The organism is Pricia mediterranea (genome assembly GCF_032248455.1).
Taxonomy (GTDB): domain Bacteria; phylum Bacteroidota; class Bacteroidia; order Flavobacteriales; family Flavobacteriaceae; genus Pricia; species Pricia mediterranea.
In genome coordinates this window covers 115,343-576,715 of sequence record NZ_JAVTTP010000001.1, presented here as the reverse complement: position 1 = coordinate 576,715, position 461,373 = coordinate 115,343, and the positions used below count along the sequence as shown (strand labels likewise).

382 protein-coding genes, 2 tRNA genes, 1 other RNA gene and 6 pseudogenes (2 of these 391 only partly in view) are annotated in these 461,373 nt (G+C 45.7%); 202 read left to right on the top strand and 189 right to left on the bottom strand.

Annotation, left to right across the window (positions count from 1 at the left end):
• Together RQM65_RS02390 and RQM65_RS02385 are read right to left on the bottom strand one after the other, a co-directional pair.
• Positions 1-315: the 5' portion of a PepSY-like domain-containing protein gene (locus tag RQM65_RS02390; RefSeq protein ID WP_314012459.1), read on the bottom strand. It extends 126 nt beyond the left edge of the window; the window shows 315 of its 441 coding nt (coding positions 1-315); it begins with the start codon at positions 313-315; its stop codon lies off the left edge, out of view.
• A 165-nt stretch (positions 316-480) separates the two neighbouring features.
• On the bottom strand, positions 481-1,215 hold the full coding sequence (locus RQM65_RS02385) for a hypothetical protein (RefSeq protein ID WP_314012458.1): 735 nt from the start codon (positions 1,213-1,215) through the stop codon (positions 481-483).
• A gap of 251 nt (positions 1,216-1,466) precedes the next feature.
• On the opposite strand from RQM65_RS02385, the gene RQM65_RS02380 reads away from it, so the two are divergent.
• Both RQM65_RS02380 and RQM65_RS02375 read left to right on the top strand, forming a co-directional pair.
• Complete coding sequence (locus RQM65_RS02380) at positions 1,467-2,498, top strand: AI-2E family transporter (RefSeq protein WP_314012457.1); 1,032 nt, start codon at positions 1,467-1,469, stop codon at positions 2,496-2,498.
• A gap of 228 nt (positions 2,499-2,726) precedes the next feature.
• Positions 2,727-3,701 carry a bifunctional helix-turn-helix domain-containing protein/methylated-DNA--[protein]-cysteine S-methyltransferase gene (locus tag RQM65_RS02375; protein ID WP_314016769.1) on the top strand — a complete coding sequence of 325 codons (975 nt, stop codon included), beginning with the start codon at positions 2,727-2,729 and terminating at the stop codon, positions 3,699-3,701.
• Positions 3,702-3,995: 294 nt separating this feature from the next.
• Here the strand turns inward: RQM65_RS02375 and RQM65_RS02370 are convergent, their stop codons facing one another.
• From RQM65_RS02370 to RQM65_RS02345, 6 genes are all read right to left on the bottom strand, one after another.
• Positions 3,996-4,316, bottom strand: coding sequence for a hypothetical protein (locus tag RQM65_RS02370; RefSeq protein WP_314012455.1), 321 nt, complete (start codon positions 4,314-4,316; stop codon positions 3,996-3,998).
• A 46-nt stretch (positions 4,317-4,362) separates the two neighbouring features.
• Positions 4,363-5,055: a cyclase family protein gene (locus tag RQM65_RS02365; RefSeq protein ID WP_314012454.1), complete on the bottom strand. Its 693-nt coding sequence runs from the start codon at positions 5,053-5,055 to the stop codon at positions 4,363-4,365.
• Positions 5,056-5,185: 130 nt separating this feature from the next.
• Positions 5,186-6,115: a YeiH family protein gene (locus tag RQM65_RS02360; RefSeq protein WP_314012453.1), complete on the bottom strand. Its 930-nt coding sequence runs from the start codon at positions 6,113-6,115 to the stop codon at positions 5,186-5,188.
• Positions 6,116-6,189: 74 nt separating this feature from the next.
• Positions 6,190-7,077 (bottom strand): LysR substrate-binding domain-containing protein, encoded by an 888-nt coding sequence (locus RQM65_RS02355; RefSeq protein ID WP_314012452.1) that lies wholly within the window; start codon positions 7,075-7,077, stop codon positions 6,190-6,192.
• A gap of 31 nt (positions 7,078-7,108) precedes the next feature.
• Positions 7,109-7,870, bottom strand: a complete 762-nt coding sequence (locus RQM65_RS02350) for a LytR/AlgR family response regulator transcription factor (RefSeq protein WP_314012451.1) — start codon at positions 7,868-7,870, stop codon at positions 7,109-7,111.
• A gap of 82 nt (positions 7,871-7,952) precedes the next feature.
• On the bottom strand, positions 7,953-8,990 hold the full coding sequence (locus tag RQM65_RS02345) for a sensor histidine kinase (RefSeq protein ID WP_314012450.1): 1,038 nt from the start codon (positions 8,988-8,990) through the stop codon (positions 7,953-7,955).
• A 98-nt stretch (positions 8,991-9,088) separates the two neighbouring features.
• Here RQM65_RS02345 and RQM65_RS02340 point away from each other — a divergent pair, with 98 nt between their 5' ends.
• On the top strand, positions 9,089-9,241 hold the full coding sequence (locus tag RQM65_RS02340) for a hypothetical protein (RefSeq protein WP_314012449.1): 153 nt from the start codon (positions 9,089-9,091) through the stop codon (positions 9,239-9,241).
• 245 nt (positions 9,242-9,486) lie between these two features.
• Here the strand turns inward: RQM65_RS02340 and RQM65_RS02335 are convergent, their stop codons facing one another.
• Positions 9,487-9,903 carry a hypothetical protein gene (locus RQM65_RS02335; protein ID WP_314012448.1) on the bottom strand — a complete coding sequence of 139 codons (417 nt, stop codon included), beginning with the start codon at positions 9,901-9,903 and terminating at the stop codon, positions 9,487-9,489.
• 293 nt (positions 9,904-10,196) lie between these two features.
• On the opposite strand from RQM65_RS02335, the gene RQM65_RS02330 reads away from it, so the two are divergent.
• The 7 genes from RQM65_RS02330 (at position 10,197) to RQM65_RS02300 (ending at position 19,897) form a co-directional block, all read left to right on the top strand.
• Positions 10,197-10,874, top strand: a complete 678-nt coding sequence (locus tag RQM65_RS02330; protein WP_314012447.1) for a response regulator transcription factor — start codon at positions 10,197-10,199, stop codon at positions 10,872-10,874.
• 10 nt (positions 10,875-10,884) lie between these two features.
• Positions 10,885-12,159 (top strand): sensor histidine kinase, encoded by a 1,275-nt coding sequence (locus RQM65_RS02325; protein ID WP_314012445.1) that lies wholly within the window; start codon positions 10,885-10,887, stop codon positions 12,157-12,159.
• Positions 12,160-12,525: 366 nt separating this feature from the next.
• A complete protein-coding gene (locus tag RQM65_RS02320) occupies positions 12,526-13,386 on the top strand; it encodes a hypothetical protein (protein WP_314012444.1) in 861 nt (286 codons plus the stop codon).
• 5 nt (positions 13,387-13,391) lie between these two features.
• Positions 13,392-14,096 carry a TVP38/TMEM64 family protein gene (locus RQM65_RS02315; protein WP_314012443.1) on the top strand — a complete coding sequence of 235 codons (705 nt, stop codon included), beginning with the start codon at positions 13,392-13,394 and terminating at the stop codon, positions 14,094-14,096.
• A 183-nt stretch (positions 14,097-14,279) separates the two neighbouring features.
• Positions 14,280-15,869 (top strand): FMN-binding glutamate synthase family protein, encoded by a 1,590-nt coding sequence (locus RQM65_RS02310; protein ID WP_314012442.1) that lies wholly within the window; start codon positions 14,280-14,282, stop codon positions 15,867-15,869.
• Between the two features lie 259 nt (positions 15,870-16,128).
• Entirely contained in the window at positions 16,129-18,324 is a 2,196-nt protein-coding gene (locus RQM65_RS02305; protein ID WP_314012441.1) for an FUSC family protein, read from the top strand.
• 115 nt (positions 18,325-18,439) lie between these two features.
• Positions 18,440-19,897, top strand: a complete 1,458-nt coding sequence (locus RQM65_RS02300; RefSeq protein WP_314012439.1) for a glycoside hydrolase family 130 protein — start codon at positions 18,440-18,442, stop codon at positions 19,895-19,897.
• Positions 19,898-20,379: 482 nt separating this feature from the next.
• Here the strand turns inward: RQM65_RS02300 and RQM65_RS02295 are convergent, their stop codons facing one another.
• Complete coding sequence (locus RQM65_RS02295) at positions 20,380-21,390, bottom strand: glycosyltransferase family 4 protein (RefSeq protein WP_314016767.1); 1,011 nt, start codon at positions 21,388-21,390, stop codon at positions 20,380-20,382.
• On the bottom strand, positions 21,390-23,753 hold the full coding sequence (locus RQM65_RS02290) for a glycosyltransferase (protein ID WP_314012438.1): 2,364 nt from the start codon (positions 23,751-23,753) through the stop codon (positions 21,390-21,392). Before RQM65_RS02290 ends, RQM65_RS02295 begins: the two co-directional genes overlap by 1 nt.
• Positions 23,754-24,113: 360 nt before the next feature.
• Between RQM65_RS02290 and RQM65_RS02285 the strand changes: the two genes are divergently transcribed.
• Positions 24,114-24,557: a BLUF domain-containing protein gene (locus tag RQM65_RS02285; protein ID WP_314012436.1), complete on the top strand. Its 444-nt coding sequence runs from the start codon at positions 24,114-24,116 to the stop codon at positions 24,555-24,557.
• 52 nt (positions 24,558-24,609) lie between these two features.
• Here RQM65_RS02285 and RQM65_RS02280 read toward each other — a convergent pair whose 3' ends face one another.
• The 7 genes from RQM65_RS02280 to RQM65_RS02250 all read right to left on the bottom strand — a co-directional run bounded on the left by RQM65_RS02280 (position 24,610) and on the right by RQM65_RS02250 (position 31,571).
• Positions 24,610-24,795 carry a hypothetical protein gene (locus RQM65_RS02280; RefSeq protein ID WP_314012435.1) on the bottom strand — a complete coding sequence of 62 codons (186 nt, stop codon included), beginning with the start codon at positions 24,793-24,795 and terminating at the stop codon, positions 24,610-24,612.
• 42 nt (positions 24,796-24,837) lie between these two features.
• Positions 24,838-25,065, bottom strand: coding sequence for a hypothetical protein (locus tag RQM65_RS02275; RefSeq protein ID WP_314012434.1), 228 nt, complete (start codon positions 25,063-25,065; stop codon positions 24,838-24,840).
• Between the two features lie 287 nt (positions 25,066-25,352).
• Positions 25,353-26,375 (bottom strand): AI-2E family transporter, encoded by a 1,023-nt coding sequence (locus RQM65_RS02270; protein WP_314012433.1) that lies wholly within the window; start codon positions 26,373-26,375, stop codon positions 25,353-25,355.
• A 172-nt stretch (positions 26,376-26,547) separates the two neighbouring features.
• Positions 26,548-27,390, bottom strand: coding sequence for a universal stress protein (locus RQM65_RS02265; RefSeq protein WP_314012432.1), 843 nt, complete (start codon positions 27,388-27,390; stop codon positions 26,548-26,550).
• Positions 27,391-27,566: 176 nt separating this feature from the next.
• Entirely contained in the window at positions 27,567-28,610 is a 1,044-nt protein-coding gene (locus RQM65_RS02260; protein ID WP_314012430.1) for a response regulator, read from the bottom strand.
• Between the two features lie 43 nt (positions 28,611-28,653).
• Positions 28,654-30,534: a sensor histidine kinase gene (locus RQM65_RS02255; protein ID WP_314012429.1), complete on the bottom strand. Its 1,881-nt coding sequence runs from the start codon at positions 30,532-30,534 to the stop codon at positions 28,654-28,656.
• Positions 30,535-30,602: 68 nt separating this feature from the next.
• Positions 30,603-31,571, bottom strand: coding sequence for an ROK family protein (locus tag RQM65_RS02250; RefSeq protein ID WP_314012428.1), 969 nt, complete (start codon positions 31,569-31,571; stop codon positions 30,603-30,605).
• Between the two features lie 168 nt (positions 31,572-31,739).
• Between RQM65_RS02250 and RQM65_RS02245 the strand changes: the two genes are divergently transcribed.
• The 8 genes from RQM65_RS02245 (at position 31,740) to RQM65_RS02210 (ending at position 37,626) form a co-directional block, all read left to right on the top strand.
• Positions 31,740-31,889 (top strand): hypothetical protein, encoded by a 150-nt coding sequence (locus RQM65_RS02245; RefSeq protein WP_314012426.1) that lies wholly within the window; start codon positions 31,740-31,742, stop codon positions 31,887-31,889.
• Between the two features lie 36 nt (positions 31,890-31,925).
• Positions 31,926-32,558: a Crp/Fnr family transcriptional regulator gene (locus tag RQM65_RS02240; RefSeq protein ID WP_314012424.1), complete on the top strand. Its 633-nt coding sequence runs from the start codon at positions 31,926-31,928 to the stop codon at positions 32,556-32,558.
• Between the two features lie 71 nt (positions 32,559-32,629).
• The gene (locus RQM65_RS02235) at positions 32,630-33,436 is read left to right on the top strand and encodes a sulfite exporter TauE/SafE family protein (protein ID WP_314012422.1); all 807 of its coding nucleotides are present in this window, start codon (positions 32,630-32,632) and stop codon (positions 33,434-33,436) included.
• 189 nt (positions 33,437-33,625) lie between these two features.
• Positions 33,626-35,035 (top strand): MBL fold metallo-hydrolase, encoded by a 1,410-nt coding sequence (locus RQM65_RS02230; protein ID WP_314012421.1) that lies wholly within the window; start codon positions 33,626-33,628, stop codon positions 35,033-35,035.
• A 187-nt stretch (positions 35,036-35,222) separates the two neighbouring features.
• Positions 35,223-35,591 carry a rhodanese-like domain-containing protein gene (locus RQM65_RS02225; RefSeq protein WP_314012420.1) on the top strand — a complete coding sequence of 123 codons (369 nt, stop codon included), beginning with the start codon at positions 35,223-35,225 and terminating at the stop codon, positions 35,589-35,591.
• Between the two features lie 173 nt (positions 35,592-35,764).
• Positions 35,765-36,376, top strand: a complete 612-nt coding sequence (locus RQM65_RS02220; protein WP_314012418.1) for a class I SAM-dependent methyltransferase — start codon at positions 35,765-35,767, stop codon at positions 36,374-36,376.
• A gap of 251 nt (positions 36,377-36,627) precedes the next feature.
• Positions 36,628-36,906: a rhodanese-like domain-containing protein gene (locus tag RQM65_RS02215; RefSeq protein WP_314016765.1), complete on the top strand. Its 279-nt coding sequence runs from the start codon at positions 36,628-36,630 to the stop codon at positions 36,904-36,906.
• Between the two features lie 111 nt (positions 36,907-37,017).
• Positions 37,018-37,626: a Tll0287-like domain-containing protein gene (locus tag RQM65_RS02210; protein ID WP_314012416.1), complete on the top strand. Its 609-nt coding sequence runs from the start codon at positions 37,018-37,020 to the stop codon at positions 37,624-37,626.
• A 66-nt stretch (positions 37,627-37,692) separates the two neighbouring features.
• Here RQM65_RS02210 and RQM65_RS02205 read toward each other — a convergent pair whose 3' ends face one another.
• Positions 37,693-38,607 (bottom strand): sterol desaturase family protein, encoded by a 915-nt coding sequence (locus RQM65_RS02205; RefSeq protein ID WP_314012415.1) that lies wholly within the window; start codon positions 38,605-38,607, stop codon positions 37,693-37,695.
• Between the two features lie 135 nt (positions 38,608-38,742).
• On the opposite strand from RQM65_RS02205, the gene RQM65_RS02200 reads away from it, so the two are divergent.
• Positions 38,743-40,071, top strand: coding sequence for an MBL fold metallo-hydrolase (locus RQM65_RS02200; protein ID WP_314012414.1), 1,329 nt, complete (start codon positions 38,743-38,745; stop codon positions 40,069-40,071).
• Positions 40,072-40,118: 47 nt separating this feature from the next.
• Here RQM65_RS02200 and RQM65_RS02195 read toward each other — a convergent pair whose 3' ends face one another.
• Both RQM65_RS02195 and RQM65_RS02190 read right to left on the bottom strand, forming a co-directional pair.
• The gene (locus RQM65_RS02195; RefSeq protein ID WP_314012413.1) at positions 40,119-41,369 is read right to left on the bottom strand and encodes a mechanosensitive ion channel family protein; all 1,251 of its coding nucleotides are present in this window, start codon (positions 41,367-41,369) and stop codon (positions 40,119-40,121) included.
• A gap of 154 nt (positions 41,370-41,523) precedes the next feature.
• On the bottom strand, positions 41,524-42,141 hold the full coding sequence (locus RQM65_RS02190; RefSeq protein ID WP_314012411.1) for a TlpA family protein disulfide reductase: 618 nt from the start codon (positions 42,139-42,141) through the stop codon (positions 41,524-41,526).
• Positions 42,142-42,472: 331 nt separating this feature from the next.
• Here RQM65_RS02190 and hemN point away from each other — a divergent pair, with 331 nt between their 5' ends.
• The 13 genes from hemN (at position 42,473) to RQM65_RS02125 (ending at position 56,253) form a co-directional block, all read left to right on the top strand.
• Positions 42,473-43,834 (top strand): oxygen-independent coproporphyrinogen III oxidase, encoded by a 1,362-nt coding sequence (gene hemN, locus RQM65_RS02185; protein WP_314012410.1) that lies wholly within the window; start codon positions 42,473-42,475, stop codon positions 43,832-43,834.
• A 53-nt stretch (positions 43,835-43,887) separates the two neighbouring features.
• Complete coding sequence (locus RQM65_RS02180; protein ID WP_314012409.1) at positions 43,888-44,712, top strand: universal stress protein; 825 nt, start codon at positions 43,888-43,890, stop codon at positions 44,710-44,712.
• Positions 44,713-44,934: 222 nt separating this feature from the next.
• Positions 44,935-45,312 (top strand): hypothetical protein, encoded by a 378-nt coding sequence (locus RQM65_RS02175; RefSeq protein ID WP_314012408.1) that lies wholly within the window; start codon positions 44,935-44,937, stop codon positions 45,310-45,312.
• A 109-nt stretch (positions 45,313-45,421) separates the two neighbouring features.
• Positions 45,422-47,491 carry a TonB-dependent receptor gene (locus RQM65_RS02170; RefSeq protein ID WP_314012407.1) on the top strand — a complete coding sequence of 690 codons (2,070 nt, stop codon included), beginning with the start codon at positions 45,422-45,424 and terminating at the stop codon, positions 47,489-47,491.
• Between the two features lie 19 nt (positions 47,492-47,510).
• Entirely contained in the window at positions 47,511-48,368 is an 858-nt protein-coding gene (locus tag RQM65_RS02165; RefSeq protein WP_314012406.1) for a hypothetical protein, read from the top strand.
• 223 nt (positions 48,369-48,591) lie between these two features.
• On the top strand, positions 48,592-49,098 hold the full coding sequence (locus RQM65_RS02160) for a c-type cytochrome (protein ID WP_314012405.1): 507 nt from the start codon (positions 48,592-48,594) through the stop codon (positions 49,096-49,098).
• Positions 49,099-49,129: 31 nt separating this feature from the next.
• Complete coding sequence (nosZ, locus tag RQM65_RS02155) at positions 49,130-51,088, top strand: Sec-dependent nitrous-oxide reductase (protein WP_314012404.1); 1,959 nt, start codon at positions 49,130-49,132, stop codon at positions 51,086-51,088.
• Positions 51,089-51,266: 178 nt separating this feature from the next.
• A complete protein-coding gene (locus RQM65_RS02150) occupies positions 51,267-51,881 on the top strand; it encodes an LPXTG cell wall anchor domain-containing protein (protein WP_314012403.1) in 615 nt (204 codons plus the stop codon).
• A gap of 170 nt (positions 51,882-52,051) precedes the next feature.
• Positions 52,052-52,489: a nitrous oxide reductase accessory protein NosL gene (locus tag RQM65_RS02145; RefSeq protein ID WP_314012401.1), complete on the top strand. Its 438-nt coding sequence runs from the start codon at positions 52,052-52,054 to the stop codon at positions 52,487-52,489.
• Positions 52,490-52,706: 217 nt separating this feature from the next.
• Entirely contained in the window at positions 52,707-53,195 is a 489-nt protein-coding gene (locus tag RQM65_RS02140; protein WP_314012399.1) for a pyridoxamine 5'-phosphate oxidase family protein, read from the top strand.
• A gap of 75 nt (positions 53,196-53,270) precedes the next feature.
• On the top strand, positions 53,271-54,545 hold the full coding sequence (locus RQM65_RS02135) for a nitrous oxide reductase family maturation protein NosD (RefSeq protein ID WP_314012398.1): 1,275 nt from the start codon (positions 53,271-53,273) through the stop codon (positions 54,543-54,545).
• Positions 54,546-54,767: 222 nt separating this feature from the next.
• Complete coding sequence (locus RQM65_RS02130; protein WP_314012397.1) at positions 54,768-55,478, top strand: ABC transporter ATP-binding protein; 711 nt, start codon at positions 54,768-54,770, stop codon at positions 55,476-55,478.
• A complete protein-coding gene (locus tag RQM65_RS02125) occupies positions 55,471-56,253 on the top strand; it encodes an ABC transporter permease (RefSeq protein WP_314012396.1) in 783 nt (260 codons plus the stop codon). Before RQM65_RS02130 ends, RQM65_RS02125 begins: the two co-directional genes overlap by 8 nt.
• 87 nt (positions 56,254-56,340) lie before the next feature.
• Here RQM65_RS02125 and RQM65_RS02120 read toward each other — a convergent pair whose 3' ends face one another.
• From RQM65_RS02120 to RQM65_RS02100, 5 genes are all read right to left on the bottom strand, one after another.
• Entirely contained in the window at positions 56,341-58,893 is a 2,553-nt protein-coding gene (locus tag RQM65_RS02120; RefSeq protein WP_314012394.1) for an adenosylcobalamin-dependent ribonucleoside-diphosphate reductase, read from the bottom strand.
• A gap of 204 nt (positions 58,894-59,097) precedes the next feature.
• Positions 59,098-59,802 carry an SCO family protein gene (locus RQM65_RS02115; RefSeq protein WP_314012392.1) on the bottom strand — a complete coding sequence of 235 codons (705 nt, stop codon included), beginning with the start codon at positions 59,800-59,802 and terminating at the stop codon, positions 59,098-59,100.
• 146 nt (positions 59,803-59,948) lie between these two features.
• Positions 59,949-60,725: a formylglycine-generating enzyme family protein gene (locus tag RQM65_RS02110; RefSeq protein ID WP_432279832.1), complete on the bottom strand. Its 777-nt coding sequence runs from the start codon at positions 60,723-60,725 to the stop codon at positions 59,949-59,951.
• 12 nt (positions 60,726-60,737) lie between these two features.
• The gene (gene nirK, locus RQM65_RS02105; protein ID WP_314012390.1) at positions 60,738-62,189 is read right to left on the bottom strand and encodes a copper-containing nitrite reductase; all 1,452 of its coding nucleotides are present in this window, start codon (positions 62,187-62,189) and stop codon (positions 60,738-60,740) included.
• Between the two features lie 110 nt (positions 62,190-62,299).
• Positions 62,300-64,111: a hypothetical protein gene (locus RQM65_RS02100; protein ID WP_314012388.1), complete on the bottom strand. Its 1,812-nt coding sequence runs from the start codon at positions 64,109-64,111 to the stop codon at positions 62,300-62,302.
• 328 nt (positions 64,112-64,439) lie between these two features.
• Here RQM65_RS02100 and RQM65_RS02095 point away from each other — a divergent pair, with 328 nt between their 5' ends.
• On the top strand, positions 64,440-65,645 hold the full coding sequence (locus tag RQM65_RS02095) for a hypothetical protein (protein ID WP_314012387.1): 1,206 nt from the start codon (positions 64,440-64,442) through the stop codon (positions 65,643-65,645).
• A gap of 20 nt (positions 65,646-65,665) precedes the next feature.
• Here RQM65_RS02095 and RQM65_RS02090 read toward each other — a convergent pair whose 3' ends face one another.
• The 11 genes and pseudogenes from RQM65_RS02090 to RQM65_RS02040 form a co-directional block, all read right to left on the bottom strand.
• Positions 65,666-66,010 carry a DUF488 domain-containing protein gene (locus RQM65_RS02090; RefSeq protein ID WP_314012386.1) on the bottom strand — a complete coding sequence of 115 codons (345 nt, stop codon included), beginning with the start codon at positions 66,008-66,010 and terminating at the stop codon, positions 65,666-65,668.
• A gap of 167 nt (positions 66,011-66,177) precedes the next feature.
• A complete protein-coding gene (locus RQM65_RS02085) occupies positions 66,178-66,567 on the bottom strand; it encodes a group III truncated hemoglobin (RefSeq protein ID WP_314012384.1) in 390 nt (129 codons plus the stop codon).
• Positions 66,568-66,829: 262 nt separating this feature from the next.
• Positions 66,830-67,330, bottom strand: a complete 501-nt coding sequence (locus RQM65_RS02080) for a GTP-binding protein (protein WP_314012382.1) — start codon at positions 67,328-67,330, stop codon at positions 66,830-66,832.
• A gap of 26 nt (positions 67,331-67,356) precedes the next feature.
• On the bottom strand, positions 67,357-68,061 hold the full coding sequence (locus RQM65_RS02075) for a sulfite exporter TauE/SafE family protein (protein ID WP_314012380.1): 705 nt from the start codon (positions 68,059-68,061) through the stop codon (positions 67,357-67,359).
• Positions 68,062-68,068: 7 nt separating this feature from the next.
• Positions 68,069-68,512 carry a FixH family protein gene (locus RQM65_RS02070; RefSeq protein WP_314012378.1) on the bottom strand — a complete coding sequence of 148 codons (444 nt, stop codon included), beginning with the start codon at positions 68,510-68,512 and terminating at the stop codon, positions 68,069-68,071.
• Between the two features lie 47 nt (positions 68,513-68,559).
• The gene (gene ccoG, locus RQM65_RS02065) at positions 68,560-69,978 is read right to left on the bottom strand and encodes a cytochrome c oxidase accessory protein CcoG (protein WP_314012376.1); all 1,419 of its coding nucleotides are present in this window, start codon (positions 69,976-69,978) and stop codon (positions 68,560-68,562) included.
• A 98-nt stretch (positions 69,979-70,076) separates the two neighbouring features.
• Entirely contained in the window at positions 70,077-71,066 is a 990-nt protein-coding gene (locus tag RQM65_RS02060; RefSeq protein ID WP_314012374.1) for a cbb3-type cytochrome c oxidase N-terminal domain-containing protein, read from the bottom strand.
• Positions 71,067-71,113: 47 nt separating this feature from the next.
• A complete protein-coding gene (locus RQM65_RS02055) occupies positions 71,114-71,302 on the bottom strand; it encodes a CcoQ/FixQ family Cbb3-type cytochrome c oxidase assembly chaperone (RefSeq protein ID WP_314012372.1) in 189 nt (62 codons plus the stop codon).
• Between the two features lie 182 nt (positions 71,303-71,484).
• Positions 71,485-73,683: a cytochrome-c oxidase, cbb3-type subunit I gene (gene ccoN / locus RQM65_RS02050; protein WP_314012371.1), complete on the bottom strand. Its 2,199-nt coding sequence runs from the start codon at positions 73,681-73,683 to the stop codon at positions 71,485-71,487.
• Between the two features lie 325 nt (positions 73,684-74,008).
• A pseudogene (ccoS, locus tag RQM65_RS02045) lies at positions 74,009-74,158 on the bottom strand (cbb3-type cytochrome oxidase assembly protein CcoS); the annotation flags it as partial.
• Between the two features lie 73 nt (positions 74,159-74,231).
• Positions 74,232-76,628, bottom strand: a complete 2,397-nt coding sequence (locus RQM65_RS02040; protein ID WP_314012370.1) for a heavy metal translocating P-type ATPase — start codon at positions 76,626-76,628, stop codon at positions 74,232-74,234.
• A 293-nt stretch (positions 76,629-76,921) separates the two neighbouring features.
• Between RQM65_RS02040 and RQM65_RS02035 the strand changes: the two genes are divergently transcribed.
• Together RQM65_RS02035 and RQM65_RS02030 are read left to right on the top strand one after the other, a co-directional pair.
• On the top strand, positions 76,922-77,623 hold the full coding sequence (locus RQM65_RS02035; RefSeq protein ID WP_314012369.1) for a Crp/Fnr family transcriptional regulator: 702 nt from the start codon (positions 76,922-76,924) through the stop codon (positions 77,621-77,623).
• 77 nt (positions 77,624-77,700) lie between these two features.
• Positions 77,701-78,603, top strand: coding sequence for a universal stress protein (locus RQM65_RS02030; protein ID WP_314012367.1), 903 nt, complete (start codon positions 77,701-77,703; stop codon positions 78,601-78,603).
• Between the two features lie 22 nt (positions 78,604-78,625).
• Here the strand turns inward: RQM65_RS02030 and RQM65_RS02025 are convergent, their stop codons facing one another.
• On the bottom strand, positions 78,626-78,850 hold the full coding sequence (locus RQM65_RS02025; protein WP_314012366.1) for a hypothetical protein: 225 nt from the start codon (positions 78,848-78,850) through the stop codon (positions 78,626-78,628).
• Positions 78,851-78,981: 131 nt separating this feature from the next.
• Here RQM65_RS02025 and RQM65_RS02020 point away from each other — a divergent pair, with 131 nt between their 5' ends.
• On the top strand, positions 78,982-80,244 hold the full coding sequence (locus RQM65_RS02020; RefSeq protein WP_314012364.1) for a DmpA family aminopeptidase: 1,263 nt from the start codon (positions 78,982-78,984) through the stop codon (positions 80,242-80,244).
• Positions 80,245-80,370: 126 nt separating this feature from the next.
• Here RQM65_RS02020 and RQM65_RS02015 read toward each other — a convergent pair whose 3' ends face one another.
• Complete coding sequence (locus tag RQM65_RS02015) at positions 80,371-82,140, bottom strand: SLC13 family permease (RefSeq protein WP_314012362.1); 1,770 nt, start codon at positions 82,138-82,140, stop codon at positions 80,371-80,373.
• A gap of 204 nt (positions 82,141-82,344) precedes the next feature.
• On the opposite strand from RQM65_RS02015, the gene RQM65_RS02010 reads away from it, so the two are divergent.
• Positions 82,345-83,496, top strand: a complete 1,152-nt coding sequence (locus RQM65_RS02010; RefSeq protein ID WP_314012360.1) for a baeRF7 domain-containing protein — start codon at positions 82,345-82,347, stop codon at positions 83,494-83,496.
• A gap of 160 nt (positions 83,497-83,656) precedes the next feature.
• On the opposite strand, the gene RQM65_RS02005 is transcribed toward RQM65_RS02010, so the two are convergent.
• The 5 genes from RQM65_RS02005 to RQM65_RS01985 all read right to left on the bottom strand — a co-directional run bounded on the left by RQM65_RS02005 (position 83,657) and on the right by RQM65_RS01985 (position 91,250).
• Positions 83,657-83,998 carry a YtxH domain-containing protein gene (locus RQM65_RS02005; RefSeq protein ID WP_314012358.1) on the bottom strand — a complete coding sequence of 114 codons (342 nt, stop codon included), beginning with the start codon at positions 83,996-83,998 and terminating at the stop codon, positions 83,657-83,659.
• A gap of 157 nt (positions 83,999-84,155) precedes the next feature.
• Positions 84,156-85,001: a universal stress protein gene (locus tag RQM65_RS02000; RefSeq protein ID WP_314012356.1), complete on the bottom strand. Its 846-nt coding sequence runs from the start codon at positions 84,999-85,001 to the stop codon at positions 84,156-84,158.
• Positions 85,002-85,313: 312 nt separating this feature from the next.
• Positions 85,314-86,498: an acetate/propionate family kinase gene (locus RQM65_RS01995; RefSeq protein WP_314012354.1), complete on the bottom strand. Its 1,185-nt coding sequence runs from the start codon at positions 86,496-86,498 to the stop codon at positions 85,314-85,316.
• Between the two features lie 404 nt (positions 86,499-86,902).
• The gene (gene pta, locus RQM65_RS01990; protein WP_314012353.1) at positions 86,903-88,996 is read right to left on the bottom strand and encodes a phosphate acetyltransferase; all 2,094 of its coding nucleotides are present in this window, start codon (positions 88,994-88,996) and stop codon (positions 86,903-86,905) included.
• A gap of 112 nt (positions 88,997-89,108) precedes the next feature.
• Entirely contained in the window at positions 89,109-91,250 is a 2,142-nt protein-coding gene (locus RQM65_RS01985) for a catalase (RefSeq protein WP_314012351.1), read from the bottom strand.
• Between the two features lie 422 nt (positions 91,251-91,672).
• Here RQM65_RS01985 and RQM65_RS01980 point away from each other — a divergent pair, with 422 nt between their 5' ends.
• On the top strand, positions 91,673-92,731 hold the full coding sequence (locus RQM65_RS01980) for an endonuclease/exonuclease/phosphatase family protein (protein ID WP_314012350.1): 1,059 nt from the start codon (positions 91,673-91,675) through the stop codon (positions 92,729-92,731).
• 257 nt (positions 92,732-92,988) lie between these two features.
• Entirely contained in the window at positions 92,989-94,056 is a 1,068-nt protein-coding gene (locus RQM65_RS01975; RefSeq protein WP_314012348.1) for a helix-turn-helix domain-containing protein, read from the top strand.
• 66 nt (positions 94,057-94,122) lie between these two features.
• Here the strand turns inward: RQM65_RS01975 and RQM65_RS01970 are convergent, their stop codons facing one another.
• Positions 94,123-95,040: a YihY/virulence factor BrkB family protein gene (locus tag RQM65_RS01970; protein ID WP_314012346.1), complete on the bottom strand. Its 918-nt coding sequence runs from the start codon at positions 95,038-95,040 to the stop codon at positions 94,123-94,125.
• Positions 95,041-95,047: 7 nt separating this feature from the next.
• Positions 95,048-95,188 carry a hypothetical protein gene (locus RQM65_RS01965; protein ID WP_314012345.1) on the bottom strand — a complete coding sequence of 47 codons (141 nt, stop codon included), beginning with the start codon at positions 95,186-95,188 and terminating at the stop codon, positions 95,048-95,050.
• A gap of 741 nt (positions 95,189-95,929) precedes the next feature.
• Between RQM65_RS01965 and RQM65_RS01960 the strand changes: the two genes are divergently transcribed.
• Positions 95,930-96,466 carry a hypothetical protein gene (locus RQM65_RS01960; protein ID WP_314012343.1) on the top strand — a complete coding sequence of 179 codons (537 nt, stop codon included), beginning with the start codon at positions 95,930-95,932 and terminating at the stop codon, positions 96,464-96,466.
• 85 nt (positions 96,467-96,551) lie between these two features.
• On the opposite strand, the gene RQM65_RS01955 is transcribed toward RQM65_RS01960, so the two are convergent.
• On the bottom strand, positions 96,552-96,737 hold the full coding sequence (locus RQM65_RS01955; RefSeq protein ID WP_314012341.1) for a hypothetical protein: 186 nt from the start codon (positions 96,735-96,737) through the stop codon (positions 96,552-96,554).
• Positions 96,738-97,014: 277 nt separating this feature from the next.
• On the bottom strand, positions 97,015-97,557 hold the full coding sequence (locus RQM65_RS01950; RefSeq protein WP_314012339.1) for a lipid-binding SYLF domain-containing protein: 543 nt from the start codon (positions 97,555-97,557) through the stop codon (positions 97,015-97,017).
• A 343-nt stretch (positions 97,558-97,900) separates the two neighbouring features.
• Between RQM65_RS01950 and RQM65_RS01945 the strand changes: the two genes are divergently transcribed.
• Together RQM65_RS01945 and RQM65_RS01940 are read left to right on the top strand one after the other, a co-directional pair.
• A complete protein-coding gene (locus tag RQM65_RS01945) occupies positions 97,901-98,635 on the top strand; it encodes a phosphatase PAP2 family protein (protein WP_314012338.1) in 735 nt (244 codons plus the stop codon).
• Positions 98,636-98,782: 147 nt separating this feature from the next.
• On the top strand, positions 98,783-99,271 hold the full coding sequence (locus RQM65_RS01940; protein ID WP_314012336.1) for an MgtC/SapB family protein: 489 nt from the start codon (positions 98,783-98,785) through the stop codon (positions 99,269-99,271).
• 87 nt (positions 99,272-99,358) lie between these two features.
• On the opposite strand, the gene RQM65_RS01935 is transcribed toward RQM65_RS01940, so the two are convergent.
• The 4 genes from RQM65_RS01935 to RQM65_RS01920 all read right to left on the bottom strand — a co-directional run bounded on the left by RQM65_RS01935 (position 99,359) and on the right by RQM65_RS01920 (position 102,913).
• Positions 99,359-100,069, bottom strand: coding sequence for an acetyltransferase (locus RQM65_RS01935; RefSeq protein ID WP_314012335.1), 711 nt, complete (start codon positions 100,067-100,069; stop codon positions 99,359-99,361).
• A gap of 540 nt (positions 100,070-100,609) precedes the next feature.
• Positions 100,610-101,497, bottom strand: a complete 888-nt coding sequence (locus RQM65_RS01930) for an arsenite methyltransferase (protein WP_314012334.1) — start codon at positions 101,495-101,497, stop codon at positions 100,610-100,612.
• Between the two features lie 199 nt (positions 101,498-101,696).
• Positions 101,697-102,026: an ArsR/SmtB family transcription factor gene (locus RQM65_RS01925; RefSeq protein ID WP_314012332.1), complete on the bottom strand. Its 330-nt coding sequence runs from the start codon at positions 102,024-102,026 to the stop codon at positions 101,697-101,699.
• 53 nt (positions 102,027-102,079) lie between these two features.
• Entirely contained in the window at positions 102,080-102,913 is an 834-nt protein-coding gene (locus RQM65_RS01920) for a universal stress protein (RefSeq protein ID WP_314012331.1), read from the bottom strand.
• 271 nt (positions 102,914-103,184) lie between these two features.
• On the opposite strand from RQM65_RS01920, the gene pckA reads away from it, so the two are divergent.
• From pckA to RQM65_RS01905, 3 genes are all read left to right on the top strand, one after another.
• Positions 103,185-104,825 carry a phosphoenolpyruvate carboxykinase (ATP) gene (gene pckA, locus RQM65_RS01915; RefSeq protein WP_314012329.1) on the top strand — a complete coding sequence of 547 codons (1,641 nt, stop codon included), beginning with the start codon at positions 103,185-103,187 and terminating at the stop codon, positions 104,823-104,825.
• Between the two features lie 10 nt (positions 104,826-104,835).
• Entirely contained in the window at positions 104,836-106,839 is a 2,004-nt protein-coding gene (locus RQM65_RS01910) for a fumarate reductase/succinate dehydrogenase flavoprotein subunit (protein ID WP_314012328.1), read from the top strand.
• A gap of 93 nt (positions 106,840-106,932) precedes the next feature.
• Entirely contained in the window at positions 106,933-107,679 is a 747-nt protein-coding gene (locus tag RQM65_RS01905; protein ID WP_314012326.1) for a succinate dehydrogenase/fumarate reductase iron-sulfur subunit, read from the top strand.
• Between the two features lie 102 nt (positions 107,680-107,781).
• Here RQM65_RS01905 and RQM65_RS01900 read toward each other — a convergent pair whose 3' ends face one another.
• The 4 genes from RQM65_RS01900 to RQM65_RS01885 form a co-directional block, all read right to left on the bottom strand.
• Positions 107,782-108,414 (bottom strand): hypothetical protein, encoded by a 633-nt coding sequence (locus RQM65_RS01900; RefSeq protein ID WP_314012324.1) that lies wholly within the window; start codon positions 108,412-108,414, stop codon positions 107,782-107,784.
• A gap of 45 nt (positions 108,415-108,459) precedes the next feature.
• Positions 108,460-109,002: a pyridoxamine 5'-phosphate oxidase family protein gene (locus RQM65_RS01895; protein WP_314012322.1), complete on the bottom strand. Its 543-nt coding sequence runs from the start codon at positions 109,000-109,002 to the stop codon at positions 108,460-108,462.
• Between the two features lie 96 nt (positions 109,003-109,098).
• On the bottom strand, positions 109,099-109,950 hold the full coding sequence (locus RQM65_RS01890) for a universal stress protein (RefSeq protein ID WP_314012320.1): 852 nt from the start codon (positions 109,948-109,950) through the stop codon (positions 109,099-109,101).
• Positions 109,951-110,041: 91 nt separating this feature from the next.
• Positions 110,042-110,887, bottom strand: coding sequence for a universal stress protein (locus RQM65_RS01885; RefSeq protein ID WP_314012318.1), 846 nt, complete (start codon positions 110,885-110,887; stop codon positions 110,042-110,044).
• Between the two features lie 270 nt (positions 110,888-111,157).
• On the opposite strand from RQM65_RS01885, the gene RQM65_RS01880 reads away from it, so the two are divergent.
• Positions 111,158-111,937, top strand: a complete 780-nt coding sequence (locus RQM65_RS01880; protein ID WP_314012316.1) for a universal stress protein — start codon at positions 111,158-111,160, stop codon at positions 111,935-111,937.
• Positions 111,938-111,981: 44 nt separating this feature from the next.
• On the opposite strand, the gene RQM65_RS01875 is transcribed toward RQM65_RS01880, so the two are convergent.
• Positions 111,982-113,301: an ATP-dependent 6-phosphofructokinase gene (locus RQM65_RS01875; protein ID WP_314012314.1), complete on the bottom strand. Its 1,320-nt coding sequence runs from the start codon at positions 113,299-113,301 to the stop codon at positions 111,982-111,984.
• 407 nt (positions 113,302-113,708) lie between these two features.
• Positions 113,709-115,730 (bottom strand): ATP-binding protein, encoded by a 2,022-nt coding sequence (locus tag RQM65_RS01870; protein ID WP_314012313.1) that lies wholly within the window; start codon positions 115,728-115,730, stop codon positions 113,709-113,711.
• 405 nt (positions 115,731-116,135) lie between these two features.
• Here RQM65_RS01870 and RQM65_RS01865 point away from each other — a divergent pair, with 405 nt between their 5' ends.
• The 3 genes from RQM65_RS01865 (at position 116,136) to cmk (ending at position 120,175) form a co-directional block, all read left to right on the top strand.
• Positions 116,136-116,549, top strand: a complete 414-nt coding sequence (locus RQM65_RS01865) for a CBS domain-containing protein (protein ID WP_314012312.1) — start codon at positions 116,136-116,138, stop codon at positions 116,547-116,549.
• A gap of 471 nt (positions 116,550-117,020) precedes the next feature.
• Positions 117,021-119,471 carry an endopeptidase La gene (gene lon / locus RQM65_RS01860; RefSeq protein ID WP_314012309.1) on the top strand — a complete coding sequence of 817 codons (2,451 nt, stop codon included), beginning with the start codon at positions 117,021-117,023 and terminating at the stop codon, positions 119,469-119,471.
• Entirely contained in the window at positions 119,471-120,175 is a 705-nt protein-coding gene (gene cmk, locus RQM65_RS01855) for a (d)CMP kinase (protein WP_314012307.1), read from the top strand. The genes lon and cmk overlap by 1 nt, the downstream gene beginning before the upstream one ends.
• A gap of 264 nt (positions 120,176-120,439) precedes the next feature.
• Here cmk and RQM65_RS01850 read toward each other — a convergent pair whose 3' ends face one another.
• Positions 120,440-120,820 carry a LysM peptidoglycan-binding domain-containing protein gene (locus RQM65_RS01850; RefSeq protein ID WP_314012306.1) on the bottom strand — a complete coding sequence of 127 codons (381 nt, stop codon included), beginning with the start codon at positions 120,818-120,820 and terminating at the stop codon, positions 120,440-120,442.
• A 261-nt stretch (positions 120,821-121,081) separates the two neighbouring features.
• Here RQM65_RS01850 and rpsA point away from each other — a divergent pair, with 261 nt between their 5' ends.
• From rpsA to RQM65_RS01795, 11 genes are all read left to right on the top strand, one after another.
• Positions 121,082-122,935 carry a 30S ribosomal protein S1 gene (rpsA, locus tag RQM65_RS01845; protein WP_314012304.1) on the top strand — a complete coding sequence of 618 codons (1,854 nt, stop codon included), beginning with the start codon at positions 121,082-121,084 and terminating at the stop codon, positions 122,933-122,935.
• A gap of 379 nt (positions 122,936-123,314) precedes the next feature.
• Entirely contained in the window at positions 123,315-124,955 is a 1,641-nt protein-coding gene (locus RQM65_RS01840) for a TldD/PmbA family protein (protein WP_314012302.1), read from the top strand.
• 27 nt (positions 124,956-124,982) lie between these two features.
• Positions 124,983-126,296 (top strand): TldD/PmbA family protein, encoded by a 1,314-nt coding sequence (locus tag RQM65_RS01835; RefSeq protein ID WP_314012300.1) that lies wholly within the window; start codon positions 124,983-124,985, stop codon positions 126,294-126,296.
• A 150-nt stretch (positions 126,297-126,446) separates the two neighbouring features.
• The gene (locus RQM65_RS01830; protein ID WP_314012298.1) at positions 126,447-127,067 is read left to right on the top strand and encodes a DUF4159 domain-containing protein; all 621 of its coding nucleotides are present in this window, start codon (positions 126,447-126,449) and stop codon (positions 127,065-127,067) included.
• Positions 127,068-127,077: 10 nt separating this feature from the next.
• Positions 127,078-128,082: an AAA family ATPase gene (locus RQM65_RS01825; protein ID WP_314012296.1), complete on the top strand. Its 1,005-nt coding sequence runs from the start codon at positions 127,078-127,080 to the stop codon at positions 128,080-128,082.
• A gap of 4 nt (positions 128,083-128,086) precedes the next feature.
• Entirely contained in the window at positions 128,087-128,983 is an 897-nt protein-coding gene (locus tag RQM65_RS01820; RefSeq protein WP_314012295.1) for a DUF58 domain-containing protein, read from the top strand.
• A 109-nt stretch (positions 128,984-129,092) separates the two neighbouring features.
• The gene (locus tag RQM65_RS01815; RefSeq protein WP_314012294.1) at positions 129,093-130,559 is read left to right on the top strand and encodes a BatA domain-containing protein; all 1,467 of its coding nucleotides are present in this window, start codon (positions 129,093-129,095) and stop codon (positions 130,557-130,559) included.
• Complete coding sequence (locus tag RQM65_RS01810; RefSeq protein ID WP_314012292.1) at positions 130,556-132,913, top strand: tryptophan-rich sensory protein; 2,358 nt, start codon at positions 130,556-130,558, stop codon at positions 132,911-132,913. Before RQM65_RS01815 ends, RQM65_RS01810 begins: the two co-directional genes overlap by 4 nt.
• Positions 132,906-134,699, top strand: a complete 1,794-nt coding sequence (locus tag RQM65_RS01805; protein WP_314012291.1) for a hypothetical protein — start codon at positions 132,906-132,908, stop codon at positions 134,697-134,699. Before RQM65_RS01810 ends, RQM65_RS01805 begins: the two co-directional genes overlap by 8 nt.
• Positions 134,700-134,926: 227 nt before the next feature.
• Positions 134,927-136,108: a carboxylate--amine ligase gene (locus RQM65_RS01800; protein WP_314012290.1), complete on the top strand. Its 1,182-nt coding sequence runs from the start codon at positions 134,927-134,929 to the stop codon at positions 136,106-136,108.
• Positions 136,109-136,627: 519 nt separating this feature from the next.
• Positions 136,628-138,889 carry a TIR domain-containing protein gene (locus tag RQM65_RS01795; protein ID WP_314012288.1) on the top strand — a complete coding sequence of 754 codons (2,262 nt, stop codon included), beginning with the start codon at positions 136,628-136,630 and terminating at the stop codon, positions 138,887-138,889.
• A gap of 233 nt (positions 138,890-139,122) precedes the next feature.
• Here the strand turns inward: RQM65_RS01795 and RQM65_RS01790 are convergent, their stop codons facing one another.
• The 5 genes and pseudogenes from RQM65_RS01790 to mnmE form a co-directional block, all read right to left on the bottom strand.
• Entirely contained in the window at positions 139,123-139,416 is a 294-nt protein-coding gene (locus RQM65_RS01790; protein WP_314012286.1) for a type II toxin-antitoxin system RelE/ParE family toxin, read from the bottom strand.
• The gene (locus RQM65_RS01785) at positions 139,413-139,682 is read right to left on the bottom strand and encodes a type II toxin-antitoxin system ParD family antitoxin (protein ID WP_314012285.1); all 270 of its coding nucleotides are present in this window, start codon (positions 139,680-139,682) and stop codon (positions 139,413-139,415) included. The genes RQM65_RS01790 and RQM65_RS01785 overlap by 4 nt, the downstream gene beginning before the upstream one ends.
• 34 nt (positions 139,683-139,716) lie before the next feature.
• Positions 139,717-140,010, bottom strand: coding sequence for a hypothetical protein (locus tag RQM65_RS01780; RefSeq protein ID WP_314012284.1), 294 nt, complete (start codon positions 140,008-140,010; stop codon positions 139,717-139,719).
• 26 nt (positions 140,011-140,036) lie between these two features.
• Positions 140,037-140,336, bottom strand: a pseudogene (locus RQM65_RS01775) (tRNA uridine-5-carboxymethylaminomethyl(34) synthesis GTPase MnmE); the annotation flags it as partial.
• A gap of 259 nt (positions 140,337-140,595) precedes the next feature.
• Positions 140,596-141,609: pseudogene (gene mnmE / locus RQM65_RS01770) on the bottom strand (tRNA uridine-5-carboxymethylaminomethyl(34) synthesis GTPase MnmE); the annotation flags it as partial.
• A 193-nt stretch (positions 141,610-141,802) separates the two neighbouring features.
• On the opposite strand from mnmE, the gene RQM65_RS01765 reads away from it, so the two are divergent.
• Positions 141,803-142,168: a DUF4870 domain-containing protein gene (locus RQM65_RS01765; RefSeq protein ID WP_314012282.1), complete on the top strand. Its 366-nt coding sequence runs from the start codon at positions 141,803-141,805 to the stop codon at positions 142,166-142,168.
• A 63-nt stretch (positions 142,169-142,231) separates the two neighbouring features.
• Positions 142,232-142,411, top strand: coding sequence for a hypothetical protein (locus RQM65_RS01760; protein ID WP_314012280.1), 180 nt, complete (start codon positions 142,232-142,234; stop codon positions 142,409-142,411).
• A gap of 111 nt (positions 142,412-142,522) precedes the next feature.
• Here RQM65_RS01760 and dnaN read toward each other — a convergent pair whose 3' ends face one another.
• The 4 genes from dnaN to RQM65_RS01740 all read right to left on the bottom strand — a co-directional run bounded on the left by dnaN (position 142,523) and on the right by RQM65_RS01740 (position 147,347).
• Complete coding sequence (dnaN, locus tag RQM65_RS01755) at positions 142,523-143,641, bottom strand: DNA polymerase III subunit beta (RefSeq protein WP_314012278.1); 1,119 nt, start codon at positions 143,639-143,641, stop codon at positions 142,523-142,525.
• A gap of 142 nt (positions 143,642-143,783) precedes the next feature.
• Positions 143,784-145,448 (bottom strand): gliding motility-associated ABC transporter substrate-binding protein GldG, encoded by a 1,665-nt coding sequence (gene gldG, locus RQM65_RS01750; protein ID WP_314012277.1) that lies wholly within the window; start codon positions 145,446-145,448, stop codon positions 143,784-143,786.
• 40 nt (positions 145,449-145,488) lie between these two features.
• Positions 145,489-146,220 (bottom strand): gliding motility-associated ABC transporter permease subunit GldF, encoded by a 732-nt coding sequence (gene gldF / locus RQM65_RS01745; RefSeq protein ID WP_314012275.1) that lies wholly within the window; start codon positions 146,218-146,220, stop codon positions 145,489-145,491.
• A gap of 296 nt (positions 146,221-146,516) precedes the next feature.
• Positions 146,517-147,347, bottom strand: coding sequence for an SAM hydrolase/SAM-dependent halogenase family protein (locus tag RQM65_RS01740; RefSeq protein ID WP_314012274.1), 831 nt, complete (start codon positions 147,345-147,347; stop codon positions 146,517-146,519).
• Positions 147,348-147,488: 141 nt separating this feature from the next.
• Between RQM65_RS01740 and RQM65_RS01735 the strand changes: the two genes are divergently transcribed.
• Positions 147,489-148,442: a PhoH family protein gene (locus tag RQM65_RS01735; RefSeq protein WP_314012272.1), complete on the top strand. Its 954-nt coding sequence runs from the start codon at positions 147,489-147,491 to the stop codon at positions 148,440-148,442.
• On the top strand, positions 148,439-149,401 hold the full coding sequence (locus RQM65_RS01730) for a phosphoribosylaminoimidazolesuccinocarboxamide synthase (protein ID WP_314012270.1): 963 nt from the start codon (positions 148,439-148,441) through the stop codon (positions 149,399-149,401). Before RQM65_RS01735 ends, RQM65_RS01730 begins: the two co-directional genes overlap by 4 nt.
• A gap of 192 nt (positions 149,402-149,593) precedes the next feature.
• Here the strand turns inward: RQM65_RS01730 and RQM65_RS01725 are convergent, their stop codons facing one another.
• Positions 149,594-150,265, bottom strand: coding sequence for a 3'-5' exonuclease (locus RQM65_RS01725; protein ID WP_314012268.1), 672 nt, complete (start codon positions 150,263-150,265; stop codon positions 149,594-149,596).
• Entirely contained in the window at positions 150,262-152,181 is a 1,920-nt protein-coding gene (locus RQM65_RS01720; RefSeq protein WP_314012267.1) for a DUF294 nucleotidyltransferase-like domain-containing protein, read from the bottom strand. Before RQM65_RS01720 ends, RQM65_RS01725 begins: the two co-directional genes overlap by 4 nt.
• A 64-nt stretch (positions 152,182-152,245) precedes the next feature.
• On the opposite strand from RQM65_RS01720, the gene tkt reads away from it, so the two are divergent.
• Positions 152,246-154,252, top strand: coding sequence for a transketolase (gene tkt / locus RQM65_RS01715; protein ID WP_314012266.1), 2,007 nt, complete (start codon positions 152,246-152,248; stop codon positions 154,250-154,252).
• 401 nt (positions 154,253-154,653) lie between these two features.
• Here tkt and RQM65_RS01710 read toward each other — a convergent pair whose 3' ends face one another.
• From RQM65_RS01710 to RQM65_RS01695, 4 genes are all read right to left on the bottom strand, one after another.
• On the bottom strand, positions 154,654-155,133 hold the full coding sequence (locus tag RQM65_RS01710) for a Dps family protein (protein ID WP_314012264.1): 480 nt from the start codon (positions 155,131-155,133) through the stop codon (positions 154,654-154,656).
• A 99-nt stretch (positions 155,134-155,232) separates the two neighbouring features.
• A complete protein-coding gene (locus RQM65_RS01705; RefSeq protein WP_314012262.1) occupies positions 155,233-156,084 on the bottom strand; it encodes a formate/nitrite transporter family protein in 852 nt (283 codons plus the stop codon).
• Positions 156,085-156,266: 182 nt separating this feature from the next.
• On the bottom strand, positions 156,267-156,563 hold the full coding sequence (trxA, locus tag RQM65_RS01700; RefSeq protein ID WP_314012261.1) for a thioredoxin: 297 nt from the start codon (positions 156,561-156,563) through the stop codon (positions 156,267-156,269).
• Between the two features lie 33 nt (positions 156,564-156,596).
• Positions 156,597-157,202: a hypothetical protein gene (locus tag RQM65_RS01695; protein WP_314012260.1), complete on the bottom strand. Its 606-nt coding sequence runs from the start codon at positions 157,200-157,202 to the stop codon at positions 156,597-156,599.
• 114 nt (positions 157,203-157,316) lie between these two features.
• On the opposite strand from RQM65_RS01695, the gene RQM65_RS01690 reads away from it, so the two are divergent.
• Together RQM65_RS01690 and RQM65_RS01685 are read left to right on the top strand one after the other, a co-directional pair.
• The gene (locus tag RQM65_RS01690) at positions 157,317-157,775 is read left to right on the top strand and encodes a hypothetical protein (protein WP_314012259.1); all 459 of its coding nucleotides are present in this window, start codon (positions 157,317-157,319) and stop codon (positions 157,773-157,775) included.
• Positions 157,772-158,080 (top strand): hypothetical protein, encoded by a 309-nt coding sequence (locus tag RQM65_RS01685; RefSeq protein ID WP_314012258.1) that lies wholly within the window; start codon positions 157,772-157,774, stop codon positions 158,078-158,080. The genes RQM65_RS01690 and RQM65_RS01685 overlap by 4 nt, the downstream gene beginning before the upstream one ends.
• A gap of 114 nt (positions 158,081-158,194) precedes the next feature.
• Here the strand turns inward: RQM65_RS01685 and RQM65_RS01680 are convergent, their stop codons facing one another.
• The 3 genes from RQM65_RS01680 to RQM65_RS01670 form a co-directional block, all read right to left on the bottom strand.
• A complete protein-coding gene (locus RQM65_RS01680; protein ID WP_314012257.1) occupies positions 158,195-158,386 on the bottom strand; it encodes a hypothetical protein in 192 nt (63 codons plus the stop codon).
• 96 nt (positions 158,387-158,482) lie between these two features.
• Positions 158,483-159,817 (bottom strand): NAD(P)/FAD-dependent oxidoreductase, encoded by a 1,335-nt coding sequence (locus RQM65_RS01675; protein WP_314012255.1) that lies wholly within the window; start codon positions 159,815-159,817, stop codon positions 158,483-158,485.
• A gap of 142 nt (positions 159,818-159,959) precedes the next feature.
• Positions 159,960-161,372 carry an efflux transporter outer membrane subunit gene (locus RQM65_RS01670; RefSeq protein WP_314012253.1) on the bottom strand — a complete coding sequence of 471 codons (1,413 nt, stop codon included), beginning with the start codon at positions 161,370-161,372 and terminating at the stop codon, positions 159,960-159,962.
• Between the two features lie 42 nt (positions 161,373-161,414).
• Between RQM65_RS01670 and RQM65_RS01665 the strand changes: the two genes are divergently transcribed.
• Positions 161,415-161,663: a hypothetical protein gene (locus tag RQM65_RS01665; protein WP_314012251.1), complete on the top strand. Its 249-nt coding sequence runs from the start codon at positions 161,415-161,417 to the stop codon at positions 161,661-161,663.
• 25 nt (positions 161,664-161,688) lie between these two features.
• Here the strand turns inward: RQM65_RS01665 and RQM65_RS01660 are convergent, their stop codons facing one another.
• From RQM65_RS01660 to RQM65_RS01650, 3 genes are all read right to left on the bottom strand, one after another.
• Positions 161,689-164,838, bottom strand: coding sequence for an efflux RND transporter permease subunit (locus tag RQM65_RS01660; protein ID WP_314012250.1), 3,150 nt, complete (start codon positions 164,836-164,838; stop codon positions 161,689-161,691).
• Positions 164,839-164,951: 113 nt separating this feature from the next.
• Complete coding sequence (locus RQM65_RS01655; RefSeq protein WP_314012249.1) at positions 164,952-166,079, bottom strand: efflux RND transporter periplasmic adaptor subunit; 1,128 nt, start codon at positions 166,077-166,079, stop codon at positions 164,952-164,954.
• A 134-nt stretch (positions 166,080-166,213) separates the two neighbouring features.
• Positions 166,214-166,690 (bottom strand): GbsR/MarR family transcriptional regulator, encoded by a 477-nt coding sequence (locus tag RQM65_RS01650; protein ID WP_314012248.1) that lies wholly within the window; start codon positions 166,688-166,690, stop codon positions 166,214-166,216.
• 125 nt (positions 166,691-166,815) lie between these two features.
• On the opposite strand from RQM65_RS01650, the gene RQM65_RS01645 reads away from it, so the two are divergent.
• Entirely contained in the window at positions 166,816-167,616 is an 801-nt protein-coding gene (locus RQM65_RS01645) for an aspartate dehydrogenase domain-containing protein (protein ID WP_314012247.1), read from the top strand.
• Here the strand turns inward: RQM65_RS01645 and RQM65_RS01640 are convergent.
• On the bottom strand, positions 167,603-168,514 hold the full coding sequence (locus RQM65_RS01640; RefSeq protein ID WP_314012246.1) for an NAD(P)-dependent oxidoreductase: 912 nt from the start codon (positions 168,512-168,514) through the stop codon (positions 167,603-167,605). The two genes, RQM65_RS01645 and RQM65_RS01640, sit on opposite strands and share 14 nt — an antisense overlap.
• A gap of 236 nt (positions 168,515-168,750) precedes the next feature.
• Here RQM65_RS01640 and RQM65_RS01635 point away from each other — a divergent pair, with 236 nt between their 5' ends.
• Entirely contained in the window at positions 168,751-169,071 is a 321-nt protein-coding gene (locus RQM65_RS01635) for an MlaD family protein (RefSeq protein WP_314012245.1), read from the top strand.
• Positions 169,072-169,208: 137 nt separating this feature from the next.
• On the opposite strand, the gene RQM65_RS01630 is transcribed toward RQM65_RS01635, so the two are convergent.
• From RQM65_RS01630 to RQM65_RS01585, 10 genes are all read right to left on the bottom strand, one after another.
• A complete protein-coding gene (locus RQM65_RS01630; protein ID WP_314012244.1) occupies positions 169,209-169,736 on the bottom strand; it encodes a DsrE family protein in 528 nt (175 codons plus the stop codon).
• A gap of 69 nt (positions 169,737-169,805) precedes the next feature.
• The gene (locus RQM65_RS01625; protein ID WP_314012242.1) at positions 169,806-172,835 is read right to left on the bottom strand and encodes an aminotransferase class III-fold pyridoxal phosphate-dependent enzyme; all 3,030 of its coding nucleotides are present in this window, start codon (positions 172,833-172,835) and stop codon (positions 169,806-169,808) included.
• A 233-nt stretch (positions 172,836-173,068) separates the two neighbouring features.
• Positions 173,069-174,787 (bottom strand): signal peptidase I, encoded by a 1,719-nt coding sequence (gene lepB, locus RQM65_RS01620; RefSeq protein ID WP_314012241.1) that lies wholly within the window; start codon positions 174,785-174,787, stop codon positions 173,069-173,071.
• 160 nt (positions 174,788-174,947) lie between these two features.
• Positions 174,948-175,652 carry a 4-hydroxy-tetrahydrodipicolinate reductase gene (gene dapB, locus RQM65_RS01615; protein ID WP_314012239.1) on the bottom strand — a complete coding sequence of 235 codons (705 nt, stop codon included), beginning with the start codon at positions 175,650-175,652 and terminating at the stop codon, positions 174,948-174,950.
• Between the two features lie 104 nt (positions 175,653-175,756).
• Positions 175,757-176,458: a DUF5683 domain-containing protein gene (locus tag RQM65_RS01610; protein WP_314012237.1), complete on the bottom strand. Its 702-nt coding sequence runs from the start codon at positions 176,456-176,458 to the stop codon at positions 175,757-175,759.
• Positions 176,459-176,465: 7 nt separating this feature from the next.
• Positions 176,466-177,371 carry a ParB/RepB/Spo0J family partition protein gene (locus RQM65_RS01605; RefSeq protein WP_314012236.1) on the bottom strand — a complete coding sequence of 302 codons (906 nt, stop codon included), beginning with the start codon at positions 177,369-177,371 and terminating at the stop codon, positions 176,466-176,468.
• Positions 177,372-177,478: 107 nt separating this feature from the next.
• Positions 177,479-178,252, bottom strand: coding sequence for a ParA family protein (locus RQM65_RS01600; RefSeq protein ID WP_314012235.1), 774 nt, complete (start codon positions 178,250-178,252; stop codon positions 177,479-177,481).
• A gap of 242 nt (positions 178,253-178,494) precedes the next feature.
• Positions 178,495-178,827 carry an FtsB family cell division protein gene (locus RQM65_RS01595; RefSeq protein WP_314012234.1) on the bottom strand — a complete coding sequence of 111 codons (333 nt, stop codon included), beginning with the start codon at positions 178,825-178,827 and terminating at the stop codon, positions 178,495-178,497.
• Between the two features lie 72 nt (positions 178,828-178,899).
• Entirely contained in the window at positions 178,900-179,508 is a 609-nt protein-coding gene (gene udk / locus RQM65_RS01590; RefSeq protein WP_314012233.1) for a uridine kinase, read from the bottom strand.
• 281 nt (positions 179,509-179,789) lie between these two features.
• Positions 179,790-181,418 (bottom strand): acyl-CoA carboxylase subunit beta, encoded by a 1,629-nt coding sequence (locus tag RQM65_RS01585; protein WP_314012231.1) that lies wholly within the window; start codon positions 181,416-181,418, stop codon positions 179,790-179,792.
• A gap of 206 nt (positions 181,419-181,624) precedes the next feature.
• On the opposite strand from RQM65_RS01585, the gene RQM65_RS01580 reads away from it, so the two are divergent.
• From RQM65_RS01580 to ettA, 3 genes are all read left to right on the top strand, one after another.
• Entirely contained in the window at positions 181,625-182,608 is a 984-nt protein-coding gene (locus tag RQM65_RS01580; RefSeq protein ID WP_314012229.1) for a Gfo/Idh/MocA family protein, read from the top strand.
• A 266-nt stretch (positions 182,609-182,874) separates the two neighbouring features.
• Positions 182,875-183,057, top strand: coding sequence for a CAL67264 family membrane protein (locus RQM65_RS01575; protein ID WP_314012228.1), 183 nt, complete (start codon positions 182,875-182,877; stop codon positions 183,055-183,057).
• A 194-nt stretch (positions 183,058-183,251) separates the two neighbouring features.
• Positions 183,252-184,943 carry an energy-dependent translational throttle protein EttA gene (ettA, locus tag RQM65_RS01570; RefSeq protein ID WP_314012227.1) on the top strand — a complete coding sequence of 564 codons (1,692 nt, stop codon included), beginning with the start codon at positions 183,252-183,254 and terminating at the stop codon, positions 184,941-184,943.
• Between the two features lie 4 nt (positions 184,944-184,947).
• Here the strand turns inward: ettA and RQM65_RS01565 are convergent, their stop codons facing one another.
• The gene (locus tag RQM65_RS01565; RefSeq protein ID WP_314012225.1) at positions 184,948-185,790 is read right to left on the bottom strand and encodes an MBL fold metallo-hydrolase; all 843 of its coding nucleotides are present in this window, start codon (positions 185,788-185,790) and stop codon (positions 184,948-184,950) included.
• A 290-nt stretch (positions 185,791-186,080) separates the two neighbouring features.
• Here RQM65_RS01565 and RQM65_RS01560 point away from each other — a divergent pair, with 290 nt between their 5' ends.
• Positions 186,081-186,968, top strand: a complete 888-nt coding sequence (locus RQM65_RS01560) for a DUF8428 domain-containing protein (protein ID WP_314012224.1) — start codon at positions 186,081-186,083, stop codon at positions 186,966-186,968.
• 71 nt (positions 186,969-187,039) lie between these two features.
• Here the strand turns inward: RQM65_RS01560 and fumC are convergent, their stop codons facing one another.
• Entirely contained in the window at positions 187,040-188,437 is a 1,398-nt protein-coding gene (fumC, locus tag RQM65_RS01555; protein ID WP_314012223.1) for a class II fumarate hydratase, read from the bottom strand.
• 326 nt (positions 188,438-188,763) lie between these two features.
• Here fumC and RQM65_RS01550 point away from each other — a divergent pair, with 326 nt between their 5' ends.
• Positions 188,764-188,940 (top strand): hypothetical protein, encoded by a 177-nt coding sequence (locus RQM65_RS01550; protein ID WP_314012222.1) that lies wholly within the window; start codon positions 188,764-188,766, stop codon positions 188,938-188,940.
• Between the two features lie 144 nt (positions 188,941-189,084).
• Here the strand turns inward: RQM65_RS01550 and RQM65_RS01545 are convergent, their stop codons facing one another.
• The 3 genes from RQM65_RS01545 to prfB form a co-directional block, all read right to left on the bottom strand.
• Positions 189,085-191,577, bottom strand: coding sequence for a TonB-dependent receptor (locus RQM65_RS01545; protein ID WP_314012221.1), 2,493 nt, complete (start codon positions 191,575-191,577; stop codon positions 189,085-189,087).
• A gap of 8 nt (positions 191,578-191,585) precedes the next feature.
• Positions 191,586-192,110 carry a hypothetical protein gene (locus RQM65_RS01540; protein WP_314012220.1) on the bottom strand — a complete coding sequence of 175 codons (525 nt, stop codon included), beginning with the start codon at positions 192,108-192,110 and terminating at the stop codon, positions 191,586-191,588.
• Between the two features lie 75 nt (positions 192,111-192,185).
• Positions 192,186-193,284, bottom strand: a protein-coding gene (gene prfB / locus RQM65_RS01535; RefSeq protein ID WP_314012219.1) for a peptide chain release factor 2 whose coding sequence is annotated in 2 segments (ribosomal slippage) — positions 192,186-193,217 and positions 193,219-193,284 — 1,098 coding nt in all. Because the reading frame shifts where the segments join, the coding sequence is not laid out codon by codon here.
• A gap of 363 nt (positions 193,285-193,647) precedes the next feature.
• Here prfB and RQM65_RS01530 point away from each other — a divergent pair.
• Together RQM65_RS01530 and RQM65_RS01525 are read left to right on the top strand one after the other, a co-directional pair.
• Positions 193,648-196,065, top strand: coding sequence for a zinc-dependent metalloprotease (locus RQM65_RS01530; RefSeq protein ID WP_432279831.1), 2,418 nt, complete (start codon positions 193,648-193,650; stop codon positions 196,063-196,065).
• A gap of 301 nt (positions 196,066-196,366) precedes the next feature.
• Positions 196,367-197,401: a threonine aldolase family protein gene (locus RQM65_RS01525; protein ID WP_314012218.1), complete on the top strand. Its 1,035-nt coding sequence runs from the start codon at positions 196,367-196,369 to the stop codon at positions 197,399-197,401.
• 99 nt (positions 197,402-197,500) lie between these two features.
• Here RQM65_RS01525 and RQM65_RS01520 read toward each other — a convergent pair whose 3' ends face one another.
• Together RQM65_RS01520 and RQM65_RS01515 are read right to left on the bottom strand one after the other, a co-directional pair.
• Positions 197,501-197,923 (bottom strand): DoxX family protein, encoded by a 423-nt coding sequence (locus RQM65_RS01520; RefSeq protein WP_314012217.1) that lies wholly within the window; start codon positions 197,921-197,923, stop codon positions 197,501-197,503.
• A 108-nt stretch (positions 197,924-198,031) separates the two neighbouring features.
• Entirely contained in the window at positions 198,032-198,970 is a 939-nt protein-coding gene (locus tag RQM65_RS01515) for a metallophosphoesterase (protein ID WP_314012215.1), read from the bottom strand.
• Positions 198,971-199,233: 263 nt separating this feature from the next.
• Between RQM65_RS01515 and RQM65_RS01510 the strand changes: the two genes are divergently transcribed.
• On the top strand, positions 199,234-200,064 hold the full coding sequence (locus tag RQM65_RS01510) for an alpha/beta fold hydrolase (RefSeq protein WP_314012214.1): 831 nt from the start codon (positions 199,234-199,236) through the stop codon (positions 200,062-200,064).
• A gap of 216 nt (positions 200,065-200,280) precedes the next feature.
• Here the strand turns inward: RQM65_RS01510 and RQM65_RS01505 are convergent, their stop codons facing one another.
• The 15 genes from RQM65_RS01505 to RQM65_RS01435 all read right to left on the bottom strand — a co-directional run bounded on the left by RQM65_RS01505 (position 200,281) and on the right by RQM65_RS01435 (position 214,199).
• Entirely contained in the window at positions 200,281-201,090 is an 810-nt protein-coding gene (locus RQM65_RS01505; protein ID WP_314012213.1) for an endonuclease/exonuclease/phosphatase family protein, read from the bottom strand.
• A gap of 380 nt (positions 201,091-201,470) precedes the next feature.
• A complete protein-coding gene (locus RQM65_RS01500; RefSeq protein WP_314012212.1) occupies positions 201,471-201,806 on the bottom strand; it encodes a hypothetical protein in 336 nt (111 codons plus the stop codon).
• Positions 201,807-201,823: 17 nt separating this feature from the next.
• Positions 201,824-202,411 carry a Pycsar system effector family protein gene (locus RQM65_RS01495; RefSeq protein WP_314012210.1) on the bottom strand — a complete coding sequence of 196 codons (588 nt, stop codon included), beginning with the start codon at positions 202,409-202,411 and terminating at the stop codon, positions 201,824-201,826.
• An 81-nt stretch (positions 202,412-202,492) separates the two neighbouring features.
• Complete coding sequence (locus RQM65_RS01490) at positions 202,493-203,632, bottom strand: adenylate/guanylate cyclase domain-containing protein (RefSeq protein WP_314012209.1); 1,140 nt, start codon at positions 203,630-203,632, stop codon at positions 202,493-202,495.
• Positions 203,616-204,719: a sensor histidine kinase gene (locus RQM65_RS01485; protein WP_314012208.1), complete on the bottom strand. Its 1,104-nt coding sequence runs from the start codon at positions 204,717-204,719 to the stop codon at positions 203,616-203,618. Before RQM65_RS01485 ends, RQM65_RS01490 begins: the two co-directional genes overlap by 17 nt.
• A 35-nt stretch (positions 204,720-204,754) precedes the next feature.
• A complete protein-coding gene (locus tag RQM65_RS01480) occupies positions 204,755-205,894 on the bottom strand; it encodes an FIST signal transduction protein (protein WP_314012206.1) in 1,140 nt (379 codons plus the stop codon).
• Between the two features lie 251 nt (positions 205,895-206,145).
• The gene (locus tag RQM65_RS01475) at positions 206,146-207,849 is read right to left on the bottom strand and encodes a flavin monoamine oxidase family protein (protein ID WP_314012205.1); all 1,704 of its coding nucleotides are present in this window, start codon (positions 207,847-207,849) and stop codon (positions 206,146-206,148) included.
• A gap of 32 nt (positions 207,850-207,881) precedes the next feature.
• Positions 207,882-209,642 (bottom strand): alpha-keto acid decarboxylase family protein, encoded by a 1,761-nt coding sequence (locus RQM65_RS01470; RefSeq protein ID WP_314012203.1) that lies wholly within the window; start codon positions 209,640-209,642, stop codon positions 207,882-207,884.
• A gap of 34 nt (positions 209,643-209,676) precedes the next feature.
• Positions 209,677-209,991, bottom strand: a complete 315-nt coding sequence (locus RQM65_RS01465) for a RidA family protein (RefSeq protein ID WP_314016761.1) — start codon at positions 209,989-209,991, stop codon at positions 209,677-209,679.
• The gene (locus RQM65_RS01460) at positions 209,973-210,239 is read right to left on the bottom strand and encodes a hypothetical protein (protein ID WP_314012202.1); all 267 of its coding nucleotides are present in this window, start codon (positions 210,237-210,239) and stop codon (positions 209,973-209,975) included. Before RQM65_RS01460 ends, RQM65_RS01465 begins: the two co-directional genes overlap by 19 nt.
• A gap of 80 nt (positions 210,240-210,319) precedes the next feature.
• On the bottom strand, positions 210,320-210,712 hold the full coding sequence (locus RQM65_RS01455; protein WP_314012201.1) for a nuclear transport factor 2 family protein: 393 nt from the start codon (positions 210,710-210,712) through the stop codon (positions 210,320-210,322).
• A gap of 156 nt (positions 210,713-210,868) precedes the next feature.
• Positions 210,869-211,414, bottom strand: a complete 546-nt coding sequence (locus RQM65_RS01450) for an acyl-CoA thioesterase (RefSeq protein WP_314012200.1) — start codon at positions 211,412-211,414, stop codon at positions 210,869-210,871.
• 209 nt (positions 211,415-211,623) lie between these two features.
• Positions 211,624-212,394 carry a hypothetical protein gene (locus RQM65_RS01445; protein ID WP_314012199.1) on the bottom strand — a complete coding sequence of 257 codons (771 nt, stop codon included), beginning with the start codon at positions 212,392-212,394 and terminating at the stop codon, positions 211,624-211,626.
• 56 nt (positions 212,395-212,450) lie between these two features.
• The gene (locus RQM65_RS01440; protein ID WP_314012198.1) at positions 212,451-213,416 is read right to left on the bottom strand and encodes a nuclear transport factor 2 family protein; all 966 of its coding nucleotides are present in this window, start codon (positions 213,414-213,416) and stop codon (positions 212,451-212,453) included.
• 252 nt (positions 213,417-213,668) lie between these two features.
• On the bottom strand, positions 213,669-214,199 hold the full coding sequence (locus RQM65_RS01435; protein ID WP_314012196.1) for an ester cyclase: 531 nt from the start codon (positions 214,197-214,199) through the stop codon (positions 213,669-213,671).
• A 365-nt stretch (positions 214,200-214,564) separates the two neighbouring features.
• On the opposite strand from RQM65_RS01435, the gene RQM65_RS01430 reads away from it, so the two are divergent.
• Both RQM65_RS01430 and RQM65_RS01425 read left to right on the top strand, forming a co-directional pair.
• Entirely contained in the window at positions 214,565-216,370 is a 1,806-nt protein-coding gene (locus RQM65_RS01430; RefSeq protein WP_314012194.1) for a histidine kinase dimerization/phosphoacceptor domain -containing protein, read from the top strand.
• Between the two features lie 2 nt (positions 216,371-216,372).
• On the top strand, positions 216,373-217,104 hold the full coding sequence (locus RQM65_RS01425) for a LytR/AlgR family response regulator transcription factor (protein WP_314012193.1): 732 nt from the start codon (positions 216,373-216,375) through the stop codon (positions 217,102-217,104).
• 16 nt (positions 217,105-217,120) lie between these two features.
• Here the strand turns inward: RQM65_RS01425 and RQM65_RS01420 are convergent, their stop codons facing one another.
• The 6 genes from RQM65_RS01420 to RQM65_RS01395 form a co-directional block, all read right to left on the bottom strand.
• Positions 217,121-218,419: a DEAD/DEAH box helicase gene (locus RQM65_RS01420; protein WP_314012192.1), complete on the bottom strand. Its 1,299-nt coding sequence runs from the start codon at positions 218,417-218,419 to the stop codon at positions 217,121-217,123.
• A 293-nt stretch (positions 218,420-218,712) separates the two neighbouring features.
• Positions 218,713-220,944, bottom strand: coding sequence for a TonB-dependent receptor (locus RQM65_RS01415; protein WP_314012191.1), 2,232 nt, complete (start codon positions 220,942-220,944; stop codon positions 218,713-218,715).
• 104 nt (positions 220,945-221,048) lie between these two features.
• Positions 221,049-221,516, bottom strand: coding sequence for a hypothetical protein (locus tag RQM65_RS01410; RefSeq protein WP_314012190.1), 468 nt, complete (start codon positions 221,514-221,516; stop codon positions 221,049-221,051).
• A gap of 121 nt (positions 221,517-221,637) precedes the next feature.
• Complete coding sequence (locus RQM65_RS01405) at positions 221,638-225,768, bottom strand: amino acid adenylation domain-containing protein (RefSeq protein ID WP_314012189.1); 4,131 nt, start codon at positions 225,766-225,768, stop codon at positions 221,638-221,640.
• Positions 225,765-226,016 (bottom strand): acyl carrier protein, encoded by a 252-nt coding sequence (locus RQM65_RS01400; RefSeq protein ID WP_314012188.1) that lies wholly within the window; start codon positions 226,014-226,016, stop codon positions 225,765-225,767. The genes RQM65_RS01405 and RQM65_RS01400 overlap by 4 nt, the downstream gene beginning before the upstream one ends.
• Positions 226,016-227,587 carry an amino acid adenylation domain-containing protein gene (locus tag RQM65_RS01395; protein ID WP_314012186.1) on the bottom strand — a complete coding sequence of 524 codons (1,572 nt, stop codon included), beginning with the start codon at positions 227,585-227,587 and terminating at the stop codon, positions 226,016-226,018. The genes RQM65_RS01400 and RQM65_RS01395 overlap by 1 nt, the downstream gene beginning before the upstream one ends.
• 392 nt (positions 227,588-227,979) lie before the next feature.
• Here RQM65_RS01395 and RQM65_RS01390 point away from each other — a divergent pair, with 392 nt between their 5' ends.
• The 10 genes from RQM65_RS01390 (at position 227,980) to ppk1 (ending at position 240,687) form a co-directional block, all read left to right on the top strand.
• Positions 227,980-229,242, top strand: coding sequence for a HupE/UreJ family protein (locus RQM65_RS01390; RefSeq protein WP_314012185.1), 1,263 nt, complete (start codon positions 227,980-227,982; stop codon positions 229,240-229,242).
• Between the two features lie 16 nt (positions 229,243-229,258).
• Positions 229,259-233,305, top strand: a complete 4,047-nt coding sequence (locus RQM65_RS01385; protein WP_314012183.1) for a non-ribosomal peptide synthetase — start codon at positions 229,259-229,261, stop codon at positions 233,303-233,305.
• A gap of 105 nt (positions 233,306-233,410) precedes the next feature.
• Complete coding sequence (locus RQM65_RS01380) at positions 233,411-234,109, top strand: 4'-phosphopantetheinyl transferase family protein (RefSeq protein ID WP_314012181.1); 699 nt, start codon at positions 233,411-233,413, stop codon at positions 234,107-234,109.
• A gap of 129 nt (positions 234,110-234,238) precedes the next feature.
• The gene (gene pyrR, locus RQM65_RS01375) at positions 234,239-234,778 is read left to right on the top strand and encodes a bifunctional pyr operon transcriptional regulator/uracil phosphoribosyltransferase PyrR (RefSeq protein ID WP_314012180.1); all 540 of its coding nucleotides are present in this window, start codon (positions 234,239-234,241) and stop codon (positions 234,776-234,778) included.
• Between the two features lie 3 nt (positions 234,779-234,781).
• On the top strand, positions 234,782-235,708 hold the full coding sequence (locus tag RQM65_RS01370) for an aspartate carbamoyltransferase catalytic subunit (RefSeq protein ID WP_314012178.1): 927 nt from the start codon (positions 234,782-234,784) through the stop codon (positions 235,706-235,708).
• Positions 235,709-235,816: 108 nt separating this feature from the next.
• Positions 235,817-236,149, top strand: a complete 333-nt coding sequence (locus RQM65_RS01365; protein WP_314012176.1) for a ribonuclease Z — start codon at positions 235,817-235,819, stop codon at positions 236,147-236,149.
• The gene (locus tag RQM65_RS01360) at positions 236,146-237,051 is read left to right on the top strand and encodes a ribonuclease Z (protein WP_314012174.1); all 906 of its coding nucleotides are present in this window, start codon (positions 236,146-236,148) and stop codon (positions 237,049-237,051) included. The genes RQM65_RS01365 and RQM65_RS01360 overlap by 4 nt, the downstream gene beginning before the upstream one ends.
• A gap of 195 nt (positions 237,052-237,246) precedes the next feature.
• Entirely contained in the window at positions 237,247-237,894 is a 648-nt protein-coding gene (pdxH, locus tag RQM65_RS01355; protein ID WP_314012172.1) for a pyridoxamine 5'-phosphate oxidase, read from the top strand.
• Positions 237,895-238,074: 180 nt separating this feature from the next.
• On the top strand, positions 238,075-238,560 hold the full coding sequence (locus RQM65_RS01350) for a SixA phosphatase family protein (RefSeq protein WP_314012171.1): 486 nt from the start codon (positions 238,075-238,077) through the stop codon (positions 238,558-238,560).
• Positions 238,561-240,687 (top strand): polyphosphate kinase 1, encoded by a 2,127-nt coding sequence (ppk1, locus tag RQM65_RS01345; protein WP_314012170.1) that lies wholly within the window; start codon positions 238,561-238,563, stop codon positions 240,685-240,687.
• 9 nt (positions 240,688-240,696) lie between these two features.
• Here ppk1 and RQM65_RS01340 read toward each other — a convergent pair whose 3' ends face one another.
• On the bottom strand, positions 240,697-241,278 hold the full coding sequence (locus tag RQM65_RS01340) for a MiaE family protein (protein WP_314012168.1): 582 nt from the start codon (positions 241,276-241,278) through the stop codon (positions 240,697-240,699).
• 245 nt (positions 241,279-241,523) lie between these two features.
• On the opposite strand from RQM65_RS01340, the gene RQM65_RS01335 reads away from it, so the two are divergent.
• The 7 genes from RQM65_RS01335 (at position 241,524) to RQM65_RS01305 (ending at position 248,672) form a co-directional block, all read left to right on the top strand.
• Positions 241,524-242,393 carry an EboA domain-containing protein gene (locus RQM65_RS01335; RefSeq protein ID WP_314012166.1) on the top strand — a complete coding sequence of 290 codons (870 nt, stop codon included), beginning with the start codon at positions 241,524-241,526 and terminating at the stop codon, positions 242,391-242,393.
• Between the two features lie 9 nt (positions 242,394-242,402).
• Complete coding sequence (locus tag RQM65_RS01330) at positions 242,403-243,311, top strand: TatD family hydrolase (RefSeq protein ID WP_314012164.1); 909 nt, start codon at positions 242,403-242,405, stop codon at positions 243,309-243,311.
• 96 nt (positions 243,312-243,407) lie between these two features.
• Positions 243,408-244,295 carry a UbiA-like protein EboC gene (gene eboC, locus RQM65_RS01325; RefSeq protein WP_314012162.1) on the top strand — a complete coding sequence of 296 codons (888 nt, stop codon included), beginning with the start codon at positions 243,408-243,410 and terminating at the stop codon, positions 244,293-244,295.
• Positions 244,296-244,419: 124 nt separating this feature from the next.
• Positions 244,420-245,598: a 3-dehydroquinate synthase gene (locus tag RQM65_RS01320; protein ID WP_314012160.1), complete on the top strand. Its 1,179-nt coding sequence runs from the start codon at positions 244,420-244,422 to the stop codon at positions 245,596-245,598.
• A gap of 1 nt (position 245,599) precedes the next feature.
• Positions 245,600-246,793, top strand: coding sequence for a metabolite traffic protein EboE (gene eboE / locus RQM65_RS01315; RefSeq protein ID WP_314012158.1), 1,194 nt, complete (start codon positions 245,600-245,602; stop codon positions 246,791-246,793).
• A 32-nt stretch (positions 246,794-246,825) separates the two neighbouring features.
• Positions 246,826-248,205 (top strand): alkaline phosphatase family protein, encoded by a 1,380-nt coding sequence (locus RQM65_RS01310; RefSeq protein ID WP_314012156.1) that lies wholly within the window; start codon positions 246,826-246,828, stop codon positions 248,203-248,205.
• Between the two features lie 101 nt (positions 248,206-248,306).
• Positions 248,307-248,672 (top strand): transmembrane 220 family protein, encoded by a 366-nt coding sequence (locus RQM65_RS01305; protein ID WP_314012154.1) that lies wholly within the window; start codon positions 248,307-248,309, stop codon positions 248,670-248,672.
• Positions 248,673-248,822: 150 nt separating this feature from the next.
• On the opposite strand, the gene RQM65_RS18985 is transcribed toward RQM65_RS01305, so the two are convergent.
• Positions 248,823-249,164, bottom strand: coding sequence for a DUF8493 domain-containing protein (locus RQM65_RS18985; RefSeq protein WP_489753097.1), 342 nt, complete (start codon positions 249,162-249,164; stop codon positions 248,823-248,825).
• Between the two features lie 882 nt (positions 249,165-250,046).
• A pseudogene (gene dnaX / locus RQM65_RS01300) lies at positions 250,047-251,213 on the bottom strand (DNA polymerase III subunit gamma/tau); the annotation flags it as partial.
• 330 nt (positions 251,214-251,543) lie between these two features.
• Between dnaX and rnpB the strand changes: the two are divergent.
• An RNA gene (rnpB, locus tag RQM65_RS01295) (RNase P RNA component class A) lies at positions 251,544-251,863 on the top strand.
• A 33-nt stretch (positions 251,864-251,896) separates the two neighbouring features.
• Here rnpB and RQM65_RS01290 read toward each other — a convergent pair.
• From RQM65_RS01290 to RQM65_RS01280, 3 genes are read right to left on the bottom strand one after another with little or no spacing between them, the layout of a single operon-like run.
• The gene (locus RQM65_RS01290; RefSeq protein ID WP_314012152.1) at positions 251,897-252,436 is read right to left on the bottom strand and encodes an RsmD family RNA methyltransferase; all 540 of its coding nucleotides are present in this window, start codon (positions 252,434-252,436) and stop codon (positions 251,897-251,899) included.
• Complete coding sequence (locus tag RQM65_RS01285; RefSeq protein ID WP_314012151.1) at positions 252,436-253,314, bottom strand: DUF3822 family protein; 879 nt, start codon at positions 253,312-253,314, stop codon at positions 252,436-252,438. The genes RQM65_RS01290 and RQM65_RS01285 overlap by 1 nt, the downstream gene beginning before the upstream one ends.
• Before the next feature lie 10 nt (positions 253,315-253,324).
• Positions 253,325-253,978, bottom strand: a complete 654-nt coding sequence (locus tag RQM65_RS01280) for a hypothetical protein (RefSeq protein ID WP_314012149.1) — start codon at positions 253,976-253,978, stop codon at positions 253,325-253,327.
• A 306-nt stretch (positions 253,979-254,284) separates the two neighbouring features.
• Between RQM65_RS01280 and RQM65_RS01275 the strand changes: the two genes are divergently transcribed.
• From RQM65_RS01275 to RQM65_RS01250, 6 genes are all read left to right on the top strand, one after another.
• Positions 254,285-255,724, top strand: a complete 1,440-nt coding sequence (locus tag RQM65_RS01275; protein ID WP_314012148.1) for an ATP-dependent DNA helicase — start codon at positions 254,285-254,287, stop codon at positions 255,722-255,724.
• Positions 255,725-255,957: 233 nt separating this feature from the next.
• Positions 255,958-256,530 carry a DUF4126 domain-containing protein gene (locus tag RQM65_RS01270; RefSeq protein WP_314012146.1) on the top strand — a complete coding sequence of 191 codons (573 nt, stop codon included), beginning with the start codon at positions 255,958-255,960 and terminating at the stop codon, positions 256,528-256,530.
• A 295-nt stretch (positions 256,531-256,825) separates the two neighbouring features.
• On the top strand, positions 256,826-257,539 hold the full coding sequence (gene kdsB / locus RQM65_RS01265; protein WP_314016760.1) for a 3-deoxy-manno-octulosonate cytidylyltransferase: 714 nt from the start codon (positions 256,826-256,828) through the stop codon (positions 257,537-257,539).
• A complete protein-coding gene (locus tag RQM65_RS01260) occupies positions 257,530-258,231 on the top strand; it encodes an HAD family hydrolase (RefSeq protein ID WP_314012144.1) in 702 nt (233 codons plus the stop codon). Before kdsB ends, RQM65_RS01260 begins: the two co-directional genes overlap by 10 nt.
• 6 nt (positions 258,232-258,237) lie before the next feature.
• Positions 258,238-259,368: an iron-containing alcohol dehydrogenase family protein gene (locus RQM65_RS01255; RefSeq protein WP_314012142.1), complete on the top strand. Its 1,131-nt coding sequence runs from the start codon at positions 258,238-258,240 to the stop codon at positions 259,366-259,368.
• A gap of 650 nt (positions 259,369-260,018) precedes the next feature.
• Positions 260,019-281,318 (top strand): malectin domain-containing carbohydrate-binding protein, encoded by a 21,300-nt coding sequence (locus RQM65_RS01250; protein WP_314012140.1) that lies wholly within the window; start codon positions 260,019-260,021, stop codon positions 281,316-281,318.
• A 447-nt stretch (positions 281,319-281,765) separates the two neighbouring features.
• On the opposite strand, the gene RQM65_RS01245 is transcribed toward RQM65_RS01250, so the two are convergent.
• The 23 genes from RQM65_RS01245 to RQM65_RS01140 all read right to left on the bottom strand — a co-directional run bounded on the left by RQM65_RS01245 (position 281,766) and on the right by RQM65_RS01140 (position 301,362).
• Positions 281,766-282,980 carry an MFS transporter gene (locus RQM65_RS01245; protein ID WP_314012139.1) on the bottom strand — a complete coding sequence of 405 codons (1,215 nt, stop codon included), beginning with the start codon at positions 282,978-282,980 and terminating at the stop codon, positions 281,766-281,768.
• Positions 282,981-285,002: a copper-translocating P-type ATPase gene (locus RQM65_RS01240; protein ID WP_225621226.1), complete on the bottom strand. Its 2,022-nt coding sequence runs from the start codon at positions 285,000-285,002 to the stop codon at positions 282,981-282,983.
• Between the two features lie 151 nt (positions 285,003-285,153).
• Positions 285,154-285,447: a phosphoribosylpyrophosphate synthetase gene (locus RQM65_RS01235; protein WP_192462339.1), complete on the bottom strand. Its 294-nt coding sequence runs from the start codon at positions 285,445-285,447 to the stop codon at positions 285,154-285,156.
• A gap of 11 nt (positions 285,448-285,458) precedes the next feature.
• Complete coding sequence (locus RQM65_RS01230; RefSeq protein ID WP_314012137.1) at positions 285,459-286,109, bottom strand: hypothetical protein; 651 nt, start codon at positions 286,107-286,109, stop codon at positions 285,459-285,461.
• Complete coding sequence (locus RQM65_RS01225; RefSeq protein ID WP_192462338.1) at positions 286,106-286,999, bottom strand: ribose-phosphate pyrophosphokinase; 894 nt, start codon at positions 286,997-286,999, stop codon at positions 286,106-286,108. Before RQM65_RS01225 ends, RQM65_RS01230 begins: the two co-directional genes overlap by 4 nt.
• Before the next feature lie 9 nt (positions 287,000-287,008).
• On the bottom strand, positions 287,009-288,511 hold the full coding sequence (locus RQM65_RS01220; RefSeq protein ID WP_314012135.1) for a thymidine phosphorylase family protein: 1,503 nt from the start codon (positions 288,509-288,511) through the stop codon (positions 287,009-287,011).
• 29 nt (positions 288,512-288,540) lie between these two features.
• Entirely contained in the window at positions 288,541-289,917 is a 1,377-nt protein-coding gene (locus RQM65_RS01215) for an MBL fold metallo-hydrolase RNA specificity domain-containing protein (protein WP_192462336.1), read from the bottom strand.
• A gap of 3 nt (positions 289,918-289,920) precedes the next feature.
• Positions 289,921-290,772, bottom strand: coding sequence for an ATP cone domain-containing protein (locus RQM65_RS01210; RefSeq protein ID WP_192462335.1), 852 nt, complete (start codon positions 290,770-290,772; stop codon positions 289,921-289,923).
• Complete coding sequence (locus RQM65_RS18890; protein ID WP_432279856.1) at positions 290,765-291,124, bottom strand: potassium channel family protein; 360 nt, start codon at positions 291,122-291,124, stop codon at positions 290,765-290,767. Before RQM65_RS18890 ends, RQM65_RS01210 begins: the two co-directional genes overlap by 8 nt.
• A 210-nt stretch (positions 291,125-291,334) precedes the next feature.
• The gene (locus RQM65_RS01205) at positions 291,335-292,165 is read right to left on the bottom strand and encodes a universal stress protein (RefSeq protein WP_192462333.1); all 831 of its coding nucleotides are present in this window, start codon (positions 292,163-292,165) and stop codon (positions 291,335-291,337) included.
• 26 nt (positions 292,166-292,191) lie between these two features.
• On the bottom strand, positions 292,192-292,965 hold the full coding sequence (locus tag RQM65_RS01200; protein WP_192462332.1) for an SDR family oxidoreductase: 774 nt from the start codon (positions 292,963-292,965) through the stop codon (positions 292,192-292,194).
• Between the two features lie 43 nt (positions 292,966-293,008).
• Positions 293,009-293,998 carry a 2-hydroxyacid dehydrogenase gene (locus RQM65_RS01195; protein WP_314012132.1) on the bottom strand — a complete coding sequence of 330 codons (990 nt, stop codon included), beginning with the start codon at positions 293,996-293,998 and terminating at the stop codon, positions 293,009-293,011.
• Between the two features lie 3 nt (positions 293,999-294,001).
• Entirely contained in the window at positions 294,002-294,973 is a 972-nt protein-coding gene (locus tag RQM65_RS01190; protein WP_314012130.1) for an ATP-dependent 6-phosphofructokinase, read from the bottom strand.
• Positions 294,974-295,033: 60 nt separating this feature from the next.
• On the bottom strand, positions 295,034-296,398 hold the full coding sequence (locus tag RQM65_RS01185) for a dicarboxylate/amino acid:cation symporter (RefSeq protein WP_192462329.1): 1,365 nt from the start codon (positions 296,396-296,398) through the stop codon (positions 295,034-295,036).
• 13 nt (positions 296,399-296,411) lie between these two features.
• Complete coding sequence (locus RQM65_RS01180) at positions 296,412-297,473, bottom strand: class I fructose-bisphosphate aldolase (RefSeq protein WP_314012127.1); 1,062 nt, start codon at positions 297,471-297,473, stop codon at positions 296,412-296,414.
• A gap of 11 nt (positions 297,474-297,484) precedes the next feature.
• Complete coding sequence (locus RQM65_RS01175; RefSeq protein ID WP_192462327.1) at positions 297,485-298,498, bottom strand: type II glyceraldehyde-3-phosphate dehydrogenase; 1,014 nt, start codon at positions 298,496-298,498, stop codon at positions 297,485-297,487.
• On the bottom strand, positions 298,495-298,776 hold the full coding sequence (locus tag RQM65_RS01170; protein WP_192462326.1) for a DUF5676 family membrane protein: 282 nt from the start codon (positions 298,774-298,776) through the stop codon (positions 298,495-298,497). The genes RQM65_RS01175 and RQM65_RS01170 overlap by 4 nt, the downstream gene beginning before the upstream one ends.
• Positions 298,777-298,791: 15 nt before the next feature.
• On the bottom strand, positions 298,792-299,010 hold the full coding sequence (locus RQM65_RS01165) for an SHOCT domain-containing protein (RefSeq protein ID WP_192462325.1): 219 nt from the start codon (positions 299,008-299,010) through the stop codon (positions 298,792-298,794).
• Positions 299,011-299,044: 34 nt separating this feature from the next.
• Positions 299,045-299,260: a heavy-metal-associated domain-containing protein gene (locus tag RQM65_RS01160; RefSeq protein WP_192462324.1), complete on the bottom strand. Its 216-nt coding sequence runs from the start codon at positions 299,258-299,260 to the stop codon at positions 299,045-299,047.
• 13 nt (positions 299,261-299,273) lie between these two features.
• Positions 299,274-299,516, bottom strand: a complete 243-nt coding sequence (locus tag RQM65_RS01155; RefSeq protein ID WP_192462323.1) for a hypothetical protein — start codon at positions 299,514-299,516, stop codon at positions 299,274-299,276.
• 26 nt (positions 299,517-299,542) lie between these two features.
• Positions 299,543-299,926, bottom strand: a complete 384-nt coding sequence (locus RQM65_RS01150) for a hypothetical protein (RefSeq protein ID WP_314012123.1) — start codon at positions 299,924-299,926, stop codon at positions 299,543-299,545.
• Positions 299,927-300,192: 266 nt separating this feature from the next.
• Positions 300,193-300,774 carry a helix-turn-helix domain-containing protein gene (locus RQM65_RS01145; RefSeq protein ID WP_314012121.1) on the bottom strand — a complete coding sequence of 194 codons (582 nt, stop codon included), beginning with the start codon at positions 300,772-300,774 and terminating at the stop codon, positions 300,193-300,195.
• 180 nt (positions 300,775-300,954) lie between these two features.
• The gene (locus RQM65_RS01140) at positions 300,955-301,362 is read right to left on the bottom strand and encodes an HYC_CC_PP family protein (protein ID WP_225621217.1); all 408 of its coding nucleotides are present in this window, start codon (positions 301,360-301,362) and stop codon (positions 300,955-300,957) included.
• Positions 301,363-301,638: 276 nt separating this feature from the next.
• On the opposite strand from RQM65_RS01140, the gene RQM65_RS01135 reads away from it, so the two are divergent.
• The 41 genes and pseudogenes from RQM65_RS01135 (at position 301,639) to RQM65_RS00940 (ending at position 343,096) form a co-directional block, all read left to right on the top strand.
• On the top strand, positions 301,639-302,055 hold the full coding sequence (locus RQM65_RS01135) for an HYC_CC_PP family protein (protein WP_192462319.1): 417 nt from the start codon (positions 301,639-301,641) through the stop codon (positions 302,053-302,055).
• 103 nt (positions 302,056-302,158) lie between these two features.
• Positions 302,159-305,926 (top strand): efflux RND transporter permease subunit, encoded by a 3,768-nt coding sequence (locus RQM65_RS01130; RefSeq protein WP_314012118.1) that lies wholly within the window; start codon positions 302,159-302,161, stop codon positions 305,924-305,926.
• Entirely contained in the window at positions 305,923-307,140 is a 1,218-nt protein-coding gene (locus RQM65_RS01125) for a TolC family protein (protein ID WP_314012116.1), read from the top strand. Before RQM65_RS01130 ends, RQM65_RS01125 begins: the two co-directional genes overlap by 4 nt.
• Before the next feature lie 92 nt (positions 307,141-307,232).
• Complete coding sequence (locus RQM65_RS01120) at positions 307,233-309,653, top strand: multicopper oxidase domain-containing protein (protein ID WP_314012114.1); 2,421 nt, start codon at positions 307,233-307,235, stop codon at positions 309,651-309,653.
• A 3-nt stretch (positions 309,654-309,656) separates the two neighbouring features.
• On the top strand, positions 309,657-310,964 hold the full coding sequence (locus RQM65_RS01115; protein WP_314012112.1) for an APC family permease: 1,308 nt from the start codon (positions 309,657-309,659) through the stop codon (positions 310,962-310,964).
• 33 nt (positions 310,965-310,997) lie between these two features.
• The gene (locus RQM65_RS01110) at positions 310,998-311,537 is read left to right on the top strand and encodes a hypothetical protein (protein WP_314012110.1); all 540 of its coding nucleotides are present in this window, start codon (positions 310,998-311,000) and stop codon (positions 311,535-311,537) included.
• Between the two features lie 80 nt (positions 311,538-311,617).
• Positions 311,618-311,809, top strand: coding sequence for an SHOCT domain-containing protein (locus RQM65_RS01105; protein WP_192462313.1), 192 nt, complete (start codon positions 311,618-311,620; stop codon positions 311,807-311,809).
• 4 nt (positions 311,810-311,813) lie between these two features.
• Complete coding sequence (locus tag RQM65_RS01100; protein WP_192462479.1) at positions 311,814-312,200, top strand: DUF302 domain-containing protein; 387 nt, start codon at positions 311,814-311,816, stop codon at positions 312,198-312,200.
• A 10-nt stretch (positions 312,201-312,210) separates the two neighbouring features.
• The gene (locus tag RQM65_RS01095; protein WP_192462312.1) at positions 312,211-312,681 is read left to right on the top strand and encodes a DUF302 domain-containing protein; all 471 of its coding nucleotides are present in this window, start codon (positions 312,211-312,213) and stop codon (positions 312,679-312,681) included.
• Between the two features lie 22 nt (positions 312,682-312,703).
• Positions 312,704-313,333, top strand: coding sequence for a DUF3347 domain-containing protein (locus RQM65_RS01090; protein ID WP_192462311.1), 630 nt, complete (start codon positions 312,704-312,706; stop codon positions 313,331-313,333).
• Positions 313,334-313,786, top strand: a complete 453-nt coding sequence (locus tag RQM65_RS01085; RefSeq protein ID WP_192462310.1) for a heme-binding domain-containing protein — start codon at positions 313,334-313,336, stop codon at positions 313,784-313,786.
• 24 nt (positions 313,787-313,810) lie between these two features.
• On the top strand, positions 313,811-314,329 hold the full coding sequence (locus tag RQM65_RS01080; RefSeq protein ID WP_192462309.1) for a DUF3347 domain-containing protein: 519 nt from the start codon (positions 313,811-313,813) through the stop codon (positions 314,327-314,329).
• A 141-nt stretch (positions 314,330-314,470) separates the two neighbouring features.
• The gene (locus RQM65_RS01075) at positions 314,471-315,001 is read left to right on the top strand and encodes a hypothetical protein (protein WP_314012106.1); all 531 of its coding nucleotides are present in this window, start codon (positions 314,471-314,473) and stop codon (positions 314,999-315,001) included.
• 155 nt (positions 315,002-315,156) lie between these two features.
• Positions 315,157-315,303, top strand: a complete 147-nt coding sequence (locus RQM65_RS01070) for a hypothetical protein (RefSeq protein WP_314012105.1) — start codon at positions 315,157-315,159, stop codon at positions 315,301-315,303.
• A gap of 99 nt (positions 315,304-315,402) precedes the next feature.
• Positions 315,403-315,951, top strand: a complete 549-nt coding sequence (locus RQM65_RS01065) for an ion channel (protein ID WP_314012103.1) — start codon at positions 315,403-315,405, stop codon at positions 315,949-315,951.
• 52 nt (positions 315,952-316,003) lie between these two features.
• Positions 316,004-317,224, top strand: coding sequence for a permease (locus RQM65_RS01060; protein ID WP_314012102.1), 1,221 nt, complete (start codon positions 316,004-316,006; stop codon positions 317,222-317,224).
• A 31-nt stretch (positions 317,225-317,255) separates the two neighbouring features.
• Entirely contained in the window at positions 317,256-317,981 is a 726-nt protein-coding gene (locus RQM65_RS01055) for a PepSY domain-containing protein (RefSeq protein WP_314012101.1), read from the top strand.
• A gap of 56 nt (positions 317,982-318,037) precedes the next feature.
• Complete coding sequence (locus RQM65_RS01050; protein ID WP_314012099.1) at positions 318,038-319,849, top strand: efflux RND transporter periplasmic adaptor subunit; 1,812 nt, start codon at positions 318,038-318,040, stop codon at positions 319,847-319,849.
• A gap of 457 nt (positions 319,850-320,306) precedes the next feature.
• A complete protein-coding gene (locus tag RQM65_RS01045) occupies positions 320,307-320,873 on the top strand; it encodes a helix-turn-helix domain-containing protein (RefSeq protein ID WP_314012098.1) in 567 nt (188 codons plus the stop codon).
• A gap of 119 nt (positions 320,874-320,992) precedes the next feature.
• The gene (locus RQM65_RS01040) at positions 320,993-321,364 is read left to right on the top strand and encodes an ArsR/SmtB family transcription factor (protein WP_314012096.1); all 372 of its coding nucleotides are present in this window, start codon (positions 320,993-320,995) and stop codon (positions 321,362-321,364) included.
• A 12-nt stretch (positions 321,365-321,376) separates the two neighbouring features.
• A complete protein-coding gene (gene merTP / locus RQM65_RS01035; RefSeq protein ID WP_314012095.1) occupies positions 321,377-322,000 on the top strand; it encodes a mercuric transport protein MerTP in 624 nt (207 codons plus the stop codon).
• Positions 322,001-323,347, top strand: coding sequence for a dihydrolipoyl dehydrogenase family protein (locus RQM65_RS01030; RefSeq protein ID WP_314012093.1), 1,347 nt, complete (start codon positions 322,001-322,003; stop codon positions 323,345-323,347).
• A gap of 9 nt (positions 323,348-323,356) precedes the next feature.
• Positions 323,357-323,581 carry a GDCCVxC domain-containing (seleno)protein gene (locus RQM65_RS01025; RefSeq protein ID WP_314012090.1) on the top strand — a complete coding sequence of 75 codons (225 nt, stop codon included), beginning with the start codon at positions 323,357-323,359 and terminating at the stop codon, positions 323,579-323,581.
• A gap of 19 nt (positions 323,582-323,600) precedes the next feature.
• Positions 323,601-323,987, top strand: coding sequence for a metal-sensing transcriptional repressor (locus tag RQM65_RS01020; protein WP_314012088.1), 387 nt, complete (start codon positions 323,601-323,603; stop codon positions 323,985-323,987).
• Positions 323,988-324,056: 69 nt separating this feature from the next.
• Positions 324,057-324,326, top strand: coding sequence for a thioredoxin family protein (locus tag RQM65_RS01015; RefSeq protein WP_314012086.1), 270 nt, complete (start codon positions 324,057-324,059; stop codon positions 324,324-324,326).
• A 2-nt stretch (positions 324,327-324,328) separates the two neighbouring features.
• The gene (gene merTP, locus RQM65_RS01010; RefSeq protein ID WP_314012084.1) at positions 324,329-324,940 is read left to right on the top strand and encodes a mercuric transport protein MerTP; all 612 of its coding nucleotides are present in this window, start codon (positions 324,329-324,331) and stop codon (positions 324,938-324,940) included.
• Positions 324,941-325,105: 165 nt separating this feature from the next.
• Positions 325,106-327,364, top strand: coding sequence for a heavy metal translocating P-type ATPase (locus RQM65_RS01005; protein WP_314012083.1), 2,259 nt, complete (start codon positions 325,106-325,108; stop codon positions 327,362-327,364).
• Positions 327,365-327,384: 20 nt separating this feature from the next.
• Entirely contained in the window at positions 327,385-327,603 is a 219-nt protein-coding gene (locus RQM65_RS01000) for a heavy-metal-associated domain-containing protein (protein WP_314012081.1), read from the top strand.
• Between the two features lie 142 nt (positions 327,604-327,745).
• Positions 327,746-328,420 carry a ferredoxin reductase domain-containing protein gene (locus RQM65_RS00995; RefSeq protein ID WP_314012079.1) on the top strand — a complete coding sequence of 225 codons (675 nt, stop codon included), beginning with the start codon at positions 327,746-327,748 and terminating at the stop codon, positions 328,418-328,420.
• Between the two features lie 301 nt (positions 328,421-328,721).
• Positions 328,722-330,053, top strand: a complete 1,332-nt coding sequence (locus tag RQM65_RS00990) for an MBL fold metallo-hydrolase (protein ID WP_314012077.1) — start codon at positions 328,722-328,724, stop codon at positions 330,051-330,053.
• Positions 330,054-330,434: 381 nt separating this feature from the next.
• A pseudogene (locus RQM65_RS18980) lies at positions 330,435-330,758 on the top strand (four-helix bundle copper-binding protein); the annotation flags it as partial.
• A gap of 142 nt (positions 330,759-330,900) precedes the next feature.
• Positions 330,901-331,116, top strand: coding sequence for a heavy-metal-associated domain-containing protein (locus RQM65_RS00985; RefSeq protein WP_314012075.1), 216 nt, complete (start codon positions 330,901-330,903; stop codon positions 331,114-331,116).
• An 83-nt stretch (positions 331,117-331,199) separates the two neighbouring features.
• Positions 331,200-331,763 carry a DUF305 domain-containing protein gene (locus RQM65_RS00980; protein WP_192462288.1) on the top strand — a complete coding sequence of 188 codons (564 nt, stop codon included), beginning with the start codon at positions 331,200-331,202 and terminating at the stop codon, positions 331,761-331,763.
• A gap of 72 nt (positions 331,764-331,835) precedes the next feature.
• Positions 331,836-333,107: a PQQ-dependent sugar dehydrogenase gene (locus tag RQM65_RS00975; protein ID WP_314012073.1), complete on the top strand. Its 1,272-nt coding sequence runs from the start codon at positions 331,836-331,838 to the stop codon at positions 333,105-333,107.
• A 114-nt stretch (positions 333,108-333,221) separates the two neighbouring features.
• Positions 333,222-333,530 (top strand): DUF6660 family protein, encoded by a 309-nt coding sequence (locus RQM65_RS00970; RefSeq protein ID WP_192462286.1) that lies wholly within the window; start codon positions 333,222-333,224, stop codon positions 333,528-333,530.
• 124 nt (positions 333,531-333,654) lie between these two features.
• The gene (locus tag RQM65_RS00965) at positions 333,655-338,022 is read left to right on the top strand and encodes a CusA/CzcA family heavy metal efflux RND transporter (RefSeq protein ID WP_192462285.1); all 4,368 of its coding nucleotides are present in this window, start codon (positions 333,655-333,657) and stop codon (positions 338,020-338,022) included.
• Between the two features lie 4 nt (positions 338,023-338,026).
• On the top strand, positions 338,027-339,226 hold the full coding sequence (locus tag RQM65_RS00960) for an efflux RND transporter periplasmic adaptor subunit (RefSeq protein ID WP_192462284.1): 1,200 nt from the start codon (positions 338,027-338,029) through the stop codon (positions 339,224-339,226).
• Between the two features lie 3 nt (positions 339,227-339,229).
• On the top strand, positions 339,230-339,868 hold the full coding sequence (locus RQM65_RS00955; RefSeq protein ID WP_192462283.1) for a cation diffusion facilitator family transporter: 639 nt from the start codon (positions 339,230-339,232) through the stop codon (positions 339,866-339,868).
• The gene (locus RQM65_RS00950) at positions 339,865-340,287 is read left to right on the top strand and encodes a Fur family transcriptional regulator (RefSeq protein ID WP_116772171.1); all 423 of its coding nucleotides are present in this window, start codon (positions 339,865-339,867) and stop codon (positions 340,285-340,287) included. Before RQM65_RS00955 ends, RQM65_RS00950 begins: the two co-directional genes overlap by 4 nt.
• A gap of 19 nt (positions 340,288-340,306) precedes the next feature.
• Positions 340,307-341,098, top strand: coding sequence for a cation efflux transmembrane domain-containing protein (locus RQM65_RS00945; RefSeq protein ID WP_192462282.1), 792 nt, complete (start codon positions 340,307-340,309; stop codon positions 341,096-341,098).
• Positions 341,099-341,131: 33 nt separating this feature from the next.
• Positions 341,132-343,096 (top strand): heavy metal translocating P-type ATPase, encoded by a 1,965-nt coding sequence (locus RQM65_RS00940; protein ID WP_192462281.1) that lies wholly within the window; start codon positions 341,132-341,134, stop codon positions 343,094-343,096.
• Positions 343,097-343,131: 35 nt separating this feature from the next.
• On the opposite strand, the gene RQM65_RS00935 is transcribed toward RQM65_RS00940, so the two are convergent.
• Positions 343,132-344,451 carry an outer membrane protein assembly factor BamB family protein gene (locus RQM65_RS00935; RefSeq protein ID WP_314012067.1) on the bottom strand — a complete coding sequence of 440 codons (1,320 nt, stop codon included), beginning with the start codon at positions 344,449-344,451 and terminating at the stop codon, positions 343,132-343,134.
• Between the two features lie 272 nt (positions 344,452-344,723).
• Between RQM65_RS00935 and RQM65_RS00930 the strand changes: the two genes are divergently transcribed.
• Together RQM65_RS00930 and RQM65_RS00925 are read left to right on the top strand one after the other, a co-directional pair.
• Positions 344,724-344,912: a hypothetical protein gene (locus RQM65_RS00930; protein ID WP_314012065.1), complete on the top strand. Its 189-nt coding sequence runs from the start codon at positions 344,724-344,726 to the stop codon at positions 344,910-344,912.
• Positions 344,913-345,037: 125 nt separating this feature from the next.
• On the top strand, positions 345,038-345,523 hold the full coding sequence (locus RQM65_RS00925; protein WP_314012063.1) for a hypothetical protein: 486 nt from the start codon (positions 345,038-345,040) through the stop codon (positions 345,521-345,523).
• 44 nt (positions 345,524-345,567) lie between these two features.
• Here RQM65_RS00925 and RQM65_RS00920 read toward each other — a convergent pair whose 3' ends face one another.
• The 17 genes from RQM65_RS00920 to RQM65_RS00840 form a co-directional block, all read right to left on the bottom strand.
• Positions 345,568-348,924 (bottom strand): TraQ conjugal transfer family protein, encoded by a 3,357-nt coding sequence (locus tag RQM65_RS00920; RefSeq protein WP_314012061.1) that lies wholly within the window; start codon positions 348,922-348,924, stop codon positions 345,568-345,570.
• Positions 348,925-348,936: 12 nt separating this feature from the next.
• Positions 348,937-349,488, bottom strand: coding sequence for a conjugal transfer protein TraO (locus RQM65_RS00915; RefSeq protein WP_314012059.1), 552 nt, complete (start codon positions 349,486-349,488; stop codon positions 348,937-348,939).
• Positions 349,485-350,459, bottom strand: a complete 975-nt coding sequence (locus RQM65_RS00910) for a DUF4138 domain-containing protein (protein WP_314012058.1) — start codon at positions 350,457-350,459, stop codon at positions 349,485-349,487. The genes RQM65_RS00915 and RQM65_RS00910 overlap by 4 nt, the downstream gene beginning before the upstream one ends.
• A gap of 2 nt (positions 350,460-350,461) precedes the next feature.
• Positions 350,462-351,499 carry a conjugative transposon protein TraM gene (gene traM / locus RQM65_RS00905; protein ID WP_314012057.1) on the bottom strand — a complete coding sequence of 346 codons (1,038 nt, stop codon included), beginning with the start codon at positions 351,497-351,499 and terminating at the stop codon, positions 350,462-350,464.
• Positions 351,500-351,503: 4 nt separating this feature from the next.
• Positions 351,504-352,127: a hypothetical protein gene (locus tag RQM65_RS00900; RefSeq protein ID WP_314012056.1), complete on the bottom strand. Its 624-nt coding sequence runs from the start codon at positions 352,125-352,127 to the stop codon at positions 351,504-351,506.
• A 13-nt stretch (positions 352,128-352,140) separates the two neighbouring features.
• Complete coding sequence (locus tag RQM65_RS00895) at positions 352,141-353,046, bottom strand: TraJ family protein (RefSeq protein WP_314012055.1); 906 nt, start codon at positions 353,044-353,046, stop codon at positions 352,141-352,143.
• A gap of 8 nt (positions 353,047-353,054) precedes the next feature.
• Positions 353,055-353,687, bottom strand: coding sequence for a TrbJ/VirB5 family protein (locus RQM65_RS00890; RefSeq protein ID WP_314012054.1), 633 nt, complete (start codon positions 353,685-353,687; stop codon positions 353,055-353,057).
• The gene (locus RQM65_RS00885; protein ID WP_314012053.1) at positions 353,684-356,287 is read right to left on the bottom strand and encodes a TraG family conjugative transposon ATPase; all 2,604 of its coding nucleotides are present in this window, start codon (positions 356,285-356,287) and stop codon (positions 353,684-353,686) included. Before RQM65_RS00885 ends, RQM65_RS00890 begins: the two co-directional genes overlap by 4 nt.
• On the bottom strand, positions 356,272-356,595 hold the full coding sequence (locus RQM65_RS00880; protein ID WP_314012051.1) for a DUF4133 domain-containing protein: 324 nt from the start codon (positions 356,593-356,595) through the stop codon (positions 356,272-356,274). Before RQM65_RS00880 ends, RQM65_RS00885 begins: the two co-directional genes overlap by 16 nt.
• A gap of 2 nt (positions 356,596-356,597) precedes the next feature.
• Positions 356,598-356,954 carry a hypothetical protein gene (locus tag RQM65_RS00875; protein WP_314012050.1) on the bottom strand — a complete coding sequence of 119 codons (357 nt, stop codon included), beginning with the start codon at positions 356,952-356,954 and terminating at the stop codon, positions 356,598-356,600.
• A 285-nt stretch (positions 356,955-357,239) separates the two neighbouring features.
• Complete coding sequence (locus RQM65_RS00870) at positions 357,240-357,704, bottom strand: hypothetical protein (RefSeq protein ID WP_314012049.1); 465 nt, start codon at positions 357,702-357,704, stop codon at positions 357,240-357,242.
• Positions 357,705-357,706: 2 nt separating this feature from the next.
• Positions 357,707-358,381, bottom strand: a complete 675-nt coding sequence (locus RQM65_RS00865) for a ParA family protein (RefSeq protein WP_314012047.1) — start codon at positions 358,379-358,381, stop codon at positions 357,707-357,709.
• Positions 358,382-358,576: 195 nt separating this feature from the next.
• Positions 358,577-358,975 (bottom strand): hypothetical protein, encoded by a 399-nt coding sequence (locus RQM65_RS00860; RefSeq protein WP_314012046.1) that lies wholly within the window; start codon positions 358,973-358,975, stop codon positions 358,577-358,579.
• Positions 358,975-361,440, bottom strand: coding sequence for a type IV secretory system conjugative DNA transfer family protein (locus RQM65_RS00855; protein WP_314012045.1), 2,466 nt, complete (start codon positions 361,438-361,440; stop codon positions 358,975-358,977). Before RQM65_RS00855 ends, RQM65_RS00860 begins: the two co-directional genes overlap by 1 nt.
• A 45-nt stretch (positions 361,441-361,485) precedes the next feature.
• Positions 361,486-362,778, bottom strand: coding sequence for a hypothetical protein (locus tag RQM65_RS00850; protein WP_314012044.1), 1,293 nt, complete (start codon positions 362,776-362,778; stop codon positions 361,486-361,488).
• A 122-nt stretch (positions 362,779-362,900) separates the two neighbouring features.
• Entirely contained in the window at positions 362,901-363,713 is an 813-nt protein-coding gene (locus tag RQM65_RS00845; RefSeq protein WP_314012043.1) for a hypothetical protein, read from the bottom strand.
• Positions 363,714-363,832: 119 nt separating this feature from the next.
• A complete protein-coding gene (locus tag RQM65_RS00840) occupies positions 363,833-365,044 on the bottom strand; it encodes a hypothetical protein (protein WP_314012042.1) in 1,212 nt (403 codons plus the stop codon).
• Positions 365,045-365,142: 98 nt separating this feature from the next.
• On the opposite strand from RQM65_RS00840, the gene RQM65_RS00835 reads away from it, so the two are divergent.
• The 19 genes from RQM65_RS00835 (at position 365,143) to RQM65_RS00745 (ending at position 387,023) form a co-directional block, all read left to right on the top strand.
• Positions 365,143-365,937 (top strand): M23 family metallopeptidase, encoded by a 795-nt coding sequence (locus RQM65_RS00835; RefSeq protein ID WP_314012041.1) that lies wholly within the window; start codon positions 365,143-365,145, stop codon positions 365,935-365,937.
• A 4-nt stretch (positions 365,938-365,941) separates the two neighbouring features.
• Positions 365,942-367,207 carry a hypothetical protein gene (locus RQM65_RS00830; protein WP_314012040.1) on the top strand — a complete coding sequence of 422 codons (1,266 nt, stop codon included), beginning with the start codon at positions 365,942-365,944 and terminating at the stop codon, positions 367,205-367,207.
• Between the two features lie 67 nt (positions 367,208-367,274).
• Positions 367,275-367,505 carry a hypothetical protein gene (locus RQM65_RS00825; protein ID WP_314012039.1) on the top strand — a complete coding sequence of 77 codons (231 nt, stop codon included), beginning with the start codon at positions 367,275-367,277 and terminating at the stop codon, positions 367,503-367,505.
• Positions 367,506-367,541: 36 nt separating this feature from the next.
• Complete coding sequence (locus RQM65_RS00820; RefSeq protein WP_314012038.1) at positions 367,542-367,907, top strand: hypothetical protein; 366 nt, start codon at positions 367,542-367,544, stop codon at positions 367,905-367,907.
• Between the two features lie 6 nt (positions 367,908-367,913).
• On the top strand, positions 367,914-372,929 hold the full coding sequence (locus RQM65_RS00815) for a helicase-related protein (protein WP_314012037.1): 5,016 nt from the start codon (positions 367,914-367,916) through the stop codon (positions 372,927-372,929).
• A gap of 283 nt (positions 372,930-373,212) precedes the next feature.
• A complete protein-coding gene (locus RQM65_RS00810; protein WP_314012036.1) occupies positions 373,213-373,701 on the top strand; it encodes a PRTRC system protein E in 489 nt (162 codons plus the stop codon).
• On the top strand, positions 373,701-373,919 hold the full coding sequence (locus RQM65_RS00805) for a PRTRC system protein C (protein ID WP_314012034.1): 219 nt from the start codon (positions 373,701-373,703) through the stop codon (positions 373,917-373,919). Before RQM65_RS00810 ends, RQM65_RS00805 begins: the two co-directional genes overlap by 1 nt.
• A 36-nt stretch (positions 373,920-373,955) precedes the next feature.
• Positions 373,956-374,996, top strand: coding sequence for a hypothetical protein (locus tag RQM65_RS00800; RefSeq protein WP_314012033.1), 1,041 nt, complete (start codon positions 373,956-373,958; stop codon positions 374,994-374,996).
• 3 nt (positions 374,997-374,999) lie between these two features.
• The gene (locus RQM65_RS00795) at positions 375,000-375,707 is read left to right on the top strand and encodes a hypothetical protein (protein ID WP_314012031.1); all 708 of its coding nucleotides are present in this window, start codon (positions 375,000-375,002) and stop codon (positions 375,705-375,707) included.
• Complete coding sequence (locus RQM65_RS00790; protein ID WP_314012029.1) at positions 375,697-376,476, top strand: PRTRC system ThiF family protein; 780 nt, start codon at positions 375,697-375,699, stop codon at positions 376,474-376,476. The genes RQM65_RS00795 and RQM65_RS00790 overlap by 11 nt, the downstream gene beginning before the upstream one ends.
• Positions 376,477-376,511: 35 nt before the next feature.
• The gene (locus RQM65_RS00785) at positions 376,512-376,739 is read left to right on the top strand and encodes a hypothetical protein (RefSeq protein ID WP_314012027.1); all 228 of its coding nucleotides are present in this window, start codon (positions 376,512-376,514) and stop codon (positions 376,737-376,739) included.
• A 332-nt stretch (positions 376,740-377,071) separates the two neighbouring features.
• Positions 377,072-377,674: an AbiEi antitoxin N-terminal domain-containing protein gene (locus RQM65_RS00780; protein ID WP_314012025.1), complete on the top strand. Its 603-nt coding sequence runs from the start codon at positions 377,072-377,074 to the stop codon at positions 377,672-377,674.
• On the top strand, positions 377,667-378,704 hold the full coding sequence (locus tag RQM65_RS00775) for a nucleotidyl transferase AbiEii/AbiGii toxin family protein (protein ID WP_314012023.1): 1,038 nt from the start codon (positions 377,667-377,669) through the stop codon (positions 378,702-378,704). Before RQM65_RS00780 ends, RQM65_RS00775 begins: the two co-directional genes overlap by 8 nt.
• Positions 378,705-379,231: 527 nt before the next feature.
• The gene (locus RQM65_RS00770) at positions 379,232-380,020 is read left to right on the top strand and encodes a hypothetical protein (protein ID WP_314012022.1); all 789 of its coding nucleotides are present in this window, start codon (positions 379,232-379,234) and stop codon (positions 380,018-380,020) included.
• The gene (locus RQM65_RS00765; RefSeq protein WP_314012021.1) at positions 380,017-380,502 is read left to right on the top strand and encodes a hypothetical protein; all 486 of its coding nucleotides are present in this window, start codon (positions 380,017-380,019) and stop codon (positions 380,500-380,502) included. The genes RQM65_RS00770 and RQM65_RS00765 overlap by 4 nt, the downstream gene beginning before the upstream one ends.
• Positions 380,503-380,674: 172 nt before the next feature.
• The gene (locus tag RQM65_RS00760) at positions 380,675-381,016 is read left to right on the top strand and encodes a plasmid mobilization protein (protein WP_314012019.1); all 342 of its coding nucleotides are present in this window, start codon (positions 380,675-380,677) and stop codon (positions 381,014-381,016) included.
• Entirely contained in the window at positions 381,013-382,041 is a 1,029-nt protein-coding gene (locus RQM65_RS00755; protein WP_314012017.1) for a relaxase/mobilization nuclease domain-containing protein, read from the top strand. Before RQM65_RS00760 ends, RQM65_RS00755 begins: the two co-directional genes overlap by 4 nt.
• Before the next feature lie 26 nt (positions 382,042-382,067).
• Positions 382,068-382,313: a hypothetical protein gene (locus RQM65_RS00750; RefSeq protein WP_314012015.1), complete on the top strand. Its 246-nt coding sequence runs from the start codon at positions 382,068-382,070 to the stop codon at positions 382,311-382,313.
• Positions 382,314-382,658: 345 nt separating this feature from the next.
• A complete protein-coding gene (locus RQM65_RS00745) occupies positions 382,659-387,023 on the top strand; it encodes an NACHT domain-containing protein (RefSeq protein ID WP_314012013.1) in 4,365 nt (1,454 codons plus the stop codon).
• Between the two features lie 12 nt (positions 387,024-387,035).
• On the opposite strand, the gene RQM65_RS00740 is transcribed toward RQM65_RS00745, so the two are convergent.
• Positions 387,036-388,799 (bottom strand): DUF4209 domain-containing protein, encoded by a 1,764-nt coding sequence (locus RQM65_RS00740; RefSeq protein ID WP_314012012.1) that lies wholly within the window; start codon positions 388,797-388,799, stop codon positions 387,036-387,038.
• Between the two features lie 174 nt (positions 388,800-388,973).
• Here RQM65_RS00740 and RQM65_RS00735 point away from each other — a divergent pair, with 174 nt between their 5' ends.
• The gene (locus RQM65_RS00735) at positions 388,974-390,017 is read left to right on the top strand and encodes a hypothetical protein (protein ID WP_314012011.1); all 1,044 of its coding nucleotides are present in this window, start codon (positions 388,974-388,976) and stop codon (positions 390,015-390,017) included.
• Between the two features lie 7 nt (positions 390,018-390,024).
• Here RQM65_RS00735 and RQM65_RS00730 read toward each other — a convergent pair whose 3' ends face one another.
• The 4 genes from RQM65_RS00730 to RQM65_RS00720 all read right to left on the bottom strand — a co-directional run bounded on the left by RQM65_RS00730 (position 390,025) and on the right by RQM65_RS00720 (position 393,764).
• Positions 390,025-390,387 carry a hypothetical protein gene (locus RQM65_RS00730; RefSeq protein ID WP_314012010.1) on the bottom strand — a complete coding sequence of 121 codons (363 nt, stop codon included), beginning with the start codon at positions 390,385-390,387 and terminating at the stop codon, positions 390,025-390,027.
• A 51-nt stretch (positions 390,388-390,438) separates the two neighbouring features.
• Complete coding sequence (locus tag RQM65_RS00725; protein ID WP_314012009.1) at positions 390,439-393,240, bottom strand: TrlF family AAA-like ATPase; 2,802 nt, start codon at positions 393,238-393,240, stop codon at positions 390,439-390,441.
• Positions 393,241-393,432: 192 nt separating this feature from the next.
• The gene (locus RQM65_RS18885) at positions 393,433-393,627 is read right to left on the bottom strand and encodes a hypothetical protein (RefSeq protein ID WP_432279855.1); all 195 of its coding nucleotides are present in this window, start codon (positions 393,625-393,627) and stop codon (positions 393,433-393,435) included.
• Positions 393,624-393,764 (bottom strand): hypothetical protein, encoded by a 141-nt coding sequence (locus tag RQM65_RS00720; RefSeq protein ID WP_314012008.1) that lies wholly within the window; start codon positions 393,762-393,764, stop codon positions 393,624-393,626. Before RQM65_RS00720 ends, RQM65_RS18885 begins: the two co-directional genes overlap by 4 nt.
• A gap of 444 nt (positions 393,765-394,208) precedes the next feature.
• Here RQM65_RS00720 and RQM65_RS00715 point away from each other — a divergent pair, with 444 nt between their 5' ends.
• Positions 394,209-394,787, top strand: coding sequence for a hypothetical protein (locus RQM65_RS00715; protein ID WP_314012007.1), 579 nt, complete (start codon positions 394,209-394,211; stop codon positions 394,785-394,787).
• Positions 394,788-394,833: 46 nt separating this feature from the next.
• Here RQM65_RS00715 and RQM65_RS00710 read toward each other — a convergent pair whose 3' ends face one another.
• The 8 genes from RQM65_RS00710 to thrA form a co-directional block, all read right to left on the bottom strand.
• Entirely contained in the window at positions 394,834-396,024 is a 1,191-nt protein-coding gene (locus tag RQM65_RS00710; RefSeq protein WP_314012005.1) for a site-specific integrase, read from the bottom strand.
• Positions 396,025-396,146: 122 nt separating this feature from the next.
• Complete coding sequence (locus tag RQM65_RS00705; RefSeq protein ID WP_314012003.1) at positions 396,147-396,857, bottom strand: YebC/PmpR family DNA-binding transcriptional regulator; 711 nt, start codon at positions 396,855-396,857, stop codon at positions 396,147-396,149.
• A 78-nt stretch (positions 396,858-396,935) separates the two neighbouring features.
• Positions 396,936-397,229: a 4a-hydroxytetrahydrobiopterin dehydratase gene (locus RQM65_RS00700; RefSeq protein ID WP_314012001.1), complete on the bottom strand. Its 294-nt coding sequence runs from the start codon at positions 397,227-397,229 to the stop codon at positions 396,936-396,938.
• A 232-nt stretch (positions 397,230-397,461) separates the two neighbouring features.
• Positions 397,462-398,310 carry a sugar nucleotide-binding protein gene (locus RQM65_RS00695; protein ID WP_314011999.1) on the bottom strand — a complete coding sequence of 283 codons (849 nt, stop codon included), beginning with the start codon at positions 398,308-398,310 and terminating at the stop codon, positions 397,462-397,464.
• A 9-nt stretch (positions 398,311-398,319) separates the two neighbouring features.
• On the bottom strand, positions 398,320-399,405 hold the full coding sequence (gene gcvT, locus RQM65_RS00690; protein ID WP_314011998.1) for a glycine cleavage system aminomethyltransferase GcvT: 1,086 nt from the start codon (positions 399,403-399,405) through the stop codon (positions 398,320-398,322).
• Positions 399,406-399,643: 238 nt separating this feature from the next.
• Positions 399,644-400,942, bottom strand: coding sequence for a threonine synthase (thrC, locus tag RQM65_RS00685; protein WP_314011997.1), 1,299 nt, complete (start codon positions 400,940-400,942; stop codon positions 399,644-399,646).
• Between the two features lie 57 nt (positions 400,943-400,999).
• Positions 401,000-401,926 (bottom strand): homoserine kinase, encoded by a 927-nt coding sequence (locus RQM65_RS00680; protein ID WP_314011996.1) that lies wholly within the window; start codon positions 401,924-401,926, stop codon positions 401,000-401,002.
• Positions 401,927-402,019: 93 nt separating this feature from the next.
• Positions 402,020-404,464: a bifunctional aspartate kinase/homoserine dehydrogenase I gene (thrA, locus tag RQM65_RS00675; RefSeq protein WP_314011995.1), complete on the bottom strand. Its 2,445-nt coding sequence runs from the start codon at positions 404,462-404,464 to the stop codon at positions 402,020-402,022.
• A 293-nt stretch (positions 404,465-404,757) separates the two neighbouring features.
• On the opposite strand from thrA, the gene RQM65_RS00670 reads away from it, so the two are divergent.
• The 5 genes from RQM65_RS00670 (at position 404,758) to RQM65_RS00650 (ending at position 408,965) form a co-directional block, all read left to right on the top strand.
• Positions 404,758-406,293 (top strand): NAD(P)H-hydrate dehydratase, encoded by a 1,536-nt coding sequence (locus tag RQM65_RS00670; RefSeq protein ID WP_314011993.1) that lies wholly within the window; start codon positions 404,758-404,760, stop codon positions 406,291-406,293.
• 275 nt (positions 406,294-406,568) lie between these two features.
• The gene (locus RQM65_RS00665) at positions 406,569-406,907 is read left to right on the top strand and encodes a type II toxin-antitoxin system HigB family toxin (protein WP_314011992.1); all 339 of its coding nucleotides are present in this window, start codon (positions 406,569-406,571) and stop codon (positions 406,905-406,907) included.
• A gap of 10 nt (positions 406,908-406,917) precedes the next feature.
• Positions 406,918-407,478, top strand: coding sequence for a helix-turn-helix domain-containing protein (locus tag RQM65_RS00660; protein ID WP_314011990.1), 561 nt, complete (start codon positions 406,918-406,920; stop codon positions 407,476-407,478).
• Positions 407,479-407,692: 214 nt separating this feature from the next.
• Positions 407,693-408,037, top strand: a complete 345-nt coding sequence (locus RQM65_RS00655; protein ID WP_314011988.1) for a hypothetical protein — start codon at positions 407,693-407,695, stop codon at positions 408,035-408,037.
• A gap of 535 nt (positions 408,038-408,572) precedes the next feature.
• Positions 408,573-408,965 carry a helix-turn-helix domain-containing protein gene (locus tag RQM65_RS00650; RefSeq protein WP_314011986.1) on the top strand — a complete coding sequence of 131 codons (393 nt, stop codon included), beginning with the start codon at positions 408,573-408,575 and terminating at the stop codon, positions 408,963-408,965.
• A gap of 8 nt (positions 408,966-408,973) precedes the next feature.
• Here the strand turns inward: RQM65_RS00650 and RQM65_RS00645 are convergent, their stop codons facing one another.
• Positions 408,974-409,414 carry a hypothetical protein gene (locus RQM65_RS00645; protein ID WP_314011984.1) on the bottom strand — a complete coding sequence of 147 codons (441 nt, stop codon included), beginning with the start codon at positions 409,412-409,414 and terminating at the stop codon, positions 408,974-408,976.
• Between the two features lie 987 nt (positions 409,415-410,401).
• Here RQM65_RS00645 and RQM65_RS00640 point away from each other — a divergent pair.
• A complete protein-coding gene (locus RQM65_RS00640) occupies positions 410,402-411,337 on the top strand; it encodes a nitrilase family protein (protein WP_314011983.1) in 936 nt (311 codons plus the stop codon).
• 4 nt (positions 411,338-411,341) lie between these two features.
• On the opposite strand, the gene RQM65_RS00635 is transcribed toward RQM65_RS00640, so the two are convergent.
• Both RQM65_RS00635 and RQM65_RS00630 read right to left on the bottom strand, forming a co-directional pair.
• Positions 411,342-411,743 (bottom strand): STAS/SEC14 domain-containing protein, encoded by a 402-nt coding sequence (locus RQM65_RS00635; RefSeq protein ID WP_314011981.1) that lies wholly within the window; start codon positions 411,741-411,743, stop codon positions 411,342-411,344.
• A gap of 279 nt (positions 411,744-412,022) precedes the next feature.
• The gene (locus RQM65_RS00630; protein WP_314011979.1) at positions 412,023-414,572 is read right to left on the bottom strand and encodes an ATP-dependent Clp protease ATP-binding subunit; all 2,550 of its coding nucleotides are present in this window, start codon (positions 414,570-414,572) and stop codon (positions 412,023-412,025) included.
• A 324-nt stretch (positions 414,573-414,896) separates the two neighbouring features.
• Between RQM65_RS00630 and gyrA the strand changes: the two genes are divergently transcribed.
• Positions 414,897-417,470, top strand: coding sequence for a DNA gyrase subunit A (gyrA, locus tag RQM65_RS00625; RefSeq protein ID WP_314011977.1), 2,574 nt, complete (start codon positions 414,897-414,899; stop codon positions 417,468-417,470).
• A 100-nt stretch (positions 417,471-417,570) separates the two neighbouring features.
• Positions 417,571-418,845 (top strand): tetratricopeptide repeat protein, encoded by a 1,275-nt coding sequence (locus tag RQM65_RS00620; protein WP_314011975.1) that lies wholly within the window; start codon positions 417,571-417,573, stop codon positions 418,843-418,845.
• A 104-nt stretch (positions 418,846-418,949) separates the two neighbouring features.
• Here RQM65_RS00620 and RQM65_RS00615 read toward each other — a convergent pair whose 3' ends face one another.
• On the bottom strand, positions 418,950-420,125 hold the full coding sequence (locus tag RQM65_RS00615) for an acetyl-CoA C-acyltransferase (protein ID WP_314011973.1): 1,176 nt from the start codon (positions 420,123-420,125) through the stop codon (positions 418,950-418,952).
• 173 nt (positions 420,126-420,298) lie between these two features.
• On the opposite strand from RQM65_RS00615, the gene RQM65_RS00610 reads away from it, so the two are divergent.
• The 5 genes from RQM65_RS00610 to RQM65_RS00590 all read left to right on the top strand — a co-directional run bounded on the left by RQM65_RS00610 (position 420,299) and on the right by RQM65_RS00590 (position 424,274).
• Positions 420,299-422,347 (top strand): HD family phosphohydrolase, encoded by a 2,049-nt coding sequence (locus tag RQM65_RS00610; RefSeq protein ID WP_314011971.1) that lies wholly within the window; start codon positions 420,299-420,301, stop codon positions 422,345-422,347.
• Between the two features lie 243 nt (positions 422,348-422,590).
• A tRNA-Ser gene (locus tag RQM65_RS00605) sits at positions 422,591-422,677 on the top strand.
• 7 nt (positions 422,678-422,684) lie between these two features.
• Positions 422,685-422,759: transfer RNA gene (locus RQM65_RS00600), tRNA-Pro, on the top strand.
• A 251-nt stretch (positions 422,760-423,010) separates the two neighbouring features.
• A complete protein-coding gene (locus RQM65_RS00595; protein WP_314011969.1) occupies positions 423,011-423,982 on the top strand; it encodes a site-specific integrase in 972 nt (323 codons plus the stop codon).
• Complete coding sequence (locus RQM65_RS00590) at positions 423,927-424,274, top strand: site-specific integrase (RefSeq protein WP_314011968.1); 348 nt, start codon at positions 423,927-423,929, stop codon at positions 424,272-424,274. The genes RQM65_RS00595 and RQM65_RS00590 overlap by 56 nt, the downstream gene beginning before the upstream one ends.
• 221 nt (positions 424,275-424,495) lie before the next feature.
• Here RQM65_RS00590 and RQM65_RS00585 read toward each other — a convergent pair.
• Together RQM65_RS00585 and RQM65_RS00580 are read right to left on the bottom strand one after the other, a co-directional pair.
• Positions 424,496-425,692 (bottom strand): annotated as a pseudogene (locus RQM65_RS00585) (IS256 family transposase); the annotation flags it as partial.
• 148 nt (positions 425,693-425,840) lie between these two features.
• Positions 425,841-426,707 (bottom strand): helix-turn-helix domain-containing protein, encoded by an 867-nt coding sequence (locus RQM65_RS00580; RefSeq protein ID WP_432279830.1) that lies wholly within the window; start codon positions 426,705-426,707, stop codon positions 425,841-425,843.
• A 276-nt stretch (positions 426,708-426,983) separates the two neighbouring features.
• Here RQM65_RS00580 and RQM65_RS00575 point away from each other — a divergent pair, with 276 nt between their 5' ends.
• From RQM65_RS00575 to RQM65_RS00550, 6 genes are read left to right on the top strand one after another with little or no spacing between them, the layout of a single operon-like run.
• Entirely contained in the window at positions 426,984-427,967 is a 984-nt protein-coding gene (locus RQM65_RS00575; protein ID WP_314011964.1) for an aldo/keto reductase, read from the top strand.
• 34 nt (positions 427,968-428,001) lie between these two features.
• Positions 428,002-428,742 carry a carboxymuconolactone decarboxylase family protein gene (locus RQM65_RS00570; RefSeq protein WP_314011963.1) on the top strand — a complete coding sequence of 247 codons (741 nt, stop codon included), beginning with the start codon at positions 428,002-428,004 and terminating at the stop codon, positions 428,740-428,742.
• 4 nt (positions 428,743-428,746) lie between these two features.
• Positions 428,747-429,805 (top strand): alpha/beta hydrolase, encoded by a 1,059-nt coding sequence (locus tag RQM65_RS00565; protein ID WP_116769550.1) that lies wholly within the window; start codon positions 428,747-428,749, stop codon positions 429,803-429,805.
• Positions 429,802-430,293 (top strand): cupin domain-containing protein, encoded by a 492-nt coding sequence (locus RQM65_RS00560; RefSeq protein WP_272649925.1) that lies wholly within the window; start codon positions 429,802-429,804, stop codon positions 430,291-430,293. The genes RQM65_RS00565 and RQM65_RS00560 overlap by 4 nt, the downstream gene beginning before the upstream one ends.
• A gap of 39 nt (positions 430,294-430,332) precedes the next feature.
• The gene (locus RQM65_RS00555) at positions 430,333-431,427 is read left to right on the top strand and encodes an alpha/beta hydrolase (RefSeq protein WP_314011959.1); all 1,095 of its coding nucleotides are present in this window, start codon (positions 430,333-430,335) and stop codon (positions 431,425-431,427) included.
• A gap of 4 nt (positions 431,428-431,431) precedes the next feature.
• Entirely contained in the window at positions 431,432-431,863 is a 432-nt protein-coding gene (locus RQM65_RS00550) for a putative quinol monooxygenase (RefSeq protein ID WP_314011957.1), read from the top strand.
• 37 nt (positions 431,864-431,900) lie between these two features.
• On the opposite strand, the gene RQM65_RS00545 is transcribed toward RQM65_RS00550, so the two are convergent.
• Complete coding sequence (locus tag RQM65_RS00545; protein ID WP_158657220.1) at positions 431,901-431,999, bottom strand: hypothetical protein; 99 nt, start codon at positions 431,997-431,999, stop codon at positions 431,901-431,903.
• Between the two features lie 362 nt (positions 432,000-432,361).
• On the opposite strand from RQM65_RS00545, the gene RQM65_RS00540 reads away from it, so the two are divergent.
• The 8 genes from RQM65_RS00540 to RQM65_RS00505 all read left to right on the top strand — a co-directional run bounded on the left by RQM65_RS00540 (position 432,362) and on the right by RQM65_RS00505 (position 440,360).
• A complete protein-coding gene (locus RQM65_RS00540) occupies positions 432,362-433,207 on the top strand; it encodes a DUF4440 domain-containing protein (protein WP_314011956.1) in 846 nt (281 codons plus the stop codon).
• 26 nt (positions 433,208-433,233) lie between these two features.
• Positions 433,234-433,680 (top strand): nuclear transport factor 2 family protein, encoded by a 447-nt coding sequence (locus tag RQM65_RS00535; protein ID WP_026810978.1) that lies wholly within the window; start codon positions 433,234-433,236, stop codon positions 433,678-433,680.
• A 30-nt stretch (positions 433,681-433,710) separates the two neighbouring features.
• Complete coding sequence (locus tag RQM65_RS00530) at positions 433,711-435,330, top strand: carboxylesterase/lipase family protein (protein ID WP_314011955.1); 1,620 nt, start codon at positions 433,711-433,713, stop codon at positions 435,328-435,330.
• Positions 435,331-435,374: 44 nt separating this feature from the next.
• The gene (locus tag RQM65_RS00525; protein WP_084148822.1) at positions 435,375-436,499 is read left to right on the top strand and encodes an aldo/keto reductase; all 1,125 of its coding nucleotides are present in this window, start codon (positions 435,375-435,377) and stop codon (positions 436,497-436,499) included.
• Between the two features lie 42 nt (positions 436,500-436,541).
• Complete coding sequence (locus tag RQM65_RS00520) at positions 436,542-436,925, top strand: helix-turn-helix domain-containing protein (RefSeq protein WP_094996548.1); 384 nt, start codon at positions 436,542-436,544, stop codon at positions 436,923-436,925.
• Positions 436,922-437,524, top strand: a complete 603-nt coding sequence (locus RQM65_RS00515; protein ID WP_133673247.1) for a flavodoxin — start codon at positions 436,922-436,924, stop codon at positions 437,522-437,524. Before RQM65_RS00520 ends, RQM65_RS00515 begins: the two co-directional genes overlap by 4 nt.
• A 96-nt stretch (positions 437,525-437,620) precedes the next feature.
• On the top strand, positions 437,621-438,085 hold the full coding sequence (locus RQM65_RS00510; protein WP_133673246.1) for a (2Fe-2S)-binding protein: 465 nt from the start codon (positions 437,621-437,623) through the stop codon (positions 438,083-438,085).
• A gap of 16 nt (positions 438,086-438,101) precedes the next feature.
• A complete protein-coding gene (locus RQM65_RS00505) occupies positions 438,102-440,360 on the top strand; it encodes a xanthine dehydrogenase family protein molybdopterin-binding subunit (protein ID WP_314011951.1) in 2,259 nt (752 codons plus the stop codon).
• 290 nt (positions 440,361-440,650) lie between these two features.
• Here the strand turns inward: RQM65_RS00505 and RQM65_RS00500 are convergent, their stop codons facing one another.
• The gene (locus RQM65_RS00500; RefSeq protein WP_314011949.1) at positions 440,651-440,851 is read right to left on the bottom strand and encodes a hypothetical protein; all 201 of its coding nucleotides are present in this window, start codon (positions 440,849-440,851) and stop codon (positions 440,651-440,653) included.
• Between the two features lie 408 nt (positions 440,852-441,259).
• Here RQM65_RS00500 and RQM65_RS00495 point away from each other — a divergent pair, with 408 nt between their 5' ends.
• Entirely contained in the window at positions 441,260-442,834 is a 1,575-nt protein-coding gene (locus tag RQM65_RS00495) for a sulfatase family protein (RefSeq protein WP_314011947.1), read from the top strand.
• 28 nt (positions 442,835-442,862) lie between these two features.
• On the top strand, positions 442,863-443,108 hold the full coding sequence (locus RQM65_RS00490; RefSeq protein ID WP_314011945.1) for a hypothetical protein: 246 nt from the start codon (positions 442,863-442,865) through the stop codon (positions 443,106-443,108).
• A gap of 330 nt (positions 443,109-443,438) precedes the next feature.
• Here RQM65_RS00490 and RQM65_RS00485 read toward each other — a convergent pair whose 3' ends face one another.
• Complete coding sequence (locus RQM65_RS00485; RefSeq protein ID WP_314011943.1) at positions 443,439-444,308, bottom strand: helix-turn-helix domain-containing protein; 870 nt, start codon at positions 444,306-444,308, stop codon at positions 443,439-443,441.
• Positions 444,309-444,544: 236 nt separating this feature from the next.
• Here RQM65_RS00485 and RQM65_RS00480 point away from each other — a divergent pair, with 236 nt between their 5' ends.
• The gene (locus RQM65_RS00480; protein WP_314011942.1) at positions 444,545-451,762 is read left to right on the top strand and encodes a SpvB/TcaC N-terminal domain-containing protein; all 7,218 of its coding nucleotides are present in this window, start codon (positions 444,545-444,547) and stop codon (positions 451,760-451,762) included.
• Between the two features lie 17 nt (positions 451,763-451,779).
• Positions 451,780-459,744, top strand: coding sequence for a ribosomal protein L7/L12 (locus tag RQM65_RS00475; protein WP_314011940.1), 7,965 nt, complete (start codon positions 451,780-451,782; stop codon positions 459,742-459,744).
• 276 nt (positions 459,745-460,020) lie between these two features.
• On the opposite strand, the gene RQM65_RS00470 is transcribed toward RQM65_RS00475, so the two are convergent.
• Positions 460,021-460,341 (bottom strand): hypothetical protein, encoded by a 321-nt coding sequence (locus RQM65_RS00470; RefSeq protein ID WP_314011939.1) that lies wholly within the window; start codon positions 460,339-460,341, stop codon positions 460,021-460,023.
• Positions 460,342-460,635: 294 nt separating this feature from the next.
• On the opposite strand from RQM65_RS00470, the gene RQM65_RS00465 reads away from it, so the two are divergent.
• Positions 460,636-461,007 carry a VOC family protein gene (locus RQM65_RS00465; RefSeq protein ID WP_314011938.1) on the top strand — a complete coding sequence of 124 codons (372 nt, stop codon included), beginning with the start codon at positions 460,636-460,638 and terminating at the stop codon, positions 461,005-461,007.
• Between the two features lie 212 nt (positions 461,008-461,219).
• Positions 461,220-461,373: the start of an SRPBCC domain-containing protein gene (locus RQM65_RS00460; protein ID WP_314011937.1), read on the top strand. It continues 287 nt past the right edge of the window; 154 of the gene's 441 nt are visible here — the first part of the coding sequence; its start codon is at positions 461,220-461,222; its stop codon lies off the right edge, out of view.

Below are 461,373 nucleotides of genomic sequence, written 5' to 3'. Positions count from 1 at the left end.
ATCTACTTTGTAATCTGCGTATTTGTCCGAGATAGCCGAGGAGATGGCCTGGGGAAGTTCGTCTTCCTTGATGTCCTTCTCCATTTTATTTGTCTGGCCATCGGCAGAGTACCAGACCTCTTGATCTTGATAATCGACTTCGAACTCAACCTTATAGCTGTCACCTTCCCGTTCCCACTCCACATCGGAAGCGTTAGGATGGGCTTGTTCAAAGGTATCCCTTAAATCTTGCGGTACGTCTGCAGGATTCAGATCCTGTGCCGAAACGGCCGCGGTGCCCAACAGGGCGATTAGTGCTACACTTAAATTTTTCATATTCATACTTTTTTCGAATTATTAATTTGGGTCAAATATAACAGCCAAAACTGTAATCATTTGGGAATGATAGTCATTATGCTTTTGGAAATTTAGGAAGGGATCTTACTACTAAAGATATCTCCTTTTTAAATTTTCCAGTGTAATGTCCGGACGATAATTCCATTAGTTATCGATTTCACGATCGATTCTGTTTTCGACCTGTGAGGAGGGTAAGAAAATCTGTATCCCCAAATTCAGACCGAGACTATGTTGATAGCTCGTATCGCCGCCCCCAGCGAGTCCGTTGTACTTGAACGAGGTCTCCAAAGCTACGTTATCGGTGATGAAGTACGAATATCCAGGGCCGAATCCAAGTGCAAAGCCGTTGGTCGATGGTCCATCAACCACATTGACCCCCGAGATACCTCCGTTGGCCTCAATAAAAAATCGACCTTTTCTCAATAGATTTTCAACGCCTACTTGGCCAGGAAAAAGGTAATATCTAGACAACGCCTGTACTCCATAAACCGTTGTCTTGGTCGATTCGCCCAAGGACTCGGGCGATTTGGTGAAACCCAAATTAGTTGTAACCCCGATTAGAAAGTTATCCTTGATAAAATAACCTACCTTGGGGCTAAGTCCGATATTATAGCCCGCACCATCGTTCAGACCGAAGTTAAATCCCAACAGGCCGCTGCCCGGGGAAGTGACCAGGCCGCTTCCTAAATCACTACCTAGCATAAAATCGCCTTCGCTTAATTGCGCGTTGGAGATTCCCATCGCTCCGAAAACCATGGCCAAAGTCATTAAAATCACATGCTTCACGGAATTTCGTGAACGCTTATCTACTGGATGGGTTTGCCCGGGAGTTTCGCTCTGCCTGTAAGCAATACTATCTGTGTGTTTAAAATTTTTCATAGGTTTTATGTTTTAAGTTTAATGGCAAACATAGAGAGGATTCCTACATGAAATTGACGCTATTGCGAAGATTATTATAGCAATAAAAACCAATCGAAACCAAACAATACCGGGAGGAATGCCATCGCAGGAAAAGCGTGTCGCAATCGCAATTCATTTTAGCCCATCCAGTCTTAAATGGGGCTTTTAAGGGTACCTTCATTTTGATGGCGCTAGGAAATACATCATTTTTGTATGAACCATGTAAGATTATGAAAGATAAAAAGATACATATCGATGGCAACAAACTGCTAAGTACTTTAGCATTGGTCGTAGGCATCATGGCCCTAATGCATTTCGGGTCCCCCCTCTTGCTTCCTTTGACGGTAGCAGTGATGCTAGCGTCGCTGTTGAATGGCCCCACCGAAAGGTTCAAGAAATGGGGCATCCCCGGTTGGGCGGCCATAACCTTATCCATCCTGCTGTCGATCGTCATTTTTCTGCTGCTCTCGTGGTTGATCAGCACACAATTCGGCAATATGATCGACCAATGGGAAACCATAAAAGAGAAGGCCTCCCAACGTTTGGAGGGTATTACCCAATGGTTAAACGATAATTTAAACGTCGATTATAAACAGTACGTCAGGAGTAACATTGATTTCATGGGTAAATTAGAAACCCTGCTTTCTATGTTCGCTTCCTCATTGTCCACTGTATTGTCCCAGTCCTTTATCATCCTAATTTATGTGATACTGCTGTTGATGCAGAAGTCCCTGTTCGTACGCTTCTTCAAACGGCTGGCATCCAACGAATCCGCAATGGGCAATATTCTTGAGGAATCCTCTGACGTCATTACCAACTATTTGGCCGGCAAGGGAAAGATGATGGTTTTCCTATTTATTATCTATTTTATCGGATTTAAGGTCGGGGGAGTGCCCTTTGCGCTTTTTCTAGCCTTGTTCGCCACGCTGTTCTCCATCATTCCGTATGTGGGAAACATCATTGGAGGCGGTATCGCCATTATTTTGTCCTATCTCTATTCGGGTGCGACCCCTGCCCTTATCGTGATCGGGGTCATCGCGGCAGCGCAGGTCATCGAAAATTATGTGTTGACGCCGTGGATCATCGGGGACGAGATCGACCTCAATCCCTTTGTCACTATTTTCGGGGTCATCCTTCTCTCTTGGATATGGGGCTTGGTGGGTGCCATCATCGCGCTGCCGGTGGTCGGGGTTTTGAAGGTGATTTTCGAACACACGCAAGGGATGGAGGCCTATGCGCTTTTGTTGCGGAAGAAGGAATAGGATTAATTGATTGCCCGCTTAATTGTATATCCGCCAATTGAGAAAAACGACGATATGTCCGGATGATGCAGTACAAGAACAGAGGTAAGAAAACGATGAAGGTGTCGTCATCGATTTCCACGGTAAGCAATGAATGTACGATTATTCAAGTTCAGGGATGCCCTTTAGCAAGAATCGGGTTTTAAAACCATTGAAACCGTCCTATTTTTGGAAAACAGAACAGTAGAAATGACGGCACAAGAACAAATAGACTTCAAACGGATTGCCCGGGCGATAGCCTATATCAAGACCCATTACAAGTCCCGACCCTCCCTCGGCGAAATTGCCGAATACCTACACATGAGTTCCTATCATTTCCAAAGGATGTTTACCGACTGGGCCGGGGTCAGTCCCAAAAAATTCATACAGTATCTCAGCATCGGATATGCAAAGCGGTTGTTGCAGGACAAACAGGCCACTCTCTTCGACACGGCCTTAGAAACTGGGCTATCGGGAACGGGCCGCTTACACGACCTGTTCGTCAATATCGAGGGCATGACCCCGGGGGAGTTCAAGAGCGGGGGCGAAAACCTGTCCATTAACTATAGTTTTGCCGAGAGTCCGTTCGGGAACATTATAGTCGCATCGACCTCGAAGGGCATATGCCATATGGCTTTTTATGGGGATGGGGAGAACGATTTGAGTGGTAATAATTCTAAGGGAAGAGGAAAAAATTTGGCTGGTACTTGTAATGACACGTGGGCCAGTGAGGATGATCATGAGCGGAGAGGTGACAGGCAAGATGATCAAAAGAGTAAGGACGCTGCGCTCTTACAACTCCAAAAACGCTTTCCGAACGCAAATTATCGACAAGTTGTGGACAGCATCCAACAAAACGCGCTTTTTATCTTTCAGCACGATTGGAGCCAATTGGATCAAATAAAATTGCACCTGAATGCTACTCCGTTCCAATTGAAAGTATGGGAGGCCCTTTTGAAGATTCCCATGGGAGATGTCTCCACGTATGGCACGATTGCCAAGGAAATCGGAAAACCCAAGGCCTCCCGGGCGGTCGGGACCGCCATCGGAACCAACCCCGTAGCCTTCTTGATCCCTTGCCATCGGGTAATCAGGGCGTCGGGAAATCTGGGCGGCTATATGTGGGGAGACACCCGAAAATCGGCCTTGATCGGATGGGAGGCGGCCAGACGGAATGGGGAGTAGAAATTCAATAAAAACCGTTACAGGGGTCAGGTCGGTCGGAAGGAGTTGTGGAGTCCGATGTATTCGGGAATCGCTGTTCCTCCGGCTTCGTTGAGTGGTGTGCCTTGCTCGGTATAGTAAATGGGGTACAGGATGTTCGCTTAAATCATGAGCGAGATTCATATCCCATTTTTCGCCAAACGACCCGACAACTTCATTCCCGCCCTGATGTTCATGCCGATCAGGCCGAGGTTGATGGCGCCGATAACGAGTTCGACGATTTGAACATACAAGAAGGTGGCGTCGATGGTTCCATTAGATGGCGTGGTAATACAGGTAGGTGTCCAACGATATCAAGATAGCGCCGTTGAGGGCCACTAGCTTCATCCGCCGCAATTTATGCAGGACTAAGGGATTTTTGGAGTTTCCCGCTAGTTTTTTGCCTGTCAGTCCAAATACGGGCATGGCGATAAACAAAATGGGCAAACAGCAGAGTATACCTGTTTTTACCTGTTTGATGAACAAGGTTTCCCCCATAATCTCGACAATCAACGAAAAAATAAAAAAGCAGCTTATTGTCAGGGTGCCGACGGCCGTAGCCACAATGTGGGCCATGATGATCTTGGTACGCTCCATATCTCTTCTTCCCTATGTTCGATGTAACGCCAGGCCCGTTCTCGTCCTACTCCCCTTTCAATTTGGCCATGGCCCTTACCGGAAAAGTACCTACCCCCTTAAATTTTGGGGGTATCGCACTAAATTTAAAGTTGATGTCCGGTATGGATCCTAAGTTGCAAAGATGTTCGACGATCAGAATTTCAGCGCCGAGAAGAACGGTGTGGACGGGTCTCGCGTTGCTTTCCATACTATCGATGTTAACGGAATCGATACCGACCAATTTTGCTTGGGAATCTTTTAGGTATTCGGCCGCTTTTTCGGTCAGATGGGGATTGTTTTCAAAATACTTGTCTGTGTTCCAATGCTTGTCCCATCCCGTGTGGATCAGCACGGCCCGCTTTTTTACGTCGTAAGGTTTAATGAATTCCTCCGTGATGGCCAAGGTTTCGGAAAAAGGCACATGGATTACGATGGCATCGAGGTCGGTAAAGCTATCAAGTTTGATCTGGGAGAGGTCTTTTCCATCGGCAAATCGGTGAAACGGACAATCGAGATAGGTTCCCGTATTGGCGACCATTTCTATTTTTCCGATTTGAAATTCCGTACCCTCAGCGTAGTGTTTTTTTGATTCCTCCCGGCTCAGATAGTCACAGATAATCGGGGCGGGCAGTCCTTTGTAGGTAGTCAGTCCGTCTTCTATGGTATGGCTCAGGTCGATTAGCATATCCGTACAGGTCATTTGGATCAAGTTACACATTTTTAAATGAGGAGTTCCATTTTTTCTGTAAAACCAAGGGCGGAAAGAAATCCATCCGCCCTTATAAACCGAAATTACCGAAAAGAAGTCGTAAGAATAAAGACATCCTTAAATGCCGTGTTTTGCATTCCTAGTAAAGAATGAACATCAACGAGGCCACCGAAATAAATACCCATAAAGAAACGCCCAGCACGAAGGGTTTGAAACCGGTCTGTTTGATGTCCTTTATCGAGAGGGTGCTGCCGACCAGGAACAGGGTGACGATCAACAGCCGTTTGGAGAGATCGGTAATGCCACGGGTCAGGGTGTCGGGCAGTGGCAGGTAGCTGTTCAAGAGGATGGCCCCGATAAAGAAGAGGATGAACCAGGGAATCTTGATCTTTCCGTCCTTGCTTTTGAATAGGAACATAGAGAGTACGGAAACCGGAATTATCCATAAGGTTCGCGCCAGTTTGACCGTAGTGGCCACCCGCAGGGCCTCTTCCCCATAATCCACCGCGGTGCCTACGACGGAGCTGGTATCGTGGATGGCGACGGCCGCCCACATTCCGAACTGGTGCTGGGTCATATGGAAATAGTGTCCGATTGCGGGAAAAATGAACAGGGCCAAGGAGTTGAGCAGAAAAACGACCCCCAACGATACGGAAATCGTCTTGGGTTTGGCGTGGATGACCGGTGATACCGCTGCAATGGCACTTCCCCCACAAATAGAGGTTCCCGAGGATATCAAATGCCCTAAATGTTTTTCTATTTTTAAGAATTTTGCCAAAAACCATCCCAGGATCAAGGTCGAGGCGATGGTCAAAATGGTCAGGTTAAGACCTTCCCTGCCCGTTTTTAGGGTTTCTATCAAGAACATGCCGAATCCCAGTCCCACTACGGAAATCTTTAACAGGTACTGGATTCCTCCGTGGATAAAACGTTCGAACGGCTGTCCCAAAAACAGGGTTGAGACAAATCCCAAGATCAGGGCAAGGGGACTGCTGATCCATCCGCTCATACAGAGCAGGATTCCGGTCGCAAAAATAACTTTTGTGATTATGGGTCCGTGTGCCTTCATAACATCTTTAATTTTTATGTTACAAAGAACGGCAGATTCCATAACAGAAATGCAAAGCAATAAGCGATAGGGTATTACCTTTTGTTATACCATTCCACCAAAAGCTGCTGAAGTTTTTTATCGATTTTGGACTGATATCCTTGTCGGTTCACGAAGTAGAACCAGCGCTCGATACTCAGGCCTTCGACATCGATAACCCTTAGCTTGCCATCCAGCAGTTCTTGGTCGATGGCATGGATGGGCAAAAAGGCGTAGCGGTCGGAATACTGAACATAAGATTTGATGCTTTCCGTACTGCCTAAAACGGATTGGATGTTCAGGGGGCCGGCATTTTGCCTTGCGAGGGTATTGGCAATGACCTCCCGGGTACCTGATCCGAGCTCCCGTCCCACAAAGGGAAGTTCCTGAAGGTGGGCGGTGTCGGTGGTCTCTGTCTTGACCTTGTCGTTTCCGGTGCCCGTGACCAGGACCAGTTCGTCCTTAACGAACACCTCATAGTGAAGACGGGTGTTATGGTTGTCGCCTTCGACGATTCCGAAGTCCAGCTGCCCGTCAAGGATGAGGGACTGAATTTTGTCCGTATTCCCGCAGATAAGATTAAATTGGATCGCCGGGTGGTTTTTTTGGATTTTCGCCATTATTTTGGGAAGCACGTATTGCCCGATGGTCGTACTGGCGCCTATTTTGACCTGAGACGGCAACTTGTGCCCATCAGAGGAAAATTCGTCCGCCATAGCCGCATAGGTATCCAACAATTTCTCCGTGTATTCCAAAAACACCCGCCCTTCCGCGGTCAGTTCGATGGTGTTGCCCTGACGTAGAAAAAAGGCCTTCCCGTAATCCGTTTCCAGATTTTTGATGGTCTTTGACACGGCGGGTTGGGAGAGAAACAGGTGCTCCGCAGCCTTGGTAAAGCTCTTGGCCAAAGCGACCTCCCTAAATATTTTCAGCTTATGGTCCATTTGCGGTAGATACGGGTAAAATCCCAAAAATCTAATTCTCCATCCACTCCTTGAATTCGGAGGCCTTGGCCTTGCTGACCACGATACGTTCATCGCAGACCGGGGTTACTTCTACGATAAGCTTGCCGTTAAAATAGGCCTTGAGGTTGACCACCGCCTCCCTGTGGATAATAAATTGCCTGTTGGCCCGGTAAAAATTTTCGGGATTCAGTTCTTTTTCGATATCCTCAAGTTTTTCATCGACCGTGTAGGATTTGTTATCCGAAGTGATAGCTTTAACGATACCGGTATCGATTCTGAAATAGGCGATGTTATCCGTTTTCAGAGGAATCAGCTGATCGCGCAGCCCGACCAAAAAAGTGGTCTTGTAATTTTTGCGTTCGGTCTGGATCAAATCGAGCAGACCTTTCACCTGTCGGTCGTCGATGCTTTTTTCGCTGTTCTGTATTTTGAACTGCTGCAGGGCATCCGCCAGCTCGTCTTTGTCGATGGGTTTCAATAGGTAGTCGATACTGTTGAACTTAAAGGCCTTTAAGGCATATTGGTTGTAAGCAGTAGTGAAGATTACGGGAACGTCAATGGACGTACGTTCAAAAATTTCGAAAGAAATACCGTCGGCGAGGTGGATGTCCATAAACACCAGTTCGGCTTCATGGGGTTTTGAGAAAAAATCTACGGAAGCCTTTACCGAATCCAAAACGGCTATTACCTCGATATTCCTATCGATGGACTGCAGCAAATACGCAAGGTTATCACTGGCCGCTAGCTCGTCTTCTATAATCAGTACTTTCATTTAGTTCGGAATTCATCGTCGTTCGGGTGCTATCGCAATCGGACGTATTGTCGCGATCAAGATCTTAGCCTAGTTTTTATCACTATTTCGAACCCTTGACCAAAGGCAGTTCAACGACAAAGGTATCATTTTCGGTGCTCACCTTGAGTTCTTTTTTGAGCAGTAGTACATAACGCTTGTTCAGGTTAAGAAGTCCGTTTTTCGTTCCTTCTTTCAAGACGGTACGCAGCTGTATCGGGTTTTCGACGTAGAGAGATCCATTTTTGGAGTAAATATAGACCTTTAACGGGTTTTTTGTGGATATTTCATTGTGTTTTACAGCGTTTTCCACTAGCAGCTGCAAAGCCAATGGCGGAATCTCACGATCGAGATATCGTTCCGCAATCTGGATATCGATGGTGAACCGGTCACGATAGCGCGTGCGAATCAGGTGGGTGTAGCTTTCCGTAAACTTGAGCTCTTCTTTGACGCTTACCAGGTCGCTTTCGCCGCTTTGTAAAATGTAGCGGTACATGTGGGAGAGTTTTTTGACAAATTGTGTGGCCTTTTCATTTTCACGGATCAGGGAAGTCAGGGAATTAAGGGAGTTGAAAAGAAAATGGGGATCGACCTGATTCTTAAGCGCAATGAGCTCGTTCTGCAGGCTTTGCTGCTTCAGCCGCTCGTTCTCTATCCGGCTTTCCTGCTTATCGGTCCGCAAGCGTAAGATTCTCCCGATAAAGAATAGGGCAATCAACAGATTGATATAGGTGAAGTTTAAAAAGCCGTTATCGCGCTCTGAGATTTCGATACCTAGCACGACGGGGTACAGCATTCTAAAGAGGGCCAATGCCGCCATCAATATGGCAATATTGACCAAGATCAAAACGGCCAAGCGTATTTTGGTCGGCCACTTATATTTGGCATAACCGATATTGGCGTTCAGCTCCAATATGGCCCAAGAGAACAGAAAGAAAAAGATCAGACGGTAGAGCATATCCATGATCCAAATCGTGGAAAGTCCCAAGTCGCCGTCCATGAGCATTTCATATAATAAAATAGTCTTCGGTAAGGAGGCCAAGATGGCGATCAGCACGGCTATCTTGATGATGGCGGATTGTTTGACCTGGGTTAAGGGCATGGAAAAGGGTTTTTAGAGGGATGTTCCAAAAAATATATCATGGGATGTACAAATTCTTTGATAGGATGTTTCACGCGATGTTCAAAAGTACACTTTAAGTGAGTCATTTAGAAATCGGGTTTCCTGAAGGGAAGACCAAAAAGATTCTGCCACAGATGAAATGGGCAATCATGACCTTGCCAGCCATTGAAAGGCTTGCCAACGGAAAAAAGGGACGGAAAGAGCAAGGAAGAAAGACCAACTTACTTTGAACCCGTTAAGACTTTCTATTTTACCTGCAAATTTCACATTTTGCGCTCTAATTTTATCTTTTTATCACACCAGTGCTATGGCTATGCTGCTCAAAAAAGCCTTCATTGGGGCACAAAAGCCGAAATTATCGGTTCCAAATAAAAAGTTTAAATGAGTTCATAGATACTGGTAAAACAAACATAAAAAAGCCGTCTCCATAATTCCTGGGACGGCTTGTTGTTTACATCGGAATCGGTGATCCGCATTAGCTGGAGTACGCATCAAAATCTTCTGGAAGGAAATGCTGCACGTTGAATTCCAGTTCAACATCTTCATCTTCCTCGATATATTCGACAGTTTCCAAATCGATTTCCATACCCTTATAGGCGTCAAAACCGATCGGTAGATAGGCCTTGGGATCAAATCCGAGATCTATTTCTTCCTCTTCCTCAATAAAAACGATGTCCGTTAGGTCAGTGCCCATGCCTTCGTAGGCATTAAAGTCTTCGGGTAGATACTCTTCGGTATCGAAGTCCAGTTCAAGATCTTCCTGTGGTTCAATATAGATAATCTCATCGATCGGCAGGGGTTCGCAATTGGTCTTACAGTCCGGCGTTCCGGAAAAGGACATCATAATCGACCCTAGAAGAGCAATTCCTATATATGTTGTTGCTTTTTTCATGGTATTTATACTTCACTTAATTCTATTTCCTTTCGTTTACTGGGGCAAATATACGGGCGTAACGCCCCTCGAAAGGGGACTTTCTGGGTGAAACGACCAAAACGGCAAGTGAACCGCCAATTTTGATGGGTGAAGTGAATCGACTTGTTGAAGATTAGAGCTTTTTATCGGACCAAACCGTCTTAATAATCAAGCCGGGCGTCAACGGCATGCCAAGTTTAGAGGTTGGAATACGCAACAATTACCGTTTCTTTCTAGAATTACTTTATATTGTTGTTCCAAATCCAGGCCTTATGAAAATCCTGATTATTGAAGACGAGCCGCAGATGAGGGATACGATGCGGCAGACCTTGGAGCGGGAACAATATGTGGTAGAGACGGCACCAGATTTTAGAACGGCCAACGATAAGATCGGGGCCTACGATTACGATTGCATCCTTTTGGATATTGGCCTGCCGGACGGCAACGGACTCGAACTCTTGCAGCAATTGAAACAAATGGAAAAGGCCGATGGGGTCATTATCGTATCGGCAAAGGATTCTTTGGATGACCGCATTAAAGGTCTTGACCTTGGGGCGGACGACTACCTGTCAAAACCCTTCCACATGGCCGAGCTCCGCGCCCGGGTAAGGGCGGTTGTACGCCGACGGAGTTTTGAAGGAAGCAGTTTGATCGAGATCGGAAACCTACGCATCGATGCTGAGGGACGCAGCCTCGAAATCGGGAACGATGGGGTGGCCTTGAACCGCAAGGAATTCGACGTGCTGACCTATTTGATCGCTAACAAATTACGTTTGGTCACCAAGGCCGCCCTGGCGGAACACGTATGGGGCGACCATATCGACCAGGCCGATAGCTTTGACTTTATTTATTCCCAAATAAAGAACCTGCGCAAAAAGCTGACCGAGGCGGGAGCGACCGTCCAAATCGAAGCGGTCTACGGAGTCGGATACAAGCTGTCGGTAGCCTAAATCCCTTACCATGAAACTTCTAAACTACACCACGACCTATTTCGCCCTGTTGTCGGTGCTCTTGATTTCCGTATGGGCCATCATTTTTTATTTCGCGATGCTCGATGAGGTTTACGACAGTTTGGATGACGGTCTGGAAAATCAAAAGATGCTGATCATCCAGGAGGCAAGAAAGGATTCCTCCCTTTTAGAGACGAAAAATTTTGGGATAGGGAGTTTTACCATTCAAAAAACAAGCTCTAAAAGTCATGGCCAATTTAAGGACAGGTACCTTGATACGTTGGTTTATATGCAGAACGAAAACGATTACGAACCCGTAAGGATTCTGGAGAGCGTTTTCGAGCAAGACGGGGCCTACTATAAAATCAAATTGATGACCTCAATGGTCGAGGAAGACGACCAGATCGAAAATCTTATCTACTATCTTATCGGTTTATACCTGCTGCTGGTCATCAGTATAGTTGTGCTTAACAATCTGGTGCTGAAAAGAGTGTGGAGCCCTTTTTACGCCCTTATCGAAAAATTGAGGGATTTCCGAATTGAAAGGGACGGCCCCATAACCCCCGAACCGACCTCAATCGTCGAATTCGCCCTGCTGAACAAGAGTGTGGAACGTTTGACGGAAACATCGCGGCAGACTTATAAGGCCCAAAAGCAGTTTATAGAAAATGCCGCGCACGAGTTGCAGACTCCTTTGGCCGTAGGCATCAACAAACTTGAACTATTGCTCGAAAAAGGGGAATTGAACCAGGAACAATCCCAGGAAATGGCGGAAGTACTTGAAACCCTCGGACGCTTGACCCGTTTGAACCGTTCCCTGCTGCTACTCTCAAAGATAGATAACCGCCAGCATATCGATCGAGAATCCATCGATTTGAACGGCCTCGCGGAACGGATCGTTGCGGATTTCTCGGATTTTGCCGCGCACCGCAACATTGAACTGAACCTGCGACCGATGTCCGGCTTGCAGTTTCGAATGAACCCCGATTTGGCCTCTGTGCTGCTGACCAATCTGATCAAGAACGCCATCGTGCACGGAACGGGGGACAGCCCGGTGGAGGTAGTCATCGCATTCGACCGGATCATAGTCAGTAATTATGCTGTGGGAAGCGAACTGGACAGCGGACTGCTTTTTACCCGGTTCCATAAAACTTCGACCGACCACCGGTCTACCGGTCTTGGTCTTTCCATCTCCAAGGCCATTGCAGACCGTTACGGAGTGCAATTGCAATACAAATATTCCGATCGGCGGCACGTCTTCGAGCTGGTGTTTCCTAAAGCGTAAACCGCGATTACTGTTTCCGTTCCAGATTCCTTACAGATTCATGGTATAGGTTTGCGCTGTGATGCAGGTCGAGCTTCAAGCCGATGCCAATATTCTACTACTTGTTTTCGTTGTTTCGGGCGATGTGGAGCCCTCGGTATTGGGTTTCGACTGAACGGCCAGTATCCTTTTATGGTCTTCAGGGCCGAAATTTTCAGTTTTTATAGGTTCAAGGCTAGTTTAACGGTTCGCCGCTTTATGTATCGATACGTCGTTGCGTCGTTGATGGTTGCTCTTGGGGCGTTTTGAGCGCTGTCTGAGCTTTGACGATTAGAGCAAAAATGACTATTTTTCACTTTCGGTTTTCCTTAAAACCTAATTCTGATTATGAACAGAACAAAGCTATGGACACTGCTGGGCCTAGCCCTCGGCATTTTGATAATCGCAATCGCTTTCACGGAGAAGGCGCCGCAGAGAAAACGTGGTGACATTCACTATACCGTCTCCCAGCGGTGGGAACTTCCTACCCAGCTACGTGAAATATCCGGGATTGACTGGTTGGATGAGGATAGGGTGGCCGCCGTTCAAGATGAAAATGGCCTGATTTTTATCTATAACCTAAAGGACAAAGGTGTTGAGGAAATAATAGAATTTGCCGGATCGGGGGATTACGAGGGTATTGCCGTTGCCAATACGGATGCGTATGTTCTGCGTAGCGACGGACTACTCTACGAGGTGGCCGAGTTTAGGAGTTCAGGCAGGACGGTCAAAACCTACGAGACCTTTTTCACGGCCGAACAAGACGTGGAAACCTTGGAATTTGACCCCGACGGCAATCGCTTGCTGTTAGCACCCAAGGCTTACGATCAAAACTCGGAAAATTACAAGGGAATCTATGCCTTTTCGTTGAATACAAAAAAAATGCAGTCTGGATTTGTATTTAAGATCGAGATGACGGATAAGGTTCTAAAACGATTTCGGCAAAATAAGCTTCACAAGACTTTTCGTCCTTCTGATATGGCAATCAATCCCGTTAACGGACTTATGTATTTAATCGAAGGCACCAAGCCAAAACTGCTCATAATGAATTCGGATGGAAGCTTGAAGAGTGCCCACGTCTTGGACAACCGTCTCTTTCCCCAGCCCGAAGGCATCACCTTTAGTCCCGACGGCAGGCTCTTTATCTCGAGCGAAGGCAAAAATGGCAACAACGCGAGCATCAGTGAAATGAAGTTGACCGAAAACTAATGGGAGTGGGAGACAATTCAAAAAAGCAGGATTCGCCAGATAAGAGCCGGTTGCCACTGTACCTTTCCCTTGGCCTGGTAGGTGGCCTTGTTGCCGCCTATTTTTTTATTCCGCAAGTGGGCGATTTTTTCGATGAGGCCTGGTCGGTCTTGACCAGTGATGATAAGCAACGCATAACATCATGGGTTAGTGGTTTCGGAGGGTTCGGTCCCCTTCTTTTGATTCTGACGATGATCGTACAAATGTTTCTGTTGGTGATTCCTACGATTTTGTTAATGGTTGTATCCGTACTGGCTTACGGGCCGGTCTGGGGAAGCCTTATCATTTTCGCAGCAGTCTTCGCGGCTTCGTCGGTAGGTTATGTTATCGGACGCTATTTGGGGGAAACCTTCGTCACCCGCATCCTGGGTGAAAAAACGGAACAAAAAGTGGAAGATTTTATTGATGATTACGGTTTTTGGGCCGTAATAGTTACCCGACTCAATCCCTTTCTTTCCAATGATGCCATTAGTTTTGTGGGCGGCCTGTTGCGTATGGGCTATTGGAAGTTCATGGGAGCTACCTTGGTGGGGATTGCGCCACTTACCGTGTTTATCGCGATATTGGGAAAAAATATCGATAGGCTAAAAACAGGTCTGCTTTGGGGGTCTTTGATCAGTCTTTTAATTTTTGTCATCTACATTTGGTGGGATAAAAGGGGCAAGAAATAAGGCTTGCCATCTCAAGTTTCGCAACAAATTCAAAGAAAAGTAAGGTTTTAGAGGGTGTTCTTATCCAAACCTTAGTAAAAAATCCGACTTCGATAAAAGATTCTCGGAATTCCATTAAATTTTTGGGATGTTGGTAAAATATAGAACCTATTATTACCTTTGTCGCATCCAAAAACAAACCTCATGAAAGTCCGTGAACTTTTCATTCTCACCTCAATCGGTTCGGTCATTATCATTGTGGCCATAGCCTTGGTTTGGGCGCCTATTTTATGGCTATTTTTTATAGTGGGTCCCTTGATTATGCTTGGCTTTATCGATATCTTTCAAAAGAAGCATACCATTCGGCGTAATTTTCCTCTGGTCGGTCGGTTCAGATATATGCTGGAATCCATCCGGCCCGAGATACAACAATATTTCGTCGAAACCGATACAGAGGGCAGACCGTTGAACCGTATTCTTAGATCCTTGGTCTATCGTAGGGCGAAGGGCGCCACCGATACCGAGCCCTTCGGTACGCAGATGGATCTGTACCATTCCGGCTATGAGTGGATGGAACACTCCATGTATGCCAAAAATAACCCTAAGGAGATCGGGGAGTTCCCTCGATTGTTGATCGGGGGAAAAGATTGCAAACAGCCTTACTCCTCGAGCTTGCTGAACATTTCCGCAATGAGTTTTGGCTCGTTGAGCGACCACGCCATTTTAGCGATGAACAAGGGTGCCAAAATGGGTAACTTTGCGCACAATACCGGCGAGGGGGGCATCAGTGGATACCACCTTCGAAATGGGGGGGACCTGATTTGGCAAATCGGTACGGGCTACTTTGGGTGTCGCAACGATGATGGCACTTTCAACGAAAAGACCTTTCGCGAGAATGCTATCCGGCCCGAGGTAAAGATGATCGAAATCAAATTGTCGCAGGGTGCCAAGCCGGGCCATGGCGGTATTCTGCCCGCAATCAAAAACACCGAGGAAATTGCCAAGGTACGACATATCAAACCGGGTATAGCGGTGCACTCGCCCCCATCCCATTCCGCTTTTGCCGATCCGATCCAGTTTATGCATTTCATTAAAAAACTGCGCGACCTTTCGGATGGAAAACCAATCGGCTTCAAGCTTTGTATCGGCAGAAAACAGGAATTCATGGATTTTTGTGAAGCGATGATCCACACCGGCATTACCCCCGATTTTATTACCGTGGATGGTGGGGAAGGGGGTACGGGGGCCTCTCCCGTGGAATTCTCGAATACCATGGGCATGCCCTTGCGCGAAGGACTCATTTTCGTGCACGATAGCTTGGTGGGCTTCGGCCTACGCGACCAGGTCAAGGTCATCGTGGCGGGCAAAATCATTTCTGGCTTCCATATTGCCCGTGCCATCGCCCTGGGGGCCGATGGCTGTAACAGCGCGAGGGCCATGATGTTGGCGGTAGGATGCATCCAGGCCCTTCAATGTAATCTGAACACTTGCCCGACCGGGGTCGCTACCCAGAACAGGTCGCTGGTCAGGGGGCTGGTGGTCGATGAGAAGGCCCCGCGAATCAAGAAATATCACGAAGCCACCATCCACAGTCTTCTGGAATTGGTTGCTGCAGCGGGCCTCGATAACCCAAGCGAACTGACAAGGGGGCATATTAGCAAACGGGTGGGCATGTACAATGTGCAGACCTATGACGAGATCTATCCGTATATGGAGGAAGGGTCCTTGTTGGAGATCGATACTATCCCCGAACATTACAAACGCTATTACCAGCTGACCCGGATCATGAAATAGGGAAGAGCCGGCCGCGTGCAGTCGCATTTCCCATATTTAAAATATCTTAAATAGGGGCCAGAGTGAGTATCAACTGCGGGTGGTAGATGGGATGTTGAAAGGTAGGCCCTAAGCCATGGTTGCTGGGCGGATTGTCATCCCAGTGTAGTTTCCGATGATCTTTAGGTATAGCCGGCTCGAAACCTAGGTTCTACTGCTTAATGTCTTATTCGGGGATGGGTAATTTGTCGGATGGGCACTAACTGTATAAAGCATCATTTTGAATCGAAAGGCCGACATGCTTCCTGAAAAAAGGAAAGAGCTGTTACTGTTCTTAAAAAGCACAAGCTTTTCAAAAGCAGTGCTGATCGGTGTTTCTGCAACCATACCGGTAGTTCTCGGTATTTGGTCAGGGTATTTTGAAATTGGGTTGGCCCTTTGTTTCGGAGCATTTTGGAGTTCTCCCAGTGATACCAGTGGCAGTTATCGACACAAGAAATATGGCATCTTGTTATCCGCCCTGTTGGCCACGGTAGTCACTTTTATCGGGGGATACCTGCATTTTCAGACGTTATTTCTGATTCCCGTACTGGGGGTACTGGTTTTTGCCATTTCCTTTATCGCCGTCTATGGTTTTCGGGCTTCGTTAATCAGTTTTTCCGGTCTATTGGCCTTGGTACTGAGCTTTGCCCATACGGTAGAAACGCTTGAAATATATCAGTATGCCCTTTTGATCGGGGTAGGGGGGCTTTGGTATTTGTTGCTGTCAACGCTTTGGTACCGGCTCGACCCGAAGGCACCGACCGAGGAGATATTGTCGGAAACTTTTCGGCTCACTTCAGAGTTTTTACAGACCCGGGGCGAACTGGTCGGTCCCGAAGGCGATCGTGAGGCACTACAGTCCCGACTCTTGCGACTACAGAGCGACCTGACCGAAAATCATGCTACCCTTCGGGAGATTTTCCTCCAATCAAGGCAGCGTTCCGGCCGGTCGTATTATACCGGGAAGCGGTTATTGGTTTTCGTACAATTGGTAGAAATCCTTGAAACGGCCATGGCGAACCCGGTTCACTACGATAAAATGGACGCTCTGCTAGAAAAGCATCCCGGATACGTCAAAGGTTTTCAAGACCTGATTTTCGAAATTGCACGGCAGCTGCGCATCATCGGGGAAGCAGGTCAAAATACCCGTAAATATCCATCCCATAAAAAGCTTGCGAAACGTTTTGAAAGCGTAGGCCGCCAGATCGTGACCTTCACTGAAGATGTCAAGCCGAATGATGTTGAAGACCATCTCATTTTACAAAACCTGTATGAATACCAAGAAAAACAATTTGAAAAATTAAAACGGATAAAGTGGTTGTTAGGAAATTCAGTTCTGCGGAAGGAAGACATCATCAAGGAAGATGATCTAAGACGCTTTGTCACTTCCCAAGAGTATCATCCCAAATTGCTGCTGCGAAACCTGAGTTTCGAGTCCAATATTTTCAAGCATGCGCTGCGGTTGGCGGTCACCGTAATGATCGGATACGGCATAGGGGTGTTTTTTGATTTTCAGAACCCATATTGGATTCTCTTGACCATCATCGTCATCATGCGACCTAGCTACGGCCTTACCAAATCCCGGACCAAAGACCGGATTATCGGTACGCTGATCGGCGGGGCCATCGCTTCGGGATTGGTATTTTTGATTCATGACCCTTATTTATACGGAGGTTTGGGCATTCTTTCGATGGTCATCGCTTTTTCAATGGTACAGCGCAACTATAAGGCGGCGGCGACGTTCATTACCTTGGGCATTATCTTTATCTACGCCATCATGCGTCCCGATGTGTTGACCGTGATCCAGTTCAGGGTGCTGGACACGCTGATAGGGGCCGCACTGTCTTACGTAGCGCTACTTTTTTTATGGCCCGCCTGGAGCTTTTTGGAAATTGGGGAAGATATTAAGAGCAGTGTCAAGGCCAATAAGGCTTTCTTCAACTGCATCTCAAAGTTTTACCAACGGAAGGGGGAGGCCTCTACGGAATTTAAGATCTCCCGCAAGGAAGCGTTCCTTGAGACCTCGAACCTGAGTTCGGCTTTTCAGCGTATGGCCCAGGAGCCCCGCTCAAAACAGAAGAACCTCGATAAAATCTACGAGCTGGTCGTGCTGAACCACACCTTTTTAGCGTCACTGTCTTCCCTGAGCACCTACATCCAAAATCACAATACCACGGAAGCCTCGCAAACCTTTCGGGAAAGCGCAGGAAAAATCGACGCCAATCTGGCCCAGGTGCTTCAGATATTGGGAAATCGAACTTCGACCGGATTGAATGAAATTCCCGAGAAGGGATTGGTTTCGGGATATTCCGCAGCCGTTTATGCCACCGAACGCAACCACCAAGAGGCCCATTTGATTGCAGAGCAGATGCATTGGTTGTTTTCGATGAGCGAGAAGATGATGCGCTTGGCGGAGGAGTTGACAAGACAATAACTTGTAGCTCTCTTTCGTTACAAAAATGAAATAGTAGTACATTTGCCCAGTAGCACTGCTGCCCCGTAGTACTGCACCGAACCAAAGACTAAAAATCAACGACACCAGATAGATAATGTACGTACCCATTCAAAGAAGAAATACTCAGTTTTTTCCAGATTCCAGTCGGGTTGTTGCCCGCTTCTTCAGCAACGGCGACAAGCGTACCTCGCAGTTGATCCGTCGGGTACTGGACCTTGACGAGGCTACGGTAAATAACGAGCTTGAGCGTACTTTGCGGGAGTTCGCGGGACGGCACCGGAATATTTCCCAAATTTTTCTCCGTCACTTTGAGAACTACAAAAGCTTGATTGAGCATTTGGAAATGGATCCGGACCAGTTTTCGAAGGAGGAAAAACTGCTGATCGGGTCGTACGCGACTATGGAATATTCCATCGAATCTGCGGCGATGTTCAATCCCTCGATTATTGAGGATTTTGATCAGTCCTTTCTGGCCAAGGGCGAAAAAAGGGTAATCCTATCCTTTCGTGCGACCGGGGAGGGCCACCTTTCTTCCATTGTGTTTCGCCGTGGTATTCTTGATGCCAACAACGATTTCCATTCGAACAAGGTGAGGAACTACATCGATTTACCGAGAATCGGACAAAAAAAATCATACGATAAGGGCCGGTTCGTTCAAAAGATGAAGGAGATGAAAATATCGCCGCGGTATTCGTCGACGATCATGGACGATCTGCCCGATCATTTTGAATACCATCAGTTAAAGTCCGCCGTCGGTAATGTCTTGGCCAACGGAATCAGCGACGAGAACAGGCTTGCCCTTGAAGAAATGACATGGCTGGTCGATTCGTATTACGATGTGGAGTTCAGTCTTGATTCCGATATTTCGGAACGGGTAATATTCCCGATATCCCCATCGGAGAGCAAAGGTATCGAAGACGCCAGGTTCGTCCGTTTTACCGATGACGACGGTTCCGAGAAGATATATGCTACCTACACGGCCTATGATGGGCGTACCATTCTGCCGAAGTTGCTATCGACGGAGGATTTTACAACTTTTCGGATCATGCCCATGCACGGTAATGCGGCCCAGAACAAGAATTTCGCGTTGTTTCCCAAAAAAATAAAAGGGAAATACGCGGTTTTGGCCCGGGTCGATGGGGTTAATAATTATATTATGTTCTCCGATAGAAATACGTTGTGGAACGACCCTATCAAAATCCAGGAACCAAAATACCCTTGGGAGTTCACCCAAATCGGCAACTGCGGCGCCCCATTGTGGACGGAAGAGGGCTGGCTGATCATTACCCACGGGGTGGGCCCTATGCGGCGTTACTGCATCGGTGCGTCGCTATTCGACCTCGATGATCCCACCCGGGAAATCGGAAGGTTGACGGAGCCTTTGCTGTCCCCCCTGGAAGTAGAACGAGAAGGTTATGTGCCTAACGTGGTTTACTCGTGCGGCTCAATGATCAATAATGGGTGTTTGGTGCTGCCCTATGCGGTTTCCGACTATTCATCGTCGTATGCTACGGTCGAGATGGAGGACTTGATGCAGGCGTTGCGGGGTTAGTAGTATTGAGTATTTAGTATTAAGTATAACGTGTTGATTGTTAAGTACTGCGTACTTAATATTGAGGGTGTGGCAACAATTTGAACGGACTTTTTGGCAATACAAGATAAATCGCCCACAAGATTTTTAAATATCGATGCACGAATAGATAAGAGTTTACGAAGACGAAGAAAATGTATTGAGAGCTGACCATTATCTAAATTTTTATGGACTCCGCTTCTGACCTTACATTATCGAATGGACAAAGGTTCTACCATTATTTCTGTGAATACAGCTGCTATTTGATTTGACCAAAAGACGAAAGGGAGAAGGAAAAAAGAAAATAAAAGAGACATGGGTATCTTGCGATTGCCGGCGGAATCCTGGAATTATCCACAAAATTCAGGGTAGAACCTGAATAAAAAAAACGGGGATCGCCAGACAAACATCGCGATACGCCCTAACCGCCACGAGTTACACCACATAATACTCAGTACTCAATACTAAAAATGGAGAACCTCTTCGTAAACTTTGATATACTCTGACACCATCCTGCCGATATCGAATTTTTCCCGAGCGTAGTGCCTGATGTAGCGCGGGTCTAAGGTACTTGCCATGATTACGGCCTCGCTGGCGGCCCGCACGTCCCTCACCAAAAAACCGCTTTTGCCATGCTCGATCAGTTCGGGCATACTTCCTCGATCGAAGGCGATGACTGGCGTTCCGCACATCATGGCTTCGGCCACGCTCAACCCGAAAGGCTCATCGAATAGAATGGGATGTAGCAGGGCTTTGGCGTCCCCCAAAAGTTGATTGCCCTTCCTTTGGTCCACATTGCCCAAATAAACGACTTTGTCCCCATCGATACGGGGGCGGACATGTTCGTCGTAGTAGCCCCGGTCTTGGATTAGGCCCGCAATAATAAGCTTAGCGTCAGAATTTGCCGCAATGTCGAGCGCTTCCCGGGTGCCCTTGTCCGGGTGTATCCTGCCATAGAACAGCAAGTAATCGTCTTTTTGCTCCCGCAGCGTAAATTTTTTGCCGTCTATGCCGTGATAGATGGTCCGAAGGTATTTTAGATCGGAATGTCTATCGGCATCCGAAATGGATATGTAGGCGTTCGTTTCATTATACTTTTTATAGACGGGAAGGATTTTCTCCGACGAAAAACCGTGTATCGTCGTTATCATGGGAATTGATATCAGCTTTGAATAGGTTAGCGGTAAAAAATCGAAATGATTATGGATGATATCGAATTGATTTGCCTTTTCCATAAGGTTGGCGATGTGCAGGCTTTCCCAGACTTTGGCATCGACATTTGGATTCTCGGCGTAGGGGGAGGGACAGACCGCGTCCAAGCGACCCGAGGTGAGCGAATCGCCCGTCGCAAAAAGAGTCACCTCGTGGCCGTGGGCAACCAGGCCCTCGGTCAGGTTCGATGCGACCAGCTCCCACGGGCCGTACTGCCGTGGAGGTGTCCGCCAGGCAATGGGCGATAACATGGCGATCCGCATCACAGCTTATCATTCTCGAACGCCATTCGGGCCAAAAGATAGCTGACCGTCGATTCGGCACCTTGGTTCAGGTTTATGTTTTCAAGTTCGAGGCCGTCGTGGCACCCTCCCGTACAGGGGTTGTAAACCGATTGGTGCAAGGGGTTTTTCCCTAAGAACCAAGCAAAGGCATGTTCCATCTTGGTATCGTATTCGGCGTTGGGGAAGAAGGTATCGAAGCACTGTAGGGCTAAAATGGTGTAGGCCACGTCGATCGGTTGTTCACCTCCTAAAAATTCCGATTGTATAGGCTCTCCTTTTTTGTGCCAATTTTTGTTGGATATGACCCTGATGCTGTCATCCAGCATTATTCTGGACAAAAGAAAGTCAAATGATGCTCGGGCCACTTTGCGGTATTCCGGGTTCAAAGTCATGGCGTAGGCCATTAAAACAGCTTCGGGCAGCACGGCATTTCCGTAGGTCAAATAACTTTCGAACCATAGCCAGGTATCATCGGCCTCCTTATTGTAGAGCGATACCAGACGGTCGGCATACAGCCTGACCTTCTCGTTGACGCAATCCCTTTCCTCGTAGTGATTGTAATAATAAAGACCCTTGATCATAAAAGCCAGTGCCCGTGGGGATCGGGACTTGTCCATGGCCGTAATCGATTCTTCCAAAACGAACTTGGCCTTCTCTTCCATTGCCCTGTACTTATCGGGCAGGGATCGGACCATGGAAAGTAAGTATCCTAAGCTCCATATCGCCCTTCCACAGGCGTCGTCGAGGTTGACCGAGTAGTTTTGGTCGGTAAACCGGTACTCCTTATCCACATAGTTCAAAAAGGTACTGTCGTGGCGGAAACAGCAGAAAACGAAGTCGAAATAAATCTTGATATATTTCAAGTCCGAGAAATCTCGGGTCAACTTGTAATGCTGGCAGATAGCGATAAGGGCCCGTGCGTTATCGTCGAGGGTGTAACCACTCTCAATATCGGGGGCATTGATTTTGGAGAATTGTATGATGCCCATGTGATCTGTCATTTTTTTGATGTGCTTTACGCTCAGTTCGGGCTTTTTATACTTAAGGGGCAGCTCGCCGCCCAGGGTCTTGCTAAAGAGTTCGGCATGGCCGATGGCCGCATTTTCCCAAGACGACGAAACGGCGTGATGTAACCCGTTGAGACGCATTTCATCAAGGGTTTCAGGGTGGTTCAATAAATCGTTAACGTGCAAAGCCAATTGCCAGGAATCCTCAAAATCGAAGATGGCCCCGGCCCCGTTATCCTGTAGTACCTCTAGGGTGTGGGGAATGGGGGTTGAAATCACGGGACATCCACAGCTGAGGGCATAGGCGAAGGTGCCGCTGACGGCCTGATTGGGATCTTTTGAGGTGAACAGATAAATATCGGTCAGCTGAAGGTATTCCAAAAGCCTGTCTAAGGGAACGAACTCATCTATAAAGCGTACGTGGTCTTGAATTTGGAGGGTTTCTACCTTTTGTTCAAGGAAATCACGATAGCCTTCCCCGTGCTGTTTGACCAAGGAGGGGTGTGTCTTTCCTATAATGCAGAAGACGACGTCGGGATGCTCGTCTAAGATTCTCGGTAGGGCATCGAGCGTGGTCTCGATACTTTTTCCCGGACCCAACAATCCGAAGGTAGAGAGCACGGTTTTTCCCTCTAGATTATACTTGCGTTTGAGCTTTCGTCTGCTCCCGTATTCCACCAAATGGGTACCATGCGATATGACCGTAATCTTATCGCTGTCAATGCCGTAATCCCGTTCCAAAATATCCGCTGAGTTCCGGGTCATTACTACAATACCCTCGACCGACGCAGCCATCTGGTTCACCTTGTTCCTTAATTCTTCGGAGGGTTCTGGCAATACAGTGTGGAACGTGGCCAGTACCGGCTTGTCCAAATATTCCAAAAACTCTAAAAAAGAGGCTTCGTTGGCATGGAACAGCCCGAACTCATGTTGCACCATAACCAATTTTATTTCTGTTCTGGCATTGATATAGTAGGCCGCCTGTAAAAAATCGAGGGCGTAATCGGTATTCAAGATACCTTGAACGGGATGCTCATAATGGAACGTGGAATGGCCCGACTCTAAAGGATAGATGTTTAACTTGAAGGTATCGCCGAAAGCCTTTGAAAGCGCTTTCTGTAGGTCTAATGAATAGGTGGCGATACCGCATTCCCGCGGCGGGAAGGAAGAAAGCATTAGAATTTCGTCCCGGTCACCTTTTTCGTTCAGTAATCGGTCAATCTGCTTTTGAACATTTAATTTTGGGAGGTAGTCCGCCTTTCTGACATGGCGGATATTTTCTTGTTTTCTTTTGCCGGTTGATGAATTGCTTTCTGTGATCATACCATCGTTCATAGTTGTGTCTTTTTAATTCATTAGGAATAGGCGTTCATCTCGTTATGATCGATACAACTATTTTAGATCGACCTATTTTTAGATAGGACATAATTTGGTCCTCAATCTGATGTATCGGTAAGCGAAATCACGCTTTTGGTAAGAAAAGTCGGTATGATTATATGGGTGTAAATTTAACTGGATCGGTAGGGTGCAACGCCTTTTATCGGCTAAAAAAGTAACCCGAAAACTAAACTGGGGACCGGCACCGGCGATAAGTGGCAATAGTGTTATACGTTGTGTCAAATATGTTAATAAATTCCGACCCGGTCTTAGGGCTTTCCCTTAATTTGCCGTCCATTACCAATACTTGCAAACCCTATGTATGAGTTGACATATCAATCGGAAGCCAGAAAAAAGGTCACCCAAAAAGATATTATAGAAATATTGGAGAGTGCCCGACGGCATAATAAAATCAATGGTGTCACGGGTTGTTTAATTTACTACAATCGACGGTTCATCCAGATTATTGAAGGAAGTAAAGCGGCGGTACAGGAGACCTATCAAAGAATTTGTGAGGACAGGCGGCATAAAGAAATACAGTTAATAGCGGAAAACAGTACCTCGGAGAGGACGTTTCCCGAATGGGGAATGGCCTATTTTCCAATCGACGAGGGCAAGATAAATACCAATGAGCTAAAACAATTCAGGAATAACATCAATCTGTTGGCCGGTTTTTCGAGACCCTCGAAGGTAAGCGGTATTATGTTTTGGGTCAAGGTCAAAGCCCTTTTAGCGGAGCCGCCCGGCTTTTATGATAAGTGATGAATCAAACTAAGCATTTACAGAATTGCCTCAGATAAATAGTCTCCTTGTTTTATTGTAGCAAAAAGAAGCTGACGATAATCAGTAATATGACAACAACGGCAATGGTGATCCAAGGGAATCGATTCTGGTTGGTGGTTGTCGTCTGATTGATGAAGTCCGCCCCTTTTCTTCCTTTTGAAGATATAGGCGCGCTATCATCGGCTTTCCATTCGGATTCGGATTCTTGTTTTTCCATTTCTAAATAATTTTAAAGTTCAACGAAGTATAGGGAAGATGTTTAATTGGCACTATCCTTGGGGATGCTATCTGTATTGTCCATAGGGTAGGGAGAGGTGGTTCGCTCCTTTTCTTTTTCCATAAGCTCGTTCCCTTGCTCCTTAACACCTTCCTTATCTTCCATTTCCGCCGGTTTTTTAGCGTCTTCGTTGGTCTCGCGACAACGCGCTACGGATATGGCCATTATTGCCGATAGCCCTATGAAAAAAAATCTTTTTGAGAAATTCATGTACCAATGTTTTAAGTGCATATCTAAAGTAGGTACAAGAACCAATATTGATTAACTGGATTCCACCGAAAATTGACGTTATAAGATTGAGAGCCGTCCGCATATCGACTTCGATGTCGAAAAAGCATAAGACGTTAGGCCTTGGTACGTAAGACTGTTTATTTTCTCACCGAAGAGGCCGTTTTTTAGACTTTTCAGTCCTTTATATTAAGTCTTATAGACCCTACGTCGGTACAGGTTTCGAAACTGATAAGCATTTAAAATTAAAGTAAGAGCAGACACCGGTGTTAATTGTCGTCATCATCGGTCAAGCCAAACTCCTTTTTATAGATGCGCACCACGATAGGAAAGAGGCTGATAAGAAGTGGCCCGAAAATAAGTCCAATGAACCCGAAAAGTGGAATACCTACGATGACCCCGATCAAGGTAATCAGCGGATGTACATCGTCGAGTTTTCTAAGGATGTAAAGTCGGATGAGGTTATCGGTCGCCCCAACGACGATTACTCCGTACAGTAAGACCCCCCATGCTTGAAAAGTTTCGCCTTGCGAAAGCATGATGATAAAAACGGGAACGATGCCCAACAAACCGCCCACAAAGGGAATCATGGACCCGATTACCACCACTCCTGCCCATAAAAATGGATTGTCGGTGCCAAATATCAAAAAGCCGATCAAGGCTACCAATCCCTGCCCGAAGGCCACCATCGGAATACCGAGGGCATTTGATCTGACCATTGCTGTTATCTCATCGCCAATAACCTGTTGATTATCAACACTGGTCGGAATAAATTCCCGCAACGAATCCCGTAATTTCCGACGGTTGGTGAGCATGTAGAAAAGCAAGAAATACATAATCGCAATGGCAATCACAGTATTAAAGGTACCCCCTGCGAAGCCCTCTAAACTTTTGGCAAGGCCCCCTGCGATTCCAGTGGCATCGATTTGGGAAGAAAATTCGTAACCGATCAATGCCTCCAAATTATCGATCTGATCGTTGATTGCCGTGATAAATTCCTTGAAATTTCGAACCACCCTGCCGACCTGATTGCCGAGCATTAGCACGGTGCCTGCCACGGGCAATAGAATACAGATAAACGACAATATCATTAAAAATACGGCAGCTAGCGAGGGCCACCACCCTTTGTCGATCAAAAAAAGCATAGGCCTTCGCAGGATGACGTATAGCGTCACCGCGCCCAACACCCCGGCAAGATAAGGCAGCATTTGGTAAAAAATGAGACCTCCAAGAAGCAGAATAAGAAAAGCCAACAAGACCTGTCTTACTACTTTGGGAGGAATGGAATTCATAGAGGGTTGCGCTTAAAAGTTACTAGAAATCCTGTATAAAATTATATGCTAGCACCTTACCGGGAAACCACAAATCTAAATACCGTACTGATAGACAATTGACCTGGAAGCATTTTTTTTTAACTCCAGATCGCCTAGACCTCATTTTCTTGAAATGTTCTATTGATTTAAGTTATTCGTGCAACACCAAAAATGGTACTTGGGTATAGTAACTGATTTTCTCCACATCGGGCCGGAATAAAATCCGTTGAAAGAAATTAAGGTTTTTGGCCACCATGGCAATCATATCGATATCACGGCTTTCAGTAAAGGCCTGAACCGCGGTTTCAAGTTTTAGGCCCGTCAAGGAGTGGAAGCTATGGTCGATATCGACAAAATAATCATCTAAAAAGTCCTTGTTCTTCTGTTGCTCCTCTGTCAGTTCTCGCCCTTCTTTCGTTATGTTCAATATACGGATATCGGCATCGTTCATCGTGGCGATCTCAATCAGTGTGTCCAACACCTTCAGGTCGTAGCTTATCTGAAAATCCGTGGGGAATGCAATTTCCGCAACATCGGTATATTGCGCATTTTCGGGAACGGCCAATAGCGGATATGCCACTTTGGTGATGACATCGCCGGTATTGCTTCCTACGGTTACCTTTTTAAGACCCGATGCGCCTTTGGTGCCCATTATGATCATATCGACATTTTTAGCTTTGGCCTCTCGTTTTACGGCATCGGCGAAGTAATCGTAGAAGGCCAATGGCACAAATCGATGAGCCTGATTTTTAGGAAGTTCTGTCTTGATACGATCCTGTAGCTCTTGAAGGTCTTCATTACTGTTTTTCAGAATCTGGGTCCTAAAATTATCGTCAGATGCGCTTAACGAAGTTCCGGCTCCTGAATAGGTCGGAATGGGATTGACGTGCATGAGATAAAAAGTACATTCGGTCTTCTTGAACATCTCGAGCCCGTACTTAAGGGCATTCCATGCATTTTCAGAAAAATCGGTAGGAAGTAAAATATGTTTCATCTGTTTGTTTTTTTAGTTTTTTTTAATGTCAGATGTAATTCGCCAATAATCATCTCGATGAGCATGATGATGATTTATGGCGCATTTCATGGCGTTTTCGCTTTTGTTTTGGTTTACGAACGTAAAAGTAAGGCAGTGCCCGCAGGTGTGAAATGATATTGGTCATGTCTGCGCCACTACTCCACGCGGCTCAGTTCCTTGAAGTTCAAAATGCGGATATTGCGGTCCTCGATATCGATAAGGTTATCTTTCTTAAAGCTGGAAAGGGTACGTATCAGTGTTTCGGTGGCCATACCTGCAACGCTAGCCAAGTCACTGCGAAGAATATGAAAATTTCCTTTAGCATCTTTTGGCAGCTTTTCAGCGAATTTCAGCAGGGTGCTCGCCGTTTTTTTCCGTACTGATCCGTATGCCATTTCCAATAACTGATCTTTGGTCTCGGTGAGGTTCTCCGAGAGAAATTGCATCAGTTCCATGGTCAGGTCATGATTTTGTCTCAGCAGGTCTTTCAAGGTCAGCGACGGAATCCCCACCACTTCGGTATCTTCCATTGCGGTAGCTGTTTCCCCGTGTTTTGTGTTGGGTACGAACGAACCTAGTCCGAAAAAATCGTCTTGTCTGTAGATACCTGTAATCAATTCCTTGCCATTCCGATTTAATTTATGGCACTTGACGATGCCGCGGGTCACCAGATAGACGGTGCTGGAGTAAGCATCCTCGCGGTAAACGATTTCGTCCGGCTTAAACTGCTGTACCTGTCCGTTATCGTCAATAAAATTTTTGAGGTCGTGTATCGTTTTCACTGACATTTGGCCGGTAGGCGTCTCGCCTGAACCTTCGTTCAAAATGGCTACCTTGGCCAATCGACTTTCGATGGCTCCTATCAGTTCGTCCTCTTCAAAAGGTTTGGTCAGATAGTCGTCGGCACCCATTTCCATTCCCCGACGCATGTCTTGGCGTTCGGTCTTGGCGGTCAGGAAAATAAAGGGTATTGTTTTGGTACGGTTATCCTTAGATAAGGCTTCCAATACCCCGAAACCGTCCAACTCCGGCATCATAATGTCGCACACAATGGCGTCTGGCAGACTTTCTTTCGCCAGCTGTACCCCGGTCATTCCGTTGGAAGCGGTAAGTACGGCATAATCTGAAAGTTCCAGTAACTCAGCCGTATTCTCACGGAGAACGGTATCGTCTTCTATCAAAAGTATTGTTTTCTCCATAATTCACAATTTAGTTAAGACCCGTGAGCGCCGTGCCCAAGAACTAAACTCCTAAGGGGAATTCTACCGAAAAGGTACTTCCCACATGCTCTTGGCTTTCGAACCATATTTTTCCATCTAGATTCTCCACATGACCTTTCACAATGTTGAGTCCGATTCCCGTGCCTTGGGTGGTCAATACGTTCTCGGCCCTAAAATACCTGTCAAAAGTGTATTGCTGCTCTTTTTCGGGAATGCCGATGCCCCTATCTTTAACGTGAAAGATAATTTTCTCTTCAAAAAGTTCCACTTTGAGGTCGATTTCAGTATGCTCTTTGGAATATTTTATGGCGTTGCTTAACAGATTGGTCAGGGTCAAGCCTACAATTCGTTCATCTTGATGGATTTCGACGTCATCGATATTGTCCGGGTAGTTGATATGTTGTCCATTTTTTAGCAGCATGTTGGCGTTGTAAATAACGTGATTGACAAGTCCGCTTAGGGAAAACGAGGAGTAGGAATACATTTCCTTTCCTTTCTCCAGCCGTTCCATTGAGAGAAAATCGTTGAGTATATTGGTCAGATAATGTACCCCGCTGGCAATGGTTTTCAAATGTTTTTCCCTTTTTGGTTGTTGGTCTTCCAGAGTATATTTCTCCACCAGGACCGCCGATGTCAATATACCGCTAAGGGGCGTTTTGAACTCATGAGAGACCAAAGAGAGAAATTTAGTCTTCAACTCGTTTAGCTCCTTTTCTTTTTTCAGGGCCTTTTGCAATTGCCTGGTACGCTGCCTAACGGTTTTCTCCAATTTTTTCGTATAGTTTTTTCGGTCGGAGATATCGAGGATAATAGCGACGACAAATTGTTGGTCGCCGATGGTCGAGCTTTGGAGGTGTACTTCAACCGGGTAGGTCTTCCCATTTTTCATACGGTGTACGGTCTCGAAGTCGACTTTTTTCTTGGTACCTTGGCGTAAGGGAGCAATTAGGGCTCTAAATTTAGCTTCGGTGAATTCCGGCTTCATCTGCACGGGGGTCATTTCCCTGAACTCGGCCAAGGTGTACCCGGTACGCGTTCGTGCACCCTGATTGGCGTTGACAAAAAGCAACGAATTGGCATCAAAGACGTAAATCTCGTTGAACGATTCGTCGAAGATCGTGGCTAGGTGGACTATTTCCTGTTCCGCGGCCTTCCGCTGCGTAATGTCGTTCTGAATCCCAATGAAATGGGAGGTCTGTCCATCTCGACCTGTTATGGGATTTATGGATACCTCGTTCCAGAACAAGGTACCGTCCTTTTTATAATTACGCAGCTGAACGTGGCACCCTCGGCCCGCATTTACCGCATTGCGTAATTTTAGCACTCCCTCTTGGTCATTATCGTCGGCCTGTAAAAACCGGCAGTTTTTGTTTATGATTTCCCCTTTGGAATATCCGGTCATTTCCTCGAAGGCGGGATTACAATAGATGATAGGATTGTCAGGCTGTAGCGCATCGGTAATAACAATACCGTTCAGGGCGGCTTCCAAGGCCGCAGTTTTCAATAGTTGTTCCTCCTCGTTTTTTTTACGCTCGGTGATATCTATGACCAAGGCCAGTACATAGGTGTTTCCGTATAAAGAAAAGGGATTCAGGCCGACTTCCAAGGGGAATTTTTCGCCATTTTTGCGCAGGCCGGAAAGCGTTCGGCCTGCGGCCATACGGCGCTTTTCGTGCTGCTCGAAGAAAGAGGACATATGGTTGTTATGGACCTTTCGGAGGGAGCGGGGAATCAGAATAGTCAAGGAATGGCCAACAAGCTCTTCGTCTTCGTAGCCGAACAATTCATTGGCTCTTTTATTGGAAGCCACTATGTCCTGTTTATCGTTGACCACGATTATCCCCTCGGAAACTGCTTCGGACAGTAGCCGGAAAATATTGCTGTTTTTCTCGAAGACCCGCATGGAATAAAAATACCTTTTTAGCTTTGCATTCGGCGTGTCTGCCTATGAATTGGGTTTCATTTAACAATTCATTCCGTTGTCGGCTGCCTTCCTTCCCATATCAATGCGGCCGCACCACAAATGGCAGCGGTCTTCCCCTCCATGCCCGAGGTTCGTATTTCGACCTTGTCCTTATAGACTTCCAACAGTTTTTCTTCGAAATATTCTTGTAAGGGGTCCAAGATCCATTTGCCGCTATTGAGCAGGCCTCCCATCAAAAAGAATGCCCTGGGCTGCGAGAACGCTGTAAAGTTGGCCATGGCCAAAGCCAATATATTCGCCGTATAATCAAAAGCTTTTTGGGCGATGGGATCGCCTTCTTCTGCGGCCTTGGTAATATCCTCCCCGTGCAAATCGTTGAAGGCCACGTCACGGAACCTGCTGTCGATCATGTATTTGGACAACATATGGAGTATGGTGCGTTTCAGGCCTGTGGCGGAAACGTAGGCCTCCAGTCCCCCACGAACGCCGAGCCCGGTCAACCGACCATCACCCAGGGTCATATCGACATGGCCCAGTTCACCGGCAAACCCATCGTACCCCTCTATCAATTTGCCGTTGGCGACAATGCCGGCCCCTAGTCCGGTTCCCAGGGTAATGACGATAAAGTCTGACATACCCTTGGCGTTACCAAAGAGCATCTCGCCCAAGGCTGCGGCACTGGCATCGTTCATGATCCGCATGGGGAGGTCGATACGCTTTTTTAATTTTTCCAGGACGGGTACCGAACCTTTCCATTTTAGATTGGCGGCGTTCTCTATGGTACCGTTTCGACTAGAGGCGTTCGGCGCGCCGATTCCACATCCGATTAGATTGACCGGGAAATCGAAGTCGGACATTAATTGGTCGATGCTCTCCTTGATCTTATCCAGAAAGGCATCGAAATCATCGTATTTTCGGGTTCTAAAAAAAAGTTGTTTATGGCACACACCATGGTGATCGACCAATCCTATTTTAGTTTTGGTTCCTCCGATATCTATTCCTGCAACTACATCCATAGTAAGCTAATTTACGATCATTTACGCAATTCGCAAGGGTTCTGTTAAATTTTTCGTTACGAAATGACGTTTGTCATATTCAGCGTGGGCCTTCATGCCTATTTTTGTGGACCACAAACAGGCTATATTCCACTAAATTTACGAAGTTGAATCTTAAAACCTAAAGCAATGATTACAAAATTGATGTTACCTTTGGTCTCGTGGGGAAACGGAACCGTAATGATGGCCATTTTTGCGGTCGTGTGCGTGGTTCTCGTAGGAACCGTAATCGCTATGATGTCCACTGATAAGAAAAAAAAGGATGGACCTGAAGCATAAGGGAAGTAAGAAAATCATGTTCTTAAATGGAATTCGATGATACAAGAACTAAAAAGAGGATACGGACAGGTCTTCGAGGATGCCCTTATCAATGAAATTGTACAGGTAGGAACCTTTAAAGAGGTGCCGGAAGGTTTCAAGTTGATGGATATCGGTGATTATGTCAGGGGGATGCCCCTTTTGATTTCGGGCGCCATCAAAGTGCTTCGCGAAGACGATGACGGAAACGAACTCTTGCTCTACTATCTCGAAGAGGGTGATACCTGCTCCATGACCTTGAGCTGCTGTATGGGGGACGCCCAAAGTGAGATCCGCGCCGTTGCCGAAACCGATGCCAAACTGATCATGGTGCCCATCCATAAAATGGAGGAGTGGACGGGCCGATACAAATCTTGGCGGAATTTCGTTTTCCAAAGTTACCATGATCGTTTGAACGAGTTGTTGAATACCTTGGACAGTATCGCCTTCGATAAGATGGATATGCGCTTGGTCGGATACCTCAAGGAAAAGGCCCGTATCGCACAAGAGGATAGCATCCGCAGTACCCATCAAGAAATTGCCTATGACCTGAACAGTTCAAGGGTAGTAATTTCTAGACTGCTCAAAAAACTGGAGGATATGGGCAAGATAGAACTGCACAGAAACCATATCAAGATCTTGGAATTGTGAGGGCTCTGTAACCCAGGTTACCGTACGCTTTACTTAATCCGGTTACTTTAGCCTCCTAAACGGAGCGGAACATGGAGGTAACTGTTGCCCTAGGTTATTTGGGTGCCCTTGTCATCGGCATAGTCTTAGGATTGATCGGCGGGGGAGGATCTATTCTTACGGTACCGATTTTGGTTTATTTTTTATTTATAAACCCTGTGATGGCGACCGCATACTCTCTGTTTATCGTCGGTACGACCTCCTTGGTAGGTGCAATTCAGAATATTCGAAAAAAATTGGTGGACTTCAAAACTGCCATCGTTTTTTCGATCCCGGCTTTCATTGCGGTGTATGCCACCCGTAAGTATGTAATGCCTGCAATACCTGAAGAACTCTTTACAGTAGGCGGTTTTTTGGTTACAAAAGATATCGGTATCATGTTATTTTTTGCCATCACCATGTTGTTGGCGTCTTACTCCATGATACGGGAGGAGTGTGAAAACTGCGATAATGACACCATCGAAATCGTTTACAATTATCCGATGATCGTGCTCGAAGGTATCGTAGTCGGGGTGCTTACAGGTATTGTGGGTGCCGGTGGGGGCTTCCTGATCATTCCCGCCCTTGTACTATTGGCCAAGCTACCGATGAAAAAAGCGGTTGCCACGAGCTTACTGATTATTGCAGTTAAATCGTTGATCGGTTTTATAGGGGATGTGCAGAACCTCAAGATCGATTGGAAGTTTCTATCGGTATTCAGCGTACTCTCCATCATCGGTATATTTTTCGGAATTTGGTTAAACAAGTTTATCGATGGTTCAAAACTGAAAAAGGCATTCGGATGGTTCGTGCTCGTTATGGGCGTTTTCATCTTCGTAAAAGAGCTTTTCTTGAGCTGAAAAAGGGTAAAGTGAACTACCTCGGGGCAAGCCTGCGAGGCATTGGAAAGGAAAAAGCATTAGTGTTTCGAGGCAAGCCTCGACGCATTTAAATCTCGATTATCGAGTAAAAAGGTTTAAGTAACAAAGGTTACCCTGCACGTTCTGCAAAAGCAATACCTTTGAAATCTCATTGTAAATCGCTTGATCATGAAAATAGAACAAATTTATACGGGATGTCTTGCCCAGGGTGCTTACTATATCGAAAATGGGGGCGAAGTAGCCATTATAGACCCCTTGCGGGAGGTCAAGCCCTATATCGACCGCGCCAAGGCGGACAACGCCGGGATAACCTATATTTTCGAGACCCACTTTCACGCCGATTTTGTCAGCGGCCATGTCACCTTGGCCAAGGAAACCGGTGCGTCGATTATTTATGGTCCCAATGCAGCACCGTCTTTTGATGCGGTCATCGCAGAGGATGGCCAGGAGTTCAAACTCGGCAATATCACTATCGTCGCCTTACATACTCCCGGACATACAATGGAAAGCACAACCTATCTACTTCGCGATGAAGACGGGAAAGATCACGCAATTTTTAGTGGTGATACGTTGTTTCTCGGTGACGTTGGCCGCCCGGATCTGGCCCAGAAAATGGGCGTGCTTACCCAAGAAGACCTGGCAGGGCTTCTATACGACAGCCTACGTGAAAAAATCATGCCCCTGGCGGACGATGTCATCGTCTATCCGGCGCACGGAGCGGGTTCGGCCTGCGGAAAAAATATGATGAAGGAAACCGTAGATACGCTCGGTAACCAGAAAAAGATGAACTACGCTTTACGCGCCGATATGACTAAGGATGAGTTTGTAAAAGAAGTTACGGACGGACTATTGCCGCCTCCTCAGTATTTTCCCCTGAACGTTAAAATGAACAAAGAAGGGTACGATGATTTCAATGAAGTATTGGAACGGGGTACCCGTTCCCTTTCGCCAGATGCCTTCGAAGCCGCTGCGAACGAGACCGGGGCCGTCGTACTCGATGTGCGCCATCAAAACGATTTTGCCAAAGGTCATGTTCCCCGTTCGATTTTTATCGGCCTGAACGGTGATTTCGCTCCGTGGGTCGGTGCCCTAATCGCCAATGTGGAGCAGCCTATTCTTTTGGTCGCCCCAAAAGGAAGCGAGGAAGAGGCCGTTACAAGACTTTCTCGGGTCGGTTTTGATAATACTTTGGGATATCTTGAAGGAGGGTTTAAGGCGTGGAAAGAGGCAGCGATGGAATACGATACGGTCAGTCAAACAAGTGCCGAAGCCCTGGGCGAGGTTCTTGAGGGAGACGATGCCCCAATTTTCGACGTCAGAAAGAAAAGTGAATTCCAATCCGAGCATGTGCATGCTGCAAAGAACACCCCATTAGATCTTCTGAACGACCATTTGGCCGATTTTCCAGAAAACCGACCCTTTTTCGTTCACTGTGCCGGAGGCTATCGAAGTATGATCGCCGCTTCTATTTTAAAGAGCAGGGGCATTCACAATCTCATCGAGGTAATCGGAGGCTTTGGCGCTATAAGGAAATCGAAAGTGCCCGTTTCCGAATACGTTAGTTCGACTACGCTCTAAACCCAATACGAATTGTTTTTCGATCGAAAAATTAAGAATACGAGGCGAGCATCGACAAATTTTAAAAATTTCTTCACCAAAGGTGATGTTTAAACTTTTTGATGGAGCGCTGAGCGGTTATCCCTATAGCTATCGGGATTCTCAATTTTTTTAGTTAATTTCCAAGGAATTATAACGATTTAAACGCATGAAAGACCTTATCATTTTACTTTTGTTCGTCTCCGCGGTTTCCTGCACTTCTAAGGACAGCGGAAAGGTGCAGCGTATCGATATCGAAACTGTCAAGGCCGATGTAATCGGAAAAGATGTACAATGGGTCGATGTCCGCACCCCGCAGGAGTATGAAGCGGGCCATATTGACGATGCAATCAATATAGACATTTCGGACAGCCAGAACTTCAAAGAAAAAGTTGAAAAGCTGAACAAGAATGAACCCGTGTATATTTATTGTCAGAAGGGCGGCAGAAGCGAACGCGCCGCGACACTGTTGAAGGATATGGGATTTGAGTCCATATTCGACTACTCTGGCGGCTACGGCGAATGGAGCCAACAATAATAGTAGACCACGGATAGTGTAAGCTGCTCGCCGTTGATGTAGTCCCGAAATTGGGCGCTTATTGAATCCTTTAATTAAACATGCTTATCCGTCTTACGTCTTAGATCCTACCGTCTAATGTCTTATTTGACGATTAGGTAAAAAGGCAGACAAGCATTTAATTAAAAAAACAAATGAAGTTGAATAGGAAGAACCATTGGGAAGACGTATATAAAACTAAAAGTCCGAATGAGGTAAGCTGGACACAAGAGGTGCCGAAAATATCCCTTGATTTTATACGTTCGTTCGAAGTCGACAAAACCGCCAAGATTATAGATATTGGTGGCGGCGACAGTAAATTTGTAGATTTTTTACTGGACGAGGGCTATGAGAATATTACCGTTTTGGATATCTCTGCGAAGTCTCTGGAAAAATCGCAAAAAAGACTCGGGGATAAAGCGAAAAACGTAACTTGGCTGACAAGTGATGTTACTGAATTCGAGCCCGATACCACCTATGACGTTTGGCACGACAGGGCTACATTCCATTTTTTGACCCAACCCGAGGAAGTAGCAAAATATATAGCAATAGCAACAAGAGCGGTAAGCAGCTTCTTGACCGTCGGCACATTTTCAGAGAATGGACCGGAAAAATGTAGTGGACTTGAGATTCGGCAATACAGCGAAGAAAAGCTGACTACGGCATTCAAGGGCGGATTCGATAAAATCCGTTGTGTGGCGGAAGACCATGCAACCCCCTTCGGTACCGAGCAAAATTTTCTGTTTTGCGGTTTCAGAAAACGGTAGCGATCAATGTCGGGGAGCTTGTTTCTACCTCCCGGCTCAAAGCTTATCTTCAATCAAGCTTGCGCGAACATTTTATTTTGCTGTGTAACCTGGGTTACTGCACCAATTGAACGATTCAGCTAACTTAGCCACATAGATTGAAAAATATTTCAAAACCCATCCATCCATCAAAAAAAGCATAAAATATCTCTTTTCTAAGTACACTTTTCGGAACAAAAAAAGAAACCTCGCATAAAATTGTAATATTGGATGTGGAAGCGTATGCCAATGCCATCTCCGGCAAAAAGGTACAATTGGTCGACGTACGTACCTCGGGCGAGTTCCATGGCGGCCATATCAAAAAAGCCGTCAATATCGATGTCATGGATGCGATGAATTTTCAAAAAGCCTTTGAAAAACTGGACAAGGACAAACCCGTGTATCTCTATTGCCGTTCCGGGGCAAGAAGCCGAAAAGCGGCCAAGAGATTGGTCGGTATGGGCTTTTCGGAAATTTATGATCTGAAAGGCGGATATATGCGGTGGTCTTGAAAAATTTATCCCGGTTGGATATCCATACTTAGACGCGAAAACTCGGTCTTATCGAAAGCGAAATCCTTTGTGAGCTGCGCCAGGAATGAAATAAACTAAAAGCATGTTATTATGAGACGTACCAAAATCTTGCCGGTGATAGCACTTGCCGGCTTGTTCTCTTTTACCGGATGCAAGGAAGCCTCGAAATCGGATAAAAAGGTAGAAACCGTAGGATCCCCTTCAAAAGACTACGCCGAAATCGGTATGGAATATGCCGTCTCGACGAAAGCCGCACTGGGCAAAAATCTGGTCGGGGCCATTCAGGAGAAAGGTACGCTCGGCGCGTTGGAATTTTGTAATATACAGGCGATGCCGTTGACCGATAGCATGGCCGTTGCGCATAAGGCGATAATCAAACGGGTTTCAGACAAACCGCGTAATCCGAACAATCAAGCCAACGCTAAAGAGCTGGAATATATCGAGGCTTTCAAAAGTACGGTAGCTTCTGGCAAGAAGGTGGAACCCATTGTCAACCAAGAAAACGATCAAGTCGATTTTTACTACCCGATTACCACAAATACCATGTGCCTGCAATGTCATGGCAAACCTGAAGAACAAATTGAGCCTGCTACGATGGCCAAGCTGCAAGACCTGTACCCTGAAGATCAAGCGATCGGATATACCGAAAATGAGGTACGCGGTATCTGGGCGATAGTTGTTGAAGGGAACAAGGAATAATCATCGGGCGGCCGAATTTATTCTGGCAACCTGAGAATCCGTTAAATAACTGCGCATCAACGCATATTAGACTTGTTTTTCCTTCGATCTAGTCTCTTTTTGTTTGCGTTCCGGTCGAAAGCCATGAATCACTTGTCCGTAAAAATCCTTTGGCAGCTGTTCGTCGCCGGGGTAGCCCAGTTTGATTTTCCCATTGTTCGAATCCGGAATATAATTTGTTTTGAAGAGGTAGTCCCATAAGCTTAGGCTGATTCCAAAATTGACGCCTTTTCGCCTATCCTTGGGCAAGTTGTAGGCGTGATGGTACAAATGCATGACCGGATTGTTCAAGATGTACTTCAAAGGTCCATAAGTGAGCTTGATGTTCGAATGGTTTAGATGACCGATAGCGATGGCGAAGAAATGTACGATATAGGCCTGCTCGGGCTCGAATCCACCCAAAATCATGACCCCGAAGGTTTTAAGGGGCTTGTACAGGATATTTTCCATCCAATGGAACCTCAGATGTGCGGCGAACCCCATTTCCTTAACACTGTGGTGCACGGCATGAAATCGCCACAGCACCTCGTATTTGTGCAATAGAATATGGGTGAACCACTGTACGAAGTCGAGTATGACAAAGAAAAGCAAGAGTTGCGTCCACATGGGCCAAGCGCTCATATCGATCAGGGCCAAGCTTTCGATGGTTATCCCAAAATCTGCAAAGACCATCTCGAAAACCTTGTAAAACCCACTGATGACAATGGCGAAGATGAAGAAATTAAAGAACATATAAAATGCATCCAGCCAAAAGTCCTTACGGAAAATCTTTTGATCCTTTCGCCATGGAAAAAGAATCTCCAACAACCAAATTACCAAGGAAATGGCGATGAGGCCCCAAAAATAATTCGTGTACCAAGGCACTTCGAAGACAATGGACTTCCAAGTCCACCGCAACATGCCCATAAAACCGTTACCGAATGCTTCTAGATATTCGATCATAACCGACATTTCAGATTGCGAAGATACGGCATAGCGAAAGACTGTTCGGTAACAAGGGTTACATTTACTATGTAACTCAGGTTACCGTACAGATCATGGATGCTTCGTATTTTTAAGCCTTTAAAAGAAGAAATTATGAAAATAAAACAATTTGAATACAAACCTCTGGCCCATTTCTCTTACGCCTTGATAAGTGGAGGTGAAATGGCCATAGTTGATCCCGAACGCGATCCGATGCAGTATTACACATTTGCAAAGGCCCATAATGCCAACATCGTTGCGGTTTTCGAGACCCATCCGCATGCTGATTTCGTGAGTTCGCATTTGCAGATCTATAAGGAAACCGGAGCGACAATTTACAACAGTGCCAAATTGGGTGGGGATTATCCACATAAGTCCTTTGACGAAGGGGATAGTATCTCCATCGGAAACGCCACTCTGCGGGCTCTGAATACCCCTGGTCATTCGCCGGACAGTATTACCATAGTCGCCGAAGAAGGGGAGGTCACTGTATTGTTTACGGGAGATACCTTGTTCATAGGCGACGTAGGCCGGCCTGATCTAAGGGAAACAGCCGGTAATATGAAGGCAAAGCGGGAAGAACTTGCCGAAATGATGTACGGCACCATTAAAAATAAATTTACGGAGCTGCCCGATGATGCTATCGTATACCCGGCGCACGGGGCCGGAACGCTCTGCGGGAAGAATTTGAGCGACGCGGCCAGCAGCACTTTGGGCAACGAGCGGATGGGCAACTGGGCTTTCAAAAAGCAATCGAAACAAGAATTTATGGAGGTGCTGCTCGATGGACAGCCTTTCATCCCGTCGTATTTTAGCTATAATGTAGGCTTAAACAAGACCGGTGCGGAAACCCTTCGTAACGCCATGGCGGAAATACCCTTTAAATTGGGCGCCTCCGCAGAAGGATTGATCGTGGATACCCGTGATGAAGCTAAATATAAAAAGGGTCATCTCAAGCAAAGTATCAATATTCAGGCAAGCTCCCAAGACGCGACCTTTGAAACGTGGTTAGGTGCCATTGTCGAACCTCAAGAGGAGTTCAGTTTGGTCATTGAGAGTCCCGAAGATTTAGAGCCACTATTGCACCGCGTGGCAAAAATTGGTTATGAAAAGCAGTTGCGAACAGTACTGACGCTCAACGAAAAGGAATTGCTAGCAATGCAAGAACTTGATGTGCAGGATTTTGAAAAAAATCCGAACAAATACACTATTGTAGATGTCCGTAACAAGTCAGAAGTGGCCGAAGGCAAGTTCTTCGAAAATGCCTTGTCGCATCCGTTGAACGAACTCCGGAAAACGAGTTCCGAAATCCCGGTCGATAAACCGATCGTAGTCCATTGCGCCGGCGGATACCGCAGCGCGGCGGGTAGTAGTATTTTGGAGGGGAAGCTCGAAGATGTCAAGGTTTACGACCTCAGTGAGAAGATAAAGGACTTTACCTAAGGAACATTGGGGTTTGTTCCGGTATGTTATGACGACTCAGCATACGGCTACTTCGTTATTGTTGTCAGGGATGTTGGCAACTCGAACACCTCCAGGTCAAAATAAGGTAGGGCGGCCAAAAGATGATCAAAAATATCTGACATGACATATTCGTAGTTCTGCCAACGTTTGTCCGCGCTAAAGACATAGATTTCCATGGGAATACCCTGCGGGGTCGGGGCCAGTTGCCGAACCATTAAGGTCATACCCTTGTTGACAGCGGAATGGTTTTGCAGGTAATCGGTCACATATTTTCGAAATACGCCGATATTGGTAAGGTTTCTACCGTTTATGGCCAACTCCTTGTTTCTTCCGTTCTCCGAGTTGTAGGTATTTATATTCTCACTTCTATCGATGATATACGGTTCAATGAGCTGAATTTTCTGAAGCGCAGCAACATCGTCATCCGACAGAAAACGAATGCTTTTTTGACTTATGATAAGCGCCCGTTTGATACGCCTTCCGCCCGATTCTTGCATGCCCCGCCAGTTCTTGAACGAATCGGAGATCAGCGCATAGGTGGGAATGGTGGTGATTGTTTTGTCGAAATTCTGTACTTTGACCGTAGCCAAGGTAATCTCGACCACATCGCCATCGGCCCCGTATTTTTCGAAAGTGATCCAATCGCCGATACGGACCATGTCATTGATGCTGACCTGTATACTTGCCACTAGACCGAGAATGGAATCCTTGAATATCAATAGGATGATGGCGGACCCGGCACCTAGGGCGGTAAAGAATTTCCAAATTTCAACCCCGGTGATAATAGCGAATATGGTCAAGATGGAGATAATCCACAGGAAGATCGTAAAAACCTGAACATAGCTGTCCATCGGCTTGTCCCTAAACCTGGACTTGGTCTTCAAATAATCTATGGTACTCCTAAAAATACTTTTGATGGTATAGAGGCTAAGAACCACAAACAGGATTTGGAGTAGTTTCATGGCTAGGTTGCCTGCATAGTCAAAACCGATAAATGCAATCGGAACAAGCTCGAACAACAGCAAAAGAGGGATGATATGGGCCACATACCTTGGTACTTTGTGGGCCACCAAAAAGTTATCAAAATTTGTCGCGGATCTCCGGGCCAACCTAACCGATAGGGAACGCAGTATTTTCCAAATAATGAAATCCAGCAGTGCTGCCAAAACTATAGCGCCAATCAAGACTAGGAGTAGATTAAGATAGGAGGCGAAGTTTTCACCCATTCCTGTCTTTAAAAGATAGTTGTAGAGTATGCGATAAACCCCGTCATCCATTACCTCAATATTTGTGAGTTTTGCCCGTATCAAAGTGTACAAAGATACATTTTAACTTTTTTACGCGATAGTCCAGATGTAAGCGATCCGAGGCTTGCTACGACGTATTTAGTCATCTGCTTACGAATGCCTCTTGGGCTTTTCCCGACGTGGTTTACTTAAGACCGCGTAAAAACGCTTTGAATTCCTTGGTGTTATAATCTGCCATTCCTTCGTGTTCAAGTGCCACATTTCCATCGGCATCGATTACATAGGTAGTAGGTATGGCCGATGAACGGAACATAGATGGCAGACTACTGGCTAGGGTGTAGATCGGCAGGCCGTAGCCTTTCCGCTTGTCGAACGCCTTGGCCTTTTCGAAGTCCTCGTCAAGCGATAACATGACAAAAGCGACTTCATCGCCGATGGTCTCATGTAGTTTGTCGATACTCGGCATTTCGGCGATGCACGGGGGGCACCAGGTTGCCCATTTATTGATAAAGATGACCTTACCTCTTAGCTCTTCCAAGGATTTAGTGGCGCCGTTGGCATCGATCAGATTTAGGTTGAAATCCACGGGCAGTCGATCGGATGAAGTGGACTTCCCATTTATGTTTTCGCCGGTCGCGGCCTGCGAGATATGCTCCACATCTGGGTTCATCAGGCCGGTAGCCAATAGTCCCCGTTGGGCAAAACCGATGACCTCGGTGTGTAGTCCCGTGACGTAAAGTGTAATGGCCACTACGGTAATGACCCCGTATTGAATCCAGCTTTTTCTTTGGTCTTTATCCATGTTCATATCGTTTACTTAGCAAAAATTAGATCTGAGAGATTAAATTTCCTGAGATAGCACCGAGGGGCGGTAATTAGTAGGGCTGTAGTGTCAGATTCGATTTCCATGAATCGGCGAAGGTAATTAAAACGATACAAGTGATAGGTAACCTTTGTTACGTAAACATCTTGAAGCCCCTGGTGAGCCGATTTGAAATTACTACCTAGGCATTGGATGAAAAAGCGACGCACCGACCGAGCAGCCCGTTTAAACGCCTTGGATACCCTAAACTGATAAATATCATGTTTATAGCGCGCATGCTTCGGTATTTTTGTATTAAAATGATAGCGGTATGCAAAGTTTAGTCCAAAAGTATAATGTTCCCGGTCCACGATATACGAGTTACCCTACGGTACCTTATTGGAATTTGGATGGATTTTCCGCTAGAGAATGGAAAGCCACGGTACGCCGAAGCTTTTTGGAAAGTAACGCCAACGAAGGCATCAGCCTCTACATCCACTTGCCCTTTTGCGAGAGCCTCTGCACGTTCTGCGGCTGCCATAAGCGCATCACCAAAAGACATGAGGTCGAGGCTCCGTATATTACCACAGTTTTAAAGGAATGGGAACTGTATTGCGATCTATTTCCCGGAAGGCCCGTAATAAAGGAGATGCATCTGGGTGGGGGAACCCCTACCTTCTTCTCTCCCGAAAATCTTAAACGGCTTATCAACGGCATTTTTGCAAAGGCGGATAGGGCAGAAAATCATGAGTTCAGTTTTGAGGGCCATCCGAACAACACCACCCGTGAACATCTTCAGGCCTTGTACGATGTCGGGTTTAGAAGGGTCAGCTACGGGGTGCAGGATTACAATGCGACCGTACAAAAGGCCATCCATAGAATACAGCCCTTCGAGAACGTAAAAAAAGCCACTGAAACGGCCCGGGAAATAGGATACACCTCCGTAGGCCACGACCTTATTTTCGGATTGCCGCACCAGACCCTGGAACACGTCGAGGAAACCATCGCAAAGACCAAACAGTTGATGCCCGATCGTATTGCATTTTATAGTTATGCCCATGTGCCATGGATCAAGGGGAACGGCCAACGGGGGTATAAGGACACCGACCTGCCCAAGGGCGAGGAGAAACGAAGGCAGTACGAAGAAGGAAAAAAACTATTGGCCCAGGCCGGATACCAAGAAATCGGGATGGACCATTTCGCCTTGACCACGGATAGCTTATATGTCTCGATGAAAAACCATCGTTTGCACCGGAACTTTATGGGCTACACGGCCTCGAAGACCCAGCTGATGGTTGGTCTGGGGGCATCGAGTATCAGTGATAGCTGGTATGGTTTTGCCCAAAATGTAAAAAGCATCGAAGAATATACCCAATGGGTAGAACAAGACACTATCCCGGTCTATCGAGGCCATATCCTGAACGGGGAAGACCAAATCGTTCGAAAGCATATCCTCAATCTGATGTGCAGGTTGCGCACTTCTTGGCAAAACGAAAATATGTACTTTGAAGACTTGCCACGGGTCATCGACGGATTATGGGAAATGGAGTCCGACGGACTTTTAGAGATAAATACGCACAACATTCAAATAACCGAAAAGGGACGCCCGTTCGTTCGGAATATCTGTATGGCCTTTGACGTGCTATTGTACCGCAAGGCGCCGGAAACCCGGTTGTTTTCGATGACTATATGAATTTATAAGTTTATGAGTTTATTTTCTAACGACTAACGATTAATATCAAAATCATGAAAAAAATAATAGTTCCCGTAGATTTTTCGAAACAGTCCGAATACGCCCTGAAGACGGCAGCCTCATTGAGCTTAAAACACGATGCCGAGATTTTGGTCGTGCACATGTTAGAGCTGAATCGTAGCCTGACCGCTTCGCCCGAGATGATAAATCAAGAATACACCGTGTTTCTGATCAAGACGGCCGAGAAGCAACTTAACGAATTTTTAAACCGGCCCTATCTAAAGGACGTCAAGGTAACTCCTATAATAAAACATTACAAAGTCTTCAGCGAGTTGAACGAAATTGCCGAAAAGCATGGAGCCGATATGGTAGTCATGGGGTCCCACGGCAGTGAGGGCCTGAAAGAAATATTTGTAGGCTCGAATGCCGAAAAGGTGGTGCGCCACTCCCATGTTCCGGTGCTTGTGGTTAAAAACGAACACACGGATTTCAAGATCGATCGTTTGGTGTTTGCGTCGGATTTTAAGTTAAAGGGACTAAAAGCTTTTGAAAAGGCCAAGGCGTTCGCCGAGCTGGTTTCCGCCGAACTCGACCTCGTCTATATCAATACTCCCTACAGCGATTTTTTAAGTACCGAGGATGCCTATGCCCGGATCAATACTTTTTTAGCGAAGGCCAACATTGCCGATCAGGTCGAGATCTACAATGATTACAGTGTAGAAATGGGCATTTTAAACTACAGTAAGACGAATGCTGCCGATGCTATTGCTATCTCGACCCACGGACGAAAAGGACTTGCCCACTTCTTCAGTGGAAGTATTGGCGAAGACATTACCAACCGCGCTAAAATTCCGGTCGTTACGTTCAAAATTGGGTAGTTGATATAAGTAATTACCGGATACTGAGGGAATCTTTTTGAGAAAAGGGGTTCCCTTTTTTCTTGTAAACTGATTTGATGTGCCAAAGTTATTGCAAATTGTGCATATGGTATTCCTATCCTAGGCCGACCAAGGTTCAACTGCGCCCAATTATCGGATATTTTTGTCCGAAAGATGACGAAAGTCATGTCGGGTTTCTTCCATCTGCGTTAATTTTGAGATATGAAACACCTCATCGTGTTATCCGTTGCTGTGGTAATGCTGGTCAAGCCCCTTTGGCCGATAGCGGAATACGTGGTGAACTACGATTACATCGTCAACGTACTTTGCGAGAATAAAGATCGGCCGGAGCTGCAATGCAATGGCAAGTGTTACCTTGTCGAGCAACTGGCCAAGGAATCGGAAAGCAACGATAAAAATCCCTTTGGTGAAAATCGGTCCGTCAGCGAGATACAGCCGATGACATTTTATGAACTTGCTGACCTGTACGATTTCGGAATGGACTTTCTGGAAACCGACCTGGATAATTTTAAAACCTCGCAAGTCTTCATCAAATTGCTTTTCACCTCCGATATTCTACAACCCCCGGAAAAGGCCTGATTTCTGAATTAGTTCCCGTTAAGGTTTGGGAAAATGCTATTATCCTTTTACTACCTCGTATGGATGCCGTACGTGGAATTTGGATGTTTAATCAGGTTAAATATAGAAAATGAAAACCAAAATAAAGGGTCCGTCATATCTTGGGATAGTGGCGCGACCGAAACGATTGTCCTATCTTTTCGGCATGCTCTGCTGCCTATTATGGACATCAGGCAGCTTTGCCCAGGATGGGAAAGTGGACATGCCACAAGACTCCGTGCTCCCCATCGATCTTTCGGAAGTCATTGTAATCTCTTCCTATAAAGAGAATTTAGAGCACAACGCACATGCGAAACCGCTCTCGACCTTGGAAGAGTATTTAGAGACCTCGCAAAAAGTCAATATGATCAAGCGCGGGGCCTATGCTTGGGAGCCTGTTCTGAACGATATGACGTCTGAAAGACTCGCTGTTTCCATCGATGGGATGCGTATTTTCGGGGCCTGTACCGATAAAATGGATCCCGTCACTTCGTATGTAGATGTTTCCAATCTGTCGGAGGCACACGTTTCTAGCGGACAACAGGGCGCTGAACACGGTGCTGTCATAGGTGGCGCTATCGACCTGCAGGTCGAAAAAAGTAATTTCAAGCCGACCGGATGGATCGGTTCGGTCGAAATGGGTGGGGAATCGGGCAACAATGCCCGAATTGTCGGGGGCGAACTCAATTTTTCCGATGAGCGATGGTATATCGATACCGATGTCATCTACCGCAAGGCCGACAATTATTCCGCCGGTGGGGGAGCGGAGATCCCTTTTTCCCAGTTCGAAAAATACAATCTCTCCGCGAACACGGGCTATCGTATTGCGGACGGCCAAAAGCTATCCGCCAGTTTTATCTTCGATGAGGCCCGGGACGTGGGCTATCCGGCATTGCCGATGGACGTGTCGTTGGTGCAGGCCTTTATCGGTTCCGTGAGCTGGTTACAAGATGATTTTTTAGGAGGATTTACCGATTGGGAATCCAAGCTCTATGCCAATACGGTCACCCACGTTATGGACGACACCCAGCGCCCAGAGGTGCCGATTCATATGGATATGCCCGGATGGAGCGATACCTATGGCTTTTATTCCCAGACGAAGTGGAAAAATGAACGGCATAAGCTGCTGTTAAAGATCGATGGGTATTATAACCGATCCCTCGCCGAGATGACCATGTACCCGAACGATCCGAACGAAAATGCGATGTTCATGTTGACCTGGCCCGATGTGCGCACTTTGAATTCTGGATTTTATGCCGAGGATGTCATTAAACTTGAGAAAAGTTCCTTGAAATTTGCCACGCGATTGGCGATACAGCATTTTAATGTTGCCGATGAATTCGGACTAAACAGCCTGCTGATCTTTTATCCCGATATGGCACAACGACAAACCCGATTTTTGAAGAGTGCTTCCGCACGCTACCATACGAACTGGAAGGCGTGGCAGTTTGATGGGGGACTATCCTATGGCGATCGGGCTCCTTCCGTTTCCGAAGGCTTTGGCTTTTACCTTTTTAATAGTTTCGATAACCATGATTATATCGGAGATCCCGATTTGAAGAACGAAAAAGCCTTGGAGGGCAATGCCAAATTATCCTATCGGAAAAATGATTTCAGCATTGGAGTGGTAGGAAACTATTTTCGTATGGCCGATTATATCATCGGGGAAATCGATCCGTCCCTAAGCGTGATGACCATCGGGGCGGAGGGCGTCAAGGTGTATAAAAACCTTAAGAATGCGCATCTATATAATGTATCCTTAGAAGTCGATTACACGATTATTACTTCCTTAAAGTGGTCGGGTGCAGCTTCGTACCACCGGGGCACGGACCATAACGGACGCAACCTTCCGTTTATAAGTCCTTTTGCGTACAATTCAAAGCTGCAATACACCCATAAGGACTTTTCTGGATCCCTGGCGATGCGGGGTGCGGGAGCGCAGGTCGATTTCAACCCCGCCTTCGGCGAAGACCGCACCGATGCCTATACTGTACTTTCTGTGAACATGGGCAAAAATATTGCCATCGGTGTTGACGAACTCTACGTTAAATTCGGGGTTGAAAATATCTTCGACACCTACTATTCGACCTATTCCGACTGGAAGAACATCCCCAGAATGGGAAGAAATTTTCACGCAAGTATTTCGTACGCCATTAATTAACACTATACATCTATAGACCATGAAAAATATTAAATTTCTATTTGCAACCCTAGCCGTGACGGCATTTTTAACGTCATGCTCAAACAACGATGACAATTCACCGCTATTGGTCGGGGAAAACCCTATGGCGGATTACAATATGCTGACGAGTATAGAGGCCAATAGCCATGCTATCGAAGTATATTCCGAAAAAGATGGATTTACCATCGGCTATAACGAGCTTTTTGTCCGAATCAAGGACGCGTCAACGGATAGCTACATTGAAAACGCCGAGATTACGTGGATCCCGATGATGCACATGCTCGAAAAGATGCATTCCTGTCCCAATTCCGAAATTTCGACCACCGAAAATGCTTCCGTGTACAATGGCTTTGTCGTTTTTCAGATGCCCGGTAACCCGGAGGAGTATTGGGAACTTGCCCTGGAATATTCCATAAACGGCCAGACCTATAACGCCACTGAACGCATCGAGGTCAAGGCTCCCGCAGACGGGAGGAAGACCGTTAACAGTTTTATGGGAAGTGACGGATCTCGCTACGTTCTGGCCATGATGCCGTTCGCGCCCGAGGTAAAGGTCAATGATTTTTCGGCCATGCTTTTTAAGATGGAATCTATGATGTATTTTCCCCCTGTGGAGGATTACAGCATTGGCATTGACCCCAGAATGCCAGGGATGGGCAACCATAGTTCCCCGAACAATGTCGATCTGAGCTTCGATGCCGTCTCTAAAAGGTATATGGGTAAAGTATCCCTGACCATGACAGGATATTGGAAAATAAATCTAAAATTAATGAACGAGGCCGATGAGGTCCTGATGGGGGAAGATGTTACCGAAGAAAACGAGGAAAGCAGCCTCTTTTTTGGGATAGAGTTCTGATCTGATGTCCCCTAGTGTGATGACAGCCATCCCCTAGAAACAGATGGCATTTTTTACAAGGTCATACGAACGAAACCGGTAGTAGTTGGTTACCTTCCAAATTATTTGGTATATTACCCCTAGTTTGAAATAAATGACAATTCTATCCGAAACATGACGAATATCATGTTTTCGCTGGTTCTTGTCTCATAATTTTGTGCAATAATTTAAAATCACTGAAAAAATGAATATTAAAGTTAAGAGTGCCGCCGTACTTTTTTCCTTGTTGCTAATGGCATGCGGGGGGAAAGAGGAAAAGAAAAAGGAAGGTTTTAGCGTCGATCGCCAAAAGACGACCACCGAAAAACCCGTTGAGGCTTCTGCCGACAGTGGAACCCCAGCTTCCGAGCGGGTGGACCTTACCAACAAGGGGGTCGGCCCAATTGAGTCGGTAACCTTGGATGACAATATCGATCAGGCCTTGGCAGATCAAGGTAAAGAGGTCTATGATCAAATGTGTCTCGCTTGCCATAGAACGGAAAAGAAATTTATCGGCCCTGCCCCCAAAGGAATTTTGGAGCGTCGGACTCCCGAATGGGTCATGAACATGATCTTGAATCCCGAGGTCATGGTCAAGGAAGATCCATTGGCCAAAGATCTATTGCAAGAATTTAACGGCTCTCCTATGGCAAATCAAGGTCTTACGGAAGACCAAGCTAGGGCGGTGCTTGAATATTTCAGGACTTTGTAAGGCTCCAACACAACAATCAAATAGAAAAACGATGAAAAAATTAAGTTTACCAACAGTTTTATTTATGACCCTTGCCACGGTCTTTACCGGTTGCAAGGACCAAGGCGACAAATCGAACGGGGCCCTGACCTCCAATGCGGCGGAAAGGGTCTATGTCGAACCCGGACAGTACGATGAATTCTACGCCTTCTTATCAGGTGGATTCAGTGGTCAGATGTCCGTTTACGGTATCCCGTCGGGCCGACTGCTCAAAGTGGTGCCCGTATTTTCACAGGATCCCGAGAAAGGCTACGGCTACAACGAGGAAACTAAACCGATGTTGAATACCACTCACGGTTTTATCCCTTGGGACGATACCCACCACCCCGATATGTCGCAGACCAATGGCAAATTGGACGGCCGGTGGATTTTTATGAACGGAAACAACACGCCCAGGGTAGCCCGGATCAGTCTGAGCACCTTTGAAACCGAGGAGATCATGGAAATTCCGAACAGTGCCGGTAACCATAACTCCGCTTTCGTGACCGAAAATACCGAATATGTGGTTGCAGGAACCCGTTTTTCCGTTCCGATTCCCCAAAAGGATATGCCAATTAAGGACTATAAAGGAAATTTCAAGGCAAGTCTTTCCTTCTTGAGCGTAGATCAAGATTCGGGGGAAATGGATTTATCCTTTCAGATACGTTTGCCCGGTTTTAACTATGATCTAGCGCATCCTGGAAGGGACAAATCCCACGGTTGGATATTTATAACCACCTATAACACCGAGGAAGCACATACCCTTCAGGAAGTGAACGCCTCCCAGAACGATAAGGATTTCATAGCCGCCGTCAACTGGAAAAAGGCCGAGGAATATATTAAGGAAGGTAAATTCAAAACTGAAAAAGCCGAGTATGCGCACAACATCTTCGATGAAGATACGCATATGGCCACTTCGACCATTAAAGATGAGGTACGGGTTTTGGACGCTTCCGAACTGCCTGGATTGGTTTACTTTTTGCCCACGCCCAAATCTCCACACGGTTGTGACGTAGATCCCACGGGTGAATATATCATTGGTAACGGAAAATTATCCGCAGACCTTACGGTACATTCCTTTAGCAAAATGCTCGACGCCATCGAGAACGAAAAGTTCGATGGAGAGGCTTATAACATCCCTATCCTTAATTTCGAGGATGTTTTGGGCGGTACGGTCAAACAGCCGGGGCTCGGACCATTGCACACGGAATTTGACGGTAAGGGCAATGCCTATACCACGTTCTTTATCTCTTCAGAGGTCGTAAAATGGAACGTTGGTACCTGGGAGGTCCTAGACCGAAAGCCTACTTATTATTCTCCTGGTCACCTGAGTATTCCCGGTGGAAACTCGCAAGAACCATGGGGCAAATATGTATTGGCCATGAACAAGATCACTAAAGATCGGTATTTGCCAACGGGACCTGAGATGAACCATTCTGCCCAGTTATATGATATTTCTGGCGAGAAGATGGAATTGTTATCGGACTTCCCCACTATCGGGGAGCCCCACTACGCTTCCATGGCCCCTGCTGACCTGATTGCGCCTAATTCCAAGAAAATCTACAAGCTCAGTGAGAACAAGCACCCCCATGCGGCCACTTCCCCTGCCGATGTCAGGGTAGAACGTGACGGAAATGAAGTACACGTGTACATGACCATGGTACGTAGCCATTTGAATCCTGATAATATCGAAGGAATCAAAGTAGGCGACAAGGTGTATTTCCACTTGACGAACCTGGAACAGGATTTCGACGTGCCTCACGGTTTTGCCGTAATCGGGGCAGAGAATGCAGAGCTTTTGGTTATGCCGGGATCGACGGAAACCTTGGTCTGGGAGCCTAAAAAAGTAGGTGTCTGGCCTTTCTACTGTACCGACTTCTGCTCGGCGCTGCACCAAGAAATGTCCGGATACATACGGGTGTCCCCCGAAGGTTCGAATACCGAGCTCAAATGGTCCCTGGGCGAAGAGTAGTCCACACCTAAACGTTTCATTTTTTCAGACGAAAAGCGGGTCGGCTTTAGGGCCCTCCCGCTTTTTTAATTACTGCCTATTCCATCGATCGAGCAATCGGACTACGATTGTCTTCAGCTAACGGATTCCAGCTTTTTTGATTAAAGTAAATGCTGACACTAACAGAAAAAAAATCCACATGAAAAAAGCAAGCCTAATAATGATTATCGGTTCATTGCTTTTATTGGGACTCTTCAAATTTCCGCTCTGGCACATTCAGTTAGAGGCGCCTCAATATCCCGACCCTTTGGGTATGCACATTTTTATTGAGGGAATTCAGGGAGAAGAAGAGTTCGATATACAGAACATCGATGGCCTGAACCACTATATTGGTATGCGGACGATACCGAAACCGGAAGAAATGTGGGAGTTCGAGGTCTTTCCTCTAGTGATTATCGCTATGGTCGTCTTAGGGGTGTTAATCGGCATTTTAGGTTTTATCGGAAAAGTAGGCTACAATTGGTTTTTGGGCTGGTTCGTATTGATGTCCGTTTTAGGGGTTTTGGGCATGTATGATTTTAATGCTTGGTTGACGGACTATGGAAGCAACTTGGATCCGAATGCCATTATGAAATTGACCCATCCCGACGGTACGCCCATGACCTATAGTCCCCCACTGCTCGGACATGAAAAAATGCTGAACTTTGATGTGACTTCCTTGCCACACACCGGGGCTTGGATGATGTTTGTGGGTATGTCGTTGACAGTGGTGGCCTTCTTTGTAGGACGGCGAAAGCGAGAGAAGAGGGCTTAGCATCGTAGGGATATAACCAAAAAATAAGAACAAAGAGGAATAAAGAAAGAACAAAGCTCAAAGATATATAAGAAAGACAAACGAAGTACAAAGGCAAGAGCCTTGGGCAAGTTGACTGAAAGGGTTGGACAAACGGAGAACCGATACCATTCCTTTAAACGAAATAAAGAATGAAGAAATGTATAAGCTTCCTATCTATTCTCCTGTTGGTACTGGCCTCCTGTAAGGTGGAGCCCGAACCCATAGCATACGGTTCCGATGTCTGCCACTATTGCAGCATGACCATCGTTGACCGACAGCATGCGGCACAGTACGTGACCGAAAAGGGGAGAGCCTATAAGTTCGACGCCATCGAGTGTATGTTGAACGATCTGAAAAATACGGGCTATGATGAGATTGGCCTACTTTTGGTCAACGATTTCAGCCATCCCGGTGAATTGATCGATGCTACTCAGGCGACCTATCTTATAAGCGCGAATATTTCTAGCCCGATGGGTGAAAACCTGTCCGCTTTCTCTAGTGAAAAAGCTGCTGCCATGGTACAATCCGAACAATCGGGAGAACTCTTTACCTGGCTGGAGCTAAAAGAACGGTTTAAAGACCAATAGGGACAAGGGAACAAGGGAAGGTGGGAAGACCAATTGGAATCACTGAGGAAAAAAAGAAAAGCAATCCCCCCTCTTGACCGGGATTAAAAACTTCCCTCAAGGCGTCGCCTTTAAAGTTTTCAATGCATGTGCGTAGTGTCTGCCTATCGCCGATAGGATTACATTCGTTTTCGATTTTTTTTGATTATTTTATTCAAGTACTAAAAGATTTAGACCTATGGAACCAAGGGAACCAGAAAGCACGACCATAAAGAACATGACTACTTCGGAATGTCTGCAATTGCTGAGTGAGAACTACATCGGTCGTTTGGCATATATTTCGGGCAGAACGCCTCATATCAACCCGATAACCTTTTATCACGATGCCGAGGAAAAGTGCATTTTAAGTTATTCCTCCCCGGGATTCAAAATTCAGGCGATGAAAAAACACAGGCCGGTGGCTTTACAAGTTGACGATATCCGGTCCATACAAGAGTGGCGCTCCGTATTGGTACAGGGCAATTTTGAGGAACTTGAAGGAAGTACCGCAAAGAAGCAGCTGCATCGTTTCGCAGAAGGAGTGCAGCGAACCATTGCAAAGAAAGACGGGGAGACCCCAAAATTTATTCAGGATTTTTCGAGCCGACTTCAAGAGCGGCATATTCCCATTGTGTATCGCATCCATATTACGGATATTGTCGGAAAGTCTAGGAGAGATCAAGAATGAAATTCACGCTGGGTGGGTTCACAGTTACAACTGACGTGTGTCACCGGTTATCTTCACCTTAAGTTTTACAATCAAATGAGATTTTGGCAAGGAATATTCTTGTTGTTATATTTGGCCATTGGCGGTTCGCTGCAGGCGCAAACAATCACCATCTGTTCTTCGTGCGAAGTGAAATCCATTAAAAAAGGAATTGAAATCGCTACCGAGGGCGATACGCTTTTGATTCAAAAGGGCATCTATAAGGAATCCGAGATATATATCGACAAAACCTTGACCCTTTTGGGCAAGGGCCTTCCCGTAATCGATGGCGGGAACAAAGGCGAGATTTTAACCATTTCCGCCGATGGGGTCGTGCTAGATGGCCTCAAGATAATGAACGTCGGCACCAGTTACACCAAAGACAATGCGGCCATTCGAATGGTTAAGAATAAAGATTTCGAGCTACGCAACCTGGTGCTTGAAAAAATGTTTTTCGGTATTTATCTTGAAAAAGCCACCGGCGGAAAAATCATAAATAATAGAATAAAGGGTGACGCAGTCGATGAATTCGGCTCGGGCAACGGCATCCATCTTTGGTATTCGAAGAACATTGATATCGAAAACAACGACATCCAACAGGTAAGGGACGGGATCTATTTTGAGTTCGCCGACAACTGTACTATCAAAAATAATTATAGCCACGACAACGTGCGGTACGGACTCCATTTTATGTTTTCGAACCACGATGTGTACGAAAACAACGTTTTCGAGAACAATGGGGCTGGGGTGGCCGTTATGTTCTCCAAATTTATCGACATGCATAATAACGTATTTCGAAAAAATTGGGGTACGGCTTCCTACGGTCTCTTGTTGAAAGAAATCAACGATGCCCAGATCGTCGGTAATACGTTCGAAGAAAATACCATCGGCATCAGCGTAGAGGGAACCAACCGAATCGAGTATAGTAAAAACAACTTTATAGGCAACGGTTGGGCTTTACGGATCAGGGGCGCGATTTACGGTAATACGTTCACCAAGAATAATTTTTTGTATAATTCGTTCGACCTCTCGTATAACAGTAATCTGAACGATAACGTCTTCGATAAAAATTACTGGAGCGAATATACGGGCTACGATCTCGATAGAGATGGCATTGGCGACGTGCCCTACCGTCCGGTCAAATTGTTTTCGTATATCGTTAATCGGACCCCGGAGACCATTATTCTGCTGCGTAGCCTTTTTATGGACATTATCGACTTTTCGGAAAAAGTATCCCCGGTTTTTACGCCCGACAATCTGTCGGATGATAATCCCCTGATGAAAAGGGTGAGCGGCAATGGGGAGGCGGGGCTAGTGGGCATTGAGCAGTAGCGGCGGCAGTGAACAGTGAACGGTGACAGCGACGGTAGCAGTAAGCAGGTGCAGTGGCAGTGGGAATGAACAGTGGTAGGATGATGAATTGTGAACTGTGAATAGTGGTAGTAGCATGATGTATTTTGGGTTTTGAACTGCAGTAATATGGCAGGGAGTAGGGGAGTGGGCAAGATGAAAGTTAAAACCTTGTAATTCGGTAAGAATAGAAACAGCACATAAATGATTAATATAGAATCCCTGTATAAAAAATTCGGCAAGAACGAAGTCCTTATTGGCCTTGACCTCCAAATTGAAAGCGGAGGGATTTTCGCCGTACTGGGTCCCAATGGCTCGGGCAAGACTACTTTGATCAAAAGTATTTTGGGGATGGTGGTGCCCAATGAGGGCGACATTTCAATCGATGGCAGATCCATCAAAAATAAATGGAAATATCGCGAAGATATCAGCTATTTACCCCAGATTGCCAATTTTCCCGGTAATCTAAAGGTAGAGGAGCTGATTCGAATGATTAAAGACCTCCGGCAAAATCCGAGTGACGAACAACAATTGGTACGTCATTTCGGGCTCGAACCCTTCTTGGATAAAAAATTGGCGACACTTTCGGGTGGCACCAAACAAAAGGTGAATATCGTGCTTACCTTTATGTTCGATAACCCCTTGATCATTCTCGATGAGCCTACCACCGGTCTGGACCCCATGGCCTTGATTCGCCTAAAGAAGCTGATCGAAGCGGAAAAGAACAAAGGAAAAACGATTTTGGTAACTTCGCACATCATGCAGTTTGTAGAGGAGATCGCCGACGAGATCGTATATCTTTTGGAAGGCAAAATTTACTTTAAGGGGAGTGTGCCCGCCCTCAAGGAGCAAACGGGCCAAAAAACCGTAGAACAGGCCATTGCGGCCATAGCAACGCCCCCGGCCCATGCTTAAGATACTTAAATACAGCTTTTACGACCTTATCCGTAGCCGATGGAGCTACGTCTATTTTCTGTTCTACTTGGCGCTGGGCTTTGTACTGTTGTTCTTGAACAACGATGTCTCGAAGGCCGTCATCACGCTGATGAATGTCATTATCGTATTGGTGCCGCTGATCGGGACCATTTTTGGGGTGATGTACTTTTATAACTCAAAGGAATTTACCGAACTTTTACTGGCCCAGCCCGTTAAGAGGTCTTCCATCTTTTTCGGACAGTACCTAGGGGTGGCGGGTTCGTTGAGTCTGAGCCTTGTACTGGGTCTAGGGATTCCTTTCGTGGTATATGGACTCTTCCGCAGCGACGCCATCTTCGATTTTTCGTTATTGCTGGTCACGGGCGCTTTCTTGACCCTTATCTTTACCGCCTTAAGTTTCAATATTGCCCTCTCGAACGAAAACAAGATCAAGGGATTTGGGTACGCCGTATTGGTGTGGCTATTTTTGGCGGTGATTTACGACGGACTCTTTCTGATGTCGCTGATTATATTCGAGAAATATCCGTTGGATACGTTTTCATTGGTGGCCACCATGTTCAATCCCATCGACCTTTCCCGTACGCTCATCCTGTTAAAATTGGATATTTCCGCGCTTTTAGGATATACCGGAGCGGTCTTCAAACAATTTTTCGGTACGAACCAAGGCTTTCTGGTCTCAATGCTCATGTTGGTATTGTGGACGGTCGTGCCCATATGGCGGTTGGTCGCTGTCTCCAAGAAAAAGGATTTTTAGACAAACCTTAAGGTGAACCACCTCCGTCTAGGTCTTTTATTCGAAATCCACCACTCGTTCGTTCTTCCTTACGGTCAGGTGTCGGCATTATCCACATTTCGAAGACCCACAATCGGTGCAGGTCAAACATCCTTCCTGATAGATCAGGTTGGTCGAGTTGCAGTTGCTACATTGCTGTCCTTTTGCTATGGCACCATCGGCTACATATCTTTTCAATGCCCGGGCCACCCCGTTTTTCCAAGTGTTTATCTGCTCGCTGTCAAGTTGTAGGCTACCAATAAGATCGACGATTTTCTCGATGGGCATGCCGTGGCGAAGGGTACTGGATATCAGCTTGGCATAATTCCAATATTCGGGATCGAATTTATGGGATAGGCCTTCGATAGTGGTCTTATAGCCTCTCTTGTTCTTGTACTGAAAATCGTATCGGGAAGACCCGTCCTCATTTCGGTTTTTAATGATCAATCCCTTGTCCACCCAACGGGGTATTAAAATACCGTCTTCATCATCGGCCAATCCGGTAAAGATTTCGTAAGCTTTATCGTCAATAAGTCCGATGAACGCAATCCATTTTTCCTTGTTGTTCTGAAAACGTACCACATCGGCCTCTAAGATCTGCGGGCGCTTGGTGGGGAACGACGTCAGGGTATCTCTGCCCTCTTCTTTTTTGTCATCGTTGGATAATAGGACGCCTGACCGAGACCCGTCACGGTAGACGGTCACGCCTTTGCATCCCGCTTTCCAAGCCTCCACGTACAGCTGGCCTACCAAGGCTTCAGGTACATCGTTGGGCAGGTTGATGGTAACGCTGATAGAGTGGTCCACCCACTTCTGTACCGCCCCTTGCAACCGGACCTTGCTCAGCCAATCCACATCATTCGAAGTAGCTTTGTAATAGGGCGATTCTTTAATAATAGCGTTGATCTCGTCTTGGGTATACTTTTTATCGGTGTCGTAACCTTTAGTGAGCATCCAAGCTTTGAATTGGTGGTGGAATACCAAGTACTCTTCCCAAGAGTCGCCCACTTCGTCAACAAAATCGACCCGTACTTCTTTGTCATTGGGATTCACTTTTCTTCTTCGCTTGTAAACTGGGAGAAACACCGGTTCAATGCCCGAGGTGGTCTGGGTCATCAGGCTCGTGGTGCCGGTCGGGGCTATGGTCAAAAGGGCGATATTCCGCCGTCCATATTCGAGCATGTCGTAGTACAATTTTTCATCGGCATCCTTTAAGCGGAGGATAAAAGGGTTGTTTTTTTCACGTTCTGCGTCGAACAGTTCGAAGGCCCCTCGGTCGCGTGCCGTATATACCGATGCGCGATAGGCTTCCAGCGCAATGGTCTTATGTACTTCAACGGAAAATTCATTGGCTTTTTCACTGCCGTAGCGTAACCCAAGGGCTGCTAACATATCACCTTCCGCAGTGATCCCGATTCCCGTACGTCGCCCTTCTTTGGCCTTTTTCCTGATGTTCTGCCAGAGCATGTATTCCACCATTTTGGTTTCTTCCAGTTCGGGGTCATCGTCGATTTTCTTTAGGATGGCATCTACTTTTTCAAGCTCTAGATCGATGATATCGTCCATAATGCGCTGCGCAGCTGCCACGTGTTTTTTAAAAAGTGGAAAATTAAAGGATGCCTTTTCGGTAAATGGATCCTCTACGTAACTTAAAAGATTGATGGCCAACAAACGGCACGAATCGTAGGGGCAAAGGGGGATTTCCCCGCAAGGGTTGGTGGATACCGTCTTATAGCCTTGGTCGGCATAACAATCCGGTACCGATTCGTTGATGATCGTATCCCAAAACAAGATTCCGGGTTCGGCGGATTTCCAGGCGTTATGGACTATTTTTTCCCATAGTTTGCCGGCTTTAATTTCTTTTTTGTACTTGGGTTTGGTACTGTGGATGGGAAATTTTTGAATGTAGTTGCCGTCCGTTTCAACAGCTTTCATAAAGTCGTCGTCCATCCGTACGGAAACATTGGCGCCCGTTACCTTGCCCTGTTCCATTTTGGCATCGATGAAATCCTCGGCATCGGGATGGTTGATCGAAACGGATAGCATCAACGCGCCCCGACGGCCATCTTGGGCCACTTCGCGGGTAGAATTCGAATACCGTTCCATAAAAGGTACAAGGCCCGTCGAGGTCAGTGCAGAGTTCTTGACCGGTGATCCCTTGGGTCGGATGTGCGATAGGTCGTGCCCCACCCCGCCCCGGCGCTTCATCAATTGTACCTGTTCTTGATCGATTTTCATTATTCCCCCGTAGGAATCCGATTTGCCGTCGGTACCTACTACAAAGCAGTTTGATAGTGAGGCGATTTGGAATGGATTGCCGATGCCCGCCATGGGACTGCCCTGTGGTACGATATATTTAAAGTTTTTGATCAGGGCGAAGACCTCTTCCTCGTCCATCGGATTTGGATATTTGGCCTCAATTCGCGCAATTTCACGAGCGATTCTCCGATGCATATCATCGGGGTTCCGTTCATAGATGTTTCCATCGGAATCTTTAAGTGCGTATTTATTGACCCAAACACGGGCGGCCAGGTCGTCACCTTTAAAGTAGGTCAGGGCGGCTTCAAAAGCTTCTTCTTGAGTGTAGGTCGTAGTGGGCGCGGGGAATTGGATCGTTTGCATTTTAGACATGTTTTTGAGGGTAGGCACGTTGCTAATCTTAGGCTAAAATTAGACAAAAATATACGAACTGTTTTATGACAAAAATCATAAAGTGCACATCAAAACATCTTAAATACCCTGATAATCAACACTATAATAATTTATCAACAATAAAAAGTTAACAAAAAGTTTGAATTATTATTTTCGGATACGAAATAGGATGACCTAATCCGCCATTTCTAAAATTTTTGAAACGGTCGCTTCATGATTTACACCCAGCCCTTCTTTTTGGTGTACCAGTTCGCCTTGTTGGTCAAAGACGCTGATGATATTGGAATGGGAAAAGTCCATCGGCGAGATTTGTTTGTAGTTTACGGCGAGAACCGCGGCAAACTCACGGGTATCCGATTCCGAACCCGTTAGAAATACCCATTGGTCCGTTTCCATTTCATTTTCTACGGAAAACTCTTTAAGCCGTGCTGGCGTATCGGTCTTAGGGTCTATGCTCACCATCACCAGTTTCACCTTATTTTTTTGGTCTGCGGGTATCTTTGCTTCGATGCCTCGCATATCGGCCACCAATCTGGGGCATGCCGATTGACAAGTGGTATAGATCATCACCATGACGACCACATTGCCCTTTAGATCCTTTAGCTCGAGTTCGGTATTGTGCTGGGTTTTCCATTGCGAGGGCAGGTTGTAGATGGAGAGGTCCGAAATCTCATCGGTTTCCTTAATTTTGGATCCCAGGGCTTGCAGGTCCATTTTGCAGACTTCACAACTTCCAGGTTCGTCGAAAGTCTCGTCCCCCAAACATTTCATGGGACATTGGTATTCCATCATTGCCAGATCCCCTTTCTTTTTTGGATGGCAAGACGTAAGGCTTGTAATAGAGATAAACAGGGACAAGATGTAGGCTAATTTTTTCATGCTTGGTAGTTTTTAATCCGTTGGGCCCAATTCCCGGATGCTCGCATCGTATTTTCCATTTTTTGGAATTTGATACCACGGATGCCGGGATCGAGGTAGTACTTTGCTATTTTCTTAACTGTGCCTGGAAGCAGGCAGGGAATCCTCTAAATTTTAGGAACGTCCATTGCGCAACGAAAGCCTAGGTTCTTTACGGAATACTTGGCCTTCATACTTCCCCGAAAGGCATAACGCATAAAGGCGGCATAGTTCATGAGATCTGATGCGCCGACGGCGGCGCTTCCGCAGAACAGATTACTGTCTTTATCCACATCTTTTCTTGATTCTCCAGAGATTAAAACGGAATTAAAGTCCATTGTCCACTCCCAGACCAAGCCGTGCAGGTCATAAATACCCCAATAGTTTTTGAAGGTTGACCCTATCTCATTATTAAAGGTTTTGGGAGCTTCGTACCAATCCAATATTTTTTGGTTGTAGGTTTCTTTCTTTCTGGCGTCGGCGGTCTTTTCATCGGCCATTGCCGCAAACTCCCATTCATCGATGGTGGGCAGCCTTTTTCCTTGACATTCACAGTATTTTTTTGCGGCGAACCACGAAACGTTGGTAACGGGTGCATCGGCCGAAAGCTGGTTTCCATAGGAGAGGTCGTTCTCCCAATCGGCCAAATAACTGCCGTCGGCGAACAGGGGTATTATCTTACTTTTTTGCCAAGCCGGAAATTTCCTAAGAAATTCCAAATAGTCTGCGTTGGTAACGGGATAGACATCCATGGAAAAATCGTCTATTGTAACGGCCGTGGAATCTACCCCGTATAAGGGAGTGTAGGTTCCCCCTTTGATATGCACCATATCGTCTTGCGCAGTGATGGTATGGATGGCAGCGAAACTTACCAATACGAAAACATTTTTTAAAATGGAATGCATAGCTTTCGTGGATTACTTAGCGCGAACGGATTTTACCATTGCCGGGGTTACTTCTTTTTTAGAATTTCCCCAGCTGTTGTACACATAGGTAAGCACATTGGCGACCTCTTCGTCGGATAGCGTCTGAGCGGTCATTATACTGTTGTATTTTTCTCCGTTGACCGTTATTTCACCTGTTAAGCCATGCAAGACGATATCGATCGAGCGGTTTACGTCTGCGTTCAGATAATCCGATTCTGCCAATGGGGGAAAGGCGTTCGGTATGCCCTGTCCTTCTGCCTGATGGCAAGCGAAACAGGTCTGCATATAGGTCTGCTTTCCGAATTCCATTTTTTCGGCCATAGATTTTGCAGGAATTTCGCCTCCTTCCATGCCATCGCGGAGCGGCATTTGTTGTATGCCACCGCCTTCGGGCAAATAGATACCTTCTTCTATTTCGCCGGAATAGATCGTCTTATTTTCTTCACCACTTACATTTAGCATGGCCAGGGCACCTTTGTTGAAGGCCCTAAAGATGGAGTGGTCCACTAATATTAAGCTTCCGGGTACATCGACCTTGAACTCCACGATGGCCGCACCCCCGGCGGGAATTAGGGTAGTCTGTATATTTTCATTGACCATATCACCGCCTTCGACCCGTACCTTATCAAAAATTTCGCCTATCACATGAAAAGATGATACCAGGTTCGGGCCGCCGTTGCCTACATACAAACGAACGGTTTCGCCTACGTTTGCCGTAATGGCATTGTCGCCGGTCATGGCCCCTACCTTCCCATTGAAAACTACGTAATCGGCATCTTCATCTACTGCCTTTTGCATATCGAAAGGCTGTAGGCCACGATCTCCGTAATTGCCCTTGGTATAAAAATCGCCTTGCATCACGTAATATTCCTTATCGACATCGGGCAACCCCTCTTCGGGTTCTACCAAAATCAATCCGTACATGCCGTTAGCAATATGCATACCCACCGGTGCGGTAGCACAGTGGTAGACATAAAGTCCTGGATTCAATGTTTTAAAGGAAAACACCTTTTCACGCCCGGGTGCCACGAAAGAAGATTCCGCTCCCCCACCGGGGCCTGTAACTGCATGAAGGTCAATGTTGTGGGGCAATTTATTATCCGGATGATTTTTAAGGTGGAATTCCACCTCATCTCCGATTTTGGTTCGGATAAAACTACCGGGCACCGTACCACCGAACGTCCAGTACATGTATTTTACCCCATTGGTCATTTCGCCTTCCTGCTCGAGGATTTCCATATCGACAATCAGTTTTTTAGCCTTTCTTTTTCCGGTTGGAGGGGGCACATGGGGCGGGGAGGTCAAAATAGCCTTCATTTCTACTGTGGCCGGTATGTCGGCACTAGCGATTTCCTTGTTTTCGTCGTTATTACAGGATGAAAACAACAGCACGAATGCTGTGACGAGCAATAATACTGCTGATTGTGGTTGATTGACTTTCATATTAATTTGATTTTAGTTATTTATAGATAAAAAGACCCTTTTATCTTTTACTTATGCGAAGATAGTGTGGACTAGTATCCTAAAATATGATAAAACTCATATTGTAGGGTTTATACCTTGGCGGGTTCAAGTTTTTCTATCGCTTTCACCAATTCTTTCAAAGCATCTTTTCCGCAAAGAAAGTCGTATAGAATTTTCGCTTTGGAGAACGCGAACTCCTTAGCGGAACTGGTAAACAGCTCCTCGTAATATCCGATTCCTTCACGCAGATTAGTGGCGAATTTAAGTAAATATTGTTTTTGCTTTTTGGTGATGGTTCTCCGGGTCTCCTCAATTTGATCTTCCAGGTAGTTTAAATAAATCGAAAGTTCCTTGACGAACATGTGGGGTCGGTCTTTGCGGGAGATAAGGTTCTCATTGCCGTAGATATGGTCCTGCATTTCCGATAGGGAAGCAATTTTGGAAAAATAGGCCATATTCGGACCGGGACAGATCGAAACGCCTTCCCCTTCGGTCTTGGTGTCCAATCCGTATGCCAAGAGTGCCGAAGTGCCAAGTCCGACGCAGGTACAGGATTTTTCCGTAATCTTGGCATATCGTCTTTGGTATTCCTCGGATGAAACGGACTCTTTTTCCAATTCCAATATTTTTAAGTGTTGGTACTGGCGAGAGGCGGTACAGAGGCCTTCCGCTTTGTACTCTTTGTTCAAGGCGACAAATTTTTTCGGACAGGCACTTCCGGGCCTCCCTTTGGCCAAGTTCTTTTCTTTTTCCATATCCTTGGTATTACCTTTCAAACTGTGGAATGGGATGCCTAGTGGCGAAATATTGCTCAAGTATAGGTCTTCTTCCTTAGCGGCCGTCAATTGGTCCAAGGTTCGCTTATCTACCGTGGAAGCTTCCGGAACCAGTAGAAATGGAGTGCCCCAGCCCACGGACTCCACTTCGTAATAATTCCGGATAAAGTTGTGTTCATCGGAAGTTCCCACTCCACCTTGCGCCGAAATGGTCAGGGGCAAAGGGCTTTTAGGAACCGGGCGTCCTTTTTTCTCCAGGGCTCCGATCATCAATTGGTGCACTTCGGTGGTCAATGCCTTTTTATTGGATTTGAACTGCTCCAGAATCGGACCCATCAGATAGCCATCGGTCGCAAAGGCATGTCCGCCGCAATTGAGTCCGGATTCGATGCGGTACTCGGATACCCAAATACCTTTTTTGGCCAAGAACTTACCCTGAATCAGGGCGGAACGGTAATCGCTGACTTTCAGAACAATTTTCTTTTTAAGATATGCGTCCGTATCGGGATAGAAGTCATCGAACTGCTCTATATAACTGTATAATCTCGGATTCATGCCAGCGGAGAGAACAACTGACGAAGCTAGACTACTGTTCGCAAAACCCCTTAACGCGGCATGGGCATCGTTGAATTCGGTGGAAAGTTTTTCTTTCCCGATGTAATTGTCCTTATCCACCTTGGTCATGATATTTACGTCGATACTGCCCATGGGCATGTTCTCCATGACCCAAATCCTGATTTCTTCCAGATCAAAACGATTCTGGGTCAACCGGTGAAACTCTTGTTTAAAGCTTGAGGTATTGGGCAGCCGATTGAAATAACCTTTGATGGTGTTCGCGGTTTCGCTCGTAGAATTTTTGAATTCCTCGAATTTCTTTTGAGAGAGCTCTTGGATCAGGTTGAGGTACGAGGTGATTCGTTTCGCCCTGAAATCCTCCATCTTATCGGTGATTTCGGTATAGCGAATATCAAATTTATCGCAATACATTTTACGCAGTTTTTCCAATAGGATGTCGTCTACCAAGGAAATAACGGAGTCGATTCCGAACCGGGAAACTTTTAAGGGAGTGTCAATGGTAAATCCTATCCCCATTACCGGGATATGGAAGGAATGTGCTTTTAACATGATTTTTGATTTACTGTTCATTATAAGGAAGGGGAGTCACATAATCATTTGGACAAAAGGCCGTGAATACGGTTTTTAATGCTGTAAACCATAATCTGACCCACTGTGTGCTGTGTAGATATGCATTTGTGCGTATTGACAACCTGGCATCACATCATCTAAGGGGTGCCGCACATGATTTTGATGCTAATTTTGCGTAAAATACCGAACAAATATTGGCTTAGAATATGATATTTGTTAGGTTTTTAAAAGATTCGTAATCCGAGCTCCCGCTTGGTACTTTGAAAGCGGTAAGTCCCTCTTGTTTCCTTAAATTGCAATCCTGAAAATGAAAAGTCCGAAACCTCATATTAAGGTCGCATTGGCCTATTTTCTGATAGCGGCCTTGCTGGGTGTTTTGTTACGGTCCTTTCCGTCTATCGACATTCCTTTTAATTACAGGTATATTGTCCACACCCATTCCCACATCGCACTTTTGGGGTGGGTGTACCTCGCCCTGACTACACTGATTTACAAATTGTTCGTGCAAAGCTCCATGACGGACTGGAAGTACCGTCGTATTTTTTGGGCGACACAGCTCAGTTTGATAGGGATGTTGCTTACCTTCCCATTTACCGGGTACGCGCTTTTTTCCATCGTTTTTTCTACGCTTTTCCTGTTCGTCTCGTACTGGTTCTTTTGGTTTTTCAAGACGCATGCGAAAAGGGAATTTAGAAAAACGAATGCCTATGCCTGCATTGTCGCAGCCTTGTGGTACCTGGTAATCTCCAGTTTAGGTCCTTGGGCCCTGGGCGGAATCATGGGCACGCTGGGGGCGGAATCCGTTTGGTACCGTCTGGCCATTTATTTTTACCTGCATTTTCTCTACAACGGATGGATGATCATGGCCTTGGTCGGTCTGTTTTTCTATGTGCTGGAACTACGGCATATTCGAATGTCCCTCACTAATTTCCGGAAATTCTTTTGGGGAATCAATTTCGGGATTGTACTGTCTTTCTTTTTATCCACGCTGTTCGCCGAACCATCGGTATTGTTATATCTGATGGGCGGGGCAGGGGCTATTTTTCAGCTATTTGCCTTTATCTTGTTGGCCCGTTTTTTGTTTCCCTACAGGGATAGATTACGGACCATGTGCTCAAAATGGCAGTGGATCTTCCTGGGGATTGTGGCGGTATTGTTGGTTATAAAAATGGGGTTACAACTGCTGACCGCCTTTCCCTACTTCTCGGATTTGGCGGCTACCTTCCTGAATTTTACTGTCGGCTACCTGCATTTGACCTTCTTGGGGGTAGTGACGATCGCGCTTTTCTTTTTGTTGGATTATTTTGGGATGATGCATATTTCAAAGATAGCCTTTGCGCTTTATTTTATGGGCTTCGTGGTCACGGAAGCATTGATTTTTTACAAAGGGATAGCCGGCTGGCGAGGCTTTCCCGTTTTCGAGGCCTATTATAATGCTTTGGCTGTAGGAAGCCTTTTGATTCCCCTGAGTTTGATTGTTGTGTTGTTTGGTCCGAATAACAGGGACGGATAGCAACGGCGGTCATTCCATTTTTAGTTGTTCAACAGCTCTTGCAGTACAACCGCCTGATTGTTTTCCGTATCCTTGGCCCCGTAGAGTAAGGTGACCGTTTTGTCCTTGGCTTTCTTACGGATTTTATCGAGCTCTTCTTTGTGGTCCTTGAGTTCTTTTCGATATTTTTTGGCGAATTCCTCGAACTTGTCCGGATCGTGATCGAACCATTTTCTCAATTCATCGGACGGGGCAATCTCTTTTGGCCAATCGTCCAGCTCGGCATCCTCTTTTGATACGCCCCTAGGCCATACCCGATCTACCAATATTCGGTGTCCGTCGTTCTTGGCCGGATCGTCATAGATGCGTTTCGTTTTGATTTTCATGGTGTCCTAAATTTGATTTCTACTCTATAAAGCATCAATTGTAGGCATTCCCTTGCAGTGTCGCTAGCTGGTTTGAGCAAAATCTTAACGGCATCCTACGCCTCTATCAACTAATAGTTCTGAGCACACGTGGGAAGGGGGAGGGGGTTTGCTCGCTTAGAGGTAGCTCATGGAGAACGATGCTGATAGATTTGCATATACAACATGGTGGACATTTTACGGGCGCGGTTCTTGGCGATCCACGCCCTTTCGCCGTCGAAAAGTTCGTCAATGGTCGCGAACCAAATATTGAGCCATAATCCGAAGTGCTCGGAGGTAATTTTACCCTCCATTTTTTCATCGACTTCCTGGTGGGCGGTGACGGGATTGCCGTAATACTTGCGGGTCAAAAACAGTTGGGTCTCCCAAAAATCGGTCAACAGGCTTAAGTGCTCCTTCCAATCCGAAATTATTCCGTTGAAAATGGGACCAAGGACTTTATCTTTCCTGATTCTTCCGTAGAATGTCTCTACCAAAAGTTGTACGTCGTCCCTAGTTTCGATTTCTTTTTTTTCCATGGCGAAAGTTGTTTTGATGAGGTCTCGACGGTCTGCCTGTGCTGAGCGACCGCATGAATGACAAGGTCGGGCAGGCAGGGGAAGTATTCGACCTGACATTTGTTTTCGAGAGGTCTCGACTGTACTCGACCTGACAATGATCCCGTCTCTAGGTTTGCCCGCCAGCCCGTTCCGTTCTAATGGGAGTGAATTTTCGGACTGGCCCGATCGGCACAATGATCTAAATGGCCTCTTGACCGGAGATATGCCGCAGATTATAATTTTATCGGCCAAGAACCTCCCTCATAAATCGATAGAGTTCCTGCATCTGTGGTTTGCCTTTATGTCGACCCGCCCTTCCAAAGGCATAGAGAACGAACCAGAGCATGACCATAAAACTCATCAGCCCCAATTGAAGTCCGTATGGCCGATCTAACGAAGCGCTTGAATACGCCCATATACCTAAGATAACAAAAATGGTGGCCACCCCAAAATGTAGGAACATAAAGAACGTCCATAGCGTAGGATTGGGACCAAACACTCCGTAAAGCATGCTTCCGCTGGTGTCCGAATCGTCCGGTTCTACGATTTCAAGTTGCAATTGCGGTGACCAAAAACTTGTGTTTTCGTCATTGAACTTGATAAAAATATGATCGTCGCTACGTTTGACCAAAAATGGTTCTTTTTCGGAAGATTCAAATGCAGATAGCAGGGTTTCTTTGGTAGTGGCAAGCTCCAGCTGAAACCTGGGCCGGAGGGCGATTTCATTGGATAGCGCTTTCATGGAATCGGGATTTTATACGTGAGAGATCATTCGTGACATTCCGTGGCATTCGAGGTGACTTCCAGCACGGGTTTCGGAGAGACGTAGGGAATACCCAGTCCTAATCCCCTTAATATAAAAAGCAAACCAATGCATACGACGAATACCGGGATCAATTTTTGAACGTTGCGCCGGAGTCCGCCTTTTAATACGCTGCTAAAGTATATGGCAGCGGTCATCAAAGGGATGGTACCTAGTCCGAATAGCATCATATAGAGTGATCCCTGTAAAGCGCCGCCCATAGCGATGGCCCCGAAAAGAGCCATATAAACAAGGCCACATGGTAAAAATCCGTTTAAAAAACCAATGGTCAAAAAGGTATCGGAAGTTTTCTTTTTGAGTTCTTTGCCGAGCCGGTTTTTGACTTTTGAAATGATTTTATAAACGGGTTTGGAAAGGTTGTACCGGTTGAGGGTTTTATAGGGGATCAGTACGATCAGGATCATGAGGAATCCGATGGCGATGGACAGGTTTTGCTGCATCCCAAAGACATAGAGTCCCTTTCCGAGCAACCCGAACACCAGACCGATAATGCCGTAGGCCATCAGCCTTCCAAAATGGTAGAGGAATACCTGTCCGAATTTTTTAAGATTGTTCGAACGGTCCACCGGAAGCATAAAGGCAATCGGCCCGCACATGCCAACGCAGTGCAGGCTTCCCATTAGACCCAGTATGATTGCGGATGGTAACATTTCGAACTTAGTAAACTATACTTTCTTTGTGCAAATACATTTCGCTCTCGTACTCATAGGCTACCTTGATATCCCATCGGCCATCTAGCAGGCGTTTGTCGGGTACGAGGAACTGTGTGGTGGACAGGTCGATGGGCAGGTCAAAATCAAAATTCTTGTTGGAAGGCCGATAAAAGGAGACGGTACCGTTTACGCCCTCCGGGGCGAAGTTTTCGGGAAAGGTCAACAGCACACCATCCGGCGATTTTTCAAGCTGTAACGGGGCGCTCGCGTTCGCATTTTGTTCGGCATCGATTTCATCTTGATATTCGAGCGTGGCCTTATAATAGTCTTCGGTAACCAGGTCATGGTTGGCCCGGTAATCGGTACTCATTCGCACTACGAAAAAAAGAATAAAGCTAATGAAGGCGACAAACGCGATAACAATAGATGTTCCCCAATTCAGTTTCATAACATATTATTTCAAATTTCTAATCTTCAGATCTCAAACTTCTGAACTTACCTAAAACTTCGCGGTCCCATGAACATGGTATTGGTCGTTTCAATGAGTTCATCCCCACTGTAAACGCCAATCTTCACTTTTTCCTTATCACTGTCAAGCGCTCCATTGTCGATTTCTACGAACAGGGTTCCTTCGGCCAGTTCTTGCGCCGGTATCTTGAATTCACCTTGGCGCACTACATTTATTGTTCCCTTGTGAGATATAAGTTCAAAGTGTATATCTGGGATATCCCTTGTCGTCTTATTGACCAGCTTATAGGTAAATACATTGCTGATGATGGTTTCGCCTTTGTGCTCGTAGAGCTGTCCGGGCAGTCTCAGGATGTTGGCCTCGACATCGTTGCGCAAAAAGAGCATGCCTATCAGAAGGCCGATCAAAATCGTCAGTACTGCGCTGTACCCTTTAAGTCTGGGAGTGAATTTGAATTTTTCCTTTTTTACGATTTCATCTTCACTGGCGTAGCGGATCAGCCCTTTTGGAAGATTGACGTTTTCCATCATATGGTCACAGGCGTCGATACAGGCGGTACAGTTGACACATTCAAGCTGGGTGCCGTTTCGAATATCGATGCCCGTCGGGCATACGTTCACGCATTGAAAGCAGTCGATACAATCGCCGTGGCCTAACGCCTCGCGATCTTCATTTTTACGGAATTTTTTTCTTCCGTTTTCATCTTCCCCGCGTTTATGGTCGTAGGCTACTACGATAGACTTGTTATCGAGCAGTACACTTTGCATTCTACCATAGGGGCAGGCGATGATGCAGACCTGTTCCCGAAACCAAGCGAATACAAAGAAGAAAACCGCGGTAAAGATCAAGAGGGAGACCATGATGCTGAGATGCTGCAGTGGTCCTTCCATAATATACTGAATCAACCTATCGCTACCGATGAGATAAGCGAGAAAGATATTGGCGATCAAGAACGAGATCAAAAAGAAAACAGTCCATTTTAGCCCCCGCTTCCTTATTTTTTCAGCGTTCCATGGTTGGCGGTCCAGCTTGATCTGGGCACCCCGATCTCCGTCGATCCAGTATTCGATGCGGCGGAAGACCATTTCCATAAAGATGGTCTGGGGACACATCCATCCACAGAAAATACGGCCGAAAGCCACGGTAAAGAAAGCGATAAAAACTACCCCAATGATCATCAGTACCACGAACAGATAAAAATCTTGTGGCCAAAATGGGAGTCCGAATACATTGAACCGGCGTTCCAGTACATTGAACATCAAGAACTGGTTGCCGTTGATCTTAACGAACGGGGCAGCGAATAAAAAGGCCAAAAGTACGTAGCTGACATACTTACGGTATTCATAGTACCTACCACTAGGTTTTTTTGGAAATACCCAAGTCCGCTTGCCCTCTTTATCGACGGTACCGATGCTGTCCCTAAAATGTTCCGAATCTTGTGACATGAAATGAACCTATTGACTGGTGCCGCATTGCTGCGAAGTTGATACAAAGTTTTTCGTTTGCTGAATATGCGCGTCACGAAAAATTACGTGGCACGCACCTATTCCGTACTTTCTCCGGCTTCCAAGGGGTTCGGCTTATCCGTTTCGATGATGACCTCGATCTCGGTAGAGTCGATCTGTTCTACATCCACATTGTCGACCGGAGCATTGGGATCCATCCAGATTTCGCCTTCGGGCTCTTTGGCATCGGCAGGGTTGGTGCCATGCATGTTCATTACGTAACTTGCGACCTGCGCCATCTCGGAGGGTTTGAGATTTGATTTCCAAGCGACCATGCCTTTACCGGCCCGGCCCCCTTCGGCAATTGTGTTGAACACGTTTTTTATCCCTCCGCCTAAAATCCAGTAATCATCGGTGAGATTGGGACCGATTGATCCTCCGCCGTCTATCTTATGACAAACGGCACAGTTACCGGCAAAAATAGTTTCGCCCGCCTTTAGGTCAGAGGCGTCGGTCAACAGTTCTACCGTATTGGCATCGATCAGGTCTTTGGCCGTTTTTTTGTATTCCTCGATTTCCGCTTGCGCCGCCGCTATTTCACGTTCGTATTCCAGTTCTTGGTCATAACCGCCGAACACGTGAAAGCGGAACATGTAGACAAACGCGAAAATAATGGTGGCATAGAACAGATACACCCACCATGGCGGCAATTTGTTGTCAAGTTCTCGAATACCGTCATAGTTATGGTCAAGGATAATCTCGCCTTCCGCCTCAACGGGTTTGGAGCCCAATAATTTCTTGTACGTATTTTTGGCCCATTTCCATTCCCAAGTGGTCTGTTTTTGTTTCGATGCGAGATAGCGTTCCTTGGCCGCATCATCGAGCGTGTGGAACATCACGTTCTCAATGGCCGCCAGAATGCCCTCTATCGCTATTAGAAGCAAAAGAACGAACAGCATAAAAACCTGGGCCATCGGATACGCGATAATCGCCGGTAGGTTGCCTGAATCTATAAAAAGTTCCATGAGCCCGAGTACTGCGAAAAATAGGACGGGAATGCGAAGCCACCAAAGTCTGTTGTGTTTCATGTCGGTAATTTGTGGGTTGGGTCGTGTTTGTTTCGAAATAATAAATGCTAATCGCTGTTGGTATGGTTATCCTCTTCCAACGGCATTTCGCTCATTTCCTTGATATGGGATTTCGATGTCGTAAACACCCACCAAAATAGCAGAACAAAGAATATAAAAAAAATAAGCAGCGATATCATCGGGTAGGTGGCTACATCCTCGATGCTTTCCATATACCCTTTTACGAATTTTAGCATGGCATTTTAAAGATTTTAGAGGGGAGAATCAAGATACAAGACACAAATTTCGATTTTGGGGTCTTGGTTCTTGGTCCTATACTCTTGGTTCTTTTGTCAAGGGCAAGTAGGTGGTCAAATTTATCCTAATTGCCGGTGTATTATCTTTATTTATTTTGCGTCCAACGTCTCTGTTCTCATCTTCATTTTCCGGAGACCATCTCATCCGCCCCCTTAGCATTGATATCCGTGCCCAAGCGTTGTAGATAGGCAATCAACGATACAATTTCACGGTCGCGCATCTCTACGAACTCCTCATCGTTTTCAGCGGCATATTTCTTGTCCGCCTCATAACTCTTGGCGAAGTCGGGGTCGGTATAGAGGTTCTTCTCGATTTGGGTCGCCTGCTCGTCCATAGCGACCTCCGCATTGGCGATTTCCTCTTCGGTATAGGGCACGCCGAGCGTTACCATAGCTTCCATTTTCTTTTTAACGTCGCTTCGATCGTGTTCGTCGAATATCAACCAGGAATAGGAGGGCATAATAGAGCCTGAAGAGGTGCTCTGCGGGTCATACATATGGTTGAAATGCCAATTATCCGAATATTTTCCACCTATGCGGTGCAGATCCGGACCGGTACGCTTGCTGCCCCATAAAAAGGGATGGTCGTACACATACTCCCCTGCCTTGGAATATTCCCCATAGCGTTCGACCTCACTGCGGAATGGGCGTACCATCTGCGAATGGCAGCTGACACAACCTTCGCGGATATATAGGTCGCGACCTTCAAGTTCCAACGGCGTATAGGGTTTGACGCTGGATATCGTCGGTATGTTCGATTTCACCAAAATTGTCGGTACGATCTGTACGATACCCCCGATAAGGATGGCGACAGTTGCCCAAATGGTCATTTGAATCGGTTTGCGCTCCAACCAACTGTGCAAGGTTTCACCGGCGGTTCTTTTCTTTGAAACCCGGGTAAGTGCCGGTGCTTCGGCCAGTTCATCCTCGATCGCTCTGCCTGCGCGTACGGTCTGTACCACGTTATAGATCATCACACAGGCACCGACAATGTACATGCTGCCACCAATGGCACGCATCCAGTACATGGGCATGATCTCGTTCACGGTTTCTAGGAAGTTACCGTAGACCAAGGTGCCATCTGGGTTAAATTCCTTCCACATTAAGGCTTGGGTGAATCCGGCGACGTACATAGGGAGGGCGTACAGGATGATCCCCAAGGTCCCTATCCAAAAATGAAAGTTCGCCAGCCCTACAGAGTGCAATCGGGTCTTGGTCATTTTTGGAATCAGCCAGTAAATCATCCCAAAGGTCAAAAATCCGTTCCATGCCAAGGCGCCGACGTGTACGTGGGCAATGATCCAGTCGCTAAAATGCGCGATGGCGTTGACGTTTTTAAGGGATAGCATGGGCCCTTCAAAGGTGGCCATACCGTAGCCCGTAATCGCCACGACCATGAATTTAAGCACGGGGTCGGTTCGAACTTTGTCCCACGCGCCCCGAAGGGTAAGCAAGCCGTTGATCATTCCGCCCCAAGAGGGTGCCAACAGCATAATGGAGAAAGCTACCCCTAGGTTTTGCGCCCAGTCTGGCAAGGACGAATACAGCAAATGGTGCGGGCCGGCCCAGATATATATGAAGATGAGGGACCAGAAGTGTATGATGGACAGTTTGTAGGAATAGACAGGTCTGTTGGCCGCCTTGGGTACGAAATAGTACATCAGGCCCAAAAAGGGAGTTGTCAAAAAAAATGCCACCGCATTGTGGCCGTACCACCATTGCACCAGGGCATCCTGAACCCCGGCGTAAACCGAGTAGCTTTTCAAGGCACTGACCGGTAACTCCAGACTGTTGAATATATGAAGTACGGCTACCGTTACGAACGTGGCAAGGTAAAACCAGATCGCCACGTACAGGTGGCGCTGTCTCCTTCGGAGCATGGTACCTATAAGGTTGGCGCCGAAAGCAACCCAGACCAAGGTAATGGCAATATCGATGGGCCATTCCAGCTCCGCATATTCCTTGGTGGTGGTATAGCCCAGCGGAAGGGTAATGGCCGCCGCCACAATAATCGCCTGCCACCCCCAAAAGTTAAAATTGCTAAGCGCATCGCTCCACATCCTCGCTTTGAGCAAGCGTTGGGTGGAGTAGTAGACCCCGGCGTAGATGGCGTTCCCGACGAAGGCAAATATGACCGCATTGGTGTGCAACGGACGCAACCGCCCGAAACTCAACCACGAAATACCATCGGTCAGGTTGGGGAACATAAACATAAAAGCCAACAAGAGGCCGACGGACATTCCCACGATGCCCCAGAACATCGTTGCGTAGAGGAACTTTTTTACGATTTTGTTATCGTAATAGAACTGCTGTACTTCCATAGTTGATCGTTTTTCAGTAAGGGAGAAAAAGCGAGAATAGCATTAAAGGAAATTGACGTTTTTTGTTACACCCATGCTATCTTGTTGACCTCTATGCTTTTCACCCTGTTTTTTTAGTTGGATTGGTTTCGCTCGAATTTAAAATTTGTGGCCGTCACTAGCGACTAGCCTCTGCTCTTGACTCCTGTCACTGTTCTCTTCCCGGTTGTTCACTTTTCTCTTTTCCCTGTTCTCTTAGCTCTGTTCTCTCGACTTGGCTCCTGAATTGGCTGTCTCTGCTCTCTGCCCCTGTCTGCTCTTCAATAATTTCTGAATTCTCTTTGCCTTCCCGAATTAGTTCGTCGTCGAACAGCATACGTACCGCGGGGGTATATGAATCATCGTACTGTCCGTTTTTTACCGAAACGATGAAGGCTACAAAGAAAATGATCGCAACGACAAGGCTGATAGCTAATAAAATGTAAATGACACTCATGCCCTCATTGAATTTGGCCCAAAACTACGTTCCTGATATTATACTGAACATGACATTTGTCAGGTTTTATGGTTTATTTCAGTTTTCTTCCCAGCAAATTGGTCATTAGGGTAGCAAAAGCTACCACGCTGACGGAGCTTAAGGGCATTAGAATGGCAGCTATTACGGGCCGTAGTTGCCCCGTCACCGCAAAATAGAGTCCGATTACATTGTACGTCAAAGACAGAATAAAGCAAAGCTTGACGATATGCATTGCTTTACGTGACGCCACAATGTAGGTATAGAACTGCTGAAATTTGGTTGCATCGAGTATGCCGTCACAGGCCGGTGAGAAAACGTTTACGTTTTCCGAAATGGCGATGCCCACGTCTGCCTGGGCCAATGCCCCTGCATCGTTCAATCCATCTCCCAGCATCATTACCTTTTTTCCTTGTTCTTGGCGTGATTCTATAAATTCGAGCTTGCTTTCGGGTTTTTGGTTGAAATGCAGAGGCGTATTTCGCGGAAGCATTTGTTGTAAACGTCCTTTTTCACCTTCGTTGTCCCCCGAAAGAATGGCAAGATCCAACGATTCCGACATTGCATGGAACATGACATCGGCTCCCTCGCGATAGTGGTTATGAAACACGTATTTACCCTTGTATGAATCGTTGTTGCTGATGTGTACCGAGGTATCGAGCGCATCCGTTGGTTGCCGATTCCCCACAAATTCGGGGGAACCGATTTTCATATGGTCGTTATCTTTTGAGCCCTGTAGGCCTTTGCCCAGATGTTCTTCGTATTCATCGAGGGTGATAATGTCCTGTTCGGCGAGTAAATCGTATAACGAACGGCTCAGGGGATGGTTCGAGCTTCTGAGGGTATTTTTCAAGAGAGATTCCTCTTCGGCGGTCAAGGGCATGCCTTCGTAGGTCGCCGTACTTTTCTGCGAGGTGGTTATGGTGCCGGTTTTATCGAAAACCACGGTATTGATCAGGGCGAGCTGCTCGATGGTTCGCGTATCTTTTAGGTATAATTTTTTACGTCCGAAGATGCGCAAAAGGTTACCCAAGGTAAATGGTGCCGCAAGGGCAATAGCACAGGGGCAGGCAATGATAAGTACCGCAGTAAAGACATTCAAGGCCTTGCTGGGATCAAGATAAAGCCAAAAAGCGGTCGCCGTAAAGGCAATGGTCAGCACGGCGATGGTAAAACGTTTGCCTATGCCGTCGGTGAGCGTCCTGAACTTGCTCTGGGACGTGCCTTGGAAAACGGAGTTGCCCCATAATTGGGTCAGGTACGATTGTGATACCGATTTCAAGGCTTCCATTTCAATGGCACCGCGCAGCTGTTTCCCGCCTGCGTACAACTTGTCCCCCGACTGTTTGCGTACCGGCTCCGATTCTCCGGTCACAAAACTATAGTCGATTCGGGCGTCCCCGTTGATAAGAATTCCATCAACAGGAATCAGTTCCTCGTTGCGGATCAGCAACCGATCGCCCTTTTCGATTTCGTTGACTTGCGTGGACACCTCTTTTCCCTCGGATGTTATCCTAGTAATCGCGATGGGGAAATACGATTTGTAATCCCGCTCAAATGACAGAAAGGCATAGGTTTTCTGTTGAAAGAATTTTCCCAACAATAAAAAGAAGACCAATCCCGTGAGCGAATCGAAAAATCCATTTCCCCAATTGAACATGATTTCAATTGTACTTCGAAGAAAGAGCACCAGAATACCTAAGGCAATAGGTACGTCAATATTCAGAAAACGATGGCGGAGACCCTGATATGCCGAAATAAAATATCCGCTTCCGGCGTAGAAGACCACGGGCAAGGAGAAGGCGAACATCATCCAGCGAAATACCGTTTCGTACTGGTTGAGCCAGAATTCCCCCCCGGATGTTTGGCTTGCGGACAGATCGAGATAATCCGGAAAGGACAGGAACATAACGTTACCGAACGCAAAGCCCGCTACTCCCAATTTGTAGATAAGGCTGCGGTCGGTATCCTTTTTTTCGTTATCAAAATCATCTAGGGAGATGTAGGGCTCGTACCCGATTTTTGCGAGTAGCACCACCACTTGTCTCAAGGTGGTTTTCTTGGGATTATAGGAGATCCGCAGTGTTTTTTTTGGAAAATTGACCTGCGAACCGCTTATAGCGGGATTCAGCCTGTTCAGGTTTTCGAGTACCCATATGCAGGAACTGCAGTGGATATGGGGAACGTAGAGATCGACGATCTGTAGGTCGGTGTCGTTGAATTCCGTCAGGCGTTCGATAATCGTGTCGGTATCGAGAAAGTCGTATTTGCTTTCGACCGTTGCCGGGGTGGCACCGGCGGCAGATTGTAGATCATAGTAGTAGGAGAGGTCGTTCGAGGTGAAGATCTCATAGACCGTCTTGCAGCCATTGCAACAAAATTGGCGTTTGTCGAATACCATGGGATGTTTGCCGCAATCGTCACCGCAATGATAACATTCGATCCTCTGCATGTTTGGTCTTTCAGGCACTAGTTTCTAAATTTACTTCGGAAGGTAAATTTTGTTCCACGAATCTAAGAAAATTCCACGTCAAGACGAACAAAATTTTCTGCCCGACGCTCCATTTTGTCTTTCCATTGGGCCTAATAAAGAGCCGCAACGGAATGCACAACGCTTAAAGCGAACAGCGATTAGCGCAGGATTGGCAAAGATGCGGACGCCTAACCGTTTAAAACATGACAATTGTCATGTGGTATGTTCCCCATAAAAGATATATTCGCAAGATTACAATAAAATAGGGTACAATGGAAGACGGAATACCAACCCGATGTGAGCAGTGTATCGTACGGCAGTTCAATTCTTTACGGGCGATGAGCAAGGAAGAGCTGCGGCGCGTTTCGGAAAGTAAGACCACCAAACTCGTCAAGAAGGGAGATTCCATATTTAAGGAAGGGGAAAAGCTTAAAGGTGTATACTGTGTGCGGGGCGGGGTTTCTAAACTTTCGAAGCTAAGTGCGAACGGTAAAGATCAGATTGTCAAACTGGCCACCAAGGGCGAGGTACTGGGGCAACGCTCGGTAATCGTAGACGAGAATACCAATTTAAGCGCTACGGCGGTCGATGATATGGAGGTATGTTTTATTCCAAAGGAGACGATTGTGAACAGCTTGAATTCCAATCCTGACTTTGCCGTGGAAATGCTACGTCATATGGCCCATGATCTGAAGGAGGCCGACGATGTCATCGTCAATATGGGCCAAAAGACGGTCAAACAACGTATTGCCGAAGCCTTTTTCTATCTCAAAGCCAACTTTGGAGAGGATAAAGACGGATTTCTGCTCCTGAAACTATCTCGGGAAGACATTGCCAATGTGGTCGGTACCGCTACGGAATCGTGCATCCGTATCATTTCCGAATTCAAGAAAAAGGGGTATTTAAAGACTTCCGGTAAGAAGGTAGCCATTATTGATGAAGAGGGACTTCGGAACGTGGTCGATGGATTTTAAGGAAAAGCTGACAATTATCATTTTTTACGCCAGTCTCAACTTCTAAGTTTGTGTTCCTATCCCATAGCCAAGCTGCCATGAAAAATATTCTATTGCCAACAGATTTTTCGAATAACTCGTGGAATGCCATTAAGTATGCCCTGGCGCTTTTCAAGGGGGAGCAGTGTACCTTTCATTTACTGAACGTATATACACCTGCCATTGCCAGTAGTCGATTTATGGCCGCCAGTTTTGAACAGGGTACTTTTGAGGACGGCGCGCGGATACATTCCGAAAGGGGACTTGAGAGGATGGTACGGCGGATTAAGAACGTTGACAGCGCTAGTGGCCACCACTATAGAACCCTTTCCTCTTTTAGTTTATTGGTCGATGCGATCCGTGATACGGTGGAAAAACATGATATCGATTTAATAATTACCGGGACAAAGGGAGCGTCAGGCCTTAAGGAAGTGTTCATGGGTGGGAATACGGTCCGCATCATAAAGTCCATCAAGAATTGTCCCGTGTTGGCCATACCTCAATCCTTTGAGTTCGCCGCTCCTTCAGAAATTGCCTTTGCCACCGATTTCAACCGATTTTACACCATTTCTGAACTGCGGCCCCTTCTCGATATGGCAAAAATGTTCAATGCGGTCATTCGAATTGTACACGTGCAATATGAAATAAAGGCCCTAACGGAACTTCAGCAGTTTAACCTCGGGATGTTGCGTAAATATCTAAGGCCCGTTGAACATTACGTGCATACGGTCTCCGAGTTGAACTCAGTTTCCAAGACCTTGGAGATGTTTACGGACGAATTGGACATACACTTACTGGCCATGCTCAATTATCAGCACAGCTATGTAGAGCGTATGACCAGGGAACCCGTGGTCAAACGTGTTGCGTTTCACACTCAAATTCCCCTTCTGGTAATTCCTGAGCTGGGTATGGGGGTGTCTCCGCGGTGGAAATCCTCCGAAACGGATGCGGTTTCACATTGACGCTACGATCTCGTAGCGCATCTTATTCCTGTCTTCCGATAGGATGGTCTTCATAAAAGTCGGCAAAGGTCTTATACGTTGTATAATTATCCCGCAAGACCCGATACACCATAAATACGACCATCGCCTGCCCGACCACGGTAACATAGAATACCCAGTTGAACGCGAAGTTCATGGTGGACATAATCGTTACGGTAATTAGGACTAGCGTGGTGGACACCACCCAAAACATAGCTGAATTTTTCATGCGTTTAAATCTTTTTAATTAAGAGAAGCTTAGTTAATTGAAAAATTAAGAACGCGTGCAAACCCTGCGCTCTCGCATCAAAAATTTTAAACATTACCTTTTTTGAAGAAATTTTTAAAATTTTTTAGTGCTTGTTTCATGCTATAAAATACGAAATTTTCGAGCAGGCAACAAGGCACGCCTCCGTTGTTATCGCTATAAAAAGTAGCTCGAAAATTGTATATTGCTCCACAGAAATCACATTCTACCTTGAGATGATACGATACATCTGCATTTTAATAGTGCTCCTCTATCTTCCTACGATAATTTCTGCCCAAGAACGTGCCAGGGCACGGGACATAGGGGTCGTTTCTGGAATTTTGACCCCGGGCAGCAATAATGCAATCACCGATGTGGAGGGGGTGTCGGTAGGTCACAGGTCCTTGATCCAGGGCGACTCGGTCCGCACCGGGGTAACAGTGATTCTGCCACATCAAGGAAACATTTTTAAGGAAAAAGTTCCTGCCGGCATTTTTGTCGGCAACGGGTTCGGCAAGTCGGTGGGTACCACCCAAATTGAGGAATTAGGAAATATCGAATCCCCTATCGCCCTTACCAATACCTTGAATACGTTTACTGTCGCCAATGCCTTGATCGATTATATGCTTGATATTCCTGAAAATTCCGACGTGCGGTCGCTCAATCCCATAGTGGGGGAGACCAATGACGGGTGGTTGAACGATATTCGGGGGCGCCATGTGAAATCGTCCGATGTTTTGGAAGCCATACAAAATGCTTCGAACACTAAGGTGGACGAGGGCAACGTCGGAGCCGGTACCGGGACCCGGTGTCTTGGGTTCAAAGGGGGAATTGGGACATCTTCGCGAGTGCTCCCCAAGAATAAAGGGGGCTATACGGTAGGTGTTTTGGTACAAACGAATTTCGGTGGTATATTGAGGATCAACGGAGCTCCCGTCGGCCGGGAATTGAACAACTTTTATATGGCGGAAGGCGTGCCTTATGTGGTCGACGGTTCCTGTATGATCATCATCGCAACCGATGCCCCGCTTTCGAGTAGAAATTTACAGCGATTGGCTCGGCGTTCTTTTCTCGCTTTCGGTAGGGTAGGGTCGTTTTCATCGAACGGTAGCGGGGATTACAGTATTGCGTTCAGTACCCATAAAGAAACCAGGGTACCTTATAGTCCCAATTCGATTGAAAACAATGCTCCGAGGGTGTTGAACGATTTTATGTCCCCCTTATTTTTGGCGGTTGTAGAAGCCACCGAGGAATCGATATACAATTCGTTGTTTATGGCAGAAGATATGGTGGGACAACAGGGTAGGGCGGTCAAAGCGCTTCCTATCAAGGAAACCTTGGACGTCTTGGATAACCACAAGGCACGGAACAACTAATCGTGCGATGACCGTTACTTTGTCCGAAGGTTGCTACAGCGGTAGGCGCCAATCGTTGTGACCCGTGTAAACTTACTGCTTCCTTCTCATTCATTGTATGTTCTGTTTGTCCGCTATCGGGGTCCATCAAAATGGAAAAAAATACGGAATAACAAAAGATGCCGCTACCCAGGTAATCAGGTTCAGGGGCGTGCCGAATTTCAAAAAGTCGTTGAACTTATAGTTGCCGGGCGCATATACCATGGTGTTCGTGGGATAGCTCATAGGGGTCATAAAGGTTAAGGAGCAGGCGAACATGACCGCCACCAAAAAAGGTCTGTAACTGACTTCCATGGCCGCGGCAAGACTGATGACGATCGGTGCCATCAGGGCGGCGGTCGCCTTGCTTGAAATTAAATTGGTAGAAACGAACGAGACCAGATAAATAATGCTCAGGGTGATGCGCGGGTCGTATTGCCCCAAGTTGTCCTGCGTAAATGAGGCGATCATCTCCGCACCTCCCGTTTTTTCGAGGGCTGCCCCCATCGAAAGTACCCCGGCCATCATAAAGATAACCTGCCATTCTACCGCTTTGTACGCTTCGTTGGGTTTCAAGACCCCGGTCAAGATCATAAGCAGCGCCCCGATCATAGCACTGATCAAAATTGTGGTCAAGTTGACGGCGGCGGCCAGGATGACTCCAATGCCAATTAAGATCGCGGGAATCGCCTTTTTGTAATTCGTCTTTTTTTCGTCGTATTGGGAAAGGGTGACGATAAGTTTCTGGGATTCGAGACGGTCGATATTTTCTTGTTTTCCCAGCACCAATAACATATCTCCTGACCGCAATGCCACCCGTGCCAGCTTGTCCATAATGATTTCATTCCGCTGACGAATAGCCAGCACCGACAGGTTGTATTTCTGACTGAACCTAAGGTTGAACAGTGAGCTCCCGGTCAGCTGAGAGCCGAAAGGCAGGATAACCTCGTACAAATGGTAAGTGTCATCCTCATGATCGGTTTCCTTGCGTTTGTCGCCGACAATATGATATCCTTTTGCATCCAAAAGCCGATTAAATCTGGATGGGGGAACAATTACCTTTAGAATATCCCCTTCAACCAACAGCGTCTCGGGTCCCACTTGATGGTTGAGGATGCCATCCCTCAAAATAGATAGAATGCGCACATCGAAATCTGCCACCAACCTAGAGTCTACTACCATGCCGTTGCGGTCGGAATTATCGGCTGCAACTTCAAGTTCCGTAATGTATTCCTCTGCCTTTTCGATCAGAAGCTCGTCCTCTTTGCTTTTCGGTAGTAAAAGGGGAGCCACCAAGAATATGTAGACAAAACCTACAACTAACAAGCAGAGGGCCGGCGCGCTGAACTCGAACATCCCGAACTCTTCCAGTCCGAATTTCTTGGCGTAACTACTGACCAGAATATTCGTCGATGTCCCGACCAAGGTACAGGTGCCTCCGAACAGCGCGGCGAACGAGATAGGCATCAATAGCTTTCCCGGGCTAATGCCCGTCTCCCTGCAAACGGTCAAGGCAATGGGTAAGAGTAGGGCGACAACGGCAGTATCATTGATAAAAGCTGAAAATATCCCAGCGAGCAGGCAAAAGGTAACCAAGGCGACCGAGTAGTGGATTTTGGCCAGCTTTATAATGCGATGGCTCAATCCGTTTAAAATTCCAGAATTGAAGATGCCCCCACTGACCACAAAAATACAGCCCAAGGTCAAGGTGGCCGGATGGTTGAAGCCCGAAAAGCCTTCTTCGGGACTTAAAACCCCCGCCACAATGAAGAGCGCCATGATCAAGACGGAGGTCGTATCTATCGAAAAATAATCCCTTACAAAAAGAAACACCCCGATACCGATGATACAGAATGTAAGAATTAGATTTATTTCCATAAGGCCCCACAGTTTGCCCCACTAAAATAAAGCTTTTGGTTTGGATGGAATGAAAAAAGATAAGCATCGTATTAATTTCCCGATTGCGACAATGCATCCTGGTATGGTAAAGTTTTTATAATGTTGACCGAATCCTGATCAATATCATGTCATCTTGTACCTGTGTAGCTTATCTTCAAACTATTAATATTTAAAACTGTACGTATGAAGTTGATAACGAAAAAGGATGTTGAGGCATTGGATACGATTCGAGCTGAAAATTGTGTGTCTATTTTTATACCCACCCATAGGGCTGGGGAAGGGGTCAACGATGGAAAGGATGCCTTAAAGCTTAAGAACGAACTAAAAGCGATACGGCACAAATTGTCGGCTTCAATGGGCCCTGTCGAAGTCGACAAATGGGTGGCCCCGGTGCAAGACTTGTTAAACGATACCGGCTTCTGGCGCCAGCGGTCGGATGGTTTGGCCCTGTTTCTTTGCGACGGGTTCTTCAAGAAATTTACCTTGCCCGTCTATTTCGAACAGTTTCACTATATGGGGAACAGTTTTTATCTAAAACCGTTGATGCCCATGTTTACTGGGGATGGTACGTATTATGTCTTGGCCCTGGAACAAAACTATGTCAAGCTCTACGAGCAGACGCGGCACAGTATTACCGATGTGGAGATCGACGACCTGGTGCCTGCTTCGCTTCAGGATAAAGTGGGGCACGATTATGAACCGAAAAACCTTCAATATAGGGGTCTTGGCGATTCGCAGGGCCGTGCTATGTACCACGGGCACGCAGAGGCAGATCGCGGTCGACAATCGGAGATTGCCCGTTATTTTAGGGCTATCGATAAGGGATTGAAGACATTGCTCCGCGATGAGACCGCTCCTATGATTCTCGCAACGCACGATTATCTATATCCTATTTATCAAAGGGAGAATACGTATGCCCATCTTTCGGAGGATTTTATCTCCACCAGTCCCTCTAATGTAAACAAGTTCGACCTGCATGAAATGGCCTGGGACAAAGTGGCTCCCATTTTCAATCGCGAACGGGTCGAAAAAATAAAGGAATTCAAGGAGCACGAGGGTTCGGGGAAAACATCATCTTCAATCAGTCATGTACTACCAAAGGCTCTGGGAGGCCAGGTCGAAGTGCTATTCGTCGAAAACAGGATGGATCTATGGGGAGTTTACAATTCTGAAACTAACGAGGTTCGGGTCGATGAAAAAAGTACGCCAAACAACGAATGTCTATTGAACAGGGCGGCGATTACCACGTTTTTGAACGGCGGTTCGGTTTACCTGTTGGAAAAAGATGAAATGCCCAATTCGCATTCTCGGGTCAACGCACTGTATCGGTATTGAGGTTATGTTCGAAAGCGGTCAGTGACCGATTCGGCATGAAGTCCCTGAGGTAATTCACTTTAGTGCAAGAATGAGTTGGCGTATCCGACAATGAAAAAACCCCGAATTCTCGGGGTTTTTTTAATCGTTGGAATTTGAAAGAACCTGTCCGCCTTGCGCTTTACGCTTTTGCTGCTTTCTTATTGATTTTACGTCCCTTCTTTTTAAGGGAATCCAGCTTTTGCTCGAGTAGGGCAATAAGTTCGTCCTGCTCGTGAGCGGTTCTGGAAAAGACGGAGTTCAACTGGGCTTCCAGATTTCCCTTCTTCTCCACAACCACATTGGTGGCGGAGTTCTTAAGTTGATCGGCAGCCCTCAGCAAAGCATCCGCTGCGCTTTCCGTACTATCGATAATTCTTTGTCTTGTCTCGACACCTCGGGCGGGGGCATATAAAATCGAGAATGCCGCGCCTAAGGCAGCACCAGTGATGAGTGCCAGACCAATATTTGAGTTCTTGTCCATTAGTTGCGTTTTTAAATTAGTTAGTAAATGTATGGGTTTAGTTTGAGGATTTTGAGCTAAAACGATGATGTTTTTGACGCTATTGTTGAAGTTGCCACCACATCGTAAAGACAAAAACAGTCACTTCGATTTTTTTTCAGACCTGAGGAACGCATATTTACGACGCTTCCGGAACTACAAAAAATGGTACGTTGATTTTCGTAACCATGGTTTCGATAACGGGTTCGCGAAGCATTTTTTCCAATTCGCCGTGTTCGTTTTGTACCATGGCAAGCACTTCTATATCCGAATTTTTCATGAAAACTTCGATAATCTTAGCCTTACTGATGAAGTTGGGAATTTTATTGACGGAATAAGCCATGGGGTGCAAATGGTCTAGAAGAACATCGAGGTTCGCTTTCTGTGCATGGTTCAAGCCGGTGCCTTCGTCGATATGCACAATACGAACGGCCGAACCGCAGAGCAAGGCCATCGACTTCAGGGCGTTCAAGACCTCTGGACTCAATTCTTTTTTAAAATCCGTCGCGAACGCCATTTCGTGAGGAACTTCGAGATCGGCGTCGTTGGGAACGGTCAATATCGGACATTTCTTCACGGACTGTATTGCCGATGCGGTGGTACTTCCCAGAAATAGGGGAATGCTGCTAGTTTCCCCTTTATTGCCCAGTACGATCAAATCGATATTCAGCTCCTTGATTAGACCCTGTACGGTACTGTTCAGGTCTGAAGCTTCCGAAATCAGCTCGTAAGAATGGTTGCCATTCATGTTCTCTTTTTCGATCCGATCAATGGTGACCTGCAACTTGGCTTCGGATGCCTTCTTCCTTTTGTCGGAAACCTGCCCGTCTGCGCTTCCCCTGGTTTTGTTCTTAAAACCCTTTTGGTTTTCATATACGTTCAGTAAAAAAAAGGTACAGTCCCTCTCCTTTAAAAGGGCTGTAGCGTACCGCAGGGCATGATATGCATTTCTGGAAAAATCCGTCGGAACCAAGATGTTTTGCATACAATCAGCTTTTAGGTGTCATCAAGAATGAATTCCAGCTATTCCTCTATAGCTCGGATAAGGTCGGATACCCCCAACCGTGACCGGCTGCAATCGGGGAACATCGACGGTCGGGAAGAAGTTCCCGAATCGAATGTTCATATGATATACAATCCACAACATCAATACCGAAATTTCGATTCTTTCGGTAGCAATACGCACAGTTTTCATTGTTTCTCGATTTAACGAACAAAGCTATGGGTAAACTTAGATATAGAACATGATATCGGTCATGTTCGGCGGCAAATGGCGTTCTGAACAGCGCGAAAGTAGTTAATCGGTCAGTCCGTAAACCTGCTTTGCGATTTCCAACTCTTCATTCGTGGGGATTACCAACACCTTGACCTTGGAATCCACTGTGCTTATTTCCCGTAGGATGTCGGACCTCTTGTCGTTTTTGACATCGTCAAGCTGAAGCCCGAAGTACTCCATATCGGTACAGATCAATTTTCTTAGCATCGTCGAATTCTCGCCTATTCCCGCGGTAAAGACCACCGCGTCGAGTCCGTTCATGGCGGCGGCGTAGGCCCCGATGTACTTTTTGATCCGGTAGGCGTTCATGTCAAGTGCCAGCAGGCAGGTGGCGTCCCCTTTTTCAGCTCCCGCTTGGATGTCCCGGAGATCCGTAAATCCGGTCAGCCCGAGCATGCCGCTTTTTTTGTTCAAAAGGATATTTACTTCCTCTGAAGTATATCCCAACCTATTTATGAGATGGAAAATGATGGAAGGATCGATATCGCCGCTTCTGGTGCCCATAATCAAGCCCGTAGTAGGTGCGAATCCCATGCTGTGATCCACACTTTTTCCGTCGATGACGGCGGTCATACTGCAGCCGTTTCCTAGATGGATGGATATGATTTTCGGGGATTCCCGCTTTAGATATGCTATCGCTTTCTCGGACACATATTTATGGCTCGTGCCGTGAAAGCCATACACCTTGATCTTATTTTCCGTGAAGTAGGAATTCGGGAGGGCGTATTTACGTGCTTTCACGGGCATGGACTGGTGGAAGGCCGTATCGAATACGGCGACTTGTTTCGCGTTTGGGAATAGCATCTCCGCAATCTGGATACCTTTTAGATTATGGGGATTGTGCAAAGGCGCCAAGGCCGAGAATTCCTGTATTTCTTCCTTGACCTTTTCCGTAACAACGACCGTTTCTGCGTAGGAATCGCCCCCGTGCACGACCCGGTGGCCTATGGTATCTATTTCATCCGTATTTGTTATAGCGCCCTTTACCGGATCGAGCAGCAACCCTGCGATTCGTTGCAACGCCTCGCTATGGGTGGCAATGGCCTCCTGCTCTTTAATCTGTGCGGAGTCTGACCGGTAGATAATCAGGGCGTTAGGGGCTCCGATACGCTCTACTAACCCCGAGCAAATGACCTTTTCGGAAGGCATTTGCATCAGTTGGAATTTTATGGAGGAGCTCCCAGCGTTGATAATCAGGATTTTCATGGCAGTTGGTTAAGGGTTAAAGTGGGTCGCAATAATTTGATTTTTTGGTTTTACCATTATTCCTTTGAAATAAAACGGATGGGATGCAGTGTAGATCAAAGGACGAAAGGAAGGAACAAGAACTATGAAAGGGCACAGGGGTGCTTTCGGCATGGGCCTGCCTTTTTCGGATTTTCAGGACAGGGTTCACGCTATTTTCCTTACTTTTTCCATCAACGAGGCTTTCCAATGCGCCTCTCTCAAATTTCCACAAAATTAAGAAGTACAACCGATTTTGTCACCCGTCACCCGTCATCAGTCCCCGGTCTCTTCTCTCCGTTCACTTATCTTTTGATTCTTGGCTCTTTCGCAGGTCCTCCGTCATCCGTCACCCTTCTCTGTTTCTCTTCTCTCTTTTCTATTACTCAAATCCCCTGCGCCTGTATTGCCGTAATCACCACTGTATTGAAAATGTCATCTACGGTACAGCCTCGGCTGAGATCGTTCACCGGCTTGTTCAGGCCCTGAAGCATAGGGCCAATGGCCAGGGCCCCGGTTTCACGCTGTACCGCTTTATAAGTGTTATTGCCGGTATTAAGGTCGGGAAAAATAAACACGGTGGCCTTACCCGCTACTTGTGAATTCGGCAACTTGCTCTGTCCCACTTTAAGATCTACGGCGGCGTCGTACTGTATCGGTCCCTCGACCTTTAGGTCGGGGCGTTTTCTTTTGACGATCTCGGTCGCCTGCCGCACTCGGTCGACATCTTCGCCACTGCCCGATGCCCCGGACGAATAGGAGAGCATGGCAATCCGAGGTTCGATACCGAAGGCGGTGCTGGTGTCCGCCGAGCTTATCGCAATTTCCGCCAGCTGTTCCGCATTCGGGTTGGGGTTGATGGCGCAGTCACCGAAAACGACGACCCGATCGGGTAGGCACATAAAAAACACGGACGATACCAACGAGACCTCCGGTTTGGTCTTTACGAACTGTAAGGCGGGCAGAATCGTGTGCTGGGTGGTGTGTATAGCTCCTGAGACCATCCCATCGGCATGGCCCTGATAGACCATCATGGTGCTGAAATAGGAGACATCTTCCATCAGGTCGCGGGCCATGGTCAAATCCACGTTCTTGTGTTTCCGCAGCTCGTAGAGGGTTCTAGCGTAATCCTCAAAATTGGGGGAGGCAACGGGATCAACAATATCGACTTTTTCCAAGTCCAAGACCAGCTCCAGTTTCCCCATCTTGTCCACAATCAGTTCGCGATTTCCCAACAATGTGATCTTTACGGCATCGATATCCGTCAGCAACTTGGCGGCGGTCAAGATTCTCGGGTCCGTAGCCTCGGGCAGTACAATATGTTTTTTATGGGTCTTCGCGCGCTTCAGCAGATTGTACTGAAACATTCTCGGGGTAATGCCATCTGCCTGAAAGGTGACCAGGCTCTCTGCCAAGGCATCGGTGGAGATATATTTATCGAAATCGCTAATGGATGTCCTGATTTTATCGGTATTCTCGGCGTACATCTGTGATTTGATGGCACCGATGCGGTTTGCCATCGCAAAGGTGCCGCCCTTGACCGAGATGATCGGGACCACTTCGGAAAGGCCCTCGATCAATTTTTGTATGGGTTCCTCGGGAACAATGCCCCCCGTTAGCACGATGCCGGAGATGGCAGGGTAATTGGCCGAAAGGTTCGCCTGTAAAGCCCCTAGAATAATATCGGCCCTATCGCCCGGAGTGATTACAAGCCCGTTTTCATTGAGGTGTTTGAGGTAGTTGCGCAACTGCATGGCCCCGACGCTGAATCCGTTGACCTGGTTGTTGACGTAGTTTTCCCCAAAAAGGATCTTTCCGTTCAGGCTGTCGCAGATTTCCTTGACCGAAGGGTTCGCCAATAAGGGATTCAAGGGGATGGCATTGACCAAAACCGAGCTAGGAAGTTGGTTTCGCAGTCCGGTAACCACAAGGTCAACATTTTCCGGAAGTACTTTGTTCCCGATAACCGCTAACACCTTTACGCCCTTATCCTTAAAGGTATCGTAGGCGATTTGAAGATTGCCGACCAGCCCTTCCAAGGTTTTTCCCACCCCGCTGGCCAAGAGGATGGCGGGAATGCCCAGGTTTTTCGCGATGACTACGTTGATGTCGAACTCGATGATGGTGCCTTCCCCAGAAAAACTGGTGCCTTCCACCAGCACAAAATCGCAACGCTCCTCGACCGCTTTATACTTCTCGATAATCTTGCCGATGATTTCGTCATCCCGGTCCTCGTTCTTTCTTTGTATGACTTCGCTGCGGGTAAAGGCATATGCATCGGAGAAGGGAATGTCGAGATTAAAATAGGTGGAGACGGTATTGATATGGTTATCGATGCCGCCAGGCTCGAAATCATCGATAATCGGCCTAAAATAACCTACTTTGGCGGCTTTGCCCAACAACAATTGCATCAGCCCCAATGAGATGATGGATTTACCGCTATCGGGTTCGGTAGTGGCAATATACACTGCTTTGCTCATGAAGAGAATTTTTCGATGGCAAAGATAGCGGTATGGCCTTTTATTCGAATGGGATTTCGGATAAAATATATTCTAGTGCTAGGTCAACCTATCATGGCCTACGGGCAAGACCTTATACCGCAATATTGTCGGTCTTGTCCATCCTTTCCCAATTGCGATGCTGGGCTATGGCGTTGATGAAATCGTCAACACTGCCGTTGATGAGAATGGCTTTATCCTCCTTGTTATCCGCGAAGGCACATTTCTCCAGAACTTGCTCCCCTTCGTTATCCACCGCTATCGCCTTACAATGTTTAAAGGTTTCGTTGACAAACTTGACGAATTTGGATTTCTTGAGCAGGGCATCGACGGATTTTTGTCCCCCGGGAACATACACGGCATCGTATAGCACACTTTCCGTGGTCATGATGGAGGCATCTACCTCATGTTCCATGTCGGTATCACAAGTCACCGTACCACCGTGGGGAGCGATAATCTTGACCATGGCATTTTCTTTTTCCAAAGCGGATTTCATCGTGTCAAAGTCCTCCATGGAGAATCCGTCGCCCACCAAACAGGCGATCTGCCGCGTGGCGATCGTATCGAATTCGTTGTTCGCCTGGCTCAGGGCGGGAGCCTTGTCCAGATAATTCTTTTTCTTCCCCGGTTGATGGTCTTCCACCTTGGCATCGGCCCCTATGGCCTGATTGATGGGGCGTTCGATATCCTCGGGAATATCCAGTCCCAAATTCGCCGCCACCTCTTCCGCCAAATCCTCGTCTATTTGTGCCACAAGCCACAGCATCCGTTGTTGGATATGTTTATGGGTGCACTTACCGAGTTCGAAGGAATAGGCTTCGACAACGTGTTTCTTTTCCCAATCGGCCAAACTTCTGTAGAAAAGTGCCGGCTGGGAGAAGTGGTCGCTGAAGCTTTCGCTGCGGGTTCGGATTTTTTTGGCATCGATCCGCTCTTGATAGCTTTCAAAGCCCCCTTTGTCAACCGAAGAAAGATGGGGGCAACCGCCGCCCAGCGTATTGGGGAAGTAAGCCGTTTGGCCTTTCGGAACATCCATCTGCATATGACCGTCCCTTTGGTTATTGTGAACGGGTGCCACCGGCCTATTGATGGGAATTTGATGGAAATTGGGAGAGCCCAATCTCGAAAGTTGGGTATCCCTATACGAAAACAAGCGCCCCTGTAGCAAGGGATCGTTGGTGAAATCGATTCCCGGGACGATGCTTCCGGGAAGAAATGCTACTTGCTCCGTTTCGGCAAAGAAATTTTCCGGATTCCGGTCGAGTACCATCCTTCCTATACGCTGAACGGGCACCATTTCTTCGGGAATCAGTTTGGTAGGATCTAAGAGATCGAATTCAAATTTGTGCTCATCGGCTTCGGGAACGACCTGTATGCCGAGTTCCCACTCCGGAAACTGACCTGCCTCTATGGCATCCCAAAGGTCCCGACGGTGAAAGTCGGAATCCGCGCCGCTAATTTTTACGGCCTCGTCCCAAGTTACGGAATGTACCCCTAACTTTGGCTTCCAATGAAATTTAACAAAATGGGCCTTTCCCTCTTCGTTGATCAAACGGAACGTGTGGATACCAAAACCTTCCATCATCCGAAAACTGCGGGGAATGGCCCGATCGCTCATCAGCCATATCTGGTTGTGCAAGGTTTCCGGGGTCAGCGATACAAAGTCATAAAAGGTGTCATGGGCCGATGCCGCCTGGGGTATTTCGTTATTGGGTTCGGGCTTGACCGCATGGACCAAATCGGGAAATTTCATGGCATCCTGAATAAAGAAAATAGGCATGTTGTTTCCGACCAGGTCCCACGTGCCTTCCTCGGTATAGAATTTGACCGCAAACCCGCGTACGTCGCGGGCCAAATCGGTGGAGCCTTTAAATCCGGCCACGGTGGAGAAGCGAACGAATACCGGTGTTTTTCTCGAGGTATCGGTGAAAATACCGGCCTTCGAATACTTTTCAATGCTTTCGTAGAGCTCGAAATACCCGTGGGCACCACTTCCGCGGGCATGTACGATTCGTTCGGGGATACGTTCATGGTCGAAACTGTGGATTTTTTCCCGCAACAAAAAATCCTCCAATAACGTAGCGCCCCTAGCACCTGCTTTTAGCGAATTGTTGGTGTCGGTTACCTTGAGTCCCTGTCTCGTGGTCAAAGGCTTGTCCTTACCGTCAACGGTAAACTTGTCCAGTTGCTCTTTTTTTGCATTGTCTTGGTTCGATTGGGATTTGTCCTTGGCCATTTTTCCTGTCTTTAGGTTTGACTATACGATTGTAGCTCCCATTACTGGGTTTAAGTAATAGACCTTGAAAGTAGGTAAGGGTGCAGAATCGGTGTAACCCAATCCGAAGTTTTATTGACCCGATTATAATCGGCATCCTGAAATTTGTGGGTAGCCTTGGATACCTAAACCGAGGTAGTTCGATTTGCCTGCAACCTTATCCATTTGACATGATGGCAAAAACTAAGGTAAGAAGTAGCATAAAGATGATAAACAAATTGTAATGTCGGCGTTTGCGTCTTGTTTTGGGAGATTTCATACAGTTCTTTTATTACTAGCTTCAATGATAACGCGAACTTTGGTGATTCGGTATAGATAGATGGGATTGCAGGTGTTTTTAAAATTTTGTATATCTTGGGGCATCCTAAACAACGTCCCCAATAATGAGCTGGCTTGAAATAACAACGTTGATTCTCAATTTGTTGTTCTGTGTTCCTACGCTGGCTTCGATGACCACCTTAGATATGTGGTGGGTCAGGGGGTTCGACTTTCCAAGGGTTCAAATATCCGTCTTGATCTTATTGAATATTATCCTTGCCCTATTTGTCTATGATTTCACCGAGACCTGGCATTTTATCGTAATTGGAGCTCTAATCTTTAGCTTGATGTATCAGTTCAGGCTAATTTTTCCCTATACCGTTCTGGCCAATAAACAGGTGATAGAGTATGACGGACCGGAAAATGACCAAAATATTTCCATTTTAGTGTGCAACGTGCTGACCCCGAACCGGGGCTATAAAGCACTGAAAGAACTTGTCAAGGATGAAGATCCTGACCTATTTCTCACCTTAGAGACGGATAGTGAATGGGAGAAGGCTTTGGAACCCTTGGAAGATACATACATCCATAACGTAAAGGTTCCGTTGGATAACCTGTACGGGATGCACCTGTATTCAAAACTTCCCTTGAAGAATATGGAGGTCAAATATCTGGTCAAGGATGATATTCCCTCCATCCATGGTACGTTGGAACTTCACGGTGGTAAGAAGGTCGCCATTCATTGCCTGCATCCTAGACCTCCTAGTCCCACCGAAAGCGATACCTCGACAAATCGCGATGCGGAACTATTGTTGGTCGCCCGTGAAATCGATCCGGAGGCGGGACCTAGACTGGTGTTCGGAGACTTTAACGATGTCGCCTGGTCCAGAACGACCCGGCTGTTCCAAAAAATAAGCGGACTGCTCGACCCGCGGCAGGGGAGGGGTTTCTACAATACCTACCATGCGGATTATCGGTTGCTGCGATGGCCTTTGGACCATGTTTTTCATACGGACGACTTTTCCCTCGTGGATCTCCGTCGGGCCAGAAATATCGGTTCCGACCACTTTCCTATGTATATCAAACTGAATTACACGCCTGAGGCGCAATGGAAGCAGGATGCTCCTGAGGCCGATGACGAGGAAAAGCGATGGGCCGACGAAAAAATTGAAGACGCAGAATGAGGTTTTCATTCGCCATAAAATGCGTAAAATGCTTATTATTTAAGCAAAACTGTTATATTCCTGTTTAGGATGGGGATATATTTGGCGCTTTACGATCAGTGAACCTGTAGGCTTCTGCGTTCTCTAGGTTTTTTGAATTCTGAAGAAAGCTGCGTTACTTGATTCCCTCCCTGGTAAAGAAGCGCGATTGCCTTGAAACATCTCTCCGAAGTCGGACACAATCATGGAAAAAGGGAATTAACGGAAAGAGGTACAAAATGAAAACATTCTATGTGAGTTCGTTACCATTGCGGGACGTGATATCGGATGTTGCCAGGGAATTTGGCACGGATGTTACCGAAAGTTGTGGAATCTTTGAGGTGAAAATTCCCGAGTTGTTCGGGTGTGGAACTATAACCGGTACTGATTTCGACGATGGGCTCGGACTCATCAGATACGACTGCACCTTCAAAGAAGATGTCATTTTTGAATACTCCCTGGACAAGGTCCATCCGGTGAAGTTCCTTTTCTGTTTGGAGGGTGATATTAGCCATAAATTTATGAACGAGTCGGACTGGCATGAAATCCCGAAGTACAAGAATGCCATTGTGGCCAGTTCGGCCTACCACGGTCATTCTGTGCGGTTCCGGGCCGGGCAGCGTACCCTGTACAACAGCTTGGAGCTGGAGCGCAGAAAATTTCAAGGCAAGATCAGTTGCGAGCCCCATGCCATCGCCAAATCATGGCGGGACATGCTCAATGACGTCACCGCCAAAAAAACATTCTACCACGACGGATTTTACAGTTTGAAACTATCGGGACTGTTCGAGGAATGGAATTTGTACGATCGTACCGATTTTCTAATGAAGCTGTACCTAGAGGGTTTGGCCTATAAGATTCTAACCCTGCAAATAACCCAATTTCAAGACGATATCAAGTCGGAGGGCAAAAAGACCTTGCTCCGGAAATCCGAGCTGAAACAACTGATGAAGGCGGTGGAAATTATAGAGGATAGCTTGGAAGATTTGCCGACTATCAATGACCTCGCTTCCGAAGTCGGCCTTAATGCCAATAAGCTGCAACAGGGTTTTAGAGAGATGTATGATAAGACCGTAAACAAATACATTCGCGAGAAACGATTGGAAACGGCCAGAACCTTGCTGCTCAATACCGATGATACCCTTAGCGCAATTGCGGCAAGGGTGGGCTATAAAAGCCAAAGTTACTTATCCAAAATGTTCCGGGAAAATTACGGTTTGCTTCCCTCGGAATTTCGTCGCGATAAAGAGCAGAGAAAATTTCGTCCGGATGAGGGACTAAATTTGAAGGAGCCGTACAACACCTAGTAAAAAATCTCTCCCTACGGAGAACCTTTCAACTGCCGCATGTTGTGGTTTAATCGCGCTTACGAGTCAATCCCCCTTATTTTCATTATCCTTAGTCCCAATACTGCTAGGCTTTATGCCATTGCTGTATCTCTTTGCGTAAACGTAGGTGAACTCCGCGCCGAAAAAAAGGATCAAACAGGAGTAAGAGGCCCATAGTAGAATGAGTACTATAGATCCTGCGGCCCCATAGGTCGATCCGGGCTCCATTTGGGAAAAATAAAGACTTAATAGCGATTTACCGATGATAAAAAGCAATGCGGTCAAGAATGCGCCTTTCCATAGAATTTCCCACTTGATCTTGACATCGGGCAAGTACTTGAACATGAGTGCGAACAGCAAGGTTATAATCCCTATCGAGACGATGGTATCGATAGCATAGGCCAAATAGACCAAAAAATCCGGAAAGTTCGAGGTGATAAAACTGCTTAGTGCGGAAACCGCGGTAGTCATTACAAAACTAATAAGCAATAGAAAACCGATAACCAAGATAAAGGCAAAGCTTCTGGCCCGGTCAATGACTATCTTTTTGACGGCCGCATTCGGATCGGGTTTAATTGCCCATATCTGGTTCAGCGATATTTTTAATTGATAAAAAACACCGGTTGCGCCATAGAGCAGGGTTGCGATTCCGATTATGGTCGATATGGTATTCTTTTTTTCATTGCCGGCTTCCGCAATCATGTTGGCGATGGCTTCGGCCGTATCCGCTCCCAAGGCCGCGGTGAATTCTTCGTTCATCTCGCCCTGTACTACCTCGGTGCCCCAAATACTTCCCACGATATTTATGATAATTACCAATAGTGCGGGTAATGATAATACGGCGTAATAAGCCACGATGGCACTCAACCGAAACGGTTCGTCTGCAATCCATTCCCTGTAAGTCTCGACCATCAGCGAAGGTACATCCCGCCATTTGAAGTTTTGATCAGTGGGGTCGCCCATAATTTGACTATCCCTCAATTTTTTTCTTCTTCTTTTTGTCCTTCAGATATTTATAGCCCAAATAAAGAAATTGGGCACCCACAAGGGCCAAGGTTATCCTGCGACTTTTTGTGATGGCGGCAGCTAAGCCGAATAGTTTTGATTTCATTTCGAATTGCAGTTTATGTTGATATGATTTAATTTACAAAGGGCATGATGTACACTACCCCTTTTATGTAGAAAGCAATATAAAAGTTTTGACCGCAAATTGTATAGAAATAATGCAATGAGTTAATCTTTGGTCCTAATGAGTTGGTATTGGTGAAGTTTCCGCTCTTATCGGTAGAGAGCGTTCTTCACCAAGTGACGATCGCCCTGTGAGCCAACGTAACTTCTTTTAATTGCCTACTGCCGAAACCCCAGCAGCAGCGGAAACAGCGGTCAGTATAAACTGTAAGGCCAACGCCATTACTACTTGTGCAAAAATCGCCATAGAGAAATTTGGAGCCATGATAATATCGTTAACTGGCAAAACTGACTCCAACTTTATAAGGCTGCCGATAATAATCCATGCCTATAATTGTTATTTATATTAAAAATGGTTCTTAGAAAGATTGGATGGATTTCTCACAAATTTTTGCATGGCGGACTCAATTCCACCAAAAGTTGACAATATCGAGATAAGTTCGGTAAGTCGATATCGAAATTTCATTCATTGATTGTAGTGAAGCGATTACTAGCCCTTCTCTTGATGTTCCATTTCCGCTAATTGTTGCACCTAAACCGTAAAACTATTTTTTCAATGATTAAGTTTAGAGGCAAGAGTTTTATTTTAGCGGAATAGAACATTCAGCATGATGGCGGGCTCCAGATCCTAGTTTTATCGCAGCTGCAATTTAGAACAAGAACTATGAATTTATCACGATATACTAAACGGGCTATTTTAGGTGGATGTCTCGCCTTGGGCGTGGTGGCCTTAGGTACGTTTTTAATGGGACATCTCAGTGGTTACGAAGCGAAGGTTTTAATCAAATCGAGCCTGGGCGGATTGAACACTTTGAGTAATACAATTGTATTGGCCTCAGCTACGATTCTGGCATTGATGCTCACCCTATTGGGAGTAAGTGCTAGTACTTCTTCTACCTTGAAGAAAGACCACTATGAACATATTATGCAATTGGCCAAGCTCGACACGATCATCTTCATAGTAGCACTGGTCTTCTTTTTACTTTTCAACCTTCCGGTTACGGAAAGCGAAAATATCCCTCAAGACTGGTTCAAGGTTCTTTACTATATTACCTTAGGTGTGACCTCGCTCTTGAGCGCGGCCCTAGTGGTCGTGGTTCTTATGCTCTACAATACCATCGTCAATATCATTAAAATCGTAGGGCTGGGCATGACCGACCACCCTTTGGCCGAATCTGAGGAAGAAGCGAATGGGGAGTGATGGGTGCTGTAAAGCGTGATCTAAAGAACGGATGTCGTAATTTTTTTTGCGATATCAGATTAAAATGGGAGAACGATAATACGATTTAGACCGAAGAATCAAAAAAGGTAGTCCCCGATACCACTAGGCCAATGATAATTATAATCAAAAAAACTATAACTATGACTGCCGCCACTTTGGTCACCCTAGATTTTTGGAATATATAGTTTCTCTTCTCGTCGTGTTCTTCCTTGATGAATTCCGTATCCTTATCGTCTTCTTTTCTATCCATGGTTAAATGATCTTTGCGGCAGCCCGGATTCCCGAACACCGGATTGAACAATTGCGTATACGCCCTTTTTGAACTTTACGGCAAGATAATTTTTTCCAAATAAGCTTAAGATTCCAATACAGTTGATATTTGACTGTATCGAAAAAAGTTTCTTCTTAAAAAATCCTGCATGATACGGTAGATTGATCGTTCTAGCGGAGTATTAGCGCCAATATTACAAAAGAAACCCTCTCAAGATGCTGAGAAGGTCTGTGTGTATTTTGAACAATTAAATAATTTAGTTTACATTTTCCATAGCGGTGAAGTTAAATTTCTGTCCGCCGACGGAAACATCGGCCATCAGGCCCGCCTTGGGCTTGACGATAACAATTACCCCATCGTTGTAATTGAGGTTCTCGGACACGCCCGACTTGACAGCGGTGGCCGAAACTTCACCGGAGAACTCAAAGTCCCCTGTCTTGAACCTGTTCAGGGCATCTTCGGTCTCAAAGAAAATAATTTCGATGACCGCTTGGCCTCCGACTTGGAAACCAACATCCACTTTTTTTAGGTCAGCCATCCCAACAATCGCTCCGTTTTCATAGACGACACCATTGCCCGATGCGGCCCCTAGTATAAAACCGCCTTCACCAACGTTGGGGAAAATTACGTATCCCTGTGCGTTGTCAAAGTAGTCTTCAAGACCCTCGGCCTCGGCGATTACCGTTTGTTTTGCCTTATCGGCATCGGATATGATTTTTTTTTCATCTGAATTTTGCGCAAAAATTCCGACCGTCATGGTCAGCAGTATTGCTGTCGTTAATACTTTTAATGATTTCATAGTTTTGTCCTTTTATATGTTCATATTCTTGGTAAAATTATAATTTAGCGGTCCGCCTTGTTATCGCAAAACGTAGTTTTATTAGTCGGATAGCCAAAATAAACCCTAAACCTTTTTTTTTTCGTAAGTGTTTCATTTGAAGGTATATACCAGCTTGGTCCCCACCTGCCCTGAACTAGATGTACTCCGATAAAATAGCCTCCAATCCAAGATGCATGCCGGAAGATAACGAGGGCCAGAGTAACGAACTGTCTTGAGGCAACTTACCGATATGGCGTTTTCTTAAAGTGAACTGCCTTCAAATTGCTTACATTTAGGTTTTAGCAAAACAAGTGAGTCTTCCATGCCAATAAAACAAATCGTAAAGGGGTCAATAGAGCGGTTAAAAGCTGTTTTGGCCCCTGCTTTTGACCAGTATAGCCGACATCTACCCTATATTATCACAACTGCGATTGCCTTGGTCGTGGTAGTAGGCAGTATCAACTTGTTTGTTGAACTTACGGATGGACTGAAAGAGGGAGAATTGTCCGCCATCGATTCTCAAATTACAGATTATATCATCTCTTTCCGCACTCCCGCCCGCACCGAGTTTTTTATATGGTTGACCCACGTGGGTGACATTTATGGATATTTGATCATCGGCGGCATCTTTATTTTTCTGTCTGCCGTGGTGTTCAAAAGCTGGAAGTACATCGCGCAAATTGGTATCGTTCTGATATTGGCCACACTGTCAAATATGATGTTGAAACGATTTATAGATCGTGCCCGACCTGATATCGAACATTTGGTTTCAGTAGCGACCTTGAGCTACCCTAGTGGCCATGCGATGAGCGCCATGGCCTTTTACGGGTTTCTTATTTATTTGCTGTACCGATTTAAAATGAACCGATTTTTAAAAGTGGCCGCGATTATATTCTTTATTCTTCTGATTCTTAATATCGGAATTAGCCGCGTTTATCTCGGGGTTCATTTTCCAACGGACATCATCGCAGGATTTATAGCTGGTTTCATATGGGTCGTTTTTTGTGTTCTGGCGTTCAATCTGATTGAACTTTTCAGGCGGGACCCCCAGACTTGATAAGAAGTTTCGGTAGGCGGGCACTGTATAGGGCGGATGGATTGGATTCTGAACTACTTTTTTTATCTATTGAGTTAGATATACCACTGAATATTTTTGATTTTTAGGGATGTTTTTTAATCAACTTCTAACTATGCGCTATCGATTATGGTCTATGAACTATTTATTTTTACTGTCCAGGTTGGTGAAACGGTGCTTACTGGTATCGGCGAAGAACCTGATTTTGGATTCTCTCCCGATTTTTTTTACAAAATAGTATTAGCAACGATAGCTGGATTGTTCATCGGTATTGAACGGGAATACAAGGGCAAGGATGCGGGACTAAAAACCAACATGCTGGTCTCGGTCGGCGCCTGTGTTTTTGTAATACTCTCCTTACAATTTCAGGGCGGAAAGTTCATAGATCTGACCCGGGTATTGAGCCAGGTCGTAACCGGAATCGGTTTCTTGGGAGCAGGGGTGATTTTAAAAAAGAACAATACGGTACAGGGCCTGACCACGGCCGCCACGGTCTGGTGCAGTGCGGCGGCGGGATGTATAGCGGCACTTTATCTGGTGACAGATCTGGCATTGTTTACCGGACTTGTGCTGGTGGTCAATCTTATTTTTGGACTTGTAGGTAAGAAAATAGGATAGTATTGGCGAAAGGCGGAGTTTGGGTCCATGCCTGATGGACCTGCCCCGAGGGAGTTGACCTCGGGATGTTCGATGGCACTCAGAACTTTAGATACCGTGGATCACAGGAGAACACTGATTCGAAACGGGGTCTCCGCTTAAATAGGCATCGTGTGGCTCACGGCTTCTTACAAAACGGGCCGGAGAACCATAGACGACCGCATGGCAGCCGACGTCTTTGACGACCAATGATCCCGCACCAACGACACTGTGCTCGCCAATGCTGATGTTTTCGATGACTCTTGCTCCCAACGACAAGGCGGAATATGGTCCTAAAATTAAATTGCCACCAGTACACACACCGGAAGAGATGCTTGAAAAAAGCGCCATATTTCCATCATGCCCAAGCGAAGAGTTAGTATTGACAATGCAGAAGTTTCCAATTCTTGAATTGCAGTTCACAATGGCACCTGGCATTATGACGCTCCCTTTTCCTATCGATACATTTTTACCGATTATTGCCGATGGATGAATGGTGGTTACAAAGTGCAACGAAGGCGCAATTTCCGCGATTTTGTCCACCATCAGTTTGCGGGTAAAATTATTGCCGATAGCAACTATCGCATTATCTATCCCGAACTTGTCCATCAAAAGTGGCAGTTCATTTTCCGAGCCCAATATTTCATAGCCATTGATATAGGTCCCTTTTGGTTTGAAGGAATCGACGAATCCGACGAGCGTGAATTTACCTTCCTTTTCCAGACAGTCCATAATCATGCCGCCGTGTCCGGAGGCTCCAATAATAACCACGTTTTTCATTTTTATGGGCTTTAGTATACTCGGTAATCAACTTGGTACTGGCTTAAATTTCGTGTTTGGTTAATATCTCGGTCTGGTCAATATAAGCTCTGAAAGTGGATTAAATTCCCAAATTATCATAAACTTGAACCTTGCCAAGCCTAACTTTCTTCACAATTTTTAAATCTCCGTAAAGTTCAACCATTTTGATAGTCCAAAACGATGAAATAGTATCTCTTTTGAATTTGACCGATTTAAAAGCTTCGTGGAAAGAACGGGCATATTCGCCTTTGGACTCATTGACCTTCGGCAATTGGGGAAAGGCCCCGGAACATGTAGGGCATCTAAATCATATTGTAGATAACAGGCATATCGGATTATTCGAGCTCCATAATCTTGATATTTTGAAATAGACTTTGCCGGGATGGTCTTGAAAGCAAATCGATCTTTTTTCATGCTTGCCGGAATAGTGCCATCGTGCTTCCCCCAAATAGGGAAAGTCTGCGGACCGGCTAAACTTGCTGTCCGCGACCATGGATTCCCATTGGGGACCCTTGTCTACTAGCAACATCCGCTTGATGGATCGCAGGACCCGGAAGCTTTGATTTCTGATTCATCTGTATTGTGCCTCACCGCGTCAGTGCCATCTTTTTCTGCATAAACCGTTATACTGAAAATGCCTGTTCCACCCTTATTGAAAAGTCGTAGTTCTTGTTCGGAGAGGTATTTGCCAAGAATATCATCGGGTATGGCGATGGGTTTCTCTTTTTGTACTTTGATGTTCTGAAATCCTTTATCCTCTAACATCCCAAGGTACTCATCTTTTTGCATGGCTCCTGCCACGCAGCCTGCATACATTTCGGCATCCGATTTTAAGGCATCGGGTAGCTCTCCCACCAGAACAATGTCCGAGATACTGAAATGCCCTCCTGGTTTCAGTACCCGGTAAATCTCGGAGACCACTTTTTCTTTTACGGGAACCAAATTGAGCACACAATTGCTCACGATTACATCCGCAACGTTTTCGTTAACGGGCATGGCATCGATATCACCTTCCCTGAATTCTACATTATTATAACCCAACTTTTCTGCGTTGCCCCGGGCTTTTTCGATCATTACGGGGGTGAAATCAATTCCGATTACCTTGCCCTCACTGCCTGTTTCGTGCCGTGCGACGAAGCAGTCGTTTCCGGCGCCGGAGCCCAAATCGATTACCGTATCCCCTTTCTTAATCTGGGCAAACTGGGTCGGGAGTCCACAGCCTAATCCTAAATCGGCGTCGGATACGTATCCGTCTGTTTCGGAATAATCGTCCATCATAATATTGTACACTTTGTTCGAGGGGGTAGTCGCACCGCAACAAGACGCTGCATTTTCCACCTTTCCCTGCTCGGCAATCTTAGCGTACCGCTCCTTTACGATATTTTTTAGTTGTTGTTCTTCTTTCATGTTGAATGCTTTTGATTAAAAGTTTTAAATTCCACGCGCCATCTTACCCGTGCGCTCGAAATGTGTACGAAACATTTTTGACGCTCCGTGCTATAAAATAATCTTCGAAATTCGTTAAAGCTCGTTTCATGGTTCGTGAACGTTGAATCATAATTTAAGAGGAAAGCCCCGAAGGTCGTGGCCTTTCGATGATGTGTATTTAACAGCACGTTTCCTTTGGAAGGTCCTGGTCCAAAAAATGATGCATCCTTTTTTTCATCTCGGTCCAGTTTTTTCGGTCGATGCAATAGCAAACACTCGTGCCCTCCACAGTACCTTTTATGAGACCTAAGTGTTTCAATTCCTTTAAATGCTGGGAAATAGTAGGTTGTGCAAGTCCGATTTTATAGACCAAATCGCCACATACGCAGGTGTCGATTTCGAAAAGATGTTGTAGAATGGCTACCCGCGCCGGATGTCCAAAAGCTTTGGCGAAAACAGCTATTTCATTTTGAAGGTCCGAAAACTTTTCGGTTTTTGTTGCGCCCATTTATCCTTATTAGATTCATCGCAAAATTACGATTAAAAGATGGAAGAGGCAAATTACGGGATGACCATAAAAGGGATGTTCACATGAAACCCTAATTTTTTGATGACCGGTTCTATGAACATGCGTTCGAAGAACGTGTGCTTATTTCGGATCATGGCCAAAATTTTAATTTCTTTTTTCTTCTGAAAATTGTTGATGGCCGCAATGACTCCCTGATCGGGCAAATCATGAAATGAGTGGGATATTTCCGCGAAAATGACTTTCAGCTTTTTTTTGTTGCTTTCTTGAATATCGGCCAATTCGAAACCCGAAGAAACGTGGATGATTTCAAGGTGACTCTTATGATTCTCGGCAATGTCCACGAGTTGCTGCAATTGCTCCTGCGAATAATCCGGTATATAGTCGGTAGGAAAAAGAATTTCTTTCGGATTTTCATATTCAAATTCCGAAGGAACTGCGATGACCGGGCAGGTCGTTTTTTTAATGAGGTGCACCGTGTTGGTGCCGAAAAGAATTTCTGTGGCCCCGGTAGCACCTTGTGTACCCATTATTACAAGATCGGCTTTTTCGTTTTCAATAGTTTCCAGAATTTCGTAAATCAGTGTATTAAAGGCGACATGGGTTATAAAACTATGCTTTTGGTTGCCGAATTCCGATTTGATCTTATCGCGCAATCCATTTAGTCGGTTCGCGGCCTCCTGACGATGGCGATCGCCCAAGCCGAACTGCGCAGGACTCTGCATGACGTATTCCATCTGATATACCGGAGGGGTGTATGTGTGCAACAGATAGAAGGTCGTTTCTATATCCTTGTATAGCTGCACCGCGTATCTAATAGCATTGAACGCATTATCGGAAAAATCAGTAGGCAAAATTATTTTTTTCATGATACAGGGTTTGGAACAAATTTAAATGATAAAAATGTCAAGCCCCATGATATTTGTCAGGTTGTTGCAAGCCGGTTTCAAACCGGGAACATTTGCTAAGCATTTTCTACTATGCCATGGTATCGTTCGTTATCCAGAAAAGTTGGGTTATGTAAAGTAGGGATTTACATCGGTCAATGATTCAATCAAGATATGACGATCGTCATAATCTGGGCTGGGATCGATGCTTACCTTTGAATGTATTCGTAAAAACAACCTTAAAAATTGAACGATGGATAGATCAAAGGCCAGAGTCTCCAAAAAAAATAGCGACCTAACAAAATATGGACTCAAAAACGTGACCGCGAAGTGGAATTTGGAGGGCGAAGCACTTCAAAAAATCACCTTGGAAAAGGGAATGGGCACCGAAACCGAAAACGGAACCTTGTGTGTCAATACCGGAAAATTTACGGGACGGTCGCCGAAAGACCGATTTTTGGTCAAAGATGACTACACGGAGGATAAAGTCTGGTGGGGGAGGACCAATAAGCCTATAGCCCCGGAGAATTTTGACCGGCTTTATCAAGAGGTGGCCAGTTACTTGTCGGACAAAGAAATCTACATTCGGGATGCGTATGTCTGTGCCGATCCGAAATATCGAATGAACGTACGGACAATCACCGAATATCCCTGGTCCAATTTTTTTGTCAAGAACATGTTCCTCCGTCTGGAGGAAAACGAATACGAAGATTTTGAGGAAGAGTGGCTGGTGCTCTGCGCTCCCGGTTATGAGGCGAAAAATCCGGAAACCTTCGGTATCAGGGCGGGCAACTTTTCAATTTTGAACTTCACCAAGAAAATCGCCCTGATTGGCGGATCGGCCTATACTGGAGAGATGAAAAAAGGAATTTTTTCGGCCCTGAACCTAATCCTTCCTACCGAAAAAGACGTATTGCCGATGCACTGTTCGGCCAATGTGGGCAAGGACGGGGATACGGCCATCTTTTTTGGCCTATCCGGTACCGGGAAAACCACGCTCTCCGCAGATCCCGACCGCAAGTTGATCGGGGACGACGAGCACGGTTGGACGTCGGACGATACGATATTTAATTTTGAGGGGGGATGTTATGCCAAGGCCATCGACCTTAGTGAGGAGAAGGAACCGGATATCTATCGGGCCGTACGTCCCGGCGCTCTTCTAGAAAATGTAGTGTTCAAACCGGGGACCAATGAAGTGGATTATGCCGATAGTTCAATTACCCAGAATACCCGGGTCAGTTACCCGATCGAACATATCGATAACATTAAGGTACCTTCCCACGCCGATAATCCCGAGAACATTTTCTTTTTGACCTGTGATGCCTTTGGCGTCTTGCCGCCCGTTTCCAAACTGACCCCCGGTCAGGCCGCTTACCACTTTATTTCCGGGTATACCGCCAAAGTTGCTGGCACTGAAGCAGGAATCGACGAGCCGGTCCCTTCCTTTTCAGCCTGTTTCGGGGAACCTTTCATGCCTCTGCACCCCACATTCTACGCTGAAATGCTGAGCAAAAAAATGAAAGAGACCGGGGTCAATGTCTGGTTGATCAACACGGGATGGACCGGGGGGCCCTACGGGGTCGGTTCGCGCATCAAACTGAGATACACCAGGGCCATGATTACCTCGATATTGGAGGGCGAACTTGAAAAGGTAGATTATGACCAACATCCTATTTTCGGACTGCACATGCCTAAGTACTGTAAAGACGTGCCTTCGGAAATGTTAGATCCCATGAACACTTGGTTACAGAAAGGGGCCTATGTCAGCAAGGCCATTCAATTGGCGCATTCCTTCCACCTGAATTTCGATAAGTTTATCAATCAGGCCTCCGATGAGATTATGCACGGGGCCCCCTTGATCGACGCACACCAAATTTTGGATCCCCATCTTTAAACCGTTTACAATGAGTGTTTTGGATGCCAAAATTCCCTTGGGCCCCCTATCGGAGAAATGGTCGAACCATAAAAACGGTATCGACCTCGTAAATCCGGCAAACAAAAGGGGGTTGGAGATCATCGTTGTCGGTACCGGCCTGGCCGGGGGATCTGCGGCGGCCACCTTAGCCGAACTCGGGTACAATGTAAGCGCTTTCTGCTTTCAAGATTCCCCGCGTCGTGCGCATTCAGTGGCGGCCCAAGGCGGAATCAATGCCGCGAAGAACTATAAGGGCGACGGCGATTCGGTCTATCGACTTTTCTACGATACGATAAAGGGGGGCGATTACCGTTCGCGGGAAGCCAATGTGTACCGATTGGCGGAGGTTTCTTCCAATATCATCGACCAATGCGTAGCACAGGGGGTTCCCTTTGCCAGGGAGTATGGGGGGCTGCTCGACAACCGCTCCTTCGGAGGGGTACAGGTGTCCCGCACCTTTTATGCCAAGGGCCAGACCGGCCAACAGTTGCTGCTGGGAGTGTATTCGGCCATGAACCGGCAGATTGCACGCGGAAAAATCAGAATGTTCAACCGGCACGAGATGTTGGATGTGGTGCTGGTCAACGGCAAGGCCCGGGGAATAATCTCCCGAAACCTGGTCACGGGAGCCATCGATCGACATGCCGCACATGCCGTGGTCATCGCCTCCGGGGGGTACGGTAACCTATTCTATTTATCCACCTACGCCATGGGCAGCAATGCATCTGCTGCATGGAAGGCCCATAAGCGCGGGGCTTTTTTGGCCAATCCCTGTTTTAACCAAATCCACCCCACGGCGATTCCGGTAGGGGGACCCAACCAGTCCAAACTCACCCTAATGTCAGAGTCCCTACGCAACGACGGAAGAATATGGGTACCCAAAGATCTGGAAGATGCCAAGGCCCTTCGTGAGGGGCGGAAAAATCCCAACGATATCGCCGAGGAAGACAGGGACTATTATCTGGAACGGCAGTATCCCGCCTTTGGAAACCTGGTACCGCGCGATGTGGCCTCCCGGGCGGCCAAGGAACGCTGTGATGCTGGGTATGGCGTGAATGTTACCGGGCAGGCCGTGTATCTGGATTTCGCCTCGTCCATCGAAAGAATGGGCAAAGAACGGGCCAGAACAAAAGGATTGGACGGTAGTGATGCAGCGTTAATCGAGCGCTTGGGCCAGGAGGCCATCCAAGGGAAATACGGCAATCTTTTTCAAATGTATGAGAAAATCATGGACCTGAACCCTTACGAAACTCCCATGATGATCTATCCGACTACTCATTATACCATGGGGGGACTCTGGGTAGACTACAACCTGATGACCACAGTTCCGGGGCTTTACGCCATCGGGGAGGCCAATTTTTCGGACCATGGCGCCAATCGCCTCGGGGCTTCAGCCTTGATGCAGGGGCTAGCCGACGGTTATTTCATCCTTCCTTATACCATTGGGGACTATCTCTCAAAGGATATCGGTACCGGGAAGGTTTCTACCGATACCTCCGAGTTTGAAAAAGCGGAATCGCAGGTAAGGGAACGCATTTCGCAATTGATCGGGAACCAAGGCTCGCGTCCGGTGGACTACTTCCATAAAAAGTTGGGCGCGATCATGTGGCAGCACTGTGGCATCGACCGAAATGAAGAAGGGTTAAAGACGGCGATGGAAGATATCAGGTCCGTTCGCGCTGAATTTTGGGAGGATGTAATCGTTCCCGGAACGGCGGAGGAATTTAATGAAGAACTTGCCAAGGCGGGGCGTTTGGCCGATTTTTTGGAACTGGCCGAGCTCTACGCCAAGGATGCCCTATGCAGGGAAGAATCGTGCGGCGCGCATATGAGGGAGGAACATCGAGGTCCCGAAGGCGAGGCCTTGCGCGACGATTCCGAGTTCGCACATGTTGCGGCCTGGGAGTACAAGGGCCGACCTGGGGAAGCTGAGCTGCATAAAGAAAAACTGGTTTATGAAAATATTGAAATGAAACAGCGCAGCTATAAATAGGGCAGAGGCCTTTTTTGACCTATTTGGCTTTGGAAAATACCCCTCACCGGAACAGATTCGTGCCGGTCTGAGCTTTTAAAAATAGTTAAGAAGATGAAACTGACTTTAAAGATTTGGCGGCAGAAAAATTCCCAACAAATAGGAAAGCTGGTGGAATATGCCCTAAACGACGTCAATCCCGATGATTCTTTTCTGGAAATGCTAGATACGCTTAACTACGACCTGATCGTCAAAGGAGAAAATCCGATAGCCTTCGATCACGATTGCAGGGAAGGTATCTGTGGCATGTGTTCGCTCTTTATCAACGGGCGGCCCCACGGTCCCGATACGGGCATTGCTACCTGCCAATTGCACATGCGTCGGTTCAACGACGGGGATACCATCTATATCGAACCTTTCAGGGCCACTGCATTTCCCGTAATCAAAGATCTCGTGGTCGATCGGTCCGCCTTTGACCGAGTGCAAGAGGCAGGAGGTTACATTTCGGTAAATACCTCCGGGAACCCACAGGAGGCCAACACGCTGCCCATTGAAAAATCGCTTGCCGATGCCGCCTTCGATGCGGCGACATGTATCGGTTGCGGGGCCTGTGTCGCGGCTTGCAAGAACGCCTCGGCCGTATTGTTCGTTTCCGCCAAGGTATCCCAGTTCGCCCTTTTACCACAAGGTAAAGTAGAGGCATCGGAGCGCGTTGCCAACATGGTGAAACAAATGGATCTCGAAGGATTTGGTAGTTGTACCAACACCGGGGCCTGCGAGATAGAATGTCCGAAGGGAATATCCTTGGAAAACATAGCCCGTATGAACCGGGAATACCTAAAAACAAATTTGGGAGGGTAGCGTTAATCCAGCATTTCCGCTTTGTATCACGTACCGGGGGGTACCGGCCATCCGCCCAGTACCATGGAGCGGGGTATTCTAAGGTGCGTAATATTGGGTGGATTAGTTTTCGTGGAATATCAACTGCTGTTCCTCCATAGCCTTAATGATCAGTTTCACATAGTCATCGATCGCTTTTTCTATATCAGTGGGATCTGTAATTTCTATGCTGCCCCGCCAAATCAGGGCCCTCTCCTTGTCCTGACAAATGCAATAGAGCGAAGTCTCGGCGTGGTAAATCGTAAATGGATCATAATAATCCGTGTCGTAATAGAGGTCTTGGTGACTGCGGTAATCATCTCTGAACCGTCCGCTGTAATTACTCCATTGGGCAATACTCTTTCGGAACGAATGCCTGTCTTCCGAACCGATTACCTTTGTAATCAGTACAGCGTCAAAATCCCTATCGATCAACAATTGTTCTACATCATCGAGTTCTTTTTCGGACTTTTCCGAATCCGTAAAGTTGATATCAAAAACGTCGAGGCTTCGCATGGCCTCCACGTCCCTTTTTTCAAACTCTTTCTGCAGTAGGGTTTCGAACTTGCTCTGGCCTTTGTCGTTTTGGGCCATGCCGACAAGCAAAACCTTATAGGCGTGAAAGAGTACGATATCGGGGTTTTTGTAATTCTCGACCAGCGATATATCAGAACATCCATATACAATAAGAACCGTAAGTGCAATAAACTTTTTCATAGGTGGCAGGTTGTTGATTAGGGGATGCCAAGGCCGTTGCGGCCATCAGGGTACCAGATAATTTCCTTTCCATTTCTCGTTCTTTTTAGAAAAACGTATCCGAAGGTGATTGGGGCGCTTCAATTGAAGGTATTCGATTTTGAAGGGAGTGACATCGACCATACAAAAGTAATCGCCTTCCCTTAGATACTCTAATGCGTCGGGGTTGTCAATGTCACTTCCAGGTGCCGTCGCCGTGGTATAATCTTTTTTGGAAGCGGGCCTTATGTTTGTCCAGCGATCGGCTAAGGTAGAGGGGTCTTTTATTATAGTGGCCAATCCTTCGATTTTAAGCTGGAGTAATTTCTTTGGATGATAGAAAAGCAAGCTGACTTTGGGATTTTCTTTAATGTGCAGTATTTTTTTTGAACGCTTGTCGGTATAAAATGTAAGCTTCAATTCGTCGGATATCTCCCGTAAAACGACCGTTCGCAGTCGAGGAAGATGTTCGAGGCCTACCGTGCCCAAGGTAAAAAAATGAAACGGATGCTCTTTTTGCTCCGCCGCAGTTTGCAATTCTTCCTTTAGTTTTTGAAAATATACTTCCATTGCGTTAAAATTTTCTAAGTTACTAAACGAAGCTACTTTCTCCTATTTATTTCTCCAATCCTTGTGGAAAGCACGGCAAACAATGAATCCACGTACCTATAAGACATCGTTCAGGGCCAACACCGGTATTTTTGAATGGTAACCGAGTTCCTGGACCAAGGGTTTCGATAGGATGTTATGGAAAAAGCCGCTTTTTTTGTTTAGGAATGCAATCATCTCGCTATCCCTACTTTCGATGAAGGCATTGATCCCGGCATGTACCTTAACGTCGGACAAGGTGTGGAAACTATGGTCAAGTTCCTTGAAGATGCTTTCCAATAGATCTTTGCTTTCTTGCTGCTCTTTGCTGAGTTCTTTTTCCTCCTCGATATGTAGTATCCTGATACCGATGTTGTGCATCCTGCTGATTTCCATCAAATGTTTTAGTTCCCTTCTCTTAAAAACCGACTTATAGTCCGTTGGAAACACAATTTCATTAGGAGGCTCGGGGTTTGTGAATTCGGGGATGGACAGGACGGGACATACAGTAATAGCCTCCATCATATTAATGGTATTGGTACCGAAAATAACGGTCCTCGACCCAGTAGTGCCCTGGGTTCCCATAATAATGATATCGATATCCTTTTTTCTAATAAGGTCTTTGGTCGATTCGATCAATGAATCGTTCGTTGAAATTGTATGATACCTATGTTTTGGATTTTCAGGCTCCCGTTGTAGCGTCTTCATAAGTTTTTTGAACTCATCTTCTGAATTTTTCTTTGCCTTTTCAAAGGCTTTTTCATCGGGCTCTGTCAGCATTATGGGGTTGTCAACATGATATCCGTCGACCGGGAATACGTGTAGAAAATAAAAATTGCAGTCGTGGTCGGCATAGAGCTTCAAGGCGTAGCGAACGGCGTTCAGTGCATTTTTCGAAAAATCGGTAGGCAATAGAATTCGTTTGTCCATAAGGTGTATTTTTTCATTGTACCTTAAAAATAAGCACAACAAAATTGATATCCGGTGACCATGATCAGTTTTTTCTAAAACCTTTCACATTTTATCGTGCAATGTTCTGCATGACCATAAACGGCACCTTTACGTGAAGACCCAACTGGTCGATGGTAGAGGTGGCAAGCATGTCCTCTAGGTGCGAATGCCGAGAATTGATCATCGCCAACATATCGATGTCACTTTGTTCGATGTATTTGGTTATGGCCAAGGTTTTGTCTCCTTCCGCGGTAGTCGTAAAAATCGATTCCGTTTTTTGCAAACAGCCTTGCAGGAACTTTTTATTGTCCATTTGTCGAAAGGAAAGGTTTTCAACGGGATTATTATAGAGCACATGAACTTTAGACCTGAAAGAACCCGTCATATCGGCGAGTAGTTTCAGTTCCCTACGCTTGAAGGGAAGCATAAGATCGCTGGCAAAAAGTACATTTTTGGGCGGATGGTATTCATAGCCTTCCGGGACAGCGAGTACCGGACACTGTACATATTTCATCAGTTGTAGGGTATTGGTGCCAAAAGTGGTCCTTCGATCGTTGGTGGCCCCGCGGGTGCCCATGACTACGATATCGATATTTTCTTGGTTCACCCATTCGTTGGCGGCATCGATAAGTCCTCCAAAGACCGGAACAAAGGCGTAGGAATGTTTTGGGTTGGGAGAATATTTCCTGAGGTCGGCCTGGATTTGCCCAAGCTTTTCTTCAACACTTTCCAGCGTGGCCCGCTTCAATTTTTCGAGGGAGGCGCGTTTACCGGTTTTTTCCTCACGGTAAACCTCGTCTGCGTAGGTGTGCAGAATAATGAATTCACTACGTTCGTACTTGAATACCTGAGAGGCATATTTCAACGCATTATAAGCGTTATCCGAAAAATCCGTGGGTACCAATACTTTTCTCATGGCTACAACTTTGTACCAAAAATAAGGGATATTCAGACTACGTCCCATGATATTTGTCAGGTAACCAAGGTCGTGGCATAAAAACTTAACTCGCTTCAAGCGCCGGCAAAGAACGAATCCCATCTTCGTGAAGTCGATTCGTGCCATTGGAAATTTAGGTTGTATGGAAGAATGTCGCTGCACATGTTGCTCGGTAAGCATGACGATCGTCATAGTATCTCGCCGGGCCTATGCCTACTTTTGAATAACTCAATTTCAAATAAGATCACTATGGAAAAAATTTCTACCCTTCTTGTACCCTACGATTTTTCAGAAAGTGCCGAGCGGGCCTTGGATTATGCCGTGGCCTTCGTAGGGCGTAACGACGATATGACCATTATATTGGCACGAATATCGGGTCACCGGGAACTCGATCTGCCTCCAGAGGATTACCAAGATGTTGTGGAAAAATACCGTTCGGAGCTTAAGAACGAATTGGAGTGGATTACTCGGGAAGGAGGGCTTACCGAAGCCTTACTAGACATCCAAGGGAACAAACAAATAGACCTCATCGTCATGGGAACCGGAGGGAGCAAAGATAAGGCGACAGGTACCAATACCTCAAAACTTGCGCTGGAGGCCGACTGTCCGGTAATGGTAGTGCCGCAAGGCTATAGCGGCTTTCGGGTAAAGCGTATTGCGCTGGTTCTGGGAAAAAAGGAAATCGATGATGCCCAAGTGCTCGGCACTTTGCTCGACGTCGCCCGTAGGTTCAATGCCGTGGTGCACGTCCTTACGATTAAAAACACCCCCGGTATTTACGGATATTCCGAGGCCGACCGTAAGAACGAGAGTACGATACGGTATTATCTGGAGCACTTTTTCACCCAGCATTCCTTTATCGAGAATACCGATATCGTAGCGGGAATTATGGACTACGCCCAGAATAACCTGATAGACATGATCGGCATACTGCCGAGAAACCATGCACAACGTAGCGCACCGTCGGAAGGGGAGCTAACGAAGGAATTGAGTTTGCGATCTAAGATACCGATACTGGCTATGGATTAACGATCGATGGAGCGTCGAAATGAATGTCTTGCCTTCAGTGGTCCCTATAGCAGTGAGAACGGTTGACCGGTACTTTGCAGGGCAGAAAACCATAGATCGCCTTCGACGTCTATTTTCTTTCTTTTCTCGATTACCTTGGATATGGGTAAATGTACCAGTTGATTGTTCATTTTACCTACCACACATTTGGTCTTGCCCGCCATGGCCGCGTGTACTGCGTTATAGGCCAGTTGGTTGCATAGCACACTGTCGCTGGCATTGGCCGGGGCACTTCGTATGATATAACTGGGATCGATATATTTGACGGTGATTTCTTGGGAAAGCGACTCAAAATAGTGTTTTATACTATCCTTTAAGAATATTCCGATATCCCGATGCTGAATATTTCCCGAGGCATCGGTCTTCGGTACAGAATCGGTTTCGAAAAGATGTTGGCCTGCTCCCTCGGCGACAACGATAACGGCATGGTGTTTTAGATCAAGACGTTTTTTTAGGGCTGCTAGAAATCCATTCTTACCGCCTAACTCAAAAGACATTTCAGGGATAAGAACAAAATTGACCACGGGCATCGCTATGGCCGCCGATGCCGCAATGAAGCCACTGTCCCTTCCCATTAGCTTAACGATGGCGACACCGTTGTAGGCACCCGCCGCCTCATTGTGGGCATCCCTGATAATCGGGGTTGCGGTATCGAAAGCCGTTTCGAACCCGAAGGACTTGTCGATCAGGTCGATGTCGTTGTCTATGGTCTTCGGTATTCCGATGATAGCAATGTCGCTTCCCCTTTTCTCCGTTTCCCTGGCAATTGCTTCGGCACCTCTAAGGGTTCCGTCCCCGCCAATGGCGAACAGCATATCGATCTTGTGTTCGATTAGGGTGTCCACCATCCTTTCCACGTTCTGCGCTCCCCTGGAAGACCCTAGGTAGGTGCCGCCGAATTGGTGGATGTCCTTTACCTTGTCGGGATGAAGTTCGATAAATTCATGTCCCTTTTCGGGAACAAGGCCTTCGAAGCCATAAGGAATTCCGAGAATCCGCTCTGACCCGTAAAAATAATGCAGGGCCATAACGAGACTGCGTATCACATTATTCACACCGGGACAAAGACCACCACAGGTTACGATGGCCGCTTTGGTGTTCTTGGGATTAAAATACAAGTGCTCACGGGGCCCTGCCTTATCCAGACAGGCCGGTCGTATGTTGTGTTGTATGCATGTATCGAAACCCTGCAGCGTGATATCGGCCAAAAATTGGTCATCTTCCTCGACAAACCGATAGAATTTGTTCCCGTCCTCTTTGGCAAGATTTAAAGGAGAGGGAATCGTTGCCGCACCTAGCGTTTGTATTTCAAAGTTGTTTTCCATAATGGGCAGTGGGGATGTTCAAAAATAACGGTTTGTTGTTTAAAAATACAAATAACGACGTTCAAAAGCATGATCGCTGTCATTGAAATTGGCTCAGGTTGTTGTTCATGACGCGAAAGCCTGTATTTTTAAGGACATGGGAGGGATGATTGCCGCGACAAGGCTGATGATACCCTTGACCCCGATCGATCCGACTTTTGTGCTAGAACCGAAACCCTCCCGAGCAGGATTTTCACACTCTAGGGGTGTGTTCCAGAACGGGAAAGCGCCCCGTCGTTTATAGAGACGGGTCGTCCCCCTTCCCTATGGATACAGGTGCCGCTTTAGGCTGGAAAAGTCCCTGATGCTCAGGGCCGGGTCTAATCCAATCTAAGAGGGTCGAGCGAAAGTACAGCAACCAATACAGCCTACCGGAGTTCGTTTAAGGCCTTGTTCAAGTAGACGATTAGATTGCCCGCTAAGTGCTTCGCGGCTTCCATATCGCCTTTTTTAACACTGGCCTCTATGGATGATGAGAGCCCGTGACCTTTCGAAAAACCCAGAACACCCAGCGACCCGGCCAACATATGGCATTTTTCAAACAAGAGGGTAGCATCGTTGTTCTCTATTGCTTTTTCAATATCTTCGATGTCACTAGGGGTGCTTTCTTGAAAATGCTGTTGGATGAGCTCCCCGAACTCATCGCCTTCCTGCATCTTTAGTTCCTCGATCAGGCTTTCAAAATCGTCGTAAACGATGTCGCTCAATTCCACTGTGTGGATTTTATCTGCTTTCTCGGTATCACTGGAACCTTCCTTTCCCTGAGAATATCGCAGCGTGGTCTGGATCAATTCTTCTTCGGAATAGGGCTTGGCGATGTAATCGTTCATTCCCAGTTCTAAACACCTTTCTTTCTCCCCGACCAGGGAATGGGCCGAACAGCCGATAATCGGAACATTCGATCCGAGCTCTTTCCGAATCGCGGTTGTGGCCTGAAAGCCGTCCATTACCGGCATTTGTAAATCCATCAACACAACATCATAATTTTCGTTCTGCAGCATTTCTACACCGACTCTGCCATTCTCCGCGATTGAGATTTTGGAGCCCCATCTTTTGAAATAATGCGTCGCCAGCAGCTGGTTGTGGACGTTATCCTCGACCAACAAAATTTTCGTATCCGTGAAAAGATTCCCATTCGGGCCGGTTTTCTCGGTAGTCATGTGTTGTCCCTTATCCATCTCGGTAATTTCGAAGGTTTTTTCGAATTTGAACTCGGACCCTTGGCCTAGTTGGCTCGTTACGCTTATTGCCCCACCATAGAGACCGATCAGCATATTTACAATGTTAAGACCAAGCCCAGTACCTCCATAGTGGCGGGTAGTACTCGCTTCTGCCTGTGAAAAACGTTCGAATACCGTTTCCAATTTTTCCTCGGGAATGCCAATGCCGGTATCTTTGACGATAAACTCCACCATCACTTTATTGCAGTCTAAGAGGGTGGCCTCGGCACGCAACTCTACCGAGCCTTCGTTTGTAAACTTTACGGCATTGCCAACCAGATTAATGAAGATCTGTGTAAGGCGCGTTTCGTCCGCTACTACATAATCAGGAATTTCGTAGTCTATACTTGAAAGTAATTTTATTCCCTTTTCCTTGGCCGTGGGCGCTTGCAACCGGACTACGTATTGAATTAGATCTCTCAGGGACACGGGGTTCTTTTCTAAGTGGACATTGCCGCTCTCTAATTTTGAAATATCCAAGATGTCGTCGATGATCACCTTTAGATTCTGAGAGGAAATTTGCACGGTATCCAGATATTCTTTCTGTTGCTTGGTAAGGGGCGTTTTCTTCAGCAAATCGTTAAAGCCTATTACCGCGTTTAAGGGCGTACGTATTTCGTGGCTCATATTGGAGAGAAATTCATCTTTTGCCATCGAAAGTTTTTCTACCTCTATTTTTTCCCTTCTCAATTTTATCAGGTGCAAAACTGTATTGGAAATATAGCGCAACGCTTTGCGTTGATGGTCGTTCAGCTTTCTCGGGACCGTATCTATGGCACACAGGGTGCCGATTGCAATATTATTCTTATCGGTCAGGGGCGAGCCGACATAGAACCGAATTTCGGGTCCTCCGAGTACCATGGGGTTGTTCTTAAAACGTTCATCCTCTAGGGTGTTCGGTACTTCCAAGATTTCATCGGACATGATAGAATACTGGCAGAAAGAGATTTCTCTCGGAGTTTCATCGACCTCAAGGCCGTATTTTGATTTGAACCATTGCCTCTTTTCATCCACGAGAGTGACCAAGGCCGTCGGTACGTCTAGAATTTGTCCCGCGAGCCGCGTCAGATTATCGAACATCTCCTCGGCATCGGAGTTCAATATCTGATATTCGTACAATTGCTGTAAGCGTTCTCTTTCATTGGAAGGAATGGGTAAGTTTGGATTCATCTGGGGGGATTTTCTAAAATAACGAGTAATCTCTTACGATATTGCGATAATCAAGTCCGAAATCGGAGTTTTAAGTAGACATTAAATATTAGGGAGGGATGTATTAGAAATTCATTTGAACAGAAGCTTTAAAAATATCCAATGATCAAACGCAATCCGGTTTCCGAGGGGAGGATTGGGTAAGGGGTTCTGACGATTACGCCTCGAAAACACGAAAGCTGAACCCTGAAATAAGAATGCATATATCCGTTTTTCGCAATAAGGAACGCGCTGGGCACATCAACCTGACAAATATCATATGGACAAGATAAAAACAATGTTAATTTTATATTTTGAACGATGGTTTCTGTACTTAGAAGACGTAGAATACCAGTAAAACAGAATTTGAAATTTATTTTTTTAGATATGAAAAAAGGAGTTCCTATTACGCGGATTATGACGAAAAATTTAATCACCCTTAGCTTGGAAGATGACTTGGCGACTGCGGAAAGACTGTTCAAGAAACATCGTATTCGACACATACCGGTCACTTCAGGAGCGCAGATTCGGGGCATGTTGAGCTACACCGACCTGATGCGAATCAGTTTTGCCGATGCATTGCACGAAAACGAAATAGATGATTCGGTCTATGATATGTTCACCATCGAACAGATAATGGCCAATAATGTGATCAGTGTGACCTCCCAAAATACGGTCCGGGAAGTTGCTGAGCAGCTGGCCAAAAAAGAGTTTCATGCACTGCCAGTGGTGGACGATGGTATTTTATCGGGCATCGTGACCACCACGGACCTGATCAATTATTTCTTGGAAAACTGTTAGATTCCATTGGCGACAGCTCTTCACCTTTCTATGCGTTTCGGCACGTGAACACCCACGATTTACCCGCACTGGATGTAGTGTGGGTTTAGAACTGTTGAACGTCTTTGGCCGTATTGACTTCTATCCGCTCTTAAAGTAAACCGTATTCATAGGTTCTTGTGCTTCGGACATCAACGTTCAAATAAATTGAACCTGTCTGCGCCGAAGCCCATAAGAAGTTTTGTTACCTTGTGCTTCTATTGATGCGTTCGCCCTGTTCAGGAACGGACCGAATTCTGCCGGGGAACCTCAGCGCGCTGCCAGGAATTTGGAGCTATTCCAAACATATGGCACAACAATTGTCATAGTAGCAGCGAAAGAAAATGGTTTGTAGTACTTTGACGCGTACTACAAGGCCTTTCAGAGATTTTGTAACTAAAGATTAAAGGGGATGTCTGTTGTATCAGTGACAGAATGACCGAAAATATACCTATGGGAGATTCTAATTTTTCAGATTTTGACAATATGTCGTTGCAGTCCATCGACGAGGATGCAGAATTGATTCCGTTGCTAACGCCGGAGGACGAAGAGGAAATGGCCAATGAAAAATTGCCGGAAACCTTGCCAATATTGCCGCTTCGAAATACCGTTCTCTTTCCGGGGGTCGTGATTCCGATTACGGCGGGAAGGGATACTTCTATCAATTTGATACAGGACGCCAACAACGGTTCGAAGGTAATCGGCGTCGTTTCCCAAAAGGACGAGGAAACCGAAAATCCCAATGCCAAGGATATCAACACGTTGGGGACGGTAGCGCGGATTTTGCGGGTGCTTAAAATGCCGGATGGCAACACGACCGTCATCCTACAGGGTAAAAAACGCTTTGAGGTAGCCGAAATACTGACCGAAAAACCGTATTTGACCGCCACCGTCCGCGAAACTGCGGAGGCTCGGCCGGAGAAAGACGGACAGGAGTTTTTGGCCATTATCGAATCGATAAAGGATTTGGCACTTCGCATCATCAAGGATAATCCCAACATCCCCAGTGAGGCTTCCTTTGCCATCAAAAATATCCAGAGCAACTCCTTTTTGATCAACTTTGTATCCTCGAACCTCAATCTGAGGGTAAAGGAAAAGCAAGAGCTTCTCGAAATCAACAGTCTGCAAGAGCGGGCTCTGGCCACCCTAAAATATATGAATGTCGAGCTACAGAAACTGGAGCTCAAGAACAACATTCAGAGTAAGGTGCGCAGCGATATGGACCAACAGCAGCGGGAGTATTTTCTGCACCAGCAGATGAAGACCATTCAGGAAGAACTGGGCGGGGTATCCCATGACGACGAGATTCTGGAGATGAAGGCCAGGGCCAAGAAGAAAAAGTGGTCCAAAAAAGTGGACAAACACTTCAACAAGGAGCTCACCAAGATACAGCGCATGAACCCGCAGGTCGCGGAGTATTCCATCCAAAGAAATTACCTGGACCTGTTTCTTGATTTGCCTTGGAACGAATACTCGAAAGACAAGTTCGACCTAAAAAGGGCGGAAAGAATTCTAGATCGGGACCATTACGGACTTGAAGATGTCAAACGACGTATTATCGAATATTTGGCCGTGTTAAAGCTACGGAACGATATGAAATCGCCGATCCTCTGCCTATACGGGCCTCCAGGGGTGGGGAAAACTTCCCTTGGAAAATCCATCGCGGAAGCTTTGGGCAGGGAATATGTGCGGATGTCCCTTGGCGGTCTGCGGGATGAAGCGGAAATTCGAGGGCACCGAAAGACCTATATCGGCGCCATGCCCGGTAGAATAGTCCAGAACCTGAAAAAGGCGGGCACCTCGAATCCCGTGTTTATCCTAGATGAAATCGATAAACTGGCCAGTAGCCATCAGGGCGACCCGTCATCCGCCATGTTGGAGGTGCTGGATCCCGAACAGAACAATGAGTTTTACGACAATTTCCTGGAGATGGGCTACGACCTCTCCAAGGTTATGTTTATCGCTACGGCCAATAGTCTGTCATCCATCCAGCCGGCGCTTCGTGACCGGATGGAAATCATCAAGGTAACAGGCTATACCATCGAGGAAAAGGTCATGATTGCCAAAAAGCACTTGCTGCCGAAACAGTTGAAGGAACACGGTCTTACCTCGAAGGATATTAAAATCGGAAAGCCCCAGCTGGAGAAGATCGTAGAGGGCTACACCCGGGAATCCGGAGTGCGCGCCCTTGAAAAACAGATTGCTAAAATGGTGCGTTATGCCGCCAAAAACATCGCTACCGAGGAGGAATATAACATAAAGATTTCCAAAGACGACGTCGAAAAGATCTTAGGTCCCGCCCGTATGCACCGCGACAAGTATGAAAACAACGATGTGGCCGGGGTGGTAACAGGGTTGGCGTGGACGAGTGTCGGGGGCGATATACTGTTTATCGAGTCCATCCTCTCCAAAGGGAAAGGCACCTTAAATATTACTGGAAATTTGGGCAAGGTGATGAAGGAATCCGCCACCATCGCGATGGAGTACATCAAATCCAATGCAGACCGTTTCGGAATCGACCCCGGGGTATTCGAGAAATATAACGTGCATATTCACGTACCTGAAGGGGCTACCCCCAAAGACGGGCCCAGTGCGGGAATTACAATGCTAACCTCCCTCGTATCCCTTTTTACCCAGAAAAAGGTCAAGAAGAGCGTGGCCATGACAGGAGAGATCACGTTGCGGGGCAAAGTGCTTCCCGTCGGCGGTATCAAAGAAAAAATACTGGCCGCAAAACGGGCGCGGATAAAAGAAATCATTCTTTGTAAGGATAACGAAAAAGACATCCTGGAAATTAAGGAGGATTATTTGAAGGGACTGAAATTCCACTACGTAACGGACATGCACGAAGTGGTCGATATTGCGATTACGGGGCAAAAAGTAAAACATCCGAAAAAGTTATAATGCGAAATATCACTATCGCCATCGATGGCTACTCGTCGACCGGAAAAAGTACTTTGGCCAAGCAATTGGCCAAGGCCCTGGAATACGTATATGTCGATACGGGGGCCATGTACAGGGCGGTAACACTTTTCGCAATGCGTAACGGATTTATCGCGAACGGGATCGAAAACATCCCGGCACTGGTACGCTTGCTTCCGAAGATACAGTTGAAATTTGTTCGTAATGATAAGTTGAAATTTTCGGAGATGTACCTGAACGGGGAAAATGTCGAAAAGGAAATCCGCCAAATGGAGGTTTCCCAATACGTTAGTCGCATTGCGGAGATAGAGCAGGTGCGCTACAAGCTGGTGGATATGCAAAGGGAGATGGGAAGGGACAAGGCCATCGTTATGGACGGTCGCGACATCGGTACCACCGTTTTTCCCGATGCGGACCTGAAGATTTTTATGACCGCATCGCTTCAGGCGCGGACCACCCGAAGGTATAAGGAGCTTTTGGAGAAGGGAGAGGAGGTCACCTATGAAGAGGTACTGGAGAACGTTCAAAAACGCGACTATATCGACACTCACCGTGAGTTTTCCCCGCTGATGAAAGCCGAAGACGCCATCGTTTTCGATAATAGCGATATGGGGCTGAAAGAGCAGTTCGAACGCCTGGAGAGTATCGCGCGCCGATACATCGCTAAAGAGGAGGGTTCGAGCTAATCTTTTTCAATGTGCCCCATTTGGCTGGTGGTTTGCTCGACTAAGTTGCTTGTCCGTCGTTTGCGCAGGGTAGCCGGATGGGGTTTAATTAATAAAGGGGCGACCAAACTTGTCGCCCCTTCTAATAGATTCCATTAATCGTTTAGGTCGGATTCCCCGATGCCTGCATCGAATTTTCTTTTTTCGGAAGTTGGGATTTGCCATTCGGAAGTTGATGACCGAATCCTGCATCGTGCTGGTCAAACTGCGTCCGGCACTCCTGTTTTAGCGGTTCGGAATCAATAAGACCTGATCAGGGTGAATGACATCGGGATTATCCAAAATACCTTTGTTCGCCTCGAATATCTTATTGTACTCCATCGGGTCCCCGTAATAATGTTGGGCGATTTTGCTAAGCGACTCGCCGCTTTTGACCACGTGCCTGGCGTAAATAGATTCGTCCGCCACCGTAATGTTCGCCTTGATGTCCGAAGGATTTTCTCCACCGATTTCCTTGATCTTGTCCCATAAGATGTTTTTTTCATACTGGGTTTTGGCCTCTCCCTTTACCTTTAGGATGCCATCCTCCACGGATACGTCCCCATTCTTAATATTCAGTTTCTCGCCCAGGTCCAGCACGGGCTGATATTTCTCTTTGACACTCATGATCGTCGTTTTAAATGAATAAATAATAGCTCCCAAGGTAACGATATTTGGCCTATTTTATCAAAACTTGTTAAGATTCTTTTCCCCGGGCAGCTCTCTTTTTCGATTCGGGTTGCTAAAACCATAGGAATATCGTATTTTTGCACTCCTTTTTTACAAGGCAGCAAGAGGAAAAGGAATACTGAAAATAATTATTTTAACAACTTCTGCGGCGATTGTTCAACTCTTGTAGCATCGCGGAATACAAATTGAACTCGGCACATGGCTGACGAAAAAGCAACGGCAGAGGTGGAAGAGACCACCGAAGCACAACAGGAACAAAACGTTCAACAAGAACAGGAAAAGAAAGAAGAAAAACCCCAGCAGGATCCACAGGAATTTCTGGATACTTTTGATTGGGAAAAATACGAAGAGGGGATCGAACCCGTTGACGACGCAAAATTGCAGGAATTCGAAAAGCTCGTTACAGAGAATTTCGTCGATACCGCCGATGAGGAAGTTGTCGAAGGTACCGTAACCCATATGACGGAGCGCGATGCGATCATCGACATCAACGCAAAGTCCGAAGGGGTGATCTCCTTAAATGAATTCCGGTACAATCCCGACTTGAAAGAAGGGGATAAGGTCGATGTCCTAATCGACATCCGAGAGGATAAAAATGGACAGCTGGTACTATCGCACAGAAAGGCTAGGACCATTATGGCCTGGGAGCGCATCAACAAATCCTACGACGAAGAACTGGTCGTAAGCGGATTTGTAAAATGTAGGACCAAAGGCGGTATGATTGTCGATATTTTCGGGATCGAGGCCTTCTTGCCCGGTTCGCAGATCGATGTCAAACCGATTCGTGATTACGACCAGTACGTAGGTAAGACGATGGAATTCAAGGTGGTAAAGATCAACCACGAATTCAAGAACGTGGTCGTTTCGCACAAAGCCCTTATCGAGGCCGATATTGAAGAGCAGAAGAAGGAGATCATTAGCCAGTTGGAAAAGGGACAGGTTTTGGAAGGTGTCGTGAAAAACATTACTTCCTACGGTGTGTTCGTAGACCTAGGCGGTGTAGACGGATTGGTGCATATCACAGACCTCTCCTGGAGCAGGATCAACCATCCCAACGAGGTGGTGGACCTGGATCAGAAAATCAACGTGGTCATCCTCGATTTCGACGAGAACAAATCCCGTATCCAATTGGGTATGAAGCAGCTTGAGAAACATCCTTGGGATGCCTTGAGCGATGAGATCAAAATTGGCGACAAAGTCAAAGGTAAGGTCGTGGTCATTGCCGATTACGGTGCCTTTGTCGAGGTGGTCGAAGGTGTTGAAGGTTTGATACACGTATCCGAAATGTCGTGGTCGACGCACCTGCGTTCCGCCCAAGATTTCGTAAACGTCGGCGATGAAGTCGATGCCGTGGTATTGACTTTGGATCGCGAGGACCGAAAAATGTCCCTCGGGATTAAGCAATTGACCCCGGACCCATGGACGGATATCACGTCTAAGTATCCCGTGGGATCGCGGCACGAAGGTATCATCCGCAACTTCACCAATTTCGGTGTCTTTGTAGAGATGGAAGAAGGAATCGACGGATTGATCTATATCTCGGACCTTTCTTGGACCAAGAAGATAAAGCATCCTTCAGAATTCGTCAACGTAGGCGATACCATCGAGGTCGAAGTCCTAGAATTGGATGTTGAGGGCCGCAAGCTAAGTATCGGCCACAAACAGGTCACCGAAAACCCGTGGGACAAATACGAAAAGGAATTTGCCCTGGGTACGATACACAAAGCGGCCATTACCGATATGGTGGACAAAGGTGCGACCATCGATTTCAACGAAGACATTACGGCTTTCGTGCCGCAGCGTCATTTGGAGAAGGAAGATGGCAAGAAGCTAGGCAAGGGCGAAGAGGCCGAATTCAAGATCATTGAGTTCAATAAGGACTTCAAACGCGTCGTAGCTAGCCACACCGCTGTTTTCCGTGAAGAGGAAATCCGCAATGTCAAGCAGGCCCAGAAGAAAGCTGCCGCTGCGGCCGACGAGGCCAAGCCGACTTTAGGTGACGCCAACGAGGCCTTGCAGGCCCTGAAGAAGAAAATGGAAGGCAACGATTAGAAATCGACCTTTCCATTTAAGAAAAGGAAACCCCGTTCGCAGTGTATGCGGATGGGGTTTTTTGATGATATTGGGGCCGGATTGTGAATCATAATGTTAAATGCTTGCATAAAACGAAACCCGCTATGCCTTAATGCGGCTTTTGCTTATATTGTGCACTACTTTTCTCATGGGCATTACATCCGTTCGTCTATTTTTGACGGACTATTCAAAAAGAAACGAATCGATAGCGGAATTATATGAAACGAGCATTAACGAATTTTAAAAATTTCTTCAGAAAAGGCAATGTTTAAAATTTTTAATGCGGGAGCGCAGGGGTTGCCTGCGCTCTCAATTTTTTAATTAATTAATTTTCAGGTAATTAAAAGGATTTAAACGCATGAAACGAAGAAATTTTGTACAACTATCCAGTATGGGGGCAGGTGCACTGTTGGTGCCGGGGGCCTTGATGGGCAAGCAAATCCCCACCGAAGCGCTACTGGCGCCCGGAATGGATAAGATCGTTAAAAAACGAATGGCCGATGTAGCCCTCAATACCGCAAAGTCGATGGGCGCTTCGTATGCCGACGCACGGATCGGGCGCTACCTGAACCAATATGTGTTCACCCGTGAGGATAAGGTACAGAACGTGGTGAACACCGAGTCCTTCGGTATCGGGATACGGGTAATCGCCAACGGCACCTGGGGCTTTGCCTCTACCAATTCGGTGACCGAAGACGGTATAAAGAAGGCGACCGAGCAGGCGGTGGCCATCGCCAAAGCCAATTCCAAGTTCCAAACAGAGCCGGTTCAACTGGCGCCGGTAGCGGGAAAGGGAGAGGTTTCCTGGAAGACTCCGATTGAAAAGGATTTTAAGGAAGTGCCGATTTCCGAGAAGGTCGATTTACTGCTGAACGCCAATGCGGCCGCCCTCGACAATGGGGCCAACTTTGTGAACTCCGCCCTGTTTATGGTCAATGAACAAAAATATTTCGCCTCTACCGACGGCTCGTACATCGATCAAGACGTACACCGGATATGGCCGACCTTCGGGGTTACGGCAGTCGATCAGGCCGCCGGCCAGTTTAAGACCAGGGATGCCATGAGTGCGCCTATGGGGATGGGGTATGAGTATATGGATGGACTAAATTCGGAGAAGCTCAAGGGCGCAGCGGGCCTTACCCTGTACCGCAAGAGTTACGATATGGTGGAGGATGCCACAATGGCCGCAAAACAGGCCAAGGAAATGCTCACCGCCAAATCCGTGGAACCCGGAAAATACGATCTGGTGCTCGAACCCAATCATCTGGGACTGACTATCCACGAATCCGTCGGTCACCCGACCGAACTCGACCGGGTGCTAGGGTATGAGGCGAATTATGCCGGTACCAGCTTTGCCACCCTCGACAAATGGAAGTCGGGCGATTTCAAATACGGAAGCGATATCGTAAATATTGTGGCCGATAAGACCCAAACGGGCTCCTTGGGGGCCGTAGGTTATGATGACGAGGGAGTGGAGTGCAAAAAATGGGATATCATCAGGGATGGCATATTGGTGAACTACCAGGCCATTCGCGATCAGGTGCACATTATCGATCAGAACAAATCCCACGGGTGCTGCTACGCCCAAAGCTGGAACGACGTGCAGTTCCAGCGCATGCCGAACATCTCGCTCGAACCGGGCAAAGAACCGTACACTGTGGACGAAATGATCAAAAACACGGAGAAAGGTATTTATATCGCCGGTCGCGGATCCTACTCCATCGATCAGCAGCGCTATAATTTTCAATTCGGGGGTACGGTGTTCTATGAGATCAAGGACGGAGAAATAGTGGGCATGCTCAACGATCTGGCCTACCAGTCGAACACCCAGGAATTTTGGAATTCCTGTGCCAAGATCTGCGATGAAAATGATTATCGTCTGTTCGGTTCGTTCTTTGACGGCAAGGGGCAACCGCCCCAGGTCAGTGCCGTATCCCACGGTAGTTCGACCACGCGGTTCAATGGCATCAATGTCATCAATACCGGAAGAACCGTTTAACCCCAGTTTTATCCTAATAAAAATATCATGGCATTATATACAGAAGAGGAAGCAAAAAAGATTATGGAAAGGGCCTTGGGCTTTTCCACCGCGGACGGCTGCGTCATCAATCTTTCGGGCAGTGAAAGCGGCAACATCAGGTACGCCCGTAATTCGGTGAGCACTTCGGGGCATCGCTCCAACCAATCACTTGAAGTACAGTCCAATTTCGGCAAGAAATCCGGTACCGCTACTATTGATGAGTTTGACGATGCGTCCTTAAAAAGGGTCGTGGAGCGCTCCGAGGAACTGGCCAAGCTGTCTCCAGAGAACCCCGAGTTTATGCCGCCCTTGGGCCCGCAAACCTACGATGATGCGATAAATTATGTAGAGGAAACCGCCAATGTGACCCCGGAATACCGCGCTGGGGTAGCCAACAACAGCATTGCCCCCGCCGAAAAAGAGAACGTCACGGCAGCAGGGTTCCTAAACGATTCCGCCGGCTTCAGGGCCATTTTGAATTCCAACGGACTTTTCGCCTACAACAAGGCCACCAACATGGAGTTTACCGTGACCATGCGTACCGACGACGGTACGGGTTCCGGATGGGTAACCCGTGATTTCAACGATGTCTCCAAGTTCGATGCCGTCGAGGCCTCCAAAGTGGCCATTGACAAAGCAGTGCTCTCGCAACAAGCCAAAGCGATCGAGCCCGGAAAATATACGGTGATTCTCGAACCGGCCGCGGCATTGGGATTGTTGCAAGGCTTGGGCCGCGCCCTCGATGCCCGACAGGCCGATGAGGGACGTAGTTTTATGTCAAAGGATGGCGGTAACAAGCTGGGGGACAAGATTGTGGACGAACGGGTTACGCTGTGGTCCGATCCACTACACCCCGAAGTTCCCACTACTACTTGGAATGGAACAGGCCAACCGCTCGACAAAACGGTATGGATTGAAGATGGGGTAGTTAAAAATCTGGCCTACGACCGCTTTTGGGCGGAGGAGAAAGGCGTTAAACCGGTGCCTTACCCCAACAATTTTATCATGGCGGGAGGCGACGATTCCCTGGAGACCATGATCAAGGATACAAAAAAAGGCATCTTGGTGACCCGGCTGTGGTATATCCGTTCCGTGGATCCCCAGACCTTGCTCTATACCGGGTTGACTCGCGACGGAACGTTCTATATCGAGAACGGACAGATCAAATATCCAGTAAAGAACTTCAGGTTCAACGAGAGTCCCATCATCATGTTGAACAATCTCGAAACCCTTGGGGAGCAGGCCAGGGTAGAGGGCAATTACATTCCCTATCTGAAAATTAGGGATTTTACCTTTACCAGTCTTTCGGACGCGGTTTAATGGAACAGAATGACCAAAAGATAGAAGAGTAAGTGATAGGTAGCGTCGGGTTCAATTTCCGGTAGTCACCCTTTCCGCAAGGATCATAGTCCTTATTCCTTGCTCTTTTCGTCTTTTTTCCCTGGCATATTCGCTAAATTTGTGGGTTACGTGAATAATGCTTTTTTCTTTACTAGGTTACAATACGAGTCCGGCGATTGGGATGTGGACCAGCGTATGCCGTCCAATCTCCTGAATTCCCTGGTAGAGTACACCACCTTAAAGGTCGATACCCGCGAAAACATTGTCGAATTGGCCAATGATGCTATCTTTGACTGTCCCTTTTGCTATCTTTCCGGACATAAACTCGTGCAGTTCACCAAAAAAGAAAAAGAGAACTTTGAGAAATACGTCACCAACGGGGGTTTTGTTTTCGTGGATGACTGCAACCACGATATCGACGGTCTTTTCGCCAAATCTTTCGAACGCCAAATGCGCGAGCTGTTCGGGGATGGTGCCCTGAAAAAGATTCCCAATGATCACGAGATCTACAGCAGCTTTTTCGAATTCGATGACGGACCCCCCACCACCTCGCAGGAGCTGAACGGCTGGGGCGACGATTTGGTGCACGAATACCTAAAGGCCATTGAAATAGACGACAGGATCGCGGTGCTGTATAGCAATAAGGATTACGGGTGTGAGTGGGACTATGATTTTAGGAACAAACGCTACTATAAAATTGACAATACCCAGTTCGGGGTGAATATCGTGATGTACGCCCTTACGTCTTAATGATTAGGATATGGATAAGGATTTAGTGGAAATCAAGCAGGAAGTCGCAATCTTGACCGACAAGCTGTCCGACTTAAAAAAGGAAATCGGCAAGGTAATCGTCGGACAGGAGGATACCATCGAACAATTGTTAATCGCTTTTCTGGCCGGGGGGCACGCCCTGCTCGAAGGGGTTCCCGGACTTGCGAAGACCTTGATGATAAGAACCCTGGCAGAGACCATTGAACTGGATTTTAAACGGATCCAATTCACCCCCGATTTGATGCCATCGGACATTATCGGTACTGAAATTTTGGAAGAGGACCGCACCACCGGACAGCACTTCTTTAAATTCCACAAAGGCCCCATTTTCGCCAACATCATTCTGGCCGATGAGATCAACCGGACCCCGCCAAAGACCCAGGCGGCCCTGTTGGAGGCCATGCAGGAATTTGAGGTCACTTACTCCGGAGAGACCTATGCCATGCAACGTCCCTTTTTTATTCTGGCCACCCAAAATCCCATTGAACAGTCCGGTACCTTCCCCTTGCCGGAAGCACAATTGGACCGGTTTCTGCTTTACATAAAAATCGGGTATCCCAGTGCATCCGATGAAAATGACATCCTAAAAAATACAACGGCAACCGCGCAGGCAGCCGTTAGTAAGATACTGTCCGGAAAAGATATCGTTCGGCTCCAGCAAATGGTACGGGAGGTACCCATCAGTGATGAACTGATAGCTGCGGTGGGCGACTTGGTCCGTGCGACCCGACCGGAAACCACCACCAACGCCTACGCAAAGGAATGGGTAGCCTGGGGCGCGGGGCCCAGGGCGGGACAGGCCATGATTCTAACTGCCAAGGCCCGCGCCCTGCTACGAGGTCGGCTTTCGGTCACCCCGGAAGATATTCAGCAAGTAACCCTGCCCGTATTGCGGCACCGCATCCTGGTGAACTTTAAGGCCGAAGCGGAGGGGGTAACCTCGGAGGCAGTAGCCCGTGAACTGTTGGCATCCTCAAGTATTCTAAAAAGGTAAACCTTTGAAAAAAGACTATCAAGACTTGTTGCGCCCTGAAGTCATTAACAGCGTTTCAGGCCTGTCGTTGATAGCCCGGGTCGTGGTCGACGGATATCTGTCCGGCCACAATCGGAGCCGTAGGGTGGGAGCGGGACTCGAGTTTAGCCAATATCGAGGCTATGGGCCGGGAGACGACCTACGTTTGTTGGACTGGAAAATGTTGGCCCGCTCGGGGAGGTATTACATCAAGCAATCGGAAATCGATACCCATACCACGGTCAAATTCGTAATGGATGCCAGCAAATCGATGCAACATACCGAAAATGGACGTTCCAAAATGGATTACGCCAAGGTGCTGACCGCCTCCTTGGCCTACCTGGCCCAGCAACAGGGCGATGCTATCGGACTCTATGCGCTGAACGCTAAGCAACTACACCAGCTGCGGCCCCGCGTTTCGAAGAGGCATTTTCAACGTTTTTTGCATAGACTGGTCCATGTCAATGCCGAAGACAAATGGCCGATAGACCCGGTTACGTTCGAAAAGTTGCAAAATCCACGGCAAAAGGAATTGTTGTTCTTTGTCACCGATTTTTACGAGTACGGACATGAGCTCACCCAAGCCATTACGAGCCTCAAGACCCCCCGGAACGAGGTGGTCGTGTTACAGCTTATGGGACGGAAAGAATTGGAGTTCGATTATTCGGACTATGTTGTTTTTGAAGATCTGGAAACCGGGAATAAAGTGAAAGTGGACGCGAAATCGGCAAAACCCGATTATCTAAAATCCTTGTCCGCCTTGCTCTCCCAAACCAAAGACGATCTCTTGAGCCAAGGTATCGGATACCAGATTTTTCTATTGGACGAACCTATAGCCGAAGCACTGCAATTGTTTTTAAAACGGCGTAGCAATTTGGAATAATGGGAAAATAAGGTGCTAGGAAATTGGATGGGATGCCTGTTGAAAATCGATGCAGGCCAAATTAAAATCGCGCATGTCAATTTAAGTAAAGTCTAAACTCAGTTTGTTGATGGTATTTTTGAATCCTTCTTTCTTGTGGGCCCTTCTCGGGATTGCCGTTCCGCTCGCTATTCATTTGTGGAGCCGGAAGAAAGAGGTTACCATCAAAATTGGTAGCATCCAATTGTTGAAGGAATCCAAACCCGGCTATAGTAGTACCCTACGCCCCAATGAATGGTGGCTGTTGATGCTCCGCATCTTGACAATCGTACTATTGGCCCTAATCCTGGCAGGCCCGAATTGGAACCGATCATTCCGGAACGAGCCGATTGCCTATCTCGTGGAGCCTTCGTTGTTCGATTCCGATAAACTGGGGAAGCTGTGGGATACTATCCCCCCTGATGCAGTGAGGCTTTTGGTAAAGGGTTTTCCCCGGATGACGGATTATAATATTACGGATTTCTTCGTTAGGGATTCCGAAGCGACGAACCTCGAGCCTTTTCCGGAAGTTAGGAATTTCGATGCCACCGACCCCGACCTAACTACTTCCGAGGCCGACTTTGATATTAAGGATTCCTATACGATTTCCGCTTCTACTATGCCACCGAACTACTGGCAATTGGCGCAAGAAATGACGGCTTTGCCTGCGGACAGTATCATAGTCTTTACAAGAGCTTTGGTTGCCGGGATAAAGGGAATGCGTTCCCAAACGGACCGAAGGATCAATTTTGTGACCTTGACTGACGAAGACAGCTCCAAGGCAGTGCTTGAGGCCCGCCGCACGGGGGACAGCCTTGAACTGCTCGGTGTGATCAACGATGGGATGCGCCTAGGTTTCGAGACTCGTAGGCTTTCATTCTCGGACGAGAATATAGACATCCATAAAAGTGGCGATAGCGTGACGGTGGCAGAGCGCCGGTTGGTCCTCCGACCCGGCGATTCCCTCCGGGTGTTATTGGTATATGCGGATAGTCTTTCCCGGGATATGCACTACATCAAAGCGGCTTACAGGGCCATTTCGAAATATGTACAAAGGGATATTTCCGTCGTCACGAGCGAGGAATCCGAACTTGGAAAAAACACCGACCCAGGAGATGGTACCAGTTCAAGAGACAACACCGATTTCCCGGTCTCTGGAGCATACGACTTTTCGGTCTGGTTGGGAAGATATCCGACACCCAACGATAGCCTACCTGCGTTAATATTTAGGCCAGACGGGCTGGCAGACAAACTGATTGAGCCGGGAGAAGTGAAAGACAGATATCATCTAACGGAGCGTCTCAATAGCGAAAATATAGTTTCGGGACATCTGGCGGAAGAATTGTTGAAGCTATTGCCCTTGCATCCGAATTTGGAAGCAGAGGTAGCCCCATATGACCGGCGTAGTATGGGAGCGGATGCCTTTCGACCGGAATTCAAGAGAACTCCCGACACGCCCGGACAGGTGAGGCGGATGGATATCTCCCCTTGGTTGTGGGGCGTATTGTTTTTCATTGTGCTAGCGGAACGGATTTTGGCAAATTACAGGAAGCAATGAGCGACAGCGGAAAAAAAATACTGCTTAGGTTCAAAAGGCGCTGGCTGCTGTGGCAAGGGCTGGAGTCGCTTTTGTACGGTCTTGGCCCGGCCGTCCTCCTTTACGTGCTGACGTTCGATCGCTTGCTGGCCCTTGTAATCGGTGCCGGGATCGCGGTACTGGTTCTCGTTCTCAGAAAACCCTGGCGGTTAACGCTGGAGCGGATCGTCAGTTATGTGGACGCGCATTCCGATGCCATGCAGCACAGTACGGGCCTTTTGTTGCTTCCCGAAAACCAACTTTCAAATCTGGCACGGCTCCAGCGGCATGACATAAACCGGACCCTATCCCAAAGTAGGAACCAGCTTCGGCCGCAGGTATCCTTTCGGGCTGCCTTGGCCGTATTCGCACTTTTTGCGGTTCTGGCCTTTGTAGGATATACTTTCGACTGGACGGATACTTTCCAAAGTACGAGGGAGCATCCCGATACCCAAAAGCTGAGCTTCCAGCCCTTGGATTCCTCCAACCTTAAAAAAATTCCTCCAGTCTTGACATCCCAAAAACTGACGATACGGCCACCCTCTTATACGAAACTGAAGCCCACCCACCAATCCAAGATGCCGATCAGGGCCTTGAAAGGCTCCCGGGTATTTTGGAACCTACAATTCGATGCCCCGGTGGATTCCGTGGTATGGGAAAGTCCCGAAGAGCGCCGGGCCATGACCGCATCTGAAAACGGATATTCCCATAGCACGGTACTACAGACTTCCGGATTCTATAATTTTGGGTTTACCGATACGAACGGGGCGTCTTACCGATCCGAACTCTACGCTATTGAGGTTTATGAAGACGAACCTCCCGTAGTAGATGTCCGCAGTCCCAAGGTATTGGTCTCCTTTGCCCCCACCGGAAAAAAGATAGTGGACGTCAAGGTGAGCCTAAGTGATGACTACGGCCTACAGGATGTCTATATCGTCGCCACTGTCAGCAAGGGAAAGGGGGAATCCGTCAAGTTTCGGGAAGAACGCTTAAGCTTCGACGGGAAATTGAACAACGAACCCAAACGACAGGATTTGGGAAAGCAGATCGATCTCGATCAATTGGGGATGGACGCCGGGGACGAGCTTTACTTCTATATCGGTGCGACCGATAACAAACGGCCGCGCCCGAACACGACCCGTAGCGAGACCTTTTTCGCGGTCATCGAAGATTCCGTATCCGACCAATTTGCGGTAGAAAGCACCATGGGCGCCGATCTGATGCCCGCCTATTTTAGGAGCCAACGCCAATTGATCATCGATACCGAAAAATTGATTGCCGATCGCGACAACATGCCAACCGAAAAATTCAACGCCACCAGTAATGCGCTCGGGGCGGACCAAAAGATGCTGCGTTTAAAATACGGGCAGTTTATGGGCGATGAATCGGATTCCGGCATACAGGGAGGTCCGATTACCTTGGATGGTGACCCGGAAGTCGGCACTTCCCAAGAAAATCATTCGGATGATGACGATCCGACCGCCGCCTACACGCATAACCACGACGCGGACGAGGAGCACAGCGCAGTCGGACACAGCCACGAAGGGGAGGAGGGCGAGGAAGAAAGTCCCTTGGAGAACTACCTGCACAACCACGACAATCCCGAGGAATCGACCCTGTTCACCCAATCCCTGAAAAGTCAGTTGAGACAGGCCATGAACCAAATGTGGGATGCCGAGCTTCAGCTGCGGCTGCACCATCCCCAAAAATCCCTGCCCTTTCAATACCGGGCCCTGAAACTATTACAGGATATCAAGAACAGTTCCCGAATCTACGTCCACCGGATCGGCTTTGATGCCCCACCTATCAAGGAATCCAGCCGCCTAACGGGGGACATCGCCTCGGTCGGCACCGTTCACACACAAGAGAACCGGGAAGAATCCATGACATACCCCGCCATTCGGAAGGCGGTCGAACGACTTGAAATTCTAATTCAAAATGGGAAGACTCCCAAAGCCGAACAAAGGAAGACATCGGAAAGCCCAACAGGTAAGACTGTCGAAACTTCAAAGGAAAGATCCAACGAAACGAGAAAAAGCGTGACCACCAATTCCCAATCCGGTATAATTCTCGGCACGGCGGACCGGACGCTTTTGGAGGAAGCGGGAAAAGAGCTGGCTGCCCTGGCGGTACACGAACCCGGCAAGCACCTTGAAACCCTGCAGGAACTGAGGTGGCTGGCGGACATGGCCGAAAGTGACCCAACGCAGATGAGGACAGTGCGGGACGGCCTGTTAAAATCCCTTCCTTCCTTGCGGCCCAATGCTGCCCGACGGCAGGGATGGAGCGGAGGAATTAACAAGCTGATGCTCCAAGAATTGGATACGGATGATTGAAAACCTACAATTTTTACATCAGGTATGGCTGTGGCCTATACTGCTGGGGGGAAGCATCCTTTGGTTGGTATTCCTTTGGAAAGAGTATTTAAAGAAGCCCAGCATCCGGTTTTTTGCAAATGGACTCGTCGCCCTGATAGGGATAATCGCCTTGATGCTAATGGCATTAAGACCGGCGATTTTACATCCTATAAAAACCAAAGCTGGGGCATTGCTTACCGACGCCTACTCAGAGCAGCAGCTCGACAGTCTGCGAAATTCGTATGACAATTTAAGGGTGATTCCCTATCGGATGAACCGCGATATCAGGAGTGCCTTAGATTCCACGGCCCCGCTATTCGTTTTGGGGGATGGGGTGCGCCCCTTCGATTTTTGGCAGTTCGACGGTGTTTCCGCCACCTATTTACAATCCGAAACTCCTGAAGGCATTATTGGATTGAATTACAAACGGAAGGTAGCGGTAGGGGAGGACCTCTCCGTTCGCGGAAGGTTCAACGCTCCGAAAAAAGGCCATCGACTCGTATTGGCCACTTCTGGTGGAACGGGCTTGGATTCGGTGCTTCTAGATTCGTCGCTTCCGGATTCCACCGTACAGTCGGACATTATCGTTGCGCGGAGAGACTTCCTTCTTTCCACCGAGATGAAGGCTGAGGGTAACTCTACCTATTCCCTGATCGAAAAAGATTCGACAGGAAAAATAATCCAGAGCGAACCCCTGCCGGTGACGGTAACCCAAAAAAAGCCTTTAAAGGTACTGCTGGTCAACAGCTTCCCCACTTTTGAGTCCAAATACCTCAAAAACTACCTCGCCCGAATGGGCCATGAGCTCACGGTACGCAGTCGGCTGACTAAGGGCAAATATAAATTCGAATATTTCAATACCGGTAAAAATCCCATTTATGCTTTGTCCCGCACGCGCTTAGAAGCTTTTGATGTGTTGATTATTGATTCGCAAAGCTACCTAAACCTGTCCGGAACATCGGAAAATGCTTTGAAAGAAGCAATACTGAAGGATGGCCTAGGTATTTTCATACAACCTAACGACGGATTCCTTTCCGCTTCAAAATCCAAATCCGGCTTCGATTTTGTACGGGGAAGAAACAGGACAGCCCGTTTGGAACGATGGCCGGAACTGAAGATGGACACCTATCCGTTCCGGTTTTCGGGTGGAGCAGAATTGGAAGGGATATATCGTAACGAGAGAGAAATTCTCGTCGCTTATCGTCGGCTGGAAATGGGCCGTATAGGGACTACGCTCATCCAAAACACCTACTCCTGGATTTTGGACGGACACCCCAGAAGGTATCAGGAGTTCTGGTCCGAAATTATCGAAAAGATAAGCAAAAGAGAGGACATATCCACCCGCTGGTCCTCTTCTAAAGGATTCGCCATTCTTGATATGCCTTACGATTTCGAGTTGCGTAGCGTCTTTGAACGTCCTGAAATTGTCGGAGACAATGGCGGGGAGATTCCTATAAGGCAGCATCCCGACATGCCTGAACTGTGGACCGGTACTGTGTACCCACGAACGACAGGGTGGAACGGGCTACGGATACGAAACGACTCCACCGCAATACATCGTTTCTTTGTCATGGACAGTCTCGATTACGGTGCCTTGACCCGTCACGGGATGCAGCGTTTTAATACCCGTTTTTTTGACGGGGCAACGTCCAACCCTATAAAAAGCATGAAACCACGACCGGTTCCGGCTATTTGGTTTTATATGGTTTTCTTAACCGCAATCGGGTGGTTGTGGCTATGGCCGAAGCTACTTCGGCAGGGCTGATACGTACTCGTTTGCAAGGCAAAGATTGGAAGGTTTAAGGAAAGAATGACCTTAATTTTTCATATCATTGCAGGGACTTTCAAGGTGCCACACTACCTGCGAAATGGAAGCGCCATCCCTCCAAAACAATCTCTATTTAAAAGATGAAGTATCGATACTATATTTTCTTAAGGGTCGTTTTGATGGAGGGGAATTGTTGTAGTAATGGTTAAATAAGAATTTTGGATATGAAGTTAGCTTACGTACTATCCGGACAGCAGCCGGCTCTTGGAGTCGTCCGTGCCCTCGGTGTGATGGGAATACCCATCGTGGTCATGTATTACAAAGATGAAGATGTGGCCTATCTATCCAAATACGTCACCCATGGGGTGAAATCGCCGCATCCCGAAACCCATGAAAAGGAATTTGTTGAGTTGCTTTTGAAAAGTGCCCAAGAGTTTGGGGACGGGATTTTATTTCCGGCATCCGACGAAGCCTTGGTGGCCGTTGCCAACAATAAAGAGCTATTGGAAACGCATTTCGATGTGCCTGTCCCAGATATGGATATCGTACAGCGATTCATTGAAAAGAAATACACTTACGAAATTGCGGACAAAAACGGTATTCCGGCGCCCAAGACCATCACCCCGACCTGTTTGGAAGACGTGGTGGAGTACGCCAAGGGTATTGACTTCCCCTGCTTGGTCAAGCCCAGTCAGAGCCATTTGTTCTTCGATCATTTTAAACGAAAGATGTTCCCGGTCGAGAATGAGGAAGAGCTGATTTCAGTCTATCAGCAGTCCGCCGAAGCGGGACTCGAGGTGATGCTCCAGGAAATTATCCCTGGGGACGATATCAACGTCGTCAACTACAACGCCTACTTTTGGGAAGGTGAACCCCTCGTGGAGTTTACCGCCCAACATATCAGGAACGCACCGCCTTGGTGGGGCTCGCCACGGGTCGTGCTGAGCAAGGACATACCCGAGGTCATCGAACCTGGCCGGAATATTCTGAAATCGATGGGCTTCAGCGGTTATGCCTGTACCGAATTCAAGAAGGATGACCGGACCGGCATCTACAAACTTATCGAAGTAAACGGGCGCCACAACCTTTCGACCAGCCTTGCCGTAGCCTGCGGCATCAACTTTCCCTATTTACAATACCGACACATCGTCGAAGGCGAGCTCCCAAAACAGTCCGATTACAAAAAAGGCGTGTATTGGATCGAGATCATCTCGGATATTACCCACAACTTTCAGTTCTTACGGCAGGAGAAATATTCGTTTTCGGAATATTTGCGACCCTATATCAACCCCAATGTATTCGCAACCTTCGCCCTGTCGGATTTAGGTCCCTATCCCAAAAGACTTTTTATTCCAGTAAAAAAGGTTTTCGGTGCAGTGTCTCGGAAATTTTTTGGAGGAAAATAGAGACGGCAGATACTAGGTAAAAACAATTCTATTCGTCGATCAAGACCTGACCCGGGTTTACACAGCCAAAACATTAGAGGCTCAGATCAAGTATCAAATTAATATCCCGAGCTACCTTGGTGGAGGGTTCCCTCTTGCCATTTAAAAATTCACTATTCTCGAATCACGGTACTTGAAGGTTCGGACAACTGCTTTTGGTTCAAACCAAGTTCGTCCATTCGAGATTTTCTGATTTCTGCAGTTCGGCGTCCCTTTCCAGTTTGTGAATACGGACCTCCAACGTTTTTAGGCACATCATTGGTTCCGAAAGTAGCTTGTCCGTGTCGATGACAACAAAATCTGGCAGTATTGTATTAGATCAAAATTATCCGGTATTTTTATTAGGACTGATTAATACCTCTTTTTATAATATTATTATCTATTTTTAAAACGATTAGGGGAATTGTTCAAATGAAGGACTTTAAGTAGTTTTTAGCTTTAATTCATCCTAAGATTTTACTTACAGTTACTTTTTTTTAAATGGACTCAACGAAAAATATCTTTGCGATTTATGCAAGCCAAGATAAGGATATACTTCAGTATCTTTTACTTCACTTACAACCCTTGGAAAAGGATTTCAATATATCTATCTGGAGTGATGATGCCATTAACCGTGGGCAGCCATGGAAGCCAAGGAATGTATCACGATTAGACCATACGGACGTATTCCTGTTTTTAGTGAGCAATACATTTATGTGTTCTGAATTTATCAGGCAAGATGAATTCAAAATGGTCATAGATTGCTATAAAGACGGTAAAGCTGTCATTATACCTATAATTCTCGATGATTGCCCTTGGGACGCTGAATTTACCTTCGACGACTATACCTTTAATTTTAAGGAACTACAAGTCTTCCACAAAGATGAAAATCAAATAGGCGACTGGCATCCAACCCACAAAACTTTTACGCAGGTCTCCTATTATCTTAGAGGGCTACTCGCTTCTTCTACCAGAAAGAGCGCCGTAGAAGAACCGGCAAATAAAGCTGGGAAGAAAATTCGGAATACAAAGAAAGAAGAGCAAATTACGATTGATTTCTTTGGCGAAAGAGAAGCCAAAAACAAAGCCGAGTGGGAGGGAAAACGTGAACAAGAAGCTGAAGCAAAAAAAAGGGTCGAAGAAAAGAATAAACTTAGCGAAGAGGCTGAAGCCAAAGAAGTAATTAGAAAGGAGAAAAGGCTAAGGCAGAAAGCCGAAATCCAAAAAAGAATTGAAAAAGAGAAACGTCTTAGGGAAAAATCGAAGAAAGATAGAAAAATTGACGAAGAGTTTGAGGACAAGAATGTAGTTCAAAAAGAAAGTCCGGGCCATGAAGAAGCGAAAGCCAAGGTGGCAGAAGAGGGGAAGGGACGTGGTGAAACAACAAGATTCCAAAGCGAGACGGAACAGGAAAAAGAACTGGAGAAAATAGTCACGGCACGGCCAAGGACCACGAAAAAAAATGGTCTTGCGAGATATAACTATCAATTTAAAACCGCGAAAACGGTCGAGCCAAAAAGAGAAGTTCAAAAAGAAGGACAGGGCGATAAAGAAGTGAAAGCCAGAGTGACGGTAGAACAAAAAAAAGGCGACAAACAAACAAAACCCCAAAGAGGTACGGAACGGGAAAAAGAATTGTCGGAAATAGTTGCTGCGCAGAGAATAATTGCAAAAAAAAGTGGACTAGCAAGATATAACTATCGATTTAAAACCACAAAGATGGTCGAGGCCAAAAGAGCGGTTCAAAAGGAAAGGCAGACCGATGAAGAAACGAAAGCAAAATCGGCAGGGGAGCAGAAAAGACGCTTCGAAACAACAATGGCTCAAAAGCAGACGGAACTGAAAAGAAAATTGGCGGAATTACTTGCAGCGCTGAAAAGAGTCCTTAAGAAAAATCGTTCGGTAGTACAAGATTATCAAGTAAAGTACGCTAAGGCGATCGAAGCCAAAAGAGCAGTTCAAGAGGAAGCGCGAGACGTCAAGGAAGTGAAGGACAAAGTGGAAGTAGAGCGGAAAAAACGCTTCGAAACGATAGTAGCTCAAAGGCAGAATGAATTGAAAAAAAGACTGACGGAAATACTTGCAGCGCTGAAACGAGTCCTGAAGAAAAATCGTTCAGCAGCACAAGATTATCAAGTGAAATACGCTAAAGCGATCGATCAATATTACAAAGAAGCGAAAAAGAACATAAACACAACCAGCAAAAGAAGAGTCCATGCTGGATTTTTGGTCGCGGCCGTCGTATTAGGTGGAATATTCATTTATCTATTTACAGGAGATTCGCAAAAACAATCGAATACCATAGTGGACATTGAACAAGCCGAGGTAGGCTCCGATCCTGTTGTCAATGCTGAAAGTGATACAGAGAATCAGGCAGGGGCTATCTTGGAACTAGGTGTTGGAGATATATATAAGAACGGAATTATTTTTGCCATTGACGCAGCAAATGAAAAGGGGAAAATCGCATATACGGATGATCTAGGGCCCATGACCTGGAACGAAGCCATGAATATTCACGAGCATTTAGGGGAAGGATGGCGGGTACCTACTATGGATGAATTACGGCTTATGTACAACACAATTGGACAAGGAGCGGACAATAAGGGCGGATTTGCCGATGAATTATATTGGAGTGCGACGCCATTTGATGATTACCAAGCTCGGCTTCTAAGATTCAGTGATGGTAATGACTCGTATCATTATAATAGCTCAGGTACTTTTCGAGAATTTCGGGTCCGGGCCATTAAGGATTTTACGCGGTAGCTGGGGGAACAAATACATTTGAACACCCTGACCTAAAGGGAATCCTATAATAAAATGGGAATCTACTTGCCGATGCAGGAAATGACGATTCCTTATTTCACGGGGATTTTGAGGCTTCGAGACACAAATGGGAGACAAACGCCGAAAACGAGGTGCAAATTTATCAACAATATGTATCAATTCTTCCAATCGAAGATTTGCTTTAATATATTGTTTATGTGAAATAGCTTTTTTCATTTGAGATGTTTTGGAATATCACTTCGACCATGCAAAATCCTGACAATACGAATGCGGTTGGTTAAAATTCGGTAAAAAATGATATGGGATACATGGGGAAGGCTATACAATCCAACTTTTATTTCATCTCTTTGTTTGCCGATGTCCGGATTTTTGGTCAATGCCTCAAAATGCCCTCGCAAGCCCTCTAAATATCTTGTGGCTTGTGAATGACCAAATTTATATATTCCAAAATCATAGATTTCTTGAAGGTCATTTTTGGCTGCTTCGGCAAGAACGTAGCGATTCATTGCACCTGTTTCCTAGAAGCAATGATATCGTCAACTGAAATATCACTGTCAGGACCATTCCATCCTTTTTCAATCTCAGCCCTTAGGTCTGCAATCACTTTTTCTCGATAAATTTGATGCAGTCGAAGCGCATCTCTTATGACCTCGCTATTGTTCTGGTACTCTCCAGATTTAACCTGTTTCGAGATATACTCTTCCTGTGTTTTTGTGAAACTTATATTCATTTTCTTTTTCTTTAGATAAATAAAATTACAATATTTATCCATATTCAACAAATATGGACATTCCATAGGGCGCACCCTACTTTTTGGTCGTGGCCGTGTCCACCTTTTTGCCTTTCGACCTCCATACCCCATACGATTCGTACAGTCCGGGATTTTGGTCAAAATATCCTCTGAGGTTTGTGATTACCTTCAGTTTACCGGCTTCAAAGGATTCTTTCTGGATGGTGTCCAGCCGTGAGACCTTGAATCCCAAATAGCATAGGCTTGGAATGGAGAATGCCAAGATGGCCATTGACGGCCATAATATTACCTTTGGGATTAGCTTCGCTTCTGAGACGGCACCGTTGATGTTACCGATATTCTTTCTCATAGATTCCCTTTCCCATCGCTCCTTATCTACTTGCCGATGCAAAAATTAGCAAAAATGTTCCCCAGCAGCTCGTCGTTAGTGACTTGGCCGGTGATTTCGCCGAGGTGGTAGAGGGCTTCGCGGATGTCTATGGCCATGAGGTCGCTGGGCAGGTCTTCGTCCAAGCCGAGCTGTACCTTGTCGATCTCTTCCAAGGCTTTTAAGAGGGAGTTGTAGTGTCTGGTGTTGGTGACGATGGTCTCGTTGTTCCGCAGGGCGCCCCTGTTGACAAATTCCAACAGTTGGGATTGAAGCGCTTCGATGCCGTCCCCAGTTTTGGCGGACAGGGGGGCAAAGCCGACCGCCCCCCCCTGCCACACCCGAAATATGGGATGTCAGGGTCGAGATTTTATCCTCCGAAAGCCTATCGACCTTGTTGGCTACAATGATCAGGGGCTTTTGCGGATGTCGTTGCTTTATTTTTTCGATCTCAAAGATTAATTTTTGCAATCCTCTCCTTGTATTTGCTTCTGCATCCGAACCGGTGCCGGGCCTTGAAGTGGAACCTGCTCCCGATGCTACCCTCGTATCCGGTCTCAAGTCGAATTCGGTGTCGGAATCTGAGTTAGCAGCGGTCTCAACCTGTCCCGATTGAGACGTTTGTCCCCCTGGGAGTCGCATCACCTCCTCCGCATCGAACAGGTACAAGGTGACCTGCGATTTTTCTATCTTTTCAAAGGTCCGTTTGATGCCCATACCCTCGACCACATCCTCGGTGTCGCGTATCCCGGCGGTATCGATAAAGCGAAAGCCGATGCCGCCGATACTGATCTCATCTTCGATAGTGTCGCGCGTGGTACCTGCAATTTCGGAAACCAAGGCGCGTTCTTCGTTCAAAAGGGCGTTGAGCAGGGTCGATTTGCCCACGTTGGGCTCTCCCACTATGGCCACAGGAATGCCATTCTTGATAACGTTTCCGACGGCAAATGAGTCGATAAGCTTTTTGAGTACGTTTCGGATTTTTTTAACAAGGGAGGTAAATTGCCCCCGGTCGGCAAACTCGACATCCTCCTCCGCAAAATCCAGCTCAAGTTCGATAAGGGAGGCGAAATTGAGGAGTTCTTCCCGTAGGTTTTTGATCTCATTGCTAAAACCGCCACGCATCTGCTGAATGGCCACCTGATGCGAAGCCGCGTTGTCACTGGCGATAAGATCGGCTACGGCCTCGGCCTGGCTGAGATCCATCTTTCCATTGAGGAAGGCGCGTAAGGTAAACTCTCCGGCATCCGCCATGCGGCATCCGTTCCGAAGAAATAGCTGGATGGTCTGCTGTTGGATATATGGGGATCCGTGACAGGATATTTCAACTACATTCTCCCCGGTATAGGAATGGGGACCTTTAAATAGCGACACCAATACTTCATCCAAGGTTTGTCCGTCTTCGACGATGTGCCCCAAGAGAATGCTGTGACTCCTTTGTTCCAGCAGTTTTTTGCCGTGGACGGAGCGAAATAGAGAGGCAACGGTCGCGAAGGCATCCTTCCCTGAAATGCGGATGATGGCAATCGCGCCCGCTCCCGATGGCGTGGCCAGTGCGATGATGGTATCATTTGGAATCATACTGCAAAAATAGGGAAAATGTTCGTCCGCGAATCCTCTGTAGGATGGTCCGATTGACAAGATCAATTAAGTCCGACTGTAACAATCGCGGCTTTGGCTCGTCTTATGGATAGAACACTTCCGGGATTGTAACGTCATTCATCGGCAAAGACTAATCCGGAAAGAATTATTAACCTTGTAAAACAGTCCAAAAATGGAAATCATCAATCAAAACAGAACGCTCGAATCGAATAATTCCCTTTTGGTATTGACCCACCTCTCCCAATTGTTGACGTATGTCACCGGCGTAGGCGGACTCATTGTGCCCTTGGTCATCTGGTTGACCACGAAAGACCGTATCGAGGGGATGGACGAGCATGGAAAATCCATCGTCAATTTTCAATTGAGCGTTCTGCTCCTAGCGGTGCTCAGTATTCCGGCAATTCTATTGTTCGGTCTGGGGATATTAAGTCTGATTTTTATAGGAATCATCGCCTTTGTACTCCCGGTAATTAATGCGGTAAGGGCGAGCAACGGGGAAGCCCCCAGTTATTTTATGACGATCCGCTTTATATCTTAAACGGCTCCGCCACGAATTTTGTGGGCAATCTAAGACGTTGCCAGCCATCGAAAAAGCTCGGAAATGGAAGAAAGATGGAAAGAGCAAGGGGAACAGGCTGAAAGGACAAAAAGAAAGGCAGGTGCTCAACACAAACGCTCCCCTAATCCGAGCCGGGCGGGCGGGGTTAAAGTAGATAAAAACACCCCTCTTGCCTTTAGCAATTTTTGTTCCTATCTCCTTTCGTCTTTTTGTCAAATTTAATCAGTAAATTTTCCGAACCTTATTTAAAACAGCAAAAACCCATCCCAAATTGTCCGGATGGTTTTTGATTAAACGCTTGCGTGGGGGAGTCCTTAATCGATAAATTACATTCTAACCGTTCAGCATCACCGGCATGACCAGCATCGTGACGTGCTCGCCCTCATCGAGTCCGTCCGAAGGCGTGAGAATGCCCGCTCGGTTGGGAAGGCTCATCTCAAGGGTAACCTCGTCGGAATCGAGATTGGTCAACATTTCGGTCAAAAACCGGGAGTTGAACCCGATTTGCAAATCGTCGCCCTGGTAAGAGCAGGTCAGGCGTTCTTCGGCCTTGTTGCTATAGTCGATATCCTCAGCGGAGATGTTCAGTTCGGCCCCGGCGATTTTTAGACGGATCTGGTGGGTTGTTTTATTGGAGAAAATGGCGACCCGGCGAACGGAGCTCGAAAACTGGTTTCTAGAAAGCGAAAGCTTGTTCGGGTTCTCTTTTGGGATTACCGCCTCGTAGTTCGGATACTTGCCGTCGATCAATCGGCAGATCAACTCGGTATCTTCATAACTAAATCTGGCATTGCTGTCGTTGTACTCGATAACCACGTCGGATTCGCTTCCCGCCAAAACCCCTTTCAACAGGTTCAGGGGTTTTTTCGGCATGATGAACTCGGCGGTTTCCGAAGCGGACACATCATCGCGACGGTACTTGACCAGCTTATGTGCATCCGTGGCCACAAAAGTGAGATTTTCTGTAGAGAACTGAAAGAAAACCCCGCTCATCACAGGTCGTAGGTCGTCATTTCCGGAGGCGAATATGGTCTTGTCGATCGCCGTCGCCAGAATATCGCCCATTAGCGTCGTAGAACTCGGGTCCGCCAGTTCGACCGCCTTCGGAAATTCGGCCCCATCGGCGTAGGCCAAGGCGTATTTACCGTGGTTCGAACTGATTTCAACGGTATGGTTGTCCTCCACTACAAAGGTCAAGGGCTGTTCGGGAAAGGTCTTTAGTATATCCAACAGCAGGCGTGCCGGTACGGCAATAGTGCCCTCATTGTCGGAATCCACTTTTAGCACGGAGCTCATGGTGGTTTCAAGGTCCGACGCGGAGACGGTAAGTTTATCCTGGTTCAGGTCGAAGAGAAAATTATCGAGAATAGGCAGCGTATTGCTGGTGTTGATAACGCCTCCTAAAATCTGCAATTTCTTTAACAAATATGTGCTCGATACTATGAACTTCATGGGGTAGTTTTATTTCAAATTTGTTTCATATCGTGTTCGGGATCGTCTCAAAATTTCGAATGGCAAACGTCTGAAAGTACCAAAAACAAGACAAACAAAGATATTTGAATCGATCTTTTTAGCGAAACAAACTTATTAACAGCTAGCCCGCATATTTCCGTCGTCTAAAATAGGCAAATCCCAATCCGAAAAGAAGGATCAAGATCAGCGGAAGCCCGATATTCATTAGCTGCCATTTGGATTTTTGTACCGCGATCTTTTGCGGGTCCAAAAAGGGCACGGCCACCTTCTTGTTTCGAATGTTTATAAGTCCTTTTTCATCCAAAAGGTAATTGACGGCGTTTATCAAAAATTCTTTGTTCCCGTAGTAATTGTTCGTCCATTTGTCGTATCCCAGTTCCAAGGGTCGGCCCTTTCGCACCTGATTTTTGATGATGTCCCCGTCGGAAACCACCAGCATTTTATTGAATTTTCCTTTTTCTATGGGATTTTGGAGCTGCACCGGTTTGACCCGATTTTCAAAAGCTGAGTTGAATTCCCCTTCAACCAATACCGCCAAGGCCTTGTCGCCATCGGTATAGTTTTCCTTTTTCGGGGGATTGTTGATGATACCGAGACTGATCTGTTGTGGGGTGCCTTCTAAACGGGACAGGGGAGAACTTTGCAGGAGTACCGTTTTTTTGTTTTCGTTGGATAAGGTATCAATGGAACTGGCGAACTGTAAGCGGATGGCTTCCAGATTATTGTTGATAGGATGGTCGTTGCGCGAGAAGACCATAGGATGATAATACCAGGGCACGGGATCGTATTGGGATGCATTTCCTTCCCCCGTCGCCAGTACGATCTGAGTGAAATACATGTCGTTGACCAAATCAGAATTGATGCGGATGCCGTACTTAAAAAAGAAGTCGTTCAGGTTCAGGTCGCGGGGCAAGGCCAGGGCCGAACCTTGTTCGTTGAACAGGCTATCGAGTTCCATGTTTACCTTATCCATTAACCAGAGGGACTTCCCACCGCTGACAATAAACTGGTCGAGCACGTATTTTTCGGCATCGGAAAAGGCCTCGGTGGGTTTGGCGATCAGGGCCAGGTCGTATTCCTTTAGTTGATTCAGGGTTTTTTGCGGATTTGTAGCGACGGAATCCATCGTAATTGCCCCGATGTTGTAATAATCACGGATGGCAGTCAGGAAATCCGCCAGAAAGATATCCTCTAGCTCCCCGTTTCCCTTCAGAACCGCCACCTGTTTCTTTGTTTTGATATTGATCTTTGAAAACGCATCGGCAAAGGCGTATTCCAAATGCTGCACGGAGTTGTTGACCCGCTCTTCGGGGGTCGCTCCCAATGTATTTTTCAGCAGCGGTACTTTTACGGTGTTGTTGCCATAGTTCACCATGGCCCAAGGGAAAACGATGTCCTGCGACACCTTGCTATTGTCCTCGACGGTCACTTGGGCTGGGGTAAGTCCCAATCCCTGTAATTCGGTGATGGTCTGGTTGACATCCGCGGTATTTTCCAGGGGATTTACGAATGTGAACTTTATGTTTGGGTTTTGGGATGCAAACTCCTCCAGGATCTGAAGGGTCTCCGTGCGCAGCTTTACAAATTCGGGGGATAAATTGCCCGCCAATAAAACATCTACGATGACCGGTCTTTCAAATTCCGAAACACTGGCAATGGCGGCATCCGAAAGCGTGTACCGATGGTCTTCGGTCAGGTCAAACCGGGTGTACACAAAGCCGGACAGCACATTGACGAGAATCACGAGCAGGAATGCCATGCCGATGGTGACAAAGGTTTTTTTCATAGGTGGAATGTTCGGGATTGTCCAAAGGATTTAAAAGAGGTCATCGCGGAGTGTTTTTGAGCGTCATCACAGTAAGAAAAAGAAAAAATGCCGAAAGACTAACAAAATAGATAAGGTCCCTCGTGTCCAAAACGCCCCGGGCAATACGCTCAAAATGATGATTCATGCCCAAATTTCGTACGAAGACGACCACTTGGCCGTCCGCGAAGAGGGTCGAGACGCCCTCGAATCCATAGTAGGCAAAAAAGCAGAGTAACATTCCGACGATAAACGCGACGATCTGATTTTCGGAGAGGGTAGAGGCGAAGAGGCCGATTGCGGTATAGCATCCCATTAGGAATATAGTGCCGAAATACGAGCCGATCACCAGGCCCATGTCGAGATTTCCGACGGTGGTGCCCAAACGGGATATTGCCAAAACATAGACCCATGTAGGTGCCAGAGCGATCAACCCTAATGAGAACGTCCCCAAAAACTTACCCAATACGGTCTCCCAAAGGCTGATCGGTTTGATATAAAGCAACTCCAGGGTCCCCAATTTTTTTTCCTCCGAAAAGCTTTTCATGGTAATCGCCGGAATCAGGAACAGAAACACCCAAGGAGCCAGTAGGAAGAATTTGCCCAGGTTGGCGAATCCATGTTCAAAAATATTAAACGGACCTTTGAACACCCATAGAAAGAGGCCGTTGAGCACCAAAAAAAGTCCGACGACCAAGTATCCGGTCACCGAAGTAAAAAAGGAACGTATTTCGCGTTTAAAGATGGCGAGCATAGTGTGTTTCGCAGTTTGATTTCCATGGACGTACCGATGGTTTGGTTCCTGTAACGGGAATCTCAACCGACCATCGCACAAAACTAAAAAGATTTTGAGACTTTCGAATCTTCGGCAACAGGCTCGTTTGTTTCGTCCGACGTAACTTGTCGCGCTAGTTTAATAGCCACCCAACTGATTGCAACGCGCGCTTTAACCGGTCCCGACGTGGCATGGCGCATAGGGTCAACCTCTTCGCCTCTGAATGCAATGCGCGATTTGGTCGGTCCCGATCAGTAACGACAGTTTCGCTGTCCCTACTCAAACGTCACCGTAACCGTATCCCGAAACTCCAGTCCCAATAGGGTAGAAGCCCCTCCCACGGTATTCAGGTCACTCTTGTAAATGGCCAGTTCGATGTAGTGGGCGGAATTGAATAGTGCCAGCAGGTCTCCCGCGCCCCTGCGATGCTCCTTATCGAGGTCATAATTGATGATATCGCTGTATTTATTGTGGATACGGCTTATTTTGGTGGACCGGGCGGTAAGTTCGAAATCCCTCCCCTTGCGGTAGGCATCGAAGAACTTTTTGTGGATGTTGGTCACCACGTTTCCATAATTGTCGATGTAGATAACGCTACCGATGATCTTATTGCCGTTATCGGAAACGATGGGCGTAAATTCACGGAGGTCTTTCAATGCGTCAAAAGGTTTACCGACCACCTCAAGGGTGCCGCCGCGAGCTATATGACAGGCGACTTTTACGAAGACATCCAACACGGGAAAAGAGCCGTAATCGGGATTCGGAATGTTGATCTCCACCACTTTTTCCGGTTTTCTTTCGGAAGTGATCAACCCGATGATACCGTTGTTGGCCACGATAAAATAATGCCCGTCGATCAACAGGGCGATATGCTTGTTCTCGGGCGTCGGTTCCGCATCGACCCCGACAATATGAATACTGCCCTCGGGAAAATTTTTATAGGAATTTTCCAGAACGTAGGCGCACTCGTGGATATTAAAGGGACTGATATAATGTGAGATATCAACAATTTTGGCATCGGGGAGCTCTTTGTAAATGGTGCCTTTAAGGGAACCTACAAAATGGTCTTTAAGTCCGAAATCCGTGGTCAAGGTTATGATCGCCATGTAGGGTTGTTGATATGTTTTGCTTAGAACAGCTGATTTTTGGTTAAATTTGTTATCCTAACGTAAACGCACAAAATTAGTGCAAAATAATAGCCAAGCGAAATAATTGCCCGTTGGCTTTCACCTTAATATATAAAGTTTTTGAACGAACTCATACTAGAACTCACCGAGATCAGCCCGAGGGAATTTTTTGGCCAGGGCAATCAGAATATCGATCTGCTCAAAAAGTATTTCCCTAAATTAAAGATTGTAGCGCGGGGCAACAAGATAAAGGCCTATGGCGATGAGGAGCTTTTAGAGGAATTTGACCGCCGGTTCGATATGCTCACTTCCCATTTTGCAAAATATAACAAATTGGACGAGAACGTGATCGAACGGGTATTGACCAGTACCACGCCGTCGGATTATGACGCTCCGGAGAAAAGTGGGGAAACCTTGGTGCACGGCGTTAGCGGACGATTGATCAAGGCCCAGACCGCAAATCAGCGCAAATTGGTCGATGCGGCCCGTAAAAACGATATGGTATTCGCCATCGGTCCCGCCGGTACCGGAAAAACCTATACCGGGGTGGCCTTGGCCGTCAAGGCCCTGAAGGAGAAGCAGGTGAAACGGATTATTTTGACCCGTCCCGCAGTAGAAGCTGGCGAGAACCTGGGATTTTTGCCCGGCGATCTCAAGGAAAAGCTAGACCCGTACATGCAACCGCTCTACGACGGGCTGCGGGATATGATTCCGGCCGAAAAATTGGCCCATTTGATCGAAACCGGTATCATTCAGATCGCACCGCTGGCCTTTATGCGGGGACGAACCCTAGACAATGCCTTCGTAATTCTCGATGAGGCCCAGAATACCACCCACGCCCAGATGAAAATGTTCCTGACCAGAATGGGCAAGAACGCCAAATTTATGATTACGGGCGATCCCGGACAGATCGACCTGCCACGAAGGGTTATCTCGGGCCTGAAAGAGGCCTTATTGATTTTAAAGGACGTGCCCGGCATCGAGATCATATACCTCGATGATAAAGATGTCATTCGCCATAAATTGGTAAAAAAGGTCATTAATGCGTACAGGAATATCGAGCATCAGAAATGAAAAACACCATCACAGCTACCAATTTCAGTTTTCCAGGTCAAAAAAGTCTTTATAAGGGCAAAGTCCGAGAGGTGTATGCCCTTGAAGACAACATCTTGGTCATGGTCGCCACGGACCGGCTTTCCGCTTTCGATGTAGTGATGCCGAAAGGGATTCCCTACAAGGGACAGATATTGAACCAGATCGCTACAAAAATGATGGCCGCTACGGCAGATATCGTCCCCAACTGGTTGATGGCCACGCCGGACCCCAATGTTGCCGTCGGCCACGCCTGCGAACCCTATAAGGTGGAAATGGTAATCCGAGGCTATTTATCGGGACATGCAGCTCGGGAATACAAGGCCGGGAAAACCGAGATCTGCGGAATCGAAATGCCCGAGGGCATGCAGGAAAACGATAAATTCCCCGAGCCGATTATTACCCCCGCTACCAAAGCGGAAAAGGGCGATCACGATGAGGATATTTCCAAGGAAAATATCCTAAAAAGAAAAATCGTGTCGGCAGCGGACTATGCAGTGCTGGAGAAATACACCCGCGCCCTTTTTGCCAGGGGTACCGAGATTGCCGCCGAGCGGGGACTGATCTTGGTGGATACCAAATACGAATTTGGAAAGACCAAGGAAGGGAAAATTGTCTTGATCGATGAGATTCATACGCCCGATTCGTCCCGGTATTTCTATGCCGATGGATATCAAGAGCGACAGGATAGGGGCGAGCCCCAAAAGCAGCTTTCAAAGGAATTCGTGCGCCAATGGCTGATTCAAAACGGATTCCAAGGACTGGAAGGGCAGTCCGTTCCCGAAATGTCCGATGTTTATATCGAGTCCGTTTCCGAGCGGTATATCGAACTGTACGAGAATATTACAGGGGAAACTTTCGTCAAGGCCGATATCTCGGATATTCAGGAACGTATCGAAAAAAATGTGCTTGACTACTTGAAAACCGCTGATCACAAATAAAGTTCTCGTAAGTTTCTTTCGCTTTACAGCCCCATACCGTAGCGTCGCGAATGCCTTATTCGGGAGAAATCGATGTTCTCGATTCTTAGAACCCCGAATGTCAGCACGTTCCGATTTCGCTCAAGGGCTTTGACGCGAAGTATTGCATAAGAAATTTTGCTGCTTTTGTAATCTTCTCAATGCTGTTGGTTGTCACTTGAATAGCCTTTTCACCAAAAAACCGTCCTTAACCTTCAACCGCCCCATGATCTTTAAAAAGGCGATGGCCGTGATATAGGCATCGCCCAGGGCGGTATGTCGGTCCTTGACGGGGATGTCAAATTTCTCGGCGAGTTCGTCCAGCGAATATTGGTCCTTTTTTTGTAAGAGGGCGGAAGAAATGAGCGTACGCTTGTAAAGGGCGGAGGTATCTAAAAACCGGTTCTGTAATCTAGGCATCCCATGACGTTTTAACGCGCGATCGATCATAGCACGGTCAAAACTGGCGTGATGCGCCACCAAAATGCAATTCCCTATATAATCAAGCAACAGTCGAAGGGCCTCTATTTCGGAGATGCGAGGTTGGATCTCGTCCCGCAAAATACCGTGGATGGCGATGTTCCCCGCGTGATAGAACTCCTGATCCAGGAAAATCTCGAAACTGCTGTCGATATCGATGCTGTCATTTTGTAGGGAGAGGGCACCGATGGACAATATCCGGTCCTTCTCAAGGTCAAGTCCCGTGGTTTCGGTATCGAAAACGACAAAACGGATGTCCGCCAGTGTTGTTGGCTGGCCGTTTTCGAATTGCTCGGCATAGTCCATCCAAAAATCGGGATAGTTCCGTTTTTTGGGTGCAAAGAAGTTCCTGAAGAATCGAATCATCCTAACATACTCGTTACCTTAAAGCGGAGCTTGATCAGTTCCTGTAGTTCCTTAATGGTCTTGAAGGTACGCTTTAATTTCATTTTTTCTTCCTTACGCAACGTATCCAAAGCGATAAAGCGTCCTGAATCGTTATGCAATAATCCTTGTTTGGTGCGGAACTTCAACAGCGCCTTAGTGGCGTAGGAACAGGCCAAGAACTGTTCTTCGTTGTTGGGTTCGAGTTCCGCCAGACGTTCGAAGCGTTCGGCGGTGTTGTTGATACTCTTGATATTATGCGAAAGGGCCAAGACGCGGGCAGCATCGACCATGGGCATCAGGGCCCTACGTTTTAGATCGAAAAAATCTTTGTGGGCCCCATCTTCCTCGACCAAAAAACTACGGAAAAATCCCGTTGGAGAGGGATTTTGGAGGGCCCCACTGGCCAAATGGGTGAAAAAGATCGGATACTTTTCCGTATTTCCAAAAATATGGGCGGTCAGTTCATCGACCAAGCGACCTTCCCCGAAAGAAAGGCTATAATCGAAAAATATGGAAGTCAACAACACCTCTTCGGGCCCGGGATTGGTGATCCAATACGAAACCCGGTCTTTCCATTCCGAAAAAGAGAGGCACCATTCGGGGTTCGAGGCCATCATTTCCGCCGGGCAGTACTCGTACCCTATCGTGTTCAGCCCCTTATTGATTGTCTTTGAAAGTTTCAAGAAGTACGTCCGGGTCCGTGATAGTTCCCCTTGTGGTACATCCTCGAAAATCAGGGCGTTGTCTTGATCGGTATGCAGCAATTGCTCACTACGGCCCTGACTTCCCAGGGCAAGCCAGGCAAATTCGACCGGGGGCGGATCTTTCTGTTCTTTCAGGGTAATGGCGATGACTTGTTTGATACAGGCGTCGTTGAGTTCCGATATAATTTTAGAGGTGAGGGTCAAGGGAATGTTCTGGTCCAGATAACCTTTGAGCAGCCCCGTTACGTTGCGTCGGATGGTTTTTATCGTCTTGAAATTTTCCGCCCGTTTTATGGCCTTCATCAAGACCGCAGGGTTGTTGCCGATTTCGAGCATGATATCATGTTTCGACAACATGCCCACTGCAGGGGTGTTCGCGGTGCCATCTTCCGTAAGGCAGAGATGGCTGATCCCGTTTTTCATCATCGCCATCTGGGCCTGTGCAATGGTCATTCTCTTGGGATAGGTAATTATAGGGGCGCTCATGATATCCTTCGCCTTGGCCGTTATCGGATAGGCGCCCGTGGCAATCTTGTTCCGGATATCCCTGTCCGTAATAATACCTACAGGCAACCCATCTTTCAATATCAACATGGCCCCCACCTTTTTTTGGGTCATGGCAACTGCAATACTTTTGATACTGGTGGTTTCTGGACTTGTAACCAGTTTTTTTGAATAATGCACGTGCTGCAGGTCCAATAATCCCTTGTCGATCTGAGGCTTCAGGGCGGGAGATTCGCCCAGTAATATGCCTTTGTAGTCGGTAGAGTAGGGGTTTCTGGTATTCGAGGCAAAGCTTTCCATCAGAAAACTGGCGACCCCATCGTATTTTTGGGTGTAGGGCCTGAACTCGGCTATGGGAATGGCGTACAGAATACTTTCCTCATAGGCCTGTGCCCCAAGCATATAGTTCTCGTTTGCCATCAAGGGGCGCAACCCGAAGATATCACCCTCGTCGCACAGGTCGATAACATCCCTTTGGGATTTCTTCCGGAGCACGACCGCCCCTTTGTGCACCACGTAAAATTGTTTGTGGGGCGGGGCATCTTCCTCAAAAACCGTACTTTCCTTGGTCTTATATAGGATGGATACCTTCTGCGACAGTTTTTCAAGGTCTTGAAGATCCATCTCACTAAAAGGTGGATATTTTTTTAGAAAATCGGCTACCCGCGTCGATATGGTGTTTTTCATTTTTTGGTTTTATAAAGCAAGTTTAGTTATTTTTAATTCAATATATTTAGGCAAAATAATTTATATGGATACCAAAACAGATACGATAGAACAACAAGCGATAAATACCGTACGGGTGCTTGCCGCGGACGCGGTGCAAAAAGCGAATTCGGGACATCCCGGAACGCCCATGGCGCTGGCGCCGATGGGGCATGTGCTCTGGACGGACAAGATGAACTACAACCCTAAGAGTCCCCAGTGGGCCAATCGGGATAGGTTTATACTTTCCGCCGGACATGCCTGTATGCTGCAGTACAGTTTTCTGTACCTGACGGGCTACGACCTGAGTATGGACGATATCAAGGATTTCCGACAGTTGGACAGCAAGACACCCGGCCATCCCGAATCCCATTTAACGGAGGGCATAGAGGTGACTACCGGCCCATTGGGACAAGGCTTCGCCAACGGCGTCGGTTTTGCCATCGCCCAAAAATACATGGCCGCCCGGTTCAACAAGCCCGATTTCGACCTTTTTGATTATCATATTTACGCCATCTGCAGCGACGGTGACCTGATGGAGGGGGTTGCTTCGGAGGCCGCTTCCGCTGCCGGCCATCTTAAGTTGGGCAATATGATCTATCTCTATGATGACAATAGCATTACGATCGAAGGCGACACCGATCTTGCTTTTGACGAAAACGTGAACGAACGCTTTAGGGCCTATAACTGGCACGTTCAGCAGGTGGCCGATGGCAACGACCTGCAAGCGATATCGGAAGCCATCGACAAGGCCAAGGAAGAAACCGACAAGCCCTCCTTGATCAGTGTGCGTACTAAGATCGGATATGGAAGTCCGAATAAAGTGGACACGGCTTCTGCCCACGGTTCGCCTTTGGGCGAGGATGAGGTGCGCCTGGTCAAGGAAAAATTCGGATTCGATCCCGACAAGAATTTTGTCGTGCCCGATGAGGTACTCGACTTTTACCATAAAGCGGGAGCGAAGGGAGAACAAAAAGAAAAGGAATGGAACGACCTTTTTGCCGAATACAAGGAAAAATATCCCGATCTGGCCGAGGAATACGAGATGGTGATCAGTGGAAACCTTCCCGAAGGCTGGAAGGATAAATTGCCCAAGTTCGAGCCTGGCGACCATATGGCCACCCGGAAGGCTTCCGGTAAGACCCTGAACGCGATTGCGGAATACTTGCCCAACCTGGTCGGCGGGTCGGCGGATTTGGCGCCTTCCACCTCTACCTTGCTCGAAGATTACGAATCCTTTACGGCGAACCATCCCGAGGGCCGCAACTTCCATTTTGGAATTCGCGAGCATGCAATGGGATCTATTTTGAACGGGATGGCCTTGAGCGGATATCTGATTCCCTACGGGGCAACCTTTTTGATATTTTCCGATTACATGCGTCCCCCGATGCGGTTGGCGGCCATTATGGGCATCCGGCCGATTTACGTCTTTACGCACGATAGCATCGGTCTAGGCGAAGATGGAACCACCCACCAGCCCGTGGAGCAGTTGGTGGGACTAAGATCCGTACCGAACATGACGGTCATACGGCCCGCGGACGCCAACGAGACTGCATACGCCTGGCAGGCCGCCTTGGAGCATCGAGATGGGCCCGTGGCCATTGTTCTGACACGGCAGGGCCTGCCGATTATCGATCAGGATAAATACACTGCAGCGGATAACCTTAGCAAAGGGGCCTATATCCTTTCCGATTCGGATGGAGATCCCGATACTATTTTAATCGCTACCGGATCCGAGGTGCAATTAATCTTGGAGGCGCAGTCCAAATTAAAGGATGACGACATCAATGCCCGTGTGGTGAGTATGCCGTCTTGGGAACTTTTCAACAGTCAGGATAAAGAGTATAAGGAGAAAGTGCTCCCCAAAGATGTTCGCAAAAGAGTAGCCGTTGAAGCTGGTTCGCCTTTAGGATGGCATCAATACGTTACCGACGAAGGCTGCGTAATCGGTATCGACAAATTCGGGGAGTCCGCACCCGGGGATGAACTGATGAAGGAATACGGCTTTAGTGTTGAGAACGTCGTGAAAAAGGTCAAAGACCTATTGGGCTAAGCCGAGTATCGTACTTGGTTTGTCTTTAAGGTTAATCGGCCCGTTTCGTTTTTTTCAGCATCGGTAGGGATTTTGCAAAACATCTGTAAATTCAATTCTAGGAACAAACGAAACGGGGTGACGCGATAAAAAGAGAGGGTAGGGACCGTTAAAAGTCTTTACCTTTTTTTATTCTGCCCGTCGTCGAACAGGGTCGATTTAATTGTAAGCTTGTTCCAAAAGCGGATCGCATTCTTCCCGCATTATTCACTTCGCCAAGGTCAATCTCGTTATAGTCGACAAAATGGGCTGGTGACCTTCAAGCTTTTAAAGCCCGGCGAATCGCAAAATACTGTTATATCCCGAAAAAAAAGCTCCATACCTTTACAGATATAGAGCCTATTATTACACTTGGGGTTACCCTAAGCTTTGGCGATGGTCGCCCGCAGCATCCAGGCCATTTCTTCATGTTCTTGCATAAGACCGGTCAAAAAATCCCCGGTACCCACATCCTCGTATTCTTCCTCTACTTTGGAAATATTTTCACGGATGAACTGGATAATCGCATCATGATCTTCGAGCAGGGCGGCGCTATAGCCGAGACTGGTGTTTTCGCCTTCGTACTTTTCGGTAAGGTGGGTCAGCTTTAAAAAATCGCCCATGGTGCCCGGCGCGTAATGTCCTATTTGTCGGATACGTTCGGCCACCCCGTCCGCAAATTTTTTGATGGCATTGTAATGCTCCTCGAAAAAAAGATGCTTGGTGTGAAAATCGTGCCCCTCCAAATTCCAATGGGCGCGTAGAGTTTTGGTGTACAGCACAAATTCGTCGGCCAATACCTTCGACAGAATGTCCGTGGTCTTTTGTCTATTCTCTTTGGTTATACCAATGTTAGTTTTCATCTAGATCGTTGTTTTTAGTTCAACGGCAACCTACGAAATGTTGTCATTTTTTATTGATGTATTCGAGTCGAAAATTGCCCTTGTCAAAATTTTGATTGCCTAGGATTCGTCCGCATAATTCGACTCGAAAATCCGATACTTAAAAAGTCCCACTACTATGGCGCCCCCGACTCCATTGCCGATCAACGCGAGCAGTAGAAATTTTAAATAGTCCCATCCCGACACCGATGCGGACTTCCAGAAGGCACCAAAGGCTTCGATGTTGCCAACAATACTGTGGTGAAAGCCCCCGAAACCGATGACTCCGGTAATCATAAAGATAATGACAATGCGGGTTAGCGTGGTCTCGGTGCTATTAAGCAGCCAGGTGAGCAGCCCCATCAACCATCCTGCTGTGATGGCGCTTAAAAATAGCACCCAAGCTTCATAATCGAGAACGTGATGGCCTACGGTGACCATGGTATCCGAGGTAAATAGACCAAAATTCGGCGCTAGGATGCCTATAAAGAAAGTAAAGACGATTCCCCCTAACACGTTACCTGAAATGACCAACCCCCATAGACGAAGCATTTCCAGCAGCGATCGTTGACCATTGAGTACTGGAAGGGCCAACAGCGAGGTTTGCTCCGTGTATAGGGCCGATTTTCCAAGAATTACTAAAATAAAGCCTATGGGATACACGAATCCGAACGATTTAAACAAAATGTTCTGTTCGACATGGCCATCGAGCAGCGCATAGAAGGTGCAGATCATAAAATAACTAAATCCGATTTCAAGCCCAGCGATTACACCACTTAAAAAAATAGCCTTGCTCTTGATGGCGAACATTTGTTCCCCCTCGTGAATAACGCGGCTCAGGATGTCACTGTATTTTTTTCCACCCTTGATATTGTCGGACTTCTCTTCTAGCTGCTTCTGGTGTTCCTTCTGGTCTTTTTCTTCCTCTTTCATAGTGGTAGTTCGATTTTTGACTCTTCTTTAGTTGGGGGTGTTAACGACAAGCAGGGCGGCAACGGGCGCTAGGATCGATAGAATATTTGTTGAGGACCCTTTTCGGAATAAATTCGTAAAATATGATTTAAACATCATGACCAGTTTTGAATTCAGCCAGTTTCACGATCGGCCTTGCCGCATTACATAAAGTTTTTGCTCTGTGCGACCAGCTCGTTGGCCGGTATGACCCCGGACTGCTGCCAGACCACCTTTCCGTTCTTGAACAGCATAAGGGTCGGCACACTACGAATACCATATCGGGAAGCGAAAGCGGGATTTTTGTCCATATCGATTTTTAGGGCGGTCACCGCGTCGCCCAGTGTTTCTTTCGCCTGTTCGAACTGCGGGGCCATGGCTTTGCAGGGACCGCACCAAGTTGCGTACACATCTACCAAGGTTGGTTTTTCATCAGCTATTATTTCGTTGAATTTTGACATAATTTCTAGATTTCAATTGATAAAATTATTTCCTTATATAATCAACCGCACTTCCCCAAGTTCCTCGATGGCATAGGGAAACTTATCTCCCGGTGACCCTATGAACATAAAATTCGTAGGGATGTTCCATCTTTTCGAAAGTTCTTGGATTTTATCTGACGTGAAATGTCCTACTTCCTCGATTAACTCGATTTTAATGTCCGGATAAATCCTATCCAGTACCAAGATATCTTCCTTTAGAATAGCCGATACATGCTTTTCTTTATCCACTATCGAGACAATTTTCAATTTCTTGGTAGCTTCATTTTTTTGCATGCAGGGCATAATCCTATTCAACATTTCCACATTTTCGTGGTTGGCAAAAAAGACGAACTCCTGCTGATTGATTTTTTCGATCATTTCATCTATGGGGAGGTTCAATTTAAAGAGGAAGGTCTTTTTATCGGGAAAAACATATCCTACAAACTGTAAAAAGTATATTAGGATGAAGGTACGTTTTAGCATGAAGAATACAATCAACAAGGTGGGGACGTACTGGCCCGCATAACCGATGGCCAGTGCAGAAATATAAAGGCATGACGAACTGATATCGTTCCCACAGATGGCGTTAGCCTCCAGTTGATTCAGTTTTTTAGCCATCGAGAAAACATTTATTTTTTTTGCATTATGTCATTTTTTGGTGCTGTAAAACCAATAATTGTGTAAGACCCGCCTACCTTTGTTGTAAATTAAAAATTAATTAACAAGCGAATTATGTCTTCAACAAAGGAACCCTGGTCTAGAAATAGGTATGCATGGACCTATGCCGTCTCAATCAACGTAATGATCATGATATACTCTGCCACACTTTATTTTTTGAATATCTATCAGAACGCCGCTTTCAGGGCCGTGTACCTTTTGTTCGTTCTTCTAGGTCTTGTTTTGTTGGTATGGAACTGGAGTAAGAACCACCCCGCCGCCTCGTATATGAACGCATTTAAGCTCTGCATCAAAACGGGTCTTTTTTTCTTGGTTATTCTGCTGCCCATCGTTCTCCTGTATATGGTCTTGAATCCAGAGGCTGTGCAATTAGTTCAGGTAATGGAGACCCATACCCCCTCAAATACGATACAACAAATGGTCGGTATGCTGTTTTTTGAAATGGTGCCCGCCATCATTCTTTCCGCTATCTGTGCTTCTTTCCTGACAGGATGGAACAAAAATCGGACATGAAAGACTTTTTTATCCATTCTGTAACCGAGCGATTGCCTTTTGCCGTTCGTTTTTCTCAAAACCTTTCCCCTTTTGGTTGGGTACGAAATCTGCAAAAACCACCAAACTCCTCTCCAACCAGTCCTCATCGGAAACAATGGCCATCGCACTTATTTCCCCAAGATAAGCAAAGCCGAAATTCTCGGTTCCAAACAAAACGTCTAAACGAGTTCAATGGTAAACATGAATTATGTTTTATGGATAAACAAGCTTTCGGAATTGATGTGCATAAGTGTAAAATGTTTATTTCAAACCGTTCCGGTTGATGGGATAGCACCTATTTTTGATCCGTATCCATAAAAATTGGGGATCGGATCCGTTGTTCCGTCGCCAATTTATTTCCTAGTCCACTCCTGTTATGAATAAAGGGCAGTTACGGATTATCCTAAAACAAATTGTCGGTCCGTAAATCCATGATCGAGGACCATTCCGTTTCCGTGCGCATGGCTGCTTTCGTCGGGGAAAGTGAAGGTGATTCTATCGCTCACGTCTTCCGCTTTGTAGTAAGGGCCTACGGGAATCTGCTCCGTAAACTTGTCTTTGGCCGTAATAATGGTCGCTTTGTTTTCCAATGTTTTCTTTGAAGTGTATTTACTGGATAAACTTCAGGGCTACATTAAAGAAATTCCCGGTCGATTTTTAGGGCAGGGATTACGGACAGGGTTATGTCATGACTTTCCCTTCTCCTCCACTTGGGTTATATTTTGCATATCCAAGGGTTTTTCCGGGGCCAGGTTTTCGTAAGCGTGTTCGCCTATGAGGATGCCCTGCGATTGCCCCTTGCTGAAATAGGCGGTCGCCCAGTTCACCATGGTTCGGAATTGGTTCCTATAACTGACCAGCAAAAATAGATGTATGAATGTCCACGCCATCCAAGCGAACCAGCCGGTAATAGTGGTCTTTGGCATGGTCAGATCGGCGACTGCCTTGCTTCTTCCGATGACCGCCATGGTTCCCTTGTCAAAATAATCGAATGGCTCCGGTTTTTTATCTTTGGTGATGGCCTCGAAATACTTGGCCAAGGCTTTCCCCTGTTGCTTTGCCACGCTTCCCAATTGCGGGTGTCCCTTTGGAAAATCGGGATCTGTTTTTTGGATACACGCATCCCCGATAGCATATATATTATTGGTATCCTTTACCTTATTGAATTCGTCCACCGAAAGCCGATCGCCTTTTTCATAGCTGTCTTCAGGGATCCCCTTGAATTTTAGCGCGGTAACCCCGGCCGTCCATATCAAGGTCTTGGTTTCAATTGTTTCCCCATCCTTGAAGATTACGGTATCATCTTTAAAGTCGGATACCATTTTGTTCAGTTTTACGATAACTCCCATTTTCTCCAAGGTTTTTTTGGAATATTTCTGGGTCTTCTCGCTCATCGGAGGCAAGACGCTGGGCGCAGCATCGACCAGGTACAGGTTCATATTTTGACCATCGAGTTCAGGGTATACGTTCTGTAAAATACGATTGCGCATTTCGGCGATCATCCCCGCTACCTCGACCCCTGAAGGACCGGCGCCGGATACCACGATATTTCGCATTTTCCGTTTTTCGGCCTCATCGCTAATATACGTGTACTTTTCAGCCTCCTTGAGCAGATAGTTACGAAGTTTTACGGCATCGTTCACCGTTTTCATGGGCAGGGAATTCTTTTCGATGTTCTCCATGCCGAAATAGTTGGGCTTGGTACCGGTGGCGATAACGAGATAGTCGTAGTGCACCTCCCCTGTCGTCAGTTTTACCCTATTCTTTTGGGGCAGCACTTCCTCTAGTTCCCCCAACCGGAAATGTAAGTTTTTATCGTCTTTGAACAAGGTGCGGAAGGGAATGGAGATACTGGATATATCGAGTAGACCGGTAGCGACCTGATACAGCAGTGGCGGGAAAAAATTGTAGTTGTTCTTATCCACCAGCGTTACCTGCAGGCCCCTTCTACTGCCCAAATGAAGGGCCAGATTGACCCCGGCAAAGCCACCACCGATGATTACAATATTTTTCTCTTTCATGATGTTGCGATTTTTTATCCCTAATAACGCTTTTCTTGGGTTTTCCGCGGTGTTGTTCGGATTACCCATTTTTCTGAAAAGAAAGTATTGGATATTAAGGGGATGGGTTGACTCGACCCAGTAACATAATGACCCGAATGCATTACTGCCAACCGCCACCGAGGGCCTCATAGAGATCGACGATGGACTGCAAACGGTTGTTCTTGGCGTTGATGACATCGAGGCTGGAGTTGAGGGCGTTCTCCCGGGCCCGAAGGACTTCAAGGTAATTGGCCAGACCGTTGTCCAATAGTTGCTCCGAATAATCAGTGGCCAAACTATAGGCGTCGTACTCTCTTTGTTTGATATCGATTTTCCGGGAGGCCGTCTCGTACGAATACATAGCATCGGAAACTTCTTTGCTCGCCATTAAGATCGATTGCTTGAAATTCAATCGAGCCTGTTCTTGCTGTGCCTGGGAAACTTCGTACTGGGTACGGATCTTGCGTCCGTTAAAGATGGGTTGGGTAAGTCCCCCGACCAAGGTGGCAAAAAGGGAATTCGCGTCGAACAACCTGTCGAACTCAAGGCTCTGTAATCCGCCACTGGCCGAAAGGGTCAACGAGGGATAGAAATTGCTACGCGCTACATTGGTCAGTTCAAAGGCATTGCGCAAGTCGAACTCGGCCGCAATGACATCGGGCCGGTTGCTCAATAGCTGGGCGGGTACCCCGGTCGCCAGTTCCGTCTCGATAGTCTGATCCGCAAGCGGGCTACGGTTGATTACCATGGGCATTTCGCCCAAGAGAATGGACATGGTATTCTCTAAGAGGCGAGACTGGTTCTTAAGATCCAGCAAGATGGCCTGCGCCGTGTAGAGTTGCGCTTCCGTTTGCTGCACCGCAACTTCGTTGACGCTGCCGGCATCCTTAAGGGCCTTTGTGGTTTCCAATCCGTTCGCCCGCGTCATTATGGTCTCTTCGGTAATGTCTATCTGCTCGTCCAATGCCACCAGCTGATAATAGGTCGAGGCGATGTTTGCGATCAGCCTTGTCTTGACCGCTTTATGTGCAGCGGCGGTCTGCAGGTACGCGGCTTGGTAAGCCCGTTTGTTACTTCGTATCTTACCCCAGATATCGGCTTCCCAGGAGAGGTTTCCTGCAAGCTCGTAGGAATCTTGGGCTCCGCCCCCGGTTATTTGGCCGAACTGGCTGTTTCCCGACATTTCCTGGTGGGTAGCCTGTGCCTGTGCCGATAGGGTAGGGTAGAAGCCCGCCTTGCCTTGTTTGACGTAGGCCTCTGCGGCGATGATCTGCTGTAGCGCTATCCTGATATCGATATTGTTCGCAAGACCTTCCGTGATATAATCTTGTAGGATCGGATCCGTGAACATCTCCTTCCATGGAACGATGGCCATGGATATACTGTCTTGTGGTAGGTTATCTGTTCTGAAATATCCCTCGACGAGGGGTGTTTGTTCTTTTCGAACGTATTCCTTGGCCGAGAAGCACGAGGCCATCAACAGGGGCAGACTGGCAATAAACAGTAATTTCGGTATTCTAATCGATCGTATCATTGGTCAATTTCTTTTGTTTCGGCCAAACTTCAAAATTACGGTATGGCGGCCGACTTTTATAATTTAATTATTGGAATTCCCAAGGGCTTTGCCGTCGCTCGCCCTCCAAAACGCCCGTATCGGTTCGGGCGCGCGAACCAGATCGGACGTACCGTTCGGACGAGAAAGGCGGACTTAGATCTGACCCGCCTGTCGTACTGGCAGTTGCCTATTGACCCCCGCCCCCGAGGTAATCTTTTCTCCTCTTGGATTATGGAAATACCGACGACCGATGTCAGTCCGTATTTCTAGACCCAAAGCCTGTTAACCTCCTATTTCAAGTATTTTCAGCAGCGATCTCTTCCTCCTCCACTTCGGGGGGTCCGCTTACTTTTTCCTGCAACCACTGAAAGAGAATATAGAGCATGGGAATGACGAAGACCCCAACAACGGTACCGACGAATAAACCGCCTACGGCCCCGGTACCGATAGCGCGGTTTCCTTCAGCTCCAACGCCGCTGGCCAGTACCAGCGGCATCAGGCCGAAGATAAAGGCCAATGAGGTCATCAAAATCGGGCGTAGCCTCACCTTTGCTCCGTCTATGGCAGAATCCAAAATCGATTCTCCTTGTTTTCGTCGCTGTATAGCAAATTCCACGATCAATATCGCGTTTTTAGCGAGCAGCCCGATCAGCATGATCAAAGCGATCTGAAAGTAAATGTTGTTCTCCAATCCTGCGAGCTTTGTCGTCAAAAATGCCCCAAACATGCCTATCGGTAGAGAAAACAGTACCGAGAGTGGAAGCAAATAGCTCTCGTACTGGGCACTGAGCAGGAAATACACGAAAACGATGACGAGCATCAGGATAATCGTCGTCTGATTGCCCGCGGCCAGTTCTTCCCGGGTAAGCCCGGAATAGGCGGTATCGAAGTTCGCGGGCAGTCCGGCAGCTACCTCCTCGACCGCGGCGATGGCGTCTCCTGTACTGTAACCGGGAGTCGTAGCACCCGTTATGCTAGTCGAGTTGAACAGGTTGAACCGGGTCACCGCTTGGGGACCGAAAACGCGGTCAAGACTTACAAATTGCGTTATTGGGGCCATTTCACCGTCCTTGGTAGGGACATACATGTTGCTTAAATCCTGTTTTTCGGCCCGATCCATCGGAAGACTTTGAATATAGACCCGGTACTGCTTCCCGAAACGGGAGAAGTCGGCCGCATAAATACTACCGATATAGCCCTGAAGGGTATTAAAGATGGTATTGATGTTAACCCCGTAGTCCTTGGCCAGTTCCATATTGATATCCAGCTTGTACTGCGGATACTCCGTACTGAACGCCGATTGGGCGTACTGGAATTCAGGCCTTTGGCTCAAATTTGCGATAAACTCCTGGTTTACCTTGTCGAGCTCGGCAAAATCGCCGCCCGAGCGATCCAGAAGATTGACTTCCACGCCCGAAGAGGCCCCGAACCCGGGAACACTCGGAGGCGAAAAGAAAATGATGTTCGCCTCGGGAATGGTCGCCGCGATACCGAAGAGTTTTCCGGTAATCGCCTCGGCGGACTCATCTTCTTCTTGACGTTCGCTCCAATCTTTCAGCTTAATAAAGCCAAGTCCATAGTTATTGCCGGCCCCGCTAAGCAAACTGACCCCGTTAATGGTGGTGACACTGGCCACCCCTGGTAAATCCTTTACCTTTTGGTACAATTGTCGATTCACCTCCGCGGTTCGGTCGATCGATGACCCCGGGGGCAGTTCCATGTTTACAAACACCAGACCACGATCTTCGTCGGGTACAAAACCTGTGGGTGTGGTGACCGAGGCCCACCAAATGCCTCCAACCGAGGCAAGTAGAATAACGGCTGTTATCCATTTGTGTCTGTACAAAAAGCCCAACGACTGTCCGTATTTCTCTACGGTAGCATTAAATCCCCGGTTGAACGTCGCGTAAAAACGTTGCAAAAGGTTCTTTTTTTCGTCTTTGTCATCCTCATGAGGTTTTAGGAATAGGGCACATAAAGCGGGACTTAAGGTTAGGGCATTGACCGCCGAAATAACGATGGCCACGATCAGTGTCACCCCGAACTGTTCGTAAAAAACGCCGGTGGGACCGGTAATGAATGTTACCGGTACGAATACCGCGGCCATTACTAAGGTAATCGAAACGATCGCACTTGCAATTTCATGCATGGCAGTAAGGGTAGCCTTTTGAATGTCCTTGGCCCCCTCGTCGATTTTGGCATGTACGGCCTCGACCACCACGATGGCGTCATCGACGACGATACCAATGGCCAAGAGAAGTGCGAACAAGGTCAATAGGTTGATCGAATATCCAAAAAGATTCAGAAAGAAAAATGTACCAACAATCGATACCGGTACAGCAATAGCGGGAATCAGGGTAGAGCGAAAATCCTGCAAAAAGATAAACACAACAATGAACACGAGAATGAAAGCCTCCAATAAGGTCGTTACCACTTTCTCGACGGAAGCGTTCAAGAATTCGTTGGTATCAAAGGGAATGACCACGTCGATCCCTTCGGGAAGATTTTTTTTAATGTTCTCTAGTTCGAGCTTAATATCCTCAATAATTTCCTGGGCATCAGATCCCTTGGTCTGGTAGATGGCCATGGCCACGCTGGGATTGCCGTCGGTCTGGGCGGTGGTGGAATATGATTGCGCGTCCAGTTCGATTTTGGCAACGTCCTTTAAGCGCAGATACTCGCCATCGCCGAGCGCCTTGACGATAATATTACTGTACTGTTCTTCGGTACGGTAGCGGCCGTCATACGTAATTACGTAAGAGAATGCTTCCCCCGCATTCTCTCCGATGGTTCCCGCTGCCGCTTCTTGGCTCTGTTCGTTCAGGGCTGCCGTGACTTCGGAGGGAGAGAGACCATAAGCTGCCATTTTATTGGGTTGCAACCAGATGCGCATGGCGTAGTCCTTGCTTCCGAAAACATTAACATCCCCTACACCGTTCACTCTTTGGAAGGTGGGAACCACATTAATTTTAAGATAGTTCTGAAGAAACACATCATCGTAGTCGTCTGATGAAGTGTAAAAACTCAGGAACATTAGGGCACTGGTCTGCTGTTTTTGGGTCAGTACCCCCGTCTGTTTAACGGCCTGTGGCAATAGCGGATTCGCACGTGCCACCCGGTTCTGTACGTTTACTGCTGCGATATCGGGATCGATTTCCTGATCGAAAAATACCGTAATCTGTGCGGTACCGTTATTCGTGGCCGTCGAGGTAATGTATGTCATTCCCTCGACCCCATTGATCTGCTCCTCGATAGGAATGATGACGCTTTCAAGAATGGTTTCCGCGGTAGCCCCGGGATAGGAGGCCGAGACCCTGATGGTCGGCGGTGCGATATCGGGATATTGGGTGACAGACAACGAGGTCAACCCCAATATACCTAAAATCACGATAATGATCGAGATTACGGTAGAGAGAACCGGTCTGGTTATAAATGTCTTGAGCATTGTTTCTTACTTTAATGATTATTGAGGATAAACCGATAGGTGAAAATTACGCCTGTGATAAATGTCGATACGGCGAAGCTGTCCCCTTGCAAGTGGTTTTTGCCTTGGGTGAATTATCTAAACTCCTGTTGAATCGGCTTCGCAAGACTGTCGAAAGGCACCTCTTGTGGTTTGATCGACATTCCGCTCCGCAGTTTCCCCAAGCCCTTGCCGACCACGGTAGCCCCTTCTTTAAGACCAGAGCCTATGACATATAGGTTCTCTGCGGATGCCCTTATATCAATGGCCTGTGAGGCGGCCGTGGTATCTTTTGCGACGGTATAGACAAAGGTTTTTTCCTGTTGTTGGAAGGTGGATTGCTGGGGTACTACCACGACATCGTTGTACTCAATGGGTATCTTGATCGTGCCGCTATTGCCATTGGTCAGGAGTCCGTTTTTATTTTCGAACCGGGCCCGGATGCTGATTGTACCCGTGCTTCGGGAAACTTGGGAATTGATGGTCTCTATCTTGCCCTTTTCGGGATATTCGGTACCGTTGGCCAGGATAAGGGTCACTGGAGGAGAGTTTTTGATTTTCTCTTCCTTGGAGCTGCCTTCGGTGTTTTGGAGGAAATCGAGATATTCTTTCTCGTTAATGGAAAAATAAGCATACACATCGCTGATATCAGAAACGGTAGTTAGGGGTTGTTGGCTGCTCGGACTGACCAAGGCGCCCGTCCGTAGGCGAATTTGGCCCACATAGCCGTTCACGGGACTTTTGATGGTACCGTAGCCGATATTCGCCGTAATGCTGCTATAGTTACTTTTGGCCTGTTGCAATTTGGCCTTGGCGGTCTCGAGTTGTACGGGACTGATAATTTCCTTGTCCACCAATGGCTTTAGCTTATCCACTTCCACTTGCGCGGCATTGACGTTGGCCTTTGCGGCGGCGGCATCCTCGCTCAGGGTCTGGGTTTCCAGTTTGAACAGGGGCTGCCCTTTGTAGACTTTGTCGCCTTCATCGACCAGCACGTCAGTGATATATCCCGAAATCTTGGCGCGTACTTCGGAGTTTATGATGCCCTCGATGTTGGCCGGAAAGTCGATATAGGCCGTTACGGACTTGATAGGCACCTTGAAAACGGGAACCGATTGTGCCTGTTGTCCCCGACCGGCCTGTTGTGCTGATTTGTCATTGCCACAAGATACCAACACAAGGAGGGCAATCAAGGGAATACTATTTTTTAGAAGTGTCTTCATCGTTGTACTCGGATTGATTATTAAAAGCTGGATAAACTACGATGGGATCGTTCGCGGGAATAATCCTATCGAATATAATTTTAACTTACCTGATGCTACTGTTTTTCAGCGTATTGTGAATTGTTGTGCAGACGTCAGTCCTGATTTTCAAATTGTTCAATTTCCTTGATTTTATTTTTAAATCCTTCGTTGAGATCGGTCAAATACTCTTGATATAAGGTGCCGACCGATTTCTCGTTCCTGAATTTTTCGGGATTGTGCTTTTTATTGAAAGCATTGATTTTTTCCAGCACGTCCAGTTCCTTTTCAAAATGCTCGTGGTATTTCTCCATGGCGGACTTCACATAGAATTTCGAGGTCCGGAAATAGCGCCTTCGATCTCCGTGTTTGGTGTAAAATTCTACATACTTTAATTTGATCAATACGTTGAGGTTGTTTGACACCGAACTCTTACTGGCCTGATGCCAGGCAACAATCTCATCGAATGTCAAGCCTTCCTCGGAAGATAGGATGAGGGCCGCATAGATTCTGGCGGCCAAGGGAGACAGGTCCGCTCGCTCTTCGATGGCCATCCCGACTTCTTCGACCAGTCCGATTATTTCTTTTGGCATAGTTCTAAGCATTTAATTGGGGATGCAAATCTACACTTAGTTCGGAACTGTATGAACTAAGTGTAAATAAAGTTTTGTTAAAGTTTAGATAAATAGAATTGAACAAAAATCTTATCTTCGACCCTATGGGAAAAAGAACACTTGCTATTGTGGGCTGCGGGAAGCTGGCCCAAATTATTGTTGATGCCTTAAATAATGGACTATTGCCCGATTACAAACTCATTGGCACGTATTCGCGGACCTTCGAAAAGGCGGAGCGGCTTGCCGATTACATCAATCGCGCGGAAACAGTCCATACCTGCACCGCCAGTAAATCCTTGGACGAACTCTTCACCTTAAATCCGGATTATATCTTAGAGACCGCTTCCCCCGCCGCCATGCGCGAACTGGCAATACCAGCATTAGAGCATGGTTCTTCGATCGTGACTCTTTCCATAGGTGCTTTTGCCGATACGGATTTTTATGAAAGTGTGAAGGAAGCAGCCCGGACCCATAACACCCGTGTGCATCTTGTTCCCGGGGCCATCGGCGGATTTGACGTGTTGCGGACCGTCGCTTTGATGAGCAAGTCTTCGGCCACCTTCGCGACCGAAAAAGGACCGAATTCATTGAAAAATACCGAAGTCTATGATGAAGGCCTACAAAACGAAAAAAGGACGGTATTGAAAGGAAACGCGGTCGAGGCCATCGAACTTTTTCCCACGAAAGTGAATGTGGCGGTAGCCGCCGCCCTCGCCTCCGTTGGGCCGGAAGAAATTGGTGTATCGATCACATCGACCCCTGATTTTGTGGGGGACCGCCACCGTATCGAAATGAAGAACGATCAGGTTGATGCCATTATTGATATCTATAGCAGAAAATCGGATATTGCGGGATGGAGCGTGGTCAACACCTTGCGGAATATCACTTCGCCTATTGCTTTTTGATAAACCCGTCGATATTCGCTAGTACTTTTTCGCTCAATCGGTCGAAAGCCTGCCGGGTGCGACCGACGGAAACCTCCATACAGCGTACGTTGCGGTGGTCTAAGAATCGCTCGTTGCCCAGTGCGCCCAATGTATCACAGTAGACCCGGTTGTCGCCCTCGAGCCACTGAGCGAAAGGGATTTCGTCCCAGGCCTGGGAAAGTCCGGTATTGAACAGGATTTTATTGTCTCCGAGGTGTTCGAACTCTTCTTCGTTCAGAAGAACAACATGCTTGTTCAGACAAGTGATTACCACCTCGTTTTCGGCGAGCAGTTTGTTTAAAGGCGTAAAACGATATCCCTTATCTTCTGCCCAATCCTTTTCGCTACGTGCGAAATATTGAATATCGGCCCCAAAAAAATGCAGTGCGTCGGCGACCATCCCCCCTGATTTGCCCAAGCCTATGATGCCGGCCTTGATGCCGGTGATTTCTCGGGCGACACCGTCCCAAGGTTTTTCGGGACTTCCATCCGGTTTTTGGCCGAAACCGTGAAGGCAGCGCACGAGTTCACTAATTACATATTCTACGACGCCCTCATCCCCATAATCCCGTATTCCCGTCACCTCGATATTTTTGGAATTTGCAAATTTAATATCCACATTGGCACTTTCGACGGAATAGAGGGAGCAGCACATCCCGATATAATCAAGGTTATCGCAACGTTCCAGCACTTCACGGCCCAGGGTCGAGGTAATGCTCAGCAATACCGCATCAGCATCATCGATACGGGCCACGATTTCATCGTTGTTATCGGGCACATCGCGGTACAACACCACTTTATGGGCATAGTTTTCCAGTGCTTTTTCGGCGGATGGAATCAAATTTAAGGGCTCAATGGCGACCAATTTTTTGAACATAGTTGCGTGCTTTCCAATTAACACGGCCAAGGATAGGCCAAGTTTTGCTGAAATCCAATTTTCTCTTCGTGTTTTCGGGTCGATATTCGTTCGCAATGCATTGCCGCTGGCGAAAGCTTATATTGACCTGCTGTTTCTGTGTTACGACCGTACCGATTGAGCCATGTTATGGCTACCGCCGACCGTTAAATCCGATGATTCCAAGGTCGTGCCCTTCTTTCAATAAAAAGGCTAACATGGAAAATTCAACTTCACAAAAATTAAAATTGGGAATTTTCGTCGTTCTTGGGGTGGTCCTGCTGTACACTGCAGTCTATCTGATCGGCAACGAACAAAATTTGTTCGGACGGACTTTCAAGATTTACGCTCACTTCGATAACGTGAGCGGACTAAAATTGGGTGACAACGTGCGCTATGCGGGAATCAACGTAGGTGCCGTTAAACAACTGAAGATGGTGAACGATACCACAGTGCGGGTCGAAATGCAGATGCAAGGCGATATGCAGAAAAAAATAAGGTCCGATGCCCTGGCGACCATAGCAAATCACGGGTTTTGAAGATTTGTAATCTGATTATCCCTTTTTCGAGAAAATCCCTTATTTTTTCGAGGTCGTGCCTATCGGGTTGGACGGACATATAGAAACAGGCGTTTAAACCTTTATTTTGTAGCTCAAAAATGGATTTTGCCGAAATACTAAGGCATCAGTGCATATCCCCTATATTGAAAATAGGTCAAGCTAGTCATTGCTGAGAGGCTCAAATCAATATATGGGTTCATTTCAGCTATATCAATACCTCTATGGGCAAGCGACTGACCACAAACATAAAACTTCACCCCGTTTTCGGTCAAAACTTTCAAGAGGTCCATATTTGGGTTATCCTTGCCCGTGCGTTTGCGATGTGCTTCATTCGACAAAATCACTGAGGTCGTGTTGCTATGTATTATCCCGACTAAATACATTTTTTCTTTAGGAACGCCCGAAGCTCCCAATAGATTGATGGCTCGCGCTATTTTGTTCAAGCCTTTATTGATGCTATCTCCTTGGCTGTCCAAGGTTAGATCGAACACCATTTTATACTCCGTGTTTTTATCCGGAACCAGTTCCGCATTCTTATAGAATTTTATTTTTCCGTAGTCTTTGATAACGGGGTTGATCCACTCTTGGGCGGAGGCCGAAGCGGCGATAGAAAGGAGGGAACAAAAAGCAATAAATGTTTTCATGACAATGGGATTGTAGTAATAAATCATTCAAATCTTTCAAGTTATTAGGGATGACCGTTCAAAAGCAACTTAACATCTTACCATAAAATCCTCCTGAAAAACCTTCTCCAAGTAGAACAACAATTTTTCCACGTTATCCTGATTAAAAACAAGAGGGGGTTTGATTTTCAAAACATTTCGATCGGGTCCATCGGTACTCATCAAGATACCATGGTCTTTCATTCGGTTCGCCAAATAGTCGGCCCGGTCGGCAAGGGGATTCATTTCGGAATCGACCAGTTCAAAGCCCAAAAACAGTCCCTGCCCGCGAACGTCCCCGATAATCGGGAAATCCCGGGCCAAGCTTCGCAACCCTGATTTCAGTAATTCTCCGATGTATAAAGCGTGTTCCTGCAATTTCTCGCGCTTGACGATTCGCAGTACCTCCGTTCCGATGGCACAGGAAACCGGATTGCCTCCAAAGGTGTTGAAGTACTCCATGCCGTTGGCGAACCGGTCCGCTACTTCGCGCGTACACGCCACTGCTGCTAAGGGGTGTCCGTTGCCCAAAGGTTTCCCGATAGTCACGATATCAGGCGTTACGCCGTGGAGTTGAAAGCCCCAAAAGGATTTGCCTACCCGGCCGCATCCCACCTGCACCTCGTCGGAAATGCAGAGTCCTCCCGCTGCGCGGACGTACGTGTAGGCTTGAGATAAAAATCCCTCCGGCAGTTCGATCTGTCCCCCGCAACTGATGATGGGCTCGACGATCAGCGCGCCGACCCCGCGACCTTTCTCGCGTACCGCATCGATTAGATTTTGGACTTCTTCCGCATATCGATGACCTGTGTCCTGACCTCGGTATTTGCCCCGAAAGACATCCGGCAAAGGGAAAATATGGGTGTGTTCGGGCGCCCCCTGTCCTCCTTTTCCATCAAATTTATAGGAACTGATATCGACTGTTGTATTGGTGTTACCGTGGTATCCGACTTCCGAGGCGATAATGTCCCGTTCTCCGGTCGCCGCCCTGACCATGCGGATGGCCAGCTCGTTCGCCTCACTGCCGGAGTTGACAAAGTGCAGCACCGAGAGTTCCGGCGGCAGGGTCTCCAAAAGTATTTGGGTGAGCTCGTTGATGTTATCGTGCAGGTAGCGGGAATTGGTATTGAGTAGGGCCATCTGTCGCTGCCCCGCCCTTACTACCTCGGGATGCTCGTGCCCCACGTGGGCGACGTTGTTCACGGTATCGAGGTACTTTCGCCCGTTTTCATCGATGAGGTACTGGCCCGCCCCCCGCACCATTTTGATGGGCACCTCAAAATGTAGGCTCAGGCTTTTGCCCAGATGGTTTGTTCGAAAGTCGATCAACTTATCGTTCGAGGTTTTTGGCCGTGGTTCTAGCGCCGGCAATTTGAACAACAGGTTGGGATCGGGACAAATGCTGGTCCAGACCGGGACCTGCTCGAAATACCCGACGCCCGGATAGTCGACCGTGTACCCCAACATCGATAGCATAATCTGAAAGTGGAGGTGCGGTGACCAGTTGCCGTTTTCCTTAGGGGGACCTAGATTGCCGATCCTGTCTCCCTTTAGAAGTTGCTGTCCTACTTTGTTTTTTTCTACTGACGCAATCGTAAGATGTCCGTAGAGCGTAAAAAATTCAAAGTTTTCAATGCTGTGTTTTAAGATGATGAGTCCCCCGTACTCCTTGTCTCCCGCATCGTTCACGGAAGCGATTACCTCGCCGTCGAAGAGGGCGTTTACGGCGGTTCCGGCGGGCAGCCAAAAGTCCGTTCCCAAATGTATGGTGCGGTTTTCCGGCCCGTTGTTGCCGATACGGCCGTATTTTGTCGTAGTGTAAACCGTTCGGGGTTCCAGATACCCCCCCGAGATTATTTTTTCGGGATGTTGTTGTTGTACCCTGTCAATCTTAAACTGGAACAGTGCTAAGTCATCGAAATCCACTTGTTGCCCCAACCAGGGACTGGATACACTAAGGTCAAGCGGATGTGCCGCGCATTTTCCGACCGTTGGAAAAAGATCGGACAAAGAAAAATTATTTTGTGAGGCCCATTTTTTGAATGCCGCTTCATCGGGGTGAGGTATGAAGCCACAGGCCTGTCGAAAGCTGTAATGGGCAAAATCGGCATGGACGGCGTACCATTTTTTTAGGACTTCCCAGCCCGGTTTTTCGCTGACCAGTAAATAGGCATTGTCCGGTTCCTTTTGCTTGTTGATGGCAGATTGGGTCACGGAGATGACCAACCGCATGGCAATCGTGGTGTACAGATGCTCAAGTTCCTTTTCCTTTAGGGGAAATGTGGCATGGTAGCCTTTAACCACTGGTAGTGCGGCCTCCAAAGGCGCGTTATGTCCCATAATAGCGTAGGCACAGGCGATGGCCAGATCGTTGATAATCTGGGTACGTATCGCATCGCCATAATCGATGGCCGCCCGCACCGTGGGGCGGACCAGATCTTCGGAGACCACTAGGTTAAAGTCGTTGGCATCGTTGTGTACGACGGACTTCCGAAGTTGGGAATAAGCAGGTTGCGCTTTTTCAAAAGCTTTTTGAAAGCCTGTCAGGATTTTCCGTTCCCTTTCATCGAAAAGGTCGAGATGTGCCACCGTCCAGAGGGATCGCGCGATATCCCATTCAAATTCCCGGTGGGCGTGAGGATGATCGAAGCCCTGTAGTGCTCGGGTCAGCTTTCCGCATTGTCGGCCTAGGCTAAGGCGCAGGTCATCGTTTTGGGGGTTGACATTGCTCCAGATCCTACCGGGAATCCAACTAAGCAGGCGGACCATCCGTCGGTTGCCGGAAGTATCGGTGTAGTAGGCTAGGGGATTTCCCTCGGCATCCGATACGACCCGGGGTGAAATCAAATCGGCATTGGTTTTTTCGGTGTATTGCAACAACTTTTGCTGGAAATCCAAATACTCCGGATTTGCATCGGGGGGAGATATTTTAAGGATGTAGCCCTCCCCGTCATCCACTTTGATCCGAAAGTTAAAATCGATGTAGCCGGGTAGGGGAAAGGCCTTTCCGTGGATTCCGAAAAGTTCTAGGGTGATACGCCCCGCTTCTTCGACGCTGATATTATAGGTAGTGTACTCCATTTTGGTCAATCATTCCGAAAACAATCCGCTTGATTCAATCATTCCAGGAACGATCCCTTTAAACAGGGCGATTGCACAGCCATCGGGTGCTAGAGGATTGAGACAGAGCTTACGCGTCCCGAAATCTGGTTTGTGAGGTCAATGTACGAAAAAATACGATCGGCAAGGGGAGGGACCTTGGATTTTGGACCGAGTTGATAAATCCGTTATTTTTCGGATTCAGAGCCCGAGGATCAACGCTTGGCCTTCCGTCGTTTCCAAAGCCAGCTCCCCACAAAATAGGCCACTAACGCAATCAAAAAGTACTTGAAGTACGATACGGGTTCGCCGCTGCCATGTACGGTCGTAAAGATACGGTCCCAACGGGGCTTCCATTGCCAGGGTTTGTTCATTTGACCCTTGGCGTTGACGAAATTGTCGAAGCTCGCCCAGATAAAGATCGGCGTTCCCACAATATGGTTTTCGGGTACGTATCCCCAGGCGCGGCTATCTTCGGAACGGTCGCGGTTGTCGCCCATCATCCAATAATAGTCCTGTTTAAAGGTGTACGAGTCCGCTACCTCCCCGTTTAGTTTGATCTGGTTGCCAGAAACACTGATGGTATTGCCCTCGTATTCCCTGATAATTTTTTTGTAAAGTGGCAGCACGTGGATATCCAGGGCTACCGTTTTTCCTTTTTCGGGGATGTAGATGGGTCCCATCTGATCATAGCTCCAGGGGTAGTCCGGATTCTGGGGAAAATTGTTTGCGCCCGCCCTGCCTTTGGGATCTACGATTCGTACGACGGAATCAATGCCGGGATTCTTTCTGAGGTCGGCCACCATCGCGTCGGTCAACGGAGCCATCCGTTGTCTGGCGGTCTCTTCCTTTATCGAAATCCCGTTTTTTCGGATGACGCTAAGAGGGATTCCCGCTGCTTTCGTGAATACATAAAAGTCCCCGTCCGGTCGCTCCCTGAACCCTTGGATATAAGGATTAAGGGCATTTGCCTGTTGTTGGTTCAACGAGCCTACGATATACCGACGTTCAAAACTATTGGCACCTACATTTTGTAATATTTTTGAGGAGACTCCTTTTTGGGCGTATATGTTGTAATTGAACTGCAGTTTGGCCCGATCGGGCAGCTGCAATTGCTTTCCGTTGATATGGACGTAACCATCGATAACGGCCAGGGAGTCCCCGGGAAGACCGACACAGCGCTTGACGTAGTTAGATTTTTTGTCAATGGGCTTGTCCACTCCCGCTTCTTTCTTAAAAAACTGACGTACCGTATCCGCCGGCCAGCTGAACACCACAATATCGTTTCTGTCCACCTTAGTAAATCCGGGCAACCTGAAATAGGGGAGTTGGGGCTTGTTGAGGTATGATTTGACACCAAGGACCGGAAGGGTGTCATGTACCATGGGGGCGGCCACCGTGGTCATCGGGGCGCGGGCACCATAGTGGAATTTGCTTACAAAGAGCAGGTCGCCTACCCGAAGCGTTCGCTCCAGCGAGGGAGTAGGAATTACGTAGGGCTGGATAAAATAGGTATGCACGAGGGTAGCGGCTATCACGGCAAAGGCGATGGAACTGACCCATTCGCCGGTGGCGGTCTTTGGGTGCAGACCCCGGTTCTCGATATATTTTACATCGAGCGCGTAATTGACATAATAGATGTAAAACCCTAGGGTGAGAATCACGAGCCAGGTCTCCCCTAAGCTGTTTCTTCCAAAACTTCGGATGGTCTCGATCCAAATAATGGGAAACATCAAGAGGTTAATGATAGGGATAAAGAGAAGTACCGTCCACCATGTAGGCCGATTGATAATCTTCATCAATACGATGGCATTGTATATAGGAACTGCCGCCTCCCAAGACTTTCTACCGGCCTTGACGTACAATTTCCAGGTGCCCAAATAGTGGATGACCTGTACGATGAGGATAAAAATGATCCACTGTGTTGTGTCCATTTGTTTATTTTAAGTCGTTAGTTTTTAGACGTTGGACGTCGTTGGTTGTTGGTTTTTTGTTGTCGGTTTTCGGTTTTCGGTCGTGGTCGGTTGATGACTGTCGGTTGTGACTTTTCATAGCTCGTCCTTCCTCGCTCTTTCTTCTTTTTTCGTTGCCCCGTTATCGGTTCAAATCGAGCACGTCTTTCATGGTGAAAATCCCGGTCTTCCCTTGAATCCATTCTGCCGCGATGACAGCACCCAGGGCGAAGCCTTCGCGATTGTGGGCGGCGTGCCTAATTTCAATATGATCTACCTTGCTCCCGTAGTTCACGGTATGGGTCCCGGGGGTATCGCCGATACGTTTTGAGGTAACGGGAATCTCCCCATCCCCGGCCCGATCAAGCTTCCATCCTTGGTAATCGCTGTTTTCGATGATGTCCTCGGCAAGGCTGATGGCCGTTCCGCTGGGGGCATCCAGTTTTTGTGTATGGTGGATTTCTTCCAAGGACACCCGATATTGGTCCAACCTGCTCATCATTTGTGCCAAATACCGGTTCAATTCAAAAAAAATAGTGACCCCGAGGCTAAAATTGGAGGCATAGATAAATGCCCCATTTTTTTCTTGGCACAAAGCGACGGCATCATCGTAATTATCCAGCCATCCTGTTGTACCTGATATCACGGGCACCCCGTTTTCAAAACATCCGCTGATGTTGTCAAAGGCGGCATCGGGCATACTGAAATCGATGGCAACATCCATCTCGGAATAATCGATGTCCCCGGAGTCCACATCGATTTTGGCCACGATGTTATGTCCTTTATTTTGGGAGACCGTCTCGATCATCTTACCCATTTTTCCGTATCCGAAAAGTGCAATGTTCAAATTTATTGAGTTTATGGGTTTTATAGGTTTATGAGGGTATGAGTTCATAAACTTAACTACCTACTGATTACTTATTATTTATTACTGGCTACTGCCACTGCAAACTAAAACCGCACCACCACCGCCATTCCATAATTTGGTCGATTCATTATGGGATCTACATCCAAAAAGGGCTGCATATCGAAACTTAGGTCTTCATCGACATTGAACTGTTTGAGGTGCGCATCGACATTGGCATCTACAATATTTAAGATATACACTGCTATAACCCCGACCAACCAGAGGTCGCGATCGCGCTGGCGGGCTTCCTGTTGGTTCTGCAGATCATCTTGGTCCAAACGGGGAATCTGTCCGACACCACCGAAGGGATCATAGAACTCATCATCGGTAAAACCGGCCTGCCTTCTCTTGAAAGCCGTTCGAAAACGTCGATAAAGGTCATCGTTATAAACATATCCGTAAATGGCCCCTCCGAGCACGCCCCAAACGATAGGCGCTTTCCAATAGCGCTTGTTATAAATTTGACCCAATCCTGGAAAAGCGGCGGAATAGAACGCGGCCTTACTCGGCGCCAGGGGATTGATCCGTACTTTTTTTTTCTTTAAGGTATCCACGACAATAATGCCCTCCTCTTTTAAATCGGCTTGTAGGGAGTCGATTTCCTGGGAGGCATTAGGAATACTGTCGTTCTCCTGCGCGATTCCGGATACCGTAAAAATTCCCAGTAGCAACGTAGTAAAGAGGAATTTACCCATGGAATCGACTATGGTCTTCAGTGGGGTTGCCTTGGATAGAACTGTCGTCAAAAGAAAATTATTGGCCAAGTATCAGTTTTTGAATGCGTTTGAATTCCTCTTGGGAATGGAAGGGAATGGTAATTTTTCCACTGCCTTTAGGGGATGCCGTGATACCCACCTTGACGGAGAGATGCTCGGTGAACTTGTCGATAGTGTCATCGACGAAATCCGGCTTTTTTGATGTTTGCTTATTGGATTTACCAGAGCCTTTTTTCCCTTCGCGATAGGCTTTGACCGCTTGTTCCGTATTGCGGACGGAAAGGTTCTCACCCACTATTTTTTCATAGAGGGCGATTTGGTCGGCCTTTTTATCGATGTTCACCAAGGCTCTACCGTGCCCCATGCTTAAAAATCCGTCTCGAATTCCCGTTTGTACGATGGGATCGAGCTTTAACAAACGCAAATAATTGGTAATGGTCGAGCGTTTTTTCCCCACTCGTTCGCTCATTTTTTCTTGGGTAAGTTGTATATCGTCGATCAGGCGTTGGTAAGAGAGCGCTATCTCAATGGGGTCGAGGTCTTGCCTTTGAATGTTTTCGACAAGGGCCATTTCCAGGGATTCCTGATCGTTGGCGATACGGATGTAAGCGGGAATGGTCTCGAGTCCGACCAATCGTGAGGCCCTATAGCGCCGCTCCCCCGAGACGAGCTGGAATTTATTGAAGTCCAGTTTCCGGACGGTGATCGGTTGAATGACCCCCAGTTCGCGAATCGAACTGGCGAGTTCGTGCAGCGCTTCATCGTTAAAGTTCGAACGCGGCTGAAACGGGTTCACCTCGATGGCATCGATGTCCAACTCCACGATATTGCCGACTACCTTGTCCGCATTGCGGTCCGTGGCGGATTGAATGTCGTTCTCGGGATCTTTTAGAAGTGCCGATAATCCACGTCCGAGTGCCTGTTTCTTCGTTGCCTTCGCCATAGTGTTTCCTTTGATCTTTGAAATGTCCTGATCGGGTTGCTCTTACGTTTTTGTATGTCTGCTTACCTTCGCGTCTTCTTTAGGGTTGAAATACCTTGTTTGCGGATTTAAACCGCGGCCTTGTTCTTGGTGACGACCTCGTTGGCCAGGTTGAGGTAGTTGGCCGCGCCTTTACTGCTCGCGTCGTATTTGATAATGCTTTCGCCGTAGCTGGGGGCTTCGCTCAGACGAACGTTCCTTTGGATGATGGTATCGAAGACCATATCGGCAAAATGTTTCCGTACTTCTTCGACGACTTGGTTCGAGAGTCTTAACCGGGAGTCGAACATGGTTAGAAGCATGCCTTCGATATCGAGATCGGGATTGTGGATTTTCTGTACGCTTTTAATGGTGTTCAAAAGCTTTCCGAGACCTTCCAAAGCAAAATATTCGCATTGGATGGGGATAATTACCGAATCGGCGGCACTCAGTGCGTTCAAGGTTAGAAGTCCCAATGACGGCGCACAGTCGATAAGGATATAATCATAGCTGTCCCGAAGATCGGAAATAGCCTCCTTCATCTTATATTCCCGTCCATCTTTGTCCACCATCTCGATTTCGATCGCGACAAGGTCGATATGCGCGGGGATAAGGTCGAGGTTGGGGGAATCGGTAGCAATAATGATTTCCTTGGCGGTAACACTGTGTTCAAGCAGTTGATAGGTGCCCATTTCCACCGTGTCCACATCGATACCTAGCCCCGAGGTCGCGTTGGCTTGGGGATCTGCATCGATCAGCAACACCTTTTTCTCCAATACCCCCAGCGATGCGGCCAGATTGACCGTAGTGGTCGTCTTGCCCACACCTCCCTTTTGGTTTGCTATCGCAATTATCTTGCCCATTATCCATCTAAATTAGGGGGTAAAAATACGATTATTTACGATGCCGTTGAAACCATTTTGTTAACACGTAGTAAACATCGGGGGGAAGTTGCTGTAAATTCGGTTAATTTTTAAAACGGGATAGGCATTCTCGCTGAGCGTGAGCAGTAGGGCAGAAATACCAAATTCCAAATCTCAAATTCCAAGAAATAATATTTTTGGAATCTGGTGCTTGAATTTTGGAATTTTAGGGAATTGCACTTTCAATTGTTAGGCCGTGTTTTCAAACTGTCCTCATATTCAATCAGATAGATTTCCTCATTTTTCTTTTTGAGATAATAGTGCTCGCGGGCGAATTTTTCCAGTTCTTCGGGATCGGCCAGTTTTTTAAGGATTTTTTTGTCCTCGGCAATTTCCCTTTCAAGAAATTCCTGCTGTTTTTCCAGTTTTTTGATTTCCTTCCGCAACTCTAGGTGGATGAGCAGGGAGTTGGTGTCGAAGAAAACCATCCAGATTACGAATACGGTCAAAACCAGTACATACATATTGGTAAAGACCTTAAACCACTTTTTATTTCGTAACTCCCTTAAAGCCATTCGCTAGTCCAATTAATAGGCCACCACCACGATGGATAAACCGATTGTGTACCTTTTCCCATGTCGAAGAATTCAACCTAATTTCTCATTGATAATCGTCCGTACTATATCAACTGCGACGGTGTTATATTTATTGTTCGGAATGATAATATCCGCGTATTCCTTGCTGGGTTCGATGAACTGCAGATGCATGGGTTTGATGTTGGATTGGTATTTGTCCAGTGTTTCGTCCAGGTTCCAGCCACGTTCGTTGACATCTCTTTTAAGCCTTCGGATGAACCGCTCGTCGGAGTCGGCATGAACGAATATTTTGATGTCCAACATTTTTCGGATCGGCGCGTTGGTCAAAATTAGGATGCCCTCGACTATAAGCACTTTGTGCGGGGATACGGGGACGGTCTTGTCGGTACGGTTGCATTCTAAAAAAGAATAGACCGGCTGTTGGATGGATTTTCCAGCTCTTAGCAGTTGGAGGTGTTCTTCCAGCAGTTCAAAATCGATGGATTGTGGGTGATCGAAGTTGGTCATGCGCCGTTCTTCCAGGGACAGATGCGAAAGGTCTTTATAATAGGAGTCCTGCGAAATCACCCCGACTTCCCCGTCGGGGAGTTCATCGATGATCTGGTTGACCACCGTTGTCTTTCCGCAGCCCGTGCCGCCCGCGATTCCGATTATTAGCATAACCTTGGATTTTTTTTCCAAAATTAGGAAAAGAAAATAGACCGTCGGGATTTTTGGAATCAAGAATCGTGAGATTGAAAAGAGAAGGGAGAAAAGAGAGCAGAGTCAAGAGTCAAGAGCCAAGAATCAAGAATAAAAAGAGTTGGCAATTCTAAAGCCCGGCATCCAGTGCGACCACTTGGAATTTGGAATTTAGACAACCGACAACCGACAACCGACAACCGACATCCGACATCCAACAACCGACATCCGAAAAACCAAGCACTAACGCCAAGCACTGGTCACACCTGTAGCACTCCCATATTAAAATCCTTTTCGATCGGGGCATGGTCCGCGGCCTCGATTCCCATCGAAATCCATTTTCGGGTATCCAAGGGGTCGATGACGGCATCCGTCCACAATCGCGCGGCGGCGTAGTAAGGGGATACCTGATTGTCATAACGGTCCTTGATCTTGTTGAAGAGTTCGGCCTCTTTTTCTTCCGTTATCGTTTCGCCCTTCTTTTTTAGGGATGCCTTTTCGATCTGTAAAAGGACTTTGGCCGCGGAATTTCCGCCCATGACGGCTAGTTCGGCACTTGGCCAGGCGACGATCAATCGCGGGTCGTAGGCCTTACCACACATGGCATAGTTGCCCGCCCCGTAACTGTTGCCGATGACCACGGTAAACTTGGGGACGACGGAATTGCTGACCGCGTTGACCATCTTGGCACCATCTTTAATAATACCTCCCTGCTCGCTTTTGCTGCCGACCATAAATCCGGTCACGTCCTGAAGAAATACCAGAGGAATCTTTTTTTGGTTGCAGTTGGCGATAAAACGGGTAGCCTTGTCCGCCGAATCCGAGTAGATAACGCCCCCAAATTGCATTTCTCCTTTCTTGGTCTTGACCACCTTGCGTTGGTTGGCGACGATGCCCACGGCCCAGCCATCGATTCGCGCGTATCCGGTCAGGATGGTCTGGCCATAGCCCTCTTTGTATTGCTGAAAATCGGAACCGTCGACCAAGCGCTTGATGATTTCAAGCATATCGTACTGCTCAGTTCTTTTTTCGGGGATCAGTCCGAAGATATCCTCGGGGTTCTCATTGGGCCTGCTGGACTCTTTACGGTCGAAGCCTGCCTTTTCAAAACCACCTATCTTGTCGATAAGGTTTTTAATGGTTTCCAGTGCGTCTTTATCGTCCTTGGCCTTGTAATCGGTTACTCCGCTGATTTCGGAATGCGTCGTGGCACCCCCCAAAGTCTCATTGTCCACATTCTCACCGATAGCGGCCTTTACGAGATAGCTGCCCGCCAAAAAGATACTGCCCGTCTTTTCGACGATGATGGCCTCGTCGCTCATGATCGGCAGGTATGCCCCGCCGGCCACGCAACTGCCCATGACGGCGGCAATCTGGGTGATGCCCATGCTGCTCATAACGGCATTGTTTCTAAAAATACGACCGAAATGCTCCTTATCGGGAAAAATCTCGTCCTGCATTGGCAGGTACACCCCGGCACTATCCACCAAATAAATGATGGGTAGGCGGTTTTCGATGGCAATTTCCTGCGCCCGCAGATTCTTTTTCCCGGTGATGGGAAACCAAGCGCCGGCCTTGACCGTTGCGTCGTTTGCAACAACAACGCATTGCTTTCCGGACACATACCCGATTTTGACGACCACCCCGCCCGAGGGGCACCCACCGTGATCTTCGTACATGCCATCACCTGCGAACGCAGCGATCTCGATGCTGTCCTTTCCGTTATCCAACAAGTAATCGATCCGTTCGCGAGCCGTCAGTTTTCCTTGATTATGCTGTTTTTCGATACGGGCCTTCCCGCCGCCCGGTTTTATCTTGGCCAGCCTTTTTCTAAGCTCGGAAACCAATAGTTTGTTATGGTCTTCGTTTTTGTTGAATTTCAGGTCCATCGTCGGTAAATTAATTTTAGGCCGTAAAGGTAAGTAGGAAAAATTTAAGGTTCAATCGCTGCTTCGCAGCTATTCAAAGTTCAAAGTGTTTACCGCTGCCTTGAGCCTTGCCCCATGAAGTTTAAACCTTACATCTGTCGATGGCAGAATGGAGCCTTGAACCTTCCCCTTGAAATTCCTTATTTTTGAAAAAACGAAAAACAATCATGGCAGAAAAAATACGTTGGGGCATCGTCGGTCCCGGAAACATTGCGCACAGTTTTGCAAAGGACTTGGCGCTGGTCGAAGGTGGGGAATTAACCGCGGTAGCCTCCCGCAATATAGACCGGGCCAATGAATTTGCCGATACCTACGGGGCCGAACATCGCTATGGTTCGTACCAAGAGCTGTTTGCCTCCGATGCGGTGGACGTGCTGTATATCGCCACTCCGCATACCTCGCATTGCCGGTTGGGCATCGAGGCCCTGAACCATGGAAAGGCGGTGCTTTGCGAAAAACCGATGGGGGTCAATGCCGACGAAGTGAAAGAGATGATCGCGGCGGCAAAAAAGAACGAGGTGTTTTTAATGGAAGCTTTGTGGAGCCGTTTCAATCCTTCCATAGTCAAGGTGAAAGATTTGGTCGAGTCGGGCAAGCTCGGTGATATCGTTTATCTCAACGCCCACTTCGGATTCTACGCTTTGGATAGGGAAGAGGACGGCCGTCTGCTGAATCCCGATCTCGCAGGAGGCTCTTTGTTGGACATCGGAATCTATCCTATTTTTCTTGCCTATCTGATCCTGGGAAAACCCGATAATATCGAAGCAGTATCCCTGTTCCATAAAACGGGGGTAGAAATCCAGACCTCCATGATTTTCGAATATCCCCATGCGCAGGCGACCCTGGCCAGCGGCCTCCGATCGAAAATACAGATGAGGGCCGAAATTTCGGGGAGCAAAGGTTCGGCCTTCCTGCACGAGCGCTGGCACGAGACCCAGGGCTATTCCCTGGAAATCGATGGAACGATGGAGGATTTCGAGCTGCCGACCAACGGGAAAGGCTATGCCCACGAAATCGAGGAAGTGCACGGCTACCTAAAAAGCGGTAAGTTGCAAAGTGAAAAATGGAGCTGGCAAAACAGCCTAGATCTCATCAATCTATTGGATGAGGTACGGCATATTACGGGAACTACCTTCCCTTTTGAGGAATAGACCACGACCGGCCTAGGACGTCATCGTTTTTTCTGCTCTCCAATCTGGTGATGTAAAGCGGGGGTGTGCCGTTCGGAGTGTTCTACGAGCTTTTCCGCTGACATTTTACCGCATATGACCGACGGTGTGACTCCATCTAACCTGAAGGCATTATGAGTGCGGAGCGGCTTTAAATGGCATAGGAGCAAACAAAATTCGCTTCGCGCACAACGAGTTCCTATTATAATTCCGATATTTGAAAATCCGTTTATTCAAACCAAGAACGCATGTCGATGAACAAAAATACTGTACTGGCCTGGGCCACCTTTATCATGATATTGGTCGGTCTGGCCCTGATAGCTCTGGGTGCTTTCCGCTACGACGACGTTGCGGGTTGGGGCTTCGCCTCGGTCGGGATCGGATTTTTCGCCATTGCCTGGGTGTTCAACGCATTAAAGGGCCGGGTCTAAACCTGAAGCCGAACGCGTCAGCCCATAATCTAATCGCACGTGCGACCACAACTTAGCCCACGCGCAACCGCAACCATCCGCGACCCGCATTCGACAAATGGTAAATCCGGCCGCCGACGGGCATATCCGTAATCCCAACCCCCCTTATAAACTCATATACCCATAAACTCATAAACTCAACAAAACTCAAAAAAATGTCCGACGATAAAAAAGTGATTTTTTCCATGTCCGGGGTCACCAAGACCTACAAAAATGCCAACACCCCGGTACTTAAGAACATCTATCTCAGTTTTTTCTATGGGGCCAAAATCGGCATCCTCGGCCTGAACGGTTCGGGGAAATCCACTTTACTCCGCATCATTGCCGGGGAGGATAAGAACTATCAGGGCGACGTGGTCTTTTCCCAGGGATACAAAGTAGGCTACTTGGAACAGGAGCCACAACTCGACGAAGACAAGACCGTATTAGAGGTGGTCAAGGAAGGCGTCGCCGAGACCGTGGCCATCCTCGACGAATACAATAAGATCAACGATATGTTCGGATTACCTGAGGTCTATGAGGATGCCGATAAAATGCAAAAGCTGATGGACAAGCAGGCGACACTGCAAGATCAAATCGATGCCTCTAATGCCTGGGAACTCGATACTAAGCTCGAAATCGCCATGGACGCCCTGCGTACTCCCGATAGCGATAAGAAAATCAGCGTACTCTCGGGAGGGGAACGCCGCCGGGTCGCCCTTTGCCGGTTGTTGCTGCAGGAACCCGAGATTCTCTTGCTCGATGAGCCGACCAACCATTTGGATGCCGAATCGGTGCACTGGCTTGAACATCACTTGGCCCAGTACAAAGGGACGGTCATCGCCGTGACCCACGACCGCTATTTTCTGGACAACGTCGCGGGATGGATTCTGGAATTGGATAGGGGGGAGGGTATCCCCTGGAAGGGCAACTATAGCAGCTGGTTGGACCAGAAGTCCAAACGCCTGGCACAGGAAAGCAAGTCCGCTTCAAAACGCCAGAAGACGTTGGAGCGAGAGCTGGAATGGGTACAACAAGGGGCCAAAGGCCGCCAAAAAAAGCAGAAGGCCCGATTGAACAACTACGACAAGTTGATGAGCCAAGACCAAAAACAACTGGACGAAAAGCTGGAAATCTATATCCCCAATGGCCCCCGATTAGGTACCAATGTGATAGATGCGAAAGGGGTAAGTAAGGCTTACGGGGACAAATTGCTTTACGAGGATTTGAATTTCAAGCTGCCACAGGCCGGAATTGTGGGCATTATCGGTCCCAATGGGGCAGGAAAGACCACCATCTTCCGAATGATCATGGATGAAGAAACTCCCGATAGGGGACAGTTCGAAGTGGGGGAGACCGCAAAAATCGCGTATGTGGACCAAAGCCATTCCAATATCGATCAGGAAAAGACGATTTGGCAGAACTTCAGCGACGAACAGGAACTTATCATGATGGGTGGCCGGCAGGTCAATTCCCGCGCCTATCTCAGTCGGTTCAATTTTTCGGGAAGCGAGCAGAACAAGAAGGTCAGTATGCTTTCCGGCGGAGAGCGCAACCGGCTGCATTTGGCGATGACCCTAAAGGAAGAAGGCAACGTGCTGCTCTTGGACGAGCCCACCAATGATTTGGACGTCAACACCCTACGGGCGTTGGAAGAAGGGTTGGAAAATTTCGCCGGCTGTGCCGTGATCATCTCCCACGACCGTTGGTTTTTAGACCGGGTCTGTACCCATATCCTGGCATTTGAGGGCAACTCCCAGGTCTATTTTTTCGAGGGATCTTTTTCCGAGTACGAAGAAAACAAGAAAAAACGTTTGGGAGGCGACGTGATGCCGAAGCGGATCAAGTACAAGAAGTTAATTCGGTAAACTTTTAATATTCCTCATTCGGGTACCAATCCAATCGCACCACTTCGATATCCGCATCCCCTTCGTTAACCAGTTTCTCGAAACGGGCTACGTCGCTGACGTCGGGCTTTCCCCTGTAGTGGTACGGATAGACCTGCTTTGGTTTGAAGTCCAACACCGCATCGGCGGCACTTTCTACCGTCATGGTATAGGGCAGGTTCATGCAGATAAAGGCCTTGTCGATATCTTTGAGCGCGCGCATTTCGGGTATATCTTCGGTATCCCCCGAAAAATAAATGCGCTTATCCTCGAGGTTCAACACGTATCCATTGCCCCGACCCCTGGGATGGAACTGTTTGGCCTCATCTCGAAGATTGTACATGGGGATGGCCTCGACCGTAATCCCGTAACGCTCTTTTGAGTTTCCATTGTCCAAAACATCGATTTGGGGTGCAAAGGCATCCGGCATCTTTTCGGCAACGGCCTGGGGCACGATGATTTTGGCCTTTTCGGTGTCCAAGGCTTCCAGGGTTTCCGGACTAAAATGATCGCCGTGGATATCCGTCACTAAAATAAGATCGGGTTTTTCCTGCCCCTCGAAGGCCTCGGCCCCGCCGACCGGGTCCATATAAACGGTAACATCGTTCCATTGTAATACCGCCGTGGCATGGGATATCGGCGTGATCTGGACCTCGGAATCCTCATTTTCCATGATTTCTGGCGGCGGGGGTGGGGCTGGGGCTTCCGCCGTGCTATACACCGGTTCCGAATCCAAGAGCGGATTATCCTGTTTTTTGTTTTCCTTGCATCCAAAGAGCAAAACCGCCCATATTACTAATACTGTCAATAATCCCGATCTATTCTCCATATTCAAAAAGTTTAATCCCGATTAATATAATTAAATCCATTTGCAATTCAATCCGTGCGATCTTCAAATCAAGGTATTAGTCCCTGAACAGAGCGACACCCGGGGGACAATTCGAAGGGAAACCCCGCGTTTTTATAAGGTAACCGTCTTAAATTAAACATAAAATTAAAATATTTCGTACTTTTGGACGGGAAATTGCGACCTTATATCGGCAAACAATCTAAAACGGGAATCGTACCGTATATACAGGGATACAACAAACAAACAAATCAAGAATCAATTTTTACATTATGACTGAAGCAAAAAATAACAACGGATTGAAGGTCTTGGCCGGACTTTTAGGGGTGGTACTTTTGGGAACCATCATTTATACGGTCAGTCTTTACCAAGAGAAGAAAAAGACCGAAACCTCGCTTACTCAAGAAAAACAACTGGTGGTCGAGGACCTGAACAGCCTGAAATCCGAATACGACAAGGCAATCTTGGAGAGCAATGCCACCAACGAGGAATTGGTCGAGGCTCGCGACAACATTTCCAAATACATCGACTCGGTACAGAACATGAAGGCCGACATCTCCTCACTATCCCGTTATAGAAGACAAGTAGGGGTGTTGCAGAAAGAAAGGGAACAACTGCTCAAGCAAGTCGATTCCCTACAAAAATCGAATACCTTGATTGCGATGCAGCGTGACAGTACGTATACCGAACTGGAGAAACAAACTGTTTTCAACGATTCCCTAGTGGTGCAGAATACCCAATTGGCTGATGTTGTGGAAAAAGGTTCGGCACTGAACCTTTCCAAATTTAACGTTGACGCTGTCAGAGAGCGTAGAAGCGGGAAATTATCATCTACAAGTAGGGCCAGAAGAGCCGATAAGTTCAAGGTCTGCTTTACCGTTGCCGATAACGTAATCGCCGAAGCCGGGGATAGGGAATTCTACGTGGAGGTGCTAGATCCGCAAGGCAACGTATTGGGCGAGGGCTATTCAGAGACCAACGACGACGGGGCCTCGATAACATACAGCAAGGGCACGAGCTTCTACTATGAAAACAAGTCCTTGGATGTTTGCGACTTTATCAGCAAGCCATCCGGGGATTTCCAGGAAGGAAATTACATGGTAAACGTCTATGACGGGGACTTGAAACTATTGGGTACCTCTAAGTTTACCTTAAAATAAGACATCTGTTGTCGGGTCATAGAAAAAGCCAATCCGCAGGGACTGGCTTTTTTTATTAGATTAGTTTGAATTCATTTTAGGCTACCTACCATCTCCTCGGGTTTCACCCATTCATCATACTCCTCGGCGGTCACATAGCCGAGATTGATGGCCTCTTCTTTTAGGGTGGTGCCATTTTCATGGGCGGTATTCGCGATTTCCGCCGCTTTATAGTATCCGATTTTCGTATTCAGCGCGGTAACGAGCATTAGGGAGTTGTTAAGCATCTGCTCGATAACTTTATGGTTTGGTTCTATTCCCGCGGCGCAGTGTTCTTCAAAACTGACACAGGCATCGCCGATCAGCTGGGCGGACTGTAGCATATTCGCGGCCATTACCGGTTTGAAGACATTGAGTTCATATTGTCCTTGGGTACCGCCGACCGACACGGCTACGTCGTTGCCCATGACCTGGGCACAGACCATGGTCAAGGCCTCACATTGGGTGGGGTTGACCTTTCCCGGCATGATCGAGCTGCCCGGTTCATTTGCGGGAATAGTGATTTCCCCGATTCCCGACCGTGGGCCGGAGGCCAGCATCCTGATATCGTTCGCAATCTTGTTAAGGGATACGGCCAACTGTTTTAGGGCACCATGGCTCTCCACAATAGCGTCATGGGCCGCCAAGGCCTCGAACTTGTTATCGGCAGTGCGGAACGGTAGCTCTGTAAAGTCGGAGATGTACTTGGCCACGAGCACGTCATAGCCGGAAGGCGTGTTGAGCCCCGTTCCCACTGCGGTGCCGCCCAAGGCCAATTCACTGAGATGGTCCAAAGTGTTCCTAAGGGCTTTCAGGCCGTGATCGAGTTGGGAAACGTAGCCCGAAAACTCCTGTCCCAAGGTCAAAGGAGTGGCATCCATCAGATGGGTGCGTCCTATCTTGACGACTTTGGAAAAGCTTTCGGACTTTTCACGGAGGGTGTTGCGTAGCCGTTCCACCCCTGGCAGGGTCGTCTCGACAATCTTTTTATAGGCCGCGATATGCATTCCCGTTGGAAAGGTGTCGTTAGAGGATTGGGACTTGTTCACGTCGTCGTTGGGCTGTATCGTCTTTTCCCCTTCCCCGATTTTTTTGCCCGCAATCTCATGGGCACGATTGGCGATCACCTCATTTACGTTCATATTGCTTTGCGTTCCCGATCCGGTCTGCCATATCACCAATGGAAACTGGTCGTCGTGTTTGCCCTGAACGATTTCGTCGCAGACTTGGGCGATTAGATCGCGTTTTTCTTCGGACAGCACCCCGAGTTCACAGTTGGTATAGGCTGCCGCCTTTTTGAGATAGGCGAAGCCGTAAACAATGTCCAGCGGCATGGAGGCTGCGGGGCCGATCTTAAAATTGTTTCGGGACCGTTCGGTCTGTGCCCCCCAATACTTCTCTGCGGGCACCTTGACCTCGCCCATGGTGTCTTTCTCTATTCTGTAGTCCATTTTAGATGTGTTTTCTCAAATTATTTACTGGTAAATTTTGTTGGGATGTATTGGCGAGTGGATTTTTACAGCAGTTTATCCTTCGGAGATTTTGGTAAAAAATATCCTAAGTAGCTTACTCTTCTCTAGTTTTTTTGAATGGATGAATTTTTCAAGGCTTTTAAGAAAACCTTTTAGCATTTACGATGGATAACAAAGATAGTGGATGGTCGGTTCATTTTCAATGGGATGGGAACGAAACTTTTAGAAGCCGTGAAATGTTTTTCACATTCCATTTGCAATTCTACCTGTTTTAAAAGTATCTTTGTAGGCAAAGACGGAAAACCATGTTCGAATTCGACCAATATTTAGGATTTTTAGCATTTTTGGCCATTTTGACCATCGGCTTTTGGCTGATGATTTTTCTACTGATGTTCGTAGTGCCGTATTGGTTGGGGGGCAACCTTATGGAAATGTATAAGGAAAGAAAAGCGAAGAAAAGAGCGGAGCGGGAAGCTTCATAGTTTTCCGGGCCATCAAAACATAAAAAAGCAGGAAGATATAGACTATCTTCCTGCTTTTTTTTGCACTCTTTCGATAAGGCCTGATCGGATAAGGGGCCCAGGGTTAAAAACTATTTCGATTTTGCCTAACTCCTAAATTTTATTTTATCCCTCGAATTCCCCTTCCTCTTGTCCTCCGCCGTCACCTCCACGACCGCCATTGCGTTTTTTCGGCTGGTTGAACCGATAGGTGAACGAGAAGACGAACGACCTTTGTCGCCATTGAAACTCGCTGCGGGAAGTGAAAAAATCCGTTTGGGTAAAGGACTCACGCTTAAAGGAATTTAAGAGGTCGTTGACGTTCATCGATACCGTGCCGTTATCGTTCAAAATATCTTTGCTAAAGGCAAGGTTGATACCGAAAAGTCCTTTAGTCTCTGTCTGCGCAGTGTTTCGTGGACCCCTATAAAAGGCGTTGGTCTGCCATTCTATTTTGGCCGGAAGGTTGACTTTGGAGCTGAACCGAGCGAACCAACTGGAATTGTCGGTGCCGTAATCGATACCGTTGTACACGCCTTCCGAAGAGAACTTATAAATATTAAAACTCCCGTTCAACCGAAGCCATTTAGTGGGATTGTACATCGCCCCCGCTTCGGCCCCATAGCGGTTTTCAGTGGCCAGGTTGATCGGTAGGGACCGTATGATCGGAATACCGTCCGAGGTTTCTTGGCCTGTTTGTTCCTGTACCCTCGAAAAGGATTCGGTCTCCCGTTGGTAATAAATGGAAGAGGTCAGGGTCAATTTATCCCATCTCTTCAAATATCCGAGGTCGAAAGTATTCGAGAAAGCGGGATTCAGATCGGGATTACCCTGAAAAATGTTCGTTCGGCTGGATCGCGACGGAAAGGGATTGATGTACCAACTTCTAGGACGGTTGATGCGTCGGTTGTATCCAAGGGACACGTTTTCCCTGCCTTCTTCGTCGAATTCATAGATCAGATTAAGGGTAGGAAAGAGCCCAAGATATTTTTTGTCGAAGTTGGCTAGCACATCCTCCCCTATTTCCTCTTCGAAATCACTGCGGTCGAACGGGGATTCCAATTCTCCTTTTAGCTGCGTGTGTTCCAGGCGCAATCCGAAAAGAAACGAAAAGTTTCCGAATTTGTTCCCATATTGTGAGTAAACGGCCTGTACATTTTCGTTGAAGGTAAATTTGTTGGTCAATCCTTCATCCAACTCAAATTGACCGGTATCCAAATTAAGCGTACTGACCCGATAATCGGTAATCTCTTGCTCGAACGTGCCTCGGTATCCCGCTTCGAACTGGGCGTCTTCCATCGGCAGTACGTAATCGGCCTGAATCAAATATTCATTCTCTTTCTCATTTTCAAAGACATCCTCCATTTCAATCAAATCGGTGTTGGGTTGCGTAAAACGTTCCTCGATATCGGATAGCTTAAGCTCATCGTCATTGGAATATTGAAGGTCGGCGGTCAGTTTATGACCATCATCATTAAAGTTGTTGACATAATTCAACGAAATTTGGTAGCTATCATCGTCCTCGCCCTCTTCTTCGGTACGAAAGGTGGTACTATTCCCTTCAGCACCGCCGAAGCGCCGGTTGGTATTTTCGGTCAGGTCGTCGTCCTTGGAGGTTCGATAAAAAATACTTCCCGTGACCGAGGAGTTTTCCGTAATAAAATATTCCGCACCGAGGTTGGTGTTAAAGCTTTTGTCCCTCCGGTTATAGATCCTGTCTTCGATAACCCGATCAAACTGTCCGGAAGTATAGGTATTATCGAAAAAGGCGTTGCCCGGGGCATCGCGATAATTGTAGCCCGTTGTATTGAAAATATTATATTTGTCGGTACGCAGGTTCACGTTGGCCGTAATCCCGCTGCGGGTGGGGTAGCCGATATTGGCGGTGACCGAACCATTAAAGCCCAACGTCTTTTCCTTCCTTAGCACGATGTTCAGAATCCCGGCGGTACCCTCGGCGTCATAGCGGGCGGAGGGACTGGTAATGACCTCTACTTTTTCGATGGCTTCCGCGGGAAGCTGCCGCAAGGCCTCGGTCGAGCCAAATCCGGCCAGGGCAGAAGGTTTTCCGTTGATCAAAATCCGGACATTTTCGTTGCCACGCAAGCTGATGGCCCCCTCTACATCGACGTTGACCGATGGTACGTTGTTCAGTGCGTCGCTGATGGTAGCCCCGCTGGTAGTGAGATCTTTGCCTATGTTATAGATTTTTTTGTCCAACCGTACCTCTACCGTGGTCTTTTCCCCGACCACCTCGACCCCTTCGAGCTCCGAGGCGGCGATCTGTAGCGAAATCGTGCCGAGATCGGTTGATTCGCTAAAATTTTCTTGGGGCACCTGATAGGTTTGGTAACCAATATATTCGACGCTGGCGTTATAGCTTCCGGCGGTCGTGCCTACGTCGAACCTTCCTTTTCCGTCGGTAATACCGCCGTTGATCTTATTCGGGTCCGTCACGCTCTGTAAGACCAGAGTGGCATACTCCAAGGGCTCTCCGGTTTCCTGGTCGATGACCTGCCCGGTGATGTTTATGGTTTCCCCAGCTGCATTGGGAGGTGGCCCTTGGGCCAGAATGATAATTGGAAAAAATAATAGGAGTAAGGGGAAACTGTTCTTCATGGCAAGGATTACGTTTTATTCTTCTTCTTTTTCTTTTGGCGTTTTCTTTCTCTTTTCTTCTCTTTTTTGGTTTTTTGGATGCCTTTCTTCTGCATCTCCACAAACGCTTCGTATTTCTCAAGGGGCAACCCGGCTTTCAGTTCCTCGTCCTGCGCCTCGGTGATTTTTTCCATGCCCTCTCGCATTTGCTCGGGGGACAGTTCTAAAATCTGCATTTCGATACGCTTCTGCACGTATTTTTTAAGGGTCGAGCTCAATACGGCCACCTCGAATTCGTTCAGTTCCAAGGCTTCCGCTATCCCGGGCATTTCTTGGTCAACGATCTGTTCCGCCGTTTTAGGTTCGGGTTCCTTCGGGGTCTCCTGCACTCGGGGAATAGCGCTGCGTTGTCTGCCGTACCCGTACCCATAACCACTGCCGTACCCATAACCTCCGCCTCCATATCCGTAACCCCGGCCATATTGGGCCTGGAGTTCGCTACCGGCGAGTAAGACAATAAAAAGAATGACCAAATGTGTACCGTTGATTTTCATGGTATCGGTTTATTAGGATTATTAATTTAGGCTATGGTTTAACCCATGTCGGTTAAAGCTTTGTTAAAGGTCGAATCACTCCTCGACCTGCCCTGTCATCATCAGGAAGGCTTTAAGGAACGCGTTAATATCGCCGTCCATCACCGCATCTACGTTTCCGGTTTCATGGGCGGTGCGTACATCCTTCACCAACTTATAGGGGTGCATCACATAATTTCTGATTTGTGAGCCCCATTCAATATTCATTTTAGACGATTCGATCTCGTCCCGCGCTTGCATTTTCTTGCGCAGTTCGATTTCGTACAACTGCGATTTCAGCATTTTCATGGCCGTGGCCCGATTATCGTGCTGGCTTCTGGAGTCGGAACAGGATATCTGTATCCCTGTAGGATGGTGTACCAATTGTACCTTGGTCTCCACCTTGTTCACGTTCTGTCCCCCGGCACCGCTGGATCGTGCGGTGGTAATCGTATAATCTGCGGGATTGACATCGACCTCGATGCTATCGTCAACCAAGGGATAGACATAGACCGACACGAACGAGGTATGTCGTTTCGCATTACTGTCAAAGGGGGAAATACGTACTAATCGGTGTACTCCGTTTTCTCCCTTGAGCCATCCGAAGGCATAGTCGCCATTGATTTCAAGGGTTACGGTCTTGACGCCGGCCACATCGCCCTCCTGATAGTTGAGTTCCTTGATCTTATACCCGTTCTTTTCCGCCCACATGATGTACATGCGCATGAGCATAGCGGCCCAGTCGCAGCTTTCCGTTCCTCCGGCACCCGCCGTAATCTGCAGGATGGCAGGGAGTTCGTCGCCCTCTTCCGAAAGCATGTTCTTGAACTCCAGTTTCTCGATCCGGTCCAAGGCCTTTTCGTACTGGGCTTCGACTTCCTCTTCCTTAATTTCGCCTTCTTCCTGAAATTCGAGCAGCACCTCAAGGTCGCCGACAGCGGTCTTGGCAACATTATAGTCATCGACCCATTGTTTTTTGGATTGGATGAACTTCATCTGCGCCTGGGCCGTCTGGGGATCGTCCCAAAAATCGGGAGCCAGGGTCTTTTCCTGTTCGTTCTCTATCTCGATACGTTTCGCATCGATGTCAAAGATACCTCCTTAACGCACCAAGGCGATCCTGTAGACCTTTGAACAGATCTGTTGTTATTGTCATTTGATTTCGTATTTGGGGCAAAAATAAGATTTAGAATTTAGTTTATGAGTTTATGGGGTTATGAGTTTAATTTAGTTTATGGGTTTATGGGTTTATGGGTTTATGGGTTTATGGATTTGTGGGTTGGTGGGTTGGTGGGTTTGTAGATTTTAAGCGGGTATTTTTTTCTTGAGGATGGAATGGGTTACTTTTAAGGCCTTAAACCAACTATTCACTGAACGAGCATTAAAAAATTTTAAAATTTTCTTTATAAAAGGCAGTTTTTGAGATCTTTAGTGCGAGAACGTGGCAGTTACCCAGATAGCTATCAGATCCTCAATTTTTTAATTGGATATTTCCAAGAAATTAAAAAAATATAAACGTATGAAGATAGAATGTAAAGATGTGCGGTTCTTTGCGCTTTTGATGTTTGCCGGAATGTGTTTCGTTAGAGGACAGTTTGCCGAAAAAAGCAAGGATTTTCAGAAGTTTCCCGGATTTTTCGGGTTTCAGTACGATGGTAAGACCGATAAAATTTATTTGGAGGTCGATGATCTGGAAAAGGAGTTCCTCTACGTCTATTCCCTTAGCAGCGGAATCGGGAGCAACGACATCGGGCTGGATCGCGGCCAATTGGGCAACGAACAGGTGGTCTATTTCACTAAGGCCGGAAACAAATTGCTGCTGGTACAGCCCAATCTTAAGTTTAGGGGGCTGACGGACAATCCCCTGGAACGTAAATCCATCGAACAGGCCTTTGCGAAGTCCGTCTTATTCGGATTTAAGATCGAGGATGAAAAGGAGGGTACCTACACCATCGATATCAGTGATTTTTTGTTGCAGGATGTCCATGGCGTAGCACAGCGGCTGAAAAAGGCCGAACAGGGCACCTACAAGCTGGACAAGGACAAAAGTGCCATGGCCATGGAACGCACCAAGGCCTTCCCGAAGAATACGGAATTCGATGTACTGCTTACCTTCAAGGGGGATGCCGAGGGGGACTGGATACGCTCTGTTGCGCCGAATCCCGACCTGGTCACCGTTACCCAGCATCATTCCTTCGTCGAGCTACCGGGCAAAGGCTTCGAAAAGCGGGAATTCGATCCGAGATCCGGTTCCTATCCCTTTACCTACTACGACTATTCCACCCCGGTTCAAGAGCCGATCGTCAAACGCTTTATTCCCCGGCACCGACTGGAGAAAAAAGATCCCACCGCCGAAACGAGTGAAGCGGTCGAGCCCCTCGTGTACTATTTGGACAACGGGACCCCGGAACCCGTGCGGACCGCCCTGTTGGAGGGAGGCCGTTGGTGGGACCAGGCTTTCGAGGCAATCGGGTATAAAAACGCCTTTCAACTGAAAATACTGCCCGACGATGCCGATCCGATGGATGTGCGCTACAACGTGATTCAATGGGTACACCGGTCCACCCGCGGCTGGAGCTACGGCGGCAGCGTCACCGATCCCCGCACCGGCGAGATCATCAAAGGCCATGTCAGCTTGGGAAGCCTCCGCATCCGACAGGATTTTCTGATCGCCCAGGCCTTGATGGACCGTCCCTTTGGGGAGCGGGACGATAACTACGACCCTATGCTGGAACTGGCTTTGGCCCGTATCCGTCAACTATCCGCCCATGAGATCGGACACACCCTGGGCTTTGCCCACAATTTTGCCGCCAGTACCACTGGCCGGGCCTCGGTGATGGATTACCCGCATCCCCAATTCCAGCTTAAAACTGGAAAAATCGACTTTTCGGAGGCGTATGATACCGGGATAGGCGAGTGGGACAAAGTAACTGTTGCCTATGCCTACACCGATTTTTCCGAGGGAATGGATGAGGAACAGGCCTTGGACGAAATTTTAGATCAGGCCCAAGAAGACGGCCTACGTTATATCACAGATCAAGATGCCCGGCCCCAGGGCGGGGCGCACGCCCTGGCCCATCTGTGGGACAACGGCGAATCGGCCAGTGAGGAACTCGAGGAGGTGCTAAAAATCAGGGAAACCGCCATAGCCAATTTTTCCATTGACAATATCCGAAAAGGCGAGCCGAATTCCGTTTTAGAGGATGTTTTTGCACCCCTTTACTTCTTTCACCGCTATCAGACCGAAGCGACCGCGAAACTGATCGGGGGCCTGGATTACAATTATACGGTTAAGGGTGACGGACAGCCTACCGTGGAAATCGTGGATAAAAAAGCGCAAAGGAAGGCCTTGGAAAGTCTCCTAAAAACTTTGGATGCCCAAAAAATCGCCATCCCGGAGAAAAAATTGCCCCTGTTTCCCCCGAGGGCCTTCGGATATCCGCGAACAAGGGAGTCGCTCAAAGGGAAAACGAATGTGGCCTTTGATGCGCTGTCCGCCCCTGAAACGGCCGCCGATATGACCCTGGGCCTGCTGTTGCATCCCGAAAGAGCATCCCGCTTGATCCAGCAAAAAGCCCTGGATAACAAGAATCTGGGACTGGAGGAAGTGTTGGATGCCGTGGTAGGGAACACCTTTAAGAAGCAACAGGAAGGGAGCTACCTTTCCGAAGTGCAGCAGAATATCAACTTTCGGGTATTGTTCCATCTGATGAACCTGGCGGCCACCGAGAAGGTCCACCCCCAGGTCAACGCGATCGCCAACAAAAAGATCAAGGCGTTATCGGTGGACACCAACTTAGATGCCCTGGGGGAAACCGTCAGGATGGAAATGCAACGGCGCATCCGTGATTTCTACGAACATCCCGAACAGTTCGAGGTGGTTCCGGTTCCGAAAATCCCTGATGGATCCCCGATTGGAATGGACTGCTTTCATTGATTTGAAGATGAGTTGATTTGAAGATATGGTGATTTGAAGATTTGAAGATGTGTTGATTTGAAGATGAGTTGATTTGAAGATGTACTGATTTAAAACTTAGTGGATAAAGTGTCTCCCCAAGCGCAGTCGAGGGGTTGCACTTGTGCTTGAAACATAAACTTAAGTTTGAAATGTTATCCCGAGCGCAGTCGAGGGCTTGTACTTGCACTTGAAACTTGAACTTGACTTTGAAATGTTATCCCGAGCGCAGTCGAAGGCTTGCACTTGACACTAGTACTTGATACTTGAACTTGAGCTTATAATGAAAATAAACCTCATTAGCGATACCGTAACCAAGCCCACGCCCGGCATGCTCGACGCCATGCTGTCCGCCGAGGTGGGCGACGATGTTTTTAAAGCGGACCCCACCGTAAATGCCTTGGAGCGTAAAGTGGCCGAAATGTTCGGTATGGAAGCGGCCCTGTTCTTCCCGAGTGGCACGATGACCAACCAGACCGCTATCAAATTACATACTCGGCCCGGTGACCAATTGATCTGTGATAAGTATGCCCATGTCTATAATTACGAGGGTGGGGGAGTGAGCTTTAACAGCGGGGTCTCGTGCAAGCTCGTCGATGGCCATCGCGGGATGATGACCGCGGAACAGGTGGAGGCGGCCATAAATCCCCCTGACTTTTACCACAGTCCCCGTACTTCCCTCGTCTGTGTCGAAAACACTACGAACAAGGGTGGTGGGGCCTGTTGGGATTTTAGGGAGCTCGAACGGATAAAAGCGGTCTGCGATAAACACGGCCTCGCCTATCATCTTGATGCCGCCCGATTGTGGAATGCCCTTGTTGCTAAGGGGGAATCCCCCGAACAATATGGTGGTCTTTTCGATACCATCAGTGTCTGTTTGAGCAAGGGCCTGGGCTGTCCCGTGGGTTCGGTGCTTATCGGTAGCAAAGAGATGATCCATAAGGCCTTGCGCATCCGAAAAATATTGGGCGGCGGTATGCGGCAAGCGGGCTATCTCTGTGCCGCTGGCATCTATGCGCTGGACAATCACCGCGATAGGCTGGCCCGGGATCATCACAAAGCCCAAGAAATCGGAGAGGTCCTTCAAGGCTTATCCTACATAAAAATAGTCGAACCCATCGAAACCAATATTATTATTTTCGAAATAAACGAAAACCAGATGGGCGAAGATGAATTTGTTGAGGAACTAAAGGCAAAGGACATTCATCTTATCGGAATGGGGCAGGGCAAACTTCGGATCGTTACGCATATGGACTATACGGATGGAATGCATGATGCGTTCTTGTCCCTTTTGAAAAAGTTGCAGGTTAATCAGTAGAATTGAGGCCTCTGGCGTTCCAGGCTAAAACAAATCAAGTCTTTTCCACCTGAACGGGAACGAACAGGTTTCTTGGCTCTTGTTTCTCGACCCTTTGTGCTATTTCTGCATCTTTAAGTAATAGTCCGCCGAATGTTTGCCCGAACCATAGAAAAGGAAAAAGAGGCAGGCCAACAAGGCCACCGAGGCCAAAATAAGGTTTGTGGTATTCATTTCCCCGAGAAAGTTGACCAGTACCGCGCCTATTAAAATAGGCAATTGCGCCAGTACGGCCCATCGCGTCAAAAGTCCGATGACGATTAAAAAACCACCTACAAAGTGGGCAGGTGCTACGTAGTGTAATATTCCCATGCCCCCGGGTATGTTTTCGAACGGTTCTATGATTTCGGCCATTTGGGCGTGGTTCGACATAAAGTCGATACCCTTTATGAAAAGAAAGACACCGAGAGTCACCCGCAACAGATCAAGGGGATAATACGTATGGGCATTGGCCCATTTGTTCAAGGATTTAATTGTAACCATAGCAGTCGTTTTACCGCCTACTACATCTTATCGATAGCCGGGGAACGAGTAGACGAAGTTATACCTTAGTAAGGTACTCATTTTTAAGGACATACAAAAGTTAAAAATTCAATCCAAAAATTCCCGATCGAACGCGAAAGGTTCTTTCAAATCGGCATCTACCGTAATCTGAACGGCGTTGGCACCACCTTCGATTTGAACACGCAGAATATTTTCCTCAGGCCAAGGCCTGTTCTGAAACCAGAAATGTCCGTCGCCCTGCAGATAGAGCACCGGCTTGCCGAAGCTCAGGGCGGCCGCCCTGAACCGGTCGGTGAAGAGCGAGAATTTATCGGGACCGATTTCCGTCATGTTGGCGTGCCCGAATAGAACGGCCGCCTCGATGTCGTCACCGTAGAGCTTGAACTGTTCCTCGACATAATCCGCATTCTCGGCCAAGCGTTGGTCCCACTCCTGTGGGTCGTGAACGGAGCTTCCCACTAGGTTTAGGCCCAAAAAGAGCACGGCATTTTGGGTCCAGGCGAAGTTCTCGGGCCGCACCTCCTGATAATAGACCTCCTGTTGAAACTCCCACTGTCCATTGAAATGTAAAAAATATTGGTTCCAAAATCCCAATGCCGCCTCGGGATTCTCGCAATCGTTGTATTCGTTATCCCCTAAAACAACGAACGTGGGGGACTTGAATTGCTTCAACTGTTCGCTGACCTCTTTGTAAACTTCTTCGTTACAGGGCGCGCTTCCAGGTTTGATATCCCCGACGTGAACGACGAATTCGGATTGGGACTTTGCGTTGTGTGTCTCGATCAAGGCGGTCAAGCCCTCACGCTGTTCCTCATTGTAGGGCACGTCTCCGATAGCGGTAAAGACCGTCGAAGGATAATCGTCCACAGCGTTACCGGTTCCCGAGGTGTCGATTACACCCCCGGCATTACCGTCGTCCGGCTGTGGAACCGGATTGTCCGATGAGCCGGAGCAGCCCATGAAGGTGGTAGCGCAGAGGGCCACCACCAAAACGTGCATCACAGAATTTTCGAATCGTATTCGCATCACCAGTATTTCATTCGTCCATCAGATCTGTCACGCAACTTACCGATCGTCGTTGCGTCGTTTCGGTTTCGATGGCCCATTTCCGAAAAAGATATCCACCTAAATCTAGGACCAGATAGACAGTTCAGTACCCTTAAATATAGTCTATCTCCCTTTTTCGGACAAAATTCTTTTTTCATAGGGTCACAATCCAAGGATAGATTCGCCTATATTGGAATGAATTAACATATATCTGCCGAAAGGTGGGTCTAAAAACCTAGCACATGCCATTTATTACAAACAAAAAAGCAAAGCGCCCCGTAGATATTTTTTATGAGGATTATGGAACCGGCCAACCGGTCATTCTGATTCACGGATGGCCTTTGAGCCGTAAAATGTGGGAGCAACAAGTGTGGAAAATCGTCGATGAAGGATTCCGATGTATCTCTTACGATCGTCGGGGGTTCGGGATTTCTTCCCAACCCTGGGAAAACTATGATTACTCCGCCTTGGCCAGCGATTTACATGCCCTAATCGAGGATCTCGACCTTAGCGATGCCGTTATTGTCGGATTTTCCATGGGCGGGGGAGAGGTAGTCCGCTACCTGACGGATTTCGGATCAGATCGGATTGCCAAGGCCGCGTTGATCAGTTCCATTATTCCGCTGGTAAAAAAGAAGGATGACAATCACGATGGTGTCCCCGAGGATGCCTTGGATGATATTAAAAACGCCCTACAAAAAGACCGGGTCGGATTTCTAAAGGAGTTTGGGAAGGGCTTTTACAATTTTGATGACAACAAGGACAGGGTAAGCCAAGCTCAACTGGATTATGATTTTACAATTGCCTCATTCGCCTCTCCACGAGCAACGATACAGACCGCCTTGGCCTGGAGCCACACTGATTTTCGATCGGAACTCAAGAATGTTGATGTTCCCACCCTGATCGTACACGGAGATGCCGATGAAACGGTGCCCAAAGCCACTTCGGCGGACCAGGCGGCCAAGGGGATAGCGGACAATACCTATGAGGTGATCGAGGGTGCGCCACACGGATTGCATCTGACGCATTCCGAAAAACTGAACGAGCTGTTGATCTCGTTTTTGAAGAAGTAACGGTCGGCATCGAACGCCAAGTTACCCTGAAGCTTTCCTTTTTAGCTTTAATGCTTGTTCGCTGGAAACCTAAAGTGCAGTCTTGTCACCTTAAGCGCAGTCGAAAGGTCAAACCAGAGCGTCTCGACTGCCAGCCAGCCCCGAGCGCAGTCGAAGGACTCGACGGGACACCTTAAGCTCAAATTGATTGACAGGGTGTTCTTCCGGACAGGCATCTTATCTTTTAAGCGTCGCCAATACCGGAAAATGGTCCGAAATATATTTTAGATTATCCATACGGTCATCAATGTGGACATAGCCTTCGACCTTCAGGTTTTTAACGAAGATATAGTCGATCCGATGGTCCAATTTTCGCTCCGGATCGAAGCCGTTGAAAGTGCCGGTGGTTCCGTAAAAGGGGGTACGGGTAACTTCCTGTCCATCTTTGAGGTGGCCTTTGATGAGTTGAATGGGCTTTTGGTCGGGCGTCAGGTTGAAGTCCCCCATCAAGACCACGGGCAGGTCATCCGTGTTTATTTCCTTGATTTTTTCTACAATCAGTTCGGCTGACCTCTCTCTTGCCCTCTGTCCCTTGTGATCAAAGTGGGTATTAAATACATATAACTTGTCCCCCGATTCGATATTTTCAAAGAGGCCATAGGTGCAGATACGTTCCAAGGCGGCATCCCAACCGACGGACGGCTTGTCCGGAGTGTCGGACAACCAGAACGTGTCGTGTTCCAAGACTTTATATTGCGTGGAGTCGTAATGGATCTGGGAATATTCCCCCTTTTGTTTGCCATCCTCCCGGCCGACCCCGATATAGGAAAATTCCGTTAAGCTACTGTCTATATATTCCACTTGTCGATGCAGAGCCTCTTGCATTCCGATAAACGAAGGACCATAATGTTCGATCTGTTCGACCACATTTTCCTTCCGATCGTTCCAGTTGTTGACCGTATCGTTGACATTGTCATATTTTATGTTGTAGGACATTACCTTTATTTCTTGGCCCTGTAGGGTAAGGAAGGGCAATAGTACTAACATGATTACAAGTCTTGGGAGAGTCATAGGTGTTATTCGTTTAAATGTACGACCAATATAAGAAATTACGGTTACATCTAAATTTTAAAATCTTGGCCAAGATCCCTGTTGTTTCAATGACACGGAAACATCCGCCGAGCACAAGAACCAGTAAGATTACCTCGGCCTTGCCGGTGATTCCCTTGGGTACTGCAAAGCGTAGTTCGAAGGCTGATAGATGACCGGCACTAATTTGCCGATAGGAATTGGTGACGACCTCAATGATAACCTATTCGGGGTCCATAACCCGTAGTTATCCCTGAGGAACCAATAGGTTAGAATTCCCGAAGGTATAATCATCGAGATTATGAATTAAATGGCATTGGGAATCTTGTCATTCGGACTCAATAAATGATATTGTCCAATATTCGGCTGAGGCTGCGCTCCGTAATATGGAATTTCCGATCCGCGGAAAATACTTCCCGGATTTCCTTTTTGAGCTCGGCAAGCTCCATGTGGGAATAGTTTAGTCTTGAAACACTTTTCTCGATTTTCGTAAAGCTTTCATCTTCGTCATCTTGGCTAATTTCATTGTAGAGACGCTCGAAGTTTTCCGGTGATGTTTTGGAACGGATAAGATTTAATTCACCCGCGTCCTCAATGGAATCGGCCTTCGCACAAAGCAATAGAATATACACTTTTAGTTCAGCTTTCGAATAATATGTTGTGTTGTATGTCATGGTTGTAAATTTATTTATCAGATAACTATAAGTACGGTATAATAGGCCGCCATGGCCAATAAAAGGAAAAGACCCAAGGCCAAAAATCGAATTGATCGGTTTACGTTCCTGAATTTATAGTCGGCAATTTTTGAAATGATAAAGATCTGTTGGCCTAATTGAAGAAACAGTTCTTCTTCGTTTAGACTGATATTGTAGAAAGTTTTTGAAAACTCCTGAACGTTTCCGAATTTGGAAATAACGTCCCCAAAATAGAAAATGTTCTTTTCGAACGAGCTTTCTATCCTCGGCATAAAACAGCGAATACTAAAATAGATGGATACCCCGGTGCAGGTAAGCCATAGACCTAATAGTAACAATAAAATTATTTTATCAAAACCGGTTTGGAAGAACATACCTAGGTGTTGGTATATCAGGTTCAATAAGATTCCGTAAAAGGAAAGAATCAATCCTGCTTTGAGCTCCGAGGCCTTGATCAGTCCGAAGACGTACCCGATGCTGCCCCAATAATGATCGACAAGGTCTTCGGTATGATCCCTTTGGGTTACACTGCGGACTTCTTTTTTCGATTTTTCGCGTGCGGGGGGTTGTTTCGGATTTTCCATAGTACGGTTTTCAATAGGCCATTCTTAGATAGGTGGATACTTCATAAATTTTTCGCATCATTAAAATAAATTAGCACCAAATCATAGTTTGGCTTCCACAAAATACATATCGATTTCGCCTTTACTTTTAGCCGGTATTTTTCCCCTATGCGTGCATTTAAAGCTGTTTTTTACACGTTCATAGGTGTTGCCCGAAATATTGATCTTGCCTGGAATACCCCGTTGTTCCATCTGCGAAGCCAGATTTACTGTGTCTCCCCAGATGTCGTAGGCAAATTTTTTACTGCCGACTACGCCTGCGACCACAGGGCCGGTGTGCACCCCGATCCTGATTTGAAATTCGGGCAGGTTCTGGATTCTTTTCGTGGTATTGAAACCTCGCATGAATTCCTGCATGTCCAAGGCCACTTTGATTAGAACTTGGGCATGGTTTTCAACCGGGGTGGGGAGGCCGCTAACGCACATGTAGCTATCGCCGATCGTTTTAATCTTTTCAATACCATATTTTTCGATGATTCGGTCGAAGCCGCGAAAACTATCGTCCAACTGTGCGATTAATTCGTCGGGCTCCATAACTTCGGCAATGGTGGTAAACCCCTTTATGTCTGAAAATAATACGCTTACTTGCTCGTATTTACGGGCGTAGGATTTACCGAATCGTTTGAGTTCGCCGGCAATTTCCTCAGGTAAAATATTTAGCAGTAATTTATCCGATTTTTCGATTTCGGATTGGAGCTGCAGCGACTTTTTTTCGATTTCCAGGGTGCGTTGCGCTACTGTTTCCTCTAGTTTGTCATTATGGTCCTTAAGCTCTTTTATCAGGTGCTTGTTGTGCCGTCTGAGGTTAACGGCCTCCAAGGCGTTGTCAATGGTTATCTTGAGTTCATCTTTGTCCCAGGGCTTGGTAATGTAGCGGTACACCCTTCCCGTGTTGATGGCCTCAATAATGGCCTCGATATCGCTGAAGCCGGTCAGTATCATCCGAATGCTGTCGGGTTCGTCGGGCAGACGCTGTAAAAACTGCACCCCCGTCATGCCCGGCATGCGCTGGTCGGTAACGATGACGTGAATGTCATTCTGTTTGACGATTTCCATGCCTTCCTCCCCGCTCAAGGCTGTAAAAATGGTGAAGTGGCGTCGTAGGGCCGCCCGGAAGGAGATGAGGTTGTTTTCTTCGTCATCTACATACAGAATGTTGAAATTTTTACGATTTAATTCCATCTTGCGATGTGTTTTTTGTTCCGGAATTTTCATTTTGATCGACGGGAAGGCTTATAATAAATTCCGTTCCTTTCCCCACCACTGATTCCACTTCAATTTTACCCTTGTGTTTTTTAATGATCCCGTAGCTAATGGAGAGCCCTAGGCCGGTTCCTTTCCCAACTTCCTTTGTCGTAAAAAAGGGATCGAAAATTTTGCTTTGAACGGCCTGGTCCATACCAGCCCCGGTATCTTTAATCATTATCTTTACATGATTGTTGGCCTCCCATGTTTGAATACATATTTTTCCCGCACCCGTAATGGCCTGTATGGCATTGGACAGGATGTTCATCAGCACTTGATTGATTTCGCCCGGAAGACACTCGACCTCCGGAATCGTGCCGTATTCCTTAACGATTTCAATGTCGTCTTTGTACACGTTGTGCAAAATGGCCAGGGTCGAATCCAATCCCTCGTTCAAATCGGCCTTCTTCATCACGTTTTGGTCCAACCGGGAAAAATTTCTAAGTCCTTTTACGATTTCAGAGGTGCGCTTGGCCCCTTCTTCAATGCCCTTCAGCAATTCTTGCACTTCCTGCAGGGTAAAGGCTAAATCTTGATCTTTATTGAATTGTCCGACACCTTCAAAAAAGGCTTCCAGTTTGTTTTTTTTGATTACATCTTCATACCGATGGATGCCTTCAATAATTTCCGATAGATCCTCCTTTAAGGGTTTTATATTAGCCGATACGAAATTGATCGGATTATTGATCTCATGGGCCACCCCGGCGGTAAGTTGGCCCAATGATGCCATTTTTTCCGACATGATGAGTTGTTGTTGGGCCTCCTTCAAATCTTCCAATGTTATCCGCAGGGTTTTATTGGCTCCTTCCAATACCAGCGATTTTTTTTGCAGTTCATCAATGGTCTCCTCCAATAGTATCGACAAGGTATTCCGTTCTTTCTCGACCCTGTGGAATTTAAATTCGTTGAGAACGATTATTTTTTCCGCCTGTTTTAAAAAATCGGCAATCGTTTTCTTGTCGGTTTCATTTAGGGCTGAATTCCCATGTATTACATCCAACACGGATTGTAGGTTTTTGTTCATAGCCTCATCGATTCGTTTCGAACATCTTCCGTTTCCTATAATTCCGCGAGTACGACCAAAGAACAGGTGTTATTGTGAAACTCGTGCTTGCCCTTTGTGGCCTTACCCATCTCCCCATAGCTGAAAAAGCCTACTAGCGGTACATCCCAAACCTCCTTAACTTGGTTTATTTCATCGCTTACCATAGGTCCTAGGGACAAATGTCTTGCCTTACATGAAAACATGATCATGGCGTCCCCGTTTTGCTGATCATGGTTTTTTATTTCTTCACATTCGGCCACCACCTTGTCGATTACATCAAAAGTAGGCGGTAGGGAGAACCGAATTTTTGAACCTTGCGGGACGCTTCCGGCACAGGTCAGGGACCGGTCGGTTTTATTAGCGAATAATGGTGCCCTCAAGACTGGATCTCTTCCCTCCCGTTGTAATTGCATGGGAAATTCGGAGCCTACATTCACGATGACATCCTTCCATCCGTCCAGGTCTTTTGATACCCCCATATATTTGATGACCACGTCGAGCGCCGGCTCATGATCGATGGTATGAATTACATTTCCTTTGCTTTTCGTTATGGTGCGTACCGTGCCCACTGGCCGCCAACCACTGGTAGCAAGTCCTTTTACACTTATCCTGTCCTCATCAATGATCAGGGCTGTTAGAGCATTATCACTGCATTTTTTGTTTGTAAAAACGTAGGTGCCTGTCATGGTAAAGTCATCCCCGGCCATGCCCCCGAAGATGGTAACCGCTTCTCCCATGGCATCTTCAATCCCTCTTATAATCATTTCCCCATCTGTACTGATACCGCCGGACACCATGATATAGGCCGGATTATTAAACATTTTTAACCCCTCTTCGCCAATCTGTCTGGCCAAATCACGGGTATGCCCATTACCGGTCTCGACAAATGATACTTTGAAAAAGGCAGCATCGATATCCAACAACATAATGGCAGCTGATTCTTCTCCAATGTCCCCATCGATAAATTCCCCCGCGGTCGTTGCTCCAAAAATGGCAATGCCTTTTTCGTCGAGCAGTTGGCAAATGGCCTCCCTATCTTGTTTAATGGAAAGAAAGACTATTGCCAAGGTAGGTTTAAACCCGTCGGAAATTGTTCTATTCAATCTTTCCGCAATTTGCTGGGGAGAATCCCCCTTTATGGATTTTGCCTTCATGTCATTTTATTATAGAATTCATTAAGACATTTTCTTTTACCTACAAATTTTACATTTTGCAGCCTAATTTTGCCTTTTTCTCGCACCGTAGCTCGACTATGCTGTTTAAAATGTCTTCATTGGGCCGCAAAAGCCAAAATTCTCGGTTCCAAACAAAAAGTCTAAATGAGTTCATAGGGTTGATCAAATTAATGGGCGCTTAGGGAACTATTTTCTGCTGGAACATCTGCTCCCGCAAGGAACAACAGTCTCTAAGACCCCATATTTGCCTCTTTGGTGTTCTTTGGGGCCTTAATCGTCTCCATGGGAATGCCCGACAGCCCTGAATCCTGGGTAAAGGACGATAGATCGAACGCGAGCCTTGAGACCAAGTCGCCCATGATCAAGGAGCCTTCTACCCAACCTTGTTCCGGGGACCAGGCCTCATTGCAGACAAAGACATTCTTGGCCGGCCAGGTGATTTGGGCGTAGACTTCCGCATCGACCTCATTGAGCTTGAATTGATGGTACCCATAACCGAATTCTCCCTGCCCCCAGACACGATAGGTGCTTAAAACGGGCATAGGTATGCTCGAATCATCGGGATCTAGACCATAGACCATTTTTATCTGTTTCATAACTTCCTCGACCAGATTGACGGTGGCCGGAAAAGTGCCTTCCGGATTATTTGGAAATTGTTGTGTATGGTACATGGGCCCATTGTTTTGCATTTCTTTCCAGAAATTTCCCCTGATGAAATCGGTATACAAGGTCAAGGCCGCCGGACCGTTGTACGTTTTATCCCTTTCGGGATGAGCGGGAAATTGCGCAAAGCAATATACCGACCCCAAGGGAAGATCTGTAAAGCTCGGGCCACTTGAAATATTTATGTCGGGATGGGAATGCCACCAGCGTTCATCAAAGTAAAGACCTACTTTGCTGAGCTCCATATTCTGAACACTGTTCATGGCACGCACAAAACCGACATTATCCGATAACAGTGGGGATGCCCGGGTAATTTGCTCAAGTCCCGTTTGGGGTACGGCCAAGATGACCTTGCCGGCCGAATAGGTATTTTTAGTGCCATATACGGTTGTGCCGTCACCCTCGTTTTCGATACTGGAAATCTCTTCTTTTAGGATAATCCGGGCGGAGGGATAATTTTCCTTGTTCAAAATCGCTGAGGTCAAGGCATCCGGTAGGGATTCGTACCCGTTTTCCAAGGCAAAGAAATGGGCCGCCGCCGGAAAATCAAAAATGATCTGTAAAGATTCGCCCGCATTGATAAACTGTCCGAACGGCCCCATAAAACCGATAACATGGTCTAGAAGTTCAATACTTTCCTCGGTAAGGCCGTACGCGTGAAGCAGGCTCCACAATCCCCATTGGTTCATAGGCACTGGGTTGCCGTTGGCATCGGGATAGGAAAACGTATTTCTGAACTCAATCCATGTTTCAGGACTATGTGGCCATTTGAGCGCCAGGTGGCCCCCTGGATTTTTGTCCAAAATATCCTGCATGACTTTCGCCAAAATTTCGATAGGCTTTATATTTTGTTCTTTCTCCGATAGGTTGTAAAGGGTCGACCATTTGGCATTGCTATTGGCTTCCGACTCCCCAAGGGTAAACGATTCGCCCCGGAAATAATACCTGTTATTTTCATCCGCCATGGGGAAGGGTACGGTGTTCAGCCCGAGATCATCAATGAGTTTCCACAGATTTTCCATGCCGGTGCCCTTTGGCACGAAACGCATGCCGCCTTCTTCATCACGTACCTCGTATACCTGGCCGTCCTTACCTTTGATCGGTACAGTAGTCGTTTCAAGACGACCCCCGGTGCGCCCGAGTTTATCGACGATGGTGACCTCTAGGTTCGGATCATTGTTCAATGCCCGCCACGCCACGAAGAGGCCGGCCATTCCGGCACCTACTATCAACGCATCACATGCTATGGTCTGGGATCTGGATTTTTTCATAATCTTTTGATTTTGACTTTCAGTCTCTTATTTCAACTTCCCGGCACGAAGCGTTTCCATGCGATAGGGTAGTCCCTCTCATTTAAATTTATATTGACCAACCAAGCGGCGTTCGGATTTTGATCGATGCTCGCCAGTATCTGTTGTAGGTCGGCGACCGTATTTACGTTGGCACTCTTACCGGCACTGGTGTCATTATTGGAAAAAGCGTTCATTAGGCTCACATAATCCCATTGTTGAAGCACGTTGGCGGCTTCAAATGGTGCATTGGAACCGGTCTCGAAGGGTTTCGGGTCGAGCAGGATTTGCTCTACCGCGTAGACCTTGTTGTTGAAGACGAAAACAACAGTGTTCCTCTTTTCCATGACCATGGTTGATATGGCTTGGCAGGTAAGCTTGAAAGCACCATCGCCTACGGTCACAATGGTCCTTGAATCGGGGGTGAAGGATGCTCCTAGGCCCGCTGGCACGCTCCAACCGATCGAGGCCCAGATATTTTGTCCCAAATATCCATTCTGCCGTTTGGTCTTTAAAAAGGAAGACCCACCAAAGGTAGAGAGCCCTATTTCCGAAACCAGTATATGTTCAGGTCTTAGATAGTTGCTCATCACGTCAAAAAAGTGGTCGTAAGTAATCACATCCGTAGGCGAAGGTATTGCCGGCATGGGCGGATTACCCGGGGGTTGGTTCCAGACCGGGTTATATCCTTTGGTCCGTATTCTCTCGATTAGTGCGTCCATTAGATTTTCAAGGGAAACTTGTGCGTATTGTTTCCCACCGACTTTTACCATCTCCCTCGATGCGAATATGGGTGCCGCATCATTTGGGGTGACATTGGGAGGACCGAAATTGTTCAAGTCGGTATTCCAAACGCCCAAGCCGATCAAACAGTCGTTACTATCGGCTATCGAAGCCGTGTAGGGCTGTGTAAAAACATTGTCCCATTGTCCAATATACCATGCGTTGTTCTCGGCGATGACCGATTTGCCTAACAGACTGGTAGCAAAGGGTGCTTGTATGGCATCTAACAATTGCTGGAATTTTGATTGCAGCCTTTGGGTTCCTATATCTTTACCGGCCAGTAAGATCGGTCTTTTACTGGCGACAAGTTGCCCGTAGATAGCATCGGCCGAATCGTTGACGGCCTTTACGATCTGTGCTGCGTATTTGTTCGGGGGTTCCGTAGCGGCCATTTGCTGTAATACGGCGAACGATTCGTAGGAAGCAACCGGAGCCAAGGTCCCCTCCGGGGCGGGGCACGGCATGTAGTAACAATCTTCCATTATTTCCAGGGCCGCCGGCCTACTTTGGCTGATGCAGGCGGTAATGACCGCATCGATTTGAGCTGGGGCCGCCATGGGGTTGCTTATCCTTTCGAAGGCAACGGTAACCTCCTTGAACACGGTTTTATTGAAATCGGTGTCATTGACCTGATGGTGGTAGAGTTCCGCCTCGTTCATTTCCTGCAACAATTTTGTGTTGCTCAAAGTGCCAATGATCAATACAACGGGTATCTTTTCCACATACGCCCCCCCGATGGCGTTGAGCGCACTAAAGGCACCTACGCCCGTGGTAACGGCCATCGCCCCTAGTCCGTTTGCCCTTGCATATCCATCGGCGGCATAGCCAGCATTTAATTCGTTGCAGTTGCCTATTCTTTCAATAGTGCTCTGTTGGTCGACTATTTCTAGGAAATCACTGGTATAGTCGCCGGGAACGGCGAAGAGATGGTTGACTCCCAATTGCTCAAGGCGGGTGGTAAGGTAGGTACCTACGGTTATCTGATTTGCCATATATATTGACTTAGTATGAATAAAAATTACGCTGTTATGTTTTTACCAAGAGGGATATAGAAATTTCGACGGAAATATTAAAGGCCAGGGAGTTCATGCCCACTGCTGCCCTTGTATGTCGGCCGTTCTGCCCAAAAATGCTTACCAACAAATCAGAACACCCATTGATCACATCAGATTGGGCCGTAAATGTCGGCGTACAGTTGACCATGCCGTTTACTTCTATGATTTCGACCACATTATCAAGGGTCTTGACGGCTAACCGGACCATAAGCAACAAATTGATACAGGTCAGGCGGGAAGCTGCGTACCCCTGCTCGGTCGTATTTTTTAAGCTACCTGCATTGATAATACAACGGGTTCCAATACAGTGTGCCTATCTTTTATTCCTTGGTTCTTTGGGTCATTGATGATAGCTCCAAGCATTTCTACATCTGCATCTTCAAAAACTACCATAACGGAATTTGGGTCGTCGGTATCTTGAAAAGTCCTGAAACTGGATACTGCGGGAGCGAATAGATCTACCCGGTCTTGATGGCCTTTAAGCCACACGTCAAAGTCTCCTACTTTGTGTCTTCCTACGATTGTTTTTTTCATTTTCCTCTATTTTTGTTTTTATGTTTACTCTAATCAGTTTTCAGCTTCTCTGTTTACACTCTTTGTTTTAAGATGACGTTCTATTTATTCTCAGCTTCCGCTAATTGTTTGGTATCGACATATTGTTGAAAACCGATGACCTTACCATCTTTAAGGGTCCAATGATGTGCGGCTTGAGCATTTATAGACTTGCCGGTCTTTATATATTTACCATGGTACCGTAGGGTAGCCAATACTTGATCGTTAGACATCCCGTGCAGTTTTATGTCGACAAGCCGAAAATTTTCCCATTCGGCGCCGAGCCTCCCAAAAACGCCGTTCATCACTGCATCCGGGCCTTTATATGGGTTGCCATCGGCCAAGGAGTTTCCTTCGGCCTCGTTCCAGACAATATAATCGTCCATACCCGCAAGAACGGCGGGGATATTGCCTTCGGCAAAGGCATTATACATGTCTTTGATAATGGTTTTCATTATATTAGGTCTTAGCTGAAACAAGATTTGAACGTATTCGGACTATGTAAATTCGATTTTATTGTCGGTCGGCAACTGTTACCTCTCCGTCGATACCGCTCAAATCGGGACGGAACAGCCACAATTCAGATTCCCCGCCTTCGATATTTTTCGTTTTCAAATTGAGGAATCGGTCGAGCTTTTCAAAAGCTGGTAATCCCCGTCGAAAACTTGCTGTATTTTTTGGGAAATGTTCATTTCATTTTGAGTTAAACCACAGTTTTTAAAAATCTTTCTGATATCCTGTGCTTTATTATTTTTCCAAAAAGCGGCTTTTGTGTACCCTATTGCGCAAACTTCATCTTTTTGGGTAAAAATATGTTTATGGTAGACCCATTTGTCGTCCCAACCTTCGACTGCCAATGTAATATGGAAGGTAGACCACATTTTTAAGGGTTTTTTATAGATAATCTTTTGGGAGCCCAGAACGGCAAACATCCCTTTTTTTACCGTATTCTGGTATAACTTGGAGCGGAACATCTTTTCAAACCTAATGAAATCCATGTAATAGGCATATTTAGAATTGGACATGTACCGAAATGTGTCGCAGTCTAAAAGGCTGACCCATCTTTTTCTAGTTTGGTTGGAAACCAAATCCACTTTGTCCCAGAATAATTTTGAACCTATAAAAATATATAGTATGTGAAGCCAGTAGTATAGCATCGTTTAAATATTCTTTGTTTGTCAAGCCTGACAGGTTTTAAATACGGTGGCATTTTTTTCACCCGGTCTCAGATCTTTGGTCATGTTGCCGCCTAAACTCCCTGCCGAACGTGATGCTTCCCGGCCCATCCGGACGGTCATGGAATAAACTAGTGAAGAGGCTAGTTGCTGGCATCTTCTTCCCTGGTTCGATCAGCTGTAGGGTTGTTTTATTTACGATCCGCAACGTCGACCTTGCCATTTATACCGCTCAACTCGGGACGGAACAGCCACAATTCAGATTCCCCGCCTTCGGTAACGGCATACCAGTCTTGAAGGAATTGTTCAAAACCGCCTTCTCCATGTACTTCATCGTATTTCGCCGCAAATTCGTTGTCTTCGCCCATCCAGGCCGATTTGTCAAAAAAAGAAATGACTACGAGGTCCCTGCCCTCCTTGGTACTGCTCAATTGATTGGTATAGATACCATAGGTTTCATCAGGGAATTTTTCGGCATAGACCTTTCCTATTTTTTCTACGAGTGCCATGGCCTCTTTGCCCTTGCCCCTTGTAATGTCATGATAGTCCACCAGCATGTTTTTGATGGTGAAATCTTTGGAAAATCGGCTTACGTGAGTTTCATGTTTCCAATAGCCCGTAGTACCACTGCCTGGGGCAACGTAGGCCAGCACATTGGAGTTCCAATCGGCATCGTGGCCTTCTTCTTCTCCGGGACGGCCGTCAAGGGCACTCCACGGGAGGGGGCCCATCGTCCAGTTATAACTACCGGTGTTCGGTCCGCTACTGATCCAGTAGATCCTTGCGCCGTAGGGCCCATCCCCGTGGAATTTTTTATTGTGGGCCGCCAACCCTTTTTCAAATTGGGCTATCTGGGTCGGGTTCGGTGTCAGAATTGCAGTTTCAAAAATCAGATACTCGTTTTCACTTTGCGCCAGTGCCATTAGAGGTACTAGAAGCATTAAAAGAATTGCTTTTTTCATAATGATAAAGGTTGTGTCTCCCTCCATCGGGCGGTCGACAGGTTAGTATTGCTCTGTTAGTTACTGGCTACTTTGACTGGCTGCTCCATTAGTTTTTCGTTATAATAGGCGGCCTCACGGATAATCTTTCCTTCCCCGTCAAAATCATGGAGGTAAAACATGGGGAGTTCGATGGCCATCTTATCCGATTTTCTGATCAACTGAAAATTCCACCACGATTGTACGACCCGTCCGTTGTCCATCTCGTATTCCAGATAGTCCGGATATCCCGACATCTCAATATGCTTGATCTCAAATTGCTCCAAAACTTTTTTATCGAGCGCCTTTTGTTCCTCCAAAGAAACTCCCCGGGTCTTGAACGAGCTGAGATTGCCGAACCGGGCATCCTTATCGAAAAAACTGTAGACTTTTTCCATATCCCCCTTTTCCAGGGCATACACCATTTTTCTCACGGTATTGATGTTGTCGTGGTGGTTGTATATGGTGCCATTGGTCCGGTCCGCAAAGCTTGCCCTAATCTCATCGATGACACCCCCGTTGCTGTAGGTAATGATCCTTTTGATTTTATCATCCTTGGTAACGTCATATTGGCGATGCGCCGCGGCATCGATTTTTACTCCCGTGGTTTTATGGACTCCTTTAACTTGGTTCCAGGTCAGAACGGTGGTAAGGTTTTCCTGTTCCCTTTCCTTATACTCAAGCGCATCTGGATAGGAACCAGGGAACGGTTCGATCGAATAATAATCGAGCTGATCGTGATAGAGCATGACATTCCTTATATAGGCTTCTTGATCCATGCTTTGTCCCAAGGGGTCGTCAGAGGTACCATTATACGCCGTGAAGTCCTCGGCCATATATTGAACCAATTGGGTGGTGTCTCCGGCCACGGAAGCTTTTACGAAATTCTGCACCACGTTAATTGCCGGGTGTTCGATATAGATTTTCCCGTTCGTTTTCTTTTGGGCGAATAGGGCCGGAAGGCTTAAAAAGGCAAGCACGAAAAGTGTATTTTTTGCTTTCATAACAGTATTGATTTTAGTTAGAAGAATATTTAATTGGTTTCGTATTCGAACGTCATTTTAAAAAACAGGCAGGCCTGATAATGGTGTAAAATCGAAATTGGTCATTAAAACGCTAATTCAAATAAACCTACTCTCTGTTCTACCATTCAGTTTCCCCCAAAACTGTCGGCCTGCCTGTCTACCATTCATATTTCGTAACTTATTCGGAAGGGGAGTACGCCAGTCTCGGAAGCATGGCCCCCTCAAAACCCCTCACTCCATTATCGGTGCGACCATCGAATATCCCCAATCTTCCATCGTGCCCATTACGTCAAAATAGGCGGTTTCGTGTACCAGTTTTCCTTGGTCGTCAAATGTTAGGATACTAAAGCCCTCGGTTATGCTTTTTTTGCCTGTTGGTGGATTGTCTCCCAACATACCTGTATTCGTTCCGGTACAGGTCCAATTGGTGTAAGTTCTGTTTTCTACCACTATGATTTCCCGTTCGACTATCTTGAAATCGGGCATCGCCGTGTGCCAAAACTCCATGGTTTCCGACAATCCCGATCGGTTGCTCGAAACAATTTTCCCGTTGACGTTCCGTACCGTGTTCCTTATGGCTGTGGCTTGTAGCAAATTACTGTCTTGATCGCTCCATGCCTTTAAATAATTTTTACTGGCCATTTTCAACCGTTGTTCTATAGTGACGGCATCGGCCTTGACCGGTTTCTTTTTCGCAGGATCAATACAATGCACCAACAGAAGCAAAAAGACCGTTACAGAAAACAAATTCGATTTCTTCATAGTAACAGAGTTTCGTTGATACCGGATACATTCGCTTTTCTGAATCTGGCACTAATAAAATTTATTTGGATGTATTTGCCATACGGATAAGGACGAACGCCAGCATTTACTGTCCGAAGCTTGTTTTTCAGTTATCCGAACAATATCAGGGAATAATTTTGTACATTTAACAATTGCGTTCTTCCCCCGGCCAATGACCAAACCGAGAATTAATGCGCTTTTCTCCAAAAGCCGTTTGCCTTTTTATCTTTTCTTTCCTGAATTGCTACTCTGCCTTTGCCCAATTTATTGACCTGAACAGCGAAAAGCCTTACAAAAGGGTATTCGTAGATACAGATAACTTCGGAATTTCTTACTTAGCCAAGTTGGAGAAATCCTACGATAAAGCCACTCCAGATTCCCTTCAATTTTCAATGCTCAACGATCTCGCCTATTATTGGCACACTAGAAATCTGTTTAAAGGGATGGGATTTACCCGAAAGGGATTGCAGTTGACGGCCGCTAAAAAAAACACCTTGTGGGAAGGAAGGTTTCAGATTACCCAAGGGGCCATCCTGCTGCGGATGGAAAAATTGGACAGTGCCGAAACCGTGCTCCGGGAGGCCTACAACAAGGTCTGCGAGAGCGACCTAGCCTTTTTGCACACCCAATTGGGCTACGTTTATGAACGCAGGGGGCAGTTGGACAAAGCGGCAGACCATGCGCTGCAATCTCTTGAACTGGGAAAAAAATTAGATGATATGAAGGCCAAAGCATTGGCCTATAGTGATTTAAGCAACCTGTTCTGGAAGCAGTCCAAATTCGAAACCGGACTGGAATATGGACTAAAATCGGTACAGATTTTTGAGGAACGGGGCATCACCGATCTCGATTACGATTTTACGCTCTACGTAGTGGGCAATAATTATTTAGCGTTAAACGATTTTGAAAATGCCCGTAAATACTATGAACACGCCATCGTTATCGGGGAGCGCTACGGTTTTTACAATAACCTGAGCGACGTGTATATCTCCTTGGTCGATCTGTACGCTTATTTGGGTACTTTCGAAAAAGCGGACCGGGCCGGTATGAGTGCCATAAAATATGCCGAACTGCTCGAAAATAATTTTATGGTTATGCGCTCATGGCTCTCCATCGGAAAACTTCGAAACAAGCAAGCTAATTTTGAGGCCGCCATAGAAAGTTTGCAAAAGTGCATCCATATCGCCACTGACAATTTTGGCGACGAGTACTACTTGAGCCAGGCATACGAGGCATTGGGGAAAGCCTATGCCGGGAACCATGAGTACCAGAAGGCTTACCGGGCCTTCGCCGAGTACGACACCTTGAAGAGCAGAATCTTTACCGCAGAGGCGGATCAACGCATTTCCCTGCTCCGCACCGAATTCGAGGTGGCCGATAAGGAAGGCACCATTACGCTCCAAGAAAATCTGATTCAAAAACAGAAGGCTCGGCAAACTTTGATTATTGTTATTGCCGTACTGTTGCTCTTATTTCTGTTACTGGCGTACAAGGCCATTTCGAACAATCGTAAAAAGAATCGTATACTCCAAAAACAGAACACGGAAAAGGAGTTTTTGTTGAAGGAGATACATCATCGGGTCAAAAACAACCTGGAAATCGTGTCGAGCCTCTTATCGCTACAGTCCGCACAGATCAATGACACCGATGTCCTGAACGCCATGGCCGAAAGCAGGCACCGAGTACAGAGTATGGGCATGATCCATCAAAAATTGTATATGGGCAAGAATTTGGCGGCGGTGGAAATGAAGGATTATTTTAGAAATCTGGCCGATTACATCGTCGATGCCTACGGAATGGAAAAGCGGATTTGTATCGATGTGGCAATGGATGCATGTGAACTTGATGTCGATATGGCGATTCCCGTGGGGCTTATCGTCAACGAATTGCTGACGAACTCCTTAAAATATGCATTTCCGGACGGACAAAAAGGGAACATTCACATCAGTCTGGAAAAAACAGATGACCAGCTTAAGCTCGATGTTACCGACGATGGGGTGGGGATGCAGGCCCACAACAATATACCGGGGACGGGATTTGGCACCCAGCTCATTCGGTTATTGACCAAACAACTGGAGGGCAGAATGGTGTTGAATACCCATAAGGGCACCTCGGTATGCATTCGATTCCAATCCAAAAAAGCGGCATGACCATGGAGCATGCAACCCGTATCTTGATTGTTGAAGACGATATGGTCATCGCGGCCAACCTATCGTTGCAGTTGACCCAATTGGGATATGAGGTTACGGGTATCGAATCGCGTGGGGAGGAAGCGGTGTCCCATGCCCTGGCCAATCCCCCCGATATCATCTTGATGGACATTAACTTAAACGGAAAGCTGAACGGTATTGAGACCGTTTCGGCCATTCACAGCGAAAATCAGATTCCCATAATTTATTTGACCGCGAACAGCGATGAAACTACTTTTTTAAAAGCCAAACAGACGCGGCCTTGGGCTTTTATTACTAAACCCTTCAACCGACTAAACCTACAACGGGCCCTAGCACTGGTCGTGGAACAAGGAAAGGAAATGGCTGACCCGAAGGTGCCAATGCCGGAACTGCAGGTGTTGGAAGACCGTATCTTTATCAGGCACAACGGAAAAATGGAAAAACTATTATTGGAAGATATACTGTATATCGAAGCGGATCGGAATTACTCGAACATAAAAACCCTTTCTTCCGCGTACCTGCTGGCCAGCACATTAAAAGTTTTGGAAGAAAAGCTGCCAGCAGCCTTTTTTATGCGTGTTCATCGGTCGTATATGGTAAATATTTCAAAACTGGATGTCATTGGGGACGGCCATTTGGAAATCGGCCGAAAAGTCATCCCGATCAGCAAGTCGTACAGAGAACGCTTGTTAAGTCGTATTCGGCGGGTCTGAAATCTTGTAAGCCGTGTTAGTTCCTTCCTCGCGACTTGTTGCTATCCTTACGGTTCCGGCTTCTGTTCCTTGACGTACCGCCACGATAGTTAGAACGGCTCCGGGTGCGATTTCTTGAACGGTTGCGGTCGGGGTTCTGCTTCCGTCGGGGTTCCGGCTCCGTAGCATCTTCCTCATCCCCATCGACGAACTGATGTTCCGGCATTCGGGGTACCTCTTGTTTGATCAATTTTTCGATATCCTTTAAGTACGGCCTCTCTTCCTTGTCGCAAAAAGATAGCGCCATTCCACTGGCATCGGCCCGCCCCGTACGGCCAATTCGGTGTACGTAGGTTTCGGGTACATTCGGCAAATCGTAATTTATGACCAAATCCAAGGCTTCGACATCGATACCGCGCGCGGCAATATCGGTGGCGATCAATATCCGTAGCTTTCCCTCCTTGAACGCGCCTAAGGCCTTCTGCCGAGCGGCTTGGGACTTGTTGCCGTGAATGGCTGCGGAGCGGATGTCGCCCTGGGCCAGTTTCTTTACTATTTTGTTGGCTCCGTGCTTGGTTCTGGAAAATACGAGAACGGAAGCCTCAGGCCGTTCCGTAACGATGTGCTTCAGTAGTTTGACCTTGTTTATTTTAGATACAAAATACACCCCCTGGTCGACCTTTTCAGCGGTAGGCTGCTCCGGCTTGATGGTCACCCGTTCAAAATCACCAAGTATTTTTCGGGACAGGTCCACGATGGATTTCGGCATGGTAGCCGAAAAGAAAAGGGATTGGCGTTTTGGGGGCAGTTTGGCGATAATTTTTTTGATATCGTGAATAAAGCCCATGTCCAACATCTGGTCGGCCTCGTCCAACACCGCGAACTCCAGGTCGCGGAAAGAGATATAGCCTTGGCCCATAAGGTCCAACAACCTCCCGGGAGTGGCGACCAAAATATCTACCCCTCGATCTAAGGCCCGGGTCTGGCTACCTTGTTTTACGCCACCGAAGATGACGGTGGTCTTAAGGTTGGTATACCGGCCGTACGCCGTAAAACTTTCTCCGATTTGAATAGCCAGTTCTCGGGTAGGCGTCACCACCAAGGCTTTGATTCGCCGTTTACCGGATTGGCCGTTTTGGGAATTGTGCAGATAATTGAGAATGGGAATACCGAAAGCAGCAGTTTTTCCGGTGCCGGTCTGGGCTACGCCCAAAAGGTCTTTTCCGCGAAGTAGAATGGGAATCGCTTTTTCCTGTATGGGGGTGGGATGGGTGTATCCTTCTTTCTCGACCGCTTTTAAAATGGGTTCGGCCAACCCGAGTTCTTTAAATGTCATATTTTGGTATAAGCGGCGAAGATAGTTTAAAAAGATGTAAGACTGTTAGACGTAAGAGGTAAGACTGAAAATTAGTGGGTGGTGTGCCTACTGTGTATGGTGTGTTGAACAGGCAGTATTCAGTATCGTGTATTAAATATCAGATATTAGGGACTGGGTATCGTGTACTGGATTTTGCGTTGTGGGTTCAAAAGGTCAGGTATGAAATGGAATTGGAGACCGGGGAAGAACAAAAAAAGAGCAGGATACCTTGGTATACGTGTACCCTGCTGACATTGTTCTATCTCAAAGTTTCAAAATGTTACCGAAATTTTCCCCCTCAGATAAAAAGGGATACCGGGGGTAAAATGGATTTCCTCGACAGATTGTGGTTCATTGAACAGTCGGCTTTCCGTGGCGAACTGGGTCTCGTTCCATTCGGTGTCGAAGAGATTCTCGATGATGATGCCCAACGTCCAGTTTTTGTGTGAGTAGTTGAGGTTCAGGTCGGTCACGAAATAGCCTTCCGCGACAATTGAATTATCTTCGTTGGCTGGCCGATCTTTGACATAACGATAGCTGATACCACCTGAAAATTTATGAATATCCCTAAACGACAGTCCCGCTGAAGAAGTGAGTTCTGGGGCTAAAGGGATATAGTTTTCCCCATCGGGCTCTTCCGTACTTCGGGCATGGGTATAGTTGATGTCGCCGTTGGCGTACAGCCCATCGGTCAATTGATAGCGCAAGCCAAGGTCAACCCCGTACCTACGTGTTTTCCCGCTGGGTTCGACGATGCCGGCATCCCCGACATATACGAATTCCTGCTGCAAAAACAGGGTCCACAAGGCGGCATTAACGACCAATTTGTCGATGGGCTTCAGGATCGTGCCCAGGTCCGCGCCGAAGGCCAGCGGCAAAATATCTTCCCCGGTATCTGCGATGACGACTCTCGTGTCGTTGGAGTGGAATCCGATGCCCGATTTGGCGAATAGCTGCACAGAGGGACTCGGAGCATAGATTACGTTCAGCTTAGGGCCTAAAAACAGTTTGTCCTGACTATTGGAATCATAGGTCTCCGTTAATAGGTTGACATAGTCAAATTTGAAATAATCCAAACGCAATCCGGGATTGATAGTCCATTTGTTTCTCTTATAGGTGAGGTCAAAAAATCCATAACCGTTTACCTCGTCGACATTCCCGTAGGCCAATCGTTCCAACAACATCTGACGGTCGGCGGTACGGGAGAGCTGAACGTCGTTGACATCGTCGTAGCGAAACCCGATGCCTGCCTCATATTTCAATTGGGAGTCATGGTCGCCCACATGGATCGAATGTGCATAGGCGGTCTCCGCGCCGATGATCGTACGATCTTCGTATTGGCGTATCTGGTCGCCATTTACCGGATCTTCCAAGAAGAAGGTAAAGTTCGAGAATAGCTCGAAATCGTATTTTGAAATGTAGGCTTTTGACCGTACGCTTGAATGCTCATCGAGCTGGTTGGTATGATTGATCAAAAGGTTCGATCGGCTCGTCTTCCCACCCTCGGTATCGTCGATGGCCCCGAACCTGCCTATCAATCCCTGGTCGATGGCCCGCTGGGGAATCTGTCCCGATGCATCCCATTTGCTCTGAAAGTGCGACAGGGTAAGCGTTAGGTCCTGGTCTACGCGATTGCTATAATTATAACGTCCCATCAGATTGATGCGGTTAAAATTTTGCGAAGATTCGAAGGGACCGTCGGTCAGCACGAGCTCGGAAGCCACATAGGCATTGCTAAAATCGCTTTCCGCCACCTTGAACATCCCCATCGTACGAAGGGTATTGAACTGGCCCGCTTCCAAGGAGACGGTATTTTTATCGATTTGTTTCCGAAGTTTGAGGTCGATATAGCCAGCGGTATTGAAGTTTCCCTTATAGGCATAATAGGGTCCCTTTCCGAAGTCGATATTATCGATGGTCTCGGGAATGATAAAATGCATATCCGAATACCCTTGACCGTGGGCATGCGAAACCATGTTTACGGGCATGCCATCGACATCGATGGCAACATCGGTGCCATGGTCGATATCGAAGCCGCGCAAAAAAATCTGCTCCGCTTTTCCGCCGCCGGCATGTTGGCCGATGATGAGTCCCGGTACCTTACGCAGGATTTCCTGCGATGATTTCACGGGGTTGGTCTTGATATCGACGTTGACGAAATTGCTCATCGCGTTCACTTTGGAGACCAGAACGACCTGATCGAGCGATACCGCCGATTCGATCATGGTGATATTAACGGTGCCGTCCAGTTGATTTTCGGTAACCGTCACCTGTTGGGTCAGATATCCAAGGCTGTAGAATCGAACGATATCGCCGACGGAAATATCGTCAAGCTCGAAATAGCCCGAAACGTTGGTATAGGTGTATGCGCCGGTGGACTTGTTATAGACCCCGACCCCTTCAAGGGCCTTGGCGTCTTCCGAGGTTACGGTGCCGCTGAGTTCGTGGGCATGAAGAGCACCGAATGCGATAATAGTAAATAGAGTGAGTATATATTTCTTCATTTTAGAGTTTTTTGTTCCTTGTTATCCATACCGGATGTTCCGTGAAGAAATGGATCTTTCTAAAAGGTTTCGGTGGATACAAATTTTTTTGGATGTGTTTTCTACTATGCGGAAATTGACTGCGGAGGTTCTTCGGGAGGGGTGAAATAGCCTGTTTTGACCTTTTGTTCTATCACAATGGAATTTTGGGAAGTCGCTAGGGGCACTATTTTTAGTAGGATGACCCGTTGTGAACCGATATGATTGTCCCATTTGATAAGGATAAGCGCCGTATCATCTCCGGGATGTTGTTCATCGGAGGCCCTGAAAACGGAATCTATCAGGTCGAGCAGATGGTGCCGGTGGTCGGTGGTAACCGAACGGTGTTCGTTATCGCCGTGGATTCCGTGGTCATGGTCTGCCGCATGCGGATGGGAAAGGAAGGTTTCGGGCGATTCCAGCACATGCGAAATTTCATGGAATACGCTGCTGATCTGTCGGTGCATCGGGTTCGCCAAATAGCAGATGCCGATGAGCAGGGCCATGTATTTTAACAGGAACGGCTTTGAGCCTTTTTTCGTTTCCTTTTTCATTTATGTCGTTGCCCTTTAAAGCTTTGGGTCGGGCTTGGTGCACCAATCACTTCGCGCCGTTTACCAACCGCTTTGCCCCGTGCACATCACAAAAAAAGCGCCTGGCCCGGGCATGCGGTGCTTAGCTATTTTCCAACAATGCGGTCAAGGTCTCCTCGATATAGTTCGCATATTCGGCAATGGTCGGATGCTCAAAAATTTTGTTCAACGGAAATTCCGTTTCGACTTCCTCGTTGATCCGTGCCGTGACCCGTATAGCGGCCAAAGAATGCCCGCCCAATGCAATGAAATCATCGTAAATACCCACTTTCTGAAGCTGAAGCACCTCCTTCCAGATACGTTCCAACAGTTCTTCGATTTCGTTTGTAGGCGCGGAGTAGGGGGCTTCCAAGGCCAGCTGCGCGCTATTGAGTTTTTTCAAGGAGTTTTTGTCCACTTTTCCATTTTTGGTCAGCGGCATGGTGTCCAAAGGCTTGAATATCGTGGGTATCATGTAATATGGGAGTCTTTCGGACAGGAACTTCTTCAAATCTTTGACGGAGGCATCCCGGTTTCCGGTAAAATAAGCGACCAGCCGTTCGGACTGGGGATATTCGGTATCCAAGCTTTCATATCCGATTTCGTCCATGATTCTTTTGACCTCGGGCTCGTCTATGGACTCGTTGATTTCTTCCAGGCTTTCATCGCGGGATTTGTGGCCCAGGCGAACGTCCCAACTATATGGAAAAGCGTAATTGCTGTACCCCTCTTCCTTTTTATGTACATAGATGCCGACCTGATTGATCAGGCAATTGGTCGAGCGTCCGGTGTCCGTCGGTCGCACCCATCCTATTTTATCCTTTAGGTAGGCCAACAATTCTTCCAGACTCACGTCGCTATATCGGTAAAAATCAACGAATTGTACTTTTTCAAAAACAGCATCATCTTCAAAAACGGAAACATCCAACAGCCTTTTAACGGCATCCGATTCGCGATGATATAGTTTTCGGGCCTCTAAAATAGTGTCGTCTATTTTTACGGTATCCAAAGCATCGTCCCAAAAAAGCTCCTCGGTCAACCGGGTCTCGAAGAACTGGCCCCGTGAAAGTCCGGTCACGATAAACGGAATCCCTTTTTCTAAAGCGAGCTGGGTGCTCAGCGTATAAATGGTCTTAAAACAACCGTTGCAGACATTGTGGTGCCGGTGCAGGCTGTCAACAAATATTTCGTCCATATGCGGTGTCGCGCCGTACACGTGATCCACGCCCAATTTTGTTACGATACGGTCGACATTGGCCTTGGCCTGATCTGAAATGTAACCATTGTCCATGGTAAAGGCCAAAACGTTCAGTCCCATATTTACCAAGCGGGCCAGCACGTAGGTGCTATCCTTGCCTCCGCTCAAAAGGGAGATACAGTCGTACTTGGGGTTTTCATCACGTTTCGAGCTCAAGATCCGCACAAGTTCATCATCGTTTTTAAAGTAGCGCTTTACCTTTTCTTCATAGTTCAAGAAGGCGGTGCAAAGCTGGCAGATGCCCTGTTCGTTAAAGTCTATGTTGGGATAATTGGATGGTAGGCCACATTGGATGCAATTGACCACCTCGTTTTCCTGTATTCGTTTCTTGTCTTCCACCAACACCACGGCACAATTATCAATTGCAGGATGCGCGGTGAGGTTAGCCTCAATATCGGATAGTTCGATACGGTAGCCCCGAAGTTTGACCTGATCGTCAATTCGGCCCAGATATTCAAAATCCCCAGTAGCATTTATGCGGGCCAAATCTCCGGTATGGTACATTTTCCCATCCTCGGTAAAAGGATGGTCCACGAATTTCGTCGCTGTCATTTCGTCGGCATTAAGGTAGCCTTTCGCAAGTCCTGTTCCGCTCAGATAAAGTTCGCCGATAACCCCTTTTGGTACCAAGTTCAAATGCTTATCCAAAACAAACGCCTGCATATTGGCGATTGGTTTTCCAATAGGTACGGACGTGTCATTATGTTTCTCGATATCGAACTCACCGACGATACAGCCTACCGTCGCCTCGGTCGGACCATATTCGTTATAGATTTTTAAATCCTTCGGAAAGTTGGACGCTATCGATTTTGCAAGTAGCACCTTAAAGTCCTCGCCTCCGACAATCATCGTTTCTACATGCGATGCGCTTAAATTACGCTTTTGTAACAAGGCCAAATGGGACGGAGTCAGTTTAATGACATTCACCAAATTATCATCGATCACTTGTAAAAAAGCCATATCCGGCCCGGTATTATTTTCTTCATAAACGATAATCCGCCCGCCATTCATCAACGGCAGGAAGGTAGAGGTCAAGGTCAGGTCAAAACCTATGGAAGTGAACAACGGGAATACCGATTTTTTATCGATTCGATATTGATTTCCGGCCCAATTCAAATAATTGGAAATCGCCGCATGGGTTATTAAAACCCCTTTCGGGCGGCCTGTACTTCCCGATGTATAAAGGATGTAGGCAAGGCTTTCAAGATTCACCGCCATCCCTAAACTTGAGGTTGCTTCCTTTGACAGCCTGTGTTTTTCTTCGGATAACGCTAGGACGGGAATACCGACTGAACCAAGTTTTTGCCGCAAACTTTTTTCCGTCAGCACCAAGGAACATCCGGAATCTGAAAGTATATAGGCAATACGATCCAAAGCTTGATCCGTCGCGATGGGAACAAATGCGCCCCCGGTTTTTAAGACCCCGAGAACACTGATGATATATTCAGAACCCCTTTGGAAATAAAGGGCAACCTTATCATCTTCATTAACGCCTTTTTTTCGTAGATAATGGGCCAGCTGATTGGATTTTTTATTCAGGTCGGCGTAGGTGAAAGCCTCTTTGCTGGATTGCAAGGCTACCGCGTTCGGATGCTTGACCGCGATATTTTCGAAGCTGGTTACGATATTGGGAAGAGTTTCAAGAAAGGCGCTGTTCTTATGTAAAAGAAATTGGCGTTCTTCGGGAATCGGTAAAGCCGGTTTTCCGATCGTAGTGTCTAAATTCCTTAACAAGGCGTCGAGTATCCTGAGGAAATGGTGCGGCACCCTTTGAATCAGTTCCTCATCGAAAGTACCGTGATTAAGATCGAGAAATAGACGGATTTCCGAATCGGGGTCATAATCCATCACATGACATCGTATTTGATGCTTGCTATCGATATGCCCCGTATAGATCCATTGTGAAATAGTTTCAAAACCGTTAAAATCAGGGAAACTGGTGTGAATGAAATTCAGGACCGCGTTGAAATTCTTTTCTTCACCTTGTTCTATCGTAGGTTGTAAGGCATTTTTTAAGCTCTCGTTGTTATCGCGTCTAACCCGGCTAAGGAGGGTTCGAAAGGTATCATCTTCTCTCACCTCGGTACGCAAGGGATAGACTTCAATGAAATACCCCACAGTCTCGCGAAATTTTCTGGATACGCGATTGTGCAGGGGCGCTCCCAGAACGAGTCTTCTTTGGTTACTTACCCGGTACATGAAAACAAAAAGAAGACCGGATAGTATGGTAAACAAGGTTTGTTGCTCGGTAAAGCCCCGAAGGTCCGGATGCCTAAGAAGCGCCTTTAATTGCACCGAGCGTTCTGAACCCAGGCGAATAGGAATGCGGGTGGCCTCGGTCGTTCGGTACTCGGACTTGACCCCGTAAAAAGCGGGCATCTCTTTCGAGTTGGAACCGTTGATGGCATTGGCTCCGGATGTTGGACCAAAGGGATTTGTTCGTTCCTGTTCGGCTTCGACGTACTCTAAAAAAGACGGAATATCCGCTCCCGGTGTCACTGTCGTTTCATTTAAAAGAGCGGCATAAAGACTGGACATTCTCTTGAACACGATTTTTCTTGAAACGCCGTCGGTGACCAAGTGGTGCATATTAAGATACCAGACGTATCTATTTTCATCAATTTTAAGTAGGGCGCTGTCAAACACCCGATCAGATAACACCAAGGGCAGCTGGCTACGTTGCAACAACCATTTCGAAATAGTTTCAGTGTCAGGGTTCGGAGAAAAATCGATGAGGGGCAAGTCGAAATCGACTGTCTCCCTAACGTATTGATACGGAATGCCTTCTTCTTCCGAAAACCGGATGCGGAAAGCATCGGTACTGTTTAAAAGGGTCTGTAAAGCTTTTTTGAATTTAATGAGATCGATCTTCCCCCTTATATCGTACGAACAGGCCGTGTTGTACAAAGGAGCATCCGGGTGAATTTTTTGACCCGCCCATAGCGACAGTTGACCGGTTGTTAGCTTTCGTTTCATTTGTTTTTTGCTTGATCCAGTTTCTCCGACAGATAGTGGCTTATACTTTGGATCGTATTAAAATTTTCGACTGTCATATCTTCCGGGGCAATTTTTATTTTGAATTCCCGCTCAAGAAATACAGTGAGTTTGACCATACCCAAGGAATCCACAATACCATTTCCTAACAGATCTTCATCAAATTCGATATCGGTCAGCGGACTCATGGATATTTCGGTTTTGATATAGGATATAATTTTTTCATTCATCAAAAAGAGGCTTTAAGTAGGGTAATGATTTGGTTACGATCGGTTTTTCCGGTGCCAGTTCTCGGAAACTCGTTTAGGATTACGATTTTTTGCGGTACGGAATAGGGGGGGAGCCGGGCTTTGCAAAAGCGCATCAGATCTTCGGGGCGTCCAACGGTGGCGTTTTCAAGTCGCACCACGGCCGTGATTCCGGTCTCTTCGGCCTCATCGTTCAGAATCGTCACTACCACTGTTTCTTTTACGACATTGTTTTTCAGGAGTACGGTTTCAATTTCATCGAGCTCTATGCGATAACCCCGGAGTTTTATCTGTCGGTCGTTTCTACCCAAAAACATGAGTTCGTCCTTGTTATTTTCTAGAACGGTATCCCCGGTCCTATAATAGATGTGATCATGGCCCGGTACGGTTTCAACCTTAAAGAGTGAGTTTTCGGTTCGCATCCTATCGTTCCAGTAGCCCATCATAAGTGTGGCCGTACGGACCACAAGCTCACCGGACTCTCCCTTTTCTACTTCCTCATCGTTTTCGTCCAAAATTTTATATTCCGTATTGCCCCAGACCGTTCCCAAAGGGATGGGATCATCGGTCTTGGGCGGTTCTTCGATTATATAATAGGTACACCTGAAAAGTTCGGAGGGTCCATAGGAATTGATGTACTTGGCATGCGGCCATTGCTGCATCAGCGCCCTCAAATACTTTACGGGAAATATTTCGCCCCCGAACCTAATCCAACGGAGAGCGCTAAAATCATGATTTTCTATTGCACCATGTAGTAAAACCTGTACCAGTATCAAGGGTACAGAAAACCAGATGGTAATTTTTTCTTTTGCTACCAGTGCCGAAAGGCTTGCCGGTAGTTTCACGTACGCATCTGGAAAAATAACCGTAGTCGCTCCTACTAAAGGTCCTGAAAAATAACCAAATAGCGATTGGTCGAAGTGCAATGGGGCAAAATTTCCGATTCGATCACGGTCATCCGAACCATGAAGCTCGGCCTCCAACCGAGCCAAGGTCAAAATATTGTGGTGCGAATGCATGATTCCTTTCGGCGTTCCGGTAGAGCCTGAAGTGTAGAGAATCGATGCCAGGTCCTCTTCCAAGATCCGCCGGGAGGCGAAATCCGTAGCGGACTTTGAAAATATAGCTTCCCATGAAACCGTCTTTACCTCAAGTTCGTCCGAAACCCCCAATATGGAGGTAAGGGGATGCACCTCTTTTGATATTCCCCGAATTTTTTTCGATTGCGAGGGTGTGGTAACCAGTTGCGCGATGTCGCAATCGTTCATTATGATAAGGGTTCTTTCCAGCGGTAAAAAAGGGTCAATGGCAACAAACGCCCCGCCCGATTTAAGTACTCCATAAACGGCTACGGCCGTATCTAGACAACGGTTCATATAGATGCCTACGCGATCGCCCTTTTGCAGTCCGTTTTCCCTGAGACAAAAAGCCAATTGGTTCGCTTTTAGATTTAGGTCTCCGTAGGTGATGGCATTACCCGCACAGGTAAAAGCCTCCTTTTCCGGAAAAAGATCGGCCGTTCGCTCGATCATTTGAGCTAGATTATAGATCATCTATCTTGTTTAAGGTGCTGGCCCAAAAAAATCATAGTATACCGCCTCGGCCATCTACTATCTTGGATCATTCGGGTGTCAGAGGATAAAGGTAATTCTAGATTTTTATTTTTTCAAAAAACTCAAGGGTTCATTGGCTTGTTACTGAGCTTTACATCGAAAAAGTAGCAATAAAGTACTATTATTTAGAAAATAATGTAATATTTATAAATAAAATTAATTTTGTTTAAGGCTTTGAGTACTACTATTTTCAAAAGTTCTAACTATCTAGGGTTAGAGGCATCATTTTTAATGTTTTGAAATTTAAATAAAAGGTTAAACAAAAATTGAGGACAATTTGAGGTATGGTCGATCCGGGCCAGGCCGAAAGTTGAAACCATAACAGCAACCAGATGAAAAAAATTACGGGTCAACTCATTTTTATCCTTTTGTTCCTTATTCCGATTACCGTATTCGCACATCGACCAGATCGAAGTCTCATTTATCTCAGGGTCTATGAAACCGCTGGAATCGAGGGGCGTTTCGAGATTATGGCCACGGATCTGGACAGGTATCTTGGCCTTGAGCTCGGGAAACATCCCTCAGCGGGGGAGGTCGCGGTATATCGGGATAGGATACAGGAATACCTCCTTGAGCATAGTGGGTTTACCTCCGTCTATGGAAAGCATAAAATAATATTTACCGGAGAGATCAGTACTTTATACATCGATTTCGGGTCGTTCGTCGCCATTCACTTTGAGCTCGACAATACCGAAAAAATACCCGACCGGTTGGAGGTCACCTATTCCGTATTCTTCGATCAAAATCCACTGCATTCGAACGGGTTGGGCATGGAATATAACTGGAAGGCAGGACTCATCAATAACGAAAAAATTATAGCCCTTGAGTTCTCCCCAAAACAAAGCACAAAGACGTTGGATCTAACCGATACCTCGGTTTGGAAGGGATTTGTGGCCATGGTCGAGCAGGGAGCCTGGCACATTTGGATCGGGCTGGACCATATTTTATTTTTGGTTGCCCTGATTCTTCCTTCGGTAGTCCGGCGGAGAAAAATAACCTCGGCATCCGATAAGCTTAAGGCCATAACATCGGTTTCTCCTGGTTGGAAGTGGGTGGCGGTACAGAAATTTAAGCCCGCATTTTGGTATATCATAAAAATCGTAACCTTTTTTACCATCGCCCATTCCATAACCTTGAGCCTAGCCTCTTTGAACATCGTGAACTTACCCTCAAGATGGGTGGAATCGATCATTGCCTTTTCCATCGGTCTTGCCGCCTACCATAACATCAAACCCATTTTCATATCTAGGGAATGGGTGATAGCGTTTGTTTTCGGTCTGTTCCACGGATTTGGTTTTGCCACCGTACTTTCGGAACTGGGATTTAAGGGTGAAAATCTTTCCTTATCTTTATTAGGTTTTAATATCGGGGTAGAACTGGGACAGATAGTCATCATCATGTTGATATTTCCGGTACTGTATCTCATTCGAAAATCGAAACGCTATCCGAAATTCATGGTATGGCTTTCGATACTACTTATCATAATCTCATTGTACTGGTTCATTGAGCGCGTCTTCGATATCGACATGCCATTGGACGAGTACATTAACGGAAAACTACTATTCCCTATCGCCCGATTCTTAGGGTTGGTGTAAAAAAGTAATACGACTTTTGAAAAAAGAAACTGAAAACACTTCTGTTTTAAGTCAATGGAAAAAAAGGGAAAACAAGGCACCGGTTCGGACGCCCGTTCCCAAGGTACCCAAAGACGCTCCCGTTCCACTAACGAGCGGACAGCAAAGGCTATGGTTTTTGCAGCGCCTGCTTCCGGACAACCCGGTGTACAACTATGCGGAAGGTCTTATTTTCAAAGGTGCATTGAACCAAACCGCGTTCGCCGAGAGCCTGCAACAGGTCTTTAAGAAGCACCGAATCCTAAGCGCTTATTACCCCTATGAAAACGGCAGTCCCGTTCAGTCCGTTAACGAAAAATCAGAGATTGAACTGAAACGGTTCGATTTGAGCGCTCTTCCCCAGGATGAACGGGATAAACAAAAATCGGATATTCTAATGGCCGATGCAGGTCAAGCTTTCCATTTGGACGAATTTCCCCTCGTACGTTGCACTTTGATAAAATTGGATAACGAGGAATACTTTTTTTTGCTGACCATGCACCATATCATATTCGATAAATGGTCCATGGATATCTTCTTGAAGGAATTGGCGATGTATTACATGGCCTTCGGTACCGATAGGGAATTTGATGATAGGAAAAAAGATGCCCTTCAGTTTGCCGATTACGCCTATTGGCAAAGGAATAGGGGATTGGATGCCTCCCAGATAGATTACTGGCGAACCAAATTGTCGGGGAAGATTCCTCTGCTGGCCCTACCGACCGATTTCCCCCAGCCCGCAAATCCCTCGTATAAGGGCACCTCTTATCGGACCAAATTTTCTCCGGCGCTTTCCAAACGGGTATTGGATTTGTCGAAAGAGATGGAAACCACGCCTTATGTGTTCTTGCTTTCGGTCTTCTACGTTTTGCTTCATAGGTACAGCGGTCAAAAGGATATCCTGGTCGGATCTCCTATTTCTCTCAGGAACGATAGGGTCTTGGAAAATCTTATCGGTTTTTTCGATGAGACAGTCGTATTAAGGTCCGACATAGCTCCTGAAAAAAGATTCACCGATTTCGTAGCGCAGGTGAAAAAGACAGTGCTAGAGGCTTTCTCAAACAAGGATGTACCCTTCGAGGCCTTGGTCAAAGCTCTTCGGCCCGAGCGTTCCTTAGGCGTAAATCCGTTTTTTCGGGTGATGTTCATTTATCACAGTGCCAGAATTGCCCCCTCGTTCGGTGGCGATCTCGAGATGTCCCATTCGTTTTTCAACCCGGGAGTGTCCAAATTCGACCTTACCCTATATGTAGCCAATGAAGACGGAAGGCTTTCATCGGGGTTCGAATACGCTAGTGATTTATTCCATGAATCCACGATCATCCAGTTTCAAAAACACCTTACCTTGTTGCTGGAGGTACTGACAGAAGATCCCCTGCAAAGAATAGCGGATATCGACATGCTTACAGAATGGGAGAGGGCGGTCTTTCTCAAAGAACCGGATGCGATCCGTAATGCTTTCCCCTCCGATTCCGCTATACACCATATTATTGAAGACGTTGCCAAAACCGAACCCGATAAGACGGCCCTAACATTCGATGGGGAATCGATATCCTACGCAAGCTTGAACCAAAAAGCTGAACTGGTTGCTCTAGCCTTGCTCGCTAAGACCAATAAAAGTAACGAGAGTATAGCGTTGTGTACCGAAAGATCGATTGAAATGATCATAGGCATGTTGGGTATCTTAAAAGCGGGCTGCGCGTATCTGCCCATCGATCCCAACTATCCTTCCGAGCGGCTCGATTTTGTTTTAAAGGATGCGGGGGTTAATATTATCCTGACCCAGCACGCCCTGGCCTCTCTTTTCAAGGAATCGGACAAAGACCTGATTTTTCTTGGTTCCATTGAAAAACCGGTCGGACCAATATTGACGAAATTACCCCGGGTATCCTCCGATGCCCTTGCCTATATAATCTATACTTCCGGTAGTTCCGGGCAGCCTAAAGGGGTTTCGGTTTCACATGCAAGCCTTATTAATTCTACGGAAGGCAGGTTAGATTTTTATCCTCAAAATCCAGATGTCTTTCTGCTGTTGTCCTCCATTTCTTTCGACAGCTCTAAAGCAGGAATTTTCTGGACCCTCTGTACCGCTGGCAATCTAGTCATTACCGAGAACCGTATCGAGCAGGATATTTTAAAAATCACAAAATTGATCCGAGAACATGCTGTAACCCATACGTTGATGCTGCCCAGTTTATATAAAATGGTCCTGGAACATGCGGAGACCGATACATTAGAAAGTCTGCAAACGATCATAGTAGCGGGGGAGGCCTGTGGCCCCGCTGTGGTGGACCTTCATTTCGATATACTCCCCCGTACCTCACTGTACAACGAATACGGCCCGACCGAAGCCTGCGTTTGGTGTATGGCGCACCAGATCGAGAGAGAGGATGTAACAAGGGGCGTTCCTATTGGAAAACCGGTTGCCAAAGCGGAAATTTACCTTTTGAACGAAAGCTTGAACTTAGTGCCCTACGGAGCGGTTGGGGAAATCTTTATTGGGGGTCCGGGGGTTTCGGAAGGGTATATCGACAGACCGGAACTTACGGAGGCCGCGTTTGTTCAACATCGATTTAATACCAATAAGATTCATCGATTATACCGTACGGGCGACCTGGCCCGCTATCGAAAAGACGGGGCTGTGGAATTTCTGGGAAGGCTCGATATGCAGGTGAAGATTCGGGGGCATCGTATTCAATTAGAGGAAGTTGAACGGGTTTTGTTGAACGACCCTTCCATTAAAAATGCGGTAGTTCTCGTACAAGAATCAGATCTGCCAACTGCCTGGCAAGTGATAGCCTTTATTGTACCGGCCGGTAGCTTTGATGCGGATAGGGTAAAACGTGGCCTGAAATCGAGGATCCCGGATTATATGGTGCCGTCCCGATTAATTACCATTAACGGGCTCCCGCTCTTGCCGAACGGAAAAGTTGATGTCAGGGCGTTGCGCGAATTGGGAAAATCGAAAGGAGGGGCAAGGCCCGATGAGGTCACAGCTGCTACGAATGCAGTGGAAGAAAAACTGGTGGGAATTTGGGAGGAAGTCCTACATGTGTCCCCCATCGGAATCCATGATAATTTTTTTAGGATCGGCGGGGATTCTATATTGAGCATTCAAGCAATCGCAAAAGCTCGGGCAGCTGAAATAGATTTGTCGCCCAACCAATTTTTCGAATATCAGACCATAGCCGAGCTGGCGCATTTCTTGATGTCCGAAAGCGACGACCCTGATACCGAAGAAATAACCGAGGGATTTAAACATGTGGTACCCATCAGGGCCACCGGCTCGAAACCCCCTCTTTTTTGTCTTCATTCGGGCGGGAGTCATTTCTTTTTTTACAACCTCTTGGCCGAAAACCTTTCTTCCGACAGACCGGTGTACGCCGTACAGGCATCGCGCCACGAGGGTAAACCCATCCTACATCGCAGTGTCGCCGAAATGGCAGTGGATTTTATTGCGGAAATCAAGAAGGTACAAGCCCACGGGCCCTATCATCTTCTTGCGTACTGCTTCAACACCGCGATTGGAATTGAGATCCTTAGAAAACTTGAAGCCGAGTCCGAATCCGTCAACCTTATCATTGCCGATACCATGGCTGACTATCTAAGTATGTTTTCGGCCTCTAGGACCAAAATCAGGATCTTGGCATTCCTGCGAAGGTTCAAGAAGAATCCGTTACGAACGGTCGGGAGATTGTTAAAGAGTAAGGTAATTAAGCCGCTGACCCGTAAAATTAGGTACATAGCCAGTAGCGGTAGCCAAAAGACAATCCAGCGATTACACGATAATCACCTAAAAATATACGCCGATTACACCTGGAAGAAGGCAGAAAGCGGCATACAATTACTATTGAGCGAAAAAAAGGATGTCGAATTCAACACCAAACTAATCGCCTCTTGGGAGAAACTTAGCAACACGAAGGTCAAGGTAGTGCCTGTGGAAGGACATCATGGAAGTCTCTTTCTGACACCTACGGTAAAAAGTACGGCCCAAAGTCTAAAATCGTGCATGGAAGACTTCGAGAACCTGAGTGATACTTCGTAAGCCCGCCCGGTTACCTTACGCGGGAGCGCTCGCATCTCGGGAATTCATTTGCCGGATAGGTCGGGATTAGGTATTTTCGTGTGCAAGCATTAAGCGTTTTCCAAAATGATACTGCCCGCACATGAGGTCCACCTCTGGCATACGAAGGTCGATGAGCTTTCTACGGATATGGATTTCTATAAAAATCTGCTTTCCCCGGCGGAAATACAAAAAGCGGACAGTTTCAAATTTGTCAGGGACAGGAGGGTTTATACCTTGGCCAGGGGACTACTTCGAACTTTATCGGGCCGCTATCTGAATCGCGTCCCGGCCCATATTACTTTCGATGAAGGGGAATATGGAAAACCCTATTTTAATTTTGACACCGCTATTAAATTCAACATTTCACATTCGGGAAATCGAATTGTCCTTGCCTTTGTCAGGAATAATGATATCGGGGTCGATATCGAAAGTATTAAAAACGATTTCGAGGTGATGGAGGTTGCGCGGCATTTTTTTTCTTCCGATGAGATTCTTGTTTTGGAAGCCTTACCGGAAAAAGCGAAGGTCGCGGCATTTTATCGCTGCTGGACCAGAAAGGAATCTTTTATAAAGGCCAAGGGCATGGGACTCTCGCTTCCGCTAACTTCATTTTCCGTATCATTGGATGTCGAAAGTGCAGAGCTTTTACGCACTGCTTGGGACGCTGCCGAAAAATCGGAATGGTATATGTTCGGGTTTGCACCTGATGATAGATACATAGGCGCGCTAGCGGTACGGGGACATCTCGCTTCCGTACGGCAAATGAAATGGGTCGATAAATAAATTTTTCGATTTTCAGGGCGAAATTTTTCCGCTCCCATAAGGTGTCCTCCAAAATACGGACGTATCGACAAATTTGCGACATTGTAGTAAGAATTCCCTATTTTTGCTCCACTAAAGGGATTGGTGAAAATGGGTCAAAAAGTATTGTTATCCGAAAAGGAAATCAACATCATCCTCCACCGTTTGGCCTGTCAATTGCTTGAAAACCATCTGGACTTCAAAGAGACAGTACTGATCGGCATACAGCCGAGGGGCATCTTTGTGGCCAAAAGGCTGACCCAAATTCTGAGGGAGGAATACGGGGTGACCCGGATTCAAACCGGCTATTTGGACATCACTTTTTATCGCGACGATTTCCGACGGGGCGATAGGGTCTTGGAGGCCAACAAGACGGATATCGATTTTTTGGTAGAGGACAAGAAGGTGGTCTTGATCGACGATGTGCTTTATACCGGAAGAAGCATCCGCGCCGCGTTAACGGCCATGCAATCCTTCGGAAGGCCTAAGGAGATTGAATTATTGACCCTTATCGACAGGCGCTTTAGCCGGCACCTGCCGATACAGCCCAATTACCGGGGCCGACAGGTCGATGCCATTAACGATGAACGGGTAAAAGTCATGTGGGAAGAAAACGAAGGGGAAGATGTAGTGTATTTGGTAAACGGATAGCGTATGAGCGAGCTAAGTGTCCACCACTTATTGGGAATCAAGTATCTGAACGAAGCGGACATTGACCTTATTTTCGAGACGGCGGACCAGTTTAAGGAGGTCATCAACCGCTCGATCAAGAAAGTGCCCTCGTTGCGCGATATCACTATTGCCAATATTTTTTTCGAGAACAGTACGCGCACGAAGCTCTCCTTCGAACTGGCCGAAAAGCGCCTTTCCGCCGATGTCATTAACTTTTCCGCGGGACAATCCTCCGTCAAGAAAGGGGAGACCCTAATCGATACGGTGAACAACATTCTATCGATGAAAGTTGATATGGTGGTGATGCGGCATCCGAATCCCGGGGCGGGCATCTTTCTGTCCAGACACGTAAAGGCGTCCATCGTCAACGCAGGTGACGGGGCGCACGAGCATCCGACCCAGGCCTTGCTGGATTCCTATTCCATCCGTGAGAAATTGGGCGGTGTTGCCGGTAAAAAAGTGGTTATCGTTGGCGATATTCTACATTCCCGGGTCGCGCTATCCAACATTTTCGCCCTAAAATTGCAGGGAGCAACGGTCAAGGTATGCGGTCCCCGGACCTTGATGCCCAAGCACGTGGAATCCCTAGGCGTGGAGGTAGAGCCGAATCTAAGAAAGGCCTTGAACTGGTGCGATGTGGCCAATATGTTGCGCATTCAAAACGAACGTCTGGATATCAGCTATTTTCCTACGATAAGGGAATACACCCAGCAGTTCGGCGTCAATAGAAAGTTGTTGGATAGTTTGGATAAGGACATTGTCATCATGCATCCGGGCCCGATAAACAGAGGCGTGGAAATTACGAGCGACGTGGCCGATTCCAAACAGTCGATTATTTTGAACCAGGTAGAAAACGGGGTCGCCATCCGGATGGCGGTATTGTACTTATTGGCCTCCAAAATAAAATGATCAAGAAAATATCGGCGCTGAATGCAGAGCCCCTGATTTCATAAACCTGTCTGCCGACAGTCACGCCCATAAACCCATAAACCCATAAACCCATAAACCAAATAAACTATGATCTTCGATTCCGATGGAGCCACAACGATAGTCTTTCAGGAAGATATCTCCCTTCAGAAATTCCTAAAAAACCTGAACGAGGGCTTTCCCAAAATAAAGAACGACCATATCATTGTCAACCTGTTCTCTTTTTCAAATCTGACGACAGACGATTTGATGGAGTTTTATCAGCTTTCGGATACCCACCGAAAGGCCGAAAAATCTTTCGTTTTGGTCACTGATAAGGTCCCCTACGACCAAGTGCCCGAGGCGCTGATCGTGGTGCCCACCCTACAGGAAGCCCAGGACATTATTGAGATGGAGGAAATCGAGCGGGATCTGGACCTATGAAATTGACCATCCTCGGTTGCTACGCCGCCACGCCGCGGACGATGACCAATCCCACCTCCCAAGTCTTGGAAATCCAGAATCGCATGATGCTGATCGACTGCGGTGAAGGTACGCAGGTACAGCTAAGGAAGAACAAAATCAAGTTTTCACGCATCAATCATATTTTCATCTCCCATCTTCACGGCGACCATTTTTTCGGATTGCCCGGTCTGGTCTCCACCTTCAGGCTGTTGGGAAGGACCAGGGAACTGCACGTCTACGGTCCCAAGGGCATCAAAGAGGCCATCACCCTTTTGATGAAGCTGGGGGATTCGTGGACGAACTATCAGCTAACGTTCCATGAGCTCACCTCTAGAACGCCTGAGCTTGTCTTTGAGGATGACAGGATAAGCGTAGAGACCATTCCCCTGAAGCACAGGGTGTACACCAATGGATTTCTTTTTCGCGAAAAACCGGGTGACCGTAAATTGGATATCGAAGCGGTAAACGCATATGGCATTGACAAGGCCTATTTTCGCAGTATCAAAAAAGGAAAGGATATCGTTTTGGAGGATGGCCGAACCATTCCCAACAAAAATATGACCTTCGATCCCCCTGAACCCAAAAGTTATGCGTATTGCAGCGATACCGGCTTTAAACCGGATATGGTCAATCAAATAAGACGGGCCAGTGTGCTCTACCACGAATCCACCTTTCTGGAATCGGAAGCGCATTTGGCACCAAAAACCAAGCACTGCACGGCAAAGGAAGCCGCTACTATCGCGCGGAATGCCGGTGTGGGAACCCTGATACTGGGGCATTATTCCACGCGCTATAAAGCCATAGCACCCTTTAAGGAAGAGGCGCAAGAGATATTTGAATCAGTGGAATTGGCGGATGATGGGAAGTTTTTTGAGTTTTAAGGGAATCCCTATTCGGAATTTATCAGGTATCGGTATCTTTCCCACCATTTTTTCTTGCGAATTGAAGGCTCCCGTTTTCTTTTTTTCCTATCTTTTGCCCAACTTTGTTTGATTTATGCCAAGTCCCTTACCCGGTCCGTTGGTCCGTGATTAGGAAACAAGGGAGTAGCCAGTTAGATGACAGAAGGAATGCATATGCCAAAAGACCTTGCCGATTACCGAAAATCCTACGAAAAGAGCGAGCTGACGGAAGATACGATTCCCGAGACGCCGATGGCGCTTTTCCAGACCTGGTTCGATGAGCTCGAAGCTTCAAAGGGAGTAGAGGAGCCCAACGCGATGACGGTTTCGACCATTGGGTCGGACGGGTTTCCGAAGAGTAGGGTAGTGCTGCTCAAAAAGTTCAGCGAGAAAGGTTTCGAATTCTACACGAATTACCAGAGCGAAAAGGGAACGGCCATTGCCAACGTACCGCAGCTCTGCCTTTCGTTCTTTTGGCCGAGCCTTGAACGGCAGGTCATTATCAAGGGCCGTGCGGAAAAGCTTTCCGCTCAAGAATCGGACGCCTATTTCAAATCCCGCCCCGACGGCAGTCAGCTTGGCGCGTTGGTATCCGACCAGAGCAGCGTTATCCCCTCAAGGGGGTTTCTGGAAAAGAAATTGAAAGGGCTGGAAAAGGAATATCGGGACAAGGAAGTTCCGCGTCCCGATCACTGGGGCGGCTATCTTGTACGACCGGAATCCATCGAGTTTTGGCAGGGTAGGCCCAACAGGTTGCATGACCGCATCCTATATACCTTAGACGATGGGATGAATTGGAAGATAGCGCGCCTCGCACCTTAAAGTGCCATAGTTACAGGCAACAGCGTACAAGTTTTGCTCGTCAATAAACGCGGTCGAAGATACCAATGCCCTCCCAAATAACCCCATAAACTTATAAATTCATTACATCCGTAAACACGTAGACCTACAAACAAAATAAACTGATAAACCCACAAACCCATAAACTCAATAAACTTAACTATGAAAACATTAATACTAGTACGCCACGGTAAATCGTCATGGGAGTATTCCGTAGACGACAAAGACCGACCGCTCAAGGAAAGGGGAATCGATGACGGACATCTGGTTTCCGCAGAGCTCAGATCCCAAGACCTCTCCATCGACGCTGTCTTTTCCAGTCCCGCGAACCGGGCCCTGCACACCTGTTTGATATTTTTACGGCAACTGAACTTTCCTTTTATAAATTTCGAGGTCACCAACGATCTATATGATTTCTCGGGGGAAAGCGTGCTTAAATTCATTCAGAAGCTCGACGACCGTTTCGATACCGTGATGATTTTTGGCCATAACGAAGCTTTTACGAACGTGGCCAATACCTTGGGAGATTCCCAAATTGAAAAGGTGCCGACCACGGGGCTGGTGCAACTGGATTTTGAGGTCAATAATTGGTCTTCTGTTACCACAGGAAAGACTGCGCAAACCTTGTTTCCAAAAAAACTTAAATAGATGACAAAATCAAAATACCAATACGTCAACCGGGAAATCAGTTGGCTACAGTTCAACGCGAGAGTCCTTCAGGAATGTACCGACAATAACGTACCCTTGATAGAAAGGCTTCGATTTCTTGGAATTTTCTCCAATAACCTCGATGAGTTCTTTAAGGTACGCTATGCCACGGTGAAGCGTATCGTCGACGCCGGGAAGACGGGCAAAAGTGTCTTGGGCGGGGAGAAGGCCAAGGATTTATTGGAAGAAATCACGAAAATTGCGATAGAGCAGCAAAGCAGGAGTGTCGAGGTGCTGAAAAAACTGGTAAAGGAGCTGGAAGAGCAGAATATTTTCCTGTTGAACGAGACCGAACTATCCGAGAAACAGGGCGAATTCGTCAAGAACTACTTTATACAGAAGGTGAGTCCCCAATTGATGACCATCATTCTCAACGATTTAGCGGAATTCCCCATGCTAAAGGATACTGCCGCTTACCTTGCGATTAAAATGATCCTAAAGGGAGACGACCGTACCCGGCAGACCTATGAAAAGAGGGAGAAACGCTATGCGCTTATCGAAATCCCCAAAGGCATCGACCGGTTCATTGAATTGCCCAAGGAAGGCGACAGAAGTTTTATCATTATGTTGGATGACGTGATCCGGTATTGTCTTGACAGTGTCTTTCCGATGTTCGACTACCGGTCCATCTCCGCGCACATGATCAAAATTACCCGCGATGCCGAGCTCGATATCGACAACGATCTCAGCAAAAGTTTTATCGAAAAGATCTATTCGAGCGTCGAGCATCGTAAAATCAGCGATCCGGTACGTTTCGTTTACGATAAGGCCATTGAAAAGGATACTTTGGAATTCCTTAAGGAAAAGATGGAGGTAGAAGATACCGACAGCGTCATTCCCGGGGGGAGGTACCATAATAAAAGGGATTATATGGGATTTCCCAGTTTGGGAAGAACCGATTTGATGTACGATAAAATCACCCCTTTACCGGTCAAAGGCCTTAGTCTGGAAGGAAGCCTCTTGGAAAAAATTGCCGAAAAGGATTATCTGCAGTATACGCCGTACCATACCTTTTCTTATGTAATCAAGTTCTTGCGGGAAGCCGCGCTAGATCCCAAGGTTAAAGCCATCAAGATAACGGTGTATCGCCTGGCGAAAGATTCCCAAGTGGCGGCCTGTCTGTCCAACGCCGTAAAAAATGGCAAACAGGTCACCCTGCAGATCGAGTTGCGGGCCCGATTCGACGAACAGGCCAACATACGATATGCCGAAGAACTCCAGGCTGAGGGAGTGAAGCTGAACTTTGGGGTTCCCGGTCTCAAGGTGCACAGTAAAATCTGTCTGATCGAACGCGAGGAAGACGATGACATTAAACGCTACGGATTTATAAGCACGGGTAACTTTAATGAATCTACCGCCCGCATATATACCGATTATACTTTATTTACGGCTCATGAACCGATTTTAAAGGAATTGAACAAGGTGTTCGATTTCTTTGAGACGACCTATAAGATCAACAAGTACAAACATTTGGTAGTCTCCCCGCATTACACGAAAAAGTTTTTCAAAAAACTGATCAATAACGAAATCAAGAATGCCAAGGCCGGAAAAGAGTCGTTTATAAAGATAAAGATGAACAGCCTTACCTCGTACGAAATGGTAGATAAGCTATACGATGCCAGTAACGCCGGGGTGAAAATCCAGCTAATTGTAAGAGGTATCTGTTGTTTGGTGCCGGGTATCAAGGGAATGAGCGAGAATATCGAGGCCATCAGTGTGGTCGATAAATTTTTGGAGCACCCTCGGATGTTTGTTTTTTGCAACGAAGGCGATACCAAAATATACATCTCCTCCGCGGACTTCATGACCCGAAATCTGGTCAATAGGGTAGAGGTCGGTTGCCCTATTTACGACGAAGATATCAAACAGGAACTTTTGGATACGTTCGAAATTTCTTGGAACGACAATGTCAAGGCGCGGGTATTCAATAAGGCCCGGAATAATGCCTATCGAAAAAACGATAGGCCGAAACTCCGGTCCCAGTTCGCGATGTACGATTATTACGTGGAGAAGCTGGCACCTGTGGGGCAGTCGTCACAGACAAGTTCCATTGCCGAGGAGGTCTAAATGACTTTCTCAACCATGAATGGTTTCGTTTTTTCCCAGATCCTTCATGATCGAGGCCTCATATTCGAGTAAGTCTTCCCACTTGCGATCGACTTCCTGACGGTCGCCGTACTGGCGGGCAAACTTTAAGAACATCGTATAGTGCCCCGCCTCGCTGATCATCAGTTTGTGGTAGAACTCTGCCAGTTCACGGTCCTCAAGTTCTTCCGATAGCAATCGGAAGCGTTCGCAGCTACGGGCTTCGATCAAGGCCGCATATAAGAGCCGGTGTACCATTTGCGTGGTGCGGCTACCGCCTTTAGGGAAGAATTTAAGGAGTTCGACGACGTATATATCCTTACGGTCCCGTCCCAATGATTTTCCGCGTGCTACAATTCGATCGTGTACCATTTTGAAATGCCCCATTTCCTCCCGGGCCAAGGCCGTCATCTCCCTGACCAGCTCGGTATATTCGGGAAATCCTATAATTAAGGATATCGCCGTGCTTGCGGCCTTCTGCTCGCAATAGGCATGATCGGTCAAGATTTCGTCGATATTCTTTTCCACGATATTCACCCATCGCGGATCTGTGGGAAGTTTTAGGCCTAACATCAGCTTACTTTTTTATGGGTAATTCCGAACTTCGTCTACATTCGACATAAACTTCGGCCGGAATTGCCTTTCCTGCAAAAATAGGGAAAAGGTTGGGGACTGGTAGACGAAGGACTTAACAAGATTTTGTATATCAACAATACCCCATCTCCTTTATAATAATTAGCTTTGTTAACAGTTATTTATTATGGCACTTTCCAATGCTTAATTTAACCCTCGCCAAATTGGGGTCTAACGTTTCATTTATGGATGTTAATCGGACAAATGAACTAAAGTCGCTGCTGGATGCAACAATCGATTCGGACACGGCCGCTTGGTTGCAACAAAAATTAGCCGAGATTATCGATTCGGAATCCACCAAAGATCTCTACCTAACCTATAGTCTTTTGGGCAATAAGTTACGGTCCGCAGGTTCTTTGAATTACAAAACGATAGACAATGCTGCCTTAAAAGAATATTTGACCAGACATAGCGCCGATGCCCTGCAAGTTGCCCGCATATATTTGTTATCGAGAGTGCTGGAAGCGAACGGTGATTATTTTCGGCCTAAAGTGGCCAACCTGATTCAGGTGGCGGATACCGGAGAGCTGGAGACTTTTCTTAAATTCCTTACGCTGTTGCCCCATCCCGAAAATTATAAGCAGACCGCCGTGGAGGCCCTGCGTACGAACATCGCAACGATTTTTGATGCGATCAGTGCCTACAACCCCTACCCGGGAAAATATTTCAACGACCGGCAGTGGAACCAAATGTATCTGAAGGCCGCTTTTATGCAGCAGGACCTATCCCGTATTTTGGACGTGGACAAGCGGGCGAACGCCGACTTGGCGCGGATTATATCCGATTATGCCCATGAGCGATGGGCAGCATCCCGCGATGTAGATCCCCAGTTTTGGAGACCGGTCGCCGAATATTTGGACGAGGGCCTTCTCAAGGACATGGAGCGCCTATTGCAAAGTGAAAATCCCGCAGAAAATAAGGCGGGAGCCTTGTGCTGTTTCCGCTCGAATAAAAAGGAGGCCAAGGAACTGCTGGATACGCATCCCGAACTTAAAAATGCAGTGGCCGACGGAGAAATTACTTGGGCTGACCTAAACGATAAGAACAACTTATAATTTTACGACATGAATGACAAAATGATGTTTATAGATCCTCACGTGCATATGACATCCCGTACTACCGATGACTACGAGGCCATGGCAGAAGCAGGTATCGTGGCATTAATCGAGCCTTCGTTTTGGCTGGGCCAGCCACGGACCCAGGTCGGTTCTTTTCAGGATTATTACAGCAGTCTGGTGGGGTGGGAGCCTTTTCGCGCAAGCCAGTTCGATATCAAGCATTATTGTACCATTGGCTTGAATTCCAAGGAGGCCAATAACGAGGCCCTGGCGGAACAAGTGATAGAATTGTTGCCCCTATACCTTCATAAAGAAAATGTGGTCGCCGTGGGCGAAATAGGCTACGACGATCAGACCCCTGCGGAGGATAAGTACTTTAGAATGCAACTCGATATGGCCAAGGAACTCGATATGGTGGTACAGGTACACACGCCCCATCGCGACAAAAAGGCGGGGACCTTAAAAAGTATGGAAGTCTGTCTCGAGCATGGCCTGGACCCCTCTAAAGTGGTCATCGACCATAATAACGAAGAGACGGTCAAAGAGGTGTTGGACCGCGGTTTTATTGCCGCGTTTACGATCTATCCCAAAACCAAAATGGGCAACGAGCGCATGGTAAGCGTCGTCCAAAAATTCGGCAGTACGAACATCATCGTAGATAGTTCGGCGGATTGGGGGGTGAGCGACCCGTTGGCGGTTCCTAAAACGGCTCGGCTTATGCTTAAAAGAGGGATTGCCAAGGAAGATGTGATAAAAACCTGTTATCAGAATGCCCTCGATGTTTTTGGGGATAACGGAAAAATGAAGGAATCGGATTGGTTGGACGCCGATGGTGTCAATCAAGCGGAATTATTCAATGACAATAGCGTATTAAGGGGACAGAAACCACGGGTCGATGCCGATCACATGGAGTGAGCCGCTTTAATCAAGGTTCGATCCATTTTCTATGCCATTAAGCCAACTACCTTAAACTGATTCTTTACCAAATTGACTGCAACAATATCTAAATTAATGGGATATGCGCGTTTAGCCCGGCCCGCCAACCTACCTACAGCGGCAGCTGATATTTTGACGGGAGTGGCCATTGCGGGGGTGTTTACGCCCCCGATTCAAGGTGGTTTTTTACAGTCCGTACCCGGTCTTGATATCCTTTTTTTGGTGCTCGCCTCGATTCTTCTTTATGCGGGGGGCGTGATTTTGAACGATGTTTTCGATTATAGAATCGATGTTGTGGAACGTCCTGAACGCCCGATTCCAAGTGGACTCGTTCCCATACGAACCGCTGCGATTTATGGCAGTACGGTGCTATTTATCGGAATTGTGTTCGCGTTCTTGGTGCATGCGATTTCAGGATGGGTGGCCATTGCCTTGGCGGCCGCTATTGTACTGTACGATGCCATTGCCAAGAAACACGGCTTTTTCGGGCCCTTGTGTATGGGAGTCTGCAGGGGACTGAACCTGATATTGGGCCTGTCCATATTGGGTGTTTTGCAGTACTGGTGGATGGCCGCTATACCGATCGTATACATCTTTGCCATCACCTTGATCAGTAGGGGAGAGGTGCACGGGGAGAATAAAAGTCATATCGTTTTAGCGGGGGTGCTCTACACTACTGTCATTCTCACCGTGTTGAGCGTGACTTATGTGTATTCGGAAAACCTACTGGTACCGTCCTTATTCTTGACGCTGTTTGCCGTTCTGGTCTTCCGGCCCTTGCTGAAGGCCCATTCCGAAAACTCGCCGCAGCACATTAAAAAGGCCGTAATGGCGGGAGTTTTGTCCTTGGTAGTGTTGGATGCGTCGATTGCCGTTTCCTTTTCCACTTGGTGGTACGGATTATTGGTATTGTTGTTATTGCCGTTGTCCAAAGCCCTGTCCAAAATGTTTGCGGTGACCTAATAGGGAGCCGAGGGCCGGCGCCACTTTCGGGCAGGTTATTGGAACTAAGCTCAAGACAGCGGTCATAGCCAAAATCTATCAGGTTGTTTTAAACGACCTTTTGTGAATTTAAAAAGACTAAAAAATGTTTAAGTCGATTGAACAGGATTTTCAGGTAAATTATCGGTATAAACTCCACTTTACGGTGAACCTGTTCGGCACGGGAAATACCTTGCTTAGGGATGTTTTTAAGGAGTATGGCTTGCATGAGAGCAGCGAATCCGGCCCTTTCAAGGTACTGTTCGTCGTTGATGATGGCGTCGCGGAAGCCCATCCCCGTTTGTTGGATAGAATCGACACCTATTGCGAAGAATACCCAACTTATCTCGATCGTGTCGAAACAATAGTCGTACAAGGCGGGGAGCGAACCAAGAACGATTCCGCCAACGTCACCGAAATTTTGAGCGCTATCAACGAAAAGGCCATCTGCCGCCATTCCTTCGTGGTGGCCGTCGGCGGTGGGGCCGTAATCGATATGACGGGATATGCCGCTGCAATCGCCCACCGGGGGGTGAAGCTGATTCGGGTGCCGACCACGGTACTCTCCCAGAATGACGCTGCCGTCGGAGTCAAGAACGGTATCAATGCCTTTGGGAAAAAGAATTTTTTGGGAACTTTCGCCCCGCCCTTTGCCATTATCAACGATATTGAATTCCTGAAGACCTTAGAGCAGCGGGATTGGATTGCCGGTATCGCCGAGGCCTTAAAGGTTGCCTTGATCAAGGATGCCGATTTCTTCGCATATCTTGAGGGAAACGCCCGTAAGTTGCGGGAAAGGGATGATGAGGCCATGCAGTACACGATTTACAAGTGCGCCGAAATGCACATGCAGCATATCGCCCAAGGCGGCGATCCCTTTGAAAGCGGCTCCTCCCGACCGCTGGATTTCGGGCATTGGGCAGCCCATAAGCTCGAACACATGACCGATTACCGCCTGCGACATGGCGAGGCGGTGGCCATGGGCATTGTGTTAGACGTGACCTACGCCCATTTAATGGAATTGATTACCGATGTCGATCTGGACCGTATTGTCCGTGTCTTTCAGGCTATCGGATTTAATCTGGAGCTTCCCATCGATACCGAATCCGAAATAAAGCGTTTGCTAAACGGGATTGAGGAATTTAGGGAACATCTTGGCGGACAACTGACTATCACCCTGATTTCGGGAATCGGAAAAAAACATGATGTTCATGAAATCGATAACGACCTCATGGTTGAAGCTTTGCACCAAGTAAAGGAAATAGCGAACTCAAAAACGATATAACGTGCGCACCTCCAATAATGTTCATCTCACCTATTGCACGAACATCCATCCCGGACAGGATTGGGTAACGACCTTCGACAGTTTAAAAAAACATGTTCCCGAAATAAAATCCCGAGTCGCTCCCGATACTTCATTCGGATTGGGACTTAGGCTATCCAATAAGGCCAGTGAACAATTGGGGATGGATGGGAAGCTGATCGAATTTAAAAAATGGCTTTCCGACCACGGGGTCTATGTGTTTACGATGAACGGATTTCCTTACGGAAATTTTCACGACGAACGGGTAAAGGACAAGGTACACGCCCCGGATTGGACTACCCGCAAACGACTCGATTACACCAAACGATTGTTCGATCAATTGGCCGTTTTGCTGCCGGAGGGGATGCAAGGTGGTATTTCGACCTCCCCGATCAGTTACAAACACTGGCATACGTCGGAATCGGCCACCAAAGAAGTGTTTAAGAAAGGCGCCGAAAACCTGACGGAAATCCTCTTGCATTTATATCATCTGGAAGCTAAAACGGGAAAATACCTGCATCTAGATATCGAGCCCGAGCCGGATGGGATGCTGGAAAACAGTGATGGGGTGGTGCGTTTTTTCGCCGATTATTTGATACCGATCGCTAAGCCCATCCTAGAAGACCAATTAGGAATAGAAGCGGATGCGGCGACGGAGCTCATTCATAGATATATTACCGTTTGCTATGACATCTGCCATTTTTCCCTGGCTTTCGAAGCCCCTAAGGATACGTTCACCAAGTTGGCCGCAGCGCGAATCAAAGTGGGTAAGATACAGGTGAGCGCCGCCCTTAAAATTCGCTCCGATGACGTTGGGAACGATAGAATTTGGGAGGCCTTGGCACTATTTAATGAACCGACCTACCTGCATCAGGTTACGGAAAAGTCCAACGGCGCGGTCACGACCTATAGTGACTTGCCCGAAGTGCTACAGAAAAAAAATCCCTTTAAAGAATTACGGGCGCATTTTCATGTTCCCATCTTTTTAGAACGATTCGACGTTCTGGATTCCACCCAGGACCAAATTTTAAAAGTACTCGATTATTTGAAACAGCACCCGGTATCGGAACATCTCGAAATCGAAACCTATACTTGGGATGTACTGCCTGCCGGGCTCAAAAAGGACCTTTCGGAATCCATCGTCCGAGAAATCCAATGGTTGATGGACAAATTTTGAGTTGAAACAATTTTTTTAGGATGCAATCGAAAATGAAGAAAACAGTAGTCATCAATGTTGTAGGGCTCACCCAACGTCTTATCGGAGAGCATACTCCCTTTATAGAAGGGTTTTTGAAAAAAGGAAAATCGGCGCCTATCCATCCCGTGTTGCCTGCGGTGACCTGCGCGGCCCAGTCCACCTACCTGACCGGGAAGACCCCTTCCGTACACGGTATCGTGGCCAACGGCTGGTATTTTAAAACAGAATGCGAAATAAAATTTTGGCGGCAATCCAACAAATTGGTCCAAGCCGAAAAGATTTGGGAAAAGTTGCAGAGAGAAGACCCAACTTTCACCTGTTCCAATATGTTCTGGTGGTACAATATGTATTCCACCGCGGATTATACAGTAACGCCGCGGCCCAACTACTTGGCCGATGGCCGTAAGATTCCCGATATCTATTCCCATCCCGCCGAGTTGAGGGACACGTTGCAAACGGAACTAGGCCAATTTCCCCTCTTTCATTTTTGGGGGCCAAAGACCTCCATCAAGGCGAGTCAGTGGATTGCCGATGCTACCATCCGTACCGACCAAATCCATAATCCTACCTTGACCCTGGTCTATCTACCGCATTTGGACTATAACCTGCAGCGCCACGGCATCGATTTCGATAAAATCAAAAACGATCTCGAGGAAATCGACGGGGTGGTGCAACAGCTGGTCGAACACTACGAAAGGCAGGATGCGAGCATTGTTCTCTTGTCCGAATACGGCATCACCGATGTGAATAACCCCATTTATCTAAATCGGATCCTCAGAAAAGAGGGCTATCTGGCGATACGGGTGGAAAGGGGACTGGAGCTGTTGGATGCCGGGGCCAGCCGTGCCTTTGCCGTGGCCGACCATCAAATCGCGCACGTGTACCTGAACGACCCTTCCCTTAAGTCCGAGATCAAGGCCTTGTTGGAACCGGTCACGGGAGTAGAAGAAGTATGGTCGGACGAAGAGATTAAGGCGGCCGGCCTCGACCACGACCGTAGCGGCGATCTGGTGGTTTTGGCGGATGCCGATTCGTGGTTCTCATATTATTTTTGGTTAGACGATGCCAAGGCGCCCGATTACGCCCGGATGGTGGACATTCACAAAAAACCGGGCTACGATCCAGTCGAGATGATGACCGATCCCAAAGATCCGTTCGTTATGCCGAAAGTGGCCGGAAAACTCCTCAAAAAGAAACTGGGCTTTCGAACCGTGTTAGATATTATTCCGCTAGATGCCACCTTGATCAAAGGCTCCCACGGCCGTGTTCCCGAAGATCGGGCCGATTATCCCATCTTGATTACCAATGATGCAACGGCGGATCTCAAGGAAGAAATCAGGGCCACGGATGTTTTTAAAATTTTAGAGCGGCACGTAGTGGATAAATCATAGCTGGTTCAACCCAGATCGGATTGAGGATCGTGTACCCAAACCTATGATTTAGCTTATACCGAAACAGGAAAACGAACCCCAAACTATTTATGCTACCAATTATGAAGATTTTTTTTAAAATTTTAGCCTTTGTTTTTGGGAGCTTGTTTGTTTGGTCCGCCGTCTTACAGTACAACGACCCCGATGCCTTGTTATGGTACGGCATATACGGGCTGGCCGCCTTGGGCTCGCTCCTGTTTGTATTCGGCCGTCTGCCATTTAGTGCCGCCATCATCTTGTGTGTCGCCTATCTTGTCGGGGGCATCGTATCCTGGCCCGAAACCTTCGAAGGTTTTGAAATCGGCGCCGGCGATATCGATAACATCGAACGTGCCCGGGAGGCCGGGGGGCTGCTCATCGTATCGACTGCCTTTTTGGTGTATGCCCTGCGGATATGGTATAAAAGAAAAACCTTGGTGCCATCATAGTAGCGTCCAAATTTTTATGTTCATGCGATGTGGCCATAAGTTTAATAGAAAGTCATTGGCGTCATCGTAGTTGCCTTCCAAATCTTCAAGTTTAAATTGCCGCAAAAATGAGTGCGAGAATGCGCGTATTTGGTTGCGTCTGATCGGCTTCTAAAGATCCAAATCAAAAGTCTGTCTCAGCAAGTCGATAGCGGGGTTTTTCTCCCGTAATTTTTGATATTTTTCCTCGGGGGTGAAGGCGAATTTTACAGCGGTCTCTTCGTTGACCGTGATCCGCAAAGAGATAAAATGGTTGTTCAGTTTATGTTTTAGGTAGGTCATTAGGTCATACTGTTCCCTTTCGACTTCTTTTTTCATGGTATCGTTGGGGAGTTCGATCCAAATTGTGTTTTCGTCAAAGAGTTTGGGCGTATCGGTGGTGAGGCTGGAGGCCAGTATCTTGCGCCCTTCCATATCTATTCTGTCTACAAAGTCCGCCCAATGTTTTTGCATTTCCTCTTCGGTGAAGTGCTCGTTTGGCAGCTGACTTTCATCAATGTCCTCATCTTTTTTTGAAAGTCTGTGCTCCTTTTTGGCTTTAAGGCTTGAGATCGAGAGGGCCGATACCCGCTTGGAAGCGATGTCGAGCTGCACTTTCTTCCGGGGGTCGGGGGTTTTGATATCTGGGTTTTCGGCTTTTTCTGTATTTACGTCAATGTTACCAGCGGCCTTTGGTTCCGCACGATCATTACTCCCTTTGGTCTGCTGATTTTTTGTTTCTTGTTCGTTGTTCGGAGTACTACTGGTAGTGACTTGATTCTCTTTTTGTGATTTGAAAGATTCCTCGCGGTGCCCGATATTGGTTTGAACCGTGGCTTCCGCCCTGTTGCCCAGGTTATGTAGTTCCGGTTGTTTCCGCTTCCCGGCAACAATTTTGGTGTCGTTGCCGACGGTCGCGGAGCTGTTCTCCTCTTTTCCATCACCTGAGGGATGGGGCTTCTTAATTTCACCTTCAGATTCGTTGCTGACGGTCGGAGAGCCGTTTTCGTGTTTCCCGTTGCCTTCGGGTTGGGTCTTGTAAATGCCACTTTCGGTCGCGTTGCCGAGGGCTACGTCTTGGGAGCTAATTTCTCGATTCTTCTCCTCCCGTTCCGTGACTTTGTTTTTGGTGCCGAAAGTTTCCTTCGTGTTTTCAGAACTTTCTTCTTTTGGCGTACCCTCCTTGCCGGTATCGGGTCGGGATGTTTGGCCGTCGGTAGCCTGGCTGTTTCCCAGGTCTTTTCCCTTTAGTGGATCGGCCCCTTGAAAAGGATTTTCGGAATGTCCCTCTTTTTGCTGCCCGAGCGTTTCCGAATTCTTGTTTCGATATTCGGAAAGAGTGGAGGGCATGGGGGCTTTCTCGGGGGTATTCGTCACTTTCCGATCCTTAAAATAAGCGGCGGGTGCAATGACATCAGCGCGGGTTTCGCCGTCACTACCTAGGGTCGTGTAATTTTTTTTTTGTCCGTCGAAGTCGATGGAGGCCAGTTTCATCAGGGTAAGCTCGACCAAAAGCCGCTGGTTCTTACTGGTCTTATATTTCAGGTCGCAATCATTGGCCAGATCGATCGCCTTTAAAAGAAAAGCGTTCGAGGTCTTTTTGGATTGCTCCAAGTACTGGGCTTTGGCCGTATCGCCCACTTCCAAAAGTTCGATGGTGTTTTGGTGTTGGCAGACCATAAGATCCCGGAAATGCGATGCCAATCCGCTTATAAAATGATGCCCGTCGAAGCCCAATGAGAGGGTTTTGTTGAGCAGTAGCAACAAATCGGGGATGTTGTGCTCCAAAATCAGATCGGTCGCAGAAAAATAGGTGTCGTAGTCAAGTACGTTGAGATTCTCGGTCACCGCCTTTCGGGTCAGGTGTTTCCCGGCAAAACTCACGACCCTATCAAATATGGAGAGGGCATCGCGCATGGCTCCGTCCGCCTTTTGGGCAATGATGTGCAAGGCGTCGTCCTCCGCTTCGATTCCTTGTTCCTTGGCGATGTATTTCAAATATTCCGCCGCATCCTTCACGGTAATCCGCTTAAAGTCGAATATCTGGCAGCGGGACAAAATAGTGGGAATGATTTTATGTTTCTCTGTAGTCGCCAAGATAAAAACGGCGTGTTTCGGGGGCTCTTCCAGGGTCTTCAGAAATGCATTGAAGGCGGCTTGGGAAAGCATGTGCACCTCGTCGATGATATACACTTTGTATTTACCCACCTGTGGAGGAATCCGGACCTGGTCGGTCAAGTTTCTAATGTCGTCGACGGAGTTGTTGGAAGCGGCATCGAGCTCAAAAATGTTGAAGGCAAAGTCCTCATCCTCTCCTTGACTTCCGTCCTGATTAATGTTTTTGGCCAAAATCCGGGCACAGGTGGTCTTTCCCACCCCACGCGGACCGCAGAACAACAGGGCCTGGGCCAGGTGGTGGTTCTCGATGGCATTGGTCAGGGTATTGGTAATGGCCTCTTGCCCGACGACATCCTTGAAGGTCTCAGGCCTATATTTCCGCGCCGATACGATGAAATGTTCCACTATTTTTTTTGTTTCAAGTTAAAAGGTGCAGATTGGGATTAACGTAAACAAAAACTTGGTTTAAGGTTCAATTCCTGCTGCGCCACTTTTCGACTTTTTGATTGCACTCAGGGCGGGAGTTTACGTAGCTTTTAAAACCTGAAACCACTTTAAACCCTAAACCTGCCGAAGGCGGACCCACCTACCGGATGGGCAACATTGGCCGTAATTGTTTTATCTGATGCAGCACCCTCTAAGCACCGGTTACAAATATAAAAATAGGAAGCCTTCCGGGAGCTTATTTCAAAGGCATAAAATCCTTTTTTATCAACAATTCGGCTACCTTTGTACCAAGCAGGCTACCCTATCGCCTTGTGCCGAACTTGTTTCGGGACGAGGAGGAAAGTCCGGACACCGAAGTGCGGCATAGCGGGTAACACCCGTCCGTCGAGAGACGCGGACCAGTGCAGCAGAAAGAATGTACAGGTAATGCTGTAGTGAAATCAGGTAAACTCTATGCGGTGAAACGTCACGTAAATCGGTGTTTGAGGGCGGCACGCCCGAGCCGAAGGGTAGGCGGATCGAGCCATTGGGCAACCATGGGCCTAGATAAATGATAGGGATTGCGCTTCTAGCGCAGCACAGAATCCGGCTTATGGCCTGCTTTTTTTTTCCAAGTCCTGGGTTGGCAATCCTAAAAACACCTAACCCTCATTGAAAAAACTGAACGCTGTTCCCCCGTACTTCCGTTTTTCGGTAAAATTGTGGAGTTCTGACAGATCCATCCGGCTAGAATGCTCGATGATCAGGGTGCCGTCTTGCAAAAGCAAATTCCGGTCGAAGGTTAGGCTTACCAGCTTTTGAAAATCCGTTTGGGACATTTCGTAGAACGGGTCCGCAAAAATGATATCCACTCGGGCGCCTGTCTTTGCCAAATAATCGAAAACGTCGCTTTTAAGGGCGGAGATATCCAAATCCATTTCTTCCGAAATCGAATCGATAAACCGGATACATGCCGAATCGACATCGACGGCCGTAATCCGGTCCGTGCCCCTCGAGGCAAATTCATAACTGATATTGCCCGTGCCTGCAAAGAGATCAAGTACCGCAATATCGGAGAAGTAGTAGCGATTATTGAGAATGTTAAAAAGAGCTTCCTTGGCCATATCCGTAGTTGGGCGCACCGGAAGTTTTTTCGGTGCTACGATTCGCTTCCCTTTATATGTGCCGGAAATGATTCGCATTAGAGGGCGTTTAGTACGGTAAAATCAATAGGCTCATCGTGACCGTGCGTCAACGGATGCTCCATAGCGGAGGGTGCAAAAATACCCACATGGGGTATATATCGATAACAGAGTTCGTATATGTCATCATCTTCCTCGATATCGCCAAAAAGTTTGACCGAAACCGTGGAGGCATCTAGTTTTAGCTGCTCTAAGGTAAAAAGCAGATAATACAAAAAATCTTCCTTGGTAACGAAGCTGAAATTATTATACAGCAACAACTTGTTCTGGACAACGACGGTTACATCGATTTTGCGCTCGCAAACATATACGTAGCAAACTGGTTCTTTCCCCTTGGATTTTAATTCTTCGGAACGGCCGGTCCCATCCGAGACAGCATTTTGCCGTCCTGACACCTGCACTTGTCGATTGTCCGGTTGCACGGGTCTGCCCAGCAGTGATTCTATCATCACGGTTCCGTGGTGCTTAAAGGTGAATGCCCCAAAAAGATCGTAAATATAATTATTGATGTTCACGAAGGGCACGTAGACGTTGACCAGACCGTCTTTCTTCAATTCATCGTAGGTGATATGATCGGTGGAGAGCAGTTTGGTGTTGAATTTCAAATAGTTGGCCAGTTCGTCCGCATTAAAAAATAGCTGTGGTACGAGTCCGAATAGGTTGTTCCGGTGCACTGCGACTACTTCCGAAAATCGCTTTTGACCTATTTTGTGCTCTAGGAATAGGGCTTTCAGTCGCTCTAAAACTGCGTATGGGGTCAATTGTTTCGCAAAAACCTGACTTTCGGTTTGAATAACCTCATTGGCCTGAGTATTTAGAATACAAAAAGAAAGTCCATTCAAGCTAACCTGAATGGACAATTTAGTATGATTTTCCACGGATAAGACCCTAATTATTTTGTATTATTCCATCGTAGATGGGAGGCCAGTTTCCGCTGGTACTCACTTCGGACAAAGATCCGACCTTGATCCAATTTCCGTTTACTTCATCCACGCCCATTTCGGCGTTTTCTTTATCCAAAAGTGTTTGGGGCTGATCGTAGAGTACCACTTTTTTCTCCACTTTTGCTTCGAAAACGGGGGCCTTGAAACCGCTCTTGTCGATGACATTGGCTTCCATCTGAAACTCCGCGTCGCCTTGTGCAGTGGGTACCTTGGCCAAATTCTTATAACGTCCATCTTCCCCGAAAAGGGAATCCTTGACAGAAACCGTGCCGAGGGTATCGATGATCTTGACCTCTTTTAACATATCGATCTGGTAGGTTTGGTCATACTCCATATATGAGGAGTCCCGTTGTTGCGTAATGGTGTAATTCGCGGTATCGATGAACTGAATAAGGCTATTAAAATCCTTGGCATACCTTCGGTTTACCGTTTTATAGGCTTCCTGGGCCGCACGAATATCCTTAAGTTTTGAAACTACTTTGGCAAAACGCTCCTTCTTGACTTCATTAAAGCGGATAGGTCCGGTTACGGATTGATAGATAAGGTATCCCAAGCCTATACAGACTATCCAAAGTACGATTTGAATTACGGTTTTCATTTCTTAGTGTTGTTAAATTTAGTGGTTAAAAGGCTAAACTATATAAATAGGGCCATCCGTTGGCAGGACACCCCACTCCCATGAAAGATAGTCTCTAACACAAATCTACAATTTTTTTTCAATCGTAAAAGTTTTTCTTTAAAAAATACCGGTCGGGACTTTTTTGCGCATGAAGTCACTGACTTTATATGGCCTTTGTCTCGCCTACAGAAAAGGACAGTATTTACTCAGGGCGGGCTATTTTTTATCACATTTTGCGAACGGCGCTTGTCCGGTAAGTCTGCGGGAGTTCATTATCTTTGGCCCATGGCCACATTGACCGACACATCGTTTTACCAAATATTAAAGGATAGATTTCCCCATGAGCCCACCTTGAAGCAGTCGGTCGCCCTACAACAATTAGCGGGTTATATACTCTCCAAAGACAAAGAAAAGGTGTTTCTGCTCAGGGGGTTCGCCGGCACCGGAAAAACAACCCTTGTCGGTACTTTGGTCAACAGTCTCTGGAAGACGACCCAAAAGTCCGTCCTCATGGCGCCGACGGGAAGAGCGGCCAAGGTGATGGCCAATTATGCCAAGAGCCAAGCGTTTACGATCCACAGAAAGATATACTTCCCCAAAAAACAGCGGGGCGGGTCGATTCATTTCGAACTGGCGCCCAACAAGCACCGCAACACCATCTTTATTGTTGACGAGGCCTCGATGATACCCGATGCGCCCAGTGATTCACGGCTTTTTGGTAACGGCTCGCTATTGGATGATCTGCTGATGTACGTTTATTCCGGTCACAACTGCAAACTGATCTTGATAGGGGATACCGCGCAGCTACCACCGGTACACCTGAATTTGAGTCCTGCATTGGATGCGGACAAGCTAAGGATGAACTACAACAAGGAAGTCATCAATTTGGAATTGGACGAGGTAGTGCGCCAGGCGGAAGATTCAGGTATCTTGGTCAATGCCACCCTGCTCCGGGAACAACTGCAAAGCGAATTTTTCGATTCCTTTCAATTCGACGTCGATCCCTTTAAGGATATCGTCAGACTGGTGGACGGTTATGAGATACAGGAAGCCATCGATTCTTCCTATTCGGAAAACGGAAAAGAGGAGACCGCATTTATCGTCCGTTCGAACAAACGGGCCAACCTGTATAACGAGAGCATCCGTAGCCGGATACTTTTTTTGGAAAACGAACTGGCGGTAGGCGATTATATGATGGTGGTCAAGAACAATTACTTCTGGCTGAAACCCAATTCAAAAGCCGGGTTTATCGCCAACGGGGATATTATCGAGGTGCTCGAGATCTTCGCCATCAAGAACCTGTACGGCTTCCGTTTTGCGGAGGTCCTGGTCAAAATGGTCGATTATCCGGATCAGCCACCCTTGGAGACCGTTTTGCTGTTGGACACCGTTAAGTCCGTCACCGCTTCGTTATCCTACGAAGACGGGAACCGTTTGTATCAAGAGGTGATGATGGACTATGTCGAAGAAAAATCCAAATACAAAAAATTCCAGGCCGTCAAGAACAACAAGTACTTTAACGCCCTACAGGTCAAGTTCTCCTACGCCATAACCTGCCACAAATCACAAGGCGGGCAGTGGGATACCGTTTTCGTCGAGCAGCCCTATCTGCCCAACGGAGTGGACAAGGAGTATCTGCGCTGGCTGTACACCGCCGTGACCCGCGCCAAAAAACGCTTGTACCTGCTTGGTTTCAAAAGTGAGTTTTTCGTCGGGAGCGAATGATCGAAATAAATATATCCATAACTATATCATGCTTATCCATCTGACAGATTACCGAACCATCAAATAAAACATAAGACAATAGGGCCTAGGACGTAAGACGGTTGCTCTGCCCCTTAGAATATACCGCTTTTTCGTTTTTTTAGTCCTTTATTCTAAGTCTTACAGTCCTTAGTAGGGTCTAGGTGTCGAACAAGCCTAAGCTATTTTAAACCCATAAACCAATAAACTCAACAATGACCTCCGAAACCATCATGAGCATTTTCTTGGGCATCGGGCTTGCCGCTTCGGTGGGCTTCCGTGTCTTTCTACCTTTGTTTGCATTGAGCTTGGCCTCGTATTTCGGGTTTTGGGAACTCAATGAAAGCTGGCAATGGATCGGTAGCCTTGCCGCGATCATCGTATTGGGCGTTGCCACGGCTGTGGAAATTTTCGCTTATTTTATTCCTTGGGTGGACAATCTTTTGGATAGTTTTGCAGTTCCACTGGCAGCCATCGCCGGGACGGCCGTCATGGTATCGACCGTTGCCGATCTCGACCCGGTCGTTACTTGGTCGCTGGCGATAATCGCTGGTGGCGGCACGGCTACCGCAATAAAGGGAGCGAACGCCGCAGGTCGAATGACCTCGACGGCCACGACCGGGGGTTTGGCCAATCCAGTGGTATCGACCTTGGAGACCGGCACGGCGGCGGTGGTGACCACCGCTTCCATTTTTGCACCGGTCTTTGCCGCCATCTTGGTCATTATCATCCTATTTATAATATTTAGGATATACAGAAAGATAAGGCCGCGACGGGGGAGGGAGTGAACATTGAGTATTAAGTATTGAGTATTAAGTAGTGAAGAGTGATAAGTGTAGAGTAAAATGTGAGAAGTGAGAAGTGAGAATTGAAGAATGAAGAATGAAAAAAGTGAAGATTAAACAGTGAACAGTGAACAGTGAACATTGAAAAGTGAAAAGTGAAAAGTGGAGAGTGAAAGAGTGTACGGAGAAGAGTGAAAGAGAGAATAGAGGATAGTGCACCGTGAAGAATGTTGCGTCCCGAAACAAGTGGACAAAATCAAAAACCACCGTTAATAGTTTTCCAGTGAAAATAATCGCCATGATTCCCGCCCGCTATGCGGCATCCCGTTTTCCGGCCAAGCTGATGCAGGACCTATCGGGCAAACCCGTTATCCTGCGTACCTACGAGGCCGCGGTAAAGACCGGACTTTTTGATAACGTCTATGTGGTCACGGACAGTAAAGTGATTTTCGACACGATATCCCAGGCAGGGGGCAAGGCCCTTATGAGCCAGAAAGAACATGAATGTGGCAGTGACCGTATCGCGGAGGCTGTGGCGGATATGGAAGTCGATATTATTGTAAACGTTCAGGGTGATGAACCTTTTACCGATCGAGAAAGTCTGGTCGGGGTCCTCGAGGTTTTCCGCAACGATCCGGACCGGGAAATCGATTTAGCCTCCCTAATGGTCAAAATCACTGATCAAGAAGAAATCGATGACCCCAATACGGTGAAGGTCATCGTCGATCAGCGCAACTTCGCGCTCTATTTTTCGCGCTCCCCGATCCCCTATCCCCGAAACCGGGAAATCGAGGCATCCCATTACAAGCATAAAGGTATCTATGCCTTTCGGAAGACCGCCTTGATGGACTTTCAACGTTTACCGATGCTACCGTTGGAAGCGACCGAAAAAATAGAGGCGATCCGCTATTTGGAATATGGAAAGAAAATCAAGATGGTCGAAACGGAAGTATCGGGTATTGAAATCGATACGCCCGATGATCTCAAAAGAGCACAACGGGCATGGAAATAGACTTTAGCCGCATCAAGGTCATCGGTTTGGATGCCGACGACACCCTTTGGGTCAACGAAACCTATTTTAGGGATACCGAGGAAAAATTTGCTTCCCTTTTGGAAGGCTACGAAACCAAAAACCGGATCGACCAAGAACTTTTTAAGACCGAGATACGTAACCTAGACCATTACGGATACGGTGTTAAGGGGTTTGTGCTGAGTATGGTAGAATCGGCCCTGGAAATTTCCAATGGTCGAATCCCCGCGAAAACTATTGCCGAAATTTTAGAGCTGGGCAAAACGATGTTGGAACAGCCCGTTGAGCTTTTGGATGGGGTCAAGGAAGTATTGGACAACTTACAAAAGAAATATCGTTTGATCGTATTGACCAAAGGAGACCTTCTGGATCAGGAACGTAAGCTGGAACGCTCCGGACTCTCCGAATATTTTCACCATGTCGAGGTGCTAAGCGATAAAAAAGAAGAAAACTACCTACATTTGCTGCGTCACCTAGACATTGACGTAGAAGATTTTCTGATGATAGGTAATTCCCTTAAATCCGATGTGCTTCCCTTACTAAAGATAGGGGCACAGGCGGTGCATGTACCTTTTCATACCACTTGGCAGCACGAGGAGGCAAAGGTCAAAGAGGGGGAGTTCGGTTATTTGAAAATAAATAGGCTGTCGGATATTCTGGAGTATTTGAAGTAGTTTTTTATGGAGGTTAAAAAGGATTATTTGGCCCGACCAAGGGCAATCAAGGATGTCAAACCGAAGTTTCGAAATTTTCCGATGGTGCCCCGGGTTGTTTTCGGTAGCGGATGTTTTGACCAGCTGGGCGATATTCTTATGGCAAAAAGAAAACATTCCGATGCACCTTTCATTTTTTTGGTGGATGATGTTTTTGAAGGAACGGAACTGACTTCCAGAATTCCCCGTATCTTCAACGACCAGCTGATATTCATTTCCGCCGATCAGGAACCGACGACGAAACAGGTCGATGTTCTGGTAAAAAGGATTGAAAAAGACTTCGACGACCTTCCCTCGGGCATTGTGGGGATCGGTGGCGGCACCCTGCTGGACCTTTCCAAGGCTGTTGCCATCCTTCTCACGAACAACGGGAGCGCCTCTCGGTATCAAGGGTGGGACCTGGTACTTAAACCCGCTCTCTATCATGTAGGAATACCCACTATTAGCGGTACCGGCGCGGAGGTGTCCAGAACTACCGTACTGTTGGGACCCGAAAAAAAATTGGGCATCAATTCAGATTACACCACGTTCGATCAAGTGCTGTTGGACCCTGATCTGACCAAAGGGGTCGAGAGGGCACAGTGGTTCTATACGGGAATGGACTGTTTTATTCACTGTATCGAATCGCTCCAGGGTACATTTCTCAACGCCTTTAGTCAAAGTTACGGGGAGAAGGCCTTAGAGCTCTGCAAGGAAGTATTTTTGGAAGAACTCAATCCCAAAGAATCCCGGGACAAATTGATGATGGCCTCTTGGCACGGGGGCATGAGCATCGCCTACTCGCAAGTAGGAGTGGCCCACGCCATGAGCTATGGTCTTGGTTTTCTGTTGGGCGTCCGACACGGTATTGGCAACTGCCTGGTATTTAAGCATCTGAATGAATTTTATCCCGAAGGTGTCGCCCTTTTTGACCGAATGTTAGAGAAGCATGAGATTGAATTGCCCACGGGCATTTGCGCCAACTTGGACGAGAACGAGCTCGACACCATGATCTCGGTTGCCATGGGTATGGTGCCGCTCTGGGAAAATGCCCTGGGCTCGGATTGGCGTAATGTCATTACACCGGAAAAATTAGCGTGCATCTACCGGAAGATATAATGACGTTGTTTCGAGTCAAAGACTTTCATTTAATCCTTTTTCTACCCGATTTCACCATTCTACAGCATTTAAAGGTTCGTGTCCATCGATGGTACAACCATTTTTTGCCTTGCATGTCTAGCTACATCTTGAGTGGCTACCGATTGAACAATTCCCGATTTTATTTGATTTTACCGTCCCACCCCGATCGAAAATAGCGGCTTTTTAGGGGGTGGGACCGGTATCTAATGTCTGGTTTCAACTTTTGTCCTTCCTTCGTTAGCAGTAAGAATTTTCTTTTAAAGTAATTAGTCCAAGTTAACAAGATGTTAAAGGCAACCTTGCGAGGTAGTACAGTTCGTCGATAAATTACTGTCATTGAGCGTTTTTGTAGCGTGATTAGCCGTAGACCTTTCTATACTTATGCTTAATATTTGTACCGCAATCTCTATTTCTTACAACCAATTTAGCTTGCCGGACCATTTACCGAACCAACCAAGAATGAAATTTAAAGCTTTCAACGCATCCCTCATACATCGTAATTATCCGAAAGAATGTTCAGTCGAGTATCGGCCGGTGTCGTTGTATGCAGTAGTTTTAAATTCCTTCGTTGCTTTCAAAGTAAACTTCTCCAAGCGTTACCTCGTTAATCGTTCAAATACCATCCCCTTATGAGAAAAATTACGTTCCTCCCGTACTTTTTACTTTTTTCGGCATTGGGCCTTGCCCAGACCCCCTGTTCCCCTGTCAGTCCCCTAGATTGTGCAGAGGTAGAGGTGTCCCTGCCCGTCAATTTCGAATTTAATTCCGGTTCGCCGAATTCTATCCTTGACGGGAGCGGTGTCGGCACGGGATTTACTACGGTTTTGGAACATTCCGAGGCCAGACGGACCGCGGAAGGGGATCTGGCCGTATCCAATCCGGCCCTGAACGGTTATGAGCCTTCCTTGTTGAACGTAACGGGAGGTTTGCTGCAGCTTCAGTCCCAAGCGGGAATCGCATTCAGAAAACCCGGAGGTAGCTCGAACAACAACAATCAGGTCAATACCCTTGGGATCGGGTTGAGCGATCTGGGTGAATCTATTGTAATCAAGACCACCTTGGAGAATATTGTGACCGGGGGGCAATCGGCCCAAGCGGGTATATGGTACGGATATGATGAGGACAATTTTGTAAAATTGAACGTAAATGATAATAACGTTGAACTACGGGTCGAAAGTCAGGGGCTTTCGGGGAACGGCTCGACGGGGTCAGATCAGGTCCAGTTGGACTTAGGAGCATCGGGGAACGATGTCCAGCTCGAGATGATTATCGATCCGGCAACCCTTACTGCAGAGGCCTTTTACACCATAGGCAACGGGACGCGTACTTTGTTGGGAAGCCTTCCCATACCGGCATCCTATTTTACCGGAAGGGATATCAGTGCCACGGGCGGCCAGGATAATATGTCCTTTGCGGGAATCTTTGCCTCCCACCGAAACGGATCTCAATTTACGGCCAGCTTTGACGGGTTTAGCGTTGAAAAGGTAGTGGCGCCCGTAATTCCCGAAATTACCGCTCCCTTCCACCTTAACGTCGCCGGGAACGATTACACCAAAGATTCAGATCTGTTTTTGACAGACACCGAAGTATACCTCGAAGCACAGCAACCCACGACGATATCGAGCACTTCGTATACCCCCTACACTGTTCCCGGCGGGCATCAAGACCTTTACTATCCCCGGCGATACGGACCGGAATTCAGTTATAATTTCCCTATTGCAAACGGCGACTACATAGTGGCCCTACATATGGTGGAGAATTATCAGACAACGGCAAACGCCCGGATCTTTGACGTATCCATCGAAAACACACAGATTATTGATGATATTGATCTTTTTGCCACCTATGGCAAAGGGGCTTTGGCACTTTTGAGTTTTGATGTGGCTGTGACCGACAACGAATTGAACATCGACTTTTTGGCCTCCGTTGATAATGGTATCGTCCAGGCCATCGAAATCCTACCTGTACCGTTGAGCGATGAGACCGATGTGTTATCTTTTGGGCTAAACGATCAGACAGCCGGGGCTACCATCGATTCCGGGGCCCACACGGTCGCTATCGAGGTAGCGAACGGTACGGACCTGACCTCTTTGGCCCCTGTAATTACCCTTTCTGATGGAGCTACTGCTAGTCCCGCTTCCGAAGAAGCTACGGATTTCAGTAACGGAACGGTAACTTATACGGTCACCGCAGAAGACGGAACGACTGCCCAAGATTGGGCGGTAAGCGTTACCGAAGCCCTTCCTGTGAATACGGCTCCGATAGTCGAAAACCAAAACTTCGCGATTGCGGAAGATGCCGCTCCCAATACAGGGGTCGGCACGGTAGCCGCGACCGACAACGACGCCGATGATCTGACCTTCGCCATTACAGCGGGCAATGACGATGGACATTTTGCCTTAGCCTCTGCAACGGGAGAAATCACAAACACGGCGACATTAGATTTTGAGACCGTGCCCCAATACGTGCTGACCGTTGAGGTCTCCGATGGTACTTTGACCGATACGGCCCAAGTGACCATCGATATAACCGATGTTGTGGAGACTTTGCCTTTCGAGGCCCATGTCAATTTCCAGAACAGTGCGGTAAGCCCACCCTCGGGATATGTGGCGGATTTCGGAAAAGGCTTTGGAACCTCGACCCTCGATATCGGTTCCGATTCCTATTCTTATGGGTGGAAAAAACGTTCGGACGGTACGGCGATTGACGTATCCGAAGAAGCGGCGAACAACTCCAACGGGGCAGGACGAAACCGTATCGGAACTGCCTATTCCGGCGCAACCGACCAAGAAAAATTGGAAGGTACCCTGATTCATTTTCAGGGGGATAACATCATCTCCGCAACCGGCGGTAACTTGTCCTGGGCCGGACAGCCCCGAGGCAACGAACTGCTATGGGAGTTGGAGATTCCCAACGGTACCTATGCCGTGACCATCGGCCTTGGCGACAAGGACGCCAACAATATCGATAGTAGGCACAGTGCCACCGTAGAGGGCTACACCATCATCCCGGCCTTTGTACCGAATCCCGGTCAAACCGTGGTCGAAACCATGGTTGTTGTCGTAAGCGACGGTCTGTTGACCATAGACGGCCAGGGCGGTTTTAATTCAAAGATCACCCATTTAGATGTAATTGAAAGTACGGCTACTCCCGTAGATGGTCAACTTGCCTTCGATCCTGCGGAGATTACTGAAACCTTGGAGACCGGTTCCACCGGAAGTTTTTCCAGCACTTTGTCCGGTGCCGGTGCGACCGAAATTGGACTGGTCATTGATGATAATATCAATATAACGGATAAAAACCTGACGGGCACCAACGATTGGTTGACTCTGCCGGCCGCCGCAGCGATTGGGCAGGTTGACTTCACAATTAACTCCAATGAACTTGCCGTTGGTGAGCTTCGGAGCAATACCATAGTCGCCACTGCAAAAGGCTTTCGACCTGCCGAACTGGCGGCGGACCTCACTGCTGCCGCCCCTCCGGCCGTAGAAATCACAACCCCTTACAGAATGAATGTGGCGGGTGGCGAAGTGACCAAGGCGGGCGATACATATTTTGCGGAAGAACTATCTTATTTGGTAGAGCGCGATGGAGTGAGTGAGACCAGCACTAGTACCTATGACCCTAACCCTGGGAACACCGACCTGTACTTTCCGCGACGTTTCAATCCCGATTTTGGATACGCTTTTCCCATCCCCAACGGTGACTATACCGTGGCGGTGCATATGGTCGAGAATTATTTTACCGATCCCTTGGAACGAATTTTTGACCTTAGCCTAGAGGGTGATATCGTGATGGACGACCTCGATCTTGTGGCTTCCTACGGAAAAGGTGTCCTACACATCGCCACCTATAATGTCGAGGTTTCCGACAATGTGCTGAATATCGATTTTAAGGCCTCTGTCAACAACGGAATCGTACAGGCCATCGAAATACTTCCCGCGACCTCCGAACCAGACAACGATTTGGTCATTACCGAGATTATGTTCGATCCCACCGTGGTCAACGATGCTTCCGGCGAATGGTTCGAAATTTACAATCCCGGTACCGAGGTCGTGGATATCGAAGGATGGACAATTGCGGACAATGACTCCGATGCCCACGTTATAAACAATGGAGGGCCATTGCAGGTTGCCGCTATGGGTTACTTGATACTAGGAAATAATTCGGATACCGGCAGTAACGGAGGAACAATCGTCGATTATCAGTACACGGGCATCCTGCTCGCAAACTCACCGGATGAGATAATCTTGATCGATGATGCGACCAACGAAATCGACCGGGTCGAATACGATGGGGGTACGACATTCCCCAATCCCCAGGGGGCCTCCATTGCCCTGAACGATCCGCTGAACGATAATAATGACGGTAGTAATTGGACCACAGCTACGACAGCATTCGGGACCGGGGATTTAGGCACCCCGGGCGTATCCAATTCGGAGAAGGCCAACGAATCTCCCGTTATAACTAGCTTAAATGTCTTAGAGGTCGATGAGAACCAGTTTGTCGTCATCGATGTGGAAACAACGGATGATTCGGACTCCGAAGGTTCGGGAATCAATTATGCGTTCGGCGACGGATTAGACGATGCGCTCTTTGCTATCGATACCCAAACCGGGATAGTGACCTTCTTGACAGAACCCGATTTTGAGTCTCCCGCGGACGATGGGGCCGACAACGTATATAATATCCAAGTGGTAGTCACGGATTCCGGAAACCTCACCGCCATCCAAGACCTTGCTGTTACCGTAACCGATGTCGTCGAGACGACGAATTTCGAGGCCCATATCAATTTTCAGGACAATCCTGCTTCAACCACTCCTCCTGCCGGGTACTTGGCGGATTACGGAAAACAATTCGGCTTTTCTGCGGTAACCTCCGATGGTTCGGACTATGATTTTGGATGGAAGCTATTGGAAACAGGCCTTGCCTTCGATGCGTCCGAAGAAGCACCCGATAATTCGTCCGGCGTAGGCCGTATGCGGCTCGGAACCATCGCGAACTACAATAGCGCTGCCCCTCAGCAAAAATTAGAGGGTACGTTGGTTCATTTCCAAGGCGATAATATTGCCGGCTGGAACGATGGCCAGCCCAGGAAGAACGAACTTTTTTGGGAACTGGAGATTCCCGATGGCATTTATGAGGTGACCATCGGACTGGGAGACAGGCTCGCGGACAATATAGATAGCCGCCATAGTGCTACCATAGAAGGCTACACCATTATTTCCGCCTTTAGCCCCACTAGTACAGAAGTACGAACCGCTTCCATGGTCGTCGAGGTCACCGACGGACTGTTGACCATGAACGGCCTGGGCGGTTTTAACTCAAAGATTACCCATATCGATGTCGTCAAGAGTACGGAGACTCCCGTAAATGGAATCTTGACCTTCACGCCCGCATCCGTCAGCGAAACCATGGAAGCGGGTATCACCGGAAACTTCTCCAGTGAACTTTCCGGTGACGGCGCCACCGGTATCGGATTGGTCATCGACGACAACATCGACGAAACGGCCGGTAACGAGTGGCTGGCACTCCCGATTAAAACCGATTTGGGGCAATTCGATTTTGCTATCGACGCCACCGCATTGGTAGCCGATTATACCCGAAACAATGTAATCATCGCAACGGCCAAAGGTTTCGAGCCTGCTATCTTGGCGGCGGATTTGACCGTAACGGCCGGAGCACCTTCCACTTTTGCCTTTATTGAAGATTTCGACGCGTATGGAACGGGCAACTTGCATGACATTGCTCCCCAACAGTGGTTGAAGGAGAAAACCGGTGATGCGGCCATTCCCGTACTCGCGGAAGGCCTTACCCCGAATACGACTCATTCCCTCGATTTTTCGAATGGCGGGCACGCCCATGATTTGATTCCTTTGACCAATAATCCAGTGGATTTGGAGTCCGGACAGCCCTTTTACTTTGCAACATATTTCAAGGTGGCCAGCGCAGGCGACCGGGTGCGGACCGCCATCCGCATCGACGACGACGCGGCCGGCGATCAATGGGTGCGCGAACAAGTTGCCAACGACGGTTCGGGCGGACTCATAGCGAGGATAGGTCTCGGAAATGCTGGATCGGACAACGGGGTAGTGGCGATCGATTCCGATGAGGTCTTCCAATTTGTTGTCCGGGGAGAATGGGATGGCGCGAATACCATCAACTACTCTTGGACTACCGAACCAAAACTGGTCCTCGAAGAAACGCTGTGGACCAATGCCGGTACACACACGGTTCAGGGAACGCCGAAAATCGGGCGGCTGTTCATCAGTTCGGCCAATACCAATGATGCCCGATTGGGCCCCGTACGCCTTGCGACGGATTATTCCGCCGTGGTCACTGAAGAAATCGATAATAGCCTCGAAATAATTCCTTGTAATCCATTAAGTACCTTGCCTTGCGATGAATTGGAAACCACACTCCCCGTTTCCCTCGACTTCACGGCCGCCAATGGAAATATCTCCGAATCCGGTATGACCATGGTCCTCGAGCCCAGTGTCCGATTGGCTTCCGACGATGCTATCGCCGATGCCAATGTGCCCGGGTACGCACCGAGCCTTATCGCCCAAAGTGCAGCGGGACTTTCCCTTACCAGTACCAAAGGTATCTTTTACAGTCAGTTGCCCGCGCAGGGCACTCCAAGCAGTTCGGACACCAATTCCCAGATGAACGCCCTGGGTACCGGTGTCAGTGCCCCATCTTCAACGTTCAATGTGTCCTCCACGCTTCAGAATCCGGATTTTTCGGTTAGCAATGGTACCAACTCCCAGCAGGCCGGAATCTGGTACGGTCTCGATGAAGATCATATCGTAAAATTAGTGGTGGTAAAAACAGGCAATACCACCCGAAAAGTACAGCTTCAGGTCGAGGATATGGACCAAACGACCAGTGCTACCGCGTACCCCGAACTGAATACTGGGAACATAGGTTCGGATACCGGGGACATTAGCCTTAGGCTCGAACTCGATCCGGTCAGCCTCACGGCCAAGGGTTATTACGCCCTAGGTGGCGGAACGGAAATTTTGGTGAACGAAGGCGGATCGGACGGTTTATCGGTTCCTGCCAGCTATTTTTCCGGAATATCATACGATACCAGTAACCCTGCCGAAACCTTGAATTTCGCCGGAATTTTCACCACCCATCGGAGAGCGGAGGTCGACCAACCGATTGCGGTAGTGTTCAAGGATTTTGAGATTGCCGCGGAGCAACAGCCGTTAGTGCTGGCCTTCGATACGCAAACACTGAATTTTAACGGAACGGTCGGTGAGACTATCGCCCCGCAAACGGTCACGGTCTCGGCCAGTTCGGGAAATCCGACTTTTAAACTCTCGGACGATCCCGATGCCACCCAATGGTTAATTTTACCGGTAGGGACGATTACCCTGCCCGACAATACCTTGGCTTTCCCGTTGGGAGACATTGAATTCGGAATTCAGGAAGGACTGCCCGCCGGTAGTTATTCCACGACAATCTTTGCTACGGATGAGCCTGATTCCGGCTATGCCAATGGCGAATTGTCCATCAGCCTTGAAATTATCGAGCCGACAAACGATTTTGCGGTCAATGTCAATTTCTCCGACCCGGCCACCGCGGCCCCTTCCGGCTATGAAAAAGATGCAGGGGACAGCTATGGCAATAGAGGAAACGGTTATACCTATGGATGGTTGGATGCGAACACCTCCGCACCGGCCGACCTTACAAAAAATGGTCGTAACAGAACTGTCGGTGGTGTAAGTGATTTGAACAATACGCTCATCCATATGCAATATGGAGAGGTTTCGACCAACGCCAACAATGGATATTTGCCGGATGCCAAGTGGGAGCTGGAAGTACCTAACGGAAGTTATTCGGTTACCGTATTCGTTGGCGATCCTGACGTGGATGGTAGCCCTGAAGATACGCCAACGCACAGAATAAATGCCGAGGGCGTGAATCTGGTGGATAATTACGTCCCGACCGGATCGGTAGGCACCAGTACCCGCTTTACCTCGGGCAGTGCAACGGTGAACGTTACCGATGGTAGATTGACCCTCGACCCTCTTAATGGTGGGTTCAATACAAAAATAAACAGCGTACGTATAGTTGCTACCACGGGTACGGTGCAGACACCAAGTGTCGCGGGCATCACTCCTGCCGATGGAGCTACCGATGTAGCTGTCAATGCAAGTATATCGGCCAACGACCTTTTCCTTCCAAATTTCGATGCGGATGGCAATGCCGGTGTGGATAATACGACCATTACCAATGCGACCGTTCGACTGTTCAAGCAAGGAAACTCCACCCCGATCGGCGCTAGTGTCAATGGAACCGGTGGGGGCGATGCCATCAACCTGGTTCCCGACCTTCCCCTGGAAACGAACACCACCTATATCTTTGAGATCGACGGCGTTTTGGATTTGGTGGGGGAACCTTTTGAATTTTTCACCTCTTCTTTCACCACGGGGAGCGGAAATACGGGTCCGACCACGGATCTGGATAATGTTTCCTTTACCAGTTTGGGCGCCGTGGCCACGGGCAGTAAGTATTCGAGCTTGGTCATTGGCCCTGATAATAAGTTGTACGGACTGGTTATTTCCGGGGATATCCATCGTTGGACGATCAATGCCGACGGTACCTTGGCGAATAAGGAAACCTTATCCGCTTGGAAAACGGGTTATGGATCCCGGACTTCCGTAGGGATGGTCTTTGACCCAGCTGCGACGGCCGGCAACCTTATTGCCTACGTTTCGCATGACTCAGGCGGATTGAACGGCGCACCCGATTGGGATGGCAAAATCTCACGGCTTACCGGAGCCAATTTGGAGAATGAGGAACTTTTGGTCACCGACCTGCCCCGTTCGACCAAAGATCATCTGACCAACAGCCTTACCTTTAGGCCGGGTGAACCGAACATGCTCTATTTCAACCAAGGAAGTAATAGCGCGGCCGGAAAACCTGACGGTTCGTGGGGCAACAGGGAAGAAAGTCTGTTAACGGCGGCCACCTTGCGGCTGGACCTTTCCAAACTGCCCTCGACCTTGCCCTTGAACGTACATACGACCCGGAACGCTACGGCCATCAACAATGTGGATGTCAATTCCCCGACCTTGGACGGGGAATACAATCCCTATTACGTGAATGCACCCCTGACCTTGTTCGCGACAGGGATACGAAATGCTTACGATCTGGTCTGGCACTCGAACGGCCAGCTGTATGTGCCCACCAACGGAACGGCCGGCGGTAGTAATGCGCCTGCTTCTATCGATGGAACAAGGCGTCCCGACGGAACCTTATACGATCATTCCAACCCATTGTACCCCGAGGTTTCCGCCTCCAACGGAAACAATGTGCAGCGCGATTGGCTGTTCCGGATCGACCCGAACAGTAGTCTTGGCTATTATGGTCATCCCAACCCGTACAGGGGCGAGTTCGTACTCAACCGGGGCGATGCCGATGTGAACAATTCGGTTTACAATGGCGTCCAGGCCGATGAAAACTATAGGGGTGCGGCTTTTGATTTTGAATTCAACAAATCGCCGAACGGTGTTATAGAGTACCGCAGCAATGCGGAAAATGGAAATTTAAAAGGGGCTCTTTTAGTCGTACGATATAGCGGTGGTAGCGATATCATCGCACTTGTGCCCGACGGTCCGAACGGTGACATTGCCACTTTTAAGGAAGGCATTCCCGGCTTCAGCGGATTTGGTGACCCCTTAGATTTGATAGAGGACGTCAGCAACGGGAACATTTATGTTTCCGATTACGGACGAAGTGAGATCGTACTGCTCAAGCCCAGTAACCAGGCTGCGCCCACTCCTGTTATCGTTTTGAATACCGATGATATTACCGGAGACGCCGTGGTCAATGCTACCTTTACCAAAGAAATTTTACTTTCTAATTTAGGCAACGCGACCTTGGCTGACATCAATGTCCAGCTTACCGGTGCCGACGCCGATCAATTTACGGTGAACGGCGTGCCCGGCAGTATCAATTCCCAGAATTCCGGCTCGTTCGAGGTGCTCTTTACGCCGACCTCCAACGGACCTAAATTTGCGCAATTGATAGTTTCCGGTACCGATGCCGAAACAGTGACTATCCCGCTAAGCGGATTGGGCAAAACCGGATCGGGCGGTAGCAACGAGCCCTCCCTCCAATGGATATTGGATACGCAGTTGGGTGCCGGGGTTGTGAACGTAGGGGATACCGATCCGACCACGAACCTCATCGACCTATCCAACGGAAATAGCTATAACGATATTCTGGGGGATGAAGTGTCCGTACAAAAGTTTGAGCGCGCCATCGATGCCCCCGTGACCCTGGAACTGCTGAGCGTTTACGGTCCTACTGCCATCGACCCCGTCACTGCCTTCGGATGGTACCTCAGCGGTGACGCCTCCTCTACCATTGAACTCTTTACGGTAACCAATAATCCGGCGAGCAATGGGCAGACCTTGAACGCTCCTATTACAGGCGTTACGGAGTTCGATCCCGGAACCGAATCCTTCGGCTTCTACAGCCGATGGCCTTTCTTCGACGACCGTCAACTGTTCAGTGAAGATGCCCTCAACACCTTTAGCGGAGCTATTCCGCACCACGTTCGGGTGTACGAGCTGCCTGGCGAGGACAATGCCTATATCATCGCGACCGAGGAACACGTCTCCGGATTCGACTATCAAGATATCGTGGTCATTGCCAGAAACATCCGTCCCTTTGATGAGAGCCCCCTTGTGGCCTGCTCGCCCATCAGTATTTTGGAATGCGACGAACTGGAGGTCGCCCTCCCCTTTAACCTCAGTTTTGACGGTTCGGAAGGTGGACTCTCCAATACCGGCTTTACGATGGTCGACAATCCTTCCGCTAGGATAACGGCAGACGGACCGGTCACCAACCCGAATGTACCCGGATATGAACCCAGTAAATTAAGTTTCTCCAATGATAACCTGATTATCAATGCCAACAACGGTATTGCCTACAGGACCAATGGACTCGGCGCGGGTAACAGTTCCGACGTCAATTCCCAGATCAATACTTTGGGCGTGGGTATCGATGCCGATACCTATGGAAGCTTTAGTATCGAGACTTCTATCGTAAACCCGTACACCGATGGTAGCAATAATTCCGAACAGGCGGGAATCTGGTTCGGGCTCGACGAGGACAATTTCGTTAAATATGTGGCGAACGTCAGCGGCGAGCTGGAGCTACGCAAAGAAGTAAACGGTATTTCAGAAAACGATGCCACCGATCAATTGAGCCTCCCGGTTACCGGTTTAAACAATAGTACCGTCGGGCTGCGCCTATTTGTCGATGTGGCCGCGAACGCTATGACCGCATTTTATACCTTAGACAACGGTGCTGAGGTCGAAATGGGCTCCATGCCGCTTCCCTCGAGCTACGTTGTGGGCAATACGGCCTACGATAATCTCTCCTTTGCCGGTATTTTTGCCTCCAAGCGCCGGGAAATGACGGCCGACGTCAACTATACTTTCGAAGACTTTTCGATTACCTCGGATAACGTAATCGCTTTTGACCCGATCAAGATCAACTTTTCCCTGCCGGGGGATGTTCCTCCCGCCGGATACTTGACCGATTCCGGACTGGGATTCGGCAATCGCGGCAATGACTACAACTATGGATGGCTGGCCACGGACGGAACCACAGCGTTAGACCTTTCAGATCGGGCCAGAAACCGAGAAGTGTCCGGGGTGGACATTTTACAGAACACCTTAGTGCATATGCAGTTCCAAAATGTCAATCCCGAGGGTCAGGAAGGGATTTGGGAAATCGAAGTGCCGAACGGAAGTTATAATGTATCCGTAGGAGTAGGTGACCCCGATGTAGATGGACAGGCCGGTACGGAACCTTTTCACAGCATCAACGTTGAGGGCGTGACCGCCATAGACCGGTATTCCCCTACGGGAGACGAAGGTGCCGCTACGCGCTTTACTTCCGGTACGGCCACCGCGACGGTAACCGACGGTCGGTTGACCATCGATGCCTCAGGAGGTTTTAATACCAAGATAAATTCCCTGACAATTACCCAAGGCGCAACCGGCGGGCAACCCTTCTTCGCCAACGTAAACCCTGCCGATAACGCCACCAATGTAGCCATCAACGAATTCCAGATTACGGTGAACGTCGTAGTGCCGGAGGACTATGAGTTGGATAAGTCCACATTGGAGGGCAACGTCAATCTCTATGAAGTCGTGAACGGCAATGAGGTATTGGTCCCATCCAATTCCAATGATACGGGCGGCGGCGATGCCATCACGCTGACACCATTGAGCGAACTCAAGGAATTCACCGAGTATCGATTTAGGTTGACCAGTGCTATAGAGGCCAATCGTATCGGTGATCTGGGCGATCGTTTGAACTTTGCGGACTTCGTGTCCGACTTTACTACCGGCGACAGGGGCACTTTGACCCCCTTGGATCTTACCGGGGTGGAATTCACCAAAATACAGGGGGGCGCCACTTTGGGCGAGGGTACCGTGAACCAGCGGTTCTCCAGTCTTGTCGTGGGTCCTGATGGAAAGCTGTATGCCAGTACCATCGGTAATTTCGCATCCGATGGCCAGATTTATAGATGGGATATGGCTACGGACGGTACCCTTGAAAACCTGGAGATCCTTTCTCCCCAACTTCAGGGTGCCCCGCATCCGGTAAACGGCGCAAGGAACAACGGTGATCGCCTGATTATCGGTTTTGCCTTCGATCCCGCGGCAACTGCCGATAACCTGATCGCCTATGTGACCCATAGCTTCGCCTCGGAAACCAATGGTCCGGAATGGGACGGGGTGCTTACCCGTTTGAGTGGACCCGACCTTAGCGTTGTGGAAGACCTTATCATTCACCTGCCGCGCTCTTCGAAAGATCATTTGACAAATAGTATCGCTTTCGATCCGCAAGGTGTAATGTATATCAATCAAGGCAGTAACTCCGCCGGGGGGCAACCCGACGGCAGCTGGGCCTTTAGACCTGAACGTTTGCTATCGGCGGCCGTGCTGAAGCTCGAATTGGACAAATTACCGGCGACCTTGCCTTTAAGTGCGTTCACTACCGATGATATCGGGGTTATAAACAGCGCCTCGACGGCCAGTTTGACCATGAGCGACGGCACTTACAATCCTTACGCGACCAACGCCCCCTTAACCCTGTTTTCAACAGGCGTGCGTAATGCCTATGACCTGGTATGGCATAGCAACGGGTGGCTGTACGTGCCGACCAACGGTACCGCCGGTGGCTCCAACACGCCCGCTACCGCCGATTACGATTTGGCCAGAAGGATTGACGGCTTGACCACGGTGCCTTCATCTCCCGCTACCAATGGTAATGAAACCCAAAAAGACTGGCTCTTTAAGACCCAGGGCGGATCGTATCACGGTCATCCCAATCCGTTCCGTGGAGAATTTATCCTGAACCATGGTGGTGCGCCATATAGCGGCGTACCCGGACAACAGGAAACCAGCCATGTCGATGTGGCCAAATATCCCGATAATTTAGGTCCCGATCCCAACTACAGGGAACCGGCCTACGATTTCGAGTTCAACAAATCGCCGAATGGGGTTATCGAATACCAGAGCGATGCTTTTGGCGGCAAGCTTCAAGGGTTATTGATGGTCGTGCGCTTCAGTGGGCAAGATGACCTGCTGGTCATGCAGCCCGAAGCCAACGGAAACATTGGCAATGTCAATGGTGACGTCCCCGGTCTAGGCGGCTTCGACGATCCCTTGGATGTGGTCGAAGATCCGGTGACCGGAAATATATATGTATCCGAATACGACCGTAACGGCAACGGCACGCCCAGATTGACCCTATTGAGAGCTACCGTACCGGCTACCACCGGTCCCGCCATCGCGGCCACTCCCGAAGAATTGATCTTTGAGATGACCGTGAATAACGACGGTGACAACACCGACACCAAAACGGTCGAGGTCACCAATGACGGGAACGAGGTGCTCAATATTTCGAATGTTTCGATCACCGGTGATTCTGCCGCGCAGTTCGAACCCGTACAACCTGCAGGAGCCCTTGTCATTAATCCCGATGAGAGCCAAGTATTCACGGTAACCTATACCCCAGCTTTGGATAACACCAACCTGGGCTATCAAGAGGCCGCGCTTACCATAGCTAGTGATGATCCTGAAAATCCGAGCTTCTCAATAGGACTTCATGCCTTGAAGAAGGCCGGATTTGAAGGCGGGGAAGAACCCGCCCTTCAAGACGTGGTCGATGCTTTGGGTATAGGTATCGACGTAGGATGGACCGGCTTGACCAACGGAACCAATCCGAACCCCGTTGGTGATGAGTCCGAGGTCGAACTTTGGGTCAAGGCGACAGATGCGCCGATCAATGTCACCCCCGTAGGTCGTTATTCCCCCGGGGAAACGCTTCCCTTCGGATGGTACACAAACGATAATGGCATCGTAGTCACCAACGAAGTCGGAATTTTGGCGGATGGCATCGAGAACGCACAGACCTTGTTCCCGCCCATTGCTTCCGGCGATGCTTCCTTTGACCCGCAAGGTGCCGTGTTCGGTTTCTACGTGGAATCCAACACCTTCAATAGGTTAAGCTATACCGAAGATGCGATAAATGCTACGCAGACCGGGGGAGTAACACATAGAACCAGAATCTATCCCATGGCGGATAGGGACGGAAATCCCATCGAAAATAGCTATCTGATTGCTTTTGAGGACGCTTCAAATGGCGATTATCAGGATTATATGTTTGTCATCGACAATGTTATTCCCTTTGAAAGTGGACTTTTGGCCTTGGATTTCGATAAAGAAAATCTTGACTTTATCGCCTCCATCAATCAAGAGAATGTACCCGTCCAGCTCACCACACTTTCCGGAAACGGGGGCATTACCGCGCAGGAAATCGACCTTCAGGCTTCCGAGCCATGGGTGATGCTGTCGGACAATTTCGAGCTAGGTACTTCCTTCGAAATAGGCGTGGATGTGTCCGGCCTGTCCATCGGTTCCTATCAAGCCGATATTACCGCCTCGGCACCGAATTATAATGATGCCGTACTAAACCTGTCGCTTGAGGTGACCAACGAACTAGTGTACACCTATCAGTTCAATTTCCAGGATTCAGATAATTCGGAAAATTCCCCGGAGGGCTATATCGATGACATCGGTGCGCCCTATGGCGAACAATCTACCCTTTTGGGTGATTTGACCTACGGCTGGGTGCTCCCGGGAACGCTTACCCCTGCAGATGCTTCCGTCAACGGAAGAAACCGCGATAGCGGCGCCCAAGACGGCGTGCTCTTGAAGACCTTTACCATTATCGGACATCCGACCCCGGCCAGTTTCCCGCAACGGGACTGGGTGGTCAATGTGCCGAACGGTACCTATTCGGTCAACATCAGCGTAGGGGAACGCGACTATTCGAATAGCAACCATATTTTGGATGTCAACGGGGTTACCGTCCTCAGTTTTGACCAGGAGAACAATAATCCCGACAACCTGGTGTATTTCGGGAATACGAAACGTGTAGAGGTTACCGACGGCCTTTTACGGCTATCCTTGAACCCGCAAGGCTATAATGCCAAGCCCAACTACATCCGCTTGGCACCGATAGATAGCTCCCTGTTGCCGCCAACGATCGCAGCAACCTTCGGGGGCAACGAAAGTGCGCCCGATACATACCGGGGCCCGGTCGATATCGCCTTGGAAGCTACCGATAACAGCGGAAGCGGTGGAATCGCAACTCTGGAGTATGCGTTAGACGGTAATACCGCCCTGACCTACGATCAGCCGATCCCGGTAAGCGGAATAGGTCAGCACACGCTAGTCGTCACGGCCGAGGATAACAACGGCAACACCACCGAAAGGACCTTTAACTTTACTATCGAGGCCGCAACGGGAGCCCTGTTGGCCATTGAGAATATGACCAAAGTGCCGGGCACCGATAGGGGATTCCCTGCCGATGATTACTATACCTTCCATAGGTTGGGCACGCCAGGGCAGGCCCTCGTTCACGATGCCAACGTCATGCGCTTGAACAACACGGGCACCGGGGAGCTCATTATCACCGATGCCATCGTTTCCGACGCCAACGACTATACCTATGAGGTGATGGATGCGACAGGGTCTGCGGCCACCTTACCTATCACGATAGCCGCAGGAAGCTTTGCCGATCTTGATATTACCTTTATCGGTACCACCGGCAACGGCAATAATGGAATATTTGTAGAGGATATTCAAATTGTTTCGAATGCCGACAATGCTCTGGCGAATACCGCGGTGCTTCACGGCGCCTATTCCCCACAACCGGAGGGCGGTGATGAAATCAATGCCCAAGAGGTGTTCGATGCCTTTGGATTCCAATCCAGTATGTTGAGCATTGTGAACGACGAGGGCACGATTACGCCCCCGAACAACATTTCCTACCGACCAAGTTCAAACTATCCAAACCCTGACAATATAGACGCGGGGTATGAAGGAGATTTGATCTTATCGGATAATTTTGTCCAGGCCGACCCGTCCAAACCGGTAATCGGGATTCAACTATCCGCTCTGCACGGTGGACCCGGATCTAACGGGGCCAAATTCGTCGCGGTAGATGGAACGAACATCGTCGGGGGAATGAGCTTCTCCCACGATTCCGGGTATTACCAAACCTTGCTACCCAAAAAGGGTGCGGAAATCAATTTTGATACCACGAGTTCGATTAACGGTCCTTTCCGTATTGCGGTAGCCAACTATTTGAGCAGCGGGGGAAACAATATTAATGGAAATCGGCCGGATCTTCTGGGTCTTCGCATCTATAAGGTCATTGATCACAACGGCAATATCATACCGAACGAGTATATTGTTCTACAGGATTTTGTTCAGGGAGGTTGTGGTGCCGGCTCGGCCAATTGTGATTGGAACGACAATACGTTCTATTTTATCAATATCCGTCCCGAAGGCGTACCGACCGCTCAACCGGCCGATGCCTATCTTGCTAACGTAGAGGAAGCCCTTGAATTGGATATTGCACAATATTTCGATAAAGGATATCCTGGTAATAGTCTGTCCATCACGGCCACGGTCGCAAACGGAGCACTTCCGAACTGGTTGAACTTCGATCCGACGAACGGAACGCTTTCGGGAACCCCGCCGGTCGGTACTACCGGAAGTGTGGAAGTGGACTTCGATGCCGTTGATCCTAACGGACTAATGGCCTCCACAACTTTGACCATCAATATCAACGAGGCACCCATCGCGGTCGATGACGAGGTGACCACTACACAGAACGTGGCCATACTCCTCGATCAACTGTTGGCCAATGATTCCGAACCGAACGGACAGAACATCCTGATTACAACGGTCGACACGCCCCTCAATGGGACCGCTGAGCTGCAGACGGACGGACTATCCGTTCTCTACACTCCGGATACGGGCTACGTAGGTTCCGATAGCTTTACCTATACCATTGAAGACGAAACCGGACTATCGGCCTCCGCCAATGTGTTCATCTCGGTAACTCCTGAGAACCAAGCCCCGACTGCCCTTATCGTCACCAGCATCAACGAAGGTCCCGCCGCCTTGTTCGTCACCTTTACCGGCAGCGGTTCTACCGATGAAAATCCCGGTACCCTAGTTTATGAATGGGATTTTGGTGATGGTTCAGGCACTTCTATGGATGCAGATACCGATTATACGTTCACTTCAGCCGGAATATACACCGTAAGTCTCAAGGTAACCGATGATGAGGGACTCTTTGACGTGGAAACGACGACTATTACGGTTTCCACACCGCCCAATACGGCGCCGACCGCCGTGGCAAGTGCATCGCCGAACAGCGGAAATCCATTACAGTTCGGTTTTGACGGTAGCGGTTCTAGCGATTCGGAGGGTACGGTCAGCTATCAGTGGAACTTTGGGGATGGGAATACGTCGTCAGAGGAATCGCCGAACCATACCTACGCGATGGCTGGTACCTATGATGTGTCGCTTACGGTGACCGATGAAGGTGACTTGACCGATTCCACGACCCTTCAAGTGGTGGCCGAAGAGCCAGCGACCGGCGGTTTTGCCCTGCGCATCAATGCAGGCGGACCCGATGTGGTCCATGAGGGACAGAACTATATGGCCGACCAGAATTTCGTCGGCGGCAAGGTATATGCGAATACCAGTGCCCAGGTACCAGTATTGTACCAGACCGAGCGCAGTTCGGTACCAAAAGCTTTCGCGTACAACATTCCGGTGGAGAACGGCACTTACCAAATTACCCTGCATTTCGCGGAAATCTACTGGGGAGCCACCGGGGGTAGTTCGGGAGGTACCGGTAAGCGGATTTTTGACGTAACGATTGAAGATGCGACCGTGCTCGATGACTATGATATCAACGCCGATGTGGGGCCGCAGACCGCAGTGCAGAAGACCTTTGAAGTGATCGTTTCGGACGGAATCTTGAATCTGGAGTTCGACGCGACGAGCAGCGATGGTGTTGATCAACCAAAATTGTCCGCAATCGCGGTAATCGGCATCGAAGACCCTGTGGCGGAATGTGAATTGCCCCAGGAATGGACGAACTCCGATATCGGAGCGGTAGCGGCCAACGGGGATACGTGTTACGAAGCGGGCCGATTCGAGGTCAGCGCCTCCGGTGCCGATATTTGGAACAATGCCGATGAATTCCACTTTGTCTACCAAGAGCTGGAGGGCGATGGGGAGATTATTGCCCAGGTCCTCAGCTTGGATCCCACCAGTGTCTGGGCTAAGGCCGGCGTTATGATGCGTAACGATATGGATGCCAATTCCGCTTCCACGATGATGATCATTGCGCCTAACCCACAGAGTCTTGGTGCCCCTGGATACAGTTTCCAGCACAGACCGACCAAGGGCGCAACCATGGGCGGAGCCAATTTTACGGCACCTGCCTTGGTGCCCGGCGGATTCCCTCATTATGTACGAATGGTTCGCTCCGGCAATACCTTTACGGGATATGTTTCCGAGACCAATGGAAACTGGACCGAGGTCGGGTCGACCAGTGTCGCTATGAACGAAACCATTTTTGTGGGCTTGGCGACTACCTCGCATAACGACGGAACGCTGACCAATGCAGTTTATGATAACGTAAGCGTTACCGAAGCGATAGCCCAAAATCAAGCTCCAACAGCTTTGATTGGGGCAAATCCGTTGAATGGAATTGCGCCACTGGAAGTAGTTTTCGACAGTTCCGGTTCGGACGATGACACGGGTATCGTTTCTTATGACTGGGATTTTGCCGATGGTACGCCCATGGTTTCAGGTGCTGAAGTCAGTCATACCTTTACCACGTCTGGCACGTTTGAAGTAACGTTGACGGTCGCTGATGCCGAAGGTGAGACCGATACGGACACGGTTACGATTACGGTCGATGAACCCAATCAAGGCCCGATAGCTTCGTTTAGCGCTACTCCGATGAACGGGCAAGCTCCGCTCTTGGTCGCTTTTGATTCGAGCAGTTCCAGCGATGATAACGCCATCGTGTCCTATTCGTGGGATTTTGATGATGGAAACGTTTCGATCGAAATGTCACCAAGCCATACCTTTACCATGGCCGGCACCTACGACGTTACCCTAACGGTCACCGATGCGGAAGGCCTTACCGATGTCACAACACAGCAGATCATAGCCGAGGAACCCGTGACGCCGGATTTCGCCCTTCGCATCAACGCGGGCGGACCAGAAGTAGTACACAATGGAGAAACCTTCGAGGCCGATCAGCATTTTGTCGGCGGAAAATCCTATGTCAATACCAGTGCGGCCCTGCCGGAACTCTATCAAACGGAGCGTAGTGCCTTGCCACCGAATTTTGACTATGAAATTCCATTGAGCAATGGCAATTATAAAGTCACCTTGCATTTTGCGGAGCTATTCTGGGGTGCCAACGGTGGATCTTCCGGGGGTGTCGGAAAACGTATATTCGACGTTGTAATGGAGAGCAATACGATACTCGATGATTACGATATCATTGCCGACGTAGGTACGGAAACCGTAGTTACGAAGACCTTTGACGTAGTAATCCAAGATGGTACGTTGAATTTGGCCTTTGACGCTGCCGGTAGCGACGGTAAGAACGAACCGAAGCTTTCCGCTATCGAAATCGTTAGCGAGGGTGTTATCAATGCCGTACCGACGGCTGTGGCCAGTGCGAATCCGTTAACTGGAGAAGCGCCCTTAGAGGTAGATTTCAGCTCCAACGGCTCCGACGATGACATGGACATCGTATCCTATATGTGGGATTTCAAGGACGGTAATACATCGACGGATCAAAACCCGCAGCACACCTTCGCTACCCCTGGCAATTACGATGTCAGTCTGACCGTAGCGGATGCAGAAGGTGCTACGGACGAGACAACCTTGACCATAATGGTCGAAGAGCCGGTTGTCAATGATTTCGCCCTGCGAATCAACGCCGGTGGACCTCAGGCATCCTACAACGGGGAAACCTTTGTGGCAGACACTAATTTCGCCAGCGGTAAATCGTACGAAAATGCGAATGCGAACGTACCCGACCTATACCAGACCGAACGAAGTGCGTCGCCACCTACCTTCGCCTACAACGTTCCCGTCGATAACGGCAACTATCAGGTGGTGCTCCACTTTGCCGAAATCTATTGGGGCGCTACGGGAGGAGGCTCCGGTGGAACTGGACAACGAATCTTCGATGTGTCTTTGGAAGGCAATACCATTCTGGACGATTACGATATCAATGCCGATGTAGGTTCGGAAAGTGTTGCAATCAAAACCTTCAACGTTACGGTTAGCGACGGAGTGCTAAACTTGGACTTCGATGCCGCCGGTAGCGATGGCGTAGATCAGCCCAAGGTATCCGCCATAGAGATATTGGGCGTCGGATCGATGCAGCTCGACCCCGTGGTAGATGCGGGCGCCGATGTCGAGGTGATCTTACCGACAAATGGTTTTGTTTTGTCCGGTAGCGGAAGCGATCCCGATGGGGGCACAATCTCCTATCAATGGACCCAAGTTGATGGGCCCGATACGGCCTTGATGACCAACGCCAATACCTATGAACTGACCGCAGAGGTGCTGGTCGAGGGTGACTATACCTTCCGACTGACCGTAACCGACGACGAAGGTGCAACCGCGTTCGATGAGGTAACGGTAACGGCCACCACCGGTGATTTTGAATCGGTATGGTTGGAAGCGGAATGTGCCGATGTCGGTCCAGGATGGAATACCATAGATGATGGAAGTAGCTCGGGCGGGCAATATGTCATGCCTCCCTCAGGCTTTAATTCTTCCAGCTCCGCAATCGGAAACGCCATCGTGACCTTTAACTTTTCGGTATCCGCGGGTACCTACAAGATATTCGGTCGCGTGAGAACTCCCAGTGGTACCGAAGACAGTTTCTGGGTACGGGTGAACGGTGGTCCGTGGGTGAGATGGAACAGTATTCCCGCCAGCAATGCATTTGCATGGCATAGGATCCATCTGAACGAGCAATTGAGCCAGCCACGTAGCTTCGAATTCATCGATGGCGTGAACCAGATCGAAATCGGCCATAGGGAATCCGGTGCCGCGTTAGACAAGCTCTTTATCACCCAGACCGACGATATTCCGACCGCATTGGGCGGTACATCGACGAACTGCGATGGACCACAGCAAACTTTTGATCTGAACGAGGTGACCGACAATTCGGGTAACGCCAACAAAACGGTTCCTGAAGATTTCAACGCGCCGGTTCCGAACGAGGTAAGCATGTTCCCGAACTCCGCGAAGTACGAGACACAGATTACGATGTCGAATCCAGAAGCGGATATTACGAAGCTGTACGTTTACGATGTTTCGGGACGTCTGCTCCGGAGCTACGAAGGCTTGGAACTAAAAACTAGTCCCGGTGCCTATCTGCTGCAGGTCTCTAACCTTGAAAACGGCGTTTATCTCTTGAGAATGGTGGCCAGCGATGGCAACGTCTTCGATGAGAAATTGCTGGTACGGCGTTGATGTATCGATCTGGCAAATTGACCAGCTGACCAAAAGCCCGGAGTCTCGAGATGAGACTTCGGGCTTTTTTATTGCCGTGAAGATTATGGGAACGGGGGAAAAGATGGAAAATTGGAGGCGAACCGGTGTTAGGAAACCGTTCCCCCAACGGCTGATTTATAGCTGGGCAGATAGAAAAAGTGAAAAAAATCGGGAAGGCAAACCAGCTTGTGGGTGTCGTTTACTCCTTCATCGAATGGTACACGTTCTGTGTATCATCTTAACGATGATAAATAATTGATTTTAAATATTTTAAAAATTTAATCTTTTAAATTAGTTCGTTATTTGTTCGATTTTAAAATATTAATCTAGTAAACAACTTAACTTTACAAGACCAATAAACATATTATTCCTTTTTCATATCCCATATAAAATAAAGTTACTTTTTTATCACAATAATAAGAATCCCTAATTTTTTGGTTGTAGATAATAAACCAATCCTATTGCAACCAAAACGACTAATCCTGCAATTATAAAGGGATAATAAAAGCCACCTGCCAACAACCATGTTCCCAACACAGGTCCCAAAATCTGTCCGATACTGTTCGTGGAGCTTTGAATGGAAATATTACTTCCCGTATCTTCCTTGGATAACATAGAGACCGCCGAAAGCAGGTTTGGGGTTACCATGGCACCGCCACTGGCAAATAGTATTATCATGCCATATACAGATAGCTCATTTTGTAAAAAGGGGAATACTACGAGCGATACCCCTGTTATCAATAAGCCTAACGTGATTTGCTGTTTCGAGGTCATTATCTTTTCCCCATAAGTAGCAAAAACAGGCTGTAAGACTGCCATCACAGAACCGCAAAGCATAAAGCCAATACCGACTTGATTACTATTGAACGCTAATTCATCCTTGCCATAAATTGAAAATACGGTTTCAAAGAGGGTCACAACAAATTGCATGACAAAAGACAGTGCTAATAGTACCATAAAATAATGACTAAAGGAGAAACTGAATTTTGTCGATTTTTCTCTGATCTTGGTCGCAACGGCTGTATTCTTCAACCATTTTACAATTACGAGCAACACGATAAAACCTAATACGGCTGCAAAGAGAAATGGAACCGAAAATCGGTTAAAATGAAATACCCAAAAAGAAAGTTCCCAATGTATATTGGTCTGGGATAAGAGGCCGCCCAAAACAGGGCCGAAAATAACACCAGAACTAATTGCAACACCTGACCATGCCATTATTTTGGTTCTTCGTTTTTGCGAGGTTATATCACTTAGATAGGCATTGCTTACAGGGATGACAGATGAAGTGAATATTCCCCCTAAGATACGGGCGGCATAGAGCATGGCAAGCGAAGTGGCCAGTCCGGTCAGCAAGTTCATTGCTATAAATCCGATAAGGCCCACTAGAATTATGGGCTTACGACCATACTTATCCGAAAGTCTGCCCCATACAATTACGAATATGAGTTGGAATAACGGATAAATGCTGGTCAACATGCCGATATGGAAGTTAATCCGGTCGGCATCTAAATTATCCTTTAATGCCAGTATTTCGGTATAGTAGGGGAGTATGGGCAGCAGTATCCCGTACCCTAGCATAACGACAAATAAACTTAGCAGAATCAAAAATATCCTGCCAAGTTTTTGTGGCTTGTCCATTTATTTCTTCGCAATTTTCCTCTTTAGTAATTGAGCGTTGATGGCCACAATGATAGTAGACAGGCTCATAAAAACAGCACCGACCGCCGGACCTAGGACAAATCCTGAAGAATACAAGACTCCAGCTGCTAAGGGAATAGCCACAACATTATAACCGGTTGCCCAAATCAGGTTTTGGATCATTTTGTTGTAAGTGGCCTTGCCGAATAAAATCAGGTTGGCTATGTCCTGCGGATTACTGTTGACCAGAATAATATCGGCGGTCTCTGCGGCAACATCGGTGCCCGAGCCAACTGCGATTCCCACATCGGCCTTTGCCAGTGCAGGTGCATCGTTTACCCCATCGCCGGTCATGGCAACAAATTCTTCTTTGTTTTGTAATTGCTCTACGATTTCAACTTTTTGGTGGGGCAAAACTTCGGCATAATAACCGTCAAGCCCCAGTTTTTCACTTACTGCCTTTGCGGTCTTTTCATTGTCTCCTGTTGCCATGAGTACTTTTATATTGTTCTTTTTGAATACTCTAATCGCTTCGGCGGATTCCGGTCTGATCTCATCGGCAAGGGCGATATATCCCACCAATTTTCCATCGATAAGGACAAAAACCACCGTTTCCGCAGCATCGCTGTAAGCATCTTCTGGAATGGTTATTTTTTCATCCCGTAAATAACCGGGGCTTACCACTTTTATCTTTTTGCCCTCTACAGTCGCTTCAACACCTTTTCCGGTAATGGAATTAAAATTTTCAGGTTTAGGGATTGTTATCTTATCCTCTTTGACTTTTTTGATAATGCCAACTGCAATGGGGTGTTCGGAACTTTGTTCTAGGGCACTGGCAAGCCGTAGGACTTCGTCAGAGGAATAGTTATTATCTACCGATTCTATACGGGTAACGCCAAAATCTCCTTTGGTCAGCGTTCCGGTCTTGTCAAAAAGCAGAGCGGATATTTTTCGGGATTCTTCAAATGCCGTCCTGTTGCGGATCAATAATCCGTTCTGTGCAGAAACTGCTGTGGAAATGGCTACCACCAATGGAATGGCAAGACCCAGTGCGTGAGGACAGGCAATGACCATAACCGTAACCATCCGTTCCAAGGCATATACAAAGGGGAAGCCCAATACTAGCCAAACAGCCAATGTGCCAAAACCAATCGCCAATGCAATATAGGTAAGCCATTTGGCAGCCCTATCTGAAAGGTTTTGCATTTTGGATTTTGTTTTTTGGGCTTCCTCGACCATGGTTATCACTTTATTTAGATAACTATCCTTACCGGTATGTTCCACCTTGACCTTTAAACTACTGTTCCCGTTTACCGAACCACCTATCACTTTGTCGTTCAGTTCTTTTTTTACAGGTTTGGATTCTCCTGTAAGCATCGATTCGTTCAAATAACTGGAACCTTCTACGATAATACCGTCCGCAGGAACTTTCTCTCCTGGTTTTATCAGGATCAGATCACCTTTCAATAAATCTTCCAGTGCTATGTCCTCTATCGTATCGCCTTTTACGAGGTGTGCTTCGGCGGGCATCATACTAACCAATAGCTGTAAGGCTTTAGAAGCTCCCAGAACACTCTTCATCTCTATCCAATGGCCTACGAGCATAATAGCTATAAGGGTAGCCAGTTCCCAAAAGAAATCAACACCTTCAAGACCAAAAACGGTAGCCGAACTGTAAAAATAGGCCACACTTATAGCCATGGCAATCAGGGTCATCATTCCCGGGGCACCTTTTTTTACCTCAGACCAGAACCCCTTTAAAAATGGCCAGCCACCATAGAAATACACTATGGACGATAGCGCAAATAGAATGTACGGATTGCCCGGCAGCAAAAATTCATAGCCGAAAAATTCCTGGATCATCGGCGACAGAAATAGAATAGGTATGGTAAGTACCAAGGTTACCCAAAAACGTTTTCTAAAGTCAGCGATCATCATCTTATGGTGGTCATGACCCATCTGCCCATGTTTCGGATTATGGCCTGAATGGTCGTCATGGCTCATTTTGTGTTCCTTATCCATGGCTTTGGTATGGCCATGCTCGGTTTTTTCGGCCAGTGAATCTTTCAATTCGGTCTTTTTATCTACTGCCTTTTCCTTTGCGGAATCCTTACTTCTTTTGCTATGATTGTGCTTGTGATGCTCGTGATTTTCCATGTTCTTTATTTAAGTGTTATCGTAGTTTTTTTCGCATTTCTTCGGAGATGTTCTGTGCATATACCCCATAGGCATCGACTAGAGTGCCCTTGATTCCGTCTTTGGATGAAATTGCATACAGGATGCTGTTGTCATCGGTACTGCTCATTCCTTCAAAGCGGTGCATTTCATCCACCTCAAAATCTTCGGGATTTATTTCCAATTTTAGGGCGGCACATTCCAAACAGTGGGGGTTGAGGTTGAAATCATAGGTATACCCTCTATTTTGAAGTGCGTTTATCGCCTCTGAAAGTGTATCGTAACTCTTCATTTTCTTTGTTTTTATTTATAGATTATCGTAAAATAGCTGCCATCGTTTTCTTCGAATTTTTGAAAGGACAGCAGCCCTTTTTTCGATATTTTTTCAAGTACCGAATACTCAAGTTCCTTAATGCGTATACCCCACGTATAGGCTTTCGCCGTGAGTTTTGAATTGATTTGGATTTCCTTTGTTTCAGGATTCAGCTTTCTGTCAAAAATGTTGATCTTACTTTTTGAGCCGAAAAAATCCAGTAATCCCGAATCAAAACTTATTTCGAGTTCAACATCTTTCAAATTGTCCATGTCGTATAAATCCTTGAAATTTTTGGAACTGGTGTTTATTTCGGTTTCTTTTGATTTTCGATTTGAAAATGGAAATGCCATTACCATAACGCTCGATGCTTCTGGCCGACAGCGATAGGTGGTGGAGTATTTATCCGTTGATTTCCCATTTTCATCAAAGAATTCGGTTTCTACCTGAATTTCATAATATCCATCCGTTTCTATTAACCCTCCCGCCTGAAAGGTTTGCTTATTAAGAAAAGCGCCATTTTCATCATAATTTTCCCTTACGACCAATCTGTCGGCGAGTTGGCCTATAAGCATTTCTTCTTGTGCCTGTGAAAAAAAGGATGACAATAAAACGGTCAATATGCCAATGGTACTTTTCATGTATGGTACATCAGTTCAGTTACTTCTTTGGCAATGATATCACTCAAGTCAATGCCGTTGGATTGATGTGGAATTGTATTACACGTAATGATATTCTCTACATTGGCATCCCAAAGGTCTTGATAGGCATTTCCGGAAAAAACGGCATGTATACCTATGCATATTGCTGGTTTCATTCCGGCATTTTTCAAATGTTCTGTGGTTTCTATCATAGTCCGGGCCGTAGATATAATATCATCCACCAAAACAGGTGTGCAATCCTCATACTTGTCTACATCGGGAACGGAAACTTCAACATCACGATCGCCATGGCGCACCTTTTGCAATACGGTAAACGGAACTCCGGCTTTTTCCGCCACATCGGAGACCCATTGCTCGCTTTCGGAATCAGGGCCTATTAATACCGGATTGTGTATATTTTCCTTGATGTATTTGGAGATGGCATCCGCGGCATGGATAACCCTATTCGGAATATCATATACCTCGCCTAAAGAACTTATGCGATGCAAATGGGGATCGACGGTCGTGATACTATCGGCAAAGCCCGAAATCAATTTTCCAAAATAGGTGGAGGTAACCCCCTCACCTTCGTTAAAAACCTTGTCTTGGCGCATATAAGCCAAATAGGGTGCCACCAAACAGGTACACATTGCCCCCAATGATTTGGCCGTATGGCTCAAAAAGTAAAGTGGCAACAACTTTTCATCGGGTTCGTGAAGGGTACAGACCATTGCCACACATTTTCCTTTCACATCGGAAAGGATACGGGTATAGGATTCGCCGTCGGGAAATTTACGTATCGCACATTCCCCGATTTCAGCATTCATTTTCTTTGCCAAGAGTTCCGTTAGTTCTTGGTTGCCGGGAAGGCTAAACAATATCGTTTGCATAAGTTCTTTTTATTGGATTGTAATTATATCATCATGATTCTCATAATATTCCAAGGCATAGTTCAGTTCGCCATTTGTTTCCGCGTGGAGTATATAGAGCAATTCCCCCTTTTCTATCTCATCGCCCAACCGGACGTTCATCGAAATGCCTGCCGATTTGGATTGTGGCGCCCCCGATAGCTTTGCAAGTTTTGCAATCTTTCGATTGTTTATTTTTTTGACCTTACCACGTTTAGGTGCATGCATCTCAAATTGGTAAGGGGCAACATAGGTTTTTGAAAATCTTCCTTGGGCCTTGCAGATGGCCTCGAATTTTTGATAAGCTTTTCCGTTTTCCAACAATTCTTTCGCTGTATCAAGGCCTTTTCCTGTTTCCACTTTTTCCGATAGTTCCAAGAGGTGCCCCGCCAACAATAATGCCCGTTCTTTTAGGTCTTGTGGCGCATCCCTCTTATTCTGCAAAACACTTAGCACATCAACCGCCTCTAAATTAGGGCCGATACCCCTTCCCACGGGCTGGCTGCCATCGGTAATGACCACCTTTATTTTAAGCCCTACTGCATTGCCTACGGCTTCCATATGTTCCTTGAGTTTTTGCGCGGCCTCTTCACTGCGCACCTTGGCCGTTTTCCCAACAGGAATGTCGATGACCACATGGGTAGCACCTGCAGCCGCTTTTTTGGACAGTACGGAGGCGATTAGCTGGCCTTCGCTATCAATATCGAGTGCTTTCTCGACTTTGATAAGAATATCGTCCGCTGGGCTTAATTCCGCAGTGCCGCCCCATACCAAACAGCCGCCCTCCTGTTCCACGACACGTTTGATTTCTTCGCCAGAAAGGGTCACATTCGTCAATACTTCCATGGTATCGGCCGTACCAGCAGGCGAGGTAATGGCCCGTGAGGACGTTTTGGGCATGGTCAACCCGTAAGCGGCGGCAATTGCTACAACGATAGGTGTAGTTCTATTGCCCGGCAACCCCCCGATACAGTGTTTGTCCACCACTATTTTCTTCTTCCAATCCAGTTGTTTTCCCGAGGTAATCATTGCCTTGGTAAGATCCGAGATTTCATCTAAATCCATTCGGTCGCCTGCACATGCTGTAATGAATGCCGATAGATGGATGTTTGAATAATCCCCTTCGATGATATCCGTAATAATATCCGTGTAGGCTTTGTAATCGAGTCTTTGATTATAAATTTTCGCCCTTACAAAACTCAATGATTCAATGGGTTCCAAATGGGATACATATAACGTTTCGCCGTCAGATACGTTGAGTTTTTTTGCTGCTATTTGTGACAGCCCTATTTCGCCCTGCCTAAGTACATCCGAAGTAATGATATGGAGGCTTGCAATTACTGAGGTGCTCATGTTCGATACCCTTATTCGGGTCAATGCCTCAAACCCTTCTGAAATACAGACATGACAATCTTCTCGCATATACACAACGTTTTCATTTTGCGTGTAAATGCCTAGCGATTTGTATTTGAGGATGTTTGATTTTTTTTCCATTTCCATGTTATTCTTTCGTAATTTCTTACCTACTTTAACTTTTCGATACCATAGAGTTGAGGAATTTCACTATTCCAACCATAGGTTTCCTTGATTCCCTGTTTTAAGGCCTCGGCCCCTTCTTTTTCGCCATGAACTATAAATATTTTCTCTGGCGGTTCCTTTACATCACTCAACCAATCCAACAATTCGGCATGGTCTGCATGGGCCGAAAGTCCTTCAATCTCGGCCACTTGCATTTTGAAGGATACGGTCTTTCCATACACTTTTAATTCCTTTTCTCCTTCCAATAATTTTCTTCCACGGGTACCTTCCGCTTGATAGCCAACAAAGAGTAAGGTGTTATCAGGATTTTGTGCCTGGGTTTCCAGATAGTTCAACATTCTGCCGCCTGTGAGCATTCCGCTTCCGGCAATGACAATTTTTGATTTATCATCACTTCTCAGTTCCATAGTTTCACGGTAGCTGCTAACAACGGTAAAGTGGGAGCACATTTTGTCACACTCGTCATCTTCCAACCTATGCCAGTCCCGCGTTCTGTGAAATAGTTCCAAGACATTGGCCCCCATGGGACTGTCCATTATCATGGGGACTTTCGGAATTTTGTTTTCTTTTAATAGCCTCCAAAATATCAACATCATCAATTGGGCGCGTTCAACCGAAAAACTTGGAATGAAAAGACTACCGTCCCGTGTAAGGGTTTCGTTGACCAATTTTTCTATGAGAGGGATGGCCTCTTCCTCTTCGGGATGGAACCTGCCACCATACGTTGATTCCATAAACAACACATCCGCCCTTTTTGGCTTTACTGGGGGATACAAGAGCAAATCGTTTGTTCTACCAATATCCCCTGAAAAAACGAATCGTTTACCCTGCACATCCAATTCAATATGGATTGCCCCGAGAATATGCCCGTTATACTGAAATCTTGCTTTTACGTTCTTTAACAGGGGGAGCCACTGGCCGGGCGGTACTCCCTTGAAATACAGAATAGTCTTTTCAACATCCTTTAAATCATACAAGGGTTTTGCCGGATCGTGCTTTGAATACCCTTCCTTATTGGCACGTTCGGCTTCTTGCTCTTGTATTTTGGCACTATCGTTCAATATAATCTTGGCGATGTCCAGAGTGGGGTAGGTGCCATAAATGGGTCCCCTAAAGCCTTGCTTTACCAACCTTGGCAGATAGCCCGTATGGTCCAAATGGCCATGGGTAAGCAATACGGCATCAATTTCGTTGACGTTTACAGGTGGATATTCCCAGTTTTTTAAGCGTAGTTCTTTGATCCCCTGAAATAGACCGCAATCGATAAGTATTTTTCTATCCCCTGTGTCCAAAAGATATTTGGAGCCGGTAACAGTACCGGCCGCTCCTAAAAAATGGATATTAATAGTGCTATCGGTCATAATTCAAGTGTTTGGTTGATGGGTTTCGCATAGACTTTGTGAATCCGCTAGAATCTTTTTTCGTCTGGCCCCATCAATCCCAACTTTTTTCAACACATCGGGATTGTCCTTTATTTCCCTACAGAGTACGATTTCCTGTTCCAACAATTTCGATTTCTCCGATTTGGTAATCGTGGTCAGTGAGGTTAAGGGATGCAGGCCAGCTTTGTCTATTCTATCCTTTAACGCTCTTCCTTTAGGATAATCCCAACTGGTCAGCATCAACCCGACACAGTTTCCATATTGCATGGCATCGGTCGTAAAACGGGTATTAGTGTACACACCGCCTTGATGTGATTTGTTTTTGTGGCTTTCTTGCTTTTCCCATTGCTTTTGGACATCCAAAAATCTAGATTGGATGTAGAGCGGGATTTTCACATTGCAAAACCGTCCTTGGTCACTATGGTATTTGCATTCAATCATAAAGTGTTTATTCTCCTTTTGGGCAATCACATCCACTTCGTGCTGTACACAGTTTCCTTGTACGATCACCCCGACTTTTGCATCAAAGCCTTCGTGCTCCAAAATTTTGCCAACAAATTTTTCAAAGGGATAGCCTGATGGCCCCAGTTCCATTAGAGCTTTTTTGAGCTTGTATTTTGAAGCACTAACCCTAGACCTTCTCTTTAATGTGTTAAAGGCCATTTGATATATCTTTTTGGTAGTCATTCCGTCATGAACTTTTTTATCAATATCTTGAACTATCTCTTTGACCAACAATTTATCGGCACCCGCCCGTTCTAATGAACGTATCACTTTTTCTATTTCAAAAGGTGCTTTCTCGCCGCTTGCCTTTATGATATTTATCTTATCCATTGATGTGTATTTTTTTAATATTGGCCAAAGCGAAGACGATCAAGAAAAAACTTAAGAATATTTCGAGCATAACAACGAACCGGGCTACATCGGACGTTGGAATTATATCGCCGTAGCCCACCGTTGAAAAAGTTATCACACTGAAGTAGAAAAAGTGGTACAAATTGTACAGGTACGAATTTGAATAATCGGGTACGCCTTCAAATGTAGAATGGCTGAATTGAAAAAGGCATGCATAATCAGTCGCAAAAGAAAAAATACTTATGATGATTATCAAACCAAAAACCCATAGCAATCGCTCCAATGAATGACAAATTTTTATCAATTTTGATAACCGTTTTAAAGTGGTCATCGTAATGACGATGGTCTTACTCAATGCTGCTGTTACAATGATAATGTGGAATGGCAACGATTTATGATCGACCATTGACATTAAAACAACATACAGGATACCAATACCCAAAATAGTAACAAGGGGCAAAATCGTTCTTCCCAACAATAATTTGTAAAAGGGTTTTTCTCGTATTTGAAGTAAGCTTCCCGACATTTTGATATGGTTTATTTAAATTTTAATCGTCATTACCGGAAGCGTGGAATGATTTGCCACACCCTCTGCGATACTTTTGGAAAACAAGCTTAAAAAACCAGTATTTCCATGCGTGCACATGGCAATCAAATCAGCTGGTTCATAGGTTAAGAAGGTATTGATCCCCGTTTCTACAGAAGGTTCATTATTGACGAACATGGAATAATTTTTCAGGTCTGGGAACTTTTCAAGGAAAGTTTTAATCGGATTTAGTCCCGCTTCGATACTATTAGTATCCGTTTTGGTATTGACGCGCAATAGACGGATATGTGCATTACATTTGTCAGCGATGGAGATTACATGCTTAAAGGCTTCACTTACATCCTCTTCAAAATCAGAAACGAACACGATATTCTTAAATGGAAATGAAACCTCTTCCTCTTTGACCACGATTACCGGCACATCCGATTTTCGTACTATTTGCTCAACGTTGCTACCGAACAATTCCCTAACCGTGCCTTTGGTGCCACTGCTCCCCGTGATGATAAAATCATGGTCGAAATGCCCCGAATGTTCTAAAATATTACTGGTGCTTACCTGATATTGCAAGAAAGTTTGACATTTTAGATGTTCCTTTTCGGCCTTCCTTTCCAGCTCGCGTAAAGCGGATTTTGCACTACCGATTTTTTTTAAGGTTTCAGGATACCGTTTTTCCTTTTGCTTGTCCAGATTTACCCAATCCACAGGGGTCTGTATCAAATGGAAAAAATGGATTTCGGCATCAAAAAGTTTGGCCATGGCTATTCCGAGATTGGCAGCTTTAGTGCAGTTTTCGGAAAAATCTGTGGGTACAAGTATATTTTTCATTCTTTCTAATTTTTTGGGTATAATATTTATTGTGCTGTGTAACCCCCGTCGATTACCAATTCGGAGCCGGTCATGAATTTAGATTCATCAGAGGCCAGATATACTACGCCATAACCTATGTCATCGGGTTCTCCCAAATGTCCGACGGGGTGTAAACTTTCCAATTGTTTTTTACCTTCTTCTACATCACCTTGGGCTTTCAGAAAATTTTCTACCATCGGTGTCCAGATATAAGCTGGATGAATAGAATTGACCCGAATCTTGTAACCTTGTTTGGCGCAATGGAGCGCAGCAGATTTGGTAAATATGGTAACACCGCCTTTACTCGCATTGTATGCTGGTAGATTGGGGTCACCAATAAGTCCTTCGATAGACGAGAAATTGATGATTGAGCCGCCCTCTCCGGTCTCTTTCATCCCCTTGATGCCATATTGGGTGCCTAAGAAGGTGCCGTTCAGATTTATATCCAAAAGGTTTTTCCAATCTTCAAGGCTAACTTCTTCTACCGTTCCACCGAGTCCAATACCTGCGGCATTAGCTACGACATGTAGCTTTCCAAATTTTTTGAGCGTAGTTTCGATAACCATTTCCCATTGATTTTCTTTGGATACATCCTGTTCAATGTATATGGCCTCACCGCCACTATTCCTTATGTGTTGAACTACCTCATTTCCATTTTCTTCATCTATATCGGTTACAACTATTTTTGCTCCTTCCCGCGCCAACAAAATAGCACTTGATTTTCCTAGGCCGGAGGCACCTCCCGTGACAATGGCCACTTTATTCTTTACTCTATCCATATTTTAAGTTTATATAATTATTGTGTTCGTATTTTTTTCTTAATTAAAAAACTTCATTTTCAGAATTCTTTCCTTTCTCAAAGCAATCCAAATTGTAGATTGTGGTCTCGGCAATATTTGTCAATGCCGTGTCGGTCAGAAAAGCCTGATGGCTGGTTATCAAAACATTGTTGAAAGTCATTAGACGCGCAATGACATCATCTTGTAGTATTTCGTCCGAGCGGTCTTCGAAGAACAATCCTTCTTCTTCCTCGTAAACATCCATTCCAAAATATCCGATCCTACCCGTTTTCAATCCTTCGATGACGGCTTTGGTATCCACTAGGCCCCCTCTACTCGTATTGATTAGCATGACCCCTTTCTTCATTAAGGCAATATGGTCATCATCGATCAAATGCTTTGTTTCGGAAGTCAAGGGGATATGAAGACTGATGATATCGGATTTGCTACAAAGCGTTTTACAGTCCGTATATTGGACTCCATAGTCTTTGACCAACTTCTCATCCTTTTCAACATCATATGCCAGTATCTTACATCCAAAACCATGTAGGATTTTTGTCAAGACGGCCCCGATCTTTCCCGTTCCTATTATTCCGGCGGTCTTGCCGTTCATATCGAAACCTATTAATCCGTTTAGGGAGAAGTTCTGCTCCCGAACCCTGTTATGCGCCCTTGTGAGCTTTCTGTTCAGGCCTAGGATCAGAGCCAACACGTGTTCGGCCACTGCATAAGGAGAATAGGCCGGAACTCTTGCCACCTTTAGGCCCAGTTCATTTGCTCTTTTAATATCCACATGATTGAAACCTGCCGAACGAAGTGCTATATATGCTACCCCGAGATCCTTTAGTTTTTCCAAAACAGGCGCCGATGCATCGTCGCCCGTAAATAAACATACGGCTTCAGCATGCTGTGCCAAGGAAACCGTATTTTCAGATAATCGTACTTCGAGCAGTTTGAGTTCATGCGTATCATTGTTCGCAGATTCCAAATACGGTTTTTCAAATTGATGGGTGCTGAATACGGTCGTTTTCATCTTTTATGTGTTCAAAGTTTTCAATAATTCATATAGCTCTTCATTTACCTGATGCTGCTTTACCACGCTGTCAAATGGGGTAAATTTTAGTTGGTTATCAAGGATTCCTGCCATTACATTTCTTTCACCATTCATGAGGGCGGTTACGGAAGCTGCCCCGAGCCGTATGCCCAACATCCTATCAAGAGCAGACGGATTACCACCACGCTGTACGTGACCCAATTTTGTAATGCGCAGATCTACTTCGGGGTTCAATTCCTTAATTTTTGATGCTGTAATTTCAGCCCCCAGTTCATCGCCCTCGGCAACAACTACGATAAATGCATCTTCACTTTCATAATTTTTAATCTTATCAAGTAAACGGACGAAGTCCTGTCCACTTTCAGGAATTAAAATAGCATCCGCACCGACCCCCAATCCGGCATTAATGGCAATGTACCCGCAATCCCTGCCCATTACTTCGATCAAGAATATGCGGTTATGCGATTCTGCCGTATCCCTGATTTTATCTATATTATCAATGGCTGTATTAACCGCCGAATCAAAACCAAGGGTAAAATCGGTACCGGCCAGATCGTTGTCTATGGTGCCGGGAATCCCCACAAAGGGTAGTTCACATAGTTCCGAAAAAACAAGTAGACCTTTAAAAGTGCCGTCGCCACCAATCGCTATTAAGGCATCGATTTTGTTTTTCAAAAGGTTGTTCAAAGCAAGTTTTCTTCCCTCCAAAGTCAAAAAACGTGAGCTTCGTGCCGTCTTTAATACGGTACCGCCCCGATGGACAATTTTTTGCATTTCATTAGGTTTCAACTTTACAAAATCGCCGTCGATCAACCCTTCATAGCCTCTGCGGATACCGCTTAATCTTATATTGTTTATTTCGGCAGCTTTTGAAATGGCGTACAGTGCTGCATTCATTCCAGGGGAATCGCCTCCAGAGGTAAATACGCCTATATGTTTAATATTTGTGTCCATAGTTCAATCTTTGTTTGTTAAACATTCATGTCATCGGTCATTCTTTTCATTTTCTAGTTTTTAAACAGTGGAATACTCTTCTTGATTTTTTAATACGCCATCTGAGCCTATGGCCGGCTGATTTCCATAAAATCGATTGAACACCATACAGGCGGTAAGGTCTCCGGTAACGTTAACTGCCGTCCGGAACATTCCCAGTAACCGTTCTACCCCTATGATTATGATAATTCCCTCGGCTGGTATACCTGCACCGGACAGTACAGAAGCCAAAATCACTACGCCCCCTCCGGGTATTGCCGGAGTACCAATGGAAGCTGCCACGATGGTAACCACTACCACAATGACATTCAACAATCCCATTTCCAATCCATAGGCTTGGGCAATAAACAGGGTGGTTATGGTCTGATAGAGTGCCGTACCGTCCATATTTACGGTAGCACCAATGGGTATTATGAAATTGCTAATGGTAGGATCCACTTCCAGTTCTTCCTCAGCCGTTTTAAGGGAAAGGGGCATTACTGCGGCGGAGCTGGTGGTGGAGAATGCAAGTAGTTGTACATCCCTGATCTTACGTAAAAATTGTAACGGATTCCCCTTACCTAAAAGGCTTACACCTATAAGGTAAATTACCACCAACAACAATAACCCTATCAAGACGACGAGCACATAAAAGCCCAGACCTGAAAGTGAATTCAGACCGACACTGGAGGTCAGCTGTGCCATTAATCCGAATACGGCGACTGGAACCAACAACATGGCCCACTTGACCACGGTCATACAGATTTCCTGTATGGCACTCAGCAATAATTTTACAGGTTTTAGCAAATCGTCGGGAAGGGACAACACGGCAACACCTATTATAATGGTAAAAATGACGATACTCAACATTTCGCCACTTACCATGGATGCCAAAGGATTGTCGGGCAACAAATTTGTAATAGCATTTGGAATATCGTTTATCCCGAATGATAATTCAGTGCTTTCGGAAGTATTGGCCAATGCCTCCTCATGATCCTCAACGGCCTGTTGATGTAGATACTTACCAGGACGAAAGATTAAGGCAAGGATTGTACCTATGGTTACCGAAATAATTGTTGTGGATATAAAATATAAGAGCACCCCACCACCCAACTTTTTCAGATTCTCCTTGTCATTACTTGCTATACCTGTAATGATGGAGGCAACGATCAAGGGAATCATGATCATCTGAACCAATTTGAGAAAGAGCATGCCAGGTAGGGCCAACCAATTGCCAAGAACATCGGCAGTGCTTTTGGTTATCCAACCATTTTGGGGACTTAACAACAGTCCAAGACCGACCCCAAGGAACAGTGCAATGATAACTTTTAGCCATAACCTATCTTCCACCAATTTTTGCAGGTAGTGGTTAAGTGATTTCAGTGATTTTATTTCCGTATCGAACATTCCTGATTATCCATTATGCTATGGTTACTTTCTTCTCTAAATAAACGCCCTGTACGCCATGTAACAGTTCAACCCCCTCTTTGAACGGTCGCTGAAAAGCCTTTCTTCCCAGAATCAGACCGGATCCTCCGGCCCGTTTGTTGACGATTGCCGTAATAATGGCTTCGGTCAGGTCGGATTCTCCCTTGGAGCCACCTCCCGAATTGATCAACCCAATTTTGCCCATATAGCAATTTGCCACTTGTAACCTACATAGGTCAATGGGATGTTCCGTGGTCAAGGTTTCATACATGGCATCGTTAAATTTGCCGAATCCAATATTTTTGAATCCATAATTGGTAGTTGGCAACTTTTGCTTGATGATATCCGCCTGTATAGTAATCCCAAGATGATTGGCCTGTGAAGTCAAATCGGCCGATGAATGATAGTCTTCCGTATCGGTTTTGAAAGCTTCGTTGCGGGTGTAACACCAGAGAATGGTGGCCATTCCAAGACTGTGTGCTTCCGCAAAGGCCTCGGAAATCTCCCTCAACTGCCGATTACTTTCCTCGGAACCGAAATAGATGGTCGCACCGATTGCCGTTGCACCCATGTTCCAAGCTTCCTTCACTGTACCGAAGAGCGTTTGGTCATATTTGTTCGGATAGGTCAACAGTTCGTTGTGATTTATTTTTACGATGAACGGAACCTTATGCGCATATTTCCTAGCGTAAAGGCCGAGGCCCCCAAAGGTCGAGGCCACCCCATTGCAGCCAGCTTCGATGGCCAATTTTATGATATTCTCAGGGTCAAAATAATCGGGATTCTTATAGAAGGAAAAAGCGGCACTATGTTCGATGCCCTGATCTACCGGAAGAATACTCAGATATCCGGTTCCTGCAAGGTTGCCGTGATTATAAAGTTTAGATAGGCTTCCGAGGACCCGTGTATTCCGGTCGCTGTTCAAAAATACCTTGTCCACCACATTTTTTTCAGGCAGTTGCAATTCGTCTTTGGTTATTTTCTCGCTCACGTGGTCCAGATAGTGGGATGCTTTATCCCCCAAGAGTTCCACGATATGTTCATATGTTTTCATTGTCTTTTTTTTTAACTGATTCCCAAACTTTCGTTGGTTTTGACGATGGATTTTTGACCATCACTTTCGATACCTGTCAATGCCCGTATGGCATCAATAGTCTCAGGAATTACGATAGCTTGGTTGTCTACCACATAGGCATAAAACAGTTCGTCGCCCACGACTTTGAGCATGTCTTCCCAAAGGGCAACTTCGTACATATCGCCCCAAGGCCGTCCCATATCCAGATACATTTCCTTGATTGTATTGTTGGAGACCAGCCCTTGATCGTAGCGTATCAATTTGATACGGGTCGAGGTTTTAAGGGCAGCTAGTACTTCCTCTTTGGATGCCTTTTTCTTTAGCTTTACGTTCCAGTAGTGCATATGGCTCAAAGTTTGGGGTACTTTTACCGCCGCTGTGATTACATCGAGATCGGGATCTACACTTTGGGCATCCGGACCTTGGTGGCTAGGGATTTCCTTTTCGGGAACCATGGTATTCATAATGCCTCCCAAATGGCTTTCCCAAGGGTCGGTGGCCCTTCTTAACAGAGTGCCCCTTGCATAATCGAGCAAATCGGCTCTTTTTAGAGCGGTCAGTGTTCTTAAGATGGATGTGGTATTGCAGGAAACCACTCTTGTCGAATCCAAATCTATAGCCGATTCATAATTATTTTCGGCACTAAAGGAATGGCCTGTGGTTTCATGTTTTTCCCCACCTTGAACGATAAATTTGATGCCTTCTTTCTTATAGGTTTCAACATTTTTAGCCGCAATTTTTTTGGGGGTACAATCCACAACCAGATCCACCCGTTCCAAGAGTTCTTGCATAGAACCTGCAACGGATATTCCCTCCGATCGCATTTCTTCATCGGCTTCCTTGGTTGCGGCAAACACTGCAAAACCTTTTTCTATGGCGGTCTGTATGCGCCAATCGCTAATGATGTCGCATACCCCGACAAGGTTCATATCGTCCTGTACTTTTAAGGCATCGGCCACTCTCTTTCCGATGACACCGTATCCTATTACTGCTATATTTTTCATACTCTTTGGTTTTTTAACTGTACATTATAAAATGCCGCTATAAGTGCTCCGATCAACCACCCTATGATAAAGGTCTGAACGATGCCTATAGCCGCTTCCCAAAGGGGTACATCCATTCTAATGATATTTGTAGTGTCCAACCCGTGCAGCAAACTGTTGAAGAAATCTATTGTTCCCTCACGGCCGGCCGTTAACATTACTACCATACAGCCCAGATATACCAATGCTCCTGTAAGCCCCATGGCAAAACCTAATTTTTTTATGTTGATTCGATTCATGATTTTCGTTTTTTGTTATTTATCAGATTCCAAAATTTTCTTTGATTCCTCATATTCTTCCTTCGAGATTTCGCCTTTGGCAAATCGCTTTTTAAGAATATCGTTTGGGTTCTCGTTCTCGTTTTTCCGATAAGGAATGTCGTATGGGACAAAGAATATCCAGACTAATAGGATCAACCATACGATCCACCATATAAAGTGCATACCGCCCCAGTGTCCGTCGAAATAATGCATAGTTTTTTGTTTTAAATGTTAGTACTTATTTGTTCTAATCTATTTCGGTTATTGTGTAACCGTCAAGCTGATCGAGTTGTTTTTGCAAATCATTTATTGAAAGATTCTCGTTCATATTGATTTTGGCAACTCCTTTTGGACTCAAGAATATTTTCGCCTCATCTATAGCCTCATGGGCTTCCAAAACCTTCTTGACCCTTGTGATGCAGCCTCCACAGCTTATCCCGTCTATTTGAAACTTCTTTTTCATCCGTTTTTCGATTTCAATGTTGGTGCTGTTCTTTGCCCTTGTCCTGTTTTTCTTCACTTTTCCTTTTCAGGTTATCCTCTGTTAGACCATGACTGTGGCCACGGTGTCGCATTGGCATTAACAAATGCACGGCAAACATGATTACGATAAAAGTGAATAGGGTCAGGTTGCCTTTGATTCCGAATGCGGGAGCGAAAAAAATTAGCAATAGGGGTAGGCCACATCCGATGACCATCCATAACCAGTGATTTTTCATGGTTCTGTATTCTTTTAAATTAAACTTTAGTGATTTTCAGAGTGATCGGTACTGGAAGAACCCGATGGCATGTTACCCATCATTCCATTCATGTCCATTCCCTTATCTTCCATCATTTTCTTACAAGATTCCATACAGTCTTCGCTCATCATCCCTTTTTCGTGCATCATTTTCATCATGTTGCCCATCATCTTCCCGTCCTTCATCATATTCTTAATCATCATACTGTCTTTCATCATCATCTGAATACCGCCTGCCTGCATCATGTTTCCCATCATTTTAGTATTGCCCTGCATCATTTGCATTGCATGATCGCTTTCTTGCATGTTGTCCATAAAACCGGTCATGTATTTGTGGTTGTTCGCAATGGCATCAAAAATTTCACTTCGTGTTTCGGAGTTGTCTAGCATTGCGTTAACGTCAGTTTTCTGGTTGCAACCATGTAAGGCAAACAACCCGATCGTCAAAAAAAATAGTGTCGCTGTTTTCATTGTACTTGATTTAAGGTTTACTTTTTAATTGAATTTTATTTGCTCAAATCGCCTTTGTTCCGTTATCGGGTTCAATATTCTTTTTATCACTAAAAGCTGTGAGTGCGTAGTGTTTGTAACAGCAAGCACTCAGGATAAATGTATGTAACCGTCCGAACCTTTATCTGCATAACTTTCTTTCTTATTTATATAATTTCGTCATAGAATTTGCGCTCCCAATCTTCAGCATTCTTATAATCGGTCATGCTTATACCCGTGATGTTCTTGAACTGCCTCGACAGATGGTTTACACTACTATAGTCCAGCATATAGGCTATATCCGAAAAGGTATACTGTTGAAGCTGTATCAGTTCTTTTACTCTCTCGATCTTAAGTTTGATGAAATACTTTTCAATTGTCGTGTTTTCGTTTTTTGAGAACAGTTTGCTTAGCGTTTTATAATCGCGATGTAGTTTAGAAGCCAAATGCTCGGAAGTCTTTTCCTTTAAATGGGCGGGCAAATCATTGATGAGTTCGATCAAAGTGATCTTTACTTCTTCCACTAGCATATCCTCTTCGCTCCGTGCGATTTCAAACCCGTTTGTGTGAAGTACCTCGGCCACTTTACCATCAATTTTGGTATCGGCAAGGTTGAATGCGCGCACGGTCAGTTTTCCGAGTTCAAGGGAAAGTACTTCGATATTGATTTCTTCAAGTTCCAGTTTTATAACTTTCAGACACCGTCTACAGACCATGTTCTTGATCCAATAAATTCTAGTGGATTCCATATATGAAAATGCTAATGTTCTTAACTAAACTATAAAGCCGTCGGAAGATTGATTATCCGATTAAATACAGGTCGAAAAAGGTTGTCGCTAGAAAATGGGTGCGACAATAGATAACCAACAACGGACTGTTGGCCAATGGGAAGCACAGATTAATACAACATTAACCTGCTTAAATAAAAATCAAATCAAGAAAGTTTCGTGAAGTACATTTAGGTCCCGTTCAATCCAAGGCGGATCGTAGTCAAAGAAGGGTACTACATTTTTATCAAGGTTTTCAAATAGATTGACATAAGTATAGAAGAAAGTGTGTAAAAAAACTAAGTCGTGGATATTTTGTTCAAAATTGGTTTTCTTTAAATTATCCTCGCCTTGTTTTACAAAGGTCTTATTGCTGCAACAATCTTTTGCCCCAATAGAACATTTTCTTGAAGAATTTTCTGTTGGTTGGATTTTTTCAGCACAGGACTTTGCCTTACTGAAAACCGCCATGTCCACTAGCTTGTCGCAACAAAAATGCATCTCCGCAGCAAATGACGTAGTGGCAAAAAGCACTGCGAAAGCTAATGTAACGGACAATATTTTGTTCAAAATGCGGTTCAATTTTTTAAATTGAATAAGAATTGTTCAACAAGGGGCAACTTTCCTTCGCTAATAATTAACTGAAATTTAGTCAATTATGAATTAATTTTCAACCCCTCCGAATACAAAGGTAAAAAATATACAAAGCGAGAACATGATTTAAATCATGTTGGAAAGAAATCAGTTCCATTAGCCTTGATTCTACAAAAAAAACACGAATTTTCAATACTAAAATTGTGTTAAACAAAAATGACCTGTTAAAATTGTTGTAGTTTTGCATATCGAATGAAAAAGAGTTTTTTCAAAATATCGTCTTTTGTAATGGCACTGGTAGTGTTGTTATCGACGTTCTCCTTTGCCGTTGATCAGCATTATTGTGGCGATGAGTTGGTGGATTTTTCTTTTTTCGGCAAAGCGGAATCCTGTGGTATGGATATGCAACAAGCCAGCGAATCACATGACCATAGTTTGGATAAAACAAGTTGTTGCGAAGATCAAACCTTGGCCATTGCAGGCCAAGATGATTTAAAGGTTTCATTTGAAAAACTAAGCACGGAGCAACAACTCTTTGTTGTTTCATTTATATATTCTTACATAAATCTTTACGAAGGATCCGATATGAAAATCGTTCCTTTTAAAGATTATTCCCCCCCTCTACTGATACGGGACGTTCAAGTTCTAGATCAGACTTTTCTGATTTGATTTTTAAGTAATTGACCATTTAGGCCCAACATATTTTTGTTCGGGTCAAGCTGTTTTTGTTGAATTTTCAACTTGAATTTCCAATTACTTAATTATCCAAATCATGCTAAATAAGAGCATAAAGTTTCTCATAGAAAATAAATTAGTAGCGGTCTTGCTTCTGGTCCTTTTTGTAGGCTGGGGAATCGTAAATGCACCCTTTGAATGGAATACCGGTGCGCTACCTAGAAATCCGGTTGCTGTTGATGCCATTCCCGATATTGGGGAAAATCAGCAAATCGTATTTACGAAATGGGACGGTCGCTCCCCGCAGGATATCGAAGACCAGATAACCTACCCGTTGACCACATCTTTATTGGGCATTCCTGGCGTAAAGACCATTCGTAGTTCCTCAATGTTTGGCTTTTCGAGTATCTATATCATTTTTGAGGAGGATATTGAGTTCTATTGGAGCCGTAGCCGTATCCTTGAAAAATTGAATTCATTACCGGCAGGATTGTTGCCGGAAGGTGTCAACCCTGCACTGGGACCCGATGCAACAGGATTGGGCCAAATTTTTTGGTATACACTTGAAGGCCGTGATAAGGATGGCAATGTTACCGGAGGTTGGGACTTGCAGGAGCTTCGTAGCATACAGGATTTCTATGTGAAATATGCCCTTTCTTCGGCGAGCGGAGTTTCCGAAGTGGCTTCCATCGGGGGGTATGTTCTGGAATATCAGGTAGACGTAAATCCAGAATTGATGAAGCAGTACGGTATCGGTCTGCAACAAGTCGTAAAAGCCGTAAAACAGAGTAATAGGGACATCGGTGCGCAAACATTGGAAATCAATCAGGCCGAATATCTGATTCGCGGACTGGGTTATGTCAAATCATTGTCTGATTTAGAGAACGCCGTGGTTACTTCGAGCGATTTTACCTCGATACGTATTAAGGATATTGCCAGGGTAACACATGGCCCGGCTACCCGAAGAGGAATATTGGATAAGGAAGGTGCAGAGGTCGTTGGCGCCGTGGTCGTGGCGCGCTACGGTGCGAACCCAATGGAGGTCATTAATAATGTAAAGGAAAAGATAAACGAACTCAGTGCGGGGCTTCCTTCAAAAGAACTTAGCGACGGGACGACATCGCAACTGACCATTGTCCCTTTTTATGATAGAACCGAGTTGATTCAGGAAACACTTGGAACGCTCGATGAGGCATTGACCTTGGAAATACTGATTACCATTTTGGTCATTATCGTCATGGTCTTTAATCTAAGGGTGTCCATTTTGATTTCCGGACTCTTGCCGGTTGCAGTGCTGATGGTCTTTATAGCAATGAAACTTTTTGGCGTAGATGCCAATATCGTAGCACTGTCGGGTATCGCTATCGCTATTGGCACCATGGTCGATGTAGGGGTCATCCTCTCCGAGAATATTATACGGCATTTGGATGAATCCGATGGTAAAGAATCCATCAATACAGTTGTCTATACGGCAACAGCGGAAGTGTCGGGTGCCATTTTAACGGCGGTAATGACCACTATTATCAGCTTTATTCCGGTCTTTACAATGATCGGGGCAGAAGGAAAGCTCTTTCGCCCATTGGCCTTTACCAAGACCTTTGCATTGACAGCATCCATTATCGTCGCCTTATTCTTGATACCACCCTTTGCAGCTTTTCTGTTTCGTAAAAAGAGTGTAAGAAATACGCTGGGCTATGGTGTCAATGGGGTGCTTATTGTTTTGGGTATCCTTGCCATTGTCTATGGCTCTTGGTTAGGGTTGATACTGATAGCCTTTGGTGTGATAGGTCTATTGAAATATCCCGAATTGGCCTCAAAAATTTCATCGGGATTCTCGATTTCCGATAAGCGTGCCAACTTAATCAATATCATCATTTCGGCCTTTGCCATTGTTTTTGTCCTCGCCGAATACTGGAGGCCCTTGGGGTTGGACAAAAGCATTTTCTGGAATCTCATATTCGTGGGACTTATCTGTTTTGGGCTTTTGGGTTTCTTTACGATTTTCAGAAATTATTATACACGAATCTTACGTTGGGCCTTGCGCAACAAACTTATTTTCCTCTCTATTCCGACCGCGATAGTTGTGTTCGGTGTGATGATTATGCGTAATACTGGAAAGGAATTTATGCCCTCACTCAATGAAGGTTCCTTCCTTCTGATGCCCACATCGTTGCCACACGCAGGGGTGGAAGAGAACAAACGCGTACTTCAGCAACTCGATATGGCCGTGGCCAGTATTCCCGAGATAGCGACCGTAGTCGGTAAATCGGGAAGAACGGAATCGGCCTTGGATCCCGCTCCACTCTCCATGTACGAGAATGTTATTCAGTACAAACCGGAATACATGCTCAATGAAGATAGGAAGTGGCAACGCTACAAGGTCAATGAAGATGGCATGTTCGAACTGAGGGACGGTACTTTTGTGACCAATCCGAATCTAGAGGTCGATACTGATGATGCGGATTATAAGGAATCAGCAATAAAATCCCCTTTCTCGGTACAGCAAAAGGATTTGATTCCTGACGAGGACGGCGAGTATTTTCGAAACTGGCGACCCGAAATAAAGTCGCCCGACGATATTTGGAAGGAAATTGTTAAGGTAACCAAATTCCCTGGTGTTACTTCCGCCCCGAAACTTCAACCTATCGAAACCCGTCTGGTCATGTTGCAGACCGGAATGCGGGCACCCATGGGCATCAAGGTCAAAGGTCAGGATCTCAAACAAATCGAAGCCTTCGGTCTTCAATTGGAAGACATTCTCAAACAGGCCGAGGGGGTCAAGGACGAAGCGGTCTTCGCCGATAGAATCGTGGGCAAACCCTATCTCTTGATAGACATCGACAGGGAACGATTGGCCCGCTATGGTATAACCATTGAAGATGTGCAAAGTGTATTGCAGGTGGCCGTTGGCGGAATGGTGCTTACCCAGACCGTTGAAGGCCGTGAACGTTATGGGGTTCGTGTCAGGTACCCAAGGGAACTTAGGGAAAACCCACAAGACCTAAAGGAAATTTATGTGCCCGTTGAAAAAGGTAATCCTGTTCCCTTGAGCGAGCTAGTAACCATCAACTACGAACAAGGGCCACAGGTAATCAAAAGTGAGGACACCTTTTTGGTGGGTTACGTACTCTTCGATAAGTTGGACGGTTTCGCGGAAGTGGAAGTGGTCGAAAACGCCCAGGCCTTAATTCAGGAAAAAATCGATAGCGGCGAACTGGTAGTTCCCAAAGGAATCAACTATCTCTTTACAGGAACCTATGAAAACCAGTTAAGGGCCGAAAAAACCTTATCTGTAGTAGTGCCTTTGGCATTGACCATTATTTTCCTGATCCTCTATTTCCAATTTCGCTCCGTTGGTACATCGTTAATGGTGTTCACAGGTATAGCGGTCGCCTTCGCAGGAGGGTTTTTGATGATATGGTTTTATGGTCAGGATTGGTTTTTGAACTTTAATTTCTTTGGCGAAAACCTTCGGGACCTCTTCCAGATGCACACCATAAATCTGAGTGTTGCCGTTTGGGTCGGGTTCATTGCCTTGTTCGGTATTGCCACCGACGACGGTGTAGTCATGGCCACCTATCTGACACAGACTTTCGATAGAAACAAACCGGATACCCTTATCGGCATTCAGGATTCAGTAGTGGAAGCAGGCGAAAAGCGTATCCGTCCCTGTTTGATGACCACGGCAACTACCATTTTGGCATTGTTGCCAGTATTGACCTCCACAGGCCGTGGTAGCGATATTATGATACCGATGGCGATACCAAGTTTTGGTGGGATGCTTATTGCGTTGATTACTCTTTTCGTGGTTCCTGTCTTATATAGTTGGAAAGCGGAGTTTCAATTAAAACGATTGTCGAAATGAAAAAATACGTACAACTCTTTTTAGGAATCATGTCCATAGCTTCTGTAAATGCACAGGAGTTGGAAAGCTTGATCGAGCAGGCCGAATTGAACAATCCCGAAATTCAGGCCTATGAACTGCGCTACAATATCGCCTCGGAAAAAATCAATGAGGTCAATACGCTTCCTAACACGGAAATTAGTGCGGGAGTCTTTGCCAGTGAACCGGAAACCCGAACAGGTGCCCAAAAGGCAAGGTTTTCCGCCAAGCAAATGATCCCTTGGTTCGGCACCATTACCGCACGGGAAAACTATGCCAGTTCAATGGCCGAGGCACAGTACGAAGATCTGGTCATCGCCAAACGAAAATTGACCTTGGCCGTTTCCCAATCCTACTACCGCCTGTATGCGATTCGTGCAAAACAAAAGGTGCTCGATGAAAATATCGAATTGCTGAAAACCTATGAACGACTGGCCTTGACCTCGGTTGAAATTGGCAATGCCTCCGCTGTAGATGTGCTTAGGCTACAGATACGTCAGAATGAACTGGAACAGAGCAAAGAGGTCTTAAATGAGGAATATCAGGCCGAGCAAACCCTGTTCAACAATCTACTCAACAGGGATGAAAATACACGGGTCGATGCATACGACGGTTTTACCGTACCCGAAGTGGATCCTGTATTCGTAGACGACAATCTTCAATTACACCCCGAACTTGTTAAATACGATAAGTTGTACGAATCCGTAGAAAAATCCGAGCTGTTGAACCAGAAGGAGGCATTGCCCGATCTTGGTTTTGGACTTGACTATATACCTGTTGCCGAACGGCCAGCTATGGATTTCAGTGATAACGGAAAGGATATCATCATGCCGATGGTTTCTTTGTCCATACCCATTTTCAACAACAAGTACAAATCCATTTCAAAACAGAACGAGCTTCGGCAACAGGAGATTACTGCGCAGAAGGCCGAAAGAACAAACAAACTGGAAACCTTATTGAGCGAAGCGATCAACCAAAGGGATGCTTTTAGGATACGCTTTAATGTGCAACAGCGGAATATAGGTAAAGCCAACGATGCTGAGGAAATCCTTATTAAAAGTTACGAAACGGGAACCATTGATTTTAATGATGTGCTCGATGTTCAGGAACTGCAATTGAAATTCCAGACGAATCAAATAGAATCCATTAAAGGATATTATATACAATCGGCCAACATTAATTATTTAAAGAGTTAAAAAAAGTTAAAAATAGAATCGGATAGGGCAAGGGACGGGCAACTGAACTGTTATTTTCCTTGGAACATGAAATTATAACACACACGATAAAAATGAAAACACTAAAAATAATCACACTAGTACTATTTACCTCTTCAATATTTGCCCAAGTCGGAACAAACGGAGAAGACAGAAGTGAAGAAGGGCGTCCCGTAAAAGAGTATAACCTTACCCTGGAACAAAAGGAGATCACCCTTGGAGGCGTAACGGCCAATGGAATGACTATAAATGGTAGTATTCCTGGCCCTACGTTAAAATTTAATGAAGGAGACCTTGCCATAATCAATGTAACCAATAAAATGGACAAAGAAACTTCAGTGCATTGGCACGGGTTGATACTTCCAAATTTCTATGACGGTGTACCCTATTTAACTACACCACCAATTGAACCTGGTAAGACATTTCAGTATAGAATTCCTATTAACCAATCGGGTACGTATTGGTATCATTCCCATACAATGTTGCAGGAGCAAAAGGGAGTTTATGGTTCCATAGTCATTCATCCAAAAGAAAAGACATTGGATTATGACAAAGATTTGGTTGTAGTGTTATCTGACTGGACCAATGAAAAACCTATGAACGTTTTGCGTAACCTTAAAAGGGGTAACGAATGGTACCAAGTTAAAAAAGGTACTGCAGTGCCATTAAGTAGAGTCATAAAAGAAGGTGCATTGGGAGCTCAATTTAAGTTTTGGCGCGATAGAATGGAAGGTGCCGATATTGCAGACGTCTATTATCCTGCTTTTTTGTCCAACGGTAAAAAACTAGCAGAGTACCCAAATTTTCAACCCGGTGAAAAAGTAAGGCTTCGCTTTATTAACGCCGCAGCATCTACCTATTATTGGATGGATTTTGGAGGAGGCAGCCCAATGGTTGTCTCAAGTGATGGTATAGATGTGGAACCTATATCCAAAAGCCGATTTCTTTTCGGCATTGCGGAGACCTACGATGTTATCGTTACCATCCCCGAAGGCACATTAGAAATTACTGCTACAGCCCAAGATGGTTCCGGACATACTACCGTGCGTTTAGGGCAAGGTATACTTTATCCTGCAAAACCGATTGACAGACCGGACAAAGTGGCAATGATGAAGCAAATGGCAAAAATGGATATGAAGATGGGCGCGCCCGCAATGGTAGGAAATCAAAAGAAAAAAACACCAGAGTTTTTGATGCAGAAATATGGAATGAAGATGGATATGAAAGATGAACAGATGAACATGGATATGCCCGATAGGATGTCCATGAAAGATGGTGCAATGAAAAAGCAAATGGATATGAACATGAAGATGGATGAGAAAATGCCCATGAACGACGGCAATATGAATATGGACAATACGATGGTAATGAAAAAGGATTCTATGCCAATGAACCATAATAAAACAATGGACAAAATGAATGACCACATGAATCACGATATGTCCAAAATGCAAAAAGACAGTTCCGTTTTCGATTACAGTACCCGTAAAACCTATTTCAACTATGATTTTTTAAAGGCAAGAGAAAAAACCACATATGAAGCAGATTTACCTGTTAATGACATTTTGCTTAATCTGACAGGAAATATGCAACGCTATGTTTGGAGTATGAACGGCGTGCCCTTATCAGAAACTGATAAAATAAAAATCAAAAGTGGGGAGGTCACAAGAATTACCTTGAACAACCTTACTATGATGCACCATCCAATGCATTTACACGGACATTACTTTAGGGTAATCAACGAAAACGGGGAACGCTCGCCCTTAAAACATACTGTTAATGTACCACCGATGCAAAAAGTGGTCATCGAATTTTATAACGAAGAATATGGTGACTGGTTCTTTCATTGTCACGTATTATATCATATGATGGGCGGTATGGCACGCGTATTTAGTTATGATACACCAAGGGATGAAAGAATGAAGGATTATCCAGTTCAAAAACTAATTGACGAGACAGACCACTATTATTCTTGGGGAGCTGCGCGTGTAGGTTCAAACTTTAATGAGCTTTTTTTGATGTCTAGCAACATCCGAAATGAATTTGGACTACGTGGCGAGTTTGATTATAACCAAAATGCCGAGATAGAAGTGAACTACAATCGATACCTCAATGATTGGGTACGCCTGTATGCAGGGGTAAATACCGAAACTTCTACACCAGATTCTTACGATACATTTAATACCGTTGGATTGGTTGGGATTAAATACTTTACGCCTTACAGATTTAATGTAGATGTGAGTATGGACCATCAACTGCGCCCAAGAATACGTTTGGATAGAGAACTATTGATTTTTCCAAGAATTTTTTTGGAAGGAGAATATGAGTACAGAGCGGATTTTGGTTGGGTCAATGATTTGGAAAACAATAAATCTTTTGAAAGTGAAACCCAATGGCTGGTAGGGCTGGCATACATCGTTTCCAGAAACTTTTCCATACAAGGAAATTACAATAAACGTTATGGCTGGGGTGGCGGTCTGTTAGTTAGATTTTAAGAAATGGCACAATACAAGAAAAATAGTTTGAGTTTAACCGGAGCGGTGTCGCTTGGTACAGGTGTTATGATAGGTGCAGGAATATTTGCCTTATTAGGACAGGTAGCTGAGTTATCAGGGCAATGGTTTCCGTATGCTTTTCTTGTAGGTGCTATCATTTCAGGATTTAGTGCATATACGTATGTGAAACTTTCCAATGCGTATCCATCTGCTGGCGGTATTGCTACCTATCTAAAAAAGATATATGGTAAAGGTGCGGTTACAGCTTCAGGAGCGTTGCTAATGGCACTTTCAATGGTCATCAATGAAAGTTTGGTAGCACGTACATTTGGTTCGTACACGCTTCAGTTATTTGATATTAATGACAATAGTGTTTGGGTGCCAATACTTGGGGTATTGCTATTAATCGTTGCTTTTTTAATTAATATTTCTGGCAATACTATTATCGGTAAATCATCCTTTGCGATGGCGGTCTTAAAAATTGGAGGGATAGCAATATTTGCTATTGGTGGATTATGGGCGGCAGGATTTTCATTTTCTGAAGTTGTCCCTTCAGAGAGTTTGAAGGAATACCCTATTACCAATTATTTAGGAGCCTTGGCCCTTTCAATCTTAGCTTATAAGGGCTTTACTACGATTACAAATAGTGGTGAAGAAATCACCAATCCCAATAAAAATGTAGGACGTGCTATAATTCTATCACTTGCTATCTGTACCGTGGTATATCTACTTGTTGCATTTGCTGTTTCTTCTAATCTTACTATTGAAGAGATAATCAAAGCTAAGGACTATTCTTTGGCCGAGGCATCAAGGCCGGCTTTCGGAAAGTACGGATTGTGGTTCACCGTGGGTATTGCAATCATAGCTACTATCTCAGGAGTGGTGGCAAGCATTTTTGCAGTGTCAAGGATGACTACAATGCTAACTCAGATGAATCTAATTCCCCATAAACATTTTGGGCTACCAGGTAAGTTGCAAAAACATATGCTCATTTATACTGTGGTATTGGCACTCACAATGACCATTCTTTTTGACCTTAAAAGAATTGCATCATTAGGTGCTATTTTCTATCTAATTATGGATATAGGAATTCATTGGGGCGTACTTAAAAATATGAGAAAAGACATAAACGCCCGTGTCTCTATTCTATATACTGCAATATTATTGGATTGTATTGTTTTGGCCGCATTCTTATGGATAAAGGCTTCTAGTGACCTATTGGTCGTAATTGTAGCTGCAATACTGATGGTATTGATTTTTTTAGGTGAAAAATGGTTCCTGAAAAATAAAAGTGAAGAAAAAGAAAAATAGATAGACGATTTATACATTTTAAAAAATAATAAAATGAAAACAACAGTAAAACTTTTGATGGTAATTGGAATACTAGGAACAGTAATAAGTTGCAAATCAACTTTCAATGCTTCCGAGACCATGCAGGTCGAGGAAAACAGGAATGCCATTTACCAAGAGATTATCTCGAACCCTGTTCAGTTCACAAATTTCATCAGTGAGGCACGAAAGAATGAAGATGCCAAAAAGATAATGATGAAGACCCATATGGAACAGATGGAATCGGGAAATATGAAAATGATGATGGACAAGAATCCGGAAATGAAGGAAAAAATGCAGGCCCATATGCAGCAAATGATGGAAAAGAACCCTGAAATGAAAAAAAAGATGCATTCCAAAATGCTGGATAAAATGATGGAAAGCGAAAAGGGCCGCAAGATGATGATGGAAAAAATGCACAATAATGAAATGATGAAAAAGGAAATGAAGGAAAGAATGAAAAAAATGATGGAAGAGAATCCGGAAATGATGGAAGAAATGATGCAGAAGATGATGGAAAAAAATCCCGGAATGATGCAAAAAAATGAAAGATAAAATGAAGAATTAAGGGTAGTAAATCCAAGAACTTCATAGGCAATGAGAATAATTTATTTAACAATTAAAAAGATATAGTTATGATGATGTGGTGGTGGATACTGATACCGATTATTTTGATATTGGCCATATTCCTTTTCAGAGGAGGAAGTCCGCGAAGCTCTAAAAACAAGGAAAATCCTATGGATATCCTAGACAACCGTTTCGCAAAGGGCGAAATATCAAAAGATGAATACGAAGAACAAAAACGAACGATTAACTCTAAAAACTAAAATGATGAAGTATTATTTCAATAAAACGCTGAACGAAGACTTTGACAAAGTAATCGAAAAGGTTACCGAGGAACTAAAAAACGAAGGTTTTGGTATTCTGACCGAAATCGATGTGAAGGAGACCTTGAAAAAGAAATTGGACGTCGATTTCAAAAAATATAAAATTCTGGGTGCCTGTAACCCTCCTTATGCACATAAGGCATTGGAAGCCGAAGATAAGATAGGCACTATGCTGCCATGTAACGTAATCGTGCAGGAAATCGAGGAAGGTACGGTAGAAGTTGCCGCAGTAAACCCGATGGCCTCGATGCAAGCGGTAGAAAACGAAAAATTGAACGAGGTGGCCGATGAGATAACTTCCAAGCTTGAGCATGTGATCGAAAAACTTTAAAAACGAGAGGATGGAAAATGGCAAAGACAAAACAAAGGAAATTCCCACTCAAGATTATAGCGAGAGCATGAATACCCGCTATTGTGTCACAGAAAGATATAACCTCACTTTTGGGGAAGCGGTCAAAAATGTGAAGAATCAACTTGATAGGTTGGGCCTTGATATCGTGTCCGAGTTCGATGTCAAGGAATATTTGGGCGCAAAAATGAAAGATATGCCCAAGCATCTTATTCTCTTGGTCTGTGACCAAGATACCGCCGCTGACCTGATTGCCAACGATATTCAAATGGGCATCTTGTTTCCCTGTAATGTGACCATTAAAGAGTTAGAGGATGAATCGGTGGTAGAGGTTTCAATGGAGGATACTTCGGTTACCTGGTCTTCTTCCCTTAAAAAGGATGTCGAAGAAATAGCAAAAAAAACGAAGGGAAATCTAAAGAAGGTCCTTGACAATATTGGACGAACAAATTTTAAACTGTAATAAATCTTAAATCAAATCACAAATGAAAAGAACAAATGTAGCAACTGGAATTTTGGCCATGGCAATCATAGCCCTAATGGCCACATCTTGTAAAGACAAGAATAAGGAGCAAGAAAACCAAGAAGGCCACAATACCGAACAAATGGATGACAGCGGCCACATGGACGGTACCATGGAAGACCATTCGCAAATGGAGCAAGATAATATGAACCAGGGCGGAATGGCCATGATGTCATCAGAAGTCGTCGCGGATTATCTAACGCTCAAAAACGCCCTTGTATCAGATGACAAAGACGGTGCAGCAACAGCAGGGGAAAAGCTGGAAGGTAGTCTTGAGGATTTTGACACGAGCAAATTTTCAGACGAACAACGGGCCGAGTTAACAGACATTATTGAAGATGCCACAGAACATGCGGAACATATCGCCAAAAGCGACATCGGGCATCAACGTGAGCACTTTGATATATTGAGCAAAGATGTCATTGACCTTTTGGCCATAGCAGGTTCGGAAAGAACACTTTACCAAGCCTATTGTCCTATGTACAACGATAATAAGGGAGCACAATGGTTAAGTGCCACTGAAGAAATTAAGAATCCTTATTACGGCAGTAAAATGATGACCTGCGGTAGTGTACAAAAGCAGATCAATTAAGTGAAGGCGGTAAAGGTCACAGGATGGATTTTGCTGGTTGCGTTGGTGGGCATCCAGTTTATGCCCACCGAACGCAATCAAAGCGATTTGATACCCAAAACGGATTTTATGGTCGTTAACGAGGTGCCAAAAAATATCGAGAGCGTCATCAAAACCTCCTGTTATGACTGCCATAGCAACAATACCGACTATCCTTGGTACAACAAGGTACAACCGGTTGCGTGGTACTTGGAAGACCATGTGGAGCATGGCAAGGAAGAATTGAATTTTAATGAATGGGATTCCTATTCATCACGAAGAAAGAATAGCAAGTTAAAATCAATTATAAGTCAAATCGAGGATGATGAAATGCCCCTTCCATCGTACACGCTCATCCACAGGGATGCAAGACTTTCGGACACCGAAAAGAAAATCGTTTTGGATTGGGTATCAAAATTAAAGGACAGTCTATAATTGAATAATTTAAAAAGGATGACAATGAAGAATTTGAAAAACGGGGTTTCAGCCCTACTGTTACTGACCCTCACTTTTTCTTACGCACAGGAAAAGATAAAGTTGAACCATGACCATAGCAAAATGGAAATGAAGCAAACGCCTATTGAGTTCAGCAATGAAAATGTGGCCAATGTCTACGAACATTACGAACACATCAAAAATGATTTGGTCGGTTCAAATCCGGGAGATGCCCAAAAGGGTGCGGAGATGTTGAGCGAAGCACTTGGTAAAGTTGAAGGTGCCGATGCCGCTTTATCGGCCTCACAAAAGATAGCCGATACGGATAACTTAAAGGTACAGCGAAAAGCATTTTCAGAATTAAGTACTGAAATGGAAGCTCTTTTAAGAGGAAAAATAACATCGGGTAAATTGTATAAGGACTTTTGTCCTATGGCCTTGAATGGAGGCGCCTATTGGTTGTCATCAATTGAGGACATCCGTAATCCCTATTACGGTGCCCAAATGCTCAGTTGCGGAAAAGTGGTGGAAGTAATCGAATAATGAGAGCCTGTTATGGGAAGGGGCTATTTAGTTTGGTTAGTTGGTTAGCCCCTTCCCTTTCAGGTAATATCCGGTTGGTATTGGCCAAAGAATTGAACGCCAATTTAGTGGTCTTAAAAAATAAATCTAAGTAGAAAATAAATGGAAGAATTAACCCTCGGCATTTTCGTTGTACCCACCATAGCGTTGACTTTGGTCATTTTGGGCTATTTGTATTTTACGAGACGGGTAAAAGACGTAGGGGAATATAAGAGTTTTGTGATGGCAGTGGCAGTAACTTCTTTTGCATTGAATTTTGTATGGGAGCTAGCTCAGGGCCCACTGTACGAAGGGTTTGAATACGATTTGAAACATATTTCCTTTTGCGCCTTGGCATCCATTGCGGATATGTTAATGGTATTTATACTGCTTTTTGCTTTCGGACTGATTTATAAAGATGTGTATTGGATGCAAAATTGGGGGTTGAAAAGAATATTGCTCTTGGTTCTTGTCGGATTTTTCGGGGCGATTCTAGCAGAGGTTTGGCATACCGCTAGGGGAGATTGGGCCTATGCCGATGCCATGCCGCGATTGCCAATGGTGGAAGTGGGCCTGTCTCCCGTACTTCAGTTTACAATATTGCCATGGTTGATTTTTTTGATTTGCAAGAAGTTTGTAAAGGAAAAAGTATAGTAAGATATAGCTCAGGGCGGGCTTGGGGAGTGTTTTTATTTAGTGTTTCCCATTTCTGCCCAAACAATAGTATTGATGGAAAAAGTCCTGTTATGGGAAGGGAATATGTAGTTAATGGTTAGTGTTTAATGCCCTTCCCTTGACAGGCACAAAGAATGAATAACATGAAGGATTGTTGCAATACGGGCAATGGCAAACAGCAAAATAAGAATCCGCTAAAGAAGTGGTTCAATTATATCGTGTACGCTATCATAGCCATCATAGTTCTTGGGGCTTTGGTGCTGCAACTGATGGGGGACTAATTAAAAACCGTAAGAGTTAATACAAAAAGCATATTACAAGAAGAATAAACGAAACAGAAACAAAGAACTATGATGAAATTTTTTTAAACCCTCTGACAAATGAGTGAAGAAAAAGATATAGAAACTACAGCTGCCTTTTATGGGCAACTTTTCAATAGTTCAAAGTACGTGCTACTGGTAGTGCTTGTTGCTACAGCTATCGGGCTGTATGTCCTACTTAATATTAACGCTACTTATGCTGTAATTATACTTTTGGCCCTTACGCTAATAAAAATAGGATTTATCATAGCCTTATCTTTCAATCAATTGATGAAAATTATTGGTCAGAGCCATTTGTTAAGCCACGTTTTGGTTTTGTTCGGATTTCTAATTGTACTGATAGTTTTTTCATTTGCAATAGATTACACGGCATTGCACCTTTTTGATTCTGCTCATTTTAAGATAAATAATAGTTCGGGAAGTAATAGGCTGTTGGCATTTTTCGATATGTCCTATTTCAGTCTAATTACCTTCTCATCTGTGGGCTACGGCGATATAGTTCCAATAACAGTTACAGCTAAAACCTTGGTGGCACTTGAGGTGGCGCTTAGATTTTTTGTACTTGTTTTTGGTATCGCAAATGTGAATAGAATTCGAGTAAATAAATAAACCTGAAAAACGCATTAATCATCAAGAAAAACAAAATAATAAAATTTAACCTGTGAGCGAATTTTTAAAACAATGGGGCGAAGCGGCCTATACAACTACCGGATTTTTCTGGATGGCACTTTGGGCATTCATTTTGGGATACATCATCAGTAGTATGATACAGATTTTTGTAACCGAGAAAAGGATGCAAAAAACGATGAACGAAAATGAAGGTAAAAGTGTACTCTTAGGTACGTTTTTCGGCTTTATAAGCAGCTCTTGTAGTTTCTCGGCTTTAGCGAGTACAAAGTCCATTTTTAAGAAAGGTGCAAGCTTCATTTCTTCTATGGCCTTCCTGCTTGCGTCAACGAACCTGGTAATTGAATTAGGTATTCTCATTTCCATATTTTTAGGATGGCAGTTCGTGGTCGGGGAATACGTAGGTGGAATTCTTTTAATTCTTATTTCGTGGATTCTTATACGAATAATCAATCCTAAAAAACTTATAGAAAGGGCACGTAAAAACTTAGGGGGCGAAGATGACGATGCGATGGATGGTTCCAAAGACTGGCAAAAGCAAATTAAGAAAGAAGATAGTTGGGCAAGGGTTGGCAAGAAATATAAAATGGAGTGGCAGATGGTATGGAAGGACGTTACCGTTGGCTTTACCATTGCGGGAATCGTAGCGGCCTTCGTTCCCGATTCTTTCTTCCAGACACTATTTATCAATAGTGGTCAGGGCAATACAGACTTTACTTTTCTAGAAATATTGGAACATATCATTGTAGGGCCTATTGCCGCATTTTTGACTTTTATAGGGTCAATGGGGAACATTCCATTGGCGGCATTACTTTTGGGCGTAAGTTTTGCAGGGGTCATGGCTTTCATCTTTAGTGATTTGGTAGTCTTTCCGGTACTACGAATCAATGCAAAATATTACGGGTGGAAGATGTCATTTTTCATTCTGTTCCTACTGTTTACAGCATTAATCGGAACATCATTGGCCTTGCATTACTCTTTCGATTTGTTGGGTATGTTACCGGACCCATCGCAGGTCAAGATTCAGGACAAAGAGCATTTCAAAATTGACTATACCTTCTATTTGAATATAGCTTTCCTCACAATTTCAGGATATCTCATATACTTAGGTTTTTTCAAGAGGAAGGATGTAAAGCACTCAATGAGCGAAATGGCACCGAAAAGCCCATTGCTGGAGAGCGTTCTAAAATATGCTTCCCATATCTGTTATGTATGGTTAGTAGGTGGAATACTAGTCAGATTTTTCGTGAATTAAAATACAGATAAAGAATAAAGCAAAAACAATAATGGTCAACAGAAAAACAGCATTGAAGATTAGAAAGGTGCATCGCTATCTAGGTATCTTCTTAGGTATCCAATTCCTGATGTGGACCATCAGCGGCATGTATTTCAGTTGGACGGACATTGACGAGATACACGGCGACCAATTTCGACAAGATCCTGTTGATAAAACTGTGTATACGGATTTGGTTAGTCCAACAAATATCAAGGACAATGCCATAAATTCTCTGGAACTAAGGGAAATAGCAGGAGAGCCTTATTATTGGATTAATCAAAGTCAATTGGTCAATGCAAAAACAGGGGCCTTAAAGGCTGAAATATCCGAACAGGACGCCCTTCAGGTGGCGAGGAGAAATATGCTGCCTGAACTGAAAGTGAAAAACATAGAACGCATCGAGGAAGTGGGGAGCCATAGTGAATATCGAGGCAGGCCCCTTCCAGCCTATTCCATATCATATGAAACACCCGAAAATATAAAAGCCTATGTTTCCGTCAAAGATGGTTCGTTCCAAACATTGCGCCATCGCGATTGGCGTTGGTTCGACTTTCTTTGGATGACCCATACGATGGATTATCAGGGAAGGGACGATTTCAATACCATAGTCCTTAGAGCCTTTTCGCTTTTAGGGCTAATAACCGTTTTGAGCGGGTTTTTATTATGGTATGTATCATCACCTTCGGTCATAAAAATTAAAAGACGAAGCAATACTAAAAAGAAAAACAAAAATTAGGCAAGCAATTTGTACTGAATATTTAAATCAATAAAACAGCATTAATACTTAAAATCATGAACAAAAACATCATTTATATTGGAACGGCCCTCATCGTTGGACTGTTAGCGGGATATCTTGTTTTCAGCAGTTCGTCGGAGGATGAGGCGGCGGTAAAGGACTTGTCGGATATGTCGGATACGCACGACCACTCTGGCGAAACGGCCGAACAGATGTGGACCTGCTCCATGCACCCACAGATTATGCAGCCCGAACCTGGCGATTGCCCTATTTGTGGAATGGATTTGATTCCTGCGGAGACCGGGGCCGAAGGTCTTAGTGCCAATGAAATCAAGATGACCGAAAATGCCATGGCCTTGGCCAACATACGTACTACTGTGGTTGGTGCGGGCGGTATGGATGGGAATTCCTTGAAACTTTCAGGGAAGATTAGGGAAAACGAAGAGGCCAACGCCGTACAGGTTACTTATTTTGCAGGCAGGATTGAAAAACTGTATGTCAACTATACAGGGGAAAGCGTAGGGAAAGGAAAGCTACTTGCCATAATCTATTCCCCCGAACTGGTTGCGGCACAGCAAGAATTACTTACGGCGGCATCCTTGAAAGAATCGCAGCCCGCTTTATACAAGGCCGTCCGTAACAAATTAAAATTATGGAAGCTTTCTAACAAACAAATCAATAGTATTGAGGAGTCGGGGCAGGTTCAGGAAAACTTCCCCGTGTATGCCACAGTATCCGGAACGGTAACCGAAAAAATGGTCGAAGAAGGAGACTATGTCAAGCAGGGCCAGCCCCTCTATAAAATAGCAAACCTGAATTCCGTCTGGGCCGTATTTGATGCCTACGAAAACCAGATAGCGTCCCTAAAGACAGGTCAAGAGATAAAGCTTACCACCAATGCATATCCGAATAAAGAGTTTACGGCGAAGGTATCGTTTGTAGATCCACTGTTGAACTCCGCTACAAGAACGGTAATGGTTCGTGCGGTGCTCAACAATTCGGAAGACCTATTAAAACCGGGGATGTTCGTAGAGGGCAGAATAGACATGCCGAACGATGAGTCCGATGAAGTGATCATCGTTCCTTCGACAGCCGTAATGTGGACGGGCGAACGTTCCGTGGTCTATGTAAAGACCAACCCCAACGAACCGATTTTTGAAATGAGGGAGGTCACACTGGGAAATACCAACGGGGATAGCTTTACCATTTTAAGCGGACTTGAAAGCGGCGATGAAATAGTGACCAACGGAACCTTCACTGTGGATGCAGCTGCCCAATTGCAAGGAAAAAAATCCATGATGAATGCGGAGGGTGGCAAGACAATGACAGGTCACGAAGGGCATTTGGGAATGCAACCGGAAAGTGGCGAAACGTCCAATCCTACCGTCGACCATACCAAAATGAACGAGCGTTTAGAGGTCTCCAAAAAGTTTCAAGGGCAACTAAAAGAAGTTTTTGAAGGGTACACGCTTTTAAAAGATGCCTTGGTCGCCGACAACGCTGATAAAGCCCAATCCTCTGCGAAAGAAATCGGAGAAAGCCTTGCCAAAGTAGATATGAAATTACTTGAAGAGGAGAAGGCGCATAACCATTGGATGACCCTTCAAAAAGAAATCAAAGCTTCTTCCAGCGCAATTGCGAATGCTTCTGAAATTGCAGAACAAAGAAATCATTTCAAGCATTTATCTGCTCATATGATAAGCAGCGTACAGCTTTTTGGTATTGATCAAACGGTATATACTAATTACTGCCCAATGGCGGATAGTAACAAAGGTGCGTACTGGTTAAGTTTGGAAAAAGAGATTCGTAATCCGTATTACGGAGAGGCCATGTTAACGTGTGGAGAAGTAAAGGCCACATTACAGTAATCGAATGCAAGCCATGCGATAATATATTAGGATGGTCAAAGAATCAATAAGAAGAAAGGGGGAAAACTGACAGCTATGCCAAATAACATACTTACTGAGAAAGACGGTCTCTATACCTTGATATCCATACTACTATTGTTTGTGATACACACTTTGGTAACGCTGTTTATCATGGCTTTGTATGAGCAAGTCTAAATAGTTGAACAGTAGTATCAAGAAATTAAAGACTGAGGAACGGCACTGAACCCACTCCGAATTTTAAACGGATGATGATGAGCGAAAATCGAAGGGAAAGAAGAAAAAAGGAAAGAAAACCGCCAAAGGATGGTATTAGTAAGAAAGACAGAGTTTATGGTATAATTGCCATAGTACTATTGTTCTTGATAGCAACAATATTAGTTTTGATCAACGCTTTTCGGTAGTCAACATGAAAATTCAATGGTTAACATAGGATCAAATGAGCAATACTATTCATATTAAGAACATGGTCTGCCCCAGATGTATAAAGGCGGTTTCGTCCATTTTACAGAAATCGGACATTCCCTACACTTCTATTAAATTGGGAGAAGTAGAATTGATTTCGGCACTTGATTTGACAAAAAAGTTGTCGTTATCCAAAGAGCTTCAAGATGCAGGTTTCAGTTTGATAAACGACCGAAAAAGCCAACTTATCGAGCAAATGAAAAGTTTTGTGGTGCAAAAAATCCATCACTCCGATCAAGAACTGGATATAAAATGGCCCGATTTTATCAGTGACAGGCTTAACCTTGATTACAAGTATTTAAGTTCCCTTTTCTCGTCAGTAGAAAGCATCACTTTTGAACAATACGTCATTAACCAAAAGATTGAACGTGTCAAAGAACTCATTGTGTACGATGAATTGACCTTGAGCGAGATAGCTTTTCAACTACATTATAGTAGTGTTGCATACTTAAGCAATCAATTCAAAAAAGTAACGGGAATGACACCTACGCAGTTCAAGAAATCTGTGGACAAAAACCGAAAATTTTTGGATGCGATTTAATTAAAGGACAATAAAAATCAAGGACTCTTTAATAGTTCAAAGCTATTTGCTATACTATTTAAGTATTTGCTTAAATAATATAATAATGATATATTTGTAGCCACAATAAATCAAAAAAGATGAGCTTGGAAATAACCTGTACACGGAACGAGGCGGACAAGAAGCAAATATCGAGATGCAAGGAAACCATAGAGAATTCTTTGGTCAGCTTTAATGCAACAAGCAAAATTCTGGCCCTTGCTGGCAGCGAGGTGCGGCTTAAAATCCTATTCCTTTTGAACATAGAAAACGAATTGTGCCCCTGCGATATTGCTGACATTCTTGAAATGAGTGTTCCCGCCGTGTCCCAGCATATCCGAAAAATGAAAGATGCAGGAATTATTATATCGAGACGTGAAGGGCAAACTTTATATTATTCGCTGGTAAAGAGTGAGGACAATGTTTTGAATGGAATTTTCAATTCAATTTCGACAAGAAAGAAAACAGCTTAGAAATTTTATATTATGACACCGAATAAAACTTCAAACACCGCAGCTTATACTGGCATTTTTACCGCAGTTGCAGCATCAATATGTTGTATTACACCTGTTTTGGCACTAATTGCCGGAACAAGTGGAATTGCATCAACATTCTCTTGGGTCGAACCATTTAGACCCTATCTTATCGGCCTGACCATTATTGTCTTGGTGTTTGCCTGGTATCAGAAACTACGGCCGAAAACTCAGGAAGAAATTGATTGCGCCTGTGAGGATGATGCAAAACCTACGTTTTGGCAATCCAAACGGTTCTTATCGATAGTAACACTCTTCGCCGCATTGATGCTGGCCTTTCCGTACTATTCCAATCTATTTTATGCACAGCCCACTAAGGATATCGTCTATGTCTCTCAATCCAATATCAAAAAGCAGACTTTTGAAGTCGCTGGAATGACCTGTGCAGGTTGTGAGGCACACGTAGAAAGCGAAGTCAATAAGTTGGACGGAATTATTTCGGTCAAAGCCAGCTACGAAAATGCCAACACCATAGTGGAATTTGACAAGACCAAAACCGATTTGTCCACAATCCGAAAGGCCATAGAGAAAACAGGATACAAAGTAGTAGAGAATACCGCTAAAGAAAATAAATAGATGAAAAAATATGATGTTTTCGTTATTGGTTCGGGTATGGCCGGTATGACAATCGCCAATAAATGCGCTTCAAAAGGTCTTTCGGTGGGCATTACAGATGAACTACCTTACGGTGGCACCTGCGCCCTGCGAGGCTGTGACCCCAAAAAAGTAATTATCGGCGCCACGGAAGTACGCGACTTCGCCAAAAGGCTTAAAGGAAAAGGCATTGATACCATTCCGGATATTAACTGGAAGGATATAATGGCGTTCAAACAGACCTTTGTCGATGAAATGCCGAAGAAAATAGAAAAGGGGTATAAGAAGAACGGCATCGATACCTTTCACAGTTCCGCTACGTTTATAAATGAAAATACCTTAAGTGTAGGTAACGAGACCATTCAAGCTGATAAAGTTGTGATTGCGTCAGGTTCAAAACCAAAAGTTTTAGATTTTGAAGGCGGACAGCTTGCTAAAACGAGTACGGATTTTCTAAACCTTAAGGGATTACCCCAATCCCTGCTTTTCATCGGTGGTGGATATATCGCCTTTGAATTCGCCCATATTGCCGCACGTTCCGGTGCCGAGGTAACAATAGTACATCGAGGCAAACGTCCATTGGAAATCTTTGACAAGGATATTGTAAAACATTTGGTAGATGCCACACGTAATTTAGGTGTCAAGCTCGTCCTTGAAACTGAAGTTTCTAAAATTGAACGGAAAGATGGCAGCTACATAACTACAGGAATTTCAAACGGAAAGGAAACTAATTACAAATCGGCAGCAGTATTTAATTCCGCTGGTCGTCCCCCAGCCATTTTTGATTTGGAACTGGAAAAAGCAGGTATATCCTTCTCAAAAAAGGGCATTGAGGTCAACGAATATCTTCAGAGCCCATCGAACGCGAACGTTTATGCAGCTGGCGATGCAGCGGACTCAAGAGGACTGCCCCTAACACCCGTAGCTGTTTTGGAAGGACATATCGTGGCTTCAAATATCATCAAGGGGGACCAGAAAAAAGTCAATTATCCCCCAATGCCTTCCGTGGTTTTCACCTTACCCACTATGGCAACCGTAGGTTTATTGGAAGATGATGCCAAAGAAAAGGGATATGATATCAATGTCAATTTCGAAAAAGTGGATAATTGGTTTAACGCAAGGCGTTTAAACGTGGATGAATATGCCTTTAAAACAATCATCGATAAAAATAATAATACCATTTTGGGCGCACATCTTATTGGGCCTCATTGTGAAGAAACAGTAAATCTTTTTGCAATGGCGATAAAGACCAAGATGACCATAAGCGATTTGCGGACAATGATATTTTCATACCCTACAATGGCATCTGACCTAACCTATATGCTCTAATTAATATTTATGGAAGCTACTATACTAAAATCTACGATTACCTGCCCTGAATGCGGCCACAAAAAGGCTGAAGAAATGCCAACCACGGCCTGTCAATTCTTCTATGAATGTGAGAATTGCAAACAAATACTCAAACCAAAAGAAGGGGATTGTTGTGTGTTTTGCTCTTATGGGACTGTGGCCTGCCCACCGATTCAAGAAAATAAAAGTTGTAATAATTCAGGTTGTTGCTAAACATTATAATTGACAAATTATGAATATAGAACAGCATAAATTACCTGCTGATTTAATCTTGGATATTAAATCCAGATTAAAAACTTTGAGCGGTCAATTAAACGGCATTGTTAAAATGCTTGATGAGGGAAAAGACCCCGAACAAATAAACATACAGTTCAAATCCATTGATAAGGGCATTCAAAAAGCACATTACTTACTGTTGGATGAGGTTTACAGAAAAGCTCTTGCTATTGGAATAGTAAAGGCCGTGGATTCTTGCCCTGGAAATTGTGGCAATGAAGATAAAATTGAATATTTAAAAAGTGAATTTCCCAATTTGGAATTATCCGATTTGACCAATCGCTTAAAAGAAATTCAAACCATTGAAACCAGATTAAAAAACTACAACGAAAAAAAAGGATAAAAAAAGTTTGGTGACCCCCTACCTCACGTTCTCATCTTTGTTCCATTATTAATTTAAACATAACATAAGATGAAACGACAAATCGAGATTTTTACAGCAGGTTGCCCAGTATGCGAGCCTGTGGTACAATTAGTAAATGAGACAGCAGGAAAGGACTGCGAAATCATACTTCATAGTCTGTCCGAGCAATGCGAAAGTAAAATCTGTGTTTCAAAAATGAACGAATATGGGGTTACAAGAGTTCCCGCCATTGCTGTTGACGGAAAACTACTGAATTGCTGCACCAACATCGAAATCACAAAAGATGATTTGGTAAACGAAGGCATAGGAAGTTGTTAGGTATGGCAATTGCTAAATGGAACAAAAAAGTATCTTTGGGAACTGCTGTATTTTCAGCAGTTTCTCTAAAGCTTTGCTGTTGGGGACCACTACTGTTGACAGGAGTTGCTGGGATTAGTGGTAGCTCGGTGTATTTCTCTTGGCTCATTGCCCTAAAACCTTATTTGTTAGGAATTGCCTTTTTGTCATTGGGCTTTGCTTTTTATCAAGTTTATAAAAAAAAGAAGGTTGATTGTGGCAGCTGTGATACTGCTAAGCCATCATTTTTTAAATCAAAATTCTATTTGTGGTTGGTTACAGTGTTTGTTGTTGTAATGACATTGGTTTCTTATTATCCGCAAATATTTTATTCAACAGAGAAAGTAGGAATTGTTGCAACAAACAACACCGATATTCAATCCATAAAGTTGAATATTGAAGGGATGGTATGCTCGGGTTGTGAAGAAAATATCAACCATTCTGTAAATGAAATTGACGGGGTTACAAATGTTTCTACGTCTTATGAAGAAGAGACTTCAATTATAGTATTTGATACCACTAAAACGAATATCAATGAGATAAAAAAGGTCATCCAATCAAAAGGGTATTTGATTACAAATACTAAAAACCCATAGACACGTTCCCATTGTGATGATAAGAGGCATAAATCGAAAACGACTTATTCCAATTGGTTAGTAATAATTCGTGAAAAGCAAATTCTACAAATCATTCAGCATATAACGTAACACATTACAGTCTTTTAATCCTGAAATTTGTAACATACAAATAAGAACGGATTTATGGAGACAATCGACATGTTTGAAACTAAAAAGAAGAATCATAAACAGGTTGTGAAAGAATCATTTCCGGTTACGGGAATGACCTGTGCCTCTTGTGCAGCGAGTGTTGAATCTGTATTAAAACATACCGAGGGAGTATTTGACGCAAACGTCAATTTCGCGAACAGTTCTGTTTTGATAGAGTATGATGAGGGGTTGAACCCTAATCAACTTCAAAATGCACTTCGCGAAGTGGGTTATGACATTATCATTGATGCGGAGAATCCTTCAGAAGTACAACAAGAATTACAGCAAAAACATTATCAAGACATAAAAAACCGAACCATCTGGTCGGCCATACTTACCCTTCCCATTTTTGTATTGGGAATGTTCTATATGCAATGGGAACCAGGCAAATGGATTTCTTTGGTATTGGCCTTTCCTATTCTTTTTTGGTTCGGGCGTAGCTTTTTTATCAATGCGTTAAAGCAGGCCAAACACGGTAAAGCAAATATGGATACCTTGGTGACGTTGAGTACCGGAATTGCCTTCCTCTTTAGTGTTTTCAATACCTTTTTTCCTGAATTTTGGTTAAGTCGCGGTATCGAACCTCACGTATATTACGAAGCGGCTACCGTGATTATCACCTTTATTTCCTTGGGGAAACTATTGGAAGAAAAGGCAAAATCAAATACCTCTTCAGCCATTAAAAAACTAATGGGGCTTCAGCCTAAAACCCTTAAAATTATTGAGAATGGGGAAGAGAAGGAAATCCCTATTTCATCTGTACAAGTTGGTCAGACCATTTTGGTACGTCCCGGAGAAAAGATTCCTGTGGATGGCGAAGTTTCCAAGGGGAGCTCGTATGTAGATGAAAGTATGATTACGGGAGAACCCGTTCCAGTTCAGAAATCCCAAGGGGAAAAGGTATTCGCTGGTACCGTTAATCAAAAAGGAAGCTTTCAGTTTACCGCTGAAAAAGTAGGCGGGGAAACCCTGCTTTCCCAAATCATTAAAATGGTTCAGCAAGCGCAAGGGAGTAAGGCACCCGTTCAAAAACTGGTCGATAAGATTGCAGGTATTTTTGTTCCGGTGGTATTGGGTATTTCCATTGTCACCTTCATCGTCTGGATGTCAGTAGGAGGCGATAACGCTTTTTCACAAGCCCTATTGACCTCTGTAGCCGTGTTGGTTATCGCTTGCCCCTGTGCCTTGGGCTTGGCAACACCTACCGCCATAATGGTGGGTATCGGCAAGGGAGCTGAAAACAATATTTTGATAAAGGATGCCGAAAGTTTAGAACTCGGCCATAAAGTGAATGCAGTAATCCTTGATAAAACGGGTACGATTACAGAAGGCAAACCATTGGTAACCGATATACTCTGGAACGATATGCTTGAAAATAAAAATGAATACAAGGAAATTCTTTTGGCTATCGAAGCACAATCAGAGCATCCTTTGGCAGAAGCGGTCATTACCTATTTAAAAGAGGAAAATATTGAACAAGCAGAAATTACTTCCTTCGAAAGCATTACAGGAAAAGGCGTAAAGGCGCAATCGGAGACCGGTTCAAAATATTATGTGGGCAACCATAAACTAATGGTCGAAAAGAATATTCAAATCGACGCTTCTTTAATGCAAACAGCAGAAAGCCTCGAAGAGAAAGCAAAAACGGTCATATTCTTTGCTAACGAACATCAAGTGCTTGCGATACTGGCCATTGCAGACAAGATTAAAGAAACTTCAAAAAAAGCCATAGCTAAGCTTCAAGAAAGAGGCATTGAGGTCTATATGCTCACGGGAGATAACAATAAAACGGCTTCTGCCGTGGCACATCAGGTAGGAATAACAAATTATCAAGGCGAAGTAATGCCTTCGGACAAAGCGGCTTTTGTCGAAAAATTACAGGCGGATGGGAAGATAGTAGCAATGGTGGGCGATGGTATCAACGATTCGCACGCATTGGCGCAAGCCAATGTTAGTATTGCAATGGGCAAAGGTTCGGACATAGCAATGGATGTAGCAAAAATGACCTTGATAACATCAGATTTACAATTCATCCCAAAAGCATTGGAACTATCAAAAAGAACCGTTTTGGGCATACGTCAGAACCTGTTCTGGGCATTTATTTATAACATCATCGGTATTCCAATTGCAGCGGGAGTTCTGTATCCCGTAAATGGTTTTTTATTGGATCCGATGATAGCAGGTGCTGCAATGGCATTCAGTAGTGTGTCTGTAGTTGCAAATAGCTTAAGACTTAAACGAGTAAAACTTTAATAATAAATAAATTCAATACTATGAAAACTTTAAAATTTAAAACAAATATCAATTGTGGTGGGTGTGTATCAAAAGTAACCCCTTTTTTAAACAAACAAGACGGTGTAGAAAGTTGGGAAGTAGATACCGCCAATCCTGATAAAATCCTAACCATTGAAAGCGATGGTGTAACCGAGGAAGATGTAAAATCGGTTTTGCAAAAAGTGGGGTTTAAAGCGGAATGTTTAAATTCAAATTAACCTCAATTGCAAAGTATCTACCTGATAGATACATTTTTGTGCGTCAACAATTAGATGAATACAATCAATCTTGATTTTTTTCAAAACCTATCTTCCAAATGAAATTTTTAAAAATTGGAAAAAAAATTTGAAGACTGGAGAAATGAAAAAACACATCGTAAAAATCAAGTCCATAGGATTCATCAATTATAATGTTCTGCAAATAGTTACGGAAAAGCCAAGAAACTATGATTTTGAGCCGGGACAGGCCACTGAAATAGCAATTAACCAAAAGGATTGGAAGGAAGAGAAGAGACCTTTTACATTTACCAATTTGCCAAGGGAAAACGATTTGCAGTTCACTATTAAAGTATATCCCTCACATGACGGAGTAACCGAAAAGCTCTCAAAACTGAAAATAGGGAACGAACTTATTCTAGGAGAGGTTTTCGGAGCTATCCAGTTTAAGGGAAAAGGTACTTTTTTAGCCGGTGGTGCTGGGGTAACTCCATTTATTGCAATTTTCAAGTCGTTGGAATATCAAAACGAAATGAATCATAATTCATTGATTTTTGCCAATAAAACAGAAAAGGATATTTTTCTTAAGCAAGAATTTGAGACTTTGCTTGGAAGTAGATTTATGAACATCCTTTCTGAAGAAGAAACTCAAAAGTATCCCACGGGCCATATAGACAAAGACTTTTTGAAATCTACTATAGCAGATTTTTCACAGTATTTCTATGTTTGCGGCCCACCGGAAATGACAAAGAGTGTTACTGAGGATTTAAAAAGTTTAGGTGTTGCTGCCGAGAAAATCGTAATTGAAGATTATGATTGATTTTTAATTCAGTGGTTCGGTATAAGTTTTCCTGTACCATGATACTGTATTGATAGTTTTTAAAGTAGTGTCATCACATTAAAAATCAACTCATTTGCGATAAACGATACCTACTCAAAACTCTATTTTAAAGCGTTGCCTTATCATATACCTTGAACATTATCTTGCTCAAAATGCTTCTGGTTCAGGGAAAATATTGAATAATGCATTCAAAGCCGAATTATAATCAATTTGAAAGTGAAGATTAAAATCACTGTACCAACTCGGTTTTTGGTACAGATATGTCTCGAAGAACCTAAAAATGAAAACAAAACAATTTGAATACAAACCACTGGCACACTATTCCTATGCGCTGGTAAGCCAAGGGAAAATGGCTGTTATTGACCCAGAACGCGATCCGATGCAATATTATAGTTATGCCAAAGAGCAAAATGCAAAAATAATCGCCATTTTCGAAACGCACCCGCATGCCGATTTTGTGAGTTCACATCTACAAATCCATGAAGAAACAGGAGCAACGATTTATACCAGTAAGAAGACGGGGGCCGATTACCCCTACAAACCATTTGATGAAGGCGATACTGTCAAAATCGGCAATATACGGCTGCGAGTCCTCAATACTCCCGGGCACTCGCCCGATAGTATTACCTTAGTTGCCGAAGAAGGCTATGAAACGATTTTGTTTACCGGCGACACCTTGTTCATAGGCGATGTGGGACGCCCAGATTTGCGCGAAAAAGCGGGTAATATTACCGCCAAACGACAAGACCTCGCTGAGATGATGTATGAGACCATACAAGACAAATTCAGCCACCTGCCCAATGATGCGGTGGTATATCCGGCACATGGTGCCGGTTCGCTCTGTGGCAAGAATTTAAGTGAGGATAGTAGCAGCACATTGGGCGATGAACGAAAAGATAACTGGGCCTTCAAGCAGCAGACCAAGGAGGAATTCATTGATATGATTTTGGACAATCCACCTTTTATTCCCTCTTATTTCGGATTTAACGTGGATATCAATAAATCCGGTGCAAAAAATGTACGGCAAGCCATTGCGAAGGTTCCTTTTAAAATGCATGAATCCAAAAAAGGTCTAATTGTGGATACACGGTCGGCAAAGCTATTTAAGGACGGACATCTTCAAGACAGTATAAATGTACAGGCTGCCTCGGAGGACAATCCATTCGAGACTTGGCTGGGTTCCATTGTTGAACCGAAGGAAGAATTTCATTTGGTCATCGACGAACCAGCAACTTTGGGATCCGTTCTTGATCGAGTCGCAAAAATCGGTTATGAAGCACAGCTCATATCGGTCATTACCTTAGAAAAGAAAGACTTGGTAAAAAGCAAAGAACTGAACCTTCAACATTTTAAAGAGCAGCCCGATGATTATACAATTGTGGATGTTCGGAACAAAAGTGAGGTTAACGAAGGGAAAATTTTTGAAAGCGCATTATCCCATCCATTAAACAAGTTGCGCGATACCGCAGCGAAAATACCAACGAACAAACCAGTGGTGGTTCATTGTTCGAGCGGATATCGGAGCGCAGCGGCGAGCAGCATCCTTTTAAAACGGATTAAGGACGTAGAAGTCTACGATTTGGGCGATGCCGTCGAAGGTTTTCAGGATTGATGTTGTTGCTGATAATTTTTAAAATAATGAACCTGTCTAGATAAAAGCTTTTCAATTCTGTTGATAATCTTATGAAGAGCAGTTATTTCCCCAAAGCTTTATAAAAATATATTCCCAACTTTTTACCTCGCCCCAAAGAATAGTTCAAACATCAAATTCGATCCTGACCTCCACGGCAGAACTATTTTAATATCTCTTAGCAGGTTTTTTAATAGAATTAAAAATGAATTCTTTTACGGCAACCCTGTGCGGGTTCGAATGATATTTTTAATAAAATTTTAGGATAGGTGTCTATTTAAATTCGTTAGGCCAGACATCGGATAAATCTTAGAAACAATTATGGATAATTCAATAACAGTAATATAAACCCTTAACAATTGCGTTGTTAAGTGTAATCGTTGTGCCGATGCCTGCTTGGATGAAGATGACATCGCCTCTATGGTAGACTGCATTCGTGCCAATCGCGTATGTGCCGAAATTTGCAATACGACCGCGAAGATACTGGCCACTACCTACAAAGACGTTGGCGACCTGATAAAATATTGCCATAGGCTCTGTATGTCATGTGCCACAGAGTGTGAAAAACACGAACACCAACATTGTTTGGAATGTGCGGAAGCCTGTAGAAAATGTGCGGCTGCCTGCAAGGACATGTTAGTGAAATATGAAACCTCAAATATACAGCAAGATGAAAATTATTTTTAATGCTGATCTCCTGTTTGGAAGGTAAAAAGAAGCGGAACGAATAGGTAAATACACAGCAATAAACAAGGTGCCGGAAAGCGGCCGTACGCGCACAGTTTAATCAAGAGTTTATAGACGGTACGACCAAATAAAATTCAAGAAAATGAAAAAAACATATTCAATCGAAGGGATGAGCTGCAACGGATGTCGCGGCCATGTAGAAAAATCACTTTCAAACGTAACGGGCGTCGCCAATGTATCGGTCAATCTGAAAGACGCAGAAGCAACCGTAGAGTCACAGTATGAGGTGCCGCTGAATAATTTACAGGAGGCACTGCAAGATAGTCAGTATTCGATAAAGCCACAGAAAGTCGGATAAGGAAAAAGTCATCACATAACGCTTTTAAGAATTTAATTTTAAATATTCAAGAACCTAACTATTAATTGATAGAACCTAAAAAGATGGAAAACAAACAACAAAACGGCAACAACTACGGTAAATTTTTCGCGATGATCGCTACCGCAATGGTAGCAATGTTCTTTTTAATGTATACCCATTCGTACCAAATCATTGATCATTTCTGGTACAGCGAAACCCGATTTTTCATGACGTTGATCATGGCCGGTTCCATGATTATCATAATGCTCCTCTTTATGTTGAATATGTACAAAAAGCGGGGAGTAAACATAGCAATAATCGGATTGGGTATCCTATTGATAGCCGGTGGTATCGGTTTGGTCAGAAGTCAGGTTACCGTCACTGGCGTTGATTATATGGAAGGCATGATTCCTCACCATTCCATCGCCATTTTGACAAGTGAGCGGTCTCAAATTAAGGATATACGCGTAAGGAAACTTGCTGACGAAATTATAAAGGCACAACGTAGGGAAATTATGGAAATGGAATGGCTGATCAACGATATCAAAGAAAATGGTCTAGTAGAAACAGAGGACGAACGGAAAAACAGGCCCTTACCAAAGTTTGAAGGAAAGTTAGACGAAGAAACACGAAACCTGACTGAATAGCTAGATTACTTTGGCTTGGAAAACGAGGAGGGTTGATTTTGATTTGACTTCCAACAGGCAAATTCGCACATTATGAGAACTTTAGCAGTAATTTTTAGCCTTACTATATTCGCTTACGGCTTGGGGCAGGATAAAGCGATAGACTCGCTTCCCGAACCGTTCGCTACGAAATCCGTTTCGAACTTTTCAAATGTTCTAGGCTGGGAAAATGGGAGAACGCCCAAAGCACCGGTAGGTTTTACCGTTACTAAATACGCCGATGGTTTCGAGAATCCGCGTTGGTTGTACGAACTGCCCAATGGCGATATTTTGGTTGCACAGGGCAATTCGAACTATGGTTTCTTTAAACGCATCGGTGCATGGCTTATCGGTGTTGGAAAATCAAAGAATCTCGCCCGTAGTGCCGACTTGATTACCCTGCTCCGTGATACCGATAACGACGGAAAGCCCGATGTTCGGGAAACCTTTCTTCATGATGGCTTGAACCAACCTTTCGGTATGCTGCTTATTGGAGGTTCTTTTTATGTGGCGAACACCGATGCATTGATGCGTTATCCATATAAAGAAGGACAGATGAGCATTGCAGCCAAAGGAGAAAAAATAGCAACGCTGCCCGCTGGAAAGGCCAATCAACATTGGACGCGAAACATCATAACGAACGGAGACGAATCGAAAATCTATATTGCTGTGGGAAGTGGGAGCAATATTATGGAGAAAGGTATAGAAAAAGAATTGTTGAAAGCCAACATTTTACGCTGCAATATCGATGGTTCAGAATTGGAAGTATTTGCTTCTGGTCTTCGAAACCCCGTAGGTATGGACTGGGAACCCGAAACCCAAGTATTATGGACAGTTGTCAACGAACGCGATGGATTGGGCAACTTCCTGGTGCCCGACTACCTGACCAGCGTTCAAGAAGATGGTTTTTACGGATGGCCTTATACCTACTTCGGACACGAAGACCCTAGAGTTAAAATCGAAAAGCCCACGAGAAGGGGCGAAGCCTTGATTCCGGATTATGCCTTAAAATCTCACACTGCTTCCTTAGGATTGGTCTTTTATGACGGAAATAGTTTTCCGGAAAAATATCACGGAGGGGCCTTTGTCGTTCAGCACGGCTCTTGGAACAAAAAGAAACTATCGGGGTACAGAGTTGTGTTTATACCCTTTGAAAATGGAAAGCCCTCAGGACCCGAAGAAGATTTTCTGACCGGTTTTATCGTCGATCCCCAAGAGGATGAAGTGTACGGTAGACCAGTGGGGGCGATAGTTACCCAAGACGGGTCATTATTGGTAACCGATGATAAAACGCATACGATCTGGCGGATAAGTGCTAACGACTAAAGTTTTTACCTTTAATGTCTAATATTTTAAATTAATAGCGGTGTTACCAACATTACCCTTTTTTGAAGACTTCTTTGCAACACAGTTGCACTATAATTCTTTTATCTTTGCATCATGAAATTTTTAGCGATCATATTATCCATCTACTTTCTGGCACTCAATTTTATGCCTTGCAGTGATACAGGTGTTATAGAAAACGATACGCAAACAGTTTCTGTAATGGACTTCGATGGCGAACACGGTCAAGACTGCCAACTGTGTTCCCCATTCTGTCAATGCCATTGTTGCCATTCACACACCATCGACTTCGGTTTGGCTATTTTTGAACCCATCGAGCCTACTATTTCGCATGAAAATTTTGTCCACTCCGATAGTTTGGGCAAGGATATTACACTTTCCCTTTTTCAGCCACCACAGGTATAATTCAGTTTTATAGGATAACTATATCCTGTTTTGACGTGTCCATCTATTGGATTCGTCAACATTGTGCATTGCATTTTATTCAATGTGCTCAACAAGAATTTCAACTGAATTAACACCCTTATCTATGATTAATAGAATCATTGATTTTTCAATCAATAACAAATTTATAATCGGTCTGCTCACGCTGGCATTGATTGGTGCTGGTATATATAGTATGACCCAAGTGCCCATTGATGCCGTGCCGGATATTACTAATAACCAAGTACAGGTCATCACACAATCCCCTAATCTGGGAACGGAAGATATTGAGCAATTCGTAACCTATCCCGTCGAAGTTGCAATGAGCAACTTGCCCAATGTAAAGGAAATTCGTTCGGTGTCCCGCTTTGGCCTTTCCGTAGTAACCGTCGTTTTTGACGATGATATGGGTACCTATTTACCGCGTCAACTTGTTTCTGAAAAACTGACCGAAGTACGTGAACAAATCCCAGAGGGTTTTGGACAGCCAAGTATGGGGCCAATTTCAACAGGTTTGGGGGAAGTGTACCAATATACCTTAAAGGTAGAACCTGAATTTGAAGATAAATATTCATTATCCGATTTACGTACAATGCAAGATTGGATTGTGCAACGGCAAATGGCAATGGTGCCTGGTGTTGTAGAAATTAATGCCATCGGCGGAAAAATAAAGCAATATGAGGTGGCCGTCGACCCTAATGAATTAAAGGCAATCGGCCTTACTATTACCGATGTGTTCGAAGCATTGGAAGCGAACAATAAAAATACAGGTGGTGCGTACATTGAGAAAAACCATCAGGCGAACTTCATTCGAGGTGAAGGTTTGGTGCGAAGCCTTGATGATATTAAAAAAATCGTCATTAAAAATGAAAATGGTGTGCCCATTACCATAAGTGATGTTGCAGATGTGCGCTTTGGTTCTGCCGTGCGCTATGGGGCTTTGACGCAGGACGGCGAAGGTGAGGTCGTTGGCGGTCTTGTTATGATGCTCAAAGGGGCAAACTCAAACGAGGTTATTGTACGTGTGAAAGACCGGATGGCCGAAATACAGAAATCCCTTCCTGAAGGGGTTGTCATTCAGCCCTTATTGGATAGAAGTAAGCTTATAAGTGAAACAACCGGCACGGTGCGTAACAATCTACTCGAAGGTGCGCTTATCGTGATTTTCGTACTTGTTTTCCTTTTAGGAAACTGGCGTGGTGGTCTTATTGTGGCTTCGACTATCCCTTTATCGCTATTGTTCGCTTTTATACTAATGAACGTTTTTGACGTATGGGCGAACTTGATGAGTTTAGGTGCTATCGATTTTGGTATCATCGTAGATGGGGCGGTCATCATCGTGGAAGCCAGCGTATTCTTAATGGGAAGCTACATCCTAAAAAAGAAGTCTTTAAACAAGGAAAAACGTGATGAGATAGCCGCAAATGCATCAAAGAAAATGATGAATGCCGCCTTCTTTGGGCAATTGATAATTCTAATTGTGTTCTTGCCCATACTGGCTTTGGAAGGCATCGAGGGCAAAATGTTTAAACCAATGGCGCTCACATTCATATTTGCAATGATTGGTGCTATGTTTCTTTGCCTGACATACGTTCCAATGATGTCCGCACTATTTTTAAAACCGCCCAAGACGGAAAAAAAATCTTGGGGCGACCGTTTCGTGCATTGGGTACAGCGGAAGTATGAACCACTTTTGGTCAAGACTTTAAACAAGGGAAAATGGATTGTGGGTATTGCCGTCGCCATATTTGCCCTAACCGTTTTTATGTTTACAAGAATGGGTGGCGAATTCATTCCCCAACTGGATGAAGGCGATATTGCATTTCACACCATACTTAAACCCGGAAGCTCACTAAGCGAAACGATTGAGACCACTACTAAAGTTGAGCGTATCATAAAGGCCGAATTTCCGGAAGTTGAGAAAATTGTAAGCCGTATCGGTGTGGCCGAAGTGCCCACAGACCCGATGCCAATGGATTTCGCTGATGTATTTGTTATTCTAAAACCCCAAGACGAATGGGTGTCTGCCGATGATAAGGATGAACTTATTGATAAAATGAAGGAAGCGGTAAGTATTATCCCGGGCGTCAATTATGAGTTTACCCAACCTATCGAAATGCGCTTTAATGAACTGTTAGAGGGTATTCGAGAAGATGTTGCCATCAAAATTTATGGTGAGGATATCGATGTGCTTGCTGCAAAAGCGGATGAGATTACAAAAATCATTGCAGGTACTCAAGGTATAGGCGATATGAGGGCAGAAGCAACTTCTGGACTGCCCCAAATGACCATTAAATACAATCGTAACAAGCTGGCTCAGTATGGGGTGAGTGTTGACCAGCTGAATACAATGGTACAGTCCGCTTTTGCGGGCGGATATGCAGGGGTCATTTTTGAAGGCGAAAAGCGTTTTGACTTGGTCGTTAGACTCGATGAAGAAAACCGTACTGACATCAACGACATCAGAAATCTGTACATCAATTTGCCCAATGGCTCACAGATTCCGCTTCAAGAACTGGCTGCTATTGAATACACACCTGGTCCTATGCAAATCAGTCGGGACAATACCAACCGAAGAACCTACGTAGGTGTAAATGTGCGCGGACGTGATGTGGAATCCTTGGTCAACGAGATTAAGGATAAACTGGACGCAAATCTTGAATTACCACCAGGCTATTTTATTCGGTATGGTGGTGCATTTGAAAATCTCGAAAGAGCAAGCGAGCGATTACAGACTGTGGTCCCCATTGCTTTACTGCTCATTTTCATTTTGATTTATTTCGCATTAAAATCTTTTCCGCAAACCTTGATGATTTACTTGGCAATCCCGATGGCGACCATTGGCGGTGTATTCGCACTATGGCTTCGGGATATGCCTTTCAGTATTTCCGCAGGGGTCGGCTTTATCGTCCTCTTTGGTGTTGCCGTCCTGAACGGACTGGTAATGATTAGCGGCCTGAATGAGTTGAAGGAAGAAGGCGTGACCAACTTGAAAGACCGTATTGTGGAAGGTACGAAACGCCGGATACGCCCCATTATGCTTACAGCCTTTACCGATATCTTAGGATTTCTTCCGATGGCGATATCAGCATCGGCAGGGGCTGAAGTGCAGCGACCCTTGGCAACTGTGGTTATAGGTGGATTGATAACTTCAACACTCTTGACGCTATTTATCCTTCCCATCTTTTACCAATGGGTCGAGAAACGTTCGGAACGGAAGAAGAAATTTAATCCAAAATTTGTTACCGCAACAGCCGTGGTCTGTCTTTTGTTTACTTCCGCTATCGCGCCTGCCCAGAGCGCAGTCGAAGGGAAAGCACAACAAGTCCGACCGCAAGATTCTTTACCGGTTATTTCATTGGATAAAGCTGTAGAAATTTCCAAGGAAAACTATCCGTTATTGAAGACGAAACAGTTGGAAATTCAACGACAGAATGCACTTAAAGGTGTTGCTTATGATTTTGGAAAAACGCAAGTTTTTACGGGCGGCGAAGAAATTGCAGATGGTCAGGGTATTTATACTTTAGTTGGTGTCGGGCAACAAAATATCGACCTCTTGGGTATAGGTGCTAATAAGCGACTGCAAAAACAACGAATTGCTTTGGCCGAAACCGCTCTCGACCTGTCTGAATTGCAAGTGGAACAGGAAGTAAAAAAGGCGTGGTCGCAGGCATACCAACAGCGACAAAAATTTGAACTGTACCGCGAGCTGGATTCCATTTATTCACAGTTTGAAACGGCAATCCAACTCAACTTTGAGGTGGAAGCCATTTCAAGATTGGAATATTCATCGGCAAAAAACCAAGCGTTGCAAATCAGTAATAAATTGCAACAAGCAGAAAGCGATTATGCTATTGCGTTGCAAAAGCTAAATCTTTGGCTGGCAACAGACATTTTTTATTCTGTACCAGATGCATTTGAAGAAAGTGAGGTGGCTGTATTGGGATTGGATGCGGATTTAGAAAGACATCCCGAGCTGGAATTTTCGCAAAGGCGCATCGATGAAGCCGAAGCAAACTATAATGCCGCTCGTGCCGAGCTACTTCCTAAATTAAACCTGCAAGGTGGATTGCAACAGGTAAACGGCGATAGTGGATTTTACACCTATCAGGCAGGCATTTCAGTCCCGTTGTTTTCGGGCGCACAGCGTAGTCAGGCCAAGGCAGCAAAAATCGATAGCGAAATCGCAAGGACAAATGCAGATTTTATCCAACGCCAACTGCAATCTGAATTTAAGCAGGCTGTACAAGGCTACCAGAAGTGGAAAACATCTTGGCAGTTTTACAGGGATAAAGCTCTGCCACTTGCAGAAGAACAGCGTAAGGGCGCGTTACTCGCCTACAAGGAAGGTGCGGTGGATTATGCTTCATTCACACAGATTATACGTGATGCCATAAACACCGAAATGGATGCGCTCGATGCGCTTGACAATTATTTAGATGCCTTGTTTGAACTACAATACTTTCAAAACTAAAAAGATGAAAAAATTAAAATATTTACCGATTACCGCAATGCTTACGGCATTCACAATAATTAGTTGTGGCGAGTCAAAAACCGAAAGCGACCACGTTGATGCAACACATTCAGAAACAGAAGAAAATCACTCTGAAGAGGAAGATGAAATAGTTACACTTACTGCAAAACAGTATGATGCACTACAAATGAAAGTCGATACGCTTGCCCAGCGCAATATGAGTGGATATGTGGAAGCCAACGGACAACTGGAAGTTCCGCCACAAAATGAAGCGACCATCACTACGGTTGTTGGTACCAACGTAGTTTCCATCGAGGTCATCGAGGGCGATAAGGTCAATAAAGGTCAGACTGTGGCCTATTTGTCTCATCCCAATATCATACAGAAACAGACGGATTACCTCAATGCACATAGCAATAGTCAGTTTCTCAAAAAAGAATACGAACGCCAAAAAACTCTTTATGATGCAGGTGTGGGCAGCGGTGCCAATTTCCAAAAAGCAGAAGCGGAATATCAAGCTTCACGAAGTATGGTGAACGGTTTGGAAGCACAATTACAACAATTAAATGTTAGTGCATCAGGTGTGAGAAATGGCACTATTTATCAAAGGGTTGCGCTACGAAGTCCTATTCAAGGCTTTGTGGAAAAAGTAGCCGTTAAAACAGGACAATATGTAGAACCTCAAACCGACCTAATGGAAATCGTGGACATCCATCACGTACACGCCGATTTGATGGTATTTGAAAAAGACGTGTACAAAGTAAAGGAAGGACAAACCGTGCGGTTCAATGTCCAATCCATTCCGGGAAAGGAACTTACAGCCGAAATCTATTCCGTAGGAAAAACTTTTGAGCAGAACCCCAAAGCGATACACGTACACGCCGAAATCGAAAATAAGGAAGGCAACCTGATACCGGGAATGTACATTCAAGGGCGCATCCAAACCGACAATACAATGACCACGGCAATTCCTGAAAGTGCCATCGCAGCCGATGGCGAAAAGTCCTTTGTGTTTACAGCAAAAAATGAAGGCGAGGATTGGAAGTTTATGCCCGTGGAAATCACAAAAGGAACTCACGATGGCGAATGGATTGCCATTGATTTTTTGACCGAACAAGAGCCGAATACCAAGTATGCCTTTAATAACGCCTACTATTTAATGGCGGAAATGAAAAAAGGGGAAAACGAGGAAGAAGCACATTAAGAGATGAAAGAAACAAGAAAACAAAATCTAAAACAAGCAAGAACACTTCAAATTTGGAATGTCATCTATGACATTATCGAGGTGGTCGTATCACTTATAGCGGGATTCACGGCAAACAGTTCCGCCTTGATAGGCTGGGGACTGGACAGCACTATTGAAGTCATAAGTGCGGGAACACTCGGTTGGCGATTGCACGGCGAAATCAAGGGTCTGGATGAAAAGCGTGTAGAGCGAAGAAAGATGACAACACTTTACGTCATCGCCATATCATTTGCCCTTATCTGCATTTTTATATCCTATGATTCCATTTCAAAATTAATAAGTCAAGAAACAGCATCTTGGTCCACGTTGGGCATTGGGATACTGATAGTTTCCTTAGTAGTGAACCCCATTCTGATTTACTACAAAAGAAAATACGGTCATAAATTGGATAGCCCTGCCCTGTTGGCCGATGCCAAGGACACTTTTATTTGCCTTTATCAGACTGTGGTGGTCCTAATAGGCCTATTGCTCGTAAAATGGCTGGGCTGGTGGTGGGCTGACCCTATTGCAGCATTATTGATAGTGCCATACGCGGCAAAAGAAGGTTGGGAAGCCTATTCCAAAGCACAAAAAATCAAAAACAGCATCGATAAGAAATGAAAGAAATAGAAAAAAGATTGATTGACAATGGGGTTCGCCCAACGGCAATGCGCATATTGATTTATAAGTATATGGCCGATAGGGATGCCGCCATCGCCCTGACTGATATTGAGAATGCTTTCGCAAAAGCGGATAGAACCACATTGTACCGAACCCTAAAAACGTTTGAAGAAAAAAACGTGGTGCATCACATAGATGACGGAACTGGAATCTCTAAATACGCACTTTGTGAAGAAGGCTGTAATTGTGAAATAGAACAGGATTTGCATTTACATTTCCATTGCACTAACTGTGACGAAACGGTTTGTTTAACGGAACAAAAAATCCCGCATATCAATTTGCCCGATGGATATTTGGCAGAGGATGTTAATCTCGTGGTTACGGGAATATGTGAAAAATGTAGCAGTAATTTACTTTAACAAACAAATTAGATTGATTTTGAAAAAAAGCACTTTTATAATAACTAAAATGGACTGCCCTTCAGAAGAGCAGATGATTCGGATGAAGTTAGAGTCTTATGCTCAAGTAAAACACTTGGATTTTGATATTCCTAACAGAAAATTGGAAGTATATCACGTGGACGACGTCAAGGCGATACAAACGTCTATAGCCAGCTTAAAACTTGGGGATTCCTTAGAAGGAACCACAGAAGCCGAACCACCCGTAATGGAAGACCAATCCAAACAAAAAAGAATCCTATGGTGGGTCTTGGGCATCAACTTTGGCTTTTTCGTTATCGAAATGACCACTGGTTGGATTTCTTCTTCGATGGGTCTAGTGGCAGACTCATTAGATATGCTGGCAGATTCCATCGTATATGCATTAAGCCTATTTGCGGTAGGCGGTGCCATTTCAAGAAAAAAGAAGGTTGCGAAATACAGCGGATACTTTCAGATGGCATTGGCAATACTTGGGTTTGCAGAGGTCTTGAGAAGGTTTTTTAGCAATACCGAAACGCCCCTGTTTCAATGGATGATTATAGTTTCAATTTTCGCATTGGCAGGTAATTTGATATCGCTCTGGCTCATCAACAAGGCAAAGAGCCAAGAGGCTCATATGCAGGCAAGTGCCATTTTTACATCCAATGATATTATTGTCAATGGTGGTGTTATAGTAGCTGGGGTGCTGGTTTATTTTCTGAATAGTAAATGGCCCGATTTAGTGATTGGCGGGATCGTTTTCACTTTTGTAATGCGCGGTGCATTGAGAATACTGAAATTATCGAAGTAGTTTTTAAAATGATATCAAACTTGATTAGAACATATGAAAAAGAAAAAAGTAAATTTACGGGACATTGACCCAAAAGAACATAAGGGCGAGCACAGTCACGATGATGGCCATAACCATAGCAGCCCTGAAGAAATTTCAAACTTTAGAACCTATCTACCGGCTATTTTCAGCTTTGTAATGTTGATAGCCGGAATTGCTATTGATTACTTTGATGCGTTTCCTTTCTTCAAAGGATGGATTCGCATAGTATGGTACACGGTAGCCTATATCCCTGTTGGTTTTCCGGTGATAAGAGAAGGCTGGAAAAGTATTAAAAATGGTGATTTCTTTACCGAATTTTTCTTGATGTCCATAGCCACTTTAGGGGCGTTCGCTATCGGCGAATATCCAGAAGGCGTAGCCGTAATGTTATTTTATGCTGTGGGCGAACTGTTCCAGAATGCGGCCGTTAACCGTGCGAAGGGAAATATAAAAGCCTTACTCGATGTAAGACCAAATGAGGCTTTGGTTTATCGTGATGGTGATTTTGTTTCAGTAAATCCCGAGACTGTTGAAATCGGTGAAAAGATACAGGTACGTGTAGGCGAAAAAGTTCCTCTTGATGGCATTATACTTTCTGAAAAGGGTTCTTTTAATACTGCTGCCTTGACAGGCGAAAGCAAACCTGATACAATTGCTAAAGGCGATACCGTTTTTGCTGGAAGCATCAACCTTGATGGTGTAATCGAAATCGAGACGACCAAGGAATTCAAGGATAGTTCCATTGCACGAATTCTGGATATGGTACAGAATGCAACTGCCAGAAAATCAAAGACCGAACTGTTCATCAGAAAATTTGCTCGGATTTATACGCCAATCGTTGTATTCCTTGCCATCGGACTGACGTTTCTACCTTACTTTTTTGTAGATGATTATGTTTTTAGGGATTGGCTCTATCGAGCATTAATATTCCTTGTGATATCCTGTCCTTGTGCTTTAGTCATCTCTATACCGCTGGGCTATTTTGGCGGATTGGGTGCGGCATCCCGCAACGGTATTCTTTTCAAGGGTGCTTCCTTTCTCGATGCAATGACCCAAGTGAACACGGTCGTAATGGACAAAACAGGAACTGTTACTAAAGGGGTTTTTAAAATCAAGGAAATCAATTCCATCACATTTGAGGAAACCGAGTTTATGAAGTATTTGATGGCGATGGAAGAGCAATCCACTCATCCTATCGCCAAGGCGATTCTCGAATATAAAGCTGACGGCTCGGATTATGAAGCGACTGATGTATCGGAAGTTGCCGGAAAGGGATTGAAAGGAACAGTCAACGGAAAAACAGTGTTGGTAGGAAACAAAGCTTTGATGACCTCAAATGGCATAGAAGTCCCTTCGGAAACGGATGGCATTGTAGAATCAATCGTTATGGTGTCCATTGACGGGAAATTTGCAGGTTATGTAACCATCGCAGATGAACTGAAGGAAGATGCGCACCAAGCCATTAAACAAATTAGGGATGCGGGAATTACAAAAATTATAATGCTATCTGGCGACAAAGATTCCATTACGCAGCAAGTCTCCAATGAACTAAATATTGATTGGGCGAAAGGCGGATTGTTGCCCGAGGACAAATTGAACGAAGTCGAAGAACTCAAAAAACAACCTGATATGAAAGTCGCATTTATCGGCGATGGCATAAACGACGCACCCGTTTTGGCAGCAAGTGGTGTAGGAATTGCGATGGGTGGCTTAGGAAGCGATGTCGCCATCGAAACAGCCGATGTCATTATACAGACCGACCAGCCAAGCAAGATTGCGAGAGCGATTAAAATTGGTCGTTCTACCCGCAGGATTGTCTGGCAAAATATTGGGCTTGCCTTTGGTGTAAAGGTTATAGTCCTCATTCTCGGTGCAGGTGGTCTTGCGACGATGTGGGAAGCTGTTTTTGCTGATGTGGGTGTGGCGCTTTTGGCAATTTTCAACGCAGTGAGACTGCAAAGAATGAAGTGGGATTAATTCGATTCTATTACAAACAGAATGAACTGTGATTTTTAGTGATTTAGCGAATAGGCATATAGGCCATGTCCTTTCTTGTTTGAGCCAGCCCATTCCCCGAACATTTTAGGAATGCCACCCCCCAAAAAGAGCGAGTCATCATCTAAAATCAGCCAAGAAATAATTGGAGCGGGATTTTTGTGCGACCATATCTTTTTTCCGTCTTTGGCATGGTAGGCCTGTATAGTTCCTTCGACAGACCCGACAATATAAACATCGTTTGCCAAATATCCTGTCACAAGGGATGCCGGTTGCGATTCGTTCGCTACCCATTTCAACTCTCCCGTGGCTGCATCCAACGCCTTAACGGTCAGGGGCGTGTCGGTCGGTGGCTTATGCGCATAATTATTGTTGCTCCAGACATACACGGTTCCGTCAGCAATGGAAGCTTCGCTGTGCAGGCCTCCCTTTACACCCCCGTAACCAATTACGGATTCCCATACCTTGTCGCCCGTTATAGCATCCCAGACGGTGTAAACGCCACTTTTTTGACCGGCTCCGACCAGTTTTCTCATTTCCCCATCAATTTCTGCGGTAAACAATTGCGCTCCCCCGGAAAAATCATAGTCAGGGCCTTTCTTTTGATGATGTGTCCATAAGTCATGAGGTGTAACTTGATAGAACCATTTAACATCCCCGGTCTTGGAATCTACGGCTACCATTGCATCCGACATCTTTGAGGCCTCTTCGCCCGTGTAGTTATTTCCAGTAGTGAAGTAAAGCGTATTACTTTCCGTGTCAAGTGCGAACGATGTCCACATAGGTACGCCATTTTGGGGAGGTTCGACAAGAAACCTTTCCCATACTTTATTCCCGGTTTTTGCATCCAAAGCGATTACTTTGCCTTGAAGGTCCGGAGTAAACGATGGGGAGTCCAACATTTCCTCGACAGAAGAAACACCGATATACACCAAACCATCGTGATAGAGCAGTACGCTAAGATTACCTGCTTCAGGATCTGTTGTAAATTCGGTCTGCCAAAGCAGTTCGCCCGAATTTTGGTCGAGTGCGAAAGCATTTCCCTCTACACTCGCCTCGAATACCTTGCCGTCGCCAAGAGTACCGGTTCCCGCAAAACCGTACCAGGACCATTCCGTCATGGGATTTTCTATATTTTTCTTCCATATTAAACTTCCCTTTTTCGCATCCACTTTGTATATCGTGCCTCCCCAATCCCCAAAATAGACCGCACCTTCTTTGACCAATGGTGCATGACTTACTGGATGTTCGGTAGGGTAGTGCCAGCTATGGCCCATGTTTTCAATCGATTTGCTATTTATGGGCGAAGTAGTGGTTGCATGGAGATTTTGTATCATTTTGAGCCCATCATTTCCCATCATATCCTTACCTATAGATTGGGAATTAGCAGAAGGTAAGATAAGGAAAAGTATAAATGAAGTTAATATCAGTTTTGCCCGTAAAAGTAGAAGCTGCGTGCCGATGTGCCTATTCTCCATGACTCAAGATTTTATGTTGCTGTTTCCGTTTTAATCATAATCGATAAGTTAGTTTGATAACCAAATGGGATTTAGTGCAAATCATCTTTTTTTCAACTTCAACAAATTTGAGCCTATGAAGAAATTTTAATATGAGCGCTCACAATGAAAAGGAATCAAAAGTGTACACCAATAGTTTTGAAGCTTTGGCTTTGTTTGCCATGTTCCTGCGGAAGTTCAAAAATCTTCCACTTCAAGACTTCCCGAGCGAACCGCTACGCCGGTTCGCATTCGGGGTCTTTCAGTTCCAGATTTTTGAACACCCTCTGAACCGCGCATAAACCCAAACAGACGAAAAAAATCGCCTGTTTGCATTTATCTTGCCGCCGCACAATTAATTTTGAAAATTCTTGTTTAAAAGATATAATCCTCATTAATATATTTGTACTAATCCAAGGCACATCAAATGAAATCAAATGTTTTCGTTTTTCTTGCACTCCCAATGCTGCTATTTCTTTCATGTAATAATGATGATGACAGCGTAGCGGAGTCGGATAGGAGCCAAGCTTTGTTGGGCCAATGGGAGTACGAGGCCATTGATTCCAATACTGCCGTTGATATTAATGGGGACGGTACGGTCAACGTTGACTTGTTCAACACCAACGAAATACGTCAATGTCTAAAAGATAATTTAACTTTTTTCAGCTCTCGGGGGCCTGGAGAAAAAAATGCTTTTTCTATTAATGAAAACGGACTATCTTGTGGGGAAGTACCCGCATTTCAAAATGTCGAAGATGATAGGTACGAGCTCATAAACAATGAGATTATACGATTTGATAATCGTAGCGATTGGATTATCGTAGAGTTTTCCAACGACCAATTGGTTGTTGACGAAGAGGATTTTTTGGACGGTCAAGATGTCGTTATTACCTATACTTTTAAAAGAAGCTAGTTTTAATTGCCTTTAGTCAGTAGTATTGAAAGCGCCCATGATGCTTAAACTCTGACCACTCTTCCTGTAACTCTTTCACTCCATTGGCCATTCGTATCCCTGACCCTTACCTCGAAATCCTGATCAAGATATTTCAAGCGGCTTTCACGGGGTTCCTCTTCCAGCATGAAATACCTATCCACTCCACTGCCCGTGGCTTCGTTGTAATTGAATAAGCGAGTATCCCATCGGTTGGAACTCCTGTTGAATATCCTGATTTCTACCTGGTCCAACGTCGCACCGCCATAAGCCTCCGAACACCCAATATCAAAACAGGTATAGATTCTGACTTGATAATCGCAACCGTTCAATCCCCCACAACTGACATTGTACTTTTCCCCTTTGACCAACGCCACAGGTTTTCTTATGGTGTCCACAAATGTGCTTTCGATTTGGGATTGCCCCGTTGAATTCTCCACTTCAAAATCAATGGTAAACGTATCTTGGCTATCGGGATAGAAGGTAAGGTTAGTACTTCCATAATTCAATGGAATCGTTTGCCCCTCATCATATCTATTTCCACCATAAAGGAAATAACCGACGCGGTTTCCACTAAAGGAGAATGTCATTTGATAGGTTACATCCGGGTCATGTGTGCCAATGGCGTTGGTAATGACCGCAATGTTAAAAGGTTCCCCCTCCAAACGTTCTCCGGGGGCCTGACTAATGGTCAATTCGAATGGTTCCTCATATACCGTATAGTTTATATTGACGCTGGCCGTTTTCTCAACATCCGATGAAGAGCGCACTGTGAAAGTGATGTTGTGGTTGCCCTCGGTCGTTCCAGTATACTTTCCCGAAAATGCCCCCAGAAGTACGTCAAAACTTTCACCGGCGGAGTAGCTAGTACCTCCGTATTTAAAAGAACCATTGTTACCACTTGCTGAAAAATACATCTCGTAGGTATCCCCGCCGATTCCGATTTCGGAAATATTGAAGTTGATATCCACCTGTTCCCCGGTATAGGCCTGCTGCAATGTGCCTGATGCAGTAAAGGTATAATCTTTGGCCGCCACGTTTACCGTAATATCCACTGTTTTCTCCAACCCTGTATCGTTTCGAACGGTGAAAGCCAATCGAACCGTGCTCTCATTGGTTCCCTCAAGCGTCCAATTAAAGTTTCCAGTATTGACATCGTAACTGTTACCTGGGCTTACCTCGATACCGTTGTTATCCCTGATGAGTGCATTCCCGTTCATACTGAAACGCATGGTGTAATCCGAAGACCCCACACTTTCGGAAATATTGAAATTAAGGCCAGTAGTTTCCCCTACAGTTATATCCGATTTTTGGGTTCCCGCCGTAAAGGTAAAATCCACTTGGTCGTAGGTTATAGTAGTATTGGCCGTTCGAGTAACATCCGAACCGGATTCCACGCTTAGAATGATATTGTGCTGGCCAGGTTCCAGTCCTGTATATGTGAGATTATTGACTCCTGCACCCAATGGGAACTCTTCCCCTGGACCGTAGGCCACACCATTGACCGACATCGAACCGTTCTGGCTTGATGAAAAGAAGGCCGAGTAGCTATCGTTCGCTCCCTCGGGTACTTCATCAATATCCACAATAATCCCAACCGGAATATTGGAAAATTCCGTTGCTTTTGATGGTGTCATGCTTACCGTAAAATCATTATTCCCCACGACGACCGTAACTTTTTCTTCTAAAATCTGTCCATTACTATCCCGAAGTAAAAAGGTAATTTCATAAGTCCCGGCCTCTTGTGCAATAAAATCATATGCAAAACTTCCAGGTCTTACCGTAAAATATTGGCTCGGCACAATCGGGGAATTCCCATTGTAAAGCTGGGCCTCACCACCCGATATAAAATAATTCAGTTCATAAGCTACTCCGCTATAATCACCTTTTTCAATGAGGCTCAATGAAATAGTTCCGCGTTGCCCAACCAACACCTCATTACTATTGGCGGAGGCATTAAATTCCAGTTCTAGCTGTTTCGCCTCCAAATCGATTTCAACAGGTCCGACTTCCTGCCCATAATTGTCCGTAACGAAAAAGTTGATTCGATGCGGGCCCAAAGTTTCCGGAGTATAGAACAATGGAAAATTGCCCAATTCCACGGGGTAGTCCGTATTGTTGCGGATTATATCGCCATTGATTCCCGTAACCGTTCCGTTTCCTTCCTCCGGATCGTAGGTCAGGAAATAGTCGATGTTGGACGTATTACCGTTCGATTTGATGTTGAAGTTAAGCTGTGTTCGCTGGTTCACGAACACTTGGTTGCTTTCCGAGTTTCCACTTAACGTAAAGGGGATATTGGCAACTTCGATTTCGACACTGTCGCGTTTCATCTGGCCATTGCTATCGCGGAGGTCGAAATAGATTTTACGCTGTCCCAATTCATCGTCCTCGAAAGTGAAGTTGTAATTGCCCGGCCCGATGGCACGAAAGGTTCCTGGATCCATAACCCCTCCATTTTGGTCCCGTACAGTTCCCGCACCTTGACTATCGGACGAAAAAGAGTGGCTTATGTCATAAGTTACTTCGCTTTCCTCGTCTTGAGTTTGCAAGTCAATATTGATGGCCAAATTGGTTTCTAGCTCAACCTGCGAGGAAGCCGCCGTAGCCCTAAAGGTAAAGTTGATATTTCCTACCACCAATAGCAGTTCATTGGTCAATGTGGCCCCATCAGGGGCCTTGGCAGTCATTGTCAACTTATGTTCACCCAAGGTTTCTGGTTGGTAGCTAAATTCCGTTACGCCCTTTTGCAGCATAAACGGAGTTCCGGCATCATAGGTGTTTTCGCCTAAAAAGAGTTTGCCGGAACCATCCTCCAATTGATAGGTGATTTCGAAATCCTGATCGGTCTCTTTGCCGGGATCGAAAGTCTCCCTATCACGTAACAGCGTTACGTTAATGGGATTTCGGCTATTGATGATGAAATCGTCGGTACCTTTGGTCAATAGAAAACTAAAGCTAGCGTGTCTGACTCTGTAGGTCAGCTCCAACTCTTTTTGTATTTTGTTCGAATCCCAGGCCAATACCTTGACCCTGTGCATACCCGTATCGATGGGCATGTAGCGGTAGGATGGGTCAAAATCCTTTACCGGTATCGTATCGGTCTCGCGAATGGTATCATTTTCAGTCCCAAGGTAATAGCCTCTTCCATTGAGGATATCATATTTCATAAAATAGGAAACCGTGGAGACCATCCGCTCGGGCTCCAAGCTGAAATCAGTTTTAACGGCTTCGAACACAAAACCGTTTTCCTCATTGGTGCCATCAAAGTTGAAATCAAAGGAATCCTGTACTATTCCTTCAAAATCTTTGCTACATGCCAATATAAAAATCATGCATAGCATACCTATGGCGACTATACGTTGTGGGGTACTGAATTTCATAACGTCGTCTTTTTAAAACAAAAAATACCGCAGACCGACACCGGCATACGGGTAAAAATTTCCCACGTCCGAATTGACGTGGTAGTATTCGTTCGCCTTGACCAATATGGAAAAATCGTTACTGATGCCTACTTCCAATTCTGCACCGAGATATAGACCGTATATAAATTGGCTTTTGCCGTTGATGAGGGCACCACTGGGAAGTTCATTGCTCCCGTTGTTAATGACCTCATATCCGAACAGTCCGCCCCCACCTAGGAAGAGGCTAAAATTTTTCCGCTGAGGGGCGATGAATACGCGATAGTACAGTCCGGGCTGTATAGTAAAGATGTTGTAAGGAATATTTTGGTCACCTTTGTCCTCCGCAATTGCGGCCAAAACACTTATCTGAAAATATCGATAGCGATCGGGATGAAAATTGAACGTTCCCATAATACCGTAGCCATCCTCGACATATCCGCCGCTCACGCCGACCGAAGAGGCAAGGTTGCCCCGCATTTGGCCAAAGATGGATGAGGCCACCAGACAAAATAAAATCGTAACAAAAAATCCTGTTCTCTTCATGATTTAAAGCCTAAAGGATTGTTAATGACAGAATGGTCTATGTCCAAAGACAAGTTTCGATTGCCCTTTTCTTCGTCCAGTTCCACCGTAAGAACTTTTTGCCGATCAAGGGTAAACTTATCGAAGACCACCATGAAATAGTTCTCTGAATTCCCCTCGACCTTTTTGGGAACCTTGTACCGGAACAAAGGTTTTTGTGCTTTCTTAATATTACTTGAACTGTTTTTGTATTTCGTAGCGATGCTGAATTTTATAAAATTGACGTCATAGTCGATATGCTCCTTGTTCTCCAATCGGAACTGCAGGTAAATTTCATCGTTTTCGTAGTACACGTTCTCCAGCCAAAGAAATACGTTATCGAATTTGGACAGATAGCGAATTATTTTGCCCTTGTTGAACTGATTGTAATAACATCGCCGACGTATGTATTCCATTCGGTCCAAGACATACAGTTCCCGGGTAAGCGGTAAAGGCTCACCTTCGGTCTCCCCGGTCTTAACGCTCAATTTTTCCTGGAAAGTCTCGGTAGGAACCTCGGTTTGCTCCATATCCAGTTGTCGTGAAACGTTGGATTTGTCTATTTCGTGATTCCCTCGCTTTTTGGAAAGCTCGTCAAGGTTATCCGCCATGGCGGTGGTTATGGTCCATCGCTTCTTGGAGGGGATGTCCACCAATTTCAGGATAAAATCATAGGCTAGGCCATCACGGGTATAGATTGTATAGTTTGTAAAGTCTGTTATATCGGGTGCCACATCGTTATAGATCAGCAATGCGATATTCCTGACCGTCCCGGAACCAATTTTTGCCGGAAAGGATTCTATGAAATTGAGCTCTTTCCCGTTAATGGAAAAATCATATGGAGCGGGCAGGACCAATATCGTCTTATAGTCCCTTGAGACCGGAATAGTGTCCAGCTGTGCCATTGTCGACAACGAACCGAATAACCAAATAATTGTCAATAGGGATTTCATCTTCATTGCATTACCAATAACAGTTCATAATCATCGATCAATAAAATCTTATCTTTCTCCTTTAACCTTTTTTTTCGCAGGAACGTTCCCAAACCCCTAGTAATACCTTTCAGGACATCCGGTGCCCCGCTCGTGATGTCGTCAGCGGCTTCCTGTAGGGCATCGCCTGCCGTCTCGGCCTTGTACTCCCTCCAGAGCTCTCCGGCCCTCTTGTTATATATGCCTTCCCGACCGTCGTTAAAATCCCTGACGGAGATATCGACCGGGTAATGTTCGATATTGTCTATGTCCAAATAGACCCTGTTTCCCTGTATCGAAGCCAAGGCATGGATAAACGTATTCTTGGGAAATCGTTTTTTGTGTAGAACCATGTCCTCCATGAGCAGCAGCCGTACATTCTCATTGGGCAAAATGAACTGGTCGCCATATACCGTTGCCCTAAAGAAAGTCGGCTTTCCGTTTTCGGGCACCTCCTCTTGCTCTTGCTCAGGATGGGGAATTTGCCCCGAGGATTCCCCGATTATTTTCTTTTTTCCCTCCAATAGCTTTTCACGATAGGCCAAGCGATTCTCCACAAATTTTTGCTTTTGTTCCTCCACGGTCATCATAGTCTTCTTTTCCCTTTCCACTGTTTTATTACTATCTGAAATTTCGGCCTGTGGAACATCCTGCTGGTCCGATTCTAAGGATAGTCCTTCCAATCGTTTCAGGATCCTTTGGAGCGAATCGTTTTCTGAATCGTTCATCCGGGCAACGTCCGGTAAAGCCGAGGATTTCTCCACCTTTTTCTTTGCCAAAGAATCCGTAATTTTCAAAGGTGTATCGGTAGCACTGGATTCCAAGGTCGGGACTTTGCCGGGCAACTCCGGATTAAAGCCATTCGACACATCGGTCTCGGAGTTAGGCCTTAATTGGAAATCCTTGACGTTCTCAATAACAAAGAAACTGGTGAGTATCAGGATCAGGGGTAGGGCAATGGCAAAGTTTCGGTGCCTGACGACCCAGCGTTTCAAACGTTTTATGTTGTCCCCTAATTTCATGTCCCTAGTGTTTGATGTCCGAATTGTCCACGACCTCAAAATCCAAAATCTTGATTCCGTTCAGGTTATTCAAGGTGATTCCCGTTTTTTTCAGGTATCCCTTGGTGACCAGTTTCCTATACGTTGTGGTTTTGCCTTTTTCTATGGCCTGTTTACCGTAGAAGTTGAACGGAAACGGATAGGTTGCATAGTCGATTTGAATCGAATCAAGTTCGACAAAGTAGTTATAGTCCCGCATTGCCACATCATGGAAGTACTTTTTTTCGACCAAACGGGCATATAAGCGGTTGCCTGACCCATCCACCATGAACAAGGCCTTTCCCTCGATATTCTTTCTTATTAGGTCCAACTCGGGTTCCAGAGCGAAAAAAAGTTCATGAAAATTGATAATATGTCCCTCACAAAGAATTTCGAGATTTTGCTTGATATCCCTGATGGGAGCTATTGGTAGGCGTTGCCCTCCGTATAGTAGATAAGCGTTATTGTTGGCCCGCTCGTTTGCCGCCGTTACGTAATAGCTTGCAATGGCAAAGATTACGGCCACCAACACCAAACACCCATAAACCAGCCGCTTGTTGTGCCTTCGGCCTCTGTCTATATCGTTAAAAATCATATACCTATCCTTCATAAGCGAATCTTTATTATTGGATGAGTGTCCTCGCAGCTTTTGTGGCCCCGCCACTCTTCGCGTCGATGACCGTTTGTATCGCTTTTTTTCCGTAGTGCTTGGGCTTCGAGACGATGCCACCGCCCGAAATGTTGAGCCCTTGGACTACAAAATTGGCCAACGTCGGGGCCTTGATGTAAAAGAAGGAGGTCATCAAGATCAAGAGAGATGAACTCAGGATCAATCCAAGGTCATAGGCACTTTTACGGAGCAAATGATCCACCAGCGCATCCACAAGATTGACCATGAACATATCGACTACATATAACATGGGAAGCCATAGGCACAGGCTCATGAACTTTTGCAACCACGCTTTCCATAGGCCCGAAATGGCTGGAATGAACGAAAGCCCTATGTTAATAGGTCCAAAAATGATAAGAATGAAAAGGTAGATGGTGGCCAAAGCCTTGATACCAACGAAAATCAGTGTAGAAACGATATGGGCAAACGCCGTTATGGAACCCGCCAAACCGGTAAGGGCAAAGGACTGCAACGCATCAATATCCATGCTGAACAAGTTCCATTCCACAACGTTATTGGCCGCCACATCGATTTGGGCCAAGGCCACCTTCTGCCCGATGGTGTCCCAGTTCTTTTGCGTACTGACAAAGGAAGAGCCCAAGTTGTTGTAAAATTCAAAGATGGCATGCGCGAACTCGGAGTAGTTATAGAGGATGAACATCAAAGGAAACCACTTCAGGGCCTTGAACACATCGGCCCTGTCGTTACCCACAAAATGCATGATGGCGAAGATGCCCAGCCCGATTTTTGCCATTTGGAAGCCTATACCCAAGGTAGGGGCCAAATTGGTAAAAGCATCGTCGATATACTGATTGAATATCGTGTTCACCGTTTCTCTAAAACCTGTATCCGATTGCATAATGTATATCAATTGGTTTTAATCAGTGAATAGACCGCTTTGCGGTGTTCATTTTTTTGTAAGAGGGACGTATTGACCTTTATTATGGCTTCTAAAATAGTGTCCATATTGACTAAGATGGACCGTAATGCCGAAAGCCTATCGGCCGATTCGATGATTTCGCCAGTGGTGGCAATCTGGGATCCTTGGGATACCAAGGAAGAAACCTGTAACAGGGCATCGGCCAAAATCTTGGTAGCCCTTTCCTTTTCCACTTTTTCTAGATTGGAAAAGGAGCGCAGGTTTTTCTGTGTGCCCTTATAGGCTTCCACGATCTTGTCCTTTAGGGCGTACAGTTCGTTCATTTCAGGACTTCCCATGACATAACTGGCCGGAGTTCTTTTTGCGGTAAGGTCTTGGCTTAGGATTTTTGAAGCGCTGGAATTGGCGGTAACATTTCGCTCCATCTGTGCCAAAAGCTTCCCCATGGTCGAGTTCAAGGTGACTAGTTGCGAATTGAGCGTGGCCACATTTTGATTGAGCAGTACCAGTTGGGCATTGGCCGCTACATCGGTCACGGGTATTTGGGCGGTTCCAAAATGGGTTATCAGCCCTATCAAAATAGTAAGACATACAATTCTTGGTTTTACATACATCATCATTTTCTATATTTTGGGTTAAGGTCACTGCCGTTCAAATTCTCTGAACCGGATTCCGCCAGTTCGGTTTGCAGCTGTTTATAGGCGTTGGCCGTTCTTTCCCAAACATGGCCATGTTTCTTATGTAGTCGGGTGATCTTTGCTTTTTCGTTGGGATTGGTTTCAAAAAGACATTTCGTTGGCAAGGAGGTCTCCAATCCGAATACCTTGACACGGTCTTTCCAACAAATGGCCATTTCCCGCAATTTCCGACCGATAGGCAAATCTTTGTTATTGGATAGGATCAGTTGCTTCTGCTTTTCGTTCAGTCCCAATACTTGCTGGATTTCCTCAAAGGAGTTGCCAAATTCACCAAGATCGAGCAATACCTTGATATGGCTGTTTACCACGATGGTTTTGCCGATATATTTTGATTTGACAAAATCGCTTACTTTTTGGGAGATAAAAATGGGCTGGCCCCCAAATTTCCGTGCCATTCGTGACTGTGCATCGAAATAACTGGCCATTATCGGATTGTCGAAAAGGTCCCACGCCTCGTCGACATTCAGTATTTTGTTTAGGGACAGTTTTTTGGGGTCCTTCAACTTTTTATCGAAAACATCGATCATCAAAAAAGCCAGTATCGGGAAAAGCTGCTCGTTGTTGATCAGGTTCCCTAATTTGAAGTATACCAGACGTTCACGGCTGAGTCCTGAAATTCTTTGGTCCCTACTGTTCAACAAGTATCCCCTGGGTCCATCATGAGCATATTTTCCTAAGAGGAGCAGGAACACATTAGGGTCGAAGACTTCTTTTCGGATACCCTTGGCATCCATAAGCGGCCCCAAGTATTTACTGGTGTGGTCGTAAAACGTGTTGAAAGAGTATTCGGTTTGGCTTTTTCCAAGTTGTTCCCGATAATACCCTTGAACAAGCAGTTCAATGATGGTCTTGGTCACGGCATCATCATGACCGTCTTCCTTACCGTTTCCTTGCTGTCCCAGCAAAAGATGGACCAGTGCGATGAGTTGAGTCAATTTGTGTTCGGTAAGTACCTTTTCACCACCTTTGTCAACGGTATCCACCGAATCCAGCACAAAGGGGTTGAATGTAAAGGGATTTTGATCATCGTTCTCAATAACGACCCCATCCAAATAGTCCAACAGTTTGTCATAGGAGTTCCCATTCTCAAGAATAAGGATCTCGGCTCCCTCGCGATACTCGGAGAATAAATAGGCATTGGCGTAAAAGGTTTTTCCGCCTCCAGATCCCGAAGCGATGAGCATGCCCCGGTTAAAAATCCAATCCTTTGCTTCAGGTTCCCTGTAAAGGCTCACCAATAAAGGTTTGCCAGTGGCCCTATCGACCATACGCAATCCGTGTGGGCCGTGCAACCGGTTTTTATAGCCCCCTTCAAAATACCAAAGACTGGCCGCCATGTCAGAGGAAAAGGGGCTATAGAGTTCCGAGCTCAATCCGATACCGTTGCCAAGGATACCCCCGAAAAATAGATTCTTTCTATCCACCGTATTTTCCTTCGCACGGATGCCCAGTTTCCGAAAAGCCGACCTAACGGTATTGCACATCGACCTGAAGGACTTCTTTGTTCCGGAAAGGCCCAGAACGTTCAAGTGGTAATAGACCAACTCCTTATGCTCGTTTAGTGTATGTTGTTGGAAATCATAAATTTGGTCGCGGTAGGTACTGTTCTTGTCCCCCTTTTTGTTCCTTGCATATTTGTTCAGGCGTTTCGCCTTGGACCTCAATTTGGCCATGGCCTTCTCTTTTTCCGGTATATAGATATACTGGTTGATAATATGTTCTTGGGGAATCTTGAAACCAAGGGAAAACAGGTTCCCGATGGGGAAGAGGTTGTCCCCGGTGCTGTATTTTCCAAAATACTCGTGAAAGGCCATATCCTCTTTGGAGAACTGGTCCAGATTTTCCAGAGTGAAATACTGCCCCTGTTTGTCGCCGACCCTAAGACCGTTATCGGAAAAATCAATATCCTTGCCCGTGCCTTCCCCGTAGCCCGTTTCCAAATAGCTATCGTAATAGCCCGCCCCTCCGAACAGTTCCTCGAAATCAAGGATTTTCGAAGTCATCAGGCCCGAATCGTTGATAAGGTCGTTTACGGCCCCGACCCTGGCCTCGAAATCTGTCATAACGCCTTCATCGAGGTATTCCTTGGGAACGTGGTTCTGGCCATAGAACCTACGTTCCTTTTTCAAAAAGGAATTGGCCCCTAGCGGGGTGCGGCCGATGTAGTTTTTGGGTACTTTGTGGATGGCCAAATAGCAACAATGCTCCAAGAAGGGCCGGTCCTTAAAATAAAGCTCATCCTCTGTCTCAAAAAAATCCCGCTCCAACCTCTGCCTGTCCATGGAATAGTTTTCCCCAAAAAACAGGTCCTGCTTGTGCAAAAGACAATTTTCGCCGAGTATTTCCAAGATGCCGGAAACCATACGATTGAGGTTCAGGTAATCCTTACTTTCCAAAGTGTAGATTTCCGGAAGTTCTAACTGCAACGGGATGCTCAGGCAACCTCTTTCCTTGGATACCAAAATCGGGGCCTCATAACCGTAAATGGGAAAGGCGTCCAAAAGATTTATTCTTTTTTCCATAGCACTAACATTTTTTTGTTGACATGGCCTTTTACACCAACCGGTCCCTTTCTGTCAGCCCTTGACTTAATAAAACCATTTTCCCCATACGCCTTTGAATAGAAAAGCATAAGTATGATGTATAGGGCAGCGGTACAGAAGGAAAGAAGAAGGCTCAGAAAGGTCGGGATGACCGTACTGAGGAACAGCCCCACCATCAGTGAAAGGAACGAGCCCTTAAAGGCCTGGTCCACATATTTAGCGCGAAGCCCAAAGAAGGAAACGTCCTTTTGCAGGGCCTTAGGGATTTTGACCAACTTGTTTTCCATGATCAGTTGGCCAAGTTTTCCCCAATCTCGATAAGGCCGTAGAAGATGACCAGTCCCACGATGGCATTGCCTACTTTACGGGCCATGTCTTGGTTCTGTTCCCTGATAATAAGAAAGGCCAACGCCGCAATGGCTAGAAGTACGCCTGCGGCAATCTTGATGATTCGGAAAATACTGTTCCCGATTTGTGCCGTACCCTGTTCCGCTTCGTTGACCTGATCGACCAGTTCATCGATCTGGGCAAGGCCGGCAGCATGTAAAGTGATAAGTAGGAATAAAGTCAGGAAGACTTTAATCTGAGTCTTTTGCTTCCTCCTCCGGAGGGGGTTCGGAATTTTTGATAATCTTAAATTTTTCATGTTCTGGAATTAAGGATTCATTCTGAACATCTTTATCGGACGCATTGAAAATATCCAACAGCTCAGAGCTGGTTTCATTCCCATCGACACGGTTGAGTAACTGGTCCATATCTTTATCCTTTGAAGATGTGTTTTTTACAAATATATGTGATTTTTGCATATATGAATCATTTTCCTGAACTTTTTTTTCGTTTTTTGATTTTTTAAGTGCGACAAGGACAAACAAGTACCATAACAGACATAGGCTGCCGATGATGACGTATACGATATGTTCCCATTGCCAATTCAAATCTTATCAATAATTCTATTTAGTTCCCGAATGTTTTCCTGGTGGTAAAACTCAAGGGCCTTACGCATGATATCGTTTCGGGAAACCTTTTTTTCTAATTTGTAACTGCACGCACTGGCCAGCCGTTCATAGTCATCGAAACAGGCCTTACTCAACCTAAAGATAAATTGCTCCTTTTTGTCGGAATAGTGGTCTTGTTCCATTAACCTCTCGAATTCCACAACTTTTTTTTGTTCCCTTCGGCTCAACTTTGTCATTGTAAATTTTCCCTGTACCGTTGTCCGCGCTTTACTACCCTCAACGTTTTTATCGCTTCTTTCTTTTATACCAATGGAACTTTTTTCGGCATTATTGATTTTTGTACTTCGTTGTTCCTTAAGCCCCTCGACTTCTTCCTTGGTATCCATATTGTCTACGATTGCCGATTCCAGCAAGTCCTTTACGTTCATTTTTTTGCCCATCTTCAATTTTTTGAAATTTTTATAACCTCTTCCATAAATCGTTTTAACCCTAGTTCGCCGTTCTCTTTTGTCGGTGGAATCGGGATCAAGGTATTCCGGTACCGCTCCCTGTATACTGTGCGTTCCATGACGACCTGTTCCATCATGGGCATACCCGCTTTTGCCAAGGTCTTCCTCACCGTATCGAATTTATTAACCTTGACCAATTCGTAGCGGTTAAAGAAAAGGTTGACGGACCGTAATACCCGATTTTCGTTCTGGAGATAGTTTCGTTCCAGCGTTTTATAGAACACTGCCGTACTGTCAATTTCCAGTTCGTCGAGAAAAAAAGGTATAAAGATGTGCTCGACATAAAGCAGCCCCCTTACCATTTCCTCGTTAAGGTTTCCGGGAAAATCGACGATGATAAAATCCACAGTAGCATAGTATCTCTTGATCAACGATTCCAAGGTTTCGACCGTTGCCCGTTCCACGGGAAATATCGGCATCTCGGTCGGGCCTATCTGCCGCAGATCGCGTTTCCGCTTTTTGTATACGGAATACTGCGGGTTGTCCATATCGATCAACACCACCTTCTTTTGGTATAGATGGTACAGATTGGTCGCCAAGATGATATTGAGGGTCGTCTTGCCACAACCGCCCTTTTCCCCGGTACATGAAATTATTTTGGTTTCCATATATATACTTTTATAAATCATATGGTCATATGACCATATAGTCATTGCATGCTATATTGCTATATAGCATTGATTGATTATTGCATTATACATTGCTATAACGCTATATAGCTATGTACACGGTAGTTCGGGGGTATGAACGAATTGGGGAAATTGAAGCTATCAGATTAGGGAATATTCAAAACCAAGAGTGTGCTACAGTGAAGACTTAAAATCCTTCATGGCCCCGGAAACCCGTTCCTCCATCTCAAGGTATTTTTCCCGTAGCCCCTCTTGATAGACCATATTTTCTCCAAGATTACGTTTTTGTACGAACTCATTATCGGGTAACAGGATCCAAATGGGGTTATAGCCCAGGCTGTAGAAGTAAAGAATGATCTTGATGGAATTGACCATGGAAGAGCCACGCTCCACATTGGCCAAAGTAGTCCGGTCCATGTTCAGGCGTTCGCTCAGCTTGGTTACGGAAAACTCGCTGAACCTTTTGTCCTCGGTGTCGTCCAGTTCCACCAGTTCGAGACGTATTTCCTTTAGGCGCTCCCCAATATATCCGAGATCCTTGGAGTCCAATTTGATGATTGATTCTATATCCATTATTCATAGTTTTCTATGGGATACGAGGAAAATTCCTCCCCAAAATCATATTCCGTTTCTTCCTGAAGTGCCGCCAAACTTTGAGAGAGGGACTCGTCCAGACCATTACCGAAATCGTCCATGAACTTTTCCACGGCCGCCTCAGAGTTGTTGATGGCCTTTGCAATCTCGCCATTTATTTTCTTTTCGTCAAATATGGCACTCTTTAACTCCTTTCCGGTAACTGCCTTGTATTCCTCTTTTACCAAGCTGTCCACTTCATTGATGATCTTGTCAAATTCTGCCTGGGCCACACGGTCCATTTCCGTCCGCACCAGAAATTCCTCCACGATATGTTCAAATAGATGGTTCCACTCGGAGTGTCCTGAATTCGATTCCAACAGCTCTAAAATAGTATCCCTGAAATCGAACAGGCGAAGCTCCCTGACCACATCCTTGAAAATTCGCCGCTTAGTGCCGTTGGTAAATTTGTTTTTGGCCACTTCTTCCAGATGGGTGCCATAAAATTCGATGTACCCGATTTCCCTTGTAAACAGATCCATTGCATTTATTGGAAGTTCAAGTTCCCATACGATCGTCATCTGCGCTTCGAACAAGTCCTCAAAATTTTCTGGCCTGAAATCATTGACCATGGGCAGATTGTGCTTCATGGCCCTACGCTTTCCCTCGATATCGGGGAGCAGTTGGCCATAACATTTCTTTTCCTTGATTTGGTGTTCGAAAGTATCGGCGACCAGCCCGGCAAAATGCCCTGTGGACATGGACGCGATCTTGCTTCTTGGCAAGAGTTCCATCATCTGTGTGCTCAGATTGGTGCTTACATCGGAGCTGCTCATATTCTTTGATACCCTCTCTTGGTGGATTTTTCCAAAAAGTTCGCTCAATCGTTTGGCCGTTTCGCCCTTGGCCGCACCGCAGATGATGTTGGCACAGTTGTCATAGATGACATCGGCCAATTCCCTACCGTAATCCAGAATAAGCTGTCCGACGCTCTGCAATCCCAAAATGGTAGCGATCTTGTTTTCCCTACCGGTATCGATAATGGTCCGCAACAACATGATGAACAGGGTGGGTACCTCGTCGATAAGCAATGCCATTTGCCGCTTGCCCGGTTTGTTCACCCGTTTGAGAATGGTATTCATATAGAGGCCTAAAGGTGCGGAATAGACTTCCTTTCGTTCGGGATTGTTCTGAAGGGATACGATTTTGGGATATCGGGGATCGTTAACGTCCAAACTGAAATCATTGCCGGACATGACATAAAAGATTTCCTTGGTTGCAATACTCGAAAGGCTTATTTGTACCGTGCTGGTCTGGCCCGACAATTGTTCCATGGCCTCCTTTTCCAAAGCATCCCGAAAGGGAACCAATATTTGTCGTACCTCGACGTCCTTGGTCATAATCTCCATCAGGATATCGATTTTTACGGTGGTCAGAATGGCAAGATGCCCGGGGGTGCAGAGATACTTACCCGTTTCTTCCGACTTCTTTTTGAGGTACCAAATGCAGCCCCCGGTATAACTAATCGCACTTCGGGAAAAATAGTCTTGTCTCTTGATCCATTCGGGATTCAGGTTTTTCATGAGAGTGGTGGCCGTATCGATGGCGTCGGATTGGTTGACCAGACCATAGGGGTCCATGGGGTTGTTCCGGTGCGTCATCCGAAGGTCGTCAAAACAGATACGGTACAGTTTCGGAAAGGGAATTTCGGAATCGTTCCCATGTTTTTTCAGGGCCTCCTGCAAATATCCGTATGCTTTACGGGTAAGCGTATCGAACTTAAAATCGTAGATGACCATGGCAAATTTTTTGTCGATGAACTGGGCCATGATCTCTTCGATAACGGAAAAGGATTTACCGCTTCCCGGAGTACCGATGACCAACAAGGCCCTGAAAAGATTGACAAAATTGATCCATCCCGTTCGTTTCTTGCCATTGTGGGAATAAGTATAAGGGATATTGGCGGAATAGGGCGTTTCGATTCTATTACCAGTCTGCTCAAAGGTTTCCTTTGTATCGTTGAAGGGGTCTTCTTTTGCCGGGTTCATAAAGTCCAAAAACTGGAACAACCGCATCCCGTGGGTCATCAATCCCAAGTAGGCCAGTGAAAGAAGTGTCATGGATGCCCACATCCCCAATTCGGAAACTCCGTAACACCACCATGACACAAACAGGAAGGCCAAGGAAACGAGAAAGCCCAAAGTACTTTTTCTACGGTCGACCCCATCTTTTTTGACCGGCCGGTACATCATGATGCCGCCCATCAATAGCCCCAATAAAAGTAGACGGGCAACCATGCCCTGAGAAGGCAGTCCGGACCGGAGTAGAAAGGCATGGATAGTGTCTAAAAATTCCTGATGCCCATGGTGGAATACGTACAGGGCATATTGCTCCCGAAATAGGATAATCGTAAAATGGAAGGCGGACAGATACATGCCCATATAGCCCCTGTTCTTATCTTGCATATCCCTTTCTTTTTGGTGTTTTGCTTTTCTGCTTCGTAACTCTCTTCATATCAGGTTTACTGGTTGACAGCCGAACTTTTTTTTTAACGAGATCAGTTCCTCGTTCCAATCCTTCATTGTGGGAGATTTGTCTATCTTCAAAGTGCTATGGGCGAAACAATGCGAAAGTGTTTCCAGTGCCAGCCGCCAATAGGTTCTGGAATGTTGGGGGAATCGAAATATCCTTTCTAAGTCCAGTTCCCAGACCACTTTGTCCCGAAAGCAAATTGCCTTTTGCAAGCCTTTAGAGATTCCGTCAGGACAATTGGAAATCGTGTCATTGATGTACTCCGTATCCCGTTCCATCATAGCAACGGATTTGGAGAGATAGTTCAATTTCAGGCGCATCACGGGGCGTTTCCAGTCCGCTTCTATAAACACTTTATTCGATTTTCGATTGAGCCAATAGCTCAAAAAAACGAGGTCATAGCGCATTCCCTCGATATCATGGTCGAAGGCTAAATGAAGCGGGAGGTCATGTGAGCGATTTACTTTATTGTACCATTGAAGGGACTGTTCAAGTTTCTTGTCGTCGATATGCCCCGATAGGGATATATAAAAGACATTTGGACGACCGTGAAGCTCATGGTGGGCCATGGCGTCAAAACCGCTCTCCACGCATACCACTTTCTCCACTTCGATATCCGGATTGGAAACAAAAAGGTATTCATAGCGTTCGTTGAGGTACAGCCGGAACTTTTTTATTTTTCCGTCTTTTCTATCCCGATAAGGCTTGTTGTAGAGCGTATAATTTTTGATGTTGCCGTCCAATCCATATTTGGGAAGGGCGATATTCGCAATACGGCCGTGGTTGTCATTTATATGGAAGGCATTAAAGATTCGTCCCTTGAACGCCGTTGATTCGAGCGTTTTCAGAGAGAGGCCGCGACCTTCGGTCAGGTAAATCGGTCGGATTAAGGAGCGTATATGGTAGCGCTCCTCTAGACTGATGTGTCCATTGTTCTTCTTTTCCACCTTGGCGGGGGGCGGTTGGGGATAATCTCTTTGGATTATGCTCAGCCCTTGTTTGACTGCCTCGTAAAAGTTGGCGGAGCGTTTGTGCAGGTATTTGAAAAATAGCCCCTTGTCCGCAGAATCATAGCGGTTGAAATAAGAAACGGGGTTCCTTTTTATCTGTAAGACGATGCGTTCCGCATCCTTGCCGAATTCCTGTGAGCCCGAACTTTTTTTGAGAAGTCGGTAACCCTTAGCACTTAGGTATCCGGAAAAATCGATCTCATCATTAATTTGAGCTATCAGCTGTTTATAATGCTCCGGATTTTCGGAATAGTTTTTCATAAGGGTATGGGAGTTGTTGACGGTACTTCACATGAATATGCGAATGCCGGATATCTCATTTTGTGATAGTATAAATGAAAAGAAGGCCGTCCGATACGGACGGCCTTTACTAGGTCAACCGGTTAGACCTTCATGCCTCGGTTCCGTGACTTTTTTTTTACTTCAGAATTTACCTCGATCTTTTTGGCCTTTTCCAAACCGATATTTTTGGTAATAAAGGTTTCCCGACGTGGGGACCAAGACACCAAATAGGGTTTGGTGCCGTGGACCTTGCTCTTGATCTCCATTTCGAGCTCTTGGCCTTTGTTCAGCGCATCCGCCTGTTTTGCCGTCAAGGTTCTTCCGTAAAAATACGTGTTCGTGGAAAGTGCCGACTTGGTACGGATGTCTTGTACCTTCGGTTCGTAATAGGCCAGTTTTTGAAAGACCTCGCCATCGTTGGTGCTTCCCTGAAATAGGACGAACTCTTTTTTGTCGACCATGCGTTCGAATTCATCGGCACTGAAACTATGGTTGTAGGCCCATGCCTTGTCCAGCGTCACATCTTCGTTTCTTCGGTACTGGACATCCAATCGGGAGCCTAAGTTCCTATCATATACCATTTGGATCATCTTGGCACTTTCCTTGAGCTCGCCCTCAGAAACATAAGTGCCTTCATAAAAATATTCTTTTCCCTCGGCCAGATTGTCACGCACACTAGGGGAGAGTTTTTCAAAACTTACATAATGACCCTTTAGCTGTTCTTCCAAATCTTTATAGGCAAATTTCTGATCCATAGATTTAATGGGTTCAAAATACTTCTTGTTTTTTGGCACGTTGAACGACTGCCCGTCATTGGTTACGACGGATGCCTTTCCGTCCTGTTCTCCGGTTACGGTGGCCCTCTGCCACTTTTGGTTCACTTTTACGAAAACCTTTTCTACTTGTTTTTCCATTTTTCAAGTTTTAAATTAAGGATTAATAAACAATTGTTAACTTTGTAATTCTGGATATGACATTTCCATTTTTCATGTCCGGAATTAAGGATTGAAGGGGGCGGGAGCGCCCCCTTTATTTATACGGCCATCCTAAAGGCCTTTAATTTTTCGGTTCCGCCATAGGCTCCTTCCTTTTCGAATTCCAACGTCCAATTGGCGTGTACAGGCTTTACAATCTCTACGGTCTTGTCCATATAGTTTCGGTAATAGCTCCAGAGAAAATAGCGAAGTGCGTTCACCTCAAAGGGAATACGGCATAGTACCCATTGTTTTTCCTTGGTCAGTATGATGCTCTTCCTGTTCAGAAGACTTTGATCCGTAACCTTATTGTATTTTAAATACTCCTTTGTTAGACTACCGTTGTATTTTAATACTTCGTTGTGCAGCTTCGCCAACGGTTTCTGGTCTTCGGGATCGAACCGAACGGCCAAATGGTCCTTGCCCACCCTGAACAGAAAACGGGAATCGTTGATAAAGGAAATAAGCATCAGGTCATGGATATAACCTTCTATTTTCGAAGATCCCGTAAAGCTGAGCACCATTTTTTTAAGTTTGGTACGTTTTAATATTTGCACCAGTAATTTCGAGGTCTCGTAATTGATGTCGGAAATTGTGAGATAGACCACATCCTCCAATTTGAACCTCCGATGAAAGGCCATGGCTTCCATGGGATTACGGAGCACCACCAAATGCTTGATGGTATCGGGCACCTTGCTGAACCATACCGATGTGGAAATATCGCTCTCCGCAACAAGGGATAGCTTTCCATCCTTCTCGGTTCCATATCCGGTAAGGGTGTTGGCCAAATTTCGGTAAGGGAAATACAACTGGCCTTCAGGATTTTCGTAAATGCGTTCCTCGAAAATGTCGGAACCGGCACCGTCTACATTTTTCGGTCTTAGGGTAAGTTTCTCGGCAAAAGTTTCAAAATGGTTAAAATTAGTGTCAACGGTTTCAAGCGAATCCTTTGAACGGTCATTAAGAAATAGTTCCGGCTTTTTTTCGAGTTCGGTATAGAAATCTTCGATTTTGGTCCATAGCCCTATTTTTCCCTGCGAATCGGTTCGGGAAAGCCGCTCCAATATGAAGTCGAAGGAAGTAAGCTTTGTTTTTGGCGCGTCGGGTTTATAGTATCGATACCCTGATTCGGTATGGATAACGATATAACGCTCTTTTCCCAATTTATAGGAGATGAACCTATCCGTTTTTCGTTGGACTTCAAGCCCGAAATAATTCATCAAGGCCGACAGGTTTAGCACCGCATCAAATTTTCGCCATCTGTTGTTCATATTTGTAAAAATTACATATATTTGTAATAATTACCACAAATATAAATATTTTTTTGGACTATCAAAATTTTATTTAGGACCGCTTGCAATAATTGATTATGAGTGCATGGAAGAACATCAAGAAAGCCTCTATAGGTTGGATAAAGGGATACGCCCAAAAGGTGGGCGGCGTGACCAATTCCAGCGATAGTGGCCATTTTACCCCGCAAAACAGTAGCTATTGGATTTTTGTCGGGCTGTTCTTTCTTTGCTTCGCGGCCAATCGATTTTTTTTCAGTACTGCCTCAAAGACGGAATACCTTGGAAGCCTAACCAAACAAATAAAGAAGCCCATTGCCAAGGAACTACGGGAAGACTTGGTGTACCAAAAGCTTAGCGACCTATTGGACGACTTGGAGAATTTCGAACAATTGGATCAGCTAAGACCCTTTTTGCCCTTGCGTCCCGAAATCTTGGACAGTGTACCCTCGACGGTTCCCCTCTTCCGTGAACATTATGTGCTGTCAAGTTCCTACGGGAACCGCCGCCACCCTGTACACCGTGTTACTAAAAAGCACTTTGGGGTAGATCTGGCCGCTGAGAAAGATACCCCGATTTATTGTACCGCTGCCGGAAGGGTAGCACATATCGAAAATAACCCTAATGGTCACGGTGTGCATGTTATTATTTCTCATGCCTATGGCTTCAGTACGCTCTATGGGCATATGGAATCCGTGGTTGTCACCAAAGGGGAAGCGCTCGATGCCCATGATTTTATCGGAACCGTTGGAAGTACGGGAATATCCACCGGCCCCCATCTGCACTACGAGGTCATCAAGGATGGCCAAAGGGTAGATCCCGCACCTTCGTTCAACCTTAAATATGAGGTGTATTCCAATTTGAAATCCGATTGAACCGATGAAAACAAAGTTGTACCATATCAGCCATAGTTCCATCAAACTCTTTCAAAGGATTAAAAATCTGGTATCCCGATTTCTGGACCCCAATTTCGATACGTTTAAAAAATTCGAATTCAAGGCAGTTCCAACCGATCAGATGAACGACCTAAGGAAGTTGAGATATGTACGGGACTTGGAATTGGCAAAATACGGTTTTATAAATACCGCATTAAAAGAGCAATTGGCCCATTTAAAAAGCAGGGACCTATTGTTCCAAAAAGACCAAGGTATTGTTCCCGTGGGCCGTATATCCGTTCACGAAGACGAAAATAAGCTGATAAAGCTGTTATTGGGCTATAATAAGACCGAGGATAGGGCTTATATGTCCTTTTACAACGTGAACAATTGCCCGGTCTGGCATAACTATGCCACATCGCTTCTTAAGGAAACTGTCCAGCGTCTCTATCCCTCCATATCCGACCACTTATTTATGAAACACAGGTATTTCGAAAGGGACGTGGAACATTTGGATTCGGGAATCCAAAAGAAATTGCGCCGTCTTTTCAATGGTGCCTTACAAAATATCCATTCCCATAATCGGTATCTGAAAAACGGTATCCAACCGATTATGCTCCCTGTCGGCAAATTGCCGAAACTTTCCAATAGGTTGCCTATTCAATTCAAACAAGGGCCCGAGGGACTTTTCGTTCCCGTAACCATTGGGAAAAACTTTGTCGTGCTAACGCCCTATCTGAAAGTCGCCAATGAAAAAAACCGTCTTTATCTTTCGGTACAAGAGTTCCGTTCCCTGCTTGAACAAAAATCGATAAGCGTTCTTGCCGAAACGAGATACGGAGTTTCCCTTGGAATTCATGGGAACAAAATCTACCTGAAGGCTACAGATGGGGGAGCAAATACGGATTCCTTAAAGCATTGGATGTTGCTGGACGATTTTTTGGAATCAAAAAACGTCCCGAAACGATTAAAATATGAGGTTGCCAAAAATCTTGTCGAAAAAAAGGACTTTATGGTAGTGCTGGACGAAATCCCCATACGTGCGACCAAGGATATCTTACTGCTAAAAAAGCACTACGCTTCGGGAAGAACGTATTTTGCCGTCAAACAAAACGGCAAAAAACCGAAGCCTGCCGATTATAGGCCCATTACCGATTTAAGAGATAAATATCCCCAACATTACGCTGCCTATCGAGAATATGTAAACAAAGCCAATTCTTTGCAACCACTAAGGGCAAAGGAAAAAAGAGGAATTAATATATCATTTTGACACCATGGTTTTTGAGATAAAGATTACTGATACAACCGGACGCCCAATACTTAAGGATGCTTTTTACATGGAAAGTATCACAACAATGCTGGATTTTTCTTTGGGGGTATTGCGACCGTGGAGCGGACCAACCGCGGAAAATGCCTATGAGCTTATTATTTCCTCCGAAAAGAATCGTCACGTTTTGCATCGCTTCGATTCACTTGATGCCGTGATGCAATTCAAAAATGCTTTGTACGGGCACCTTATCGAACTGAACGAAACTCCGTCTAGAGACATGGAAAACGCCAACGAATAGACACATTTAAACGAACCCTATAAAACGACATAGACCATGACACAAGAAGAACTCTTACTTACCTCGGAAATCCAAAAGTTCCGGGCCGACCATCAGGAAACGATCAAGGACTGGGAGCAACAGCTTGCCAACGGCAAATGTGGCCCTGACCTTCATTTCTGCTATTTCGCTTTGAAAACTTTTCCTAACCTGACCGCGCGTTTGGATGCTGCTGAATACCGTTTTGATTTTGCCATCAACGCCCATATCCTTCACGCAAAATTACAGGGACAGTTTCTGGAAGACGGTCACGTCGGGGCCCATGCGAGGGAGTATGCCAATGATGAACTCCTGAAAATCTATAGGGCCTTGGACGAAAAACGGCCCGTGGGCAGGGCGGCCATCCTGAAAACGCTTCAATAGTCCGGGATGAAACAGGAACATTTGATTCAGATCGTTGCCCTAATCAAGGCATCGAATCCCGATAACTATTATATCAATAATGCCGGACTTGCCAAGCTGGGGGAACTCTTGTTCTATCCTTCATCCAGAAAGGAAAAACAGGGAAAACAGTTGTTGCAGGTACTTGAACAGGCGTTTCCGGAGACCTCGAAAGAAATTCTAGATTCGTTGAAGCGGTACCACTTGACAAGTTACTACACGCCAAATGCCCTCATCGAATATAAGATTGGTCTTCTGAAGAAAAACGGGTTCGAGCCCAAAACCGTACTGGAGCCATCCGCAGGCAACGGTGCCTATGTTCAGGAACTGAAAAAGGCTTTTCCCAAGGCCTATATTACCGCTTTGGAACCCGATATCCTATCCTTTGAGATCCTTAAGGCCAATAACCAAAAAGATGACCGCGTAACCGTACTGAACACCACTTTTGAGGATTTTTATCTGGAACGGAGGAAAAATACCCGTTTCGATTTGGTCATGACCAATATCCCTTTTGGCGACATTCCCATTACCAAGGCCTACCGCCACGATTACCTTACGAAAGACTCGCTTAAAAATGTGGGCAACTATTTCAATTTCTATGCTCCGAAAATGGTACGCCGAGGTGGGGTCACCGCCCTGATTACCTCCTCGGCCTTTGCCGAGCGAAGTGCCTACAATGGTTTTAGGGAATCCATATTGCTGGAGAACGATTTGCTGCTTGCCAACCGTTTCAATACCGATCTGTTCGCCAACGAGGGTACCAAGGTCGTATCCGATCTATTGGTATATCGTAGGACTTCCAACAAAAAAGCGCTATCCGCCGACGAGATGGATTTTGCGGATACCGAAGCGATCGAATTGGAGGGCCAAAACTTTCTGACCAATCGTTTTTTCAAGAACAATCCGGAGCATGTTCACGGAACACCTAAGCTCGGTTTTTTTCACAACCGGCCGAATATTGTCTTCGAACCCGACGGAACGCCCTTGTCCGGCTTTTTGGAAGAACGGTCCAATGGTTTTGAATTCAAGGTCGGTTCGGTACCACCCGACACACAGGAAAAACCTAGACCCATACGAAAAACGGATAAAATCGCGAAACAATCGTCAGCAGCAACGGAGAAACCGATTGTCGATACCAATTTACCGGTAATCACGCTACACGATGAAGAGGCCAAACAATTTTCCCGGTTGTTCTTTGGGACCTACAACTTTAACAAGAAGGGCGAGGTGTTGTTCTATACCGACCCCCAGAGCACAAGAAAGGTGCCCCATAAAATCAGGGAATTGGTGTCGGACTATGCTCGTTTAAGAAACGACCTCATTCTGCTCAACCTCAATATCGAAAAACGGGGCCTTTCGCAAAAGGAGATTACCACACGCTTCCAAGATCTGGACTACCAACTGGACACCTTCCATTTTAAATGGGGGCCCCTGAAGGAGCATCTCATATTTCTGAAAGACGACCATTATTTCGAGCAGGTCCGACAACAGTTCGAGAAAAAGGTGGAGGGAGAGGGCTATGGTAAAAATCCGTCGTTCACTTTGGAACGATTTCTTAATGCTCCCATTGCAGTATCACTGCCTACCGCAGCCGTTCCGTCACAGATTGCCCCGGATCCATCAAAACTCGACAAGCCCCGGTTCGAGAACCCTGAACAAATGGCACGCTACCAATTTGACCATATCGGGCAGATCGATATAGGCACCATGGCAACATTCTTTAAGACTACGGAAAGGGAACTGTTATTGAACGGATTGGAGAAACGTTCCTTTTTTCTCGAACCCGATGCGGAATCGGAAACGGGCTATACCATTGTTCCCTATTTTCTGTTTTCCAGCGGCTATATCCAAGATAAAGTCGAATATGTCAGGAAACACCCTCCGCCTTACGAGATTGGAACAGAAATGATGGAACAGGCTTTGATGGAACTGCTTCCGACAAAGTTGGACCTGGCTGAAATAGAGTTCAATTTTGAGAGTTATTTTATCCCCGTTTCCGCAAAGGAATCCTTTCTGGAGGAACTCATAGGCGAGAAGGTCCAGATCAACATGACCCAGTTCAACTCCACCCTGACCCTTATGTTTCCGAGGGAGTTCAACCAAGAGGCCCACGAACGTTTTAGTGTTGTGCTCCACCACGAGGTCAAGGCGAACTACAAACGGATTTTACAGCATTTTGCGGAAAATCGATATCCTGTCATTTTCACTTCGTATAAGGACAGGTCAGGAAAGACCATCAGGAAATTGGACAAAGATGCCACCCTGATGGCGCAAAACCTTTATGAGGAGCTTCAGCTACATTTCAAATCCTTTATCGAGGGTCGTCAAGAGCTGAAAGCCACCATCGAGGAAAACTATTATCAGGCCTTTTTGGCCGACGTCAATATCACGGTGCCCAAAGGATGGCTTACCTTTCCGGACACCTTGGTATACCCGCCCTACCAGCACCAAATCGACTCCACGCTCTTTGGGCTTACCAAAGGAAGTGCCCTGAACGATCATCAGGTGGGCAAGGGAAAGACCCTTTCCATGGCCATGCTGGCCCATAAACTGAAACAGCACGGAAAAAGTAGAAGAACATTGCTGTTGACCCTGAAAAGCGTGGCCCCCCAGATTGAGGCCGAAATCAGGGCTAATTTTCCGCACTTGAACGTGCTTCGGTTGAATTCAAAAAACATGGCCAAAAGCAAGCGGCCCAAAACCTTGCGAACGGTCAAAAACCACAGGGCCATAGACCTGATCATCGCCGAGCACGGCCATTTAAAACAGATTCCCAAGGCAAGGGAATTTGTGCTGGAAACCCTCGAAGAAAAAATCGATATGATCGAGCAGGACCTGCAAACAGCCCGGGAATACGGGAACATCAAGGAATCCAAAAAATTGATCAAAGGCCTGATTAAAAGAAAGGAACATTTGGAGGACAAGCTCCAGGCGACCTTAAAGAAATTGGAGGAACGTTCTGGGGAAACGGAAACGACCCTTACCGATTTGGGCATAGAGGCGTTGATGATCGACGAGGCCCATTATTTCAAGAACATCGGTTTTACGACCCGGCACCAGAACGTATCGGGCCTCAACAATCATTCGGACAGCCAAAGGAACCTAGACCTTGAAATCAGTATAAAATCCATCCACCATCGCATGGGGCCGGACAAAAATATCTTTTTTTATAGTGGTACCCCTTTGAAGAACTCGGTTACCGAACTGTATGCTTATCAGCGCTACCTTACCCCTACAACGCTTAAGCGCAAGAACATCTTCAATTTCGATGCCTGGGCCTCAATATTTCTAAAGCAAAGTGTAAGTATTGAGCCGAACATTTTTGGGGACCCTCGGATGCATGCAAGATTTCGATACTACACCAACCTGCCCGAATTGAGCAAGATGTACAATTCCTTTACCCATATCTGTAGGGACAAACATTTCAAGACACACGACTTTGAGGTCGATCGGGAATTCGTCATTTTGGAATCAACCCCGGCGTACGAAGAACTCAAACAGGCCTCATTAAAGTTTACCAAGGACAGGAACCAGAAGGCATTGTTCAAGTTGCCCATTTATAGCGCGGACCAAATGAAGTCCGCCCACATAACGGCACTTAATATCAACAGGTCACTTTTAATCGACCCTTTGGCCAAGGATAATCTGGCCATCGACTTTTCGGAACTCGACCAATTCAAACTGCAACGCCTGTGCCGGGACATTGCCGAGCTTTATAAAAAAACAACAGAGCACAAAGGCGTATGCCTGGTATTCTCCGACCTGAACGTTTGGAAACCGGGACAATACAACTCGTACGACACGGTTCGTGAAATCCTTCAAGAAGACTATGGCATTCCTGCCAATGAAATTGCTTTGGCCCAAGAGGAAAAAGCAAGGAATAGGACCGATAAAATGCAGGAGAAAATCCGAAGCGGCGAAATACGGGTAGCTCTGGGCAGTACCCAAGTTTTAGGTACGGGCACCAACATTCAAAAAAGGGTCGTCGGTATTTTTCATATGGATATTCCCTATTCCCCCGATGCTTTTGATCAAAGGGCCGGACGCGGTTTACGAAAAGGCAATGAAGTAGCACAAGTTTATGGCAACACGGTCGTGGAACGGTTCTATGGCATAAAAGATTCCACCGATATCTTTTCCTATTCGCTCAATACCCATAAAGAAAAGTTTCGGGAACAGATTCGGGAAGCCGACCCGAACAAACGTGTTTATGATGACCTTGTTCCCGATGACAAAAGCCTTTCGTATGAACAGATGCAGGCCGCCCTTATTGGCGATATGGACCAGTTCCAATTGGTAAAGCTTTCCGACGATCTCAAGTTTTTACAGTCGCAGAAACGATTGCACGAACTCAACAAAGCAAATTCCTTTAAGGCCGTTGAACGGATCGAAAAGGAGAACAAACAAATCATCTCACAATTGGTCGAGCTTGAAGGCGCACAAAAAGTAATACAAACTTTCAACTTACCGATCGATGAAGGTGCATTCGAGGATTCGTCCCGATTAAAAGAAGGATTGAACGATCTAATTTCAAATTCCGTTCTTGTATCCAAAGAACTCTTGAACAAGGAGCCCAAGGAGTTTATCAGGCATTTGGGTCTTACAATTGTCGAACGGTCAAAGCTAAACTTGAACATTCAAAAACATAAAAGAGTCGCCCATTTGCCCGCTCTTAATGTGAATCTGGTTTTTCAAGCGGAATATATGCCTTCGAACGAGCATTATCTTTACTCTTTTAGATTGGAATTTAAAGACACACATATTTCAGGTAGAAAACAGCAGCGTTTCGACCCTGAAAAAGTGGCCATGCAACTTATCAAGTTATGTCAAAAGGTGGCGCGTGAAATCAAATCAAAAAAATTCGATTTGGATTATAACCTACGCTCGATGGAGACCCATAAAAAGAAAACAGCCATTGGCTTCCCTATGGAAAAAACGGCCAAGATGCAGGTTTTACAACAGGATATCAGAGAACTCAAACGAAAAAGGGCGGTTAAGGTTTAACCGGTCCAAAACATATATCATATCTCCCATCTTTGGATTGACGTTGCGAATCATTTCTGAAAGATTTGGAAAAATCTTGGAAACCCCTCCAACAAATTGAAGTAACTCCGCGCAATCTCCATTTACAAACACCTGTTCCAACGCCCCTTCGGGGCGTATTTTGTGGAGAGGGAAAGAAGAAGTCAAGGGTGGATTTTGGCCTGATTTTGCGAGGGTTTTCAAGGGTATGGGCGTATCTTGAAGGTAGTTAAGTAATTGTATAACAAGCAAATACCTCTTCAAGATGAGCAATTTTTTTTCGACCTTGAAACAGATGGGTATCGAACAGTATGGTATCAGTATTCTGTTCGATGATGAGACGGTCAGCGTATCCGTACTTCCCAAATCGAACGCCAAGGACAAGGCACTCCAATCCCTGAAACCACTTACCCTACGGGGAAACGTTACTGAAGTGGATGAGAAATTCTTCCAAATTCTACAAAAGCCACTGGAGCAAACGAAAGCCCTGTTCAGGAACACTGTTGCCTTCGAGAAATCGTTGAAAGAAACCGAACAAAAGACCCAACAGGCGAAAAAGAAAAAGGAATCGACCGCCAAGAAAGCGACCGAGCTTAAGCAACTCTTAAAGGAGAAGGGCTTTAACCCGATGCAAGACCACAAAAAAGCTACGGACCTTGCCACGGCAATTTTGAAGATAGACCCTGAACACAAGGAAGCCAAAAAGGTCATTGACGATATGAAAGCATACGACAACCCTCAACTTTTCAACTAATGGAAGTAGCTACTATAACACGAAAGTACGTTTATCAAAATGGTAACAACAACTCCATAGAATTGGATGACATCGATTACAACTTGACCCATGAGCAGATTATGGAACACTATGCACAGTTATATGCAGAACTGACCAACGCTAACATCATGGACAAGGGTATCGTAAACGGCTACCATGAAATCCACTTCAAGACCTTGGCGGGAACAAAGGGATAGAACGATGAACATAGACGATTTTTTGAGAAAAGACCGATGCAAGCCGAAATACAGATTGAACCCCCCAAGAGATTTAACAATGTTCCACGACCGACTGTTTCGGGCGGTACAGCAGAAACACTATCAACGGGGAATACAAAGACCGAAGGTACTGCAACCAAAGGTTTTTCCATTTCTGACATAAACCTGTTGCCCGTTCTATTCCATCCGCTAATAGAAGAGGATTCCTATACCGACATTCGGGAACTTGCCCGATTGATGGTAGCCGTTACCCGAAAGTTTACGAGAAGCATCGACCATTGGGAATTTGTACCAACCGATAGTTTGGACGATGTAGTACTACGGTGTACCCATAGGTTGAGGACTAGGGGCAATATCGACCATATCGAAGTTCTTAGAGACGATGGAAACTTAAGGTTGATATTGAAAAAGTTCATCGGCAACCGCAGTACGGTGTACTTTATTCCCGTCTGTCCGATTATCGAACTAAGGCATCGAAACCGACCACTCTTTCACATTCTGCTGTCCTTCGTCAAAAGCCTGCCCTACGGTGGACTGTTCCCAAGCTGTGAATCAAGGATCGACTGGCTATGGGAATTTCTCTTTGAGGATGTAGCGTACTACAAGGATAACAAGAATGTCATGAAGAACCATTCGACCAAGTTCTACGCACGGTATAAGACCTTTTTGGAATCCTACGAAATCAGGGATTGGAAAACCCTATTGGACAAATACCAACCTCAAAAACCGATTTACAAACAAATCAAGGAATTGTTGCTAAAGGCGGAAACCATCGATTTTCAGGTGCCATTTTTGTTGAGCGTCAAGGATGGGTATGACTGTATGTTCGAGCATTGGGAATCATTCCTTGTAGTCGATAGGGAAGATAGCGCATTCGCCAATGGGTACATCCAAATGCTCAACGACTGCTCGAACGATTACGATATTATTTCCGCCTATCAACATACCGTTGCCGAAAACGGAAATATAGAACCCTTCGATGATGGCATCCCCCATCGATTGAACCAATTGGAAGAATTTATCAATGACCTGAGCGAACTCTTAAATAAACTCTAGCACATGGAACAAACAGCCGTATTGAACGCCAAAGATCACTTCTTGCCAAAATTCGCGATCATTGGATATGAACGGGAAGACGAGAACTATCGCAACGACCACTACTTTTCGTACCACGAGGTAGCAGGAACAAAGTTGACCGCAGGGATGCCATTGACAAAGGACACCGCCCGAAACATTTTTACCTGTTTGGAGGGCGATCTAATAAAGTTCCGCTTCAAGGGAATGCTTCCAAAGAACCTGATACACTTCGATTTTAAGGGTAATTTTCAACTGATATGGTATGTACATCCCAAACAACGGATGCTTTACTTCGATACCAAAACGGGCATCCCATCGGGAAAATATCCCTTGCCCAAATTGATTTTCAAATTGGAGGGCAACGCTTTAAAGGTATTCGCCCTGAACCGAAAAGATGCACTAACGGACGACACGCCTATATACCATGCCCCGTTGCTGAATATAGGTAGGCAGGGCAATGTGTGTATGGGAAATACCTCAATGGATTATGATGGATTTGAATACTACGAGGACGTTATGGAATTTGTGGAACAACAGTTCTTTCGTTCCGTTTTCACCGAAACGCACCATAACCAATTGGTAGATGGCAATATAGTGAACGTAATGAAGCAAAATTTCGAGAAACCGTCATTTGACGATGAAGTATTGATAGCCAACAAAATGACCTTAAACCAACACTATGAAAACTAGGATACACTTTGCCCCCAACTATTTTTATAACCCGACACATCCCATTACGGTTGCGTTGATAGGGGTCGGTGGAACAGGCTCATTGATGCTCGCAAGATTGGCAAGGATAGATTATGCCCTACGGCAAGTAGGACACCCAGGGTTGCATGTCATTGCCTATGATTCCGATAAGGTAGAGCCGAACAATGTAGGACGGCAACTTTATACCCTATCGGATATCGGGGAATACAAAGTGGTCAATGCCGTATGCAAAGTCAATATGGCTTTTGGTCTACAATGGCAGGGCATTCCGATGGATGCATTGCCCGAAGGAGAGGATGTACGGGCGAATATCACCATCACTTGCGTTGACAATGCCCGTTTTCGGGTACAATTGGTACAATCGATTCAACACAGTAATAAAAGCTCAGATTACGCCAATAGATACTACTGGTTGGATTTGGGCAACAGTAGGAATACAGGGCAATTTGTTTTGGGAACGTTGCTCGATGAGGAGCGAAAAATGGAACGGGAAGATTTTGAAATGGTGGATAAACTGAAAAACATTATCGACTTTTTTCCCGATCTGGATGCGCACGATACCCCGAACTTACAGGGGGCGGGATGCGCCTATTCTGACAAATTGCAAGAACAATCCTTGTTTATCAATGATGTATTGGTTGCCCATGCGTCCGACTGTCTGTTTCGGTTGTTGTACCATAAGCAGATACAGAAGCACGGGGCATTTGTGAATTTGGAATCGGGCAAGGTAAACTCGATTAATGTCTGAAATAAACTACCAAAGGAAAGTAAAACCAAACCTATATGCTATCTATTGAAATTCTATATCAAAAATTGCCCTTTCTGGGTTTTATTATTTTCATGATCATCATTATGAAAGGATTGCTTAGGTTCAAACGTTTTTTGAGAATTCCGTTTTTGCTCTTTCTTTTCATTATGGTCGGTATTCCCTTTATCAAGGATTTGGTGTGGCTTTTTGGGGCATTGGAAATATCCGCTTGGGGATATCATATCGCCAAACAATGGCCGTGATCGTATTCTTGACCGTTCATAGTAACCTCCATTTTTATTGACCCATCTTTTTCTCTCCCTTCCCATGGTTTCTGCGGGAGTTGAACAAAAGCCGCACCTTAACGGCCTTCCGAAATCCCTACGGGATGTCGGGGCCGAGCGGTTTGCTTTCGCACAACCCCCTCGAAACGGAACGGAAACGTATGGAAGTCTCCTACGGGGATTCCATACATTTCCTTTCGTATTATCGGTTCAAATGGTTTATGCTATTCTGTTCAACCCTATTTTCATAATTGCGGCATTAAAATTGTAACAAATATTTACTAAATTTGTTACAAAATTGATTTGCATGTATGGAGAGTGTTGAGTCCAAAATAAAAAAGGCCGTTTCCGAAAGGGAAAGGGGAGAACTGTTGTTTCCCGATGATTTTAGGGAATTAGGTTCATCGGAAGCTATACGTTTGGCCCTGCATAGAATCGAAAAAGAAGGTTTTATAAAAAGGGTGGCCCAAGGAATCTATGTTCGCCCCAAGATAAGTGATTATGCGGGAGAGGTTATGCCAACGGCAGAAGAGATCGCAATGGCCATAGCCAAAAGGGACAAAATCAGGTTAGTGCCTACTGGAGTATATGCCTTAAGTGCCTTGGGCCTTAGTACACAAGTTCCCATGAAGCTTGTCTTTCTAACCGACGGAGCTCCCCGCGAGATAAAGCTGGGAAAACGGAGCATAAAATTAAAGAAGACCACCCCCAAGAATTTATCTGCCAAGGGAGAGATAAGCAGACTGGTGATACAGGCCCTTCGTGAAATCGGAAAAGAACGATTGACCGATGAGGAAGAAGCAAAAATTGTGACTCTTTTGAAAGAAGAAGACCAAAAGGACTTACTTCACGATATTGCACTGGCACCGGTATGGATTAGGAAGATTATGAAAAAGGGTTTGAACCATGGATAAAATGAAGTTTTACGACATACCTGCAGCGGACAGGCTTGCCATCTATAAAAATGTGGAAAACAAAACGGGAATACCCGATTTTGCCGTTGAAAAGGATTGGTGGGTCGTCCAGACATTGAAGGTCATCTTTGAAATGGGGATAGCGGAGCATTTGGTCTTTAAGGGAGGGACGTCTTTAAGCAAGGCATGGAAACTCATAGATCGGTTTTCCGAAGATGTTGACTTGGCAGTTGACCGTGGATTTTTTGGGTATTCCGGGGAACTGTCAAAAAAACAATTGACCAAACTGAGGAAAGAAACAAGCTCCTATATTTCAGGGGAATTCTATCCTGAGTTGCAAGAGCGATTTAAGAAAAAAGGATTAAAGGATGTCGAATTTAACATCGTTCCCGCTGAATCGAGCGACCAAGACCCGCGTATTATTGAAATCTACTATCCTTATATCACGAAATCCCCCGGATATATCCAGCCGAGGGTACAAGTTGAGATTGGTTGCCGCTCCCTAAGGGAACCCTTTGATTTAAAGCCGATACACTCTTTTGTGGATGAGGAATATCCTGATGCCGAATTCGTCGAACCTCCGGTAACAGTTCCCTCCGTAACTCCCGAAAGGACTTTTTTGGAAAAACTATTTCTACTGCACGAGGAATTTCAACGTCCCAAGGAAAAAATAAGGGTAGACAGGCTAAGTCGTCATTTGTACGATGTTTTTCAATTATCGAAAACGGAATTTGCGACCAATGCCATCCATGACCAAGGATTATATGAAACCATCGTAAACCATAGATTTGTTTTTACGAAACTTGGTGGGGTCGATTATAATTTCCACCAGCCCCACCACATACGGCCCATTCCATCATCGAAATTTGAAGAAGATTGGAAGTCCGATTATAGAACGATGCAGGAGCAGATGATTTATGGGGATTCCCCAGCCTATGAGGATTTGGTCAAGGGAATCCAAGCCTTTTTACAAGGTATGAACGCTTTGGATTGGAGAATGAAACTGGAATTTCCAAAACCGAAAAGTTGAGAATAGTCAGGGAAAGGTTTTGGTCATAACTTTATATATCAAAAAGTAGTAACAAAGAATCACAATTGTTAATTTTTGTGAGGTTACCAGATTTATCTGACAACAATCAATTTGTAAACTAAATGGGAAAAATTATGAAGGTCAGTTCGAAGAAGTATTTAAGCGTAATGGCTATACTATTGTCCATATCTCTGATTTCGTTCATAGTGCCACTTTTTGCGAAATTGGACGTTCAAGAGATTAAAGTGGTTTTTGTGATAAGAATATTCACTCTGGTTATTTTTACATTAATGGCGATAGTTCCATTAATTCTATTCTCTATTGAAAAACCCAAGTCTAAGTAAACGATGCCAAAATTAACTAGGGAGGAGATAAATTACGTCCCAAAGGTAATTGGGATATATAAGACCACTTTTCTATTAATGGTATCCTTATTACTGAAGGCAAGAAAAGGCAATTTAGAGAAGGTTGAATATAAAGTGATAGAATTTTTGAATCTATCCCGTTTCATTGATTAAATTTATACCATGTCGGAAACCCTATATAAAGTACTGGATTTCAGTCGGCCGATAGGCCGACAGTCATTTAGAGAGGTCATCAGAGAGCTGGATAATACTTCCCCTTCCCACAATAAATTTATACTTTCGGAGGATCAACTGAAGACCCTTATCGCCGTCATCTTTACTTATGGGCTTCATTATGACGAGGTACCAGTAGAGCAAAGGGAACTTTTGCTAAAGGCGATTCTAGAAGGTAAACAACCACTGTTCGACCTATCCCAAACATTTGCAAAACACTTAATGAACAATCTGGGCGATTCTGCTATATTGCAGTTAGATGCACTCCAAAATAGTGAATATGATTTGAAACGTCCATTGTCCAATGAACCGCTTGTAGATTTTGTAGAGGAAGAACTGTTGGACCAGACCACATCGTACCGAAAATGGGAATATGGCCGATTCTCCGTGGCTTACATGGCGGCACATTTATCGATGCAGGTCGGATGGGAAAATGTGGAAAAAAACGTGCAAGAAAACAAACCGCGTCCCGAGGCTTATCTCAAAAATTTCAGTAAGGAATTGGAAAATTCCCGCTATAATCTCGATGCGCATGAACAGTTATTGCTTCATCTTATCGTAAAGTCCAAGCTGTGGCCCAAAAAAACTGCCATGGCCGATTATCTGTTGGCGGGTTCGATAACGCAACAACGCCTGTTGGGCCTCTCTATACGGTCTGAAAAACTTGCCTCGACCTTGAAAAATGCTTTGCAGAATGTTCCAACCATAAACAAACGCAGGGGCGGTCCAAAATTATGATTCCATCCGAAAAACTGCTTAGGTATCTGGAAGATTTGGCCAAGGAGGAACATCCGGAAATCAACGGGAAAGAGTATTCCCGATCACAGGTTGTACTGGCCGAACGTCTGGTACGAGATGTACAAAAAGCGGTCGGCATCGCTTCACAAAAACCGAAACTCTCCCGTAGGAGGTCTTTTATCGTAATCTTGGAAGAACTTTTTTACAATGTCCCAAAATATCCCGATGACCTAACCCTTGATGGTATCCATAGAAGGGCTTCCCAACGGTTCGAGTACATGAACAGGGATGTAAAATCCTTTACCACGCCCACAGAGGTGCATCCCAAAGACCCATGCACTTATTATGAGGACAATGCTCATGCCAAGGCACGCTATAGGTCAGCATTGCAACACCTTGTATTGGAATCCCAAAGATACTTTCGGGTTCCGGAAGCCGAAACTTCCCTCAAAGTCCTGTTTGAGGACGTAAAACTCTGCTGAATCCATTTACCGTACAACACTCCATGTACGTCAAAGCCCTTGTTGACTTGCGATATGTTTTAGGTTTGGCCTAAGTTAATCGGAGGTCACGTAGCAAGCCATGTTTTTGCAAGCAAAAACCGCTCACTTCGTTCGCGAGACTTGTTGGGTATCCTCCCCAAACCCCTGAATTATGGCACGGCCAAAAAAAGATATTGAATCATTGAAAGCGATACGGGTAAACGTGCGCATGACGGTCAACGAATATTTGATCGTTTCCGGAAATGCGGCCACGTTGGGCATGGGCATACCGGACTACATCCGAAAAAGGGTCACGGGCAGACCGCTTCCCAGGACCAAAATAACACCAGAGGATAGAAGACTTTTCGTCGAGCTGAGCCGGATAGGAAATAACATTAATCAGCTTACGAAAAATTCCCATTTGCGCATGCACTCGCCTAAAATTCTGCACCAGCAACTTGCAGAGCTAAGACGGATGTTACATGAACTAAAATCTAATATCAAGAACAAATGATAGCCAAACAGATAAAGGGCAAGGATTTTTACGGACTGTTGGCCTACAACCAAAAAAAGGTAGAACAGGGCGAGGCCGTTGTACTGGACGCAAACATCGATTTGGACAGTACGGTGGAGATGACCAAAGAGTTCAATTTGGTAAGAAAGTTACGCCCTAGATTAAGCAAAGCAGTATATCATGTTTCCCTGAACCTTCCGCCGAATGAAAAAATGAGTGACAAGGAATTCGTTTTAATGGGATCTGACTATCTCAAGGGAATGGGATTCGATGACAACCAATACATCATGTACCGCCATAACGACCAAAGCCACCAACACATCCATATCGTTGCCAACAGGGTAAAACTATCCGGGGCGCTGGTCAGCGATAGCAACGATTATGAGCGCAGTGAACGTTTGGTCCGAAAACTGGAAAAGAAATATGGTCTTTCAGAGCTACCGGACGCAACTTTGGAGCGAAGGGCGGCACTCACTCAAAAAGAGATTGAAAAATCGCTTCGCACCGGTAACGCACCGATAAAAAGTATACTTCAACAGCAACTGAGGGAGGCATTAAAATGCTCAAATACTACCGAAGAGTTCATCCATCAATTGCGGTCTAGGGATATTCGCCCAAAGTTCAATATCAGCAAAACAACGGGAAGGGTCTCCGGTATCTCCTTCAAATATGAAGGAGTGATTTATAAGGGGAGCAGTCTTGGTCGAAAATATTCATGGAACAACATCATAAAACAAATCGATTATGAACAAATCAGAGACCGTACAGTTATTCTCGAAAATAATCATCCAGAACAAGGAAATAAAGGAGCTTTTGCTCAAGATACAGGCTCATCAAGGAACGTTGGCGGAGAAACAAAAGTTGCTGAGGGATGGACAGTCCAAATTAGTGAAAAACCAAAATACGATCTGGGAGGCGCTCAAAAGGATGGCCTAGAAGACGAACCTTTCACCCCGTTCAAAATGGAACTGGAAGATTTCGACCAGAGGAAGCGAAGGAAAAAGAGAAAAAGAAAAAAGAAATAAACTGGCTTTGGGCACTATTAGATTCAATGAGTAATCAGGTAAACATACAGCCACTTAATCTGACCGGAAAGGCGTTTTGCGAAAAGCTTGGCGTATCTTATAATGGCCAAATTATGCAGGCCCTGCGGGAATTGGGGTTAGTTAGTTTCTTTAAAGTGGGTAAAAAATACTTGTACGCTTATGAGGATATTGATGCGGTCAATCAAAAACTCAGGAAAGGGGAAATATCCATAAAGGTTAATAATGGCTATTATATTACTTTGAACGAGTAGGGGGCAAGGTGGTTTCTGCATTCTTAGTTGAATATTTCGCAAAAATGACTTTTTTGGAACTCTTTACTGTTTTCAATCATCAAAATTCTCCATTGGTTCTGCCTTGAAAATCATTTATTTCATGACTGCTAGCAGATTTAGACTCTTTATAAAAAGCGTATTTTGTTAAGAGTTTTGATTTTTTAAATAGAATGTACCTGAGTTTAACGGTAATCCTAAAACAATATCCAATTGGTATAATGTAAAGAGTAGTATTTACTATTCCATTTCGATATATCAAAGTTAGTATTTCTCAAAACCTTAGCATGTAGATTAATTATCTTTAGGGTACATTAACTTGTACATATGTGGAATAACTTCAAAACTTATGGCGATAGTCCCGAGAATGCTTTCGAGACACTGTGCAATCAACTTTTTGAAAGGTATTTGCACAGAAATTATAAAAAAGACCTAGCGAGGTTTAGGGTAATCAATGGAGCTGGGGGAGACGGAGGTATTGAAGCCTATGGTGCACTCCATACTGGCACCATTGTGGCGGTACAGTCCAAATGGTTCCCTACCGCCATGCGGACTTCCCAAATCAATCAAATCAAAAAATCCATTACCACAGCTCTGAAAATACGTCCAAACATTTCCAAATATATCATTTGTATCCCAAGAAATCTTGCTTCAAAAAAAAGAGGGAAAGGAGGTAAAATCCCCAAAAATACCGAAGAAGATAGGGTAAACAAACTAGCATCCGATATAAAAGACCTTCACAAGGACTTAACACTGACCTGGTGGACAACAGATGATATTCTCAGGGAATTACAACTCCCGGGCAATGATGGCATTCACCGTTACTGGTTTGACAAGGAAACTATAGACTTTTCGTTGTTGATTGAGCAATTCCGGTTTCAAAAAACCAATAATTGGCTTAAGGAACGTTATGTTCCCGCCTTGCATACACAAGGTGTCATCCACGAACAAGTGGGTCAACTGATTTTTTCCAAAAAGTATCGGGTGGCACTTATTTCCAGGGTCCAGGAAGTACAGACAAAAATCCAAAAGACGGCTAAGTTATTAGAGAGCTTTCGCGATATGGTTTCCAAAAAAAACCTATTGTCAGCCATGGAGGAAGTGGATAGGTATTTGTCTAAGGCAAATGGGATCGCTTCCGATCTGATAAGGGAGATCATGGCTTCCAACATGGATTACAGGGTAATTTCGGATTGTCCGGAACCAGAGGGCCTTTCCATTTTGGAGACCTATCTGGATGACCTCAGGCCCACCAACGTTGAAAAAAACACCGTTTATGATCTAAAAGGGTTGATCAGAGATCTCCTTCGGATATACCCCATTGGTTTTTTCATGGATATTGGGAGTTTATTGAATGTCTCAAGAAAGTTTGTCTTTGGTGGCCCTGGAACTGGAAAGACCCAAGGTTTGGCCAACGTTGTGGAACTGGCCATCGACAACGACTATCCCGCAATCTTGATCAGGGCCAAAACAGCCAATAGTAAGAGTTGGACCAGTATTTTGGAAAAAGCCCTGGATGTTCAGGGATGGACGAAGAACGAGCTTTTTTCCGCCTTGGAGACCCTAGCGATCAAAAATGACGTACAAAAAGCCATGGCCCTAGATCATGGCCAAGAACCCGACTACCCCAAAACTGTTGTGCTCATCAGTATTGATGGACTTGAGGAAGCCATTGAAAAGAAAGAGGAGTGGTATGATCGAATAGCGGAAACCACGGAAATCACTCTACGATATCCGAGAATCAAATTTGTGTTTACCGCACGACACTATTTTTACGACAATTCCAAAGATATCGATTCATTGGCGGAAGAGGTGCGCCTGGAGGGTGATGGTGACGTTCAGATAGACGAGGTCATCGGTCCGTATTTTGAACACTATCGGATTACGGGAAAACTATCATACCCGATACAGGGACTTACCAGCCTTTTTGCCCTAAGGCTGTTTTGCGAAGAATATGAGGGTCAAAACCTAGATGAACTTGGAAGGGTCGAGACAACCGTTCAAAAGTTGCTGAACCTGAAAGTAGCGCGTCTCAATACGGAATTCATTCAGAACACCGGAACGGGCATAACCATTACAGAAGCCCCTGTTATAGATGGTTTGTCCATACTATCCAAAGCATTCTATGTAAGCGGAAGTATAACACATAAAGAGTTGGTCCAACTGCTTAGTCAAGACGAAGGGGCTTTTTTTACCCCTGAAGCGGCTACAAACCTTCTACAATTCCTTGCCAGCAATGGTGTCCTGACCCAATATGAAAGTTTGGAAAAAACAGGAGTTCTGGAAAAACGAATAAGAAAATACAGCATCACCTACCAATCCATCATCGAGACCCTGATCAGTGAGGAAATCTATGAGAACATAAAAACGGAAAGCGAAGATAAACTTCCGGATATACTTTTTAGGCCCCTAGCTATTCCTGTGCACCAGCTACCCAAAAAGGATTTTGCGATAAAATCCATTGCACCAAACAGGCAAATCATTCAAAATCTGGTTTCCCGAATCTTCAATGAACAGGAAAAACTCATCGGTGAGGAAGATTTCCTTGTAGATGGGCTTTCCCAGGACCAGATTCTTGATTTGCAATTGGAAGCATTGCGAAGGGCCCCCAAATCTCTGGGCGCAAAATATGATTCCTATGTCATGGAACTCTTTTTCAAGAATTATGAAATCCGGTTTAAGGTCATCAAAAAACTGATTATACCTTCCGCAAAAGGCCATGGTGAATTTTTTAATGCAAATTGGTTGCACGAAATCTTGATGGGGCAGCCCACGGTCTTTAAAAGGGATAAAATCTGGTCCGATCTGGATAATGAGGAAATGAACGGCTTCAGTGAATCTGAACGTTTCATCTACCGGGCCAACTATACATTAAGGAAACTTTTGACCGATAATGTACTGGATCAGCCCAGTGTTTCAAATGATGCCCAGCATGACGGGTTCCCCTTAATCCTGGCCTGGGGTCTATCCACCATTGATAGGGAATTACGGGAAAAGATTTCTTCGGCCCTTACGGGCTGGGGTATTTTAAATCCAAAGAGGTATAAGCTGCTTCTTGATAAAATTTTTGACTGTAATGACCCCCAAATCCAAGAAGATTTGGCATCCATTACCTTGGGCATTGCCAGTAGGCTGAAGGACTTCAACGGTCTCCAAGAACTGTCTGAATGGGCCCTTGCCAACATTTTTGAGCACCGCGGCAAACATCGAAATGTCATCGTCCGACAAGGTTTTAGGGCAATAGTAGAAAGGGCGCACCAGTTTGGTCTGATTTCAGAGGAAAAAGTGGCCCTGGCCAGACCACGCCCAATAGGGGATTTTAGGCTATTGAAATTGGATACGGACTATTTGCGTAAGGCCCGTCGAGAACATTATCCAATTGTACATGACCTGGCATGGTACGTTATTGAAAAGGCCTACCAAAGATTTTTGACAGGTCACGAGGCCAAGAACGGGGTCGAGGAAGAAAGTGTCAGGCCCGAGCACCAATTTCTTGACCAATACCGGAAGAGTTATGGGAATAAGGAGATATATTCGCGATCCTGGGGCATGTCCGCTGCCCTTAATTATATTAAAGGGCTGGGGCTGACTAGAACTAAAGGCAGTTGGTTCACTGATGCCTCGCATGGATCAAAAAGCAAGATATATACCTATGAGGAAAAATATACTTGGTTGGCGGTGCATTATCTGCAGGGCTACCTATCGGATTACCTGCCCTATGCGGAACGTTCCTATAGTCTGGAAAGAGACTGGATTACCAACTATAACGTGCTTACACTGATTCACAATCCGGTTGAAGATGTAATGGATGAGGAAACCATGGACCATCTTCTGGAAAGACGGAACACCATTTGGCGGATCAAGGAACCCCTTGCCACGGAAATAACACCCTCCGATAAACTTCAGGAGGACATAGAAAAAGCCGTTCTAAAGGATCCAAATCTGGATTTCAACAAGTGGCTATTTTTTAAAAATTTCGACTTTTTGAATGAAGGTGAAACCGCTGTTGGCCTATATGGGTACACTTATTTAAACAATAAGACCGAAACGGTTACCACTTCTTTACTGACCCAAGCCTGTATCATCAAAAAAGAGAATTTCGGGGTACTCAAGGATATTGTTGTCAACCAACCTGATAACAGATATTGGCTGGGAAGCAGCGATAGCTATCAGGCTGTTGCAGATACTGACGTATATGCCAACCCAACGGATATTGTATGGATGGACTGGATTGAAGAAAGAGAAAATAAAATATTTATATCAGAAGATGTATCCTTTTCATTTACTCGTACAAGTGTTACCAAAAACGATACCCAGGGAGAAAAGGAAGTCTATATCCCATCCAAAAAAATTAGGACTCTTTTAGGAATAAGCGATTACAAAAACAGTAAGTTTTTAAATCCGAACGATACCATTGTAGGAGAGATTTCCGAGGTTTCAGAAGGATCATTTGAAGACCGACAGGAGCTGCTTGTGGTCAAATGGGGCATGCTGCAAAAGGCACTAGAGGACGAAGGGCTTCAACTATGCTGGTTCGCCCAATTCTTTTCTAGGAAGAACCCGTTCAACAAAAATCTGGACAAGGACTTTCATGCCCAGCGTGTAAAGAAGTATTTCATATGGAAGGAGAGCAAGGAGCTTAGAAGCCATAAATTTTGGGATGAAACATTCAGTAACCAAAAGGACCAATGATCAAATCCTTCATCACTTTTGTGAGATGTTATATTTTCCCAACCGCAACAGCACGGCAATGAGCAACAGCATCTTTTTGGAGGTATAGTCTTTTTCATTGTAAAAGGAATGTGCTATGTTATTTCGGAGATTCAACCCTGGGCTGTCTGAAAAAGCGTAATCGAACAGAAGTAAGTCTTCTTGGTCAAAGTACTCCTTAATGACCTTATTGTCGAAAATCCTATGAAGTAAAACCTCTTGTATACCCTTTTCCTTCCCTTCACTTGTAGGGACATTAAGCCTTTCACAGAAATTTCTAAAAAGTCCCTCCAGTTTTAAAGTAAGGCTATCCACGCACAGAACAAAGTTTGGGACATAATGAGTGGATGTTCCCCATGCCAATATTTGGTTAAAAAAATCCAGCACAGCGGGTGCCAATAAATTGGCCCAATTGGTTTCAATGGGATTTCCACCGAGATCAAATTTCAGATGTGGTTTACCTATCCACGTATATTCCAAGAAGTATTCCAAAAAGTTAAGATAGGTCAGGTGTCCAGACCGAATGCCAAAGAAAAATGTGTGGTGCAGAAAGGGAAGCATCGTTTCCTCCATGCGATAGCCAAATTCCCTAAGAACGGCCACATATTCATCAGTACCCCTTTCATCAAACATTATATTTTTATTTGTATCAAAACGAACCTGTTTGGCAAACTGCAGAAAAGGTTCAGAGGGAGTTTTGTCAGCTTGTTTTTTTGCGTCCTCATATTTTGGAAAATAAAAGGGCAAGGAAAGATACTTGTATATCTGGTTCGGTGTCCGCTTCAAGAGTTCTCGCGCCCTTACTTTTAGTTCTTCGTTGGTTTCCTTTAGAATCTTTATACTTTCCTCAGAAAGAGGATGGACAAATGTGTCCAACTTCACCTTGGGTTTCAGTTCAAAATAAGATTGTTCTGCCTTTTTCTTTTCTTCCAAAGCACCAGCTAGACCAAACGAATGAATTGCGTGTGCAAGGCTGTCCAGGTTCATAAAGTTTTTAGCTTCCCTCGTGTCATGTTCGGCCAATCTGACATAGGCATGACCGGCCATAAGATGCCATTTCTTAGGACTAAGTCCCTTCTTCGCAACAACCTTCAAAGCAATTGGAATATGACTTTCAACCAAATGAAAGTCATCTATCGCATGATTGCTACTTTCGAGTAATTCATGAAGAAGCTCTGGGATATTTTCAAAATCCTTGGCCTTAAATACCTTTGGAAAGGCCAACATGGTTTCAATAATGCCTATTTTTTCATGAGCATCAAATGCACCGGTATGGAAAAGTAGTTCGTTCTTAAGTCTTTTCACCTGTTCAAAATGATTGATTTGACTACTTAGTCCCGTAATCAATTCAAAACACTCCTGGATTTCACTTCCAACATAGCTGTTGGTATTATTCCCGAACCGGAAATAATCTGCAATCAGCTCAACATAATGGTGAATTGCTACCATAGCGTGCTTTTTATTCTTGGTCTCAGCAGCAATCCATAGTAAGTGATGGTATTTTGCCTTCAATAGATTTGACTCGGAAGTCTCCGCTCTTTTCTTCAGGTAACCCATTTTTCTTTTGGTTTCCATTTTATCCGGAAATTGGGAAGTCTCTTCCTTATTGACATCATACGAATTGGACAAAGGGAAAAGGATATTTCCTCTTATCTCAAAAAGAAAAAACTCCATTTCCCAAACCAATTGTTTTTTTTCGTGGGATATTTCAGTTTTTTCCTTGTAATGTGCAATGGAAGAAACAAGTGCATAGTTCAACTTCAACCTTATGGCATTCTTTTCGATGTACTAGTAAAATTGGGATAGTGATTCAGTTTTCAGTAATTCTTTATCTTCTAGCATATTTTTGGATAAGGTTGTTTTCTAAAGCTAGTGAAATTCCCTTTTCAAATGATAGTTCGAAGTATGGATTAACCTAATAAAAAGAAATCAATGCCAATACTCAATGTTTCTACCCTTTACCAAAGAATCAATCGCGGAAGCGAGGGTGGAAATGAGTTCGCACGTATAATGAATCTTTTGTTGGCCTCAGAAATGGAGTGTATCAACCATCGTTTCAATTCATTTTCGGATGCTAATGGAGATTACAAGGGATTAGATGCCTTTTCAAAATCAAAAAGCCCCAGAAAAATTGGTACCCAAATAACCGGTTATCAATATAAGTTTTATCCACAAAACCTAACATCCCACCAGAAAAAAAACATAAAAGAATCCGTTAGGAAAGCATTTGAGGAAAATGAAAATCTGATTTCATGGATACTCATTACTCCTGAAGACTTCTTGAAATCCCAAATCAGTTGGTTTGAAGAGCTTAAGAAAGGGCTGGAATTCAACTTTACTCTAGACGATATGGTTGATTTCAAAATTAAGCATGGGGATTTTCCCATGCGCGACTATTTTACCATTGAGCATTGGGGGCATACCAAAATTATTGATCTGATGATGAGACATCCTCATATTGGTCAATCCTATTACCCTGAATTATTCCAACACGCTCAAGACGATTCTTTAGGCTTTCAGTTGGTTAGGGTGATCCTTGATGCCAAAAGATGCAATTGGAGTGTCTCCGAATCGAAAAAAAATGTTTTTATCTGCAATGAACAAGGGATTCCCCCTGAAAATAAAATAAAGGATCCGATATTTGATTTTTCTTTTATCAATAATTCCAATCGTTTGTTCCTATTGTACAGCATTACCGTCTGCGTAATGGATTTCTGGACGGTAATGAAAGGGCCGGGACCGGAACGGATATTAAAGTCTCTTGATATGTTTGCAATGAAAGTTGATTTCTCAAAAAAGAAGACAACGAAAGAACTGGAAGACCCAATAATTTTCAGGGCCAAAGAGCCCACAAGATTTCATGTCAAACTTGAAGAGTTTTTGGACGGTTTGCCTGGAAACTGTATTGAGATTAAGTTTATATTTAATTTTGGAGAAGAAGTTTTGGAATCTCAAGATATACTTCTTTCCCTTTAATAGTACCCTATAATTTGAAAGAAGCCATCATATAAGCCTGTTGAATTAAATTTTCGACTTCCCTAGAAAGCATCTCTCTGGGCAAACTTTTCATTTCCTCGATATCCAAATCATTGCCGATAAGAAACTGAACAAGATTTTCGTCTGAAGATTTAATTGTAAGAATGGATACGTTGTTGATTTTTGTAATCCTATGGGCTATTTGATTATCTGAAATGGGGTCAGTCATTCGGATGTTGAATACTGTACAATTTGCACGAATCTTACTATTATCGGCCGTGATGTAAAGACCCTCTATAATGATGTTGTCAACCAGATAATCCAAAATTTGGTTGTTATCCCCCTCTAATCCCAATTTTAAATCCTGCATTTGTGATGGTTTTTAAGAATATAAATTACGTAAATTATTTAATAATCATTTTTAGAAGCCATATTTTTCCTTCCTCAGTTTGAAGGCCTTTTCACCACCTTCCATTATTAGAGTAATCTCATCCCTAATTTCAGAATTGTCTATAGCTCCCTCGTGCTTGATTTCTCCCTGTGTCTGTTGACTTGACTCTTTATAGTCGCAGCAAACAACAAGCTCAGCGTCCCCGTTAACTACCAAATTTGCATTATGACTGGTAAATATTAATTGTCTTTTGCTTTTTGCCGTCCAGATATTTTCAATTATCTCCGTGATTGCCCTATTATCAATATCGTCTTCAGGTTGATCGATCAACAAGGGAATTCCTTCCTGGTTTAAAAGAACTGAGAGCAATGCAGTTGCTTGTTGACCTGCGGAAGCCTCAGAAAAAGGAATTATATCGTCCATCTGATTTCCTGTTGCATAAAAGAATTTAGGCTCAAATTCGATTTCCTGAGTAAGCATGGAAAGCCAATTTTCCGGATTGAAAAGTTCCGCAATTCGCTGCTTGTTTATATCATTTAGGCCCGCCGCTGTCAGTGTGGGCGTTTCAGGGAGTTCAATGGGTTTATTCTCAAGTATTCTATATTCTGCCAAACTTTTAAGTTCTTCAAGGGCTTGCTTCCATGAATCCAAGGGAGATTCATTCTCCGTAATTTGATTACAAATACCGTCTATTTTCTCTTTGCTGATCCGTGTTCCTGTAAATGAAGTAAGCAGCAATTCTTGAATTGATCGAATATTTATGCTCTTGGTCACTTCGGCCTGGATAAGTCCCTTCGATAACTCCGTGAACAGTTTTGCTTGTTTATCAAGTAGGTCTATTTTTTCTTGGTGAAGGCTATACCATTTGATTTTTTCCGCAGCGAACACAGATTCAGGATTTCCCAGTTCCTTGATTTTGGATAGCCTATCATTGATGGAATCCGTCAATTCCCTTAATCGTGCTTCCAGTTTATTTATCTCTTTAATTATACTCTCGTTGGCAGATGCCTTCTCTTTTATTTGATCGTAAGAGATATCAAAACTCTTTTTTAGGGCTTTCCATTTGGTAATGCTATCATTGTAATCCTCAAGGTTCTCTTCATTGAACAAATCGATTATCTTTTCCAAGTTTTTACCAATGTCACCGAACAACTTGGTTTTGCTGGATTGGAGTTCACCAATAAGCTTTTCGTTTAGAATTTTTGTTTCATCGTCCAATTGGGAAGGATAGTTCTTTAAAGATTTTGCTATAGACTTGAACTTTTCTTCAAAAAGGGCTATTTCATTAGTAGATTCCTGTATGTATGTCTGCTCGTTTTCGAACAACTCTTTATTCTCAATAACTTTTTTGTCTTCTTCCGTAAGCCCCTTTAACAAATTTCTGAGATTTTGAACTTGCTCATGGACAGATTTTGATTGCAGCCGTAGTTCATCGATTTCATTCTGAATTTCGATTTTTCGGACAAGGTTGCCATAGGCGTTTTTCAAGTTTTTTGATACCTCACGTAAATTAAACCCTATATTGTTCAACTCATTGGCTATGGGTTGTTGAATAAATCTCTTTAATTCATCTGTTCGAACCCCCACACTACTCAACTGCTTTTGGCTATAAGCCTGAATGGGAATAAGACGTCTTACTTCATCCTCCGAGGCTTTTTCAAATTCACCATCCCCAATTTTTAGCAGTATTTCCTTGGAAACTGAATTTCTCTTGACAATGTGTTCAATTCCATTGATCGATGCCACAATTCTTATTTCTCCCGCAAAAGGAACCAGGGTTTTCTCAATCAAGGTCCGCCTTCTTTTTAGTATTTCCGATTCTGAATCATACTTGTCCACACCCAATATTTGATCGCACAATCCCCATCTTATATATTCCAGCAGTGTAGATTTCCCAGTACCTCGGCCTCCGATGAATGCGCTGTATTGTTGATTCAATTCAAGTTCAACGCGTCCAAGAAACTTGGAATTTGTTACGCTTATTCTGCTGATAAAGACTTGTGGTAAAACTGGTTCGGTAAGGGACATTCTTGATTCTTTCGCCAGACAGGCTTGCCTCAGTGCCTCGGCTGTCGGGGTTGCCCATTTTACCCAAGTGGTAGCCGTCCCCAAATCCTCAAAAGTTTCTTTTCGGTTGTCAGATGTTTGAAAAACAGCGATTGACTTAAAACCATAATTCCTATCTTTTCCTTCTAAGATATTTTTAAGGCCCTGATTATCCGACAACGCTCCATCCGCATAACCCCCAACACAGGGCATCTTTATATAATGCTCGTAAAAGTCTCTACGCAACAATCCCTTATGTCCCCTGGAAGTGTGGGGAAGAACTATATACTTTCCTTTTAAGACATCAATGGTGTCCAGTTTGATTTGCAAATCATTTAAACCATTTATTACATCTGATGGAATAGGAATGGTTTCTTTGGTCGAAGGTTCTTCAATTGGATTTGGCTCGATGGCCAATTTATGGAGAACCCTTATCAGCTGGTCTTCAGGAAAATTTGCATCCAATAGTAAAAGTGCTTGGCAAGGCGGATTGCTTAGAGTTAATTCGATTCCTGGAAAAACGACTAACTTATCACTCTCACGAATTGGCTCCCCTTCAGAATCAACTTCATTATTAGCAGCATTCTTAATGTAAGGGAAAAAAGATAAATCGTGATGGTCGGTAATTGCAACAGCGTTAATTCCTTTTTCCCGACATGCAAGGACAAACGTGTCGGCATAGGCATTTCTATCAGTATCAGTTACGGGTTTATTCCCTGTCCAATTTATATCCCTTGGTGAATGAACTTGAAAATCACAATTAAAAAACCTTGTTCCTTTATTCATATTTTATCTCTTATTTTACCTTGTAAGAATAATCCGAATTTACCCGATTTAAACTGAAATACAAAGCACAAATAAACATCTTTTAATGCCTCATAGCGAAAGTCTAAATGATAAAGTAATCTGGTTTTGACAATGATTCCGAAATTGCTTTATGCCCTACTGAATTCATCATGAAAGGGTTGTATAGCAACATTAGAAGAATGTACTTTTATAGTTTAAAGGCTCAGGGTCCAGATAGCTACCCCATTCCTTTATTCCAATAAAGGCTAGGGATTCAAGATGGTAAGGTTCCTCAAATTCGACATTGATTTTCTGGACTGCTTCCACATCCGTAACCCTGACCCGTGTTTCATAGTTGTACTTCGCACCACTCTCGGTAAAATTCAGGGAACCCGATAGGAGGTATGCCCGTCGATGATATAGATTTTCCCATGGATGAACATATCATTGATACGGTGGGCATCGGGAGCGATATAAACTTTAAATGGAAATAGTGAAGAATAGGTATAGGAGTAGATTCTCATTTTTTGAACCTTCCGTTTTAATAATCTTGACAGCCCATACAAAAGCATTGGAATAGGAAGTCCCATCAAAAGCACTGAATTTTTAGTAGTGTAAAACTGTACAGGTAACAATGCCACCAAGACCAAGCTAGAATATTTTAAGATTTTCTTTGTGGAAATCAAACGGTTCCTAACATCTTTGGTCTTTTAATCCAAATGCCGATGCTGTACGATTAATGGTTTGAATGGCATGTTTCATTAAATAGAGGCTGAAATATAAAAGTAAATAATTTCAACAAGTAATTAGTTACATCAAAGCATAAGAGTATTGAAGTTGTAGTAAAATACTGTTTTTAAATACTTCAATTAAAATTATACTCTTTACAAATCGCACCTTTCTTAAAGAGTTTATTTTATGGAAGAAATTTTAGTAACTTTCTCAAAATGCTCTATTAAACGATTGATATGAAACCCGATGTACATAAAGATTTCTCAGGGGATTGGAGGTCTTATTTTCCGGAGGAAATGGTTTCCGTTATGGATGATTATTATGAAAGCGTGGAACAAATTGACTATGATGAAGACTTAGCCCAAATCGGTCTCAATAAAGTAATCAAAGTATTTCCAGAATGTCATATAGATGCTTACAATCATTTGAGTATCAGCAATAGAAACCAGAGCAAAACAGAACAAGCTTTACAGTATGCTATAACTGCATATATGATCGGTATGGATTCACTCCCCAATTCATTCAATCATAACCATGATAAATTGATATGGCTAATTCTTGAAAACCGACCTTTTCTTAGGTCACTGCAGATACTTGGTTTAGAGTTCATGAGACGCCGTGATTTAGTAAGAGCCGAAAGTCTTTTTTTAAAATTAATCTTGTATAACCCAAACGACAATCAAGGCATACGCTATTTATTAGCCGAAATTTATCATTATACTAAGGAGAAAAAGAAGCTCAAAGCTCTTGAAAAAGAATATTCTCGGGAAGACCTTTTGTTGGAAGTGTTTAGTTGGAAAGAAAGAATTCTTTAAAGAATGGGGGGTTACAGTTGTGCATTGACTCTGTAGTTGAGCCATGCTATCCGAACAATCGATTCATTTCTTCAGCCTCTTCCTTGTGATAGAAGTCTTTTAAATAATGCTGGGTTGTTGATAATTTGGTATGTCCCAAAAGTTTGGAAATCATTAATATTCCGGTATTGGATTTTACTGCGAAATCTGCAAACGAGTGTTTGGCCATGTGCATGCTTACCCATTTTTTAATGCCCGCTTTTTCGCATGCAATTCTGAGAGACCTATTGGCGGCATTGTTTGAAATATAGAGCCGATGTTCAATTTCTTCTACTGATTTGTCTGCCATACCATAAAGTGGGGGGAAGACGAACGTTTCATCCTTTCCTCTGTATTTCTCTATTATATCGATTGCCTTAGGAGCAACTGGTAAAGTTCTTTTTGCACCAGCACGAGTTTTAGATTTTCCCATGGTGTAGACAATCTCGTTACCGATGATATTTTCCCATTTGAGTCGGCATACGTCGGAGAAGCGCATGCCAGCGGTAAAGAAAGAAAATAAAAACATATCCCTCGCCTTAGACATCCCTTTGTGATGCGCTGAAATTTTTAAGTCAGATAGCTTGCTGATTTCATCGAATGTAAGGGATTCCTTTTCTGTATTCTCAGTAACAATTTGATAGCCTTTTATTGGATTTGTTTTAATGATACCAATGGCAACGGCCTTGTTCAGAACTGCATAAAATGATTTAAAGTTGGATGCAACGGTATTTACCTTATTTCCTTTTTCCAGCATCCATTGCTCATAATCCTTGGCGAATTGAACCGATAAATCGGAAAATGAAACGTGACTTGCAAACTCCTTCAGTTTTTTTATGTATTTCTGCTGTGTATTGGCTGTGCGTATTTTTCCTTTTAGCTTGGCCTCGTCCACTATCTGTTGATAGAAATCCAAGAATGAACTGGAATCGTACTTTTGGGAATTTTTGTAAAGGAAAAGGAGTCTTTTCGCTGAAATTCCTTCATTTTCATAGTACAGTTTCTGAACTGATAGCAAAAGGGTATTTAAACTAGCGTTGAGTTTTTCCTCTATGGGATGACGTTTGATTTTTTTTCTTTTATCGTCCCATTGAGTACTTTTAACGGAGATTCCCGAATCCAAATATTGCACATCCCTGTTCGAGGTCTCCATCTTGAGCCTTATCAATTGCGTGCCATTTTTCTTGACGTAAGAAGAAAGATAGAAATTAAGGTTCATTTTTAATTAGTTCGATATTAGTTCGAAATCTAATCAAATATAAACAAAAATAAAGGAATATAAACTTTTTATTAGTTATTGAAAAACAGTGTTATAGCAACAAGTGTAAGGTTTATGGTTGATTATTCCTGCATAGTGTGGTATACGTTCTGTACATCATCGTCTTCCTCTAATTTTTCGAGCAGATTTTCCACATCCGCGGCCTCCTCTTCTGAAAGGGCCTTTGTGACTTGTGGTATCCGTTCAAATCCCGAGGATAGAATCTCGATATCACGACTTTCAAGTTCTTTTTGGATATCCCCAAAGCTTTCGAAAGGGGCGTAAATTAAAATGCCGTCATCGTCAACAAAGACCTCCTCGGCCCCGAAGTCGATCATTTCGAGTTCCAGTTCCTCGGGATCGATACCCTGGGCTGGGATTCTAAAGTTACAGGTATGGTCGAACATGAATTCCACTGACCCCGAGGTGCCCAGGCTACCGTCACATTTGTTGAAGTAACTACGGATGTTCGCCACGGTACGCGTATTGTTGTCCGTGGCGGTCTCGATCAAAACGGCAATACCATGGGGAGCATAGCCCTCGAAAAGTACTTCCTTGTAATCGCCCAAGCTTTTATCGGAGGCCCGTTTAATGGCCCGCTCGATATTGTCTTTGGGCATATTGACGGACTTGGCGTTCTGTATGACCGCCCTAAGCCGGGAATTGGTATCGGGATCGCCGCCCCCTTCCTTTACGGCCATGACAATATCCTTCCCGATACGCGTAAAGGCCTTGGACATCGCCGCCCAGCGTTTCAATTTTCGGGTCTTTCGAAATTCAAAAGCTCTTCCCATGTAATTTTGCTGCTTTGGTTCGATAGCAAATTTAAGAAAAATGCATCCTACATCGCAACCGGGCCTTATCCAACCGCATTACTTCTTATCCCCCTCAATTACATCTTCGATACTTTGGGCCAGTTTGAAATCCTTTTCCGTAACTCCTTCGGCATCGTGGGTGCTGAGGCTGATGCTGAGGGAATTATAGACATTGCTCCAATCCGGGTGATGGCCCTGGGCCTCACATTCAAAGGCGATGCGGGTCATTACGGTAAAGGCCTCCTTAAAATTATCAAATTGAAAAGAGGTTTCAATGGCGTTGTCAACGAATTCCCACCCCTCTAATTTTTCCAATTTTTTCTCGATTTCCTGTTCGGATAGTTTTTTCATGAAGAATTGATTTTTTAGTGTCCCGCGTTCCAGTGCTTAATAGAATTCGACGTGGCGGGAAATACGATTAGTACTTAGGAGTGAATATATCGAATTTGGGAAAATTATTGTACGTAAAGCCAACTAATTTTAGCCGTATCCATCGGTTTGCCCGAATACAGGAAACGGAAAAGGTGGTTTTTGTTCCCTGATGCCATTGATGTGTAGAATAACATGCTGAAATGGGATACTACTACCTTGTAATGTGGTGGTCGATCACATCTTGATATCCGAATTGTAGATTTCTAGGCAGTTTGTTGTCCTTTGGAAGTACCGCCATGTAGCGTTCTTCGTTCGTGGTGTACACGCGTTTGTAAATGGGATTGAAATTACCGATGCGCTCGACGACTTCCTTGATAAAATCTTCATGGTGTACCAGGTCTTGGCTTCCCAGATGAAAGATACCGGTTTTGTTGCGGTTGACAAGGTAATGGATCTGTTGGGTCAGTTTGTCGTCACTGGTTACGTTCAAAATGAGCTTGGGAAATACTTCCACCGGTTCGTTGTCCCAAATAAATTGCTTGATTTCCTTAATGCGGGGGGAGGCGTTGCCAAACACCATGGGCACCCGCAGAATGCCCATCTTCTCTTGGGGAAGGCGGAGCAGCATGTTCTCGATTTTGATTTTCAGGCGACCGTAGACGCTTTCCGACAAGGTCTTGTCGAATTCGTAGGACGGATATTGGCGGTAGGCGTCAAAAACATTGGCGGAAGAAAGAAAATAAAGAACACACTCGTTTTGTAAGAGATACTCCGTAATATGCCGATGTGCCTGTATCTGGGCGGCAAAATTGCCCCGGACCGCGGAGATGATGACCTGTGGCCGCACCTTTTCCAGTATTTCAAAAACATCGTCCTCCGCCAGATCGTACTGGAAGAATTGCTGATTGTCTTCAAAGGAGCGCCGGGCAGACCAGTAGGTGCCGTAGGTGTCGAAATAATTACAAAGTTCTTTGTAGATGGCGTTTCCCAAAAATCCGCTTCCCCCTAAAATGAGTACCTTCTTGTTTCTCTCGTCTTTCTTTCGCCTTCCTTTCGCCATAGAAATGGATTATCCTTTATAAAAAGGGGGTTTGACCACGGTCGCCGGGACCGTTTTTTTTCGGATTTTAATATGAATTCGATGGTCCGTCTTGGCATGCTCCAAGGGAACATAGCCGAGTCCGATGCCTTTGCCGAGCGAGGGTGACATGGTGCCGGAGGTGACCGTACCTATGCCATTGCCCTTATCGTCAACGATATCGTAACCTTGACGCGGGATGCCTTTTCCGTCGAGTTCGAAGCCGATCAATTTGCGGGCGAGACCTCTTTCTTTCTCCTCGGCGAGGGCCTTACTGTTCACAAAGTCCTTGGTGAATTTGGTGACCCATCCCAGCCCCGCTTCAAAAGGGGAGGTGGTGTCGTCGATGTCGTTGCCATAGAGACAAAATCCCATTTCAAGGCGCAGCGTATCCCGGGCCGCCAAGCCGATCGGTTTGATACCGTAGTCGGCCCCTGCTTCGAAGACCTTGTCCCATATCTGCTGGACTTCGTCGTTCTTACAGTAGATTTCGAACCCTCCCGATCCGGTGTATCCGGTGGCGGAGATGATGACATGCTCGATACCGGCAAAATCCGCCACCTCGAAATTGTAGAACTTGATTTCCGACAGATCGACCGAAGTTAGGCTTTGCATGGCCTCTACGGCTTTGGGGCCTTGAATGGCCAAGAGCGCGTAATTTTCGGAGATGTCCCGCATCTCGGCATTGATGTCCGAATTATATTTCGAGATATGGGTCCAATCTTTTTCGATGTTCGATGCATTGACCACGAGCAGATAGGTATCGTCCTTGATCCGATAAACGATAAGGTCATCGACGATGCCCCCGGTTTCGTTGGACAAGTAGCTGTACTGCGCCTTTCCGACCTTAAGTTTCGAAGCGTCGTTGCTGGTCACCTTTTGAACCAGTTCCAGGGCGTTCGGCCCTAGGATCAAGAACTCCCCCATGTGCGAAACATCGAAAACGCCTACCCCTTTGCGAACGGTCTCGTGCTCGGCATTGACGCCTTCATAGGAAACAGGCATGTTATACCCCGCAAAGGGAACCATTTTGGCGCCGAGGGCTATATGGGTATCGGTAAGGGCCGTATTTTTCATAAAACAAAAGGTTTGTACACGCGCCGATAGGGCGGGCGGGGTTATAGGCTTTTGGTCGGATGTCCATGTTGCATGCGGTCCGTTGATGTATTTTCATCGACCATCCGTAACCCTGCAAAGTTATCGAATTATTTAGGGATAGTAAATTGGCTGCTGTTATGATTTACACAATAGTCGTCATACGTCGGAGCGCAATTAAATCTAAGGTCGGGCATGAAGGCCCCGTAGATAAACCGTTTTATTGGTCGTTCAGCAGGTAATTTTTCAATTCGGAGTAATCCGTTATTCGGATGGATTTTTTCTCCCGGTCCATTACCTTTTGGATTTGGGGCGGGATCTCCAGGGATTGTTCAATGGTATCTTCGACCACCTCCAAAAACTTGACCGGATGCGCGGTTTCCAAAAAGATGCCATAGCTGTTCGGATGCTTTTCCACATATCTTTTTAATCCTAAATAACCAACGGCACCATGGGGGTCGGCCACATAGCCGCTATTTTTATGGATATTTAGGATGGCTTCCCGGGTTTCATCGTCGGTAAAGGAAAAAGAGGAGAGATTTTCTTTCAGGACCTCAAGATCATCCCCGTACAAATGTCGGATACGAACAAAGTTGCTCGGATCCCCGACATCCATGGCGTTTGAGATGGTCGCTGTAGAGGGTTTAGGGCGGTATGCTCCCGAGCGCATAAATTCGGGCACGGTATCGTTTACGTTGGTGGCCGCCACAAAGTGTTTCACGGGCATGCCAAGGCGTTGGGCGACCATCCCGGCGCAGATATTTCCGAAATTCCCGCTGGGGATGGAGAATACGACCTCCTGTCCCCGGCTTTTGACGGCCTTGTACGCGAAGAGAAAGTAAAACAGTTGCGGCAGCCATCTGGCCACGTTGATGGAGTTGGCCGAGGTAAGTTGCATTTTCTCCAACAGGGCTGCGTCCAAAAAGGCGGACTTCACCATTTTTTGGCAATCGTCAAAGGTACCTTCTACTTCCAGGGCCGTAATATTTTGGCCCAAGGTGGTCAACTGACGTTCTTGAATGTCACTAACTTTTCCACTGGGATATAGAATTACCACCTTGACCCCAACGATTCCTAGGAACCCGTTGGCCACGGCCCCGCCTGTATCGCCTGAAGTAGCTACCAGTACGGTGATTTCGGATGGCTCCCCCTGGGAAAAGTGGCCTAGACATCGGGCCATAAAACGTGCCCCGACATCTTTGAAAGCCATGGTCGGGCCGTGGAAGAGCTCGAGGGTCGCAATGTTTTCCTCGATGGGAACAACCGGAAAATCAAAATCCAGCACATCCTCTAAAATATCCTTGAGAACCGTATCGGGAATAGTATCGGAAACAAACTGTCGAATCGCCTCAAAGGCTATTTCAAGGTGGGACATTTTTTCGATATCCTCAAAAAAGGAGTCGGGTAGGGGCGTGATACGTTCGGGAAAGTAGAGTCCCTTATCCGGCGCAATCCCATTGATAACAGCATCTTTAAAAGATACGGCCGGGGTTTCTTTATTAAGGCTGTAGTAGTTCAAGCTTTTTGATTTGAAAATTTATTGATTTGAAAATGGATATTGGAAAATGGTCTTCCGTCAAAGCGTCCTAACCCCCTCAACATTAACTTTCGAAACATGTACATCGTATTCGATCCCGATTTTTTGGTAAATCCCTTTCATGGCTGCGGCTACTTTTTTGGCCGTATCTTCCCCTTTGCTAAAGGCAAAAATAGATGGGCCAGATCCCGAAATGCCGCAGCCTAGGGCGCCGGCCGATATTGCATCGGACTTCACCTTGTCGAAACCGGGAATCAAGATGGAACGGATGGGCTCGACGATATGATCGGTCAACGAGCGGCCGATCAGGTCATAGTCCTCCATCAATAGTCCTGCTATCAATCCCCCTAGGTTGCCCCATTGTTTGATGCCGTCGGCCAAGGTAATATTGGTCTTTAGAATTTTTCGCGAATCGGAGGTTCGTATCTCGATTTGCGGATGGATGACTGTGGCCCAAAGTTGCGGGGGACTCGCAATGGGAACAATATCTAGCGGTTCGTAGCTGCGCACCAGGGTAAACCCGCCGAATAGGGCAGGGGCTACGTTGTCGGCGTGAGCGACCCCACTGGCCAAGCGCTCGCCCTCCATGGCGAACTTCACCAGTTCGAGGGGGGGAAAGGGGGTGCCCAGTAGTTCATTCATCGCCCAAACGGCACCGGTGGAACTTGCTGCGCTGCTTCCGATACCGCTGCCGGCCTTGATTTTTTTATGGATTTCGATTTCGAACCCGCCGTCGTAATCACTTTCTCCCAGCAAGGCGAGTCCCGCTACGCCGGCTACGTTCAAATGGGTCTCGGTGGGGAGGTCCTGTCCCGTTAGTTTGGTGATTCGGATGCCCTTTTCGGCGACCTTTCGGATAATCATCTCATCTCCAACGGAATCGAGGGCAACGCCCAGCACGTCGAATCCGCAGGAGATGTTGGCGATTGTTGCGGGACAGAAAATTTTTAATTCAGAGGCGGCCATATTATCTATTATTTTTGAAAAGGGTCGGTGAGAGTGACGTTGGAACACTAATCCGATAAACTTTATCAACCCATACACTAATGAACTACCTACTTAAAAGTTCCCGATTCGAATAATATCGGCAAAGATGCCCGAGGCGGTCACATCGGCCCCGGCCCCCGCACCCTTGATGATCATCGGTTGGTTCGGGTAGCGCTTGGTATAGAACAGCACAATATTATCGCTTCCCTCAAGGTTGTAAAAATCGTGTCCCTTGGGAATCTGCTGCAGTCCGACGCTTGCTTTTCCGTCCTCATACTGGGCGACATATTTGAGTTTACTGTCCGCCTTCTGCGCATCGGCGTACAACTTTTGAAAGTCGGCTTCGTGCTTCTTTAGGGAGGCGAAAAAATCTTCGTTGTTATGGGTATCCAAAGTTTCTTGGGGTAAGAATGGCTTGTTCTCGATATCTGAAATCTCCAAGCGGTTCCCGCTTTCCCGTGCCAGGATCAGGATTTTGCGCATCACATCGATTCCGCTAAGGTCTATTTTCGGGTCCGGTTCGGTATAGCCCTCCGCCATGGCCCGTTCGACCACGTCGTGAAAGGTGGTAGAATCGTCAAAGTGGTTGAACACAAAATTGAGGCTTCCGGACAGCACGGCCTGTATTTTTAAGATTTTGTCCCCGGACGCAATCAAATGCTTGAGGGTATCGATAATCGGCAGTCCCGCCCCCACGTTGGTCTCGAAGAGAAACGGGGCGTTGTAGGTCCGTGCCAAGTCCTTAAGTTCTTTATAATTTTCATACGCCGAAGAGCAGGCGACCTTGTTGCAGGTAACGACCGAAATGCTGTTGGCCAGATATGAATTATAGGTCGAGGCCACCGCATCGCTATCGGTATTGTCCACAAAAATGGAATTTCGATAGTTGAGCTGTTGCACCCTTTCAAAAAACCCGATTTTGTTGGCTTTCTTTCCCTCGGCCAATCGTGATTCCCAATCTTTGAGCGGAATGCCCTGTTCGTCAAAGACCATGGTTCGGGAGTTTGAGATGCCGATCACCCTAAGGTTCAGCTTGAGGTTTTCCTTCAAAAACTTGCGCTGCTCCCGTACCTGTTCCAAGAATTTTGCGCCAACGTTTCCGACGCCCATGACAAAAAGGTTGAGTTGTTTGATATTTTCCTCGAAAAACTCCTCATGCAGCGCGTTAAGGGCCTTTTTGACATCGCTTTCGATGATGACCGCGGAAATATTGCGTTCCGAGGCACCTTGAGCGATAGCCCTGATATTGACGTTGTTGCGCCCGAGGGTACTGAACATTTTTCCGCTCAGACCTTGGTGATGCTTCATATTGTCCCCCACGAGCGCGATAATGGATAAGCCCCTCTCGGCGATGGCGGATTTTATCTTGCCGCGTTCAATCTCATATTGAAAAGACGTGTTGACCACCTCCACCGCGATATCGACATCGTCTGCCGATATGCCCACGCAAATGGAATGCTCGGAAGACGCCTGGGTAATAAAGACCACACTGATATCGGCACGGGAAAGCACCTCGAAAAAGCGTTTGGAAATTCCGGGAACCCCTACCATGCCAGGGCCTTCAAGAGACAATAGCGCCATATTCGCCACATGGGTGATGCCCCTGACGGTCTTTCCCTTTTCATTTTTGTTCTTGGTAATCAAGGTGCCGGCATCATCGGGGGCCGAGGTATTTTTTATATGGATGGATATGCCTTTGGCCAAAACGGGCTGAATGGATGGGGGATACAGCACCTTTGCCCCGAAATGGGAGAGTTCCATGGCCTCTTCGTAGGAAATATTCGAAATCGCCCTGGCCTGTTTGACCAGTTTCGGATTGGCGGTGAACATGCCACTGACATCCGTCCATTTTTCCAGTACCTCTGCATCTATGGCCGCTGCGACGATGGCGGCGGTATAGTCAGAACCGCCCCTGCCCAAGGTGGTGGAATTGCCATTTTCCGAGGAAGCGATAAAACCGGGCAGTACGATAATCCGGTTTTCCACCTCCGAAAAGTAGGTAGTGCAATTGACATTGGTACTTTCGAAAAGGACGCTGGCCTTTCCGGCGTCCTCGTTCGTTTTGATCAGTTCCCTGCTATCCTTGTAGGCTGCGTCCATTCCCTCCTGTAGAAAGTATTCGCTGATAATATAGGCGGATAAAAGTTCGCCGTAGCTTACGATCTTGTCCGAAAGCCTGGGGGTAATCTCCTTGATAAGGTAAGCACCTTCCAATAGGGTTTCCAAGGTGTTGATATCACTTTTCACCCTGCTCAATACCTGACTTTGGGCGGTAATGGGGATCAGCTCCTTGACCGCGTTCAGGTGTCGGACTTCGATATCCTTAAGCACATCTTTATAATCCGCATTCTGCACAGATGCCAAAAGGGCGGCGTGTAAGAGGAGGTCGGTCACCCCACCAAAGGCGGAGACCACGACCACGGTCTTATCCGTCACCGTATCGGCGACAATATCTTTGACCAATTTAATACTTGGGGCGTCGGCAACGGAGGTGCCCCCGAATTTTAGGACTTTCATTCGATAAGTGGATTAATTTGTAAAGCAATATGAAATGCGATAAATCGCTGAAACGGAATACTATGTTGTCGATTACCCCTACGGGGTGCCCGTGCCGATGGTAGTCGTAAAACCATGGGTCCGTTCAAAGGATAAGGCCATTATGTGGGTGAGGAGATGTTGCATAATTTTTCGAACGCTTCAAATGTAGTATTTTTAGGTTTGTAATCAAATTTTTTGTGTTTGTTGTTGTGGGAAACCAGAAATTCCAACAAAGGAAGGAACACCAAGACAAGAATAAAATTAGAACTGACATGAAAATATTCGCCGCCGAGCAAATTTATGCCGCCGATAAAACCACTATAAAAAAACAGAATATCACCAGCGACGTCCTTATGGAACGCGCCGCGACCCGTTTGTTCGAATGGCTGCACCTGCGACTGCAGGGCAACCCGGTCAAGATCCATCTGTTCTGCGGAATTGGAAACAATGGCGGTGATGGGCTGGTCTTGGCGCGGCAGTTAAAGGAAGAAGGCTACAATATCGCCGTGTATGTGGTCCGTTATAGTGAGAAACGCTCCGACGATTTTTCGACAAATCTGGAGCGCTTGAAGAAGCGCGAGGTAACCCCCGATGTTTTGGAGGAAGGCGATGCCCTACCTACGATTTCAAAGGACGATATCATCGTCGATGCGATTTTCGGATTGGGACTGAACCGTCCGCCCGACGATTGGGTGGTAGCTTTGTTCGAACATCTGCACCGTTCGCGAGCATTTACATTGTCCGTGGATATTCCCTCGGGCCTCTTTACCGATAGGGTTCCCTCGGATAAAAAAGCCGTGGTCAAGGCGAACCATACCTTGACCTTTCAGGTGCCGAAACTGGTTTTTTTCCTTCCGAAAACGGGCATTTTCACCGAAAATTGGGAAGTGTTGGATATCGGACTGGACCAAGAATTTCTCTCCACCGCCGAAACGGATTATGAACTCATCGGGAAAAATGAAGTACTGGCGTTTTACGAACCCCGAAAGAAATATTCCCATAAAGGCACCTATGGTCACAGTTTGATTATTGGCGGAAGCTACGGCAAGATCGGCGCCGTACATTTGGCCGCCAAAGCCTGTCTGCATACGGGAAGCGGTCTCGTCACCGCCTATGTCCCACAATGCGGCTATACTCCCCTTCAGACCAACCTGCCAGAGGCCATGGTGATTACGGATGCTGCTGAAAAGCACATATCAAAAATAGATTTCGATATCGAGCCCACCGTCATCGGGCTGGGGATCGGGATGGGAAAGGATACAAAAACCGTCAATGCCCTCGGTCAATTTTTGGATGTAAACAAGACTCCTCTGGTCATCGATGCCGATGCCCTGAACATACTCTCCGAGAACGAGGAGTTTTTGGACAAGCTACCACCTAGGTCCGTCCTGACCCCGCATCCCAAAGAGCTCGAACGCCTCATCGGAAAATGGGACGGCGATTTCCAGAAATTGGAAATGGCGAAGTCCTTCTCCCAAAAATACGATTGTGTGCTGGTCATCAAAGGCTCGAACACCCTCACCATCTACGATGGAAAAGGCTATGTAAACACCACCGGCAATCCCGGAATGGCCACCGGCGGCACCGGCGATGTACTCACCGGTATGGTCACCGGTCTTATCGCCCAAGGCTACCCCCCGTTACAAGCCGCCATTTTCGGCGTCTACATGCATGGGGAAGCGGGGGACACCATGGTTGAGGACACTGGATATCAGACCTTGACCGCCTCGAAGCTCATCGAAGGCATCGGAGAGGCTTTTTTGGATTTATTCGCTGTTGATGACGATGTCCTTGCAGACGAGGAGTAGGGGCAGTTTCAAGGGATGCCGTGTTTTTTTTAAGGCTGTTGTCAATTGTGTTTTTCGACATGCGATTTTGCCTAACGCTGCGTTGAAGGCTTTGCGGGTTTGAATGGGGCGGAAGGCAAATTTGGCTGATATGAAAAGTAATAAACATCATGTTATCCGGAAATATTAGTGGATAAAGCATTAGATTTATTGTGATATAACGAGTTGACAGTAATAATAAACAACCTTTTTAGTTCGGTAATATTCCGAACTTTTTTGTATTTTTACATTTCTAAATGAGACTGACCGGCAAAAAAATACTTGAAAAGTTAAAAAGAAAGAACCGGGGCAACGTTCCACTTACCAATGCCGTCGATAAGCTGATAGCCGACATTGAAAAGAACGACTGGAAAAACCAGGCCGAACTGAACAAAACAAGGCCCGATGCGGACAACGTCCATAGCGACGGATTCTACTTTTTCAACATCAACATACACAGAACCATGATCTTGGTCGAATTCGGCGACAGCGAGGCAACCATTGTCTGGACAGGAACACATCAGGAATACGAATCGGTTTTCAAAAACAATAGAAACACGATTAAAAAGTGGTTAATGTCGAACGATTGGATTTAACAAAAACATTATGCAGACACAATTTGACATATCGGAACTGATAGAAGCCGGAGAAATCAAGAACGAATTCGATTTTGAGAGAGCCATGATTGCCGACAGAAAACTACGCGTCCTATCAAAGGAGCATCCAAAATTCAGATCCGTTCGAAAAAAGTTGAGGGACTTGATAGAAGAATATGAAAACAAGAATTGGAGCGCCTCCTTAAAAATTTCGAACAAAAAACTTCGAGAAAGCGACTTGGCCGAAACGATCGCAGAAAAAGAAAGACTGTTCATCCAAAGAAGAAAAGAGCTTATTAGAAAAAAATTGAAGAACCTGGACCTCACGCAACAGGACTTCGGAAAAATTCTTGGGCATCGAAACAAATCATATATTTCGGAACTTATGAACGGGGTAAGTCCCTTTTCATTGAAAGATCTGATACTTATAAACCGTCTTTTGAAAGTTGACCTGACCGATCTGGTTCCTACCTTTTTACCGCAATCCGATAGGACAAAAATCATGACCGCCATCAAGGAACTCGACAATCCCAAATTGAAACTTAACAAAGACGATTTGGCCATAGCGTAAATTACTACTGTCAACAACAAATAAACGCAATACGGCCAGGCCAGCATGGCCGGACCTGCAAAGCTTTTAGGAAAAATATCGGTAGATCGGACCCCGAAAGGCCCCGAGCCCGAACGGCGCTTATTCGAACACGTTGCAATCAATGTTGTTGAAAATCATCACATTATTTAACCAATCTGAATTCGAAATAATGAAACAAATATCGAAAATTATAATGCCAATCATATTATTGATCAGTTTCCAAGGCTTGTTCGGACAACCTGATGAGACACAAAATAATGAAATCAATACGTACCATGAGATAGCAAGTTCGGAACTCGACCTAATTATTCGAATAAACAGGAACATGGATGATGAGGAAATTAAATCACGTATTGAAATTTTACGCAGTTTTGACGAAAAGATTGAAATAGAATATTCCCGGGATGAATCAGGAAATATCAAAACACTATCTAGTTCGAGCGGCAAAGGCTCCTGTAAGTCCGATGATTTTGGATTTCTGATAATTTCATTAAAAGATAATCAATGGAAAGGCTGCATGATTTCCGATAAGAAATAAAAATAAACTTTCTTCTGGTGTTGATAAACGACTATTAGTGCGTTCATCACTGAAATTTTGACCTTCAAAATCCAGCAAACGGAGTCTTTAGCGAAAAACAGAAATCAGGTAATATTTGAATACTTGTTAGAAGGCAAATGGAACTATAATTTTCACGGAGTGTACTTACAGACCAAATTGGATATTTAACAAAAATGGAGCTCAAAAACTATTGAGCCGGAATTCTTACTAAATTGGATTTGAGATAAAAGAACGAATTTGCACTCTGTGGTATAGGAGAAAAGCGGATTTCAAACATAAATTGAAACTGTAAAATAAAATGCGCTGAAATTTTCACTCTATCGTAGGAAAAAAAACGAAGGAAACCCAATCACACTGTAACACTCGGTCGGAAAACACTGATGGCAACAACGAATAAACGCAATACGGGCTGGCCCGCAGAAGCGGACCTGCGAAGAGCCTAGGAAAAATAGCTCTAAGATGAAACTTGAAAGACCCCGAGCCCGTGTTGCGGATACAATTTAAATGAACAATTATGGAACTGAAACCAATTAAATCCGAAAAAGACTACCGTCAAGGACTTGAACGTCTCGAGGCAATTTTTGACGCACCGATCGACACTGAAGAAGGAGATGAAGCGGAAATCCTATCATTGTTGATCGAAAGCTACGAGAACGAGAATTACCCGATAGAGGCTCCGGACCCGATAGAGGCCATAAAGATCCGAATGGAGGAACTCAATATGCGTCAAAAAGATCTAGTGGGCATAATCGGAGGTAAGAGCCGCGTTTCCCAAATACTGAACAGAAAAAAAAGATTGACCGTTGATATGATAAGGGAACTCGAACGGATATTACAGATTTCCGCATCGGTCCTCGTCAATCATTATCAGCTTACCGGGAAATCACAAAGGGTAACAAAGAACTGAGCTACAACCTAACCTTCACAAAAACAAATGCCTTTGGAAAATAAAAAAATCAAAATGGCAATGACTATCATAGCAATATAGGTTGGAAATATCCTAAAATTGGTTAATACCTCAAAAAGTACTTGCTTGGGATTGGACGTTAATGATTGAGATATAAGTGGACCGTCATAAGTCATAACATCTGTCCTTATAATTTGTTCTACGCTTGATGATCTTTTAATGGCTCTTGCTTCACTGAGACGATGAGAGCTTTCGATCAAATAGAATAAAAATGTCGAAATTAGAACTATTATTAAATAATTGCCGACCGAAAGATCAATGAACCCATCGGAGAGATACGCCACCGTTATAGCTGAAAATAGCGTTATACACCAACCCCTGATTTTCAAACCAATTTCTTCCTGTCGCGCAATAGCAGTATTCAAAATTTCGATTTCTTTTGTTGCCATATGAAGTTTTTCGGTCTCGTCCATTTCCTAAAGCATTTATAGGTGAGGTTTACACCCTCACCTAAATTAATAATTTAATGCGATGAAAATCGGGATTTTTTATGAATGTCAGCCAAATCAAACAAAATAATATATATTATAGGTTATTATTCGATTCATTGACCTTTCCACCTAACAGCATTCGGAATTTTACAGCCAATTCAAAACTACTATCTTTGATGGTATAGTGAAGCTACCCAAGAAACGTATTGGGAAAATCTAACACCTGATTGCTGCCATCTAAGAACGGATTGGCGAGGTCAAGGCGATTTATCTAGGAACCATATACCTGAATGAGAAAGCAGAATTAAATTAAAATTATATGATTTGATAGTTGTAGCCTTCTCCGAAAAGATCAGGAAACTTGATAACTAACCTCGAATGACATTACCTGAATATATACAGAAAAGAAATGGTGTGCCTATTGGGAGTTCAAAATCATTAGGAAACAATCTCTACCGCTCCTTGGGCGCAAAAAATTTTTCTACATTTTGGAATTATTGGAATCCTATTTTCGGATACTATCTGGGAAAGTTCATTTTTAAACCCCTGAAAAGAATTTTTCCCATTGGAATCTCCTTGATGTTCACGTTCATGTTCTGCGGAATGATACACGATGCGGTGACTATGGTATTTCGGGGTAAACTATCATTTTTCTTTACGATTTGGTTTCTGCTTATGGGATTTGTGGTTTTGATAAGTAAATTCTATATACATGATTTTTCGGATAAATTATGGACTATTCGAGCATTAGCTAACTTGAGCATAATCAGTATTTGTTTTTTAATCACTTTTTATGCCACAAGATTTTTGATTGTCGTGTAAGAGAATATATTTTCGACCGATAAAAACAACCTTAAGGGCAGTAGTCATTGCCTAATCCCCGTTATCGAAACTATTATGATGTGTCTAATGACCTTCTGACATTAAATAAAACTAATTCATACCATGCACCTAGCAGTAGCACAATTTCAGCCCAAAGACGGGGATAAAGCCTATAACATATCGGTAATTCGCAAGCTGGCCCAAGAAGCTAAATCAAAGGGCGCGGACGTTATCAGTTTTCACGAAATGTCGGTTACCGCCTACACCTTCGCTAAAGACTTAAGCTTGGGGCAGATTTCGGAAATAGCGGAGACGGTGCCGGATGGGGAAAGTACGCGGGAATTGATTGAAATCTCAAAGGAACTGGATATTCCGATCTTGGCGGGCCTGATCGAAAAGTCGGAGGGTAAAATATACAATACCTATATCTGCGTAACGGGAGAGGGGGTAGTGGGAAAACATCGCAAACTGCATCCTTTTATCAGCGAATACATGTCCCCCGGGAACGAATATTGTGTTTTCGACCTACTGGGTTGGAAGTGCGGTATCCTAATCTGTTACGACAACAACGTCATCGAGAATGTACGCGCGACAAGCCTTCTCGGTGCAGAGTTGATTTTCGCGCCCCACGTTACCGGCTGTACCCCGTCTGCCATGCCGCACCGGGACTATGTGCCGGACAAATTCTGGCAGAACCGTGAAAACGATCCCGTTTCCCTGCGCATGGAATTCGACGGACCAAAAGGAAGGCGCTGGTTGATGCGCTGGCTGCCGGCCCGTGCCTATGACAACGGCGTGTATTACGCGTTCACCAATCCGATCGGGTATGATGGAGAGCATTTAAAAAATGGCAACTCGATGATTATCGACCCGTACGGAGAGGTGCTTTCCGAAATAAAATCGTTCGACGATGCTATTACCGTCGCCAAAATCAGCAAAGAGAAAATTCAGCTTTCCGGGGGCTGGAGATATAAAAATGCGAGAAGGCCCGAACTGTATAGAGACATTATCGGGGGCGAGCATAAATCGGATACCACTCCCGTATGGATGAAAGCATAGTTGGTTATTTCGCTTTGACCCGCCTCCGGACCCAGGCCAGGGCGTTATCGTACTCGATGAAGAACTTCATCGGTTTATTATAGAAGAGTTTTTCGATGTTGAAGTTGTGCATGTCGATTTCCTTGATGGAAACGATAGCGAAAGCTTTTAAATTCGTCATCTGGCGGAAATAGCCGTAAATGGTGGGGTCAACGGCGTATGAGTTCTTTCTGAGACTGATGAACCCGAAGTTCTTGTTCCGAAAATGAATCTCGGAGATACCGATGATCTGATAGGCCCTTTCCAGGGTCAGGGTTGCGTCTTCTTCAAATACTGATACCATATAATCATCGTACACCTGTATCTTTCCGATTTCTAGCTCATATTCCCTGATGATAATCGTTTTCTTGGGCCGCTCCAATTTCATTTTATATAGATTATAGTGTTCTCATGCTCCGCGACGAAAGTAGGTGTATGCCAATTATTGGGATAAAATACTAGATTAAAGGTCAAAATATCGTTTGTAACGCCTTTCGTCCCGCTTTTTTATTTCTATTTCCCAAATTGCCTCACAGCCGGACACAAAAAAAGGGAATCAAATCAATGATTCCCTTGTCAAAATTCTACGAAGTACGCGACACACCGCCAACCCCAGCATTTTCAATCCTAATCCGCAGACCGTGACCTTGAATGTTCAAAGCAAGGTTTACTCCGTTTTAGAAGATTCCTCGGCCTTTTCGATGTGGATGGTCAGTTCCTCTTCTTTATCATCGAGGTCCATCGTAATGGTATCGCCTTCCTGCAGTTTGGAGTTCACGATTTCCTCGGCCAGGGCATCCTCGATATATTTCTGGATGGCCCTCTTGAGCGGCCGCGCCCCGTACTGCTTGTCGAAGCCCTTATCGGCAATATAATCCTTCGCCTTCTCTGAAAGCTGTAGGTCGTAGCCTATGTCCTTGATCCTGGCGAACAATTTGTGCAGCTCGATGTCGATAATTTTGTGGATGTGTTCCCGTTCAAGGGAATTGAACACTACCACGTCATCGATACGGTTCAAGAACTCGGGAGCAAAGGCTTTTTTAAGCGCACCCTCGATTACGGTTTTCTGATGGCTGTCTTCTTGGGCCTTCATCGCAGCGGTACCGAAGCCGACACCTTGTCCGAAATCCTTCAGCTTACGGGCCCCGATGTTCGAGGTCATAATAATGATCGAGTTTCGGAAATCGATTTTTCTTCCCAGGCTGTCGGTCAGATATCCATCGTCAAGTACCTGTAAAAGCATGTTGAATACATCGGGATGCGCCTTCTCGACCTCGTCCAACAGGATGACGGAATACGGCTTACGACGGACCTTTTCGGTCAGTTGGCCACCTTCTTCATAGCCCACGTATCCCGGAGGTGCTCCGACCAAGCGCGAGATGGCGAATTTTTCCATGTACTCGCTCATATCGATGCGGATCAGGGCATCTTCGGAATCGAAAAGTTCCTTCGCCAGTATCTTGGCCAACTGGGTCTTACCGACTCCGGTCTGTCCCAGGAAAATAAAAGATCCAATGGGTTTGTTGGGGTCTTTGAGTCCCGCTCGGTTTCTTTGAATGGCCTTGGCCACTTTGGCGACCGCCTCGTCCTGTCCGATAACGTTGGCCTTGATCAGGCTGGGCAGCTCGGCCAGTTTATTGCTCTCCGTCTGTGCGATTCGGTTCACCGGAATACCGCTCATCATCGAGACCACGTCGGCGACGTTTTCTTCATCAACGGTTTCCTTATGCTGTTTGCTCTCTTCTTCCCATTGTTCTTGAGCGGATGCCAAGTCTTTTTCGAGCCGTTTTTCGTCGTCCCGCAGTTTCGCCGCCTCTTCGTATTTCTGCTTCTTGACCACGGAATTTTTCAGTTCCCGGACATCCTCGAGTTTTTTCTCCAGTTCCAAGATCTGTTTGGGCACATCCATATTGACGATATGTACCCGGGACCCGGCCTCATCAAGGGCATCAATGGCCTTGTCGGGCAGAAAACGGTCCGTCATATACCGGTTTGTCAATTTGACGCAGGCGACGATGGCCTCCTCGGTATAGCTCACATTATGGTGGTCTTCATATTTTCCCTTGATATTTTGCAGGATCTCGATGGTTTCCTCGACCGTAGTGGGCTCGACGATGACCTTTTGGAAACGTCGCTCGAGGGCCCCGTCCTTTTCGATATACTGTCGGTACTCGTCCAACGTAGTTGCCCCGATACATTGGATTTCGCCCCGGGCCAGTGCCGGCTTGAACATGTTGGAGGCATCAAGGCTTCCCGTAGCCCCGCCCGCACCGACGATGGTATGTATCTCGTCGATAAAGAGGATGACGTCGTCGTTCTTTTCCAGCTCGTTCATCACGGCTTTCATCCGCTCTTCGAACTGGCCCCGGTATTTGGTGCCGGCGACCAAGGATGCGAGATCCAAGGTGACGACCCTTTTATTATAAAGGATGCGGGATACCTTTTTGTTGATAATCCGCAGGGCAAGTCCCTCGGCAATGGCACTTTTGCCCACGCCGGGTTCGCCTATCAGAAGCGGATTGTTCTTTTTTCTTCGGCTTAAAATCTGGGAGACGCGTTCAATCTCCTTTTCGCGTCCAACGACCGGATCCAGGCGATTTTCCTCGGCCATTCTGGTGAGGTCGCGTCCGAAGTTGTCGAGAACGGGGGTCTTTGATTTCTTGTTTCCTTTTTGTCCCGCGGTCGAACCGAAGCCGCCATCCTTGCTGCCGCTATCGTCGCTCTCGCTGGGAAAGGACTCCGCAGTCGGGGAATCGATTATATTGTCGTCGCTCGTTATCATAAATTTGAATTGTTCCTTGACACCGTCATAATCCACTTTCAGCTTATGCAGCAACTTGGTCGTGGGATCGTTCTCGTTGCGCAGGATACAGAGCAGCAGATGTGCCGTGTTTATAGAGGAGCTCTGAAAAAGTTTGGCCTCTAAAAAGGTGGTCTTCAGTGCCCGCTCGGCCTGCCTTGTCAAGTGAAGGTTCTTTTTGTCTTTTTGAATCGTATTGGGATTGGGATTTGAGGGACTCAGGATCTCTACCTTTCGTCTCAAATGGTCAAGATCAACCTCGAGGGCATCCAAAATACTGATCGCCTTTCCATTGCCGTCCCGCAAGAGGCCCAGCATCAAATGCTCGGTGCCGATAAAATCGTGCCCGAGACGCAGTGCCTCCTCTTTGCTGTACGCAATTACATCCTTTACCCTTGGTGAGAAATTATCATCCATAAAAATTATCCTTTCATCTAGTACATCATCCAAATAAATTTCCCAAACTTCCCGGAAATCCATCCGTACGCGTATAAAATTAGTAAAACTCTATCAATCTAACGCAAATAGTGTTCCTATTATTAGCCAATGGCAAGTGAAATGCGGGAAAATGCGCGAAATGCGATGCCGCACAGTAATATATCGGCCTTAGAAGTTATGCCCAAAACCTGTTGATAAATTGTTGAACATTGTGGTCGAAACCTACCGTGAAGGCCACTATTTTGAGTATATTGGCGTGTTTTTTGAGATGGATTATTTAACCAATTATTTTAGGATATAAACATGGCGGAAGAGGATAAATTGATTCCGATCAATATCGATGATGAAATGAAGTCGGCCTACATCGACTATTCGATGTCGGTCATTGTGTCACGTGCCCTGCCCGATGTGCGGGACGGTTTGAAACCGGTACACCGAAGGGTGTTGTACGGTATGCACGATCTGGGGGTGCGCTCGACAGGTTCCCACAAGAAATCGGCGCGTATCGTAGGGGAGGTTTTAGGTAAGTACCACCCGCACGGTGATACCTCGGTCTACGATTCGATGGTACGGATGGCGCAGGAGTGGAGTTTGCGCTATATGTTGATAGACGGTCAGGGAAACTTCGGTTCCGTTGACGGTGATAGTCCCGCTGCCATGCGGTACACCGAGGCAAAAATGCGCAAAATTGCCGATGAAATGTTGGCAGATATCGATAAGGATACGGTCGACCACCAGCTCAATTTCGACGATTCGATAGAAGAGCCTACGGTGCTACCGACGCGTGTGCCCAATCTTTTGGTAAACGGTGCATCGGGTATCGCAGTGGGCATGGCCACCAATATGCCGCCCCACAACCTATCGGAAGTGGTGGACGGCACAGTGGCGTACATCGAGAACCACGATATCGAGGTCGATGAACTGATGACCCACATCAAAGCGCCCGATTTTCCGACAGGAGGAATTATATATGGTTACGGGGGCGTTAAAGAGGCGTTCCACACCGGTCGCGGCCGGATCAAGATCAGGGCCAAGGCCACTATCGAAGAGGTGCAGGGCAGGGAATGTATCATCGTGACCGAGATTCCCTATCAGGTCAACAAGGCCGATATGATCAAGAAGACCGCCGACCTGGTCAACGAGAAAAAGATAGAGGGCATATCGAGCATTCGTGACGAGTCAGACCGAAACGGGATGCGGGTCGTTTATTTCTTGAAACGCGATGCCATCCCCAATATCGTGCTCAATACCTTATATAAGTACACCGCGCTGCAATCTTCTTTCAGCGTGAACAATATCGCCTTGGTCAACGGTAGGCCAGAACTGTTGAACGTGAAGGATATGATCCGCTATTTTGTGGATCATCGGCACGAGGTGGTCGTTCGCCGTACGAAATTCGAGCTTAAAAAAGCGGAGGACCGGGCGCATATTCTAGAGGGACTAATCATTGCATCGGACAATATCGACGAGGTAATCGCCATCATTAGGGCATCTTCGAACGCCGATGAGGCACGCAGCAACTTGATGGAGCGTTTCGAATTGACCGAGATTCAGGCGAGGGCCATCGTAGAGATGCGCCTACGCCAGCTGACGGGACTGGAACAGGATAAACTGCGGGCCGAATACGATGAGATCGTAGAGAGGATTGCCGACCTGAAGGACATTCTCGCCAAGAAAGAGCGTCGGATGCAGATTATAAAGGACGAGCTTTTAGAGATCAAAGAAAAATACGGCGATGAACGTCGTTCCGAGATCAATCTGGCCGGGGGTGACCTGAGTATAGAGGATATGATTCCCGATGAGCAGGTAGTTATTACCATCTCGCACGCCGGATATATCAAAAGAACCCCACTTTCGGAATATAAGACCCAAAACAGGGGCGGGGTAGGCCAAAAGGCTTCCTCGACCCGGAACGAAGATTTTCTGGAATACCTGTTTGTGGGCACCAACCACCAATACATGTTGTTCTTTACCCAAAAGGGAAAATGTTTCTGGATGCGCGTTTACGAAATTCCCGAAGGCAGCCGTACTTCAAAGGGCCGTGCGATACAAAACCTGATCAATATCGAACAGGATGACAATGTCAAGGCCTTTATCTGTACCCAAGACCTCAAGGATGAGGAATACGTCAACAATCATTTTGTGATAATGGCCACCAAGAAAGGTACGGTGAAGAAGACCTCTTTGGAACAGTACTCGCGTCCCCGTCAAAATGGCATCAATGCCATCGGTATCCGGGAAGGCGACGAACTTTTGGAAGCCAAGTTGACCACGGGTGCCAGTGAGATATTCCTGGGACTGAAATCGGGCAAGGCAATCCGTTTTGAAGAAAGCAAGACCCGTCCTATGGGAAGAAATGCATCCGGGGTGCGAGGCATTCGCTTGGCGGACGATAACGATGAGGTTATCGGGATGGTATCCGTCCATGATTTTGAAGAGGATATTTTGGTCGTTTCCGAAAACGGATACGGGAAACGCTCGAGTATCGAAGACTATCGGGTTACGAACCGTGGCGGTAAAGGCGTCAAGACCATTTCTATAACCGATAAGACAGGTGGACTGGTCGCCATCAAAAACGTTTCCGACTCCGACGATCTAATGATTATCAACAAATCGGGCATCGCCATACGAATGGGCGTCGAAGACCTACGCGTCATGGGGCGGGCTACCCAAGGAGTGCGTTTGATCAATCTTAAAGACAGCGATTCCATCGCGGCCGTCGCGAAAGTGATGAAAGACGAAGATGAAATCGATGAAGTCGATGTCAAGAATATAGAAGTCGACCAAGATGAGATTGTACCTACGGGGGATGGCACGGACCTTGATACAGGTAGTGCTAGTGAGGATACCGGTGATACCGATGAAGCCAAAGAATAGTTCGATATCATTAAGGTATTTCGATAAATATTGTATTTTGCACCCAGAATACGGGAGGTTCATCGCCTCGGGATTAAACTTTAATTAAATGTACACGAAAATGAAAACTAAATTTTTAATAATTGCAATGCTGTGTTTCGCCACGGTCGGTTTTGCACAGAAAAAGGAAATAAGAAATGCCGAAGACGCGCTGGAAGACGGCAACGCGGCAGAAGCGAAAAGTCTGCTGCAAAGTGTTGAAGCTGCGATAGCCAACGAAGATGAAAAACTTCAGGCCGAGTATTATCTGGTTCAAGGTAAAACTTATGCGAAATTGGCCAAAGATGGTGATGATAGCGCCTTTGACAAAGCCGTTTCATCCCTCAAGAAAGTTTCTGAAATCGAGAAAAAGAGTGGAAAGGATAAATATAGCGGCGATGCAAAGCAGAACTTGATGGCCATGACCGCCGACCTAGTGAATTCCGCGGTAGAGGATAACAGTAACCAAAAGTTCAAGGAAGCCGCCGATAAGCTTTACACCAGCTACAAAATCAGTCCCCAAGACACCTCGTATCTTTACTACGCTGCGAGCAGTGCAGTAAACGGTGGACATTACGAGCAGGCGCTCAAGTACTACGAAGAGCTTCAGGATATCGGATACGATGGTAGCGGAACCATTTACAAAGCCACCAATGTAGAAACCGGAGAGGTAGAAGAGATGGACCAGACCCAACGGGACCTTATGGTAAAATCCGGAACGTACAAAGACCCCCAGGATGAAAAGTCCCCGTCGAAAAAGGCGGAAATCGTCAAAAATACCGCATTGATATATACCCAATTGGGGCAGGACGATAAAGCCTTGGAAGCGTATAAGACAGCAAGGGAAAGCAATCCCGACGATGTAAACCTTATTCTGAACGAAGCCAATCTTTATTACAAGATGGGCGATAAAGAGAAGTTCAAGGAACTCATGGCGGAAGCTACCGCCATGGCGCCCGATAATCCCGATTTACAGTATAACATCGGAGTCATCAATATGGAGCAAGGTAATCTAGAAGCTGCGCGGGAAGCTTACAGGAAAACTTTGGAAATAGACCCGAGTTATACCAATGCCCAGCTCAACCTTTCTACCACTTATGTCAATGAAGGGAATGCCTTGATCGATGACATGAACGCGTTGGGCAATTCAAAGGAAGATGTTGAAAAATACGATGAGCTCAAACAGCAAAAAGATGATCTTTTCATGGAAGGAGCCACCGTTCTTGAAGACGCGCTGAAAACGAATCCCGAAAACCAGGGTATTCTAACCCAACTTAAGAATATCTATGGCGCCATGGGAGACAATGAAAACTTCATGCGTATTAAAAAACAACTGGAAGACGGCGGCAGCAAATAATCTGTAAGTTTCCCCCTTTCCATAAATAATCCCCGAGGTCATCTCGGGGATTTTTTTGTAGTAACCGAATGTGATTTTATCCGGGTGCCTATAGCGAGAGGCATCTACTTTCTTTCCAGTATCATGGCGGAGGCCCCGCCACCTCCATTACAGATGGCGGCTGCACCTATCTTGGCATTGTTCTGTTCTAATATGTTCAGTAGGGTGACCAAAATTCGGGCTCCGGAACAACCCAGGGGATGGCCCAGGGATACGGCGCCCCCGTTGACGTTCACATTTTGATCCGAAAGTCCCAATAACTTCATATTGGCCAGCCCGACCACGGCAAAAGCCTCATTGAATTCGAAATAATCAATGTCCTCGATGCTAAGGTCGGCTTTAGCGATAGCCTTGGGCAATGCCTTTGCAGGGGCCGTGGTGAACCATTTCGGTTCTTGTGCGGCATCGGCATAACTTCGGATGGTCGCCAAGGGTTCGAGATTCAGCTCTCTAGCCTTATCCGCGCTCATCAGCACTAAGGCCGCTGCCCCGTCATTGATAGTGGAAGCATTGGCGGCGGTTACCGTACCGTCTTTGGAGAAAGCAGGGCGAAGGTCGGGAATCTTATCCATTTTAACGTTCTTGAACTCCTCATCCTCTTTAACAAGTACCGGCTCCCCGCGGCGTTGTGGCACTTCAACGGGAACGACCTCTTCGTCGAACCTCCCCTTTTCCCACGCTTCCGCGGAACGGGTGTAGGATTGAATGGCGTAGTCGTCTTGATCTTTCCTACTGAATTCATACTCTGTCGCACATGCATCGGCGCAGACGCCCATCGCGTTTTCATCGTAAACATCTACTAGGCCATCCTTCTGCATGCCATCTATCAAAGTGGCCGGTCCGAATTTTTGTCCCCTTCGCATATGTACGTAATGGGGAATAAGGCTCATGTTCTCCATGCCGCCGGCGACAGCAATCTCGATATCGCCCAAGGCAATGGACTGAGCGGCCTGCAATACCGCTTTCATGCCCGAGGCGCACACCTTGTTGATGGTGGTACAAGGTACCGTATCGGGCAGTCCCGCAAAGATGGCTGCTTGGCGTGCGGGGGCTTGGCCATTGCCGGCCTGAACTACATTGCCCATCAGCACCTCTTCGATAGAGTTAGGGTCCAGATCGATTTTTTCCAGAGCGCCCTTGATGGCCACCGCACCCAGTCTTGGGGCGGGAACGGTAGATAAAGACCCCATAAAACTTCCTATTGGCGTGCGTGCCGCCGAAACTAGTACCACTTCTTTCATATCTTGTCATTTTGTATGTAAAATTAGCAAATAATTTGTCATTCGGAGGGTGGCCTTAGCGTCCCGACTTTGCCTCATCCGTTTTCCTTCCTGTCTGGACTTAGGTAAAACCCTGGTCAGGATGTGTGGATACCAATGGGATATTTTCTATTTTTGACCTAGATATCGTCTTCATGCAAAAATTCTTGGACCGGGTTTTTAGAAATCAATCCCTCGCTTACAAATATTTCCTGTATGTGGTCACGGTAGCGTGTATCGTTTTTTTCTTTCCCAAAGGTGGAAAATTCAAGTACGAGTATCAAAAGGGAAAGCCATGGCAGTATGAAAACCTGTATGCACCTTTCGATTTTTCCTTGAAAAAAGGTCGACAAGAGCTTGCAAGGGAGCAAGATTCCATAAGGCGGAACAGTATCGTATACTTTCGGTACAACGATTCGATAAAGAATGCTGTCTTTGCCGATTACGAATCGCGGTTCCCTGAGGTATTTCCGGAAGAAGAATTCAGTGACGGTGGTCTAGGCGTCCTTGACAAGGCGGGGAATGAAATTCTGGACAGTCTTTACCAGATCGGGATTCTGGAAAAAACGAACGGCAAACAATCCCGGCAACAGGTTAACCTGATTAAAAATAATGAAGCCAGCCAGATCCGGTTCAAAGAGCTAGTTCGAATTCAGAACCTGGAAAATGTTGTAAAGGTATTTTTGGAGAAGTACGATCTGCAAGATTTTAACGAACGCTTTCAACAGTTATTTTTTGACATTGCGAGACCCAATGTCTCGTATGAACGAAGTGTATCTGAAAAAGCCCTTGAAGACGAGCTCTCGCAAATTTCCATGACCAGGGGTTCGGTGGACGAAGGAAAACTAATAGTGGCAAAAGGCGAGGTCGTGGAGGCCGAGAACTTGAAAATTTTAAATTCCCTAAAAGCGGAATACGAGTCCGAATTATGGAATTCGCACGATTCGTATTTTATTTTAGTCGGATACACCGTACTGGTCGCTCTGGTCTTATTGATGTTGTTCTTGTTCTTGAACAAATACCGTCCCGATATTTTCGAACATAATACCAAGGTCACTTTTATATTTTTCAATATTCTGCTGATGGTATTCATCACCACTTTAGTGGTTAAATATGATGAAAGTTACGTCTTTGTAGTGCCACTTTGTATTCTTCCCTTGATTTTAAAAACGTTCTTCGATGCCCGTCTAGGGCTTTTGGTGCACGTACTTACGGTCTTGATCTTGGGTTTTGTGGTGCCCAACAGTTTTGAATATATTTTTTTACAGATTATTGCTGGAATCGTGACCATCTTGACCGTCTCCGAATTGTACAAAAGAGCCAATCTATTTATTACCGTGGGACAGATTACCCTCATTTACGGTATCGGATATTTGGCATTTCACACCATTCACGAAGGGAATCTGGATAATATCGCCTGGTTCGTTTTGGGACTGTTTTTACTGAACGGGATGATTACTCTTTTCGTACAGCCGTTGATCTACGTCTATGAGAAGATATTCGGACTCGTTTCCGATGTCTCGCTATTGGAACTGTCCGACACCAATTCCAAGTTGCTAAAAGAACTTTCGAACAAAGCACCCGGCACCTTTCACCACAGCCTTCAGGTGGCCAATCTCGCGGAAGCGGCCGCTAACGAGATTGGGGCCAATGCTATGCTAGTCAGGGTAGGGGCGCTCTACCATGATATCGGTAAAATGTTGCACCCTTCCTACTTTACTGAAAATCAGATTACAAACGTGAACCCCCACGACGAACTATCGCCGAAGGAAAGTGCAAAGATTATCATAGACCATGTCATCAAAGGAATCGAGGTAGCGCGAAAGAACAACCTTCCTGACAGGGTCATCGATTTTATACGCTCGCATCACGGCACCACTTTGGTGTACTATTTCTTTAAAAAGCAGCAAGAATTGAATGAAGAGGTCAACGAGGAAGATTTCAGATATCCCGGTCCCTTGCCTTTCTCAAAAGAAACGGCCATTCTTATGATGTCCGATTCCGTCGAAGCGGCGTCAAAAAGCCTGAAAAACCCGACCTATTTGGTTATTGATGAGTTTGTGGATAAGATAATCGCTGGGCAAATGGCGGCCGATCAGTTCGTTAGCGCTAACATTACTTTTAAGGAGATTGAACAGATAAAAAAAATATTGAAACAAAAACTGACCAATATCTATCATTTGAGGGTCGAGTATCCCGAATAAAGGCGTCACTGGAGCACATCGGGTAGGAGGTCGGTACATGCTGTTCCCATCTGTCAAAATTTTGAAACAGAGCTAAGGCCCGGCCTACCAATTGCCTAATGGATTCCTATTCACACCGGTAGTCCCTTGGCTCTAAATGCATTCGCCGGTAAGCTTAAAAAAGTAATGGAATAATTTGTGAATTCGTGTATTAAAGGCTTACATTTGCAACCGCATTTGAGCGGAGGTTCATTTATGTATTATGGAGAGGTGCCGGAGTGGTAACGGAGCAGATTGCTAATCTGTCGACGCGCAAGCGTCGCCCGGGTTCGAATCCCGGTCTCTCCGCCACAAGCCTCGGGGTGTAGCGTAGCCCGGTTATCGCGCCTGCTTTGGGAGCAGGAGGTCGCAGGTTCGAATCCTGCCACCCCGACAAATTATAGTATCAATCTATAGCAAAAACCTGTTAATCGTATGATTATCAGGTTCTTTTGTTTTTAGGGATATCAAAACATATCATTTAATCCCAATAGAAAAGTCAACAAATCGGTCAACAAATTTAAAACTGTAAAAGTGTTGACCTATTTGTTAAAACTCCAAATGCGTTGACTAAATAAATGTATCTTTATAAGTGATTTGACTTTCGTCTGATAACAAAATAAATGTTAACTAAAAGACGAAATCATGAAGACATCTTCAACATTCAGTATTCTTTTCTGGGCAGATTTTTCCAGAGTCAAGGACAATCGGGCATCACTTTATGCTAGAATCACGGTAAACGGCAAACGGGCGGTCATCAGTTTAAAACGAAAAGTTTTGATCTCGGATTGGGACGTACATAAAAACCGAGCTAAAGGGACTAGCCAAAAATCGAAAGTACTTAATAGCTATTTGGACGAAACCTATAACCATCTTTTTAATTCTTATCGGGATTTGATGGCCGGTAACAAGTTAATTACCGCGCAGGCTATTAAAGCTCGATACTTAGGAAAGGATGAAAACAATCATTCCATTTTGGACATTATCGCCTATCATAATGAGGATATGAAGGGTAAATTGAAATGGGGTACCCAAAAGAACTATTATACTACCCAAAGCTACATTTCGAAATTCCTGTTAAAATCTTATAAAACCTCCGATATGTATCTGAAAGAGCTGGATTATAACTTCATAACGCAGTTTGAAAAGTACCTGAGAAGTTATATCCCGGAGGATCATCAACAACGAATGGGGAATAATACGGTGATGAAGCATATTGAGCGATTTAGGAAGTTGGTAAACTTGTCCATCAAATTGGGTTGGATTAATCGCGACCCCTTCGTCAAGTTCAAGTCTAAGTTCATCAAGAACGAAAGGGGTTTCCTAAGTTTGTTAGAGCTTCAAGCAATAGAAGAAAAGTCCTTTGCCACAACTAGACTTCAGCTGGTAAAGGATTTGTTTGTTTTTAGTTGCTATACGAGTTTGAGTTATATCGATGTAATTAACCTGACCGGAGAAAACCTATGTATTGGAATAGATGGCGAACTTTGGATATATTATCGTCGAGAAAAGACAACTAAGCCCATTCGGGTTCCATTATTACCAAAAGCACTTGAAATTGTTGAAAAATATAAGAGCAATAAAAAAATCTATTTCACAAGGCACCATATTCCCTAAAATCACTAACCAAAAGCTAAATTCCTATTTAAAGGAAATAGCAGATGTATGTGGTATTCAAAAGAACCTCACATTTCATATCGCTCGACATACTTTTGCAACAACGGTAACGCTGAGTAATGGTATGCCCATTGAGACAGTTTCAAAATTATTGGGGCATTCTAGAATAGCTACGACTCAAATTTATGCAAAAGTTATAGAGCGAAAAGTAAGTGATGACATGCAGCGGTTGCGAGCACAATTCAATCAAAAGGAGAATAAATCATTTTCCAAAATAACCACCTCAAAATGAAAAGCGTAAGATTTTCATTTTGAATGTATAGGCTTAAACTGAATATGACAAGACCAGGCTGATTCAGCTTGGTCTTTTTTATTGAAGGGTGTGTAATTTAAACTCTGTCCGGTTCACTTTTCATCCATTTCAAAACATGTCGGATCTTTTATCCGACGGGTTTTGGAATGCGCCCCCGCGGCAGCGGCGTTCTCTTTGGGCCCTGTTCTCAGGTCGAACTGTATTCGGTCCCCAAATTTAATATAAAGTTGTTGAACGGTCAGGCTCCAATTATGCAATGGGCTGGTCCACTTCTTTTCAATGTTCTTTGTGGCCAGGTATATCAGTTTCATAAGGGCCATGTCGTTCGTGAACGCGCCCTTGGTCTTGGTCACCTTTCGGACCTGTCGGTGGAAGCCTTCCACCGCATTTGTGGTATAGATGATCTTCCTTATAGGTTCGGTATACTGGAAATACTGCGATAGCTGTTCCCAGTTGCGTTGCCAGCTCTCGATGACCACGGGATATTTGCTTCCCCATTTCACTTCGAGGTTCAGGAGTTCGTCTTCCGCGACCTCTTTGCTCGACGCCCGGTACACAAGTTTCAGGTCGCGCATAAATTCCTTTTGGTCCTTGGAGGCGATATATTTGAGCGAGTTCCTTATCTGGTGCACGATGCAGAGCTGTACCTGCGCTTTGGGGAATACGCCCAATATCGCATCGGTAAATCCCCGGAGGTTGTCCGTACAGGCGATCAGGATATCCTTCAGGCCGCGGTTGTTCAGGTCGGTAAGCACCTGCAGCCAAAAGTTGGCCCCTTCGCTCTCGGAGATGTACATGCCCAATATTTCCTTTCGGCCTTCCTTGTTGATGCCCAAGATGTTATAAAGTGCCTTGTGGGCCATCTTCCCGTCCACCTTCACCTTGTAGTGCATGGCATCGAGCCATACTATACAATAGAGCGGTTCCAAGGGGCGGTTCTGCCATGCCTTGACGTCGGGTATGATCCTGTCGGTTATCTGGCTCAGCTCGGTGTGCGAGATATCGGTGTCGTACATTTCCTTTATATGCGAGGAGATGTCGCGATAGCTCATGCCCAGGCCATAAAGCCCGATGATCTTATCGGACAGGTTGTCCGCCAGGATGGTCTGTCGCTTTTTTACCAGTTCCGGCTCGAAACTGCTCTGCCTGTCCTGGGGCGTTTCGATATCGAAGGTGCCGTAGCCGCTCTTGATGGTCTTTTTGCCCTTGCCGTTGCGTTTGTTCCCAACGTTACGCTGGGCCTCGCCGAGATGGCCTTCCATCTCCGCTTCGAGCGCTTTCTCGATGACGTTCTTCAGCATGGGGGCGAACGCGCCGCCCTTGCCGAAAAGGTTCTTGCCCGACATGAACTGGTCAAGTACCTTTTTCTCGAATTCCGTTTGTTCTCCTTTTCTCATGATTCTGTCTGAATAAAATTAATGATTAAATTTATTTCAGACAGAGTTCAGTTTACACTCTCGATTATATCCGTTTACGAAAAGGCTACTACACCAGAGGAAATTGTGGAGTTTGAAAGACAAATTTATTTTAGTGGCAGTTTCGGTTCTAGTTCAAATTCCGAAATTCACTGGGCGAATGTCCTACCCTTTGTTTAAAGAGCCTTGTGAAATGTTGTGGATATTTAAACCCTAATTCATATGCTATCTCACTTAAAGATTTTGATGGGTCAAATACGCGTTCCTTAGCAACTTCTATCAGCTTGTTCTGGATGTACTCTTGGGCAGATTTTCCCGTTTCCTTTTTCACCAAATCTCCAAAATAGTTGGGCGAAAGGTGCAAGCGATCCGCAAAGTAACCCACAGTTGGAGTGCCATGCTTTTGCGGTTTATCGGATGAAAAGTACTGGCTCAACAAAACATCGAATCTCTCCAAAGAACTTATATTTTCTACCTCTCGTGTAATGAATTGCCTATCATAAAAACGAGTGCAATAATCCAAAAAGAGTTCAATGTTGGCTACAATCAACTTTTTACTGTGCTTGTCCAAGTTTTGTTCCAACTCAAACTGTATTTTTTCGATCAAACTTAGAATCACTTTTCGTTCTTTATTGGAAAGATGGAGTGCTTCGTTGCTTGAATAGGAGAAAAAACTATAGCTATGTAATTTTTTTCCCAATTCCGTACCTATCAATAAATCAGGGTGGAATAGTATTGCATACCCCTTGGGCACATAATCAGGGTCAAAACCGCTTAATTCAATGGTTTGACCGGGAGCCATAAAGACAAGGGTTCCCTCATCATAATCGTATGGCTTCCCTCCGTAATGCATTTTGCATCCCTTGGCATCCTTCAAGAAAACAGCATAGCAATTATAATGGAAGGCATCATAGTCTTTGTTTTCGTAGCCTTCTTTGTTTACGTCCTCAAAATCAACAATACCCACTAGAGGGTGCAACACCTCTTGTTTTCTCAAATTAAGGTAATCTCCAACGGTGTCGATGTGCAGTACATTTTTCATTAACCTCTAATTTTTTGTTAAAGATAAGCCATTGATTACCAGTAATTCAAACGGTTATTGGAAAATCCGTAATAGTGGTAGGTATAACCGTAATTTGGGTAAGCCTATTTGGTTTTTGACCCACTACTTTTGTATCAAATCGATAAAAGGGAACAAGATTTCGGCCACTATTTTTATCCGTAAAGTTTAAAACATGATGAACTGATTGGGATAATCTTTAAAAAATAATAAATGAAAACAAGAACATTAGGAAAGAATCTGAAAGTATCAGAAATCGGTCTCGGTTGTATGGAGATGAGTTTTGGATATGGCCCTGCGAAGGACGAAAAGGAAATGATACAAGTCGTCCGAAAAGCCGTAGAAATGGGGGTCACCTTTTTTGATACCGCCGAAGTGTATGGGCCTTATGTTAATGAGGAATTGGTAGGAAGGGCCTTAAAACCGTTTAAAGATCAGGTTCAAATAGCGACAAAATTTGGATTTGGTTATCAAGATGGAAAAGTGACGGGCTTGGATAGTAGTCCTGACACTATTCGGAATATGGTGGATGCTTCCTTACAGCGTTTACAGGTAGATACTATAGATTTATTGTATCAGCATCGGGTTGACCCAAAGGTTCCCATTGAGGAAGTTGCGGGTACGGTTAAGGATTTGATAGCTGAGGGAAAAGTGCAACATTTTGGACTTTCCGAAGCAGGTGTCGAAGTAATCAAAAGAGCACATTCGGAGCAACCGGTTACTGCCTTGCAAAGCGAATATTCATTGTTTTGGCGGGAGCCGGAAGAAGAAATCATGCCCGTATTGGAAGCATTGGGTATCGGTTTTGTACCTTTTAGTCCCTTGGGGAAAGGTTTTTTGACAGGCAAAATAGATAGGAACGCCAGTTTTTCCGATAATGATTTTAGAAGTACCGTGCCTCGATTTTCCAAAGAGAACCTGAGGGATAATTTTGTTTTGGTAGATTTGGTTACGGCTTTTGCCAAGGAAAAAGAGGCCACTCCGGCACAAGTTGCTTTGGCTTGGATTCTTTACCAAAAACCATGGATTGTACCCATTCCCGGTACTACAAAGTCTTCAAGGCTGGAAGAAAATTTAGGGGCGACCGGTATTTCTTTTACAGATGGGGAACTGCAACAAATTACGGAGGCCACCTCAAAGATTGATTTGGTGGGTGAACGCTATTCCGAAGCGAACCAGAAAATGATAAACCGCTAGTAAGTAGCGAAAAATTAAAAATAATAGCAAAAGGATGAAACAGCTTATAACAATTGGTATTGCCATAGTGATTACTGCGTTTCTTGGCGTCACAAATCATGTGAATGCCCAATCCAAGGATAATACAATCGTGAATTTGGATGCGAAGCAACAATCCATAATTGCCATTGCCTCACTCACCGCAAAAGGCGACCTGCAAACTTTGGAATCCGCTTTAACGGAAGGTCTGGATGCAGGATTGACCGTAAGAGAAATCAAGGAAGTTATGGTGCATCTATATGCCTATTGTGGATTTCCAAGGAGCTTGCGTGGTTTACGGACGTTTATAAAAGTTTTGGACAAACGCAAGGCCGAAGGAGTTGAAGATCAGCTAGGAGCGGAAGCTACCCCAATAGAAGATAATCGTACAAAATACGAACGGGGCAAAGCGAATTTGGAAACCTTGGTACAGGCCAAATTGGACGGTCCTCCGGCCGATTATGCCCAATTCGCCCCGATTATCGAAGTCTTTTTGAAGGAGCATCTGTTTGCGGATATTTTCGACAGAGACATTTTGGTTTATCGGCAAAGGGAACTGGTCACGGTTTCCGTTCTGGCAACCATCGGCGGTGTGGAGCCTATGCTGCATTCGCACATGAACATCTGTTTGATTCAAGGAATTACGCCAATTCAATTAAAGGAATTGATGGATGTGGTGGGGAAAAATGTAGATCAAGAAAAAATCGATTCGGCCAAAAAAGTATTGAACGAATTATTGGAATCTAAAAAGCAGTAAGGAAATGAAATATTTAGGATTATTTATTTTAATGAGTATGCTATCAATACATCAGACGATTAGGGCACAAAGCGAGAAAAATCCTTTTGGATTGGTATATGAGGGAGCAATTACGGAGAATGTGGATGGAAAAGTCAACATACTTCCCGTTAGGTATAAACTGAACGGAATCGATATTGCGGCAAATGTTTATACACCAGCCAATTATGACCGAACAAAGAAATATCCGGCAATAACAATTGCACATCCTAACGGAGGGATAAAAGAACAGACAGCAGGCCTATATGCACAGCATTTGGCAGAGGCCGGTTATATTACCATTACGGCAGATGCTGCCTATCAGGGTGCAAGTGGGGGCCAGCCACGCCATATGGACAAACCCCAATTTCGTACAGAAGATATCCGAGGAATGGCCGATTTTATTTCACAGTATCCTGGGGTCGATAGAGAACGTTTAGGTGCTTTGGGCATTTGTGGCGGCGGAGGCTATACGTTGAAAGCGGTTCAATCCGATAAACGGTTTAAAGCAGTGGCAACCCTGAGTATGTTCAATACAGGAATTGTACGAAAAAATGGCTTTTTGAATTCGCAGATTTCGACCATTCAAGAAAGGCTAAAGCAAGCTTCAAAGGCAAGAGAACAGGAGGCTGGAGGCGGCGAAATTGTTTATTCCGGAGTAGACGGTATTACCGACGAAGAACTAGCAAAAGTTTCAACGCTTTTTTATCGTCAAGGCTATGAATATTATTTTAGGACCCACGCCCACCCCAATTCGACGTTTCTTTACACCACAAGCAGTTTAATGGATTTAATGGCCTGGAATGCTACCGACGATATTGAGCTCATAGACCAACCTTTATTAATGATTGCTGGCAGCAATGCCCAAACATTATATTTGACCTTGGATGCTTTTCCAAAGGCGACCAATGCGAAAAGCAAGGAATTGTTCCTTATCGAAGGTGCAACGCATATAGAAACCTATTGGAAGCCAGAATATGTGAATCAAGCAGTAAATAAATTAGTGGACTTTTACCAAAACCATCTTTCAACTACAGACCTATGAACAGAAAAAATCTTTTAGCGATTATATTGATGGGAACATTTATATTTTCCTGCAAGCAAGCAGCCGAGAAAAATCAAACCGTCGATTTGAATTCCCAACAAGAATTGATTTTCCCTAAAGGGGAAAAGGTCACGAACAATAATTTCATTGGGGATGTATGGGTACATATGCAAGTGATGGCGGATAGTGTGAACCAAAATTCAGTTGGAACGGTAACCTTTGATCCTGGGGCTAGGTCCAACTGGCATTCACATCCCAACGGACAGATTATTATGTCTTTAGATGGCGAAGGCTATTATCAGGAAAAAGGTAGTGAGAAAAGAATACTACGAAAAGGCGATGTGGTCAAATGCCCTGCAAACACCCCGCATTGGCACGGTGCAAGCGCAGAAAAACCGTTCATACAAATAGCTATAACAAGCAGAGTTGACGGTCCAACGGAATGGCTAGATCCTGTGACCGAAGAACAATATTTAAATAGAAATTAAGAAGTACCTCTATACTTTTAAATTAATAAAATCTTAGTGATGAAAAATATCAAGACAACATTGTTATTGCTTTTAATTGTTCAATTATTGGTAAATGATGTTTATGCTCAAAAGCAGCCCATTACCCTTGTAGAACAAGGCAGTTCTACCGTGGGTGGTAGCGTTAAAACCAGCCCTGGTACTTTTGACCCAGTTGCCCATGGCGCATTTAATCCTTCCAATCAGGCTACCGAAGGACAAACCTTGCATGGAGACCATGCCACTGTTTTTTATCAAATTCCTGATAGTGCAAAAAAATTACCTTTGGTTTTTTGGCATGGGTATGGACAGAGCATGCGTACCTGGCAAACGACCCCAGATGGCAGAGAGGGGTTTCAAACGCTATTTTTAAGGCGTAATTTTCCCATATACCTTATTGACCAGCCCCGTAGAGGATTATCAGGGAGGAGCACGGAACCTACTACGATTTCGGCAGCCACGGATGATCAATTGTGGTTTGGGATATTCAGATTGGGGACGGGAAGCACATTTTATCCAGATGTTCAGTTTTCCGAAGACCCAGGGGCGTTGAACCAGTTCTTTAGGCAAATTACACCGGATACGGGACCATTAAACATCAACCTTAACATAGAGGCGGTTTCCACGCTGTTCGATAAGATTGGACCTGGTGTTTTGGTCACCCATTCCCATAGTGGCGGCCAAGGTTGGTTGACGGCCTTAAAAAATGGGAACATCAAAGGCATTGCATCCTATGAACCCGGTAGTAATTTTGTCTTTCCAGAAGGCGAAGTCCCTGAGACCATCCCCTATGTGGGAGGAGCTTTAAGTGCGAGAAGCGTACCCAAGACAGCGTTTAAACGATTGACGGAAATACCCATTGTTATCTATTATGGGGATTATATACCCAACGAACCTGTAGCGCATCCTGGGCAGGAACAATGGCGTGCCGCCTTGCAAATGGCAAAGCTTTGGACGGCCACGGTGAACAATCATGGAGGTGATGTCACCTTGGTACACCTTCCAGAAAAGGGTCTTAAGGGAAATACACACTTTCCGATGTCCGACCTGAACAATGAAAAGGTGGCCGTATTGTTAGCGGAATGGCTAAAAGAAAAAGGATTGGATAAAAAATGACACTATGTTGACTAAAAAATTGGGGCTTTTATTGGTATTACTGCATCTGTCTTTACTTGGTTTCGGGCAAAGCGATGATGCCCTAAAAGCGGATACTGATCAAGGGAAAATGATGGTTCGCATTGCGGAACTTGAAATTGGGACGGACTATCTGGATGAATATTTGGAGATACTCAAAGAGGAATCGGAAGCATCACTTAGGCTGGAGCCCGGGGTAATCTGCATTTACCCCATGTTTCAAAAGCAAAATCCTACACAGATACGACTTTTGGAAATTTATGCCAATAAGGAGGCTTACGAATTGCATTTGAAAACACCTCATTTTCAAAAGTATAAAACAACCACAGCAGAAATGGTAAAAGATTTAAAACTGATTGATATGGAAGCTATTGATCCTGAATCGATGTCGATGGTTTTTAAAAAATACAAGTTCTAGTTCGAAATGGGCGAATAACTTTGGATGCTGGAAACTATTAGTTCAACATGCGATACTCCTGAGGGATATACCCCACCATTTTCTTAAAAAGTCTTTTGAAATGCTGTGGATATTTAAAACCAAGGTCGCATGCAATTTTATTTAACGATTTATCAGGGGTCGGATATTTTTTGTTTCGCTACATGAATAAGGTTGCACTGAATGTTTTTCTTTCATCTAATTTCTTTCAGTTAAATCAAGTTCACCATTCAGTGGGTACCCTGCATCTAAATTTAAATTCGGAACAATAATCATCGACCCATATCTAATCTTTTGTGTTGGACAGAGAAGAAATCTGTTTTTTGAATTTAGTTAATGCTTTGTGAACAAAGGGTTTATACCCCTGTAATCCGTAATAATGGTAGGTGAATCCGTAATTGTGGTAAGCCTATCCTATGAATTATACCATAGCTTTGGAAAGGGTAATTTATATAATCTAAATCAATTAAATAAAACAAAATGAGAGCATTATTGACAGGCTTGTTTATAGGTATGTTAAGCATATCTTCCTTTGCGCAAGAAGCTATTTTTCCCATGGGGGCAAAAGCGAAAAACGTACACCATACCGGTGATATTTGGCTTACGCATGTTGTAGATGCTGATGAAATTTTTAAACATAACATAGCCCAAGCGGTTTCAGCACCTGGAGCATTTCTTAACTGGCATTTACATCCAGACGGCCAACAATTGTTGATCACTAATGGCGTTGGTTTTTATCAGGAAAAAGGAAAGGAAGTACAAGTAGTGCGCGCTGGTGACGTTATCAAATGCCTTCCCAATGTAGAACATTGGCATGGTGCCACTCCTAAAAGTGCAGTGACCTATTTGGCGATAGGTGGTAGCACACCTACCAAATGGACAGATGAACTTAGTGTTGAGGATTATAACAAAATACCGCTTCCTGAAATTAACAATTCAAGTCTTGAAAATGAGATCAAGGAACTTTCTAAAGCCAAATGGAAATGGATGGCCGAAAAGGATGTGGACAAGTTGGCCAATTTGTTTCATGACAAATCAAGGTTTGTACACATGAGCGGCTCCTGGAAAAAGGACAGGGAATTGGAAATCATCGAGACGGGAAGTATTTGGTATAAAAATGCCGATGTACACGATGTGGTCGTGGAAACTTTTGATGACAATACCGTGGTACTTTGGAACAGAATAACACTTACGGCCCATGTTCGTGGTAACGATGTATCCAATGAATTTACCGTGACCGAATTCTATAAAAAAGAAGGCGACGATTGGAAATTATTGGACCTTACCTTTAGCAGCGTTCGTGATACCCATGAAATTGCGCATTAATACTTCAGAACAAATAATTTATAAAAATGAACAGGAAAATAATACTAAGTCTATTAGTTATGCTCATCACAGGAAAAGTCGCCCTTGCCCAATCGACTGATTTAGAAAAGGAAATCAGAGAGCTGTCCATTCATAAATGGCAATGGATGGCCGATAAGGATGCCGATAAATTGGAAGGCCTTTTTCATGATAAAGCCAAGTTCGTCCACATGGGCGGCACATGGGGAAAGGACCGCGAAGTAGAAATCATTAGAGGTGGGTTCATCCACTATAAAAAAGCTGATGTCCATGAAGTCATGGTCGAAGTCTTGAATGATAATACCGTTATACTTTGGAACCAAATTACACTCTTGGCCGTAGTAGGCAGTAATGAAGTGACCAATCCCTTTATGGTAACGGAGGTTTATGTAAAGGAGGATAACACTTGGAAATTGGCCGATCTGACCTTTAGCAAAACAATGACAAGGGAATAACTTGAACAACGCAACTTAATAAACACTCAAATGAAAAAATACATATTAGGATTGTTGGTACTCCTTGGAGTTACTATTTCCGCGCAAGAAAGTACACCCAAAGTAAAGACCGAATTAGGGGTAATTCGAGGCGTCTATGAAGATGGTGTTGATAGCTTTAAAGGAATACCCTTTGCGGCTCCTCCAGTTGGTGAGTTTCGTTGGAGAGCCCCTCAACCATTATCCCACTGGGAAGGTGAATTGGATGCTACGGAGTACGGTGCAAACTGCGCACAGTCCGGATGGGGCGGTGCCCCGGGAACCATTAGTGAAGGTTCATCCGAAGATTGCCTGTACCTGAATGTGTGGAAACCCGCTTATGTAAATTCGGGTGCGAACCTGCCGGTCATGGTTTGGATTCATGGTGGAGGCTTTGTTGGAGGAAGTGGTTCCGGAGCTGGAATCGCGGGTGATGAATTTGCGAAGATGGGAGTGGTTTTAATCACCATTAATTACCGTTTGGGGCGTTTGGGCCATTTTGCATTTCCTGCTTTAAGTGCAGAACATCCTGAAGAACACAAGGGTAGCTATGCTTATATGGATCAGATTGCGGCACTTCAGTGGGTACAAAAGAACATTGCTGCCTTTGGCGGAAATCCAGATAATGTGACAATTTTTGGTTTTTCTGCCGGAGGGGTTTCCGTACATTCTTTGATGACCATTCCAGATGCAAAAGGACTTTTTCATAAAGCCATTAGCGAATCTGGTGGTGCCCGAGATGGTGTCCTTACCGGAAGGCCAATAAAGGAAGAAAATGCAAGTGCTTTTTACCCCTTATCGGCAGAAACCATTGGTATCAACTTTGCCAAAAAACACGGAATAGAAGGTACGGATGCCGATGCCTTGACCAACCTGCGCGCATTGCCAGTGGAAGAAATTGTGGATAGCGGTCAAGAAACGGATGGTGAAGGAGGCCCTAGAATCTATTCCGGGCCGATTTTGGACGGCAAATTGGTAACGGAAACTGCCGAAAGTGCCTACAACGCTGGTAGACAAATGCAAATACCGTTGATGATCGGTTCTAACAGCGCCGAAATCGGAGGTAGTTTTGTCAACAACAGTAAAACAAAAGAAGAACTATTTTCACTTTTTGGCGAGTTTAAGGAGGAAGCACAAGCTGCCTATGATCCTGATGGAAGTAAAGCATTCGAAGAGGTGATTACCAAGTTCAATACCGATTGGGTGTGGGGAGAACCAGGACGTTTTGCCGCAAGAGCTTTCGCGGAACAAGGTGAACCCACGTTTATTTACCATTTTGGGTTTGTACCCGAACCTATGAAGGAAAGAATGAAATATGGTGCCGGCCATGGTTCCGAAGTTGGCTATGTGTTTAATAATCTTGATGCACGTTGGGGCAATCCCGAGACCACTCCAGAGGACAAGAAGGTGGCGGAACTTATGAACGGATACTGGGTAAATTTCGCCAAGACCGGAAACCCGAATGGAGATGGATTACCAAACTGGCCAGTCTATACTAAAAATGAAGGTGAAATCATGGATATACAGTTAGATGGTGAAGCCGTTGGAAAACCAGACCCAAGAAAAGCCAGATTGGATGTCGTTGAAAAGGGTGTCAAACTTAGAAACGAACTACAATCACGAGGAATTTAGTCCATTTATTGGGTTTTAAAATATTACGATAACAGCATATTGGTATGGAAAAGAAAAGTAATTCAGTAAACAGAAGAAATTTTATTTCGAAATCCGCCCTTTTGGGAGCAGGTATAGTGGCAGGCCCAATGGCCTTTGCCAATGAGAAAAATTCACCTGGTACAATTGAGGGTTTAAAAGCAGCTTCCAACCCTGAAAAGCGAATGTTGGGCGCATTGGAAGTATCGCCAATTGGGTTGGGTTGTATGAGCATGAAAAGTGGCAGCTACAATCCACCAAGAGATACCAAGGATATGATTCCCGTAATTCGTGGGGCTTATGATTTGGGCGTTACCTTTTTTGATACTGCCGAAGTGTACGGCCCATTTACTGATGAGGAATTAGTAGGTGAGGCACTGCAACCTATTAGAGACAACGTGGTCATTGCCAGTAAATTTGGGTTTGACTTTTCAAATGGAAAAAGGGCAGGTAGAAATAGCAAGCCAGAACATATTAAAAGCGCTGTAGAGGGCATGTTGAAACGCCTTCGTACCGATCGTATCGATTTGTTGTATCTGCATCGTTTGGATCCAAACGTTCCGATTGAGGACGTTGCCGGAACGGTCAAGGATTTGATCAAGGAAGGGAAGGCGCTCCATTTCGGACTTTCCGAAGTTTCACCAACGACCATACGAAAGGCCCATGCAGAGCAGCCCGTTGCTGCCCTTCAGAGCGAATACTCCATTATTCAGCGTGCCCTTGAAAATGAAGTAATAGATACCTGTGGAGAATTGGGCATAGGGTTCGTGCCATGGGGACCGGTATGTCGTGGATTTTTAGGCGATAAGTTTAACGAGCATAGCCGTTTTTCTAGTGACTCCCGCTTATCTCAAGTGCCCTATTTTACACCGGAAGCTATTGAAGCTCACATGGAGGTGCTCAGGCTGGTACGCGAATGGGGTCGAAAAAAGGATGCCACTCCGGCCCAAATAGCATTGGCGTGGGTCATGGCACAAAAACCTTTTATTGTTCCTATTCCAGGAACTACGAAACTGCATCATGTGAAACAGAACCAAGGTGCACTGAACGTTACTTTTTCCGATACGGAATTAAAGGAATTCAGGAATGCTTTGGAGAAGATACAACTGGTAGGTGTCCGTGGGCCGGAAACTGCCTTGGTAGATCAATAGAAGAATACGTCAAAAAAAACTGTAGTTATCGATATTGAAAATATGGATTCGTCCCTCTCAACAAATCAAAAAACCTATATTCAAATAGCCCAAAATTTTTTGATGCAACTGAGCGGACAATTCCCCATTACAGAGGACACACAACCCATAAAGTTGCGCAAAGCCTCAGATTTTGCGGATATTTTAAATATTCATGTAAATCACTTGAATAGGTCCGTCAAGTTGTATACTGGAAAAACGACTACCCAAAATATAAATGAACGTTTTATTCAGGAAGCAAGGGCATTGCTCAAAAGAAATGACTGGTCAATTACTACCATAGCTACAGTCTTAGGATTTAGGGAAGTAAATCATTTTAGCACCTTTTTTAAAAAACATGTAGGACATACGCCAACAGATTTCAGAAAATTGAAAATTAAAAAATGATAATATCTCGTTTACTATTTATTATTTTCTTGGTATCCGGATGGTGTAGTGCCCAAGGGTACGAGAATAAAGCGGACAACATATTGATTGTCTATTTATCAAGAACAAACAATACTAAGGTTGTGGCCGAAATGATCCATGAAAATGTGGGCGGTGATCTGGTGGCACTGGAATTAAAAAATCCTTATCCGCAAAACTACAAGTCGATTGTGGAACAAGTGGCAGAAGAAAATCGTACCGGGTTTCTTCCGCCCCTAAAAACACAGATAAATATGGACAAGTATGATACCGTTTTTTTAGGCTTCCCCACATGGGGAATGCAACTGCCTCCACCAATTAAAAGCTTTTTGACCCGGCACGACCTTAAGGATAAAACGGTCATTCCTTTTAACACCAATGCTGGGTACGGTATTGGCAGTACCTTTCGAACGGTGGAAAGCCTTTGCTCCGATTGCAACATTTTAGAAGGGTTTTCGGTAACCGGGGGTATTGAGAGAGATGGAATTTACTTGGCCATAAAAGGGAACCGTAAAGTAGAAGTGAAAGAATTACTTGTGGAATGGCTTGAAAAGCTTAAACCACTGACTATCAAAAACTAAAAACAATTAGGATTTTGACAAAGTAGGTTAAAACTGTTTGAATTTCGTAAGCAACACCCAATATATAATCTTTATTTTTAAGTAAATTTTTTAAAAATGGCAATATTCAACTTAAACATCAACGGATCGGAACACAGCGTAGATGTTGATTCAAATACACCAATGCTTTGGGTACTAAGGGACCACTTTAAATTGGTAGGAACTAAATATGGTTGCGGTATCGCTCAATGTGGTGCCTGTACGGTGCATTTAGGTGACAATGCGGTACGTTCTTGCCAATTACCTGTTTCGGCTGTTGGGGAGCAAAAAATCACGACCATTGAAGGATTGTCGGAACATGGTGATCATCCTGTACAAAAAGCTTGGCTGGAAATCGATGTACCCCAATGCGGATATTGCCAGGCAGGGCAGATAATGTCGGCCTCGGCCTTGTTGAAAAGGAATCCCAATCCGTCGGACGAAGAAATTGAAAGCGCTATGAACGGGAATATCTGTAGGTGTGGAACGTATACGCGAATCAAAAAAGCAATAAAAACAGCCGCTAGTTCGGAAAACGTTTAATTAAAAAATTTAGGAGATGACAAAGCTAAAGACGCATATGGGACGTAGGGCCTTTATCAAGAATACAAGTTTGGCAAGTGGAGGTTTGGTACTTGGCTTTAGTATTTTAAACTCCTGCAAATCTGAGCAGGCAAAAGAGATGGCTGTCAGGGAAATGCCCAAAGAATGGTTCGAGATGAATTCGTATTTGAAAATCGGTGATAACGGGGTTGTAACCATTTATACGCCCAATCCGGAATTCGGTCAGAATATAAGAACATCTATGCCCATGTTGGTAGCAGAAGAGTTGGATGTAGATTGGAAAAATGTACTGGTTGAACAGGCGCCCTATCATGCAGACAAATATGGATTTCAATTTACGGGGGGCAGTAGGGGAATAAGTGCCCGATGGGAGCCGCTTAGAATGGCCGGAGCAACCGCAAGGCAGATGTTGATAGCGGCGGCGGCAGAAACCTGGCAGGTACCCAAGGAAGAGATTACCGCAGAAGCAGGAGTATTACAACATGCAGCCACCAAAAAATCGACCGGTTACGGAGAAATGGCTTCAGTTGCAGCAACACTTACCGTACCCGAAGAAGTACAACTAAAAGAGGTAAAGGATTTTAAACTGGTCAGCCGTTCGCAAAAAAATGTAGATGCAAAAAGCATTGTAACCGGTAGGCCTCTATTTGGCATGGATATTCAAGAGGAAGGAATGTTGATCGCCATGATCGAACATCCACCAGCTTTTGGTTTGACCTTAAAATCAGTGGATGGTGAAGCGGCCAAAGCCATGCCTGGAATCAAGGATGTGGTTACGATCAAGAGTTTTAAGGACGGATATGAAAAAGGCGGTTTCGACACAAACGCATTTCCTGAATTGGTTGCGATAGTGGGCAACTCAACTTGGGAGGTGATGCAAGCTAAAAAGAAATTAAAAGTTGAATGGCAACCCATTACCGCCTATTCGGAAACAATCGCTGGGTTTGGTGGAAAACAAACGATTAACATACCCGCAGGACTGGAATCTACCACGACCCATAAATCACAAATGGAAGCACTTGCTGCAAAACCGGGAAAAGTTGTCCGAAAAGATGGAAATCCAGAAGTAGCCTTCAAAAATGCAACAACAATTTTGGAAAGAAGTTACTCGGCGCCTTTTCTTGCTCATAATAACATGGAGCCCTTGAATGCTTTTGCCCATGTAGCAGGCGATAAGGCGAAAATTGCAGCACCAATACAGATTCCGTCTTTGATCATCCCTACAATTGCTAGTAGTCTGGGAATACCGAAAGAGAATATTGAGATGGACCTTCCAAGAATGGGCGGTGGTTTTGGCCGCAAGGCCTATGCCCACTTTGTGGTGGAAGCGGCCCTGATTTCACAAAAAGTCAATGCACCTATCAAGTTAGTATATAGCCGTGAAGACGATATGACCAATGGTATTTATCGCCCAACGTATCACGCAACCTATCGCGCGGCTTTTGATGAAAACAATAATTTAACGGCATTACATGTGAAGGCTGGCGGAGTGCCGGAGAGTCCATTGTTCGCCAATCGTTTTCCGGCAGGGGCCATTGATAATTATATGGCAGAAGAGTGGACCATTGATTCCAACATTTCCATAGGTGCCTTTAGAGCTCCACGATCTAATTTTATGGCCGGTGCCGAACAAGCGTTCTTGGATGAAGTTGCTGAAACCATGGGCAAGGACGCCATTCAATTTCGCTTGGACCTGCTAAAACGCGCCAAGGAAAATCCTGTAGGCGAACGGAATGATTATGATGCTGATAGGTACGCCGGAGTCCTGGAATTGGTTCGTGAAAAATCGGCTTGGAAAGAAAATGATACAACAAAACATCGAGGAGTATCGGCCTATTTTTGCCATAACTCCTATGCGGCGCATGTACTGGATTTAAAGATGGAAAACGGTAAACCCGTAGTTGAAAAAGTAGTTTGTGCCATTGATTGTGGAGTGGTGGTAAATCCTGATGCAGCAACAAACATGACAGAGGGGGCCATTACAGATGGTATTGGTAACGCCTTTTATGGGGAATTGACCTTTCAGGATGGGGTGCCACAGAAAAACAATTTCCACCAATATCAAATGATTCGCATGAACGACGCGCCGAAAGAAATCGACGTACATTTTGTGCAGAATGAAATCGACCCAACGGGTATGGGAGAACCTCCGTTTCCCCCTGTTTTTGGAGCGGTGGCCAATGCACTTTACAAAGCCACAGGAAAGCGACATTATCAGCAACCTTTTAACAAGAGTCGGGAAATTGTTGGATAGATTTTATAAAAAAATATAATCTTTTATTATTTTGAATTACTCAAATTATATCTTTGTGCCATCAGAGAGTAAGTGATTTTACTTAAGTTCATTTAAAATTCCGTCAACAAATCGGTCAACAGTTTGTTTTTGAAAGATGTAACTAATTGATATAGAAATAATTATAGGGGTAGGTTGTAATCCTGCCACCCCGACTTAGTAAACACGGGCCTTCCGAGAAATCGGAGGGCCCGTTTTCTTTTAATTATGCACAGTTCGTGCACACTTCTCCAAAGCGTAACATTTTTTAGCTAAAACCTATCCCCTGAGCCATCGTTCCCCGCGGATATGATATCAACATTCGGGAGTTGTTCGTCGAGGTCTAGGTTCGACAATGAATCTATGCTGTATAGGTATTCTGCCCCCGTGGAAGCTTTTGTATTTCCGGACGCCATATGATAGTTGTTGGAGAAGTTACCGTACCTCAACCGTGACGGATTAAGATTTGACATCCTACTGAAGACTCAACCCCCGAAAAGTTCCGGTGGCCCTTATATGGCCATTACACAAGCGACCCTTCCACCATTGAATACCATGAGGACCATGCCCTCTCTGCGCCTGCTCAATTTTTCTCTTTAAGAAACTAGACGGCTACCTAGAAGATCGCTTATTTTTTTTGTTTGGAACCTGATTCGATGGAGCTTATCGACAATCCCATAGGGCGAAAGATGTACTGCGCTACTCCCTCGAATTAAGCAATGGAAATGCTTTTTAATACTTTAAAGCTGACCGGGTTATAAACTTTCAGTTATATTTCGGAATATTGGGTTGTAGTGACTACAATAATCAAGTCAAAGTAACTTACAATGTCCAGTATTTAGAACGGTCTCTACAGGATACTTTTAAAAGCAATAAAAATTATGAACAATAATCGATCGACCCATTCTCTACTCATTCTGTTGATGGTATTTGTCTATTGTGGTCCCCTTTGTAGCCAAAAAAGAAAGACAAATTCTTTCCCGAACATAATCTACATCCTGGCCGATGATTTGGGGTATGGAGATGTTAAATGCTTTAATCCTGAAGGTAAAATTGCCACACCGAATTTAGATACTATGGCAGCTAATGGGGTCAAGTTTACCGACGCACACACCTCATCCGCTGTTTGTTCCCCGACCCGGTACGGTATTTTGACCGGTCGCTACAATTGGCGCAGTTCCCTAAAGAGTTCCGTGTTGAGTGGGTATTCGAAGTCATTGATCGAACAAGAACGTACTACCATTGCAGAGATGTTTAAAAGGCAAGGGTATTCAACAGGGTATGTTGGGAAATGGCATCTCGGATGGGACTGGGAAATTCTCGATAAAAATCCCAATCTGCAGCATGATAAATTAAGTGCGAAACCCAAGGTAAACTTTAGCGCACCGATAGTGAACGGTCCTTCGACCCATGGTTTCGATTATTCCTTTGGTTTTTCCGGTTCCCTCGATATGGCGCCTTATGTTTATGTGGAGAATGACATGCCGACTGCGGTACCCACGAAATCTACGGTTTCGGTCGACGAAAAGGGAATTTGGAGAGAAGGGCCTACTTCCGATGATTTCGTTCATGCGAACGTGCTGCAGGATTTGACCGATAGGGCCGTTCAATATATCGATCGAAGTGCGAAAGGGAAATCCCCTTTCTTTCTCTATTTTCCATTGCCCGCGCCCCATACCCCTATTTTGCCGACCACTGAATTTCTGGGCAGGAGCAATTCTAATATGTACGGCGATTTTGTAATGCAAGTGGACGATGTGGTAGGCCAAATCAGGGCAGCACTGAAAAAGCAAGGTATCTGGGAAAATACACTTCTAGTGTTCACTAGTGATAATGGGTGTTCTCCCAAGGCCGATTTTGAAGAACTTGCCCAAGTCAATCATGACCCCAGCTATACTTTCAGGGGGGCAAAGGCCGATATTTTTGAAGGTGGGCACCGTGTACCCTTTATTGTGGAGTGGCCCGATAGGGCATTGAAGAATTCAAGCTCCGAAAAGACAATCTGTACCACCGATTTTTTTGCCACCTGCGCAGAACTGATCGGTTATCCAATACAAGATACCGAAGCTGAGGATAGTTACAGTATGCTCTCACTTATTACAGGGGAGGATAATGCAGCAATTCGTGAATATACGGTGCATCATTCGATCAACGGGTCTTTTGCGATTAGGAAAGACAATTGGAAATTAATTGTTTGTCCGGGATCCGGTGGGTGGAGCTATCCCAGGCCAAAGGATATAAAGCAGGAAAAACTCGATTTGCCGGCTATGCAGTTATACAATTTGAAGGAGGACATCGGTGAAACAAAAAATTTGATATCCGAATACCCCGTTAAGGCTGCGAAGTTAAAGGCGGCGCTCAAAAGAATCATATTTGACGGAAGGAGTACTCCCGGGGTCAACCAAAGAAATGAGGGTATGGAAGGCTGGAAACAAATTGAACCGATCATCAATTGAATCTTATACAAAGACTCATCCCAATAACGTGCCACACGCAGCAATCAGTGCTAGATTAGATGAAGAAAATGTTACTTGGGAATTTCATACTGGAATGGTATATGAAGACTATATGTTGGAAGGAACTACTTTTTCTGGTAGAGTTCATACCGGAATCAATAACGTTGAATATACGATTTTCTTCGATGGCATAGAATTTACCGAAACTGAAACTGAATTCATTTTTCATAAGGCAACAATAAGGTTTGGATATTATGACTATGAATTTGACTAACTGTTCTGAACTCTCAGCGAGACCTATTCGGTTACCCGGTTTTACTTTTTTGTTTGCCCAACCCCCGTATTTATTGAAATTTATATTCTTGGTTTTCGGGGAACTTGGATTAGAACCACAATGTTATTATGCAATCCTCCACTCATTAAATGCCCACTTCAATAGTTGAATTGAAAAACTGAATTTATAAAGAAAGAATTCATCCTTTTTCACTATCGAACCGGCACAATGTCATCAAGAGTCCGAAAAGCTCTGTGCACATTAAAACGAGTTTAGCGACTCGGCAATCTACAAAAGCGTATGAAACTATTTAGAAGTTTGAGCTTATTATTACAAACGTCCCAAATAATCTTTGGCAAAGGAATGATCGCCATTGAGAAATTTTCTCGGGCTATCTCCAATGAGTGAGTTGAAGTCACGATTAAAATGTGCTTGATCATAATAGCCACAATCCAGGGCCATCGTATTTAATTTAGTTTCATCCGAAGATTTGAAAATCTCAAAGAAGGTGTTCATCTGAATCACTTTGCAATAATATTTTGGTGATACCCCGATAACTTCTTTGAACCTCCTCCTAAAATGCCTTAAGCTAAAACCTACAATTTCCGCTAGTTTGTTCTGGGAAACTCGACCATCGGTATGCAGAATTATTTTCAAGGTTCGATCAAGCCACTTATGACGGGGATGGGCTTTTAGGGAAAGCTTATTTAAGAATTCTAGCATAATATCCAATCTGGCCATCACTTCACCGGTTGAATCGAGGGTTTTTTCAAGCCTATCTGAATCATTAGGTACAATGTTCTCCACAGACCTCCAACGGTTAAGAAAATAACTGCCGCACTTTTGAAATAGATAATAGGGTGTCGTTGGTCGCAGTACGAAACCTATCTGGCCAAAAACTCCATCCATTTCAATTTCAAGATTCTTGGCACGGACCTGTCCGGCGAGGATCAATCTAGATTTTGGATGTATCATCTTACCACCAATATGAAGAGTGGGCATATCACCATAAATATTAATTAGTAGTGGAAATCCATTCGGATGTACGGGATATGTAATTTGTATCTCTGAGTCCGATTGACCATGGATGGCACAGACTACATATTCCCTAAGACTTTCAGGGATTTTGAAATCTAGTTTGTTTGAAAAATTTTTGATTATGAACCTTTTTAAACTTTCAACGAAATGATGATAATCCATGTCCGTTTTTTACAATTATCCTGAGCTAATTATCACTATATTTTTAGGAGTAAAGCTTACATATCTAAATGGTGTACCCCATCTGCTTTCCTTAGTTCTCATCACCTAATGTTTACCTAAGGCAATTGGCGGCACAAATGGTATAGGTTTTCGGACCAAATTCTTTAAGGGCATCACGCCAGGACATCTTGCAATTGTTTCTTAAAGATAAAAAAGATAATACGTAAAGACAAAGTATGGCACAAGAAGGAAATACCGGTACAATATCCCTTCCCAATGGTGGTGGGGCTATTAGTGGTTTGGGCGAAAAATTCAGCCCCGATCTTTTTACGGGCAGTGGTAATTTTTCGGTTCCGATCACATTGCCGCCGGGCCGTAATGGCTTTCAACCACAACTTAATTTAGAGTACAGTACAGGTTCGGGCAATGGTCCCTTCGGCTTGGGTTGGTCGTTGGGTATTCCAGGTGTAGGCCGAAAAACCTCGAAAGGGATACCTAAATATCAAGGCAGGGATACCTTTATTCTATCTGGATCTGAGGACTTAGTACCTGTTAAAACTGAGGCCAACATTACAAAATATAGGCCACGGACCGAAGGTCTGTTTGCGCGGATCGAACGGATAAATGATGCCGAAAACGATTACTGGAATGTGCGTAGTAAGGATGGTCTTGCCAGTAAATATGGCACATCCAAATCGAAAGGTAATGATCCGGCCGCTATCGCCCATCCTAATAATCGTAACAATGTCTTTGCCTGGAAATTGACAGAGACCAAAGACACCTTTGGTAACCGGATCGTCTACTCCTATCTGCGTGATTCAGGAGACACATATGATCAGTTATATCCCGAAGAAATCCGATATGTGGATTATAAAGATGAGTCAGGCAATGAAAAATTTCTGGTCACCGTTAGGTTTGCTTATGACGATATCCCAATCCGTTATGAAGACGCTATGTTGGATAACCGACGCATTTATCCCACTTCAGATCATCGTGCCGGTTTTGAAATCCGAACCGCTAAAATATGTAGCGCCATCAAAATATATACCAATCCCGACGGAGTGGAAACCCTTACCGACAATCAATTGACACGTTCCTATAAAATGGTATATCTGCACGAGCTCCCGGATGCCGAACTACAAACTTCAAATACCAAATTGCCCAAAAATGGAATTCCTTTATTACACCGTATAGAGGTGATTGGCCATGATGGTGGAAAAACGGAAACCCTACCTGCTCCTCGCTTTGGTTACAGTACGTTCGACCCAAAGAAACGAAAGTTTTTCCCCGTCGAGGGTCGGGACATACCCTCACAATCCTTGGCCGACCCCAATCTTGAACTTGTTGATCTTTTCGGCAACGGGCTCCCCGACCTTCTCGAAACAAAGGGAGACGTACGTTACTGGCGAAACTTGGGCAACGGAAAATTCGATATGCCCCGTGAAATGCGAGAGGCCCCTACGAGCATAAACCTTGCTGCCAATGGAGTCCAGATCTTGGATGCCAATGGTGATGGAAGACCTGATTTAATGGTAACCACTCCTGAAATGTCTGGGTACTTTCCCACCCGACCCGATGCACTCTGGGACCGGCGTTCCTTTCAGCGATACCGGCAATCACCTTCGTTTAGTTTGCAGGACCCGGAAGTCCGTTTGATCGATCTAGACGGTGATGGGGTAAGCGATGTCCTTCGCAGTGGCAGTAGATTTGAACTGTTTTATAATGACCCCGAACAAGGATGGAACGAGGTAAAACAGGTTTCCCGTGGAAAACTGGAGGACTTTCCAAACGTAAATTTTTCCGATGTCCGCGTAAAATGGGCAGATATGACGGGGGATGGGCTTACCGATATCGTGCTAGTGCACGACGGGAATATTGAATATTGGCCCAACAAAGGTTATGGGAACTGGGGAAAAAGAATACATATGCACGATAGCCCGCGCCTGCCTTATGGCTATGACCCCCAACAGATTTTTTTTGGTGATCTGAACGGTGACGGAGCGGCCGACCTTATTTATGTTGATCACTGTAAAGTAACGCTATGGGTTAATCAAGCAGGCCGCGGATGGAGCGATGCCATCGAAATTGACGGTACCCCGCCCATCACCTATCCTTCTGCGATTCGGTTGGTCGATCTAAACGGTTCCGGAACTAGTGCCTTACTCTGGACAAGTGATAAAAGAGGAGCCCGCAATCATTATTACTACCTCGATTTTACCGGGGGCATAAAACCATATCTACTCACTACAATGGATAATCGTATAGGCGCTCTTACACGTGTGACCTATGAATCCTCGACAAGATTTTATGTAGAGGATGAAAAGCGATCGGAAACACGCTGGCAAAGTACATTGCCTTTTCCCGTACAGGTGGTCAATAAGGTGGAAGTTATCGATAGGATTTCCAAGGGGAAACTAACTACCGAGTACAGCTATCATCACGGCTATTGGGATGGGGAGGAACGGGAATTCCGGGGCTTTGGCCGGGTTGACCAAAGGGATACGGAAAGTTTCGAAACCTACCATCAACAATCAATAGACGAAGACCTTTCTTTTCAAATGGTGGACCAACAATATTTTTCTCCTCCTACGGAAACCCGGACGTGGTTCCACCAAGGCCCGATTAAAAGAAAGGATGGGGATTGGATCACTTCTGATTATCAAAAGGAATATTGGCAGGGCGATCTATCCAAGTTGGATTGGGTCGATAAGCTTTCCGATTTTTTAAAGGCCCTGGATCCAAAGAACCGTAGAGATGCGCTACGCACCCTCCGTGGAAGTACCTTACGGTCGGAAATGTATGCCTTGGATGGCAACGATCTGGAAGAACGGCCGTACACTGTTTCGGAATCGGTGTATGGAGTAAGGGAAGAATCACCGCCGGATCCAGAGGACACATCCAGAAGACGGATTTATTTACCCCATCAACTGGCCAGCCGCACTACCCAATGGGAACGTGGCGATGAACCCATGACGCAATTTAGTTTCACCTCCGGTTACGATCAGTACGGGCAGCCTACAGAAACACTACAAATCGCATGTCCTAGAAATTGGCTTGATCTTGTTGACACCTCACAAAAATATTTAGCAACGTTTAGCAAAAGCATTTTCGCAGTGCGGGACGATGCCGACGAGTATATCGTTGACAGGGTTGCCGATTCAAAAAGCTACGAGATAAACCCTGATACCGCTGTTAGTGTACGGCAGCTTAAGGATTCCGTTCAAGATGGAAGTGTGGATAAAAGACTAATCGGCCATTCGCTTACCTTTTATGACGGCCAAGCTTATATAGGACTTGAAAATGGAACTATTGGTGAGCATGGTGCAGCCATGCGTACAGAAACGCTTGTATTCACAGAAGAAATTCTCAAAAATATTCACAATGGTGTTTTACCACCTTATTTTAAGATGGACGGTCAACAGGACTTTGGCAATGAATATCCTACAAATTTTATCGATGCATTATCTCCATCCAGCGCAACAAACCCTGCCCGACCGGGCTTGATAAACACATTGCTTGGATATGGTTTGTCCGATGGTATAACTTCACCATTTGAAAAGGGCTTCTATGTAGCCGGGCAAAGACAGGAAATCGATGATGTGGGATTGCCCATTTCGACAATCGATGCGCTCGGGAATAAGACCACCTTGGAATATGATAATTTTGGTCTTTTTCCCATAAAGACCACCGATCCGGCCGGTCTGGAAACCCACGCCGAATACAACTACCATTTTATGCAACCCACCGGCATTACCGATGCCAACGGTAATCGGTCTGCCGTATCGTTTACCCCGTTGGGAATGACAAAAAGCCTACAGGTGATGGGCAAGGCAGACGAAGAAAAAGGAGACCGCCCCGAACAGCCGGGAACCCGGTTTGAATACGATTTCTTTGCTTTTGAAAAAAGCATGCAAACCGACCCCGATCATCCCCATCCGGTCTTTGTACATACCATTCAACGTACCGAGCATGCCTGGGACTTGATCGAACAGGAGAACATGCGACGGACAGATAACGGAGAGGATTCCATGATAGAAGCTGAAATCGATGATTTCTTCACCGATGAAGCAGAAAACCACCCGGAGCGGTTTATAGAAACCCGGGAATACAGTGATGGCTTTGGCCGGGTGATTCAAAACCGAGTACAAGCAGAGGATGTGTTGTTCGGAGATGAATTCTTTGGTAACGGCACCCTGCCGGAGAATCAAGATGATCAAGCTGGTACGCGAAAAGCAGTAGTAGGCAAAACAGCCAGGAACACCACCAATGTAAGTGTCAGCGGATGGCAGACCTTTAACAACAAAGGAAAACCCATTGAACAGTACGAGCCATTCTATCACCAGGGGTGGGATTATCTCGATAGAAGCGAAGCGAGCGATGAAATGGTGGGGCAGACAGCGACACTTTTTTACGATCCAAGAGGTCAAGTGCTGCGCACCGTCAACCCCAACGGTTCTGAACAAAGGGTCATTTACGGAATACCGGAAGATTTTGACGACCCCGATAATTTTAAACCAACGCCATGGGAAGCCTATACCTATGATACCAATGACAATGCCGGCCGTACCCATGCTACGGAATCGCAGGACTACCAGGCACATTGGAACTCTCCTGCCAACATTGAAATCGATGCCCTGGGAAGGACTGTAAAAGCTATTGAACGAACAAGGGATAGTGCCAATGACCCAATGGAAGAAATTGCCACCAAGTCCCGTTATGATATCCTCGGAAATCTGTTGGAAGTAACCGATGCATTTGATCGTAAGGCTTTTAAATATATCTATTCGCTGGTTCCCGAAAGTCAGCCCCTAAATATCGAGAGTATTGATGCCGGCCTGCGGCAGGTCATCGTAAATGCGGCCGGACAGGAAGTAGAACGGCGTGATGGAAAAGGCTCTTTGATCCTGCAAAACCAGGATGCGCTTCAGCGGCCCACCCATTTTTGGGCACGGGATGATGTTGAACAAGAAGTAAAATTACGGCAGAAGTTAATCTACGGTGATAACCCGGATGCCAATTTAACTCCTGGTGAAATTGAAGACGGAAACTTTCTGGGTCAGTTATATCAGCACTACGATGAGGCAGGCAGAATAACTATCGGAGGATACGATTTTAAGGGAAACCCGCTGGAAACTACCCGACAAGTTATAGCAGACGGGCAGTTGCTTTCTGTGTATGCGGATGCCCCGGCCAACGATTGGAAGATCGAATCCTTTCAGGTGGACTGGCAACAATCTGAACCTAACTTGCTAAATTCAAAAAAGTATAAGACTACCAGTAATTTTGATGCCCTTAACCGGCCAACGGAGGTAATCTACCCCGAGGATGTGGAAGGAAACCGGAGTCGGCTTAATCCCGTTTACAACCGTGCCGGTGCGTTGGAGCAAGTGAAGTCGGGTGCCAAAACCTATGTAGACCGAATAGCCTACAATGCTAAGGGACAGCGTACGATGATCGCCTATGGAAACGGATTGATGACCCGCTATGCCTACGATGAAAAGGCCTTTCGCTTAAAGCGACTGCGGACAGAGAATTATACGCAACCGGATAATCTTACCTACAAACCTAATGGCTCTCCGGTTCAGGACTTTGCCTATTCGTATGACCTTAGCGGAAATATCTTAAAAATCAAAGATCGTATTTCCGGTTCGGGAACTGCCGAAAACCCGGATAAACTGGATCGATTATTCACCTACGATCCATTGTACAGATTGCGCTCTGCCACCGGTAGGGAATGTAAACAAGACTTGCCAAATCCACCTTGGCTGGACAATCCCAAATGTCAGGATACCAGCCAAACACGAGGGTATATGCGAGAGTATAATTATGATGCAATGGGCAATATGCAACAAATGAAGCACCATGCCTTGGGAAGTTCAGGGTTTCAAACCAACAGGACGTTTACTGCCGAAACCGCTAACAATCGACTAAAAAAGGTAGATTTTGGAGGCACCGCATTCGATTATGGGTATGATGTTAACGGCAACATGGTACAAGAAGGTCAGGCCCGTCATTTTGAATGGAACCACAGTGACCAGCTAAAAGCATTCCGTACACAGGCCAATAATAGCGAACCTTCTGTTCATGCGCAGTATTTGTATGATGCAACCGGACAGCGAGTTATGAAATTGGTACGTAAACAGGGTGGTAAGTTGGAAGCAAGAGTGTTCATCGGTGAATTGTTTGAGCATTATCTATGGGACATGGAGACGAACATTCCAAAAGAAAACAGTGTGCTTCATGTAATGGATGACCAGCAGCGAATTGCACTGGTTCGTCGCGGAGCGGCTCATCCTGATGATAGGGGGCCGGATATCCAATTCCATTTAGGCGACCATTTGGGAAGTAGCAATTTGGTGGTTGACGATAACGGAAGTTTCATGAACCGTGAAGAACACTATCCATACGGGGAGACCAGTTTTGGGAGTTTTGGAAAGAAGCGGTATCGGTTTACCGGTAAGGAGCGGGATGAGGAGAGCGGGTTGAGTTATCATGGGGCTAGATATTATGCAAATATGATATTTAGATGGATAAGTACTGATCGTACAGGGGCCACTGATGGAAATAACTTATATATATATGTTTTAGATAATCCTATAAGTTTCCATGATCCAACTGGAAATTATATGGAGGCTGGCCATTTTTATACTGTTTATTTTGTTGCCTTATCTGCCGGTTTTCCTGAGGATGTTGCATTTAAAACCGCTTTTTATGCCCAAATGCCAGATGAAGTGCATGAACTAGATGCTACTGCAACAATGATTAGTGCTGTAAAGCTACAATTTGTAGAACATTTAGTCACTGGACAAACCAGTGATTCACTCTCTCCCTCTCCTCAATTGAGCTCAGATGCTACTGCCCATGCCCAGCTAATTCAAAGGAATCTTCATGTACTTACAGGAGGTAGTGCAACTTTGGCTAGAAAGAATATTGCATCAAAATTAAAGAACTTTGAGCCTGGGACACCGATTTTTGGAATGTTGCTCCATGCATTTGGAGATAGTTATACACATACAGTGCCCGGAACAGATAACCAATTTTCTACTGGGAAAGGACATGCATTTGAAGGCAATAAACCTGATCAAATTAATTTAAGACAAGGAATATATCTTAAATATACTTCATCGTTGTATGATAGTTTGATTGAAATTGCCAAGAATAATGGTTGGCAGCCGAGAATTTCAAAAAGTGATTTAACGAAATTTACGACGCATATATCAAATCAAGAATCCGAAACAAGTCAAATCAGAACTATCAGAGGGATTTCAGCAATGAGAGGAATGGGTGGCCCAATGAGGGACTATAGTCCTGAGAATGAAAATCACTTTAGCAAAACTATGACAAAAACCAGTTTTGACGATTTTAAAAAAGAAAATTTTTATATGATGAAAGGCGTACACCTTGACCAACTGATAAACGAAATAAAGACAAATATGCAACCAGCTTCGCAATAATATTTAAAAACAAAATCATGAAAACATTCAAAATAACAATCCAACCCGCAAAACGAAATACGCTTCGGGCAATTATGGCAATGCTAAAGCGTATGTTAGGTACTGAAAGCACAGAGAGAATTGAAGAACTTGCCCGTTCAGGAGGCGTGGTTTTAGAAGGTCTCTTTCAAGAATCGGCAGCAGACTATGCCCGAAAACTTCGGGAAGTAGGTGCGGTTGTTGAAATAGAGGAAGTCAAGACTGAGGAGGAGCTATTTCTGGTTCGTTTAATTTCTTATGGTACCCAAAAAATTCAGGTGATTAAAGCCGTCCGTGACCTTACTGGTCTGGGGCTTAAGGAGTCAAAAAAGATAGTTGACGAGCTGGGAATGGTCGGCGACAATCTGGATAGTAAATCGGCATCGCGTTATAAGAGAATATTAGAGGATGCAGGTGCCACGGTATCACTGGAGCCAATTAGCGAATCTGACGATCCAAAAACGATTGAGGCCTTTGCTGTATTCGGTAACGTTAAACTCGCCAACGGAGAACCTGCCGGAGGTCTTTTGGTCCGTGCCTATGACCGCGACTTGCGCAGCAGGGAATTGTTGGGCGAAGCCACAACAAAAGTCGATGGCAACTACCAGATATCATATACTTCAGACGATTTTAAAAAAGCCGAAAAAAACCGGGCCGATCTTACGGTCCAGGTATTCAACGAGATAGGTACCCTTATACAGGCAAACTCCGAGCGGAAAGAAATCATCTTTAATGCGAAGCAGGTAGAAGAGGTAAACCTTATCGTTCGGGAAGCCGAGCCTACCCGACCTTCCGAATACGAGCGCCTCGTTGCCATGCTCAATCCCCTGCTGGACGGTGCTGCTTTGTCCAGTTTGACCGATGAAGAAGTCAATTTTTTGGTTCATGAGAGTGAGATTACGGAATTTGAGCATCAATTTCCTGCGGGAGCGCAAAGTATCTCGTTTCTGGTACAGTCGATTAAACTTTCCGAAGAGACGGACATTCCTCCAGAGGCATTCTACGGTTGGGCCAGGGAAGATGCCGGTGTAATGCGTGAGGAGAATAGCATCCATATTAAGTTGGGCAAATTGCTAGAGCTGGATAACAAAGAACTCAGCAATAAATTACATGCTGCTGTTGAGCGCTTTATCGTACCCGCGACCCTACTTGAGAATCTAGAAAACATTTTGGAACAGCTCGATGGGCTAAGGAAGACCCAAGGCTTGCTTTTTGAACATCTGCTCAAAGGGAAACTTGTCGATGATAAAAATGGAAACCCCGCAATAGGGTATGGTGTAAAAGCTTTTGATTCCGAATCTGAAAATACACTATTTCACACTACCCAAACCAACCAGCAGGGTAATTTTACGGTTCCGTATATCACCTCTTCCGAGGAACCCGGAACGGATAATGCTCTATTGTTAAGGGTTTATGACCTTAATGGCGAGGAAATACTCCAAAAAGAAATTGCAAGTGGCCAGGTTGATACTTTGGAATTTAAGGTTTCCATCCCCGAACCGCCAAAACCGGAATTACCAGGGGAGAATAAACTTTTGACCGATCTAAACGATGAGACGGACTTTGATATCTCCGGAGACCTGCTAGGAAAGCTGGAGGAACTGGAAGTAAAAACATTTAACGACTTTCGCAAACTGGGCACGAACGGACAGTTGGAGAGCCTTTCCAATGACTTTGGTGAAGAAACCATTCACAAGTTAAAGGCCTACGCCGATTTAAGCGTCGTAAGCGATGATATCACTATATCAAAGGCACTGATCGATAATGGATACGCTTCCCCATTGCAAATTGCGGATACCCCCAAGCATAAATTCGTAGAACATAATAAAGGAAACCTGGGTAAGACTAGGGCCCTGCAATTGGCAAACGCTTCACGTGCCGCGACAACTTATTTGGATTCTGCGATGACCGGAGCGGTGCTTGAAATTGACAGGAACGCAAACACTAACGAATTCCCTGAAATTAGGGAGGATATTCTTGACATCCTACCGGAACCCAAATGCAATTGTGGTTGTAACCATGCCCTTAGCCCCAATGCCTATCTCGCAGATTTAATGGATTATATCACCACTCATCTGGATTTAAAGGGATCTGAGCAGTTGACCTTGGAGTTTTTACATGAGCGGTTTCATCAGCCGTTCGACCGGTTTCCCAACTCCTGTTCCTTTATGACCGCAGAAGTTCGTAAGGTACGTATATGCGTGGAGGTATTACGGCATTACTTAGATCAAAACCCACCGCAGGATAGTGGGAGTCTTTCAAAGGCCATAAAGGATTACGTTTTTGAGACCTATACCTTGCTGTTACAACAATTGGGCGCTTCCTACGAAGAAGTACAACTTGCGGACTCCGATGTCCAATTACGGGAAACGCTTGCCGAACGATTGGGTATTCTTCCTGTCAGGCTACAGGGCAGTAACCTGCTTTTAATTCGTCAAAGCCTTACTGAATTCTCGCTACAAAGAGTGTTCGGATTAAAGACTACCGATAAACCCCTGCAAATCATGGAGGGTGAACCCTCCTATTTAACGTGGCAGTATGATAAGCTCAGCCAAGTTTGGTTAGACCAAGACCATCCCTTGGAAGGCGGAAGGGACTACCCGATTATTGATCCTGATCTTGTGTATTCAAGCGAAATCAAATCCACCGGTCCTGCGCTCACATTGCAACGGCAACGTAAAGGCTTCGTCTCCCGCTTTAAGCAAGAAATGCAGGGCAAGCCCAAAGATTTGAATGGGTTGGATGAAATTCTTCAGGAAGCTTTGTCAACATCTCGAACCGAAATCACAGAGGTGCACGCCCTTTTTGGGGAAGGCCATGATATTTCTGATTTCTTGGATGGTCGTGGAATAGCGTATCCCGGATTTAATATAATTGTCAAATCCATTAAAGCTTTGGAAGCAAGTAATGATGTATCCGATTCGCAATGGGATAGCATCCATCACATTGCGGTCAGGGCAAAAAAGCAATCCAAGTTCGAGGAATGGAAGCGGGAAGAGAAAGATGCATCCATTACGCTTTCGCCCGACTTTTTTGTGTTCAAACGAAGGGATTTTACAGTAGCAATCGAGGAAGAACCTGCTTTACAATGGTTGCTGAGCCCAGAACAAAGAAGATTATGGGAAAACACCTTGAAGGCCCGGCTGGATCAAAAAGAAACTTTGTCCATGGCACTGGAATCTACCGTCGGAACCGTTGAAGAGCAAATGCTGCCCTCTTTGCGGGATGCACTAATAGGAATATCCAATGCAGAAGGAACCACACTTGAAGAAAAAGCAGAATGGGTGACCGAACAACTGCAGATCGATGCCCGAACGAGCGGCTGTGCCATGACGACCCGTGTATCCCAGGCCATCACCACCTTGCAAAATTTAGTTTTTTCAATCAGAACGGGACAGTTGGACGCCTCGGTGGCCGATTTTAAAGCATTGCCGGACAGTTTTGATACCGATTGGAAATGGATGGGCTCCTACGCAACCTGGAAGGCGGCCACGGCAGTGTATCTATTTCCTGAAAATGTACTACGACCCAATCTTAGGGTAAGGAAAACCTCTGGGTTTTACAAGATTCTTGAAAGCATCAATTCCTCGGCAAACATTGATCCTGAAAAAGCGTCCGAATTCGCAATAGAGTATCGCGACTATTTTGAGAGTGTTTGTAATTTAATTGTGGAAGCAAGTTGTTGGGCATATACGGGAATTAAGGACAATACTAACTTACCAAGGGCTAAAAAACTGCTTTTTACATTTGCACGTCCTAAATATCCCGGCCGAAATTTATATTGGTCCGCATATAATCCCAAAGCTGCAAACTTTGATTATGCACAAAGCTATTGGCAACCGCTACCAGATACTCAGTCTGACGGCGATGTAGTAGGAGTGAATTATTTCAACCCAATCGAAGGTGAGAATAGAATCTGTATTTTTTTCTTGAAAAGGGATTATTCCGAAGGGAGACTTAAACTGGGCGTCAAACATTATTCCATTGAAGATTTGGGCAAACCCAAACCCCTTATCACCTTGGATCTAGAAGATTACATGAAAGATGTTAGTGTCCGCGTAGTGCAAAGGACAATATCTTCAGTACCACCTAAAATTATCGTTCAAAGCTTAAATAACAATGAAATTTATCAACGTAGCCTTAATGACTCCGCAAACGGATGGTCCAAAGACGAAGATTGGCAACTTATATATTCTCGAGACATAATAAATCAAAACATTAAAATTACCCTAGACGAACAAACTGTGGGTGACGAGTTATCTTTTAGCACTAGAATCTCTATAAACAATATAAGAATACCCTTCTACCTTAAAGTCCTAATTGGCGGCGGGCGATACGCCAAATCAATTGGGGGAAGATTGGAAGCAGCTTTCGAACGAGATTCTGAAATCACACTTATCCTTAGGGGAACAGCAACCATTCAAATTTTAAAGTACGAGGTTAAAAGATATGGGACGGGCAGGACCATAAAGCTGACAAAAGATATGGTTCCTGCGAATCAACTAGATCATTTCGAAAAACAAGCTTTTGAAAAATTGAACCATGAAATAGCAACAATTACCATCCCCGGGAGCAAAGTGAACCTTGAAATTAACCAGCTTATTTCGATAAATAGCAATGATATTAATTCAGTTTACGGAACGGATTTTCAGCATGTATTTTGGGGTGTGCGTAGATCAGGTTCGGTCAGTCGCAAAGTATATGTAAAAAGCCTTGCGGGAGGAGTAAAACAAGAAACTGATTCAGGTCTAGCAATAATTCCACCATTGGATGGATCTTCCGAAGATAACATTTTGGTTTACCAAAAACATTTAGGGGACAATTCTTTTGGTCTGTATGCAGGAAAATATGCCAATGGGGACTTTGATCATACAATTATAATGATTCCGGAACAAGTGAAGTATTACTCCATAACGAATATGGCTACTTCAGCCATGTCTTCGGTTGAAAGAAATAATAAAATTCAACTTTCCTATCTTTTTAATATAGCGAACAGGGTATCCAGACACATTCCATGGAGTAATTTGGATTACCTCGCCGAAGCTTATTATTTTGTTCCAATACTGGTCGCCCAGACCTTACAGGAAAATGGCTACTTTGAAGCGTCACTGGATTGGTACCGAAGTGTATATGATTATGGGCTTCCGCAATCTAATCAAAAGCAAGTTTATCCCCATTCTTTTTTAGAGCGGGGCACTGCGGAATCCCAGGATTTTAACCGTTCGGACGATTGGTTCGAAGACCCATTGAATCCACATAGTATAGCCAGTTCCAGGAAAAATGCTTATTTAAAATTTACTTTATATGGCTTAATAGAGTGCCTTATCGAATACGCCGATGAGCAGTTCACCTACGATACCCCGGAATCGCTGGCCAAAGCCCGTACGCTATATGTCACCGCTCTGGAACTTATGGAACATGAAGTGCTCAAAAAGGAAGAAACGGAGTGCAATGATTTGGTTATCGATATACTCAATGCCATCGATGATCCCGATGACCGGGATTTCTATTATGGAATGTTGAAACCTGCCCTAAAGCAATTATCCAAAAATAAGGTAGCGGCTTTGGCGGAAGATACCGTTACCGTATATGAGGCCGACCTGTCCGAAGATGTCAAGATCGCAAAAATCAAGGAACTGGTCAATGAAAATATCGAGGGGCAAACCACCGATACGTATAAAGAGGTAGCCGCAAAAAATCAAAAAAGCCGATGGAAAACATTCGATTTGCTTTCCACCCATGAAAGATTCGCAGGGCCTTTGACCGATATTAGAAATACGGTCTTTATAAACGGAAGCGGAAGAGACTTTGAAATTCCCGAGGTATCGGACACCCTTGATTTCGGCCCCACCGATTATGTTACAAAAGCCAACTTTTCTTTTTGTATCCCTGCCAATCCCGTTTTGGATCGGCTTAGGATGCGGGCTTCCCTTAATCTTGAAAAATTGCGCACCTGTAGAAACATTGCGGGGTTACAGCGGGAAGTCGAATTTTACGAAACCTCCATAGGAGTGGACGGCTCGCTGCCCTCAATAGGTGCCTCCGGGAAGATAACCTTGCCCAGCACCTCCAGTCAGCCTCCGACCTTGTATCGCTACAGCGTTCTTATGAACCGCGCAAAGGAGTTTGCCAATTTGGCGCAACAGATAGAGTCTGCTTATCTCTCTGCCCTTCAGGGCAAGGAGGCAGAGTTATACAGCCAGTTAAAGGCCAGACAAGATCTTGATCTCTCAAAAGCAGGAGTGCGCTTGCAGGATTTGCGGGTAGATCAGGCCGTGGAAAGTGTTACGCTTGCCGAACTGCAAAAAGACAGCGCAGAGATTCAAGTAGGTCACTATCAAAATCTAATTATCAAAGGTTTGCTTCAAAATGAAAAACAAGCTCTTGAACTGATGAGATACTCCCAATTATTACCTGATAGCATAAGCGTTAGTTTTCCTCTTGGAGTAAGCGCAAGCAAAAGCCCAAGTGGTATTGTTCAGACGGAAGCGAACATTAAATCGACTTACGCAAGCTACGAGCGTCGCGAACAGGAATGGCGTTTTGCCAAACAATTAGCGGAGCAGGATACAAGAATAGGTCGTCAGCAAATACAAATTGCAGAAAGCTCATTGGAGATAACCGATCAAGAGCGGAGCATTGCGGTACTGCAAACAGACCATGCCGAGACCACGCTCGACTTTTTGGTGAACAAAGATTTAAATGCCGACCTTTACCGGTGGATGAGCGGTATCCTACGGAAGGTATATGCCTTTTTCCTACAACAGGCCACCGCAATAGCATTTACGGCGGAACGCCAATTGGCTTTTGAACGACAGGAAGGGATAGCGGGCTACATCCAAAATAATTATTGGAACGCTATAGAGGGTAGTGCACAATCTTCGGCCTTTGAAGAAAATGGATCTACTGATCGTTTGGGGCTGACCGGATCAGCGCGCTTAATGCAGGATCTTTATAGACTGGATCAATATGCCTTTGATACGGAAGAACGAAAACAGCAATTAAGTGTGAACATTTCTCTGGCACGATTGGATCCCTTTGCTTTTCAGCAGTTCCGTGAAAGCGGCGTATTGCCTTTTGATACACCCCAAGAACTCTTCGACCGTCGTTTTCCGGGGCAGTATCTGCGCCTGATCAAGCGGGTCAGGGTTTCATTGATCGCTTTGGTTCCCCCAGTTGAGGGCATAAGTGCCACATTGCAATCTACGGGGATTTCCCGGGTAGTCATTGGTCATGACATATTTCAAAAGAAGGTTATCCGCAGAGAGCCTGAAACGATTTCATTTACCTCTCCATCTAACGCGAGCGGTATTTTTGAGCTAAATCCCAATCCGGAAATGCTGCTGCCTTTTGAGGGAAATGGGGTCGATACCCGATGGGAGTTCAGTCTGCCAAAAGCCTCCAACAATATGGATTACAACAGCATTGCGGACGTAATTTTCACCATCGAATATACGGCCCTGTACAATGCGACGTATAAGAAACAAGTAGAACAGGAATTAGATCGATACCTTGAAGCCGACAGGGCCTTCAGCTTCCGTCAGGAATTTGCCGACGCCTGGTACGATCTGAACAATCCGGATCTCACGGATACCCCTATGAGCGTTGCGTTTGAAACAATGAGAGCAGATTTCTCCGCAAACAGCAAGGGTTTGAATATATCACAGATCCTTTTGTATTTCATATCAGACGAAAAATTATCCGAAATGCTAAAAGCGGAACTTACTTTTATCCAAAATGGAAATACCATGGGTGGAGAGGCCACGCCCATTGATGGGATTGTTAGTACCAGACGTGGTAACGGCAGCAGTTGGATTCCCATTACCGGTCATAATCCCGAGGGTAAATGGCAACTTTCAATGCCCGATAATCAAGATATAAAGAATTTATTTACAGCGGAAAAAATTAAGGATATACTGTTCGTAATTACCTACTCTGGTCAAAGCCCCGAATGGCCTTCTTAATAATGAATTTCAAATCAGACAATCCAAAAACAATAAATCAAGTACATGATAAAAATCAAATGATGAACAAATAGTGTTTAGAGCATAAAAGCTACAGAATATAAAATGAAATTTTTCTAGGTATTTTTTGGATATTGCTACGTAAAGAATAAAATGACCTCCTCCCATATTTAAGGGCCGATTATTCCTAGAGATTTCGAATTATTGCACTCATTTATAGGTACACGCTGACAAATGCCCCCGGATAAATCACACAGATTATAAAACCATTTAAATTCAAATCGATTCATACTGTTTTGGTACTCTTTTCTTATATTTAAATACGAAAGTGTCAAAACGTCCTTCGGAAGAAATAACCTTCCAATCTGATGGATAGTTCGAGCTGCTCACTACAAGCCCTGTTCTAGCGTCTCGAAACTGGTTGGACATCAGTTTCTTTTTATTAAAACTGTCAAAGAAACCGGACCTTGATTCAGGTTCGTAGGAGGCTTCGGTACGGCGATATTCATCTTCCGGATCGGGTTGGGCCGAGTTTCGGTTTCCACATGCAGACATCAGTAGTAGCATTAAAATCAGGTGGACGGTTTGTGATTTCATCTGAGAATATTTAAAGGTTGTTTTATTGGATATCGTATAAAATGTAAAATGTCATCACTATTGGCGATCACATTATCTTAAATTAGAGACTGTTTTGAACCGTTCTGCCAGAGGATGGATGCATCCTTCGCTAGTTCCACCTCCGATATTCGATTTTTTCGCTTTTTTACAATACGGATAAACATCCTAGTATTATTTTCGGTTTTAGAAAGTTCCTAATTGAACCTAAAGTGATTCGTAACATCTATATCACTGTAAATGGAGGTCATATCATAACTAAAAACCAATGAACCTATGAAAAATGCCATCCAAAATTTTCAAATCCCGGTCGTCGATTTTGACCGGGCGTTACAATTCTACAATGCCGTAATGGGGTATGATATGCAGGTCATGGATTTTCAGGGAGCTAGAATGGCAATCTTTAAATACAATGCGAAAGAAGGGATTGGCGGCACGATTATCAAGGCCGAATGGCTCGAGCCATCCGAAAATGGCACCTTGGTATATTTACAGACCGGGGACGACTTGCAGCCATTTCTAGATCGCGTATCCGATGCGGGTGGAAAAGAGCTGTTTCCGAAAACAGCCTTGGGTCCTGGAATGGGCTTTTTCGGGATTTTCAAGGATACCGAGGGAAACCGTGTAGGGCTGTATTCAAAAAACTGATCGACCGCTATCCTTCCGGATAAAAAAACAACCGACACTTTGTACATTACAGTATCCAATGCAACAATGTAAGTTCTTTATATCGGCCTATGTATCTCATTCGCCCAACAAATGTAGGTTGACAACATGAAAGGTGGACCCTGGCAGCCCAATGATACCGTTTACGATAAGATGACCGGGCAACGGATAGAAAGTAACTTAAAAATGCTAAAATGGCAGTAACCAAAGACTTTAGCATCTACCACGATCTGAACATCAAAGCCCCCGCCCGGGAAGTTTTTGAAAAGATAACTTTGCCCGATCATCTCATAAACTGGTGGCCTTTACGCTGTGAGGGCGAACCGGAAGTCGGGGCATCCTATAATT

Excerpts from the sequence above, each read along its gene's own strand:
- RQM65_RS02385 (WP_314012458.1), bottom strand. The coding sequence starts at position 1,215 with ATGAAAAATTTTAAACACACAGATAGTATTGCTTACAGGCAGAGCGAA.
- RQM65_RS02380 (WP_314012457.1), top strand. The coding sequence starts at position 1,467 with ATGAAAGATAAAAAGATACATATCGATGGCAACAAACTGCTAAGTACT.
- RQM65_RS02375 (WP_314016769.1), top strand. The coding sequence starts at position 2,727 with ATGACGGCACAAGAACAAATAGACTTCAAACGGATTGCCCGGGCGATA.
- RQM65_RS02370 (WP_314012455.1), bottom strand. The coding sequence starts at position 4,316 with ATGGAGCGTACCAAGATCATCATGGCCCACATTGTGGCTACGGCCGTC.
- RQM65_RS02365 (WP_314012454.1), bottom strand. The coding sequence starts at position 5,055 with ATGTGTAACTTGATCCAAATGACCTGTACGGATATGCTAATCGACCTG.
- RQM65_RS02360 (WP_314012453.1), bottom strand. The coding sequence starts at position 6,115 with ATGAAGGCACACGGACCCATAATCACAAAAGTTATTTTTGCGACCGGA.
- RQM65_RS02355 (WP_314012452.1), bottom strand. The coding sequence starts at position 7,077 with ATGGACCATAAGCTGAAAATATTTAGGGAGGTCGCTTTGGCCAAGAGC.
- RQM65_RS02350 (WP_314012451.1), bottom strand. The coding sequence starts at position 7,870 with ATGAAAGTACTGATTATAGAAGACGAGCTAGCGGCCAGTGATAACCTT.
- RQM65_RS02345 (WP_314012450.1), bottom strand. The coding sequence starts at position 8,990 with ATGCCCTTAACCCAGGTCAAACAATCCGCCATCATCAAGATAGCCGTG.
- RQM65_RS02335 (WP_314012448.1), bottom strand. The coding sequence starts at position 9,903 with ATGAAAAAAGCAACAACATATATAGGAATTGCTCTTCTAGGGTCGATT.
- RQM65_RS02330 (WP_314012447.1), top strand. The coding sequence starts at position 10,197 with ATGAAAATCCTGATTATTGAAGACGAGCCGCAGATGAGGGATACGATG.
- RQM65_RS02325 (WP_314012445.1), top strand. The coding sequence starts at position 10,885 with ATGAAACTTCTAAACTACACCACGACCTATTTCGCCCTGTTGTCGGTG.
- RQM65_RS02320 (WP_314012444.1), top strand. The coding sequence starts at position 12,526 with ATGAACAGAACAAAGCTATGGACACTGCTGGGCCTAGCCCTCGGCATT.
- RQM65_RS02310 (WP_314012442.1), top strand. The coding sequence starts at position 14,280 with ATGAAAGTCCGTGAACTTTTCATTCTCACCTCAATCGGTTCGGTCATT.
- RQM65_RS02300 (WP_314012439.1), top strand. The coding sequence starts at position 18,440 with ATGTACGTACCCATTCAAAGAAGAAATACTCAGTTTTTTCCAGATTCC.
- RQM65_RS02295 (WP_314016767.1), bottom strand. The coding sequence starts at position 21,390 with ATGCGGATCGCCATGTTATCGCCCATTGCCTGGCGGACACCTCCACGG.
- RQM65_RS02290 (WP_314012438.1), bottom strand. The coding sequence starts at position 23,753 with ATGAACGATGGTATGATCACAGAAAGCAATTCATCAACCGGCAAAAGA.
- RQM65_RS02285 (WP_314012436.1), top strand. The coding sequence starts at position 24,114 with ATGTATGAGTTGACATATCAATCGGAAGCCAGAAAAAAGGTCACCCAA.
- RQM65_RS02280 (WP_314012435.1), bottom strand. The coding sequence starts at position 24,795 with ATGGAAAAACAAGAATCCGAATCCGAATGGAAAGCCGATGATAGCGCG.
- RQM65_RS02275 (WP_314012434.1), bottom strand. The coding sequence starts at position 25,065 with ATGAATTTCTCAAAAAGATTTTTTTTCATAGGGCTATCGGCAATAATG.
- RQM65_RS02270 (WP_314012433.1), bottom strand. The coding sequence starts at position 26,375 with ATGAATTCCATTCCTCCCAAAGTAGTAAGACAGGTCTTGTTGGCTTTT.
- RQM65_RS02265 (WP_314012432.1), bottom strand. The coding sequence starts at position 27,390 with ATGAAACATATTTTACTTCCTACCGATTTTTCTGAAAATGCATGGAAT.
- RQM65_RS02260 (WP_314012430.1), bottom strand. The coding sequence starts at position 28,610 with ATGGAGAAAACAATACTTTTGATAGAAGACGATACCGTTCTCCGTGAG.
- RQM65_RS02255 (WP_314012429.1), bottom strand. The coding sequence starts at position 30,534 with ATGCGGGTCTTCGAGAAAAACAGCAATATTTTCCGGCTACTGTCCGAA.
- RQM65_RS02250 (WP_314012428.1), bottom strand. The coding sequence starts at position 31,571 with ATGGATGTAGTTGCAGGAATAGATATCGGAGGAACCAAAACTAAAATA.
- RQM65_RS02245 (WP_314012426.1), top strand. The coding sequence starts at position 31,740 with ATGATTACAAAATTGATGTTACCTTTGGTCTCGTGGGGAAACGGAACC.
- RQM65_RS02240 (WP_314012424.1), top strand. The coding sequence starts at position 31,926 with ATGATACAAGAACTAAAAAGAGGATACGGACAGGTCTTCGAGGATGCC.
- RQM65_RS02235 (WP_314012422.1), top strand. The coding sequence starts at position 32,630 with ATGGAGGTAACTGTTGCCCTAGGTTATTTGGGTGCCCTTGTCATCGGC.
- RQM65_RS02230 (WP_314012421.1), top strand. The coding sequence starts at position 33,626 with ATGAAAATAGAACAAATTTATACGGGATGTCTTGCCCAGGGTGCTTAC.
- RQM65_RS02225 (WP_314012420.1), top strand. The coding sequence starts at position 35,223 with ATGAAAGACCTTATCATTTTACTTTTGTTCGTCTCCGCGGTTTCCTGC.
- RQM65_RS02220 (WP_314012418.1), top strand. The coding sequence starts at position 35,765 with ATGAAGTTGAATAGGAAGAACCATTGGGAAGACGTATATAAAACTAAA.
- RQM65_RS02210 (WP_314012416.1), top strand. The coding sequence starts at position 37,018 with ATGAGACGTACCAAAATCTTGCCGGTGATAGCACTTGCCGGCTTGTTC.
- RQM65_RS02205 (WP_314012415.1), bottom strand. The coding sequence starts at position 38,607 with ATGATCGAATATCTAGAAGCATTCGGTAACGGTTTTATGGGCATGTTG.
- RQM65_RS02200 (WP_314012414.1), top strand. The coding sequence starts at position 38,743 with ATGAAAATAAAACAATTTGAATACAAACCTCTGGCCCATTTCTCTTAC.
- RQM65_RS02195 (WP_314012413.1), bottom strand. The coding sequence starts at position 41,369 with ATGGATGACGGGGTTTATCGCATACTCTACAACTATCTTTTAAAGACA.
- RQM65_RS02190 (WP_314012411.1), bottom strand. The coding sequence starts at position 42,141 with ATGGATAAAGACCAAAGAAAAAGCTGGATTCAATACGGGGTCATTACC.
- hemN (WP_314012410.1), top strand. The coding sequence starts at position 42,473 with ATGCAAAGTTTAGTCCAAAAGTATAATGTTCCCGGTCCACGATATACG.
- RQM65_RS02180 (WP_314012409.1), top strand. The coding sequence starts at position 43,888 with ATGAAAAAAATAATAGTTCCCGTAGATTTTTCGAAACAGTCCGAATAC.
- RQM65_RS02175 (WP_314012408.1), top strand. The coding sequence starts at position 44,935 with ATGAAACACCTCATCGTGTTATCCGTTGCTGTGGTAATGCTGGTCAAG.
- RQM65_RS02170 (WP_314012407.1), top strand. The coding sequence starts at position 45,422 with ATGAAAACCAAAATAAAGGGTCCGTCATATCTTGGGATAGTGGCGCGA.
- RQM65_RS02165 (WP_314012406.1), top strand. The coding sequence starts at position 47,511 with ATGAAAAATATTAAATTTCTATTTGCAACCCTAGCCGTGACGGCATTT.
- RQM65_RS02160 (WP_314012405.1), top strand. The coding sequence starts at position 48,592 with ATGAATATTAAAGTTAAGAGTGCCGCCGTACTTTTTTCCTTGTTGCTA.
- nosZ (WP_314012404.1), top strand. The coding sequence starts at position 49,130 with ATGAAAAAATTAAGTTTACCAACAGTTTTATTTATGACCCTTGCCACG.
- RQM65_RS02150 (WP_314012403.1), top strand. The coding sequence starts at position 51,267 with ATGAAAAAAGCAAGCCTAATAATGATTATCGGTTCATTGCTTTTATTG.
- RQM65_RS02145 (WP_314012401.1), top strand. The coding sequence starts at position 52,052 with ATGAAGAAATGTATAAGCTTCCTATCTATTCTCCTGTTGGTACTGGCC.
- RQM65_RS02140 (WP_314012399.1), top strand. The coding sequence starts at position 52,707 with ATGGAACCAAGGGAACCAGAAAGCACGACCATAAAGAACATGACTACT.
- RQM65_RS02135 (WP_314012398.1), top strand. The coding sequence starts at position 53,271 with ATGAGATTTTGGCAAGGAATATTCTTGTTGTTATATTTGGCCATTGGC.
- RQM65_RS02130 (WP_314012397.1), top strand. The coding sequence starts at position 54,768 with ATGATTAATATAGAATCCCTGTATAAAAAATTCGGCAAGAACGAAGTC.
- RQM65_RS02125 (WP_314012396.1), top strand. The coding sequence starts at position 55,471 with ATGCTTAAGATACTTAAATACAGCTTTTACGACCTTATCCGTAGCCGA.
- RQM65_RS02120 (WP_314012394.1), bottom strand. The coding sequence starts at position 58,893 with ATGCAAACGATCCAATTCCCCGCGCCCACTACGACCTACACTCAAGAA.
- RQM65_RS02115 (WP_314012392.1), bottom strand. The coding sequence starts at position 59,802 with ATGAAAAAATTAGCCTACATCTTGTCCCTGTTTATCTCTATTACAAGC.
- RQM65_RS02110 (WP_432279832.1), bottom strand. The coding sequence starts at position 60,725 with ATGCATTCCATTTTAAAAAATGTTTTCGTATTGGTAAGTTTCGCTGCC.
- nirK (WP_314012390.1), bottom strand. The coding sequence starts at position 62,189 with ATGAAAGTCAATCAACCACAATCAGCAGTATTATTGCTCGTCACAGCA.
- RQM65_RS02100 (WP_314012388.1), bottom strand. The coding sequence starts at position 64,111 with ATGTTAAAAGCACATTCCTTCCATATCCCGGTAATGGGGATAGGATTT.
- RQM65_RS02095 (WP_314012387.1), top strand. The coding sequence starts at position 64,440 with ATGAAAAGTCCGAAACCTCATATTAAGGTCGCATTGGCCTATTTTCTG.
- RQM65_RS02090 (WP_314012386.1), bottom strand. The coding sequence starts at position 66,010 with ATGAAAATCAAAACGAAACGCATCTATGACGATCCGGCCAAGAACGAC.
- RQM65_RS02085 (WP_314012384.1), bottom strand. The coding sequence starts at position 66,567 with ATGGAAAAAAAAGAAATCGAAACTAGGGACGACGTACAACTTTTGGTA.
- RQM65_RS02080 (WP_314012382.1), bottom strand. The coding sequence starts at position 67,330 with ATGAAAGCGCTATCCAATGAAATCGCCCTCCGGCCCAGGTTTCAGCTG.
- RQM65_RS02075 (WP_314012380.1), bottom strand. The coding sequence starts at position 68,061 with ATGTTACCATCCGCAATCATACTGGGTCTAATGGGAAGCCTGCACTGC.
- RQM65_RS02070 (WP_314012378.1), bottom strand. The coding sequence starts at position 68,512 with ATGAAACTGAATTGGGGAACATCTATTGTTATCGCGTTTGTCGCCTTC.
- ccoG (WP_314012376.1), bottom strand. The coding sequence starts at position 69,978 with ATGTCACAAGATTCGGAACATTTTAGGGACAGCATCGGTACCGTCGAT.
- RQM65_RS02060 (WP_314012374.1), bottom strand. The coding sequence starts at position 71,066 with ATGAAACACAACAGACTTTGGTGGCTTCGCATTCCCGTCCTATTTTTC.
- RQM65_RS02055 (WP_314012372.1), bottom strand. The coding sequence starts at position 71,302 with ATGCTAAAATTCGTAAAAGGGTATATGGAAAGCATCGAGGATGTAGCC.
- ccoN (WP_314012371.1), bottom strand. The coding sequence starts at position 73,683 with ATGGAAGTACAGCAGTTCTATTACGATAACAAAATCGTAAAAAAGTTC.
- RQM65_RS02040 (WP_314012370.1), bottom strand. The coding sequence starts at position 76,628 with ATGCAGAGGATCGAATGTTATCATTGCGGTGACGATTGCGGCAAACAT.
- RQM65_RS02035 (WP_314012369.1), top strand. The coding sequence starts at position 76,922 with ATGGAAGACGGAATACCAACCCGATGTGAGCAGTGTATCGTACGGCAG.
- RQM65_RS02030 (WP_314012367.1), top strand. The coding sequence starts at position 77,701 with ATGAAAAATATTCTATTGCCAACAGATTTTTCGAATAACTCGTGGAAT.
- RQM65_RS02025 (WP_314012366.1), bottom strand. The coding sequence starts at position 78,850 with ATGAAAAATTCAGCTATGTTTTGGGTGGTGTCCACCACGCTAGTCCTA.
- RQM65_RS02015 (WP_314012362.1), bottom strand. The coding sequence starts at position 82,140 with ATGGAAATAAATCTAATTCTTACATTCTGTATCATCGGTATCGGGGTG.
- RQM65_RS02010 (WP_314012360.1), top strand. The coding sequence starts at position 82,345 with ATGAAGTTGATAACGAAAAAGGATGTTGAGGCATTGGATACGATTCGA.
- RQM65_RS02005 (WP_314012358.1), bottom strand. The coding sequence starts at position 83,998 with ATGGACAAGAACTCAAATATTGGTCTGGCACTCATCACTGGTGCTGCC.
- RQM65_RS02000 (WP_314012356.1), bottom strand. The coding sequence starts at position 85,001 with ATGCAAAACATCTTGGTTCCGACGGATTTTTCCAGAAATGCATATCAT.
- RQM65_RS01995 (WP_314012354.1), bottom strand. The coding sequence starts at position 86,498 with ATGAAAATCCTGATTATCAACGCTGGGAGCTCCTCCATAAAATTCCAA.
- pta (WP_314012353.1), bottom strand. The coding sequence starts at position 88,996 with ATGAGCAAAGCAGTGTATATTGCCACTACCGAACCCGATAGCGGTAAA.
- RQM65_RS01985 (WP_314012351.1), bottom strand. The coding sequence starts at position 91,250 with ATGGCCAAGGACAAATCCCAATCGAACCAAGACAATGCAAAAAAAGAG.
- RQM65_RS01980 (WP_314012350.1), top strand. The coding sequence starts at position 91,673 with ATGAGCTGGCTTGAAATAACAACGTTGATTCTCAATTTGTTGTTCTGT.
- RQM65_RS01975 (WP_314012348.1), top strand. The coding sequence starts at position 92,989 with ATGAAAACATTCTATGTGAGTTCGTTACCATTGCGGGACGTGATATCG.
- RQM65_RS01970 (WP_314012346.1), bottom strand. The coding sequence starts at position 95,040 with ATGGGCGACCCCACTGATCAAAACTTCAAATGGCGGGATGTACCTTCG.
- RQM65_RS01965 (WP_314012345.1), bottom strand. The coding sequence starts at position 95,188 with ATGAAATCAAAACTATTCGGCTTAGCTGCCGCCATCACAAAAAGTCGC.
- RQM65_RS01960 (WP_314012343.1), top strand. The coding sequence starts at position 95,930 with ATGAATTTATCACGATATACTAAACGGGCTATTTTAGGTGGATGTCTC.
- RQM65_RS01955 (WP_314012341.1), bottom strand. The coding sequence starts at position 96,737 with ATGGATAGAAAAGAAGACGATAAGGATACGGAATTCATCAAGGAAGAA.
- RQM65_RS01950 (WP_314012339.1), bottom strand. The coding sequence starts at position 97,557 with ATGAAATCATTAAAAGTATTAACGACAGCAATACTGCTGACCATGACG.
- RQM65_RS01945 (WP_314012338.1), top strand. The coding sequence starts at position 97,901 with ATGCCAATAAAACAAATCGTAAAGGGGTCAATAGAGCGGTTAAAAGCT.
- RQM65_RS01940 (WP_314012336.1), top strand. The coding sequence starts at position 98,783 with ATGGTCTATGAACTATTTATTTTTACTGTCCAGGTTGGTGAAACGGTG.
- RQM65_RS01935 (WP_314012335.1), bottom strand. The coding sequence starts at position 100,069 with ATGAAAAACGTGGTTATTATTGGAGCCTCCGGACACGGCGGCATGATT.
- RQM65_RS01930 (WP_314012334.1), bottom strand. The coding sequence starts at position 101,497 with ATGAAAGAAGAACAACAACTAAAAAATATCGTAAAGGAGCGGTACGCT.
- RQM65_RS01925 (WP_314012332.1), bottom strand. The coding sequence starts at position 102,026 with ATGGGCGCAACAAAAACCGAAAAGTTTTCGGACCTTCAAAATGAAATA.
- RQM65_RS01920 (WP_314012331.1), bottom strand. The coding sequence starts at position 102,913 with ATGAAAAAAATAATTTTGCCTACTGATTTTTCCGATAATGCGTTCAAT.
- pckA (WP_314012329.1), top strand. The coding sequence starts at position 103,185 with ATGGATAGATCAAAGGCCAGAGTCTCCAAAAAAAATAGCGACCTAACA.
- RQM65_RS01910 (WP_314012328.1), top strand. The coding sequence starts at position 104,836 with ATGAGTGTTTTGGATGCCAAAATTCCCTTGGGCCCCCTATCGGAGAAA.
- RQM65_RS01905 (WP_314012326.1), top strand. The coding sequence starts at position 106,933 with ATGAAACTGACTTTAAAGATTTGGCGGCAGAAAAATTCCCAACAAATA.
- RQM65_RS01900 (WP_314012324.1), bottom strand. The coding sequence starts at position 108,414 with ATGAAAAAGTTTATTGCACTTACGGTTCTTATTGTATATGGATGTTCT.
- RQM65_RS01895 (WP_314012322.1), bottom strand. The coding sequence starts at position 109,002 with ATGGAAGTATATTTTCAAAAACTAAAGGAAGAATTGCAAACTGCGGCG.
- RQM65_RS01890 (WP_314012320.1), bottom strand. The coding sequence starts at position 109,950 with ATGGACAAACGAATTCTATTGCCTACCGATTTTTCGAAAAATGCACTG.
- RQM65_RS01885 (WP_314012318.1), bottom strand. The coding sequence starts at position 110,887 with ATGAGAAAAGTATTGGTACCCACGGATTTTTCGGATAACGCTTATAAT.
- RQM65_RS01880 (WP_314012316.1), top strand. The coding sequence starts at position 111,158 with ATGGAAAAAATTTCTACCCTTCTTGTACCCTACGATTTTTCAGAAAGT.
- RQM65_RS01875 (WP_314012314.1), bottom strand. The coding sequence starts at position 113,301 with ATGGAAAACAACTTTGAAATACAAACGCTAGGTGCGGCAACGATTCCC.
- RQM65_RS01870 (WP_314012313.1), bottom strand. The coding sequence starts at position 115,730 with ATGAATCCAAACTTACCCATTCCTTCCAATGAAAGAGAACGCTTACAG.
- RQM65_RS01865 (WP_314012312.1), top strand. The coding sequence starts at position 116,136 with ATGAAAAAAGGAGTTCCTATTACGCGGATTATGACGAAAAATTTAATC.
- lon (WP_314012309.1), top strand. The coding sequence starts at position 117,021 with ATGGGAGATTCTAATTTTTCAGATTTTGACAATATGTCGTTGCAGTCC.
- cmk (WP_314012307.1), top strand. The coding sequence starts at position 119,471 with ATGCGAAATATCACTATCGCCATCGATGGCTACTCGTCGACCGGAAAA.
- RQM65_RS01850 (WP_314012306.1), bottom strand. The coding sequence starts at position 120,820 with ATGAGTGTCAAAGAGAAATATCAGCCCGTGCTGGACCTGGGCGAGAAA.
- rpsA (WP_314012304.1), top strand. The coding sequence starts at position 121,082 with ATGGCTGACGAAAAAGCAACGGCAGAGGTGGAAGAGACCACCGAAGCA.
- RQM65_RS01840 (WP_314012302.1), top strand. The coding sequence starts at position 123,315 with ATGAAACGAAGAAATTTTGTACAACTATCCAGTATGGGGGCAGGTGCA.
- RQM65_RS01835 (WP_314012300.1), top strand. The coding sequence starts at position 124,983 with ATGGCATTATATACAGAAGAGGAAGCAAAAAAGATTATGGAAAGGGCC.
- RQM65_RS01825 (WP_314012296.1), top strand. The coding sequence starts at position 127,078 with ATGGATAAGGATTTAGTGGAAATCAAGCAGGAAGTCGCAATCTTGACC.
- RQM65_RS01815 (WP_314012294.1), top strand. The coding sequence starts at position 129,093 with ATGGTATTTTTGAATCCTTCTTTCTTGTGGGCCCTTCTCGGGATTGCC.
- RQM65_RS01810 (WP_314012292.1), top strand. The coding sequence starts at position 130,556 with ATGAGCGACAGCGGAAAAAAAATACTGCTTAGGTTCAAAAGGCGCTGG.
- RQM65_RS01805 (WP_314012291.1), top strand. The coding sequence starts at position 132,906 with ATGATTGAAAACCTACAATTTTTACATCAGGTATGGCTGTGGCCTATA.
- RQM65_RS01800 (WP_314012290.1), top strand. The coding sequence starts at position 134,927 with ATGAAGTTAGCTTACGTACTATCCGGACAGCAGCCGGCTCTTGGAGTC.
- RQM65_RS01795 (WP_314012288.1), top strand. The coding sequence starts at position 136,628 with ATGGACTCAACGAAAAATATCTTTGCGATTTATGCAAGCCAAGATAAG.
- RQM65_RS01790 (WP_314012286.1), bottom strand. The coding sequence starts at position 139,416 with ATGAATCGCTACGTTCTTGCCGAAGCAGCCAAAAATGACCTTCAAGAA.
- RQM65_RS01785 (WP_314012285.1), bottom strand. The coding sequence starts at position 139,682 with ATGGATAAATATTGTAATTTTATTTATCTAAAGAAAAAGAAAATGAAT.
- RQM65_RS01780 (WP_314012284.1), bottom strand. The coding sequence starts at position 140,010 with ATGAGAAAGAATATCGGTAACATCAACGGTGCCGTCTCAGAAGCGAAG.
- RQM65_RS01765 (WP_314012282.1), top strand. The coding sequence starts at position 141,803 with ATGGAAATCATCAATCAAAACAGAACGCTCGAATCGAATAATTCCCTT.
- RQM65_RS01760 (WP_314012280.1), top strand. The coding sequence starts at position 142,232 with ATGGAAGAAAGATGGAAAGAGCAAGGGGAACAGGCTGAAAGGACAAAA.
- dnaN (WP_314012278.1), bottom strand. The coding sequence starts at position 143,641 with ATGAAGTTCATAGTATCGAGCACATATTTGTTAAAGAAATTGCAGATT.
- gldG (WP_314012277.1), bottom strand. The coding sequence starts at position 145,448 with ATGAAAAAAACCTTTGTCACCATCGGCATGGCATTCCTGCTCGTGATT.
- gldF (WP_314012275.1), bottom strand. The coding sequence starts at position 146,220 with ATGCTCGCCATCTTTAAACGCGAAATACGTTCCTTTTTTACTTCGGTG.
- RQM65_RS01740 (WP_314012274.1), bottom strand. The coding sequence starts at position 147,347 with ATGGCGATCATAACCTTGACCACGGATTTCGGACTTAAAGACCATTTT.
- RQM65_RS01730 (WP_314012270.1), top strand. The coding sequence starts at position 148,439 with ATGAAAAACACCATCACAGCTACCAATTTCAGTTTTCCAGGTCAAAAA.
- RQM65_RS01725 (WP_314012268.1), bottom strand. The coding sequence starts at position 150,265 with ATGATTCGATTCTTCAGGAACTTCTTTGCACCCAAAAAACGGAACTAT.
- RQM65_RS01720 (WP_314012267.1), bottom strand. The coding sequence starts at position 152,181 with ATGAAAAACACCATATCGACGCGGGTAGCCGATTTTCTAAAAAAATAT.
- tkt (WP_314012266.1), top strand. The coding sequence starts at position 152,246 with ATGGATACCAAAACAGATACGATAGAACAACAAGCGATAAATACCGTA.
- RQM65_RS01710 (WP_314012264.1), bottom strand. The coding sequence starts at position 155,133 with ATGAAAACTAACATTGGTATAACCAAAGAGAATAGACAAAAGACCACG.
- RQM65_RS01705 (WP_314012262.1), bottom strand. The coding sequence starts at position 156,084 with ATGAAAGAGGAAGAAAAAGACCAGAAGGAACACCAGAAGCAGCTAGAA.
- trxA (WP_314012261.1), bottom strand. The coding sequence starts at position 156,563 with ATGTCAAAATTCAACGAAATAATAGCTGATGAAAAACCAACCTTGGTA.
- RQM65_RS01695 (WP_314012260.1), bottom strand. The coding sequence starts at position 157,202 with ATGGCTAAAAAACTGAATCAACTGGAGGCTAACGCCATCTGTGGGAAC.
- RQM65_RS01690 (WP_314012259.1), top strand. The coding sequence starts at position 157,317 with ATGTCTTCAACAAAGGAACCCTGGTCTAGAAATAGGTATGCATGGACC.
- RQM65_RS01685 (WP_314012258.1), top strand. The coding sequence starts at position 157,772 with ATGAAAGACTTTTTTATCCATTCTGTAACCGAGCGATTGCCTTTTGCC.
- RQM65_RS01675 (WP_314012255.1), bottom strand. The coding sequence starts at position 159,817 with ATGAAAGAGAAAAATATTGTAATCATCGGTGGTGGCTTTGCCGGGGTC.
- RQM65_RS01670 (WP_314012253.1), bottom strand. The coding sequence starts at position 161,372 with ATGATACGATCGATTAGAATACCGAAATTACTGTTTATTGCCAGTCTG.
- RQM65_RS01665 (WP_314012251.1), top strand. The coding sequence starts at position 161,415 with ATGGCGGCCGACTTTTATAATTTAATTATTGGAATTCCCAAGGGCTTT.
- RQM65_RS01660 (WP_314012250.1), bottom strand. The coding sequence starts at position 164,838 with ATGCTCAAGACATTTATAACCAGACCGGTTCTCTCTACCGTAATCTCG.
- RQM65_RS01655 (WP_314012249.1), bottom strand. The coding sequence starts at position 166,079 with ATGAAGACACTTCTAAAAAATAGTATTCCCTTGATTGCCCTCCTTGTG.
- RQM65_RS01650 (WP_314012248.1), bottom strand. The coding sequence starts at position 166,690 with ATGCCAAAAGAAATAATCGGACTGGTCGAAGAAGTCGGGATGGCCATC.
- RQM65_RS01645 (WP_314012247.1), top strand. The coding sequence starts at position 166,816 with ATGGGAAAAAGAACACTTGCTATTGTGGGCTGCGGGAAGCTGGCCCAA.
- RQM65_RS01640 (WP_314012246.1), bottom strand. The coding sequence starts at position 168,514 with ATGTTCAAAAAATTGGTCGCCATTGAGCCCTTAAATTTGATTCCATCC.
- RQM65_RS01635 (WP_314012245.1), top strand. The coding sequence starts at position 168,751 with ATGGAAAATTCAACTTCACAAAAATTAAAATTGGGAATTTTCGTCGTT.
- RQM65_RS01630 (WP_314012244.1), bottom strand. The coding sequence starts at position 169,736 with ATGAAAACATTTATTGCTTTTTGTTCCCTCCTTTCTATCGCCGCTTCG.
- RQM65_RS01625 (WP_314012242.1), bottom strand. The coding sequence starts at position 172,835 with ATGGAGTACACTACCTATAATATCAGCGTCGAAGAAGCGGGGCGTATC.
- lepB (WP_314012241.1), bottom strand. The coding sequence starts at position 174,787 with ATGGACACAACACAGTGGATCATTTTTATCCTCATCGTACAGGTCATC.
- RQM65_RS01605 (WP_314012236.1), bottom strand. The coding sequence starts at position 177,371 with ATGGCGAAGGCAACGAAGAAACAGGCACTCGGACGTGGATTATCGGCA.
- RQM65_RS01600 (WP_314012235.1), bottom strand. The coding sequence starts at position 178,252 with ATGGGCAAGATAATTGCGATAGCAAACCAAAAGGGAGGTGTGGGCAAG.
- RQM65_RS01595 (WP_314012234.1), bottom strand. The coding sequence starts at position 178,827 with ATGGCTTTAAGGGAGTTACGAAATAAAAAGTGGTTTAAGGTCTTTACC.
- udk (WP_314012233.1), bottom strand. The coding sequence starts at position 179,508 with ATGCTAATAATCGGAATCGCGGGCGGCACGGGCTGCGGAAAGACAACG.
- RQM65_RS01585 (WP_314012231.1), bottom strand. The coding sequence starts at position 181,418 with ATGGACCTGAAATTCAACAAAAACGAAGACCATAACAAACTATTGGTT.
- RQM65_RS01580 (WP_314012229.1), top strand. The coding sequence starts at position 181,625 with ATGGCAGAAAAAATACGTTGGGGCATCGTCGGTCCCGGAAACATTGCG.
- RQM65_RS01575 (WP_314012228.1), top strand. The coding sequence starts at position 182,875 with ATGTCGATGAACAAAAATACTGTACTGGCCTGGGCCACCTTTATCATG.
- ettA (WP_314012227.1), top strand. The coding sequence starts at position 183,252 with ATGTCCGACGATAAAAAAGTGATTTTTTCCATGTCCGGGGTCACCAAG.
- RQM65_RS01565 (WP_314012225.1), bottom strand. The coding sequence starts at position 185,790 with ATGGAGAATAGATCGGGATTATTGACAGTATTAGTAATATGGGCGGTT.
- RQM65_RS01560 (WP_314012224.1), top strand. The coding sequence starts at position 186,081 with ATGACTGAAGCAAAAAATAACAACGGATTGAAGGTCTTGGCCGGACTT.
- fumC (WP_314012223.1), bottom strand. The coding sequence starts at position 188,437 with ATGGACTACAGAATAGAGAAAGACACCATGGGCGAGGTCAAGGTGCCC.
- RQM65_RS01550 (WP_314012222.1), top strand. The coding sequence starts at position 188,764 with ATGTTCGAATTCGACCAATATTTAGGATTTTTAGCATTTTTGGCCATT.
- RQM65_RS01545 (WP_314012221.1), bottom strand. The coding sequence starts at position 191,577 with ATGAAGAACAGTTTCCCCTTACTCCTATTATTTTTTCCAATTATCATT.
- RQM65_RS01540 (WP_314012220.1), bottom strand. The coding sequence starts at position 192,110 with ATGAAAATCAACGGTACACATTTGGTCATTCTTTTTATTGTCTTACTC.
- RQM65_RS01530 (WP_432279831.1), top strand. The coding sequence starts at position 193,648 with ATGAAGATAGAATGTAAAGATGTGCGGTTCTTTGCGCTTTTGATGTTT.
- RQM65_RS01525 (WP_314012218.1), top strand. The coding sequence starts at position 196,367 with ATGAAAATAAACCTCATTAGCGATACCGTAACCAAGCCCACGCCCGGC.
- RQM65_RS01520 (WP_314012217.1), bottom strand. The coding sequence starts at position 197,923 with ATGGTTACAATTAAATCCTTGAACAAATGGGCCAATGCCCATACGTAT.
- RQM65_RS01515 (WP_314012215.1), bottom strand. The coding sequence starts at position 198,970 with ATGCGAATACGATTCGAAAATTCTGTGATGCACGTTTTGGTGGTGGCC.
- RQM65_RS01510 (WP_314012214.1), top strand. The coding sequence starts at position 199,234 with ATGCCATTTATTACAAACAAAAAAGCAAAGCGCCCCGTAGATATTTTT.
- RQM65_RS01505 (WP_314012213.1), bottom strand. The coding sequence starts at position 201,090 with ATGTTAGTACTATTGCCCTTCCTTACCCTACAGGGCCAAGAAATAAAG.
- RQM65_RS01500 (WP_314012212.1), bottom strand. The coding sequence starts at position 201,806 with ATGACATACAACACAACATATTATTCGAAAGCTGAACTAAAAGTGTAT.
- RQM65_RS01495 (WP_314012210.1), bottom strand. The coding sequence starts at position 202,411 with ATGGAAAATCCGAAACAACCCCCCGCACGCGAAAAATCGAAAAAAGAA.
- RQM65_RS01490 (WP_314012209.1), bottom strand. The coding sequence starts at position 203,632 with ATGGAATTAAATCGTAAAAATTTCAACATTCTGTATGTAGATGACGAA.
- RQM65_RS01485 (WP_314012208.1), bottom strand. The coding sequence starts at position 204,719 with ATGAACAAAAACCTACAATCCGTGTTGGATGTAATACATGGGAATTCA.
- RQM65_RS01480 (WP_314012206.1), bottom strand. The coding sequence starts at position 205,894 with ATGAAGGCAAAATCCATAAAGGGGGATTCTCCCCAGCAAATTGCGGAA.
- RQM65_RS01475 (WP_314012205.1), bottom strand. The coding sequence starts at position 207,849 with ATGAAAAAATCCAGATCCCAGACCATAGCATGTGATGCGTTGATAGTA.
- RQM65_RS01470 (WP_314012203.1), bottom strand. The coding sequence starts at position 209,642 with ATGGCAAATCAGATAACCGTAGGTACCTACCTTACCACCCGCCTTGAG.
- RQM65_RS01460 (WP_314012202.1), bottom strand. The coding sequence starts at position 210,239 with ATGAAAAAAACAATCGTAGGAAGACACAAAGTAGGAGACTTTGACGTG.
- RQM65_RS01455 (WP_314012201.1), bottom strand. The coding sequence starts at position 210,712 with ATGAAAACCATTATCAAAGACATGTATAATGCCTTTGCCGAAGGCAAT.
- RQM65_RS01450 (WP_314012200.1), bottom strand. The coding sequence starts at position 211,414 with ATGCTATACTACTGGCTTCACATACTATATATTTTTATAGGTTCAAAA.
- RQM65_RS01445 (WP_314012199.1), bottom strand. The coding sequence starts at position 212,394 with ATGAAAAAAGCAATTCTTTTAATGCTTCTAGTACCTCTAATGGCACTG.
- RQM65_RS01440 (WP_314012198.1), bottom strand. The coding sequence starts at position 213,416 with ATGAAAGCAAAAAATACACTTTTCGTGCTTGCCTTTTTAAGCCTTCCG.
- RQM65_RS01435 (WP_314012196.1), bottom strand. The coding sequence starts at position 214,199 with ATGAAGAAATCGAATTTGTTTTCTGTAACGGTCTTTTTGCTTCTGTTG.
- RQM65_RS01425 (WP_314012193.1), top strand. The coding sequence starts at position 216,373 with ATGGAGCATGCAACCCGTATCTTGATTGTTGAAGACGATATGGTCATC.
- RQM65_RS01420 (WP_314012192.1), bottom strand. The coding sequence starts at position 218,419 with ATGACATTTAAAGAACTCGGGTTGGCCGAACCCATTTTAAAAGCGGTC.
- RQM65_RS01415 (WP_314012191.1), bottom strand. The coding sequence starts at position 220,944 with ATGAAGAAATATATACTCACTCTATTTACTATTATCGCATTCGGTGCT.
- RQM65_RS01410 (WP_314012190.1), bottom strand. The coding sequence starts at position 221,516 with ATGAAAAAGGAAACGAAAAAAGGCTCAAAGCCGTTCCTGTTAAAATAC.
- RQM65_RS01405 (WP_314012189.1), bottom strand. The coding sequence starts at position 225,768 with ATGAAACGAAAGCTAACAACCGGTCAACTGTCGCTATGGGCGGGTCAA.
- RQM65_RS01400 (WP_314012188.1), bottom strand. The coding sequence starts at position 226,016 with ATGAATGAAAAAATTATATCCTATATCAAAACCGAAATATCCATGAGT.
- RQM65_RS01395 (WP_314012186.1), bottom strand. The coding sequence starts at position 227,587 with ATGATCTATAATCTAGCTCAAATGATCGAGCGAACGGCCGATCTTTTT.
- RQM65_RS01390 (WP_314012185.1), top strand. The coding sequence starts at position 227,980 with ATGAAAAAAATTACGGGTCAACTCATTTTTATCCTTTTGTTCCTTATT.
- RQM65_RS01380 (WP_314012181.1), top strand. The coding sequence starts at position 233,411 with ATGATACTGCCCGCACATGAGGTCCACCTCTGGCATACGAAGGTCGAT.
- pyrR (WP_314012180.1), top strand. The coding sequence starts at position 234,239 with ATGGGTCAAAAAGTATTGTTATCCGAAAAGGAAATCAACATCATCCTC.
- RQM65_RS01370 (WP_314012178.1), top strand. The coding sequence starts at position 234,782 with ATGAGCGAGCTAAGTGTCCACCACTTATTGGGAATCAAGTATCTGAAC.
- RQM65_RS01365 (WP_314012176.1), top strand. The coding sequence starts at position 235,817 with ATGATCTTCGATTCCGATGGAGCCACAACGATAGTCTTTCAGGAAGAT.
- RQM65_RS01360 (WP_314012174.1), top strand. The coding sequence starts at position 236,146 with ATGAAATTGACCATCCTCGGTTGCTACGCCGCCACGCCGCGGACGATG.
- pdxH (WP_314012172.1), top strand. The coding sequence starts at position 237,247 with ATGCCAAAAGACCTTGCCGATTACCGAAAATCCTACGAAAAGAGCGAG.
- RQM65_RS01350 (WP_314012171.1), top strand. The coding sequence starts at position 238,075 with ATGAAAACATTAATACTAGTACGCCACGGTAAATCGTCATGGGAGTAT.
- ppk1 (WP_314012170.1), top strand. The coding sequence starts at position 238,561 with ATGACAAAATCAAAATACCAATACGTCAACCGGGAAATCAGTTGGCTA.
- RQM65_RS01340 (WP_314012168.1), bottom strand. The coding sequence starts at position 241,278 with ATGTTAGGCCTAAAACTTCCCACAGATCCGCGATGGGTGAATATCGTG.
- RQM65_RS01335 (WP_314012166.1), top strand. The coding sequence starts at position 241,524 with ATGGATGTTAATCGGACAAATGAACTAAAGTCGCTGCTGGATGCAACA.
- RQM65_RS01330 (WP_314012164.1), top strand. The coding sequence starts at position 242,403 with ATGAATGACAAAATGATGTTTATAGATCCTCACGTGCATATGACATCC.
- eboC (WP_314012162.1), top strand. The coding sequence starts at position 243,408 with ATGGGATATGCGCGTTTAGCCCGGCCCGCCAACCTACCTACAGCGGCA.
- RQM65_RS01320 (WP_314012160.1), top strand. The coding sequence starts at position 244,420 with ATGTTTAAGTCGATTGAACAGGATTTTCAGGTAAATTATCGGTATAAA.
- RQM65_RS01310 (WP_314012156.1), top strand. The coding sequence starts at position 246,826 with ATGAAGAAAACAGTAGTCATCAATGTTGTAGGGCTCACCCAACGTCTT.
- RQM65_RS01305 (WP_314012154.1), top strand. The coding sequence starts at position 248,307 with ATGAAGATTTTTTTTAAAATTTTAGCCTTTGTTTTTGGGAGCTTGTTT.
- RQM65_RS18985 (WP_489753097.1), bottom strand. The coding sequence starts at position 249,164 with ATGCAAAAACATTGGGCGGACTTTGTAGACAGAATAGATATGGAAGGG.
- RQM65_RS01290 (WP_314012152.1), bottom strand. The coding sequence starts at position 252,436 with ATGCGAATCATTTCCGGCACATATAAAGGGAAGCGAATCGTAGCACCG.
- RQM65_RS01280 (WP_314012149.1), bottom strand. The coding sequence starts at position 253,978 with ATGAAAACCGTAATTCAAATCGTACTTTGGATAGTCTGTATAGGCTTG.
- RQM65_RS01275 (WP_314012148.1), top strand. The coding sequence starts at position 254,285 with ATGGCCACATTGACCGACACATCGTTTTACCAAATATTAAAGGATAGA.
- RQM65_RS01270 (WP_314012146.1), top strand. The coding sequence starts at position 255,958 with ATGACCTCCGAAACCATCATGAGCATTTTCTTGGGCATCGGGCTTGCC.
- kdsB (WP_314016760.1), top strand. The coding sequence starts at position 256,826 with ATGATTCCCGCCCGCTATGCGGCATCCCGTTTTCCGGCCAAGCTGATG.
- RQM65_RS01260 (WP_314012144.1), top strand. The coding sequence starts at position 257,530 with ATGGAAATAGACTTTAGCCGCATCAAGGTCATCGGTTTGGATGCCGAC.
- RQM65_RS01255 (WP_314012142.1), top strand. The coding sequence starts at position 258,238 with ATGGAGGTTAAAAAGGATTATTTGGCCCGACCAAGGGCAATCAAGGAT.
- RQM65_RS01250 (WP_314012140.1), top strand. The coding sequence starts at position 260,019 with ATGAGAAAAATTACGTTCCTCCCGTACTTTTTACTTTTTTCGGCATTG.
- RQM65_RS01245 (WP_314012139.1), bottom strand. The coding sequence starts at position 282,980 with ATGGACAAGCCACAAAAACTTGGCAGGATATTTTTGATTCTGCTAAGT.
- RQM65_RS01240 (WP_225621226.1), bottom strand. The coding sequence starts at position 285,002 with ATGGATAAGGAACACAAAATGAGCCATGACGACCATTCAGGCCATAAT.
- RQM65_RS01235 (WP_192462339.1), bottom strand. The coding sequence starts at position 285,447 with ATGAAGAGTTACGATACACTTTCAGAGGCGATAAACGCACTTCAAAAT.
- RQM65_RS01230 (WP_314012137.1), bottom strand. The coding sequence starts at position 286,109 with ATGAAAAGTACCATTGGCATATTGACCGTTTTATTGTCATCCTTTTTT.
- RQM65_RS01225 (WP_192462338.1), bottom strand. The coding sequence starts at position 286,999 with ATGCAAACGATATTGTTTAGCCTTCCCGGCAACCAAGAACTAACGGAA.
- RQM65_RS01220 (WP_314012135.1), bottom strand. The coding sequence starts at position 288,511 with ATGGAAAAAAAATCAAACATCCTCAAATACAAATCGCTAGGCATTTAC.
- RQM65_RS01215 (WP_192462336.1), bottom strand. The coding sequence starts at position 289,917 with ATGACCGATAGCACTATTAATATCCATTTTTTAGGAGCGGCCGGTACT.
- RQM65_RS01210 (WP_192462335.1), bottom strand. The coding sequence starts at position 290,772 with ATGGATAAGATAAATATCATAAAGGCAAGCGGCGAGAAAGCACCTTTT.
- RQM65_RS18890 (WP_432279856.1), bottom strand. The coding sequence starts at position 291,124 with ATGACCACTTTAAAACGGTTATCAAAATTGATAAAAATTTGTCATTCA.
- RQM65_RS01205 (WP_192462333.1), bottom strand. The coding sequence starts at position 292,165 with ATGAAAAATATACTTGTACCCACAGATTTTTCCGAAAACTGCACTAAA.
- RQM65_RS01200 (WP_192462332.1), bottom strand. The coding sequence starts at position 292,965 with ATGGATAGAGTAAAGAATAAAGTGGCCATTGTCACGGGAGGTGCCTCC.
- RQM65_RS01195 (WP_314012132.1), bottom strand. The coding sequence starts at position 293,998 with ATGAAAACGACCGTATTCAGCACCCATCAATTTGAAAAACCGTATTTG.
- RQM65_RS01190 (WP_314012130.1), bottom strand. The coding sequence starts at position 294,973 with ATGGACACAAATATTAAACATATAGGCGTATTTACCTCTGGAGGCGAT.
- RQM65_RS01185 (WP_192462329.1), bottom strand. The coding sequence starts at position 296,398 with ATGTTCGATACGGAAATAAAATCACTGAAATCACTTAACCACTACCTG.
- RQM65_RS01180 (WP_314012127.1), bottom strand. The coding sequence starts at position 297,473 with ATGAAAACATATGAACATATCGTGGAACTCTTGGGGGATAAAGCATCC.
- RQM65_RS01175 (WP_192462327.1), bottom strand. The coding sequence starts at position 298,498 with ATGAAAAATATAGCAGTAATAGGATACGGTGTCATCGGAAAGAGAGTG.
- RQM65_RS01170 (WP_192462326.1), bottom strand. The coding sequence starts at position 298,776 with ATGAATCGAATCAACATAAAAAAATTAGGTTTTGCCATGGGGCTTACA.
- RQM65_RS01165 (WP_192462325.1), bottom strand. The coding sequence starts at position 299,010 with ATGCATTATTTCGACGGACACTGGGGCGGTATGCACTTTATATGGTGG.
- RQM65_RS01160 (WP_192462324.1), bottom strand. The coding sequence starts at position 299,260 with ATGAAAAAGAAGTTTCAAATAGACGGGATAAGCTGTGGAGGCTGCATC.
- RQM65_RS01155 (WP_192462323.1), bottom strand. The coding sequence starts at position 299,516 with ATGAAAAATCACTGGTTATGGATGGTCATCGGATGTGGCCTACCCCTA.
- RQM65_RS01150 (WP_314012123.1), bottom strand. The coding sequence starts at position 299,926 with ATGCTAGACAACTCCGAAACACGAAGTGAAATTTTTGATGCCATTGCG.
- RQM65_RS01145 (WP_314012121.1), bottom strand. The coding sequence starts at position 300,774 with ATGGAATCCACTAGAATTTATTGGATCAAGAACATGGTCTGTAGACGG.
- RQM65_RS01135 (WP_192462319.1), top strand. The coding sequence starts at position 301,639 with ATGAAAAAGAGTTTTTTCAAAATATCGTCTTTTGTAATGGCACTGGTA.
- RQM65_RS01130 (WP_314012118.1), top strand. The coding sequence starts at position 302,159 with ATGCTAAATAAGAGCATAAAGTTTCTCATAGAAAATAAATTAGTAGCG.
- RQM65_RS01125 (WP_314012116.1), top strand. The coding sequence starts at position 305,923 with ATGAAAAAATACGTACAACTCTTTTTAGGAATCATGTCCATAGCTTCT.
- RQM65_RS01120 (WP_314012114.1), top strand. The coding sequence starts at position 307,233 with ATGAAAACACTAAAAATAATCACACTAGTACTATTTACCTCTTCAATA.
- RQM65_RS01115 (WP_314012112.1), top strand. The coding sequence starts at position 309,657 with ATGGCACAATACAAGAAAAATAGTTTGAGTTTAACCGGAGCGGTGTCG.
- RQM65_RS01110 (WP_314012110.1), top strand. The coding sequence starts at position 310,998 with ATGAAAACAACAGTAAAACTTTTGATGGTAATTGGAATACTAGGAACA.
- RQM65_RS01105 (WP_192462313.1), top strand. The coding sequence starts at position 311,618 with ATGATGATGTGGTGGTGGATACTGATACCGATTATTTTGATATTGGCC.
- RQM65_RS01100 (WP_192462479.1), top strand. The coding sequence starts at position 311,814 with ATGAAGTATTATTTCAATAAAACGCTGAACGAAGACTTTGACAAAGTA.
- RQM65_RS01095 (WP_192462312.1), top strand. The coding sequence starts at position 312,211 with ATGGAAAATGGCAAAGACAAAACAAAGGAAATTCCCACTCAAGATTAT.
- RQM65_RS01090 (WP_192462311.1), top strand. The coding sequence starts at position 312,704 with ATGAAAAGAACAAATGTAGCAACTGGAATTTTGGCCATGGCAATCATA.
- RQM65_RS01080 (WP_192462309.1), top strand. The coding sequence starts at position 313,811 with ATGAAGAATTTGAAAAACGGGGTTTCAGCCCTACTGTTACTGACCCTC.
- RQM65_RS01075 (WP_314012106.1), top strand. The coding sequence starts at position 314,471 with ATGGAAGAATTAACCCTCGGCATTTTCGTTGTACCCACCATAGCGTTG.
- RQM65_RS01070 (WP_314012105.1), top strand. The coding sequence starts at position 315,157 with ATGAATAACATGAAGGATTGTTGCAATACGGGCAATGGCAAACAGCAA.
- RQM65_RS01065 (WP_314012103.1), top strand. The coding sequence starts at position 315,403 with ATGAGTGAAGAAAAAGATATAGAAACTACAGCTGCCTTTTATGGGCAA.
- RQM65_RS01055 (WP_314012101.1), top strand. The coding sequence starts at position 317,256 with ATGGTCAACAGAAAAACAGCATTGAAGATTAGAAAGGTGCATCGCTAT.
- RQM65_RS01050 (WP_314012099.1), top strand. The coding sequence starts at position 318,038 with ATGAACAAAAACATCATTTATATTGGAACGGCCCTCATCGTTGGACTG.
- RQM65_RS01045 (WP_314012098.1), top strand. The coding sequence starts at position 320,307 with ATGAGCAATACTATTCATATTAAGAACATGGTCTGCCCCAGATGTATA.
- RQM65_RS01040 (WP_314012096.1), top strand. The coding sequence starts at position 320,993 with ATGAGCTTGGAAATAACCTGTACACGGAACGAGGCGGACAAGAAGCAA.
- merTP (WP_314012095.1), top strand. The coding sequence starts at position 321,377 with ATGACACCGAATAAAACTTCAAACACCGCAGCTTATACTGGCATTTTT.
- RQM65_RS01030 (WP_314012093.1), top strand. The coding sequence starts at position 322,001 with ATGAAAAAATATGATGTTTTCGTTATTGGTTCGGGTATGGCCGGTATG.
- RQM65_RS01025 (WP_314012090.1), top strand. The coding sequence starts at position 323,357 with ATGGAAGCTACTATACTAAAATCTACGATTACCTGCCCTGAATGCGGC.
- RQM65_RS01020 (WP_314012088.1), top strand. The coding sequence starts at position 323,601 with ATGAATATAGAACAGCATAAATTACCTGCTGATTTAATCTTGGATATT.
- RQM65_RS01015 (WP_314012086.1), top strand. The coding sequence starts at position 324,057 with ATGAAACGACAAATCGAGATTTTTACAGCAGGTTGCCCAGTATGCGAG.
- merTP (WP_314012084.1), top strand. The coding sequence starts at position 324,329 with ATGGCAATTGCTAAATGGAACAAAAAAGTATCTTTGGGAACTGCTGTA.
- RQM65_RS01005 (WP_314012083.1), top strand. The coding sequence starts at position 325,106 with ATGGAGACAATCGACATGTTTGAAACTAAAAAGAAGAATCATAAACAG.
- RQM65_RS01000 (WP_314012081.1), top strand. The coding sequence starts at position 327,385 with ATGAAAACTTTAAAATTTAAAACAAATATCAATTGTGGTGGGTGTGTA.
- RQM65_RS00995 (WP_314012079.1), top strand. The coding sequence starts at position 327,746 with ATGAAAAAACACATCGTAAAAATCAAGTCCATAGGATTCATCAATTAT.
- RQM65_RS00990 (WP_314012077.1), top strand. The coding sequence starts at position 328,722 with ATGAAAACAAAACAATTTGAATACAAACCACTGGCACACTATTCCTAT.
- RQM65_RS00985 (WP_314012075.1), top strand. The coding sequence starts at position 330,901 with ATGAAAAAAACATATTCAATCGAAGGGATGAGCTGCAACGGATGTCGC.
- RQM65_RS00980 (WP_192462288.1), top strand. The coding sequence starts at position 331,200 with ATGGAAAACAAACAACAAAACGGCAACAACTACGGTAAATTTTTCGCG.
- RQM65_RS00975 (WP_314012073.1), top strand. The coding sequence starts at position 331,836 with ATGAGAACTTTAGCAGTAATTTTTAGCCTTACTATATTCGCTTACGGC.
- RQM65_RS00970 (WP_192462286.1), top strand. The coding sequence starts at position 333,222 with ATGAAATTTTTAGCGATCATATTATCCATCTACTTTCTGGCACTCAAT.
- RQM65_RS00965 (WP_192462285.1), top strand. The coding sequence starts at position 333,655 with ATGATTAATAGAATCATTGATTTTTCAATCAATAACAAATTTATAATC.
- RQM65_RS00960 (WP_192462284.1), top strand. The coding sequence starts at position 338,027 with ATGAAAAAATTAAAATATTTACCGATTACCGCAATGCTTACGGCATTC.
- RQM65_RS00955 (WP_192462283.1), top strand. The coding sequence starts at position 339,230 with ATGAAAGAAACAAGAAAACAAAATCTAAAACAAGCAAGAACACTTCAA.
- RQM65_RS00950 (WP_116772171.1), top strand. The coding sequence starts at position 339,865 with ATGAAAGAAATAGAAAAAAGATTGATTGACAATGGGGTTCGCCCAACG.
- RQM65_RS00940 (WP_192462281.1), top strand. The coding sequence starts at position 341,132 with ATGAAAAAGAAAAAAGTAAATTTACGGGACATTGACCCAAAAGAACAT.
- RQM65_RS00935 (WP_314012067.1), bottom strand. The coding sequence starts at position 344,451 with ATGATACAAAATCTCCATGCAACCACTACTTCGCCCATAAATAGCAAA.
- RQM65_RS00930 (WP_314012065.1), top strand. The coding sequence starts at position 344,724 with ATGAGCGCTCACAATGAAAAGGAATCAAAAGTGTACACCAATAGTTTT.
- RQM65_RS00925 (WP_314012063.1), top strand. The coding sequence starts at position 345,038 with ATGAAATCAAATGTTTTCGTTTTTCTTGCACTCCCAATGCTGCTATTT.
- RQM65_RS00920 (WP_314012061.1), bottom strand. The coding sequence starts at position 348,924 with ATGAAATTCAGTACCCCACAACGTATAGTCGCCATAGGTATGCTATGC.
- RQM65_RS00915 (WP_314012059.1), bottom strand. The coding sequence starts at position 349,488 with ATGAAGAGAACAGGATTTTTTGTTACGATTTTATTTTGTCTGGTGGCC.
- RQM65_RS00910 (WP_314012058.1), bottom strand. The coding sequence starts at position 350,459 with ATGAAATCCCTATTGACAATTATTTGGTTATTCGGTTCGTTGTCGACA.
- traM (WP_314012057.1), bottom strand. The coding sequence starts at position 351,499 with ATGAAATTAGGGGACAACATAAAACGTTTGAAACGCTGGGTCGTCAGG.
- RQM65_RS00900 (WP_314012056.1), bottom strand. The coding sequence starts at position 352,127 with ATGAAGGATAGGTATATGATTTTTAACGATATAGACAGAGGCCGAAGG.
- RQM65_RS00895 (WP_314012055.1), bottom strand. The coding sequence starts at position 353,046 with ATGCAATCGGATACAGGTTTTAGAGAAACGGTGAACACGATATTCAAT.
- RQM65_RS00890 (WP_314012054.1), bottom strand. The coding sequence starts at position 353,687 with ATGATGATGTATGTAAAACCAAGAATTGTATGTCTTACTATTTTGATA.
- RQM65_RS00885 (WP_314012053.1), bottom strand. The coding sequence starts at position 356,287 with ATGGAAAAAAGAATAAATCTTTTGGACGCCTTTCCCATTTACGGTTAT.
- RQM65_RS00880 (WP_314012051.1), bottom strand. The coding sequence starts at position 356,595 with ATGGAAAACAAGTTGGTCAAAATCCCTAAGGCCCTGCAAAAGGACGTT.
- RQM65_RS00875 (WP_314012050.1), bottom strand. The coding sequence starts at position 356,954 with ATGAAAAATTTAAGATTATCAAAAATTCCGAACCCCCTCCGGAGGAGG.
- RQM65_RS00870 (WP_314012049.1), bottom strand. The coding sequence starts at position 357,704 with ATGGGCAAAAAAATGAACGTAAAGGACTTGCTGGAATCGGCAATCGTA.
- RQM65_RS00865 (WP_314012047.1), bottom strand. The coding sequence starts at position 358,381 with ATGGAAACCAAAATAATTTCATGTACCGGGGAAAAGGGCGGTTGTGGC.
- RQM65_RS00860 (WP_314012046.1), bottom strand. The coding sequence starts at position 358,975 with ATGGATATAGAATCAATCATCAAATTGGACTCCAAGGATCTCGGATAT.
- RQM65_RS00855 (WP_314012045.1), bottom strand. The coding sequence starts at position 361,440 with ATGCAAGATAAGAACAGGGGCTATATGGGCATGTATCTGTCCGCCTTC.
- RQM65_RS00850 (WP_314012044.1), bottom strand. The coding sequence starts at position 362,778 with ATGAAAAACTATTCCGAAAATCCGGAGCATTATAAACAGCTGATAGCT.
- RQM65_RS00845 (WP_314012043.1), bottom strand. The coding sequence starts at position 363,713 with ATGGAAAAACAAGTAGAAAAGGTTTTCGTAAAAGTGAACCAAAAGTGG.
- RQM65_RS00840 (WP_314012042.1), bottom strand. The coding sequence starts at position 365,044 with ATGAACAACAGATGGCGAAAATTTGATGCGGTGCTAAACCTGTCGGCC.
- RQM65_RS00835 (WP_314012041.1), top strand. The coding sequence starts at position 365,143 with ATGAGTGCATGGAAGAACATCAAGAAAGCCTCTATAGGTTGGATAAAG.
- RQM65_RS00830 (WP_314012040.1), top strand. The coding sequence starts at position 365,942 with ATGAAAACAAAGTTGTACCATATCAGCCATAGTTCCATCAAACTCTTT.
- RQM65_RS00825 (WP_314012039.1), top strand. The coding sequence starts at position 367,275 with ATGGAAAGTATCACAACAATGCTGGATTTTTCTTTGGGGGTATTGCGA.
- RQM65_RS00820 (WP_314012038.1), top strand. The coding sequence starts at position 367,542 with ATGACACAAGAAGAACTCTTACTTACCTCGGAAATCCAAAAGTTCCGG.
- RQM65_RS00815 (WP_314012037.1), top strand. The coding sequence starts at position 367,914 with ATGAAACAGGAACATTTGATTCAGATCGTTGCCCTAATCAAGGCATCG.
- RQM65_RS00810 (WP_314012036.1), top strand. The coding sequence starts at position 373,213 with ATGAGCAATTTTTTTTCGACCTTGAAACAGATGGGTATCGAACAGTAT.
- RQM65_RS00805 (WP_314012034.1), top strand. The coding sequence starts at position 373,701 with ATGGAAGTAGCTACTATAACACGAAAGTACGTTTATCAAAATGGTAAC.
- RQM65_RS00800 (WP_314012033.1), top strand. The coding sequence starts at position 373,956 with ATGCAAGCCGAAATACAGATTGAACCCCCCAAGAGATTTAACAATGTT.
- RQM65_RS00795 (WP_314012031.1), top strand. The coding sequence starts at position 375,000 with ATGGAACAAACAGCCGTATTGAACGCCAAAGATCACTTCTTGCCAAAA.
- RQM65_RS00790 (WP_314012029.1), top strand. The coding sequence starts at position 375,697 with ATGAAAACTAGGATACACTTTGCCCCCAACTATTTTTATAACCCGACA.
- RQM65_RS00785 (WP_314012027.1), top strand. The coding sequence starts at position 376,512 with ATGCTATCTATTGAAATTCTATATCAAAAATTGCCCTTTCTGGGTTTT.
- RQM65_RS00780 (WP_314012025.1), top strand. The coding sequence starts at position 377,072 with ATGGAGAGTGTTGAGTCCAAAATAAAAAAGGCCGTTTCCGAAAGGGAA.
- RQM65_RS00775 (WP_314012023.1), top strand. The coding sequence starts at position 377,667 with ATGGATAAAATGAAGTTTTACGACATACCTGCAGCGGACAGGCTTGCC.
- RQM65_RS00770 (WP_314012022.1), top strand. The coding sequence starts at position 379,232 with ATGTCGGAAACCCTATATAAAGTACTGGATTTCAGTCGGCCGATAGGC.
- RQM65_RS00765 (WP_314012021.1), top strand. The coding sequence starts at position 380,017 with ATGATTCCATCCGAAAAACTGCTTAGGTATCTGGAAGATTTGGCCAAG.
- RQM65_RS00760 (WP_314012019.1), top strand. The coding sequence starts at position 380,675 with ATGGCACGGCCAAAAAAAGATATTGAATCATTGAAAGCGATACGGGTA.
- RQM65_RS00755 (WP_314012017.1), top strand. The coding sequence starts at position 381,013 with ATGATAGCCAAACAGATAAAGGGCAAGGATTTTTACGGACTGTTGGCC.
- RQM65_RS00750 (WP_314012015.1), top strand. The coding sequence starts at position 382,068 with ATGAGTAATCAGGTAAACATACAGCCACTTAATCTGACCGGAAAGGCG.
- RQM65_RS00745 (WP_314012013.1), top strand. The coding sequence starts at position 382,659 with ATGTGGAATAACTTCAAAACTTATGGCGATAGTCCCGAGAATGCTTTC.
- RQM65_RS00735 (WP_314012011.1), top strand. The coding sequence starts at position 388,974 with ATGCCAATACTCAATGTTTCTACCCTTTACCAAAGAATCAATCGCGGA.
- RQM65_RS00730 (WP_314012010.1), bottom strand. The coding sequence starts at position 390,387 with ATGCAGGATTTAAAATTGGGATTAGAGGGGGATAACAACCAAATTTTG.
- RQM65_RS00725 (WP_314012009.1), bottom strand. The coding sequence starts at position 393,240 with ATGAATAAAGGAACAAGGTTTTTTAATTGTGATTTTCAAGTTCATTCA.
- RQM65_RS00720 (WP_314012008.1), bottom strand. The coding sequence starts at position 393,764 with ATGAGAATCTACTCCTATACCTATTCTTCACTATTTCCATTTAAAGTT.
- RQM65_RS00715 (WP_314012007.1), top strand. The coding sequence starts at position 394,209 with ATGAAACCCGATGTACATAAAGATTTCTCAGGGGATTGGAGGTCTTAT.
- RQM65_RS00710 (WP_314012005.1), bottom strand. The coding sequence starts at position 396,024 with ATGAACCTTAATTTCTATCTTTCTTCTTACGTCAAGAAAAATGGCACG.
- RQM65_RS00705 (WP_314012003.1), bottom strand. The coding sequence starts at position 396,857 with ATGGGAAGAGCTTTTGAATTTCGAAAGACCCGAAAATTGAAACGCTGG.
- RQM65_RS00700 (WP_314012001.1), bottom strand. The coding sequence starts at position 397,229 with ATGAAAAAACTATCCGAACAGGAAATCGAGAAAAAATTGGAAAAATTA.
- RQM65_RS00695 (WP_314011999.1), bottom strand. The coding sequence starts at position 398,310 with ATGGCGAAAGGAAGGCGAAAGAAAGACGAGAGAAACAAGAAGGTACTC.
- gcvT (WP_314011998.1), bottom strand. The coding sequence starts at position 399,405 with ATGAAAAATACGGCCCTTACCGATACCCATATAGCCCTCGGCGCCAAA.
- RQM65_RS00680 (WP_314011996.1), bottom strand. The coding sequence starts at position 401,926 with ATGGCCGCCTCTGAATTAAAAATTTTCTGTCCCGCAACAATCGCCAAC.
- thrA (WP_314011995.1), bottom strand. The coding sequence starts at position 404,464 with ATGAAAGTCCTAAAATTCGGGGGCACCTCCGTTGCCGACGCCCCAAGT.
- RQM65_RS00670 (WP_314011993.1), top strand. The coding sequence starts at position 404,758 with ATGAAAATATTCGCCGCCGAGCAAATTTATGCCGCCGATAAAACCACT.
- RQM65_RS00665 (WP_314011992.1), top strand. The coding sequence starts at position 406,569 with ATGAGACTGACCGGCAAAAAAATACTTGAAAAGTTAAAAAGAAAGAAC.
- RQM65_RS00660 (WP_314011990.1), top strand. The coding sequence starts at position 406,918 with ATGCAGACACAATTTGACATATCGGAACTGATAGAAGCCGGAGAAATC.
- RQM65_RS00655 (WP_314011988.1), top strand. The coding sequence starts at position 407,693 with ATGCCAATCATATTATTGATCAGTTTCCAAGGCTTGTTCGGACAACCT.
- RQM65_RS00650 (WP_314011986.1), top strand. The coding sequence starts at position 408,573 with ATGGAACTGAAACCAATTAAATCCGAAAAAGACTACCGTCAAGGACTT.
- RQM65_RS00645 (WP_314011984.1), bottom strand. The coding sequence starts at position 409,414 with ATGGCAACAAAAGAAATCGAAATTTTGAATACTGCTATTGCGCGACAG.
- RQM65_RS00640 (WP_314011983.1), top strand. The coding sequence starts at position 410,402 with ATGCACCTAGCAGTAGCACAATTTCAGCCCAAAGACGGGGATAAAGCC.
- RQM65_RS00635 (WP_314011981.1), bottom strand. The coding sequence starts at position 411,743 with ATGAAATTGGAGCGGCCCAAGAAAACGATTATCATCAGGGAATATGAG.
- RQM65_RS00630 (WP_314011979.1), bottom strand. The coding sequence starts at position 414,572 with ATGGATGATAATTTCTCACCAAGGGTAAAGGATGTAATTGCGTACAGC.
- gyrA (WP_314011977.1), top strand. The coding sequence starts at position 414,897 with ATGGCGGAAGAGGATAAATTGATTCCGATCAATATCGATGATGAAATG.
- RQM65_RS00620 (WP_314011975.1), top strand. The coding sequence starts at position 417,571 with ATGAAAACTAAATTTTTAATAATTGCAATGCTGTGTTTCGCCACGGTC.
- RQM65_RS00615 (WP_314011973.1), bottom strand. The coding sequence starts at position 420,125 with ATGAAAGAAGTGGTACTAGTTTCGGCGGCACGCACGCCAATAGGAAGT.
- RQM65_RS00610 (WP_314011971.1), top strand. The coding sequence starts at position 420,299 with ATGCAAAAATTCTTGGACCGGGTTTTTAGAAATCAATCCCTCGCTTAC.
- RQM65_RS00595 (WP_314011969.1), top strand. The coding sequence starts at position 423,011 with ATGAAGACATCTTCAACATTCAGTATTCTTTTCTGGGCAGATTTTTCC.
- RQM65_RS00575 (WP_314011964.1), top strand. The coding sequence starts at position 426,984 with ATGAAAACAAGAACATTAGGAAAGAATCTGAAAGTATCAGAAATCGGT.
- RQM65_RS00570 (WP_314011963.1), top strand. The coding sequence starts at position 428,002 with ATGAAACAGCTTATAACAATTGGTATTGCCATAGTGATTACTGCGTTT.
- RQM65_RS00565 (WP_116769550.1), top strand. The coding sequence starts at position 428,747 with ATGAAATATTTAGGATTATTTATTTTAATGAGTATGCTATCAATACAT.
- RQM65_RS00560 (WP_272649925.1), top strand. The coding sequence starts at position 429,802 with ATGAACAGAAAAAATCTTTTAGCGATTATATTGATGGGAACATTTATA.
- RQM65_RS00555 (WP_314011959.1), top strand. The coding sequence starts at position 430,333 with ATGAAAAATATCAAGACAACATTGTTATTGCTTTTAATTGTTCAATTA.
- RQM65_RS00550 (WP_314011957.1), top strand. The coding sequence starts at position 431,432 with ATGTTGACTAAAAAATTGGGGCTTTTATTGGTATTACTGCATCTGTCT.
- RQM65_RS00540 (WP_314011956.1), top strand. The coding sequence starts at position 432,362 with ATGAGAGCATTATTGACAGGCTTGTTTATAGGTATGTTAAGCATATCT.
- RQM65_RS00535 (WP_026810978.1), top strand. The coding sequence starts at position 433,234 with ATGAACAGGAAAATAATACTAAGTCTATTAGTTATGCTCATCACAGGA.
- RQM65_RS00530 (WP_314011955.1), top strand. The coding sequence starts at position 433,711 with ATGAAAAAATACATATTAGGATTGTTGGTACTCCTTGGAGTTACTATT.
- RQM65_RS00525 (WP_084148822.1), top strand. The coding sequence starts at position 435,375 with ATGGAAAAGAAAAGTAATTCAGTAAACAGAAGAAATTTTATTTCGAAA.
- RQM65_RS00520 (WP_094996548.1), top strand. The coding sequence starts at position 436,542 with ATGGATTCGTCCCTCTCAACAAATCAAAAAACCTATATTCAAATAGCC.
- RQM65_RS00515 (WP_133673247.1), top strand. The coding sequence starts at position 436,922 with ATGATAATATCTCGTTTACTATTTATTATTTTCTTGGTATCCGGATGG.
- RQM65_RS00510 (WP_133673246.1), top strand. The coding sequence starts at position 437,621 with ATGGCAATATTCAACTTAAACATCAACGGATCGGAACACAGCGTAGAT.
- RQM65_RS00505 (WP_314011951.1), top strand. The coding sequence starts at position 438,102 with ATGACAAAGCTAAAGACGCATATGGGACGTAGGGCCTTTATCAAGAAT.
- RQM65_RS00500 (WP_314011949.1), bottom strand. The coding sequence starts at position 440,851 with ATGTCAAATCTTAATCCGTCACGGTTGAGGTACGGTAACTTCTCCAAC.
- RQM65_RS00495 (WP_314011947.1), top strand. The coding sequence starts at position 441,260 with ATGAACAATAATCGATCGACCCATTCTCTACTCATTCTGTTGATGGTA.
- RQM65_RS00485 (WP_314011943.1), bottom strand. The coding sequence starts at position 444,308 with ATGGATTATCATCATTTCGTTGAAAGTTTAAAAAGGTTCATAATCAAA.
- RQM65_RS00480 (WP_314011942.1), top strand. The coding sequence starts at position 444,545 with ATGGCACAAGAAGGAAATACCGGTACAATATCCCTTCCCAATGGTGGT.
- RQM65_RS00475 (WP_314011940.1), top strand. The coding sequence starts at position 451,780 with ATGAAAACATTCAAAATAACAATCCAACCCGCAAAACGAAATACGCTT.
- RQM65_RS00470 (WP_314011939.1), bottom strand. The coding sequence starts at position 460,341 with ATGAAATCACAAACCGTCCACCTGATTTTAATGCTACTACTGATGTCT.
- RQM65_RS00465 (WP_314011938.1), top strand. The coding sequence starts at position 460,636 with ATGAAAAATGCCATCCAAAATTTTCAAATCCCGGTCGTCGATTTTGAC.